This is a genomic window from Streptomyces sp. NPDC047081, assembly GCF_040643775.1.
Classification (GTDB): Bacteria; Actinomycetota; Actinomycetes; order Streptomycetales; family Streptomycetaceae; genus Streptomyces.
This window is the reverse complement of record NZ_JBEYUY010000002.1, coordinates 1-456,094: the sequence shown is the minus strand read 5'-3', so window position 1 is coordinate 456,094 and position 456,094 is coordinate 1. Positions and strand designations below refer to the sequence as shown.

The 456,094-nt window shown below is 71.4% G+C and carries 404 protein-coding genes, 5 pseudogenes and 1 riboswitch (1 of these 410 cut by a window edge); of the genes and pseudogenes, 188 read left to right on the top strand and 221 right to left on the bottom strand.

The window, feature by feature from the left end:
* Nucleotides 1–631, top strand: partial view of a glycosyltransferase gene (locus ABZ848_RS05150; RefSeq protein WP_360825828.1) — the 3' portion only. The gene continues 563 nt to the left of window position 1, outside the view; only the last 631 of its 1,194 coding nucleotides appear in the window; the start codon falls outside the window, past its left edge; it ends in the stop codon at nt 629–631.
* Nucleotides 632–635: 4 nt separating this feature from the next.
* On the opposite strand, the gene ABZ848_RS05145 is transcribed toward ABZ848_RS05150, so the two are convergent.
* Entirely contained in the window at nt 636–1,934 is a 1,299-nt protein-coding gene (locus ABZ848_RS05145; RefSeq protein WP_360825825.1) for a TerD family protein, read from the bottom strand.
* 299 nt (nt 1,935–2,233) lie between these two features.
* Here ABZ848_RS05145 and ABZ848_RS05140 point away from each other — a divergent pair, with 299 nt between their 5' ends.
* The 4 genes from ABZ848_RS05140 (at nt 2,234) to ABZ848_RS05125 (ending at nt 6,906) form a co-directional block, all read left to right on the top strand.
* A complete protein-coding gene (locus tag ABZ848_RS05140) occupies nt 2,234–2,671 on the top strand; it encodes a DUF6643 family protein (protein ID WP_360825493.1) in 438 nt (145 codons plus the stop codon).
* A 43-nt stretch (nt 2,672–2,714) separates the two neighbouring features.
* Nucleotides 2,715–3,542, top strand: coding sequence for an MOSC N-terminal beta barrel domain-containing protein (locus ABZ848_RS05135; RefSeq protein WP_360825490.1), 828 nt, complete (start codon nt 2,715–2,717; stop codon nt 3,540–3,542).
* Between the two features lie 211 nt (nt 3,543–3,753).
* Nucleotides 3,754–4,359, top strand: a complete 606-nt coding sequence (locus tag ABZ848_RS05130; protein ID WP_360825487.1) for a hypothetical protein — start codon at nt 3,754–3,756, stop codon at nt 4,357–4,359.
* A gap of 108 nt (nt 4,360–4,467) precedes the next feature.
* Complete coding sequence (locus ABZ848_RS05125; protein WP_360825484.1) at nt 4,468–6,906, top strand: right-handed parallel beta-helix repeat-containing protein; 2,439 nt, start codon at nt 4,468–4,470, stop codon at nt 6,904–6,906.
* Between the two features lie 13 nt (nt 6,907–6,919).
* Here ABZ848_RS05125 and ABZ848_RS05120 read toward each other — a convergent pair whose 3' ends face one another.
* Nucleotides 6,920–9,262, bottom strand: coding sequence for a hypothetical protein (locus ABZ848_RS05120; RefSeq protein WP_360825481.1), 2,343 nt, complete (start codon nt 9,260–9,262; stop codon nt 6,920–6,922).
* A gap of 290 nt (nt 9,263–9,552) precedes the next feature.
* Between ABZ848_RS05120 and ABZ848_RS05115 the strand changes: the two genes are divergently transcribed.
* Both ABZ848_RS05115 and ABZ848_RS05110 read left to right on the top strand, forming a co-directional pair.
* Nucleotides 9,553–10,371, top strand: a complete 819-nt coding sequence (locus ABZ848_RS05115) for a DeoR/GlpR family DNA-binding transcription regulator (RefSeq protein WP_360825478.1) — start codon at nt 9,553–9,555, stop codon at nt 10,369–10,371.
* A gap of 93 nt (nt 10,372–10,464) precedes the next feature.
* On the top strand, nt 10,465–10,947 hold the full coding sequence (locus ABZ848_RS05110) for an SRPBCC family protein (RefSeq protein ID WP_360825475.1): 483 nt from the start codon (nt 10,465–10,467) through the stop codon (nt 10,945–10,947).
* Nucleotides 10,948–10,980: 33 nt separating this feature from the next.
* Here ABZ848_RS05110 and ABZ848_RS05105 read toward each other — a convergent pair whose 3' ends face one another.
* Nucleotides 10,981–12,105 (bottom strand): PLP-dependent cysteine synthase family protein, encoded by a 1,125-nt coding sequence (locus tag ABZ848_RS05105; protein WP_360825472.1) that lies wholly within the window; start codon nt 12,103–12,105, stop codon nt 10,981–10,983.
* 329 nt (nt 12,106–12,434) lie between these two features.
* On the opposite strand from ABZ848_RS05105, the gene ABZ848_RS05100 reads away from it, so the two are divergent.
* Together ABZ848_RS05100 and ABZ848_RS05095 are read left to right on the top strand one after the other, a co-directional pair.
* Nucleotides 12,435–12,758 (top strand): hypothetical protein, encoded by a 324-nt coding sequence (locus tag ABZ848_RS05100; RefSeq protein ID WP_360825469.1) that lies wholly within the window; start codon nt 12,435–12,437, stop codon nt 12,756–12,758.
* Between the two features lie 227 nt (nt 12,759–12,985).
* Nucleotides 12,986–13,516, top strand: a complete 531-nt coding sequence (locus ABZ848_RS05095) for an ATP-binding protein (protein ID WP_360825466.1) — start codon at nt 12,986–12,988, stop codon at nt 13,514–13,516.
* Nucleotides 13,517–13,548: 32 nt separating this feature from the next.
* Here the strand turns inward: ABZ848_RS05095 and ABZ848_RS05090 are convergent, their stop codons facing one another.
* The 3 genes from ABZ848_RS05090 to ABZ848_RS05080 are packed head-to-tail and all read right to left on the bottom strand — an operon-like array spanning nt 13,549 to nt 17,146.
* Nucleotides 13,549–16,110: an FtsX-like permease family protein gene (locus ABZ848_RS05090; RefSeq protein ID WP_360825463.1), complete on the bottom strand. Its 2,562-nt coding sequence runs from the start codon at nt 16,108–16,110 to the stop codon at nt 13,549–13,551.
* Entirely contained in the window at nt 16,107–16,856 is a 750-nt protein-coding gene (locus tag ABZ848_RS05085) for an ABC transporter ATP-binding protein (RefSeq protein ID WP_360825460.1), read from the bottom strand. The genes ABZ848_RS05090 and ABZ848_RS05085 overlap by 4 nt, the downstream gene beginning before the upstream one ends.
* Nucleotides 16,853–17,146 (bottom strand): SHOCT domain-containing protein, encoded by a 294-nt coding sequence (locus ABZ848_RS05080; protein ID WP_360825457.1) that lies wholly within the window; start codon nt 17,144–17,146, stop codon nt 16,853–16,855. Before ABZ848_RS05080 ends, ABZ848_RS05085 begins: the two co-directional genes overlap by 4 nt.
* Before the next feature lie 174 nt (nt 17,147–17,320).
* On the opposite strand from ABZ848_RS05080, the gene ABZ848_RS05075 reads away from it, so the two are divergent.
* Genes ABZ848_RS05075 through ABZ848_RS05060 form a run of 4 tightly spaced genes read left to right on the top strand, consistent with a single transcriptional unit; the run spans nt 17,321 to nt 19,801 of the window.
* Entirely contained in the window at nt 17,321–17,893 is a 573-nt protein-coding gene (locus tag ABZ848_RS05075) for a TetR/AcrR family transcriptional regulator (protein WP_360825455.1), read from the top strand.
* A gap of 11 nt (nt 17,894–17,904) precedes the next feature.
* The gene (locus ABZ848_RS05070; protein ID WP_360825452.1) at nt 17,905–18,300 is read left to right on the top strand and encodes a cupin domain-containing protein; all 396 of its coding nucleotides are present in this window, start codon (nt 17,905–17,907) and stop codon (nt 18,298–18,300) included.
* 11 nt (nt 18,301–18,311) lie between these two features.
* The gene (locus ABZ848_RS05065; RefSeq protein ID WP_360825449.1) at nt 18,312–18,896 is read left to right on the top strand and encodes a DUF4865 family protein; all 585 of its coding nucleotides are present in this window, start codon (nt 18,312–18,314) and stop codon (nt 18,894–18,896) included.
* Complete coding sequence (locus ABZ848_RS05060) at nt 18,893–19,801, top strand: phosphotriesterase (protein WP_360825446.1); 909 nt, start codon at nt 18,893–18,895, stop codon at nt 19,799–19,801. Before ABZ848_RS05065 ends, ABZ848_RS05060 begins: the two co-directional genes overlap by 4 nt.
* A 12-nt stretch (nt 19,802–19,813) precedes the next feature.
* On the opposite strand, the gene ABZ848_RS05055 is transcribed toward ABZ848_RS05060, so the two are convergent.
* Both ABZ848_RS05055 and ABZ848_RS05050 read right to left on the bottom strand, forming a co-directional pair.
* On the bottom strand, nt 19,814–20,341 hold the full coding sequence (locus tag ABZ848_RS05055; RefSeq protein WP_360825443.1) for an SMI1/KNR4 family protein: 528 nt from the start codon (nt 20,339–20,341) through the stop codon (nt 19,814–19,816).
* A gap of 51 nt (nt 20,342–20,392) precedes the next feature.
* A complete protein-coding gene (locus ABZ848_RS05050) occupies nt 20,393–21,862 on the bottom strand; it encodes a ketol-acid reductoisomerase (protein ID WP_360825440.1) in 1,470 nt (489 codons plus the stop codon).
* Nucleotides 21,863–21,950: 88 nt separating this feature from the next.
* Here ABZ848_RS05050 and ilvY point away from each other — a divergent pair, with 88 nt between their 5' ends.
* Nucleotides 21,951–22,799 carry an HTH-type transcriptional activator IlvY gene (gene ilvY / locus ABZ848_RS05045; RefSeq protein WP_360825437.1) on the top strand — a complete coding sequence of 283 codons (849 nt, stop codon included), beginning with the start codon at nt 21,951–21,953 and terminating at the stop codon, nt 22,797–22,799.
* Nucleotides 22,800–22,815: 16 nt separating this feature from the next.
* On the opposite strand, the gene ABZ848_RS05040 is transcribed toward ilvY, so the two are convergent.
* Nucleotides 22,816–23,271 carry an RpiB/LacA/LacB family sugar-phosphate isomerase gene (locus ABZ848_RS05040; RefSeq protein WP_360825434.1) on the bottom strand — a complete coding sequence of 152 codons (456 nt, stop codon included), beginning with the start codon at nt 23,269–23,271 and terminating at the stop codon, nt 22,816–22,818.
* Nucleotides 23,272–23,281: 10 nt separating this feature from the next.
* Complete coding sequence (locus ABZ848_RS05035) at nt 23,282–23,503, bottom strand: hypothetical protein (RefSeq protein WP_360825431.1); 222 nt, start codon at nt 23,501–23,503, stop codon at nt 23,282–23,284.
* 98 nt (nt 23,504–23,601) lie between these two features.
* Here ABZ848_RS05035 and ABZ848_RS05030 point away from each other — a divergent pair, with 98 nt between their 5' ends.
* The gene (locus tag ABZ848_RS05030; RefSeq protein ID WP_360825428.1) at nt 23,602–25,044 is read left to right on the top strand and encodes a PLP-dependent aminotransferase family protein; all 1,443 of its coding nucleotides are present in this window, start codon (nt 23,602–23,604) and stop codon (nt 25,042–25,044) included.
* A 229-nt stretch (nt 25,045–25,273) separates the two neighbouring features.
* Here the strand turns inward: ABZ848_RS05030 and ABZ848_RS05025 are convergent, their stop codons facing one another.
* Complete coding sequence (locus ABZ848_RS05025; protein ID WP_360825425.1) at nt 25,274–26,512, bottom strand: ROK family protein; 1,239 nt, start codon at nt 26,510–26,512, stop codon at nt 25,274–25,276.
* A 184-nt stretch (nt 26,513–26,696) separates the two neighbouring features.
* On the opposite strand from ABZ848_RS05025, the gene ABZ848_RS05020 reads away from it, so the two are divergent.
* Complete coding sequence (locus ABZ848_RS05020; RefSeq protein ID WP_360825822.1) at nt 26,697–27,830, top strand: methyltransferase; 1,134 nt, start codon at nt 26,697–26,699, stop codon at nt 27,828–27,830.
* Here ABZ848_RS05020 and ABZ848_RS05015 read toward each other — a convergent pair whose 3' ends face one another.
* On the bottom strand, nt 27,831–28,709 hold the full coding sequence (locus tag ABZ848_RS05015; protein ID WP_360825422.1) for a class II fructose-bisphosphate aldolase: 879 nt from the start codon (nt 28,707–28,709) through the stop codon (nt 27,831–27,833). It abuts the gene before it with no gap.
* A gap of 46 nt (nt 28,710–28,755) precedes the next feature.
* Entirely contained in the window at nt 28,756–29,637 is an 882-nt protein-coding gene (locus ABZ848_RS05010) for an SIS domain-containing protein (protein WP_360825419.1), read from the bottom strand.
* A gap of 135 nt (nt 29,638–29,772) precedes the next feature.
* Between ABZ848_RS05010 and ABZ848_RS05005 the strand changes: the two genes are divergently transcribed.
* The 5 genes from ABZ848_RS05005 (at nt 29,773) to ABZ848_RS04985 (ending at nt 36,874) form a co-directional block, all read left to right on the top strand.
* On the top strand, nt 29,773–30,552 hold the full coding sequence (locus ABZ848_RS05005; RefSeq protein ID WP_360825416.1) for a DeoR/GlpR family DNA-binding transcription regulator: 780 nt from the start codon (nt 29,773–29,775) through the stop codon (nt 30,550–30,552).
* A gap of 140 nt (nt 30,553–30,692) precedes the next feature.
* The gene (locus ABZ848_RS05000) at nt 30,693–32,531 is read left to right on the top strand and encodes a glycoside hydrolase family 15 protein (RefSeq protein ID WP_360825413.1); all 1,839 of its coding nucleotides are present in this window, start codon (nt 30,693–30,695) and stop codon (nt 32,529–32,531) included.
* Between the two features lie 129 nt (nt 32,532–32,660).
* Nucleotides 32,661–33,314 carry a hypothetical protein gene (locus ABZ848_RS04995; RefSeq protein WP_360825410.1) on the top strand — a complete coding sequence of 218 codons (654 nt, stop codon included), beginning with the start codon at nt 32,661–32,663 and terminating at the stop codon, nt 33,312–33,314.
* Between the two features lie 82 nt (nt 33,315–33,396).
* The gene (locus ABZ848_RS04990) at nt 33,397–34,860 is read left to right on the top strand and encodes an amidohydrolase (protein ID WP_360825407.1); all 1,464 of its coding nucleotides are present in this window, start codon (nt 33,397–33,399) and stop codon (nt 34,858–34,860) included.
* A gap of 163 nt (nt 34,861–35,023) precedes the next feature.
* The gene (locus ABZ848_RS04985; RefSeq protein WP_360825404.1) at nt 35,024–36,874 is read left to right on the top strand and encodes an isochorismatase family protein; all 1,851 of its coding nucleotides are present in this window, start codon (nt 35,024–35,026) and stop codon (nt 36,872–36,874) included.
* Nucleotides 36,875–36,936: 62 nt separating this feature from the next.
* Here the strand turns inward: ABZ848_RS04985 and ABZ848_RS04980 are convergent, their stop codons facing one another.
* On the bottom strand, nt 36,937–38,262 hold the full coding sequence (locus ABZ848_RS04980; protein WP_360825401.1) for a SidA/IucD/PvdA family monooxygenase: 1,326 nt from the start codon (nt 38,260–38,262) through the stop codon (nt 36,937–36,939).
* Between the two features lie 83 nt (nt 38,263–38,345).
* Here ABZ848_RS04980 and ABZ848_RS04975 point away from each other — a divergent pair, with 83 nt between their 5' ends.
* On the top strand, nt 38,346–39,299 hold the full coding sequence (locus ABZ848_RS04975; protein WP_360825399.1) for a methionyl-tRNA formyltransferase: 954 nt from the start codon (nt 38,346–38,348) through the stop codon (nt 39,297–39,299).
* A 184-nt stretch (nt 39,300–39,483) separates the two neighbouring features.
* A complete protein-coding gene (locus tag ABZ848_RS04970) occupies nt 39,484–40,497 on the top strand; it encodes an iron-siderophore ABC transporter substrate-binding protein (RefSeq protein ID WP_360825396.1) in 1,014 nt (337 codons plus the stop codon).
* A 10-nt stretch (nt 40,498–40,507) separates the two neighbouring features.
* Here the strand turns inward: ABZ848_RS04970 and rox are convergent, their stop codons facing one another.
* From rox to ABZ848_RS04920, 10 genes are all read right to left on the bottom strand, one after another.
* Nucleotides 40,508–41,938, bottom strand: a complete 1,431-nt coding sequence (gene rox / locus ABZ848_RS04965; protein WP_360825393.1) for a rifampin monooxygenase — start codon at nt 41,936–41,938, stop codon at nt 40,508–40,510.
* A 135-nt stretch (nt 41,939–42,073) separates the two neighbouring features.
* The gene (locus tag ABZ848_RS04960; RefSeq protein WP_360825391.1) at nt 42,074–45,532 is read right to left on the bottom strand and encodes an amino acid adenylation domain-containing protein; all 3,459 of its coding nucleotides are present in this window, start codon (nt 45,530–45,532) and stop codon (nt 42,074–42,076) included.
* A 51-nt stretch (nt 45,533–45,583) separates the two neighbouring features.
* Nucleotides 45,584–53,461, bottom strand: a complete 7,878-nt coding sequence (locus ABZ848_RS04955) for an amino acid adenylation domain-containing protein (RefSeq protein WP_360825388.1) — start codon at nt 53,459–53,461, stop codon at nt 45,584–45,586.
* The gene (locus ABZ848_RS04950; protein WP_360825385.1) at nt 53,458–57,987 is read right to left on the bottom strand and encodes an amino acid adenylation domain-containing protein; all 4,530 of its coding nucleotides are present in this window, start codon (nt 57,985–57,987) and stop codon (nt 53,458–53,460) included. The genes ABZ848_RS04955 and ABZ848_RS04950 overlap by 4 nt, the downstream gene beginning before the upstream one ends.
* The gene (locus tag ABZ848_RS04945) at nt 57,984–61,151 is read right to left on the bottom strand and encodes an amino acid adenylation domain-containing protein (protein ID WP_360825382.1); all 3,168 of its coding nucleotides are present in this window, start codon (nt 61,149–61,151) and stop codon (nt 57,984–57,986) included. The genes ABZ848_RS04950 and ABZ848_RS04945 overlap by 4 nt, the downstream gene beginning before the upstream one ends.
* A complete protein-coding gene (locus ABZ848_RS04940) occupies nt 61,151–61,369 on the bottom strand; it encodes an MbtH family protein (protein ID WP_360825379.1) in 219 nt (72 codons plus the stop codon). Before ABZ848_RS04940 ends, ABZ848_RS04945 begins: the two co-directional genes overlap by 1 nt.
* Nucleotides 61,370–61,372: 3 nt before the next feature.
* A complete protein-coding gene (panD, locus tag ABZ848_RS04935) occupies nt 61,373–61,807 on the bottom strand; it encodes an aspartate 1-decarboxylase (RefSeq protein ID WP_360825376.1) in 435 nt (144 codons plus the stop codon).
* Between the two features lie 31 nt (nt 61,808–61,838).
* The gene (locus tag ABZ848_RS04930) at nt 61,839–62,678 is read right to left on the bottom strand and encodes an alpha/beta hydrolase (RefSeq protein WP_360825373.1); all 840 of its coding nucleotides are present in this window, start codon (nt 62,676–62,678) and stop codon (nt 61,839–61,841) included.
* 2 nt (nt 62,679–62,680) lie between these two features.
* Entirely contained in the window at nt 62,681–63,970 is a 1,290-nt protein-coding gene (entS, locus tag ABZ848_RS04925; protein ID WP_360825370.1) for an enterobactin transporter EntS, read from the bottom strand.
* 8 nt (nt 63,971–63,978) lie between these two features.
* The gene (locus ABZ848_RS04920) at nt 63,979–65,322 is read right to left on the bottom strand and encodes a salicylate synthase (RefSeq protein ID WP_360825367.1); all 1,344 of its coding nucleotides are present in this window, start codon (nt 65,320–65,322) and stop codon (nt 63,979–63,981) included.
* A gap of 189 nt (nt 65,323–65,511) precedes the next feature.
* On the opposite strand from ABZ848_RS04920, the gene ABZ848_RS04915 reads away from it, so the two are divergent.
* The 4 genes from ABZ848_RS04915 to ABZ848_RS04900 all read left to right on the top strand — a co-directional run bounded on the left by ABZ848_RS04915 (nt 65,512) and on the right by ABZ848_RS04900 (nt 69,892).
* On the top strand, nt 65,512–67,143 hold the full coding sequence (locus ABZ848_RS04915; RefSeq protein WP_360825819.1) for an AMP-binding protein: 1,632 nt from the start codon (nt 65,512–65,514) through the stop codon (nt 67,141–67,143).
* Entirely contained in the window at nt 67,133–68,179 is a 1,047-nt protein-coding gene (locus tag ABZ848_RS04910; RefSeq protein WP_360825364.1) for an iron chelate uptake ABC transporter family permease subunit, read from the top strand. Before ABZ848_RS04915 ends, ABZ848_RS04910 begins: the two co-directional genes overlap by 11 nt.
* Nucleotides 68,176–69,231 (top strand): iron chelate uptake ABC transporter family permease subunit, encoded by a 1,056-nt coding sequence (locus tag ABZ848_RS04905; RefSeq protein WP_360825361.1) that lies wholly within the window; start codon nt 68,176–68,178, stop codon nt 69,229–69,231. Before ABZ848_RS04910 ends, ABZ848_RS04905 begins: the two co-directional genes overlap by 4 nt.
* 115 nt (nt 69,232–69,346) lie before the next feature.
* Nucleotides 69,347–69,892, top strand: coding sequence for a hypothetical protein (locus ABZ848_RS04900; RefSeq protein ID WP_360825358.1), 546 nt, complete (start codon nt 69,347–69,349; stop codon nt 69,890–69,892).
* Between the two features lie 19 nt (nt 69,893–69,911).
* Here ABZ848_RS04900 and ABZ848_RS04895 read toward each other — a convergent pair whose 3' ends face one another.
* From ABZ848_RS04895 to ABZ848_RS04880, 4 genes are all read right to left on the bottom strand, one after another.
* Nucleotides 69,912–70,895 carry a trypsin-like peptidase domain-containing protein gene (locus tag ABZ848_RS04895; RefSeq protein ID WP_360825355.1) on the bottom strand — a complete coding sequence of 328 codons (984 nt, stop codon included), beginning with the start codon at nt 70,893–70,895 and terminating at the stop codon, nt 69,912–69,914.
* Nucleotides 70,896–71,007: 112 nt separating this feature from the next.
* Nucleotides 71,008–71,520, bottom strand: coding sequence for a hypothetical protein (locus ABZ848_RS04890; RefSeq protein WP_360825352.1), 513 nt, complete (start codon nt 71,518–71,520; stop codon nt 71,008–71,010).
* Nucleotides 71,521–71,522: 2 nt separating this feature from the next.
* Nucleotides 71,523–72,434, bottom strand: a complete 912-nt coding sequence (locus tag ABZ848_RS04885; protein ID WP_360825349.1) for a hypothetical protein — start codon at nt 72,432–72,434, stop codon at nt 71,523–71,525.
* Between the two features lie 166 nt (nt 72,435–72,600).
* On the bottom strand, nt 72,601–73,716 hold the full coding sequence (locus ABZ848_RS04880; protein WP_360825346.1) for a GNAT family N-acetyltransferase: 1,116 nt from the start codon (nt 73,714–73,716) through the stop codon (nt 72,601–72,603).
* A 442-nt stretch (nt 73,717–74,158) separates the two neighbouring features.
* Between ABZ848_RS04880 and ABZ848_RS04875 the strand changes: the two genes are divergently transcribed.
* Nucleotides 74,159–75,226, top strand: coding sequence for a glycerophosphodiester phosphodiesterase family protein (locus ABZ848_RS04875; RefSeq protein ID WP_360825344.1), 1,068 nt, complete (start codon nt 74,159–74,161; stop codon nt 75,224–75,226).
* Between the two features lie 91 nt (nt 75,227–75,317).
* Complete coding sequence (locus tag ABZ848_RS04870; protein WP_360825341.1) at nt 75,318–76,961, top strand: serine/threonine-protein kinase; 1,644 nt, start codon at nt 75,318–75,320, stop codon at nt 76,959–76,961.
* Between the two features lie 22 nt (nt 76,962–76,983).
* Here ABZ848_RS04870 and ABZ848_RS04865 read toward each other — a convergent pair whose 3' ends face one another.
* Complete coding sequence (locus ABZ848_RS04865; protein WP_360825339.1) at nt 76,984–78,603, bottom strand: MFS transporter; 1,620 nt, start codon at nt 78,601–78,603, stop codon at nt 76,984–76,986.
* A gap of 301 nt (nt 78,604–78,904) precedes the next feature.
* Here ABZ848_RS04865 and ABZ848_RS04860 point away from each other — a divergent pair, with 301 nt between their 5' ends.
* The 3 genes from ABZ848_RS04860 (at nt 78,905) to ABZ848_RS04850 (ending at nt 83,710) form a co-directional block, all read left to right on the top strand.
* A complete protein-coding gene (locus ABZ848_RS04860) occupies nt 78,905–80,275 on the top strand; it encodes a hypothetical protein (RefSeq protein WP_360825337.1) in 1,371 nt (456 codons plus the stop codon).
* Nucleotides 80,276–80,404: 129 nt separating this feature from the next.
* A complete protein-coding gene (locus ABZ848_RS04855; RefSeq protein WP_360825334.1) occupies nt 80,405–81,925 on the top strand; it encodes an ABC transporter substrate-binding protein in 1,521 nt (506 codons plus the stop codon).
* A gap of 75 nt (nt 81,926–82,000) precedes the next feature.
* Entirely contained in the window at nt 82,001–83,710 is a 1,710-nt protein-coding gene (locus tag ABZ848_RS04850) for an ABC transporter permease subunit (protein WP_360825816.1), read from the top strand.
* On the opposite strand, the gene ABZ848_RS04845 is transcribed toward ABZ848_RS04850, so the two are convergent.
* From ABZ848_RS04845 to ABZ848_RS04820, 6 genes are all read right to left on the bottom strand, one after another.
* Entirely contained in the window at nt 83,661–84,341 is a 681-nt protein-coding gene (locus ABZ848_RS04845) for a response regulator transcription factor (protein WP_360825331.1), read from the bottom strand. The genes ABZ848_RS04850 and ABZ848_RS04845 overlap by 50 nt on opposite strands.
* Nucleotides 84,338–85,543, bottom strand: coding sequence for a sensor histidine kinase (locus ABZ848_RS04840; protein ID WP_360825328.1), 1,206 nt, complete (start codon nt 85,541–85,543; stop codon nt 84,338–84,340). Before ABZ848_RS04840 ends, ABZ848_RS04845 begins: the two co-directional genes overlap by 4 nt.
* Nucleotides 85,544–85,654: 111 nt before the next feature.
* Nucleotides 85,655–87,934 (bottom strand): MMPL family transporter, encoded by a 2,280-nt coding sequence (locus ABZ848_RS04835; RefSeq protein ID WP_360825325.1) that lies wholly within the window; start codon nt 87,932–87,934, stop codon nt 85,655–85,657.
* A gap of 110 nt (nt 87,935–88,044) precedes the next feature.
* Entirely contained in the window at nt 88,045–88,206 is a 162-nt protein-coding gene (locus ABZ848_RS04830; protein WP_360825322.1) for a hypothetical protein, read from the bottom strand.
* Between the two features lie 56 nt (nt 88,207–88,262).
* A complete protein-coding gene (locus tag ABZ848_RS04825; RefSeq protein WP_360825319.1) occupies nt 88,263–88,904 on the bottom strand; it encodes a DUF6629 family protein in 642 nt (213 codons plus the stop codon).
* Nucleotides 88,905–89,242: 338 nt separating this feature from the next.
* The gene (locus ABZ848_RS04820; protein ID WP_360825316.1) at nt 89,243–89,959 is read right to left on the bottom strand and encodes a type 1 glutamine amidotransferase; all 717 of its coding nucleotides are present in this window, start codon (nt 89,957–89,959) and stop codon (nt 89,243–89,245) included.
* 164 nt (nt 89,960–90,123) lie between these two features.
* On the opposite strand from ABZ848_RS04820, the gene ABZ848_RS04815 reads away from it, so the two are divergent.
* Nucleotides 90,124–91,296, top strand: coding sequence for a flavin-dependent monooxygenase (locus ABZ848_RS04815; RefSeq protein ID WP_360825313.1), 1,173 nt, complete (start codon nt 90,124–90,126; stop codon nt 91,294–91,296).
* Nucleotides 91,297–91,306: 10 nt separating this feature from the next.
* Here the strand turns inward: ABZ848_RS04815 and ABZ848_RS04810 are convergent, their stop codons facing one another.
* Both ABZ848_RS04810 and ABZ848_RS04805 read right to left on the bottom strand, forming a co-directional pair.
* Complete coding sequence (locus ABZ848_RS04810) at nt 91,307–92,155, bottom strand: SMP-30/gluconolactonase/LRE family protein (protein WP_360825310.1); 849 nt, start codon at nt 92,153–92,155, stop codon at nt 91,307–91,309.
* Between the two features lie 74 nt (nt 92,156–92,229).
* Nucleotides 92,230–92,991 carry an FCD domain-containing protein gene (locus ABZ848_RS04805; RefSeq protein WP_360825307.1) on the bottom strand — a complete coding sequence of 254 codons (762 nt, stop codon included), beginning with the start codon at nt 92,989–92,991 and terminating at the stop codon, nt 92,230–92,232.
* A gap of 239 nt (nt 92,992–93,230) precedes the next feature.
* On the opposite strand from ABZ848_RS04805, the gene ABZ848_RS04800 reads away from it, so the two are divergent.
* From ABZ848_RS04800 to ABZ848_RS04775, 6 genes are read left to right on the top strand one after another with little or no spacing between them, the layout of a single operon-like run.
* Nucleotides 93,231–94,127, top strand: a complete 897-nt coding sequence (locus tag ABZ848_RS04800; protein ID WP_360825304.1) for a proline iminopeptidase-family hydrolase — start codon at nt 93,231–93,233, stop codon at nt 94,125–94,127.
* Nucleotides 94,128–94,150: 23 nt separating this feature from the next.
* Nucleotides 94,151–95,872: an ABC transporter substrate-binding protein gene (locus tag ABZ848_RS04795; RefSeq protein WP_360825301.1), complete on the top strand. Its 1,722-nt coding sequence runs from the start codon at nt 94,151–94,153 to the stop codon at nt 95,870–95,872.
* Nucleotides 95,869–96,894 carry an ABC transporter permease gene (locus ABZ848_RS04790; RefSeq protein ID WP_360825298.1) on the top strand — a complete coding sequence of 342 codons (1,026 nt, stop codon included), beginning with the start codon at nt 95,869–95,871 and terminating at the stop codon, nt 96,892–96,894. The genes ABZ848_RS04795 and ABZ848_RS04790 overlap by 4 nt, the downstream gene beginning before the upstream one ends.
* Nucleotides 96,895–96,900: 6 nt before the next feature.
* Nucleotides 96,901–97,866, top strand: coding sequence for an ABC transporter permease (locus ABZ848_RS04785; protein WP_360825295.1), 966 nt, complete (start codon nt 96,901–96,903; stop codon nt 97,864–97,866).
* Nucleotides 97,859–98,905, top strand: coding sequence for an ABC transporter ATP-binding protein (locus tag ABZ848_RS04780; RefSeq protein ID WP_360825292.1), 1,047 nt, complete (start codon nt 97,859–97,861; stop codon nt 98,903–98,905). Before ABZ848_RS04785 ends, ABZ848_RS04780 begins: the two co-directional genes overlap by 8 nt.
* A complete protein-coding gene (locus ABZ848_RS04775; protein WP_360825289.1) occupies nt 98,902–99,915 on the top strand; it encodes a dipeptide ABC transporter ATP-binding protein in 1,014 nt (337 codons plus the stop codon). The genes ABZ848_RS04780 and ABZ848_RS04775 overlap by 4 nt, the downstream gene beginning before the upstream one ends.
* Nucleotides 99,916–99,919: 4 nt before the next feature.
* Here the strand turns inward: ABZ848_RS04775 and ABZ848_RS04770 are convergent, their stop codons facing one another.
* A complete protein-coding gene (locus tag ABZ848_RS04770) occupies nt 99,920–100,414 on the bottom strand; it encodes a hypothetical protein (RefSeq protein WP_360825286.1) in 495 nt (164 codons plus the stop codon).
* A gap of 170 nt (nt 100,415–100,584) precedes the next feature.
* Here ABZ848_RS04770 and ABZ848_RS04765 point away from each other — a divergent pair, with 170 nt between their 5' ends.
* Nucleotides 100,585–101,256: a response regulator transcription factor gene (locus ABZ848_RS04765; RefSeq protein WP_360825283.1), complete on the top strand. Its 672-nt coding sequence runs from the start codon at nt 100,585–100,587 to the stop codon at nt 101,254–101,256.
* A 58-nt stretch (nt 101,257–101,314) separates the two neighbouring features.
* On the opposite strand, the gene ABZ848_RS04760 is transcribed toward ABZ848_RS04765, so the two are convergent.
* Nucleotides 101,315–102,370: a cellulase family glycosylhydrolase gene (locus tag ABZ848_RS04760; protein WP_360825280.1), complete on the bottom strand. Its 1,056-nt coding sequence runs from the start codon at nt 102,368–102,370 to the stop codon at nt 101,315–101,317.
* Nucleotides 102,371–102,568: 198 nt separating this feature from the next.
* Here ABZ848_RS04760 and ABZ848_RS04755 point away from each other — a divergent pair, with 198 nt between their 5' ends.
* Nucleotides 102,569–103,618: a LacI family DNA-binding transcriptional regulator gene (locus ABZ848_RS04755; RefSeq protein ID WP_360825277.1), complete on the top strand. Its 1,050-nt coding sequence runs from the start codon at nt 102,569–102,571 to the stop codon at nt 103,616–103,618.
* Here the strand turns inward: ABZ848_RS04755 and ABZ848_RS04750 are convergent.
* Complete coding sequence (locus tag ABZ848_RS04750; RefSeq protein ID WP_360825274.1) at nt 103,610–104,422, bottom strand: SAM-dependent methyltransferase; 813 nt, start codon at nt 104,420–104,422, stop codon at nt 103,610–103,612. The genes ABZ848_RS04755 and ABZ848_RS04750 overlap by 9 nt on opposite strands.
* Before the next feature lie 48 nt (nt 104,423–104,470).
* Here ABZ848_RS04750 and ABZ848_RS04745 point away from each other — a divergent pair, with 48 nt between their 5' ends.
* A complete protein-coding gene (locus ABZ848_RS04745) occupies nt 104,471–105,898 on the top strand; it encodes a SpoIIE family protein phosphatase (protein WP_360825272.1) in 1,428 nt (475 codons plus the stop codon).
* Between the two features lie 33 nt (nt 105,899–105,931).
* On the opposite strand, the gene ABZ848_RS04740 is transcribed toward ABZ848_RS04745, so the two are convergent.
* Nucleotides 105,932–106,372 carry an ATP-binding protein gene (locus tag ABZ848_RS04740; protein ID WP_360825269.1) on the bottom strand — a complete coding sequence of 147 codons (441 nt, stop codon included), beginning with the start codon at nt 106,370–106,372 and terminating at the stop codon, nt 105,932–105,934.
* Nucleotides 106,373–106,612: 240 nt separating this feature from the next.
* On the opposite strand from ABZ848_RS04740, the gene ABZ848_RS04735 reads away from it, so the two are divergent.
* The 3 genes from ABZ848_RS04735 to ABZ848_RS04725 are packed head-to-tail and all read left to right on the top strand — an operon-like array spanning nt 106,613 to nt 108,595.
* Nucleotides 106,613–107,491: a helix-turn-helix transcriptional regulator gene (locus ABZ848_RS04735; protein ID WP_360825267.1), complete on the top strand. Its 879-nt coding sequence runs from the start codon at nt 106,613–106,615 to the stop codon at nt 107,489–107,491.
* Nucleotides 107,488–107,745 (top strand): DUF397 domain-containing protein, encoded by a 258-nt coding sequence (locus ABZ848_RS04730; RefSeq protein ID WP_360825264.1) that lies wholly within the window; start codon nt 107,488–107,490, stop codon nt 107,743–107,745. The genes ABZ848_RS04735 and ABZ848_RS04730 overlap by 4 nt, the downstream gene beginning before the upstream one ends.
* A 43-nt stretch (nt 107,746–107,788) precedes the next feature.
* A complete protein-coding gene (locus ABZ848_RS04725) occupies nt 107,789–108,595 on the top strand; it encodes an SAM-dependent methyltransferase (RefSeq protein WP_360825261.1) in 807 nt (268 codons plus the stop codon).
* On the opposite strand, the gene ABZ848_RS04720 is transcribed toward ABZ848_RS04725, so the two are convergent.
* The 9 genes from ABZ848_RS04720 to ABZ848_RS04680 form a co-directional block, all read right to left on the bottom strand.
* Nucleotides 108,585–109,205 carry a hypothetical protein gene (locus ABZ848_RS04720; RefSeq protein WP_360825259.1) on the bottom strand — a complete coding sequence of 207 codons (621 nt, stop codon included), beginning with the start codon at nt 109,203–109,205 and terminating at the stop codon, nt 108,585–108,587. The two genes, ABZ848_RS04725 and ABZ848_RS04720, sit on opposite strands and share 11 nt — an antisense overlap.
* Complete coding sequence (locus tag ABZ848_RS04715; protein WP_360825256.1) at nt 109,202–110,068, bottom strand: carbohydrate ABC transporter permease; 867 nt, start codon at nt 110,066–110,068, stop codon at nt 109,202–109,204. The genes ABZ848_RS04720 and ABZ848_RS04715 overlap by 4 nt, the downstream gene beginning before the upstream one ends.
* Nucleotides 110,065–111,003, bottom strand: coding sequence for a sugar ABC transporter permease (locus ABZ848_RS04710; protein WP_360825253.1), 939 nt, complete (start codon nt 111,001–111,003; stop codon nt 110,065–110,067). Before ABZ848_RS04710 ends, ABZ848_RS04715 begins: the two co-directional genes overlap by 4 nt.
* Nucleotides 111,000–112,283, bottom strand: a complete 1,284-nt coding sequence (locus tag ABZ848_RS04705; RefSeq protein WP_360825250.1) for an ABC transporter substrate-binding protein — start codon at nt 112,281–112,283, stop codon at nt 111,000–111,002. Before ABZ848_RS04705 ends, ABZ848_RS04710 begins: the two co-directional genes overlap by 4 nt.
* 71 nt (nt 112,284–112,354) lie before the next feature.
* Nucleotides 112,355–113,281, bottom strand: coding sequence for a PmoA family protein (locus tag ABZ848_RS04700; protein ID WP_360825247.1), 927 nt, complete (start codon nt 113,279–113,281; stop codon nt 112,355–112,357).
* 142 nt (nt 113,282–113,423) lie between these two features.
* Entirely contained in the window at nt 113,424–114,704 is a 1,281-nt protein-coding gene (locus ABZ848_RS04695) for an FAD-dependent oxidoreductase (protein ID WP_360825244.1), read from the bottom strand.
* Nucleotides 114,701–115,495 carry an amino acid ABC transporter ATP-binding protein gene (locus ABZ848_RS04690; RefSeq protein WP_360825242.1) on the bottom strand — a complete coding sequence of 265 codons (795 nt, stop codon included), beginning with the start codon at nt 115,493–115,495 and terminating at the stop codon, nt 114,701–114,703. Before ABZ848_RS04690 ends, ABZ848_RS04695 begins: the two co-directional genes overlap by 4 nt.
* Nucleotides 115,492–116,247, bottom strand: coding sequence for an amino acid ABC transporter permease (locus ABZ848_RS04685; RefSeq protein ID WP_360825239.1), 756 nt, complete (start codon nt 116,245–116,247; stop codon nt 115,492–115,494). The genes ABZ848_RS04690 and ABZ848_RS04685 overlap by 4 nt, the downstream gene beginning before the upstream one ends.
* Nucleotides 116,248–116,256: 9 nt before the next feature.
* Nucleotides 116,257–117,189, bottom strand: a complete 933-nt coding sequence (locus tag ABZ848_RS04680) for a transporter substrate-binding domain-containing protein (protein WP_360825236.1) — start codon at nt 117,187–117,189, stop codon at nt 116,257–116,259.
* Between the two features lie 197 nt (nt 117,190–117,386).
* Here ABZ848_RS04680 and ABZ848_RS04675 point away from each other — a divergent pair, with 197 nt between their 5' ends.
* Nucleotides 117,387–118,577: a sugar diacid recognition domain-containing protein gene (locus ABZ848_RS04675; RefSeq protein ID WP_360825233.1), complete on the top strand. Its 1,191-nt coding sequence runs from the start codon at nt 117,387–117,389 to the stop codon at nt 118,575–118,577.
* 37 nt (nt 118,578–118,614) lie between these two features.
* On the opposite strand, the gene ABZ848_RS04670 is transcribed toward ABZ848_RS04675, so the two are convergent.
* From ABZ848_RS04670 to ABZ848_RS04635, 8 genes are all read right to left on the bottom strand, one after another.
* Entirely contained in the window at nt 118,615–120,291 is a 1,677-nt protein-coding gene (locus ABZ848_RS04670; protein ID WP_360825230.1) for a cellulase family glycosylhydrolase, read from the bottom strand.
* Between the two features lie 111 nt (nt 120,292–120,402).
* Complete coding sequence (locus ABZ848_RS04665) at nt 120,403–121,611, bottom strand: hypothetical protein (protein WP_360825227.1); 1,209 nt, start codon at nt 121,609–121,611, stop codon at nt 120,403–120,405.
* A 105-nt stretch (nt 121,612–121,716) separates the two neighbouring features.
* A complete protein-coding gene (locus ABZ848_RS04660; protein ID WP_360825224.1) occupies nt 121,717–122,316 on the bottom strand; it encodes a TetR/AcrR family transcriptional regulator in 600 nt (199 codons plus the stop codon).
* A gap of 22 nt (nt 122,317–122,338) precedes the next feature.
* Nucleotides 122,339–124,399: a discoidin domain-containing protein gene (locus ABZ848_RS04655; RefSeq protein WP_360825221.1), complete on the bottom strand. Its 2,061-nt coding sequence runs from the start codon at nt 124,397–124,399 to the stop codon at nt 122,339–122,341.
* Between the two features lie 147 nt (nt 124,400–124,546).
* Entirely contained in the window at nt 124,547–125,383 is an 837-nt protein-coding gene (locus ABZ848_RS04650) for a carbohydrate ABC transporter permease (protein ID WP_360825218.1), read from the bottom strand.
* Nucleotides 125,380–126,351: a sugar ABC transporter permease gene (locus tag ABZ848_RS04645; RefSeq protein WP_360825215.1), complete on the bottom strand. Its 972-nt coding sequence runs from the start codon at nt 126,349–126,351 to the stop codon at nt 125,380–125,382. Before ABZ848_RS04645 ends, ABZ848_RS04650 begins: the two co-directional genes overlap by 4 nt.
* A 2-nt stretch (nt 126,352–126,353) precedes the next feature.
* Nucleotides 126,354–127,655, bottom strand: a complete 1,302-nt coding sequence (locus ABZ848_RS04640) for a sugar ABC transporter substrate-binding protein (protein WP_360825212.1) — start codon at nt 127,653–127,655, stop codon at nt 126,354–126,356.
* Entirely contained in the window at nt 127,652–128,893 is a 1,242-nt protein-coding gene (locus ABZ848_RS04635; RefSeq protein ID WP_360825209.1) for an aminotransferase class V-fold PLP-dependent enzyme, read from the bottom strand. The genes ABZ848_RS04640 and ABZ848_RS04635 overlap by 4 nt, the downstream gene beginning before the upstream one ends.
* Before the next feature lie 234 nt (nt 128,894–129,127).
* On the opposite strand from ABZ848_RS04635, the gene ABZ848_RS04630 reads away from it, so the two are divergent.
* Both ABZ848_RS04630 and ABZ848_RS04625 read left to right on the top strand, forming a co-directional pair.
* Nucleotides 129,128–129,856 (top strand): FadR/GntR family transcriptional regulator, encoded by a 729-nt coding sequence (locus ABZ848_RS04630; protein ID WP_360825207.1) that lies wholly within the window; start codon nt 129,128–129,130, stop codon nt 129,854–129,856.
* Nucleotides 129,857–129,890: 34 nt separating this feature from the next.
* Complete coding sequence (locus ABZ848_RS04625) at nt 129,891–130,778, top strand: aminoglycoside phosphotransferase family protein (protein ID WP_360825205.1); 888 nt, start codon at nt 129,891–129,893, stop codon at nt 130,776–130,778.
* Between the two features lie 7 nt (nt 130,779–130,785).
* Here the strand turns inward: ABZ848_RS04625 and ABZ848_RS04620 are convergent, their stop codons facing one another.
* The gene (locus ABZ848_RS04620; RefSeq protein WP_360825202.1) at nt 130,786–132,042 is read right to left on the bottom strand and encodes an MFS transporter; all 1,257 of its coding nucleotides are present in this window, start codon (nt 132,040–132,042) and stop codon (nt 130,786–130,788) included.
* Between the two features lie 30 nt (nt 132,043–132,072).
* Nucleotides 132,073–132,753: a TetR/AcrR family transcriptional regulator C-terminal domain-containing protein gene (locus tag ABZ848_RS04615; RefSeq protein ID WP_360825199.1), complete on the bottom strand. Its 681-nt coding sequence runs from the start codon at nt 132,751–132,753 to the stop codon at nt 132,073–132,075.
* A 53-nt stretch (nt 132,754–132,806) separates the two neighbouring features.
* On the opposite strand from ABZ848_RS04615, the gene ABZ848_RS04610 reads away from it, so the two are divergent.
* Nucleotides 132,807–133,922 (top strand): NAD(P)/FAD-dependent oxidoreductase, encoded by a 1,116-nt coding sequence (locus ABZ848_RS04610; RefSeq protein WP_360825196.1) that lies wholly within the window; start codon nt 132,807–132,809, stop codon nt 133,920–133,922.
* Between the two features lie 5 nt (nt 133,923–133,927).
* On the opposite strand, the gene ABZ848_RS04605 is transcribed toward ABZ848_RS04610, so the two are convergent.
* Nucleotides 133,928–135,406, bottom strand: coding sequence for a glutamate--cysteine ligase (locus tag ABZ848_RS04605; protein WP_360825193.1), 1,479 nt, complete (start codon nt 135,404–135,406; stop codon nt 133,928–133,930).
* A 120-nt stretch (nt 135,407–135,526) separates the two neighbouring features.
* Here ABZ848_RS04605 and ABZ848_RS04600 point away from each other — a divergent pair, with 120 nt between their 5' ends.
* Entirely contained in the window at nt 135,527–135,865 is a 339-nt protein-coding gene (locus tag ABZ848_RS04600; RefSeq protein WP_360825190.1) for a cupin domain-containing protein, read from the top strand.
* 136 nt (nt 135,866–136,001) lie between these two features.
* Nucleotides 136,002–137,159 (top strand): S1 family peptidase, encoded by a 1,158-nt coding sequence (locus ABZ848_RS04595; protein WP_360825187.1) that lies wholly within the window; start codon nt 136,002–136,004, stop codon nt 137,157–137,159.
* Between the two features lie 58 nt (nt 137,160–137,217).
* Here the strand turns inward: ABZ848_RS04595 and ABZ848_RS04590 are convergent, their stop codons facing one another.
* Genes ABZ848_RS04590 through ABZ848_RS04550 form a run of 9 tightly spaced genes read right to left on the bottom strand, consistent with a single transcriptional unit; the run spans nt 137,218 to nt 148,337 of the window.
* Nucleotides 137,218–138,012 (bottom strand): enoyl-CoA hydratase-related protein, encoded by a 795-nt coding sequence (locus tag ABZ848_RS04590; protein ID WP_360825184.1) that lies wholly within the window; start codon nt 138,010–138,012, stop codon nt 137,218–137,220.
* Complete coding sequence (locus tag ABZ848_RS04585) at nt 138,005–140,134, bottom strand: acetate--CoA ligase family protein (RefSeq protein WP_360825181.1); 2,130 nt, start codon at nt 140,132–140,134, stop codon at nt 138,005–138,007. The genes ABZ848_RS04590 and ABZ848_RS04585 overlap by 8 nt, the downstream gene beginning before the upstream one ends.
* A 10-nt stretch (nt 140,135–140,144) precedes the next feature.
* Nucleotides 140,145–141,305: an acyl-CoA dehydrogenase family protein gene (locus tag ABZ848_RS04580; protein WP_360825178.1), complete on the bottom strand. Its 1,161-nt coding sequence runs from the start codon at nt 141,303–141,305 to the stop codon at nt 140,145–140,147.
* A 25-nt stretch (nt 141,306–141,330) separates the two neighbouring features.
* A complete protein-coding gene (locus ABZ848_RS04575; protein ID WP_360825175.1) occupies nt 141,331–141,882 on the bottom strand; it encodes a thioesterase family protein in 552 nt (183 codons plus the stop codon).
* Nucleotides 141,879–142,973, bottom strand: coding sequence for a serine hydrolase domain-containing protein (locus ABZ848_RS04570; protein WP_360825172.1), 1,095 nt, complete (start codon nt 142,971–142,973; stop codon nt 141,879–141,881). The genes ABZ848_RS04575 and ABZ848_RS04570 overlap by 4 nt, the downstream gene beginning before the upstream one ends.
* Entirely contained in the window at nt 142,970–144,817 is a 1,848-nt protein-coding gene (locus ABZ848_RS04565; protein WP_360825169.1) for an ABC transporter ATP-binding protein, read from the bottom strand. The genes ABZ848_RS04570 and ABZ848_RS04565 overlap by 4 nt, the downstream gene beginning before the upstream one ends.
* A gap of 46 nt (nt 144,818–144,863) precedes the next feature.
* On the bottom strand, nt 144,864–145,748 hold the full coding sequence (locus ABZ848_RS04560) for an ABC transporter permease (RefSeq protein WP_360825167.1): 885 nt from the start codon (nt 145,746–145,748) through the stop codon (nt 144,864–144,866).
* The gene (locus ABZ848_RS04555) at nt 145,748–146,782 is read right to left on the bottom strand and encodes an ABC transporter permease (RefSeq protein WP_360825164.1); all 1,035 of its coding nucleotides are present in this window, start codon (nt 146,780–146,782) and stop codon (nt 145,748–145,750) included. The genes ABZ848_RS04560 and ABZ848_RS04555 overlap by 1 nt, the downstream gene beginning before the upstream one ends.
* Nucleotides 146,763–148,337 carry an ABC transporter substrate-binding protein gene (locus tag ABZ848_RS04550; protein WP_360825161.1) on the bottom strand — a complete coding sequence of 525 codons (1,575 nt, stop codon included), beginning with the start codon at nt 148,335–148,337 and terminating at the stop codon, nt 146,763–146,765. Before ABZ848_RS04550 ends, ABZ848_RS04555 begins: the two co-directional genes overlap by 20 nt.
* Before the next feature lie 183 nt (nt 148,338–148,520).
* Between ABZ848_RS04550 and ABZ848_RS04545 the strand changes: the two genes are divergently transcribed.
* The 4 genes from ABZ848_RS04545 (at nt 148,521) to ABZ848_RS04530 (ending at nt 151,832) form a co-directional block, all read left to right on the top strand.
* On the top strand, nt 148,521–149,336 hold the full coding sequence (locus ABZ848_RS04545; protein WP_360825158.1) for an IclR family transcriptional regulator: 816 nt from the start codon (nt 148,521–148,523) through the stop codon (nt 149,334–149,336).
* Between the two features lie 134 nt (nt 149,337–149,470).
* Entirely contained in the window at nt 149,471–150,358 is an 888-nt protein-coding gene (locus ABZ848_RS04540; protein ID WP_360825155.1) for a 3-keto-5-aminohexanoate cleavage protein, read from the top strand.
* A 38-nt stretch (nt 150,359–150,396) separates the two neighbouring features.
* Nucleotides 150,397–151,359: a 3-hydroxyacyl-CoA dehydrogenase NAD-binding domain-containing protein gene (locus tag ABZ848_RS04535; RefSeq protein ID WP_360825152.1), complete on the top strand. Its 963-nt coding sequence runs from the start codon at nt 150,397–150,399 to the stop codon at nt 151,357–151,359.
* The gene (locus ABZ848_RS04530; RefSeq protein ID WP_360825149.1) at nt 151,356–151,832 is read left to right on the top strand and encodes a thioesterase family protein; all 477 of its coding nucleotides are present in this window, start codon (nt 151,356–151,358) and stop codon (nt 151,830–151,832) included. The genes ABZ848_RS04535 and ABZ848_RS04530 overlap by 4 nt, the downstream gene beginning before the upstream one ends.
* Before the next feature lie 24 nt (nt 151,833–151,856).
* Here the strand turns inward: ABZ848_RS04530 and ABZ848_RS04525 are convergent, their stop codons facing one another.
* The 14 genes from ABZ848_RS04525 to ABZ848_RS04460 all read right to left on the bottom strand — a co-directional run bounded on the left by ABZ848_RS04525 (nt 151,857) and on the right by ABZ848_RS04460 (nt 172,657).
* Nucleotides 151,857–152,828, bottom strand: coding sequence for an ABC transporter substrate-binding protein (locus tag ABZ848_RS04525; protein ID WP_360825145.1), 972 nt, complete (start codon nt 152,826–152,828; stop codon nt 151,857–151,859).
* Between the two features lie 26 nt (nt 152,829–152,854).
* A complete protein-coding gene (locus ABZ848_RS04520) occupies nt 152,855–153,652 on the bottom strand; it encodes a formylglycine-generating enzyme family protein (protein WP_360825142.1) in 798 nt (265 codons plus the stop codon).
* 83 nt (nt 153,653–153,735) lie between these two features.
* On the bottom strand, nt 153,736–156,105 hold the full coding sequence (locus ABZ848_RS04515; protein WP_360825139.1) for an arylsulfatase: 2,370 nt from the start codon (nt 156,103–156,105) through the stop codon (nt 153,736–153,738).
* Nucleotides 156,106–156,297: 192 nt separating this feature from the next.
* On the bottom strand, nt 156,298–157,164 hold the full coding sequence (locus ABZ848_RS04510) for a LysR family transcriptional regulator (RefSeq protein WP_360825136.1): 867 nt from the start codon (nt 157,162–157,164) through the stop codon (nt 156,298–156,300).
* 58 nt (nt 157,165–157,222) lie between these two features.
* A complete protein-coding gene (locus ABZ848_RS04505; RefSeq protein WP_360825133.1) occupies nt 157,223–157,825 on the bottom strand; it encodes a sarcosine oxidase subunit gamma family protein in 603 nt (200 codons plus the stop codon).
* Entirely contained in the window at nt 157,818–161,009 is a 3,192-nt protein-coding gene (locus ABZ848_RS04500) for a sarcosine oxidase subunit alpha family protein (RefSeq protein WP_360825130.1), read from the bottom strand. The genes ABZ848_RS04505 and ABZ848_RS04500 overlap by 8 nt, the downstream gene beginning before the upstream one ends.
* A gap of 23 nt (nt 161,010–161,032) precedes the next feature.
* Nucleotides 161,033–162,265, bottom strand: a complete 1,233-nt coding sequence (locus ABZ848_RS04495) for a sarcosine oxidase subunit beta family protein (RefSeq protein ID WP_360825127.1) — start codon at nt 162,263–162,265, stop codon at nt 161,033–161,035.
* Nucleotides 162,262–163,557 (bottom strand): serine hydroxymethyltransferase, encoded by a 1,296-nt coding sequence (gene glyA, locus ABZ848_RS04490; RefSeq protein ID WP_360825124.1) that lies wholly within the window; start codon nt 163,555–163,557, stop codon nt 162,262–162,264. Before glyA ends, ABZ848_RS04495 begins: the two co-directional genes overlap by 4 nt.
* Nucleotides 163,554–164,414: a bifunctional methylenetetrahydrofolate dehydrogenase/methenyltetrahydrofolate cyclohydrolase gene (locus ABZ848_RS04485; RefSeq protein WP_360825121.1), complete on the bottom strand. Its 861-nt coding sequence runs from the start codon at nt 164,412–164,414 to the stop codon at nt 163,554–163,556. Before ABZ848_RS04485 ends, glyA begins: the two co-directional genes overlap by 4 nt.
* Before the next feature lie 22 nt (nt 164,415–164,436).
* On the bottom strand, nt 164,437–166,875 hold the full coding sequence (locus tag ABZ848_RS04480; RefSeq protein WP_360825118.1) for an FAD-dependent oxidoreductase: 2,439 nt from the start codon (nt 166,873–166,875) through the stop codon (nt 164,437–164,439).
* A 217-nt stretch (nt 166,876–167,092) separates the two neighbouring features.
* Nucleotides 167,093–168,064, bottom strand: coding sequence for an ABC transporter substrate-binding protein (locus ABZ848_RS04475; protein ID WP_360825115.1), 972 nt, complete (start codon nt 168,062–168,064; stop codon nt 167,093–167,095).
* A gap of 14 nt (nt 168,065–168,078) precedes the next feature.
* Nucleotides 168,079–170,079: an ABC transporter permease subunit gene (locus tag ABZ848_RS04470; protein WP_360825112.1), complete on the bottom strand. Its 2,001-nt coding sequence runs from the start codon at nt 170,077–170,079 to the stop codon at nt 168,079–168,081.
* Nucleotides 170,079–171,167, bottom strand: a complete 1,089-nt coding sequence (locus ABZ848_RS04465; protein WP_360825109.1) for a glycine betaine/L-proline ABC transporter ATP-binding protein — start codon at nt 171,165–171,167, stop codon at nt 170,079–170,081. The genes ABZ848_RS04470 and ABZ848_RS04465 overlap by 1 nt, the downstream gene beginning before the upstream one ends.
* 20 nt (nt 171,168–171,187) lie before the next feature.
* Nucleotides 171,188–172,657 (bottom strand): aldehyde dehydrogenase family protein, encoded by a 1,470-nt coding sequence (locus ABZ848_RS04460; RefSeq protein ID WP_360825106.1) that lies wholly within the window; start codon nt 172,655–172,657, stop codon nt 171,188–171,190.
* Nucleotides 172,658–172,876: 219 nt separating this feature from the next.
* Between ABZ848_RS04460 and purU (ABZ848_RS04455) the strand changes: the two genes are divergently transcribed.
* On the top strand, nt 172,877–173,749 hold the full coding sequence (gene purU / locus ABZ848_RS04455; RefSeq protein ID WP_360825103.1) for a formyltetrahydrofolate deformylase: 873 nt from the start codon (nt 172,877–172,879) through the stop codon (nt 173,747–173,749).
* 93 nt (nt 173,750–173,842) lie between these two features.
* Here purU (ABZ848_RS04455) and ABZ848_RS04450 read toward each other — a convergent pair whose 3' ends face one another.
* The 12 genes from ABZ848_RS04450 to ABZ848_RS04395 all read right to left on the bottom strand — a co-directional run bounded on the left by ABZ848_RS04450 (nt 173,843) and on the right by ABZ848_RS04395 (nt 188,311).
* On the bottom strand, nt 173,843–174,682 hold the full coding sequence (locus ABZ848_RS04450) for a 5,10-methylenetetrahydrofolate reductase (protein ID WP_360825100.1): 840 nt from the start codon (nt 174,680–174,682) through the stop codon (nt 173,843–173,845).
* A 3-nt stretch (nt 174,683–174,685) separates the two neighbouring features.
* Nucleotides 174,686–176,362 (bottom strand): choline dehydrogenase, encoded by a 1,677-nt coding sequence (gene betA, locus ABZ848_RS04445; RefSeq protein ID WP_360825097.1) that lies wholly within the window; start codon nt 176,360–176,362, stop codon nt 174,686–174,688.
* A 138-nt stretch (nt 176,363–176,500) separates the two neighbouring features.
* Nucleotides 176,501–177,877: an aminomethyl transferase family protein gene (locus tag ABZ848_RS04440; protein WP_360825094.1), complete on the bottom strand. Its 1,377-nt coding sequence runs from the start codon at nt 177,875–177,877 to the stop codon at nt 176,501–176,503.
* An 83-nt stretch (nt 177,878–177,960) separates the two neighbouring features.
* Complete coding sequence (locus tag ABZ848_RS04435) at nt 177,961–178,884, bottom strand: LacI family DNA-binding transcriptional regulator (protein WP_360825091.1); 924 nt, start codon at nt 178,882–178,884, stop codon at nt 177,961–177,963.
* A gap of 42 nt (nt 178,885–178,926) precedes the next feature.
* The gene (locus ABZ848_RS04430; protein ID WP_360825088.1) at nt 178,927–179,961 is read right to left on the bottom strand and encodes a chorismate-binding protein; all 1,035 of its coding nucleotides are present in this window, start codon (nt 179,959–179,961) and stop codon (nt 178,927–178,929) included.
* Nucleotides 179,962–180,006: 45 nt separating this feature from the next.
* On the bottom strand, nt 180,007–180,870 hold the full coding sequence (locus ABZ848_RS04425) for a bifunctional 5,10-methylenetetrahydrofolate dehydrogenase/5,10-methenyltetrahydrofolate cyclohydrolase (RefSeq protein ID WP_360825085.1): 864 nt from the start codon (nt 180,868–180,870) through the stop codon (nt 180,007–180,009).
* A 31-nt stretch (nt 180,871–180,901) separates the two neighbouring features.
* Nucleotides 180,902–181,807 (bottom strand): formyltetrahydrofolate deformylase, encoded by a 906-nt coding sequence (purU, locus tag ABZ848_RS04420; RefSeq protein ID WP_360825082.1) that lies wholly within the window; start codon nt 181,805–181,807, stop codon nt 180,902–180,904.
* Entirely contained in the window at nt 181,804–182,676 is an 873-nt protein-coding gene (locus ABZ848_RS04415; RefSeq protein ID WP_360825080.1) for a methylenetetrahydrofolate reductase, read from the bottom strand. Before ABZ848_RS04415 ends, purU (ABZ848_RS04420) begins: the two co-directional genes overlap by 4 nt.
* A 128-nt stretch (nt 182,677–182,804) precedes the next feature.
* Complete coding sequence (locus ABZ848_RS04410; RefSeq protein ID WP_360825077.1) at nt 182,805–184,148, bottom strand: aminomethyl transferase family protein; 1,344 nt, start codon at nt 184,146–184,148, stop codon at nt 182,805–182,807.
* 164 nt (nt 184,149–184,312) lie between these two features.
* Nucleotides 184,313–185,206: a dihydropteroate synthase gene (gene folP, locus ABZ848_RS04405; protein WP_360825074.1), complete on the bottom strand. Its 894-nt coding sequence runs from the start codon at nt 185,204–185,206 to the stop codon at nt 184,313–184,315.
* An 88-nt stretch (nt 185,207–185,294) separates the two neighbouring features.
* Nucleotides 185,295–186,701 (bottom strand): NAD(P)-binding protein, encoded by a 1,407-nt coding sequence (locus ABZ848_RS04400; RefSeq protein ID WP_360825071.1) that lies wholly within the window; start codon nt 186,699–186,701, stop codon nt 185,295–185,297.
* Between the two features lie 263 nt (nt 186,702–186,964).
* Nucleotides 186,965–188,311, bottom strand: a complete 1,347-nt coding sequence (locus ABZ848_RS04395) for an aminomethyl transferase family protein (RefSeq protein ID WP_360825068.1) — start codon at nt 188,309–188,311, stop codon at nt 186,965–186,967.
* 328 nt (nt 188,312–188,639) lie between these two features.
* Between ABZ848_RS04395 and ABZ848_RS04390 the strand changes: the two genes are divergently transcribed.
* Together ABZ848_RS04390 and ABZ848_RS04385 are read left to right on the top strand one after the other, a co-directional pair.
* Nucleotides 188,640–189,272, top strand: a complete 633-nt coding sequence (locus tag ABZ848_RS04390) for a TetR/AcrR family transcriptional regulator (RefSeq protein ID WP_360825813.1) — start codon at nt 188,640–188,642, stop codon at nt 189,270–189,272.
* 196 nt (nt 189,273–189,468) lie between these two features.
* The gene (locus ABZ848_RS04385; protein WP_360825065.1) at nt 189,469–190,380 is read left to right on the top strand and encodes a LysR family transcriptional regulator; all 912 of its coding nucleotides are present in this window, start codon (nt 189,469–189,471) and stop codon (nt 190,378–190,380) included.
* 19 nt (nt 190,381–190,399) lie between these two features.
* On the opposite strand, the gene ABZ848_RS04380 is transcribed toward ABZ848_RS04385, so the two are convergent.
* Nucleotides 190,400–192,061 carry a carboxylesterase family protein gene (locus ABZ848_RS04380; RefSeq protein ID WP_360825062.1) on the bottom strand — a complete coding sequence of 554 codons (1,662 nt, stop codon included), beginning with the start codon at nt 192,059–192,061 and terminating at the stop codon, nt 190,400–190,402.
* Nucleotides 192,062–192,392: 331 nt separating this feature from the next.
* On the opposite strand from ABZ848_RS04380, the gene ABZ848_RS04375 reads away from it, so the two are divergent.
* From ABZ848_RS04375 to ABZ848_RS04305, 15 genes are all read left to right on the top strand, one after another.
* Nucleotides 192,393–193,193 carry an ABC transporter ATP-binding protein gene (locus ABZ848_RS04375; protein WP_360825059.1) on the top strand — a complete coding sequence of 267 codons (801 nt, stop codon included), beginning with the start codon at nt 192,393–192,395 and terminating at the stop codon, nt 193,191–193,193.
* A gap of 24 nt (nt 193,194–193,217) precedes the next feature.
* Entirely contained in the window at nt 193,218–193,811 is a 594-nt protein-coding gene (locus ABZ848_RS04370; RefSeq protein WP_360825056.1) for an SRPBCC domain-containing protein, read from the top strand.
* A complete protein-coding gene (locus ABZ848_RS04365; RefSeq protein WP_360825053.1) occupies nt 193,789–194,637 on the top strand; it encodes an aldolase/citrate lyase family protein in 849 nt (282 codons plus the stop codon). Before ABZ848_RS04370 ends, ABZ848_RS04365 begins: the two co-directional genes overlap by 23 nt.
* Nucleotides 194,638–194,669: 32 nt before the next feature.
* On the top strand, nt 194,670–195,725 hold the full coding sequence (locus ABZ848_RS04360; protein WP_360825050.1) for an amidohydrolase family protein: 1,056 nt from the start codon (nt 194,670–194,672) through the stop codon (nt 195,723–195,725).
* On the top strand, nt 195,722–197,383 hold the full coding sequence (locus ABZ848_RS04355; RefSeq protein WP_360825047.1) for a thiamine pyrophosphate-binding protein: 1,662 nt from the start codon (nt 195,722–195,724) through the stop codon (nt 197,381–197,383). Before ABZ848_RS04360 ends, ABZ848_RS04355 begins: the two co-directional genes overlap by 4 nt.
* Before the next feature lie 14 nt (nt 197,384–197,397).
* Nucleotides 197,398–198,297, top strand: a complete 900-nt coding sequence (locus ABZ848_RS04350) for a hypothetical protein (RefSeq protein WP_360825044.1) — start codon at nt 197,398–197,400, stop codon at nt 198,295–198,297.
* Between the two features lie 20 nt (nt 198,298–198,317).
* Nucleotides 198,318–199,493, top strand: coding sequence for a DUF3500 domain-containing protein (locus ABZ848_RS04345; RefSeq protein ID WP_360825040.1), 1,176 nt, complete (start codon nt 198,318–198,320; stop codon nt 199,491–199,493).
* Nucleotides 199,490–200,350, top strand: a complete 861-nt coding sequence (locus ABZ848_RS04340; protein WP_360825037.1) for a hypothetical protein — start codon at nt 199,490–199,492, stop codon at nt 200,348–200,350. The genes ABZ848_RS04345 and ABZ848_RS04340 overlap by 4 nt, the downstream gene beginning before the upstream one ends.
* Before the next feature lie 43 nt (nt 200,351–200,393).
* On the top strand, nt 200,394–201,386 hold the full coding sequence (locus ABZ848_RS04335) for an ABC transporter substrate-binding protein (protein ID WP_360825034.1): 993 nt from the start codon (nt 200,394–200,396) through the stop codon (nt 201,384–201,386).
* A 14-nt stretch (nt 201,387–201,400) separates the two neighbouring features.
* Nucleotides 201,401–202,261, top strand: a complete 861-nt coding sequence (locus tag ABZ848_RS04330; RefSeq protein WP_360825031.1) for an amidohydrolase family protein — start codon at nt 201,401–201,403, stop codon at nt 202,259–202,261.
* 62 nt (nt 202,262–202,323) lie between these two features.
* The gene (locus ABZ848_RS04325) at nt 202,324–203,019 is read left to right on the top strand and encodes a GntR family transcriptional regulator (protein ID WP_360825028.1); all 696 of its coding nucleotides are present in this window, start codon (nt 202,324–202,326) and stop codon (nt 203,017–203,019) included.
* A 33-nt stretch (nt 203,020–203,052) separates the two neighbouring features.
* On the top strand, nt 203,053–204,642 hold the full coding sequence (locus ABZ848_RS04320) for a carboxylesterase family protein (RefSeq protein WP_360825025.1): 1,590 nt from the start codon (nt 203,053–203,055) through the stop codon (nt 204,640–204,642).
* 14 nt (nt 204,643–204,656) lie between these two features.
* Nucleotides 204,657–205,685, top strand: a complete 1,029-nt coding sequence (locus ABZ848_RS04315; RefSeq protein WP_360825022.1) for an ABC transporter substrate-binding protein — start codon at nt 204,657–204,659, stop codon at nt 205,683–205,685.
* A 31-nt stretch (nt 205,686–205,716) separates the two neighbouring features.
* A complete protein-coding gene (locus ABZ848_RS04310) occupies nt 205,717–206,595 on the top strand; it encodes an ABC transporter permease (RefSeq protein ID WP_360825019.1) in 879 nt (292 codons plus the stop codon).
* A gap of 16 nt (nt 206,596–206,611) precedes the next feature.
* Entirely contained in the window at nt 206,612–207,781 is a 1,170-nt protein-coding gene (locus ABZ848_RS04305) for a lactonase family protein (RefSeq protein ID WP_360825016.1), read from the top strand.
* 61 nt (nt 207,782–207,842) lie between these two features.
* Here the strand turns inward: ABZ848_RS04305 and ABZ848_RS04300 are convergent, their stop codons facing one another.
* The 3 genes from ABZ848_RS04300 to ABZ848_RS04290 form a co-directional block, all read right to left on the bottom strand.
* On the bottom strand, nt 207,843–209,423 hold the full coding sequence (locus ABZ848_RS04300) for an MFS transporter (RefSeq protein WP_360825013.1): 1,581 nt from the start codon (nt 209,421–209,423) through the stop codon (nt 207,843–207,845).
* 194 nt (nt 209,424–209,617) lie between these two features.
* Nucleotides 209,618–210,685 (bottom strand): D-2-hydroxyacid dehydrogenase, encoded by a 1,068-nt coding sequence (locus ABZ848_RS04295; RefSeq protein WP_360825010.1) that lies wholly within the window; start codon nt 210,683–210,685, stop codon nt 209,618–209,620.
* Entirely contained in the window at nt 210,682–211,320 is a 639-nt protein-coding gene (locus ABZ848_RS04290; RefSeq protein WP_360825007.1) for an RraA family protein, read from the bottom strand. The genes ABZ848_RS04295 and ABZ848_RS04290 overlap by 4 nt, the downstream gene beginning before the upstream one ends.
* A gap of 427 nt (nt 211,321–211,747) precedes the next feature.
* Between ABZ848_RS04290 and ABZ848_RS04285 the strand changes: the two genes are divergently transcribed.
* From ABZ848_RS04285 to ABZ848_RS04255, 7 genes are read left to right on the top strand one after another with little or no spacing between them, the layout of a single operon-like run.
* Nucleotides 211,748–213,109 carry an MFS transporter gene (locus ABZ848_RS04285; RefSeq protein ID WP_360825005.1) on the top strand — a complete coding sequence of 454 codons (1,362 nt, stop codon included), beginning with the start codon at nt 211,748–211,750 and terminating at the stop codon, nt 213,107–213,109.
* Nucleotides 213,110–213,137: 28 nt separating this feature from the next.
* A complete protein-coding gene (locus ABZ848_RS04280; RefSeq protein ID WP_360825002.1) occupies nt 213,138–213,959 on the top strand; it encodes a 5-oxoprolinase subunit PxpA in 822 nt (273 codons plus the stop codon).
* 19 nt (nt 213,960–213,978) lie between these two features.
* Nucleotides 213,979–214,719, top strand: a complete 741-nt coding sequence (locus ABZ848_RS04275; protein WP_360824999.1) for a carboxyltransferase domain-containing protein — start codon at nt 213,979–213,981, stop codon at nt 214,717–214,719.
* The gene (locus ABZ848_RS04270; protein WP_360824996.1) at nt 214,716–215,723 is read left to right on the top strand and encodes an allophanate hydrolase; all 1,008 of its coding nucleotides are present in this window, start codon (nt 214,716–214,718) and stop codon (nt 215,721–215,723) included. Before ABZ848_RS04275 ends, ABZ848_RS04270 begins: the two co-directional genes overlap by 4 nt.
* Nucleotides 215,724–215,776: 53 nt before the next feature.
* Nucleotides 215,777–216,574 (top strand): SDR family oxidoreductase, encoded by a 798-nt coding sequence (locus ABZ848_RS04265; protein WP_360824993.1) that lies wholly within the window; start codon nt 215,777–215,779, stop codon nt 216,572–216,574.
* 26 nt (nt 216,575–216,600) lie between these two features.
* Nucleotides 216,601–217,773 (top strand): aminotransferase class I/II-fold pyridoxal phosphate-dependent enzyme, encoded by a 1,173-nt coding sequence (locus tag ABZ848_RS04260; protein WP_360824990.1) that lies wholly within the window; start codon nt 216,601–216,603, stop codon nt 217,771–217,773.
* A 32-nt stretch (nt 217,774–217,805) separates the two neighbouring features.
* Nucleotides 217,806–218,393, top strand: coding sequence for a helix-turn-helix domain-containing protein (locus ABZ848_RS04255; protein ID WP_360824987.1), 588 nt, complete (start codon nt 217,806–217,808; stop codon nt 218,391–218,393).
* A 141-nt stretch (nt 218,394–218,534) separates the two neighbouring features.
* On the opposite strand, the gene ABZ848_RS04250 is transcribed toward ABZ848_RS04255, so the two are convergent.
* From ABZ848_RS04250 to ABZ848_RS04230, 5 genes are read right to left on the bottom strand one after another with little or no spacing between them, the layout of a single operon-like run.
* A complete protein-coding gene (locus ABZ848_RS04250) occupies nt 218,535–219,374 on the bottom strand; it encodes an FkbM family methyltransferase (protein ID WP_360824984.1) in 840 nt (279 codons plus the stop codon).
* Between the two features lie 8 nt (nt 219,375–219,382).
* On the bottom strand, nt 219,383–220,783 hold the full coding sequence (locus ABZ848_RS04245) for an acyl-CoA reductase (RefSeq protein ID WP_360824981.1): 1,401 nt from the start codon (nt 220,781–220,783) through the stop codon (nt 219,383–219,385).
* Nucleotides 220,780–222,123 carry a hypothetical protein gene (locus ABZ848_RS04240; protein WP_360824978.1) on the bottom strand — a complete coding sequence of 448 codons (1,344 nt, stop codon included), beginning with the start codon at nt 222,121–222,123 and terminating at the stop codon, nt 220,780–220,782. Before ABZ848_RS04240 ends, ABZ848_RS04245 begins: the two co-directional genes overlap by 4 nt.
* A gap of 10 nt (nt 222,124–222,133) precedes the next feature.
* Nucleotides 222,134–222,844 carry an ABC transporter ATP-binding protein gene (locus ABZ848_RS04235; RefSeq protein WP_360824975.1) on the bottom strand — a complete coding sequence of 237 codons (711 nt, stop codon included), beginning with the start codon at nt 222,842–222,844 and terminating at the stop codon, nt 222,134–222,136.
* A 16-nt stretch (nt 222,845–222,860) separates the two neighbouring features.
* Nucleotides 222,861–224,102 carry an ABC transporter substrate-binding protein gene (locus ABZ848_RS04230; RefSeq protein WP_360824972.1) on the bottom strand — a complete coding sequence of 414 codons (1,242 nt, stop codon included), beginning with the start codon at nt 224,100–224,102 and terminating at the stop codon, nt 222,861–222,863.
* 127 nt (nt 224,103–224,229) lie between these two features.
* On the opposite strand from ABZ848_RS04230, the gene ABZ848_RS04225 reads away from it, so the two are divergent.
* Nucleotides 224,230–226,929 (top strand): branched-chain amino acid ABC transporter permease/ATP-binding protein, encoded by a 2,700-nt coding sequence (locus tag ABZ848_RS04225; protein ID WP_360824969.1) that lies wholly within the window; start codon nt 224,230–224,232, stop codon nt 226,927–226,929.
* Nucleotides 226,930–226,987: 58 nt separating this feature from the next.
* Here ABZ848_RS04225 and ABZ848_RS04220 read toward each other — a convergent pair whose 3' ends face one another.
* From ABZ848_RS04220 to fabG, 5 genes are read right to left on the bottom strand one after another with little or no spacing between them, the layout of a single operon-like run.
* Entirely contained in the window at nt 226,988–227,782 is a 795-nt protein-coding gene (locus tag ABZ848_RS04220) for a glucose 1-dehydrogenase (RefSeq protein ID WP_360824966.1), read from the bottom strand.
* A gap of 16 nt (nt 227,783–227,798) precedes the next feature.
* Nucleotides 227,799–229,007 carry an acetyl-CoA acetyltransferase gene (locus ABZ848_RS04215; RefSeq protein WP_360824963.1) on the bottom strand — a complete coding sequence of 403 codons (1,209 nt, stop codon included), beginning with the start codon at nt 229,005–229,007 and terminating at the stop codon, nt 227,799–227,801.
* Nucleotides 229,004–230,443, bottom strand: a complete 1,440-nt coding sequence (locus tag ABZ848_RS04210; RefSeq protein WP_360824960.1) for an OB-fold domain-containing protein — start codon at nt 230,441–230,443, stop codon at nt 229,004–229,006. The genes ABZ848_RS04215 and ABZ848_RS04210 overlap by 4 nt, the downstream gene beginning before the upstream one ends.
* Nucleotide 230,444: 1 nt before the next feature.
* Complete coding sequence (locus ABZ848_RS04205) at nt 230,445–231,668, bottom strand: acetyl-CoA C-acetyltransferase (RefSeq protein WP_360824958.1); 1,224 nt, start codon at nt 231,666–231,668, stop codon at nt 230,445–230,447.
* Nucleotides 231,669–231,701: 33 nt separating this feature from the next.
* Entirely contained in the window at nt 231,702–232,448 is a 747-nt protein-coding gene (fabG, locus tag ABZ848_RS04200; protein WP_360824955.1) for a 3-oxoacyl-ACP reductase FabG, read from the bottom strand.
* A gap of 114 nt (nt 232,449–232,562) precedes the next feature.
* Between fabG and ABZ848_RS04195 the strand changes: the two genes are divergently transcribed.
* Nucleotides 232,563–233,789, top strand: a complete 1,227-nt coding sequence (locus ABZ848_RS04195; RefSeq protein WP_360824952.1) for an acyl-CoA dehydrogenase family protein — start codon at nt 232,563–232,565, stop codon at nt 233,787–233,789.
* Here ABZ848_RS04195 and ABZ848_RS04190 read toward each other — a convergent pair.
* On the bottom strand, nt 233,776–234,348 hold the full coding sequence (locus tag ABZ848_RS04190; RefSeq protein ID WP_360824949.1) for a DUF2889 domain-containing protein: 573 nt from the start codon (nt 234,346–234,348) through the stop codon (nt 233,776–233,778). The two genes, ABZ848_RS04195 and ABZ848_RS04190, sit on opposite strands and share 14 nt — an antisense overlap.
* The gene (locus ABZ848_RS04185) at nt 234,345–235,181 is read right to left on the bottom strand and encodes an enoyl-CoA hydratase-related protein (protein WP_360824946.1); all 837 of its coding nucleotides are present in this window, start codon (nt 235,179–235,181) and stop codon (nt 234,345–234,347) included. Before ABZ848_RS04185 ends, ABZ848_RS04190 begins: the two co-directional genes overlap by 4 nt.
* A 169-nt stretch (nt 235,182–235,350) precedes the next feature.
* Here ABZ848_RS04185 and ABZ848_RS04180 point away from each other — a divergent pair, with 169 nt between their 5' ends.
* Together ABZ848_RS04180 and ABZ848_RS04175 are read left to right on the top strand one after the other, a co-directional pair.
* Nucleotides 235,351–236,154, top strand: a complete 804-nt coding sequence (locus ABZ848_RS04180) for an FCD domain-containing protein (RefSeq protein WP_360824943.1) — start codon at nt 235,351–235,353, stop codon at nt 236,152–236,154.
* 111 nt (nt 236,155–236,265) lie between these two features.
* Nucleotides 236,266–237,447 carry an amidohydrolase family protein gene (locus ABZ848_RS04175; protein WP_360824940.1) on the top strand — a complete coding sequence of 394 codons (1,182 nt, stop codon included), beginning with the start codon at nt 236,266–236,268 and terminating at the stop codon, nt 237,445–237,447.
* On the opposite strand, the gene ABZ848_RS04170 is transcribed toward ABZ848_RS04175, so the two are convergent.
* From ABZ848_RS04170 to ABZ848_RS04145, 6 genes are read right to left on the bottom strand one after another with little or no spacing between them, the layout of a single operon-like run.
* Nucleotides 237,437–238,579 carry a serine hydrolase domain-containing protein gene (locus ABZ848_RS04170; RefSeq protein WP_360824937.1) on the bottom strand — a complete coding sequence of 381 codons (1,143 nt, stop codon included), beginning with the start codon at nt 238,577–238,579 and terminating at the stop codon, nt 237,437–237,439. The two genes, ABZ848_RS04175 and ABZ848_RS04170, sit on opposite strands and share 11 nt — an antisense overlap.
* Nucleotides 238,572–240,170, bottom strand: a complete 1,599-nt coding sequence (locus ABZ848_RS04165) for a class I adenylate-forming enzyme family protein (RefSeq protein ID WP_360824934.1) — start codon at nt 240,168–240,170, stop codon at nt 238,572–238,574. The genes ABZ848_RS04170 and ABZ848_RS04165 overlap by 8 nt, the downstream gene beginning before the upstream one ends.
* 4 nt (nt 240,171–240,174) lie before the next feature.
* Nucleotides 240,175–240,597, bottom strand: coding sequence for a MaoC/PaaZ C-terminal domain-containing protein (locus ABZ848_RS04160; protein ID WP_360824931.1), 423 nt, complete (start codon nt 240,595–240,597; stop codon nt 240,175–240,177).
* On the bottom strand, nt 240,594–241,046 hold the full coding sequence (locus ABZ848_RS04155) for a MaoC family dehydratase N-terminal domain-containing protein (RefSeq protein ID WP_360824928.1): 453 nt from the start codon (nt 241,044–241,046) through the stop codon (nt 240,594–240,596). Before ABZ848_RS04155 ends, ABZ848_RS04160 begins: the two co-directional genes overlap by 4 nt.
* A gap of 45 nt (nt 241,047–241,091) precedes the next feature.
* On the bottom strand, nt 241,092–241,940 hold the full coding sequence (locus ABZ848_RS04150) for an enoyl-CoA hydratase-related protein (protein ID WP_360824925.1): 849 nt from the start codon (nt 241,938–241,940) through the stop codon (nt 241,092–241,094).
* 4 nt (nt 241,941–241,944) lie between these two features.
* A complete protein-coding gene (locus ABZ848_RS04145; protein ID WP_360824922.1) occupies nt 241,945–242,439 on the bottom strand; it encodes a PaaI family thioesterase in 495 nt (164 codons plus the stop codon).
* Between the two features lie 94 nt (nt 242,440–242,533).
* On the opposite strand from ABZ848_RS04145, the gene ABZ848_RS04140 reads away from it, so the two are divergent.
* Nucleotides 242,534–243,715 carry a CoA transferase gene (locus ABZ848_RS04140; protein WP_360824919.1) on the top strand — a complete coding sequence of 394 codons (1,182 nt, stop codon included), beginning with the start codon at nt 242,534–242,536 and terminating at the stop codon, nt 243,713–243,715.
* Nucleotides 243,716–243,726: 11 nt separating this feature from the next.
* On the opposite strand, the gene ABZ848_RS04135 is transcribed toward ABZ848_RS04140, so the two are convergent.
* Genes ABZ848_RS04135 through ABZ848_RS04120 form a run of 4 tightly spaced genes read right to left on the bottom strand, consistent with a single transcriptional unit; the run spans nt 243,727 to nt 247,317 of the window.
* Nucleotides 243,727–244,482 (bottom strand): SDR family oxidoreductase, encoded by a 756-nt coding sequence (locus ABZ848_RS04135; RefSeq protein ID WP_360824916.1) that lies wholly within the window; start codon nt 244,480–244,482, stop codon nt 243,727–243,729.
* Complete coding sequence (locus tag ABZ848_RS04130; RefSeq protein ID WP_360824914.1) at nt 244,482–244,994, bottom strand: nuclear transport factor 2 family protein; 513 nt, start codon at nt 244,992–244,994, stop codon at nt 244,482–244,484. Before ABZ848_RS04130 ends, ABZ848_RS04135 begins: the two co-directional genes overlap by 1 nt.
* Nucleotides 244,991–246,169: an acyl-CoA dehydrogenase family protein gene (locus ABZ848_RS04125; protein WP_360824911.1), complete on the bottom strand. Its 1,179-nt coding sequence runs from the start codon at nt 246,167–246,169 to the stop codon at nt 244,991–244,993. The genes ABZ848_RS04130 and ABZ848_RS04125 overlap by 4 nt, the downstream gene beginning before the upstream one ends.
* 29 nt (nt 246,170–246,198) lie before the next feature.
* On the bottom strand, nt 246,199–247,317 hold the full coding sequence (locus tag ABZ848_RS04120) for an acyl-CoA dehydrogenase family protein (RefSeq protein ID WP_360824908.1): 1,119 nt from the start codon (nt 247,315–247,317) through the stop codon (nt 246,199–246,201).
* 108 nt (nt 247,318–247,425) lie between these two features.
* Between ABZ848_RS04120 and ABZ848_RS04115 the strand changes: the two genes are divergently transcribed.
* Nucleotides 247,426–248,247 (top strand): enoyl-CoA hydratase/isomerase family protein, encoded by an 822-nt coding sequence (locus ABZ848_RS04115; protein ID WP_360824905.1) that lies wholly within the window; start codon nt 247,426–247,428, stop codon nt 248,245–248,247.
* Between the two features lie 23 nt (nt 248,248–248,270).
* Nucleotides 248,271–248,771 carry a MaoC/PaaZ C-terminal domain-containing protein gene (locus ABZ848_RS04110; RefSeq protein ID WP_360824902.1) on the top strand — a complete coding sequence of 167 codons (501 nt, stop codon included), beginning with the start codon at nt 248,271–248,273 and terminating at the stop codon, nt 248,769–248,771.
* On the opposite strand, the gene ABZ848_RS04105 is transcribed toward ABZ848_RS04110, so the two are convergent.
* On the bottom strand, nt 248,717–250,150 hold the full coding sequence (locus ABZ848_RS04105) for a family 1 glycosylhydrolase (RefSeq protein ID WP_360824899.1): 1,434 nt from the start codon (nt 250,148–250,150) through the stop codon (nt 248,717–248,719). The genes ABZ848_RS04110 and ABZ848_RS04105 overlap by 55 nt on opposite strands.
* A gap of 382 nt (nt 250,151–250,532) precedes the next feature.
* Complete coding sequence (locus ABZ848_RS04100; protein WP_360824896.1) at nt 250,533–251,423, bottom strand: crotonase/enoyl-CoA hydratase family protein; 891 nt, start codon at nt 251,421–251,423, stop codon at nt 250,533–250,535.
* A gap of 95 nt (nt 251,424–251,518) precedes the next feature.
* Between ABZ848_RS04100 and ABZ848_RS04095 the strand changes: the two genes are divergently transcribed.
* The 3 genes from ABZ848_RS04095 to ABZ848_RS04085 are packed head-to-tail and all read left to right on the top strand — an operon-like array spanning nt 251,519 to nt 254,480.
* Nucleotides 251,519–252,286: an enoyl-CoA hydratase/isomerase family protein gene (locus ABZ848_RS04095; RefSeq protein WP_360824893.1), complete on the top strand. Its 768-nt coding sequence runs from the start codon at nt 251,519–251,521 to the stop codon at nt 252,284–252,286.
* A 20-nt stretch (nt 252,287–252,306) separates the two neighbouring features.
* Nucleotides 252,307–253,461, top strand: coding sequence for an acyl-CoA dehydrogenase family protein (locus tag ABZ848_RS04090; RefSeq protein WP_360824890.1), 1,155 nt, complete (start codon nt 252,307–252,309; stop codon nt 253,459–253,461).
* Nucleotides 253,458–254,480 (top strand): LLM class F420-dependent oxidoreductase, encoded by a 1,023-nt coding sequence (locus ABZ848_RS04085; RefSeq protein ID WP_360824887.1) that lies wholly within the window; start codon nt 253,458–253,460, stop codon nt 254,478–254,480. Before ABZ848_RS04090 ends, ABZ848_RS04085 begins: the two co-directional genes overlap by 4 nt.
* Before the next feature lie 4 nt (nt 254,481–254,484).
* On the opposite strand, the gene ABZ848_RS04080 is transcribed toward ABZ848_RS04085, so the two are convergent.
* The 6 genes from ABZ848_RS04080 to ABZ848_RS04055 form a co-directional block, all read right to left on the bottom strand.
* Nucleotides 254,485–255,234 carry an FCD domain-containing protein gene (locus ABZ848_RS04080; protein WP_360824884.1) on the bottom strand — a complete coding sequence of 250 codons (750 nt, stop codon included), beginning with the start codon at nt 255,232–255,234 and terminating at the stop codon, nt 254,485–254,487.
* Nucleotides 255,235–255,251: 17 nt separating this feature from the next.
* On the bottom strand, nt 255,252–255,653 hold the full coding sequence (locus ABZ848_RS04075; protein WP_360824881.1) for an OB-fold domain-containing protein: 402 nt from the start codon (nt 255,651–255,653) through the stop codon (nt 255,252–255,254).
* On the bottom strand, nt 255,650–256,801 hold the full coding sequence (locus ABZ848_RS04070) for a thiolase family protein (RefSeq protein WP_360824878.1): 1,152 nt from the start codon (nt 256,799–256,801) through the stop codon (nt 255,650–255,652). Before ABZ848_RS04070 ends, ABZ848_RS04075 begins: the two co-directional genes overlap by 4 nt.
* Before the next feature lie 7 nt (nt 256,802–256,808).
* Nucleotides 256,809–258,374 (bottom strand): AMP-binding protein, encoded by a 1,566-nt coding sequence (locus tag ABZ848_RS04065; RefSeq protein ID WP_360824875.1) that lies wholly within the window; start codon nt 258,372–258,374, stop codon nt 256,809–256,811.
* 25 nt (nt 258,375–258,399) lie between these two features.
* Nucleotides 258,400–259,890, bottom strand: coding sequence for an aldehyde dehydrogenase family protein (locus tag ABZ848_RS04060; RefSeq protein WP_360824872.1), 1,491 nt, complete (start codon nt 259,888–259,890; stop codon nt 258,400–258,402).
* Between the two features lie 99 nt (nt 259,891–259,989).
* Entirely contained in the window at nt 259,990–261,132 is a 1,143-nt protein-coding gene (locus tag ABZ848_RS04055; RefSeq protein ID WP_360824869.1) for an acyl-CoA dehydrogenase family protein, read from the bottom strand.
* 92 nt (nt 261,133–261,224) lie between these two features.
* Between ABZ848_RS04055 and ABZ848_RS04050 the strand changes: the two genes are divergently transcribed.
* From ABZ848_RS04050 to ABZ848_RS04025, 6 genes are read left to right on the top strand one after another with little or no spacing between them, the layout of a single operon-like run.
* The gene (locus ABZ848_RS04050) at nt 261,225–261,980 is read left to right on the top strand and encodes a glucose 1-dehydrogenase (protein WP_360824866.1); all 756 of its coding nucleotides are present in this window, start codon (nt 261,225–261,227) and stop codon (nt 261,978–261,980) included.
* Nucleotides 261,981–261,990: 10 nt separating this feature from the next.
* Nucleotides 261,991–262,761 carry an enoyl-CoA hydratase/isomerase family protein gene (locus tag ABZ848_RS04045; protein WP_360824863.1) on the top strand — a complete coding sequence of 257 codons (771 nt, stop codon included), beginning with the start codon at nt 261,991–261,993 and terminating at the stop codon, nt 262,759–262,761.
* A gap of 27 nt (nt 262,762–262,788) precedes the next feature.
* Entirely contained in the window at nt 262,789–263,943 is a 1,155-nt protein-coding gene (locus ABZ848_RS04040; RefSeq protein WP_360824860.1) for a CoA transferase, read from the top strand.
* A gap of 31 nt (nt 263,944–263,974) precedes the next feature.
* Complete coding sequence (locus ABZ848_RS04035) at nt 263,975–264,886, top strand: SDR family NAD(P)-dependent oxidoreductase (protein ID WP_360824857.1); 912 nt, start codon at nt 263,975–263,977, stop codon at nt 264,884–264,886.
* Nucleotides 264,883–265,401, top strand: coding sequence for a DoxX family protein (locus ABZ848_RS04030; protein WP_360824854.1), 519 nt, complete (start codon nt 264,883–264,885; stop codon nt 265,399–265,401). The genes ABZ848_RS04035 and ABZ848_RS04030 overlap by 4 nt, the downstream gene beginning before the upstream one ends.
* 14 nt (nt 265,402–265,415) lie before the next feature.
* Complete coding sequence (locus tag ABZ848_RS04025) at nt 265,416–266,573, top strand: acyl-CoA dehydrogenase family protein (protein WP_360824851.1); 1,158 nt, start codon at nt 265,416–265,418, stop codon at nt 266,571–266,573.
* 65 nt (nt 266,574–266,638) lie between these two features.
* Here ABZ848_RS04025 and ABZ848_RS04020 read toward each other — a convergent pair whose 3' ends face one another.
* The 7 genes from ABZ848_RS04020 to ABZ848_RS03990 are packed head-to-tail and all read right to left on the bottom strand — an operon-like array spanning nt 266,639 to nt 273,554.
* Nucleotides 266,639–267,754, bottom strand: a complete 1,116-nt coding sequence (locus tag ABZ848_RS04020; protein WP_360824848.1) for an acyl-CoA dehydrogenase family protein — start codon at nt 267,752–267,754, stop codon at nt 266,639–266,641.
* Entirely contained in the window at nt 267,751–268,971 is a 1,221-nt protein-coding gene (locus ABZ848_RS04015; protein WP_360824845.1) for an acyl-CoA dehydrogenase family protein, read from the bottom strand. The genes ABZ848_RS04020 and ABZ848_RS04015 overlap by 4 nt, the downstream gene beginning before the upstream one ends.
* Nucleotides 268,972–268,990: 19 nt before the next feature.
* On the bottom strand, nt 268,991–270,139 hold the full coding sequence (locus ABZ848_RS04010; protein WP_360824842.1) for a thiolase family protein: 1,149 nt from the start codon (nt 270,137–270,139) through the stop codon (nt 268,991–268,993).
* Nucleotides 270,136–270,579, bottom strand: a complete 444-nt coding sequence (locus ABZ848_RS04005) for an OB-fold domain-containing protein (RefSeq protein WP_360824840.1) — start codon at nt 270,577–270,579, stop codon at nt 270,136–270,138. The genes ABZ848_RS04010 and ABZ848_RS04005 overlap by 4 nt, the downstream gene beginning before the upstream one ends.
* Before the next feature lies 1 nt (nt 270,580).
* Nucleotides 270,581–271,492: an SDR family oxidoreductase gene (locus ABZ848_RS04000; protein ID WP_360824837.1), complete on the bottom strand. Its 912-nt coding sequence runs from the start codon at nt 271,490–271,492 to the stop codon at nt 270,581–270,583.
* 2 nt (nt 271,493–271,494) lie between these two features.
* Complete coding sequence (locus ABZ848_RS03995; protein WP_360824834.1) at nt 271,495–272,232, bottom strand: hypothetical protein; 738 nt, start codon at nt 272,230–272,232, stop codon at nt 271,495–271,497.
* Nucleotides 272,232–273,554 carry a phenylacetate--CoA ligase family protein gene (locus tag ABZ848_RS03990; RefSeq protein WP_360824831.1) on the bottom strand — a complete coding sequence of 441 codons (1,323 nt, stop codon included), beginning with the start codon at nt 273,552–273,554 and terminating at the stop codon, nt 272,232–272,234. Before ABZ848_RS03990 ends, ABZ848_RS03995 begins: the two co-directional genes overlap by 1 nt.
* A 160-nt stretch (nt 273,555–273,714) precedes the next feature.
* Between ABZ848_RS03990 and ABZ848_RS03985 the strand changes: the two genes are divergently transcribed.
* Genes ABZ848_RS03985 through ABZ848_RS03970 form a run of 4 tightly spaced genes read left to right on the top strand, consistent with a single transcriptional unit; the run spans nt 273,715 to nt 278,743 of the window.
* Entirely contained in the window at nt 273,715–274,794 is a 1,080-nt protein-coding gene (locus tag ABZ848_RS03985; RefSeq protein ID WP_360824828.1) for an amidohydrolase family protein, read from the top strand.
* A gap of 16 nt (nt 274,795–274,810) precedes the next feature.
* Nucleotides 274,811–277,231, top strand: a complete 2,421-nt coding sequence (locus ABZ848_RS03980; RefSeq protein ID WP_360824825.1) for a GNAT family N-acetyltransferase — start codon at nt 274,811–274,813, stop codon at nt 277,229–277,231.
* Nucleotides 277,228–278,202 carry an LLM class flavin-dependent oxidoreductase gene (locus tag ABZ848_RS03975; RefSeq protein WP_360824822.1) on the top strand — a complete coding sequence of 325 codons (975 nt, stop codon included), beginning with the start codon at nt 277,228–277,230 and terminating at the stop codon, nt 278,200–278,202. The genes ABZ848_RS03980 and ABZ848_RS03975 overlap by 4 nt, the downstream gene beginning before the upstream one ends.
* Before the next feature lie 16 nt (nt 278,203–278,218).
* The gene (locus tag ABZ848_RS03970) at nt 278,219–278,743 is read left to right on the top strand and encodes a PaaI family thioesterase (protein WP_360824819.1); all 525 of its coding nucleotides are present in this window, start codon (nt 278,219–278,221) and stop codon (nt 278,741–278,743) included.
* On the opposite strand, the gene ABZ848_RS03965 is transcribed toward ABZ848_RS03970, so the two are convergent.
* Both ABZ848_RS03965 and ABZ848_RS03960 read right to left on the bottom strand, forming a co-directional pair.
* Nucleotides 278,737–279,888 carry an acyl-CoA dehydrogenase family protein gene (locus ABZ848_RS03965; protein WP_360824817.1) on the bottom strand — a complete coding sequence of 384 codons (1,152 nt, stop codon included), beginning with the start codon at nt 279,886–279,888 and terminating at the stop codon, nt 278,737–278,739. The two genes, ABZ848_RS03970 and ABZ848_RS03965, sit on opposite strands and share 7 nt — an antisense overlap.
* 220 nt (nt 279,889–280,108) lie before the next feature.
* The gene (locus ABZ848_RS03960) at nt 280,109–280,810 is read right to left on the bottom strand and encodes an NAD(P)-binding domain-containing protein (protein WP_360825810.1); all 702 of its coding nucleotides are present in this window, start codon (nt 280,808–280,810) and stop codon (nt 280,109–280,111) included.
* A 74-nt stretch (nt 280,811–280,884) separates the two neighbouring features.
* On the opposite strand from ABZ848_RS03960, the gene ABZ848_RS03955 reads away from it, so the two are divergent.
* Nucleotides 280,885–281,301, top strand: coding sequence for a helix-turn-helix domain-containing protein (locus ABZ848_RS03955; protein WP_360824814.1), 417 nt, complete (start codon nt 280,885–280,887; stop codon nt 281,299–281,301).
* Between the two features lie 377 nt (nt 281,302–281,678).
* Nucleotides 281,679–282,323, top strand: a complete 645-nt coding sequence (locus ABZ848_RS03950; RefSeq protein ID WP_360824811.1) for a helix-turn-helix domain-containing protein — start codon at nt 281,679–281,681, stop codon at nt 282,321–282,323.
* 212 nt (nt 282,324–282,535) lie between these two features.
* Here the strand turns inward: ABZ848_RS03950 and ABZ848_RS03945 are convergent.
* From ABZ848_RS03945 to ABZ848_RS03925, 5 genes and pseudogenes are all read right to left on the bottom strand, one after another.
* Nucleotides 282,536–282,922: pseudogene (locus ABZ848_RS03945) on the bottom strand (sensor histidine kinase); the annotation flags it as partial.
* A 512-nt stretch (nt 282,923–283,434) separates the two neighbouring features.
* A pseudogene (locus ABZ848_RS03940) lies at nt 283,435–283,989 on the bottom strand (glycosyltransferase); the annotation flags it as partial.
* Between the two features lie 212 nt (nt 283,990–284,201).
* Entirely contained in the window at nt 284,202–285,389 is a 1,188-nt protein-coding gene (locus ABZ848_RS03935) for an AI-2E family transporter (RefSeq protein ID WP_360824808.1), read from the bottom strand.
* A gap of 108 nt (nt 285,390–285,497) precedes the next feature.
* Nucleotides 285,498–286,331 carry an alpha/beta hydrolase gene (locus tag ABZ848_RS03930; RefSeq protein WP_360824806.1) on the bottom strand — a complete coding sequence of 278 codons (834 nt, stop codon included), beginning with the start codon at nt 286,329–286,331 and terminating at the stop codon, nt 285,498–285,500.
* An 86-nt stretch (nt 286,332–286,417) separates the two neighbouring features.
* Nucleotides 286,418–289,258 (bottom strand): LuxR family transcriptional regulator, encoded by a 2,841-nt coding sequence (locus ABZ848_RS03925; RefSeq protein WP_360824803.1) that lies wholly within the window; start codon nt 289,256–289,258, stop codon nt 286,418–286,420.
* Nucleotides 289,259–289,471: 213 nt separating this feature from the next.
* Between ABZ848_RS03925 and ABZ848_RS03920 the strand changes: the two genes are divergently transcribed.
* Nucleotides 289,472–289,900, top strand: a complete 429-nt coding sequence (locus ABZ848_RS03920; protein ID WP_360824800.1) for an ester cyclase — start codon at nt 289,472–289,474, stop codon at nt 289,898–289,900.
* A 32-nt stretch (nt 289,901–289,932) separates the two neighbouring features.
* On the opposite strand, the gene ABZ848_RS03915 is transcribed toward ABZ848_RS03920, so the two are convergent.
* Genes ABZ848_RS03915 through ABZ848_RS03905 form a run of 3 tightly spaced genes read right to left on the bottom strand, consistent with a single transcriptional unit; the run spans nt 289,933 to nt 294,395 of the window.
* Complete coding sequence (locus tag ABZ848_RS03915) at nt 289,933–290,595, bottom strand: BON domain-containing protein (protein ID WP_360824798.1); 663 nt, start codon at nt 290,593–290,595, stop codon at nt 289,933–289,935.
* 8 nt (nt 290,596–290,603) lie between these two features.
* Nucleotides 290,604–293,381, bottom strand: coding sequence for an AAA family ATPase (locus ABZ848_RS03910; protein WP_360824795.1), 2,778 nt, complete (start codon nt 293,379–293,381; stop codon nt 290,604–290,606).
* A gap of 21 nt (nt 293,382–293,402) precedes the next feature.
* Complete coding sequence (locus tag ABZ848_RS03905) at nt 293,403–294,395, bottom strand: helix-turn-helix domain-containing protein (protein ID WP_360824792.1); 993 nt, start codon at nt 294,393–294,395, stop codon at nt 293,403–293,405.
* A gap of 190 nt (nt 294,396–294,585) precedes the next feature.
* Here ABZ848_RS03905 and ABZ848_RS03900 point away from each other — a divergent pair, with 190 nt between their 5' ends.
* The 7 genes from ABZ848_RS03900 (at nt 294,586) to ABZ848_RS03870 (ending at nt 300,709) form a co-directional block, all read left to right on the top strand.
* Entirely contained in the window at nt 294,586–295,545 is a 960-nt protein-coding gene (locus tag ABZ848_RS03900; RefSeq protein ID WP_360824789.1) for a helix-turn-helix domain-containing protein, read from the top strand.
* Between the two features lie 218 nt (nt 295,546–295,763).
* A complete protein-coding gene (locus ABZ848_RS03895) occupies nt 295,764–296,726 on the top strand; it encodes a catalase (RefSeq protein WP_360824786.1) in 963 nt (320 codons plus the stop codon).
* A 49-nt stretch (nt 296,727–296,775) separates the two neighbouring features.
* Nucleotides 296,776–297,282 carry a hypothetical protein gene (locus ABZ848_RS03890; protein ID WP_360824783.1) on the top strand — a complete coding sequence of 169 codons (507 nt, stop codon included), beginning with the start codon at nt 296,776–296,778 and terminating at the stop codon, nt 297,280–297,282.
* A complete protein-coding gene (locus ABZ848_RS03885) occupies nt 297,269–298,600 on the top strand; it encodes a peroxidase (protein ID WP_360824780.1) in 1,332 nt (443 codons plus the stop codon). Before ABZ848_RS03890 ends, ABZ848_RS03885 begins: the two co-directional genes overlap by 14 nt.
* Before the next feature lie 43 nt (nt 298,601–298,643).
* Nucleotides 298,644–298,934, top strand: coding sequence for an SDR family NAD(P)-dependent oxidoreductase (locus tag ABZ848_RS03880; RefSeq protein WP_360824777.1), 291 nt, complete (start codon nt 298,644–298,646; stop codon nt 298,932–298,934).
* A gap of 286 nt (nt 298,935–299,220) precedes the next feature.
* Nucleotides 299,221–299,772, top strand: a complete 552-nt coding sequence (locus ABZ848_RS03875; protein WP_360824774.1) for a DUF308 domain-containing protein — start codon at nt 299,221–299,223, stop codon at nt 299,770–299,772.
* Between the two features lie 190 nt (nt 299,773–299,962).
* Nucleotides 299,963–300,709 carry an IclR family transcriptional regulator gene (locus ABZ848_RS03870; RefSeq protein WP_360824771.1) on the top strand — a complete coding sequence of 249 codons (747 nt, stop codon included), beginning with the start codon at nt 299,963–299,965 and terminating at the stop codon, nt 300,707–300,709.
* 1 nt (nt 300,710) lies between these two features.
* On the opposite strand, the gene ABZ848_RS03865 is transcribed toward ABZ848_RS03870, so the two are convergent.
* From ABZ848_RS03865 to ABZ848_RS03825, 9 genes are all read right to left on the bottom strand, one after another.
* Nucleotides 300,711–301,841: an aromatic ring-hydroxylating dioxygenase subunit alpha gene (locus tag ABZ848_RS03865; RefSeq protein WP_360824768.1), complete on the bottom strand. Its 1,131-nt coding sequence runs from the start codon at nt 301,839–301,841 to the stop codon at nt 300,711–300,713.
* A gap of 42 nt (nt 301,842–301,883) precedes the next feature.
* A complete protein-coding gene (locus tag ABZ848_RS03860; RefSeq protein WP_360824765.1) occupies nt 301,884–303,047 on the bottom strand; it encodes an FAD-dependent oxidoreductase in 1,164 nt (387 codons plus the stop codon).
* A complete protein-coding gene (locus tag ABZ848_RS03855; RefSeq protein ID WP_242769059.1) occupies nt 303,044–303,406 on the bottom strand; it encodes a bifunctional 3-phenylpropionate/cinnamic acid dioxygenase ferredoxin subunit in 363 nt (120 codons plus the stop codon). Before ABZ848_RS03855 ends, ABZ848_RS03860 begins: the two co-directional genes overlap by 4 nt.
* A 200-nt stretch (nt 303,407–303,606) precedes the next feature.
* Entirely contained in the window at nt 303,607–304,236 is a 630-nt protein-coding gene (locus tag ABZ848_RS03850) for an MBL fold metallo-hydrolase (RefSeq protein ID WP_360824761.1), read from the bottom strand.
* Nucleotides 304,236–305,321, bottom strand: a complete 1,086-nt coding sequence (locus ABZ848_RS03845; protein ID WP_360824758.1) for an S-(hydroxymethyl)mycothiol dehydrogenase — start codon at nt 305,319–305,321, stop codon at nt 304,236–304,238. The genes ABZ848_RS03850 and ABZ848_RS03845 overlap by 1 nt, the downstream gene beginning before the upstream one ends.
* A 118-nt stretch (nt 305,322–305,439) precedes the next feature.
* On the bottom strand, nt 305,440–306,351 hold the full coding sequence (locus tag ABZ848_RS03840) for a YceI family protein (RefSeq protein ID WP_360824755.1): 912 nt from the start codon (nt 306,349–306,351) through the stop codon (nt 305,440–305,442).
* A gap of 25 nt (nt 306,352–306,376) precedes the next feature.
* The gene (locus ABZ848_RS03835) at nt 306,377–307,447 is read right to left on the bottom strand and encodes a maleylacetate reductase (RefSeq protein WP_360824752.1); all 1,071 of its coding nucleotides are present in this window, start codon (nt 307,445–307,447) and stop codon (nt 306,377–306,379) included.
* Nucleotides 307,444–307,974 carry a dioxygenase gene (locus ABZ848_RS03830; RefSeq protein ID WP_360824749.1) on the bottom strand — a complete coding sequence of 177 codons (531 nt, stop codon included), beginning with the start codon at nt 307,972–307,974 and terminating at the stop codon, nt 307,444–307,446. The genes ABZ848_RS03835 and ABZ848_RS03830 overlap by 4 nt, the downstream gene beginning before the upstream one ends.
* A 19-nt stretch (nt 307,975–307,993) precedes the next feature.
* Nucleotides 307,994–309,751 (bottom strand): FAD-dependent monooxygenase, encoded by a 1,758-nt coding sequence (locus ABZ848_RS03825; protein WP_360824746.1) that lies wholly within the window; start codon nt 309,749–309,751, stop codon nt 307,994–307,996.
* A gap of 196 nt (nt 309,752–309,947) precedes the next feature.
* On the opposite strand from ABZ848_RS03825, the gene ABZ848_RS03820 reads away from it, so the two are divergent.
* Complete coding sequence (locus ABZ848_RS03820; protein WP_360824743.1) at nt 309,948–311,726, top strand: helix-turn-helix domain-containing protein; 1,779 nt, start codon at nt 309,948–309,950, stop codon at nt 311,724–311,726.
* 112 nt (nt 311,727–311,838) lie between these two features.
* Here ABZ848_RS03820 and ABZ848_RS03815 read toward each other — a convergent pair whose 3' ends face one another.
* Entirely contained in the window at nt 311,839–312,756 is a 918-nt protein-coding gene (locus ABZ848_RS03815; RefSeq protein ID WP_360824740.1) for an expansin EXLX1 family cellulose-binding protein, read from the bottom strand.
* A 244-nt stretch (nt 312,757–313,000) separates the two neighbouring features.
* Between ABZ848_RS03815 and ABZ848_RS03810 the strand changes: the two genes are divergently transcribed.
* Nucleotides 313,001–313,711: a ThuA domain-containing protein gene (locus ABZ848_RS03810; RefSeq protein WP_360824737.1), complete on the top strand. Its 711-nt coding sequence runs from the start codon at nt 313,001–313,003 to the stop codon at nt 313,709–313,711.
* Complete coding sequence (locus ABZ848_RS03805) at nt 313,681–314,775, top strand: Gfo/Idh/MocA family oxidoreductase (protein ID WP_360824734.1); 1,095 nt, start codon at nt 313,681–313,683, stop codon at nt 314,773–314,775. Before ABZ848_RS03810 ends, ABZ848_RS03805 begins: the two co-directional genes overlap by 31 nt.
* Nucleotides 314,776–314,782: 7 nt before the next feature.
* Here ABZ848_RS03805 and ABZ848_RS03800 read toward each other — a convergent pair whose 3' ends face one another.
* Entirely contained in the window at nt 314,783–315,952 is a 1,170-nt protein-coding gene (locus ABZ848_RS03800; protein ID WP_360824731.1) for a PP2C family protein-serine/threonine phosphatase, read from the bottom strand.
* Between the two features lie 114 nt (nt 315,953–316,066).
* On the bottom strand, nt 316,067–316,825 hold the full coding sequence (locus ABZ848_RS03795; RefSeq protein ID WP_360824728.1) for an IclR family transcriptional regulator C-terminal domain-containing protein: 759 nt from the start codon (nt 316,823–316,825) through the stop codon (nt 316,067–316,069).
* A gap of 139 nt (nt 316,826–316,964) precedes the next feature.
* On the opposite strand from ABZ848_RS03795, the gene ABZ848_RS03790 reads away from it, so the two are divergent.
* Nucleotides 316,965–317,984: a LacI family DNA-binding transcriptional regulator gene (locus ABZ848_RS03790; protein ID WP_360824725.1), complete on the top strand. Its 1,020-nt coding sequence runs from the start codon at nt 316,965–316,967 to the stop codon at nt 317,982–317,984.
* Here ABZ848_RS03790 and ABZ848_RS03785 read toward each other — a convergent pair.
* Nucleotides 317,967–321,884 (bottom strand): glycosyl hydrolase, encoded by a 3,918-nt coding sequence (locus ABZ848_RS03785; protein WP_360824722.1) that lies wholly within the window; start codon nt 321,882–321,884, stop codon nt 317,967–317,969. The genes ABZ848_RS03790 and ABZ848_RS03785 overlap by 18 nt on opposite strands.
* Before the next feature lie 214 nt (nt 321,885–322,098).
* Here ABZ848_RS03785 and ABZ848_RS03780 point away from each other — a divergent pair, with 214 nt between their 5' ends.
* Entirely contained in the window at nt 322,099–323,436 is a 1,338-nt protein-coding gene (locus ABZ848_RS03780; RefSeq protein WP_360824719.1) for an MFS transporter, read from the top strand.
* Entirely contained in the window at nt 323,433–324,881 is a 1,449-nt protein-coding gene (locus tag ABZ848_RS03775) for an L-fucose/L-arabinose isomerase family protein (protein WP_360824716.1), read from the top strand. Before ABZ848_RS03780 ends, ABZ848_RS03775 begins: the two co-directional genes overlap by 4 nt.
* Nucleotides 324,882–324,921: 40 nt before the next feature.
* Here ABZ848_RS03775 and ABZ848_RS03770 read toward each other — a convergent pair whose 3' ends face one another.
* A complete protein-coding gene (locus ABZ848_RS03770) occupies nt 324,922–325,335 on the bottom strand; it encodes a DUF6069 family protein (protein WP_360824713.1) in 414 nt (137 codons plus the stop codon).
* A gap of 169 nt (nt 325,336–325,504) precedes the next feature.
* Here ABZ848_RS03770 and ABZ848_RS03765 point away from each other — a divergent pair, with 169 nt between their 5' ends.
* From ABZ848_RS03765 to ABZ848_RS03755, 3 genes are all read left to right on the top strand, one after another.
* The gene (locus tag ABZ848_RS03765; RefSeq protein WP_360824710.1) at nt 325,505–325,912 is read left to right on the top strand and encodes a VOC family protein; all 408 of its coding nucleotides are present in this window, start codon (nt 325,505–325,507) and stop codon (nt 325,910–325,912) included.
* Between the two features lie 168 nt (nt 325,913–326,080).
* Nucleotides 326,081–326,881, top strand: coding sequence for an alpha/beta fold hydrolase (locus ABZ848_RS03760; protein ID WP_360825807.1), 801 nt, complete (start codon nt 326,081–326,083; stop codon nt 326,879–326,881).
* Between the two features lie 59 nt (nt 326,882–326,940).
* Nucleotides 326,941–327,810, top strand: a complete 870-nt coding sequence (locus ABZ848_RS03755) for a hypothetical protein (RefSeq protein WP_360824707.1) — start codon at nt 326,941–326,943, stop codon at nt 327,808–327,810.
* A gap of 13 nt (nt 327,811–327,823) precedes the next feature.
* Here the strand turns inward: ABZ848_RS03755 and ABZ848_RS03750 are convergent, their stop codons facing one another.
* Nucleotides 327,824–329,536 carry an IlvD/Edd family dehydratase gene (locus ABZ848_RS03750; protein ID WP_360824704.1) on the bottom strand — a complete coding sequence of 571 codons (1,713 nt, stop codon included), beginning with the start codon at nt 329,534–329,536 and terminating at the stop codon, nt 327,824–327,826.
* Between the two features lie 50 nt (nt 329,537–329,586).
* On the opposite strand from ABZ848_RS03750, the gene ABZ848_RS03745 reads away from it, so the two are divergent.
* The 10 genes from ABZ848_RS03745 (at nt 329,587) to ABZ848_RS03700 (ending at nt 338,526) form a co-directional block, all read left to right on the top strand.
* Nucleotides 329,587–330,411, top strand: a complete 825-nt coding sequence (locus ABZ848_RS03745) for an IclR family transcriptional regulator (RefSeq protein ID WP_360824701.1) — start codon at nt 329,587–329,589, stop codon at nt 330,409–330,411.
* A 26-nt stretch (nt 330,412–330,437) separates the two neighbouring features.
* Nucleotides 330,438–331,298: a fumarylacetoacetate hydrolase family protein gene (locus tag ABZ848_RS03740; RefSeq protein ID WP_360824698.1), complete on the top strand. Its 861-nt coding sequence runs from the start codon at nt 330,438–330,440 to the stop codon at nt 331,296–331,298.
* Between the two features lie 11 nt (nt 331,299–331,309).
* Nucleotides 331,310–332,344, top strand: coding sequence for an alcohol dehydrogenase catalytic domain-containing protein (locus ABZ848_RS03735; protein WP_360824695.1), 1,035 nt, complete (start codon nt 331,310–331,312; stop codon nt 332,342–332,344).
* Between the two features lie 140 nt (nt 332,345–332,484).
* Nucleotides 332,485–332,886, top strand: a complete 402-nt coding sequence (locus ABZ848_RS03730; RefSeq protein ID WP_360825804.1) for a GNAT family N-acetyltransferase — start codon at nt 332,485–332,487, stop codon at nt 332,884–332,886.
* A 72-nt stretch (nt 332,887–332,958) separates the two neighbouring features.
* Complete coding sequence (locus tag ABZ848_RS03725; RefSeq protein ID WP_360824692.1) at nt 332,959–333,897, top strand: helix-turn-helix domain-containing protein; 939 nt, start codon at nt 332,959–332,961, stop codon at nt 333,895–333,897.
* A 78-nt stretch (nt 333,898–333,975) separates the two neighbouring features.
* Nucleotides 333,976–334,479 carry a MarR family transcriptional regulator gene (locus ABZ848_RS03720; RefSeq protein ID WP_360824689.1) on the top strand — a complete coding sequence of 168 codons (504 nt, stop codon included), beginning with the start codon at nt 333,976–333,978 and terminating at the stop codon, nt 334,477–334,479.
* Nucleotides 334,480–334,493: 14 nt separating this feature from the next.
* Nucleotides 334,494–335,717, top strand: coding sequence for an MFS transporter (locus ABZ848_RS03715; RefSeq protein ID WP_360824686.1), 1,224 nt, complete (start codon nt 334,494–334,496; stop codon nt 335,715–335,717).
* Between the two features lie 75 nt (nt 335,718–335,792).
* Nucleotides 335,793–336,956 carry an MFS transporter gene (locus ABZ848_RS03710; RefSeq protein ID WP_360824683.1) on the top strand — a complete coding sequence of 388 codons (1,164 nt, stop codon included), beginning with the start codon at nt 335,793–335,795 and terminating at the stop codon, nt 336,954–336,956.
* 237 nt (nt 336,957–337,193) lie between these two features.
* Complete coding sequence (locus ABZ848_RS03705; protein WP_360824680.1) at nt 337,194–337,439, top strand: hypothetical protein; 246 nt, start codon at nt 337,194–337,196, stop codon at nt 337,437–337,439.
* Entirely contained in the window at nt 337,432–338,526 is a 1,095-nt protein-coding gene (locus ABZ848_RS03700; protein ID WP_360824677.1) for a response regulator, read from the top strand. Before ABZ848_RS03705 ends, ABZ848_RS03700 begins: the two co-directional genes overlap by 8 nt.
* On the opposite strand, the gene ABZ848_RS03695 is transcribed toward ABZ848_RS03700, so the two are convergent.
* From ABZ848_RS03695 to ABZ848_RS03680, 4 genes are all read right to left on the bottom strand, one after another.
* On the bottom strand, nt 338,523–339,707 hold the full coding sequence (locus ABZ848_RS03695; protein ID WP_360824674.1) for a hypothetical protein: 1,185 nt from the start codon (nt 339,705–339,707) through the stop codon (nt 338,523–338,525). The genes ABZ848_RS03700 and ABZ848_RS03695 overlap by 4 nt on opposite strands.
* The gene (locus ABZ848_RS03690; RefSeq protein WP_360824671.1) at nt 339,704–340,018 is read right to left on the bottom strand and encodes a helix-turn-helix transcriptional regulator; all 315 of its coding nucleotides are present in this window, start codon (nt 340,016–340,018) and stop codon (nt 339,704–339,706) included. The genes ABZ848_RS03695 and ABZ848_RS03690 overlap by 4 nt, the downstream gene beginning before the upstream one ends.
* An 84-nt stretch (nt 340,019–340,102) precedes the next feature.
* Nucleotides 340,103–340,756 carry a DUF6518 family protein gene (locus ABZ848_RS03685; protein WP_360824668.1) on the bottom strand — a complete coding sequence of 218 codons (654 nt, stop codon included), beginning with the start codon at nt 340,754–340,756 and terminating at the stop codon, nt 340,103–340,105.
* Between the two features lie 128 nt (nt 340,757–340,884).
* Entirely contained in the window at nt 340,885–342,408 is a 1,524-nt protein-coding gene (locus ABZ848_RS03680; protein WP_360824665.1) for an FAD-dependent monooxygenase, read from the bottom strand.
* 184 nt (nt 342,409–342,592) lie between these two features.
* Between ABZ848_RS03680 and ABZ848_RS03675 the strand changes: the two genes are divergently transcribed.
* On the top strand, nt 342,593–343,618 hold the full coding sequence (locus ABZ848_RS03675; protein WP_360824662.1) for a serine/threonine-protein kinase: 1,026 nt from the start codon (nt 342,593–342,595) through the stop codon (nt 343,616–343,618).
* Here the strand turns inward: ABZ848_RS03675 and ABZ848_RS03670 are convergent.
* The 4 genes from ABZ848_RS03670 to ABZ848_RS03655 all read right to left on the bottom strand — a co-directional run bounded on the left by ABZ848_RS03670 (nt 343,608) and on the right by ABZ848_RS03655 (nt 346,111).
* Complete coding sequence (locus ABZ848_RS03670) at nt 343,608–344,402, bottom strand: SAM-dependent methyltransferase (RefSeq protein ID WP_360824659.1); 795 nt, start codon at nt 344,400–344,402, stop codon at nt 343,608–343,610. The genes ABZ848_RS03675 and ABZ848_RS03670 overlap by 11 nt on opposite strands.
* Before the next feature lie 105 nt (nt 344,403–344,507).
* On the bottom strand, nt 344,508–344,786 hold the full coding sequence (locus ABZ848_RS03665) for a DUF6510 family protein (RefSeq protein ID WP_360824656.1): 279 nt from the start codon (nt 344,784–344,786) through the stop codon (nt 344,508–344,510).
* A 12-nt stretch (nt 344,787–344,798) separates the two neighbouring features.
* Complete coding sequence (locus ABZ848_RS03660; protein ID WP_360824653.1) at nt 344,799–345,542, bottom strand: ferredoxin reductase; 744 nt, start codon at nt 345,540–345,542, stop codon at nt 344,799–344,801.
* A complete protein-coding gene (locus ABZ848_RS03655) occupies nt 345,512–346,111 on the bottom strand; it encodes a molybdopterin-dependent oxidoreductase (protein WP_360824650.1) in 600 nt (199 codons plus the stop codon). Before ABZ848_RS03655 ends, ABZ848_RS03660 begins: the two co-directional genes overlap by 31 nt.
* Nucleotides 346,112–346,265: 154 nt before the next feature.
* Between ABZ848_RS03655 and ABZ848_RS03650 the strand changes: the two genes are divergently transcribed.
* The gene (locus ABZ848_RS03650) at nt 346,266–347,009 is read left to right on the top strand and encodes a maleylpyruvate isomerase family mycothiol-dependent enzyme (RefSeq protein WP_360824647.1); all 744 of its coding nucleotides are present in this window, start codon (nt 346,266–346,268) and stop codon (nt 347,007–347,009) included.
* Between the two features lie 3 nt (nt 347,010–347,012).
* Here ABZ848_RS03650 and ABZ848_RS03645 read toward each other — a convergent pair whose 3' ends face one another.
* Nucleotides 347,013–347,390, bottom strand: a complete 378-nt coding sequence (locus ABZ848_RS03645; RefSeq protein WP_360824644.1) for a MarR family transcriptional regulator — start codon at nt 347,388–347,390, stop codon at nt 347,013–347,015.
* Nucleotides 347,391–347,476: 86 nt separating this feature from the next.
* On the opposite strand from ABZ848_RS03645, the gene ABZ848_RS03640 reads away from it, so the two are divergent.
* Together ABZ848_RS03640 and ABZ848_RS03635 are read left to right on the top strand one after the other, a co-directional pair.
* A complete protein-coding gene (locus ABZ848_RS03640) occupies nt 347,477–348,961 on the top strand; it encodes an MFS transporter (protein WP_360824641.1) in 1,485 nt (494 codons plus the stop codon).
* Between the two features lie 73 nt (nt 348,962–349,034).
* Nucleotides 349,035–349,319 carry a DUF6332 family protein gene (locus ABZ848_RS03635; RefSeq protein WP_360824638.1) on the top strand — a complete coding sequence of 95 codons (285 nt, stop codon included), beginning with the start codon at nt 349,035–349,037 and terminating at the stop codon, nt 349,317–349,319.
* Here the strand turns inward: ABZ848_RS03635 and ABZ848_RS03630 are convergent.
* The 3 genes from ABZ848_RS03630 to ABZ848_RS03620 form a co-directional block, all read right to left on the bottom strand.
* Nucleotides 349,280–349,945 carry a response regulator transcription factor gene (locus ABZ848_RS03630; RefSeq protein WP_360824635.1) on the bottom strand — a complete coding sequence of 222 codons (666 nt, stop codon included), beginning with the start codon at nt 349,943–349,945 and terminating at the stop codon, nt 349,280–349,282. The genes ABZ848_RS03635 and ABZ848_RS03630 overlap by 40 nt on opposite strands.
* Nucleotides 349,942–351,171, bottom strand: a complete 1,230-nt coding sequence (locus ABZ848_RS03625; protein ID WP_360824632.1) for a sensor histidine kinase — start codon at nt 351,169–351,171, stop codon at nt 349,942–349,944. Before ABZ848_RS03625 ends, ABZ848_RS03630 begins: the two co-directional genes overlap by 4 nt.
* A 92-nt stretch (nt 351,172–351,263) precedes the next feature.
* Nucleotides 351,264–351,944: a TetR/AcrR family transcriptional regulator gene (locus ABZ848_RS03620; protein ID WP_360824629.1), complete on the bottom strand. Its 681-nt coding sequence runs from the start codon at nt 351,942–351,944 to the stop codon at nt 351,264–351,266.
* Nucleotides 351,945–352,177: 233 nt separating this feature from the next.
* On the opposite strand from ABZ848_RS03620, the gene ABZ848_RS03615 reads away from it, so the two are divergent.
* Complete coding sequence (locus tag ABZ848_RS03615; protein ID WP_360824626.1) at nt 352,178–352,627, top strand: nitroreductase family deazaflavin-dependent oxidoreductase; 450 nt, start codon at nt 352,178–352,180, stop codon at nt 352,625–352,627.
* Between the two features lie 222 nt (nt 352,628–352,849).
* On the opposite strand, the gene ABZ848_RS03610 is transcribed toward ABZ848_RS03615, so the two are convergent.
* On the bottom strand, nt 352,850–354,148 hold the full coding sequence (locus ABZ848_RS03610; RefSeq protein WP_360824623.1) for a geranylgeranyl reductase family protein: 1,299 nt from the start codon (nt 354,146–354,148) through the stop codon (nt 352,850–352,852).
* Between the two features lie 131 nt (nt 354,149–354,279).
* Here ABZ848_RS03610 and ABZ848_RS03605 point away from each other — a divergent pair, with 131 nt between their 5' ends.
* The 3 genes from ABZ848_RS03605 to ABZ848_RS03595 all read left to right on the top strand — a co-directional run bounded on the left by ABZ848_RS03605 (nt 354,280) and on the right by ABZ848_RS03595 (nt 357,478).
* Nucleotides 354,280–355,635, top strand: a complete 1,356-nt coding sequence (locus tag ABZ848_RS03605) for a dipeptidase (protein WP_360824620.1) — start codon at nt 354,280–354,282, stop codon at nt 355,633–355,635.
* 62 nt (nt 355,636–355,697) lie between these two features.
* Nucleotides 355,698–356,408 (top strand): MBL fold metallo-hydrolase, encoded by a 711-nt coding sequence (locus ABZ848_RS03600; RefSeq protein ID WP_360824617.1) that lies wholly within the window; start codon nt 355,698–355,700, stop codon nt 356,406–356,408.
* An 11-nt stretch (nt 356,409–356,419) separates the two neighbouring features.
* On the top strand, nt 356,420–357,478 hold the full coding sequence (locus ABZ848_RS03595; protein WP_360824614.1) for a protein kinase family protein: 1,059 nt from the start codon (nt 356,420–356,422) through the stop codon (nt 357,476–357,478).
* On the opposite strand, the gene ABZ848_RS03590 is transcribed toward ABZ848_RS03595, so the two are convergent.
* Nucleotides 357,448–358,488: an NUDIX domain-containing protein gene (locus ABZ848_RS03590; RefSeq protein WP_360824611.1), complete on the bottom strand. Its 1,041-nt coding sequence runs from the start codon at nt 358,486–358,488 to the stop codon at nt 357,448–357,450. The two genes, ABZ848_RS03595 and ABZ848_RS03590, sit on opposite strands and share 31 nt — an antisense overlap.
* 147 nt (nt 358,489–358,635) lie before the next feature.
* A complete protein-coding gene (locus ABZ848_RS03585) occupies nt 358,636–358,848 on the bottom strand; it encodes a hypothetical protein (RefSeq protein WP_360824608.1) in 213 nt (70 codons plus the stop codon).
* Between the two features lie 80 nt (nt 358,849–358,928).
* On the opposite strand from ABZ848_RS03585, the gene ABZ848_RS03580 reads away from it, so the two are divergent.
* The gene (locus tag ABZ848_RS03580; protein ID WP_360824606.1) at nt 358,929–359,267 is read left to right on the top strand and encodes a hypothetical protein; all 339 of its coding nucleotides are present in this window, start codon (nt 358,929–358,931) and stop codon (nt 359,265–359,267) included.
* A gap of 6 nt (nt 359,268–359,273) precedes the next feature.
* Here ABZ848_RS03580 and ABZ848_RS03575 read toward each other — a convergent pair whose 3' ends face one another.
* The 3 genes from ABZ848_RS03575 to ABZ848_RS03565 are packed head-to-tail and all read right to left on the bottom strand — an operon-like array spanning nt 359,274 to nt 362,432.
* A complete protein-coding gene (locus ABZ848_RS03575; protein WP_360824603.1) occupies nt 359,274–360,200 on the bottom strand; it encodes a carbohydrate ABC transporter permease in 927 nt (308 codons plus the stop codon).
* A complete protein-coding gene (locus ABZ848_RS03570; RefSeq protein WP_360824600.1) occupies nt 360,197–361,114 on the bottom strand; it encodes a sugar ABC transporter permease in 918 nt (305 codons plus the stop codon). The genes ABZ848_RS03575 and ABZ848_RS03570 overlap by 4 nt, the downstream gene beginning before the upstream one ends.
* Before the next feature lie 49 nt (nt 361,115–361,163).
* The gene (locus tag ABZ848_RS03565; protein WP_360824597.1) at nt 361,164–362,432 is read right to left on the bottom strand and encodes an ABC transporter substrate-binding protein; all 1,269 of its coding nucleotides are present in this window, start codon (nt 362,430–362,432) and stop codon (nt 361,164–361,166) included.
* Nucleotides 362,433–362,698: 266 nt separating this feature from the next.
* On the opposite strand from ABZ848_RS03565, the gene ABZ848_RS03560 reads away from it, so the two are divergent.
* Nucleotides 362,699–364,720: an NPCBM/NEW2 domain-containing protein gene (locus ABZ848_RS03560; RefSeq protein ID WP_360824594.1), complete on the top strand. Its 2,022-nt coding sequence runs from the start codon at nt 362,699–362,701 to the stop codon at nt 364,718–364,720.
* An 85-nt stretch (nt 364,721–364,805) separates the two neighbouring features.
* Here the strand turns inward: ABZ848_RS03560 and ABZ848_RS03555 are convergent, their stop codons facing one another.
* Nucleotides 364,806–365,753 (bottom strand): ROK family protein, encoded by a 948-nt coding sequence (locus ABZ848_RS03555; RefSeq protein ID WP_360824591.1) that lies wholly within the window; start codon nt 365,751–365,753, stop codon nt 364,806–364,808.
* A 296-nt stretch (nt 365,754–366,049) separates the two neighbouring features.
* Here ABZ848_RS03555 and ABZ848_RS03550 point away from each other — a divergent pair, with 296 nt between their 5' ends.
* Nucleotides 366,050–367,036 carry a LacI family DNA-binding transcriptional regulator gene (locus ABZ848_RS03550; protein WP_360824588.1) on the top strand — a complete coding sequence of 329 codons (987 nt, stop codon included), beginning with the start codon at nt 366,050–366,052 and terminating at the stop codon, nt 367,034–367,036.
* 196 nt (nt 367,037–367,232) lie between these two features.
* Nucleotides 367,233–368,112: pseudogene (locus ABZ848_RS03545) on the top strand (hypothetical protein).
* Here ABZ848_RS03545 and ABZ848_RS03540 read toward each other — a convergent pair.
* Both ABZ848_RS03540 and ABZ848_RS03535 read right to left on the bottom strand, forming a co-directional pair.
* Complete coding sequence (locus tag ABZ848_RS03540) at nt 368,058–369,944, bottom strand: protein kinase (protein WP_360824585.1); 1,887 nt, start codon at nt 369,942–369,944, stop codon at nt 368,058–368,060. The pseudogene ABZ848_RS03545 and the gene ABZ848_RS03540 sit on opposite strands and share 55 nt — an antisense overlap.
* Before the next feature lie 99 nt (nt 369,945–370,043).
* Nucleotides 370,044–371,348 (bottom strand): aldolase/citrate lyase family protein, encoded by a 1,305-nt coding sequence (locus ABZ848_RS03535; protein WP_360824582.1) that lies wholly within the window; start codon nt 371,346–371,348, stop codon nt 370,044–370,046.
* A 212-nt stretch (nt 371,349–371,560) separates the two neighbouring features.
* Between ABZ848_RS03535 and ABZ848_RS03530 the strand changes: the two genes are divergently transcribed.
* Nucleotides 371,561–372,511, top strand: coding sequence for an endonuclease/exonuclease/phosphatase family protein (locus ABZ848_RS03530; protein WP_360824579.1), 951 nt, complete (start codon nt 371,561–371,563; stop codon nt 372,509–372,511).
* A 58-nt stretch (nt 372,512–372,569) separates the two neighbouring features.
* On the opposite strand, the gene ABZ848_RS03525 is transcribed toward ABZ848_RS03530, so the two are convergent.
* From ABZ848_RS03525 to ABZ848_RS03510, 4 genes are all read right to left on the bottom strand, one after another.
* Entirely contained in the window at nt 372,570–373,532 is a 963-nt protein-coding gene (locus ABZ848_RS03525; RefSeq protein ID WP_360824576.1) for an electron transfer flavoprotein subunit alpha/FixB family protein, read from the bottom strand.
* 74 nt (nt 373,533–373,606) lie between these two features.
* Nucleotides 373,607–374,395, bottom strand: coding sequence for an electron transfer flavoprotein subunit beta/FixA family protein (locus tag ABZ848_RS03520; RefSeq protein ID WP_360824574.1), 789 nt, complete (start codon nt 374,393–374,395; stop codon nt 373,607–373,609).
* Nucleotides 374,396–374,615: 220 nt separating this feature from the next.
* Nucleotides 374,616–375,131, bottom strand: a complete 516-nt coding sequence (locus ABZ848_RS03515) for a flavin reductase family protein (RefSeq protein ID WP_360824571.1) — start codon at nt 375,129–375,131, stop codon at nt 374,616–374,618.
* Nucleotides 375,132–375,339: 208 nt separating this feature from the next.
* A complete protein-coding gene (locus tag ABZ848_RS03510; RefSeq protein WP_360824568.1) occupies nt 375,340–375,753 on the bottom strand; it encodes a thioredoxin family protein in 414 nt (137 codons plus the stop codon).
* A 75-nt stretch (nt 375,754–375,828) separates the two neighbouring features.
* On the opposite strand from ABZ848_RS03510, the gene ABZ848_RS03505 reads away from it, so the two are divergent.
* The 3 genes from ABZ848_RS03505 to ABZ848_RS03495 all read left to right on the top strand — a co-directional run bounded on the left by ABZ848_RS03505 (nt 375,829) and on the right by ABZ848_RS03495 (nt 378,117).
* On the top strand, nt 375,829–376,245 hold the full coding sequence (locus tag ABZ848_RS03505; protein WP_360824565.1) for a DUF4395 domain-containing protein: 417 nt from the start codon (nt 375,829–375,831) through the stop codon (nt 376,243–376,245).
* A 191-nt stretch (nt 376,246–376,436) separates the two neighbouring features.
* The gene (locus ABZ848_RS03500; RefSeq protein WP_242769002.1) at nt 376,437–377,165 is read left to right on the top strand and encodes a lysophospholipid acyltransferase family protein; all 729 of its coding nucleotides are present in this window, start codon (nt 376,437–376,439) and stop codon (nt 377,163–377,165) included.
* A gap of 214 nt (nt 377,166–377,379) precedes the next feature.
* Nucleotides 377,380–378,117 carry a class I SAM-dependent methyltransferase gene (locus ABZ848_RS03495; protein ID WP_360824562.1) on the top strand — a complete coding sequence of 246 codons (738 nt, stop codon included), beginning with the start codon at nt 377,380–377,382 and terminating at the stop codon, nt 378,115–378,117.
* A gap of 11 nt (nt 378,118–378,128) precedes the next feature.
* On the opposite strand, the pseudogene ABZ848_RS03490 reads toward ABZ848_RS03495, so the two are convergent.
* The 5 genes and pseudogenes from ABZ848_RS03490 to ABZ848_RS03470 all read right to left on the bottom strand — a co-directional run.
* Nucleotides 378,129–378,586, bottom strand: a pseudogene (locus ABZ848_RS03490) (phenylalanine--tRNA ligase beta subunit-related protein); the annotation flags it as partial.
* 19 nt (nt 378,587–378,605) lie between these two features.
* Nucleotides 378,606–379,178 (bottom strand): transglutaminase family protein, encoded by a 573-nt coding sequence (locus ABZ848_RS03485; protein WP_360824559.1) that lies wholly within the window; start codon nt 379,176–379,178, stop codon nt 378,606–378,608.
* Between the two features lie 75 nt (nt 379,179–379,253).
* Nucleotides 379,254–380,324 carry a low specificity L-threonine aldolase gene (locus tag ABZ848_RS03480; RefSeq protein ID WP_360824556.1) on the bottom strand — a complete coding sequence of 357 codons (1,071 nt, stop codon included), beginning with the start codon at nt 380,322–380,324 and terminating at the stop codon, nt 379,254–379,256.
* Nucleotides 380,321–381,070 carry an SDR family NAD(P)-dependent oxidoreductase gene (locus tag ABZ848_RS03475; protein WP_360824553.1) on the bottom strand — a complete coding sequence of 250 codons (750 nt, stop codon included), beginning with the start codon at nt 381,068–381,070 and terminating at the stop codon, nt 380,321–380,323. The genes ABZ848_RS03480 and ABZ848_RS03475 overlap by 4 nt, the downstream gene beginning before the upstream one ends.
* Nucleotides 381,071–381,132: 62 nt before the next feature.
* The gene (locus ABZ848_RS03470) at nt 381,133–382,530 is read right to left on the bottom strand and encodes a DUF6421 family protein (protein ID WP_360824550.1); all 1,398 of its coding nucleotides are present in this window, start codon (nt 382,528–382,530) and stop codon (nt 381,133–381,135) included.
* 382 nt (nt 382,531–382,912) lie between these two features.
* Here ABZ848_RS03470 and ABZ848_RS03465 point away from each other — a divergent pair, with 382 nt between their 5' ends.
* On the top strand, nt 382,913–383,596 hold the full coding sequence (locus ABZ848_RS03465) for a glycerophosphodiester phosphodiesterase family protein (protein ID WP_360824546.1): 684 nt from the start codon (nt 382,913–382,915) through the stop codon (nt 383,594–383,596).
* A gap of 3 nt (nt 383,597–383,599) precedes the next feature.
* Here ABZ848_RS03465 and ABZ848_RS03460 read toward each other — a convergent pair whose 3' ends face one another.
* A complete protein-coding gene (locus ABZ848_RS03460) occupies nt 383,600–384,142 on the bottom strand; it encodes a GNAT family N-acetyltransferase (protein WP_360824543.1) in 543 nt (180 codons plus the stop codon).
* A gap of 71 nt (nt 384,143–384,213) precedes the next feature.
* On the opposite strand from ABZ848_RS03460, the gene ABZ848_RS03455 reads away from it, so the two are divergent.
* Entirely contained in the window at nt 384,214–384,606 is a 393-nt protein-coding gene (locus tag ABZ848_RS03455; protein ID WP_360824540.1) for a VOC family protein, read from the top strand.
* 26 nt (nt 384,607–384,632) lie between these two features.
* Here ABZ848_RS03455 and ABZ848_RS03450 read toward each other — a convergent pair whose 3' ends face one another.
* Nucleotides 384,633–385,550, bottom strand: coding sequence for an N-acetyltransferase (locus tag ABZ848_RS03450; RefSeq protein ID WP_360824537.1), 918 nt, complete (start codon nt 385,548–385,550; stop codon nt 384,633–384,635).
* Nucleotides 385,551–385,727: 177 nt separating this feature from the next.
* Here ABZ848_RS03450 and ABZ848_RS03445 point away from each other — a divergent pair, with 177 nt between their 5' ends.
* On the top strand, nt 385,728–386,492 hold the full coding sequence (locus ABZ848_RS03445) for a VOC family protein (protein WP_360824534.1): 765 nt from the start codon (nt 385,728–385,730) through the stop codon (nt 386,490–386,492).
* 10 nt (nt 386,493–386,502) lie between these two features.
* Here the strand turns inward: ABZ848_RS03445 and ABZ848_RS03440 are convergent, their stop codons facing one another.
* Nucleotides 386,503–387,366 (bottom strand): helix-turn-helix transcriptional regulator, encoded by an 864-nt coding sequence (locus ABZ848_RS03440; protein WP_360824531.1) that lies wholly within the window; start codon nt 387,364–387,366, stop codon nt 386,503–386,505.
* A gap of 147 nt (nt 387,367–387,513) precedes the next feature.
* On the opposite strand from ABZ848_RS03440, the gene ABZ848_RS03435 reads away from it, so the two are divergent.
* Nucleotides 387,514–388,434 carry an SDR family NAD(P)-dependent oxidoreductase gene (locus ABZ848_RS03435; protein ID WP_360824528.1) on the top strand — a complete coding sequence of 307 codons (921 nt, stop codon included), beginning with the start codon at nt 387,514–387,516 and terminating at the stop codon, nt 388,432–388,434.
* Here ABZ848_RS03435 and ABZ848_RS03430 read toward each other — a convergent pair.
* The 3 genes from ABZ848_RS03430 to ABZ848_RS03420 form a co-directional block, all read right to left on the bottom strand.
* Nucleotides 388,431–390,992, bottom strand: coding sequence for a cellulosome protein (locus ABZ848_RS03430; RefSeq protein ID WP_360824525.1), 2,562 nt, complete (start codon nt 390,990–390,992; stop codon nt 388,431–388,433). The genes ABZ848_RS03435 and ABZ848_RS03430 overlap by 4 nt on opposite strands.
* 126 nt (nt 390,993–391,118) lie before the next feature.
* The gene (locus ABZ848_RS03425) at nt 391,119–391,658 is read right to left on the bottom strand and encodes a MarR family transcriptional regulator (protein ID WP_360824522.1); all 540 of its coding nucleotides are present in this window, start codon (nt 391,656–391,658) and stop codon (nt 391,119–391,121) included.
* Nucleotides 391,655–393,316, bottom strand: a complete 1,662-nt coding sequence (locus tag ABZ848_RS03420; RefSeq protein ID WP_360824519.1) for an FUSC family protein — start codon at nt 393,314–393,316, stop codon at nt 391,655–391,657. Before ABZ848_RS03420 ends, ABZ848_RS03425 begins: the two co-directional genes overlap by 4 nt.
* 187 nt (nt 393,317–393,503) lie before the next feature.
* Here ABZ848_RS03420 and ABZ848_RS03415 point away from each other — a divergent pair, with 187 nt between their 5' ends.
* The 4 genes from ABZ848_RS03415 (at nt 393,504) to ABZ848_RS03400 (ending at nt 396,534) form a co-directional block, all read left to right on the top strand.
* Entirely contained in the window at nt 393,504–394,046 is a 543-nt protein-coding gene (locus ABZ848_RS03415) for a DUF5134 domain-containing protein (RefSeq protein ID WP_360824517.1), read from the top strand.
* 90 nt (nt 394,047–394,136) lie between these two features.
* A complete protein-coding gene (locus ABZ848_RS03410; protein WP_360824514.1) occupies nt 394,137–395,072 on the top strand; it encodes a M56 family metallopeptidase in 936 nt (311 codons plus the stop codon).
* Nucleotides 395,073–395,163: 91 nt separating this feature from the next.
* Nucleotides 395,164–395,835, top strand: a complete 672-nt coding sequence (locus tag ABZ848_RS03405) for a phosphatase PAP2 family protein (RefSeq protein ID WP_360824511.1) — start codon at nt 395,164–395,166, stop codon at nt 395,833–395,835.
* A gap of 9 nt (nt 395,836–395,844) precedes the next feature.
* A complete protein-coding gene (locus ABZ848_RS03400) occupies nt 395,845–396,534 on the top strand; it encodes an HAD-IA family hydrolase (protein WP_360824508.1) in 690 nt (229 codons plus the stop codon).
* Between the two features lie 23 nt (nt 396,535–396,557).
* Here ABZ848_RS03400 and ABZ848_RS03395 read toward each other — a convergent pair whose 3' ends face one another.
* Nucleotides 396,558–396,806: a DUF2630 family protein gene (locus ABZ848_RS03395; protein WP_360824505.1), complete on the bottom strand. Its 249-nt coding sequence runs from the start codon at nt 396,804–396,806 to the stop codon at nt 396,558–396,560.
* 242 nt (nt 396,807–397,048) lie between these two features.
* Here ABZ848_RS03395 and ABZ848_RS03390 point away from each other — a divergent pair, with 242 nt between their 5' ends.
* Nucleotides 397,049–397,774, top strand: coding sequence for a helix-turn-helix domain-containing protein (locus tag ABZ848_RS03390; protein WP_360824503.1), 726 nt, complete (start codon nt 397,049–397,051; stop codon nt 397,772–397,774).
* Here ABZ848_RS03390 and ABZ848_RS03385 read toward each other — a convergent pair.
* Nucleotides 397,762–399,264: a hypothetical protein gene (locus ABZ848_RS03385; protein ID WP_360824500.1), complete on the bottom strand. Its 1,503-nt coding sequence runs from the start codon at nt 399,262–399,264 to the stop codon at nt 397,762–397,764. The genes ABZ848_RS03390 and ABZ848_RS03385 overlap by 13 nt on opposite strands.
* Before the next feature lie 97 nt (nt 399,265–399,361).
* Here ABZ848_RS03385 and ABZ848_RS03380 point away from each other — a divergent pair, with 97 nt between their 5' ends.
* A complete protein-coding gene (locus ABZ848_RS03380; protein WP_360825801.1) occupies nt 399,362–400,015 on the top strand; it encodes a DUF305 domain-containing protein in 654 nt (217 codons plus the stop codon).
* Nucleotides 400,016–400,040: 25 nt separating this feature from the next.
* Here the strand turns inward: ABZ848_RS03380 and ABZ848_RS03375 are convergent, their stop codons facing one another.
* A complete protein-coding gene (locus tag ABZ848_RS03375) occupies nt 400,041–400,514 on the bottom strand; it encodes a DUF6214 family protein (protein WP_360824498.1) in 474 nt (157 codons plus the stop codon).
* Between the two features lie 189 nt (nt 400,515–400,703).
* On the opposite strand from ABZ848_RS03375, the gene ABZ848_RS03370 reads away from it, so the two are divergent.
* Together ABZ848_RS03370 and ABZ848_RS03365 are read left to right on the top strand one after the other, a co-directional pair.
* On the top strand, nt 400,704–402,047 hold the full coding sequence (locus tag ABZ848_RS03370; RefSeq protein ID WP_360824495.1) for an FAD-dependent oxidoreductase: 1,344 nt from the start codon (nt 400,704–400,706) through the stop codon (nt 402,045–402,047).
* Between the two features lie 127 nt (nt 402,048–402,174).
* Complete coding sequence (locus ABZ848_RS03365; protein WP_360824492.1) at nt 402,175–403,563, top strand: nucleobase:cation symporter-2 family protein; 1,389 nt, start codon at nt 402,175–402,177, stop codon at nt 403,561–403,563.
* On the opposite strand, the gene ABZ848_RS03360 is transcribed toward ABZ848_RS03365, so the two are convergent.
* The gene (locus ABZ848_RS03360) at nt 403,483–403,839 is read right to left on the bottom strand and encodes a helix-turn-helix domain-containing protein (protein ID WP_360824489.1); all 357 of its coding nucleotides are present in this window, start codon (nt 403,837–403,839) and stop codon (nt 403,483–403,485) included. The genes ABZ848_RS03365 and ABZ848_RS03360 overlap by 81 nt on opposite strands.
* Nucleotides 403,840–403,939: 100 nt before the next feature.
* Between ABZ848_RS03360 and ABZ848_RS03355 the strand changes: the two genes are divergently transcribed.
* Nucleotides 403,940–405,019, top strand: a complete 1,080-nt coding sequence (locus ABZ848_RS03355; protein WP_360824486.1) for an NADH:flavin oxidoreductase/NADH oxidase — start codon at nt 403,940–403,942, stop codon at nt 405,017–405,019.
* Here ABZ848_RS03355 and ABZ848_RS03350 read toward each other — a convergent pair.
* From ABZ848_RS03350 to ABZ848_RS03335, 4 genes are all read right to left on the bottom strand, one after another.
* Nucleotides 405,016–405,156, bottom strand: coding sequence for a hypothetical protein (locus tag ABZ848_RS03350; RefSeq protein WP_360824483.1), 141 nt, complete (start codon nt 405,154–405,156; stop codon nt 405,016–405,018). The genes ABZ848_RS03355 and ABZ848_RS03350 overlap by 4 nt on opposite strands.
* A 26-nt stretch (nt 405,157–405,182) precedes the next feature.
* A complete protein-coding gene (locus tag ABZ848_RS03345; protein WP_360824480.1) occupies nt 405,183–405,509 on the bottom strand; it encodes a hypothetical protein in 327 nt (108 codons plus the stop codon).
* A gap of 106 nt (nt 405,510–405,615) precedes the next feature.
* The gene (locus ABZ848_RS03340; RefSeq protein WP_360824477.1) at nt 405,616–406,176 is read right to left on the bottom strand and encodes a hypothetical protein; all 561 of its coding nucleotides are present in this window, start codon (nt 406,174–406,176) and stop codon (nt 405,616–405,618) included.
* 131 nt (nt 406,177–406,307) lie between these two features.
* On the bottom strand, nt 406,308–407,624 hold the full coding sequence (locus ABZ848_RS03335) for a PHB depolymerase family esterase (RefSeq protein WP_360824474.1): 1,317 nt from the start codon (nt 407,622–407,624) through the stop codon (nt 406,308–406,310).
* Between the two features lie 374 nt (nt 407,625–407,998).
* Here ABZ848_RS03335 and ABZ848_RS03330 point away from each other — a divergent pair, with 374 nt between their 5' ends.
* Nucleotides 407,999–408,976 carry a pectate lyase gene (locus ABZ848_RS03330; RefSeq protein ID WP_360824471.1) on the top strand — a complete coding sequence of 326 codons (978 nt, stop codon included), beginning with the start codon at nt 407,999–408,001 and terminating at the stop codon, nt 408,974–408,976.
* Nucleotides 408,977–409,007: 31 nt separating this feature from the next.
* Complete coding sequence (locus ABZ848_RS03325) at nt 409,008–409,805, top strand: pectate lyase (protein WP_360824468.1); 798 nt, start codon at nt 409,008–409,010, stop codon at nt 409,803–409,805.
* Nucleotides 409,806–409,882: 77 nt separating this feature from the next.
* On the opposite strand, the gene ABZ848_RS03320 is transcribed toward ABZ848_RS03325, so the two are convergent.
* On the bottom strand, nt 409,883–410,626 hold the full coding sequence (locus ABZ848_RS03320) for a PaaX family transcriptional regulator C-terminal domain-containing protein (protein WP_360824465.1): 744 nt from the start codon (nt 410,624–410,626) through the stop codon (nt 409,883–409,885).
* A 72-nt stretch (nt 410,627–410,698) separates the two neighbouring features.
* Between ABZ848_RS03320 and ABZ848_RS03315 the strand changes: the two genes are divergently transcribed.
* Together ABZ848_RS03315 and ABZ848_RS03310 are read left to right on the top strand one after the other, a co-directional pair.
* Nucleotides 410,699–412,363, top strand: coding sequence for a DNA alkylation response protein (locus ABZ848_RS03315; protein ID WP_360824462.1), 1,665 nt, complete (start codon nt 410,699–410,701; stop codon nt 412,361–412,363).
* A 134-nt stretch (nt 412,364–412,497) separates the two neighbouring features.
* Nucleotides 412,498–414,498 (top strand): HEAT repeat domain-containing protein, encoded by a 2,001-nt coding sequence (locus ABZ848_RS03310; protein WP_360824459.1) that lies wholly within the window; start codon nt 412,498–412,500, stop codon nt 414,496–414,498.
* Nucleotides 414,499–414,602: 104 nt separating this feature from the next.
* On the opposite strand, the gene ABZ848_RS03305 is transcribed toward ABZ848_RS03310, so the two are convergent.
* Nucleotides 414,603–415,187, bottom strand: a complete 585-nt coding sequence (locus ABZ848_RS03305) for a hypothetical protein (RefSeq protein WP_360824456.1) — start codon at nt 415,185–415,187, stop codon at nt 414,603–414,605.
* A gap of 281 nt (nt 415,188–415,468) precedes the next feature.
* Here ABZ848_RS03305 and ABZ848_RS03300 point away from each other — a divergent pair, with 281 nt between their 5' ends.
* The 4 genes from ABZ848_RS03300 to ABZ848_RS03285 all read left to right on the top strand — a co-directional run bounded on the left by ABZ848_RS03300 (nt 415,469) and on the right by ABZ848_RS03285 (nt 419,348).
* Entirely contained in the window at nt 415,469–416,554 is a 1,086-nt protein-coding gene (locus tag ABZ848_RS03300) for an exo-alpha-sialidase (RefSeq protein ID WP_360824453.1), read from the top strand.
* A 72-nt stretch (nt 416,555–416,626) separates the two neighbouring features.
* The gene (locus ABZ848_RS03295; protein ID WP_360824451.1) at nt 416,627–417,304 is read left to right on the top strand and encodes a uracil-DNA glycosylase; all 678 of its coding nucleotides are present in this window, start codon (nt 416,627–416,629) and stop codon (nt 417,302–417,304) included.
* Complete coding sequence (locus ABZ848_RS03290; protein ID WP_360824448.1) at nt 417,301–418,305, top strand: BadF/BadG/BcrA/BcrD ATPase family protein; 1,005 nt, start codon at nt 417,301–417,303, stop codon at nt 418,303–418,305. Before ABZ848_RS03295 ends, ABZ848_RS03290 begins: the two co-directional genes overlap by 4 nt.
* Nucleotides 418,306–418,424: 119 nt before the next feature.
* Nucleotides 418,425–419,348 carry a hypothetical protein gene (locus tag ABZ848_RS03285; RefSeq protein WP_360824445.1) on the top strand — a complete coding sequence of 308 codons (924 nt, stop codon included), beginning with the start codon at nt 418,425–418,427 and terminating at the stop codon, nt 419,346–419,348.
* A gap of 83 nt (nt 419,349–419,431) precedes the next feature.
* On the opposite strand, the gene ABZ848_RS03280 is transcribed toward ABZ848_RS03285, so the two are convergent.
* Complete coding sequence (locus ABZ848_RS03280) at nt 419,432–420,466, bottom strand: lactonase family protein (protein ID WP_360824443.1); 1,035 nt, start codon at nt 420,464–420,466, stop codon at nt 419,432–419,434.
* 118 nt (nt 420,467–420,584) lie between these two features.
* Nucleotides 420,585–422,081 carry an FUSC family protein gene (locus tag ABZ848_RS03275; protein ID WP_360824440.1) on the bottom strand — a complete coding sequence of 499 codons (1,497 nt, stop codon included), beginning with the start codon at nt 422,079–422,081 and terminating at the stop codon, nt 420,585–420,587.
* A 200-nt stretch (nt 422,082–422,281) separates the two neighbouring features.
* Between ABZ848_RS03275 and ABZ848_RS03270 the strand changes: the two genes are divergently transcribed.
* A complete protein-coding gene (locus ABZ848_RS03270) occupies nt 422,282–422,758 on the top strand; it encodes an Lrp/AsnC family transcriptional regulator (RefSeq protein WP_360824437.1) in 477 nt (158 codons plus the stop codon).
* A 41-nt stretch (nt 422,759–422,799) separates the two neighbouring features.
* The gene (locus tag ABZ848_RS03265) at nt 422,800–423,495 is read left to right on the top strand and encodes an HAD family phosphatase (RefSeq protein ID WP_360824434.1); all 696 of its coding nucleotides are present in this window, start codon (nt 422,800–422,802) and stop codon (nt 423,493–423,495) included.
* Here ABZ848_RS03265 and ABZ848_RS03260 read toward each other — a convergent pair.
* The 3 genes from ABZ848_RS03260 to ABZ848_RS03250 all read right to left on the bottom strand — a co-directional run bounded on the left by ABZ848_RS03260 (nt 423,459) and on the right by ABZ848_RS03250 (nt 428,971).
* A complete protein-coding gene (locus ABZ848_RS03260) occupies nt 423,459–424,733 on the bottom strand; it encodes an NADH:flavin oxidoreductase/NADH oxidase family protein (protein WP_360824432.1) in 1,275 nt (424 codons plus the stop codon). The two genes, ABZ848_RS03265 and ABZ848_RS03260, sit on opposite strands and share 37 nt — an antisense overlap.
* Before the next feature lie 143 nt (nt 424,734–424,876).
* Nucleotides 424,877–426,265 (bottom strand): FAD-binding oxidoreductase, encoded by a 1,389-nt coding sequence (locus tag ABZ848_RS03255; protein ID WP_360824429.1) that lies wholly within the window; start codon nt 426,263–426,265, stop codon nt 424,877–424,879.
* Nucleotides 426,266–426,370: 105 nt separating this feature from the next.
* Nucleotides 426,371–428,971, bottom strand: coding sequence for an AAA family ATPase (locus ABZ848_RS03250; RefSeq protein WP_360824426.1), 2,601 nt, complete (start codon nt 428,969–428,971; stop codon nt 426,371–426,373).
* 155 nt (nt 428,972–429,126) lie between these two features.
* Between ABZ848_RS03250 and glnA the strand changes: the two genes are divergently transcribed.
* From glnA to ABZ848_RS03235, 3 genes are all read left to right on the top strand, one after another.
* Nucleotides 429,127–430,536 carry a type I glutamate--ammonia ligase gene (glnA, locus tag ABZ848_RS03245; protein ID WP_360824423.1) on the top strand — a complete coding sequence of 470 codons (1,410 nt, stop codon included), beginning with the start codon at nt 429,127–429,129 and terminating at the stop codon, nt 430,534–430,536.
* A gap of 195 nt (nt 430,537–430,731) precedes the next feature.
* On the top strand, nt 430,732–431,187 hold the full coding sequence (locus tag ABZ848_RS03240; protein ID WP_360824420.1) for an SRPBCC family protein: 456 nt from the start codon (nt 430,732–430,734) through the stop codon (nt 431,185–431,187).
* Nucleotides 431,188–431,193: 6 nt separating this feature from the next.
* Complete coding sequence (locus tag ABZ848_RS03235; RefSeq protein ID WP_360824417.1) at nt 431,194–431,523, top strand: TfoX/Sxy family protein; 330 nt, start codon at nt 431,194–431,196, stop codon at nt 431,521–431,523.
* Nucleotides 431,524–431,750: 227 nt separating this feature from the next.
* Here ABZ848_RS03235 and ABZ848_RS03230 read toward each other — a convergent pair whose 3' ends face one another.
* Nucleotides 431,751–432,530: a LysR family substrate-binding domain-containing protein gene (locus ABZ848_RS03230; RefSeq protein WP_360824414.1), complete on the bottom strand. Its 780-nt coding sequence runs from the start codon at nt 432,528–432,530 to the stop codon at nt 431,751–431,753.
* Nucleotides 432,531–432,588: 58 nt separating this feature from the next.
* Here ABZ848_RS03230 and ABZ848_RS03225 point away from each other — a divergent pair, with 58 nt between their 5' ends.
* From ABZ848_RS03225 to ABZ848_RS03175, 11 genes and pseudogenes are all read left to right on the top strand, one after another.
* Nucleotides 432,589–432,987 (top strand): DUF5997 family protein, encoded by a 399-nt coding sequence (locus tag ABZ848_RS03225; protein ID WP_360824411.1) that lies wholly within the window; start codon nt 432,589–432,591, stop codon nt 432,985–432,987.
* Between the two features lie 186 nt (nt 432,988–433,173).
* Nucleotides 433,174–433,346, top strand: a riboswitch (cyclic di-AMP (ydaO/yuaA leader).
* A 1,592-nt stretch (nt 433,347–434,938) separates the two neighbouring features.
* Nucleotides 434,939–435,307, top strand: a pseudogene (locus tag ABZ848_RS03220) (C40 family peptidase); the annotation flags it as partial.
* Between the two features lie 234 nt (nt 435,308–435,541).
* Nucleotides 435,542–436,876 (top strand): sugar ABC transporter substrate-binding protein, encoded by a 1,335-nt coding sequence (locus ABZ848_RS03215; RefSeq protein ID WP_360824408.1) that lies wholly within the window; start codon nt 435,542–435,544, stop codon nt 436,874–436,876.
* Entirely contained in the window at nt 436,873–437,778 is a 906-nt protein-coding gene (locus ABZ848_RS03210; protein WP_360824405.1) for a sugar ABC transporter permease, read from the top strand. Before ABZ848_RS03215 ends, ABZ848_RS03210 begins: the two co-directional genes overlap by 4 nt.
* Nucleotides 437,775–438,719, top strand: coding sequence for a carbohydrate ABC transporter permease (locus ABZ848_RS03205; RefSeq protein WP_360824402.1), 945 nt, complete (start codon nt 437,775–437,777; stop codon nt 438,717–438,719). Before ABZ848_RS03210 ends, ABZ848_RS03205 begins: the two co-directional genes overlap by 4 nt.
* 25 nt (nt 438,720–438,744) lie before the next feature.
* Nucleotides 438,745–439,653 (top strand): 5-dehydro-4-deoxyglucarate dehydratase, encoded by a 909-nt coding sequence (locus ABZ848_RS03200; RefSeq protein WP_360824400.1) that lies wholly within the window; start codon nt 438,745–438,747, stop codon nt 439,651–439,653.
* Nucleotides 439,650–440,906: a glucarate dehydratase family protein gene (locus ABZ848_RS03195; protein ID WP_360824397.1), complete on the top strand. Its 1,257-nt coding sequence runs from the start codon at nt 439,650–439,652 to the stop codon at nt 440,904–440,906. The genes ABZ848_RS03200 and ABZ848_RS03195 overlap by 4 nt, the downstream gene beginning before the upstream one ends.
* Complete coding sequence (locus tag ABZ848_RS03190; protein ID WP_360824394.1) at nt 440,900–441,646, top strand: SDR family oxidoreductase; 747 nt, start codon at nt 440,900–440,902, stop codon at nt 441,644–441,646. Before ABZ848_RS03195 ends, ABZ848_RS03190 begins: the two co-directional genes overlap by 7 nt.
* A 205-nt stretch (nt 441,647–441,851) precedes the next feature.
* Entirely contained in the window at nt 441,852–442,652 is an 801-nt protein-coding gene (locus ABZ848_RS03185) for a LuxR C-terminal-related transcriptional regulator (RefSeq protein WP_360825798.1), read from the top strand.
* Nucleotides 442,649–443,074 (top strand): VOC family protein, encoded by a 426-nt coding sequence (locus ABZ848_RS03180; protein ID WP_360824391.1) that lies wholly within the window; start codon nt 442,649–442,651, stop codon nt 443,072–443,074. The genes ABZ848_RS03185 and ABZ848_RS03180 overlap by 4 nt, the downstream gene beginning before the upstream one ends.
* A gap of 51 nt (nt 443,075–443,125) precedes the next feature.
* Nucleotides 443,126–443,725: a DinB family protein gene (locus tag ABZ848_RS03175; RefSeq protein ID WP_360824388.1), complete on the top strand. Its 600-nt coding sequence runs from the start codon at nt 443,126–443,128 to the stop codon at nt 443,723–443,725.
* A gap of 9 nt (nt 443,726–443,734) precedes the next feature.
* On the opposite strand, the gene ABZ848_RS03170 is transcribed toward ABZ848_RS03175, so the two are convergent.
* The 3 genes from ABZ848_RS03170 to ABZ848_RS03160 all read right to left on the bottom strand — a co-directional run bounded on the left by ABZ848_RS03170 (nt 443,735) and on the right by ABZ848_RS03160 (nt 447,013).
* Nucleotides 443,735–445,288: an MFS transporter gene (locus ABZ848_RS03170; RefSeq protein WP_360824385.1), complete on the bottom strand. Its 1,554-nt coding sequence runs from the start codon at nt 445,286–445,288 to the stop codon at nt 443,735–443,737.
* Nucleotides 445,289–445,379: 91 nt separating this feature from the next.
* On the bottom strand, nt 445,380–446,309 hold the full coding sequence (locus tag ABZ848_RS03165; protein ID WP_360824382.1) for a carbohydrate kinase family protein: 930 nt from the start codon (nt 446,307–446,309) through the stop codon (nt 445,380–445,382).
* Entirely contained in the window at nt 446,306–447,013 is a 708-nt protein-coding gene (locus tag ABZ848_RS03160; protein WP_360824379.1) for a class II aldolase/adducin family protein, read from the bottom strand. The genes ABZ848_RS03165 and ABZ848_RS03160 overlap by 4 nt, the downstream gene beginning before the upstream one ends.
* 57 nt (nt 447,014–447,070) lie before the next feature.
* Between ABZ848_RS03160 and ABZ848_RS03155 the strand changes: the two genes are divergently transcribed.
* Entirely contained in the window at nt 447,071–447,718 is a 648-nt protein-coding gene (locus tag ABZ848_RS03155) for a TetR family transcriptional regulator (RefSeq protein WP_360824377.1), read from the top strand.
* 109 nt (nt 447,719–447,827) lie between these two features.
* Here the strand turns inward: ABZ848_RS03155 and ABZ848_RS03150 are convergent, their stop codons facing one another.
* Nucleotides 447,828–448,865, bottom strand: coding sequence for an aldo/keto reductase (locus ABZ848_RS03150; RefSeq protein ID WP_360824376.1), 1,038 nt, complete (start codon nt 448,863–448,865; stop codon nt 447,828–447,830).
* A 116-nt stretch (nt 448,866–448,981) separates the two neighbouring features.
* Here ABZ848_RS03150 and ABZ848_RS03145 point away from each other — a divergent pair, with 116 nt between their 5' ends.
* The 3 genes from ABZ848_RS03145 (at nt 448,982) to ABZ848_RS03135 (ending at nt 451,391) form a co-directional block, all read left to right on the top strand.
* Nucleotides 448,982–449,566 (top strand): TetR/AcrR family transcriptional regulator, encoded by a 585-nt coding sequence (locus tag ABZ848_RS03145; RefSeq protein WP_360824373.1) that lies wholly within the window; start codon nt 448,982–448,984, stop codon nt 449,564–449,566.
* 205 nt (nt 449,567–449,771) lie between these two features.
* On the top strand, nt 449,772–450,734 hold the full coding sequence (locus ABZ848_RS03140) for an EamA family transporter (RefSeq protein WP_360824371.1): 963 nt from the start codon (nt 449,772–449,774) through the stop codon (nt 450,732–450,734).
* 132 nt (nt 450,735–450,866) lie between these two features.
* Nucleotides 450,867–451,391 carry a GtrA family protein gene (locus tag ABZ848_RS03135; protein ID WP_360824368.1) on the top strand — a complete coding sequence of 175 codons (525 nt, stop codon included), beginning with the start codon at nt 450,867–450,869 and terminating at the stop codon, nt 451,389–451,391.
* Nucleotides 451,392–451,394: 3 nt separating this feature from the next.
* Here ABZ848_RS03135 and ABZ848_RS03130 read toward each other — a convergent pair whose 3' ends face one another.
* Nucleotides 451,395–452,258, bottom strand: coding sequence for a LysR family transcriptional regulator (locus ABZ848_RS03130; RefSeq protein ID WP_360824365.1), 864 nt, complete (start codon nt 452,256–452,258; stop codon nt 451,395–451,397).
* Nucleotides 452,259–452,419: 161 nt separating this feature from the next.
* On the opposite strand from ABZ848_RS03130, the gene ABZ848_RS03125 reads away from it, so the two are divergent.
* Entirely contained in the window at nt 452,420–453,223 is an 804-nt protein-coding gene (locus ABZ848_RS03125; protein WP_360825795.1) for an EamA family transporter, read from the top strand.
* 10 nt (nt 453,224–453,233) lie between these two features.
* On the opposite strand, the gene ABZ848_RS03120 is transcribed toward ABZ848_RS03125, so the two are convergent.
* Nucleotides 453,234–454,085: a helix-turn-helix transcriptional regulator gene (locus ABZ848_RS03120; protein WP_360824362.1), complete on the bottom strand. Its 852-nt coding sequence runs from the start codon at nt 454,083–454,085 to the stop codon at nt 453,234–453,236.
* Between the two features lie 87 nt (nt 454,086–454,172).
* Here ABZ848_RS03120 and ABZ848_RS03115 point away from each other — a divergent pair, with 87 nt between their 5' ends.
* Nucleotides 454,173–454,958 carry a glucose 1-dehydrogenase gene (locus ABZ848_RS03115; protein ID WP_360824361.1) on the top strand — a complete coding sequence of 262 codons (786 nt, stop codon included), beginning with the start codon at nt 454,173–454,175 and terminating at the stop codon, nt 454,956–454,958.
* Here the strand turns inward: ABZ848_RS03115 and ABZ848_RS03110 are convergent, their stop codons facing one another.
* The gene (locus ABZ848_RS03110; RefSeq protein WP_360824358.1) at nt 454,959–455,426 is read right to left on the bottom strand and encodes a hypothetical protein; all 468 of its coding nucleotides are present in this window, start codon (nt 455,424–455,426) and stop codon (nt 454,959–454,961) included. It lies immediately after the preceding gene.
* Nucleotides 455,427–456,094 lie beyond the last annotated feature (668 nt).

The following is a 456,094-nucleotide window of genomic DNA, read 5'->3' as shown; positions in this document are numbered from 1 at the left end:
ACCGGCCTTTGTGTACTTCTTCGCCCAGCTCTACCCGTTCCGCCGGATCGGCAGGAAGGGGTCGCGGACGGCCGCCGCGGCGGGCGGCTGCGTCCTGCTGCGTGCGGAGACCGCCGAGCGGGTGCGGATCCCGGACGCGATCCGGCACGCCGTCATCGACGACGTTGCGCTGGCCCGTGCGGTCAAGGGCGGCGGCGGCCACGTCTGGCTCGGGCTCGCCGAGAAGGTGGACAGCGTGCGGCCGTATCCGCGGCTGCACGACCTGTGGCGCATGGTGTCGCGCAGCGCGTACGCCCAGTTGCGGCACAACCCGCTGCTGCTGCTCGGGACGGTGCTCGGGCTGCTGCTCGTGTATCTGGTGCCGCCTGTGTCCCTGGTGGCGGGGCTCGCGGCCGGCAGCCCGGCGGCCGCGGTGCTCGGCGGGCTCGCGTGGCTGGTGATGACGGGGACGTACGTCCCGATGCTCCGCTACTACCGGCAGCCGCTGTGGCTCGCTCCGCTGCTGCCGTTCACCGCGGTCCTCTATCTCCTCATGACGGTCGACTCGGCGGTGCAGCACTACCGGGGGCGCGGTGCGGCCTGGAAGGGCCGCACCTACGCGCGCCCGGACGCCATGCCCGACGAGGGGTGACCGCTCACTTGCGGCCGGGCGTCCAGTTCATGCCCCAGCCGTAGGCGTGGTCGATGGTCCGCTGCGGGCTCACCCCGCGTTCGGGGACGAGGTAGCGGACCTCGCGCTGTACGACGAGGTCGTTGCCGGTGTTGGTGATCAGGGCCAGGGCGCAGACGGTGGAGGGGACCGTGCACTCGTCGAGCGAGAAGTCGATGGCCGCGCCGAACTGCGGCTGCAGGGTGACCGTGGCGTGCAGGTCGGCGAAGGAGCGCGCGCCCTCGTAGATGGTCACGAAGACGAGGATCCGCCGGAAGTCCTGCTTGTGGTCAAGGTTGATGGTGAGGTTCTCGCCGCTCGCGACGGCGCCGGTGCGGTCGTCGCCGTCGAGGTGGATGTACGGGGGGCGCTGCAGCGAGCCGAAGGCGTTGCCGAGGGCCTGGATGACGCCCTTGCTGCCGTCACTGAGTTCGAACAGGGCGCACAGGTCCAGGTCGAGGTCGTTGTGCATGGCGACCGCGCGGCCGCGCTTGCTGCCCCAGCCCGAGAACTGCTTGCGCACCTCCCAGTTGAGGTTGACGCGCATGGCGCCCGAGGTGCCGCCCTGCTTGGTGAGGGAGACCGCGGGGGCCGCCTTGGTGAGCGTCACCTTGGTCAGCCGAACCGGTGCGGTGGGAGGCGGCATGGGGACGGGGGGCCCGGACGGCGGAGGCATCGTCACGGGCGGGGCGGCGGGCGGCGGCGTCATCACCGGAGGAGCCGCCTGCGGCTGCGGAGCCGTCGGCTGCGCCGGGGCGGTGTGCTGCGGTTCGTCCACCGTGATGCCGAAGTCCGTGGCCAGTCCTTCGAGGCCGCTGCTGTAGCCCTGGCCGACCGCGCGGAACTTCCAGGCGCCCTGCCGCCGGTAGAACTCGCCCAGCACGAAAGCGGTTTCCACGCTTGCGCCCGTGCTGTCGAAGCGGGCGGCCACGGTGTTCTGGGCGGCGTCACGGACCTCGATGTAGAGGTCGGGGACCTGTCCGAACGTCCCGCCGTCCGCGGAGGCGGCGAGGACTACGGTCTCGATCGCGGGTTCCACGCGCGCGAGGTCGACGACGAGCGTGTCCACGGTGCGGCCGCCGTCGTGCCGCTTGCCCTCGTGCCGGACCGCGCCGGAGGAGTGGACGGGCTGGTTGTAGAAGACGAAGTCGGCGTCGGAGCGGACCTTGCCGCCCACCAGTAGCAGGGCCGAGGCGTCCGCGTCGGGCACGCCCGGTCCGGAGCGCCAGCCCAATTCGACCCGCAGTGCCGTGGTCGGCACCGGAGTATTCGACCCTTTCGACATTGACATGTCCGCCCCCATCAGGAGTCTCCGTGCCAGTCCGCGTCCCTGCGGCCCTTCTGCATGCTTACTCGCACAACCTATTCCCCGGGACAGCGAACTCCCATGAAGGGCACAGCGGGACGGTGGGCCGACCCGTCGGTAACCCTCCCGGAACTCGGCGTTTACAGGATCCTGGGGTGGATCGCCGCCCTATTTTGCCGAGTTCGCTCGCATTGGGGATCCCGCGTCACTGCCGACACGGAAAACAACCCTCTTATCGGTCTCCCCAACCAGCACATCGTGGGCTTAACTTATGTGCCATGACCTCCCCCCGCTCCACTTATGGCGGTGGCTACTACTCCGCCTTCCCGGACACCCCGATCTACGACAGGCTCGTCGCCGAGCGGGGCACCCCGCAGATCGCCCCGATCCGGGTCCCCGCCGCCTACGACATGCCTGGCAGCAACCTGCCCGCGCTGCCGTCGGCTCTGCCCGCCCTCCCGGCGGGCCCCTCCCAGCCCTCCTACGGCGGCTACCCGCAGGCGCAGCAGCCCTCTCCGCTGCAGCAGGCGCCCGCCGCGTACATCCCGCAGCAGGCCACCGCGCCGCGCGGTTACCCGGGTCCGCAGCAGCCTCAGCCGCAACGGCCCATGGCCGCCGGCACGGGTTACGAGGCGATGCGCCCCGCGGCGCCGCGCCCCGGCCCGGCCGCCCCCTATCAGGATCCGTACAACCAGCAGCAGTACCGCGGCTACTGAGCGCTCCCGCCCGGTTGTCCGTGCGGCCTGGCACCATGGCCGTATGGGGAGCCAACTGCTGCAATCGATCCACATTCATCCGGTCAAGGCGTTCCGGGGCCTCTCGCTCCGGGAAGCCGTGGTGGAGCCCTGGGGGCTGGCCGGAGACCGGCGCTGGGTGCTGATCGACGACGGGGGAAAGGTCGTCACACAACGTCAGCAGCCGCGTCTCGCGCTGGCCGCCGCCGAGCTCCTGCCCGGTGGCGGCGTCCGGCTGTCCGCGCCCGGTATGGACTCGCTGAGCGTGACCGTTCCGCGGCCGCTGGGCACGGTGCCGGTGCAGATCTTCGGGGACAAGGTCGAGGGCGTCCTCGCGGAGGACGAGGCCGCGCACGTCTGGTGCAGCGAGTATCTCGGCGCCGGCACCCGCCTCGTACACATGGACGATCCGGCCACCCGCCGCCCCGTCGACCCGGAGTACGGGCGGCCGGGCGAGACGGTGTCCTTCGCCGACGGCTATCCGCTGCTGGTCACCAGCACGGGCTCCCTCGACGCCCTCAACTCCCTGATCGCGCAGGGCGACCAGGCGGCCGACGGTCCGCTGCCGATGAACCGGTTCCGGCCCAACGTGGTCGTGTCCGGCGCGGACGCCTGGGCCGAGGACGACTGGTCCCGCATCGCGATCGGTGATGTGACCTTCCGGGTCGCGAAGAGCTGCGGGCGGTGCGTGGTGACGACCACCGACCAGGGCACCGCCGTCCGGGGCAAGGAGCCCCTGTACTCGCTGGGGCGGCACCGCCGCATCGGCGGCAAGCTGGTCTTCGGCCAGAACCTGGTGCCCCTGAACCGCGGCACGATCCGGGTCGGGGACTCCGTGACGATCCTGGACTGAGCGGCTTCACCGCGGTCAGCCGGACGGATTCGGACAAGATCCCGGCAAGATCGGCTCGGTGGGAACCAGCGCCGGGGGCCCGCGCGTTGGGCTTACGTGAGAAGTTCATGAGAGGCCCCGGTCTGAGGTGATTTCGCTCTCTCTTTGACCGGGCCCGCACGTGAACGACTCCGGGTGGGGTTATCACGGAGCGGGAAGGGGGTGCGGGACGGTGCGAACAATCGGCGGACTCTGGCGCTGGCGGCACAATCCGCTGCGCCGCAGGAGCGATCTGGTCGAGGCCTGGGTGGCCCTGGTGGCCCTGGTGCTCATCCTCGTCGCCGCGCCCGTGATCGGCTCCCTCGTCGGCGGCGTCGCCGAAGACGCCCTGCAGCAGTCGGTACGGGACCAGCGCGCCGCCCGCCACCAGGTGACGGCCACCGTGGTGCGCAAGCTGAACCGCTCCCCGCTGGACACCGACCCCGAGACCTCCTCGTCGAGAGACCTGCGCAGCCGGGTCCTCGCCGACTGGACCGCACCGGACGGCACGCACCAGCACGGCGCGGCCCTCGCCGACCTCAGGTCCCCGCACAGCGGCGACCACTTCCGGATATGGACGGACGGGCACGGCCGAATAGTGGCCCGCCCGCTGGACTCCGCGACGGCGACGACACACGCGGTGCTCGCCGGCTTCGGCGCGGCGATGCTCACGGCGGGCTTCGTCGAGGGCACCCGGCGGATGATCGTCTGGCGCATGGTCCGCCGCAGGTACGCCCGTTGGGACCAGGCCTGGGACAAGGCGGGCCCGGACTGGGGGCGGACCGGCACCGGCAGCTGACGGCCTTCGGACTCTGGTCATCCCACCACCTGCGCGCACGCTACGGTGGACCGGCCGAGGCATTCGGCGACAAACCCGCGTACTACGAGGTGGGGGCACAGCAGCGCCATGGCACAGGGCACGGTCCAGGTGACGCACACCGGCACATCGAGGTGGCGCCGCCGCACGGGTGAGTACACGTCACTCGCCGCAGCCCTGGAGGCCGCGGCCGACGGCGACGTGCTCACCGTCGCTCCCGGCACCTACCGGGAGAACCTCGTGCTCCAGCGGTCGGTGACGCTGCGCGGCCCCGAGGGTTCCCCCGGTTCGGTGCGCATCGCGCCCCTGGACGGGGTGCCGCTGACGGTGCGGGCCTCCGCGGTGGTGCAGGACCTGCATGTGGAGGGCCAGGACGCGGCCGCACCCGCGCTGCTGGTCGAGGAGGGCACTCCGGAGCTGCTCGACGTGCGGATCGTGACGCGGTCGGCGGCCGGGATCGAGGTGCGCGGCGGTGCGCGGCCGACCGTGCGCCGGTGCACCGTCGACAATCCGGCGGGCGTCGGGATCGCCGTACTCGACGGCGGGGGCGGGGTGTTCGAGGAGTGCGAGGTCGTCGCCGCCGGACAGTCCGGTGTCGCGGTCCGCGGCGGGGCACATCCGCGTCTGGAGCGCTGCCGCATCCACCACGCCTCGGGTTCGGGACTGACGGCGACCGGGGAGAACTCGGCGCTGGAGGCGGTGGGTTGCGAGGTCTACGAGGTGCGGGGCAGTGGCGTCCAGGTGACCGGCCGGGCCACCGCGCACCTCACGGACTGCGATGTGCACCGCACCACGGCGGACGGTGTCACGCTCGACACGGACGCGGTGCTGACGCTCGCGGACTGCCGTATCCACGACATCCCGGAGAACGCGGTCGATCTGCGTTCCCGCTCGGTGCTCACGCTGACCCGCACGACGGTGCGTCAGTTCGGGCGCAACGGCCTGTCGGTGTGGGATCCGGGCACGCGCGTGGACGCGAACCAGTGCGAGATCTTCGACAGCACCGGCGACTATCCGGCGGTGTGGGTCAGCGACGGCGCGACCGTCGTACTGGACTCCTGCCGGGTGCACGACGTGCCGGACGCCCTGTTCGTGCTGGACCGCGGTTCGCGCGCGGACGTCGTCGACAGCGATCTGACCCAGGTGCGCAACACGGCGGTGTCGGTGAGCGACGGGGCCACGGCCCAGCTCGACGACTGCCGCATCCGGGACGCGGCGACGGGCGCCTGGTTCCGGGACCACGGCAGCGGCGGCACCCTCAACAACTGCACGGTGGACGGCACCCAGACCGGCGTGATCGTCACCAAGGGCGCCGACCCCACCATCGAGCGGTGCACGGTCGACTCCCCCGCCGAAGCCGGCTTCTACGTGTCGGCGGGCGGCCGGGGCACCTTCCAGAACTGCCGGGTGTCCGGGAGCGGCGGCTACGGCTTCCATGTGATCGACGGCTGCCGTACGACGCTCAGGAAGTGCCGTACGGAGCGGTGCGCGCGCGGGGGGTACGAGTTCGCGGAGGCCGGCCCGGACACCGCGCCCGGCACGGGTCCCGTCGTCGAGGACTGCACGAGCGACGAGAGCGGTGGCGTACGGCCGCCGGAGGCCCGGGAGACCGCCGTGCAGACGTCGAGCCAGCCCCCCGGCCTGCTGGGCGCGATCCCCGGCCAGCGCACCACGGAGCAGGAGCCCCTCGTCGCCCCGGCCGGGCCGGAGCAGCCGGCGCGCACCTCGAAGGCCGTGCTCGGCGAACTGGACGCGCTGGTCGGCCTGGAGAGCGTCAAGCGCGAGGTGCGGGCCCTCACCGACATGATCGAGGTGGGCCGGCGCCGCCAGCAGGCGGGCCTGAAGGCGGCCTCGGTCAAGCGGCACCTGGTCTTCACCGGCTCCCCCGGCACCGGCAAGACCACTGTGGCCCGTCTCTACGGCGAGATCCTCGCCTCCCTCGGGGTCCTGGAGAAGGGCCATCTCGTCGAGGTGTCCCGTGTCGACCTGGTCGGGGAGCACATCGGCTCGACGGCGATCCGCACCCAGGAGGCCTTCGACAGGGCGCGCGGCGGGGTGCTGTTCATCGACGAGGCGTACGCGCTGTCGCCGGAGGACTCGGGCCGGGACTTCGGCAAGGAGGCCATCGACACGCTGGTGAAGCTGATGGAGGACCACCGGGACGCGGTGGTGGTGATCGTCGCGGGCTACACGGCCGAGATGGAACGGTTCCTTTCGGTCAACCCCGGTGTGGCGTCCCGGTTCTCACGGACCATCACCTTCAGCGACTACAACCCGGACGAGCTTCTGCGGATCGTCGAGCAGCAGGCCGACGAGCACGAGTACCGGCTGGCCCAGGGCACGGCGGACGCGTTGCTGAAGTACTTCACCGCGATGCCGAAGGGCCCGGCGTTCGGCAATGGCCGTACCGCCCGCCAGACCTTCGAGGCGATGGTGGAGCGGCACGCGAGCCGGGTCGCCCAGGTCGACGAGCCCAGCACGGACGACCTGACCCTGCTGTACGCCGAAGATCTGCCTGACGTCCCCTGACATGTGCTCCACGTCAGGCCGGGGATCTCTCCGCCTCCCCGTCGAGGCGGGGCGTCGGGACCTCGGGGCGCAGTCGGGCCAGCAGTCGCTCGCGTTCCTCGGCGAAGGCCGGGTCGGCCTGGTAGTCGGAGTGGCCGAGGATCGGCGCGGGGAGCGGGTGCCGGGCGGTGCGGCCGTAGGCGAGCGGGTCCTTCAGCGGGCCCCGGTCCACTTCGGGGCCGCAGTCGCCGGGCAGGCGGATCGGGCCGCCGATGGGGTCGGTCGCGCGGTAGAGGTTGCGCCAGCAGTCGACCTCGTGGTGCAGCGAGCTGAGCGCGGCCGGGCCGAAGTGGGCCGGGAACCAGCGGCCGTAGAGCCGCTCCAGGGGTGAGCCGTAGGTGAGCAGGGCGACCCGCTTGCGGACGGACGGCTTCAGTTGCCAGGCCGCGGCGGCGGCCAGGACGCTGCCCTGGGAGTGTCCGGAGATGACCAGGCGGCCGCCGGTGGAGCGGGTCCAGGTGGCCATCCGCCAGCTGAGGTCGGGCACCGCGCGCTCGGCGTAGCAGGGCGGGGCGAAGGGGTGGGCGGCGCGCGGCCAGAAGGTGCCGACGTCCCACAGGATGCCGATGGTGCGCCGCGCGGAGGCGTCCTTGTAGGCGCGCCGGCCCCAGGTGACGAAGAGGATGAAGCCGAAGCCGATCAGCCAGGAGCCCAGGGCCTGCGCGGTCTGCGCGGCGCCGTGCACGAGGGCGTGCGCATGGTCGGCGGCCGAGGCCGGTGCCTCTTCGGTGAACCTCGCGCCGACCAGGGCGCCGGCTCCCAGCAGCAGGGTCGTGGCGGAGGTGACGGCGACGAGGAGCGGGGCGCGGTCGGTGAGTGTGGCCAGGGCACGGGTCGTGGCGATGGCGCGCGTGCGGGCGGTGTCCTCGGGTTCGCCGGGGTAGTCACGCTGCACCTCGCCCAGCTCGGTCCGCCGCAGCCGCCAGGCTCCGCGTCCGAGCAGGGCGCACAGCCCGAGCAGGGCGAGCAGCAGCACGGGAATCACCGAGGACTGCCAGGTCAGGACGACCGGCGGGCCGGCGATGGAGGTCCCGGTGCCGTCCAGCCAGTCGGAGACCCGCTGGGAGACCCCGCCGGACATCACTCCGCCCAGCGCGCAGGCCAGCATGGCGACCGCGGGTCCGGCCAGGCCGCGCATCGCCGCGCGCGGGTCGGGATGCGTGCGGTGCAGCAGGCGGGCGACCACGGCAAGGACGATCACGAGGAGGCCCTGGATCAGGGCGAGGCCGCCGAAGGTGGTGCCGCCACCGGCCAGCCGGCCGGAGGACTCCCACCCGGGGCGCTCCCAGCCGGCGTAGACGACGGCGAACAGCAGCAGGGCGAGGGCGGCGAGCGGCAGGCGTCGTACGAGATGCTCGTCGAGCTTCTGGTCGAGGTGGTTCTCGCTGCGTCCTCGGCGGCAGACCACCCACAGGGCCACGGCGGCGGTCGCGGCGAGGGCCGCGTACAGGAGCCGGCTCACCGTGTCGAGTGCGGCGGGGCCGCCGGGCCGGTGGTCGAAGCGGGCCGCGGAGGAGGCGACCGCTGCCGCGACCGTGAGGAAGCCGGCCGCGGTGTGGGCGGCGCGGAGCCGGGCGACCAAGCGGCGGCCGTACCAGAAGCCGGGGCGGCCGAGGGAGGTGCGGCCGGTGTCCTCGTCGGGCTCGGGCTCGTGGGAGAGGGGCCGCTGGGACTCGTAGGCGCTCCAGGTGCGGCGGGAGAGGTACCACAGCAGGGTCGTGAGGGCCGTCGGCACCACGGCCGCGACGGCGAGGCGGCGGCCGGGGTGGCTCCACCAGCCGTCCTGGGAGATCTCGGGCGAGAGGAAGCCCAGCCAGGAGTGGCGGTCGGCGCACGCGTGCGTGCCCTCGCACTGCCAGGCCGCCAGGTCGAGGGCGACCTCACACGCGGCCGCGACCAGCAGCACTGTCAGGGTCAGCCCGATCAGCCGTACCAGCAGCCCGTAGAAACGGACCGTGCGGCTGTGGCCACGCGCGGTGGGGCGCATCCAGTGGGCGAGGTTGACGACCATGAACGGCAGCAGCAGGAGCCACAGGGCGCGGGCGCTGTTGCCGGAGGTGAGGTTGCACCAGACGTACGCCTCCTGCACCGGCTTGTCCTGGTAGTCCTGCGGTCTGGACTCCGCGTCGACGTCCTCGCAGCGCCGGAAGACGGCGGCCGTCCCGTCGCCGGTGACGCGCACCGTGCGCGGATCGTTGAGCATCGCCTCGGGCGTGGTGCCGCCCACGCCGTGGACCAGGAGTTCCAGGGCGGTTCCGGATCCGTCGAGGCTCTCGGCGGGCCGGTCGGCCCGGGCCCGTTCCTGAGCACGTTCCACTGTTCGCACTTCCCCCGTGACGCCTGTTCTGCTTGTGTGCGTGCGGGCACAGGATCTCCGCCGGGGCGGTGGTGTACACCTCTCCTCACGGAATCTCCCCGAGACGTGTGACTTGCGAGGCACGCATGAGGTGTACGTGACATGAGCGCGGCGTGACCGTCGGTGGCGTAACCTGCTCCGACCCGTGCGAGTATGGGACGTCCGCGCACCGGGGCCGGGGGAGAATCTCCTTGTCGGAGAGGGTGCGACGGGTGTGTCGGACTGCTTGAGGCGAAAGGACCGGAGCGTACGTGAGTGAGAATCAGAACCTCCTCGCGGAGCAGCGGCGCGCCCTGATCCTGGACGAGGTGCGGCGCCGGGGCGGGGTCCGCGTCAACGAGCTGACGCGCAAGCTCGGCGTGTCGGACATGACCGTGCGCCGCGATCTGGACGCGCTGGCGCGCCAGGGTGTGCTGGAGAAGGTGCACGGCGGTGCGGTGCCGGTGGTCGAGGCGAGCACGCACGAGCCGGGCTTCGAGGCCAAGTCGGGCCTGGAGCTGACGGCCAAGGAGGACATCGCGCGCGCGGCGGCCCAGCTGGTCGCGCCGGGCACCGCGATCGCGCTCTCCGGCGGTACGACGACGTACGCGCTGGCGCACCAGCTGGTCGACGTGCCCGATCTGACTGTGGTGACCAACTCGGTGCGGGTGGCCGACGTGTTCCACGCGGCGCAGCGCACCTCCGGGCCCCGGCAGGGCGCGGCGACCGTGGTGCTGACGGGCGGGGTGCGCACGCCGTCGGACTCGCTGGTGGGGCCGGTGGCCGACCAGGCGATCGCGGCGCTCCACTTCGACGTGCTGTTCCTGGGTGTGCACGGGATATCGGTCGAGGCCGGCCTGTCCACGCCGAACCTCGCGGAGGCCGAGACCAACCGCCGTCTGGTGCAGTCGGCGCGGCGGGTCGTGGTGGTCGCCGACCACACCAAGTGGGGTGTGGTGGGCCTGAGTTCGTTCGCGGCGCTGGAGCAGGTCGACACGCTGGTGACCGATGCCGGGCTGCCGAAGGACGCGCGGGCGGAGATCTCGGAGCATCTGCGGCGGCTGATGGTGGCGGGCGAGCCGGAGGACTGAGCGCGCGCGGGCGGTGCTGACATCTGACGGTCCGCCAGTTATCGTGACGTTGCCCAGGTCAACCACCCTTCTCCGTCAAGGGGGTTCACGTCCATGGCCCATCGTCTGCGTCCCGTCGGCCTCGACTTCATCGACGTCGCACCCGTACGGCTGGTCTTCGCACGGGAGATCGCCGCGCCGCCTGACGCGGTCTTCCACGCCCTCAACGACGACGTGCCCGGCTGGGCGGAGTGGTTCGCGGCGGTGAGGCACGCCCGGGCCGTCGACGACGGTGCCGGGCGTGATGTCCGGCTCAAGGGCGGCGGGCACTTCGTGGAGACGGTGATCGCGGCGAAGGAGGCCGAGGTCTACGCCTACCGGGTCGACGAGACCAACGCGCCGGGCGCCCGCGCCCTCGCCGAGGAGTGGCGGCTCATCCCGGCCGGGACGGGCACGCGCGTGCAGTGGACGTTCGCCGCCGACGGGACGGCACCGTTCCGTCTCGCCGTGAAGGCGGCACGGGCGGGGCTCGGGCGGGCCTTCAGGGACGCGGTGACCGCGCTGGACCTGCGGCTGGCGCGGCAGAGGCAGCCGTAGCGGCGTCGCGGATCAGCGGTCCCCGGCCGCGGCTCAGCAGGGCCAGATGCCCGTCTCCAGAAGGGAGTCGATCGCCGCCGAGTACGGCTCGATGTCCAGGCCCTGCTCGGTGAGCCAGGTGTCCGAGTAGTACTTGTCCAGGTAGCGGTCGCCCGGGTCGCACAGCAGTGTCACCACGCTCCCCTGCCGGCCCTCGGCCACCATCTCGGCGACGATCTTCAGCGCGCTCCACAGCCCGGTGCCGGTCGAGCCGCCCGCCTTGCGGCCGATGGCCTGTTCCAGGGCCCGTACGGCCGCCACGCTCGCCGCGTCGGGGACCTTCATCATCCGGTCGATCGCGCCGGGCACGAAGCTCGGTTCCATGCGGGGGCGGCCGATGCCCTCGATGCGGGAGCCGCAGTCGCAGGTGACGTCCGGATCGCCGGTGGTCCAGCCCTCGAAGAAACAGGAGTTGTCCGGGTCGGCCACACAGATGCGGGTGTCGCGCTGGGTGTAGTGGACGTAGCGGGCGATGGTCGCCGAGGTGCCGCCGGTGCCGGCCGTGGCGACGATCCACGCGGGCTCCGGAAACCTTTCCAACTCCAGCTGGCGGAAGATGGATTCGGCGATGTTGTTGTTCCCGCGCCAGTCCGTGGCCCGTTCCGCGTAGGTGAACTGGTCCATGTAGTGGCCGCCGGTCTCCAGCGCGAGGCGGGCCGACTCCTCGTACATCTTCCGTGAGTCGTCCACGAAGTGGCACTGTCCGCCGTGGAACTCGATGAGACGGCACTTCTCGGCGCTCGTCGTGCGCGGCATGACGGCGATGAAGGGCACGCCGATCAGCTTCGCGAAGTACGCCTCGGAGACGGCCGTCGAGCCGCTGGACGCCTCGATCACCGGGCGGCCCGGCCGGATCCAGCCATTGCACAGGCCGTAGAGGAAGAGCGAGCGGGCCAGGCGGTGCTTGAGGCTGCCGGTCGGGTGGGTCGACTCGTCCTTGAGGTACAGGTCGATGCCCCACTTCTCGGGGAGCGGGAAGCGCAGCAGGTGGGTGTCGGCCGAGCGGTTGGCGTCGGCCTGGACCTTGCGCACGGCCTCTTTCAGCCAGTCGCGGTAGGTGGCGTCGGTGTGGTCGACGTCGAGGGTCACGCCGGTCGGGGTCTGCTGGGAAGTGCTCACGGCGGTGCTCCTCACGATGGGCCGCAGCTGTCGGAAGGCGCGGCCGTCGCACCGATCATAAACACCATCCACACGCTTCTCACCTGCATAAACACCACTTTGAGGGGCTCAAAGCGCGGCCTTGGGCCGGAGTGCCGAAGGGCGTGGGGGCGCATTCGCGGAGTGCTCCGGGCGCCCGCGCTCCGGGTGCCGTGCGTACTGGTGCTCGACGCCGGGTGCGGGCAGACTGCACCGACACGGGGGCGCACACTGGATCACGACACGCGCCGGCCGGCGACCACGCGGGAGTACGGGCCGGTGCACCGGACGCGTACGAGGGGGCGGGCGGCATGGCGGAGCCGGAGTTCACGGCCACGGGCGTGCGGATCGGGAAACGGCTGCGATCGCTCACCCGGGCCGGGCAGGTCCGGATCAGCGACGGCAGGCTTGCGTTGCTCACCAGTTACGGCACCGAGATCGACAGTGCGCCGGTGCAGGCGGTGCGGGCGTCGAAGCCCTGGTTCGCCCCGGAGGACCGGGCGCTGGCGGACCTCAACGGCAAGCGCTACACGCTGACCCTGGGCGATCACGATCCGGCGCCGGGTGAGCCGGGGCCGCCGGCCGCGCGCCGGTTCATCGAGGCCGTGCGCAGGGCCGCGGGGCGCGGGGGCTGAGGGCGCCGCCGACGGCGGGGCGGGGCGCGCGGGGGCGGACGGGATCGATCGCGAGTTGCGGTGCCGCACCCCCTGAGTCACGCTGGTCTCACGTCACTCTGGGTTTACCGGCGATAACGCTGCGAACCAGCCCGCCGGGCACGACAGCAGGCGGCCGTATTCCGACCGGCACGCTGCTGGATCCGAACTCCGTGTTCTTCCGGACCTCACGTCGGGGAGTCGCAGCCGTGACCAGTCACCCAAGCAGGCACTGCACGGTGGAGCTCCAAGCCCTGCCGTCGCGGATCGGCCAGGTCCGCAGAATCCTTTCAGCGCAGTTGCGCTACTGGCATATGGACCCCCTCATAGACCGGGCGGCGCTCGGTGTGACGGAGCTGTTGACCAACGTCCACCGGCACGCCCAACCGGACAAGATGTGCACCGTGGAGATCGAGCTGCTGCTGGACCGGCTCACGGTCTCTGTGCACGACCACGACCCCCGCCTGCCCGAGGTGCGGGACGTGGAGACCTCCGCGACCAGCGGCCGCGGGCTCGCCATGGTCGCCGCGGTCAGCGAGAGCTGGGGAGTACGGCCGGACGGGGAGTCGGGGAAGGTCGTGTGGTTCACGCTGCCGACGACTTCACCGGCCGCCGCCTCGCCGGCCCGGCCGCTGCGCCGTACGGCGGAGAAGCCCGCGCACCGCTTCGTGGACCTCGACCACGGGGCCGACGCCCACAGGACCGCCCATGCTCCCGCCCGATCGGCCGTCGCTGGCTGATCGGGCGGTGACGGTCCACTGCTCGTGAAGGGTCATTCGGTCGCGATCGCACGCAGTACGTCCAGACGGGCCGCGCGCCTTGCCGGGCGCAGGCCCGCCAGGGCGCCTGCCGTCAGGCCCACCAGTGCCACGATCAGGAGTTGCAGCGGCGGGACGGCGAAGGCGAAGGCACTGTCGCTTGCGCCGTCCGAGGCCTTGACCAGAACCCAGCCGAGGAAGGCGCCCAGGCCCAGGCCGCCCGCGGTACCGAAGGCCGCGACCAGGATCGACTCCCAGCGGACCATGGCCCGCAGCTGGGGCCGGGTCTGGCCCACCGCGCGCAACAGGCCCAGTTCCCGGGTGCGTTCGTGGATCGCCAGGGTCAGGGTGTTGGCGATGCCGAGGAGCGCGATGAGGACCGCGAGGGCGAGCAGCGCGTAGATCAGGGTGAGCATCATGTCGATGCCGCCGGCCGAGGACTGCGCGTACTCGTCGCGGGTCTGGACCTCGGGGTTGCCGTACTGCGCGGCGACCTTCTGCACCGCCGCCTTGCCCGTGGCCGTGTCCACGCCGTCCTTGAAGGAGACCGCGACCAGGGTGTCGGCGTCCTGGGTGCGGTGCGGGGCCCAGGCGGCGCGGGTGATGACGTAGTCGCCGGCGAGTTCGGACCGGCCGTAGACCGCGCGGACCGTGAAGGTCTCCTTCTTGCCGTCGGTGAAGGCGAGTCGGGCCTTCGAGCCGGTGGTGAGGTGCTGTTTCCGCGCTTCGGCGCGGGTGACGGCCAGGCCGTCCGCGCCGAGGTCGCGGAGTGAGCCGTCGACCTTGCCGAGGTCGAAGGTGCGGTCCAGGGCGATGGGATCGGTCACCGTCAACGCCCTTCCCTTGCCGTCGACTTCGGCCACCCCGCGGCCGAGGCCCACCGCTGTGTCGACCTCGGGGAGTCGCTGGACGGCACCTGCCAGGCGGGGGCTCAGGCCGCTTCCGCCCGCGCCGAAGGACGGGGTGCTCACGGCGACGTCGCCCGCGAAGGAACGGGAGACCGTCTGGTCCATGGTCGCCTTGAGGGACGCTCCGAAGACCGTGAAGAGCGACACGACCGCCACACCGATCATCAGGGCGCTCGCGGTCGCAGCGGTCCGCTTGGGGCTGCGCAGGGCGTTGCGGCGGGCCAGGCCACCGGTGACGCCCCGGAGTTTGTCCAGAGGGCCACCGAGGATGCGTACCGCGGTCGTGGAGGCGACCGGGCCGAGGACCACGAACGCCACCAGGGCCAGGACGGCGCCAAGTGCCGCCATCCACAGGGACGGTGAGACGAGGACGCCGCTGAGGGTCACCGCCACGGCGAGCGCCGCGATGCCCATGCCGGTGACGGCCCGGGTGCGGGAGGCCGCCGAGGTGTCCACGGCCGTCTCACGGAGGGCCGCGAGAGGGGCGGTGCGGCCTGCTCGTACGGCGGGAAGGAGAGCCGAGCCGAGGCAGACCGCGATGCCTACGGCGAGCGGGAGGGCCATGGACAGGGCGCTGATCACCAAGTTGCCGTCGGGGAACGGGAATCCGATCGCCGGGAACAGCGCCTGCAGTGCGGCCGCGATGCCGATGCCGCCCGCGAGGCCTGCCGCGGAGGCGGTGACGGCCACGCCGGTGGCCTCGACGAGGGTCGTCGCGGTGACCTGGCGGCGGGAGGCGCCCAGGGCGCGCAACAGGGCGTTCTCGCGGGTGCGTTGGGCGACGACGATCGCGAACGTGTTGTGGATGGAGAAGGTCGCGACCAGGAGGGCGATGCCGGAGAAGACCAGGAGGAGGGTGGTGAAGATGCTCAGGAACTGACTGGAGATCATGTCGGTGTTCTCCTGGGCCGACTCCTGGCCGGTGATGGCCTCGACTCCCTTGGGCAGGACGGGAGTCAGGCGGTCGACGAGAGCCTTCTCACCGACGCCGGGGCCCGCCCGTACCTTGATGCTCGCCGCCTCCCCTGGACGTGCCGTGAGGTACTTCTCGGCGTCGGCGCGGGTCATGCCCGTGAAGGTCACCTGGGCCATTCCGTCCTCGCCGCCGAAGGTCGCGAGGCCGACGATCGTTACCTTGACCGGGTCGGGGGTGCGCAGGGTCGTGGTGTCGCCGAGCTTGAGGCCGCCCTTCTTGGCGGCGCCCCGGTTGACGACGACCTCGCCGGACTTCTGCGGGGCCCGGCCTTCGGCGAGCCGGTACGGGTTGAGCTCGGGGTCGGTGATCCAGTTGCCGGCGAGGGTGGGCGGGCCCTGGCCGCCGATCGGCTTGCCGTTCCTGCCGACGAGCTGGCCCGCGCCCTCGATGTCGGGCTCGGCGGCCGCCACGCCCGGCACCTCGGCGAGGGTGTCGGCGAGGGTCGTCGGGACCGGCTGGCGTACGCCCTGGCTCTCGCCCGGCGTGGTGATGGTGTCCGCGCTGCGGACCACGGCGTCGGTGCCGCTGGTCGCGTTGCCGAACATGGTGTCGAAGCTGGCGCGCAGGGTGTCGCCCATGACGAGGGTGCCGGCGAGGAACGCCACGCCGAGGAAGACCGCGAGGAACGTACCGGCGAAGCGGCGCTTGTGGGCGCGCAGGGAGGACACGCTCAGGCGTACGGCGGCGTTCATGAGGGCACCTCGAAGGCTTTCATGCGGTCCAGGACCTTGTCGGCGGTCGGGGATTCCATCCGGTCGACCAGGCGTCCGTCGGCGAGGAACACGACCTCGTCGGCGTGGGCGGCGGCCACCGGGTCGTGGGTGACCATGACGACCGTGCGGGAGGTCTGGCGCACGGTGCGGCCGAGCAGTCCGAGGACCTCCTCGCCGGAGCGGGAGTCGAGGTTGCCGGTGGGCTCGTCGGCGAAGACGACGTCCGGCCGCCCGGCGAACGCCCTTGCCACGGCGACGCGTTGCTGCTGACCGCCGGAGAGCTCGGAGGGCCGGTGGTGGAGCCGGTCGCGCAGGCCGACGACGTCGATGAGGGCGTCGAGCCACTCCGGGTCGCCCTTGCCGCCCGCGAGGTCCAGGGGCAGCGTGATGTTCTCGGCGACGGTGAGGGTCGGCACCAGGTTGAAGGCCTGGAAGACGAAGCCGACCCGGTCGCGGCGCAGGAGGGTGAGGCGGCGGTCGTCCAGTGCGCCCAGTTCGGTGTCGCCGATGTGGGCGGCGCCCGCGGTGAGGGTGTCGAGACCGGCCGCGCAGTGCATGAGGGTGGACTTGCCGGAGCCCGAGGGCCCCATGATCGCGGTGAAGCGGCCGGCCGCGAAGTCGACGCTCACCCCGTCCAGGGCCCTCACCTCGGTGTCGCCGCGCCCGTACACCTTGACGGCGTCGACGACACGCGCGGCCGTGCGCACGGTGGTCGTGGCGGTCATGCCGCACCGCCCTTGCCCACGTTCCGGCCGAACTGCTCGTCCAGGACGGACAGTCGGCGCCAGTACTCGTCCTCGTCGATCTCGCCGGAGGCGAAGCGGCGGCCGAGCACGGCGAGGGGCGAGTCCCCGGACGGGCGCGGGTCGTCCATCGCACGCCAGGGTCCGCGCCGGCCGCGCCAGACGGTGCGGCGCAGCACGGTGGCGACGCCGATCGCGACGGCCGCCCAGATCAGCGGGAAGAAGAGGATCAACGGGCCGGGGCCGCCGTTCCAGTCTGCGAGGGTCTGCATGTCGAGTCATCTCCTGAGTGGGTCCGGTGGTGATGCCTCGAGACTCGCGCCGGGGAGGGGTCCGGGTCGTCGTACGGCCAGCGGCAGTGCGCGTACCTCCCGGGGAGTAGGCGGGGGCGTTCGGGCTGCTCCTCAAGGGCTCGGCTTAAGGGCTCGACTTCTGTAACTACTAGTATGTACAGTGGCGTCATGAGCACTTCGGACCGACTCATCGAGTCCACCCGTGAGCTGCTGTGGGAGCGCGGGTACGTGGGCACCAGCCCCAAGGCGATCCTGGAGCGCGCGGGCGCCGGGCAGGGCAGCATGTACCACCACTTCAAGGGCAAGCCCGATCTCGCGCTGGCCGCGATCCGGCGTACGGCCGAGGAGTTGCGGACCGGCGCCGAGGGAGTACTGGGCGGGCCGGGGACGCCGTACGAGCGGATCGAGGCGTATCTGCTGCGCGAGCGCGATGTGCTGCGCGGCTGCCCGGTGGGGCGGCTGACGATGGATCCGGACGTCGTCGCGAGCGACGAGCTGCGCGCGCCGGTCGACGAGACGCTCGACGCGATCCGTGAGCTGATCGCAGGGATCGTCGAAGAGGGCAAGGAGCAGGGCCAGTTCGCGCCCTCGCTGGACGGCGAGGAGATCGCCGCAGCCGTCCTGGCGACCGTGCAGGGCGGCTATGTCCTCGCGCGTGCCTCCGGCTCCCCCGCCGCCTTCGAGACCGCTGTCCGAGGACTGCTCTCCCTGCTCGCACCGCGATAGGAGACCCGTACATGCACATCACGAGGAACCGCCCCGACACCCGCCAGGGCTCGGCGGAGAACTTCACCGGCCAGGTGTGGCTGGACGAGGTGGCCGCGCCCCCGGCCCCGTCCAGGCTGCGCATGTTCAACGTCCACTTCGCGCCCGGCGCGCACACCGCCTGGCACCGGCATCCGCACGGTCAGGTGCTGTACGTCACGGAGGGCGAGGGGCTGGTGCAGCGCAGGGGCGGTCCCGCGGAGGTGATCCGGGCGGGCGACACGGTGTGGATCGAGCCGGGCGAGTGGCACTGGCACGGCGCCGGGCCGCGCACCTTCATGACCCATCTCGCGGTCGTCGAGGCCGCGGAGGACGGCAGCACCGCGGAGTGGGACGCGCACGTCGGCCCCGAGGACTACCCCGCCTGAGGAGGCATCGGATGCACGCCATGCAGTACGAGCTGACCCTGCCCGCCGACTACGACACCGGCATCATCCGAGAGCGCGTCGCCCGCATCGGCCACCTCCTGGACGACTGGGCCGGCCTCGGCATCAAGTCGTATCTGCTGCGCGAGCGCGGGCGGTTCGGCTCGCCGGTGAACCAGTACGCGCCGTTCTACCTCTGGAACACCATGGACGGCATGAACACGTTCCTGTGGGGAGGCGCCTTCCAGGGGCTCAGCAATGACTTCGGGCGGCCGGTGGTACGGCAGTGGACGGGTCTGGCGTACGAGGGGGGCGGCGCCGTCGGCGGACCGGCGCGGTTCGCGGTGCGGCGGCGCGAACCCGTGCCGGACGGCGAGGAGTTGGCCGATGTGATGGCGCGGGCGGTGGGCGAGACCGAGCGGCTGGCCGATGCGGACGGGGCGGTGCTCGCGGCGGCCGCCGTGGACACGAGCCGCTGGGAGCTGGTGCACTTCTCGCTCTGGGAGCACGACGCGCCCAAGGCCGACGGGGACGTGTTCGAGGTGCTGCACCTGTCCGCGCCGGGGCTGGACCGGCTGCCGCGGGGGCGGCAGTGGTGAGTGCGGTCCGTACCGTGCTGGGGGATGTGCGGCCGGAGCAGCTGGGCGTGTGCGACGCGCACGACCATCTGTTCCTCCGCAGCCCGCGGTTGCCCGGGCAGGAGCTGAACGACGCGGCGGCCGCGCGGGCGGAGCTGGCCGCGTTCCGTGCGGTGGGCGGCGGGAGTGTCGTGCAGTGGACGCCGTACGGCATGGGGCGGCGGGCCGCGGATCTGCCCGCGCTGTCGCGGACGGCCGGAGTGCACCTGGTCTGCGCGACCGGGCTGCACCAAGCGGCCCACTACACCACGGAGTTGCTGGAAGAGGTGCGCGGCAAGCTCGCCGAGGTGTTCGTCTCGGAGCTCACCGAGGGCATCGGGACGTCGGGGGTGCGGGCCGGGCTCATCAAGGTCGCGGGCGGTTTCCACGCCCTGGACGCGCACGCCCGCTGGACGATGACGGCGGCGGCCGAGGCCCATCGTGCGACGGGCGCGACCATCGCCGTCCACCTGGAGCTCGGCACGGGCGCGCTCGACGTACTCGACCTGCTGTGCGGCAGGTTGGGGGTGGAGCCGGGGCGGGTGGTGCTCGGGCACCTCAACCGCTCCCCCGACCTGGTGGTCCAGCGGCAGGCCGCCGAGGCGGGCGCCTATCTGGCGTTCGACGGTCCGTCGCGGGCCAACCACGCCACCGACTGGCGGATGCCGGACGCCGTGCGGGCGCTGGCCGAGGCGGGTTACGGGCACCGGCTGCTGCTCGGCTGCGACACCGTGGTCGCCGGGGCCCGTTCGGTCGACGGCGGCCCGGGGATGCCGTATCTGCTGCGGCGAGTCCGCCCGCGGCTCGCGGTGGAGCTGGGTGAGGAGTTGGTGGACCGCGTCCTCACCGAGAACCCCGGCCGGGCATTCGTCGCCGACTGGCGGTGAGGCGAGCGGGGTTCAGCGGCAGAGTGCGTCGATGTCCTCGGAGAAGGTCGGGAAGTCGGCCTGTGCCGCGGTGACTATCTCGCGGGCGGTGCGGCGTGGGGTGGTCGCGTGGCGTTCGGCGAGTTGGGCCAGTGCCGGGTTCGGGCGGCCCTCGTACTGCTCGAACTCCACGATCTCCAGCGGGCCCACGCCGTCCGCCAGCACCCACAGGAAGTCGGAGAGGCTCCCGGCCACGACACCGCGCTCGCCCTCCGAGCCCAGGAACACCACGGGCTGCTCGGCGAGCGGCCGGCCCGGCCGGGCGAACCAGAGCGCGGCGAGACCGCCGGTGCCGTCCTGCCCGAAGACCCGGTAGGCGGCGCCGTCGAGCTCGTGGTTGCCGGTCCAGTTGCGCAGCCAGTCGGTGGTCTCCTCGGCGGAGTCGAAGGCGTCGTAGGGCTCGAAGTCGACGCCCTCGTCCTCCTCGTACTCGAACTCCACTCGGGCCACCTCGGCCAGGGCGGGCGGAAAGGCGCGGTCGTCGCCGGTCGTCTCGATCATGCCGGCAGGCTAGCGTCCACCACTGACAACAGCCGGTCCTGGCCGCCGGTCTCAGGCGACGGAGATGTCCACGGACGGGCGCAGTTTCGCCGCCGCGGCCAGCGCCTCGTGCACGGGATGGCCGTCGAAGGCCGTCAACAGGGCTTCGTCGGCGGGGCGTTCGGCGGCCGGGTAGGCGATCTGCTCGTACGCCGCCTGGAAGCGCGGACCCCAGCGGCGGGTGCCGAGGCGGGCCGTGCGGGAGCAGTTGTCGACCATGTAGGCGACGTTGCGGGCGTGCATGTACGGCAGGAGCGAGTCGACGGCCTCGATGACCGACTCGTTGACGATCTCCGACCAGGGGTGGCCGCGCTCCGCGAACTCGTCGATCTGCGCGGTCATGGTGGCGACGAACACACCGGCCGTGAACGGCTCGACAGGGACGGCGTGTTCGGCTCGGCGGGCGTGCGCGCGATCGCTGACCGACCACATGGGCGAGCCGCCGATCTCGCTCATCGGGCGGCTGCCCAGGCGCCGTTCGGCGAGGATCACGCTGCGCAGCTCGGTGCCGTCGGCGACCTCGTCGTAGATCTCGGCGACGATCTCGCGCGCGGGCCCGTAGGTGGCCGTGTACGCCCGGTCGAAGACGTCCCGGCCGTCCGGGTCCAGGCCCTCGCGCACCGCGCGCAGGCCGGCGTGCGAGATGGTGCGGGCGATCGGGCCGGTGATGTTCTCGCAGGACCGTTCGTACGCCGTGATCTCGTCGTCGCCGGCGACGCGGAAGCGGGTGTACAGGCTCTCGACGATGCCGTGCACGGCGCCGAGCAGGATGGCGCGTTCGCCGACGATGTCCGAGAGGTACTCGCTGTCGAGGGTGGTGCGGAAGGTGTACGGCGATCCGAGCGCGACCGACCAGCCGAGCGCGAGGTCGGTGGCCCGGCCGTCAGGGTCGGCATGGACGGCGTAACTGCTGTTGATCCCGGCGCCGTTGACCTCCTCGCCCTGCCGGTAGAGGCGCCGCACGGAGTCGCCCATGCCCTTGGGGCAGACGGCGATCACCCCATGTCCGGCGGGGAACTCCCCGCCCGTTTCCCGGAGATGGCCGAGCAGGAAGCCGTGCGAGAGGCCGATGACCGCGCCCGGCTCAAGGACCGCGAAGATCTCCGGGTGGTGGGCGGCGAGTGCGGCGTCCGCGATGAGCAGGATCAGCAGGTCGCTGTCGGCGGCGACGGCGAGCCAGTCGTCGAGTGTGCCGTCCTCCTCGGTGAAGCCGTTCGCGCGGGCGTCGGCGGCGGACGCGGAGCCCGGGCGCAGTCCGACGGTCACCCGGATGTCCGTACCGGCGAGGGAATCGCGCAGGTTGAGGGCCTGGGCACGGCCTTGCGGGCCCCAGCCGATCACACCGATGCGGCGCACCCCGGCGAAGGCCCGTGGGAGCAGCGGGAAGAGGTGCCGGCCGCCGCGCAGGATGGTCTCGGTGCCGCCGGGCACGTCCATCGTTTCGAGGGAGAAGACGCGGGAGGTGTACGTGGTGGAGGTCATGGTCGAGTTGTAGGCTCCGGGCGAGCGTTGCAGCAAGCGCAACTTGCGCAGCGCACTGTTGCGAGAAATGAAATGGGCAGGTGAGCCGGTGCGTGACGACCAGAGGGAGCTGCGGCTCTTCCTGCATCTGGCGCAGACGCTGAACTTCGGGCGGACGAGTCTCGACTGCCATGTCAGTCCGGCGACGCTGACGCGTACGGTGCAGCGGCTGGAGGCGGACCTCGGGCACCGGCTGTTCGAGCGGGGGCCGCGCGGGGTGTCGCTGACGGCGGAGGGGCACCGCTTTCGTGAATACGCCGTTCAGGCACTGGAGTTGTGGCGTGCCTACCGTGAGGAGCACCCTGACCCGGCCCAACTCACTGGCCGTCTGGCCCTGTTCGCCACCGTGACGGCCTGCCAGGCGCTGCTGCCCGACCTGTTGGCCCCGTTCCGCACCGCGCATCCGCAGGTGCGGCTGGACCTGCGCACCGGTGACGCGGCGGCCGCGCTGGCCCGGCTGGACGAGGGCGAGGTGGACGCGGCCGTGGCGGGGATCCCGGCGCGACTGCCGGAACCGCTGGTCAGCCGGACGGTGGCGGTGACCGAGCTGGACCTCGTCACGGCCCGGGACCGCCCGGATCCCGGCCTCGACGGACCGTTCGTCCTCCCCCACCGCGGACTGGTCCGCGACGCCGCCGACCGCTGGTTCCGGGCCCGCGGCACGACTCCCGAGGTGGCCTGTGAACCGGACGGTCACGAGGGGCTGTTGACGCTGGTCGCCCTGGGCTGCGGGACGGGCGTGGTGCCCCGCCTCGTACTCGAACACAGCGCTGTGCGCGAGCGGTTGGCGGTGGTGCCCGCGGATCCGGCGCCAGAGCCGTTCCCGATCGGGCTGTGCGTACGGCGGGCGGATCTGCGGAGGCCGCTGGTGGCCGCGCTGTGGAGCCTGTGCCAGTAGCGCGGGAACCCAGTGGTCAGCGGGTGGTTTTCCCGAGGTCCAGCCGCTCGATGCGCGCCACGTTCCCCCGGTCCTCCGCGTCCTCGCTCGCCTCGCCCGCGAACCAGGCGTCGAGGATCTCCTTGAGCAGCGGCTCGGAGGTGAGCCGCAGGCTGAGGGCGAGCACGTTGGCGTCGTTCCAGCGGCGGGCGCCGTCAGCGGTGTAGGCGTCGGTGCACAGGGCGGCCCGTACGCCCGGCACCTTGTTCGCGGCGATGGACGCGCCGGTGCCGGTCCAGCAGCAGACGACTGCCTGGTCGGCGGCGCCGGTGACGACGTCACGGGCCGCGGCCTCCGAGCACACGGCCCACTGCGGGTCGTCGCCGGGGCTCAGCGCGCCGTGGGTCACGACCTCGTGGCCACGCCCGGTCAGTTCCGCGACGAGGGCGCGCGCCACGGGTTCGTCCATGTCGGAGGAGACGGAGATCCGCATGTCCCGGAGCTTACTCAGCACATGCGCCGGGCGTCCCCAGGAGCTCTGCGGTGCGGACGCGCCGTGCCGGTCGGCCGCGGCGGATCACCAACCGGCGTCGCCGTGGCTCGTCCGGGACGACCGGCGCGTCCGGCAGCGCCGACAGGGCGCCGGCCCTGGCGTACCAGTCGTCGAACACGGCACGGAACACCGGGTGGGCCTGAGCGGGCAGTGAGCGCCCGACGAGAGTCATGACGGTCTCCTCCATGTGCTGGTCGATGCCGGCCGGCGGATCGCCGTACGACGCATTCGAAGCTACGGAGAAATGGCTCGCTGTTACTGTCCAATGGCATGCGGGAATCACAGACCAATCTGGCGGGCGACCTGCTGCTGCACCTGGGACCATCCGGCGAGGGGCTGCTGCACGAGCGGGTGAAGCGGGCGCTGCGTGCGGCGATCAGGGAGGGGCGGGTCGAGGTCGGCACCGCGCTGCCGCCCAGTCGGCAGCTGGCGGCCGACCTCGGCTGTTCGCGCTGGGCGGTGACCGAGGCGTACGGCCAGCTGGTCGCCGAGGGCTATCTGGAGGCGCAGACCGGTTCCGGCACGCGGGTGCGCTGGTCGAACGCATCCGAGGCGGAGGGGCGGCAGCAGGCGGCCCGCCAAGAGGCCGCGGCTCGTTTCGACCTCGCACCCGGTCTGCCGGATCTGCGCGCGTTCCCGCGCCGTCGGTGGGCCGATGCCGTGCGGGCGCAGGTGACGACGGCGGCGTACACGGAGTTCGGCTATCCCCCGTCCGGCGGTCACCCCCAGCTCAGGCGACTGCTCGCGGAGTACCTGGGCCGTTCCCGCGGTGTCTCGACGGCGCCGCAGGACGTGACGGTGTGCACGAGCGTGACGGACGGAGTGCGGCGGGTCTGTCAGGCCCTGCGCGCCGAGGGCATCACCGCGGTGGGCTGTGAGGAGCCGGGCTGGACGCGGCTGCGTGAGGTGATCCGGGCCGCGGGCCTGGATCCTGTGCCGATCGGCGTGGATAGCGGTGGCCTGCGTACCGACGAGTTGGCCGGGCATCGGGGGCTCAGGGCGGTACTGGCGACTCCCGCACACCAGTTCCCCCTTGGCAGCGTGCTCGCTCCCGAGCGGCGGGCCGCCCTGCTGCACTGGGCTCGGCAGGTGGACGGCGTGGTGCTGGAGGACGACTACGACGCGGAGTTCCGATACGACCGTCGCCCGGTCGCGGCGCTGCAGGGCATGGACCCTTCCCGCGTGATCCTCTTCAAGTCCCTCAGCAAGATCCTGTCCCCGGCGCTCGGTATCGGGTGGATCGTGGCGCCGCCGCGCTGGACCGCTCACCTGCACCGGGCCGACCAGGCGGCGACCCAGCCCTCGACGGTCGATCAGCTAGCGTTCGCCGCGCTGCTGGAGTCGGGCGGTTACGACCGTCATCTCCGGGCCTGCCGACAGCGCTACCGCAAACGTCGGGACGCCCTCGTCCAGGCCCTCGCCGACCAGCTGCCCGGCGCTCCGGTCTCCGGCATCGCGGCCGGCCTCCATCTCATCCTCCGGCTGCCGAACGCGGTGGACACCGCGGCCGTGGTCACCGCCGCGGCCCGCCGGTCACTGCGGGTGGCCGACCTCGCCGGATATCACGCCACCGAGGAACACGCCGAGCACGGTCTGGTTCTGGGATACGGCAATCTCGCCGACAATGCCGTGGACGAAGCGGTACGCCATCTCCGCGCGGCGGTTGAGGAGAGCCGGCGGCCACCGGGGCCGGCTTCGGCTGCCAGTGGCTGACGGGCGCCGGCGGAGATTGCCGGTCTACGGCACGCCCGTGGAAGTCACCGATGTCAGCCAGGCTCCCACGGAGCTGGCCGGTGTCCGGCAGGCGTCGGCGGAGACGCCGGTGTCCGACAGGCACCAGCGGAGCTCGCCGTTGTTTGACGGGCTCCGGCACCGACTGCCAGTCCATGGCTCACGCTCCGCCCCGGACGCCGGCCCCGGACACCGCGAGGAAGCCTGAGGCTCAGGCGAGTGCCCCCAGTGGATCGTCGAGGACCGGCTGCCAGGCCAACTCCGCCGCGCCGACCAGGCTGTTGTGGTCGAGGGTGCAGGCCAGGATGGGGACGCCGCCGCTCTGGCCCCACAGGCTGCGGTCGGCGACGACGGCGCGCAGGCGCTCGGGGTCGGCTTCGAGGAGGGTGCGGTGGAGGCCGCCGAGGATGATCCGGTCGGGGTTCAGGATGTTGACCAGGCCCGCCAGGCCGAGCCCGAGGCGGTCGATGAGGGCCTCGGTGGCGGCGCGGATCGCGGGGTCGTCGTAGTGGTTGCGGACGAGGTCGTCGGCCTGCTTGAGCAGGGACATCTCCGGACCCGGGTCACGGCCGGCCGCCGTGAGGAGGGCCAGCGGGTCGGCCTCGACGTCCAGGCAGCCCCGGCTGCCGCAGTGGCAGGGGCGGCCCTCGGGGTTGACGGTGAGGTGGCCGACCTCCAGGGCCAGGCCCGAACTGCCCGTGTGCAGACGGCCGTCGAGGACCAGCGCACCGCCCACGCCCCGGTGTCCGGTCGCGACGCAGAGCAGGTCCCGGGCGCCGCGGCCGGCGCCGTGCCGGTGCTCGGCGAGGGCGGCGAGGTTGACGTCGTTGCCCGCGAAGGCGGGTCCGGTGATCCCGGCCGCGCGCACGCACTCGGCGAAGATCCGGCGGACCGGCGCACCCACGGGCCAGGCCAGGTGCAGGGGGTTGAGGGCGAGGCCGTCGGGTTCGGCGACCGCGGACGGTACGGCGAGTCCGGCGCCGACGCAGCGGCGGCCCGTCGAGTGCAGCAGTTCGGCGCCCGCCTCGACGACCGAGCCGACGACCTTCGCCGGGTCTGCGTCGACGGTCTCGCAGCCCGGCGCGGTCGCGACGATCCGGCCGCCGAGGCCGACCAGCGCCGCGCGGAACCCGTCGGCGTGCACCTGCGCGGCGAGCACGACCGGCCCGTCGTCGGCGACGGCCAGCCGGTGGGAGGGCCTGCCCTGGGAGCCCGCGGCGGCACCCGGCCGGGCGTCGACCCGGATCAGCCCCAGTGCCTCCAGCTCGGCGGCCACCGCGCCCGCGGTCGCCCGGGTCACGCCCAGTTCGGCGGTGAGCACGGCGCGGGTGGGCGCCCGTCCGGTGTGCACGAGCTCCAACGCGGGCCCGAGCGCTCCGCGCCCCCGGTCCAGCCGCGTCCTCGAGGTGGTCCCTTCCCCCGTCGGCCGGGGGTCCGCCTTGCCGCTCATGAGGGCGAGTCTCCCATGATCCGCGATTACGTCGGGCTACGGGCCGCTGACCCGGAGCGCGTTGTCCGTACGTCCGGACAGTCCCCGTTCGGCCGGCGAAACCGCTCTGCGTTCCTGCTGCCCATCCTGCCCGACCGGGCCTGAACTGCGGCTCCGCTAGCCTTGACGCACGATGAACGACCGTATGACGACGCCGTGGGGCGAGCTCGCCCTGGCCCGCTTCCCCGAGGACCCGCGCGACCGGCTGCGCGCCTGGGACGCCTCCGACGAGTACCTGCTCAGGCATCTCGCCGAGGAGAAGGTGCCACTGGACGGCACGGTGGTGGTCGTCGGCGATCGCTGGGGTGCCCTGGTCACGGCGCTGGCCGGGCGGCGGCCGGTGCAGATCACGGACTCGTTCCTGGCGCAGGAGGCGACGAAGGCCAACCTCGCCCGCAACGGCGTGGAGCCGGGCACGGTGGGGCTGCTGACCACGCAGGACCCGCCGCCCGAGCGGGTGGACGTGCTGCTGGTGCGGGTGCCGAAGAGCCTGGCGCTGCTGGAGGACCAGCTGTCGCGGCTGGCGCCCACGGTGCACGCCGGGACGATGGTCGTCGGCACCGGCATGGTCAAGGAGATCCACACCTCCACGCTCAACCTCTTCGAGCGGATCCTCGGTCCGACCCGCACCTCGCTGGCCGAGAAGAAGGCCCGGCTGATCTTCTGCACCCCGGACCCCGCGCTGGAACGGCCCGCCAACCCGTGGCCGTACACCTACACGCTGCCCGACGGGATCGGCGCGGTCTCGGGGCGGACGGTCGTCAACCACGCGGGGGTGTTCTGCGCCGACCGGCTCGACATCGGCACCCGGTTCTTCCTGCGGCATCTGCCGACTGGCGGTGGCGGCCGGCGGGTGGTGGATCTGGGGTGCGGCAACGGGGTCGTGGGTACGGCGGTCGCGGTCGGCGATCCCGGGGCCGAGGTGCTGTTCGTGGACGAGTCGTTCCAGGCCGTGGCCTCGGCGGAGGCGACGTACAAGGCGAACGGGGTGCCGGGGCACGCCGAGTTCCGGGTCGGGGACGGGCTTGCGGGCGTACCGGCCGGGAGTGTCGACCTCGTGCTCAACAATCCGCCGTTCCACTCGCACCAGGCGACGACGGACGCGACGGCGTGGCGGATGTTCGCCGGGGCGCAGCGGGTGCTGCGCCCCGGCGGCGAGCTGTGGGTGATCGGCAACCGGCACCTCGGCTACCACGTGAAGCTGCGCAAGCTCTTCGGCAACAGTCGACTGGTCGCCAGTGACCCGAAGTTCGTGGTGCTGAAGGCCGTCAAGAAGTGATCAGGGGCGCTTGGAGCCGTTGAGCAGTGGCCGGCCCAGAACCCCGATGATGTCCGTCACCGCCCGGGCCATCGCCTCCCGGCCCACGCTCAGGTACTTGCGGGAGTCGACCGCCTCGGGGTGGGCGGCGAGGAACTCGCGGATCGCGCCGGTCATCGCGATGTTGAGGGCCGTGCCGACGTTCACCTTGGCTATGCCGCCCGCGACCGCCGCGGCCAGTTCGTCGTCGGGCACGCCGGAGGAGCCGTGCAGGACCAGTGGCACGTCGAGGGTCGTCGCGAGGCGCTTGAGGAGGTCGTGGTCGAGGGTGGCGGTGCGGGTGGTCATGGCGTGCGTGCTGCCGATGGCCACGGCCAGGGCGTCCACTCCGGAGTCGGCGACGAAGGCGCGGGCCTCGGTGGGGTCGGTGCGGGCGCCGGGCGCGTGGGCGTCCAGCGCGGGCTGGCCGGTCTTGCCGCCGACCTGGCCCAACTCGGCCTCGATCCACAGGCCTTGGGCGTGCGCCCAGTCGACGGCGGAGCGGGTCGCCGCGAGGTTCTGCGCGTAGGGCAGCCGGGCCGCGTCGTACATGACGGAGCTGAAACCGGCGTCGGCCGTCTGGCGCAGCAGGTCGTCGCTCTGGACGTGGTCCAGGTGCAAGCCGACGGGTACGGCGGCGCGTTCGGCGGCGGTGACGGCGGCGCGGGCGAGCGGGAGCAGCCGTCCGTAGCGGAACTTGACCGCGTTCTCACTGACTTGGAGGACGACGGGCGCGTCGGCCGCCTCGGCGCCGGCGATGACGGCTTCGACGTGTTCCAGGGTGATGATGTTGAAGGAGGCGACGGCGGAGTGCGCGGCGGCGGCCCGGGTGACGAGTTCGCCGGTGGTGACGAGGGGCACGGCTTCTCCCTTGTGAGGATGCGGCTTTGAGCGGCGTCAGGAATCGTCAGGGCGCCAGGATCACCGAGCGGGTGAGGTGGCGGGGGCGGTCCGGGTCGAGGTCGCGGGCCGCGGCCACGGCGACCGCGAGGCGCTGGGCGCGGACCAGCTCGGCGAGCGGGTCGAGGGTGCCGGGCACCCACAACCCGCCGGTCTCGCGGACCTGTTGGGCCAGCCCTTCGGGTGCCTCACCGAGCATCCAGGTCGCCGTTCCCCGGGTGGTGATGCTGATGGGGCCGTGCCGGTACTCCATCGCCGGGTAGGCCTCGGTCCAGGCGAGTGAGGCCTCGCGCATCTTCAGTCCGGCCTCGTTGGCCAGACCCACCGTCCAGCCCCGGCCGAGGAAGGTGAACTGCGTGCAGCCGACGAGCCCTTCGGGCAGCGGGGTCGTCAGGGCGCTGCGGGCGTCGGCCACGACAGCGTCGGTGTGCAGGCCGAGGTGGGCGCGGAGCAGGGTGAGCGCGGTGGTGGCGAACCGGGTCTGCACGACGGACCGTTCGTCGGCGAAGTCGAGCACGACGACGTCGTCCGCGGCGCTCATGACCGGTGTGTCCGGGTCGGCGGTGACCGCGGTCGTGCGTATGCGCCCCCTCAACTCACCGAGGAGTTCCAGCACTTCGGTCGTGGTGCCGGAGCGGGTGAGGGCCACGACGCGGTCGTACGCGCGGCCGTGCGGGAACTCGGAGGCGGCGAAGGCGTCCGTCTCGCCCTGGCCCGCGCCCTCGCGCAGCGCGGCGGCCGACTGGGCCATGAAGTACGAGGTGCCGCATCCGACGATCGCGACGCGCTCCCCCGGTGCCGGGAGCGCCCCGCCGTGGCGTGCCGCTTCGGCGGCGGCCCGGGTCCAGCACTCGGGCTGGGTCATCAGCTCGTCCTCGACATGGGTCATGCCGGATCCCTCCCCTGGTCTGCTCTTTCTTGCAAGATATAGCGAGTTTTCGAGCACAATCAAGCATTCGAGCTCATCCGGGGTGCGCTAAGGTCGCCGGGAGTTCGAGGCACGGGCGAGGATCGGAGAGTGCGGATGTCGCGGGACGCCCGCTGGAAGGCGCTGCTGGAGCTGCTCGTGGAGCGCGGCCGGCTGGACGTCGAGGAGGCGGCCGCCGAGCTGGAGGTCTCGGCCGCGACGATCCGGCGCGACTTCGACCAGCTGGCGGAGCAGCAGATGCTGGTGCGGACCCGGGGCGGCGCGGTCGTGCACGGGGTGTCGTACGAGCTGCCGCTGCGGTACAAGACCGCCCGGCACGCGTCCGAGAAGCAGCGGATCGCGAAGGCGGTCGCGGAGCTGATCGCGCCGGGTGAGGCGGTCGGGCTGACCGGCGGCACGACCACGACCGAGGTGGCGCGGGCGCTCGCCGTGCGCAGCGATCTGACGTCCGGTTCGCCCGCGCTCACCGTTGTCACGAACGCGCTCAACATCGCCAACGAGCTCGCCGTGCGGCCCCAGTTCAAGATCGTGGTGACCGGCGGGGTCGCGCGTCCGCAGTCGTACGAGCTCATCGGGCCGCTCGCGGACGGGGTGCTCGGGCAGATCACGATCGACGTGGCGGTGCTCGGCGTGGTCGCCTTCGACGCCGAGCACGGTGCCGCCGCGCACGACGAGGCGGAGGCCGCGATCAACCGGCTGCTGTGCGAGCGCGCCGAGCGGGTGGTCGTGGCGGCCGACTCCAGCAAGCTGGGACAGCGGGCGTTCGCGCGGATCTGCGGTGCGGAAGCGGTGGACACGCTGGTGACGGACACGGCGGCGAGCGCGGAGGCGGTGCGCCGGTTCGAGGAGGCGGGGATCCAGGTCCTCGCGGTCTGACACGGTCTCGACCCGAACGGCCGGATCCCGAGTCCTCGTCGGTCTGACACAGTGCGGGTCGGCTGTCGTGATCCCCGCGCCCGTGAAGGTGATCCCGCCTAGTCTGGGAGCGGGATGCGGGTCGGGGCAGGGAGGCTGTGATGGGCACTGAAGCGAGCGACGAGGGCGTCCCGGGAGCCGCTCCCCGTTATCTGCCGATCGCCGAGCACGGGCTCATCGGCGATCTCCGCAGCGTCGCCCTGGTCGGCACGGACGGCACCATCGACTGGTACTGCTGCCCGGCCTTCGACGCGCCCAGCGTCTTCGCCTCGATCCTGGACGCCGAGCGCGGCGGATCCTTCGAGCTGGCGGCGGCCGTACCGGCGAAGACCAAGCAGTTCTACTTCCCCGACACCAACGTCCTGATCACCCGCTTCTTCACCGAGGACGGCGTCGGCGAGGTGCAGGACTTCATGCCCGTCAACGGCGGCGCCGTGGAGGCCGAGCGGCACCGGCTGATCCGGCGCGTGGTGTGTGTACGCGGCTCCATCCCGTTCCGTACCCGGGTGGCCCCTCGCTTCGACTACGGCACCCGGCCGCACACCGTCCGCATGGCCGGCGAGGTGGCGGTCTTCCGGACCGACGAACTCGCCCTCGCGCTCACGGCGACCGTGCCGCTGGAGGCCGAAGGGCCGGACGTGCGGGCCGACTTCAAGCTCTCCGAGGGCGAGACGGCGGTGTTCGCGCTCGACCAGGTCGGCGGGGACGTGGAGCCGCGCCGGTGCGCGAAGATCGAGGCCGAGGAGCAGCTCGCCACCACGGTCGCGTACTGGCGCCGCTGGCTGTCCGCCTCCAAGTACCGTGGCCGCTGGCGGGAGATGGTGCACCGCTCGGCCCTCACTTTGAAGCTGCTCACCTACGCGCCCACGGGTGCGATCGTCGCCGCCCCCACCACCAGCCTGCCCGAGCAGCTCGGCGGCGAGCGCAACTGGGACTACCGGTACGTGTGGGTGCGCGACGCGGCCTTCTGCGTCTACGCGCTGCTGCGGCTCGGCTTCACCGAAGAGGCCGAGGCATTCATGAAGTTCGTGACCCGGCACATCAGTCCGGGCGACGGCAAGCCCTCCGGACCCCTGCAGATCATGTACGGCATCGACGGCCGCACCGACCTCGCGGAGCTCGAACTCGACCATTTCGAGGGGCACATGGGCTCGGCGCCGGTGCGGATCGGCAACGCGGCCGCCGAGCAGCTCCAACTCGACATCTACGGCGCGCTCATCGACTCGATCTACCTCTACGACAAGTGGGCCAAGCCCATCTCCAGCGACCAGTGGGACGACGTGTGCGCGCTGGTGGAGTGGGTGTGCGAGAACTGGGACCAGCCCGACGAGGGGATCTGGGAGACCCGCGGCGGCCGCAAGAAGTTCCTCTACTCACGGCTGATGTGCTGGGTGGCGATCGAGCGCGCCATCCGCATGGCCAACCGGCGCGGCCTGCCCGCCGATCTGCTCCGCTGGCGCGACTGCCGGGACACCATCTACCGGCGGATCATGAAGCAGGGCTGGTCCGAGTCCCGGCAGGCCTTCGTCCAGCACGAGGACGACGACGTACTGGACGCGGCGGTCCTGATGATGCCGCTGACGAAGTTCATCGCGCCGACCGACCCGAAGTGGCTGTCCACGCTCGACGCGCTCACCCACGACCTGGTGTCCGACTCCCTGGTCTACCGCTACGACCCGATGGCCAGCCCCGACGGACTGCGCGGTGACGAAGGCACCTTCTCCATCTGCTCGTTCTGGTACGTCGAGGCCATGGTGCACGCCGGCCGCATCGACGAGGCACGGCTCGCCTTCGAGAAGATGCTCACGTACGCCAACCATCTTGGCCTGTACGCCGAGGAGATCAGCCACACCGGCGAGCAACAGGGCAATTTCCCGCAGGCGTTCACGCATCTGGCGCTCATCAGCGCGGCCTTCAACCTGGACAAGGCCCTGGGCTGAGGGTGGTGCTGGGAACACCGTGGATCCGGTCCTCAGGCCCAGCGACGGCGGGCCCCGTGACCGGAAGGATTCATGACGTCGGCAAGCGCGCCGACGCGGAATCCATCTCACGGACTCGGGGGAACACCCATGAACGAGACCTTCGCCAGGCGGCTGACGGGCGCCGCCGGTATCGCCACCGCTGCCGCGCTCATCGTCGAAGTGCCCCTGTACTTCGTCTACTCGGGCTCACCGCCGGACGCGAACGTGCTCGCCCGGCTGCTGTTCGGGATCGTCGCGCTCGCCTGCCTGGTGGTGTTCGTGACGGCCTTCCGTGAACTGGTGCGGCGCGCCCGTCCCGACTACGAGTGGGCTGGTTCGCTGGCCTTCGCCACGGGGCTGGTCTACGCGACGGTCACCCTGGTCTCCATGGGACTGGAGGCCGGCGCGGTCATCGCCACCGACCATCCGATCGATCCGACCATCACGGTCAACGGCACGTACATCCTCTACGGTTCGATCTCCCGCCTGATGCTGGGGTTGTTCCTGGCCACGCTCGGCCTCGTCGTCTCACGCACCGGTCTGCTGCCGCGCTGGATCGGCCGCTCGGCCTACGTCCTCGCCGCGATCAACCTGGCCTTCGTGCCGTCCCTGTTCTTCGGCAACACGCCCGCGCACTTCTACGCGGCGAACGGCTGGGGCACCACGGCCCTCATGGGGGCGATCCTGAGCTACTGGCTGCTGGCCGTGGGCATCTCCACCTACCGAAGCTCCACGCGCCTTCGCACCTCGATCGCCGCGTAGTCTCGGAAACGGATCACCAAGCGGGCGGGGCGGCGATCGGCTGTCCCGCCCGGCCGCACGCGACTTCACGACTGGAGCCCTGATGACGAGCACGCTGACGCTCACCCGTGTACGACTGGGCGCGGGCGGGCCGTTGGGCAGTGTGCGGGTCGCCGACGGCAAGGTCGTCGCCGTGACGGAGGAGGAGCTCGGCGGGCCCGCGCTCGACCTGGACGGGCGTACCGTGCTGCCGGGTCTGTGGGACGCCCATGTGCATGCCGCGCAGTGGGCCGGCAACCGTCACCGGGTGGATCTGGCCGGCCTGGACTCGGCCCGGGCGGTCGCCGAGGCCGTACGGAAGCACGCGGCCGGTCTGCCCGCGGGCGAGGTGCTGCTGGGCCAGGGCTTCCGGGACGGCCTGTGGCCCGACATACCCGACAAGGCGCTGCTGGACGCGGTGTGCCCGGACCGGCCGGTCGCGCTGATCAGCGCCGATCTGCATGCCGCGTGGCTCAACTCGGCGGGTCTGGCGCTGATAGGCCGCCGTGGACACGAGACCGGGCTGCTGCGGGAGCACGAGTGCTTCGAGGCCATGCAGGCGCTGCCTGAGGTGTCCGTCGAGGTCCTCGACCGCTGGGTCGCGGAGGCCTGCCGGGACGCGGCCGCACGGGGAGTGACGGGTGTCATCGACTTCCATTTCTCGGACAACATCGCCGACTGGAGTCGGCGCGCGGCGAGTTCACCGCTGCCCGTGCGGGTCCAAGCGGCCGTGTATCCACGGCACTTGGAGGGGGCGATCGGCCTCGGGCACCGGACCGGCGACGTCCTGCCCGGCACCGGCGGGCTGCTGCAGGTCGGCCCGCTCAAGCTCTTCACGGACGGCTCCCTCAACACCCGCACCGCCCTGTGCTGCGACCCCTACCCCGGGCTCGAGGGCAGCCAGGAGGCCTACGGCATCGAGGAGACGCCGTACGAGGAACTGGTCCGGCTGATGCGGCGTGCCGTCGAGAACGGCATCGAACCCGCCGTGCACGCGATCGGCGACCGGGCCAACACCCTCGCTCTCGACGCGTTCGCCGCGCTCCGCTGCCGGGGCCGGATCGAGCACGCGCAGCTGCTGACGGCCGCCGATGTGCCGCGGTTCGCGGAGCTGGGGGTGACGGCGGGGGTGCAGCCCGCGCATGCCACCGACGACCGGGACGTGGCGGACCGGCACTGGGCCGGGCGGACGGGACGGGCCTTCGCGTACGCCGATCTGCTGGCGGCGGGTGCCCGGCTGGAGTTCGGCTCGGACGCCCCCGTCTCGCCGCTCGACCCCTGGCTCGGCATCGCCGCAGCCGTGCACCGCACGAGCGACGGGCGGCCGGCCTGGCATCCGGAGCAGCGGCTCACGGTCGCGTCCGCACTCGCGGCATCGGCCCGCGGACGCACGGCGATCCGGGTCGGCGAGCCGGCCGATCTGGTGATCGTGGACGTGGACCCGCTGGAGGCGGACGCCCACACGCTGCGGGAGATGCCGGTGCACGCCACGCTGCTCGGCGGGCGCTGGACCCACGGTCCGTACTGACGCGGTTCATGGTCAACCGAGGCGACAACAACGGTTAGGTGAGGCTAACCTAAGCAGTGCGCCCGATCGGGAGGCCGTGCCGTGGGCGAGTCGTGCCACTCGCCGCCCCAGCACCGACAGTCCCCGTATGTCCCGGGCTCCGTGACTGCGAGGGGACCGACCTGTGGGAAGCGACGCATCCCGGCACACCACGCTCGACGACATGCTGCGCGAGCGCGCGGAGCGGCATCCCGGGCGGGTGGCCCTCGTCGACTTCACGGGCGGCCGGAAGGCGTGGACGTACGGCGAACTGGACGAGCGCGTGGACCGGTGCGCGGCGCGGCTGCACGCGCAGGGGATCCGGTACGGCGATCGGGTGGTCGTCCGGCTGCCGGGCTGCCCGGACCTCTTCCGGCAGCTCTTCGGCCTGATCAGGGTCGGTGCCGTGCCCGTCCTGGTGCAGCCCGGCGTGCGCGACTCGGCGGTGCGGGCCGTCGACGTCTTCGTCGAGGAGGAGGCGGGGTCCGAGGACCTCGCCCTGCTCCAACTGGCCGGTGACGGGGTCGGGTTGCCCCGGCTGGTGCCGCTCGATCACGCCGGTCTGCTGCGTTCGGTGCGGGAACGGGCGGTGGTCCAGGGAGCCGACGAGGACACCGTCCATCTGGCGGCCCAGCCCGAACTGCCCGTCGGTGTACCGGGGTTGCTCGACTGGCTGGCCGTCCTACAGGCCGGCGGGCAAGTGGTGCTCAGCCCCGACGGCGGAACCGACAAGGCTTTCGGCATCATCGCGAGCGAGCGCGTCACGCATACCGCGCTGTCGCCGCGGCTCGCCGTGCGGTGGACCGAGGCGGCGGCCGTCACCGCGTACGAACTCGGCAGTCTGCGCACGCTGGTGGTGGGCGGCGGCGCCTTCGACGAGCGGGTGGCCCGGCGGGTGCGGCCCGCGCTGGGCTGCTCGCTGGTACAGGTCTTCGGCACGGTCCAGGGGCTGGTCTCCTGGACCCGCCCGGACGACGGTCCGGAGGCGGCCGTGACCACGCAGGGGCGTGCGATGTCGGCCGAGGACGAGCTGCGGGTCGTCGACGACGAGGGCCGTGCGCTGCCCGCCGGCGCGAGCGGGCATCTGCTGGTACGCGGTCCGTCCACCGTCTCCGGGTACTGGCGCTCCCCCGAGCACGACGCCGGCTTCTTCACCGCCGACGGATTCCACCGCACCGGCGCGATCGCCCGGGTGACCGAGGCCGGTCACCTCGTCGTCGAGCGCGATCCGCAGCCGGCCGTCGGCACGGCCGGGGCGACGGCACGGCTCGCCCGCCGTGTCCCCGCCCCGCGCAGTCGGCCGCCCCGTCCGCATCCACACGAAGGGCACACCGAGATGACGCCTCCGATGTTCCCGTACGTCATGCCGACCCCCGCGATGCTGCCCGCCGACCAGACGGGCTGGACCCTGGACCCGGCCCGGGCGGCCCTGCTGGTCCTCAACCTCCAGAACCGTTTCGTACGGGCGCTGGAGCAGGAGTCCGCCCCGGTCACCGAACTCCTCGCGAACGCACGGCGGTTGGTCGCCGCGGCCCGGGAGGCCGGGGTGCCCGTCATCCACTCGGTGCCGGCCGGCGAACGGCTGGCCGCCGGGCGTGGACCGGTGCCGTACGCCCGGCTGTCCGGTGCGTCGGCCGGCGCGGAGGGCGAGGCGTTCGTGGCGCAGGCCCAGCCGCGGGCCGGGGACACGGTGCTGACCGCCCGGAAGTACAGCGCCTTCGCCCGCACCCGACTCGACGGCCGGCTGCGGGAGTTGGAGCGCGACCAGGTGGTGATCCTCGGGCTGTACGCCAGAGCCGCGGTGCTGATGACCGCGGGCGACGCCTGGGCCCAGGACCTGGAGGCCTTCGTGGTCGCCGACGCCGTGGCCGATCTGTCGGCCGGAGGCCACGAGTTCGCGCTGGAGTGGGTCGCGGACACCTGCGGCGCGGTGACGGCGACTGACCGGGTGGTGACGGTGTTCGGAGCGGACCACTCGACGGCCGAGGCGGTCTGAAACGACCGCCGAGCACGAAGCGAGGGACGGCTGCCACGGCGGCAGCCGTCCCCCGCTCGGGCTCAGACGGACGTCACCCGGCGGGCGACCAGGGAGCGGTGGATCTCCCCCGCGCGGATCGCCGTGGTCGACAGAAGTGTCGAGGTCAGGCCATGGGTGTGTTCGGTGCCGCCCTGCAGATAGATGCCGGCGCTGACGTCGGGGGCGGTCTCCACCCGGTGGTCGCGGCTGACCCGCAGCGCGTCCTCGTCGTCGCGCAGACAGATCTTGGCCGCCTCACCGAGCAGCGCGGTGAGGTCCCGGGGCCGGTACCCGGTCGCGTGCACCAGGACGTCGGCCCGCAGCACCTGTTGCTCCCCCGTCGGCAGATACTCCACCGCGATGTCGAGCGAGCCGTCGTCATGGGTGAGGACGTCCCGGATGCGGGAGACGTTGAGGAAGCGCAGCCGCTCCCGGCCGGCCACCTTCTCCTGGTACGAGGTCGCGTACAGGGCCTCGATCAACTCCATGTCGACCACGGAGTAGTTGGTGGAGCGGTGGTAGTCGAAGAGGGACTGTTTCACCTCGGAGGGCGCGACGAAGTAGGTGTCGACGGCCTCGGGGTCGAAGATGCGGTTGGCGAACGGGCTGTCGTCCGCGGGCGTGTAGCCGTACTTGGCGAAGACCGCGCAGACCTCGGCCTCCGGGAAGGAGCGGTGCAGATAGTCGACCGTCTCGGCCGCGCTCTGCCCCGCGCCCAGGACGACGGCACGTTTCACCGGCGTTCCCTCGGCGGCGAGTTCGGTGACCCGAGGCAGTAACTGGCTGTTGTGCCAGATGCGTTCGGAGAGCTCGACACCGGGCGGCACATGCGGTTCCAGGCCGACCGCCACGCTGATGTTCCGGGCCCGGTAGGTCACCGTGCGGCCGGGGCGCTCCGGGTCCCGGCAGACCACGTCGAAGTGGGCGACGGCGCCCGACTCGTCGCGCACCGGCTCGACGGCGACGACGACATGGTCGTACGCCACCAGGTGCCGTACCCGCTCGGCCGCCCACTCGAAGTACTCGTGGAACTCCAGGCGCAGCGGGAAGAGCGTCTTCTGGTTCAGGAAGTCGATCAGGCGGCCGCGCTCGCGCAGGAAGCACAGGAAGCTGAAGTCGCTGGACGGATCACGCAGGGTGACGAGGTCCTTGAGAAAGGACACCTGCATGGTCGCGTCGTCGATCAGCATGCCCCGGTGCCAGCCGAAGCCCGACTGGCGTTCCAGGAACAGGGCGTTGAGCCGTTCTCCTGGCGGAAGCCCCGCGTTGTGTTCGTCAATCGCTATGGCCAGCGCGAGATTTGACGGTCCGAAACCGATTCCGAGGACGTCGTAGGTGGTGTCAGATCCGTTGAGCGGTGACTTCACCGTGGCATCGCCTCCCTCAGGCAGCCACATGTTAGATAAGGTTAGCCTAACCTTGCAATGGAGTCGTTGGACGGGAGAACCGCATGCGCGTCGCCATGTTCGGCTACCAGACCTGGGGCCACCGCACCCTGCAGGCCCTGCTGGACTCCGATCACGAGGTCGTCCTCGTGGTCACCCATCCGAAGAGCGACCATGCCTACGAGAAGATCTGGGACGACAGCGTCGCCGAACTCGCCGAGAAGCACGACGTGCCCGTCCTGCTGCGCAACCGCCCCGACGACCCCGAGCTGCTCGGCGAACTCCGCGCCGCCCGCCCGGACATCATCGTCGCCAACAACTGGCGCACCTGGCTGCCGCCGGAAATCTTCGGCCTGCCCCCGCACGGCACGCTCAACGTCCACGACTCACTGCTGCCGTCCTACGCGGGGTTCTCCCCCATCATCTGGGCGCTCATCAACGGCGAGGCGCGCGTCGGCGTCACCGCGCACCGCATGAACGGCGAGCTCGACGCCGGCGACATCCTGATGCAGCGCTCGGTCGCGGTCGGCCCCGCCGACACCGCGACCGACCTGTTCCACCGGACCGTCGACCTCATCACCCCCATCGTGCGCGAGTCGCTCGACCTGATCGCCGCCGGCAAGGACACCGGCCAGTGGCAGCCGCAGGACCGCAGCCGGGCAAGCTTCTTCCACAAGCGCTCACTTGAAGACAGCCGCATCGACTGGACCTGGCCGGCCGAACGGCTGGAGCGGCTGGTCCGCGCGCAGTCGGACCCGTATCCGAACGCCTACGCCTTCCATCGCGGGGAACGCATCAGGATCGTGTCGGCGGCCGTGTCGCAGGGGCGTTACGGCGGCACGCCCGGCCGGATCTTCATCCCCGAGGGCGACGGCGTGGTCGTCGTGGCGGGCCCCGAGGCGCACACCGGCCACCACCCCGGGCTGCTGGTCAGGCGCGTACGCACCGAGGACGGCATCGAGCTGGCCGCCACGGACTACTTCCGGACAATGGGGGGTTACCTCACCTCCCGACCCTGAGCGGTGACCGCGGCGAGGGGCGCTCCGGGACCGGGGCGCCCCAACAGCCGTATGCCCGCGAGGATCTGAGGACACGTCACCGCTGCACGAAATGACCGGAACGCATTGCTAAGGCAAGCCTAACCTTGCTTTACTGGCGGCCGTACGAGTCCTTCCCGCGCCTGGCGAAAAGGGATGCACAGCCATGTCGAGATCGTTCCGCACCACCCTTCTCTCCGTCACCCTGGTCGCCGGGCTCGCCGCCTGCGGCTCGGTCAAGGACGACGACTCCGCCTCCTCGACGGACGCGGCGAAGGCCGGCGACTCCGCCGCGTTCCCGGTGACCATCACCCACAAGTTCGGCAGCACGAAGATCTCCTCGGCGCCGAAGCGGGTCGTGGTGATCGGCAACGGCGGCACCGACGACGTCGACGCGCTCTACGCGCTCGGCATCACGCCGGTCGCCATCTCCAAGGACTCCTTCGCCGCCGACGGCGTCTACCCCTGGCTCAAGGACAAGATCGACACCAAGAAGACCAAGCTCCTCGACACCGTCAACGGCGTCGACTTCGAGCAGGTGGCCGCGCTCCAGCCCGATCTGATCCTGGCCACCTCCGACTTCACGCTCGACAAGGACTACAAGAAGCTCGCCGCGGTCGCGCCCACCATCGGCTTCAAGACGGCCTGGGGCGGCCAGACCTGGCAGGAGCACGTCGAGGTGGTGGGCAAGGCCGTCGGCAAGGAGGAGAAGGCCGAGCAGCTCGTCAAGGACACCGAGGCCGACATCGCCGAGGTGAAGGCGGACCACCCGAAGATGGCCGGCAAGACCTACAGCCTGTCCATCGGCAACACCCCGGCCAAGATCTACACCATCGCCTCCGAGAGCGACTTCGCCGCCAAGCTGATGAGCGAGCTGGGCCTCGGCCTGACCCCGTCGGTGAAGAACATCAAGACGGTCAACGGCAGCCCGACCGGCGAACTCTCCTTCGAGCAGCTCGACAAGCTCGACGCGGACCTGGTCGTCATCGCGTTCACCACGAAGGACCTGCAGAAGGCCTTCGAGTCCAGCGCGCTGGTGAAGAACATGTCGGCGGTGAAAGACGGCAACTACCTGGTGACGGACGTGGAGACGATCAGCCAGCTGCGCAGCCCCTCGGTGCTCGGCATCCCGTGGGCGCTGAAGAACCTGGAGCCCGGGTTCGCCAAGCTCGACAAGTGACGCGAGCTCCTCACACCGCCCGGCCGGCGCCGAACCACTTCGGCAGCCGGCCGAGCAGTTCCCGCTGATCGTCACCGACCCACGCGACGTGCCCGTCCGGCCTCAACAGCACTGCGGGCACGTCCAGTTCCTCACTGACGTCGACGACGTGGTCGACACGGTCCGCCCAGCCGTCCACCGAGAGCCGGCCGGTCTGGTCGAGCAGCAGCCCGCGGCCCGAGTGCATGCGCTCGTACAGACGCCCGCCCTTCAGGCCCACGTCACGCAGGCGGCGACCGAGCAGGGCGTGTCCCTCGCCGAAGTCGTAGCGGATCCCGATCCCGGTCATCTTCTCGATCATGAACCGCTTCACCTCGTCGAAGTCCATGAGCTCCCCCAGCAGCCGACGCACTGCCTGCGGCCCGGGATCGGTGGACATCAACTCCATTTGCGCGCGGGTGCTGTTGAGGACGTCGGCAGCCACCGGGTGCCGTTCGGTCTCGTACGTGTCCAGCAGGCCCTCCGGCGCCCAGCCGGCGATCTCCGCGGCCAGTTTCCAGCCCAGGTTGAACGCGTCCTGGACGCCCAGGTTGAGGCCCTGTCCGCCGATCGGCGGGTGGACGTGCGCCGAGTCGCCGGCCAGCAGCACGCGGCCCTCGCGGTAGCGCTCGGCCTGGCGGGTGGCGTCGCCGAAGCGGGAGAGCCAGCGCGGGGAGTGCACGCCGAAGTCGGTGCCGGAGTACGCCCGCAGCTGCCGCTTGAACTCGTCGAGCGTCGGCGGGACCGAGCGGTCCTCGCTCACCCCCTCGGCGGGCACGACGACCCGCCACGCCCCGTTCCCGCTGGGGCCCAGGCCGAACAGCTTCTGCGTCTTGCGGATCTCCTCCACCACCGAGGTCACCGCCTCCGCCTCCGCCCCGACCTGCATCTCGCCCAGCAGCACCTCGACGCCCGCGGGCTCACCGGGGAAGCCGATGCCGAGCAGCTTGCGTACGGTGCTGCGGCCGCCGTCGCAGCCCGCGAGGTAGCGCGAGCGCAGGCGCGTGCCGTCGGCGAGCTCGGCGGTCACCCCGTCCTCGTCCTGGCTCAGCCCGACCAGCTCGCAGCCGCGCCGGATCTCCACGCCGAGTTCCACGGCGTGCTCGGCCAGCAGCCGGTCGGTGACGGGCTGCGGGATGCCGAGGACGTAGGCGTGGAAGGTGTCCAACGGGTCGGGCGCCGCCTTGTGGATGCCGGCGAAGAAGCTGCCGAGGGGGTACTTCCTGCCCTCGGCGAGGAACCGCTCCAGCAGACCGCGCTGGTCCATCACCTCGATGGAGCGCACGTGCAGGCCGAGCGCGCGGACCACTTCCGTCGGTTCCGCGTCCCGCTCCAGCACGAGCGTGCGCACGCCGTGCAGCCGTAGTTCACAGGCCAGCATCAGGCCGGTGGGCCCACCGCCGGCAATGATCACGTCGTACATTCACTCGCCCCGTTTCCGCAGGTCCTGGCTTCGGGCAGTGATTGTGCGACAGCTGGGGGGCCTTGCCGCAAGGCCCCCCATGGGTTATACGTTGAATAGGGAGAGGAGTGGTGGTCACACCCTCCTGTAGAGCGGTCACACGCTCCTGAGCGCCGAGTCGACCTCCTCCTCGGACATCTCCTCGATCTCCAGCCGGATGGCGGCGACCTGTTCGAGCCGCCCGGGTGTCTCCTCCTCCGCCGACAGCCGCTTGGCCATCCCGCCGGCCGTGAGCGTGGCGAACAGGGCGCGGACGGTGACCTCGGAGGTGTCCAGGGCCTCGCGCAGCCGGCTGACGATCACGGTGGCTAGCACCGAGTCGCCGCCAAGGGCGAAGAAGCCGTCGTCGAGGCCGACGCGCTCCACGCCGAGCACCTCGCCCCAGGTCCGGGCGACCACCGTCTCCAGGGCGGTACCGGGGGTGCGGTGCTCCTCCAACTCCCCTTCTACGGCCCACAGTTGCTGGACGGCACGGCGGTCCAGTTTGCCGTTGGAGGTGAGCGGCAGTTCGCGCGTCACGGTGATCCGGTACGGGACCATGTGCGGGGGCAGGACCGTCCGGGCCCATTCCCGCAGCTCTTCCTCGGCCACGCCCTCCGCGGCCACCGCCGCCGCCAGCTGGACGCCGTGCCCCTGGATCAGCCCGGCCACGGCCCGCCGCACCGCCGGATGCCCGGCGAGGGCCGCCTCGACCTCCCCCAGCTCGATACGGAAGCCGCGCAGTTTCACCTGGTGGTCGCGGCGCCCGAGGAACTCCAGCGTCCCGTCGGGCCAGTACCGGGCCAGGTCACCGGTACGGTACCAGCGCACGCCCTCCAGCTCGACGAACTTCTCCGCCGTGCGCTCCGGGTCCTTGCGGTAGCCGAGCGCCACCCCGTCCCCGCCGATCCACAGCTCCCCCGGCACCCAGTCCGGGCAGTCCCGGCCGCGCACGTCGACGACCCGGCAGTACACATTGTGCAGCGGGGTGCCGTAGGGCACCGCCCGCCAGTGCGCCGGTACCCGAGCGTCCGTCACCTCGCAGACGGTGGAGTGGATGGCCGTCTCCGTCGTACCGCCGAGGCCGGTGAACCGGCATCCGGGGGCGCGTTCGGCGAGCCGTCCGGGCAGGTCGGTGCCGACCCAGTCGCCGCCGAGCAACACCGTGCGAAGGCCCGTGAGTTCGCCGGGGCCGGTGGCGAGCAGCAGCATGTCGAGGAGTGGGGGTGCGCAGTTGAGGAGGGTGACCTTGTGCCTGCGTACGAGGTCGGCCCACTGGCTCGCCTCCCGTCGGTCGGCCTCGTCCACGAGGACCACCGCGCCACCGGCACCGAGCAGCCCGAAGACGTCGTACACGGAGAGGTCGAAGTCCAGGGCGGACACGGCCAGGCAGCGGTCCGAAGTGCCCACGCCGTAACGGTCGTTGAGATCGTCGATCGTGTTCACGGCCGCCCGATGCGGCACTTCGACGCCCTTGGGCTCGCCGGTGGAGCCGGAGGTGAACAGGACGTAGGCCGGCTGTTCCTCGTCCACGGCCGCCAGCCCGGCGAGCGGGGTCGCGCGGATCGCCTCGTCGACGGACAGGGTGTCGAGGCCGTCGACCGGGCGGCCGTCGGTGAGGGCGAGGCGGAAGCCGGCCGTGGCCTGGATGCGTTCGCGGCGGGCTGCGGGCTGCTCGACCCCGATGGGGACGTAGGCGGCGCCGGCCGCCAGGACGCCCAGGGCGGCGGTGAGTTGGTCGGGTCCCTTCGGGAGGCTGACGGCGACCGTGTCGCCGGGGCGGGTGCCGCGCTCCTGCAGGGCGGCGGCCGTACGCAGGACGCGGTCGGCCAACTCGCCGTAGGACAGGGCGCCTTGGTCGCCCCACAGCAGGGCGGGGGCGTCGGGCTGTTCGGCCGCGCGCTCGAAGAAGGCCTGGTGCAGCAGGCGGTGGCTGCGGGGGGCAGCGGTGGCGTTCACCGCGGCGCGTACCGCCGACTGTTCGGGCGGGAGCAGGGCCGGGACAGGCTGCTCCCAGATGTCGTCGTCGGTGCCGAGCCGGGTGACGAGGCCGTGGAAGGCGGCGAACATCGCGTCGATGAGCCCGGCCGGGAAGGCGTCCTCGCGGACGTCCCAGTTGACGAGCAGTCCGCCGTCGACCTCGGTCACCTGGGCGTCGAGCAGCACCTGAGGGCCCTGGGAGATGATCCACACGGGCTTGCCGAAGGAGCCGGTGACGCCCGCGTCGAAGAGCTCGCCGAGGTTGAGGGCGCTGGTGAACACGACCGGGGCGAGTACCTGTTCGCCGTTGTACCGGGTCAGGTCGCGCAGCACCTCCACGCCCGAGTAGTCGGCGTGGGCGGCATCAGTGTGCATACGGTCCTGCAGGCGCCGGGCGTGCTCGGTGAACGACACCTCCCCGGCCAGGTCGACGTCGAGCAGCACGGAACTGGTGAAGTCGCCGACCAGGAGGTCGACGTCTGGGTGCGAACCCCTGCGGTCGAACATCGGCACGTTCAGCAGGAACCGCGGCTGCCCGCTCCAGGCGGCCAGCACCTCGGAGAACGCGGTCGCCACGGCCATCGCGGGGGTCAGTCCGTGCTGGTGGGCGCGGTTGGTCAGCCGCTGCTTCTCCGTGGGCGGCAGCCAGTGGTGGCGCCGGGTCACCCGGGTCGGATCGGCGCGCTCGGCCTCGGGGACGAGCGGCAGCTCGGGAGCGCTGGGCAGCTCGGGCACCCGCCGGGCCCACCACTCCCGCGACTGCTCCTTGCTCAGCCGGCGCACCTCGGCCCGCTCGGCGAGGTACTCCGGGTAGCTGGTGCGGATCGCGGGCAGGGCCGCCCCGGGCTCCCGGTAGAGGGCGGCGAGGTCGGAGAGCAGGACGCGGTAGCTGAGCGCGTCCGCCGCCAGCATGTCGACGTCGACGTGGAGGCGGGTGGCGCCGCCGGGGAGCAGGGAGAGCTGGACGGAGAAGACCTCACCGGCGGCGACGTCGAGCCGGGCGTGGGAGGCGGACTGCCGGATGTCCTCCAGTTTCGCGGCCGCCGTCCCCTCGTCCAGCTCGCGCAGGTCGTTGACCGTCGTCGCGGGGCGGGTGAGTTCGGGGAGGATCTGCTGGCGGCCGTCGTCGGTGAAACGGGCGCGCAGCATGGCGTGCCGGGCCGCGAGGGCTCGTACGGCCGTGTCGAGCCGGTCGGGTTCCACGCCGGTGCCGTCGAACTCGACGTAGAGGTGGGCGGCGACGGAACCGAGGTTCGTGTCGTCGCCGCGGCCGATCCAGTAGGCGTGCTGCATGACGGCGAGGGGGAAGGGCTCGTCCGGTGCGACGGAGACGGGCGCGGGGGCGGGTGCCGGCGGGGTCGGGACGTGATCGTCCAGCAGTGCGCGCCAGGCCCGGAGCGTGGGCTCCTTGGCCAGCTCGGCGAAGCTGACCTTGACGCCCCGCTTGCGCCAGCCGCCGGCGATCTTCATCAGGGTGATGGAGTCCAGGCCCCAGGCGATGAGACTGTCGTCCTCGCTCGGTGGGGTGTCCTGCGGATGCAGTGCGTCGGTGACCGCGCGGAGCAGCTCGTCCGGGGTCGGGGGGTGTTGCGTCACCGGTTCCTCCGCTGTGGATCGGATGGCGTCGTGGCCGGAAGCGGCCCTGCCTCAGAAGTCGTCGTTCTCGAAGTCGTCGATGTCGTCCTGGGTCAGCTCGACCAGGGGCAGATCGGACGGGGTGAGTCCGCCCACCGGGGAGTGCCGGGCGAGCCCGCGCAGCGCCCGCTCCCACAGAGCGAGCAGTCCGTCCGCGTCGGCGGCCGTCAGCCATGCCTCGGGCCACGCCACGGACACGTGCAGCCGGACACCGTCCGCGACCTCCACGGCCACCGCGTTGACCTCCAGCCCGAAGGCCACCGGCCGGTCGCCGTCCGGCGGAACGCTCAGCATCGGCGCCTCGGGGGCGAGCCCCCAGGCCTCCTCGGCGGAGGTGGCCGCCGCGAAACGTCCCAGGTAGTTGAAGAGGATCTGCGGTTGAGGCAGCTTCTCCAGCTCGGGCGCGGTGTCCGGGTTGAGGTGGCGGAGCAGGCCGTAGCCGAGCCCGTGATCGGGTACGGCACGCAGCTGCTCCTTGACGCGCTTCAGCGCGGTCCCGGCGGCGGACCCCCCGTCCAGCGCGTCGTCGAGGTCGACCGGCCCGGGGTCGATGCCGACCGGGTGGAACGTGGTGAACCACCCCACCGTGGCCGACAGTTCCACCCCGTCCGCGATGCCCTCCTCTCGCCCGTGCCCCTCCACGCCCACGAGGAGCGAGCGGCCGAGGAGGTCGCCGCGTTCCTCGCGCCAGGCGGCGACCGCGAGCGCGAAGGCGGTGAGCAGGACGTCCGGAGCGGCGGCGCGGTACGCGGCGGGGAGTGTGGTCAGCAACTCGGCGCTGACGTCGTCGGGCAGCACGAGCGTGTGCTCCCGGAGCGTCCGCGCGGTGTCGCGGTCCGAGTCGAGGGCACGGTCCTGCAGGGGGCCTACACCCGTCAACTCCTCGCTCCACCAGGCCAGTTCACTGACCCGGTCCGGCTTGTACGCCTCCTCGGCCAGCAGCCTGCTCCAGGTGCGGAACGACGTCCCGCGCGGTGACAGCGGCCTGCCCGACCAGGCCTCGGCCAGCTCCGAGGTGATGATGCGCCACGACACTCCGTCGACGACGAGGTGGTGGGCGACGAGGAGGAGCCGGCCAGGTGCTTCGTCGTCCGGTTCGAACCAGACGGCGTCCAGCATGCGGCCGGCCCGCGGATCGAGGCGGGCGGCCGCGGAAGCCACGTGGTGGTCGAGGTCGGCGCCGGGCAGACCGGGGATTCGGGTGAGCTGTGCGTCCGCCCCCGGAGATACCAACAGCCGCCCTTCATCCGTCAGTTGGGCCCGCAGCATGTCGTGGCGGTCCAGTACCGCCTGTAGTACGGCGGTGAGCGCGTCCTGGGTGAGGCCGGGTGGGGTCACCAGCAGGACCGCCTGGGCGAGGCCGCCGTAGGAGCCGTCGGGGCCGGCGGTCCAGCGCATGATCGGGGTGGGATCCAGCTCGCCCAGCGGATCGTCGGCGACGGCCGGAGCAGCCTGGTCCGCGGTGGCGGCCGCGGCGGCCAGGCCTGCCGGGGTGGGTGTCTGGAAGATCTGCCGGGGGCTGATCGCGATGCCCGCCTTGCGGGCGAGGGTGACCAGGCGGATGGAGACGATGCTGTCGCCGCCGAGTTCGAAGAAGTTGTCGTCGACGGTGACGGCGGCCAACCCCAGTACGTCCGCGAAGAGTTCGGTCAGCTGCCGTTCGCGTTCGTTGGCCGGTGTCCGGGTCTCGGTGGTGGCCGTGGTCCGCGGGGCGGGCAGGGCGGTGCGGTCGACCTTGCCGGAGGGCAGCAGCGGGAAGGCGTCCAGGACGGTCAGGGTGCGGGGCACCATGTGTTCCGGCAGGCGTTCCTGGAGCCAGCCGCGCACTTCGGCGGGGTCGGCGGTGGTCAGGCAGTATCCGGCGAGCTGCTTGACGCCGGGGGCGTCCTCGCGGATCACGACGACGGCACGGCGTACGCCCGGATGCTGTTCGAGGACGGCCTCGATCTCCTCCAGCTCGACCCGCATGCCGCGGATCTTGACCTGGTTGTCGGCGCGGCCCAGGAACTCCAGGGTGCCGTCCTGCCTCCACCGCACCAGGTCGCCGGTGCGGTAGAGGCGTTCGCCGGGCGGCCCGAAGGGGTCGGCCACCCAGTGGTCGGCGGTGCGGCGCGGGTCGTTCACATAGCCGCGGCCGAGGTAGACACCGCCCGCGTACAGCTCGCCGGGAACGCCGACCGGGGTGGGCCGCAGCCGTTCGTCGAGGACGTACAGCCGTGTGTTGGTGTTGGGGCGGCCGATGGAGACGGCGCTGCGGATCGCGCCGGTGCGGTAGACGACGTGGCTGACGCCGATGGTGGCCTCGGCCGGTCCGTAGCCGTGGTACATCACCGCCCCGCTCCCCTGCCGGAAGCGGGCGAACAGCTCCGGTGTGAGCACCTCGCCGCCGCACCACACATGCCTGAGCGAGGCGGCCCGCCGGGCGAACCCGTCCTGTTCCAGCAGGAGGTCGAGCATCGAGGAGACCAGATAGGTGAAGGTCACCCGGTGCCGTTCGACGGTGTCGAGCAGGTAGTCGACATCCCGTTCGCCGCCGGGCTCGGCGATCACCACCCGGCCGCCGTGCACCAGCGGCAGGAAGATCTCGTTGATGGAGATGTCGAACCCGAGCGGCGCCTTGAACAGCGCGGCGTCGTCCGTGCCGAAGCCGAGCAGGCCGCGCTGCCACAACAGCCGGTGGGCGATGGCCCGGTGACGGATCATCGCGCCCTTGGGCAGGCCGGTGGAGCCGGAGGTGTAGATGACGTAGGCCAAGCCCTCGGGGTCGACCGGGACATCGGGGTTGTCGGCGTGCGGCACGGGTCCGTCGAGGTCGACCTCGACGACCGGCGGACCGTCGATCGCGTCCGCCGAGCGGCCCACCACCGCCGTCAGCGCGGCACTGCGGCACACCTCGGCGATCCGCCGGGCGGGCCAGGACGGTTCCAGCGGCACGAAGGCGCCGCCCGCCTTCAGCACGGCGAGCAGGGCGACCACCATCTCCACCGAGCGTTCGAGGTGGATGCCGACGGTGCGCTCCGGACCGACGCCGAGTGAAATCAGCTGCCGGGCAAGGGCGTTGGCGCGTGTGTTGAGTTCGCCGTACGTCAGCGACAGTCCGCCCTCGACGCCGTACTCCACGGCGGTGAGCGCGGGCGTCATCGCGGCCTGCTCCTCGACCAGTGCGGTGAGCGTGGTGGCGGGCATGGGGCGGGCGGTGTTGTTCCACTCGCCCAGCAGCAGCGACCGCTCGCGCGGGGTGAGTACGTCGGCTGCGGCGACCGGCCGGTCCGGGTGGCGGGCCAGCTCGCCGACCAGCCCGACGAACCGGTCCACCAAGTCCTGCGCGGTGTCCGAGTCGTAGAGGTCGTGGCTGTAGACGAGCGCGCCGCTGATACCGCCCGCCTCGGCCCGCTCGAACAGGTGGAAGGCGAGATCGGTCTTCGCGGTGTAGAAGTCGACGCGCAGTTCAGTCAGGCCGAGACCGGCGAACTCCCTTGACTCGTCCGGGGCTTGCTGATGGGCGAGCATCACCTGGAACAGGGGGTGGCGGCCCATGGAGCGGGCCGGGCTCAGCGCGTCCACCAACTGTTCGAACGGCAGGTCCTGGTGGGCGTACGCGTCTACGTCCGCCTCACGGACCCGGGCGAGCAGGGCCCGGAAGCTGGGGTCGCCGGAGACGTCCGTACGCAGGACCAGCGTGTTGACGAAGAGGCCCACGAGGTCGTCGAGGGCCGCGTCGCCCCGTCCGGCGACCGGGCTGCCCAGGGGGATGTCGTCGCCCGCGCCCAGCCGGCCGAGCAGGACGGCGAGGGCAGCCTGCAAGGCCATGAACACGGTTCCGCCGGCTTCCGCCGCCAACTCCCGCAGGGCCGCATGGACTTCGGCATCAAGGGTGAAGTCGACGGCACCGGCGGAGTAGCCGGGGACGGCGGGGCGGGGGCGGTCGACGGGCAGCTGGAGTTCCTCGGGCAGCCCGTCCAACGCCCGCCGCCAGTGATCGAGTTGGTCGGCCGGGTCGGCGAGCTGCTGCCAGAGCGTGTAGTCGGCGTACTGGACCGGCAGGGGCGACCAGTCGGGTTCGGTGTCGGCCAGGCGGGCGGTGTAGGCGGTCTCCAGGTCCTTCAGCAGCGGCTCGGCCGACCAGCCGTCGGTGGCGATGTGGTGGACGAGCAGCAGGAGGACGTGCTCCTCGGGCGCGAGGGCGTAGAGCGAGGCGCGCAGGGGGATTTCGGTGTCCAGCGCGAAGCAGTACGCGGCGGCCTGGCGCAGAAGCGCGTCGAGTTCCTCCGACCGCGCGGGCACGACGTCGAAGGGGACGGTCGCGGCCTCCGGCGGCAGCACGGACTGCCGGGGAGTGCCGTCTTCGTCCGGGAAGACCGTGCGGAGCGACTCGTGCCGGGTCACGACGTCGTTCAGCGCCGTGTGCAGGGCCGTGTGGTCGAGTCGCCCGGTGAGCCGTACGGCGGTGGTGATGTTGTACGTGGGGCTCGGGCCCTCCAGCCGGTACAGGAACCAGAGCCTGGCCTGGGCGGAGGAGAGCGGCACGATGTCGGGGCGGTGAGCGGGCAGCAGGGCGGGCCGTCCCCCGGCGGAGGAGGGGCTGTCGAGGTGCGGGGCGAGCGCGGCCGGGGTCGGGCTGTCGAAGACGGCGCGCAGCGGGACGGCGACGCCGAGCTCGGCTCGGATGCGGGCGACCAGGCGGGTGGCCAGGACGGAGTGGCCGCCGAGGGCGAAGAAGTCGTCGTGGATGCCGACGGCGGGCAGCCCGAGCAGGTCGGCGAAGAGCGCGCAGAGCCTCGCCTCGGCCTCGGTGCGCGGCTCGGTGGCCGTGGTGAGGCCGGAGAGGTCGGGGGCGGGCAGCGCCGCGCGGTCGAGTTTTCCGTTGGGGGTCAGGGGCAGTTCGTCGAGGACGACGACGGCGGCGGGCACCTGGTGATCGGGCAGGGTGGTCGCCAACTCCTCCCTGATCCGCAGCGGTTCGAGACGCGCGCCGGGCCGTGGGACGACGTACGCCACCAGCCGTGCCTCGGCCGCCTGAACCGTCACGGCGGCTTGGGACACCCCGGGCAGTGCCGCCACGGCCGCTTCCGTCTCGCCCGGTTCGACCCGGAAGCCGCGGATCTTGACCTGGTCGTCGGTCCGGCCGAGGAACTCCAGGGCGCCCTGCGCGGTCCAGCGCACCAGGTCGCCGGTGCGGTAGAGGCGGGAGCCGGGCGGGCCGTACGGGTCGGCGACGAAGCGGGCGCCGGTCAGGGCCGGCCGGTCGAGGTAGCCGCGGGCCAGCTGGGTTCCTCCCAGGTACAGCTCGCCGGGTACGCCGGGCGGGACCGGGCGCAAGGTGGCGTCGAGGACGAGCGTGCGGGTGTTCCAGACGGGCCAGCCGATGGGGACGGAACCCGCGGCGGACCTCGTGCCCTCGGCGCACGGCCAGGCGGTGACGTCCACGGCGGCCTCGGTGGGGCCGTAGAGGTTGTGCAGGGCGGTGCCGTCGAGGAGCTCGGCGAAGCGGTCGGCGAGTTCCGTGGGCAGGGCCTCGCCACTGCACACCACCCTGCGCAGCACGCCCTTGGCGTGTCCGGCGGCCGGGTCGTCGAGGAAGACCCGCAGCATGGAGGGGACGAAGTGCGCGGTGGTGACCCGCTGTTGACGGATCAGCTCGGCGAGATAGCCGGGGTCGCGGTGGCCGCCGGGGCGGGCCAGCACGAGTGCCGCACCCGTGATGAGCGGCCAGAAGAACTCCCACACCGAGACGTCGAAACTGGCCGGCGTCTTCTGCAGCACCCGGTCGCCTGCCTCCAGGCCGTACTCGTCCTGCATCCACAACAGCCGGTTGACGATCCCGGCGTGCGGGACGACGGCTCCCTTGGGGCGGCCGGTGGAGCCGGAGGTGTAGATGACGTAGGCGGGGTGGTCGGATCGCAGCGGGTGGAGCCGCTCCGCGTCGGTGACTTCGGCGCCGTCCTGGGCGGCGATCCGCTCCCGTACGGCGGGGTCGTCGAGCAGCAGCTCGGGCGCCCGGTGCGGGGGCAGCGCGTCGCTGGTGGTCACGACCAGGGCCGGCATCGCGTCCTCGATCATGAAGGACAGGCGTTCGGCCGGGTATCCGGTGTCCAGGGGCACATAGGCGCCGCCCGCCTTGAGCACGGCGAGCAGGGCGACGACCAGGTCGGGGCCGCGGTCGAGGGCGACACCCACGAGGCGTTCGGGGCCCACGCCCTGGGCGATCAGGAGTCGGGCGAGGCGGTTGGCGCGGGCGTGGAGGTCGGCGTGGTCGAGTTCGGTGGGGGTGGCGAAATCCGCGGTGTGGTCGAGTGCGGCGGCGTCGGCGATCAGGGCCGGTGCGTGCGGGCTGCGGGCCGCCTGGCGGTCGAGCAGGTCGGTGAGCGTGGCGTTGGGAACGGGGTGCGCGGTGGCGTTCCACTCCCCCACGACCTGCCGCTCCTCCGCCACCGTCATCAACGGCAGCCGGGATACGGCGAGTTCGGGCTCGGCGAGTGCGGCGGCGAGGAGCGTCTCCAGTTGCCGTAGCAGCCGGTCGACGGTGTCCGGCGTGAACAGGCCGCTGCGGTAGGTGGCCTCGATGCGGAGCCGCCCGCCCGTGAGGAAGGCCTCCAGGGACAGGTCGAACTGGGTGGTGTCGTTGTGGACGGTCTCCCATTCGGCCGTCACACCGGGCAGTTGCGGTCCTTCGAGCCCCTGGGTGAGGAACAGCAGCATGACGTCGAAGTAGACCGAGCGCCCCGGGTGCCGTTCCGGGCGCAACTGCTCCACCAGCCGGTCGAAGGGCATGTCCTGGTGGGCGTATCCGTCAGTGGCCAACTGCCGCACGCGCTCGACGAGTTCGCCGAATCCGGGATCGCCGTCGAGGTTGGCACGCAAAGCGAGGGTGTTGCCGAAGTTGCCGATCAGTTTTTCGAGGCCGGGCAGGTCCCGGCTCATGACGGCCGAGCCGACGGGGATGTCGGTGGCGCCGGTGAGGCGGTGGAGCAGGGCGGACAGGCCGGCCAGCAGGACCATGAAGGGGGTGGCGCCGGCGTTGCGGGCGAAGGCGGTGAGCCGGTCGGTCACGTCGGGTGCGAAGGTGTGGAAGCGGCGGTCGCCCTGCGCGGTGGGATGGGCGGTGCGCGCCGCGTCGGTGGGCAGGGCGAGCGGCCGGGGCGCGGGGTCCAGAGCCGTACGCCAGTGGTCGAGGTGCTCGGCGAGCCGCTCGTCGGTCCAGGTGGTGCGCTGCCAGTGCGCGAAGTCGGCGTACTGGACGGGCAGCGGTTCGAGGCCGGACGGCTCACCGGTCGCCGCCGCGCGGTAGAGGGCGCTCAGATCGCGGGAGAGCGCGTTGAACGTCCCGCCGTCCCAAGCAATGTGATGGACAGTCAGGACAAGCGTGTGGTCGAGGTCGGACCTGCGGATCAGTAGCGCTTGCAAGGGGTGGTCGGTGACGAGGTCGAACCCGGTGGCGGAGGCGGCCCGCGCCAACTCCTCGGCCCTGCGGTCCTGTTCCTCGTCGGACAGCCCATCGAGGTCGATCTTGGTGAAGCGCACCTCGGCCTCGGCGTCGACGACCTGCTCCGGCGCGCCCTCGTCGGTGGCCGGATAGCGGGTGCGCAGCACCTCGTGCCGGTCGATCAGACCCTGTAAGGCGGCCTGCAGTGCGGCCGGGTCGAGTGGGCCGCGCAGTCGGATGGCCAGGCAGACGTTGTAGGCGGGGCTGCCCGGGTCGAGCTGCTGCAGCAGCCACATACGGGACTGGGCGTACGACAGCGGGAGGCGCCCGGCGTCCGCCGGCCGGCGCGGGATGCGGTCGGAGCGGGCGGGGGCGTCGGCCAGACCGGCGTTCTCCAGCCTGCGGCGCAGCAGTTCACGTTTGCGCGCCGCGAGCTCGGCGGGGGTTGCCGTGTGGGTCTCCGTCACTGGTCTCCGCCTTTCAGCAGCTGGTCGAGGGAGGTGGCCCAGAGGTCGGCGAGTTGCTGGATCTCCGGCTCGGTGAAGAGGCGTTCGGGCCACTGCCAGCAGACGCTGAGCTCGTCGCCGGTGAGTACGGCGTCTACGACCAGCGGGTAGGGGGCCGGCATCGTCGGGTCGGCGCCGCTGCCCATGGCTCCGGTCTCGGGGGCGCTGGTGAACACATCGCTGTCGCGGCGTTCGCCTGTCGTCATCCGACCCAGGTAGTTGAACTCGATCTGGGGCTCGGGAAGTTCGGCGAGTTGCGCTGCCGTGTCGGGGTTGAGGTGGCGCAGGAGGCCGTATCCGATGCCCTTGTCGGGCAGCGCGGCGAGTTGCTCGCGGACGGCGCGTGTCCCTTCCGTACCGGCGTCGAGGCGGACCGGGAAGACGGTCGTGAACCAGCCGAGGGTGGCGGAGAGGTCGGCGCCCGGGAGGAGTTGCTCCTCGCGGCCGTGGCCCTCAAGGGCGATCAGGGTGGACGGCGCCGGCAGGCCGAGGGCGTGCCGCCACTCGGGGGCGGCGAGCGCCAACGCGGCGAGGAGGGCTGCCTGGACGTCCCTCGCGCCGAGCGGGGCGGTGACCTCGGGCCCGAGGGTGGTCCAGAGCCTGCGTACAGTCGACCGGGTGTCGAGGGCGGGGTTCAGGGGTGCCGTGCCGAGGGGCGGCTCCGGGCGGTCCAACACACGCTTCCAGAAGGCGAGTTCAGCCGTCCGGCGTACGGCTTCCTCTTGCAGCGCGGCGGCCCACTCCCTGAAGGAGGTGCCCGGCGGAGAGAGCGGTCCGCCCTTCCAGGCCGCCGCGAGGTCCGCCACCAGCACGCCCCACGAGGCGGCGTCGGTCACCAGGTGGTGCAGGACGACCAGCAGCCGCCCTTCACGGCCGGGGCCTCCGTCGAACCAGAGGAACCTCGCGACCGCCCCGGTCGCCGGGTCCAGCTCGGCGACGAGTTCGTCGAAGGCCTCGGGGACCAGGGTGCCGACGGCCGTGTGGTCCAGGCTCTCGGCGTCGACCCGTCGTACGCACTCGGTGGCTCGGGCCGTGCCCACGGGAGCGGCGTGGAACCGCCAGGTGCCGTCGTCGGCCTGGGCGAAGGTGGAGCGGAGCAGGTCGTGCCGGTCCAGGAGGGCCTGGACCGTGCGGTGCAGGCCGTCGAGGTCCATGCCGGCGGGGGTCCTGAGGAACCGTGCCTGGCTGAGCCCGCGGAAGGGGCCGGACTGTTCGGTGAGCCAGGTCAGCATCGGCGTGAGCGGGATGTCGCCCGTCCCGGCGTCCGGATCGGCGGTCCTGCGTGGCGCGGCGGTGCGGTCGAGGGCGGCGAGGTCGGCGACGGTGGGGTTCTCGAACACGTCTCGCGGGGAGATCGCCAGGCCGGCGGCGCGGGCCTGGCTGACCAGGCGCATGGACACGATGCTGTCGCCGCCGAGGGCGAAGAAGCTGTCGTGGACGCCGACCGTGTCCAGCCCGAGGACCTCGGCGAACAGCGTGGCGAGACGCTCCTCGGCCGGATTGCGCGGCGGCTGTGTTGCGGGGCCGGCCGAGCGGGACGGGGCCGGCAGGGCGGCGGTGTCCAGCTTGCCGTTGAGGGTGAGCGGGAAGCCGTCGACCGGAACGAACGCGGACGGGACCATGTAGTCGGGCAGTACGGCGGCCACGGACCGGCGGAGCAGCTCGGCGGTGTCCTCGGGGGCCGATGGGGTGACGACGACGTAGGCGACGAGGCGGCGGACTCCGGGGGTGTCCTCCCGTACGACGACCGCGGCGCGCTCGACCAGCTCCTGGTCCAGCAGTACGGCCTCGATCTCGCCGGGCTCGATCCGGTATCCCCTGATCTTCACCTGGTCGTCGATCCGGCCGAGGCATTCCACCAGGCCGTCCTCGGTCCAGCGGGCGATGTCGCCGGTGCGGTACATACGGGCGCCGGGGCTCGTGTCGAAGGGGTCGGCGACGAAACGGGCGGCGGTGGCGGCGGGTTGGCCGAGGTAGCCGCGGGCGAGGCCCTTGCCGGCGATGTAGAGCTCGCCGTCCACGCCGGTGGGGACGGGGTTGAGGTGGCCGTCCAGGATGTAGAGGGTGCCGCCTGCCACGGGGCGCCCGATCGCGGGGCGCTCGCTGAGGGCGAGGTCGCAGTCGGCCGAGTCGACGGTGCACTCGGTGGGGCCGTAGAGGTTGTGGGCCGCGAGTCCCTCGGTGTCGCGGAGGGTGCGCCACAGGTCGGGGGGTACGGCCTCGCCGCCTACGCCGATGACCTTGAGGTCGGCGCGCCAGTCGTCTGATTGCGCGACAAGCTCTCCGAGCAGGGACGGGGAGAGTTCGATGAACTCGATGGCGTGTTCGGTGAGGAAGCCGCGGAGGGCGTCGGGGTCTCGGCGGACGTCCTCGGGGACCAGGTGGAGTTCGTGGCCGGCGAACATCCAGAGCATGGGTTGCCAGGAGGCGTCGAAGGCGGTGGGCCAGGCGTGGCCTATGCGGAGGGGGTGGGCCGCTGCGGCCGGCTTGTGCAGGGCGTTGTTGTGGGCGGTGAAGAGGTTGGTGATGGCTCGGTGGGGGATGACGACGGCCTTGGGGCGGCCGGTGGAGCCGGAGGTGTAGATGACGTAGGCGGGGTGTTCGGGGAGTAGGGGGGAACGGCGGTCAGTGTCGGTGAGGTTGTGGGTGGGGTGGTTCAGTGTGTCGGGGGCGTCGATGAAGACATAGAGCTCGGGCGGAAATGTCGGATGGTGTGTGCGGGTTGTGGGGGGCTGGTCGCGCCCACGCGGCGGAGCCGCAAATGTCACAGCCCCGCGCCCCTGAGGGGGCGCTGTAGGTGATGTCGTTATCAAGGCCACCGGGTTTGCGTCCGACAGCATTTCTGCTATTCGGTCGGCCGGCCATGACGGGTCCAAGGGGAGGTAGGCCGCGCCCGTTTTCTGGATTGCCAGAATTGCCGTCAGGGTGTCCGGGGTCGGTGGTAGCGCGAAAGCTACGATTCGCTCCGGGCCCGCACCCAACTCGACCAGGTGGCGGGCCAGTTGGTTCGCTGCTGAATTGAGTTCTGCGAACGTCAGGCTCTGGCCCTCTCCCACCACCGCCACCGCGTCCGGCGTCGCGGCCGCTTGTGCCTCGAATATCTCGGGCATCGTGCGGTGCGAGGTCGGCAGGCGGTCTCCGGATCCGCCAGAGAGCAGCGCCGCACGTTCCTCGGGGGCGAGGACGTCGAGCGTGGCCAACGGGGCGTTCGGCGTTGATACGACCGCTCGTATCAAGCGGTCGAAACGCGCTGCCAGTTGTTCCACCGTCTTGCGGTCGTAGCAGTCGGGGCGGAATTCGAAGATCACCGACAGCTGTTGCTCGGCCAGGACCGCCAGGGTCAGGGGGTAGTGGGTGGCGCCGGAGCCCTTGACGTCCAGGATGCGTAGGCCCGACTGGGTTTCGGCTTCCGCTACCGCCGCCCTGTCGATCGGGTAGTTCTCGAACACGAGCAGGGTGTCGAAGAGGTCGCCCGTGCCGGCCACGCGCTGGATCTCGGTGAGGCCCAGGTGTTGATGGTCCATCAGGCGGGACTGTTCGTCCTGGAGTCGGCGCAGGAAGGCCGCGGCCGTCTCCGCCGGGGGTACGGCGACCCGCACCGGCACGGTGTTGATGAACAGGCCGATCATGGACTCGGCGCCGGGCAGTTCGGCCGGGCGGCCGGCCACGGTGGCGCCGAAGACGACGTCGGTGCGGCCGGTGAGGCGGGACAGGAGCAGCGACCAGAGGCCCTGCACCACCGTGTTGACCGTGACGCCCCTGCTTCGGGCCAACTCCTGGACGGCGAGGGTCAGTTGTTCCGGCAGGCGGAGGGTATGGAGTTCGGGTGGGACCGGGATCAGGCCGGCCGGGGTGGGTGACAGGAGGGTGGGGGTTGCTCCGGCGAGGGCCTCTCGCCATGCCTGTGCGGAGGCGTTCCGGTCGCGGGACGCCAGCCAGGCCAGGAAGTCGCGGTACGGGCGTACTGCGGGCAGGGGTGCGCTCTCGCCGGGGGCGAGCTGGGCGGCGTACAACTGGAGGAGTTCCTGGACAAGGAGGGGGATCGACCAACCGTCAAGGAGGAGGTGGTGGTTGGTGAGGATCAGGAGCCAGCGGTCCGGGGCGCGGGCGACCAGGGTGAGGCGGAGCAGGGGTGGGTCGGTGAGGTCGAAGCGGGTTGTGGCGTCGGCGGCGATCCGGCGGGCCGTTTCGGTCTCGTCCGCCGATTCGATGAGCTTCCAGTCCACGGGCACCTGCTTGAGGACCACCTGCACGGGTTCATCGAGGTCCTCGTGCAGGAAGGCGCTGCGCAGGTTGGCGTGGCGGGCGAAGAGTTCCTCGGCTGCCGTGCGCAGGAGGTCGGGGCGGAGCGCGCCCTCGATCTCCACCAGGGACTGCATGGTGTAGACGTCCTGGGCGCCCTCGTCGAACAGGGCGTGGAAGAGCAGGCCCTGCTGGAGGGGGGACAGCGGCAGGACGTCCTCTACCAGGGAGCCGTCGTCGCTCATCGTGTCCTCCACCTCGCCTTGACGTTGTCGAGCTGCGCGGCGCTGAGCGACACGAGCGGAGTGCGGGGGGCCGTGAACTCCTCGGCCGGGGGCGCGGATTCGTCCGGTACGGCGGTCGCGAGACCGGCCGGGGTGCGGTGGGTGAACACGTCCCGGGGCGAGAGGCCGAGGCCTGCTCTACGGGCCCGGTCGGCCAGGCGGACCGAGACGATGCTGTCGCCGCCGAGTTCGAAGAAGTCGTCGTGGACGCCCACGCGTTCCAGGCCCAGCACCTCGGCGAACAGGCCACACAGCACCTTCTCGGGCTCGGTGCGCGGCGGTTCATGGGTGCTCGCCTCCGTGAAGTCGGGGGCCGGCAGGGCGCGGCGGTCGAGCTTGCCGCTGGGGGTGCGGGGCAGGGCGCCGAGGAGGACGACGGCGGACGGTACCAGGTGGGCGGGGAGACATTCGGCCAGGGTCCGGCGCAGGGACAGGGGGTCCGGGGTTTCGCCGGGGCGCGGTACGACGTATGCCACCAGGTGCGTCGGGCCGGGGCCGTCCTGTCGTGCGACGACCGCCGCACGGGCGACGCCCGGCAGCTTGCGGGCCGCCGCCTCGATCTCTCCGGGTTCCACCCGGAAGCCCCTGATCTTGACCTGTTCGTCGGCCCGGCCGAGGAACTCCACCGTGCCGTCGGCGCGCAGTCGGGCCAGGTCGCCGGTGCGGTAGAGGCGGCTGCCGGGCGGGCCGAAGGGGTCGGCGACGAAGCGTTCGGCGGTGCGGGCCGGCTGGCCGAGGTAGCCGCGGGCCAGGCCGGTGCCGGAGAGGTAGAGCTCTCCCGTCGCGCCTGTGGGGACCGGGTGGAGGAAGGGGTCCAGGACGTGGGCGCGGGTGTTGGCGATCGGCCGGCCCAGGGGGACGGCGCCTTGGCCGCCGTCGTACATGTGCGCCAGGCTGTCGCCGGCGGCTTCGGAGCAGCCGTAGAGGTTGATCAGACGGGACTGCGGCCAGCGGTCGGTGATCGCCCGGGCGAGGTCGGCGGGGAGCGGTTCGCCGCTGGAGATCCAGGTGCGTACGGAGGTGAAGGCGTCCGGCCGGGCGGATTCGAGCAGGGTGGTGTAGAGGCTCGGGACCGCGGTGAGGGTGGTGACCCGGTGGCGGTCCGCCAGGGCGGCGAGGGCCGTCGGGTCGCCGGTCGACTCGTCGTCGGCGAGTGCCACCGCGTCTCCGGCGACCAGGGCGCCGAGCAGCTCGGTCAGTCCGTCGATGAAGCTCAGCGGGCTCTTGGCCAGGCGCACTCCGAGGGTGCCGTCATGGAGCTCACGGCCCCAGAACAGGCGGTTGGCCAGGGCCTGTTGGGTACCGACGACGGCCTTGGGGCGGCCCGTGGAGCCGGAGGTGAAGATGAGGTACGCCGGGTGGTCCGGCGAGAGGGGCGGGCGCTCCCCGGGTACGGCGGTCGCACTCGGCTCGCACACCGACTCCGGGTCGATGTCCAGCTGTTGTGCCGTCGGCGGCTCGCAGACGACGAGACGCGGGGTGGCGTCGCCGAGCATCAGGGCGATGCGCTCGCGGGGGTAGGCCGGGTCGATCGGCATGCAGGCGGCGCCCGACTTGAGGACGGCGAGCAGGGCGGTCACCAGGTCGGGGCTGCGGGGCAGGGCCACGGCCACCACCGACTCGGGTCCGGCTCCGCGTGCGGTCAGCGCCGCGGCCAACCGGTCGGCCCGGGCGTCGAGTTCGGCGAAGGTCAGGGTGGCGTCGCCGTGCAGGACGGCGGACGCCTGCGGGGTGCGGTGGGCCTGCTCTTCGAAGAGGGCGCGCGCGGTGGGGTGCGGGAGGGGGCGGGCCGCAGGAGGGGCCTCGGTCTCCGGTACGGGGGCGAGCCGGGCGACCGGTCGCTCGGGGTGGTGCGTGAACTCCCTTATCAGCTGCTGGAGTTGTTCCGCGATTCCGGTCACTGTCGCGCGGTCGAGCGCCGTCGGCCGGTGGCTGAAGGTCAGGGTCAGCCGCGGGCCCGGCAGGGCGGTGAGGGTGAGCGGGTAGTGGGTGGCGTCGAGGACGGAGACGTCCGTCATGCGCAGTCCGTCGAGGGCGTCCGCGATGCCGGTGTCGTCGATCGGGTAGCTCTCGAAGACCAGCAGGGTGTCGAAGAGCGCGCTGTGGCCGGCCGCGCGCTGGATCTCGGCGAGGCCGAGATACTGGTGGTCCAGCAGGGCGGACTGTTCCGACTGGAGCCTGGTCAGCAGGTGCGCGAGGGGTTCCGCGGGGCGCAGCCGCACGCGTACCGGCAGGGTGTTGATGAAGAGGCCGACCATGGAGTCGATGCCGGGGACGTCGGCGTCGCGGCCGGATACGGTGGCGCCGAGGACGACGTCCGTGCGGCCGGTGAGGCGGCCCAGCGTGATCGCCCACAGGCCCTGCAGGACGGAGCTGGCGGTCAGGCCGTGGGCGCGGGCGGTGGCGGTGAGGGCTGCGGTGTCCTGCTCGGGGAGTTCGACGACGTACCGCTCCGGCTGTCCGACTGGGTGGTTCCGCGCCTGCGGTGCGATGAGTGACGGTTCGTCAAGTCCCCGCAGTGCGGCCTTCCATGCCCGGCGGGCGGCATCGCGGTCCTGGCCCTGGAGCCAGGCCAGGTAGTCGCGGTAGGGGCGGACGCGGGGCAGGGCCTTGGTGTCGCCGCGCGAGGTGTAGAGCTGGAAGAGCTCGCGGACCAGGACGGGGGCGGACCAGCCGTCCCACAGGAGGTGGTGCGAGGAGATCACCAGGCGGTGGTCGTGCTCGGCGACGGCCACCAGGTGGAAGCGGAGCAGTGGGGGGCGGGTGAGGTCGAAGCGCTGGTCGCGGTCCTCGGCGAGGAGCAGATCGAGGGCCTTCCCCCGTTCCTGCGCGGGCAGTTCGGTGAGGTCGGTGAACTGCCAGGGCAGACCGACCTCGCTGCGGATCACCTGGACCGGGCGGCCGGAGCGGCTGGTGCGGAAGGCGGCGCGCAGGTTGGCGTGCCGGGTGAGCAGGGCCTCGGCTGCGGTGCGCATCCGGTCGCGGTCCAGGGGGCCTTCGAGGCGTGCGGTGAGCTGGCCGGTGTAGACGTCCCGGGCCGTGTCGTCGTAGAGCGCGTGGAAGACCATGCCCTCCTGCATCGGCGACAGGGGCAGGACGTCCTGCACGCCGGGGCGGGCCGGCATCAGGCACCGGCCCGGCGCATGGCCTCGGCCAGGCTGCGCGGGCGCATGTCCGTCCAGTGCTGCTCGATGTGGTCCAGGCAGGCGGCCCGGGTGCCGGGGCCGTGGACGCTGGTCCAGCCGGCGGGGACGGGAGTGAAGTCCGGCCACAGGGAGTACTGGCCCTCGTCGTTGACCAGGACGCGGAAGACGCCGTTCTCGTCGTCGAAGGGGTTGGCCATGGCTCAGTTCCTCTCCTGGCGCGGCTGGGGGACGGATCCGGTGAACTGGTCCGGCGCTCCGGGCACCGGCTCGGCGGGGTCGGCGCCGAGGGCGACGATCCGGTTGGCCTTGTCGACGTGGACGACCCGGGGCTGGTGGGCATCGCGTTCGGAGTCGTCGAGCGCGGCGAAGGACATGATGATCACGAGGTGACCGGGGTGGACGAGGTGGGCGGCGGCGCCGTTGATCCCGATGACCCCGCTGCCGCGTTCGCCGGTGATGGCATACGTGTTGAGGCGGGCGCCGTTGTCGATGTCGACCACCTGGACCTGCTCGCCCTCGACGATGTCGGCGGCCTCCATGAGGTCCTGATCGATCGTCAGGGAACCCACGTAGTGCAGATCGGCCTGGGTGACGGTGGCTCGGTGGATCTTTCCATTGAGCAGGGTGCGCTGCACCGATACCCCCTGGGTAGATACTTAGGTGAGGCTAACCTAATTTAATTTCGCCGGGTGCGGAAGCACTCCGGCTACGGAAGTACTCCAGGAGCACACGGTTCACTTCGTCCGGGCGCTCCAGGTAGCCGTAGTGGCCGCAGTCCTTGATCTCCCGGTAGGAGGCGGACGGGATGGCCTCGGCGACCTCGCGGCCGAGGTGCGGGGGCAGGACGACGTCGTCGGCGAAGCCGATCACCAGGCAGGGCGTCCGGATCGCCGCGTAGGCCTGGAGCCTTCCGCCGGGCACGAGCAGGTCCAGCTGGGCGCGCACGCCCGGTCCGGCGGGTTCCGGGGAGAACTCGAAGAGCTCCAGCCAGTCCTGGACCTGCTGTTCGTCGTCCAGCGTGGCCGGGGACAGGTTCTGCACGGCCCGGATCCAGGCCGCGTACGTCGGCGGCAGCCGCAACCCGCTGTCGTGCAGGGCGCGTTCGGCGGCGGCCATGGCGGCACGCAGGGCGTCCGTGCGGCCGCGGGTGGCCATCAGGACGCCCTGGACGACGAGTTCGGGGCGGGCCAGCATCAACTCCTGGACGACGTACGCCCCCATGGAGACGCCGACGTAGCGGCACGGTCCGAGGCCGAGGTGCTCGGCGAGTGCCGCGGTGTCGGCGACGAGGTCGTCGACGGTGAACCCGTCCGGGCACTCGTCGCTGGGCGGGATGCCGCGGTTGTCGAAGGTGACGACGCGGTGGCCGGCCGCCACCAGCGCGGATACCTGGTGGAGGTGCCAGGCGCGTCCGCTCGCGCCCTGCCCCATCACCAGCACCACGGGCTCGCCGTGGCCCTGGTCGTCGTAATGGATCGTGATTCCGTTGACGCGCGCGCTGGGCATGGTCAGTCCGCCGCCGGAGTCGTCTTCGCGGGTTCGGGTTGATCCTCGGTGGCGGGCGGGTCGTTCAGGGTGGCGCGGCGCAGGCCCGGTACGGCGAGGGCGACCGTGGCCACGCCCGCCAGGCAGACCAGTCCGCCGACGGCCGCCGCACCGGCCGAGGAGCCGAGCGCCCGGGCGACCAGGCCGGCTTCGAGGTTGCCGACGGAGGGGCCCGCGGTGGCCTGGGCGAGCCACAGGCTGCCTACCCGGCCCTGGAGGCGGTCCGGCGTGTAGTGCTGGAGCAGGGCGCGGCGCAGGATCTCGGAGGCGGTGTCGCCGAGGCCGGCCAGGGCCAGGAAGGCCAGCCCGGTCCAGAGGTTGGGGCTCAGGCCGAAGCAGGTGATGGCGGCGCCCCACACCGCGACCGCGCCGATCAGCGCCCGTCCGGTGTGGTGGATCCGGCCGGTCCAGCCGCTGGCCAGCGCCCCGCAGAAGGAGCCGACCGCGGGGGCGGTGTAGAGCAGGCCGACGGTGGACGGACCGCCGCCGAAGTGCTCGGTGCCCAGTTCGGGGAAGAGGGCGTACGGCATCGCGAAGACCACGGCGCAGACGTCGATGAGCAGCAGCCCGGCGACGACCTGGTTGCCGCGCAGGAAGCGCAGCCCCTCCGCCATCGCCTTCAGCGGGTGCTGCTGCTCCGCCGCTCCTTCGGGCGGCAGCTCGGGCAGCGGGGCGAGCAGGGCGAGGCCGACGACGTATATGGCCGCGTCGATGCCGAAACACCAGGCGAGGCCGGGCCCGGCGGCGATCACGCCCGCGAGCGACGGGCCTGCCATGCCGCCGAGTTGGGCGGTGAGGGTGGTGAGCGCTCCGGCGGCGGCCAGCTGGCCGGGCTCCACCAGGTTCGGCGTGGCGGCCATCATCGCCGGGCCGCCGAGCCCGCTGGTGAAGCCCGCCAGTACGGCCGCCACGAAGACGAACCACACGTGCGGGTCGGGCAGCGCCGCGTTCACCGCGAGCCCGGTGATCACCACGGCCGTGACGGCCCGGGTGACGAGCACGACCCGCCGCCGGTCGGCCCGGTCGGCGAGCAGGCCGCCCGCCAGCAGGCCGACAAGCAGCGACAGGCCCAACACCGCGCTCATCAGGCCGACTTGGACGGACGATCCGGTCAGCTCGTAGATCTGCAGGCTCGCCGCGACCGAGGTGAGCTGGGTGCCCAGCATGGAGATCGCCTGGGTGGCGAACACCAGCCGGAAGTCCCTGCTCGACCTCAGCGGCGCGACGTCGACGACCACTTCTCCGAGGCGCACCGAGGCCCCTAACCGTGGAGGGAGGGCGCCGCGAGCGGCGCTGGTTGCGCGGGGACGACGTACGGGGCGACGCTGCGGAGTTTCTCGCAGGTCTCCTCCAGCTCCCGCTCCGGTGTGGACCCGGGGAGGATGCCGGCGCCGGCCCGCAGCCAGGTGCGGCCGTCCTCCTCGTAGAGGCTGCGCAGCACGAGGGCCGCGTCCAGTGCGCCCTCGCTGTCGGCCGTCAGGACCGCGCCGCTGTAGATGCCGCGCGGCCCGTCCTCCAGTCGGCTGATGCAGTCGTAGGCCTGTTTCTTGGGGATGCCGGAGGCCGTGACCGCCGGGAAGACGGCGCGCAGGACGTCCCAGGCGGAGGCGTCCGCGGCGAGCAGGCCGTGCACGCTGGAGCCGAGGTGCTGGACGCTGCCGCGGCGGCGGACGCTCAGCAGGTCGCGCACGGACACGGTGCCCGGGCGGCACACGGTGGCCATCTCCTCCTCCGCCAGCTTCACGGAGAGGACGTGCTCGGAGATCTCCTTGGGGTCGGCGAGGAGTTCGGCGCGCAGCCGCTCGTCCTCCTCGACTCCCAGTCCCCGGGCGCGAGTTCCGGCAAGGGGTTGGGTGACGACCTCGCCGTCCGCGCTGACCTCGGCGACGGTCTCGGGGCTGAATCCGGCGACCCGGCGGCCGGCCAGGTTGAGCAGGAAGGATCGGGCGGGTGTGTTCCGGGAGCGGCCGTGTACATAGGTGGCGACGAAGTCGACCGGGAAGGGCACCGGTACCGTACGGGAGATGATCACCTTCTGCAGTTCGGAGGTGCGGATCTCCTCGATGGCCCGGGCCACCAGGTCGGGATAGCTGCCGACGGCGTCCGTGATGTCGATCGACGCGGGCTCGACGGCGCGGCGCGCCACGGGCTCGGACAGCAGGGCGAGTACCGCGTCGAGGGTCTCCTGGTCCGCACTCCGTAAGGCGACGGCTCCCTGACGGAACCTCACTTCGGTGTGCGGTACGACGAGATGGAGCAGGTCGGCCTCCCCCGCACGGTCCGGGCGGCCGGCGTGCAGATGGGAGAACTCGAAGGCCATCCAGCCGTAGGCGGTCCAGCCCTCGACCGCCATCTGCCCCAGTTTCTCGCCGACTTGGCGCAGCGGGTACGGCCCGAGTGGATCGGTCGTCTCCTCGGTGAGCCATCTGCGGCGGATACCCGAACGCCCGACCACGACCTCGCCCAGCACACCCCCGGCGAAGCAGAAGTCACCCTCCCGCTCGTAGACCACGTACTGGTCGAACAGTCCCGACTCGGCGAGTTGCGCGGTCAACAGGAGGGGGTCTCCCCGCAGTTCCGTCTCCGCGCTCCGATAACGCAGCAACGAGCTACCTCCCTGGACTTAGGTTACCCTAACCTAATCTCGACAAGACCCTAGCTTCCGAGTCGATCGCCCGTCCAGAGGCACCCTCAGGCTTGACCGTGATCTCCTATTAGGCAAGCCTTTCCTAAGCAGCCGGTCGTGATGCTTGCGACGGATGCGTGGTTCCTCACCAGCAGGCGGGAGTTGAGCATGCTCGACGGTTGGGTGCCCTGGCCGGACGCGGCGGCGGAGCGGTATCGGGCCGAGGGGTACTGGGCGGGGCGGCCACTGGACCGGCTGCTGCGGGACCGGGCCGGCAGCGACCCGGCACGGATCGCCCTGGTCGACGCCGACGGCGACCGGTGGACCTACGCCGAGCTCGACCGGCGCGCCGACCGCATGGCCGCGGGGCTGCGCCTGATCGGCATCGGCGCCGGGGACCGGGTGGTCGTCCAACTCCCCAACACCGACGCCTTCGTGGTGCTGTTCTTCGCACTGCTGAGGGCCGGCGCGGTGCCCGTGCTGACGCTCCCCGCGCACCGGGAGAGCGAGCTCGTGCACGTCGCCGAGACGGCCGGGGCCACGGCGCTGGCCGTCCCCGGCGTCCTCGACGGCTTCGACCACCGGAGTCTGGCCCGGGCCGTGCGCAAGGCGGTGCCGTCCGTCGAGCACGTCCTGGTGGCCGGTGACCCGGCCGAGTTCACCGCCCTCGCCGATGTCGACGCCGATCCGGTCGCGCTGCCCGCGCCCGATCCGGGCGACGTGGCGGTGCTGCTGCTCTCCGGCGGCACCACGGGCAAGCCGAAGCTGATCCCACGCACCCACGACGACTACACCTACAACGTCCGTGCCAGCGCGGCGACTTGCGGCTTCGACGAGTCGACCGTGTACCTGGTGGTCCTGCCGACGGCGCACAACTTCGCGCTGGCCTGCCCCGGACTGCTCGGCACGCTGATGGCCGGCGGCACGGTGGTCCTCTCCCCCACGCCGAGCCCCGAGGACGCCTTCGCGCTGATCGAGCGCGAGAAGGTCACGGTCACCGCGGTGGTCCCGCCGATCGCCCTGCTGTGGCTGGACGCGGTGGAGTGGGAGGACGCCGACCTCTCCTCGCTGGCCCTGCTCCAGGTCGGCGGCTCCAAGCTCGGCGCCGAGCCCGCCGCCCGCGTCGAACCGGCTCTCGGCTGCACCCTCCAGCAGGTCTTCGGCATGGCCGAGGGACTGCTCAACTACACGCGCCTGGACGACCCCTGGGAGCTGATCACCGGCACCCAGGGCCGCCCCCTCTCCCCCGCCGACGAGATCCGCGTGGTGGACGAGGACGGCCACGACGTACTCCCGGGCGAGACAGGCGAGTTGCTCACCCGCGGCCCCTACACCCTGCGCGGCTACTACCGGGCGCCCGAGCACAACGCCCGCACCTTCACCGACGACGGCTACTACCGCACCGGCGACCTGGTCCGGGTGCTGCCCTCCGGGCACCTGGTGGTCGAGGGGCGGGCCAAGGACCAGATCAACCGGGGCGGCGACAAGATCTCCGCCGAGGAGCTGGAGAACCACCTCCTGGCCCACCCGGCCGTGCACGACGCCGCCGTGGTCGGCATGCCCGACGAGACGATGGGCGAGCGCACCTGCGCCTATCTGGTGCCGCGCGCACAACCCGCCCCGACCCAGCGGGAGTTGGCCGCCTTCCTCACCGACCGGGGGGTGGCCACGTACAAACTGCCGGACCGTGTGGAGGTGGTGGACACCTTTCCGCGCACGTCCGTCGGGAAGATCGACAAGAAGGCCCTCGGCCGCAGGATCGCCGAACAACTCCGCACGGAGGCCGGCGGTGGCAACTAAGGCGCCCACGGCGGCACTTGAGAGACCTCCAGCGCGGCGGCACACCTCGACACGTACCCTCGCCGTGCTCGGCGCGCTGCTCCTGCTGCTCACGGCGATCGCGCTCAGCCTGGCGATCGGCTCACGCTCCCTGTCGCTGTCCACGGTCGTCCACGCGCTGTTCAACGACGACGGCTCGACGGCGAGTTCGGTGATCTGGGACGTACGCGTCCCCCGCACCCTCGCCGGGATCGCCGCCGGTGCCGCGCTGGGCGTGGCGGGCGCCCTGATCCAGGCGCTGACCCGCAATCCGCTGGCCGACCCGGGGCTGCTCGGGATCAACGCGGGGGCGGCCACCGGGGTGGTGTTGTCCATCACCGTGCTGGGCCTGACCAGCATGTGGGCCTCGGTGTGGTTCGCCATGGCCGGGGCGGTCGTCGCGGGGCTCCTGGTGTACTCGCTGGCCTCGGGCGGGCGCGGCGGGGCCACGCCCGAGCGCCTCGCACTGGGCGGCGCGGTGATCGCCGCCGTGTTCACCGGCATCGGCCAGACCCTGATGCTGCTCGACGCACAGGCCCTGGACCAGCTGCGGTTCTGGAGCGTGGGCTCCCTCGCACGGGCCGACAGCCAGACCCTGACGACGATCACCCCGTTCGTCGCCATCGGCCTGCTGCTGGCCCTCTCCCTCGTACGACCCCTCAACGCGCTCGCACTGGGCGACGACGCCGCCCGTGCCCTCGGCGCCCACCTGGACCGGACGCGGTTCCTGGGCCTGCTGGCCGTGACGCTGCTGTGCGGCGCGGCGACCTCCGCCGTGGGGCCGCTGGTCTTCGTGGGCCTCGCCGTGCCGCACATGGCCCGCATGATCGCCGGCGCCGACCAGCGCTGGACGCTGCCGCTGTCGATGCTGCTGGCCCCGGCGCTGCTGCTGTACGCGGACGTCCTCGGCCGGGTCGTCGTACGCCCCGACGAACTGGACGCGGGCGTGGTCACCGCCGTGATCGGCGCCCCGGTGTTCATCGCGCTCGTCCGCCACCGCAGGGTGGTGGCCGGATGACCACGGCACTGGGCGGCCGTACGCATGTCGTACGCAGCCGCTCGCACCGCCTCTCACTGCTCGTGGACGTCCGCACGGTCACCGTGTGCCTGCTGGTGCTGGCCGCGACCGCCGGAGTGGGCGTACTGGCCCTGGGGACGGGCGAGTTCGCGATCTCCCCGGCCGACGTGGTGCGCACGCTGCTCGGCAACGGCAGCCGCCAGACGAACTTCGTCGTCAACGAACTCCGGCTCCCCCGGCTGCTCACCGGCATCCTGGTCGGCGCGGCGCTCGGGCTGAGCGGAGCCCTGTTCCAGAGCCTGTCCCGCAACCCGCTGGGCAGCCCGGACATCGTGGGCTTCACCTACGGGTCGGCCACCGGCGGACTGCTGGTGGTCCTGGTCGTGGGCGGCACGGGCGGGCAGATCGCCTTCGGGGCGGTGGGCGGAGGCCTCGCGACCGCGCTGCTGGTGTACGTGCTCGCCTGGCGGCACGGCATCCACGGCTACCGGCTCGTCCTGGTCGGCATCGGGGTGAGCGCCCTGCTCCAGGGCGTGAACGCCTACCTCCTGGCCAAGGCGAGATTCACCCAGGCCGCGCAGGCGATGGTGTGGCTCAACGGCAGCCTCAACGGCCGGGGTTGGCAGGACGTACGCCCGGCCGCCCTCGGCCTGCTCGTCGTACTGCCGCTGGTCGCGCTCGTCGCGGGACGGCTGCGGATCCTGGAGATGGGCGACGACGTGGCGGGCGGCCTCGGCGTGCCCGTGCAGCGCACCCGGCTCGTGATTCTCGTCCTGGCGACGGCGGCCTGTGCGGTGGCGACCGCGGCGGCCGGCCCGATCCCGTTCGTCGCCCTCATCGCCCCCCAGCTGGCCCGCCGCCTCACTCGCGCCCCCGGCCCCAACCTCCCCGCGGCCACGTGCACCGGCGCCCTCCTGGTGGTCACCGCCGACTTCGCCTCCCAGCGCATCCACGAATCGGCCCAGCTGCCGGTCGGCGTGGTGACGGCGGTGGTCGGCGGCCTGTACCTGGGGCTGCTGCTGCGCCGGCAGCGGCGGGCGGGCCGCATCTGAGCCGCTCACCCGAAAACGCAACTTTTCGGCCATCTGACCTGTCTCATCTAATATCAGAACCATCCATGCTTCGGGGGACGAGATGAGACGAAGCAGACCTGCATGGGCAGCGCTCATGCTCGCGACCACCGCACTCCTGGCGACCGCGCTCCCGGCCGACGCCGCGCCGACCGCCACCGCCTGCCCCACCGGCTGGGGCAGCCAGGCCAAGACACACACGGCGAGTACGACGACACCGGTGACGAACGTCAGGACCGGCCGTCACGCCTGCTACGACCGGATGGTCGTCGACATACCGGCCGCGGCCAAGGACAAGCTCGGCTACTCGGTCCGATACGTCGACCACCTCTACCAGGACGGCTCCGGCCGGCTGATCCCGGTCGGCGGCAAGGCCGTGCTCGAGGTCAGGGTCACGGCGCCCAGCTATGACCCCGAGACCGGCAAACCCACGTATCCGGCCCGCGCCGGCCGTCCGCTGCCGGGCGTCGACCTCAAGGGCTACCGCACGTTCCGGGACACCCGGTTCGCCGGCAGCTTCGAGGGCGACACCCAGCTCGGCCTCGGCGTCCGGTCCCGGCTGCCGTTCCGGGTCCTGCGGGTGTCCGGCCATGTGATCGTGGACGTGGCCCACAACTGGAGCGGCGCACGCGTCACCCCTTGAGGGGCGTCGAGAGGCGCTCTCAGTCGTCCGGGACCAGTTCCACGGGTACGGCGATGACGTCCACGAGCGCGTCGCCGCGCAGGGCGGTCAGGGCGAGGGGGCGGCCTATGGCGTCCTCCAGCATCAGGCGCTGGAGGGCCTGGGCGCTGTTGACCGGGTCGCCGTCGGCGGTGAGCAGCAGGTCGCCGCCACGGAGGCCCGCGCGGGCGGCGGGGGAACCCGGCACGACCTCGACGACACGCAGGCCGATACGGCGGCCGGTGTGCGCCTGCACGGCGGGCGGCAGCGGCGCGGGGATGCCGGCGACGCCCAGATAGGCGCGGCGGACCCGGCCCGTGGAGAGCAGGGTCGCGATGATCTTCCGGCTGGTGCCGTTCACGGGAATGGCGAGGCCCAGGCCGACGTCGGCGATGGCGGTGTTGATGCCGACGACCCGGCCGTCGGCGGTGGCGAGCGCGCCGCCCGAGCTGCCCGGGTGCAGCGTCGCGTCCGTCTGGACCACGTCATCGATGACGCGGGTCGCCGTGCCCGCGCTGGCCGGCAGCGAGCGGCCCAGGGCGCTGACCACACCGGCGGTGACACTGCCGGCGAGGCCCAGCGGATTGCCGACCGCGACGACGAGCTGGCCGACCCGCAGCTCGTCGGCCTCGCCCAGCCGGGCGGGCGGCGGGGTCGGCCCGTCGGCGCGGACAACGGCCAGGTCGGAGAGCGGGTCGGCGCCGATGACGTGGAACGGAGTGGTCGTGCCGTCGGCGAAGGAGGCGGTGCCGGCGTCGGAGTGCCCGACGACATGGGCGTTGGTGAGCAGGAACCCGTCCTCGGTGAACACCACCGCGGAACCGGTGCCCCGCACGAAACGGCCCCGCCCGCGGCGGTGCGCGACGTTCAGTGCCGCCACCTTCGGGGTGAGTTCCGCGGCGACGGAGGTGACGATCCGGGAGTAGGAGTCGAGCGCGGCCTGCTCTTCGCGGGAGCGGTCGGGCTCGGAAAGTGTCTCGGCCACGAGTGGACCTTTCCGCCGGCCCAGAGGCTTGTGCCCAGGCGTTGATTACATGCTTACACCCGGGTCCGCGGGAACGGCGAGGACTTCGCTGCGAGCTGACGCGCCGCCCCGGTCAGCCCGCCTCGTCCGCCAGCGTCCGGCACAGCGGCTCCGCCTCGCAGTCGGGGTAGAAGCCGCTCCACTGGGCGGGGATCTCGCCGGCGCCGCGCGCGAAGACGGCGAGGCGGTCGGTGGAGGCGTAGGTGATGCCGCCCTGGGACAGGTGGGGTGCCGTCTCCAGCAGCCGGGCGAGCGCGGCCGGACCGGCGCCGTACTCCTGCCGCCACAGGGCGACCATCTCACCGGCGCGGCAGCCTTCGCATGCGTTGGTCGCGAAGCCGCCGACCGAGCCCTGTCCGCCTTCGATGAGCCGGGCCAGCGCGCCCTCGTCGGCGGTGCAGGCCGCCTCGTACACCGGCTCGACCGTCGTGCGCCAGGACGCGGCGCCGCCGGTCAGATTGGGGCCTGGGCAGTCGGCGGCGGCCGATGTGTGCGTCGGAGACGGAGTGTGCCGCGCGGAGCCGCATCCCGCGAGGAGGGCGGCGAACAGCACGGCAGCGCGGGCCTGTTGGAGCCGCGAGGGCATGTTCAGCGCCTTTCGCACGGGTGAGCGGTGTCGGTGACGGCGGGTGTGGTCTGGCAGAGCGAGAAGTCGGGCTGCAGTCCGAAGACGCGCCGGTAGCCCGACCGGCCGTCGGAGCTCGCGGGGGCGGTGACCCGGAAGGGCTGTCCGTGGTCGTCGACGACGGTCTGTTTCCTGCGGTCGCCGACCATGTAGGTCAACCGCAGCCGGAACACGGCGTAGTTGTGCTGCGTGGTGGCCCGGAGGATCACGACGCTCTGTTCCTTCTTCTTCAGGGTGATCGTGCGCCGGGCGAAGAACGGCGGTCCGGGCCGGAGTCCGTACGTGTCGCCGTCGGAGACGGCCTCGTGCGCCACGGGGTTGGGCCGGTCCAGGTCCAGCATCATGGTGAAGGCCTCCGAGCCGCCCTGGGACGGGACGTCGAAGAGGGTGCCGGAGAGCGGGGCGGTGCGGCGTACGAACTCGGGCTGGATGTCGAGGATGTTGACCTGGTCGTCGCGGCGGCCGGTCAGCGTCAGGCGCAGCGACCGGGTCCCGAGGTTGACGGCGCCCGCCGAGCGCAGGAGGGCGGTGAAGCGGGGTGAGGCCGCGATGTCCTGCCGGGCGAGGAGGGCGGCCTGTGCGGCGTCGGGGCGGAAGTCCTCCGGGGTGACGGCGCTGAGCCCCTCGTCGTCGAGGCGGATCAGGTCGACCGAGACCGAGAAGTCCGGGCCGGTCGCGGGTGCGTCCTGGGACGAGAGCCAGCCGCCGACGCGGTCGGGTACGGCGGCGATCTGGTCCTGGATCAGGGTGGCCACGCCCACCAGCACGATGGGTATCAGCCAGGCGTGCACCCGGCGGGCGCGCGCGGCGGTCCGGACCCACACAGTGGCGCCCGGTGTGCGGCCCGACGACCCGGCGCGTGTGCGCTGCCCCACCGGAGGCCGTGGTCGTGGCCTGAGCCGTGGTCGCCTGACAGGAGGCACGGCGCTCCCCTTCGTGCTCGTCGGATCCGCGGCACGTCAGCATGCCACCCGACCGACGGGCCCCGTGGGCGAACCGACGGGACTGATCACTTCGCGTGATGGGGAGATTCCGTGACGCTCAGTGTGCGCGGGGTCCCGGGGAGCCGGAGTCCGCCCGGCGCGAGGTGCGCAGGGTACCGACTGTCTTGAGCAGGCGGTCGGCGGGGGCGCGCAGCTCGGGGTGGGCGTTGACCGTGTTCCTCAGGCCCCGCACCGGTCTGCGCCACAGCCGGTGGGCGGTCGCCACCGGGTGCGGGCGGCTGGCGAACCCTTCCGCCACGCGCAGCTCGCGGGTCTTGAGCCAGTCCTTGTACTCCTTGTCGCCGCGCCCGAGGTCCATGAGGGTCACGCCGTTGCGGGCCGCCGCCTCCGCGGTGCGCAGGTGCATCATCAACCCGGGCGAGTAGTAGTGGAGTTCGGGGTCGTACGCGGTGAACCAGGCCGCGAGAACGGTACGGGACCTGGGCCCGAAGTGCGCGGCCACCGGCCGGTCACCGGCGTAGAGCACGGACAGCACACCGGTGAAGTGCTCCTCGCGGACCTGGAACAGGTGGTTCACCAGGTCGACGATCCACGGCCGCGCGAACCGGTCCATCCGGCCCGTCCTGCGGTACTGGGCGGACTTCCACTCCATCAGCCGGTGCAGCATCCGCGGATCGCGCTCGTCGAACTCGAAGCGCACCTCGCCGATGTCGCGTCCCAGGCGGCGTTCCTTCTTGAGGGTCGTCTTGGCGTGGCCCGGGTACGCGCCGCGCAGCCACGCCGCGTAGCCGCTGTCGTCGGGTTTGAGGTCGACGACCGGCGAGGCGAACTTGCCCGTGACGAACCGGCCGAACGGTTTCTGCTCCTCCACGAGATGATCGAACTCGAAGATGGACATCCCGCAGGCCTTCAGCAGGTCCTGGGCGTCCCAGGTGACCCCGGGCCGGTGCACGAGCGCCTGGCAGTCGGACAGGCCCAGGCCGATCGCGCGGCCGACGCCGAAGGCGTTGCGCTCGTACGGGAAGAAGCCGACGGGCGCGCCGCCCTCACGCAGGACCGCGACGCGCGCGCCGCTGCGGTACCTGCCGACCCCGATCGCGAACTCCGGCGCCAGGAAAGGGTTGGAGTACTCCGGCGACTCGTCCATCGCCCGGTGCCACGCCTCGCGCAGTGCGGCGCTCAGCTCGTCGGCTCTGTGGATCGTGACGTCCACTTCAGATCAACCGCCCTTCCGCGGGCTCCGCGAGGAACGTGCCGGCCGTACCGCGGGCCGGAAGGGCGCGTGAACTCCTGCTCATGGATCGCACCGGCGACCTCTCCCCCCGTGACGCGCTGTCCGCGTCCTACCACTTCTCTGAGTATCAGCCGATTCCACGCCGTGTACACGTTCGTTCCGTGATTGACCCCTCCGGTTCCGAACTGTACGGCGAGGATCAAACGTCGCGAAACAGTACGCATGTTGTCAAGAGTGCCTACGGCAACGAAAGCCTGTGAAACGTGAAGATTGCTTCGCTCAAGTAACTCGACGCGACGACCCGCGCGAGGGTGGCGCCCGTTTCCGGACATTCACGGGCCCATCATGTGCGCGACGTTGAGCCCGCCGGGTGCCCGGCTAGCGTCTGGGGGTGCCCGAACCCGACACGAGTGAGGTTGCGATGTCCACGAGACATGTCCTCGCCGGCCTGGCGCTGGCTCCGCTGCTCGCCCTCCCGACGGCCGCGCACGCGACGGCGTACGACGGCTCCGGGGTGCCGCCGCACAAGGCCCGCTTCGATCTGCAGGCCCACCGCGGCGGCATCGGCATGACGACCGAGGAGTCCCTGGAGGGCTTCGGCAAGGCGATGCGGCTCGGGGTGTCCACGCTGGAGCTGGACACCCAGATCACCAAGGACGAGAAGGTCGTCGTCAACCACGACCGGCAGATCAGCTCGGTCAAGTGCCGGGACACCGCGCCGGTCACACCGGGCGACTCGATGTACCCGTATGTCGGCAAGTACATCAAGGATCTGACGCTGGCTCAGATCAGGACGATGGACTGCGGCTACCAGCAACTGCCCGGATTCCCCGAGCAGGAGGTGGTCAAGGGCTTCCGGATGGTCGAGCTGAAGGACGTCCTGAACCTGGTCAAGAGCTACCGCGCCAAGCAGGTGAAGCTGAACATCGAGACCAAGGTCGAGGCGGGCGCGCCCGAACAGACCGCGCCGCGCGCGCTGTTCGTGCGCCGGGTGTACGAGGAGATCCACCGCTCCGGCATCGAGGACCAGGTCACCATCCAGTCCTTCGACTGGGGCGCGCTGAAGGCGATGCACAAGCTGGCCCCGCGCTGGCCGCTGGTCGCCCTCACCAACTACGACTTCCTCCAAGTGGGCCAACCGGGCGCCTCCCCCTGGCTGGGCGGCATCGACGCCGACGACTACGGCGGCGACTTCGTGAAGGCGGCCGCCACCGTCCCCGGTGTCCGGGCCCTGTCCCCCAACTACGGCTTCCCGCAGAGCGGCAAGGTCGGCGACCCCGGCTTCCGCTTCTACTCCGACCGCGCGATGGTCGAGGAGGCGCACGCCCGTGGCCTCAAGGTCGTCCCGTGGACCTGCGACGACCCGGCCACCGTCGAGGCGCTGATGGACATGGGCGTCGACGGCGTCATCACCAACTACCCCAACCACGTACGGCAGATCATGGCGGATCGCGGGATGCGGCTGCCCAGGGCGTATCAACCTCGCTGACGCCCGTGTCCCGCCCCGGGGACGCCGATACGCTGGAGTTCGGCCGTGAACCGGGGGCGGGGCTGGGGGGCGGGGGCGCATGGATCCACGGATGCAGTCGTCGGTGGGCGGATACGTCTGCGAGCGCGAGCTGGGCCGGGGCGGGCAGGGTGTGGTGTGGCTCGCCCGGGACGGAGCCGGACGGCAGGTGGTGGTGAAGTTCCTGCTGCCGGGCAAGGAGTACGACGAGACCGCGCTCGCCCGGGTACGCCGGGAGTTCGGCGCGGCGAGCCGGGTCGGTGACCTGGCCACCGCGCGGGTCCTCGACGCGGACCTGACCGGGCGGCACCCGTACATCGTCAGCGAGTTCGTCCCGGGCCCCACGCTGCACCAGCACGTGGCGGCCAACGGTCCGCTGCCCTCCGGGCGGCTGCAGTCCGTGGCGCTGACCGTGGCGCACGCGCTGGCGCAGGTGCACCGGGTGCGGGTGGTGCACCGGGACATCAAACCGTCCAACATCCTGCTCTCCCCGGACGGGCCCCGGATCATCGACTTCGGCATCGCCCGCGACGACCGGCTGCTGGAGTCGGCGCTCACCACCCCGGGCAGCGTGCTCGGCTCGCCCGCGTACATGTCCCCCGAGCAGGTCAAGTCGGCCCGGGTCACCAGCGCCTCCGACGTGTTCTCCCTCGGCGGCACGCTGTACTACGCCGCCACGGGCCGGCACCCCTTCGAGGGGGAGAGCGACTACGAGGTGCTTGTCGCGGTGTGCGAGCGCGACGCGGATCTCGCGGCGGTGCCGGAGCCGGTCCGTTCGGTGATCGCCGACTGTCTGCGCAAGGACCCGGCGGAGCGCCCCACCGCGGCCCAGCTCGTGGGCCGGCTCGCGGGATCGGCGGAGAGTGCGCGGGCCGAGGCGGACACGGAGTCGCGCATACCGCGGCCTTCGCCGTCACCCCCCGGGCGCGTGAGCGGCACCGGCGCCAAGCAGTTGCGCCTGTGGGGGTTCGCGGCCGGCAGCGCGGCGGTGGCGGTGCTGCTCGCCATCGTCCTCATCACCACCTCGGGCGGCTCGGCGTCGGAAGGCCAGGGCTCGCCCACCACCTCCACTTCTGCGGCCTCCGGAAGCGTCAAGAGGTCCGCGGGCTCCCAACCCCTCACGTACACCGACGACTTGACCGACTCGGGCGACTGGAAGTACAAGGACCCGACCCTGGGGAAGGTCACGCACAAGGGCGGGACCATGCTGGTGGACCCCAACACCGAGCTGGAGGTGTGGCCGCAGGCGCCCTTCCGGCCGTCCGGCTTCGCGGTGCAACTGAGCACCCAGACGGAGTGGTACGGCGGCGACGGCGGGGTCGGCCTGTGGTGCAACGGCTCCGGGGACTACTGGAAGGGCTCCCGCTGGGCGGCGTACCTGACGACGGGTCAGGAGGCGGTGATCGTGCGGGAGTTCCGCTTCCAGGGGAAGTTCCAGCACGACCGGGTCGTCGAAGCCGATCTCACGGACCTCGGCCTGAGGGTGGAGCCCCGGCAGCTGGTCGACATGTCGATGACCTGCGCCTCGGCCGGCGCCGGCCGGATCACGGTGGAGCTCGCCGTCGACGGCACCCGGGTCGCCTCGTACACGGGTGCCGCCTTCGACGAGCGCGGCTGCGGCGTGGCCGCCTTCCACTACAGCGCGACCGACCCGCAGGGCACGCGCTTCCACGCGGGTTTCGAGCGCTTCACCGCGTCGGAGCTGTCGACGCGGTGACGGCGCCCCGATTCCCGTGCGGTCAGCTCAGGTCACCGGCCGGATGCGTCACCGGCACGGCCTCGGCCTCGGTCGGTTGCGCCGACCTGGCGCGCACGCCGATCATCACCAGGGCGATGACGGCCGCCACCAGCATCCCGATGCCGCCGATGAGCGCACAGGTGTGCAGGGCATCGGTGAAGCTCGCGCCGTATGCCGACAGGGCCTGGCCGGTGGACTGCGGGGTCTTGAGGTGGAGGAACGCGCCCGCCTGGATGCCGACGTTGGACACCAGGCCGTTCACCTGCCCCTGGTCGGCGGCGCTCAGGCCGGAGCCGGCGAGGTGGCCGGGCAGCGTGTCCAGGGTGCGGTTGGTGAGGATGACGCCGAAGACGGCGGGGCCGAGCGCGCTGCCGATCTGGCGCAGCGCGCTGTTGGCGGCGCCCGCCGTGCCCGCGAGGCGGTGCGGGAGGCTGTTCATGGCGATCGTGGTGATCGGGGCCATGGCCAGGGCGATGCCGATGCCGAGGATCCCGATGACCAGGGCCGCTTCGCCGGTGCCGGTGGAGGCCTGGAAGAGGTTGACGCAGAGGGCGCCGATGCCGCCGATCACGAGGCCGGTGACCAGGAGCAGTCCGGGCGAGGTGCGGTTCATCAGCCGTCCGACCAGGGGGCCCAGGACGACGGTGAAGCCGTTGATGGCGACCAGGCGCACGCCGATGTCGAGGGTCGAGGCGTGGTGGACCAGGCCGAAGTACTCGCTCAGCGCGAAGACCAGGCCGACCTGGGCGAAGAGGGTCAGCGCCATCACGAGCGCGGCGCCGGAGAACGCCGAGGACTTGAACAGGCGCATGTCCAGCATCGGGCAGGGCGAGCGCAGTTCGACGCGGACGAAGGCGAGCAGGCCGACGGCGGCAGCCAGGAAGGCGATCACCACCTGGGCCGAGCCCCATCCGGCGCTGCCGCCCTCGATGACGCCGTAGACCAGCCCGGTGATGGCGACGATGGCGAGGAGCTGTCCGGGGATGTCCAGGTGGCGTTCGCGGTCGGCGCGGGAGTCGGTGAGGACGAGGGCGCCCGTCACGGCCGTGAGGACGCCGATGACCAGGGCGGGGAGGAAGATCCACCGCCAGCTCGCGTGCTCCACGATGACGCCGTTGAACAGCGGGCCGAGGGTCAGGCCCAGACCGAGGGAGGCCGTCCACAGGGCTATCGCCCTGGTGCGCCGGTGCCGGTCGGGGCAGACATGGCTGATCAGGCCGAGGGTCGACGGAAGCAGCGCGGCGGTGCCGATGCCGGTGAGGGCCTGGCCGACGCAGACCTGTACGACGCTGCCCGCGGTCAGACAGACCAGACAGCCGAGGCAGAACACGACGAGGCCGGCGACGTACGCCTTCTTCCGGCCGTAGAGGTCGCCGATCATGCCGCAGGTCAGCAGCAGTGCCGCGGTCGGCAGGATGAAGGCGTCCGTGATCCATTGGAGCCCGGCGGTGGAGGCGTCGAGCGCCTGCTGCATCACCGGCAGTGCGACCGAGACGCCGACCACCGGCAGATAGGAGACGAAAACGCCGAGGCAGGCCAGCAGGATCGTCGCCGTGACGTGCCGGGGCTCGGGGTGTGACTGCGGGGGTTGGGGCGATGCGTGTGAAGCGATGGCCGACATGGCACCTCATCGTGACGTGTGCGGGCGGAACCTGGCTCGAAATCGCTTCGGACCGTATACCTGCGCCCGTTCCGGGAGATGTCGTCGGGACCGCAACCTAAGCTGAACCGATCCGCCACGGAATTCGCCGACGGGCCGAATGGAACTTCTTTTTCACAGGGCACGCAGAGAATTCCCGGTCATGGCATCCCTGCAGGATGCGCAACCTCAGTTCACGTGTGGCGCACTTTGCGGCCTCGGGCGCGCTCAGCAAGATCGGTGCCCTTCCGGCGTCCCCACACGAAGGAGTTCTGTGCATTCCATGGGAAATCAGGAGGAGAAAGAAGGCGGTTCGATTCAGCGGCGGTCGTTCCTGAGCGGCTCCGTCGCCGCCGCCGTCACGGCCGCGTCCCTGGCGGCCGGCACGACGACCGCGGCGGCCAAGGGCACGGCAGCGGCACTCAAGGTCGGTGCGGGCCGGGCGGCGATCGGCTTCCCGGCCTCGCTCCTCCCGCTCGACGGCTTCACCACCGTCCACGACGACCTGTACGTACGCGTCCTGCTGCTGGAGAGCGGCTCGGACCGCGTCGCGCTGGCCGTGCTGGACCTGACGTCCATCAGCGCGGAGGCCATCGCGGCCATGCGCGCGATCATCGCCGAGGCGACCGGCGTGGCTAGTGCCGACATCGTCGTGACCGTCACGCACACGTTCTCCGCGCCGCACGTTCAGGCCGCGAGCAGTTCGGCGGGGGCTGCGCAGTACGTGGAGCAGATCAAGCAGGCCACGTCGACGGCGGTCGCCGCGGCGGTCGAGGGACTGCGGCCCGCCCGCGTGGGCTTCGGCACCGGCCGGTGCGACGTCAACGTCAACCGGGACGTGCTCACGGCCGACGGCTGGTGGCTGGGCACCGGCGAGGCGGGCCCCTCCGACAAGAGCGTGGGCGTCACCCGCTTCGACGACGCGAACGGCGACCCGATCGCCGTCCTCGTCAACTACGCCGTGCAGTCCTCGGTGATGATGGAATCCGTCATGGCGAGCGGCGACCTGCCGATCACGGCCGACCTCGCGGGCGCCACGGTGCGCCATGTCGAGGAGCAGTACGGCGACGACGTGGTCGGGTTCTTCCTCGTCGGTTCCTGCGGCGACCAGGCCCCGGCCTTCCGGTCGAAGCGGTACGTCATCGACAAGGACCGGAAGTGGTCCCAGACCGACGCCAAGGACGCGGGCTGGATCCTGCTGACCGTGCAGGGCGAGCGGCTGGGCACCGAGGTCGTACGGGTCGCGCAGACCATCAGGACCTCGCCCGGGAGCACGGCGTCCGAGGTGCGCCTGGTGACCGACTCGGTCACGGTCGACACGACGGCCGCGGGTCATCCGACGGCACCGACGAAGACGTACGACTTCACGCCGACCGGCACGGCCGAAGTGCCGATCTGGGTGCTCAGGGTGGGCGAGGGCGTTTTCGTCGGAGTGTCGCCGGAGCTCTCGACCGACACCGCGCTGGACATCAGGAAGCACTCGCCGTTCGCGCACACCGCCGTCATGTCGATGCTGGAGGGCGGCGCCAAGAACATGGCGGAGGCGCGGAGTTACGCTCGGATCACCTACGAGGCGATGGACTCCTCGTACGCGAAGGGCGCCGCCGAGACGGTCGCGGCGAAGATCGCCGACGTGCTGCACGAGCTCAGGTAGCACCTCGGCCGGATCAAAGGCGGGACCCAGATCAACATTAGGTAAGGCTTGCCTAATATACTGGCGCGGCTCTCCTCGTCGCAGACCGGCCAGGGGGGTGTCCCACCCGTGCCACTCGACAGGAACACCATGCGCACCACCCCCCGGGCCGTCCTCGCCACGCTCGCTCTGACTCCCTTGCTCGCCGGCTGCTTCGCTTCGGGCGAGGAAGGGGCGAGCACCGGATCCGGCGGCACGGACGCGCGGCTCAAGGTCGCGCTCGCCGTGCCGCCGGTGCAGGCGCTGTCGCCGTACAGCAACGACGCCACCGTGCTGAGCAAGCTCTCCGTGGCCGAGGGCCTGACCGCGCTCGACCAGGACGGGGCCGCCGCACCCGCCCTGGCGAAGTCCTGGAGACAGGTGGACGCCACCACCTGGACCTTCGAGCTGCGCAAGGCCACCTTCCAGGACGGCACCGAGGTGACCGCCGCATCCGTCGTGAACGCCCTCGACCACGCGTCCGCCGCCAAGGTGAAGCCGCGTGTCCTCAGCGACGTCACCCTGACCGCGAAGGCCGACGACACCGACACGGTCACCCTCACCACCAAAACCGCGGACCCCGTGCTCCCCCTGCGCCTGGCCAGCCCCGCCCTCGGCATCCTCTCGGCCAAGGCGTACGGCGACGACGGCACCGTCAGCCCGGTCGGCACCGGAACCGGCCCCTTCGAGATCAGCAGGCTGAACGGCAAGACCAAGGCGACGCTCGACCGTTACGACGGCTACTGGGGCGGCAAGGCCAAGGCGTCCGGCATCGACGTCACCTGGATCGCCGACGGCACCGCCCGCGCCAACGCGCTGCGCGCCGGTGATGTCGACATCGCCGAGTGGATACCCACCGCGCAGGCGAAGCTGCTCGACGCGGACACCCGGAAGGAGGTGCCCTCGGTGCGGACCGACAGCCTGATCCTCAACACCGGCAGCGGCGTCTTCACCGACGCCTCGCTGCGCGCCGCCGCCCGTACGGCCGTTGACGGATCCACCCTCGTCGACTCGGTCTTCGGCGGGTACGCCGACCCCGCCCAGGGACTCTTCGGACCCGCCGTCTCCTGGGCGGCCGACGACCGCGTCGCGGTGACCGGCCGCGCGAAGGCCGCGACCACCGCCCAGGTGAAGACGGAGACCAAGGGAAAGACCCTGCGGCTGGCGACCTACACCAACCGCGCCGAACTCCCCGAGGCCGCCACCGTCCTCCAACAGCAGCTGGAGAAGGCCGGGTTCACGGTGAAGCAGGACGTACGCGAGTACACGCAGATGGAGGCCGACCTCCTCGCGGGCAGGTACGACGCCCTCGTGTTCTCCCGGGTGACGCTCCTCGACACCGGCGACGCGGTCGCCTACCTGGCCAGCGACTACACCAGTGACGGCGTCTACAACATCGCCGGGCTGAAGGACGCCGAGGTCGACGCGGCCATCAAGTCGGCCGCCGCGGAAGGCGACACAAAGGCCCGGCAGCAGAAGATCATGGCGGCCGAGGCGGAGATCCTGCGCACGGACGCCGTGGTGCCGCTGGTCCACGAGAAGGTCGTCCAGGGCGTCGCCACCGACGTCGAGGGCGTCCTGCTCGACCCGCGCGAGCGCTCCCTCGTCGACGTCGACACCCACCTCAAGTAAGCGCACGTGACTGCCACTTACGGCCGTCCGCCCCGGTGGCGGGCGGCCGCCGCGGGCCGCGTCGCCGCCGGGACGATGCTGCTCGCGGCCGTCGCCCTGCTGCCCTGGCTGTCCGGCACCGACCCCGCGCTGACCGTGCTGCGGGCCCGCTCCGCCGACGCGGATCCGACACCGGCGCAGCTGGCCGCCGTACGCGATGAACTCGGGCTGGATCAGGGCCCGTTGGCCCATCTGCTGCACTGGCTGGGCGGGCTGCCGCGCGGGGACGCGGGCACGTCCTGGGTGTCCGGCGAGGCGGTTCTGCCGCAGGTGTCCGCCGCCTTCGCGGTCTCCTTCACGCTGATGCTCGGCGCGCTGGTGGTGACGGTCGCGGTGGCCGCGCTGGTCAGTGCCCGCACCCTGTACCTCGGCTCCCGGCGGCGGTTGGGGCAGCGGCGGGCCGGCACCGCGGCCGCCGTACTCGCCGCGCTGCCCAAGTTCCTGCTGGCCTCGCTGCTGGCCACCGTGTGCGGGGTGTGGCTGGGGTGGTTCCCGTCGAGCGGATGGGAGGGGCCGGCGTCGATGGTGCTGCCCTCGCTCGCGCTCGGGATTCCCTCCGGGGCGATGATCGGCGGGCTCGTGGAGCAGTCGCTGCCCGCCGCGTTCCAGGAACCGTGGGCGCGGGCGTGGCACGCCTTCGGCTTTCCGCGCGGCCTCGTCGCCCGGACCGCGCTGCGGCGGGTCGTGGCCGGGGTGCTGCCGCAACTGCTGCCCACCGTCGTGGCACTGGTCGGCGGTGCGGTGGCGGTGGAGAAGATCTTCAACGTTCCCGGGCTCGGCCGGCTCGCCCTCGACTCCGCCGTCGCCCAGGACCTCCCGCCGCTCCAGACCGCGACGCTCGTCCTGGTCCTGCTCGGCGTGGCCGCCGGTCTGCTCCTCCAGCTGCTGCGCCGCGTCCTCCTCGGCCCGGCCCTGCGGTCCGGCGGTCTGTCCGCCCTGCCGCCCGCTCCCCTCCCCCGCAGCCGCTCCACGCGCGGGCTCGCCGCAGCATGCGCCACCGCTCTCCTCGCCCTCGTCGTGGCGGGGCTGCTGCGCGACCCCCTCCGCGTGGACACGGCCGCGCGTCTGCTGTCCCCGTCGCTCACGCATCCGTTGGGCACCGACTCCCTGGGCCGCGACCTGCTGGCCCGGCTCGGGCACGGGGCCCTGCGCACCGCCGGGGTCGCTTTCGCGGTCACGGCGGTCAGCGCGGTCCTCGGGCTGCTGCTCGGCATGACGGGACGGGTGAGCGCGGGCCTGACCGAGGTGGTGTCGACACTGCCCGCCGTTCTCGCCGGGCTGTTGACGACCGCGGTGACCGGACCGTCGGTGTGGGGTGCCGCGTGCGCCGTGTGCCTGGTGGGCTGGACCCCGTACGCCGCCCAGACGGCCGCGCTGCTCGAAGAGGAACGGGCCGGCGGCCACACGCTCGCGTCGATCTCCCTGGGCGCCGGCCGAGCCCACCTCCTGCGCCGCCATCACCTGCCCGCCGTCCTGCCCGCATTGGTCCGCAACGCCCTGCTCCGCCTGCCCACCACGGTCCTGGTCCTGGCCTCGCTCGGCTTCCTCGGCCTGGGCGAACAGCCGCCGACCCCGGAGTGGGGCCGGCTGCTCTCCGAGAACCAGCCGTACGTGGAACTGGCACCCTGGACCGTCCTGGCACCGGCGGGCGCGCTCGTACTGCTGTCGGTCCTCGCCGTGTCGGTCAGTGGGGTGCTCAGCCCCCGGGAGGCGTGGGACGCACCAGGCCCGTCTGGTAGGCGATGACGACCAGTTGGGCGCGGTCGCGGGCGCCGAGTTTCGTCAGGGCGCGCTGGATGTGGGTGCGGACCGTGAGAACGCTCAGGAACAGCTGCTCGGCGATCTCGTCGTTGGACCTGCCCTCGGCGGCGAGGGCGGTGACCTCCCGTTCGCGCGGGGTCAGTTCGTCCAGGCGGTCCGGGGTGGCCAGCAGCGGTCCGGGGGCGGGGGCGGTGAGGAAGCGGGTGATCAGGGCGCGGGTGGCGCCGGGCGAGAGGAGGGCCTCGCCGGAGGCGATCGTGCGGATGCCCGCGAGCAGGGTGTCGGTGGTGACGTACTTGCCCAGGAAGCCGCTGGCACCGACCCGCAGCGCCTTGGCCACGTACTCCTCGGTCTCGAACATGGTCAGCACCAGCACCCTGGTCCCGGCGAGCTTGGGGTCGTCGCAGATCTCGGCGGTGGCGGCGAGGCCGTCCGTGCCGGGCATGCGGATGTCCATCAGGACGATGTCGGGCCGGTGGACACGGGCGAGTTCGACCGCCTCCTGCCCGTTGGCGGCCTCGCCGACCACCTCCATGTCCTCGCAGGAGTCGATGAGCAGCCGGAAGGTGCCCCGCAGCAGGGCCTGGTCGTCGGCGAGCAGGACGCGGATGCTCACAGCGTCTCCTCCTGTCCTTCCGAGGCCGCGTGCTGGAGCGGCAGCGCGGCGCTGACCTCGAAGCCGCCGTCCGGGAGCGGGCCGGCCCGCAGGTCGCCGCCCACGGAATGGGCCCGTTCGCGCATGCCCATCAGACCGAACCCGCCGCCCGGCACCGGCGGTTCGGCGACCCTGCCGCCGTTGGTGACCGTGATCTTCAGACGCGAGACGGTGTAGGCGAGCCGCACATGGGCCGTGTGGTCGGTCGCGTGCTTGGTGGCGTTGGTCAGCGCTTCCTGGATGATCCGGTACGCCGTCAGGTCCACGCCCGGTGACAGGGGCAGGGGCTCGCCCTCGGTGGTGACGGTGACGTCGAGCCCGGCGGTCGCGCAGGTCGCGACCAGGTCGGGGAGGCGCTCCAGGCCTGGTGATGGTTCCAGGGATTCCCCGCCGGGGTCGCCCGCCTGTCGCAACACCCCTACGGTGGCCCGGAGTTCGAGCAGCGCGGAGGAGGTCGTGGCCGTCAGCTCGTCGAGCAGCTTCTGCGCCTGCTCGGGGTGGGTGGACGCGAGGTGCCGGGCGGTGCCCGCCTGGGCGTTGGCGACGGCCATGTGGTGGGCGACGACGTCGTGCAACTCGCGGGCGATGCGCATCCGTTCCTCGGCCACACGCAGGCGGGCCTCCTCCTCCCGGGTGCGCTCGGCGTACGCGGCGCGGGCCTGCGCGGACTCCAGGTAGGCGTGCCGCAGCCGGGCGCCGCTGCCGCCGACCAGGGGCAGCAGCAGCCACAGGATCGGGCCGACCGTCCTCAGCAGCAGCATCTCGGTGGACGGGTTGTCCAGGACGACGGTGACCACCGTCAGGGCCATGGCCGTCAGGCCGAACGCGCGCCGGGTGCGCCGGCCGGTGCCGCGGGCAACCCAGAAGAGGGCGATCATGAGCGGGGCCAGCAGCAGCGGAGTCAGCAGATAGCCCCGGGCCGCGATGGCCACCGTACAGACCGTGGCCACCGTGGCGGCCGTACGCGGATGGTTGCGCCCGCGCCACAGGGCGAGGCAGGCGACCGTGGCGAGGAGGAAGCCGGGGGTGTCGTCGTGCGGCTGGTCGACGCCGGGGACGGTGAGCGAGGCGCCGAGGGCGACGCAGCCCAGCAGCGCCGCGACCATGACCGCGTCGACGACGTGCGCGTAGCGCCTCGTGGTCCGGTCGAGGCTGAGGGCCATCGGTTCTCCTGGTGAAGTGCCTGCGTCCATGGTGGCCGACGCGCGCGCGGGGTGCGGCGAGGGCCGCCCGCGCTCGGGGTCGCGGGCGGCCCGGGGGGGGGCTGGGGTCGCTCAGACGCGGGCCCCGGCCGGCTCGTCCGGTGCGGAGTCCTGATCCGGCACCGCGGTGAGGTGCCGGGTGAGGGCCTCGCCCTCGACGTCGACCCGCGGCAGGATCCGGTCCAGCCACTTCGGCAGCCACCAGGCCCGGTCGCCGAGCAGGGCGAGAACGGCGGGCACCAGCGCCATCCGTACGACGAAGGCGTCGAAGAGGACGGCGGACGCCATGCCGAACCCGATCATCTTGATCATGGAGTCGTCCTCGCCGACGAACCCCGCGAAGACCGCGATCATGATGAGGGCGGCGGCGACCACGACGCGGGCGCTGTGCCGGAATCCCGAGACCACCGCCTGCCGGGCGGTCTCCCCGTGGACGTACGACTCCCGCATCCGCGAGACGAGGAACACCTCGTAGTCCATGGCGAGGCCGAAGATGATGCCCACCAGGAAGATCGGCATCAGGCTCATGATGGGCCCGGTCTGCTCCACGCCCAGCAGCGAGGCCGCGTGCCCCTGCTGGAAGACCACGACGACCACGCCGAGCGCCGCAAGCACGGACAGGAGGAAGCCGAGCGCCGCCTTGAGCGGCACGAAGACGGACCGGAAGACGATCAGCAGCAGGACGACGGCCAGGCCGACGATGACGACGAGATACGGGATGAGCGCCGCCTGCACCTTCTCGGATATGTCGATGTTCAGGGCGGTGGTGCCGGTGACCTCGAAGGACGCACCGTCCGTCGCCGCCTCCGTGGCCGGCCGCTCGTCCCGGATGGTCGTGACGAGGGTCTTGGTCTTCTCGTCCGTGGGGCTGGTGGACGGGGTGGCGGTGAACACCGCGGTGTCGCCGGCGTCGTTGAAGCGGGCCTTGGAGACCGAGACGACGCCCTTCGTACCGGCGATCTTCTCGGCGATCGTGTTCACGGCCGCCTTCGCGTCGCCCGCTCCCTTGGCGTCGACGACGATGGTCAACGGCCCGTTGAAGCCCGGCCCGAACCCCTCCGCGAGGTCGTCGTAGGCGCGGCGCTCGGTGGTGGAGGTCGACTTGGCCTCGTCGCCCGGCATGCCGAGCTGCAGCTGGGTCGCCGGCAGGGCGAGCGCGCCGAGGCCGACCACGCCCAGCAGCAGCACGGGGACCGGGCGGCGCAGGACGAAGCGGGCCCAGCGGGTGCCGTGGTTGTCCCGCGGGGCGGCGGCGGTCGGAGCATCAGCCGCCTCGGACACCCCGCGTGTCTTCCCCGGCCGACGCGCCCATCCGCGACGTCGGCCCTGCCTGCGTACGGCGCCCGACAGCACGGCGTCCGGCCAGAAGCCGAGCAGCGCCGGTACGACGGTCAGGGCGACGAGGACGGCGACGACCACCGCGCCGGCCGCGGCCAGGCCCATCTTGGTCAGCATCGGGATACCGACCACCGAGAGCCCGGCCAGCGCGATGACCACGGTGAGCCCGGCGAAGACCACCGCCGACCCGGCCGTGCCGACCGCGAGGCCGGCCGCCTCCTGCGGTGCGTGCCCCTTGGCGCGTTCCTCCCGGTAGCGGGAGACGACGAACAGGGCGTAGTCGATGCCGACCGCCAGGCCCAGCATCATCGCCAGGGTGCCGGTCGAGGTCGACAGGCCGAGCGCGTCGGACAGGGTCAGGATCGTGAACATGCTCAGGCCGACGCCGAGGACGGCGGTGAGCAGCGGCAGGCCGGCGGCGGCCAGGGAGCCGAAGGTGATCAGCAGGACGACCGCGGCGATGGAGATGCCGATGATCTCGGCGACCCCGCCGGGTCCGCCGCCGCTGTCCATCGCACTGCCGCCCGTCTCGACCGTGAGCCCCGCGTCCCGGGCCTGGTCGGTCGCCTGCTCCAGCGCGGTGCGGCTGGCGTCGGTGATGTCGGCGGAGGCGACCTTGTAGGTGACGGTCGCGTACGCGGTCGAGCCGTCCTTGCTGACGGCGGCCGACTTGAAGGGGTCGGCGACGGTGGAGACCTGCGAGCCGTCGCCGAGTTCCGTCACCGTGCGTTCGATGGCCTGCTTGTTGCCGGTGGCGGTCACCTTCTGGCCGTCCGGGGCGACGAAGACGACACGGGCGGTGGCGCCGTCGGCGGCCGTGCCCGGGAACCGCTGCTCCATCAGGTCGAACGCCTTCTGGGACTCGATGCCGGGCATCGAGAACTCCTCGTCGGAGGCGCCCGGGGCGCGCAGGGCGGTCAGCCCGACGCAGGCCAGGACGCCCACCCACAGCAGGGCGACGTACCAGCGCCGCCGGAAGGCCAACCGGCCCAGTCGATAGAGAAAAGTTGCCACGTCGAGGGACTCCGCATCTGTTCGCGCTTGTCCCTCAGCCTGTCCTGGCGGGCATGTCCTCGTCGTCGTGCCGCTACTGGCACTGCCGCTTACCGGAATCGAAGCAGCGGCTACTGAATCCGCAGTACGGCTGCGGGCGGCGTCTCCTGCTCGGGTACGACAGGCGGGTGGCGGGGCGTCGAGGTCTTGGGGCGTGGTACGTACGTGTCCCCGCGCAGGCGGCGCAGTGGGGTCACGCGGATGCGGGTCTGGGACGGCTTGCCGGTGTTCATGAACGACACCCTGCGCCGCGCGAGTCGGCACAGCCAGGTCCCTCCTGAACGGAGGATCAGCGGTCCTGGTAACGACTCCACCATGATCGGCGGGAATAACTCGTCGTCCAGCCCAGCACCACCACCGAGCACACCGCCGCGAACGCACACCACGTCGACACGAACTCCAGCCGCCAGAGCGCCCAGCAAACCAGCGCGCCCACCCCGGCCAGCACACCGAGCCCGCGCAACCACCGGTCGCCGGCCAGCAACAGCGAACCCACCGTGGCCAGAAGATACCCCGCCACCAGTAGTCCCCCGTGCGACAGCCCGAGCACATAGCCCACGGTGTGCCCGCGGATCTCGGCCCGTACGGTACGCGTGGCGAGGGCGTAGGCCAGCGCGGCGGCGGTGGCGACACCGATGGCCAGCGGTACGACCAGCCGCCGCCTGGCGTGCCGCGGGGCCGCGCACAGCACACCCGCCGGCACCCACACCGCCAGCAGGGGGAACGCGATCACCGTCCAGGCCACGGTGGCCGGGCCCGTACCGCCCCCGGCATGCCAGACCCACGCCTCGACCAGCTGATGCGCCCCGAGCAGCAACGGCAGCGCGGCCAGCGGAAGGTCGGCGGGCCGGCGCGCCCGCGCCACGCAGGCCACCCCGACACCGACGATCGCGGTCCCCGCGACGAGGTCGGCCGTCGCACTCCAGCACATCCCACCACCATGACCGCGACCGCGCCCCGATTCCAACGGCAACACGAGCCGTCCGCTCGCGCGGGGGCGCCGGATCCGGCCACATCCGGGCGGTGTCAGCAGACTGATTGCCAACTGTCAGGTTCCTGGGTCCCCCAGCATCCGATGCCCCGGGCGGCCGGATGCCCTTTCGCCCCGCCTCTGGAGGTGCTGCGGCCCCAGGCCGAACGGCCCGTCTCCCAGGTGCGGTTGTGGGACGGCAGGATCGGCGTCCGCCGCGACGCCTCGCCGGCACATGGTTCGGCTTCGGCATCGAGCCGTCGACCTGGAGAAGGTCCCGTTCCTGGTAGCACCGGCCTTTACGGGCACACCACTTGGCCGAGGAACCCGTCCACCAGCGCATGCGCCCGCTCCCGGGAGGAGTCCCCGCGGGCGACGGTCTCGGCGAGCAGCCGGTCGGGGTCGACGCCGTGCCTCTCGGCCTCCCGGCGGCCGCCCAGGTCGAGCCACATGCGCAGGGTCTCCTCCGTGAGCTCGGGGTGGAACTGCACGCCGAGCGACCGCCCGGCCCGGAAGGCCTGCGGCCCGACGGCACTGCGGGCCAGCTCGGCGGCTCCGGGTGGAGTCGTGAAGCGGTCGAAGTGCCACTGGAACCAGGGGCCTTCGGGGACCAGGTCGGGCGCGTCGGTGTCGATCTCCGTCCAGCCGATCTCGGGCCGCGGCGCCCGTTCCACCCGGCCGCCGAGCGCGGTCGCCAGGGCCTGCGCGCCGAAGCAGATGCCGAGGACCGGGACGTCGGAGGCGTGCGCGGTGCGCAGCATGCGCAGTTCGCCGTCGATCCAGGGGCCGACGGAGGCTCGGTCGTAGACGGACCAGGGGGCGCCGAGGAGGACGACCAGGTCGTACGCGGTGGGGTCGGGGAAGACGAACCGGACGGCCGGGGTGGCGTACCGCTCCTCGGGTACGACCGTCAACTCGTCGAGTACATAGCCGAGTTGGGCCAGCCGTCCGCCCACCGGGCCGGACAGGGAGGCGTGGTCGTGGCGGACGACCAGGGCTCGCGGGGCCGTTGTCACGTCGGAGCCTCCAGGAACCGTACGACGGCGTCTTGAGTCATTTGAGGTCAAACATTAAGCGGGAGGCCGCTCACCTCGCAAGGTGTGCACGGCGTTCCCAGGCGGCGTTGACTCTTCGTGCGATCCGGGTCACGGTGAGGATCCGTCGCCCCCGGAGGTCCGCCATGGCTCCGTCGTCAGCGCCCCACTCCGATTCCGGTCTCGTCGAACGCTTACGGGACCTGCGGCCCCTCATCCGCGGCCACGCCCTGCGCACCGAGCAGGAGCGCAGGGTCCCGGACGAGGTCGTCGCGGCACTCACCGACGCCGGGATCTACCGGATGAACGTCCCCAAGCGGTACGGCGGTTACCAGACGCCCGTGCACACCCAGGTCGACGCGCTGGCCGAGGTCGCGGCGGCCTGCGGTTCGACCGCGTTCGCGGCTCTGATCCAGGCCGGGTGTTCGTTCATCGCGGCGCTCTTCCCCGACGAGGCGCAGGACGAGATCTTCACCGGCCCCGACGTACGGGTCGGCGGCACGCTGATCCCGGACGCCACCGCGGTCGCCACGGACGGCGGCTATGTCGTCAACGGCACCTCGGGCTTCGCCACCGGCTGCCGGCACGCCGACTGGCATCTGCTCACGGCGCGGGTGGAGTCCGCCGAGGGACCGCCCGAGGTGTTGTGGACCGCCGTACCCATGGCGGAGCTGGAGATCCTCGACGACTGGTACGTCTCCGGGCTGGCCGGCAGCGGGAGCAACAGTGTCGTCGCCCGGGACGTTTTCGTGCCCGCCCACCGGATCCTGCCGGTCGGGCCGCTGCTCGCCGGCGAGTTCCCGTCCAAGGCCAACGCCGACGACCCGTTCTACCGGATGCCCGTGCTGCTGATGTTCTGCGCCTGGACGGCACCGAACGCCCTCGGGCTGGCCCGGGCCGCGCTGGAGGAGTTCACCGGGCGCATCCACCGGCGGGGCATCACGTACACCTTCCACCAACGGCAGAACGAGGCGACGGTCACCCATCTCCAGGCCGCCGAGGCGGCGATGAAGATCTCCTCCGCCGAGCTGCTGACGCGTGACTTCGTCGCGCGCATCGAGGCCGGGGAGCCGTACACGGACGAGGAGCGGGCCAGGATCCGGGCGCAGACCGGCTACACGGCGCGGCTGTGCAAGGAGGCCGTCGATCTGCTCGCCTCCGCCTCCGGGGCGTCGTCGCTGCACCGGGAGGTGCCGATCCAGCGGGCGGTGCGGGACGTGCACGCGCTGAACCTGCACTCCTTCGTCAATCCCGCGACCAACCTGGAGCTGTACGGGCGGGTGCTGTCGGGGCTGGACGCGGGGACGCCGTTCCTGTGAGGCACCGTCCTCACGGCAGGCCCGCGCCCGACACCTCGACCGGGACGGCGAGCACCTGACCGCTGCCGGGCACGACCATCTCGGCCTCCGTCATGCCCTGCCAGCGCGCCGCGGTGATGAACAGGGTCCTGCGGTCCGGGCCGCCGAGTACGCAGGCGAAGGCTCCGCGGTCCAGGGTCACGGTCCGCAGGACGGTGCCGCCCTCGGCGACGCGGACGCAGCGCCGGCCGGGCACGTCGGCGTACCAGACGGCGTTGTCCGCGTCCGTGCAGATGCCGTCGGGCGTGCCTTCGCCGAGGTCGGCCCAGAGGCGCCTTCCGGACAGGCCGCCGTCGGCGTCGATGTCGAAGGCGACCAGCCGGTGGCGGTAGGAGTCGGCGAGGATCAGCGTGGAGCCGTCCTCGGTCACCGCCATGCCGTTGGGGAAGGCGATGTCGTCGGCCACCTCGCGGACCGCCCCGTCGGGGGTGACGAGGTGGACGGTGCCGGGTTCGGCGTCCTCCCCCGCCATGGGGTCGAAGTGCACGCGGTTGACGTAGGTGTTGCCGCGGCCGTCCACGACGATGTCGTTCCAGCCGGGTGCGCCGAGGTCGGCGTAGAGGACGAGACCGCCGTCGGACGCCCGCCGCAGCAGCCGGCCCTCCGCCGACGACACGATCAGCAGGTCGCCGTCCGGAAGCCAGGCCGTGCACAGCGGCAGGGACGCCACCCGGGCGACGACCTCGCTGCGGCCCGCCGCGTCGACGGCCACGACCTCGCCGGCGGACCAGTCGGAGAAGTACAGCCGGTCGCCGTGCCGGCGCGGGGACTCGACCAGACCCCGTCCGGTGAGCACCGTCGTCACCTCGTTCATCGTCATCACAGCCCCTCGGTCGTGTCGGCCCCTTCACTGTCCATACGAAGGGCGGCCGGTCGAATCGACACGTGTGGGCGTCAGGATCCGTCCACGGCCCGGACCCGGGCCAGCACGTCCCGGATCATCTCGGCGCTGATCATGAAGTGGTGGCGGGCGATCTCCTCCGCGCGCTCGGGCTCGCCCGCCGCGATGGCCTCGCAGAGGGACGTGTGGTCCGAGCCGGCCCGGTGGAAGTGGGTCCGCTCCCCCTTGCCCCAGGGCTCGACCGGGAAGCCGAGGCTGATCCTGGTCAGCAGGTCACGGCTGAGCAGGGCGATCTGCGGATTGCGGGTGGCCGCGCAGATGCTCTGGTGGAACGCGCTGTCGGCGGCCTGCTCCTCGCGGGGCGTGGTCGCGGACAGGTGCGCGGACAGGGCCGCACGCATCGGTTCGAGGTCCTCGGGCCGCCTGCGCCGGGCGGCCGTCGCGGCCACCATGCCCTCCACCAGCCCGCGCAGGTCGAAGAGCTGCTCGAACTCCTCCCAGCGGGGCAGCAGCGTACGGCGGACCGCGGCTGCGGAGGACGTGGTCCAGCTGTCGCGCACGAAGGCCCCGCCGCTGCGGCCCCGCCGGATCTCGATGACGCCGAGCGCCTGCAGTCGGGCCACCGCCTCGCGCACGGTGGGGCGGCTCACCTGAAGCAGACCGGTGAGCTCCCGTTCCGGCGGCAGGCGTTCGCCCGGCAGGAAGTCGCCGACGGCGATCGCGGTGAGCAGCCGGTCGGAGACCTCGTCGACCGCGGAGGTGACGCGCACCGGTCGCAGGGGGGACGGTGTGCCGCCGAGGACGCGGTCCAGCACCCGCGCGTACTCGTCCTCCGGCTCCGATGCCTCAGGTACGGATGTCAGCTGACTCCCCCCAAATCGTCGCTTCTGTTAACGCACACGGGCCATGTGAACGCGCCGTTACTTCTTGGCCCGGCCCCGCTAAAAGGTCTTGTGCGCTGACCTTTTACCCAATCACTATCTCATCCATCCGTCACTCCCACCCCGTTTCAGCCAGCGGCCGGCTCGTTCCGGCCGGTCTGGGAGGCTCCCTCGTGGCGATCCCCGAACCGAACCACACCGGAACCGTCGACTTCAACGGCAATTCGACCTGGTACCGGATCACGGGCGAACCGGGCAGGACACCCCTGGTGGTCCTGCACGGCGGACCCGGCGCCGGTCACGACTACACCCTCAGCATCGCGAACATCGCCGCCCAGGGCCGTCAGGTCGTGCACTACGACCAGCTCGGCACCGGCCGCTCCACCCATCTGCCCGACAAGGGCGCCGACTTCTGGACCGTCCAGCTCTTCCTCGACGAACTCGACGCCCTGCTCAAGGAGTTGGGGATCGCCGACGGCTACCACCTGCTCGGCCAGTCCTGGGGCGGCATGCTCGCCGCTGAGCACGCGGTGCGCCGGCCGTCCGGCCTGCGCGGCCTGGTCATCGCCAACTCCCCCGCCTCCATGGAGCTGTGGCTGGCCGCGGCGGCCGAACTGCGGGCGGCGCTCCCGCCCGAGGTGCAGCACACCCTGCTCGCGCACGAGGAGGCGGGCACCACCGACCACCCCGAGTACCGCGCCGCCGAGCAGGTCTTCAACGAGCGCCACGTGTGCCGTCTGACGCCCAACCCGCCCGAGGTACAGGCGACCTGGGCCAACATCGAGGCCGATCCGACCGTCTACCACACGATGAACGGGCCGAACGAGTTCCATGTCGTCGGCACGCTCAAGGACTGGTCCGTCATCGACCGGCTGCACCTGATCGAGGCGCCGACCCTGCTCGTCTCGGGGCGTTACGACGAGGCGACTCCCGACACCCTGCGCCCCTTCGCCGACCGAATCCCCGATGTGCGCTGGCACATGTTCGAGCACTCCAGCCATATGCCGCACGTCGAGGAGGAGGAGCTCTACCTCCGGGTCGTGGGCTCGTTCCTCGACTCCACCGACTGATCCCCCGACGGGAGTTGTCTGCCATGTCCCGCAGCACCAGACGGGGCGCGCTCGCCGCCGCCACCGTCGCCCTCGCCCTCACCGCGGCCGCCTGTTCCTCCTCCGACGACGGCTCCGCCGGCAGCCCCACCTCGTCGTCGGGCTCCGGCACCGGCGCCTTCCAGTCGCAGCACAAGGGCGGCACCCTGAAGCTGGTCGCCCACGCGGCCGCGGGCTCCTTCGACCCGCAGGTCAACTACACGCTCCAGTACTGGCAGTTGTACCAGTCGATGTACGACGGCCTGCTGGCCTTCAAGAAGGTGAACGGGCAGGCGTCCTTCACCGTCGTCCCGGACCTGGCGACGGCACTGCCGAAGATCACCAACGGCGGAAAGACCTACACCTTCACCCTGCGCAAGGGCATCACCTTCTCCAACGGCAAGGCCCTGACCACCGACGACGTGGTGGCGTCCTTCCAGCGCATCTTCAAGGTCTCCAGCCCGACCGCCGGCACTTTCTACAACGGCATCGTCGGCGCCGACGCCTGTCTGAAGAAGCCGGCCTCCTGCACGCTCAAGGGCGGTGTGACCGGCGACGCGAAGGCGAACACGGTCACGATCAACCTCACGGCGGCGGACCCGGAGTTCCAGTACAAGCTGGCGGTCCCGCACGCCGTCGTCGTACCCAAGGACTCGCCGACGAAGGACGCCGGCACCAAGCCGCTGCCCACCACCGGCCCGTACATGGCGGCCTCGTACGACCCGAACCGCGCGCTGAAGCTCGTCCGCAACCCGCACTTCAAGGAGTGGTCGCGGGAGGCCGAGCCGGCGGGCTATCCGGACGCCATCGACTACACCTTCGGGCAGACCGTGGAGTCGGAGGTGACCGCCGTCGAGAACGGCCAGGCGGACTGGATGTTCGACGCGCCACCTGCCGACCGGCTGAACGAGATGGGCACCAAGTACGCCTCCCAGGTGCATGTGAACCCGCTGACCGCGTTCTGGTACGCGACGCTGAACGTCAACATGGCTCCGTTCAACAACAAGTTGGCGCGCCAGGCGATCAACTGGGCCGTGGACCGGGCGGCCGTGGTGCGCCTGTACGGCGGCACCAACCTCGCCTCGCCCGCGTGCACGATCCTGCCGGCCGGGTTCCCGGGGCACGTCGACTCCTGCGACTACACCAAGGGCGGGGGCACGACCTGGAAGGCGGCGGACCTGGCGAAGGCCAAGGCGCTGGTGAAGCAGTCCGGTACGGCGGGGCAGGAGGTCGGCATCGTCGTCCAGGACGACGACGTCAACAAGTCGATCGGACAGTACCTGCAGAGCCTGCTCACCCAGCTCGGCTACAAGGCGAAGCTCAAGCCGCTGTCGGGGAACATCCAGTTCACCTATATCCAGAACACCAAGAACAAGGTGCAGCTGGCGCTGACCTCCTGGTACCAGGACTATCCGGCGGCCTCGGACTTCCTCAACGTGCTGCTGTCCTGCGCCTCGTTCCACCCCGGCAGCGACTCCAGCATCAACATCTCCGGGTACTGCGACAAGGGCGTCGACGCCAAGATGCACGCCGCGCTGAAGACCGCGGAGACCGACGAGAAGAGCGCCAACCAGCAGTGGGGCGCGATCGACCAGCAGATCATGGCCCAGTCGCCGGTCGTGCCGCTGATCAACCCGAAGCTGATCGACTTCACCTCGACCCGGGTCGGCAACTACCAGTTCAGCAAGCAGTTCTACATGCTCGTAAGCCAGCTGTGGGTCAAGTGACGACCACCGAGCCCCTGTTGACCGCTGAGGCCCGGCGCTCGCCGGGCCCCTGGCGGACGGCCGCCGCCGACCTCGTACGCAACAGGCCGGCGATGGCGGCGGCGGCCGTCCTGCTGGTCGTGGTGCTGGCGACCCTGTGCGCACCGCTGTACGCGGATCACGTGGCCCACACCGATCCGTTCCAGTCCCATGTGTCCGGTACGACGGTCGTCGACGGCAGGACAGTGCCGGTGCTCACCCCGAGCAGCACCGGGCTCGGCCTCGGCGTCACGCCCATCGGTCCGACCTGGGACCCGGGCCACTACTTCCTCGGCGCCGACAACCAGGGCCGCGACGTCATGGCCCGGCTGCTGTACGGCGGCCGTACGAGCCTGTTCATCGGGTTGACCGCGGCGCTGCTGACGTGCGCGCTCGGCACGGCCGTCGGCATCGTCGCCGGGTACGCGGGCGGCGTCGTGGACTCCGTCATCTCCCGGATCCTGGACGTCATCTGGGCCTTTCCGGTGTATCTGCTGGCCATCTGCCTGTCGGTCGTGCTGCTCACGAACGGGCTGCATCTGGGCCCGCTGACGGTGGACGCGGGAAGCCTCTGGCTGCCGGTCGCGATCATCGCGGCGATCTATGTGCCGTACATCGCCCGGCCGTTGCGCGGTCAGGTGCTGGTGCTGCGGAACAAGGAGTTCATCCACGCGGCCGTCGGCTCGGGGGCACCGACCCTGCGCATCCTGCGCCGGGAGGTGCTGCCGAACGTCGTGCCGACGGCGATCGTCTTCGTCCCGCTGATGACCGCGCTGGCCATGCTCACCGAGTCGGCGCTGTCCTTCCTGTCCGTCGGCGTCCAGCCGCCCGACGCCAGCTGGGGCACGATCATCGAGGACGGCCTGGGACTCCTCTACACCCGCCCGGCCGTGACGATCGCGCCCGGCCTGCTGATCGCCCTGACCACGGCCGCCCTCAACGTGCTCGGCGACGGGGTCCGCGACGCGCTGGACCCGGGCGCCCGGCTGCGCGGAGGGGTGTGACAGGTCATGCTCCACTTCGCCCTCAAGCGCTTCGCCTCGGCCCTGCTGGTGATGTTCGCGATCAGCGTCCTGGTGTTCCTGATCTTCTTCGCCACCCCGGGAGTCGACCCGGCCGCCCGCATCGCCGGCCGCAACGCCGACCCGGCCACCCTCGCGCAGGTCCGCCACTCCTTCGGCCTGGACCGCCCGATGCCCGTCCGCTATCTGCTGATGATGCGTCACCTCCTCGTCGACCGCGATCTGGAGTCCTTCGTCAACCGCGGCTCCCGGGTGATCCCGCAGATCGTGCAGGCCACCCCGGTGACGCTGTCGCTGGTGGTCGGTGCGGCGGTGATCTGGATGGTGGCCGGCATCCTCATGGGCACGGCGGCGGCGACTCTGCGCGGACGGGCGGCGGACCCGCTGATCATGCTGGTGGGCGTGGTCGGCGTCTCGCTGCCGGCCTACTGGCTCGGCGAGGTCGTCAACCTCGTCACGCAGAAGCAGCTGCACGGTTCGCTGTTCTCCTGGGTGCCGCCGCCCGGTTACGTCGGTCTCGCCCACCCCGGCCAGTGGGCGCTGCACATGCTCTTCCCCTGGCTGACCCTGGCCCTGCTGTACGCCGGCATCTACGCCCGTCTCCTGCGCGGCGAGGTCGTCACCGCCCTGGGCGAGGACTACGTCCGCACGGCCCGTGCCAAGGGCCTGTCCGAACGGCGCGTCCTCGTCCGGCACGCCCTGCGCTGCTCGCTCATCCCGATCGTGTCGCTGTTCGGCCTGGACTTCGGCGCGCTCGTGGGCGGCGCCGCGCTGCTGACCGAGGTGGTCTTCGGCCTGCCCGGCATCGGCAAGCTCACCTATGACGCCCTGCAGAACCTCGATCTGCCCGTGATCATGGGCACGGTCCTGTACGCGGCGTTCTTCGTGGTCCTCGCCAACGCGCTGGTGGACATCCTGTACGCACGACTCGACCCGAGGGCCCGCCATGCCTGAACCCCTGCTGGACGTACGAGATCTGCGGGTGTCGTTCCGCACCCGCACCGGCACCGTCACGGCCGTCGACGGGCTCTCCTTCTCGGTCGCACCCGGCGAGATCCTGGGCGTGGTGGGCGAGTCGGGCTCCGGCAAGAGCGTGTCGATGCTGGCCGTGCTGCGGCTGATCACCAGCCCGAACGTGACCGTCTCGGGCGAAGTCCTCTTCCGCGGACGGGACTTGCTCGCGCTGCCCGCGGACGAGATGCGGGCGGTACGGGGCCGGGAGATCGCGATGGTGTTCCAGGACCCGATGACCGCGCTGACCCCCGTGTACACGGTGGGCTGGCAGATCGCCGAGCAGATACGCGCCCATGAGCGGGTCTCCCGCAAGGCGGCGCACGCGCGTGCGGTCGAACTGCTCTCCGACGTGGGCATCCCCGACGCGGCCTCACGGGTGAACGCGTACCCGCACGAGTTCTCCGGCGGCATGCGCCAGCGCGCGGTCATCGCGATGGCGCTCTCCTGCGACCCGGTCCTGCTGATCGCGGACGAACCGACGACGGCGCTGGACGTCACCGTGCAGGCCCAGATCCTGGATCTGATGCGGGAATTGAACGCCCGAGGCTCGGCCGTGGTCCTCATCACCCACGACATGGGCGTGGTCTCGCAGACCGCCGACCGGGTCCTGGTCATGTACGGCGGCCGGGCGGCCGAGGAGGGTCCGCGCCGGGCGGTGTTCCACGACCCGCGGCACCCCTACACCTGGGGACTGCTGGACTCGGTGCCCCGCGTCGGCGGGCCCCGGCTGCGGCGGCTGCCCACCATCGCGGGCATGCCCGTCTCCCCGGGCAGCCTGCCGGAGGGCTGCGCGTTCGCACCGCGCTGCCGGCTGCGGCACGAACGCTGCGACGAGCGGCCGGAGTTGTCGGCGGGTTCCGGCGGAGGGGCACACCGGGACGCCTGCTGGCTGCCGGCCGACCACCGCGCGGCCCTGCGGCTCACGACGCGCACGGCGACGGCCGGGGCGAAGGACCTGGACGCGGAGGCGGCGTCATGACGACCCAGGACACGACCACGCCGACCCGCGGCGACGTGCTGCTGCGGGCCACGGACGTCACCAAGCACTACTCCCTGCGCGCCGAGGGATTCTCCCGGCGCCGCCGCACCCTGCGGGCCGTGGACGGCGTGTCCCTGGAGGTGCGTGCCGGGGAGACCCTCGGCGTCGTCGGCGAGTCGGGCTGCGGCAAGTCCACCCTCGGGCGCTGTCTGGTCCGGCTCACCGAACTCACCGGCGGGCGCGTGGAGTTCGACGGCCAGGACATCAGCGGCCTGTCGATGCGCCGGATGCGCCCGGTCCGGCCGGGCATGCAGCTCGTCTTCCAGGACCCGCAGGCCTCGCTGAACCCCCGCCGCCGCGCCGGGGACATCGTGGCCGAGCCACTGCTCGTGCACCGGTACGGCGACGCGGCCGCGGTCCGCCGCCGGGTCGCCGAGCTCTTCGACGTCGTAGGACTCTCGACGGCGCATCTGGACCGGTATCCGCACGAGTTCAGCGGCGGCCAGCGCCAACGGATCGGCATCGCACGGGCATTGGCCACCAGCCCGAAGCTGATCGTCGCCGACGAACCGGTGTCCGCCCTCGACGTGTCGATCCAGGCGCAGGTGCTCAACCTCTTCGCCGATCTCCAGGACGAGTTCGCCCTCACCTACGTCTTCATCGCCCACGACCTCGGCGTGGTCCGGCACGTCTCGGACCGTATCGCCGTCATGTACCTCGGCGAGATCGTGGAACTCGCCGGGACGGAGGAGTTGTACGAGGCTCCCGCGCACCCCTACACGCAGGCCCTGCTCTCGGCCGTGCCGGAGATCGACGACGGGACGGACGCGTCGCCCCGGGAACGCATCGTCCTCACCGGCGAGGTGCCCAACCCGGTGGACCGGCCGACGGGCTGCTCCTTCCGCACCCGCTGCCCGTACGCCCGCGAGCAGTGTGCCCTGGAACGGCCCCGCCTGACGCCGACGGCCTCGGGCCGTTCCGTCGCCTGTCACTTCCCGCTGGCCGGCTGATCCCCTAGGAGGCGCTCGGGGCCGCCGTCGGGCCGAAGCCGCGCATCTGCTGGATGTCTCCGCCGAGCTTGTCGCGGAAGTCCTCCAGCAGCTCGGGCTTCGCGCTGACCACCCAGCGGGTGCCGACCAGGTGCCGGCCGCCGTAACCACTCGCGGCGTCCAGCCACGCCAGCTTGTACTTCTCCTCGGGGAAGGTCGTGATGACGCGGTCGGCCTCCTTGGTGTGGCACACGCCCTGCCGCAGCTCTTCCGCGTCCACCCGGATCCTCGGCTTCGCGCAGCCGATCAGCCCGGCGATCACCTCCACCTTCGCCGGTGCGACCACCCCGGCCCGCGGCGCCGCCGTCACCGAGGCCTTGCGCGACTCGTCCTCCTCGCCGCCGCCGCACGCCGTGGCCAGTGGGAGCAGGGCGAGCCCGCCGATCAGCGCGGCCCCGCGCGCCAGACGGACCGTGGGCGGAATGCGGTCGGTACGTCCTGGCGTTGCCTGGAATGACAAGTGGGCCTCCGTGTCCTGGAACCGGCTCGGTCCAGGAGTACGGATCAACACAGCAGACCGTTCAGATCGGGTGATCGAGACCACAACAGAGACGGTGCCGTTTCGATAGCGGCAGGGCTATGCTGCTCTCTAGGTGAACGAAACCGTTTCGTTCAGAGGAGATGCACGCCATGACCTCCGTACTCGTCGTCCATGACCAGTCCCTGCAGCGCCTCGGCCTCCGAATGCTCCTCGCGGCCGAGCCCGATCTGACCGTCGTCGGCGAGACGGCGAACGCGTTCGAGGCGGCCCGTATGACCGCCGAGCTCCGGCCCGACGTGGTCGTGATGGGCAGCCGGGCCTCCGACGCGGACGGCGTCGAGGCGATCCGCCGCATCACCCGGCCCGCCGGGGCCGGCGACCACCGCCCGCGGCTGCTGGCGCTGACCCCGACCAACGACGAGTCGTACGCCTACGCCGCCCTGCGCGCCGGCGCCGGCGGCTTCCTCCTCCAGGACGCCACGCCCGAGGAACTCTCCGCCGCCGTCCGGGTGGTGGCCGCCGGGGACGCCGTCATCACCCCGGGCCTCACCCGCGCGCTCATCGACACCGTCCGCGAGCAGAAGCCGCTGCGGCGGATCACCCAGGAGGTCGAACTGGGGACGCTCACCCAGCGCGAGCGCGACATCCTGACCGCGGTGGCCTCCGGCTGGTCCAACGCCGAGATCGGCCAGCGCCTGTCCATCGCGCCGACGACCGTGAAGTCCCACGTCAGCCATATCCTCGCGAAGATCGGCGCCCGGGCCCGGGTGCAGGCGGTGGTCTTCGCGTACGAGTCGGGGCTGGTGCAGCCGGCAGCCTGACGGCCGGCCACGGGGCTCATACCCGTGGCCGGCCGTCGGCCTTCTGCCGGGATCGGGGTCAGGGCTGGACGGGCTTGCCGCGGCCCCAGCCCCAGGCCAGCCGGTCCGCGCCGGACCGGTTCGTCGTCTCCAGCCACGGCCGGGACGCGTCGCCGATCAGCTTCTGGATCGAGTACGTGTCGTCGGTGCGCAGACCCGGCCAGTACACCGAGCCCATCCCGAGCTTGCGGAAGGTGTCGGTGTCGGCCTGGATGAAGTTGATCGAGTTGTCGTCCGGGGTGGGCACGTCGTAGTTCAGGCCCGTCGTCATCGGGGCGCCGAACTCGTCCGCGACCGTACGGCCCGCGCAGTCGCCGAGCCGCTCCTTGAGGTCGGAGACCCACTGGTCGTAGGTGGCGTAGCTCTTCCAGAAGCCGTAGTGGTGCAGGGAGAGGTAGGTGCCCTTCAGGCGGGGGTCGGCGCAGACCGTGGTGACGTGGTCGTTGTAGCCGGCGCCGCTGACGAAGACGCGGTTGCGCGACACGGACGGGTAGGTCGCCAGCCACTTCGCGGCGATGTCGGCCCACTGCGCGTCGGTGTAGCCGTGCGGCTCGTTCATCGGCTCGAAGTAGACCTTGGGGTCGTGCTGGTAGGCCTTGACCACGGTGTCCCACATGGGCCAGAAGGTGGTCTCGTCGTCGATGTAGCCGTCCCGCTTGTCGCCGGTGCCCTCCCAGTAGGACACGATCACCTTGAAGCCCTTGTCGGAGGCCGCGTCGATGACCCCGCGGTACGACTTCCAGTAGGCGCCGTTGACGGTGTACGGGTTGATGGGCAGCCGCACGGTGTTGGCGCCGAGGTTGGCGCGGAACGCGGAGATGATGCGGCTCGCCTTGGCGTACGTCTGCGCGTAGCTGTCGGAGGTCGACAGGCCGGACAGCTGGAGGTAGTCGTCGGCGAAGTTGTCGCGCGGATCGGCCCAGTTGACGCCCCGGAACTGGCTCGTGCCGGCCGGCGCGGCGGCGGAGGCGGGAGTGCCGGTCAGGGTCGCACCGCCGACCGCGGCGATCGCGAGCGCCACACAGGCGGCGCGCAGCCGTAGGGCGGAGCGGTGGGGGGCGGGGGTCTTGCGCATCGACGTGCCCTTTCAAGAGGTGGCGGCTCTGCGCCGCGTATGTTTACGTAAACATCGAGGGCCCGCGGGTCCGATGTTTACGTAAACTCGGCGGCGCCGGAATCCTGGCACCAGCCCCAGCGGCCGTCAAGGCTTCGCACGCGTACCATCCGGTGCACCGCGCAACAGGTCACCCGACCCGGCCCGAAGGAGGCACCAGTGGTGGAACGGGGCGGCTCCGGCGTCCCTGGCGGGCGCCGCAAGCAGCGTGTCTCCATGGCCGACGTCGCCAAACTCGCGGGCGTCTCCTCGCAGACGGTCTCGCGGGTCTCCAACGGCCATGCCGGGGTGATCAGTTCGACCCGGGAGCAGGTGCTCGCGGCGATGCGGGAGCTGGGCTACCGGCCCAACAGCGCGGCGCGCGCCCTGCGTTACGGCCGGTTCAACACCATCGGCGTGATCCTGTTCTCGCTGGCCTCGACGGGCAACAGCCGTACCGTGGAGGCGATCGCCACGCACGCGGCGGCCGAGGGGTACGCGATCACGCTGATCCCGATCGACGTGCCGACCCAGGACAACGTGCTGGGCGCCTTCACGCGCATGGGCGAGCTGGCGGTCGACGCGGTGATCGTCATCATGGAGATCCACCTGGTCGACACCGGTACGGTCCAACTCCCGCCCGGCGTGCACGTCGTGGTCGTCGACTCGGACGCCGGGGACCGCTACAGCGTGGTCGACACCGACCAGGCCGAGGGCGCGCGCAAGGCCGTACGGCATCTGCTGGACCTGGGCCACCGGACCGTGTGGCATGTGACCGGGCCGGAGTCGTCCTTCGCGGGGCAGCGGCGAACTCAGGCCTGGCGACAGGTGCTTGAGGAGGCCGGGTGCCCTGTGCCGCCGCCGCTGCACGGTGACTGGTCGGCCGAGTCCGGGTACGCGGCCGGGCTCGCGCTCGCCGAACAGGCAGACTGCACCGCGGTGTTCGCCTCCAACGACCAGATGGCGCTGGGGCTGCTGCGCGCCTTCCACGAGCGCGGGCTCCGCGTCCCCGAGGACATCAGCGTGGTCGGCTTCGACGACATCCCGGACGCCGCGTACTTCGTCCCGCCGCTCACCACGGTCCACCAGGACTTCGCGGAGGTGGGCCGGCGCTGTGTGCGGGGCGTGCTCCAGCAGATCCGCACCCGGGACGGCTCCCCGCCGGGGACCGACCTCGTGCCGACGAGCCTCGTGGTCAGGCGGAGCACGGCCGCGCCACGGTCAGGGTGACTTCCGGCCGACTCCCGCGTACACCCAGTACTCGGCCGGGTTGTCCGGGACCACCTCGTCCGGGTCGGGGCGCCACAGCGGCACGTGGACCAGGCCGGGCTCGGCGAGCTCGAAGCCGTCGAAGAGGCCGAGGACCTCGTCGTACGAGCGGGCGGTGACCGGCGAGGTGGCCCGGGAGCGGTACAACTGCCCCACCGCGGCCGCCGTGTCGGGGCGGTCCTGGTTCGTCGCGTGGGACATCGCCAGCCAGCCGCCGGCCGGGATCGCGTCCCGGAAGGCGGTCACGATGCCGGCCGGGTCCTCGTCGGGCGAGACGAAGTGCAGGATCGCGTTCATCAGTACGGCGACGGGCCGCTCGAAGTCGATCAGCTTGCGCACCTGCGGCGAGCCGAGGATGTCGGCCGGGCGGCGGATGTCGGCGTCGACGATCGCCGCGTCCGGGTTGTCGGCGAGCAGGGAGGCGCTGTGGGCCACGGCCACGGGGTCGTTGTCCACGTAGACCACCCGGGCGCCGGGGCTCGCCGTCTGCGCCACCTCGTGGACGTTGCCCTGGGTGGGGATGCCCGAGCCGAGGTCGATGAACTGGCGTACCCCTTCGGCGGCGAGGAAGCGCACCGCGCGGCCGAGGAAGGCGCGGTTGGCGCGGGCCAGCGTGCGCACCTGGGGGTCGATCGCGGAGAATGCGGCCACGGCCTCCCGGTCGATCGCGAAGTTGTGCTGCCCGCCCAGCATGGCGTCGTACATCCGGGCCACGCTCGCCTTGTCGGGATCACTTCCCTGCCCCGGACCTGCGATGTCGGGCATTCAACATCCCTTCCTGCGCCGGACATTGACGCATCATCATATAGTTGCGTGCGACGCGCGGCGCGGCGCGCCAGTTGCCCGTCGCGCGGCCGGCCCCCCACCCGGAAAGGCACGACCCTGCGGAACGAACCGCGCAGCCGCACCGACATCCCGACCAGCGCCCGGCCCTCGCCGAGCCGGCCGGCCTTCTCCCCCGCCGCCGACATACTCGGCTCGGAGCTCGATCTGCGCCTGACCGGCGACCGGATCGCGGCCGCTCTCACGCCCGCGTTCTGCGACGCGGCCTCGGTCTATCTGCTGGAGCGCTGGCGGCGGGAGGAGAACGCGTATCTCACCGCGGACCCGCCCCGGATCGAGGCGCACCGGCTGGCGCTGCGGCTGGGCGCGGACGCGAAGGAGGACTGGGAGAAGGTCCTCCCGGTCGGCGAGGTGATCGTCTTCCCGCGCGGCACCCCGCACGCCCGTGCCCTCGCCTCCGGGCAGGCGCAGCTGCTCGACGCCGTCGACACGATCACGGTCGAGCGGCTCCTGGCCTCCGGCGACGTGGGCGCGCGCCTGCACGATCTGCTGCTGGTGTCCTCGTTCCTCGTCGTGCCGCTGCGGCTCGGGGAGGCCACCATCGGGTTCGTCGTCTGCACCCGCGGCCCGGACCGCAAGGCGTTCCTGCCCGAAGAGGTGGCGGCCGTCGAGGAGTTGGCCGCGCGGGCCTCCGTCGCGCTGGACAACGCCCGCCGGTACGAGCGCGAGCGGCGCACCGCCCTCGCCATCCGCGACAGCCTGCCGTCCGGCACGCACCAGGAGCTCGCGGGCTGCCGGGTCGCCCACGGTTCGCTGCCCGCCGGGCCGGACACCGTCATCGGCGGCGACTGGTTCGACGTCCTCGAACGGCCCGGCGACCGGGTCAGCCTGATCGTCGGGGACGCCATGGGACACGGCCCGGAGTCCGCCGTGGCCATGCTCCAACTGCGCACCGCGGTAAGGGCGTTGGCGAGCCTCGACATCCCCGCAGCCGATCTCGTACGACGCCTCGACGCACTCGCCTGCGACACCCCGGGCGCCTCCTTCGCGACCTGCATCTACGCCGAGTGGGACGCGGCCCTGCACACCTGCACCCTGGTCGGGGCCGGCCATCCGCCCCCGCTGCTGCGCGGTCCGGACGGGCACAGCGCGCCGGTGCCGCTGGTCGGGGCGGGGTTGCCCCTGGGGCTCGGCACCGGCCACTACGAGGCGACCGTGCTGACCGTGCCGGAGCCTTCCCTGCTGGTCCTCTACAGCGACGGCCTGGTCGAATCCCGCGACGCCGACATAGACCAGGAGATCGCCCGGCTCGCCCGCGCGCTGGATGAGGCCGCCGACGGAGACGGGCAGGACACGCTGCCCGACCTGTGCCACCACCTCCTGCACGCTCCTTCCGACTCGGCCGGCGGGGACGACCGGACGCTGCTGCTCGCCGAGCTGACGCCGGCGCGGGGCTGAACCTCGGCTTTTGTTCCTTGCCGTCGGCGACCGTCAGGCCGTCAGGGTGGCCCACACGGCGTTGCCGCCGGTGAGCCGGGAGCGGTCGACGCCCCAGGTGTCGGCGAGCTGCTCGACGAGGAGCAGTCCGCGCCCGCCCTCGTCGTCGGGGCCCGGCTCGCAGCGGGGCAGGCGGCCGCCGGTGTAGTCGTGGTCGTGCACTTCGAGCCGGACGCGGCCGTCGCCGACGAGCCCGATGCCGCACAGGATGCGTGCGCTGAGGGTGTGCCGGACGGCGTTGGTGGCCAGTTCGGACACCAGCAGCACGGCGTCGGCGCACAGGTCGCGCGGCAGCCGCCAGCCGGTGAGGCGGGCGTCCATGGAGCGGCGGGCGGTTCTGACGCTGGACTGGTGCGCGGGGAGTTCGAGCCAGTGGGTGAGGTCCGGGCTCGATACGTCTAAGAGCTGCGGGGAGGAAGTCGTGTGGGGGGACACGGCGGTGCCTTCCGTGGGGGGTCGAGCGGGCGCAGTCGGAAGCGGGGCGTGAGCAACGGGGCAGCAGGGAAGGGGTGTTGCAGGTGATCGCCAAAACGATTCACACAAGTAACTATGCTCTCACCCAAGTTCAAGCTGCAACCAGCTGCCTGATAATTTCATCCGGCCGGTATCTCTCTGGCGACTTCACCAAGTCGCCTTCAGACTCTTACCGGTGACAGTCCCTCAGGAGGTTTGGGCGTGAGCGAGAGTCGTCCGGTCACGGGCAGCGGCAGCAGCGCACCCACGGTTCTGCGCATGATCCTCGGCCGTCGGCTGCAGGAGCGGCGGCAGGGCGCGGGGGTGTCGCTGGAGGACGCCGCCAGGGCCCTGCGCGTCACGCCCCTGACCATCCGCCGGCTGGAGAAGGCGGAGGTCGGTCTCAAGCCGCTCTACGTCGAGAAGCTGCTGGAGACCTACGGGGCCGACCGGCAGGAGACGGCCGAGTTCGTGGAGTTCGCCGAGCGGGCCAACGAGCCGGGCTGGTGGCACACGTACCGGGACGTGCTGCCCACCTGGTTCAGCGCCTATGTGAGCCTGGAGACCGGGGCGAAGACGCTGCGCACGTACGAGCCCCACTATGTGACGGGACTGCTGCAGACCCCGCGCTACGCGAGCGGAGTGCTGAGCGGCGGCTTCCCGAACGACACCGACGAGGACCTGAGACGCCGCGTGGACCTGCGGTTACGCCGTCAGGGTCTGCTGGACAGACCCGACGCGCCCACGCTGTGGGTGGTGATGGAGGAGGCCGTACTGCACCGTGTGGTCGGCGGCCCCGAGGTGATGCGGGAGCAGATCGAGCGGCTCCTGGAGGTCTCGGAGCTGGAGCACGTCAGCGTCGACGTGGTGCCGTTCACGGCGGGCGCCCATGTCGGCGCCTGTGCCCCCTTCACGTACTTCCGATTCGAGGAGCCGGAGCTGCCGGACGTCGTCTACACCGAGGTCCTCTCCGGCGCGATGTATCTGGACCAGCGTTCCGACGTCGTAGCCCATCTCGAGGCGCACAACCGGATGTCCCTGCTGACCTCCGACGCGCAGAGCCGGGCACTCCTGGACCGCATGCGCAAGGAGTACTCATGACCACGATCGACGGCAGTTTCTACGTCTACAACGGCATGCCCGCCGCCGACCTCGGCGAGCACGGCTGGGAGTCTCCGTGGAGCGGCCCCAACGGGGGCCAGTGCGTACAGACGAAGCAGCTCGCCGACGGCCGGGTGGCGCTGCGCCAGTCGACGGACCCGGCCGGTCCCGCTCTCATCTACACCCCCGAGGAGATCGCCGCGTTCGTCGCGGGGGTCAAGCGGGGCCTGGCCGACCACCTCACCACCGGCTGACTTTCTCTCCCCTCCCCCCACGAACACCTCCGAAAGGGACAGCATGACCAACTCGCACGCCGCGCGGGACATCGACACCAGCAGGCCCCATTCCGCCCGGATGTACGACTACTACCTCGGCGGCAAGGACCATTTCGACGTCGACCAGCAGGCCGCCGGGAAGGTCGCGGAGGTGTTCCCGGCGATCTTCGTCTGCGCCCGGGAGAACCGCGCCTTCATGCACCGGGCCACCCGTGTCCTCGCCAAGGAGCACGGCATCCGCCAGTGGCTGGACATCGGCACCGGCATCCCCACCGAGCCGAACCTCCACCAGGTCGCCCAGGCCGTGGTCCCCGACGCCAAGGTGGTGTACGCCGACAACGACCCGCTGGTGCTGAAGTACGCGGAGCGCCTGATGCGCAGCACGCGCGAGGGCCGTACGACGTACATCCACGCCGACTTCACCGAGCCCGAGGCCATCCTGGGCGCCCCCGAGCTGTCGGAGGCGCTGGACCTCACCAAGCCGGTGGCGCTCTCCCTGAACGCGCTGCTGCACTTCATCCCGGACGCGTGGGGCCCGTACGACATCGTTGCCCGGCTCCTCGACGCCCTGCCCTCGGGCAGCGCGCTGGCGCTGAGCCACTGCACCCCGGACTTCGACCCGGAGACCTGGCGGAAGCTCGTCGACATCTACATCAGTGCCGGGACCCAGGTCCAGGTCCGCTCCAAGGAGGAGGTCGGCCGCTTCTTCGAGGGGCTCGAGCTGCTCGATCCCGGTGTCGCCGTCGGCCACCGCTGGCGCCCGGACGAGGAGCCGACGGCGACCGACGCCGAGGTCAGCCTGTGGACCGCGGTGGGCATCAAGCCGTAACTCCCGCACGGTCACGCTCCCTTGAGCCCTGGCGCACATCGACCGCGGTGAGCGCCAGGGCGAGCGGGCCGGGTGCCAGGAAGGCCAGCGGTACGAGCATCCAGGCGCACAGGGCCGCGGTCGCCACGGCGAGCAGCACCAGGGCGCTGCCGCCCGCGTCCCGCACGGCGTCGCGGGCGGCCTCGCGCAGGGCGGCCGGCCAGTCGGTGAGCGACTCGGGGCGGGCGCAGGCCCGCAGGGCGACGACGGTGGTGCTCGCGCCGATCGCGGCGGCCAGCGTCGCGAAGGCCGGCGCGCCCGGCAGTCCCACCCGGGCCAGCGCCAGGTCGGCGGCCAACAGCAGCGCGCCGGTGAGGGCGACGAGGCCCGCCGCCAGGTCGCCGGCGCGGATCCGGCGCCGTAGCAGCGCGAAGTACTGCCCCGCGGTGGCCGGACGGTCCTCCCCCGCGCCGCGGAGCACCGCGCAGGCCGTCGACAGGGCGGCCGGGGCGGTCACCAGGGGCAGACAGGCCACGGCGGTGACGAGGCCGACGCTGAGCGTGTCGGCGAAGAGGGTCATCCGCGGGCCGAAGACCTCGCCCGGCTCCCGTGCGTCACGCATGGCGCTCATCCCTTCAGTCCCGAACTGGCCATGCCCTCCACCAGGAAGCGCTGGAAGGCGAGGAAGAACAGCACGATCGGCAGCAGGGCGATGACCGACATGGCGAACATCGGGCCGAAGGCCGACTGGCTGGAGGCGTCCACGAAGGAGCGCAGGGCGAGGGTGAGGGTGAACTTGTCCGGGTCGAAGAGGTAGATGAGCTGGGTGAAGAAGTCGTTCCAGGTCCAGATGAAGGTGAAGATCGCGGTGGTGATCAGGGCGGGCCGGGTGAGCGGCAGGATCACCTTGTAGAAGCTGCGGAAGGGACCGCAGCCGTCGATGCGGGCCGCCTCCTCCAGCTCGCGCGGCAGGCCGCGCATGAACTGCACGATGAGGAAGACAAAGAACGCCTCGGTGGCCAGGAACTTGGGCAGGATCAGCGGCCAGTAGGTGTTCACCAGGCCGAGCTTGTTGAAGATGATGTACTGCGGGATCAGCACCGCGTGGTGCGGCAGCATGATCGTGGCGATCATGAAGGCGAACAGCGGGCCGCGCATCCGGAAGCGCAGGCGCGCGAAGGCGTAGGCGGCGAGGGAGCAGCTGATGACGTTGCCGAGGACCGCGCCGCCCGCGATCAGCAGGGAGTTGCCGAGCAGCCGCCAGATGGAGACGTCGTTGACGCCCTCGAAGGCGGTCTTGTAGTTGGACCACTCCAGGTGGCTGGGCAGGAGGTCGAGGCTCGCTATCACCTCGCCGGCAGGCTTGAGCGAGGTCGCGAGCAGCCAGGCCAGCGGGTAGAGCATGACCAGCAGGGCGGCCAGGCAGCCGAGGTGCACAGCGATGCGGCCCCAGCGAACGGGCTTATGGGGTACGGCGGTTGATGTGGCGGTCATCGGTCCCCCTCGGAGGCGTAGAAGACCCAGGAGCGCGAGGTGCGGAACAGCACCGCCGTGACGGCGCCGATCACGAGCAGCAGCACCCAGGCCATGGCGGAGGCGTAGCCCATGTGGGAGGCGACGAAGCCGCGGTCGTAGAGGTAGAGGGTGTAGACGAGGGTCGAGTCGGCGGGGCCGCCCTTGCCGGCGCTGACCGCGAAGGCGGGGGTGAAGACCTGGAAGGCCTGGATGGTCTGCAGGACCAGGTTGAAGAAGAGCACCGGGGAGAGCATCGGCACGGTGACGGACGCGAACTGCCGCCACTTTCCGGCCCCGTCGACGGCGGCGGCCTCGTACAGCTCGGCCGGGATCTGCTGGAGTCCGGCGAGGAAGATGACCATGGGGGCGCCGAACTGCCACACCGTGAGCAGGGCCACGGCGAGCAGTGCCCAGCCGGGCTTGTTGATCCAGCCGCCGCTGCCGGTCAGGTTGTCGACCGTGCCGCCGTCGTTGAACAGCGCCCGCCAGACGAGGGCGATGGACATGGAGGCGCCGAGCAGTGAGGGCGCGTAGAAGGCGGAGCGGTAGAAGGCCTTGCCGCGCCGCATGTTCTTCAGGGCGAGCGCGACGACCAGCGCCAGGGCGAGTTGCAGGGGTACGGCGATGACGACGTACGTCAGGGTCGTGGTGACCGAGCGCCAGTAGCGCGGGTCCTGGGTGAACATCTGCGTGTAGTTGCGCAGGCCCACCCAGCGCGGCGCGTCGAACAGGTCGTAGTCGGTGAAGGAGAGGTACAGCGACACGGCCATGGGCAGCAGGGTGAGGACGGTCGCGCCCAGTACCCAGGGCGAGAGGAACACCCAGGCGGCGCCCTCCCGTTGGCGTTTCGGACGCTTCCCGGCCGGGGCCGTCGTCGCGGGTACCGGGACCGTCGGTGTCTGTGTCGTCGTCATGACCTCAGCTCCGCCTTCGCCTCGGTGACGTAGTTCTCGGCCGCCTCGCGCGGCGACATCCGCTCGTACGACACCTGGTCGTAGTCGCGCTGGAAGGTGGTCTGCAGGGCGTTGTCGCCGGAGGGCGGGGCCTGCGGCGGGTCCTTGAGGCCGCCTTCGAGGGAGGACTGGTAGTCGGAGACGGTCTTGTCGAAGTCCTTCAGCTCAGTGGCCGTTTGTTTCCTGATCGTCTCGTTGACGGGGATGCCGCGGGTCGCGCCGAGGATCTTCGCGGCCTGGTCGTCGTTGAGGAGGAAGTCGACGAGCGCGGCGGCCTGTTCGGGGTGACTCGTGTGAGCGCCGATGCCGAGGAACATCGACGGCTTGAAGTACTGGCCGGGCGTGCCGTCCTCGCCCGACGGCATCGGTGCGAGGGTGACGCCGGTGGGGACGAGGGCGAGGTAACCGCTGGACGGGGCGTCCCAGTTGAAGTCGGCGGTGGCCCTGCCGCGGCCGAGCGGGGTGTTCTCGACGGAGCCGTCGAGCTGGGTGGTCTGCTCGGCGGGCGAGACGGCGCCCTCGCGCCTCAGCTTGTCGGTGAACGTCCACCACTTGGTCAAGTCGTCGTCGGTGAAACCGAGTTGGTTGTCCATGGTGTAGAGGGATTTGCCCTGGCCGCGGAGCCACACCTCGAAGGCGTCCTCGCTCTGGCCGGGGTCGACGGAACCGGGCTTGCCGGTCCTCTCACTCAACTCCCGCATTCGGTCGGCCCATTGGTCCCAGGTCCAGCTCTTTCCCGGGAGCGGGACCCCGGCGTCCTTCCAGGCCTTGGTGTCGTAGACGACGGTTTCGGTGCCGCGGCCCTGCGGGATGGCGTACTGCCTGTCGTTCACCCGGCCGGTGGCGAGCAGGCCCGTGTCGATGTCGTCGGTGCGCAGGGCGTCCTCGACCTTGCCGAGGTCGAGCAGGACGTGTCCGGAGGCGTACTGGTCGATCTGGCGGTAGTCGAGCTGCATCACGTCGGGGGCGTCGCCGCCCGTGGCCTGGATGGCGAGCTTCTGCTTGTAGGCGTCGTAGCCGGAGAACGATGTCTGCACCCGTACGTTCGGGTGCTGTTTCTCGAACAGCGCGACGGCCTGCTCGGTGCGTGCCGCTCGGTCGGGGTTGCCCCACCACGTGTAGCGCAGCACGACCTTGCCGCCGCCGGTCGACTCCCCGGATCCCCCGCAGCCGGCCAGCACCGCGCACAGCGCGAGTGCGGCGGCCGACGCGCAGAACCCCTTTGTCCTGTGTCCGGGCATGCCGAGGTCACCTCTCCTCTCCTCGGATCGTTCTGTTGGAAGGCCCCGCTATCGGCGGGGCCGGGACTCGTTCACCACGGCAGGCCGTCGAGATGGGCCGCGACCCGGTCGCGGTCCCAGGCGCCGTCGGCGACGAGGATCCGGTAGCGGTAGGCGAAGGAGGCGCCCGGCGGCAGCGTGAACTCCTCGAAGAACGCCCAGGAGAAGGCGACCGTCGGGATCGGCTCCGCGCGCACGAACCAGTGGGACTCGTGGATCGCCGTACCGGCGTCGAGGTTGTCGGGGGCGTGGGCGAAGACGAGCGTGGAGTGGCCGTCGACGTCGTCGTGTTCGGCGGTGTACGCGATCCAGGGGCCCTGACTGCCCATCAACTTGTCGGCGTCCGCGTCGGATTCGGGGGCGTGGACCGTGCCGCCGGTGAAGTCGCGCGGGCCGCGCCACTGCAGGCCGGTGTATCCGGCGAGTTCGCGGCCCTCGGTGGTCGGGGAGCCGAAGACGAGGGGTTCGTCGCGGACGTTGGTGAGGCGGATCGACCAGTCCAGGGCCCAGGCACCGGCCTCCTCGTCGACGGAGTGCACGGTGATGCCGCGGCTTTCCCGGGCCCACTCCTCGCCGCCCGCGGCGATCCAGGTGAGCTCCTCGGAGAAGGCGAGCCGGTCGTCCTCGACGGTGAAGTCGGCGAAGCGGTCGTGCCGCATCGAGCCGACGCGGTCCGGCAACGGCACGTAACCCTGGCCGTGGACATAGGAGTTGCCGCCCCAGAAGTTCTGGCCGGAGAGATGGCTCGCGGTCATCTGCAGGCCCTTGTGCCAGCGGTGGTCGCTGGGCCGGTAGCCGGTCACGGTGCGCCCGGCGAGGGTGCGCACCGGGTGCGCGTACGGTTTGCGCGCCTCGAACGGATCGGGGTCGGGGCGGTAGACGTACCGGAAGATCTCGGTACCGTCCGCCGCCGCGACCCCGACGTGGTCACCGTAGGCGTGAGTGACTCGGATGCCCATGCGCGCTCCTCGGGGGCCAGTGGGGTGGTCTCCGTGCATGCCGACGCAGGCCAGAAAGCGCTTGCGCCTGGAAGGCGACCCTAGGCTTCCGGGGAATGTCAGGACAACCCCTGTGCAGCTGTAGGAGGAACGCGACCGGGTGTCAGCCCCGGAGCCGGTCGAAGCGGAACGGCTCCAGGGCCTGCGGGCGGCGCCCGGTGCGGATGTACTCGGTGAGTTCGTGGCCCGTGACCGGGCCCAGTGTCACGCCGAGCATGCCGTGGCCGGTGGCGGCGAAGGCGTTGCCGTAACCGGGGACCTGGTCGATGAGCGGGAGGCCGTCGGGCAGGAAGGGCCGGCCGCCGACCCAGGGGTCGCGGATCTGGCCGACGAGGTCGTCGGGGTCCTCGAACCACCGGCCCAGGTAGTGCCGGCTGGCGAGCGCGACGGCGACGATGCGCCGCCAGTCGAGGCGGTTGTTGTTGCCGCTCAGCTCCATCGTGCCGCCGATGCGGGTGGTGGCGCCGATGGGTGAGGCGACCGCCCTCCGCTCGCCGAAGTACAGGGTGTGCCGGGGGGCCGGGTCCAGGTCCACGGAGAAGCTGTAGCCCTTGCCGGCCTGGAGCGGGAGGGGCTGCCCGAGCCCCCGCAGCAGGTCCCCCGAGCGCATGCCGGCCGCGATGACGGCGGTCGTGCAGGGGATCTCGCCCTGGGCGGTGCGCAGGGCGGTCACCCGGCCCCCGGAGGTACGGAACCCGAGGGCCTCCGTGTTCTCGTGGACCTTCACCCCCGCGGCGGCCAGCGCCTCGCCCAGCCCGCGCGCGAAGGCCTCCGGGTCGACCACGCCCTCGCCCTCCACCAGGTAGGCCGCCTGCACCTGGGGGGACAGCGCTTCGTCCAGCAGCCGGGCCTCCGCCCCGATGGCGATGTCCTCGGGCATCGGGTAGCGGCCGTCGGCCATCTCCCGTTGCAGGGCGAGGTGGTGGCGGGCCTGGGCCGGGGACAGGAAGGCGTGCACCATGCCGGGCCGGGTCAGGGTGGTCTCCACGCCGGCCTCGCGCAGGCCGTCGAAGAGATCGAAGGTGTCCCGGTTCAGCTCGGCCATCGCCGCGTAGCCGCGCCGGAACGCGGCCGGGGTGCTGCTGCGCCAGAACCGCCACAGCCAGCGGACGAACGCCGGGTCGGGCAGCGGCCGCAGATACAGGGGTGAGTCAGGGCGGCCCAGGGAGCGCAGGGCGTATCGCACAACTCCCGGTGCCGGAACGGGTGTTGAGTGACTCAGGCACACCCAGCCCGCGTTCCCCCGCGACACCCCGGAGCCGAGGCCGCGCCGCTCGACGACCTCGACCGCGAGGCCGGCCCTGGCCAGGTAGTACGCGGTGCACAGTCCCACCACGCCACCGCCCACGACCACCACGGGCCCGTCGCCGCTCGCAGCGCTCATGACGCGGTCCCGTACGCGGCGAGGAACTCCCGGGTGCGGGCCTGCTCCGGACGGTCGAGGACGTCCTGCGGCCGGCCCTCCTCGACGATCCGCCCGCCGTCGACGAAGACGACGTGGTCGGACACCTCGCGGGCGAAGGGCAGTTCATGGGTGACCAGCAGCATGGTCATGCCGTCGGCGGCCAGTTCGCGCATGACGCTCAGCACCTCGCGGGTGGCCTCCGGGTCGAGCGAGGACGTCGGTTCGTCGAAGAGCAGCACCTCGGGCCGCAGTGCCAACGCCCGTGCGATGGCGACCCGTTGCTGCTCCCCGCCGGACAGCTGCTCGGGCTGGGCGAGCCCGCGGTGGGCGACGCCGACCCGGCGCAGCAGGGCCACGGCCCGCTCCAGCGCCTCCTGTTCGCCGACGCCCGCCTTGCGCTGGGCGAGGACGATGTTCTCCACGGCTGTCAGATGCGGGAACAGATGGAACTTCTGGAAGACCATGCCGACGGTGCGGCGCAGCCGTGGCAGGTCGCGGCAGACGGTCTTCCCGCCGCTGTGCACCACTTCCCCGGCCACTTCCACCGTGCCCCGGTCGGGCCGTTCCAGCAGGTTGACGCACCGCATCAGCGTGGTCTTGCCGCCGCCGCTCTGTCCGATGACGCTGACGATGCTTCCGCGGCCGACCTCCAGGCCGACGTCGTCGAGCACGAGGCGCCCGTCGAAGGACTTGCTCAGCCCCTCGATCCGAACGACCGCTTCGGTGTTGCTGGTTGGGGCGGTCTTCGCCGTGGTGACGGGCTCGGTCATACGGCCGCCTCCTTCCGGTCGATTCCTGTAGCGAGGTCGGCTGCGAGCAGCGCGCGGGCGGTGTGCACGCGGCGTCGTCGCCACGGCGACAGCGGGACGCCCGCCCGCACCTTGCGCTCTAGCAGCAGCAGAAGCTGGGAGAGCGGATAACACAGGGCGAAGTAGATGGCGGAGATGACCAGGTACACCTCCAGCGCCCGGAAGGTCGCCGAGGTGATGAGCCGCCCCTCCGACATCAGCTCGGCCGCCGAGACGGTGACCAGCAGCGAGGTCGACTTCAGCAGGTCGACCAGCATGGTGTTGGTGCCGGGCAGCGCCTGCCGTACCGCCTGCGGCAGGATCACATGGACGAAGATGCCCACCCGGCCCAGGCCCAGCGCCTCGCCCGCCTCCGTCTGCCCGGCGTGCACACCGCTGATCGCGGAGCGGAAGATCTCGGACAGGTAGGCGGCGTAGAAGACGATCAGGCTCAGGCATCCGGCGGTGAACACGTCGAGCCGGATGCCGGCGGAGGCCAGGCCGAAGTAGGTGAGGAAGATGATGGCCAGCAACGGGACGTTCTTGAACACCTCGGTGTAGACCGCGGCGACGGCCCGCGCGGGCCATGCCCTGCTCAGCCGGAGCAGGGCCACCGCCAGACCGAGCGCGACCGCGCCGACGAAGCTGACCACGGTGTAGGAGACCGTGCGGCCGAGCGCGTCGAGCAGGTCGGAGCGGTAGTCGGACCAGGGGACCTGGAAGAGACCGGACATGTCATCCCCTCACTTGGCGATGGACGGGGGCGTCCAGTCCGAGGGCCGGTCCACACCGCGCCGGGCGGTGGCGACATCGGCGGCCGGCTTGAGGAACTGCTCGGGGTCGCCGCCGTACTTCTCGACGAGTTTCGCCATCTCGCCGTTGGTGTACATGGCGTCGATCTGCGCGGAGATCGCCTTCTCCAGCTTGGTGGCCTGCTTGGGCAGGTAGAAGCCGGTCTGGTACGGCTGGAAGTAGGCGTAGGCGGGCTTCGCCTTGACCTCGGCGGCGGTCGGCGGCGTCAGGTACTCCGTCTCGATCTTCAGGTCGGGGCGCTGCTTCTGCGCCGCGATGATGATGAGCGGGTCGAGGAAGCCGACGTCCACGCGGCCGGCGCCGAGGTCGTCGAAGACGCCGTTGGCGTCCGGGTAGGCGTGCAGCTTGGCGCCGGGGACGGACTGGATGGACTTGACCCAGACATAGCCCTCGACGGTGCCGAGGTCCAGGCCCTTGAGGTCGTCGACCGTCTTGTACGTCTTGCCGCTGCGCACGGCCATCGCGGGCGGCGAGTAGTAGGGCGGGTCGGTGAACAGGCCCTGCTTCTGCCGGTCGGCGGACCAGGCGACGCCGCCGATGGTGATGTCCACGCGCCGGGACTGGACGCCGGCCAGCATGCCGGCGAAGTCCGTGACCTGCGGCTTGACCTGGAGGCCGAGCTTCTTGGCGATGTAGTTGAGGATGTCGCCGTCCAGGCCGACGATCTTGCCGCCCTTGATGCTGGTGTACGGGGCGTACGGCTCGACGGCGACCTTGATGACGCCGGGCGTGAGAGTGCCCAGGGCCGCCGTCTTCGCCGACACGTTCTTCGGGGCGTCGTCGTCGCCGGAGCCGCAGGCGGCCACCGTCGAGAGCAACAGCAGGGTGAGCAGAGGGGAGATGAGCGAACGCGCACGGATCATCGGCTCGGGCCTTCCGTCTTGGCGCTGAAGAGACCCGCCGTTCACCGCGCTGTGCGGCGGGGTTGTGGTTGGGGCCATACGCTAGAGATCGCCGGGGCACCCGTCATCGGTCACTTGGTACGAAGTTGTGGCCGAAAAAGCCCCCTCCGCTGTACGGTGCGCCCAGACCGGCCCACCCCCCGGCGGGAGGAAAGCCCGTGCTGAGCCCCTCACTCGCGCAGGAGATCGCCGCGGACACCTCCGCGGTGATCGGCTTCAACGTGTTGATCACCGACGCGGAGGGCATGGTCATCGGCAGCGGTGACACCAGCCGGGTCGGCTCCTTCCACGAGGCGTCCGTGGAGGTCGTGCGCACCCAGGAACCCGCCACCCACACCGCCGCCCAGGCCCAGCAGCTGCAGGGCGTACGGCCGGGCTGCACGCTCCCCCTCGTCACCGGCGGGCGCGCGGTGGGCACGGTCGGCATCACCGGGACACCCGCGCAGGTGCGCCGCTTCGGGCTGCTGGTCAAGCGCCAGACGGAGATCCTGCTGCGCGAGTCCGTGATGCTGCGCTCCCGGCTGCTCGCCGAGCGGGCGGCGGAGACCCTCCTCACCGATATCGCCTCGTACGATCCCCAGGTCGTCGAGGGCGAGTTCCTGCGGTTCCGGGCCGCCGAGCTCGGCTTCGACCTGCGGCTGCCCCGGGTCGCGGTGGCCATCGAGGTGACCGTGCCCCCGCGTGGCGACCGCCGGCACCGCGCTCCCACGCAGGACATGGCGCTGGTCCGCTCGGAGCTGCTGCGCACGGTCCGAGAGGTCTTCGCCGACCCGCAGGACATCGTCGCCACCACGGCCCCCGGCTGGATCGGCGTCCTGCACCGCCTGCCCGCCGAGCATCCGGCGACCCCGCTGGCCGACCGCTGCCGCCGGGTCACCGACGTCATCGCCGCCCAGGACGGCCTGACCGCCCGCGCGGGCATCGGCGAGCCCGCCTCCTCAGTCGGCGGTCTGCACGACTCCTACCAGGACGCCCGCGACGCGCTCCGGCTTGGCGCCCGCCTGTCGGGCGGCTCCGGCGTCCACGTCATCACCGATCTGCGGGTCCACCAGCTCCTGGCGGCGGTCGGTCAACCGGCCCGCACCAGGCTGCTGGAGCTGACCGCGGCGAAACTGCGCGCCCAGCCGGACTGGCCGGCGCTCCGCGACACGATCACCGCCTGGTGCGAGAGCGGCTTCAACCTGGTGCGCGCCTCCACGGCCCTGCACATCCACCGCAACACGGTCGTCTACCGCATGAACAAGATCGAGCAGATCACCGGCCGCCCGCTGCGGGATCACCGGACGACCATGGCCCTGTATCTGGCCTGCCTCGCGGACCAGCTGGCCGGGGGCGGCGAGGAGGGATGACCGGCGGAGGTGGACGCTCCCCCGCCGGCCGGTCGGGTCAACTCGCCTTGCACGCACTCCCGTTGAGGGTGAACGCGGTCGGAGCCGTATTGCTCGCCCCCTTGCTCGCGATGAACCCGACGGTCACCGCACCGGCAGCCGGGATGGTCGTCGTGTAGGAGGCGGGGGTGACCTTCACGGTCCCACCGTCCTGCGCCGCCGTACCGCCCCACATGTTGGTGATGCTCTGCCCGTCGGTGAAGGAGAAGCCCAGCGTCCACCCGTTGATCGCGGCGGTGCCGCCGTTCCCGATCGTCAACTCGCCCTGGAAACCGCCCGGCCACTCCCCCACCACGCGGTAGCCCACCGAGCAGGACAGGGCCGGGGCCTTGCTCGTCGTGACGTTCACGGTGACCGAGCGGGCCGAGCGGTTGCCCGCCGCGTCACGGGCGTAGACGGCGAAGGTGTACGTCGTCTCGGCGGTGAGTCCCGTCACCGTCGCGGAGTTGCCGGTGGCCGTGGCGACCCGGGTCTCGGCGCCGTCCGCGATGCGCACCACGTCGTAACCGGTGACGCCGACGTTGTCGGTCGCGGCGGTCCAGGTGAGGGTGGCGGAGGTGGCCGTCACGGACGAGGCGCTGGGGGCGCCGGGCGCCGACGGGGCTTGGGTGTCGCCGGAGCCCGAACCGGCGTACACCGTGGCCTCCTTGGCGGTCTGCGCGATGCCGTTCGCGCCGTTGAAGGCCCGTTGGCCCCATGAACTGAGTTGCGTGGGATCGAAGTTGATCGCGAGGTCGAGGATCGGGTCGGTGTTGCCGCTCCAGGACCAGGCCAGGTAGCCGAGCTTCAGCTGCTGGGCCGTGGCCATCATGGTGCCCTCGTCCGGGTCGCCGTACTGGTCGGCTGGGCCGCCGAACTCGCCGATGAGGATGGGCAGTTTGGCGTCGACGAACGCGTTGAGATAGTCGGTGATCTCGGCCGCGGTGTCGAAGACGCTGTACATGTGGATCGAGAAGATCAGGTTGCCGGTGGGGTCGGCCGCGTAGACCGACTTGGCGTTGGCGCGCATCACGCCCTGCCAGTCCTGGCCCCAGTTGGGCGCGTCCACCATGAGCAGGTGCTCCAGGCCGGCGTCGCGCAGCTTCTTCACGGCGGCGATGGTGGGGTCGGTCCAGCCGGCCGGATTCGTGTTGCCCCAGGGCTCGTTGCCGATGTTGATGGCGATGTAGTTCTCCTGGCCGGCGAGGACGTCCTTGAGGCCGATCCAGTAGTCGGCGGCCTCGTCGAGCGTGCCGGCCGCGCTGTCCTCGCCGTAGCCGGTGGTGTCGTGGACCTCCAGTACGCAGATGAGCCGGTTGGCCTTGCACTGGGCGATCACGTCGGCCACGTCCGCCGCGCTGTTCGCGCTCCAGCGGTGGCCGTCGGCGAGGACGACCCGGACCGTGTTGGCGCCGAGTGCCTTGATGTCGGCCAGCGACTGCTTGGTGCGGCCGGGGTACCAGGTGTGGGCGGCGTTGACGCCCCGCATCACGAAGTCGTTGCCGTTGCCCTCCAGCAGCCGGCCGCCGCTGATGTGCAGTCCGGTGGCGAGGACGCCGGACGGCCGGGCCTGGGCGGAGACGGGGAAGGCCGCGCCGGTGAGGACGAGCCCGAGCAGGGTCGCGAGGACGGTCAGCAGCCCGGGTAACGAGCGCTTTCGTGTCGTACTACGTGTCGTGCTTCTTGTTGTTCTCACTGCGGCTCCAAGGAGTGAGTGCCAAGAAGTTCAGGGGATGGGAGCGCTCCCATGAAGCCACCTCGTCGAGTACACGTCAAGGCTCTGGGCTTGGGGCGCTCGGGGCAGGAGTCAGGAGAGGCCGAGCAGCGAGGCCAGTGCTCCGGTGAAGGCGGTCGCCGAATGGTCGGCGTGCTCACGGATCCGGGCGGCGACGGCGTCCGCTCCCCCGCCCTCCACGAGCCGCACGAGCCGGTCGAGGCGGCGCTCGTGGCCTTCCGGGGTGTCGGGGGCGGTGGTCAGGTAGAAGTCGGCCGCGTCGTAGGCGAGATGGAAGACGTGCTTCTTCACCTGGCTCAGCGTGAGGTAGTCGTCGTGGGTGGTCGGGACCGGCTCGGGGGCGCCGACGCACAGGACCGGGGTGCCGGTGCCCCAGGCGTTGACGGCCAGGTGGTAGGTGTCCGTGATGACGAGGCGGTAGCGCGGGAGGACGCCGAGCAGGTCGCCGACAGTGGGCGTGCCGGGGCGGGCCTCGATGGCGCCGGCCTGCGCGGGGATGTCCCGGTCGAACCAGGGCAGCCACTCCAGCGGGGCCCCGAAGCGGTCGGAGACCTTGCGGCAGAGGCCGGGCAGCCAGTCGGGGATGGTGCCGCGGGCGCCGAGGAACACGCCGATCGCGCCGCCGTCCGGGAGCTGCCGGGACCATTGCGTGGTCGGCAGGTGGTCGAGGTCGCCGGGGCGGGACAGCAGCGCCGCGTCCGAGCCGAAGTACTCCGTCGTGCGGTCCCCGCGCAGGTGCGCGATCTTGGCGGCGGAGAGCGGCTCCCGCATCCAGACCCGGTGGCTGCGGGTCATCAGGCGCGTGAACAGCGGGCCGTACTCCTTGTCCTCCAGGTCGGACTGCGTGTTGTGGAGGATCGTGCCGCCGTAGCTGAGGGTCCGGGAGAGGAGTTCGTCGGGCTGGTCGGAGAGCAGCAGGGTGCGGTGCAGCTGGTCCCGGGCGATGTCGCGGTTCTCGGCGAAGCCGAAGTCGAGCAGGCGGTTCGTCGCGTCCTGCTCCATGTAGTGCCGTGCGTGCAGGAAGTCGCCCCAGAAGACGACGGCGTCGTGTTCGCGCAGCTCGTCGAGGTGGTCGGACAGGGAGCGGAAGCGGAACGGGAAGTCGGTGCCCTTCGCGCCCTCCCGCAGCTCGGCCGTCTCCGGCAGGTGCAGGGTGTACCAGCTCGCGTCGATCCCGCCGCCCATGCGCCTGCGCAGGGACTCGAACGCCAGGTCCACCGTCAGCATCCCGGTGTTGCGGTATCCGATGTTCGGCGCGGTGATGACGGCGACGCGTGCCATGTGGCCCTTTCTCCCAGCCGGTGCGGGCACCGTCCGAGTGCCGCGCGGATCACCGCCAACCTACAGGTGGGCGCGGTCCGGCCCGCGGCCCGCCCCCGCACTGGGCTACGCCCCGTCGTGCACCAGGCCCGCGATGTGGGCGGTCACCGTGTCGAGGATGTCGGTCCAGGCCGACTCGTCGCCCAGGACGAGGTAGTTGAGGGTCAGACCGTCGGTCATGGCGGCCAGGTAGCGGGCCAGCACCGTGACCGGGACCTGGAGTTGGAGCTGCATGCCGGTGCGCAACTCCTCGATGAGTTCGGCGTAGGCGTCGATGTACAGCTCGTACTGCCGGCGGGCCAGATGCTCGAAGCCCGGCTCGCGCAGGGCGTACTGGGTCAGTTCGTAGGTGAGCATGTGCTCGTCGGGGTGGGCGCGGACGTGGTCCCAGTACGCCTGGAACCCGGCCCGCACGGTGTCCACCAGCGTGTCCCTGGGCTTCAGGGCCTCCTTCACCACCGTCACCGAGTGGTCGGTGAGGGTGGTGATCACGGACTCGACGAGGGCCTGCTTGGAGTCGAAGCAGTAGTGGAAGACGCTCAGGGACACGCCGGCCTCGGCGGCGATGGACCGGGTCGTCGTCTTCGCGACGCCGTCCCGGGCCATCGCCCTGATCGCCGCCTCCGTCAGCTGTCTGCGCCGCTCGGCCGACGGCATGCGTGCCATGTGTGTCCTCGGGTCGGGTGCGTCAGGCGCTGTGGACGCCCACTTCGTAGAGCGAGTATCCCCAGTCCGTGCCGCGGTCGAGGCCGTGTACGCGAACGTAACGGGCCGGTGTGCCGGTGAACTTGGCCGTGTCCAGGCCGCCGTCGCCGGAGGTGGTGGACCAGACGGTCTGCCAGGTGGAGCCGTCGGTGGACAGCTCGATCTGATACGACTTCCCGTACGCCCGCTCCCAGTCCAGCGTCACCCGCGAGACCCGGTTGGTGGAGCCGAGGTCGACCTGCCACCACTGGTCGTCGCTCCAGTCGCTGGCCCAGCGGGTGGAGCCGTCACCGTCGACGGCACGGCCCGGCTGGTAGCTGGTGAAGGGGTTCGACTCCGACGAACTGGCCGTCGCCGCCCGCCCGCCCGCGAGATTCACCGAGGCCTGGTGCTGCTCCGTCGCACCCCACGTGTCGAGATAGGACTCGGCCCCCCGGAAGAGGTCGTCGACCACGTCCTGGCCGCCGACCTTGCGGATGTCCTCGATCCAGTCCGGGATCATGCCGACCATCGCGGCGCCGTCGGTGTTGAAGTCGAAGGTGCGCTCACCACTGGTCTGCTTGTCGATGACGGAGCCGCCGTCGACGCTCTTGAAGGGGTACGTCACCTTGTTCGCCGCGTCCGCGCCGCGCGGGGCGGGGTGGTCGCCGATGCCGTTGAAGTCGGTGCCGAAGCCGTAGCCGACGCCGTACTTGTCGCGCAGTGCCTTGGTGCGGGCGGCCTCCGCGACGAAGCCCTCGGAGCCGTGCATGTACTGGGCGACGAAGCCGCCGAGGGAGTAGACCCGCTCGGTCCAGTTCAGGTCCATCCAGCTGTGCGAGGAGAGCACGCCGGGGTAGGAGTCGGCCTCGAAGATGTCCAGCGCCTGGCCGACGGCCTTGACGCTCATGTGGTCGATCTCCAGCATCATCTTGCGCTTCTCCATGGCGTGCACGGCGTACTCGCCGAGTTCGGTGAGCCCGCGCTTGTTGCACTGCGCGTCCGAGTCGTACGAGGGGACGTCCACGCCCGCCGGCAGGTCGTCCTCCGCCTCGGAGGTGGCGTTGCCGATGGGGTTGTCGTGCTGCGGGCCCGTGCACTTCTCGGTCTGCCAGAAGGTGCCGGTGGACAGGAACTGCCCGACGTTGATGGCCGTTCCGAGGCCGCCCGAGTCGAAGCGGACGCCGCACAGCGCGTTGTCGAACTTGTGGCACAGGAACATCGAGCGCACGCCGAGCGAGTAGAGCTCGTCCAGCCCCTTGTCGATGTCGGCCTTGCTGCACTGCGGGATGTCGAGGATCTGCTTGCAGCCGAAGGGCTCGGAGGTCTCGACACCGAGGATGACCGCGAGCTTGCCCTGCTTGACGACCTCACGGGCCTGCGCGCTGTCGGTGACGATCCGGAACCAGCCCTTGCCGGTGCCGCCGTACATCTTGTCGATGTAGTCCTGGAGTGCGTACGTCATCCTGGCCTGCAGCCGGATCGAGGTCATCTCGTCGCAGCTGCGGTCCTTGAAGGGGTAGACCGAGCAGATCACGCCGTTGGTGACGAGGTCGTTGACCAGCACGCGCTGGCCGCCGCGCCAGGCGCGCTCGACCCAGGCGTAGTAGTTGGCCTGATGGGTCATCGAGTCGTACGCCGGCCAGTCCTTGAAGGTGGGCCAGCCCACCGGGTCGTGCTTGCCGTCGCCGCCGTGGGTGATGTAGTCGAAGATCGCGAGCGTGCCGTCGGGGTAGTGCTCGGGACAGTCCTTGAGCGCGTCGGCGACGCCGGCCTCGGAGAACACCTTGCCGCAGATCAGCCGCCCGCCGAAGGCCTCGTTGGAGAACAGGTGGTTGTGCGCGTCGACGAACCCGCGTACTTCACCTGCGGAGTTGGTGCCCGTGAAGGGCTCACCCGTGACGTTGACCTGGACGTCCGGGGTGGGTCGGGCAGTCGGGTTCCACCAGTCGGTGCCGGCCGCCGAACTCGGCGTGGGGCCGAGGACCACGGCCAGCACCAGGAGGAGCAGCGACACCACGGTGACGTTCTTTCGTCTGCGGTACGAGCGTCGGGTCTGCGTCACTGCCCACGTCCCTCGGTCGGGGGGATCGCGCGGTTGACCAACCCATGAGGTTGTCATGACCTGCGCAAGATATGCGACGAGGATCGGGGCAGGTGCCTTCCGAGTCAAGGGTCCGGGACGCTTGACCTGATAACGCCGCCGGAATCGTCAGCCCTTCACCGCCCCGGAGGTGAGGCCCTGGACGATGTGGCGGCTGGCGAAGGCGAACAGCAGCATCGTCGGGAGGATGGTCAGGACCGCCGCCGCGGACATCGAACCCCAGTCGATGTTGAAGCTGGAGATGAAGCCGTTCAGCGCCGTGGGGACGGTCTTGTTGCTGTCGCTGTTCATCAGCGTCACCGAGAGGAACAGCTCGTTCCAGCAGTTGACGAAGTTGAAGATGAACGCGGCCACGATGCCCGGCCGCATCACCGGGAGCAGCACCCGGAACAGCGCCCCGAACCGGGACAGGCCGTCGATCATCGCGGCCTCCTCCAGCGCGTCGGGGATGTTCTCGAAGAAGCCGCGCAGCATCACCGTGCAGAACGGGATGCAGACGGCGATGTAGACGAGGATCAGGCCGAGGCGGTTGTCGACCAGCCTGAGGTCGGTCATGAGCAGGTACAGCGGGCCCAGCGCGATGAAGGACGGGATCATCTGCGTGACCAGGGCGGCCATCAGCAGGGCGGACTTGGTGCGGAACTCGAAGCGGGCCAGGACGTAGGCCGAGAGCATCGAGATCGCGGTGGCCACCGCGCCGGCGACGGTCGCGACGAGGAGGCTGTTGGTGAGATAGGTCCCGAAGTCGGCCGTACCGAACAGGCCGCTGTAGTTCTCCAGGGAGAAGTGTTCGGGCCAGTAGGCGATCGGGAAGCGGAAGATGTCGCCGGGGGCCTTGAGCGAGGTGATGGTGATCCAGTAGAGCGGGAAGACGGTGAACACCAGCCACAGGCCCAGGAACGTGAACCTGGCGGTCCGGCCCGCCGCGGTCTCCTTGCCGATCATGCGGCGGTTCCCTTCTTCTCACGGGTCGCCATGAGGAAGAACACGGCGAACACCAGCAGCGCGGCCACCACGAGGAGGCCGAGCGCGGAGGCCCTGCCGTAGTCGCCCTGCTGGGTGATCCGGATCATCCACGTGGTCACGATGTGCGTCTCGTTGTCGGGCCCGCCGCCGGTCATGCCGAAGATCAGGTCCGGGAAGTTGAAGATCCAGATCACGCGCAGGAGCACGGTGAGGGCCAGCGTGGTGCGGATGTAGGGGATGGTGATCTGGAAGAGCGTGCGCGTCTTTCCGGCGCCGTCCAGGGCCGCCGCCTCGTACAGCTCGTCGGGGATCGACTGGAGGGCGGCCAGGATCATGATCGCGAAGAAGGTCACGCCGTACCAGATGTTGGCGACCAGCACCGCGGCCATCGCCTTGTGGGGGTCGGCGAGCCAGGCGACCGGCTCGTCGATCAGCCCGGCCTTCTGCAGCAGGTCGTTGACGACGCCGAACTCGCTGTTGAACAGCCAGCGGAAGAGGATGCCGATCAGGAATCCGGAGATCGCCCAGGGGAAGAAGACCAGCGCCTGGTAGAGACCGCGGAACGGGAAGCGGCGGCGCAGCCACAGCGCGAGCGCGAAGCCGATCACCAGCTGGGGCACGATCGAACCGACCACCCAGACCGCGGTGTTGGCCAGCACGGTGCCCCAGGCGGGGTCGGCGAAGACATCGCGGAAGTTCTTCAGGCCGACCCACGAGGTGTCGGTCAGATCGGTCAGCTTCCAGTTGCGGAAGGCCATCTGACCGCCCGCGACCATCGGGTAGTAGGTGAAGACGGCCACGAAGACCACGGCCGGGGCCAGGTAGGCGGCCACGGTCAGGCCCCGGCGGGTGGTGAACTCCCGCTTGCGGACGCCCCCTTGGGCCTTGCGGGGCCCACCGGGTGCCCGTGTCCTCGTCGCCTTCGTCGGTGTGGAGGTGACGGACATGTCTACTGCTCCTGCCGCCACTTCCGGGTCCAGTACGCGTCCCAGCCCGCCAGCAGCTTCTTGGGCGTCGTCTTGCCGAGGATGAGCTTCTGCACGTCGGCGTCGGACTGCTGCTGCCACTCGGTCCACCAGGTGACATCGCGTGGCTGGGTGACGACGAGGTACTTGTCCGGGTGCTCGGTCATGGTGACGTAGCTCGACCAGGGACCGGTCCGGTAGAAGGAGTCGCTGGTCGCCGACTTGAGGATCGGGACCAGGCTGTTCTTCTTGGTGAACGTCGTCGACGCCTCCCCCTCGGACAGGAACTCCACCAGCTTGACCGCCGCGGCCTTCTGCTTGCTGCCCTTGGCGACGCCCCAGCCCGCGGTCGCCAGCGGCTGGACGGTCTTGCCACTGGGGCCCGCCACCAGCGGGGCGGTGTCCCACTGGCTCTTCGTGATCGACTTCGACTGCGAGACCGTGGCGATCACCTCGGGGTCCTGCAGCAGGAACGCGGTGGAACCGTTGGAGAAGGCCTCCACCATCTCCGGATAGCCCCAGGAGACCGACGACTTGGGCGACCCCTGCTTGAACAGCTTGAGGTAGTTCTCCATGGCGTCCAGCGCCTCGGGCGCGGAGAAGATCGTACGGCCGTCCTTGAGCTTGAAGCCGTTGGCCGGGTCGACCTGGTCGGCGAGGTAGGCCTCGATCGTGGCGGTGGCGTTGCTGTCGGCGTTGGCGCCGCCGCGGAAGGCGTAGCCGTAGCGGCGCTTGGCCGGGTCGTTGATGGCGGAGGCCTGCTGCAGGAGCTCCTCCCAGGTGGCCGGCGGCTTGCTGAAGCCGGCCTTCTTGATCAGGTCGGTGCGGTAGAAGAGGCTCAGGCCGTAGAAGCCGTACGGGACGAAGTAGGTGTGTCCCCTGGCGTCCTTGGCGGCCTTGACGGCGTTCTCCGTCATGGCCTGCCAGCCCTGCCAGGCGGCCAGGTCCTGCTTCATGTCGTGGAGCCAGCCGTTGTTCGACCAGGGTCCGACGGTGATGTCCCGCACCTCCAGGACGTCGACGCCGCTGCCGGACTGGAGCATCTGCTGGATCTTCTGGTCGGCCTGTTCGGTGGGCGGGGAGATCAGGTTGACCTTGATCTTGGGGTTGCGCTGCTCGAAGTCGGCTATCAGGTCCTTGAGCAGGGCGGTTCGGGTGGGGTTGGTCAGGCTCTCGACCATGTTGAGGGTGACCGTGCCACTCGCGCCGGGGCTCATGGTGGAGCAACCGGTCAGAACCGTCGCGGCGGCGCTGCCCAGCGCGAGAACTGCCGTCCTTCTTCTCATCGTGCTGACCTCTTCCCTGAGTTCTCTCGGGCCCAGTCGCCGAGGACGGGGACGCACTCCTCGGCGAAGTACTCGTAGTCGGCTGCGGTGTTGTAGACGTGGGCGGACAGGCGCAGATAGCCCAGGCCGGCGAAGCTGGTGAAGGCCGCCTCGACGGCCAGCTCGTGGGCCACGCGGTCGCGCAGTGCGTCGGCCTCGACGCGGGAGGCGGCGAGGCCGTCGGGGAGACGGACCAGACGCATGCCGGGGACGGGCATGCCGACGTCGACCGGTCTGCCGTCGCCGGTCAGGCGGGCGAAGGCGGCGCCGATCACGTGCGCGCCGTAGTCCGCCAGGTCGTCCATGTAGCGCCGGGCGGCGGGCCAGCCCCAGGTGCGCTCGACGAGGTCGAGGGCCGTGGGGGCGGCCAGGTAGGCGGTGGCGTCGACGGTGCCCTGCTGGTCGAAGCGGTCCGGGTAGGGATCGGCCGCGCCCCACGAGTCGATGAGGGGGTACAGGCGGTCGCGCAGCGGGCCGCGGGCGACGAGCGACGCCGTGCCGCGCGGGGCGCAGCCCCACTTGTGCAGGTTGCCGGTCCAGAAGTCGTACGTCGCGTCGGCGAGCGGCGTGGCGAGGAGGCCGGGCGCGTGCGCGCCGTCGACGAGCAGCGGGACCTCGCGGCGCCTCAGCTCCGCGCCGATCCGCTCGACCGGCAACCGGCGGGCGGTCGCCGAGGTGATCTGGTCGACGACCACCAGGTCGGTGGCCTCGCCGACCTCGGCGAGCACCGCCTCGTAGGCCTGCTCCTCGTCCGCGTCCAGCGGCACCCGCGCGGTGCGCACCCGGCCGCCCCAGCGGCGGGCCAGCCGCTCGGCCCCCATGGTCACCGCGCCGTAGCCGTGATCGGTGACGACGATCTCTCCGCCACGGCGCCGGTCGAGCGCGGCGTACACCACGCTCGCGCCGGCGCTGGCGTTGGGCACCAGCGCGAGGTCGCCCGCGTCGACGTCGAGGAAGGCGGCGAGCTCGATCCGGGCGGCGGCGATGCGCTGCGGCAGGGCCGGGAACCACACCACGGGCGAGCGTTCCATCTCCGCGCGCAGCGCCGCCTGCCGCTCCTGCGCCACCAACGGCACCGCTCCGAAGGAGCCGTGGTTCAGATGTCTGAGGGCCGGGTCCAGCGACCACGCCCCGGCAGCGGGCCGGCCGTCCGTCAGCAGCAGGGGGCTGGGCGCGACGGCCACCTCGGTCTCGCTCACTTGACTCCACATCTGCTGAGCCGGAATGCCCCCGAGACATCGGACTGCCTCCGTGACACATATGATGAGTCGGCATACTGACACGCGTTTTTCGCGGCCGACAAGGGCTATATGGTGAAAGTCATCAGATGACTTCGGGTGGATACATTGAAGACATCTGATGACTCGGCTCGATACAGTGCGCGAGGGCGGCGACAGCGCCGGTCCGTCAGGTGAGTGAGGACGAGGGGTCGGATGTCCGCAGTCTCAGCAGTCGACAAGGCGTTCCACGGCCTACGGCACATGATCGCGTCGGGCCGTCTGGGGCCCGGCGAGCGCATTCCGCCCGAGGGCGAGCTCTGCGAGGAGCTGGGGGTCTCCCGGGGATCGCTGCGCGAGGCCGTGCGGATGCTGGCCGCGCTCGGCGTCATCGAACCGCGCCACGGCTCCGGCACGTACGTCTCCCAGCTCAGGCCGGAGGACGTCATCGGCAGCCTCTCCCTCACGCTCGAACTCCTGCCGCTGTCCGGGCTGCTGGAGGTCTACGAGATCCGCCGCGTCCTGGAGGCCCATGTCGCCGCGCAGGCCGCGGCCCGCAGCACCCCGGAGTCGGTGCGCACGCTCTTCTCGCTGATCGAGGAGATGGAGGCCACCACCGACCCCGCCAAGGCCTCCGAACTGGACCACCGCTTCCACGCGGAGATCGCCCGCGTGGGCGGCAACCCGACGCTCGCGACCCTGCTCGCCGTCTTCCGCGCCCGCTCCCGCAAGTACCAGGTCTTCACGCTGCCCGAGGGCCCGCGGATGCGCGCCAAGAGCGACGAGGACCACCGCGTCCTGGCCACCGCCATAGCCGACCGTGACCCGGTCGCGGCGAGCGGCGCGGCCCAGGCGCATGTCGCCCAGACGGAGCGCTGGCTGCGCGCGCTCATGCCGCCCGTGGAGGAGGAGCAGGGCGCGGACGCCCGGACGAAAAACGATTGACGCGCGCCGGTGCCCGACGGTCGGATGACACCCCATGAGCTCACGGCACCTGCACACCGTCGACGACGACCTCGTACGGCGGCTCGTCGCCGGCCGGTTCCCGCGGTGGGCGGAGCTGCCGGTGCGGCGCTTCCCGTCCGGCGGCACGGTCAACGCGATGTTCCGGCTCGGCGACGACATGGTCGTGCGGCTGCCGCTGGTTGCGGGCGGCGCGTCGGACGTGGCCCTGGAGCGGGAGTGGCTGCCGCGGCTCGCGCCCCTGCTGCCCACGGCTGTCCCCGAGGTGCTCGCGGCCGGGGAGCCCGCGGAGGGGTTCCCGTGGCCGTGGTCGGTGTACCGGTGGCTGGCGGGGCGTAATCCCGAGGCGGGGGCGTTGAGCGAGCCCGTGCAACTGGCCCTGGATCTGGCGGAGTTCGTGAAGGTGATGCAAGGCGTGGGGCTGCCGGGCGCGCCGCGGGCCCACCGGGGCGGGCCGCTCGCCGAGCTGGACGCGGAGACCCGTGGCGCCGTCGAGGAGTTGCGCGGGATCCCGGAGGAGGGCGTCGACTGCGATGCGGTGATCGCCGTGTGGGACGACGCGTTGCGGGCGCCGGGCTGGGACGGGGATCCGGTGTGGTTGCACGCGGATCTGATGCCGGGGAATCTGCTGGTGGAGGCGGGACGGCTCACCGCGGTGATCGACTTCGGGTGCATGGGAGTGGGCGATCCGGCCTGTGACCTGTTCCCGGCGTGGAACCTGCTGAGCGCCGACGCTCGGGCGGTCTTCCGCGAGGCGCTCGGCGTGGACGAGGCGATGTGGCGGCGCGGGCGGGGGCGGACGTTGTCGCAGGCGGTGATCGCGCTGCCGTACTACCGGAAGACGAACCGGTCGATGGCCGACAACGCGAAGTTCGTGGTCCGGCAGGTGCTGGACGGGAGCTGAGGGGTCATCAGCGCTCGGCCAGGACAACCGCCTTGCGGATACCGGGACTTGCGGTGGCGACGACCGCCACGAGCAGGCTGAGGCCCGACAGGGCGAGGACGGCGGCCCGGGGACCCACGGCGTCCAGCAGCGCCCCGGCGATCAGCGATCCGAACGGAATGGCGCCCCAACTCACCAGCAGGACAACGCTCTTGACGCGGCCGAGCAGGTGGTCCGGGATGACCTTGTACTGGTAGCCGACGGCGACCACGTTCCACACGGGGTTGACGAACGCCATGACCGCCACCAGCGGGCCGAGGGCCTGCGGGGTCGGTACGGCGGCGATCGGGACCAGCAGTGCGAGCCACAGCCAGGTCGCACCGATCACCACGGCCCTGGGCGGGAGCCGGCGCTGTATCCAGGGCGCGGCGAACGCCCCGGCGAGTCCCCCGCAGCCGAAGAAGCCGAGCACCGCGCCGGTGACGGCGGCCGACGCGCCGAGATGGCGGGCCAGCACGATCACCACCAGGGTCAACGCCTGGAACATCACGTTGGTGAGGGCGGAGCAGCCGACGGTTACCCGGATGAACGGCTGCCCGACCAGCCACCGCACCCCGGCTCCCACCTCCCGCCACCAGGGTCCGGCCGGCTCCGGACGCCGGACCCGCAGGTCCACGCGAATGAAGGCGAGGGTGGCGAAGGAGGCCACGTACGACAGCGCGTCGGCCAGGAAGGGCAGGGCGTGCGAGACGCCGTACAACAGACCGCCCAGGGGTGGACCGGCGAGACCCGCGCCGCGGGACTTGGCCTCCTGCTGGGCGAGCGCCGGGGTCAGCTGCTCGGGGCTGACGAGCGAGGGCAGCACCGACTTCTCCGCCACGCTGAAGAAGACGAAACAGGTGCCGCCGACGAACCCCGCGACCAGCAGTTGGGTGTAGGTCAGCCGGTCCAGCCACAGCGCCACCGGGATGCTGCCCAGCGCCAGGACGCGGACCGCCTCGCACCACAACATGACGTGCCCGCGGTCCAGACGGTCGAGGACCGCACCGGCGGGGAGGTAGAAGAGGAGATACGGCAGGGTCGCGACAAACCCGGCGACACCGGCCCGGCCCGGTGAGCCGGTCATGGCCAGGACGATCAGGGGGACGGCGACGGCGGACGTGCGGGTGCCCAGAGTCGAGAGGACCTGTCCGGACCACAGGAGGACGAAGTCCCGGTTGCGCCACAGGGATGGGGGCGCGGCCTGCGCGTCCCGCGCGACGGGCCCGGCATTCGTCTCCGCCACGGGCCCTCAACTCTCGTATGCCCCCGGGGACTACGTCAGTCTGGCGGCCACGGCGTCCAGGATCCAGTCCAGGCCGGTCGCGAAGGACGTCTCGGCGTCCACGTCCGTGCTGTCGTGCACGAACCTGGTCAGCGCGGGGAATCGGCCCGTGGCCAGCATTCTCGTCACATGCGGGCCGGAGGCGCGCCGCCAGTCGTCCTTGGACAGGCCGGTGGCGCGCTCGGCCCGCAGGCTCGCGATCTCGCGCCTGATCGCACCGGTGACGTAGGCGCTGACGGTCTCCACGGCGCGCATGACGGTGTCGATGTCGGCGAGGCCGTCGAGGGCGGCCAGCTTGGCCTCGGTCACAGCGAGGCCGTTCGGGCCCAGGGTCGGCCGGCCGCCGAGCAGGTCCCCAAGCCATTCGTGCCGGAGAACGGTCCGCCTGGTGCGGTGGGCGAGGACGCGCTGCGCCTCGCGCCAGTCACCGGGCCGCTCCTCGGGAAGGATCTCGGCCTGGACCTCGTCCACCATGAGGTCCAACAGCTCCTCCTTGGTGGCGATGTATCCGTACAGCCGCATCGGGCCGGCGTTCAGACGGGCGGCTACCTTGCGCAACGACACCGCCTCGAGGCCGCCCTCGTCGGCCAGAGCGATGGCGGCGGCGACGATCCGCTCCCGGTCGAGCGGCACGGGGCGAGCCGACGGCTCCGGCCGGTCCCACACAGTCATGGACACATCGTACTGTTGTGATACGTCGTATCGCTGAAATACAGTGTATCGACATGAGACATCGTATCGCCGTGGTCGGAGGCGGCCCGGCCGGCCTCACCTTCGCCCGTGTCATGCACCGCCACGGTCACCCCGTCACCGTCCTCGAACGCGATGCCGGGCCCGACGCCCGTCCCCCCGGCGGCACACTGGATCTGCACGAAGGGCTGGGCCAGGTCGCGCTGGACAAGGCGGGGCTGCTGACGGAGTTCGAGGCGCTGTCGCGCCCCGAGGGACAGGCGATGCGCATCCTGGACACGGACGGAACCGTCCTGCGCGACTGGCGGCCCGGTCCGGACGAGCGGACCAATCCCGAGATCGACCGCGGGCAACTCCGCGACCTGCTGCTCGGCCCTCTCGACGTGCAGTGGGGGCGGGGCGTGACGCGTGTGGTGCTGGGGACCGGGGACGGCGCACGGGTCGATTTCGCGGACGGGCGGCAGGAGACGTACGACCTCGTGGTCGGCGCGGACGGCGCCTGGTCCCGGGTCCGCCCGGCTCTCTCGCCGGTGACGCCGCACTACACCGGCGTCACCTCGGTCGAGACCTCCCTGGACGACGTCGACACCCGCCACCCCGACCTCGCACAGTTGATCGGCGACGGCTCCTTGGCCGTGTACGGCGTGAACCGCTCCCTCACCGCCCAGCGCAACAGCGGCGGCCATGTGAAGGTGTACGCCAAGTTCCGCGCGCCGCTGGACCGGCACTCGGACCTGGATCCGGCCGACGCCGAGGCCGTACGGTCAAGGCTGCTCGCCCTGTTCGACGGCTGGGCGGCTCCCGTCCTCGACCTCCTGCGCCGCGGCTCTTCCTTCGTCCACCGCCCCCTGCACGTGCTGCCCGTGTCCCACACCTGGCCCCATGTCCGCGGGGTGACGCTGCTGGGCGACGCCGCCCATCTGATGCCCCCGCTGGGCGTGGGCGCGAACCTCGCGATGCTGGAGGGCGCCGAACTCGCCGAGGCCGTCGCCACCGGACCCGGAGATCTGGACGAGACAGTCCGCGCCTTCGAGGAACGGATGTGGCCGAGGGCCGGGAAGTGGGCGCAGATCACGACGGCCGGTCTGGAACGCCTGGTGAGCCCCGACCCCACCGAGGCCATCGCCCTCTTCGACCAGGTCCAGGCGTAGTCCGGTCAGTCCACGGGCCAGGTATGTGCGGGTGCGTTCAGGTGCATGAAGTCCTTGTACGTCGTGGTCATCCGCCGCAGTGCCTCGCGGCGGTCCGAGGTCGCTGTCTTCTCCAGGTGGTGGACCGTCTCGGCCTGCCACAGGGCGCCGTTGCGGGCGGTGACGCAGCGCTGTTCGATGATGCCGAGCATGGGTTCGCGCCAGGTCGCGTCGAGGCCGGCCAGCTCCAGGCCGCGGTGGGCCAGGGGCAGCAGGCGCCGCAACACCAGTTCCGTGACCGGGACTTCGCCGACGCCGGGCCAGTAGAGGCGGGCCTCGATGCCGTCGCGGGCCGCGGTGTGCAGGTTCTCCTCGGCGACCGAGAAGGACATACGGGTCCACACCGGGCGGTCCTCGTCGACCAGGGCGCGGGTCAGGCCGTAGTAGAAAGCGCCGTTGGCGATGATGTCGGCCACGGTGGGGCCGGCGGGCAGGACACGGTTCTCGATGCGCAGGTGCGGTCCGCTGTCGGTGACGGCGTAGACGGGGCGGTTCCAGCGGTAGATCGTGCCGTTGTGCAGGGTCAGTTCGCCCAGCTGCGGGACGCCTCCGGCGTCGAGGGCCTCCTGCGGGTCCTCGTCGTCGCACAGCGGGAGAAGGGCCGGGAAGTAGCGGACGTTCTCCTCGAACAGGTCGAAGACGCTGGTGATCCAGCGCTCTCCGAACCACACCCGGGGCCGTACTCCTTGAGCCTTGATCTCCTGCGGGCGGGTGTCGGTGGCCTGTTCGAAGAGGGGGATACGGGTCTCGCGCCACAGCTCCTTGCCGAAGAGGAAGGGCGAGTTGGCGGCGAGGGCGATCTGCACGCCCGCGATCGCCTGGGCCGCGTTCCAGTAGTCCGCGAATTCCTTGGGGGCGACCTGGAGATGGAACTGCGTGCTGGTGCACGCGGCCTCGGGCGTGATGGCGTCGGCGTACATCGACAGCCGATCCACGCCGTCCACCCTGATCCGCAGGTCCTCGCCGCGGGCCGCGAAGATCTGCTCGTTGAGGAGCTTGTAGCGGGGGTCGCCGGACAGGGCGGCCTCGCCGACGTCCGTCTCCCACAGGGTGGGCAGGATGCCGATCATGATCAGGTGGGCGCCCACGGCGGCGGCCCGCTCCTCGGCGTGGTTGAGCGCGTCGCGGATCGCCTGCTCCCAGGCGCCGGGTCCGCCGGTCGTCAGTTCGCGGGGCGGGACGTTGATCTCCAGGTTGAAGCGGCCCAGCTCGCTCGACCAGGCCGGGTCGGCGATCGCCTGGAGCACCTCGGTGTTGCGCATGGCCGGGCGGCCCTCGCCGTCCACCAGGTTGAGCTCGATCTCCAGCCCGACCTGCGGGCGCTCGCTCTCGAACCCGGACTCGCGCAGCATCTGCGCGAGCACGTCCAGGCAGGTGTGCATCTTGTCCCGGTAGCGGCGGCGGTCCTCCCGCGTGAACACCAGGGCAGGCACATCACGTCCCATCGGGCCCTCCCGAGTCCCCTCGGCGGTCACCTCTCGTCCCAGAGTCCCACCACCCGCACACCCCGGACAAGGCGTACCGCCTGTGCTGAACTGGGTCGACACCACGAAGGGGCACAGCCGATGAGCAGACCGCAGTCCGAGTTCCACCGTCCCGCGGCGCCCTGGCAGCGGCCGCCCGGGGCTCCCGAGGGCGTCTGGGAGCAGTTGCTGGCCGAGGATCCGCAGACCGGGGACGCGACCGTGCTCCAGCGGTACGAGCCGGGGACGGACACCAGCGCGCAGGGGTCCGTGCGGCACGACTTCCACGAGGAGGTCTACCTACTCGACGGCTCCCTCACCGACCTGCGCCTCGGCGAGACGTTCACGGCGGGCATGTACGCCTACCGGCTTCCGGGCATGGAGCACGGGCCGTGGACGAGTGCGGAGGGCGTGCTGATGCTCGTCCGGCGGGCCCGGTAAGGCATAGACCAATCCTGCGATTGGCATGGACCTGTTCATGATCAGTGGTTATGCTCGGCCGCGCACGCGATGAGAGCGCTCTCAGAGTTCTGCCTGTTCCACCCCCACCTCGCTGGAACAACGAAGGGGCACTCCCTTGAGACGCACAACAGCCATGCGCACCGCCCTGTCCGCGCTCCTCCTCCTCGGCACCTGGGCGACTGCGAGCGCGTTGCCCGCCTCCGCCACCGACTCCCCCGCCCACACCGCGAAGACCGCGGAGCCCGCGTCCGGCGCGCTCGTCTCCGCGATGCAGCGCGACCTCGGCCTCACCAAGCACCAGGCACTGGCACGGCTCGCCGCCGAGAAGACGGCAACTGCCGTGGAAGCGAAGGCGAAGCGGGCCGCCGGGTCCGCGTACGGCGGCTCCTGGTTCGACGCCGGGAGCGGAAAGCTGACGGTCGCCGTCACCCGCGGCGCGAACACCGCGGCCGTCCGCGCGACCGGCGCCGCCGTACGCCTCGTCGAGCACAGCGCACGGGAGCTCGACGCGGCGAAGGCCCGTATCGACAAGCTGTCCGCACCCAAGGGCGTCGGCAGCTGGTACGTCGACCCGAAGGCCGGCTCGGTCGTCGTGAACGTCGTCGCCGCATACCGCTCTGACAACGATGTCCAGGCCTTCCTGGCCCGCGCCCGCAAGGCGGGCCCGGTCGAGGTGCGCCAGACCGACCACGCGCCCGGCACCCTGGCCGCCGGAACCGTCGGTGGCGACCCGTACTACACGGGCAACGTCCGCTGTTCCATCGGCTTCTCGGTGTACGGCGGTTTCATCACCGCCGGGCACTGCGACCAGCACACCGGCGCGGTGTACGGCTGGGACGGCTCGTACGTCGGCAACTTCCAGGGCTCCTCGTTCCCGGACAACGACTACGCCTGGGTGAACGTCGGCAGCGGCTGGTGGACCGTGCCCGTGGTGCTCGGCTGGGGCACCGTCTCCGACCAGTTGGTCCGCGGCTCGGCGGAGGCTCCCGTGGGCGCCTCCATCTGCCGCTCCGGCTCGACCTCGCACTGGCACTGCGGCACGGTCCTGGCCAAGAACGAGACCGTCAACTACAGCCAGGGCGCGGTGTACCAGATGACCAAGACGAACGTGTGCGCCGAGCCGGGTGACTCCGGCGGCTCGTTCATCAGCGGCGACCAGGCGCAGGGGGTCACCTCCGGCGGCTGGGGCAACTGCACCTCCGGCGGCGAGACCTGGTTCCAGCCGGTCAACGAGATCCTCAACCGGTATGGGCTGACCCTGCACACGGCCTGACCTCCGACAGAGCCCCGGCTCCTGCCGCGCGACCCCGCGGGAGGAGCCGGGGTACTCGTCACTGCCCGGTCCACACGGGCCGGCGCTTCTCGGCGAAGGCGCGCGGCCCCTCCTCCGCGTCCCGGGAGGTGAGAACGGCGCGGTAGTTCGGCATTCCGGGCCCGCGCAGGGCGGCGAAGGCGTCCTCCATCCGCAGGCCCTCAGCGCTGCGCGTGATCTCCTTGATCGCCGCCGCCGCCAAAGGCGCGCTCCGGCAGACCTGCCGAGCCAGGGCAAGGGCGGCCTCAAGGACCTGGTCGCCGGGGACGACCCGGTTGACGAGACCCCAGCGGGCCGCTTCGGGAGCGGTCATACGGCGCCCGGTGAGCAGTAGTTCGGTGGCGATCGCCCGGGGCAGACGGCGTGGCAGACGCAGGGCGCCGCCGGAGTCGGGCACCAGTCCGAGCGTGGCCTCGGTCAGGGCGAACTCGGCGTGTTCCGCGGCCACGATCAGGTCGGCGGCGAGCGCGAGCTCGAACCCGCCGCCCAGCGCGAGGCCGTTGACGGCGGCGATCACCGGCTTGTCCAGGGCGAAGAACTCGGTCAGGCCCGCGAAACCGCCCGGCCCGTGATCGGCGTCCACCGCCTCTCCCGCCGCCGCGGCCTTGAGGTCCCAGCCGGCGCTGAAGAACCGCTCTCCCGCGCCGGTGACGATGCCGACCCGAAGCCCGGGATCGGTGTTCAGCCGCTCGAACGCCGCGTACAGCGCGCGGCTGGTGGCGACGTCCACGGCGTTGGCCTTCGGCCGGTCGAGGGTGACGACGAGGATGCCGTCGTCGGCGGTCAGCCGTACCGGGCGGTCGTGCTCAGGCATGGGGCGGCTCCTCCTGCGCGGGACGGACGAGTCGGATCAGTACGTCGGCGGCGACGGCGCCGTGGCCCTCGGGGAGGACCAGGAGCGGGTTGACGTCCAGTTCGACGAGGTCGGCCGCGTGGTCGCGCGCGTAGGCGGCGATGGCGGTCACGGCGTCGACGGCCGCGTCGACGTCGGCCCTGGGGCGCCCCCGGTATCCGTCCAGCAGTGGCCGGGTCTTGAGGGAGGCGAGCGCCGTGCGGATCTCCTCGGGCGTGGCCGGGAGCAGCAGGGTCGCGGTGTCCCGGAGGAGTTCCACGAGCGTTCCGCCCGCGCCGAGGGTCAGCGCCGGGCCGAACTGGGGGTCGTGGTGCACTCCGACGATCAGCTCGGCGACGGCGCCCCGCACCATCCGCTCGACGAGGAAGCGGTCGGGAAGGCCGCGCCGGACCATGTCCTCCGCCGCCTCGCGCACCTGTCCGGGGCCGGTGAGCCCCAGCCGGACGGCTCCGGCTTCGGTCTTGTGCGTGAGCGCGGCGGAGACGGCCTTGAGGACGACGGGAAAACCGAGTTCATCGGCGCGCAGGACCGCTTCGTCGACGCCGGTCGCCGACGCCGACTCGGGGATGCGCAGGCCCCGGGCGGCCAGGGCGCGTTTGCCCTGCCACTCGTCGAGTGTCCGGGTCGTGCCGGGGTGCAGCGGTGTGTGGGCGGCGAGCGGCCGGATCCGGTCCGCGTGCTCCCGCGCCGCGCCGACGGCCGCCGCGGCGGCCACGGCGTCCAGGCACTCGGTGAGGCCCTGCATGGGGGCGATGCCTTCGGCCAGCAGGCGCCTGCCGGTCGCCTCGGGCAGCCCTTCGGGGAGCGAGCCGACCAGACAGGTGGCGCGACGCGTGCTGCGATGCGCCGCGATCAGGGCGTCCACGGCCGTGTCCCAGGCCGAGGTGTCGCCGAGGTCCGGTTTCGGCAGGTCCAGGATCAGCAGCTGCGCGTCGAACCCGGCGTCCAGGACCGCCTCGTAACACTCCGTCAGTTTTGGTCCGTCGCCCCAGATGTAGGTGTGGTAGTCGAGGGGGTTGGCGACGGTGACGCGGTCTCCGAGCACCGAGCGGAGTCGCTGTGCCGTGCGCGGCGGGAACTCCGGGAGGGTCAGTCCGCGCGGCTGGGCGAGGTCGGCCACCAGGGAGGCCTCGCCGCCGGAGCAGCTCATCGAGGCGATCCGCGTGCCGCGCGGACTCCCGTGCACGGCGAGGAACTTCAGCGTCTCCAGCAGCCCCGGGAGGTCGTGCACCCTGGCCACTCCCACGCGCCGGAACAGGGCGTCGTACAGGGTGTCGGAGCCCGAGAGGGAGCTGGTGTGGCTGAGGGCGGTGCGTGCGCCGAGCGGGGAGCTGCCGGCCTTCAACGCGACCAGGGGGACGCCCTGTTGGAGCGCCTTCAGCGCGACCCGGGAGAAGCCCGGCACGTCGTCGAGGCCCTCGATGTGGAGGCCGATGGCCGTCACCCGTGGGTCGGCGAGGAGTCCCTCGACGAGTTCGTGCAGCCGGAGGACCGCCCCGTTGCCGACGGTGATCAGGTACGACAGCGGCAACGAGCGGCGGTGCATGGTGAGGTTGAGGCCGATGTTGCCGCTCTGGGTGATGACGGCGGGGCCGCGCGGGGTGCGGGTACCGCCGTGCCGGTCCGGCCAGAGGGCCGCGCCGTCCAGGTAGTTGAGGAAGCCGTGGCAGTTGGGGCCGACGACCGGCATGGCGCCCGCCGCCGTCACCAGGAGCCGCTGCAGCTCGGCGCCCTTGCCGCCGGACTCGGCGAAGCCGGACGCGTGGCAGACGGCCCCGCCCGCACCGCGCCGGGCCAGGGCCGCGACCACGTCGACGGTGGCCTCGCGCGGTACGGCGACGAAGGCCGCGTCGGGTGCCTCGGGCAGGGAGTCCACGTCCGGGTGGCAGGGCAGCCCCTCCAGGGTGCGGCGCGTCGGGTGCACGGGCCACAGGGCACCGTCGTAGCCGATGCTCCGGCACTGGCGGATCACCTCGGCGGCGTGCCGGCCGCCGAACACGGCGATGTGCCGGGGGGAGAGGAGTCGTCGCAGCTCGCGGGGGCGGGTGGGCGGTGAGGCGTGGTCGGCGGCGAGCGATGTCATGTCCGTCCCCTCAGGCGCCGTACGGGCGCAGCAGGGCCCGCGAGATGATGTGCCGCTGGATCTCGCTGGTGCCGTCCCAGACGCGTTCGACGCGGGCGTCGCGCCAGTGGCGTTCGACGGACGTCTCCTGCATCAGGCCCATGCCGCCGAAGATCTGCACGGCGTGGTCGGTGACCCGGCCGAGCGCCTCCGAGGCGTGCAGCTTGGCCATCGCGGCGTCCTGGTCGGTCATCCGGCCGAGGCTCAGTTTCCAGGCCGCCGAGAGGGTCAGCAGTTCCGCCGCCGCCAAGTCGGTGGCCATGTCGGCGAGTTTGAAGCCGGTTCCCTGGAAGCGGCCGATGGGCTGTCCGAACTGCTCGCGTTCGGCCGCCCAGCGCACGGCCGACTCGAGCACGCGCTGCCCGCGGCCGACGCTGGTCGCGGCCACGGTCAGCCGGCTCGCGCCGAGCCACTCCCCCATCAGCTCGAACCCCCTGCCCTCCTCCCCCAGCAGCTGTCGCGCCGGTATCCGGCAGTCGGTGAAGGTCAGTTCGCACTGGTGGTAGCCGCGGTGGGAGACGCAGGCGGAGCCGCGGCGCACCTCGAAGCCTGGGGTGCCCTTGTCGATCAGGAAGGCGCTGATCAGGTTGCGCTCGCCGCGTGCGGTCCGCTCGGTGCCGGTGGCGGCGAAGAGGATGACGTAGTCGGCCGTGTCGGCGTGGCTGATGAAGTGCTTGGTCCCGTTCACGACCCAGTCCCCATTCACGCGCAGCGCCCTGGTGCGCATCGAGCGGACGTCGGAACCGGCGCCGGGTTCGGTCATGGCGAGGCAGTCGTGGCGTTCGCCGCGCACGGTGGGCAGCAGGTACGTGTCCATCTGGTCGCCGGTGCAGCCCTGGAGGATGTTGCTGGGGCGGGCGACCAGCATCTGCAACGCGTAGGAGGCGCGGCCGAGTTCGCGCTCGGCCAGGGTCAGGGAGACCGGATCGAGGCCGCCGCCGCCGAGTTCCTCGGGCATGTTGGGGGCGTAGAGGCCGGCGTCGAGGGCCTTCTTCCTGATCTGCGCGGCGAGTTCGGCGGGCACGTCGTCGAGGCGCTCGACCTCGTCCTCGTACGGATACAGCTCGGCCTGGACGAAGGCGCGGACGGTGTCGACGACGAGGTGCTGCTCGGGGGTGAGCCCGAAGTCCATGGAACCTCCTGCTTGTTCCTTCGAGTCACGGTCCGGAGGGCTTGTGCGGGATGCCCATCACATGGCCGACGGCCCCGGGCACGGGCAGGCCGGCGTGTGCCGCGCGGGTGGCGGTCAGCCGCTCGGCGAGGAAGCCGGGGAACGGCGTGACCCGTCCGGCCTCCGTGTCGACGTGCAGCAGCATCTGTTCGGCGGTGGCGAGCAGGCCGCCGGACGTCTCGTGGTACATGGCGTGGAAGAGGTGGAGCCGCTTGTCGTCGACGTCGAGGATGTGCAGTGTGAGCCGCAGCGGGTCGCCCTCGGCCGCCTCGCCGAGGTGGTGGAGGTGGGTCTCCGCGGTGTAGAGGGAGTGACCGGCGGCCCGGTAGGCCTCGTCGACGCCGACCCAGCGGAAGAAGGCGTCGGAGCTGTCGCCGAAGACGAGCAGGAAGCAGGACTCGCTGAGGTGACCGTTGTAGTCCACCCAGGCCGGGGAGACGGTCGTGCGGTGCGGGGTGAGCGGGGCGGGGATCGCCGCCTCCGGGTTCCAGCCGCCGTGTTCCCGGCCCTCGTACGGGGTGACGATGCCGTGGCTCATCGGGCGGCCTCCTCGGCGATCGCGGGCAGGGCGAGGTAGCACAGGTCGCGGTACTGGCGGTCCGCCCAGGCGTCTCCGTGCGGCCAGGCCGACGTCTTCACGACCACTACGCGCCGGACCCGGTCGACGTACACGAACTGTCCGCGCATGCCGTCGGCCGTCACCCGTCGCCCGGCGGAGTCCAGGGGCCACCAGTGGTGGCCGAATCCGGCGTGTGTGGTGATCGTGCTGGGCAGTCGGCCCGGGGCGAGGAACGGCTGCCCCGGCCGGCTGGAGGCTTCGATCCAGTCGGCCGGCACGAGCGGTCGGCCCGGCGTGCCGCCTTCGATCTGCAGCCACCCGAGGCGGGCCCAGTCGCGGGCCGTCGCCGCGAGCGCTCCTCCCGCCATGGCGGTGCCGTCCGCGTCCAGGCCGACGAGGGCTGGGTGTTCGGCGCCGAGGGCCTGCCACAGCCGGGTGAGGTGGGTGGCGAAGTCGAGGCCCGTGGCGCGTTCGCGCACCCAGTCGAGGACGAGCGAGTCGGCGGTGCAGTAGGTGAAGGAGGTCCCGGGCGGCCGGCAGGGCGGGATGCGCGGCAAGTGCTCGCGCAGGAGGCCCGTCCCTTCGCGCACGCAGGCGACGAGCCGGGAGGCAGGTGACTCGGGATCGCGGTGGTCCTCCTCCCACTCCACCCCGCTGGTCATGGACAGGAGTTGACGGACCGTCACCCGCGCGTATCCGCTGCCGGCGAGTTCGGGGACGAACTCGGTCGCCGGCGTGTCCAGGTCCAGGTCGGGCACCTGGCCGGTCAGCAGCGCGAGCGCCGACTTGGTCGCCGAGTTGCCGAGCAGCCGGTGCCCGGGGGTGACGCCGTGGAAGTAGCGCTCGTGGACGAGGGTGCCGTCCACGATCACGACCAGCGCGGTGGTGTGCGTGAGCGCCAGGAACTCGTCGAGGTCCATGGTGCGTCCGGCGCCCGTGATCCGGGCGGACAGCGGGCGTACGGCGGTGGGCCAGGGGGCGGGGGTCGCGGACGCCGGGACCTCCGTGCTGTGCGGGTGCTGCGGCTCGCGCAGGGTGTCGACGTCCGGCGCGACGGCGGGCCCGGTCATGGGGTGCCCTCCCCGACGGGTTGTGCCGAGACGTCGCCGCGCCCCGGTGTGTCGGCGAGCAACTGCCGTGTGTACGCGGCCGAGGGCCGGTCCAGTACGTCGGCCGTCGGGCCCTCCTCGACGATCCGGCCGTCGCACAGCACGGCCACCCGGGTCGCGAGGGAGCGGACGAGGGCGAGGTTGTGGGTGACGAACAGCATCGACAGGCCACGGTCGGCCCGCAGTTGCTCCAGCAGGCTCACGATCGAGGCCTGGACGGAGACGTCGAGGGCGGAGGTCACCTCGTCACAGATGAGGAGTTCCGGTTCGCAGGCCAACGCCCGTGCGATGGCGACGCGTTGACGTTCGCCGCCGGAGAGGCGGTCGGGTCGGAGGTCGTGCACCGAAGGCGAGAGCATCACCTGGCCGAGGAGCTCGTGGACGCGCCGGGTGGCGTCCGCTCCATGGGCGAGGCCGAACAGCTCCAGGGGCCTGCGGATGATCCTGCCGACCGTCATCCGGGGGTTGAGGGCGAGGTACGGGTTCTGGAAGACGTACTGGACGGCTTTGCGCAGTTCGCGGCTGCGCTGCCGGGCACCGGGCGGCAGCGGCTGTCCGTCGAAGGTCACGGCGCCGCCCCACTCCTCGTGGAGTCCTCCGACGGAGCGCGAGAGGGTCGACTTTCCGCTGCCGGACTGGCCCACGACGGCCACGCACTCGTTCCGGCCGATGTCCAGGTCGATGCCGTGCAGGATGGGGCGGGATCCGTAGCGGGCGGTCAGGCCGCGGACGGAGAGCACCGGGTCGGGGCGGGTGCCGGTGCCGGCCGGGGCGGCGACCGTGAACTCCAGCGGCCGGGACCGGACATGGTCGGCTCGGCGGCACCGGGCCGACACCGCTGCGCCGTCGACGGCGTCCGGGCTTCCGATCGCGAGCAACTCCGGCTCGTGTGCGGCGCATTCGGGCTCCGCGAACGCGCACCGGTCGTGGAAGCGGCAGCCTGCGGGGCGGCGGCCGGGTGACGGTGTGCCGCCGGGGATGCCCGCCAGGACGCGGGGCTCGGTGACGCTGGGGACGGCAGCCAGCAGGGCCCGGGTGTAGGGGTGGGCCGGCGTGGTGAAGACGCGCTCGCGCGGGCCGAGCTCGACGATCCGGCCCGCGTACATCACCGCGACCCGGTGGGCGAACTCGGCGACCACGGCGAGGTCGTGGGTGACGTACACCGCCGCCACCGCGTGCCGGGCGCACAACTCCCGCACGGTGGCGAGGACATGGGCCTGGGTGGTGACGTCGAGGCCGGTCGTCGGCTCGTCCAGGACCAGCACCCGGGGTCGCAGCGTGAACGCCATCGCGATGGCCACGCGCTGGAGTTGGCCTCCGGAGAGCTGGTGCGGATAGCGGCGCAGGAACTCGTCGTCGTCGGGCAGCGCGACCTCGGCGAGCACTTCGCGCACCCGTGCCTCGCGCTCGGCCGGGGTGCCGGCGTGGTGGACGTCGAGCACCTCCCGGATCTGCCGGCCGATGCGCATGACGGGGTTGAGGGAGGCCGCCGGGTCCTGGGGTACGTACGCGACTTCGGAGCCGCGGCGGCCGCGTGTCTCAGCGGGCTTGGCACCGAGCAGTTCGCGTCCGTCGAGGAGGACGGATCCGGAGTCGATGCGGGCGCCGCGGCGGGTGTGGGCGAGCAGGGCGGTGGCGATCGTGGTCTTGCCGCTGCCGGACTCGCCGACGAGGGCCAGGATCTCGCCCTCGGTGACGTCGAAGGCGATGTCGTCCACGACGTCGGGGCCGGTGCGGCCGAGCACGATCCGCAGCCCGGAGACGGAACAGGAGGGGCCGGCCGGGGCGGTGGTCGGGGTGGTCATGAGCTCGCTCCCTTGTCGAGGCGGGCCGCGGCGCTGCTGCGCGCGCTCATCGGCTCGCGTCCTTGCCTTCTGCGGCGCCCGCTCCGGCCGCCGCCCGTGCGATGCCGTCGGCGATGAGGTTGGTGCCGAGGGCGAGGACCGCGATGGCCAGGACGGGGGCGAGGATCGCCCAGGGCTGGACGGCGAGGGCGAGGCGGTTCTCGTTGATCATGAGCCCCCAGTCGGCGGCGCTGGGGTCGGAGGCGAAGCCGAGGAAGCCGATGGAGGCGACCAGGCCCACCGAGTACGTCAGGCGCAGCCCCAGTTCGGCCAGGAGCGGGGCGGTCATGTTGGGCAGGAGTTCGGCGAACAGGATCCGGGACCGCTTCTCGCCGAGCGCCTCGGCGGACTGCACGAACTCGCGGGTGGCGAGGCCGGTCGTCATGCCCCGGGTCAGCCGGGCGACGCGCGGGGCGTGCGAGACGCCCACCACGACGACGACCAGCCAGCGCTCGGGGCCGGCCACCGACAGGAGCACCAGGACGAGCACGATCTGCGGGAAGGCGAGCACCACGTCGCAGACCCGCATGACGACCTCGTCCACCCACCCGCGGGCGTATCCGGCGACCAGTCCGGCCGCGACGCCCAGGACCATGCCGAGCAGGGTGGCGAGGACGGCGGTCACGACGACCCAGTTGCCGCCCGCGAGCAGACGGCTCCAGACGTCCTGGCCGAGGTAGTCGGTGCCGAGCAGGGCGCCGGGCGCGGAGTCCGAGTACGGCGCTCCGACGATGTCGTTCTCGCCGTGCGGGGCGAACAGCGGGCCCAGGAAGGCGACCGCGGTGACCAGTGCGGTGAGCAGGATGCCGACCCAGGTGCGGCCGGCGGTGAGGGCCCCGCGCAGGCGCGGCCGGCGGGCGGGAAGCGGTACGTCGAGTACGGCGGCGGTCATCACCGCACCCCCGTTCGGAGTCTGGGCGTCACGAGGATGGTCAGGACGTCGGCGATCAGGTTCACCACGACGTAGACGGTGGCGACGAGCAGGGCCAGCGCCTGGATGACCGGCACGTCGCGGTTGCGGACGGCGTCCACCAGGGCGGTGCCGATCCCGGGGTAGAGGAAGAGGCTCTCGACGACGACAACTCCCCCGGCGAGCCAGGCGAGTTGGAGCGCCATGACCTGGATCGCGGGAACGACCGCGTTGCCGAGGGCGTGCCGGCCGACGGCCCGCCGCTCGGGCACGCCCTTGAGGCGGGCCATCTCCACGTAGTCGCTCTCCAGGACCTCGATGAGACTGGCCCGCAGGATGCGCGCCACGTACGGGACTACGGCCAGGGTGAGCGTGGCGACCGGCAGGATCATGACGACCGGGTCCGTCCAGGGGCTGCCGGTCCAGGACACGGCGACCGAGGGCAGCCAGGTGAGGACCACGGTCGAGAAGAGGGTGACCAGGAGAATGCCGATCACGAACTCCGGGAGCGCGGCCGTGCCGAGGAGCACGACCTGGATGACGTGGTCGACGGCCGTGTCGCGCCGGCGGGCGGAGTAGAGGGCGATCAGCGCGGACAGCGGGGCGATGATCACGGCGGAGACCGCGACCAGGACGGCGCTGTTGACGATCTTGCCGCCGATGAGGGTGGACACCGCTCCCTTCGTGGCGAGCGAGGTGCCGAAGTCACCGGTGAGGACTCCGCCGAGCCAGGAGAAGTACTGGTGGACCGCGGAGTGGTCGAGGCCGAGTTGGCGGCGCAGCGCGGCGAGGCGCTCGGGGGTGGCGGAGCGGCCGAGGATCGCCTGGGCGGGGTCGCCGAGCAGATGGGTGGCGGTGAAGACGAGCAGGGAGATCAGCCAGAGGGTGAGCAGCGCCAGTCCGACTCGGCGCAGCAGCCACAGGGTCCAGGTGCGGGTCGCGGAGGAGGCGTCGTCGCGGCGGTCGGACCGGACCGTCGCGGGCAGCGCCGCGGCCTCAGCCGCCGACCGAGACATTGCGGAACTCGTAGTCGGACAGCGGGAGGTTGCGGTTGGGCGTGAAGCCGGTGACGTTGGCCCCGTAGGCGTCGACCTGGTTCTTGAACCCCCAGATGATGTGGCCGCCGCGCTCGTACTCGATCCGCTGTGCGTCTTTCAGGAGTTCATTGCGTCTGCTCGCGTCGAATTCGCGGCGGGCCCGGTCCATGAGGGTGTTGAACTCCGCATCGTTCCAGTGGGTCTCGTTGTACGGGGAGGTCTTGAGGGACCCGGCGTCCACCTGCGGCAGGTAGTTGCGGGTGAACCAGTAGTCCTGGGCGAAGGGCCAGCTGAGGTAGCGGTCGCCGTAGAAGGTCGCGGAGTCGGTGATGCGGACCTTGACCTTCACCCCGGCGCCCTTGGCCTGCTGGGCGAAGAGCTGGGCCGCCTCGATGGAGCCGGAGCCGATGCCGGTGGAGGTGACGAGCTCGACGGTGAGGTGCTCGTGTCCGGCGGCCTTGAGGAGGGACTTCGCCCGGCCCAGGTCCTGGACGCGCTGCGGGAGTTGCTTGTCGTAGGCGACGTCGAAGGGGGCGTAGAGGTCGTTGCCGATCCGGCCCTGGCCGCCGAGGACCTGGCTGACCATCTGGGGCCGGTCGACGATGAGCCGGAAGGCCTGGCGTACCCGCACGTCGTCGAAGGGCGGGGTGTCGACGCGCATCGTGATGGGGTTCCAGGAGCCGGTCTGGGAGATCAGCACCTGGCCGCCCTGCTTCTCGATCATCTTGATGTAGGCGGGCGGGAGGTTGTCGATCGCGTCGATCTGCGTGCTCAGCAGGGCGTTGATCTTCGCGGTGTCGTCGGGGAAGTCGAGGATGTGCAGCTCGTCGAGATATGCCGGGCGCCGCCAGTAGTTGCCGAACCGGCGGAACGTGGACCGGTCGCCGGGCGCGAAGGACCCGTACACGAACGGCCCGGTGCCCACCGGCCGCTTGACGTCGAAGTCCGCCGGGACGATCCCGAGGCTGTACTGCGCGAGCAGGTCCTCCAGCAGGGCGTACGGGTACTTGAGCGGTATCCGTACGGTGGTGGCGTCGACGCGGCGCAGGGCCCCCGCGTCGATCACCGAGAGGCTGGTGGCGCCGGCGGTGGGTGCCTTGGGGTCGACGATGCGGCGCATGGTCGCGATGACGTCGTCGGCGTCGAGGGTCTTGCCGTTGTGGAACTCGACGCCGGGGCGCAGCTTCAGCAGCCAGGTCCTGCCGTCCTTGGACGGTTCGATGGACTCGGCGAGCAGGGGTTCCAGGCGGTAGTCGGCGTCGTGCCGGAACAGCGGTTCGTACAGGTTCACGACGCGTGCCTGGTCGGGGTAGGACAGCGGGCTGTGCGGATCGAGGGAGTCCTTGGCGCTGCCTCCGCTGACGCCGACCCGCAGGGCACCGCCGCGTACCGGCCTGCCGTTCGTGGTGGTGACGCCGTTCGTGGCGCAGGCGGTGAGCAGGCCGGCGGCGGGCAGGGAGGCGGCGAGGAGGGCGCCGCCACGGAGGAGGTCCCTGCGCGTCATCGCGTGGGGAGGGGAATGGGTGTCGGGCATGGCTGGCCTCGCCTTCGGAGCAAGACGTTCAGATCGCAAGACGTTCGAGACGTTCATATGACGCGATGGCCGCACGGATGGTGAGAAGATAGGGATGACGGTGAGGTAGGTCAAGGGGTACCGTCCGCCGCCCGCTACCGTCGATCACACGGACAACCGCCGGAAGCCGAGGAAGAGATGCGTATGTCGAAGGCCGAGAGCACCGCCGACACCAACGACTCCCCGACGGCCGCGGAGGGCGGCGGCACCTCGGGCAAGGTCCAGTCGCTGGAGCGGGCGATCATCCTGCTGCAGGCGACGGCCGACAGCGCCCCGGACGGTGACACGGCCTCCAACCTGGCCGCCCGGTGCGACCTCAACCGCGCCACCGCCTGGCGGCTGCTGTCCACGCTGGAGCAGTTCGGGCTGGTGGAGCGCAGCCCGGTCACCAACCGCTACACGATCGGTTTCGCGGTGGCCCGGATGGCCTCGGCGGCCGGTTTCGACGGACTGATCCGCCGGGCGCACGGCACGCTGAGCCGGGTCAGCGAGCAGACGGGCGAGACCGCGAACCTGGCCGTGGTGCAGCAGCTCGGGCTGACGTACATCGACGAGGTCACTCCGCCGGTCGTGCTGAGCGCCAAGTGGCTGGGCCGGCAGGTGCCGCTGCACGCCACGTCGACCGGCAAGGCGCTGCTGGCCTGGCTGCCCGAGGAGGAGGCGGAGGCCCTGCTCGCCGGGCCGCTGGACGCCTTCACGGACACCACGGTCACGGACCGGGCGCGGTTGCGGGCCGAGCTGGTTCAGACGCGGGAGCGCGGATATGGCGTCTGCGTGGGCGAGTTGGAGCGGAACCTGTACGGCGTCTCCGCTCCGGTGCTCGGCAGCCGCGGCCGGCCGTTCGCGGTGGTCAGCATCTGGGGACCGCAGGACCGGGTGCCCGAGTCCCGCTTCACGACGCTGGGACCGCTGGCGCGCGCGGCGGCGGACGAGATCGCCCGGGCGGCACAGGCGCTCTGACGCCCGTCCCGGTTTCATAATGTGCGACGTGCGCACGCATCATGAAACCAGGGTCTTGCTGCTGGGGCCTGTGCGCGGTTACGGTCGTGGAGTCTTCGTCGCCCGCCTCCGTCCCGAGAGGAACCGCCGCGACCATGAATCAGGACGTCATCATCACCTGCGCCCTCACCGGCGCCGGTGACACCGTGCGCAAGAGCCCGCACGTGCCCGTCACCCCCGAGCAGATCGCCGCCTCCGCGGTGCAGGCCGCCGAGGCCGGTGCCGCCGCGGTCCACATCCACGTACGCGACCCCGGGACCGGGGCGCCCTCGCGCGATCCACGGCTGTACCGCGAGGTCGTCGAGCGCATCAAGGAGACCGGGACCGACGTCGTCATCAACCTCACCGCGGGCATGGGCGGCGACCTGGTCATCGACCCGGACGAACCGCTGAAGCAGCTGCCCGGCACCGATCTGGTCGGCGGCCTGGAGCGGCTGCCGCACGTCGAGGACCTGCTGCCCGACATCTGCACCCTGGACTGCGGATCGCTCAACTTCGGCGACGGCTCCAACCTCTACGTCTCCACGCCCGACATGCTGCGCACCGGCGCCAGACGCATCCAGGAGCTGGGCGTGCGACCGGAGTTGGAGATCTTCGACACCGGTCACCTGTGGTTCGCCAAGCAGCTGCTCGCGGAGGGACTGCTGGACGAACCGACCGTGTTCCAGCTGTGCATGGGCATTCCGTGGGGCGCGCCGGCCGATCCCGGGGTGCTGCAGTCGATGGTGAACATGCTGCCGGAGGGCGCCCAGTGGGCGAGCTTCGCGCTGGGCCGGATGCAGATGCCGTGGGTGGCGCAGTCGATCCTGCTCGGCGGGCATGTGCGCGTCGGCCTGGAGGACAACCTGTACCTCGGCAAGGGCGTCAAGGCGACCAATGCCCAGCTGGTGGAGCGTGCCGTGACGATCGTCGAGGCCTTGGGGGCACGGGTCGCGACTCCCGACGAAGCCCGTCTCAAGCTCGGTCTGAAACCGCGCGGTTGAGACGCCGCTCCCCCTCCCCCACCTTCAAGGAGCCGTAGATGACGGAGACTTCCGCCCCTGAGGACGTACGCCGTGTCGCCTGCGTCGGCGCCGGAGTGATCGGCGGCGGCTGGGTCGCCCACTTCCTGGCCCGTGGCTACGACGTCACGGCCTGGGACCCGGCCCCCGACGCCGAGGCCCGGCTGCGACGCCTCGTCGAGGCCGCATGGCCCGCACTCGAACAGCTCGGGCTCGCGCCAGGCGCCTCGACCGACCGCCTCACGGTCACCGCGACCCTCGAAGAGGCCGTCGCCGAGGCTCAGTTCGTCCAGGAGAGCGCCCCGGAGAAACTCGACCTCAAGCGTGAACTGCTGGCGAAACTGGACGCCGCGACGCCCGCCGGAGTCGTCATCGCCTCCTCCACGTCCGGCTACCCGATGACCGACATGCAGACCGAGGCGGTCACACCGGGCCGGCTGGTGGTCGGTCACCCGTTCAACCCGCCGTATCTCATCCCGCTCGTCGAGGTCGTCGGCGGCGAGCGGACCGACCCGGAGGCGGTGCGGTGGGCGTCCCGGTTCTACGAAGTGGCGGGCAAGTCGGTCATCACCATGGACCGCGAGGTGCCCGGCTTCATCGCCAACCGCCTCCAGGAGGCGCTGTGGCGGGAGGCCCTGCACATGGTCGCCAGCGGTGAGGCGACGGTCCGCGACATCGACCTGTCCATCACGGAAGGGCCGGGTCTGCGCTGGGCGGTCATGGGCCCGATGCTCACCTTCGCCCTCGCGGGCGGCGAGGGCGGGATGGCCCACATGCTCGACCACTTCGGTCCGTCCCTGAAGTCCCCGTGGACGCGTCTGGAGGCCCCCGAGCTGGACAAGGCGCTCTACGACGCGGTCGTGGCCGGCTGCGACGACGCCGCCGACGGCCGTACGATCGCGGATCTGGTCGCCGAGCGCGACCGGGGTGTGATCGCCGTCCTGCGCGCCACCGGCCGACTGCCCGGGGAGGGCACCGAGTGAATCCCGACCCGCCGCGGCTTCCGCTGTACCGCGACACCGTGCGCCCGGAGTGGATCGACTACAACGGCCATATGAGCGAGGCGTTCTACGTCCTCGTCTTCGGCTTCGCGACGGACACGGTGATGGAGCTCATCGGCGTGGACGCCGACTACCGCAAGAGCACCGGCTGTTCGATGTACACGGTGGAGTCCCATGTCCGCTATCTGCGGGACGTCCCGGAGGGTGCCCGACTCGCCGTACGGACAAGGGTGTTGGGCGCGGTCGGGAAGAAGGCGTGGTTCACGCACGAGATGTACGTGGGCACGGAGCCGGCACCCGATGCCGACCCGGTGGCCACCATCGAGCTGCTGCTGCTCCACGTCGACCAGAACGCCGGCCGGGCGACGCCGTTCCCCGAGCCGATCCTCGACACCCTCGACTCCCTGACCGAACAGCCCCCTTCGTGGACAGGACGCTCGGTCGGAGCGCCCTGAACCCGTCCAGCCATCACCGAATTCCTACCCGAGCCAGGCCTTGACCTTGTCCGGATTGGCGTCGACCCACTTCTTGGCCGCCGCCTCCGGCGACATCTTGTCCAGCGCGATGTACCTGGCCACGGTGTTCTGGTCGGTGTTGGTCCACTTGAAGTTCTTCACCAGGTCGTAGGCGGGGCTGCCGGACTTGGCGAACCTGGTGCTGACGATCTTGTCGAGGTCGAAGACGGGGTAGTCGCAGGCGACCTTCGCCGGGTCGGCGTCGCAGCCGGCCGTGTGCGCGGGAAGGTCGATGTGGACCAGCGGTACCTCCGAGAAGAACCACTGGGGTTCGTAGAAGTAGCCGATCACCCATTTCCTGTTCTTCTCGGCGTCCCGGAAGGCCTGGATGAGCGCGGTCTCGCTGCCCGCGTACACCACCTTGAAGTCCAGCTTGAGGTTCTTCACCAGGGCCGCGTCGTTGGTCTGGTAGGACGGGTCGCCGTCGAGGAGCTGGCCCTTGCTGCCGGATTCGGAGGTCTTGAAGTTGGCGGCGTACTTGTCGAGGTTCTTCCAGTCGGTGATGTCCGGGTACTTCTTCGCGATCCACGGCGGGATGTACCAGCCGATGATGCCCTTGTTGCCGGTCTCACCGAGGTCGACGGCGGTCTTCTGCTCGGTGATGTACTTCTTCTTCAGGTCGGCGTGGCCCCAGTTCTCGAGGATGGCGTCGATCTCGCCGGTCTCGAAGCCCTGCCAGCCGATCTCCGCCTTCAGGTTCTTCTTGACGACCTTGCAGCCCAGCTTCTGCTCCGCCACATAGCCGACGACGGCCGCGTCCGCCTCGTAGCCGACCCACGGGTTGACGGCCAGGCTGAAGGTGCCGCACTTGCCCGAACTCCCGTCCGCCGCGGCCTCGTTGTCGCCGACCTTCGCGCCGCCGCAGGCGGTGAGGGCGAGGCCGAGCACGACCATTCCCGCCGCGCCGGCCCGCCACTGCCCTGTTCGTTCCGCCATGGTCCTGCTCCTTGGTCGAAAGAGGGTCACGTCATGTCCGCGGCGCACCGGAACCCCACGTTGCCGGTGGCCGAATCGGGGAACAGGCCCTGCCTCGCGGCCACCCGGTAGCGGCGGCAGTAGGAGGCGTGGCACAGATAGGAGCCGCCCTTGGCGACCCGCTGCCGTCCGTCACGGGAGAAGGTTCCGGCGCACCACTCCCACACGTTTCCGGTGGCGTTGTACAGGCCGAAACCGTTGGGTTCGTAGGCGTCGACCGGGCAGGTGCCGTACCAGCCGTCGGCCGTGGGGTGGCGGTGCGGGAAGTCGCCCTGCCAGACGTTCATCCGGGCTCGCCCGCCCGGTTCGAACTCGTCGCCCCAGGGGAACGCCTTGCCGTGGAGTCCGCCCCGGGCGGCGCGCTCCCACTCCACCTCCGTGGGCAGGCGTTTGCCGGCCCAGGCGCAGTAGGCACGGGCGTCGTCCCAGTCGACGTGCACGACCGGGTGGTCCCGCCGGTCCTGCCAGGTGGAGTGCGGTCCGTCGGGGCGACGCCAGTCGGCGCCCTCGACCTGACGCCACCAGGGTGCGCCCACCACGCCCCGAGTGGGCGGGAAGTCGTCGGGGAGCAGTCCGGCGAAGACGAACGACCAGCCGGTCCGCTCGGCGAAGGTACGGTGGCCGGTCTCGTCGGCGAAGCGGGCGAACTGCTCGTTGGACACGGTGCAGGCGTCGATCCAGAAGGCGTCGACGCGTGCCGTGCGTACCGGGCCCTCGCCGTCGGCGGGGTAGGCGAGCGCGTCGTCGCTGCCCATGAGGAACTCGCCGGCGGGGACCGCCACCATGCCCTCGGTGCTCGCGAGGCGGTCCCCGGCCCTGAGAGCCGACGGCTGCCCCGCGCCCCGACCGCCGGACGGCGCACAGCAGTTCACTGGGCCCCCATCACGCGTCGGTGCAACCCGCCGTCGAACTCGGCCTGTTCGCCGGCCGCGGCATCGAGGTCGATGCGCACGGTGTGCACGGTCCCGGTGAACTCGTTGTCGAGGACGGGGTAGTCGTCGGTCACCGGTGTGCTGAGGTCCACGCCGACGTCGAGCGTCTCGTCGAAGGAGAAGTAGTACGGGATGGTCTGCTCGACCCGGCCAACGGCCTGCCGTTCGCCGTCCACCAGGAGCGTGGCGGTGCCGCCCTTGCCGAGCCCTCCACCGTCGTAGGCGAACTCCAGCCGCACCTCGTGACGTCCCGGTGTCAGGGGCCGGTCGGCGCGCACGGTGTACAGGCTCATCCCGAAGCAGTTGTAGACGTAGGCCGGTCTTCCCTCGGTGACGTACAGGGACCAGCCGCCGAAACGGCCGCCCTGTGCGATGAGCACGCCCTCGGCCGGGCTTTCGGATGTCCCGGGTGTCTCGATGTCCGCGGTGATGCTGTGCGAGCGGTTCTTGATGTTGGGAGTGGTCTCCTCAGTGAACCGGCGCATGCCGCCGCGGTAGGTCACGGAGGTGCGTTCCCCGAGCAGGTCGACGCGTCCGGCCACGGCGGGGTTCTCCCGCTCGGTGACACGGTCGTCCAGCGGGAAGACCTGGTACTTGGCTGCCTCGATGAGGAACAGGTCCTGCAACCGGCGCAGTTTCTCCGGGTGTTGGGCGGCGAGGTCGTGGGCCTGGCTCCAGTCCTCGGTGAGGTCGTACAGCTCCCAGACGTCGTCGGCGAACCGCTTGTTCCCCTCGGGGACCATCTCCCAGGGGATGCCGTGCCGGGTGACCGCCATCCAGCCCTCGTGGTAGATGCCCCGGTTGCCGCACATCTCGAAGTACTGCGTCCGGCGGTGCTCGGGTGCTTCGGGATCGGCGAGCGTGCGCCACATGCTCGTGCCCTCGACGGGCTGCTGTGTCACCCCGTCGACACTGAACGGCGCCGGGACGCCCACGCAGTCCAGGATCGTCGGGAGTACGTCGATGACGTGGGAGAACTGGTGGCGCAGGCCGCCGGGTTCGGCGACGCCCCGCGGCCAGTGCAGGATCATGCCGTCGCGGGTGCCACCGAAGTGCGAGGCGACCTGTTTGGTCCACTGGTAGGGGGTGTTGAGCGCCAGCGCCCAGCCCGCCGGTGCGATCGGGTAGCTGCGCGGGCCGCCGATCTCGTCGAGGTGCTCGATCATCTCTTCCGGGTCGTCGACGATGCCGTGCCCGAGGCGGTGTTCGACGATCGTCCCCTCGATGCCGCCCTCACCCGAGGCGCCGTTGTCGCCCAGGATGTAGAGGATCAGCGTGTCGTCCAGCTCGCCGAGTTCGTCGAGGGCGTCGAGGAAGCGGCCGACCTGGACGTCGGCGTGTTCGGTGAACCCGGCGAAGGTCTCCATGAAGCGGGCGGCCAACCGACGCTGGTTCCCGGTGAGTTCGTCCCAGTGCGGTACGCCCTCCGCCCAGTTCGCGAGTTCCGCGTCCTCGGGCACGACCCCGAGTTCCTTCTGCCGCTCCAGGGTGAGTTCGCGTTGCCGGTCCCAGCCGTGGTCGAAGCGCCCGCGGTACTTCTCCTGCCACTCCGGGGCGACGTGCAGCGGTGCGTGTGCGGCGCCGAGGGCGAGGTAGGTGAAGAACGGGCGGCCCGGGGTCAGGGTGCGCTGGGTGCGTACCCAGTCGATGGCGTGGTCGACGAGGTCCGCGGAGAGGTGGTAGCCGTCCTCGGGGCGGCGGTCCGGCTCGACGGGGGTGGTGCCCTGGTAGAGCAGGGGGTACCAGTGGTTCATCTCGGCGCCCATGAACCCGTAGAAGGTGTCGAAGCCCTCGCCGGTGGGCCAGCGGTCGAACGGGCCGACCGCGCTGATCTCCCGGGGCGGGGTCTGGTGCCATTTGCCGAAGGCGGCCGTGCTGTAGCCGTTGCCCTGCAGGATCTGCGCGAGGGTGGCGGCGCTGCGCGGGCGGAAGCCGTTGTAGCCGGGGGCCGCCGTGGTCATCTCGGTGGTGCCGCCCATGCCCACCGAGTGGTGGTTGCGTCCGGTCAGCAGGGCCTGGCGGGTCGGCGAGCACAGGGCCGTCACATGGAAGCGGGTGTAGCGCAGCCCGCCCTCGGCGAGGCGTTCCGCGGCGGGCATCTCGCACGGTCCGCCGAAGGCGCTGGAGGTGCCGAAGCCGAGGTCGTCGACGAGCACGATCACCACGTTCGGGGCGCCCTGCGGTGGCGGGACCGGGCCGATGGGCGTGAAGGCCGTCGCCTGCTCGTGGACGTCCATCGCGGTCGTCAGGGGCGGACGGGAGTCGGGGCGGGGAAGAATGTGCCGTCCGGCGTCGAACTCAGTCATGCATTTCTCCGTTCCGGGCCGCCGGGAAGATTTCACAAACTTTTCGCAATGCCGCATCAAAGGCGCAACACAAGGGGACTTCCGGCCGTTTCCGCCGATGGCTCAGCAAAAATGTCATTCGGCGTCGACGCAGGTCAACAAGGTGCGGAGAATTGCCCTGGACCGGTTTTGAATGAAGGCGGTAGAAAACTTCTATACGGCCAGATCGACGAAGGCCTGAGCGGCCGGCGACAGCGGGCCCGACCGCCAGACCAGGCGCCCGTGGCGCAGCAGCCGGGGGCGGTTGGAGAGCATGCGGGCGCCGCGGAGTCCGGCGTCGCGGGCCATGGAGGCGGGCAGCAGGGAGGCGCCGACGCCCGCGAGGATCAGCGGCACGATCATCGCCCGATGCGCGGTCTCCACCACGATGCGCGGTGCGACGCCGAGCGCGGTGCACACGTCGTCCACGGCCACCCGGGTCTCGGTGCCGGGCGGTGTCACGATGAGGTCCAGCGCGGCCAGTTCGCGCGAGGTGATGGTGTCACCGGGCGGATGCGGGTGGTCCGGGGGCAGGACGACGTGCATCTCCTGCGCCGGCAGGTCGATGCCGCTCAGGTCCCCGGTGGGCACGGAGGCGTCGACCAGACCGAGTTCGCAGCGCCCGGCCGCGACCATGACCGCCACGGCCGCTCCCCGCTCCGGGTCGACCACGCGCACGGAGACCTTCGGGTGGGCGCGGTGGAAGCGCCCGAGCATCCCGGCGAGCGGATCGACCGAGAGCGTCGTCTGCGAGACGACATCGAGCCGGCCGCCCTCCAGGCCGAGGACCTCGCGCACCAGGGAGCCCGCCGTGGCGAGGTCGCGCAGGACCTGCTGGGCCGGGCGGACCAGCGCCTCACCGGCCGCGGTGAGCGCGACGCCGTGCGGCAGCCGGTGGAAAAGACTTCCGCCGCATTCGCGCTCCAGGGTCCTGATGGCATGGGAAAGCGACGGCTGTGCCACATGGAGCGCGATGGCCGCGGCCGTGAACCCGCCGTGTTCGACAACGGCGATGAAGTATTCCAGCTGACGTCGTTCCATCGGGTCTCCGTGAATTCCGGGACACGTTATCACCGGTCCGACGGAGACCCGATGCCCGTCATACGTATTCCGTTGCCGCGTCCAGTATCCAGTCGGTGAGATAGCCGGCGAAGGAGGATCGCACGAGCACCCAGAATCCTGCCCTGGGTTCGTCCCGGGCGACCAGGACGACCTGGGTGCGGCCCAGGGTGGTCTGGGCGCAGCGGCCGGGGGCGAAGGCGCGCGGGTGCAGGTCCAGTGAGCAGCCGTGCGCGAGGAGGTCGCGGGCGTGCTCGCCTGCGACCAGGAGGGTCGTGCGCTGGGCGGAGACGTCGGTGACGGACACCGGCTCGTCCCCGGCGGCCTCCCTGATCCGGCTCTCCAGGTCCCGCTCGGATCCGGGCGGCGCGACCAGCAGCCACTCGTCCGGGCCGAGCCACAGCACGGTCAACTCTCCGGCGCGTACGACGGTGTTGGGCTCCAGGGGCAGTTGCAGGCCCAGTGCCAGGCCGACCGCGTCGGCAGCCGCGCCCTTGGCGTCGAGACGGACGTCGAGCTGGGTCAGGAAGGGGAGTTCGGCCAGCCGTACCGCTCCCTGGGAGCTGCGGGTCGCGGCGGCCAGCCGTCCGGCGGCGTGCGCCAGGGGGCTGCGGGGCCGGGCGGTGAGTGCGGTGTCAGCCATCGCGGCGGGCTCCCTCGGGGTCGTAGAGGACGGGGCTTGCGACGGTCACCGGGACCAGCCGGTCGCCGACGGGGGCGTACAGGCGCTCGCCGATGCGCTCGCGGCCGCCCTTGATCAGGGCGAGCGCGAAGGTGCGGCCGAGGGCGGCGCTGCGGTAGCTGGAGGTGACGTGGCCGAGCATCGGGACGGGCGGGGCCGGAAGCACGCTGTCGGCGACCAGGTGAGTGCCCTCGGGCAGGAAGGTGCCGGGGTCGTCCGGGAGCAGGCCGACCAGGTGCTTGCGGTCGGGGCGGACGGTGTCGGCGCGGGCGAAGGAGCGCTTGCCGACGAAGTCGGGCTTCTTCTTGGAGACCGCCCAGCTCATGCCGAGGTCCTGCGGGGTGACCGTGCCGTCGGTGTCCTGGCCGATGATCGGGTAGCCCTTCTCGGCGCGCAGGACGTGCATGGTCTCGGTGCCGTACGGGGTGATGCCGTACGGGGCACCGGCCTCGTACAGCGCCTCCCAGAGGGTGAGGGCCTCCCACGGCGAGACGTTGATCTCGTAGGCGAGTTCGCCGGAGAAGCTGATCCGGCAGACGCGCGCCTCGATGCCGGCGACGGTCGTCTCGCGCCAGGCCATGAACGGGAAGTCGTCGTTGTCGACGGCCAGTTGGGGTGCCAGTGCGCCGAGGACGGCCCGGGACTTCGGGCCCACCAGAGCGACGGTCGCCCACTGTTCGGTGACGGACGTGCAGTGGACCTTCAGCTCCGGCCACTCCGTCTGCAGCCACTCCTCCATCCAGTCCAGTACGGCGGCCGCGTTGCCGGTCGTCGTGGTGACCAGGAAGCGGTCCTGGGCGAGACGGATGACCGTGCCGTCGTCGAAGACCATGCCGTCCAGGCGGCACATCACGCCGTAGCGGATCATGCCGACCTTCAGGGTGGACATCATGTTGGTGTAGAGCCGGTCGAGGAAGACGGCCGCGTCCGGGCCCTGGACGTCGATCTTGCCGAGGGTGGAGGCGTCCATGAAGGCGACGCTCTCACGGGCGGCGGCGCACTCGCGCAGTACGGCCGTCTCCATGTCCTCGCCGTCCTGGGGGTAGTACCAGGGGCGCTTCCACTGGCCGACGTTCTCGAAGAGGGCGCCGTGGCCGACGTGCCACTCGTGGAGGGCGGTGGTGCGCACCGGGTCGCTCAGCGCGCCCCGGTCGCGGCCGGCGAGGGCCGCGAAGGAGACGGGGGTGTAGGGCGGGCGGAAGGTGGTCGTGCCGAGCGCGGAGATGTCCACGCCGAGCAGTTCGGCGACGATGCCGCTGGCCAGCACGCCGGAGGTCTTGCCCTGGTCGTTGGCGGTACCGGCCGTGGTGTAGCGCTTGGTGTGCTCCACCGAGCGCATGCCGGCGCCGGTGGCGCGGGCCAAGTCGTCGACGGTGACGTCGCGTTGGAGGTCGACGAAGCGCGGGGCGCCTTCGCGGCCGGGGACGCCGAAGACGTGCATCGGCGGGGTGGGCCGCGGCTGGGCGGGGACCTGCGGGAGGCGGACGGCCTGCGGGGTGTAGCCCTCGGCCTCCATGGCACGGGCGCCGGCCGCCGCGCCCTGGGCGAGCACCCCGGGCAGGTCGAACACGCCGGCCGCGCTGCCCGCGACCTCGACGGCCTGGCGGCATGAGTCGGGCACGAAGGTGCCGAGTTCCTCGTCGTGCCGGAGCTTGCCGCCCGCCTGGCTGAACAGGTGCGCCACGGGGTTCCAGCCGCCGGAGACGAGCAGCAGGTCGGCGGCGAACTCGCGCCGGCCCGTGGTCTCCCCGTACGGCGCGACGGCCACGGCGGTGAGCCGCTGCTCGCCCTCGGTACCGATGACGGCGTGCCCCGGCAGCACCTCGATGCCGGCCGCGCGGGCCCGGTCCGCCCACTCGCCCGGGTCGGGGCGGGTGTCGACGATCGCGGCGATCTCCACGCCGGCCGTGTGCAGGTCCAACGCGGCCGCGTACGCGCTGTCGTTGGTGGTGAACACGACCGCGTGGCGGCCGGGGAGGACGCCGTGGCGGTTCACGTACGTGCGGGCCGACGCGGCCAGCATCACGCCGGGGCGGTCGTTGTCCGCGAAGGCGAGGGAGCGTTCGTGGGCGCCGGTGGCGAGGATCACCCGGCGGGCGCGGATGCGGTGGACGCGTTCGCGGGAGACGTGTTGCGGGGCCGCTGCGCCAAGGTGGTTCGTGCGGCGTTCCACGGCGAGGAGGTGATTGTCGTCGTAGTAGCCGAAGACGGTGGTACGGCGGAGGATGCGGACGTCGGGAGAGGCCTCCAGCTGGGCGGTCGTCTCGCCTGCCCAGTCCGGGAGTTCGCCGGTGCCGGAGAGACTGCCGCCGAGCTCGGCGTGGTCGTCGGCGAGGACGACCCGGGCGCCGGTCTTCGCCGCCGCTGCCGCCGCGGCGAGGCCGGCCGGGCCCGCGCCGACGATCAGCAGGTCACAGTGCGTGTGTACGGCGTCGTACCGGGCCGGGTCCGGTTCGGTGGCGAGGCGGCCCTGGCCGGGGAGGCTCGATGCGACCAGGCCGTCGTAGAGCTCGACGGTGGTGGCGGGGAGCATCGGCTCCGGGAAGGGGGCCTCGATCTGGACGACCGCGTTGGGTTCCTCCGGGCCGGCGGAGAAGATGCCGCGGGGGCGGCCGAGCTTGATGCTGGTCGCTGCGGCGATGACGCCGTTGGCCAGGAGGGCGGAGGCTAGGGTGTCTCCTTCTACGCCCTGGTATTCGGTGCCGTCGAAGGTGAAGGTGAGTCGGCGGGTGCGGCGCCGTGCCGGGGGCTCCGCCCCCGCGCCCCCGATCGGCCCTGAAGGGGCCTCGTCCTCAAACGCCGGACGGGCTGAGGGTGCTGGACGCGGCTGAGAAGTGACCGGAACGGCTGAAGAATCCTCCCGGCGCTCAACAGTCCCCGGACGCTCCTCCCCCGCCCGGTACACCGCCATGATCTCGTTCGTCGACGTGTCGCGTACCGCGTTGAACCAGCGTCGGCAGCCCGCCGAGTGGCTCCAGCGTTCCGCGAACGGGCCCTTCGGGTTGGCCCGGAAGAAGAGGTACTTGGCCCACTCCTCGTCGGTCAGGGTCGACGGGTTCTCCGGGTACGGCACGTGGGCCTGGCCGCCGTAGTGGAACTCGGCCTCGTCGCGCGGGCCGCACCACGGGCAGGGGATCAGCAGCATGTCGTTCGGCTCCTTGGGGATCCCTAGTGGGCCACCGCGGCCGCGCCGTGCTCGTCGACGAGCGCGCCGGTGGTGAAACGGTCGAGCGAGAAGGGGGCGTTGAGGGGGTGCGGGGTGTCGTGCGCGATGGTGTGGGCGTAGACCCAGCCGAGACCGGGGGTGGCCTTGAAACCGCCCGTTCCCCAGCCGCAGTTGAGGTAGAGGTTGTCCACGGGGGTCAGGCCCACGATCGGTGACGCGTCGGGGCTGACGTCGACGATGCCGCCCCAGGTGCGCAGGACGTGGGCGCGGGCGAAGACCGGGAAGAGCTCCAGGGCCGCCGACATCTGCTCCTCGATGATGTGGAACGCGCCCCGCTGCGTGTACGAGTTGTACGCGTCGATGCCCGCGCCCATCACCAGCTCGCCCTTGTGCGCCTGGCTGACGTACACATGGACGGCGTTGGACATGACGACCGTGGGGTGCACCGGTTCGAGGAGTTCCGAGACCAGGGCCTGCAACGGGTGGCTCTGGAGCGGGAGTTCGATGCCGGCCATGGCGGCGAGGACGGAGGTGTGGCCGGCTGAGCAGAGTGCCACCTTGCCCGCCGCGATGGGGCCCAGGCTGGTCTGGACTCCGATCACTCGGCCGCCTACCACGTCCAGGCCGGTGACCTCGCAGTTCTGGATGATGTCGATGCCCGCGGCGTCGGCCGAGCGGGCCAGGCCCCAGGCCACGTGGTCGTGCTTGGCGATGCCTGCGCGGGGCTGGTAGGTGCCGCCGAGGACCGGGTAGCGGACGTCCGGGGAGGTGTTGACGATCGGACAGACCTCCTTGACGCCGTCCGCGTCCAGCCACTCGGCGTCCACGCCGTTGAGGCGGTTCGCCTCGACGCGGCGGACGCTGTCGCGGACGTCCTGGAGACTGTGCGCCAGGTTCAGCACGCCCCGCTGGGAGAAGAGGATCGGGTAGTCGAGCTCGTCCGCCAGGCCCTCCCAGAGCTTGAGCGCGTGCTCGTAGATGCCGGCGCTCTCGTCCCAGAGGTAGTTGGAGCGGATGATCGTGGTGTTGCGGGCCATGTTGCCGCCCGCGAGCCACCCCTTCTCCAGTACGGCGACGTTGGTGATGCCGTGGTTCCTGGCGAGGTAGTGGGCGGTGGCCAGGCCGTGTCCGCCGCCGCCGACGATGACGACGTCGTACGAGCGCTTCGGCTCGGGTGTGCGCCACAGCCAGTCGGGGTGTTCGGGGAGCTCGGCGCCGGGGGTGCGGGGGCTCATCGGGCGTCTCCGGCTTCTTCTGCTGCCTGTGACAGGTGCGGGTAGAGCGGGTGCTTGGCGGCCAGCGCCTCGGTGCGGGCGCGCAGGGCCGCGGTGTCCGGTTCGGGTTGGAGGGCGAGCGCGATCACGTCGGCGACCTCGGTGAAGTCCTCTTCCGTGAAGCCTCGCGTGGCCAGCGCCGGGGTGCCGATGCGCAGGCCCGAGGTGACCATGGGCGGGCGCGGGTCGAAGGGCACCGCGTTGCGGTTGACGGTGATGCCGATCTCGTGGAGGAGGTCCTCGGCCTGGCGGCCGTCCAGCGGGGACTCCCGCAGGTCGACGAGGACCAGGTGGACGTCCGTGCCGCCGGTCAGCACCTTCACTCCGGCCACCGCGGCGTCGGGCCGGGTCAGCCGCTCGGCCAGGATGCGGGCTCCGGCCAGCGTGCGGGCCTGGCGCTCGGCGAACTCCGGGGAGGCGGCGACCTTGAAGGAGACCGCCTTCGCGGCGATGACGTGCTCCAGCGGGCCGCCCTGCATGCCCGGGAACACCGCCGAGTTGATCTTCTTGGCGAGGTCGGCCTCGTTGGTGAGGATCACGCCGCCACGCGGGCCGCCGAGGGTCTTGTGGGTGGTCGTGGTGGTGACGTGGGCGTGCGGGACGGGGCTCGGGTGCAGCCCGGCCGCGACCAGGCCCGCGAAGTGCGCCATGTCGACCATCAGCAGGGCGCCGACCTCGTCGGCGATCCGGCGGAAGGCGGCGAAGTCCAGCTGCCTGGGGTACGCCGACCAGCCCGCGATGATCATCTTGGGCCGGTGTTCCTTGGCGAGGCGCTCGACCTCGTCCATGTCGACCAGGTTGTCGGTCTCGGACACGTGGTACGGCACGACGTTGAGCATCTTGCCGCTGTAGTTGATGCGCATGCCGTGGGTGAGGTGGCCGCCGTGCGCGAGGTCGAGGCCGAGGACGGTGTCGCCGGGCTGGAGCAGCGCGAAGAAGACGGCGGTGTTGGCCTGGGCGCCCGAGTGCGGCTGGACGTTGGCGAAACCGGCCCCGAAGAGGGACTTGATCCGCTCGATCGCCAGCCGCTCGGTGACGTCGACGTGTTCGCAGCCGCCGTAGTAGCGGCGGCCGGGGTAGCCCTCGGCGTACTTGTTGGTCGCGACCGAGCCCTGCGCCTCCATCACGGCGGTGGGCGCGAAGTTCTCGGAGGCGATCATCTCCAACGTGGACTGCTGGCGGTGGAGTTCGGCGCGCAGCGCCTCGTGGACCTCGGGGTCCAGCTCCGCCAGGGGGGTGTTCAGCGCGTTCATACGGCGTTCGCGTTCCTCTCGGCGGCCTCGACGACGTTGGCGAGCAGCATCGCCCGGGTCATGGGGCCCACGCCTCCGGGCATCGGGGCGATCCAGCCGGCGACCTGGGCGGCCTCCGGGTGGATGTCGCCGACGAGGCCGTTCTCGGTGCGGGTGATGCCGACGTCCAGGACGGCCGCGCCGGGGCGCAGCATGTCCTTGGTGATCAGTCCGGGTGAGCCCGCGGCGGCGATGACGATGTCGGCCTCGCGGACGTGCCAGGCCAGGCCCTTGGTGCCGGTGTGGCAGAGGGTGACGGTGGCGTTCTCGGAGCGGCGGGTGAGGAGGAGGCCGATGGGCCGGCCGACGGTGATGCCGCGTCCGACCACGCAGACGCGGGCCCCGGCGATCGGCACCTCGTACCGGCGCAGGAGTTCGACGATGCCGCGCGGGGTGCACGGCAGCGGCGCCTCTGTGCCGAGGACGAGCCGGCCGAGGTTGACGGGGTGCAGTCCGTCGGCGTCCTTGGCCGGGTCCATGCGGGCGAGTACGGCGTTCGCGTCCAGGTGCGCGGGCAGCGGGAGCTGGACGATGTAGCCGGTGCAGGCGGGGTCGGCGTTGAGCTCGTCGACGACGTCCTCGACCTGCCGCTGGGTCGCGTCGGCGGGCAGATCCCGCCGGATGGAGGCGATCCCGACCTGCGCGCAGTCGCGGTGCTTGCCGGAGACGTAGGCGTGACTGCCGGGGTCGTCACCGACGAGGACGGTGCCGAGGCCGGGCGGGCGCCCACCACCGACGGTCAACTTGGCGACGCGCTCGGCGAGTTCACGCCGGATGGCGGCTGCGGTGGCCTTGCCGTCGAGGAGTTGTGCGGTCACCGGCGTTGCTCCTTCTTCGAGGTCAGCCACGGAGGCGGGACATCGTCGGGTCGAACAGGGGCTCTTCGGCAACGACCGCCTCCACGCGCTCGTCGAAGTACCCGATGTGCAGTACGGTCCCCGGCGCGGCCACCTCCGTCGGCAGCCAGGCGTACGCGATGCCCTTGCCGATCGTGTAGCCGTACGCGGCGCTGGTGACGTAGCCGACGGCGCGGTCGCCGTCGTACACCGGCTCCTTGCCCATGACGACGGACCGTGGGTCGTCGATCGTCAGGCAGGTGAGGCGGCGCCGGACGTCGGTCTTGCGGCGTTCCAGCGCCGCCTTGCCGATGAAGTCCTCCTTGTCGAGCTTGACCGCGAAGCCGACGCCGGCCTCGTACGGGTCGTGCTCGTACGTCATGTCGGTGCCGAAGGAGCGGTAACCCTTCTCCAGGCGCAGGCTGTTGAAGGCGCCGCGCCCCGCGATGATGCCGCCCAGCGGTTCGGCCGCCGCCCACAGCGTGTCCCAGAGCTTCTGGCCCAGGTCGGCGGTGGTGTACAGCTCCCAGCCGAGCTCACCGACGTACGAAAGGCGCATGGCCGTCACCGGGACGGACCCGATGTTGGCGCGCTTGGCGCGGAAGTACTTCAGGCCGTCGTTGGAGAAGTCCTCGTCGGCCAGGGGCTGGAGGACCTTGCGGGCGAGCGGGCCCCACAGGCCGATGCAGCAGGTGCCCGGTGTGATGTCGCGGACCTGGACCGTGCCGTCGGCCGGCAGATGGCGGCCGAACCAGTCGAGGTCGAGGTTGCCGTTCGCGCCGACCTGGAAGAGGTCGCGGGCGAGCCGGGCCACGGTGACGTCGCTGCGGATGCCGCCGTCGTGGTCGAGGAGCAGGGTGTACGTCACCGAGCCGACCGACTTGGCGACCTTGCCGGTGACCAGGCGCTCCAGGAAGTCCGCGGCGCCGGGGCCGGAGACTTCGAGGCGCTTGAGGGCCGTCATGTCGTACAGGGCGACGGTCTCGCGGGTGGCCTGGGCCTCCGCGCCGACGATCGGCGACCAGAACTGCGCCGCCCAGTCGTTCGGGGTGGGGATCGAACGGCCTGTCACCAAGGGCGCGTTGGCCTCGTACCACTGCGGGCGCTCCCAGCCGTTCGCCTCCAGGAAGAACGCGCCGTGCTCCTGCTGGCGGGCGTGGAAGGGGCTCTTGCGGATGGGGCGCGGGTCGCCGGAGGGCTGGAGGGGGTGGAGGATGTCGTAGACCTCGACGAAGTTCCGGCAGTCGCGGGCCAGGACGTACTCCGGGGTGAGCTGGTGCGGCTCGAAGCGGTTGACGTCGCACTCGTGCAGGTCGAAGGAGGAGCAGTAGCCGTCGACCAGCCACTCGGCCATGGCGCGGCCGACGCCCGCGGAGTGGGTGACCCAGACGGCCTCGGCGACCCAGAAGCCCTTGACGTCCGGGGACTCGCCGAGGAGCGGGAAGTTGTCGGTGGTGAAGGAGAACAGGCCGTTGATGCCCTCCTCGACCTTCGCCTCCTGGGTCGCGGGGAGCAGGGACTGGGTCTCGGTCCAGGCGGGCGCGAAGTCGTCCTCGGTGAACTCCAGGACGGAGGGCATCTGCTCGGCCTCGTCGAACGAGAGGATCTCGTCGGCGGTGATCGGCATGGGGCGGTGGCCGTAGTAGCCGATGCCGATGCCGTCGAAGCGGTCGCGGTAGTAGAGGTCGGCGTCCTGGTGGCGCAGGATCGGGCGGACGGCCTCCTCGGTCTGCCCGGCGAGCGCGGGGATCGGTCCGGTCCACGCGAGCTGGTGGGCGAGCGGGGTCAGCGGGAGGTTCATGCCGGCCATGCGGGCGATCTTCGGGCCCCAGATGCCGGCGCAGCACACGACGATGTCGGCTTCGAGGTCGCCCTTGTCGGTGCGGACGCCGGTGACCTCGCCGTCGGCCTGGAGGATGTCCAGGACCTCGTGGCGGGGCAGGAAGGTCACCCCGCGCCCGGTGGCGCGGCGGATCTGCGCCTCGACGGCGAGGACCGCCTTGGCGAGGCCGTCGGTGGGAACCAGGAGTCCGCCGAGGACCTTGTCGCGGTTGACGAGCGGGTGCTGCTCCAGGCACTCGTCGGTGGTCAGCAGACGGGCCTCGATGCCCCAGGCGGTGATCCAGCCGTGGCGGCGGTGCAGTTCCGCGAGACGCTCGGGGGTGGTCGCCACTTCGAGGCCGCCGACCTGGAGGAAGCAGGGCTTGCCGTCGACGTCGAGGGAGCAGAACTTCTCGACCGTGTAGCGGGCCAGCTCGGTCATCGTCTTGGAGGAGTTCGTCTGGAAGACCAGGCCCGGGGCGTGTGAGCTGGAGCCTCCGGTGGCCGGCAGCGGGCCCTGGTCGACCACGGTCACTTCGGTCCAGCCTCGCGCGGAGATCTCGTCCGCGAGGGCCGCTCCCACGACGCCCGCTCCGATGATCACCACTCGGGGTCCCGCCATCGCCGCACCTCCGAAATCAAAACCGGCCAGTTGCTTCGTACGCAACGCGATTCAGGTTGCGCAACTCAGCGTGCCTGTCCCGGGGAGGGGGTGTCAAGGGGTCCGTGACGTCGGAAAACGCCCGGAAACATGGGCCCGGACACGGCAATGCCCGGCGGGCGGCACGCGAGGACGCGCACCGCCCGCCGGGCATGTTCGACCGGTCTGCCCGACTCGGCTACTTGAGCCAGGCGTCCACCTTGTCCTTGTTGGCGTCGACCCACTTCTTGGCCGCCGCCTCGTCCGACAGCTTGTCCTGGGCGATGTACTTGGCGACCTCGTTCTGGTCGTCGTTCGTCCAGTTGAAGTTCTTCACCAGGTTGTAGGCGGGGCTGCCCGACTTGGCGAACTTCGTGCTGACGATCTTGTTGAGGTTGTAGACGGGGTAGTCGCAGGCGACCTTGGCCGCGTCGGCGTCACAGCCGTCCTTGTAGGCGGGCAGGCTGACCTTCTTCAGCGGGACCTCGGAGAGGAACCACTGCGGCTCGTAGAAGTAGCCGATGGCCCACTTCTTGTTCTTCTCGGCGTCCCGGAAGGACTGGATGAGCGCGGTCTCGCTGCCCGCGTACACCACCTTGAAGTCCAGCTTCAGGTTCTTCACCAGGGCCGCGTCGTTGGTGACGTACGACGGGTCGCCGTCCAGGAGCTGGCCCTTGCCGCCGGACTCGGAGGTCTTGAAGTTGGCGGCGTACTTGTTGAGGTTCTTGTAGTCGAGGATGTCGGGGTGCGCCTTGGCCAGCCACGGCGGCACGTACCAGCCGATGATTCCCTTGTTGCCGGTCTGGCCCGCGTCCACGGCGGTCTTCTGCTCGGTGATGTACTTCTTCACCAGGTCGGCGTGGCCCCAGTTCTCCAGGATCGCGTCGACCTCGCCGGTGCCGAAGCCCTGCCAGGCGATCTCTTCCTTCAGGTTCTTCTTGTTCACCTTGCAGCCGAGGCTGTGTTCCGCGACGTACGCGACGACCGCCGCGTCGGCCTCGTAGCCCACCCAGGGGTTGACCGCGAGGTTGAAGGTGCCGCACTTGCCGGAGCTGCCGCCCGAGCTGCCCGAACCCGAGGAGGTGTCGCCGACCTTCGCGCCACCGCACGCGGTGAGGGTGAGGCCGAGGACGGCCAGGCCGGCCGCGCCGGCTCGCCAGTGTCTTGCCATGGTGTCGTGCTCCTTTAAGCGCTCGCGCGTCGCGCCGCTGCCTGAGTGATCCGGTCGAACATGACTCCGAGCAGTACGATGGCGAGTCCTGCCGCCAGCCCCTTGCCGTACAGCTCGCCCTGCGAGAATCCGGCCACGACGTCGTAGCCGAGAGCGCCTGCTCCTACCAGGCCGCCCACAACAACCATCGACAGCACGTAGATCAGGCCCTGGTTGGTCGCGAGAGTCAGGGCACTGCGTGACATCGGCAGTTGGACCTTGGTGATGATCTGCCAGGTGTTGCACCCGGCGGAGGTGGCCGCTTCCACGGTGGTCTCGGGCACGGCCCGGATCCCGTCGGCGATGATCTTCATGGCGACGGGCGCCCCGTAGACGATCGCGGCGACGATGGCCGTGAAGCGGGTGGCGCCGAACAGCGCGAGGAACGGCACGAGATAGACGAACGGCGGCATGACCTGGGCCGCGTCCAGGGTGGGCCGGATCGCCCGGTCCACCAGCATGCTGCGGCCCATCCACACGCCGAAGACGACGCCGAGGATCATCACCAGCACGGTGGCGACGATCGTGGAGGCCAGCGTGGTCATCGCGTCCGACCACACACCGGTGGCGACCAGCAGGCCCACGCACACCGCGGTGGTGACCCCGGACTTCCAGCCGCCCAGCACCACCGCGAGCGCGACCAGCACCGCGCCGACCAGCCACCACGGGGAGTCGGTGAGCAGGGTCTGGAACGGGTTGAGCAGGCCGTTGGTGATGACGTCGCGGACGGTGTTGGTCAGGCCCGACAGATGGTCCTGCGCCCAGTTGGTCGCGGTGTCCGCGGCGCTCGCGATGTGGCTGCCGACGGTGCCGTCGCCGGGGAAGTCGGCCGCCCACAGATAGGTGTGCGAGAGGTAGACCAGGACCGCGGTGACCGCGGCGCCGGCGCCCAGCAGGGGGCGGCGCCACTTCGTGAAGTCGTGCGTGGACCTGCGGGCGTTCTCCTCGCGCGCGGCGGCCGCGGTGGTGACCCGGTCGAGGACGATCGCCATGACGACGATGGCGAGGCCCGCGTTGAAGGCCGTGCCGACGTCGAGGGACTGCAGCGCCTGGATGACGTTGGCGCCGAGGCCGGGTGCGTTGATCAGGGCGGCGATGGTGACCATGGCGAGGGCCGCCATGATGGTCTGGTTGACGCCCATCACCACGGTCCGCTTGGACATCGGCAGCAGGACCTTCAGCAGCGACTGGCGGCGGGTGGCGCCGAGGGAGTCGGCCGCCTCGACCGTCGTCCCGGAGACGTTGCGGATGGCGTGCGCCGTGATGCGGATCGTCGGCGGGGCCGCGTAGATCACGGTGGCGATGGTCGCGGAGGCGCCGCCGATGAGGAAGAACAGGGTGAGCGGCGCCAGGTAGACGAAGGTCGGCATCGTCTGCATGAAGTCCAGGAAGGGCGTCATGATCCGGTTGAACCGGTCCGACAGACCGGCCCACACACCGAGCGGGATCGCGAACAGCAGCGCCACGAACACCGCGGAGAGGGTCAGGGCGAGGGTGTCCATGGACTCCTGCCACAGCCCCTGGAGCCCGAAGAAGGTGAAGCCGGCGACGGCCAGCAGCGCGACCCGCCAGTTGCCCACGGCCCAGGAGACGTAGCCGGCCAGGCCCACGACGCCGAGCCAGCCGATCTCCGGGACCGGGCGGGTCCCGGACGGCTGGGAGATCAGGTGCTGGATGAAGGTCACCAGGTTGTCGATGACCAGCCGGATCTCGTTGAAGAAGTACAGGAAGAGCGGGTTGGAGTTGCGGTTGGCGCCGATGGAGTCGTTGAAGTCGTTGATCCAGCGGTGCAGATCGGTGAGGTCGGCGGCCGCCAGGGACAGCGTCTGCTTGCCCCTCAGTACGGCGAACAGCACCAGCCAGACGACGAGGATCGCGCCGATCACCATCCAGCGGCTGACCTTGCGCTCGCTCTTGACGGGTGGCGCCGGTTGCGCGGCCTCCGTCTGCTCGGGTTTCTCTATGGCGACGGTCATCAGAGGGCGCCTTCCTGCCCCGCGACCACGGCGAGGATCTCCTCGTCGCCGACGATGCCGAGCAGCTTGCCGTTCTCGACGACCTTGACCGGCTTGTCCGCCGCCAGGACGACCCGGGTGGCCTCCTTCACCACCACGTCCGGGCCCAGTTCGGGACCTTCCAGGTCGTCGCCGTCCTCCGGCGCGCGCATGATCCAGCGCAGGGTGAGGACGTCACCGCGCGGCACGTCCTTCACGAACTCGCGTACGTAGTCGTCGGCGGGGGCGCCGACCAGTTCGTCGCCGGTGCCGCACTGGACCATCTTGCCGTCGCGCATGATGAGGATGCGGTCGCCCAGCTTGAGCGCCTCGGAGAGGTCGTGGGTGATGAACACCATGGTCTTGCCGACCTCGTGGTGCAGCCGGATGACCTCGTTCTGCATGTCGCGCCGGATCAGCGGGTCGAGCGCGGAGAACGGCTCGTCGAAGAAGAGGACGTCCGGGTCGCCCGCCAACGCCCTTGCCAGGCCCACGCGTTGCTGCATGCCGCCGGAGAGCTGGTCGGGGTAGGAGTTCTCGTAGCCGGACAGGCCCACCAACTCCACGACTTCCAGGGCCCGTTTGGTGCGCTCCGCCTTGCCCATGCCGCGGATCTCCAGGCCGAAGCCCACGTTGTCGACGACCCGGCGGTGCGGCAGCAGCCCGAAGTGCTGGAAGACCATGGAGAACTTGCTGCGGCGCAGCTCGCGCAGATGCTTGTCGTCGCACTGGCGGATGTCCTGGCCCTCGAAGACGACCTCGCCGGAGGTCGGTTCGATCAGCCGGGTCAGACATCGCACGAGGGTGGACTTGCCGGAGCCGGACAGGCCCATGACGACGAAGACCTCACCGGGCGCGACCTCGAAGTTGACGTCGCGTACGGCGGCGGTGCATCCAGTGCGGTCCATGAGCTCGCGGCGACTGAGCCCGCACAGCTCCTCCGATTCCGGCACCCGGTCGGCCTTCGGCCCGAACACCTTCCACAGATTGCGCACGGATATGACCGGAGTGCCGTCCGAGTCCTGGGGCGTGCCGCGCCGCTGCGGCACCTCGGTCTGTGTGGGGGTCACGATCGACCTCTTTTCGGCGTTCAGCCGCGGAACCAGAGCTGCGGCCGGGGTTGGATGTTCTGCCAGACGTGTTTGGGCTCTCGGTATTCGTTCAGGCCGGTCGGTCCCAGCTCCCGGCCCGTGCCCGAGTGCCCGAAGCCACCCCATTCGGCTTGCGGTACATAGGGGTGGTAGTCGTTGATCCACACCGTGCCGTGGCGCAGCCGCCGGGCGACCCGCTGGGCCTTCCCGGCGTCCTGGGTCCAGACGGCCCCGGCGAGTCCGTACTCGGTGTCGTTGGCGATGCGCACGGCGTCGTCCTCGTCGGTGAAGCGCTCGACGGTCAGCACGGGCCCGAAGGACTCCTCGTGCACCACGCGCATGTCCTGCGTGCACTCGTCGAGGACGGTCGGCGGGTAGTAGTGGCCGCTCGCGAGCGCCGGGTCGTCGGGGCGGGCGCCGCCGCAGCGCAGTACGGCGCCTTCCGTGAGGCCGGCGGCGACGTACGCCTCGACCTTGGCGAGGTGCTGGGCGGAGATCAGCGCGCCGGTCTCGGCCTCGGGGTCGAAGGGCCCGCCGAGGCGGATCTGCCGGGCACGCCGGACGACCTCGTCGACGAACCGGTCGTGCAGGGAGTCCTCGACGATCAGCCGGGCGCCGGCCGAGCAGACCTGCCCGGAGTGCAGGAAGACGGCGGTGAGGGCGAAGTCGACGGCGGTCTCGAAGTCGGCGTCGGCGAAGACGACGTTCGGGTTCTTGCCGCCGAGTTCCAGCGCGACCTTCTTCACGGTCGCCGCCGCGGTGGCCATGATGCGCTTGCCGGTCTCCAGGCCGCCGGTGAAGGAGACCATGTCGACGTCCGGGTGCTCGGAGAGCGGGGCGCCCACCTCGGGCCCGGTGCCCAGGACGAGGTTGGCGGCGCCGGCCGGCAGTCCGGCCTCCTCCAGGGCCCGCATCAGCAGGACGGAGGTGGAGGGGGTGAGCTCGCTGGGCTTGAGGACGATGGTGTTGCCCGCGGCGAGCGCGGGGGCGACCTTCCAACTGGCCTGAAGCAGCGGGTAGTTCCACGGGGTGATGAGCCCGCACACGCCGACCGGCTCGTACACGACCCGGCTCACCGCGTCGTCGCGGCCGGTGTCGATCACCCGGCCCGCGTCGGTGCCGGCGAGGCCGCCGTAGTAGCGGAAGCAGGAGACGACGTCGGCGATGTCGTACTCGCTCTCCACCAGCCGCTTGCCGGTGTCCAGCGACTCGGCGCGGGCGAACTCCTTCGCGTCGCGCTCGATCAGGTCGGCGGTGCGCAGCAGCAGGGCGCCGCGCTCGCGCTCGGGGGTGTGCGGCCAGGGACCCTCGTCGAAGGCGCGGCGGGCGGCGGCGATGGCCGCCTCGGTGTCGGGACGCGTCCCTTCCGCCACGGTCGCGCTGAGCGAGCCGTCGGCGGGACATCGGATCTCCCGGCGGCCTCCGGCCACCGGTTCCCGCCATTCACCGTCAACGTACAGGTCTGCCACTGGCCAAGCCCTTCAGCCGAAATACGTTGCGCATCGTGCATCCAATTGCTTGTGGTGGAACACCCTGGCGAATGACCGGACAATCGTCAAGGGGTTGGCGGATGACGATTTCACCATGCGAGCAGTTACCCGCCCGCCCTTGACCCAAGGCGCGCCCCGAGCCGACCATGTTGCGTATCGCTCACCCAGTTGTGCAATACGCACCGACGGAGGCCGCATATGTCCCCTCGACCTCAGCCCGGCCGTGAGTTCGTCCTCACTCTCTCGTGTCCCGACAGCGCGGGTCTGGTCCACGCCGTGAGCGGCTTCCTGGTCCGCAACTCCGGCAACATCCTGGAGAGCCAGCAATTCGATGATCGTCTCCAGGGACGTTTCTTCATGAGGGTCCACTTCGACGTTTCCGATCCAAACGCGAATCTGGAAAATCTGCGTTACCGGTTCGGTCCCGTCGCCGAGGCCCACCACATCACCTGGACCCTCCGGGACGCCTCGACACCGACCCGGACGCTGATCATGGTGTCCAGGTTCGGCCACTGCCTGAACGACCTGCTGTTCCGGCAGCGCACGGGCTCCCTGAACATCGAGATCCCCGCGATCGTCTCCAACCACCGGGACTTCGAGGGGCTGGCCGAGACCTACGGCATCCCCTTCCACCACGTCCCGGTCACCAAGGACACCAAGCCCGAGGCGGAGGCGCGCCTGCTGGAGCTGGTGCGCGAGCTGGACGTCGACCTCGTGGTCCTCGCCCGCTACATGCAGATCCTCTCCGACGACCTGTGCAAGCAGCTGGAGGGTCACGCGATCAACATCCACCACTCCTTCCTCCCCAGCTTCAAGGGCGCGAAGCCCTACGACCAGGCCTACGACCGGGGTGTGAAGCTCGTGGGCGCGACGGCGCACTACGTCACCTCCGATCTGGACGAGGGCCAGATCATCGAGCAGGACGTGGTCCGTGTGGACCACTCCCTCGACCCCGGCGAGCTGGTCACGGTCGGCCGGGACGTCGAGGCGCAGGTGCTGGCGCACGCGGTGAAGTGGCACAGCGAGAGCCGGGTGATGGTGGACGGCAACCGCACGGTGGTCTTCCGCTGACCGACCCACCAAGGAGGGGCGGACCGGGATTCCCCGGCCCGCCCCTCCTTGTATACGGGGATACGGGGACAAGGCGATACAGCGATACGGCGGTCAGCCGCCGAGCCGGTCGAGCAGCGCCCGGCGCCACCGCTCCGTCTCGGCGATCTGGTTGAAGGTGAACAGGTGCAGCCCGGCCACGCCCGCCGAAGGCGCCGTGAGAGCCGGCTCCGCGCGCTCCAGCAGCCGCTGCGGCGAGTAGCCGCCCGGCGCCGCGAACCGCAGGAACCAGGACGCGTGCTTCGTCAGGAACCGCGTCGACTCCCCCACCCCGATCTTCGTCGCCATCGCCAGCAGCTTGGTCCGCTGCACGGGCCCGGCGACGCCCACGTACACGGGCAGGGTGACGTCCCGGCGCCGTATGCGCGCGATCCACTCCCCCAGTACCCGCGGGTCGAAGCAGAGGTTGCTCACGATGTACGTGGCGTGCGCGCGCTTGTCCCACATGGCCTGGACGGTGACGTCGTCGTCGATGAGCGGATGGCTCTCCGGATAGCCGGTGATGCCGACGTGCGCGAAGGGGCCGCCCAGCTCGGTCAGCGTGCGCAGCACCGGCAGGGCGCCGTCGTAGGCCCCGGCCGGCGGGTCCGCGTCGCCCGCCGGGACGAACACGTCGTCGACGCCCGCCTCCCGGAGCCGGGCGGTGACCTCCTTGACGTGCACCTCGTCCCGCAGCAGCCGCGCGGGCACGTGCGGGACGACGCGGTAGCCGTGCGCGGCCAGCCGCTCGGTGAGGCCGAGCGTGGGCTCCAGGCCCTTGACCGGCGACGCGGTGACCGTGACGACGACATCGCGAGGGACATGCGCGAGGACCTTGTCCTCGGTGGCCTTCGCGGGCAGCACCTCGTAGCGGACGCTCTCCAGCAGCGCCCGTAGCCCTGTCGCGGCGGCCAAGGTCTACCCCGCCTGCTTCTGGGCGTCGCGGTGGCGGTAGTACGCCGCCTTGGACGGCGCGAGGGGCTCCTTGCCGAGGATCAGGTCGGCGGCCTTCTCGGCGATCATCATCACCGGCGCGTAGATGTTCCCGTTGGTGACGTACGGCATGACCGAGGCGTCCACCACGCGCAGGCCCTCCACGCCGTGCACGCGCATGCTGGTGGGGTCGACGACGGCCGTCTCATCAGTGGCGGGGCCCATCTTGCAGGTGCAGGACGGGTGCAGGGCGGTCTCGCCGTCCTTGGCCACCCAGTCGAGGATCTCCTGGTCCGTCTCGACGGACGGGCCGGGCGAGACCTCGCCGTCGTTGTAGGGGGCGAGCGCGGGCTGGTTGAGGAGCTTGCGCGCGACCCGGATGGCCTCGACCCACTCACGGCGGTCCTGCTCGGTGGAGAGGTAGTTGAAGCGCAGCGCCGGGTGCTCGCGCGGGTCCTTGCTCTTGATCTTCACCGAGCCGATGGCGTCCGAGTACATGGGCCCGACATGCACCTGGTAGCCGTGGCCGCCGGCCGGCACGGAGCCGTCGTAGCGGACCGCGATGGGCAGGAAGTGGAACATCAGGTTCGGGTAGTCCACGTCGTCGTTGCTGCGGCAGAAGCCGCCGGCCTCGAAGTGGTTCGTGGCGGCCGGGCCCTTCCGGAACAGCCACTGCAGCCCGATGAAGGGCGCCCGCCACTTCGCCAGGTACGGCTGCATGGAGACGGGCTGCTTGCAGGCGTACTGGATGTACACCTCCAGGTGGTCCTGCATGTTCTCGCCGACGCCCGGCAGGTCGTGTACGACGTCGATGCCGAGGGCGCGCAGCTCCTCCGCGTTGCCGACACCCGAGAGCTGGAGCAGCTGGGGGGAGTTGATGGCGCCGCCGCACAGGATGACCTCCTTGGCGCGGACCTGCTGGAGGGCGCCCTTGCCGCGCTGGTACTCGACGCCGACGGCCTTCTTGCCCTCGAAGAGGACGCGGGTGACCAGGGCGCGGGTCTTCACGGTCAGGTTGCGCCGCTTCCTCGCGGGCTTCAGATACGCCTTCGAGGCCGAGAGCCGGCGGCCGCGGTGGACGTTGCGGTCGAACTTGGCGAAGCCCTCCTGCCGGTAGCCGTTGACGTCGTCCGTCGGGGCGTACCCGGCCTCCTCGGTGGCCTTGAGGAAGGCACCGAAGAGCGGGTTCGTCGCGGGACCGCGCTCCAGGACGAGGGGGCCGTCGTGACCGCGGAACTCGTCGTCCGGATCGGCGGCGAGACAGTTCTCCATCCGGCGGAAGTAGGGGAGACAGTGCGCGTAGTCCCAGGTCTCCATCCCGGGGTCGGCCGCCCAGCGCTCGTAGTCCATCGGGTTGCCCCGCTGGAAGATCATGCCGTTGATGCTGCTGGAGCCGCCCAGCACCTTGCCGCGGGCGTGGTAGACGCGCCGGCCGCCCATGTGGGGCTCGGGCTCGGACTCGTACTTCCAGTCGTAGAAGCGGCTGCCGATGGGGTACGTCAGCGCCGCGGGCATCTGGATGAAGACGTCCCAGGGGTAGTCGGACCGGCCGGCCTCCAGGACCAGCACGCTGTTCGCCGGATCCGCGGAGAGCCTGTTCGCCAGTGCGCTGCCGGCCGAACCGCCGCCGACGATGACGAAGTCGTATTGCAGGGGAGCCATGGTGCCTCGTCTCGCTCGCGCCGTCGATACGCGACGCATGCTAATACCAGTAGCGCTATACGCACTAGGTTGCGAGCAACGCAACTTACAAGGCCATCGTTTCGCCCCGGTTACCTGCGGCGGTGCGGCTCGCCGGGCTCAGACCTGCGAGAACGGCAGCGCGGATACGTCGGTGCGCCGCCGGTCCGGCTTGAAGGGCAGCGCCGTCACCGTCGCCCTGACCTCCCGCTGAGCGGTGCCCGGCCGCCCCCACAGCACCACCACGTCCGTACCGGGCGCCGCCTGGGCGGGGTCGATCACGCACAGGGAGATGGTCGACCGCAGGTTCACGCTGACGGTGCGGCCGGTGGACACGCCCACCCGTCGTCCGCCGGCGAGCACCTGGTCGAACACCGGGCCCCGGCCGCGCGGGAGCTCCATCGGGTCGGGCAGGTCGCCCCCGCCGAACGGCGCGGCGAGGATGCCGGCGACGTCCTCGGCGTTCCAGCGCAGGCCCACGAGGGTGCGCTGCGGCTCACCCTTGGCCGCGTCGGCGGCCAGCGCGTCCCGGCCCTGGAAGTCGCGGTCGGGGACGCCCTTGCGGAAGCCCCAGCCGAGCTCTCCCGGCTTGCGGAAGTAGTCGGTGACGCCGCCCTCCGGCACGAAGCTGCCGCCGGGGGTGCCCCTGCGGAACTGCCTCGGTGCGCCGGGCGTGAGGATGGAGGCGGGGAGGTAGTCGAGGCCGTTCGTGGCGATGCCGGCCTCGATGTGCTGGACCGGCTGGGACCTGAGCCCCAGCTGCCGGATCCCGAAGCGTTCACCGCCGGCGACGGTGGCCGACCAGATCTCGTTGCCGTGTTCGGTGGGGCCGTGCAGTTCGTAGCCGAGCTCGCCCGAGATGCCCGTGCGCAGGACCCGGACCGGCACTCCCCCGATCTTCGACATGCGGCTGCGGCTGAAGGTGATGTCGCGCAGGCTCTCCCCCGTCAGTGCCTCCAGCGTGTCGAGGGCCGCCGGACCCTGGACGCCGAAGATGAAGCGGTCGGGGCTGACGTCCTGGACCTCCGCGTCCCAACTCCCCTGGCTCAGCTGCCAGATGAGCCAGTCCCCGCTGCCGGCCGTGTAGAGGAACTCCTCCTCGTCCAGGCGGCACACGATTCCCTCGGAGGCGACCCAGCCGTTCGGGTCGAGCTGGACGTGGTGCTTGATCTGGCCGAGCTCGAAGCGGGACAGGTCCCGCATGCCGAGCCAGCCGAGGAAGGCCTGCGCCTCCCGGCCCCGGACGACGACCTTGTGCAGGGACGACCAGTCCCCGATGTAGCAGGAGGTGACGTGTGCACCGCACTCCTCGACCCAGTTGGTGTATTCGAGCGGCAGCAGCGTCTGGGCGAAGTAGCCGTAGGCGCCAGGGGCGTTGCTCCTGTCCTGGGCGGCGGCGGCCGGGCTGAAGTACGGCGGCCGTTCGGCGACGAAGGGGGCGTCCTGCAGCCGCAGGACCGCTTCGTAGGTGTTGCGCTGTGCCTGGGCGATGTCCATGGCGGTCTCCATCCGGTGACGAAGAGGAAGGTGAATCGATTAAGCGAGAGGGGTGATGGGGTGCGGCTCGCCGCAGGCTGCGGTCAGACGGACGCGCGGGCCACGATGTGGCCGGGCACGGGCGCCAGTCCCCCGCTGTCGATGCCGAGCGCGTTGCGCGCGGCGATCCGGCCGAGGATCTCGGCGTCGATGTGCACGGTGGTGAGCGCGGGCGTGGACAGGGAGCCGTACTCGGTCTCGTCGAAGCCGATCACGGCCACGTCCTCGGGCACCCGGCGTCCCAGGTCCCGGCACGCGGTCAGGGTGCGCAGGGCGATGTCGTCGTCGAAGGCGGCAACGGCGGTCACGTCCGGGTGCGCCGACACGAACGCCTCGACGGCGGCCGCGCTGGCCTCCCGGGGCCGGGGCACGACGAAGCGCTCCAGGGGCGGCAGTCCCAGCCGCCGGGCCGCCTCCCGGGCGAAGCGGAGGCGGGCCTCGGTGAGCGGGAACTCGTGGTCGGGCAGGGCCATGGCGATGCGGGTGTGTCCGTGTTCGGCGAGGTGGCCGATCTGCAGTGCCGCGTTGGCGGCGAACCCGTTCTCCCAGTCCTCGGGGGGCTCGACTCCCTGCATGTAGACCTCGCCGAGCCGCAGCACGGCCCGCGGCGCGATGGCGTCGAGGATCTTCTGCGTGGACTGCGGCGCACCCTGCCCGTGGCGGACCAGGAGGACGTGGTCGTGTTCGGCCAGCTCCTCGTCCAGGCCCTGGACGTAGCTGCGGGAGAAGTTGCCCTCCATGCCGTGGTCGACATGGAGTACGACGATGCGCGAAGAGCCCTCGCGCAGTGCGCGGGCGATGCCGTGGACGACGTAGCCCAGGTCGTGGGCGGCGTCCAGGACCCGCTGCCGGGTCGCCGCGGAGATCGTCTGCCGTGGGTCGTCGTTCAGGACGAAGCTCACCGTCGCCCGGGACACGCCGGACGCCTTGGCCACGTCGTTCAACGTCACCCGGCCTGAACGGCCCATCCCGGCACACTCCTCTAAAACGATCAAGCCTGGAGGACCAGCCTACGGGACCGGATCCGGATGTCCCACCGACGCGATGGCCAGCAGCCGGCGTGCTTTCAGCTCCGTCTCCTCCCATTCCCGCTCCGGCTCCGAGTCCCAGGTGATGCCGGCTCCCGTGCCGAACCTCAGGAGCCCTTCGGCGCGGTCGATCCAGAAGGTGCGGATGCCGACGGCCAGTTCGCCCCGCCGGCGGTCGGCGTCGACCCAGCCGATTCCGCCGCAGTAGGGGCCGCGGGGTGCCGTTTCCAGCGCTCGGATGATGCACAGGGAACTCTCCTTCGGTGCGCCGGTGACGGAGCCGGGCGGGAACGTCGCCGCCAGCAGCTCCGGCCAGCCCACGCCGTCGCGCAGTCGACCGCCGACCGTGGAGACGAGGTGGACGAGGCCGGGGTGCTTCTCCACGACGCACAGGTCGGGCACCGTCACGGAACCGGTGGCGCAGACGCGGCCGAGGTCGTTGCGGACCAGGTCGACGATCATCACGTTCTCGGCGTGGTCCTTCTCCAGCAGGTCCGCCTCGGTGCGGCCGGTCCCCTTGATGGGGCCCGACTCCACGTACCCGCCGTCGCGGCGGAGGAAGAACTCCGGCGAGGCGGTGGCCACCTCCACACCGTGGTCCGGCAGCCGGATGACACCGGCGTACGGCGCCGGGTTGTGCCGGGCCAGGAGCCCGGCGAGGGCGGTCAGGTCGGCACCGGGGTCGACGGGAGCGGACAGGACCCGGCACAGGTTCGCCTGGTAGACCTCACCGGCCGCGATGTGCTCGCGGATGCGCTGCACTCCCGCGGTGTACGCGGCGCGGTCGAGCGAGGTGGACCAGGAGCCGGGCGGCGGTCCGTGCCACGGCGCCGCCGGGATGTCGTGGTCCGTCGCCGGCCGTACGTCGCGGAAGCGGGCGCAGGTCAGCCGGCCCTCGAAGTCGGCCACCACGGCCCAGAAGCCGTCGGAGTCCAGGGCCGAGGGGTCGCTGGTGACGTCCACGAGACCGGTGGCGAGCCGTCCGCCGAACAGGGCCATGGGCGGTGGTCGCTCCATCGCGTGCCTCCCGTCGATGTCCGAAGTGGGCCTACGCCGCAGCGGTCACGCCGCCACGGCCTCGCGTTCGGCGCCCCACCGGGCGGCGTACAGCGTGTTGACCAGCAGCATGGCGATGGTCATGGGACCGACGCCGCCGGGGACCGGGGTGATGCGGTCGGCGATGCCGTCGAGTTCGGCGGAACGGACGTCGCCGGTCAGTCCGGAAGGTGTGCGGTGGATGCCGACGTCGATGACGACCGCGCCGGGGCGGACGTGTTCGGGGCCCACGAGCCCGCGGACACCGGTGGCGACCACGACGATGTCGGCGGGGCGGGTGACGCTCGCGAGGTCGGTGGTGTGCTCGTGGGCCACCGACACGGTCGCCCCGCGCCTGAGCAGAAGCTGGGTCAGGGGCTTGCCGACGAGCTCGCCCCAGCCGACCACCGCGACCTTCGCTCCCCTGAGCGGGATGTTCTCGGCGTCGAGGAGTTCGAGGACGCCGCTCGGGGTGCAGGGCCGCAGGCCGCGTTCGCCGCGGGCGAGGCGCCCGGCGCTGGCGGTGGTCAGGCCGTCGACGTCCTTGGTGACGGGGATGCGGTTGATGAGCGCGATCCCGTCGAGGTGCGCGGGCAGCGGGAGTTGGAGCAGGATGCCGGAGACCTGCGGGTCGGCGGCGAGCGCGTCGATCACCGCGGCCACGTCGTCGTGGGTGGCGTGGCCGGGCAGATGGCGGTGGAAGTCGCGCATGCCGGCTTCCTTGATGGCCCGGCGTTTGGCGGCGACGTACACGGCGCTGGCCGGGTCGTCGCCGACGAGGATGGTGGCCAGGCCGGGGACCGTCCCCGAGAGCGCGGCGGCGGCGACCTCGGCGGCGACCTGCTGACGGATACGCCGGGCGATCCGGGTGCCGTCGATGGTGGTTGTCATGGTGGCGAACCGTTTCTCGGGGCTGGCCCGGTCAGGCGAAGACGATGGTGTGGTTGCCGTCGCGGATGACCCGGTCCTCGGCGTGCCACAGCACCGCCCGGGAGAGCACCGCGCGTTCCACGTCGGCGCCGCGGCGGGTGAGGTCGGCGGCGGTGTGGGCGTGCGTGACGCGGACGACGTCCTGCTCGATGATCGGGCCCTCGTCGAGGTCCTGGGTGACGTAGTGCGCGGTCGCGCCGACCAGCTTCACGCCCCGCTCCTTGGCCTTGGCGTAGGGACCGGCGCCGATGAAGGCGGGCAGGAAGGAGTGGTGGATGTTGATGATCGGGACGCCGACGTCCTCGATGAACGCGCCGGAGAGGATCTGCATGTAGCGGGCGAGGACGACGAAGTCGACGTTGCCCTTCAGCAGCCGCAGGTGTTCCGCCTCGGCCGCGGACTTGTCGGCGCCCTGGCACGGTACGTGGAAGAAGGGGATGCCGAACGACCGCACCTCCTCGGCCACATCGGGGTGGTTGGAGATCACCATCGAGACGGTGACCGGGAGTTGGCCCTGCCGGTGGCGCCAGAGCAGGTCGAGCAGACAGTGGTCGGACTTGGACGCGAAGATCGCCACCCGCTTGGGCACCGACAGGTCGCGCAGGGTGTAGCTCAGCCCGAACCCGTCGACCAGCTCCTTGTCCAGGTCCTCCCGCAGCGCGGGCAGTTGGGCCTGGAGGCTGTCGAGGCCGAAGACGGTGCGCTGGAAGAAGGCGCCGCCCTGCGGATTGTCGGAGTACTGGTCGAGGGAGACGATGTTGGCTCCATGACCGCTGAGCACCGAGGTCACGGCCGCGACGATGCCCGTCGCGTCGGCGCCCTGCACGATGAGCGAGGCCTGCTGCGCGGTCGCCCTGCCCGTCGACGTACGGGCCGGGGCGGTCTGCGTGAGGGTCATGCCGCACTGTCCTTCCGGAAGCGGGCGGCCCACTCGGAGGTGGCCCTGAGCCCGCCGAACGTATAAAAGTGGATCTTCAAGTCGCCGTGCAGGACCGGGTCGTGGGCCGCGGCGAGGTCGCGCAGGAAGCGGTCGGGACCCGCGGTGCCCATGAGGTTGGTCAGCGAGAACCCGTACTTCCTGACGACCGAGGCGCTGGTGCCGACGCCGAACCGGGCGGCGTACGACATGAGCCGGCGCACTCCGGCCGGGCCCGGCACGCCGATCCTGATGGGGACCGGGATGCCGCGGCGCCGGACCTCCTCCACCCAGGCGAGCACCGGGTCGACGTCGAAGCCGAACTGCGTGATGACGCCGCCCTCCAGGGGCTGCGCGGCGAGCGCCTCGTGTTTGCCCTGCAGCGCGGACCACAGCGTCTGGCCGTCGATGGCGGGGTGGCCTTCCGGGTATCCGGTGATGCCGACGTGCCGTACGCCGTACTCCTGCAGCAGTCCCGTGTCGATCAGGGACAGCGAGTCGGCGTAGGGGCCCTCGGGGTGCGCGGGGTCGCCGCCGACGAGGAAGACGTTCTCGGAGGTGCCGTCGGCCTGCAGGCCCGCGAGGAACCGCTCGAAGTCGTCGCGCGAGCCGAGGCGGCGGGCGGATATGTGCGGTACGGGCACGAAGCCGAGCCGCTTGACCGCTCTGGCCGCCGCCAGCCGCATCTCCAGGTCCTCGTTGCCGAGGAAGGTGACGTTGATGCGGGTGCCCTGGGGGATGGAGTCGCGGGCCTCCTCCAGTTTGGGGACGTCCTTCCCGGTCATCTCCAGGGAGAAGTCCTCGAGGAGTGCGGTGCCGACCGCTGTTCGTACCGTGTCGGTGGGGTTCATCTCTTGCGTCTCGCTTTCTCGCCTGCCGGGCCGGGTCCACGGGCCCGGCCCGGGGCACCGCACGCGGACCCGTCGACGTGGCGGTGACGTCGGAGGGCGGGTCCGGGCGGTGCGGTGGGCGGTGGATGTCAGCGGTCGTGGCGGTAGAGGGTCCGCGCGTGCTCGTTGAAGGGCGACGGCTGCACGGTGGCGCGGATGCGCGGGAAGCCGAGGTCCGCGTCGGCGTCGGTGCCGGAGCCGGGGTGCTCGCCCCAGACGACGGAGACCTCGGTGCCCGGCGCGGCGTGCTCGGCGTCGATCAGGGTCTGCGCGAGGACCGTGCCGACCGGGTCGATCGAGGCGCTCTGCATCGTCGTACCGACGAGACCGGTGGCGGACTCGACGCGGTGCCGGGCGTAGGAGAGGACGAAGCCGGGGTCCTGGCCCTCGCCGAGGACCGTGCGCACGTCCTCGGGGTCGAGGACGAGGGTGACCTTGCTGCGGCGCGGCTCGTCCTTGGCCTTCAGCAGGGCGTCCCGGCCCACGAAGTCGTGGGCGAAGTGGATCAGCTTGCCGTAGCCGAGCTCGTACGGGGAGACGTAGTAGTCCTCGATGTCCTCCGAGAAGTAACTGCCGTTCAGCGGGCGCTTGCCCTCGATGCCGAACAGGGGCAGGTACGCGCGGTATTCCGCGAGCTCGGGGTCGGTGTAGATGCCGGGTACCGGCGAGGGGATCCAGCCGCTCTCCACGCTCGGCGTGGCGTACGCGAGCGCGCCGACCTGGATCAGGCCGAGCGGCTCGCCCGCCTTGAGGAACGCCTCGTGGACGTAACCGGCGTGCTCCCACGGGCCGATGAACTCGAAGCCCGCCTGGCCGGCCATGCCGTGGCGCAGCGCGCGAAACGCGCGCCCGTCGAGGGTGACCGGGGTGGAGTGGAAGAACTTCGTCTCCGGCAGCGGCCCGCCGAAGACGTTCTCCACCAGCTCGGCCGCCAGCGGGCCCTGGATCTGGTAGCGGAACAGCTTCGGGTCGCCGCCGCCGGGGCGGAAGGCGGAGGAGGCGTCGGTCTCGAAGGCGACGTCGTAGCCGCCCTTCTCCGCGTGGTACTGCACCCAGTGCTGGGCGGCGGGGATGCCGCTGAGCAGGTACTTGTTCTCGCCCTCGCGGGCGAGGATCCCGTCGGTGACGATGTGGCCGTGGCGGGTGACCGGCACGTACTGCTTGGCCTGGCCGATCGCGAACTTCTCGAAGTTGTTGACGCCGTGGTCGGCCAGCACCCGGGTGGCGTCCGGGCCTTCGATCCACATGTCGTACATGTGGTGCGAGAGGTTGAGCAGGGCCACGCCCTCGTGCCAGGCGGCTTGCTCCTGACGCCAGCCCGTGTACTCGCGCTCGACGACCTCCGGCGTCCACGGCTCGGCGTTCGGCTGCCACAGCAGCCTGATCGGCGATCCGGCCTTGTCGATGCCGTCCTGAAGGGAGGGGATTGCCATTGCGGCTCCTTGTTCTGCGCTGAACATCGGATGAGCTAGATCGATTTAGTTGACTACAGGAGTGGGCCGACGGGCGGCTGGAGCGACTCAAGGGGGAACTAAAACGATCTAGCGAACGCTACCAAACACCGCCCGGCCCGGCTAAGGCCCCGGGCGTGCAACCTTTATGTGCAGTCCCGGTACTCGACATAGGCGGCCGCCATGCGCACCGCGTCGAGGCTCGCGCGCACGTCGTGCACACGGACGCAGAACGCGCCCCCGGCAGCGGCGAGCGCGGAGACGGCGGCCGTCGCCACGTCACGCTCCGCGGGCGGCACCTCGCCGGCGCCCGCCTCGGCGAGGGCAGCGCCGATGAACCGCTTCCGCGACGCGCCGACCAGGACCGGAAAGCCCAGCTCGCGCAGTCTGCCGAGGCCGGCCAGCAGGGCCCAGTCGTGCTCGGCCCGCTTGGCGAAGCCGAGTCCGGGATCGAGGGCGATCCGGGACGGGTCGACCCCGCCCTCCGTCAACTGCCAGACACGCGCGCCGAGTTCGGCCATGACCTCGGCCACCACGTCGTCGTACCGCGCGTACCGGTCCATCTCGCGGCTGGGCGCGCGCCAGTGCATGGCGATGTACGGAACGTCCGCCGCGGCGACGGTCCGCGCCATCGCGTGATCGCCCAGGCCGCCGCTGACGTCGTTGACCAGACGCGCGCCCGCCTCGACCGCGGCGCGGGCCACGGGTGCGTGCATGGTGTCGATGCTCACCCACACCCCGGCCCGGGCGAGTTCGCGGACCACCGGAAGGGTTCTGGCCAGTTCCTCGTCGAGGCAGACGGGCCGTGCTCCGGGCCTGGTGGACTCGCCGCCCACGTCGACTATGTCCGCGCCCTGGTCGGCGAGTTCCAGTCCGCGGTCGATCGCGTGGCGGATGTCCGCGTACAGGCCGCCGTCGGAGAAGGAGTCGGGCGTCACGTTCAGGATGCCCATCACCAGGCAGCGGCCGGGCCGGGGCAGTCCGTCCGGGGGTGCGAGGGTTCCGGGCCGCTCGGGAGCGGCGCTTTCCATGGTTGGCATCAGCGGCAACCTCCTTGATCCCGTGTCCCTCGGGAAAGGAATGCTAAATCGATTGAGTGGCGAGGGTACTAGAGATTGCTTAATCGTTCTAGTTCCGGATTGTGACTGCTCGTCCGACCTGCCACGGGACCGGGCCCGTGGGTCCGGCGGGCGGGTGCGCGCAGCGGGCGCGGTCCCTCGGGGCGCCGGTGCTGAAGGTGTCGTCGGGGCTCTGGAGGTGGATGTGTCCCTGGTGGGCGACCACGCCGGCCACCGGTTCCCCGCGGAGCCGGGCGACGACGTAGGCGGCCGCCATGCCGGTGACGTCCCTGATCGTGCCCATGGGCAGCAGGGAGCGGGTCTCGGCGATGGCCTCGTGCTCGCCCGCCCTGATCAGCACCCGGGTGTGGGCGGCGACGCCGTGCGCGGCGATGGCGACGGCGATGTTGTCGAGGTCGTCGGAACCGACCGCGGCGAGTGCGCGTGCGTGCCCGAGCCGCAGCCGCTCCAGTACCTGGCGGTCGACGCCGTTGCCGGTCATGACGGGCACGCCGAGGCTGCGGGCGAGGCGCGCGGCGGAGGCCTGCGGGTCCCGTTCGACGCCGACGACCGGCACGCCCAGGGCGCGCAGTTCGACGCACAGCCGCATGCCCACCTGCCCCATGCCGACCACGATGACGTGCCCGGAGCGCGGCAGGGTCCGCGGTCCGACGAGGCCGATCAGTCGCGGACCGAGCATCCGCTCCACGGCTCCGGCGGTGAACAGCGCGGTGAACGCGACGGTGCCCAGCATGGCGAGTGCCGCCAGCACCTGGTATCCGTGGGCCTCTTCCGGGGCGACCGCGGGGCCGACGCCCGCGACGACGCGTGCCGCGTCGAAGAACGCCTCCGCCGGGGGCCGGCCGTGCCCGACCAGCCAGGTCCAGTCGGCGGCGAGCACCGCGAGCACGGCGAGCATGCCGACGACCAGCAGACGGGTGCCCGCGTCGTGGGGCCGCAGCTGCCGCAAGGCCCAGCCGGCCCGGTCCCGCCACCGTGCGCGCGGCCTGGGCTGCCAGTCCTCGGTGCGGAGGGTGTCCTGGTCTTCGCGGACGGCCCGTATCCGGTCCCCGTGCCGCTGCACCGCGACGACGGCCGGGTCCAGACAGGGGCCGGCGAGGGCCGGTGCCACGAGGTCGGCGGGCGAGGTGACCGCGCACTGCGGCAGCAGGCGGCCGAGTTCGTCGGCCACCGTGCGGTCGAAGACGGTGGCGACCAGCGGGGTCGTGGGCGAGAGATGGGCGACGGCCAGGGCGTAGCGCAGGGCGGCCACGTCGTCGTGCAGGAGGACGGCGACGCCGCTCGGGTGCCTGGCCAGCGCGGCGCGGAGGTCCTCGTCACGGGGCCGTGCGAGGTGTTCGGCCGTGTGCGGCCCGTCGTGCAGGGTGGCGCAGACACGGCTCGCGAGGTGCGTCTCGCCGATGACGACGTAGTGGTGGGGGGTTTCGGATCGTGCCGGGTACGTGGTCACGGTCATGGATGTCCTGCCGTAAGAGGGCTGGGAAGGAGTCCTCGCCACGTCCGGGCAGGCCGAACACCGGGTCGGTGTGCGGGTCTTCGGTGTGCGCCCGTCGTCGATGGCGCCGGGCGGTCGCTGAGGGCGAGGGCGTTCGATCACTCTTGCGGTAGGGCGATGGTAGGGGTGCCGGGCGCACGCCGCGCGGGATTTAATCTTGCGTGCGCTCGGCCGACGGGTCCCCGGGAGCGAGCCCGGGGACCCGTGCCGTGACGAGGGTGCCGTCAGTGCTTGTCGCTCGCGAACGGCCTGCGGGAGATGGTCGCGCGGATGGTGGTCTGCGCGTGCCGCTCCACGGTGGGGTTGGCGGAGCCGCCGTCGGGTTCGCCCCAGACCAGGTCGACCTCGCGGCCGTAGCCCACCTCGTCCGCGTCGATCATGCAGACGGAGATCCAGCCGCGGACGTTGGCCGAGTAACTGCACAGCGTGGACAGCCCGATGAGCCTGCCGTCGGCCTCGACGCGGTCGAACTGGGAGGCCGAGTAGAACGCGGCGGGCGTCTCGATGTACTTGAAGCGCCGGTCGCCCTGCTCGTACATGCTCGCGTAGACGCGGGCGACGTCGTCACGGTGCCAGGACAGCCACACCTTCTTGCGGTGCTTGCGTCCGCGCATCGCCTCCAGGGCCTCGCGGCCGATGAAGTCGTGGTCGAACTTGAGGATGTGGCCGTAGCCGAGGTCGTACGGGGTGACGTAGTAGTCCTCGACCTTCTCCGGGACGAAGCTGCCGCCGGTCGACAGGTTCGCCTCGAAGGTGCGCGCGCCCAGCCACTCGCGGTACGGCCTCATGCTCTCGCCCGAGTAGACGGCGGGCACGGTGGAGGCGATCCAGCCGGATTCCGTGGCGACGGAGGCGTAGGCGCGGGCGCCCACCTGCCGTATCCCGTAGGGCTCGCCGGCCTCCAGGAGCGTGTCGCGGATGCCGTCGATGTCGGCGTAGGGGCCGAAGAACTCCAGGCCGGGGAAGCCGGACATTCGGTGGTTGAGGGCGGTGACCTCGTACTTGCCGATGTTGAAGCGGCCCATGGAGAAGAAGGGGATGTCCGGCATGGGGCCGCCGTTGACGTCCTCGAAGATGCGGGCCGCGTGCGGGCCCTGCAGCTGGAGGCGGTAGAACTCGCGGCCGTTCCGGTTCTGCGCGGTGCGCTCGTCGCGGCGGAGGGTGACGTCGTAGCCGCCGGTCTCGGCGTGGAACTGGACCCAGTTGAGGGCCGGCGGCCGGCCCACGAGCCGGACCAGGTTGTCGGCGAGGCAGAACAGGATGCAGTCGCCGATCTGGTAGCCGTCGTGGTTGACCGCGATGAACTGCTTGGCCTGCATGGGGCCGAAGCCCTCGAAGCTGTTCGCGCCGAGCTCGGAGAGCAGCCGGTAGCAGTCCGGGCCCTCCACGGTCAGGTCGGTCATGTGGTGGGAGAGGTCCATCAGCGCGGCGGTCGTACGCCAGCTCTCCTGCTCGTCACGCCAGTTGGTGAACTCGGCGCGGATCGGGAAGGGGTACGCCCCCGACCGCCCGCCGCGCAGCAGCCCCAGCGGGCCACCGGCCGCGCGGATCTCGTCCTCAAGGTGTGCCATGTGCTTCCTCCATGTCATGCCGGCGCAACCGCGCGCGCTTCAACAGCGGGTGGGAAGTGGTGCGGCGGGCATCCGGACCGCCGCCCGGGCAGCGGGTGCTCCCGTGGGCCGGCGCGTCCGGGTGGACGTCCGCTCGGTGAAGGTCTTTCGGCTCGATGTACGCATGCGGTACGGCAGGGCAGCGCCCTGTCCCGCAGCGGTACCGTACAGTACAGTACCGATCGCAGGAGGGCAGGACAAGAGGCGGTGCGCGAGCGGTCGGAACGGACCGGTACCGGCGCACCCACCAGGACGGGAAGCGGCTTATACGATGTCGACCGTGCAGAGGATGAGGGCGGCGGACCGGCGGAAGCTGATCCTGGAGGCGGCCGGCGAGCTGTTCATCGCCAAGGGCTACTCGGGTGTCTCGATGGAGGACGTCCTGGCCAGGGTCGGCGGCTCGAAGGCCACGCTGTACCGCCACTTCACCGACAAGGCCGCGCTGTTCCAGTCCGCGGTGGAGACCCTGTGCGACGAGTGGTCCGAGCCGGTCCACTCCTTCAGGCCACCCGACGCCGACCTCGCCACCACCCTCATCGCCCTCGGCGGACACTTCGCCGACCTGGTCCTCACCCCGCAGGCCATCGCCCTGCACCGGCTGGTCACCGCGGAGTCGGAGCGGATGCCGGAGGTCGGCCGGGCCTTCTTCGAGCACGGCCCGGCCACCGGCCAGGGCATCCTCGCCGGCTATCTGCGCCGGGCCCACGAGGCCGGCGAGATCAGCGTCACCGACCCACTGAGGGCCGCGGCGCAGCTCTACCAGGCGATGCTGGGCGACGCACAGATGCGGCTGCTGACGAACTCCCCGCACAAGCCCGACGACGCGGAGGTCCGGGAGAGCATCGCGGCCGCGGTCCGGGTGTTCCTGCACGGCGCGGCCACGCGGCCCGCCGCGCCGGCCTCGAACGGCGTCAGGAAGTAGTACGGCCCCGGCCGGCCGCCGGGGCGATTCCTCACCCTCGCGCCCTCAGCCTCGCGTCCTCGCCCTCGTGCTCGCCGGAGTCTCTCTGCTAGCGTCGAACTTAATCGTTCTAGCCAAGCGAGAGCTCCAGTACCTCGCGACTCATGTGCCGCACGGCCGGAGGGACGCCCGAGCCGTGGCCGGCTGGAGGACTTCCATGGACCGCATGCTTCTGATGCGCAGTTTCGTCACCGTCGCGCAGCTCGGCAGTTTCAGCGGGGCCGCCCGGGCACTGGGCTCGTCCGGCTCCCTCGTCTCCCGCCATGTGGCGGAGCTGGAGCGGCAGATCGGCGTACGCCTCGTCAACCGCACCTCCCGCTCCGTGAGCCTGACCGAACCGGGCCTGCGCTACTCCGAGTTCGCCGCCCGCATCCTCGCCGAGGTCGACGCCGAGGAGGCCCTCATCGGGCAGCAGCACGACCGCGCGGAGGGCACCCTGAACGTCATCTGCCCCAAGTGGATCGGCAGCCTCGACGTCGGGGACGCCATCGCCGCCTTCGCCGCCGCGCACCCGAAGATCGCCGTACGGTTCGAGCTGGGCGGGCTGTCGGAGCGCACGTACGACTTCCTGGACAGCGGCTTCGACGTCGCCCTGCACACCCGTGACCTGCGGGATTCCCGGGTGCACCTCAGGAAGATCGCCTCGCTTCCCTTCACCCTGTGCGCGTCCGAGCGGTACGTGAAACGGCACGGCACGCTGGACGACCCCGGCGACCTGGCCGCACACGACTGCCTCGTGCACGTGAACGAGCCCGTGTGGCGGCTCGGGCACGGGTCGACGTCCAGCCTGCACAAGATCCGGAACGTGGCGTTCTCCTCGAACTCCTACATCGCCCTCCAGAAGGCCGCCGTCCAGGGCCGCGGCATCGCCCTGCTCCCCCAGCGGTCGGCGTACGAGGACCTGGTCTCCGGCGCCCTCCAGGTCCAGCTCCCCCGGATCCCCGTCCCGGACCGCCCGCTGTACGCGATCTACGGTCCGGGCCGGAGCGTGCCGCGGAAGATCGTCATCCTGCTGGAATTCCTCACCCAGTGGTTCAGGGAGAACCCGATCCCCGCGCTCGTGGCGTGAGCCGGTCGGGGGTTGCCCGTCAGTTCGGCAGGCTTGCCCAGAAGGCGAGGTCGTGTTCGGCGGCGAAGTCGGCGGTGACCTTGGAGCAGGCCGCCGGGGGCCGGTTGCTCGACGGGGCCGTGTCGCAGGCCTTCAGGGACATCAACCTCCCTGTCGTCGCGCTGTACTTGGGCCAGGCCGGCGTACGTGCCCCGTTGGGGTCGCCGTCGGAGGCGAACCGTCCCCAGTACGTGATCATCTGGTGGGACAGCTCCAGCTGGTCGTCGTCGTAGGGCATGGTCTGGCCGAGGTAGTCCCAGATGTAGCCCAGGTCGTCGACGTGGATGGCGCCTCCGAAGGGGAAGTCGCGTGCCGTCTCGCTCTGCTGCTGGATGCGGTAGATGGAGGTGAAGTGCGGGGTGTCGCTCTCGGCGAACTCGTAGGCGTAGGTGGGCGTCCACCTCGACAGCGCACCGAACAGCTGCTGGCGCGTGTAGGAGGTGGAGCCGTTCTGGACGGCGGTCCAGGCCTCGCCCGGAGTGTCGTACGCGCTCAGCGGGTACTCCGCCAGGACCTTGTCGGCGTTCGCACCGTAGGTGGCGCGCACCTGCTGCTCGTACTGGGCGGCGGTCATGGGGGTGCCGAGGTAGTCGTAGTTCTGGAAGGTGAACAGGCCGCGTTCGCTGTTGGTCTGACCGAGCATCACCGGGACACGGTTGAAGTTCCCGGTCTGTACGGCGGTCGCGGGGTTCACCGGGAAGGCCGTGCCGCCGACGGACGGTGAGACGCCCGCCTTCTTCTGCGCGGCGAGGAGCTCGGCCGCCGGTTCGGCGCGCAGGCAGGCGAGGACGTCGGAGGCGGTGTCGCAGCCCACCGCCTTCACGAAGGCCGCGCTCTGCGCCTGCCCCGCGGCCGCCGTCTGCAGGCTGCAGCCGCCGCTGACGATGACGGCGTGCGTGAACAGGCCCTTGGCGGTGGGCGAGGCGAGCTCGTCACAGACCGCGCTGCCGCCGGCGGACTGTCCGGCGATGGTCACGTTCTTCGGATCGCCGCCGAACCGGGAGATGTTGGAGTGCACCCAGCGCAGGGCGGCCTGCTGGTCGAGGAGCCCGTAGTTGCCCGGGCCGTTCCCGCTCTCGGCCTGCAGTTCGGGGAGGTTGAGGAAGCCGAGGGCGCCGAGGCGGTAGTTGACGGTCACGACGATCGCGCCGGTCTGCCCGACGAACCTGCGCGGGTCGGTGTCCTGGCCCGCGCCTCCGGTGTTGCCGCCGCCGTGGATCCACACCACGACAGGAGCGTCGGCCTTGGCACCGTCGGGGACGTACACGTTGAGGGCGAGGCAGTCCTCGCTGGTGATGATCTTCTCGTAGCCGGGGTCCCAACCCGAGTTCTGGGCGCACCGGTCGGCGAAGGCGCCGCCGTCGCGCACGCCCGGCCACTTGGCCACGGGCTGCGGGGACTTCCAGCGGTTACGGCCGACGGGATCGGCGGCGTACGGGATGCCGAGCCACTGGTCGTAGCCGGTCCGGCCGACGCCGCGGACCTTGCCCGAGTCCGTCTGCACCACCAGTGAAGTCGGGCGCGCGGAGGCGGCGTTGGCCTTGAGGGCGTCGGCGGCGACCGGGGACAGCAGACCCAGGCCGAGCACGCCGACCGCGGCCAGGGCGACGGCGAGTCTGCCGGACGGTTTCGTTCTGATCATGGTTCCCAGCTCCTGACTCTGCGATCGGGAACGGTGAACTGCGGTGGGGGCGCGAAGACTTGTGGGTGCGAACGTAACCGCCCGGCAATCTTGTGAGCAATATGTGTTACGAGATTTCCCACAACCGGGCCCATGATTGTCCAACAATCCAGTGCGGCGCCGCTGTTGGCTTCCTGAGAATCAGATCTGCTTCCTGCACACACCTTGCAGTCGTGCGTCGACGGCGTTACGTTCCCTGGAGTTCTTGTCGGACAATCTCGTGACCGACCCCGCGAGTCGGCCCCTCTGGAGGGCCGGCCCACGCATCCAACCGCGGTCGAGGAGACCATGGATGTCGAACACTCAGCGCGCCTCCCAGACCGAAGCCCTCCGCTTCGAGAACGTCACCCTGGAGTTCCCGGGCAGCCACCGACCGGCGATCGAGGACGTGTCGCTGCGGATCGACCGCGGCAAGTTCCTCGCCGTCATCGGTCCCAGCGGCTGCGGAAAGAGCACCCTGCTCAACCTCGCCGCCGGCCTGCTCACTCCGTCCGCCGGGCAGGTGTACTTCGGTGGCGAGCCGGTCACCGCCGTCAACTCCGAGGCGGCGTACGTGACTCAGCAGACCAACCTGCTTCCCTGGCTCAGCGTGAAGGCCAACATCGGCCTGGCACTGAAGTTCCGGAAGGTCCCGAAACAGGAGCGCGAGGAACGCATCGCCCACTGGATCGGACTCGTCGGACTCACCGGGTTCGAGGACCACTACCCACGCGAGCTGTCCGGCGGTATGCGCAAACGCTGCGCGATCGCGCGGGCGCTGATCTACGACCCCTCCATCGTGCTGATGGACGAGCCCTTCGGGCCGCTGGACGCCCTCACCCGGCTCAACCTCCAGCAGGAACTGCTCCATCTGTGGGAGGAGCAGCGCGGCACTCTCGTCTTCGTCACCCACGATCTCAACGAGGCCATCTACCTGGCCGACGAGGTCATCGTGATGTCCGAGGGGCCCGGCACCGTCCGGCGCGTCCTTCCCGTCCCCTTCGAACGCCCGCGCACCATCGGCTCTCTCGTCGAGTCGCGCGAGTTCGCCGAGATCTACAACGACTTGTGGGGCCTGTTCACGTCCGACATCCGGTCGTCGGACGCCGCATAGCCATCGCGAAACGAGGGTGACGCCTTGATACCGATCGCGGAAGAGATCACCGTACCGAGCCCGCCGAAACGCGTGTGGGAGATCGTCTCCGACCCCGCCGCCGTCGTCTCCTGCATCCGCGGCGCCGAACTCGGCCGGGCGCACGACGACGGCAGCTTCGACGGGTCCCTGGTCGTCGGGTTCGGGGGGATCCGGGTCAGGTTCTCCGCCCGGGTCGCCCTGGAGCTGGACGAGTCCGAGCGCTCCGGCCGTCTCACGGCGCGCGGCCGGGACGGCCAGGGTGCCACCCGTTTCACGAGCACCGCCGTGTTCCAGGTCGTCGAGGACCCGGCGACGGGCGGCTCGCGCGTGACGACGCACGGCGAGGTGAGGCTCTCCGGAAAACTCGCGCCGCTCATCGAATCCGGCGCCGGGGCCGTGGTCACGCGCATGGCCAGGGACTTCTCGGCCGAGCTGATCGAGCGCTGCGCCGAGCCCGAGAAAACATCAACTGGCTTTGCTCAAGCAAGAGTTGACGTGAGGTCAGCAAGACGGCCACTGCTTCTCCGGATCAAGACCTGGTGGTCGCGTCTGCTATCCGGCAAGGGGGCCGCCCGTGACAGTACAACGGCTCAATAGGGTCATCGCCGGCCTGGCGGCCGGACAGCACGTGTTCGCGTGCTTCGCCCCGGCCGAACCGGCCGCCGCGATCGAGTTCTCCACCACCGACTACGACGCCCTGGTCTTCGAGATGGAGCACAAGCCCTGGGACGTCGTCGCGCTCCGCGACAGCCTCCAGTACCTCCTGAACCGGCGTCGGATCGCCGACGCCGAAGGCCTCACCCCGCTCGTCCGCATCCCCGCCAACGGCGCCGAGAAGGCCCAGTGGCACGCCAAACAGGTTCTCGATCTCGGCGCGTACGGCGTCGTGTGGCCGCACATCGCCACCGTCGAGGAGGCGCGCAACGCGGTCGCCGCCTGCCGCTACCCCTCGCTGCCCGACCACCCGCGCCACGAACCCGCCGGGCTGCGCGGCGACAGCCCGGCCGCCGCGGCCCGCTACTGGGGCCTGACCAACCAGCAGTACTACGCGAAGAGCGATGTGTGGCCGCTCGATCCGGACGGGGAGATCCTCGTCGCGCTCATGATCGAGGACCAGCTCGGCGTCGCCAACCTGCCGCGCATCCTCGACGAGGTGCCGGGCGTCGGGCTCGTGATCGTGGGCGAGGGCGACATGAGCCAGGAGCTCGGCATCCCCCGCCAGTACGACCACCCCCGCATGGCCGAGAGCAAGCACCGCGTGCTGGACACCTGCCACGCGCGGGGCGTCGCCGTGGGCCACCCGCACGTCACCGCCGACAACGTCAAGCAGGTGCTCGACGACGGCTACCGCTTCCTGATGTCGGCCCCGGTGCGCAGCTATCCGGGGCTGGAGCTGGGCCGTTCCCTCACGGGCCGCGGCTGACCCCGGACCACCCGACGTTCCTAAGGACACCCATGCTCATCGACTGCCACGGCCACTTCACGACGGCCCCGCCCGCGCTCGGCAGCTGGCGGGAACGGCAGATCAAGGCCTACGAGGAATCCTGCGCCCGCCTCTCCCCCGACGAACTGCGCATCACCGACGACGAGATCCGGGCCGCCATCGAGCAGGGCCAGCTCAGGCTCCAGGACGAACGCGGTGTCGACGTGGCGCTGTTCTCGCCCGGTGCCGGGAAGATGGCCCACCATTACGGCGACGAGGAGACCAGCCTGGTCTGGTCCCGGGTCAGCAACGACCTGATCGCCCGCGTCTGCGGTCTCTTCCCCGGCCGCTTCGTCGGCGTGGGCCAGCTGCCCCAGTCGCCCGGCCACGCCCTCGCCTCGTCGGTCCGCGCCTGCGCCGCCGAACTGGAGCGCTGCGTCGGCGAGTTGGGCTTCGTCGGCTGTCTGCTCAACCCCGACCCGTCCGACGGCTACTGGCAGGCTCCGCCGCTCACCGACAAGGTCTACTACCCGCTCTACGAGAAGATGGCGGAGCTCGACGTCCCGGCGATGCTGCACGTCGCGATGTCCCGGAACCCGGCGCTGCAAGGCACCTGCGCCCACTACCTGGCCGGCGACACCGCCGTGTTCATGCAGCTGTGTCTCTCGGATCTCTTCCGGGACTTCCCCACGCTGAGGTTCGTCATCCCGCATGGAGGCGGCGCCGTGCCCTACCACTGGGGCCGCTACCGCGGCGCCATGCAGGACCAGGGCCGCCCTCCGCTGGAGGAACTCGTCCTGGACAACGTCTTCTTCGACACCTGCGTGTACCACCGGCGCGGCATGCAGCTGCTGGTGGACGTCCTCCCCGCCCGGAACATCCTCTTCGCCTCGGAGATGATCGGCGCCGTCCGCGGCATCGACCCGGAGACCGGTCACCGCTTCGACGACACGAAGTACCTCCTCGACCGCGTCGACACGCTCACCGACGAGGACCGCCGGCTCATCGAGGGCGGCAACGCCCTGCGGGTGTTCCCGCGCCTGAAGAACGTCCTGGAGAGCAACCCTTCGGAAGGGAGCCCGAGTTGAAGGCCTACGAAGCGCTCGCCGAGGCGTTCGTCCAGGAGGGCACCAGCGATGTCTTCGGCATGATGGGCGACGCCAACATGCACTGGATGAACGCCCTGGCCCGGCGCGGGGTGCGGCTGTACGAGGTGCGCCACGAGGGCTCCGGGCTCGGCATGGCCGACGGCTGGGCGCGCGCCGCCGGCCGGCCCGGTGTCCTCACCACGACCAGCGGGCCCGGCGTCACCCAGCTCGCCACCTCCATGGTCGTCGCCGCGCGGGCACGCACCCCGCTCGTCGCCTTCTGCGGCGAGACCGCCTGGGGCGACCGCACCGCCGCCCAGTACCTCGACCAGAGCCGCTTCGCCGCCGCGATCGAGTGCGGGTTCGTCCATCTCTCCCGGGCGGAGCAGGCGGAGGAGGCCGTCCAGCAGGCCTTCTACCTCGCGCGCACCGAGTCCCGCCCGGTGATGCTCAGCGCCCCCATCGACGTACAGCAGCACGAGTACGGCGACGGCCTGGACGCCCTCCCCTACACACCGTCCACTCAACTGATCGACCAGCAGCGGCCGTTGCCCGATCCGGCCCGTGTCGCCCGCGCCGCCGACATCGTGCAGGCGAGCAAGCGCGTCGTGATCATCGCGGGGCGCGGGGCCCGCCGGGCCGGTGCCGGGGAGCAGATCCTGCGTCTCCAGGAACGCACCGGCGCCCTGCTGGCCACCACCCTCCAGGCGAAGAACTGGCTGTACGACCGCACCGAGCACCATGTCGGCATCTCCGGCCTGTACGGCGACCGGACCGCGATGGACCTGCTCCAGGAGGCCGACTGCGTGATCGCCGTCGGAGCCAGCCTCAACCACTACACCACCGAGCACGGCTACCTCTTCCCCGAGGCCCGGTACGTTCAGATCGACACCGCGGAGCACCTGGTCATGGGCAACGGCGCCACCGCCGACTGCTACCTCCGCGCGGACGCGGTCACCGCGCTGACCGAGCTGGAGCGGGAGCTCGGCCGGCGCTCGGTCCGCGCCGAGGGCTTCCACACCGCGGAGGTACGCCGCCGCCTTGCCGCCCCCGGGCAGGAACCCGGCGGATACGTGAGCGAGCCGGGCCGTATCGACCCGCGCGAGGCGATCCGGGTCGTCGACGCCGAACTCCCCGGCGAGATCGGCCTCGTCCTGGGCAGCGGTCACCAGACCGACTTCGGCACCATGCTCTTCCAGCGCTCGCGCGAAGTCGTCTCCAACTACGGCATGTTCGGGGCCATCGGCCAGGCTCCGCTGCTCACCATCGGGAAGATCGTCGCGGACGGCGGACGGCCCTCCTTCGTGGTGGAGGGGGACGCCAGTTTCCTGATGCACCTGCCCGAGTTCGAGACGGCCTGCCGCTACGGCATCCCGGTGCTCGTCGTCGTGATGAACGACGAGGGCCTGGGCGCCGAGTACCACAAGTCGGCCGCCAAGGGCCTCGATCCGGAGCTGGCCGTGATCCCGACACCGGAACTGGGGCCGGTCGCGACCGCCCTGGGCGGCTCGGGTGCCACCGTCCGTACCACCGACGAACTGCGCACCGCCCTCGCCGAGTACGTGCGCGATCCCCGTCCGACCGTCGTCGACGTCCGCATCACCCGCAGCGTGCGCAGCGTCCCTTACCGCCGTCTGCTGTTCGGCGAGGACGTGTGAGGAGGGAGGCGAACGTGACGCACAGGACGCTGTCGGTGCTGCTCGGCGACTATCCGCACACCCGCCTCCTCAAGGACGGCACCCTTCCGGTCGAGGGCGCCGACTGCCGCTTCCCGACGGTCGCCCCGCTGTACCCGGCGTTCGCCCGGATGGTGCGCCGACTGGAGTTCGACGTCTGCGAGATGGCCCTCGCCACCTATCTCCAGGCGCGCGAGGCCGGCGTACCGGTGACCCTCCTGCCGGTCGTCATGATCGGCTCCACCCACCACCGCTCGCTCACCCGCCTGCCGGACGGACCCGCACTCGATCCACGGCGGCTGGCCGGACAGCGCATCGGCGTGCGCTCCTACAGCCAGACCACCGGCTTGTGGGTGCGGGGCGTCCTGCGGGAGGACTATGGCGTCGACGCCTCGGACATCACCTGGGTCACCACGGAGGAACCCCACGTCGCCCAGTACCGCGAGCCGGCGTTCGTCGAACGGTCCTCGGCCGGGAGCGTGCCGCAGCTGCTGCGCTCGGGCGACGTGTCCGCGGCCGTGCTCGGTCCCAGGGCCGTCGGCGTCCAGGGCACCCCTCTGGTCCCCGTGATCGAGGACGCCGAGGCCGCGGGTGAGGCGTGGGTCGAACGGCACGGCACAGTGCCGGCGAACCACCTGCTCGTGGTGCGCGACGACGTCCTCAAGTCCGCGCCGGACGCGGTGACTTCGCTGTACCGGGCGCTCGCGCGGGCCATCACCGTCACCTCGGGAGAGCACGACGGGGCACCGGCCGGGCGTGCGGTCGCCGCGGGCTGGAGCGACTCCCTGGCCCGGTGCCTGGAGATCGCGGCCCGGTACGCCCTCGAACAGCGGGTCGTCCGTACGCCCGTCGACCTCGCCCGCATCGAGAAGGACGCGGCGTTCCTGGCCGCCTGACCACGGAGAGGAGGAACGAGATGGGACTGCGCGAACGCGGTGCCGCGCCCACCCGCGAACCGTCCGCATGGACGCCTGAGCTGCTGGCCAAGGTCGAGTGGCGCCGTCGGGCGGCCGCCGAGCCGTTCCGCGGGGTGACCGCACCCGGCGGCGTGCGGCCGGGCCTGTTCCCGCTCACCGCCACCGGCGCCGACACCACCGGCATCCGCCGTGCGACCGAGGACTACCTGGCCGCGCTGTCGCCCAAGGAACTCACCGAGGGCCTGATGCCCATGGACGACGTGTCCTGGCGGCACTGGGCCAACGGGGCCCGCTACTTCCTGCGCCACGGCCTGTGCCTGGAGGACCTCGACGACACCGGGCGTCGACGCGCCCTCGACATCGTCCGGGCTAGCCTCAGCGAGGCCGGGTTCACACAGATCGTCGACCTGATGCACCTCAACCTCACGATCGGCGAACTGCGCGGCGAGACGGACCTGCTCAACGAGTGGCTGTACTGGTTCACCGTCTACGGCGAGCCCGGGCACGGCGGCCCCTTCGGCTGGCAGCTCGACGGCCACCACGTGAACGTCAACTGCGTGCTCGTCGGGGACCACATGGTCCTCACCCCCACGTTCCTCGGCGCCGAGCCGGTGGTCGCCGAATCCGGGAAGTACGCGGGGACGACCGTCTTCCGACGCGAAGAGGCCCTGGGACACGAGCTGTTCGCGAGCCTTGCCCCACGTGAGCGCGAACAGGCCGTGATCGGCGAGGAGTTGCCGCCCGACCTGTTCGTCGGGGCGTTCCGGGACAACTACGAGCTCTCCTACGAGGGCGTGCCCCTGGGCACGCTGAGTGGCGATCAGCGGGCCATCGCACGGGAGTTGATCGCCCTCTACACGGACCGGGCGAACCCGGGCCACGCCCGCGTCCGCATGGACGAGGTCCTCGCCCACGAAGCCGACACCCACTTCGCCTGGATCGGCGACCCGGCCCCGGACGGCGTCTTCTACTACCGCATCCACAGCCCGGTGCTGCTCGTCGAGTTCGAGCACCAGGCCGGGGTGATGTTCGACAACGACGTGCCGTCGCGCCGCCACATCCACACCGTCGTCCGCACCCCCAACGGCAACGACTACGGCGTCGACCTCCTGCGACAGCACCACGAGCGCTTCCACGCCACCAAGTCCCAGAATTCCACGAGGAGTCAGTCATGAAGCTGGTCCTGGGCCGCGACGAGCTCGCCGCCGCGGCCAAGACGGCCGTGCGGGAGACCGGCACCCCGGTCGAACGGCTCGATGTGCGGCCGGTCCACAAGGCCTCCCGCGGCTTCGTCAACGACGCGGACGTCGACGTGTGCGAACTCGCCGTCGTGACCCTCCTCCAGGCCGTCGCCCACGACCGGCCGCTGGTCCTGCTGCCGGTCACCACGCTCGCCCGCCCCCAGCACCAGACCCTCGTCACCCTGGGCGACCTGACGGCGAGCGACGTCGAGGGGCGCACGGTCGGCGTCCGTTCCTGGAGCCAGACCACCGGCGTGTGGGTGCGGGGTTTCCTCGTCGAGCAGTACGGCGTCGACCTGCGCAAGGTCGACTGGCGGACGTACGAGGACGCGCACGTGGACGGCGCCGACGACCCCGACTGGGTCACCCGCGCTCCTCAAGGCGCCCGCCTCCAGGCGGACTTCCTCGACGGGCGCATCGACTTCGGGATCATGGGCAACGAACTGCCGGACGACGACCGTATCCGCACCGCGATCGCGGACGCGCGCGAGGTGGCCGCCGAGTGGTCCGCGCGCAGGGGCTTCACCCCCGTCAACCACGTCGTCGGTGTCACCGAAGCGGCCGCCCGCGAGCACCGCGACGCGGTCCTCGCCGCCTACGACGCCCTGAGCGCCGTCACCGGGGCCGACGGCTCCCACCCCGTCGGGTTCGCGGCGCTGCGCGGCCCGGTCGCCCAGGCCGCCGCCTACGCCCTGGACCAGGAAGTCCTCCCCCGCCCCGTCGACTTCGACGACCTGGTCGAGCGGTCCTGCACGGCCCTCGGCGTCGCCCCGGCCCGCCTCGGCGGCTGAGCGCGCCCGACCGACGTATCCGCAATCGCGTGAAAGGCAGGAGATGGAGAAGCTCTCGGTGGTCGTCGGCGACTACCCCCACGCACGGGCCCTGCTCGACGGCACCGCCTCCCTGGACGGCTATCTCGTCGAGGAGGTGCGGGTCCGGCCGGTCATCGGCGCCTATCGCAGGATGATCCGCGACCTGGAGTTCGACGTGTGCGAACTCGCGCCGGTCTCCTACCTGATGGCCCGGCAGGCCGGCGTCCCGCTCACCGCGATCCCCGTCTTCCTCAACCGCCGCTTCCACCACGGCGACATCCAGTGCGGCGCCGGCTCCGGCATCCGGACCCCGGCCGATCTGGAGGGGCGCCGGGTGGGTGTGCGCGCCTACTCGGTGAGCACCGGGGTGTGGGCGCGTGGTGTCCTCCACGAGGAGTACGGCGTCGACGTCGACAAGATCACCTGGGTGGTGGACGACGACGACCACGTGGCGGGCCGCGTCCCGCCGAACGTCGAGCGCACCACCGACGGCCGTTCCCTCGGCGAGCTCCTGCGCGCCGGTGAGATCGACGCCGCGTTCACCGGGAACGCGGGTACCGGCAGGGCGGGAGCGCCGCGCGCCGGCTGGACGACGGGCGGCACGACGGCCGGTCCGGCAGCGGCCGGGGGCGAGGGACCGTACCCCCTGTTCCCGCACGACGACGTGGTCGCCGCCGACTGGTACCTGCGTACCGGCGTCTACCCGCTGCACTCGCTGATCGCGTTCCGTGCCGACCTCGTGGAGCGCGACCCCGGCCTGCCGACCGCGCTGTACGCGGCGTTCGCGGAGGCCAAGCGACGGCAGCTGGCCGCCGACCCGCGGTGGACGGCCCTGCCCCGCTTCGCCCGCCAGGCCGGACAGGTCGGCGGGGACCCCGTCCCCTACGGCCTCGCCGCCAACGAACGCAGCCTGGCCGCGCTCGTCCGCCACTCCCGCGACCAGGGCCTGCTCGACGCCGGCTTCCCGGGCGAGCCGCGGGCGCTGTTCGCCGACGGCGAGTACCCGGACGCCTGACAGGAGCCGAAGCCATGGACATCGTCGACACCCACTGCCACGTCATCTCCGAGGACCGCGCCAGGTACCCGTGGTCCCCCCTCGGCGGCAAGGCGTCCGCCTGGGCCGCCTCCCGCCCGGTCACCGCCGACGGCATGGCCGCCCGCATGGACGAAGCCGGCATCGCCCAGTCCGTCCTCGTACAGGCCACCACCGCCTACGGTTACGACAACTCGTACGTGACCGACAGCCGCGCCCGCCGCCCCGACCGTTTCCTCGCCGTCGGCACCTTCGACCCGCTCGCGCCGGACGCGACCGCACGGCTCGGCGCCGCCGTCGGTGACGGCCGACTGGCCGGGGTGCGGCTGTTCACCAGCGGCAGCACCGTCCCCGAGCAGGGCGAGTGGTTCGCCGCGCCGCAGACGTACGAGTTCTGGCACGCGGCCGGCGTACTGGGCGTCCCGGTCTGCCTCCAGATGCGGCTGGGCCCGGCGACACGCCGGCTCGTCGAGGTCCTGGAGCGCTTCCCCGACGTACGCGTGCTCCTCGACCACCTCGGCTACCCCGACATCGCCGCCTCCCCCGGGCGGGCCGGCAAGGAGGTGGCCGAGCTCGCCGCCCATCCCGGCCTGTATCTGAAGCTCACCCACCGCAATCTCGAACCCCTCCGGGACGCCGGCGAGGAGGCCGTGGAGTTCCTCGCCCCCGTCGTGGAGTCGTTCGGCGCCGGCCGCGTCGCCTGGGGCTCGAACTGTCCGGCCGCCGAGCAGTCGCTCCCGGAACTCGTCGGCCTGGCGCGCGGCGTCCTGGCGCCGTTGCCCGCGTCGGCACGGGCGGAGATCTTCGCGGGAACGGCCCGACGGCTGTATCCGGCGCTCGCCGGATCGGGGCGCTGACGTGCGGTCGGCTAGGGTTCCCGCCGCGGATCTCATCCTCACGGGACACAGGGACGGTCAAGGTGCAGCAGGGCGACACCAGCGAGGTCGCGGGCGGGGCGAAGGCGTCGACCACCCGCTACAGCCAGGCGTACGACGGGCTTCGGTCGCTGCTGCTGTCAGGGAGCGTCGCCCCGGGCACGCGGCTGACGGAAGCGGATCTGACCAGGATGTTCAGCGTGTCGCGCAGCACCATGCGCTCGGTGCTGGTGCGCCTGGCCCAGGAGGGCTACGTCACCAGCGAGGTCAACCGGGGTGTGCGGACGAGGAGTTTCTCCGTCGAGGAGGCGGCGGACATCCTGGAGGCCCGCGAGACGCTGGAGTCCGCCCTGGCCGGGAAGGCGGCGGAGCGGGCCACCGACGAGGAGATCGCCGCCCTGCGGCAGACCCTGGCGGAGATGGAGGAGGCGCAGTCGCGCGGCGACCAGGACGCCTACTCGCGGGGCAACCGGCGCTTCCACCAGCAGATCAAGCAGGCCGCGCACCAGCACACGCTGGCCCGCGCCTACGACACGCTGCTCTATCCGCTGGTGATGCGCCAGTACCGCAACCTCTCCGCCCCCCATCCGCGGTCGGGGTCGCTGGAGGAGCACCAGGCCATCTTCCTCGCCGTCGTCACCCGCAACCCCGACGCGGCCGTCGCCGCGATGCGCCACCACGTCGGCTCGGCCCGCCGGGCACTGCTGCTGGACAAGCCCCCGGGACCGCCGGCCGGCTGACGGACGGCCCCTCGGGGGCGGGAAGGAGCCCCCGTGCGTGACGCCGCGCACACCGAGTCCGGCCCGGTCGAGGGCATCCGGGGCCGGGACCGCTCGGTCACCGTCTTCCGCGGCATCCCCTACGCCGCCCCGCCGGTCGGGGAGCTGCGCTGGCGCCCGCCGCGCCCGCCGCTGCGCTGGGAAGGGGTACGGCGGGCCGGCCTCTTCGGCCCCATGTGCCCGCAGGCACCCACCGACGCTGCCGCGACCGGCGTCGACGTGCCCATGAGCGAGGACTGTCTGAACCTCAACATCTGGACGGGCGCGGACTCGGCCGAGGAGCGGCGTCCGGTGCTCGTGTGGATCTACGGCGGCGGGTTCCGCGAGGGCACCGGCGCGCACCCCCGCTACGACGGGGAGAACCTCGCCCGCAAAGGGCTCGTCGTGGTCACCTTCAACTACCGGCTCGGCGCCTTCGGTTTCCTCGCCACTCCCGAGCTGAGCGACGAGTCCGGGCACGAGGCCTCCGGCAACTACGGGCTGCTCGACTGTGTCGCCGCCCTGCGCTGGGTGCGCGACAACATCGCGAACTTCGGCGGCGACCCCGGCCGGGTCACCGTCGCGGGACAGTCCGCGGGCGCCGGCGCGGTCAACTTCCTCGCGATGTCCCCGCTCGCCCAGGGGCTGTTCCACCGGGCGATCGCCCAGAGCCACGCCCGTCACGCGCGGGACCCGGAACTCCGTTACCTGGCCACCTCCTACCGGCTTCCGCGGGACGCCGAGGCCGCCGGCGTCCGGTACGCGCGGGAGCACGGCGCCCGCACCGCGCGGGAGTTGCGGGCCCTGCCCTGGCGGAAGCTGGTCGACGGCCATCATCCAGTCGACGAGGCGGTGCACACCGGTGGTACGGCCGGACCTCCGCTGTTCCGCCCCGTCGTGGACGGCTGGGTGATCCCGGCCGGCTACGAGGAGACATACGCCAAGGGCCTGCAGAACGACGTCCACTATCTCGCCGGGAACAACCTCGACGAGAGCGGCGCGGTCCCCGAGGCCGCCGTCGCCGCGCTGCGCACCGGCCGGCGGGCGACCCGTCCCGGGGCTCCGCCCGTACACCTGACGCTGCAAGCCCACCGGGCCGCCGCGCAGGTGAAGTTCGGCGCGCTGGCCGACGAGTTCCTACAGCTGTACCCGGCGACCACGGACGACGAGGCGGCGGCCGCCTCCAGCGCGGCGGCGCGGGACAACTCCCGTGTCTCCACGCACCTTTGGGGCACCGAGTGGGCCCGGCACGCCACCCGTCCCGTGCGCACCTACTTCTGGACCCACCGCGCCCCGGTCCCGGGGTCCGCGGTACGCCGTGCCGGACACGGCTCCGAGATCGACTACGTCTTCGGCAACCCGGTCCCGGGCACCCCGCCCTGGACCGACGAGGACCGCGCGATCGCGGAGACCGTCTCCTCGTACTGGACGAACTTCGCCGCCACCGGCGACCCCAACGGCCCGGGCCTGCCCCACTGGCCGGCCTACGCGCCCGACGCGGGCACCGTCATGGAGATCGGCGCGCACTTCCGCCCGATCCCCGTGGCCGATCCGGCCCGCACCGACTTCTGGATCCGCTTCTTCGGCACCCAACAGGCTTGGTGAACAAGGGAGTTCCCATGAGAAACCACACCGGGGCGCGGGCCCTCGCGCTGACGTCCGCCGCCGTGCTCGGCGCGGCCCTGCTCACCGGCTGCGGCGGCGGCTCCTCCTCGGTCGGCTCGGACGGGAAGACCACCGTCTCGGTCGGCGTCGGCGGCAACATCTTCGACCTGTCCATCCGCGTGGCGGAGCGGAACGGCTACTTCGACCGGCAGAACCTCAAGGTCAAGTACGTCACCCTCACCGCCGCGACCGGTACCTCGGCCCTGGAGTCGGGCTCGGTGCAGTTCCTCAACGACAGCCCGACGAACTTCCTCGCCGCCCTCTCCAAGGGTCTGCCGCAGCTCGCGGTCGGCACCAACGGCGGCGGCAACCCGCTCGGGCTGGTCGTCGGCAAGGACTTCGCCGAGAAGCACGACCTGACCGCCGACACCCCGGCCGACGACGTCGCGAAGGCCCTGGCCGACTCCACGGCCGGCGCCAGCTCGGCCAACACCAAAGCCGAGGCAGGGCTCTTCCTCAAGGCGCACGACGTCGACCCGGCCAAGCTGAAGTGGGTCTCGCTGCCGAGCCCGGCCGCGGACAAGGCCGCCCTCACCAAGGGCGAGATCGACTGGTTCGTCACCTCCGAGCCGATCCCGCTCCAGGTCCAGCACGACGGCGACGGCATCGTCGTCGCCGACCCGCTCAAGGTGCCCCAGTGGGCCTACGAGGACGCGGGATACGGCCAGTTGGTGGTGGTGAAGAAGAGCTACGCGAACTCCGACGCGGCCACGGTGAAGGGATTCGCCACGGCCGTGCAGCAGGCGACCGCGTACATCGCCGCTCACGAGAAGGACGAGAAGGTGCTCGGCGCGGCCCGCGAGACGATGCCGGGCGCACCCGACGACGTGCTGCAGAGCAGCATCGCCCAGGTCGAGTGGCCGCGGACCGACGAGCTGACCGACGCCGGCCTGGCGAAGACCGTGGCGTTCGTCAAGAACATCGGAGCGGTCCCGGACGCGAAGGTCTCCTCGGACGACTGGACCAACAAGTACCTGCCATGACCCGGCCCGACACAACCGTGAGGAGCAAACCATGGCGACCGCTACGGACAACGCCGTGACGACGTCCGCATCCGACACCGCCCCGGCCGGGCCGCCGCGCCGCGGGAACGACCGCTGGCGGGGCACGGCCACCGTGGTGCTGCTGCGCTTCGCGGTGATCGTGGTCGCCGTGGTCCTGTGGCAGGTGATGAGCGGCCCCGTCGTACCGGAGTACGCCGTCAGCAGGCCCACCGACGTGGCGCACGCCCTGTCCGGCCTGCTCGGCTCGCAGGCCGGGTGGACCGACATCAGGGTCACGGCCGTGGAGGTACTGGCCGGCTTCGGCCTGGGCGTCGCCGCCGGCACCGTGACGGGCCTGCTCCTCGGCTCCTTCCCGCTCGCGGGACGGGTCCTCGAACCGCTCGTCGCGGCCCTCAACGGCATCCCGAAGATCGCTCTCGCCCCGCTGTTCCTGCTCTTCTTCGGCATCGGCGCCTGGTCGAAGATCACGATCGCGATGACGGGCGTGGCCTTCGTGGTCTTCTACAACGTCTACCTCGGGCTGCGGCTGCGGGAGCGTGAACTCGTCGAGGTGGTCCAGGTGATGGGCGGGCGCAGGCACCATGTGCTCGGCTACGTGACCATCCCGACGCTTGCCGCACCGTTCTTCGCCGCGCTCAAGACGGGCGGGCCCCTCGCTATTCTCGGCGTCATCGGTGGCGAGTTCATCGCCTCCTCCGAAGGCGTGGGCCACCAGCTGTTCACCGCGGCCCAGAACCTCGACGCGGCGAGCGAGTTCGCGGGCCTGATCATCCTCGTGGCGATGACGCTCATCCTGAACGGCGCACTGACCGCGCTCGACACCTACGCCCTCAAGCGCCTCGGTCTCGCGGCGCGCCGCCGGACACCGCGCCCGGCCCCGCCCCGCTGACAGAAACGGATGCCCGATGAGCGATACCAGGCAAGTCCCCACCCGCAGAGCCGTGTTGGGCGCCGCACTGGCGGTCCCGCTGCTCACCGCCGCGCCGTCCGCCTCGGCGGCCCCGAGCCGAACCGAGGACCTCCTCTACGTCGGCACCTGGGGTGTGGGCCAGGTGCACGCGCTCCGCTTCGACCCGGTCCAGGGCACCCTGTCACCCCTCGGGCCGGTGGCCGAGGTCACCTCGAACTGGGTGGCCGCGCATCCGACCCACCCCGTCCTGTACGTCGCCGGCAGCGAACAGGGCGGATTCATCCGCTGGTTCGGCATCGACAGGGCCACGGGGGCACTGAGCCGACTCGGCGAGATCGCGACGGAAAGCGTGCCGACCGGCAGCGGCGGCCTCTCCTACATGGGCGTCGACCAGCGCTCACAGACCCTCCTGGTCGCGGACTTCGCGGCCGGTACGGCGGTGTCGGTCCCCATCGGCCGCGACGGTGAACTCGCGCCCCCGGCCTCCGTGGTCCAGGACACCGGCTCCGGACCGAACCCACGGCAGCAGGGACCGCACCCCCACCACGTGGTCGTCGACCCGAGCGGCCGGTTCGCACTGGTCGCGGACTTCGGCGCCGACCGGGTCTTCACGTACCGCTTCGACCGGACCACACGCACACTGTCGACGGGCACACCGGACGGTCCCGCCGCCTACGCCACCGCACCGGGTTCGGGCCCGCGCCGTCTGGTCTTCCACCCCGACGGCACCACGGTCTACCTCCTGAACGAGCTGACGGCGGACATCGAGACCCTGAACTGGCATGCGCGGCAAGGGTTATTGACGCTCCGTCAGACTCTCCCGACGAACGCGCCCGGCCACACCGGGACCACGAGCGCCGCGGAGCTGGCCATCAGCCGTGACGGCCGCTTCGTCTACATCTCCAACCGCGGCGACAACGCCCTGGTCGTCTTCTCGACGGACCGCAGGAGCCGGCTCCTCACGGAGGTCCAGCGCATCCCCTGCGGGGGCACCACACCGTGGAGCTTCTCGGTGCACAGCAGCGGACGCTGGCTGTTCGTCGCCAACGAAGCGAGCAGCACGGTCGACCTCTTCGGCATCGACCCGCGCTCCGGCCTGCTGACGGCCACCGGCACGTCCGTGCCTGTACCGAAGCCCGACTGCATCACCTTCTGCCACCACTGACGCCCAGCGTCTCACCGAAGGAGTAGTTCGACGAGCTCGGACCCGCGTTCCTCCTCCGGCCTCAGTCGGCGGTCCCGGCGACCGGACGGGGAGCCGGGACCGCCGCTTTCTCCGGCAGGTCGAGGCTGCTGCGCAGTCGTACCGGCTTGAGCAGGACGGCGGCGACGACGGCGAGTACGGCAGCGGCGGCGGCGAGCAGGAAGACCTGGGCCGTCGCGTCGCCGTAGGCGACCTGGACGATCTCGCGCATCGCGGGCGACTGCGTGGTGGCGTCGGTGCTGCCGCCGGTCGGGGTCACGCCCGCGGCGGCCGCGCCCTTCGCGATCTGGTCCTGGACGTGGCGGGCGAGGACGGCGCCGAGGACGGAGACGCCGATCGTGCCGCCGAGGGAGCGGAAGAAGGAGACCGTGGAGCTGGCGGCGCCGACGTCTTTCAGCTGGACGGTGTTCTGCACCATGAGGACGAAGTTCTGCAGTGTCATGCCGACTCCCATGCCGACGCACAGCATCGCCGCGCTCAGGAAGATCATGGGGGTCCGGTGGTCGATGACGCCGAGTCCGGCGCAGCCGGCCGTGAGGAGTACGGCGCCGGTGACGACGAAGGGCTTGATGTGCCCGGTGCGGCTGATGAGCCGGCCGGCGATGGTGGAGGCGATCAGGATGCCGGCCATCATCGGGATCGTCAGCAGGCCGGCCTCGGTGGGCGTGCGGCCGCGGCTGAGCTGGAAGTACTGGCTGAGGAAGACCGAGGCGCCGAACATGGCCGTGCCGACGGAGAGGCTGCCGAGGATCGCCAGCGCGGTCGTGCGCTGCCGCACGATGGCGAGCGGCACCAGCGGCTCGGGAGCGCGCGACTCGACCCACACGGCCGCGGCTATCAGGGCCAGCCCGCCGGCGACCATGACCGCGGTCTGCCAGGAGGCCCAGGCGAAGGAGTTGTCGACGAAGGACACCCAGATCAGCAGCACGCTGACGCCGGTGGCGATCAGGGCGGCCCCCAGGTAGTCGATCTTCACGTTCTCCCGGCGGAGCACGGGGAGGTTCAGCGTCCGCTGGAGCAGCAGGAGGGCGAGGACGGCGAGCGGCAGGCCCAGGAAGAAGCACCAGCGCCAGCCGAGCCACGAGGTGTCGACGACGACGCCGCCCAGCAGCGGGCCACCGATGGTGGACGTGGCCGTGACGCTGCTGAGGTATCCGCTGTAACGACCGCGTTCGCGGGGCGGGATCATGGCCGCGAGCACGATCTGCACGAGGGCCTGGGCGCCTCCCACACCGACGCCCTGCAGGGCGCGGGCGGCTATCAGCTGACCGGCGGTCTGGCTTATCCCGGAGGCCAGGGCGCCCAGCATGAAGAAGGCCATGGCGGCCTGGACCAGGGTCTTCTTGCTGAAGAGGTCGGCTAGCTTCCCCCAGATCGGCGTCGTCGCCGTCGTGGTGAGGAGCGTCGCGGTGACGACCCACGTGTACTGGGTCTGGGACCCGTGCACCGCCCCGATGATCTTGGGCAGGGCGCTGGAGACGACCGTACTGCTGAGGGTCGAGACGAACAGGGCGAGAAACAGGCCGCTGAGCGCTTTCAGCACCTGGCGGCGGGACGCGGGCGACAGGCCCGTGGGACTCGACTCGTTCACTGCGGTGCTCATCAACCGGCTCCAGGCGAAACAGCTCCTCGCTATACACGATGTATAGCGACATCGGTTCACCATACACCGCGTATAGCGGCGGGTTTCAGAGAAGGGCCCTCGGACCTGCACGGACGGTCCGGGCAACAAAACGCAGGCGGACTCTGCCGGGCAGCGCGACGCGACGGCGGCCGCGCTACGGGGAAGGTGGCAGGTCAGTAGAACTCGACGGTGTTGACACGGTTGAGCAGCTCGTGGCCGTCGAGGAGCCGGGTCGCGTTGGCGGCGAAGAGTTCGGCGATACGGCGGTCCTCCGCCGCATCGAGCGCTGCGGTGTGCGGGCTCACCAGCACGCGGTCATGCGTCCAGAGGGGGCTGTCGGCGGGCAGCGGCTCGGTCTCGAAGACGTCCAGCGCGGCGAAGCCGACCCGGCCGGAGTCGAGGGCGTGGACCAGGGCTCCCTCGTCGACGACCGTGCCGCGACCGACGTTGACGAGGGTCGCTCCGGGGCGCAGGGCGTCGAAGAACCGCTTGCCGAGGAGGTGTTCGGTCGCGTCCGTTCCGGGAAGCGTGTTGACCACGGCGTCCACGGTGGGCGCGACCTCCGTGATGCGGTCGGGGTGGATCACGGTGGAGACACCGGGGACCTCGACGTTCCTGCGGCTCGTGCCGACGACCGTCGCGCCCAGCGCGTGCAGCGAGGCGGCGACGGCCGCGCCGATACCGCCGAGTCCGAGGACGAGTACCGTCTGGCGGCTCACCTGCCCCATCGTCCAGCGGCCGCTCCATTGGCGGTCGCGCTGCTGGCGGTGAAGGCGGGGCAGGTTCTTGGCACCGGCGAGCACGCCGAAGGCGGCGAACTCGGCGAGTGGACGTCCGTGCACTCCTGCCGAGGTGGTGAAGGCGACCCTGCGGAGTTCCTCGTCGGTCAGCCCGGCGGCTCTGACCTGGCCGCCGCCGCCCGCGGCCATCGTGTGCACCCAGCGCAGGCGCGGGTTGGCGCGGACGGCGCGGGCCAGGGCGGCCGGGTCGATGTCGGGGATGCCGTACAGGGCGTCCGCCGAGTCGATGGCGGCGTCATAGGCACGCTGTTGTTCGGGGGTGCGTCGCCAGTGCGGGTCGCCGGCGAAGTCGGCGGGCCAGCGCATCGGAGGGAGGAGGGAGTGGTCGATCACCAGGTCGACACGCGGCTCCAGCGTCCGGACGAATGCGCGGAGTTCCGCGGACAGCGGCGCGGCGACAGCCACGCGCAGGCGGCCCGGAACCGCGTCCTCGCCGGTCATCGGCCGGCCGCGTTGCGCAGCGCCTCGACCTCGGCGTCGAGCGCCGCCTCGCGGGCGACGATCTCCTCTACGGCGGCGAGCGCCTCCTCGGCGCGATGCGGCGGGATGACGATGACTCCGTCGCCGTCCGCGGCGACGATGTCGCCCGGGTTGACCACGACGCCGCCGATCGCGACGGCCTCGCCGATCGTTCCCGGACCGTTCTTGAAGGGGCCGGCGGGGGTCAGGCCCCGGGCGAAGACCGGGACACCGAGCCGTTCGATGATCGCGGCGTCCCGTACGTACCCGTCGACCACCGCCCCGGCGGCGCCGTGCACGGCGAACCGTTGGGCGAGGTTGTCGCCGATGATCGCGCGGCCGTCGTAGCCGAAGGCGTTGATGACGAGGATGTCTCCGGGCCGGATGTGTTCGAGTGCGGCGATCACGGCCTTGTTGTCGCCGGCGACCGTGAGGACCGGGAGTGCCGTGCCGACGGCCCTGGCGCCGCTCCAGATGGGGACGATCCCTCCGTCGACGATGTTCAGCCGGTCGAGGGCGTCGCCGAGGTTGGCCACGGAATGGCCGCGGAACTGCTTGAGCAGGTGTTCGTCGACGCGTTCCCACGAGGGGTTCACGCGCACGTTGTCCTGGGTCATCGCCACTTCCCTCCGGTGGAAATGCGAAAGCTTTCGCGTTTCGCGGGGCCAGTTTGCATCCATCCGGATGACCATGCAAGGAGCGATGCGGAGGAACGACCGCCTCCGCATGGCCGAAACTCGCCGCGACGAACCTCCACCGGCCGTGGATTCCGCCCCCAAGTCGCCATAAAGACCTCGGAGTCCAAGGCGGAAGCACGATGGAAGCGGAAGGTTAACGTGAGGGCAACACGCATCCTTGACCACCGCCAGAATGCGAATCTATTCTCATTCGAGATTCACGTCGCAACTCGGCTCTGACGCCGTTCCGCTGTTCTCCCCCGCAGCCACGCAACTCCCCTGAGGCGCCCTCACCGGCCTCCCCTCATGACCCACGCGATCCTCAGGACACCGTCCCCGGAGTCCGCGACATCGAAAGCGAACGCGTATGGCAACGTCAGATCGGCTTGGCATTCCATCGGACCGTCACGAGGCGGCACCCCGGCCCGGGGCCGCCGTCCCGGCCGATGACAGGGTCGTCCGGAAGGCCACCGTCGCAGGCACGGTGGGCTCGTTCGTCGAGTGGTACGACTACGGCATCTACGGCCTTCTCGTCACCTACCTCGCCGTCAACATCATGGGCAACGCCGACAGCGGTGGGCTCTTCCTCACCAACCTCGGTTTCCTGATCAGCTTCCTGGCCCGCCCCTTCGGCAGCGTGATCTGCGGTTATCTCGGGGACAGGCTGGGGCGCAAGCGGCTGTTGGCCACCCTTCTCGTCCTCATCTCCGGCGCCACCGCCGCGCTCGGCCTCATCCCCTCCCGCGCCACCATCGGGATCGCCGCGCCCGCCCTGCTGGTCCTGCTCCGGATACTCCAGGGCTTCTCGGCCGGCGGCGAGGTGGCGGGCGCCATGTCGTTCGTCGGCGAGTACGCGCCGGACCGGCGCCGCAACTTCATGATGAGCTTCATCGCGGTCGGCTCGTTCGTGGCCCTACTGTTCGGCAGCACCCTCTCCGCCGTCCTCATCACCGCGCTCGGCGACGACGCGATGACCTCCTGGGCCTGGCGGGTGCCGTTCCTGGTCGCCGTACCGCTCGGTTACGTCGGTTTCTACATCCGCAGCCGTCTTGAGGAGACCCCGCACTTCACGGCCCTGCGCGAGCAGAAGAGCGTCGCCCGCAACCCGCTCAGGGAGGCACTGACCTCCAAGCGGCACCTGAAGGCGATCGCGCTCACCATCTTCCTGCCCGCCCTCAACGGCCCCGGCTACTACCTGTTGTTCGTCTACATGCCGACGTATCTGAAGACCTCGCTCGGCGACCACAACTTCTCGATGGTGCGGGCGCTCCTGGTCACCGCGTGCAGCCTGGTCGCCATCGTGATCTGCATCCCGCTCATGGCGCGGCTGTCGGACCGCGTCGGCCGCAAGCCCGTGCTCGCGATCTCGGCCGTCGCGATGGCCGTGGTCTCCTACCCGATGTTCCTGCTCATCACCACCGGCCGGTTCGGGCTCGCGTGCCTGGGCACCGTCGCGCTCGCGATCTCGTTCTCCGGCCACGCCGCGGTGGTGCACACCATGCTCGCCGAGATGTTCCCGACCAGCGTGCGCTACTCCGCGTACAGCATCGGGTTCAGCATCTCGACGGTCATCTTCGGCGGCAGCGCCCCGCTCGTGATGACCGACCTCATCGAATCGACGGGGTCCAACCTGATCCCCGCCTTCGCCTCCATGCTCACCGCCGTGATCACCTTGGTCACCGTGGCCTTCCTGCGGGAGACCAAGGGCCGGCCGCTCGAAGCCCACTGAACCGAACCGCACTTCGGGAGAACACACCATGTCATCCGGACACAACTCGGTAGCCGTCGTCGCCGACCTCGGGGAGAGCTTCGGCAACTACACGATCGGCGACGACGGAGCCCTGCTCGGTCTCGTCACCTCGTCGAACATCGCCTGCGGCTTCCACGCCGGCGACCCCCGCATCATGGACCAGACCGTCAAGGACTGTGTGGAGCGCGGCATCGAACTGGGCGCCCACCCGGGCTACCCCGACCTGGTCGGCTTCGGCCGCCGGCTCATCGAGGCGACCGAGGAGGAGATCCGTACCGACGTCCTCTACCAGCTCGGCGCCCTCGACGCCTTCGCCCGGGTGCACGGTGGCACCATCAGCCATGTCGCCCCGCACGGCCGGATGGGCTCGATCGCCCAGACCGACGCCAAGCACGCGCGGGCCATCACGGACGCCGTCGCCGCGTACAACAAGGACTACATCGTCATCTGCCAACGCGGCCTGCTCGCGGAGGAATCCCGCAAGCGCGGCCTGGAGGTCGGCTACGTCTTCCTCGCCGACCGCGGCTACGGCGACGACGGCTGGCCCGTTCCGCGCTCCCACGAGGGCGGACTGATCCACGACCCCGAGCTGATCGGCGAGCGGTCCGCGCAGGTCGTGAAGGAGGGCACCGTGCGCTCGGTCGACGGCAACGTGGTCCCGCTCGGCCATGACGCCGACGTCCTGTTGCTGCACGGCGACCACCCGAACGTCCTCGCCAACGGCACCGCGCTGCGCGCCGCGCTCGACGCCGCGGGCGTCCGGGTGACCGGCCTGCGCGAGGTTCTGGAGGACAAGGCGAAGAACGCGGAGGCGGCGCTGGCCGGCTGAGGGCCGAGCGCACCAGGCGATGACCACTGCACAGTACGGCGCCGTCACCGTCGAGCCCTTCGGGGACTCGGCGGCGATGGTGACCATCCCCCACACCGGTCAGGCCGCCCGCAGGGCGGGGATCGTCGCGTTCCGCGATCGCTTCCTGGCACACCGCCCGCCCGGTGTGCACGACGTCGTCTCCGGCCTCGAATCGCTGCTCATCGAGTTCGATCCGCTGCGGACCTCGTTCGAGCACGTGGAGTACGCGGCCCGGCTGGTGGCTCGGTGGGCCCCCTCGCCCTCGGACGGTCCGGCCGCCGCTCGACAGGTGCGGACGTTCGCCGTCCCCGTCGTCTTCGACGACGACCACGGCCCCGATCTGGCGTCCGTCGCCGAGGAGTTGGGCCTGGCCGCCACGGAAGTCGTCGAGGCGATCGCCGAGTCCACCTTCACGATCTGCCTCCTCGGCGCGGCGATGGCCCCGATGATGGACGGCCTCAAGGTCCCCCGACCGGTGCGCAGGCGGGCCGAACCCCGCACGGACGTCGCACCCGGCGCCGTCATGATCGCCGGAACCAACGCGATCATCCAGCCGTTCCCCGGCCCGACCGGCTGGCGGGTGGTGGGGCGCACCCCCCACACCATCGTCGACATCTCCCGGCCGGACCCGGTCTCCTTCGGCCCCGGCGACGTCATGCGCTTCGTCCCGGTCACCCGCGACGAAGCCGCGGCGCTCGACGCCGGGTTCCTGCTGCCGACGGCGGAGGGGGCCGCATGAGGACCGTGGCACTCGACATCACCGGCACCGGCTGGATCACCACGTTCCAGGACCTCGGCAGGTACGGCACCGAACAGCGCGGCGTGCCCACCGGCGGCGCCGCCGACCAGCACTCGGCGGCCGTGGCCAACCTCCTCGTGGGCAACCCTCGCGGCGCGACCCTCGTCGAGAACCTCGGCGGCGAGCTGGCCCTCGTACCCGACACCGACGTCCTGCTCGCGGTGACCGGCGGGCCCGCCCAGGTCAGCGTCGCGGGCTCGCCGGCCGACAGTTGGACGCCGCTGGTCGTGCCGGCGGGGCAAGAGGTGCGGATCCGCGGGGACATGAGCCGCGGCATGCGCACCTACCTGGCGGTGAACGGCACGCTGAACACCGAACGGCTGCTGGGCAGCGCGGCCCCGGACCCCCGTATGGGCTTCGGGCAGCGCATCGCCCCGGGCTCACGCGTCCTGCTGGAAACGGCGTTCCGGGGATTCCGGCACAGGCCGTTCGAGGCACCGCTGTTCCGGCTCCCCGTCCCCGTCCCGCGTTTCGACGACGGCCCCTGGACCGTCGACGTCGTCGCCACCCACGGCATCCGGTCGATCCCCGGCATCCGAGAACTGATCCAGGAGTCGGCGTACGTGGTCACCCCCCGCTCCGACCACGTCGGACTGCGGCTCGACGGACCTGTGCGCCACCCGGACACCGACACCGAGATCGTGTCGCACGGCGTGCCCATCGGAGCGTTGCAGATCCCGCACGCGGACGAGCTGATCGTCCTCGGCCGCTACCGCAGCCTGACCGCGGGCTATCCCATCGTCGGGGTCGCTGCCAGGGCGTCCCTGTCCCTGCTCGGGCAGGCCGGACCGGGACGGGAACTCCGGTTCCGCTGGGTCGACCGCGAGACCTCACTGCGTCGCCTCGCCCGTCGCGAGAGCGAGGTACGCGCGCTGGCGCACGCGGTGGCCGGGGCCTTCGGCGCCCTCGGATTCGATGCGGCGGCCTTGCCTATGGCGAACTGAGAATATATTCTCAATTGCAGGTGAAGTATCAGATCCTTGATGGAGGAGGCACGGTGACCACGTCGCCCGGCAGGACCGCGCTCATCACGGGAGCCGGCAGCGGGATGGGACGCGAGATCGCTCGGCTGCTCGCCCGCGACGGCGCCGCCGTCGCCCTGTTCGGCCGCAGACAGGACGCCCTCGACGAGGTCGCCGCCGCGATCCGGGCCGAGGGCGGGACCGCGCTCCCCCTCGCCGTCGACATCACCCGCGCCGACGACGTGACGCGCGCCCTGGACCGGGTGCGCGCCGAACTCGGCCCCGTGGACGTGCTCGTCAACAACGCGGGCGGCTCCTCGTCGGTACTCAACCCGCAGTGGCTGCCGCACGACGAGTGGCGCCAGGTCCTGGAGGTCAACCTCACCGCGGTCTTCCAGCTCACCCAGGCCGTCCTGCCCGACATGCTCGACCGCGGCACCGGAACCGTCGTCACCGTCTCCTCGCTCGCCGCCGTCAACCCCAACCTGCTCGGCGGCGCCGCCTACGGCGCGGCCAAGGCCGGCGTCCGCAACTTCATGACCTTCCTGCACAACACCTTCCGCAACCAGGGCCTGCGCGCGATCACCGTGCTGCCCGGCGAGGCGGACACCCCCATCCTCGACAACCGCGCCCGGCCCCCGGCGCCCGAGGAACGTGCCGCCATGCTCCAGCCCCAGGACGTGGCCGAGGCCGTCCGCCTGGCCGTCGCCCTGCCCCAGCGCGTCGTCCTCCAGGAGATCGTCGTCGCCCCCACCCGGCAGCGCGATGTGTCCGCCGACCTTGAGACCAGCCGCTGGGCAGGAGCGCCCGCGGGCGCCGCACCGCAGGCCTGACCACCCCACTGGAAGAAGAGGAGCGCATGCCGCCCACCATCACCACCCAGCCGCCGCTGTACGACACCGCCGACGCCGTCGCCCGGATCGCGGCCGCCTCCCGCCGCACCCAGCAGCCGCAGTCCCGCTCCGACCTCGTCTCGCTCGCGATGGGCGAACCCGGCTTCGACACACCCGAGCGGATCACCGAGGCGGCCCACGCCTCACTGCGCTCCGGACGCACCCACTACTCGCCGCTGCTCGGCGAACCCGCCCTGCGCGAGGCCCTCGCCGCGAAGCTGGCCGGCATCGCCCAGGCACCCGTGTCCGCCGCCGACGTCCTGATCACCCAGGGCGGCACCGCCGGACTCGCCGCGTCGATCCTCGGCATCGTCGACCCCGGCGACAAGGTGGTCGTACCCGACCCCACCTACTCGCTCTACGCCGACCTGGTCGCCATGGCGGGCGGCACCGTGGTCCCCGTACCACTCGCACCGGACCTGCACTGGGACCTCGACCGGCTGGCGGACGCCCTCACGGACGCCAAGCTCTTCGTCTTCTGCAACCCCGTCAACCCGACGGGTATCGTGCACGGCCGTGAGGAACTCGAAGCCCTCGCCGACCTGTTGGACGGTACGGCCACCATCGTCATCTCCGACGAGGCGTACGCCGACCTCGACTACACCGGCCGCCCGTTCACCTCGGCGATCGCCGTCGACGGCCTGCGCGAGCGCACCCTCTACTGCCAGACCTTCTCCAAGAGTTACGCCATGACCGGCTGGCGGGTCGGCTACCTCTGGGGGCCGCCGGAGCTCATCCAGGCGTCCGCGCGCGTCCACAACACCTTCAACGGGTCGGTCAACACGGTCGTCCAGGACGCCGCACTCGTCGCGGTCGAGAGCTGCGCGGAGGACGTCGCGCGCATGCGCGCCGCGTACGAGCAACGCCGAGAGATCATGCGTGCCGAACTGGCCACCATCCCCGGTCTCACCCTCAGCGCACCGGAGGGCGCCTTCTACCAGTTCCCGCGGTACGACCTCGGCCTGCCGTCGGTGGACGTCGTGGCGGCGCTGCGGACGAAGCACGGTGTCGCCGTGCGGCCCGGCAGCGAATTCGGGGCCCAGGGCGAGCATCACCTGCGGCTGTCGTACGCTGCCGCCCCGGAGGCCATCGTCGAGGGCGTCCGCCGGCTGGCCGACGGTCTCGCGGCCCTGCGATGAAGACAGACCCTCGTACCCCAAGGAGCCGCCCCATGCGCAGTGACACCGAGCGCAACCGCAGGCATCTCATCAAGGCGGCGGCACGGCTGTTCGAGAACTCGCCGACCCCGGTCAGCATCGCCGAGATCGCCAAGCACGCCGAGGTGTCCACCGCGACGGCCTACCGCCACTTCTCCTCCGTCGAGGAGATCCTGCACGCCTTCCGCGCCCAAGTGGGCTCCGAACTCAGGGACTTCAGCGCCGAGCAGACCACCCGCGGCCTGGTGAAGCTCGAAGCCGTCTCACGCAAGTGGGTCTCTCTCGTCCTGGAACACGGCGGCGCCATGGCGCAGATGCGCTCGCACCGCGGCTATCTCGAACGACTGCGGGAATCCACCGGCTACCTCGTCCCCCAGGCCGAGGCACTCGCCGAGCCCCTCCGCCAGACCACCGAGGAACTCGGCCTGGGCGACCTCGGCGACGAGGCGCTCTACCTGTGGAACGCGCTGTTCGACCCGCGCGACATCCTCGACCTCATCAAGAGCGGACGCACCGAGGAAGAGGCCGCCACGCGCCTGGTGGCCGCCCTGCGCGGCGCCTTGGTCGGCTGGGCGGCAGCAGACCGGCCGACCTCCGACTGACTCCGACCCACCCGACGGACACCCGACTGCTGCGGGCGCCGCCCCTGTTGTATCGCGGCCGGCCAGGACTCCCAGCGCCTCGTCGGCTCCCCTTGGAAGCACATGTGCGGCGGGCCGTGCCTGCGGGCCCGCTGCTCCTCCTCACCTGGGAGGTGCCGCTTTCGCGCGCATCATCACGCAGTCGAATTCCACCACCCGGCCTGTGGCGGGGTCGCGCGACACCGAGTAGATGCCGGTGATCTCGAACTCGGCGGCCTCGTACCGGGCCACGGCCTCGCTCATGCGTGGGCTGCCCTCGTACAGCCGTAGCAGGGCGACCTCCGACACCAGGCCCACGAAGTCCCAGATCCTGTCCCCGGCGCCGGTGAACACCTCCAGGTCGTAGCCCTGGGTGTCCATCTTGAGGAACGGGCGCGGATCTTCGATGCCCGCGAGGGCCTCGTCCATCACTGCGTCCAGGCGGCGGACGGGGACCTCCTCCGTGCGGGTGTCGGTGAACCGCTCGTAGCGGACGCGGCCGTAATCGCTGGGCGGGCGCAGCGAGTTCATGGTGTCCCAGCCCGTGTGGATGGAGGCGAGCGTGTTCTCGCGGCCCAGGGCGAGCCGGTGCACATGCCACTCGCGGTCGTCGGCGGCCGCCTCGGACAGTTGCCCGAAGGCGGCCGAGGTCGGTTCGAAGGACACGATCCGGCCCGTGTAGCCCAGTCGGCGCAGTTCCCGCCCGAACTGGCCGGTGTTGGCACCGACGTCGAACACGCAGTTCACGCCGTACAGGTCGAGCATCTCGCCGACGTGGTGGTGGCACAGGTACTCGGAGGCCAGCGACTGCAGTCCGCGTCCGCTGTGCTCGGCGTCCTCGTCGTAGACGAGCCGCGCGCCGTTCTCCCCCAGCTGCACGCTCCGCCATCCGCGCTGCCGGGCGACCGGACCGGTGATCAGGTCGAGCAGTTTTCGGCCGGCCGTACGCATTCGATCACCCATCCGTTCGATCACTCGTCGTTCACCCAGCGCATGAGCCGCTGCAGCGGATAGAAGCCGTCGTGCGAGAGGCCCGGGGGCATGCCGCCCGCCAGGCCCAGGGACACCACGCGCTGTACGCCGGCGCAGGCGATGGCGTCGCGCAGGTGCGCCTTGCGGGTGTCGGGGTAGACGCCGACCGTCTGGGTGACGACCCCGGCGTGGGTCACGGCCTCGGAGAGGTCGCCGACCGGGACGACGTTGACGATCTTTCCGTCGGGGTGGAAGTCCACCGGTTCCGGGGAGCGGATGACCAGCCCCCGGCCGTCGTACCCGCCCCACACCCGGTACTCGGGGGCCAGGGAGCGCAGTACGTCGATCTCCTCGCGCAGCGCCGTCGGCACCCTGGGGCCGGCCGCCGAGCTGAACTCCCGGGCGACGCCCAGGCGTTCGCACAGCAGGGCGGCATACCGGTCGACCTCGTCCAACGAGCCCTCGACGAACTGGAAGCGGCTGGCCACGCAGGCCTGCTGGTTGAAGAACGTGGCGTCGGCGGCGCCCGCGTCAGCGGCCTCGGCCAGCGTCCGCGGGGACTCGAAGGCCTCGCGGCCGATGAGCGAGATGGAGGTCTTCGGGTCGAAGGAGACCAGCTCGAATCCGGGGCCGACGTAGCGGAGCGCTCCGCGGATCGTCGCCTCGCCGCCCCAGGCGACCAGCTTGTCGAAGAACTGCGGGCGGAACAGCACGCTCTCCACCGCCGCGTCGCCGCCGCGCCAGTACACGGCGGAGAACGAGCGCACCACGGGGTGGCCGGGCGCCACCGCGGCCATGGTGCGCAGGATCGCGGTCGCGGTGAACAGGTCGTTCGAGGGCAGCTTGAGGAGGTTGACACCCTTGGTGAGGGCGCCGCGTACGACGGACATCGCGGCGACGCCGGGTGCGTTGCCCGCGATGATGTGGACCAGGCGGGGCGGGAACGCGCGCGTGGCCGCGATCCGGTTCCCGGGCAGCCGCACCTCGCGCCAGCCGTCGAGCACCTCCGCTCCGCCGAGCTCGTGGTCGATCTGTGCGTACAGGCCGGGGCGTTGGAAGCTGCGCCACAGTGCGGCGTAGGCGCGTTCGAGCACTTCGGCGGGGAGCGGGCTGACGCGGACCATGCGGTCCAGGGCTTCGGCGAGGAGGCCGTCGCGGTCGGCCTTCAGTGCCTCGCCCGTCTCGACCAGCAGGTCCACGATCTCCGCCGTGGGTACGTGGAAGGCGGGTCCGGGTTCGGTGCGGGGCCACACGAGGCGGTCCAGGTCGAGGGCTGGTGCGGTGAAGGCGGCAGCCGTGCGGCCGTGGTCGATGTGGGCGCCCTCGTCGACCTCGCCGCGGATGATGTGGACGACGGCCACCGGGCCTGCCGCGGTGCTGTCGAGGGTCGTACCGCTCATTCGTGGATCAGCCCCCGCACATAGGAGTCGAGTGTGGCAGCGCAGGTGATCTTGTCGTCGCCGCCGAGGTCGCCGTAGCGCTGGATGTCCGGCAGCACCGCCGGCCCCGGCCTGCCGCAGTCGCACTGCGAGAAGTCGACGAAGACCCGGTCGCCGCTGATCAGCCCGCCCCAGCGGCCTTCCAGTGAGACGTCCAGGAAGGCGAACCTGCCCTCCACGACGCCTTGTTCGGGGTTGAGCAGCGATTCGCCCTCCTGGTCGAGGACCAGGGGGATCACCCAGGGCGGTACGTGGTAGTTGCCCTGTTCGCAGGCGAGGCAGGAGCCCTGGAGCTCCGTCATGCCGTAGCTGCGCACCCTGCGGACTCCGGCGTAGAAGGCGGCGAACTGCTGCTGGTAGTCGTCGGGCAGGGCGCGGCCCTTGTTGCCGCCCCCGCTGAGCACGAGGGTGTCCGGGTGGAGGCTGCCGTCCGGGACGCCGCGGGCGCGCAGTGCCTGGATCAGGGCGAACTGCTGGTTGTTCATCCCTGCGATCAGCAGTGGCTCGGCACGGTGCGCGGCGATGTCGTCGACGATCCGGGTGACGGCCGCGTCCAGCTCCTGCTCGCGGGCCTCGGACGTGGTCTCGAAGGAGCTGATCTCGTGTGGGGTGGCGGTGCCCTCCGCCATCCGGCGGCGCAGCAGGGCGCTGCTCATCAGCTCGGACACCCTCAGCGGGTCCTCGGTCAGCAGGTGTGTCTCTCCGGGGCGCGCGAAGACGTCCGCGTGCCATCGGAAGCCGTCGATGGAGCGCATCGGGCCGCTCGCCGGTGCGAGGAGGTAGCCGCGGCGGGTGGGTTTCGGCGGCAGGGGGTCGGGCCAGCAGGTGAGGTGCTCCAGGATGTCGTGCAGGAAACTCAGGTCGCTCGCCGAGCAGTTGAGGAAGGAGACCTTCCCGGAGGTGCCGCTGGTGATGTACGGGCGGTGGCCGGCGGCCGTGATGCGTTCGGTCCACTCGTCGATGTCGCGTACGCCGTCGACGTCGACGTCTCCCGGTTCGAGGGCCGACACGGTGGTGTACCAGCGCAGCAGCCGGTCCCATCGGCCGGCGGTGATGAGGGAGACGGGGTACGACTTGTAGCTCGTGTGCGAGAAGAGGAGGGGGACGAGGTCGTCGAGGCCCTTGACCTCGCGGACGCCGGTCTCCTCCGCGCGAGTGCGCAGCAGCGGGATGCGCTCGCGGTGGGCGGCGAAGGCCTCGCGTGCGGCTTCGAGCTGCAACTCCCGCATTTCCAGGGCGGGTTGGTCGAAAGTGTCGCCGGACAGGACCAGGGATCGGATCTGCTCGCGTGCGCTTGCCACAACACCCTCCTCAATCAGTTGCATAAGTCGACTTCCGAGCGAGATACGACGACTCGACCGCGTCCAGGTTTCCGCGCAGGTCCTTCGGGGTGCCGGCCATGGCGACGCCGCCGCGGTGCAGCACGTACACGCGGTCGGCGATGTCCAGGACCTTGCGCACGTGCTGTTCCACCAGCAGCGCGCCGAGGCCGCGGTCGGCCGACTCGCGCACCGCGCGCAGCAGGCGGTCGACGACGAGCGGGGCGAGCCCGAGCGACAGTTCGTCCGCGAGGAGCAGCCTGGGGTCGCGGCTCAACGCACGTGCCAGCGACAGCATCTGCTGCTCTCCGCCCGACAGCATGCCCGCGCCGGTCCGCAGCCGTTTCTCCAGCTCGGGGAAGAGTTCGAGGGCCTGCTCGGTCGCCACTCGGCCGACCCGTAGGTTGTCCGCGGTGTCGAGGCGGGTGAAGACCGCCCGCTCGCCGACGTACGCCAGGCCCTGGCGGGCGCGGCGGTGCAGTGGTGTGCTGGTGGCGTCACCCAGCCAGCGCACCTCACCGGCCATCGGGGCCAGCTCGCCCGACAGCGCCCGGAGCGTGGTGGTCTTGCCGGCTCCGTTGGGCCCGAGGAGGGCGACGACCTCGCCGGGGCGGACCTCCAGGTCCAGGTCCCGTACGACGGGTTGGTTGCCGTATCCGGCGGACAGCGCGCGGGCTTCGACCAGGGGCTCGGTGTCGTGCACGGACGTCCTCCTTCGGTCAGCCGGCCGGTGTGGCCGTCAGTACCTTGCGGACGTCGACGAAGGTCGCTCCGGACTTCGCCCACTCGATCTTTCCGTCCCGGATGGTCAGTTCGGTGGCGGTGGTGTTGTGGATGCGGTCCAGGCCCTTGATCGGCAGGGCGGTCGACGCCTTCCAGGTGAGCGGCGGAGTGAGGCCGCCCGTGCTGATGCCTGCCGTGGTGTTCAGCTCCTGCACCAGGGCCTTCGCCGAGATCGACGGCAGCTTCCCGACGGCCTCGGTGAAGACCTTGAACGCCACCCAGGTCGTCTCGTTGGCGCCGTTGGAGGTGTCGATGTCCTTGTTGCCGGAGGCGGCCTCGGTGAAGTCCTTCCAGGCCTTGTCGGAGACCGGCGGGTAGTAGCCGGTGATCACGGCGCCCTCCAGCGGGCTGCCGCTTCCGCCGGTGCTCGCCGCCAGTTCCGGGGTGAGGTTGCCGACGACGCTGCCGAGCTTCGTCTTCGCGCCCGACTGCACGTACGACTTCACGAACAGGTCCGAGTGCGTGCCCAGGATGACGCTCACGCAGTCGCTGCCCTTGGTGGCGGCGGCGACCTGCGGGGCGAGGTCGGTGGCGGTGACCGGTACCTTGAGGTCCTTGGGTGCCGCCCCTCCCGCCGAGGTCACACCGAGCGTGAGGAACTGCGAGACGATAGCGGCGGCCGCGAGGTCGTACCGTACTCCGGAGATCTTCTTGCAGCCCGATTCCACCAGTTGCCTGCCGTGCTCCGCGAACACCGCCGGCGTACCACCGTTGACCGGGAACGACAGCGGGTTGGAGAACTCCGCCGCCGAGACGCCGGTCCCGCCGATGTACGGGATGCCGGCCTTCTGCAGGACGGGCATGTAGCGATCACCCGCGAGGCTGTACGAGCCCACCACCGCGACGACCTTCTCGGCCACCGCCTGCTGGGCGCACTTCTCGGCCTCGTCGGGGTCGTTCTTCTCGTTGCAGGTGAGCACCTTCAGCGGGCCGCCCTTGATCCCGCCGTTGGCGTTGATCCACTTCTCGTAGGCCTGGGCGGTGAGTCTGACCCCGGGCTGGGCGCTGCCCTGGGTGTCCTCCGGCGCCCAGACCATCACCTTGACCGGCGCGCCCTTCAGGGAGGAGGTCTCGCTCGTACTGCCCGAGTCCGATCCCCCGCAGCCGGCGACGAGCAGGGTTCCGGTCACCGCGAGACAGCTCGCTGCGGCACTTCTGCGTCGGCGTGAGTCGTTCATGGTCCCTCCGCGGGGCTCGTCGTCGAGTTGGCGAACAGCATGGGGTGCAATTTGGGGTTAGTGAAGTACTCTCGGCACAATTATTTAAATAATTACGCTGCCTGGCTTGCCCATGGGAGGCCCCCCGATGGACGACATCCTGCGTTTCGCCCTGCTCGGCCTGGGGCTCGGCGCGCTCTACGCGCTCACCGCGCACGGCATCGTGCTGGTCTACCGGGGCTCCGGCGTCCTGAACCTGGCGCACGGCGCGATCGGGATGGCCGGCGCGTACGTGCAGTGGGAGCTCGCCGCCGACCAGGGCGTGCCGTACTGGCCGGCCGTCGCGTGCGGGGTGCTCACCTCCGCGGTGCTGGGCCTACTCACCCATCTGCTGGTGATCCGGCCCCTGCGCAGGGCATCGTCACTGGCCCGGCTTGTCGGCACGCTGGCGGTGTTCATCGTGCTCACCGCGGTGGCCGTCAAACGCTACGGCGACAGCCTGCAGTTGGTGCCGGGCAGGCTGCCCACCACGCTGCTGACGATCGCCGGGGCCACGGTCTCCGAGGACCGCGTCTGGCTGCTCGGCATCGCGGTCGCCGTCACCGCGCTCCTGCATCTCCTCTACAAGCACACCCTGTTCGGCCTGGGCACCACCGCGGTCGCGGAGAACGAGCACGCCGCCGCCTCGCTCGGCTGGTCCCCGGACCTGATCGCGGCCGGCAACTGGGCGCTGGGCTCGGCGCTCGCGGGCCTGACGGGGATCCTGATCGTGCCGGTCATCGGCCTGTCGGTGACCGGTCTGACCACCCTGCTGCTGAGCGCGCTGGCCGCCGCCCTGGTCGGCAGGTTCTCGTCGTTCCCCGTGACTCTGGCGGGCGGCCTGGTCATCGGCGTGGTGCAGTCCGAACTGACCCGCTTCGGCACCGGCGTCACGGGGCTCGCCTCGTCGGTGCCCTTCCTCTTCATCGCGCTCGTGCTGGTCGCGCGCGGCCGGGCGCTGCCGCTGCGCGGTACCTTCCTGGACCGATTGCCGCAGCTCGGCACGGGACGGGTACGCCCCGTGCCACTGGCTCTCGCCGTCGCCGTCGGGCTGCTGCTGGTGAGCCTGTCCACGCCGCTGTGGGCCGACGCGATCACCAGCACCCTGGTGCTCTGCCTGATCATCCTGTCGATCATCGTGGTCACCGGCTATGCGGGTCAGGTCTCGCTCGCGGCCTACGCGCTCGCCGGCACCGGGGCGTTCATCGCCGGGCACGCGGCGGCCGACTGGGGCTGGCCGTTCGAACTCGCCCTGCTGGCAGGCGTGTTGGGCACAGTTCCGATCGGCCTGCTGTTCGCCCTCCCGGCGGTTCGTACCCGCGGAGTCAACCTCGCGATCATCACGCTCGGCCTCGGCACCACGCTGGAGGCGATGGTCTTCCAGAACACCGATCTCTCCACGACCCCGGGTAGCGACGGCATCGCCGTGGGCAGGCAGACCCTCTTCGGGATCAGCATCTCCGGAGTCGACCATCCGCAGCGGTACGCCGCCGTGGTGCTCGTGCTGTTCGTCGCCGCGACGCTCGTGGTCGCCAACGTGCGGCGCAGCCGAACCGGCCGTCGTCTGATCGCCGTACGGGCGAACGAACGGGCCGCCGCCGCCCTCGGCATCGACGTCCGCGCGGCCAAGCTCTATGCCTTCGGCCTGTCCGCGGCCGTCGCCGCGCTCGCCGGAGTCCTCACCGGCTTCCGCTCGACCTCGGTGGTCTTCTCGGACTTCGCCAGTTTCGACTCGATCACCGCGCTCGGTCTCGCCGTCATCGGCGGCGTCGGCTTCCTCGTGGGCCCGCTGTTCGGCGCCACGTTCGCCGCCGGCACGGTCGGCGCGCGTTTCGGGGACTGGGTGCTGCCCGGGCTGAGCGAATGGATGCCGCTGATCGGCGGGATCATCCTGGTGCTGACGCTGGTGGGCAACCAGGACGGCATCGGCAAGGAGGCCGGACGGCAGGCGGCGGGTGTCGGGCGCAGGCTGTTCCCGAAGCGCAGCGTCGTCGCGCCGCGAGAGGGGGAGCAAGCCGTCATGCCGGACGTCCCCCGCGCCACACCACTCCCCCTCCATGTCCGGGACCTGACCGTGCGCTACGGCGGTGTCGTCGCCGTCGACGGGCTGTCGCTGATCGTCGAGCCGGGCCGGGTCGTGGGTCTCATCGGCCCCAACGGTGCCGGCAAGACCTCCGCCATCGACGCCGTCACCGGCTTCACCCGGGCCGCGTCCGGGAGTGTGCGCCTCGGCGAGCGGGACGTCACCCGCGTGCCGGTGCACCGGCGGGCCGCGGCCGGGCTGAGCCGGTCCTTCCAGTCGCTGGAGCTGTTCGAGGACATGACGGTGCTGGACAACCTGTACGCGGCCTGCGACCGGCCCGGACGGTGGGCGTACCTCACCGATCTAGTCCGTCCCGGCAGCCGCCCGCTGCCCGCCCAAGTGCTGGTCGCAGTAAGGGAGTTCGGCCTGCAGGACAGCCTGGACCGACCGGTGGGAGACCTGTCGTACGGGGAGCGGCGGCTGCTGGCCATCGCCCGGGCGGTGGCGGCCTCGCCGTCCGTGCTGCTGCTGGACGAACCGGCCGCGGGGCTGTCCGACGAGGAGACACGTGAACTGGCCCGTCTGGTACGGCGTCTGGCCGAGGAGTGGGGCATGGGCGTGCTGCTCGTCGAGCACGACGTCGACATGGTCATGAGCGTCTGCGACCAGGTCGTGGTGCTGGACTTCGGACGCCGGATCTGCGCGGGTACGCCGGAACAGGTGCGGCGCGATCCCGCGGTGCGGGCGGCCTATCTGGGCGACCTGGAGCCGGAGGCACTGACCTGACACGACCGTGGGCCGGAGGCGCTCGGCAGCGCCTCCGGCCCACGCCGGGTGGTCCCTTTCAGGCGTCCCGCAGATCCGCCACGTACGGCTGATGGGACAGCAGTCCGCCGTCCACGCGCAGGGTGTGCCCGGTGATGAACTCCGACTCGTCGGAGGCGAGGAACACGACCGCCGAGGCGACGTCCTCCGGGCTTCCGAGACGGGGGGTGAGGTGATGGCGCAGCATCGCCTCGCGGATGGCGCCGTGCGCCGAACCGGCGCTCGCCGGCGTGACGATGAAGCCCGGCACGATGGCGTTGCAGCGCACGCCCTGCTTGCCGTACTGGGTGGCGACGTACTGCGTGAGGTTGATCAGGGCGGCCTTCGACGCGCCGTACGCGGGATTGCGCAGGTCGCCCGCGAGGCCGGAGCCGGACGAGGTGTTGATGACGGAGCCACCGCCCCGGGCGATCATGCGCGGGACGGCGGCCTGGATGGCGACCATGGTGCCGCGCAGGTTCACGCGCATGGTGACGTCCCAGATCGCCGGGTCGGCCTCGACGACGGCGAGGTCCTGGCGGGCCGCCAGGTGAGTGGCCGCCGCGTTGTTGTGAAGGACGTCGAGGCCGCCGTACGTCTCGACCGCCGTGGCCACCATGGCCCGTACGCTCTCCACGTCACCGAGGTCGACCGGGACCGCCGTCGCGGAGCCTCCGGCGGCGCGGATCTCCTCCGTCACGGCCTTGGCGCCGTCGAGGTTCAGATCGGCGACCACCGTGTTCGCGCCCTCGGCCGCCACCCGACGTGCCGTGGCGGCGCCGATTCCCGACGCCGCCCCGGTCACGACAGCGATCTTGCCGTCGAGTCGTCCCATGCCCCGACCGCCTTTCCTACTGGGTGAGTTCGCTGCCGACGACGGACACGAAGGACACGCATTCACCGGGTCCGCCCCCGAGGTTGTGGGTGAGGGCCAGCGAGCGCCCCTCGGCCACCGACTTCACCGTCCGCTCGGGCGGTGCCTCGCCCCGCAGCTGCAGCCAGGCCTCGAACATCATGCGCAGGCCCGAGGCGCCGATGGGGTGGCCGAAGGCCTTCAGGCCACCGTCCGGGTTGACCGGCAGCGAACCGTCCAGGTCGAACGACCCGCTGGTGACGTCCTTCCAGGCCTGTCCGCGCTCGGCGAAGCCGAGGTCCTCCATCAGCACCAACTCCGTTGGCGTGAAGCAGTCGTGGACCTCGGCGAGGGCGAGCTCGGTGCGCGGGTCGGTGACGCCTGCCTGCCGGTAGGCCTCCTGGGCGGAGGCGACGACCTCGGGGAAGGTGGTGAAGTCGTAGTCCGGGTCGAGGAGACCGTCCGCCGGGCCGGCGACGAAGGACAGCGCCTTCACGAAGATCGGCTTGTCCGTGTACCGGTAGGCGTCCTCGGCGCGTACGACGATCGCCGCCGCCGAACCGTCCGAGACCCCCGAGCAGTCGAACACGCCGAGCATGCCCGCGACGATCGGGGCCGACCGGATGCGTTCCAGCGGCACCTCCTTGCGGAACTGGGCGCGGGGGTTGCGGGCCCCGTTGACATGGTTCTTCCAGGCGATACGGGTGATGACGTCCTTCAACTCCTCTTCCGCGAGGCCGTACTTGGCGGCGTAGGCGGGGGCGAGGAGGGAGAAGTTGGCGGGGGCGGTGATCTCGCCGCGGCTGTCGTCACCCGCGCCCGGAATCGCGGTGCCGGACAGCCCTGACATGCCGGAGTCCTTGAGCTTCTCCACGCCGACCGCCATGGCCACGTCGTAGGCGCCGGAGGCGACGGCGTAGCAGGCGTTGCGCAGGGCCTCGGAGCCGGTCGCGCACATGTTCTCGACGCGGGTGACGGGCTTGTTGGGCAGGCGGAGGGCCCGGCTCAGGGTGAGGCCGGAGACGCCGGAGGCCTGGGTGCCGAACCAGAACGCGTCGATGTCGTCGAGGGTGATGCCGGCCGAGGTCACCGCCTCCCCCACCGCGTCGACCAGCAGATCGTCCGCCGAGCGCTTCCAGTGCTCACCGAAGGGTGTGCAGCCCATGCCGACGATCGCGACCCGGTCCCGGATTCCGTGCGAGCTCATCCCTGTGTCTCCTCGGTCTCGCCCGTGCGCACCGGCCGGGCCTTCCAGAAGTAGTTGTGGATGCCGGACGCCGTGACCGTGCGCCGGAAGGTCATCTCCACCCGGGCGCCGATGACGGCGTCGGCCTCGGTCGCGTCGGTGAGCTGGCAGCGGAACCGGCCGCCGCCGTCGTAGTCGACGACCACGACGAGCATCGGCGGACTCGGCGTGTGCGCCAGCCGGTCGACGGTGAACGTGGCGACCGTGCCGCGTACTTGCTCCATCGGCTCGTCGGCCATGGCATCGACGCTGTGGCAGCTCGTGCACACCCGGTCGGGCGGCAGATGCCGGGTGCCGCACTTCTCGCAACGGGCCGCGACGAAGCCGTACTTCCAGGCGGTGCGGCGGTGCGCGGGTGGCGCGTAGGGAGGTTCGGGGTCCGGACGGCGGGGCGGCTCGCGGTCGAGGAGGCCGCGCCAGGAGAGGTAGGTGGCGTACGGCATCGGGTCGCTGCCCGCGGCGATCTGCGCGGCGACCGGGCGGGGGCTGCGGTGGGCCGGGAGCGCGTCGGTGGTGCGGAACAGGAGGACTCCGGCACCGTCGCCGATGACCACGAGGGCGATGATCTCGCCGGGGGCGGCGCGGTCGAGGACGTCGGCCAGGAGGAGGCCGGGCTGGGCGGTGCCGGCGTTGCCGATCGCGCCGGTCAGGTCCGGGGTGACCACCTCGGGACGGACACCGGCCGTGCGCCGTACCGTCGCGCACGCGCGCGCGTGCAAGCCGGAGACGATGAAGTGGTCGATGGCGCCGCGCTCCAGGCCGGCCTGGTCTAGAGCGGCGGTCAGGGCCACGTCCGCGAGGGACACGTAGATCTCCTCGGCGAAGCGCTCCTCCCAGGTACGGGAGGCGGGCGCGCCCGGCAGCCGCCAGCGTTCGAGGATCTCGTCGCTGACCGTGTCGTGGGCGAGCAGCTCCGCCAGGACGGGTGCTCCGTCGCGGTGGCCGCCGAAGACGAACGCCGCGGCGCCGTCACCGCCCGCGACTTCGTCGCCGCCGCCGGGCAGTCCGGTGCGCAGGTCCGACAGGACGGCAAGGGTCGGCACCGGGGAGCGTGCCGCGGTGACCAGCGCGCCCAGGCCGGAGCGTGCGGAACCGGCCATGTCGACGGCGAGGAGGTGCTCGTCCAGGCCGAGTGCCGCGTGGACGGCGGTCGCGTTCGTCTTGTCGAGGTAGGCGGGCGCGGCGGTGGCGAGGAAGAGCTGGCCGATGCGGGGGCGCAGGCAGTCACGGGTCAGGGCGACGCGGGCCGCCTCGACGGCCATCGAGGTGGTGTCCTCGTCGTAGCCCGCGACCGCGCGCGTGCCGCGTCCCGCCGGCGTCCCCAGCGTGGCCGCCACATCGGCGCGGGCCAGGCGGTGGTACGGCACATGGGCGCCGTACGCGATCAGTCCGGCCATGTCAGTGCCCTCCCTTGGCAGTGATTTCGAAGATCGCGGCGAGGCCCTGGCCGCCGCCGAGGCACATGGTCTCCAGGCCGTAGCGGGCCTGGCGGCGGTCGAGTTCGCGCAGCAGGGTGGCGAGGATCCGGCCGCCGGTGGCGCCGACGGGGTGGCCCAGCGAGATGCCGGAGCCGTTGACGTTGAACCGCTCGAAGTCGGCCTCGGTGAAGGCCCATTCGCGGGTGCAGGCCAGGACCTGGGCGGCGAAGGCCTCGTTGAGTTCGATCAGGTCGATGTCGGCGAGCTTCAGGCCCGCGCGTTCCAGGGCCTTGGCCGTGGCGGGCACGGGGCCGATGCCCATCGTCCGCGGTGGCACTCCGACGACGGCCCAGGAGACCATGCGGGCCAGCGGACGCAGACCCAGTTCGGCGGCGCGTTCGGGGTGGGTGACGATGCAGAGTGCGGCGCCGTCGTTCTGTCCGCTGGCGTTGCCCGCCGTGACGGTGGCCTCCGGGTCCTGGCGGCCGAGCACCGGACGGAGCCTGGCGAGCTTCTCCAACGAGGAGTCGGAGCGCGGGTGTTCGTCGGTGTCGACGACCGTCTCGCCCTTCCGGGTCCGTACGGTGACCGGCACGATCTCGTCGGCGAACCGGCCCGCACGCTGGGCGGCCACGGCCTTCTCGTGCGAGCGCAGGGCGAGCCTGTCCTGCTCCTCGCGCGGGATGCCGTACTCGCGGCGCAGGTTCTCGGCGGTCTCCAGCATGCCCCCGGGAACAGGGTGGTTGACGCCGCCGGACGTGACCCGGCCGCGGGCGAGCCGGTCGTGCAGCGTCGTGCCCGCGCCGCGCACCCCCCAGCGGACGTCGGTCGTGTAGAACTCGGCCTGGCTCATGGACTCGACGCCCCCGGCGAGCACCAGGTCACCGGCGCCGGTCTGCACCTGCATCGCCGCGGTGATGATCGCCTGGAGCCCGGAGCCGCAGCGGCGGTCGATCTGGAGCCCGGGCACCTCGACGGGGAGTCCGGCGTCCAGGGCGGCGACGCGGCCGATGGCCGGGGCCTCGCCGTTGGGGTAGCACTGGCCCAGGAGTACGTCGTCGACGGCTGTGGGCGGGATTCCGGTGCGGTCCAGGAGGGCGTGGACGACGGTGGCGGCGAGTTCGGCCGCGGTGACGTCCCGGAAGGCTCCGCCGTAGCCGCCGACCGGAGTCCGTATCGGTTCGCAGATCACCGCGTCACGCATCGGTCATGCCTTTCGTCAGCGGATTCGGCGGGCTCACATGTACCGGCCGCCGGTCACTTCGACCACGGCTCCGGTGATGTAGCTCGCCATGTCGGAGGCGAGGAAGAGGACGACCTGGGCGACCTCGGCGGGCTCGCCCGCACGGCCCAGGGGGATCTCGGCGAGCTTCGCGTCCCAGGCGGCCGGGGGCATCGCCTCGGTCATGGCGGTACGGATCAGGCCCGGCTGGACGGCGTTGACCCGGATGCCCGCCTTCGCGAGCTCCTTCGCGGAGGCCTTGGTCAGACCGACGAGTCCGGCCTTGGCGGCGCTGTAGTTCGTCTGGCCGAAGTTGCCGACCTTGCCCGCGATGGAGGAGATGTTGACGATGCTTCCGCCCTGCCCGTGCGCACGCATGGCTTCGGCGGCGTACCGGGTGCCGTTCCAGGCGCCGGTGAGATGGACGTCGACGACGGCGCGGAAGTCGGTGAGGGCCATCTTGCGCAGGGTCGCGTCCCGGGTGATGCCGGCGTTGTTGACCATGACCCCGACGGGGCCGAAGGTGTCGGCGCAGTGGGCCACGAGGGCGGCCACCTCGTCCTCGTCGGTGACGTCGCAGCGCAGTGAGGTGGCCGACACTCCGTTCTCGGCAAGGCGACCGGCCGCCTCGGCCGCGGCGGCCCCGTCGATGTCGCCGAGGACGACGCGCGCGCCTTCACCGCCGAGGACGCCGGCGATCTCGTAGCCGATGCCCTGTGCGCCGCCGGTGACCACCGCGTTCCGGCCGTCCAGCAGTCCCATGTCAGCCCGCCTCCGGCTCGACGCTATTCCCTGTTAAATAGATAACCTATTATGCTGAAACAATCAATACAGCGATCAGCTGTGCGGGCAGGGCCGGACGAGGAGCGACCACAGGTGGACATCAGCTATCCCCCTCACACCGAGACGTTCCGCGCCGAGGTCAGGGCGTTCCTCGGCGAGACGCTGCCGCCGGACTGGAAGGGCATCGGAGCCCTGGACGAGGAGGAGGCCTGGGACTTCGCCCGGGACTGGCGCCGTCGGCTCGTCGAGCGCGGCTACCTCTCCCTCACCTGGCCGGTGCAGTACGGCGGTGGCGGCCTGTCCAAGCTGCACCAGGTCGTGCTGATGGAGGAACTCGCCCTGGCCGGCGTGCCGTTCGGGCTGCCGCAGGACACCTTCGGCGTGAAGATGCTGGCGAACACGCTGCTGCGCTGGGGCACGGAAGAGCAGAAGAGCCGCTTCCTCCCGCGCATCCTCAGCGGCGAGGACACCTGGTGCCAGGGGTACTCGGAGCCCGACGCGGGTTCCGACCTGGCGTCCCTCAAGACCCGCGCGGTGCTGGACGGCGACGAATGGGTGCTCGACGGTCAGAAGGTGTGGACCTCCGGCGCTCACCACAGCGACTGGATCTTCGTGCTCGCCCGCACGAACCCGGGCGCCTCCAAGCACCGCGGCATCTCCTTCCTCCTCGTGCCCCTCGACCAACCCGGCGTCGAGGTACGGCCGTTCCGCATGATGAGCGGGCAACTGCACTTCAACGAGGTCTTCTTCGACGGCGCCCGCACCCGCGCCGATCTGGTCGTCGGCGGCGTGGACAACGGCTGGGCGGTCGCCCAGAGCCTGCTGGGCGTGGAGCGCGGGGAGGAGGCGGCGACCAACCCGATCCTGTTCCGGGCCGAGGTGGAGCGCCTGGTGGAACTGGCGCGGCTGCACGGCAAGGACCAGGACCCGGTGATCCGGCAGCGGATCGCCTGGTGCTGGTCGAAGGTCGAGATCATGCGCTGCCTCGGCTACCGAATCCTCACGGGCTGGCTCAAGGGCGCCGAGCCCGGTCCCGAGTCGTCGATCGCCAAGCTGTACTGGAGCGAGTACCACACCGAGGTCACCGATCTGGCGATGGACATCATGGGCCTGCACGGCCAGGTGCCGGTCGGGCGGCCGCCGCTGCGCACCTACCGCACGGACGACCCCGGTGCCGCCAACACCTCGGGATCCTGGACGACGACGTACCTGATCGCCCGCTCCGGAACGATCTACGCCGGCACGTCCCAGGTGCAGCGCGACATCCTCGCGGAGAAGGTGCTGGGCCTGCCGCGCGAGCCCCGGCTCACGAGTCGGTAGGCCGCGTGAAGTGGCCGAGTTCCGGGACCGGGCGCGGGCCGGGTCCCGGGGTCCAGCCCGCGTCGATCTTGCGCAGGCCCACGCCGTTCGGTGCCCAGATGTGGCAGCTGTCGAGCACCCAGGCGGTGGCACGCGGGTCGTGGGAGCCAGGGCCGGCCGCGCGGTTGCGGGCCGAGATGGCCGACTGGACGACGGCCGGGCCGAGCGCCCGGGTCAGTTCGTACAGGTGGGTGCACCCGGACACACCGCGGAAGCGTTCCTGGATGGCCCGGTTGTAGCCGGCGGCGACGCTGAGGCCCACCAGGCCGTCGAAGGCCGGCGCGATCCGCGGGCACTCGGCGTGCGGGAAGTCCTTCATGCCCGCCTCGGCTGCCACGATCGTCATGTCCGCGAGGCGCACCCGCACCGCGAGCACCATCCTGTGGACGACACCGCCCGGTGGCTCCTCCCAGGAACGCTCGTCACGCAGTTCCGCCTCGACCGAGATCTCGCCGTCGCCCTCCTGGTAGGCGGTGACGGTGATCGTACGGCGGTGCAGCGGGAGCTCGGCTCGGGTCATGACGAGGCCTCCTCGAGCTCCGGCTCGCCCTCCCCCAGCGCCGGGAAGACCGGCACGCGGCGCTCGATGAAACTGAGCACGCCCTCGCGGTAGTCCGGGGCCTGCTTCGCCGTGGCCAGCAGGGCGGCGGCGCTCTCACGGCTCTCGGCGAAGGTCCTCGCCTGGTCGTCGGCGAGCTGCCGCTTGATGAGGGACATCGCGTACGGGCTTGCCGAGCGGGCCAGTTCGGTCGCGTAGGCGAGTGCCCGCGGGAGGAGTTCGTCCGGTTCGGCGAGGCGGTTGACGAGGCCCATCGACAGGGCCTCCGTGCCGGTGACGCGGCGCGAGGACAGCAGCAGGTCGGCCGCGTTGCCGTAGCCGACGAGCCGGGGCAGGATCCAGGACACACCGTCCTCGGCCACGAGCCCGCGTGCGCTGAAGGCTGCGGCGAACTTGGCGTGCGGTACGGCGAACCGGACGTCGCACATCAGCGCCTGGTTGAATCCGATGCCCGCGCAGGCGCCGTTGACGGCCGCCACGACGGGCTTGGGGAAGGTCATGGGGCGGGTACGAGGGGGCAGCCGGCCGGTGGGCCATGGGCGGGCGCCGGACGAGGCCCCGTCAAGCACGCTCATGTCCATCCCGGGGCAGAAGCTGCGCCCGGCGCCGGTGAGCACCACCGCCCTCACCCGGGGGTCCGCCTCCGCCCGGTCGAACAGCTCGTTGTAGAGCAGCTCCATCTCCAGCGTCCAGGCGTTGTGCCGCTCCGGTCGGTTCAGGGTGAGGAGCATGACCCCGTCGTCGGTGAGCTCGCTGAGGATCACCGGAGTCGCGTTCTCGGTCGTCGAGGTCATCGAGGTCACTCCCACGGGCCTTTTCGACTTTATAGGTAGATGAATCATCTATATACCAGACGATACCCGGGGCGCCAGACCGAGTCCGGTCAAGAGATGATCAACCATCCCTTGACCTGGTACCCTCGATGCACTAAGACGATTCATTTTGCTATATGAGGAGCCCATCGTGGCCGAGGCAGCCCGCGCAAGTGAAACGGTGGCCGTGCCCGCACCTTCCCGCAGCCGCGTCGGACGCCAGGTGCGGGTCCCGAAGACCGCCGAGCTGGTCGCCGCGCACCTGCGCCGCCAGATCGTGCGGGGCGAGCTGAAGCCGGGCGACGCGCTGCCGCCGGAGTCGGGGCTGATGGAGCAGTTCGGCATCTCGCGGCCGACCCTGCGCGAGGCCTTCCGCGTCCTGGAGTCGGAGTCGCTGATCACGGTGCGCCGCGGCGCGCACGGCGGTGCACGGGTCAGCGCACCCGACGCGGAAGTGGCGGCCCGCTTCGCCGGCCTGATCCTCGAGTACCGCGGCGCCACCCTGGGCGACCTCTACCGCGCGGCGGCCCTCATCGAGCCGCCCTGCGCCCGCCAGCTCGCCACCAAGCACACCCCGGCCGACATCAAGCGGCTGCGCGACGCGGTGGCCGCCGAGAAGGCCGTGCTGGAGGACCCGCTGGCCCTGGTCGAGGCGCAGGACACCTTCCACGCCCTGCTGGTCGAGCTCACCGGCAACCAGACCCTGATCCTGCTGTGCGGCATGGTGCGCAACATCATCGACCGCGCCAACGCCTCGTACACCGCTGCCGCCACCGACGCCGAGACCCAGAAGGCGCAGGCCCTCAAGGGGCACCGGGCACACGTCCGGCTGGTCGGCCTGATCGAGTCGGGCAAGGCGGACGAGGCCGAGAAGCTCTGGCAGCGGCACATCTCCAGCGCGGACGACGTCGTGAACGCCGCCGGGCCGAAGACCGTGCTGGAGCTCATCGACTGACCCGCGGGCCGCGTGAGCGAGCCTTCCCTCGTGAACCCCTTGCCTTCGAGAAACAGTTAGATAATTATAGAAGGCGTACTGAATAGCTCCTGGGGTCCGGAGGCGACGGCCATGGCCGAACAGCGCAAGCGCATCTTCGACTGCGACCAGCACATGTACGAGGAGCGGGACTCCTTCACCCGCTACCTCCCGAAGGAGTTCCTCGGCGCGGCGGTCGCACCGGTGACGCTCCCGGACGGGCGGGAGGTGATCCTCGCCGGCGACCGGATCGTCGTATGTCTGGAACCCGAGTTCGGGCAGGTCTACCGTCCCGGTTCGCTGAAGGAGATGCTCAAGGCGATGGCCTCGGGCAATCCGGAGGAGACGTACCAGTTCGAGCCGATGCACGAGTCGTACCAGAACCGCGAGGCCCGGCTGCGGGTCATGGACGAGCAGGGCCTGGACCAGAGCATCATGTATCCGGGCGGCTGGGCGCTGGTCGCCGAGGAGTACGTGAAGGGCGTCGAGCCGCTCTACGCCAACTACCACTCGTTCAACCGGTACATGAACGAAGTCTGGGGCTTCGACCACCAGGGCCGCATCTACGCACCCGCCCTGCTCTCCCTGCGCGATCTGCCCAGCGCGGTCAAGGAGTTGGAGTACGTCCTGGAACAGGGCGCCCGCTTCATCCTGCTGCCCACCGGACCGGTGTACGGCCGCTCGCCGGGCGACCCGTACTTCGACCCGTTCTGGAAGCTGGTCAACGAGGCCAAGGCAAGCGTCTGCTACCACATCAGCGAGTTCTACTACAACTCGCAGGTGGCGCCGTCCTGGGGCTTCGACCCCCACCCGATCCACTTCCGGATGTCGGCCTGGCAGTGGCAGAACACCTACGGCCAGCGCCCCATCGAGGAGACGCTCTCGGCGCTCATCTTCGACAACCTCTTCGGCCGCTTCCCCGACATCAACGTCCTGGTCTCCGAGTTCGGCTCGGAGTGGGTGCCGCACTTCGTGCGCCACATGGACAAGAGCCGGGGCATGGGCCGCAACGGCCCCTGGATCGGGGGGCAGTTGGACGAGCGTCCCAGCCAGGTGTTCCGCAGGCACATCCGCGTGGTGCCCTACCCCGAGGACGACATCGTGGACGTCGTCCGGCGGCTCGGCTACCACGAGTCCATCGTCATGGGCTCCGACTTCCCGCACGCGGAGGGCCTGGCCGAACCGGCCGACTTCCGCAAGCTCATCGCGGAGCTCGACGAGTCCGCCCAGGACGACATCATGTTCAACAACGCTCAGCAGCTGATCAGCCGCTGAGCGTCGTCCGACCCCGCCTGGCGGCGGGCCCGGTCACTCGGACCAGGCCCGCCGCCAGGTTCGCGATGTCGGTCAGCAGGGCGGTCCCGTGCGGGGAGTGGTCGTAGCCGGCGAGCGGGTAGCCGTTGCACAGGCAGGCGAAGGACAGGCCCGACTCCGGGTCCATGAAGCCCAGTTGGTACGCGGCTCCGGCGCTGCCGAAGAGGGCGGGTGAGCCGCTGGATGGCAGGTTGCTGCCCGCGTCGGGGCCGGCGACCGTCACGAACAACCCCATGCTGGTACGGCGTTGACCGCCGCCCCCATAGATCTGCTCGCCGTAGGGATGCTCGGTCAGCCGGATCCGGATCCCCTCGGCCACGGCCTCCGGCTTCCACAGCCCGGAATGGGTCAACGCCTGGAAGTACAGGGCGACATCGGCCGCGGTGGCGACCAGGGCGTGGCTCGGCTCCCCGGCCGCCAGGACCTTCGGGTCGGACAGGTACCACGGTCCCCAGGGGTCGGGTTCCTGGTCGTCGGCGGTGCGGTCGGTGGCGAGCATCGGGGCGACGCTGCCCGGCTGCCGGTCGACCGGCACCCCCAGCTCGATCGATGTCAGGCCCAGCGGCCGTACGATCCGCTCGTGCAGGTAGTCGGCGAAGGCGAGACCCGTCCGCCGCTCGACGATCTCGGCGATCAGCCAGGCCGCCGAGGTGAGATGGAACTGGAAGCGACTGCCCGGCGGATAGTCCAGCCGCCACCGCCCGAAGGCGGCGAGCCGCAGCTCGCGGTCCAGCATCTTCGGATGGCCCAGGGGGGCGAACGGGAAGCCGGCGGTGTGCGTGAGCACCTGCTCGACGGTCACCTCTTCCTTCCCGTGCGGGGCGAACTCCGGGATGATCGCGGCGACCTGCTCGCCGACATCCAGGAGTCCGTCGCCGATCAGCTTCCACACCACCCCCGCGACGATCGACCGTCCCACGGACTGCAGGACGTACCGGGTGTCGGCGGCGGCATCGCCGTAGGTCTCGAAGGCCACGAGCCGTCCGTCGTGCGCGACGGCGACCTGCGCGGACGGCAGCGGACCGTGCTCGACCTCCCGGCGGATCCGGCTCAGCAGGGTGTCGAGTCGCTGCGGGTCGACCTTGTCAGGCACTTGTCTCTCCTTCGTACGGCTCCCGCAGGCGACGCCGTACGACCTTGCCGTTGGCGTTGCGCGGCAGGTCGTCCACGAACCACCAGCGGACGGGGACCTTGAACCCGGACAACCGGGCGCGGGTGTGGCTCCTGAGCAGCGCGGGATCCGGTGGAGCCGCGGGATCGGACGGCACGACGAAGGCGACGACGGTCTGTCCGAGCCGCTCGTCGGGCACGCCGGTCACCGCCACGTCGGCCACGCCCGGGTGCGCGGCCAGGACCGTCTCGACCTCCAGCGGGTGCACGTTCTCGCCGCCCCGGATGATCATGTCGGTGCTCCGGCCGAAGAGGTGGAGGTAGCCGTCCTCCGTGGTCCGGCCCAGGTCGCCGCTGTGCAGCCAGCCTTCGGCGTCGGTCCGGAAGAAGTGGCCGGCGCGGGCGTGGATCTCGCCGATGCCGTCAGGCCCGGCGCCGGCGACCCTGATCTCGACCCCGGGGGCGGGCCGTCCCACCGACCTCAGCAGCTCGGTGCGTCCCGCGACCGCTTCCCGGTGGTCCTCGGGGGTGAGCACGCTGATCGGCGAACCCTCGGTCTGGCCGAACATGTTGAGCATACGGACGCCCGGCAGCGCCTCGTACGTCCGTCGCAGAGTGCCGGGGCGCACGGGCGCGCCCCCGTACTGGAGGGTCCGCAGGGTCTCGTGCCGTGCCTGGCCCGCGGCCAGCAGGGTCTCCAGCATCGCCGGGACCATGCTGGTGTGTGTCGTGCCGAGGTCGCGCAGCAGGGTCCAGCCCTCGACGGTGAACCGGGGCAGGCCGGTGATCAGGGCGCCGGCCGCGAGGGCGACGGCGATGTTGCCGAGGCCCGCGATGTGGTGGAAGGGTGCGCTGCCGCCGTAGAAGCTGTCCGGGCCGAGTTCGCACAGCAGCCCGTTGACGCGGGCCCGGGCCGCCAGCCGTCGCTGGGTCATGGGGACGGGTTTGGGCAGACCGGTGGTTCCGGAGGTGTGCAGGACGGCGGCGAGTTCGTCGGGCAGGGCGTGCAAGGGCCGTGTGCTGTGGGGCAGTTCGGGCACGGTTGCGACCCGTCGGCCGGAGAGATCGGCGACCTGTGCGGCGAGACCGGCGAACTCGGGCTGTGCCAGCAGGACTTGGGCCGGTATCCCGTCGACCACGGCGGCGATCTCGTGCGCGGTCGTCCGGACGCCGAGTGGCGCGAGCGGGTGGCCGGATCCGGCGCCGCCGATCACCAGCGCGAGGGCGTCGGCGGAGGTGGCGACCAGGGCCGGGACCGGGACGCCGGGCTCCAGGCCCAGCGTGTCCAGCCAGTCGGCCGCGCCGGCCGCGCGGTCGAGGAGCTCGCGTCCGCTCCAGGTCAGGTCGCCGAAGCGGACAGCGGGGCGGTCGTGGTCGTAGGCGCGGCCCACCATGGCTGTCCAGGTGGCGTCCACTGCGTCGGCCATCCGCTCCGGGCCGCCCTCTCGCGCCGCTTCGGCCACCCGCATCGGCCCGTCGTCCGACGACGAGCTGTCCGGTCGCTCCACCCCGACGCCCCGCACCGGCCCTGTCTCACGCGCCGTCCCGCCCCCGGCCTCCTGTGCGGCGGCCACCGGTTCACGGCTCCAGGCGGGCCGTCGCGGTGCCGGTGACCACCTCGGCGCCGTGCTGGTTGACGGTGCGCAGGGTGAAGTGCGCGACCGGGCCGGCGTCCGTGTCGTCGATCGACTCGACGACCGCCGTGGCGGTCAGGGTGTCGCCGGGCCAGACCTGGGCCCGGAAGCGCACGCCGTAGCGCAGCAGGGACTCGGGGCCCACCCACTCGGTCAGGACCCGGCCGGTCATGCCCATCGTCAGCATGCCGTGGGCGAAGACGCCGGGGTATCCCGCGGCCTCGACGGCGAACCGCTCGTCGGTGTGCAGCGGGTTGAAGTCGCCGGAGGCGCCCGCGTACTGCACGATCCGGGTGCGCTTGAGATCGCCGACGAGGACACGCTCACGGGTCTCGCCGACCTTGATGTCCGCGGTGCTCAGGCTCATCGGGCGTCCTTCGGGGTGGCGGGGCCCTCGGGTACGACGGCCACGGTCACGGCGCTGACGACAGGCTCGCCGTCGGCGTCCAGGTACTCGGTGATGCGCTCACTGAACAGCAGCCGGCCGCTGCGGCCCTCCTTCTCCCAGCTGCGTCCGGGAACGGTGTGGGCGTGGAGCGTCTCGCCGGCCCGCACCGGGCGGTGGTACTCGAAGTGCTGCTCGGCGTGCAGCCCGCCGCCGCCCTCGGCCATCACTCCGGGGCCGCCGCCGGACCCGAACCACTCCTCGTCCGGCTTGGGCCGCAGGTGGTAGTCGGGGTCGTAGTGCGCGCTCGCCATGGTGAAGGTGGGCGGGGCGACGGCCGACTCGCCCTGATAGGCGGGGTGTTCGTCGCCGATGGCGCGGGCGAACATCATGATGTGCCCGGCCTCGACGGGGAACGGCTGCCCTGTCATCGTCAAGAACCTCCTTGGTCGGTGAGGCGGTCGGTACGGCAGGAGTCAGTACGGCAGGAACGCGTCGCGGGTGGCCTCGTCCGGGTCGAAGTCCACAGGCAGGCCCTCGAACTTCGGCTCCCGCTTCTCGGTGAAGCTCGCCACGCCCTCGCGGAAGTCCGGCGAGCCCGCGAAGAACTCCATGGCGGAGTAGGAGCGGGCGAGGGCCTCGGTGAAGGTGCGGTCCAGGTCGCCGTACACCTGGTGGCGTACGACGGCCACGGCGCGCGGAGAGCAGTTGCGGGCGATGTCCCGGGCGTAGGCGCGCGCCGCGCCCAGCAGGTCCTCGGGTTCGACGACTCGGCTGACGAGGCCCAGCTCCTTTGCCTCATCGGCGTCGAAGACCCGGCCCGACAGGAGCAGGTCCAGTGCGTTCTCCAGGCCGATCACGCGCGGCAGGACGTACGGCAGGTTGTACTCGCCGGCCAGGCCGCGCCGGGTGAAGGCGGTGGTGAAGCGGGCCCCGCGGGCGGCGAAGCGGACGTCGCAGATCAGGGCCTGGATCAGGCCGATGCCCGCGCAGGCGCCGTTGACGGCGGCGATCATCGGCTTCGGCAGGTTCCGCCTGCTGTACATGGGGACGCGGGCATGGAGGTCGAGGGACTGGCCGGGCCTGGCGTTCTGTTCCAGGCGCTGGACGTCCATGCCCGGACAGAAGGCCCTGCCCGCGCCCGTGACGATCACGACACGGACGGCCGGGTCCTGCGCGGCCTCGTCGAGGAGCGCGAAGAAGCGGCGCTCCATGGGGATGCTCCAGGCGTTCTTGCGCTCAGGCCGGTTGAGGGTGACGGTGGCGACGCCGTCCTCGTCCACCTCGTACAACACCAGGTCGTCCTGGGCGGGCTCTTGGGGCATCGCGTCACTCCTCCGTCAGCGCTTCTATGGGGTCTCCGACGCCGAGCCGCTCTCCGGAGATGGTCACCACGACCTGGCCCCGGGCACAGACGCGTCCGTCGGGCATGCGGACGTCGACATCGGCGAAGTGCAGCCGATGGCCGCGCCGGACGCAGCGCGCGTACGCGACGGCCTCCCGCCCCCGGGCGGGCGCCAGGTACTGCACGGACATCGACACCGTGCTGAGCCGGCTGCCCTTGTCGAAGTCGTGCCCGGCGATCACGGCTCCCGCGCCGGCGGTGTCGATGAGCGCCGAGATGACCCCGCCGTGGAAGACGCCTTCGTGCGCGGAGAGCGCCTCGGCGTAGGGCAGGGCCATCTCGATGCCGTCGGGGTCCCAGCGCAGCACCCGCATGCCGCAGCCGCGGTTGAACTTCACCCCGCGCTCCCAGCGGGCCCTGAACCACTGACGCCGTTCGCGCTGTTCCTGGTCGGTGAGGCGCCTCGCCGCGACGGTCATCCGTACGACCTCCGGTTCACACGGTGCAGGCCTTGAGCCATGGACGTATTATTTATATAACTCATTCATCCATTTTCATAGAGGGAGACCTTCGATGCCGTCGACCGCCCTGACCGGGATCCGCGTCCTCGATCTGTCCCGCATCCTCGCCGCACCCCTGGCCACCCAGATGCTGGCCGACCTCGGCGCCGATGTGATCAAGGTCGAGCGGCCCGGCGCGGGGGACGACTCACGGACGTACGGGCCGCCGTTCGTCCCCGGCACGGACACCGCCGCCTTCTATCTCTCCTGCAACCGCAACAAGCGTTCGGTCACCGTCAACCACGCCACCGCCGAGGGACAGGAGCTGATCCGTGCGCTGGCCTCGCGATCGGACGTGCTGGTCGAGAACTTCCGCGTCGGCACGCTGGCGAAGTACGGCCTCGGCTACGAGAGCCTGCGCGAGATCAACCCCCGGCTGGTCCATCTGTCGGTCACCGGCTTCGGACAGACCGGCCCCTATGCGCGGCGGCCCGGCTACGACGGCATCTTCCAGGCCATGTCCGGGATGATGAGCGTCTCCGGGCACCCCGAGGAGCCGATGAAGGTCGGGATCAGCATGGTGGACATCCTGACGGGGCTGTATGCCGCCACGGCGGTGCTCGCGGCACTGCGCCACCGGGACGCGACCGGGGAGGGCCAGTTCATCGACCTCTCCCTGCTGGACTGCGGGCTCGCCTCGCTCTCCCACTTCGCGATGAACTACCTGGTCTCCGGCGAGGTGCCCGAGCGGCGCGGGAACGGCGGGTACGGCGGGATCCCGTCCCAGGCCTTCATGTGCAGCGACAGACCGCTCTTCCTCGTGGCCGGCAACGACAAGCAGTTCGCAGCGTTCTGCGCGGCGGCCGACCGCACCGACCTGCTCCAGGACCCCCGGTTCGCCACGACCTCGGCCCGTATCACCCATCGCGCGGAGATCCTTCCGGTCCTCCAGGGCATCCTGCGCACCCGTACCCGGGACGACTGGCTGGCCGTACTCGACGAACACGATGTCCCCGCGGGGCCGTTCAACGAGCTGCCCGAGGTCTTCGCCGACCCGCAGATACGGCACCGGGAGATGCTGGTCGAGGTCGACGGGCTGCCCCTGCTCGCCAACCCGGTCCGGTTCTCGGCGACCCCCGTCGGGGAGTACGCCCCGCCGCCCGCGCTCGGCGAGCACACGGCCGAAGTCCTGGGCGAGTTGGCGGAATTGACGGAGGATCAGGTCCGAGACCTGCAGGGCCGAGGCATCATCTGACGCACGGCCCCCTACCCGATGAGGGTCCGACCACCCTCCAACATCAGCGTCGCACCGGTCAGATAGGCCAGGTCATCACTGACCAGCGCGGCCACCGCACGCCCGATGTCCGTCTCCGGGTCGCCCATCCGCCCGAGCGGGATGGCGGACATCACGCGTTCGGCCTTCTCCGGATGCGCGGCGAAGAACTCCTCCGCCGCCGGGCTCAGCGCCGCGGGACAGACCACGTTCACGCGGATCCCGTACGGGCCCCACTCCCGCGCGGCCACCCGTGTCAGCCCCCGGATCGCCTCCTTGGCCATCGCGTACGCCGCGAAGGTCGCCTCGCCCTGCACCGCGGCCGAGGAGCCGAGGTTCACCACGCTGCCGCGACTCGCCCGCAGCTGCGGCAGGGCGGCCTGCATGGCGTGGAAGGCCGCCAACGGACCGCTGCGGTAAGCGAGTTCGACATCGTCGTACGACGTCTGCTCCAGCGGGCGCCGCACCGAGCTCTGCGCGTTGTTGACCAGGACGTCCAGTCGGCCGAACTCCCGTACCGTCTCGGCCACCATCCGGTCGACGTCGGACCGCTCGCCGACGTCCCCGACCACCGTGAGCGCCCTGCCGCCGCGCCCCGCGATCTCCGCGGCGGTGTCCTTCAGGGTGCGTTCGGTACGGCCGGTGATCGCCACCGCCGCGCCCTGTGCCGCCAGCGCGAGCGCGATGCCGCGGCCGACTCCCTGACCGCCGCCGGTGACCAGCGCCGTCTTCCCCGAAAGCCGTGCCATCACTTTTCCTTCCAGAAGTCCGTCCAGGTGGGAAACGCCTCGGGCAGCGCGGGCCGGCCGGCACCCTCCCAGCCCTCGAAGCCCACCTGCTGGGGGCGTTCGGTCACGTCCGCCGCGTACCAGTGCTGTTCGCGGCGCCGGGAGAAGTACCACTCGCCGTCCACGCGCGCGTACTCGTCGAGGTAGCGGATGGCCATCACGATCCACCGCTCCCCCACTTCGTGCTCTGCGCGGCAGTAGACGGAGCCGGTGGCCGTGTCGGGGCCGGTGAACTCGACGCGGTGCCCGCAGAGTTGGTGGATCGACCGGTGGAAGCCCCGGACCAGGGGCTCGATGTACGCCAGCAGCGCCTCCCGGCCGCGACCGCGTCGGCCCATGTCGACGTCGGGCCGGAAGCAGCCCACCCAGGCGTCGAGGTCGCGGGCGTCCACGGCGAGCGCGTAGCGGACGGGCAGTTGCCGGATGGCCAGGTGCGACTCGATGCGGTCGAGGCGTTGCTCCAGTGGTGTCATGGCCGGGGTTCCTTCGGCAGACCGAGGAGCTGCTCGCCGATGATGTTGCGCTGGATCTCGCTGGAGCCACCGTAGATCGTCTCCGCGAGGGACAGCAGGAAGGAGCGCTGCCGCGTGTCCAGGCCGTAGTCCTCGCCGACGACCTGCCCGGCGGGGCCCGCCAACTCCTGGGCGAGATGACCGAGTTGCTGGTGACGTGTGGAGGCGTACAGCTTGGCCGTGGTGGCCTGGGCGCCCGGGGTGCGGCCCGCGGTCAGTTCGGCGAGCGTGCGGAGGTTGGTGGTGCGCATGATGCGTACGGAGATCCAGGCGTCGATGATGCGGCGGCGCAGCATCGGATCGTCGAGTGCGCCCCGTTCCCGGGCGAGGTCGATCAGCGACTCGGCCTCCCGTTCGAAGGTGAGCTGCTGGGGCAGGAGTGTGGTGCCGCGTTCGATGCCGAGGGTGGCCATCGCGGTGCGCCAGCCCTGGCCGACCTCACCGACGACCATGTCCGCGCCGGTACGCACGTCGGAGAGGAACACCTCGGCGAACTCGTCCTGGCCGGCGAGGTTGCGGATGGGGCGGATCTCCACGCCCGGCTGGTCGGTGGGCAGGAGCAGCATGGTCAGGCCCTTGTGCCGGACCGAGTCCGGGTCGGTGCGGGCGAGGACGTAGAGCCAGTCGGCGTGCATACCGAAGGACGTCCACACCTTCTGGCCGCTCACCACCCACGCCTCGCCGTCCCGCTCGGCGCGGGTGCGCACCGAGGCCAGGTCGGAGCCGGCGCCGGGCTCGCTGAAGCCCTGGCCCCACAGTTCCTCGACGGCGAGGATCGGCGGCAGGAACCGCTGCTTCTGTTCCTCGCCGCCCACCTTGAGCAGCATGGGGCCGAGCAGGTCGAGGGCGTTGCCGGTGGCCCGGTAGGGGGCGTTCGCGCGGGCGTACTCGTACTCGAAGACGATCTCCTCGAGGAGGCCGAGCCCGCGTCCGCCGTACTCCCCCGGCCAGCCCACGCCCAGCCAGCGGCCCCGGGAAAGTTCACGGTCCCAGGCCAGGCGGACCTCCCAAGCCGCGCCGTCGGTGGGGCCGCCGACGCCCCGGTGCTCGGCGAACTCCCCCACCAGATGGTCCGCCAGCCAGTCCCGCAGCTCCTCGCGGAAGTCGCGCACGGCGGGTCCGAAGTCCAGCTCCATGTCTGTCTCTCCCTGATCCCTGGGATGCCTCAGATGCCGAGCCGGGTGGCCAGCAGTTCCCGGTGGTACGACGGTGAACCGAGCAGCACCTCGGAGCTCTTGGCCCGCTTGAAGTAAAGGTGCGCGGGGTGCTCCCAGGTGAAGCCGATCCCGCCGTGGACCTGGATGTTGTCGCCGGCGACCCTGGTGAACGCCTCCGAGCAGAAGGCCTGCGCCAGGGCGGCCGCCACAGCGATCTCCGCCTCCTCCCCGGCGTCCAGCGCCCACAGCCCGGCGTAAGAGGCCGAGCGGGCGGACTCGATCTCCACCAGCATGTCGGCGCACTTGTGCTTGACCCCCTGGAAGGAGCCGATGGGCCGCCCGTACTGGACGCGGATCCGGGCATAGTCCACGGCGGCGTCCAGAGCCGCGGCGGCTCCGCCCACCTGTTCGGCGGCCAGCAGGACGGATGCGGTGGCGAGGGTGCGTTCGAGGGCGGGCCACGCCGTGCCCTCCGCGCCCAGCAGGCGGGCGGGGGTGTCGTCGAACCGCAGTCGGGTCTGTTTGCGGGTCTGGTCGAGGGTCGGGAGCGGCGTGCGGGTGAGGCCGTGTGCGTCGGCGTCGACCGCGAAGAGGCTGATTTCTGTGGAGGTGCGGGCGGCGACCAGGAGCAGGTCGGCGAGGTGTCCGTCGGGGACCCAGTTCTTCGTGCCGGTCAGCCGCCATCCTGCGGGGGTGTCGCGTGCAGTGAGGCGGACGGCGGGCTCGTCCCAGCGGCCGCTGTCCTCGGTGAGCGCCAGGGTGGCGATCCTCTCGCCGGAGGCGATGCCGGGCAGAAGGTCGTGCCTGGCCTGTTCGTCGTCGCAGCGCAGGAGGGCTTCGGCGGCCAGGGCGACGGTGGCGAAGTAGGGCCCGCACAGCAGTGCGCGGCCCGCCTCCTCGAAGACGATGCCGAGGTCGACGTAGCCGAAGCCCGAGCCGCCGTACTCCTCCGGCACGGCGAGCCCCTGCAGGCCGAGTTCGCCGGCCATCCGCCGCCAGACGACGGGGTCGTGACCCCGTGGGTCGGCGGCCAGGCGGCGCACGGCCGCCTCGTCGGAGTGCTTGGCCAGGAAGGACCGTACGACCTTGCGCAGTTCGTCCTGTTCCTGGCTGAAGGTGAAGTCCATGCCGAGCTTCCCGTCCTCGGTGCGACGCGTCTGCCGATCGCTTGCCGCTCTCCGCTCGATACAGTTAGATAATTATAGTATCCACACTGAATACACCAGGAGCGTGACGTGACCGATCTCTACGCCCCGTTCACCAGCCTGACCTTCGAGCGGCCCGTGCCCGGCGTGCTGCGCGTCGTGCTCGACGCCCCCAACCTCAACGCGGTCGATCCGCGGATGCACGGCGAACTGGCCGACATCTGGCCGGTGATCGACCGGGACGAGCAGACCCGGGCGGTGCTGGTCCAGGGGGCGGGCCGGGCGTTCTCCGCGGGCGGGACCTTCGACTCCATCGAGGCCATGACCGAGGACTACGCGGTACGGGCCCGGGTGATGCGCGAGGCACGGGACATGGTGTACGGCGTGATCAACTGCTCGAAGCCCGTCGTCTCCGCGATCCACGGGCCGGCGGTCGGTGCGGGGCTGGTCATCGGCATGCTGGCGGACATCTCGATCGCCGCCCGCACGGCGAAGATCGTCGACGGGCACACCCGCCTCGGGGTCGCGGCGGGTGATCACGCGGCCATCTGCTGGCCGTTGCTGTGCGGTATGGCCAAGGCCAAGTACTACCTCCTGACCTGCGAGGCGCTCACCGGCGAGGAGGCCGAGCGGATCGGGCTGGTGTCGAAGTGCGTGGCCGACGAGGAGGTGCACGCGGAGGCGCTGCGCGTGGCGTCCGTGCTGGCCACCGGTCCCGCCAGCGCGATCAGCTGGACCAAGCGGTCCCTCAACCACTGGTACCGCGCCGCCCAGCCGATCTTCGAGGCCTCGCTCGGGCTGGAGTTCCTCGGGTTCGCGGGCCACGAGGTCGTCGAGGGGCTGGCCGCCCACCGAGACAAGCGCGCCCCGGACTTCGCGGGTGTCGCGGACAAGCACCCGCTCGACCTCTGACCACCGTACGAAGGGAACCGACCATGGTGCCGGAGCAGAGCACTACCGAAGCAGCCCCGCTGGTACGGGGGTTGACGTACGAGGAGATGCCCGTCGGGCAGGTCTTCCGGACCGCCCGCCGGACCGTCACCGAGACCGACCTGGTCAACTTCGTGACATGGGGCGGCTTCACCGAGCCGCTCTTCTGGGACGCCACACACGCGGCGGAGGGCGGGTACACGGGTCGGCTGGTCCCGGGCGGGCTGACGTACTGCCTCGCCGAGGGGCTCGTCCTGCAGACGAACGTCCTCCATGGCACCGGACTCGCCTTCCTGCACATGGAGTTGGACGTGCTGGGACCGGTGTACGTCGGCGACACCCTGTACGCGGTCGTCGAGACCACCGGCTGCCGCCCCTCCGGCAAGCCCGGCCGGGGCGTGGTGACCAGCCGGATCACCGTGCGCAACCAGCGGGACGAGGACGTCCTTGTCTACTGCCCGGTGCGGCTGATCCGCGGCCGGGAGTACGAGGCTCCGGCGCCCTGAGTCCGGGACACGAGGGTCAGCCCGGTCCCGGCGCCCGCGGCCGGAACGGCGGCGAACGCTCCCGTGTGCACCCAGTCCGACGGCATCGTGGGCCGCGGAGCGAGTTCGTGGTCCGGGATCGCCATCGCGTACAGGCGGGTGTAGCGGAACTTGGCCTCCAGGTTGTCGAGGACCGACCAGTACTCGTACCCGCACACCTCGATCCCGGCCGCGATGAGCCCTGCCAGCCAGGAGAGCCGGGCTCGCAGCAGGGCCCGGCGGCGGGTGTCGTCCCGGTGGCCCGTGTCGTCGACCAGGTCCAGGTCGCCCATGCCGTTGTCGACCACGGACAGCGGAGGCAGCAGGTCCCCGTACTGCTCGCACAGGCCGGCGACGGCGTCGGCGAGGCCTTCGGGGATGATCGGCCAACCGTAGGCGGTCGTCTCGACGTCGTCGAAGGGGACGATCGCGAAGCCGAGGCCCATGAGCAGGCGGTTGACCTCGTTGAGGGCGGTGCGGCACTTCGTGGTCGGCAGGACGCGGGGCAGGTTCTCCGGTGCCGTGACCCGGAACGGGGTGTGCCAGGACAGGCCGAGCAGGTCCTGGGGGGTGCTGATGATCTCCAGGTCTCCCGGGCGTACGCAGCCGGTGGCCGCCACGGGGGCGATCTCGTCCTCGGTCACCATGTGCTCGCCGAGCAGCAGGGGGTCGAGGAAGAGGCGGTTGGTCCAGCTCTCCAGGCGCTCCAGGGCGAGCCGGTCGTAGGGGTCGTCGGTGGCCGGGTAGCCACCGACGAGGGTGACCGTCGTCCCGATGCGGCCGGTGACACCGACGGACCTGAGTGCCTGGGTGGCGAGTCCGTTGGCGAGCAGGATGTGGTGGACCGCGGGCAGCCCGGCACGGCCCGCACCGCGGCCCGGTGAGTACATTCCGGCCACGTGGCCCGCGAGCGTGGGACCGGCCAGGTCGGTGGAGGTGATCCAGCGTTCCACCCGGTCGCCGAGGCGGCGGCCCAGTTCGGCGGCGTACGTGGCGAAGTGCTCGGCGGTGTCGCGGGCGAGCCAGCCGTCGGCGGAGTCCAGCCAGGGTGGCAGCGTACGGTCGAAGAGGGTGACAGCGGGCCGCGTCCCCAGTTCGAGCAGCGTGTCGAGCGCTTGCTCGCAGCGGTCCAGCGCCTTCCGGTCCCACCTGCCCGGGCCGTCGGGCTGGAGCTGCGGCCATCCGGTGACCATGCGGTGCGTGTCCGCGGTGACACCGAGCACCTGCCGGATGTCGTCGGTCCACTGCCGGAAGTGCCCGCCGCGCTCCGGTGGAGGCGGCGGCGGGGCCGCGATGGTGTCCGCGGTGGCGACCCCCCAGTCGACACCGCGCAGGGATTCATGCAGGAAACCATCGCTCATGGTTACCGTCCAGGCGGTCAATGGTTTAGCGCATTCAACTGAATGTCCGCCGACGGGACGCTAACACTTCGAGCAAACTACGACAATGTTTCGGCCAGATCTCGCCATGATCGGTCCGTTGAGGTTTCCGGACACCATGGCCGGCAGGGTCTCGGTCGTGATGCGGCCGGCGAGGGGCTCGGCCCCGAAGAGTTCGCGCATAAGTCGGAACCGTAGTAGTTCGGGGTGATCGTGAGAGGGGCCTCGGGGTCGGCGGAGGTGATGTGCAGGCTCCCCTCGGCCGTCGGGCGCAGGACGGACACCCCGGGATCCTCGGAGAGCCGGTTGGCCAGCACGCATCCGGCCGAACCGGCGCCCACGACGACGTAGTCGTACGTCGAGATCACGCCTCCCGGCTCTCGGGTGCCGGCTCCCCGAGGGGGCGGAACTCCTCGTCCTGCCACCAGGGATAGACGGGTGGCATGTCCTTGCTGACCAGGCCCGGGAACTCGGGGGGGCGCTTGGCGAGGAAGGACTCGACTCCCTCGACGGGGTCCGGGCCGCCGCCGATCTGGCTCATGATCCGTGAGTCGAGTCGGTGCGCGGTCATCGGGTGCGGCTCGCCGAGCATCCGCCACATCATCTGGCGGGCGAGGGCGACCGAGACCGCCGAGGTGTTCTCGGCGATCTCCCGGGCGAGTTCGTACGCAGCGGGCAGCAGCTCCTCCGGTGGGTGGACGGAGCGGACCAGACCGGCCGCCAGCGCCTCGTCCGGGCCGAAGACGCGGCCCGTCGCCACCCACTCCATGGCCCGCTGCATACCGACCGCCCGTGGCAGGAACCAGCTCGCCGCCGACTCCGGCACGATGCCGCGGCGCGCGAAGACGAACCCGAACTTCGCCTTCGTCGACGCCAGCCGGATGTCCATCGGCAGGGTCATGCTGGCCCCGACGCCCGCCGCCGGACCGTTGATCGCCGCGATCACCGGCTTGGTGCTGGAGAAGACACGCAGGGCGACCCGGCCGCCGGTGTCCCGGTGCCAGGCGCCCGCCTTGCGGTGGTCGAAGGACGAGCCGCCGGAGCTGACATCGGCGCCCGCGCAGAAGCCTCGTCCGGCGCCGGTCACCACGATCACCCGTATGCCGTCGTCGGCGTCGGCCGCGTCCAGGACGTGGAGCAGGTCCTGCATCATCCGCGGGTTGAAGGCGTTCAGCTTCTCGGGCCGGTCGAGAGTGACGGTGAGGATCCGGTCCGCCGCCTCGGCCCGCACGGTCTCGTACTGCTGCTGTGGCATACGCGTCCTCCGTCACTCCACGGACCGGTTCCCAGAAAGCTTAATTAGTTATAGCATTCAACTCTAACGACTGATCCTGAACGATGGCGGTGGAGATGACGGATCTGGTGGTGACGGCCGTCGGCCCGGTCCGGTTGGTCGAGTTGAACCGGCCGGAGCGGCTGAACGCGATGAGCGAGGAGCTGCACACCGGCCTCGCGTCGCTGTGGGACGAGCTCGCCGCCGATCCAGAGGCACGGGTGATCGTGCTCACCGGGCGCGGCCGGGCGTTCAGCGCCGGCGGCAACTTCGACATCATGACCCGGGTCCAGCGCGACAGCTCCTTCCGGGAGCAGCAGGTCGAGGAGGCCCGCAGCATCGTCACGGGCCTGGTCCGCTGCCCGCTGCCCGTGATCGCAGCTGTCAACGGCCCTGCCGTGGGCCTGGGTTGCAGCCTGGCCCTGCTGAGCGATCTCGTGCTGATCGCCGACGACGCCTACATCGCCGACCCGCACGTCCAGGTCGGACTGGTCGCGGGCGACGGCGGCGCGTACGTCCTGCCGCTGCTCGTGGGCCTGACCCGGGCGAAGGAGCTGCTGTTCCTGGGCGAGCGGGTCGGCGCCGGGGACGCCGTCCGGCTGGGCATCGCCAACCGTGCCGTGCCCAAGGACAAGCTGATGGACGAGGCGATGGACCTGGCCGGCCGGCTGGCGGCCCTGCCCGTGCAGGCGTTGCGCGAGACCAAGCGCGCGGTCAACCGGCACCTGGAGCAGGCCCTCGACACCGTGATGGAACCGGCTCTGCTCGCCGAGCGCGACACCATGCACGCACCGGATCACATCGCCGCCGTCGAGCGGATCATCGCCGCACGCGGCCGCCGCTGAGCCGGAGAGGAGACACTCGGATGGACTTCGCGTTCAGCGAGGAGCAGGAGGAACTGGGGCGCACGGTAAGGGCGTTCCTCGCGGACACCTCGCCCGAGACCGAGGTGCGGCGCCTGATGGAGACCCCGGAGGGCTTCGACCGGGCGCTGTGGCGTCGGATGGGCTCGGAACTGGGTCTTCAGGGGCTGGCGGTGCCGGAGGAGTACGGCGGCGCCGGGTGCGGGCCGGTCGAAGTGGGCGTGGTCATGGAGGAGATGGGCCGTGCGCTGCTGTGCGCGCCCTTCCTGTCCTCGGCCGTGCTGGCGACGACCACGCTGTTGCGCTGCGCCGACGAGGAGGCCCGCAAGCGGCTGCTTCCGGGGCTGGTGTCCGGCGAGCTCGTCGCGACGCTGGCCCTGACCGAGGACTCCGCCCGCTGGGACGCGTCGGGAGTACGGCTCACCGCCCGTGAATCCGCCGGGCGTTGGGCGCTCACCGGGCACAAGACGTTCGTTCTCGACGGCGCGACCGCCGATGTCGTCCTCACCGTGGCCCGTACCGACGACGGGATCGGCGTCTTCGTGGTCGACGGTGACGCACCCGGCCTGACGCGTGAGCCGCTGCCCACGATGGACCCGACCCGCCGGCAGGCGCGCCTCGACTACCACGACGTACCCGCGACCCGGCTTCGTACGCACCGCGACGGCTGGGGCCTGGTCGGGCAGGTCCTCGACCGGGCCGCCGTCGCACTGGCCGCCGAGCAGGTGGGTGTCGCCTCCCGCGCGCTCGACATGGCGGTGGAGTACGCCAAGGTGCGGCACCAGTTCGGGCGGCCCATCGGCTCCTTCCAGGCCGTCAAACACCTCCTGGCCGACGTCCTCCTGGAGGTGGAGTCGGCGCGTGCCGCCGCGCACTACGCGCTGCTCGCCGCCGAGAACGAGGCCCCGGACCTGCCCGCCGTGGCAAGCCTGGCCAAGGCCTTCTGCTCCGACGCCTGCCTCCGGGCGACGGCGGAGAACATCCAGGTCCACGGCGGGATCGGCTTCACCTGGGAGCACCCGGCCCACCTGTATCTGAAGCGGGCCAAGACATCACAGTTGCTGTTCGGCGACCCCGCGTACCATCGCGAACTGCTCGCACAGCGCATCGGGTTGAACACGGGCACGGACTCAGTCCCGGTCGAGGGAGCGGCATGAAGGTCGACGGCAAGCTCAACGTGTGGAGCACCACCGAGGTCGTGGAGGAGGCGAGGCACCACGAGAAGGCCGGCTACGACGGCCTGTGGGCCTCGGAGTCCAAGCACGACCCGTTCCTGCCGCTGCTGTTGGCCGCCGAGCACAGCGACCGGCTGGAGGTCGGCACCGCCATCGCGGTGGCCTTCGCCCGCTCCCCCATGCAACTCGCGTACACCGCACACGACTTGCAGACATACAGCGGCGGGCGGTTCTCGCTCGGCCTCGGCAGTCAGATCAAGCCGCACATCGAGCGGCGGTTCTCGATGCCGTGGAGCCGGCCGGCGGCCCGTATGCGCGAGTACGTGAGCGCGCTGCACGCCATCTGGGACGCCTGGAACGAGGGCGAACGCCTCGACTTCCGCGGTGACTTCTACTCGCACACGCTGATGTCCCCGTTCTTCTCTCCGCCGCCCGCGACCGGCGGGGCGCCCAAGGTCTTCGTGGCCGCCGTCGGGGAGACCATGACGCGGGTGGCGGGCGAGGTGGCGGACGGGCTGCTCGCGCACGGCTTCACCACCGAGCGGTATCTGCGCGAGGTCACGCTGCCGACCGTCGAGGCCGGGCTCGCGGCATCGGGCCGCGCCCGCACCGAGTTCTCCGTCTCCCACCTGCTGCTGACCGCGACCGGCCGCACCGAGGAGGAGATGGCCCGTGCCGTGGAGGGCACCCGGCAGCAGATCGCCTTCTACGGCAGTACGCCCGCCTACCGGGGCGTGCTGGAACTGCACGGCTGGGGTGAACTCGGCGACGAACTGCACGCGTTGTCGACCTCCCGGCGCGAGGACAAGTGGGAGGCGATGACCCGGCTCGTCGACGACGAGGTCCTGCACACCTTCGCGGTGGTGGCGGAACCGGAGCGGGTGGCGGGCGAGATCCGACGCCGGTACGGGGCGCTGGTCGACCGGGTGTCCTTCTACACGGCGTACGAGACCGACGCCGAGGTGTGGGAGCCGATCGTGCGGGAGCTGCGCGACAGCTGACGGGTCAGCCGAGCAGGTCCAGGACCGTGGTCATGGACCTGCTCTGCAGCAGATAGTCCTCGGCCTCCTGGAGATGGAGGCGCCACAGCTGCTCGGCGGCCTCGGCGCGGCGCGCGGCGACCAGCTCGACGAGCGCGCCGTGGGCACGGAAGCCGCGGCGGTTGGCCCGGATGTTCTCGGGGCTGCCGGCGTCGAGGTCGACGTGCGACCAGTTGGCCTGGTCGATGATGTGCCGGACCATGCCGTTGAGGACACCGAGCGTCTCGTTGCCCGCGAGTTCCACGACGAGGGCGTGGAACTCCATGTGGGCGCGGATGAAGGCCGACGGGTCGTCCATGAGCCGCTCGGCCTCGGCGACAGCGGCTCGCAGCCGCTGAAGGTCCTCGTCCGTGCGCCGCGCCGCCAGCAGACCGGCACACGGCGCCTCGATCACCGTACGGGCGTCGTACACGTCTTTGAGAGTCGTCCCCCGGTACTCCAGCACCACGCCCGCGTACCGCGCGGCCACGGTGCCCTCCGGGACCTGCACCCGCGCTCCGCCCCTGGCGCCCCGGCGCACGTCGATCAGCGACTCCGACTCCAGCACCCGGAACGCCTCGCGCAGGGTCGGCCGGGAGACCGCGAACTCCTCCATGAGCGCCGCCTCGGACGGCAGTGCGTCCCCCTCGGCCAGTTCGCCGCGCACGATCATCCGGCGCAGTCGTGCCGCCACCAGCTCGGCCATCTTGGGGACGCGTACGGGCGTGCTCGCCACGGCGTCCACCTCCGCCCTCAGTGAGTGTTCTCCGGTACGAAGTACGGCAGCGCGATCTCGTCGGTGAGGGCGCGGAAGTCCACGCGGACGCGCAGGCCGATGACGACGTGGTCGGGGTCGCCGGCGTCCACGTGCGAGAGCAGGGTGCCCCCGCCGTCGAGGTCGACGACGGCCAGCGCGAAGGGCGTGTCGAAGCCCGGGCCGGGCGCGCGGTGCACGACGGTCACCGAGTAGACGGTCCCCCGGCCCGCGCTGGGCACGTACCGCCAGTCCCGTGACATACAGCCGGGGCAGGCGGGCTCGGGGACGAAGAAACGCAGCCCGCAGGTCGGGCAGTGCGGGACGACGAGTTCACCGCGCCGAGCGGCCTCCCAGAACGGCCGGGTCAGGTCGGTCGGGACAGGCACCGGCCGGCTCATCGCATCCTCCCCAGCACGCTCATCTCGTAGTGCTGCGCTCCCGAGCCGGCGTTGCCGACGACCGCCAGCTCCGCGCCCTCGACCTGGTGCACGGCCATGCCGCGCAACTGCCGTACGGCTTCGACGACTTTGAGCGTCATCTGCTGGGTCCCGTTCCACGCGTACGACAGACAGCCGCCGTCCGGGTTGACGGGATGCTTGCCGCCGACGGCGATGGCGCCGCTCGCGGCCAGCGGTCCGCCCTCCCCCTCCCCGCACAGCCCGAGGATCTCCAACTGCCTTATTACTTCAAAGGAGTTGGGGTCGTACAGAGAGAAGACGTCCACGTCGTGCGGGCTCACCCCGGCCATCGCGTACGCGCGGGTCGCGGCATCCCGGCCGAGTCCACCGACCTCGCGGTGCAGGGCCGGATTGGCGTACGCGGCCTGGTGGTACTCCATGCCGCCGCCCAGTACGGCGACGGGTGGCTGCGGCAGGTCGCGGGCCCGCTCCGCGGTGGTCACCACCAGCGCGGCGCCACCCTCGCCGACGATGCAGCAGTCCAGCAGGTGGAACGGGGTGGCCACCAGGCGGGAGGCGAGCACGTCCTCGGCGGTGTACGGACCACGCCCGTACATCATCGCCTCCGGGTTGGTGGTGCCGTTGTTGCGGATGGTGGCGGCGACCTCGGCGAGCTGCCGGGAGGTCGTGCCGTACTCGTGCATGTGCCGGGCGGCCACCAGCGCGAACTGGGCGACGACATAGCTGCCCCACACATCGGCGAACTCCAGCGGGACACCTGCCCCGACCGGGCCCGTCCCGCGGGAGACCAGCTTGCAGCCGCCGACCACGACGGTGTCCGCGAACCCGGCCCGTATCGCGGCGGCCGCCTTCAGCAGGCCGCGCGAGCCGGCGTTGTCGAGCATGGAGTCGCTGGTCCAGCTCAGGTCCCGGCCGAGCATGCGCGCCCAGGAGCTGCCCTCGCCGGGCACGCCGCCGGGGCCGGGCCAGTCGACCTGGGCGCCGTCGACGTCCGCCGGGGTCAGCCCGGCGTCCTCGACGGCGCCGCGCACGGCTTCGAGGGCGAGATCCATGGCGTCGCGGTGCGGCAACGACAGCGCCTGCTCGGTGGCGTACACCCCCACCACGACGGGCTGTCGGCCGTCCATCACGGCCTCACCGCCCCGCGCCGAGCGTGTCGCCGCCGGGATAGCCACCCCCGCCGAAGCGCTCGTCGAGCGCCTCATAGTCCTTCGCGTGGTCCTTGGTGCGCGGCAGCGCGTCGACGAACTCCACCGTCTTCGGCTTCTTGTACGAGGCGATCCGCGACCGGCAGTGCTCGATGACGTCCGCCGCCGTGACCGGCTCGGCGTCCGGGTGCAGCACGACGACCGCCTTGACGTCCTGCGCCCAGCGCTCGTTGGGCACGCCGATCACCGCGGCCTCCTTCACCGCGGGGTGCGCTTCGATGCAGTTCTCGACCTCGGCCGGGAAGATGTTCTCGGCCGCCGACTTCAGCATGCGCGTGGTCGTGCCGAGGAAGCTGATCGTGCCGTCGCTCTCGCGCCGGCCGAGGTCGGTGGTGTGCCACCAGCCGATGCGGAAGCGCTCCTCGTTGATCTCCGGCCGGTTCCAGTAGCCGAGGTGGACGAGGTCGCCGCGGACGCAGATCTCGCCGATCTCGCACTCCTGACCCCGCTCGTCGAGGATGCGTACGGCCGTGAAGGGGCCGGGGCGTCCCGCGTTGCCGGTGCCCGTGCCCCCGTACGCGCCCGTCACGGCGAAGCCGGTCACCTCGGTCTGCCCGTAGCCGCGGCCCTCTCCGCCGCCGTTGCGGGTGAAGCGGCTGGTGTCGGTGGGCACGGTGCCCTGCCACAGGGGTGCGGCGACGCTCGCCCGCAGGTGGGAGAGGTCGTGCCCGGCCTCGCGGTTCAGCTCGACGAGTTGCGCGATGGTCGGCGGCATCAGATAGGCGTGGGTGCACCGCTCCGCCGCCAGGAGCGGGAGCAGTTCCTCGGCGACCACGCGGCGCACGATCACGTTCTTGCCGCCGTGGACGAAGGCCGGGACGCCCCAGAACTGGTAGTTGCCGATGTGGAACATCGGTCCGGCGCCGAGGAAGGCGGTCTCCGTGCCGATGTCTCCCATCCAGGCCGAACTCGCGCCCATGGCAAGGAGGTTGCGCTGCGAGAGCATCGAGCCGCACTGCCGTCCGGAGATCGCGGCGGTGTAGATGACCAGCAGCGCGGAGTCGGGGTCGACGTCGACGGCCGGGTCCTCGGGTGAGCCGGAGGCCAGGAAGGACTCGTAGGAGTCGGGGCCCTCGGTGTCGTGTCGCAGCCACAACGCCCCGTGGTCCGCGCCCAGTTCGGCCCGCGTCTTGCTGACGGTGTCGCCGATCTCCTCGTCCTGCCAGACGATGACCTTGGGGGTGAAGTCCTCGACCGCGAAGGCCATTTCGGGGGCTGCCCAGCGCCAGTAGCCGGGGCAGACCATGGCGCCGATCTTCGCTACGGCGCCCAGCAACTCCCAGATGCGGAAGGAGTTCTGGCCCAGCCACAGGATGCGGTCGCCCGGGCCGACTCCGGCGTCCGTGAGGGCGTTTGCGAGTCGGTTGGTGCGCTCGTCGAGCTGTGGCCAGGTCAGGCGGATGTCGCCGTCGACGAGGGCGACGCCGTCGGGGTAGGACCTGCGGTGTTCGCGGATGATGTCGCCGAACGTCAGGCGGCGGGCGGGATTCACGGTCGATGGCTCCTGTGGGATCGCGTCAGACGCGGGCAACGCCGACGCCCTTGACGTGGATGAACTCCTCCAGCCCGGCCCTGCCGCCTTCCCGTCCGAACCCGCTGATGCCGACGCCCCCGAAGGGCGTGGCAGGTGAAGTGATCGGGTTCGGGCCGGGGTTGACGTAGACCGTGCCGGCCTTCAGGCGCGGCACCAGGCGGTTGACGCGGGCGATGTCGCGGGACTGGATGTAGGCGGACAGGCCGTACTCGGTGTCGTTGGCGAGGGCGACGGCTTCGTCCTCCGTGTCGAACGGGGTGAGGGCGAGGACCGGGCCGAAGATCTCCCGCTGGGCGAGGTCGCTGCGGTTGTCGACGTCGGCGAAGACGCTCGGGGAGACGAACCAGCCGTCGGATTCGATGCGTTCACCGCCGGACACGAGGCGTCCCGCGCCGTCCTCGACCGCCTTGTCGACCATGTCCTGGACGCGGTCGCGGGCGGCCCGGTCGATCAGGGGCCCGATATAGGTCGTCGGGTCGAGCGGGTCGCCCACGGGCAGGTGGGCGACGACTCCGGTGGCGCGCGCGACGACCTCGTCGTAGATCGGGCGCTCGACCAGCAGGCGGGTCGGCAGCGCACAGCCCTGGCCGGTGTTGCTCATGGCGAAGGCCACGCAGTAGGGCACGACGGTGTCCAGGTCGGTGTCGGCGAAGAGCAGGTTGGCGGACTTGCCGCCCAGCTCGAACAGCACGGGCTTGAGGCTCCGGGCGGCGGTCGTCATGATGCGGCGCGCGGTGGCGGGACCGCCGGTGAACGAGATCTTGTCGACACCGGGGTGCGCCACCAGCGCCTCGCCCGCGTCGCCGAGTCCCGTGACGATGTTGATCACGCCGTCGGGGATGCCCGCCTCGCGGGCCAGGTCGGCGAAGAGCAGGGCCGAGTACGGGGTGGACTCGGCCGGTTTGACGACCACGGTGTTCCCGGCGGCGAGCGAGGGCGGGACCTTCATCGCCAGGGACAGGGCGGGCGAGTTCCAGGTGATGATGTGGCCGATCACGCCGTACGGCTCGGCGAGGGTGTATTCGACGTTCTCGTGCGGGCTGTAGGCGGCGCCCACCATGCCCTCGATCTTGTCGGCCCAGCCGGCGTAGTACTCGGTCCACTCGGCGACATGAGGTCCGACGTTCTCGGCCCAGCCGCCGATGCAGACGCCGTTCTCCAGCGGGCAGATCGCCGCGAAGTCCTCGATGTGGTCGCGGATGAGCTGCGCGAAGCGGGTGAGCAGGCGTCGCCGCTCGGCGGGCCGCATGGGTCCCCACACCTCGAAGGCCTGCCGGGCGGCGGCCACGGCCCGGTCCACTTCGGCGGGTCCCGCGAGCGGGATGCGGGCCTGGACGAGTCCGGTCGCGGGGTTGATGTGCTCGTACAGGCCACCGCTCGCCTCGTCTAGGTCCTTGCCGCCGATGACGAGCCGAGGGCGCGGCAGGTCCTGTTCGGCCCGTTCCTGGTGCAGCTTCACGTCGACCGTGACCACGGTGCCTCCCGGAGCCCGCTGCCTGACCTACCGTACAGCTTAAATAGATAACCTATTTAGCCGAACCAATCAATGCTCCGCACCGACCCGGCGGGGCTCTCACAGTCCGAGCGAGCGCCCGATGATCTCCTGCATGATCTCCGAGGTGCCGCCGAACACCCGCTGCACCCGGCTGTCCCGCCAGATGCGGGCGATCTCGTACTCGTTGACGTAGCCGTAGCCGCCGAAGAGCTGCATGCAGCGGTCGATGACCTCCCAACCGGTCTCCGTGGTCCAGTACTTGGCCGCGGCGGCCTCCTCGGCCGTCAACTCGCCCTCGAACAGGGCCATGATGCAGCCGTCCAGATGAACCCGGGCGACCTGCAGCCTGGCCTTGATGTCGGCCAGGGCGAACCTGTTCGCCTGGAACTGCCCGATGGGCCGGCCGAAGGCGGTGCGGTCCTTGGCGTACTCCAGCGCGCACCCGAAGGCACGCTCGGCCGAGGCGAGTGCGGCGACGGCGATGGCGAGCCGCTCGGTGGGGAGGTTGCCCATCATGTGGTAGAAGCCGCGCCCCTCCTGCCCGATGAGGTTCTCGGCGGGGACGCGGACCTCGTGGAAGAAGAGCTCGGCGGTGTCCTGGGCCTTCATCCCGACCTTGTCGAGCTTGCGTCCGCGCTCGAAGCCCTCGGCGCCGCGCTCGACGACGATCAGGCTGATGCCCTTGTGCCCGGCGTCCGGGTCGGTCTTGCAGGCGACGATGACGAGGTCGGCCAGGATGCCGTTGGTGATGAAGGTCTTGGAGCCGTCGATCACCCACTCGTCGCCGTCCCGGCGGGCGGTGGTGCGGATGCCCTTGAGGTCGGATCCGGCGGCCGGCTCGGACAGCGCGAGTGCGCAGATCGTCTCGCCCGCGATCACTCCCGGGAGCCAGCGGGCCTTCTGCTCGGGGGTGGTGAGGTGCATGAGGTAGGGCGGGACGACGTCGTTCTGCAGACCGAGCCCGATGCCGACCGCGCCCGTGGCCGCCATCTCCTCGGCCATGATCGCGTTGTAGCGGAAGTCCCAGATGCCCTGTCCGCCGTACTCCTCCGGGAATTGCCAACCGATGAGTCCGGCCTTGCCCGCGGCAACCCACGCGGCGCGGCTGACTTGCCCCTCCCGTTCCCACTCCTCGACATGCGGGGCGCATTCCCGCAGGTAGTAGGAGCGGGCGGTCTCCCGGAACAGGTCGTGTTCCTCGCTGAAGATCGTACGGCGCATGCTCGACTCCACTCCTGCACTCTACATCTCGCTTATTTAGCTGAAGTAGTTATACGATATCGCTGTTTTTACGGCTGGGTGAAGGAGGGCGCGTGAGCGTACGGGACAAGGTGGCGCTCGTCACCGGGGCGGGGCGCGGCATCGGCGAGGCGATCGCCGAAGCGCTGGCCGCCGCGGGGGCCTCGGTCGCCGTCTGCGATCTGGACGCCGAGGCCGCGGGCAAGGTCGCGGCACGACTCGCCGAGCGGTACGCGGTGCGCGCCACCGGAGTCGGCGCGGACATCTCCGACAGCGCGGCCGTGCGCACGGCCGTGGAGCGGGTCACGGCCGAACTCGGCCCGGTGGACGTGCTGGTGAACAACGCGGCCGTCGACGTCATCGGCCGCTTCGTCGACAGCGACGAGAAGACCTGGGACCGGATCATCGCGGTCAATCTGCGCGGGACGATCACCATGACCCGGGCGGTGCTCGACTCGATGATCGAGCGCGGCGGCGGCCGGATCGTCCACATCGCCTCGGACGCCGGGCGGGTCGGCTCCTCCGGCGAGGTCGTGTACTCCGCGACGAAGGGTGGCGTCATCGCCTTCGGCAAGGCCCTCGCCCGCGAGGTCGCCCGGCACGCCATCACCGTGAACACCGTCTGCCCCGGCCCGACCGACACCGCGCTGCTCGGGCAGGTCGCCGACTACAGCCAGAAGATGTACGACGCGACCGTACGGGCGATCCCGCTGCGCCGCGTCGCCCGGCCCACCGAGATCGCCGGCGTGGTGGCCTTCCTCGCGTCCGACGACGCCGCCTACATGACCGGGCAGACGCTCTCGGTCAGCGGCGGCCTGACAATGGTCTGAGGTGGGCTGCGTGCTGCGTGTCGAACTCCGGGACCGGATCGCCGTGTTGACCCTCGACCGGCCCGGGCGGCTCAATGCCGTCGGCTCGGAGACGGTGGACCGGCTCACCCGGGTACTGGACGACATCCGCGACAACGACGACGTACGCGCTGTGATCGTGGCCGGATCGGGCCGGGCCTTCTCGGCCGGTGCCGACCTGGGCGAGATCGAGTCGTTCACCACCCCCGGGCAGTTCCGGGCCTTCGTGGGGCGGTTGACGGACGCGTTCGCACTGCTGGAGGAGTTCCCCAAGCCGTCGGTCGCGGCGGTCCACGGGTTCGCCTTCGGCGGTGGTCTGGAGCTCGCGCTCGCCTGTGACCTGCTGGTGGCGGAGCGCGGCACCAGGCTCGGCCTCCCCGAGATGAAGCTGGGCGTCCTGCCCGGTGCGGGCGGGACGCAGCGGCTGCCGCGCCTGATCCCGCCGGCGATCGCCAAGCAGATGATCCTCACCGGCGAACCGATCGAGGCGGAGCGCGCATGGCAGCTCGGCCTGGTCAACGAACTGGCCGAACCCGGCGGAGCCCTCGCCGCCGCCGAGAGACTGGCCGCCGGAATGGCGGCCGGCGCACCGCTCGCACTCGCCGCCGGCAAGCGGCTGATCGACCACGGGCTCGGCATGGACCTGGAGACGGCGATCGCCTACGAACGCGAGACCGTCTCGGTGCTGTTCTCCACCGAGGACCGGGCCGAGGGGCTCAAGGCCTTCCGGGAGCGTCGTCCTGGCGAGTTCCACGGCGTGTAGGCGTCCCTACGTATCTGGAGGTGGGCCGTGCGGCCACTGGAAGGCTATTCCGTCGTCGAGTTGGGCATGTGGGTGGCCGCCCCGGCCGCGGCGACCATGCTCGCGGACTGGGGTGCGGACGTGGTGAAGGTGGAGGCGCCGACCGGCGACCCCAACCGGTACACGCTCCGGCACGTCGGCCAGGACATCGACAGCGCGCCCCCGTTCGAGACCGACAACCGCGGCAAGCGCGGGATCGTCCTCGACCTGCGTTCGCAGGAGGGCAAGGACGTGCTGGAACGGCTGCTGGAACGGGCCGACGTCTTCGTCACCAACCTCCGCCCGGGCGCGCTCGAGCGACTGGACCTGGCCCCGGACGCATTGCGGGACCGCCATCCCCAGTTGGTCGTCGGCACACTGACGGGCTACGGCTGGACGGGAGCCGAACGCGACCGCGCCGGATACGACGTCTCCGCCTTCTGGGCCCGTCCCGGCATCGCCGCCATGCTCAACCCGGCGGACGAACCGCCCCCCGGCATCCGGCCCGGACTCGGCGACCGCACGGCCGCCGCCAACCTCGTGGCAGGCGTGCTCGCCGCGCTGCTGCGCCGCGAACGCACCGGCGAGGGCGGCGTGGTGGACGTGTCGCTGCTGCGGTCCGGGACGTACGCCAACGGCAACGACCTCGCCCTTCAGAACTTCTTCGGCAAGCGCGGCCGTACCCGCCACCGCACCGAACACGAGTCCCCGCTCTACAACTGCTACCGGGCCGCCGACGACCGCTGGTTCTGGCTGGTCGGCCTGGAGGGCAGCCGGCACTGGCCCGGCGTCCTCAAGGCGCTCGGTCGCGAGGACCTGTCGGAAGACGAACGGTTCGCGACCGGCAAGGCCCGGCGCGGCCACGTACGCGAGCTGATCGCCGAGTTCGACGAGGAGTTCGCGAAGCGGCCGCTGGCGGAGTGGGCGGCCCGCTTCGACGCCGAGGGCGTGTGGTGGGCGCCCGTGCAGACCCTGGCGGAGGTGTCCGCCGATCCACAGGCGGAGGCCGTGGGGGCGTTCGTCGAGCAGCCCGGGATGGGCGACGCGCCGCCGCTGAGGACGGTGGCGACTCCCGTGAGTTTCTGGGGAGTCGACGAAAAGCCGCGGGCCGGCGCGCCGACCCTGGGCGAACACACCGACGACATTCTCGGCGAACTCAACTGACCTGCATCATCCGCTGCTTTGGAGGTAAGGCGTGGGCATCCTGGACGACAAGGTCGCCATTGTGACCGGCGGCGGCAGAGGCCTGGGCCGGGCGCACTGTCTGGCGCTCGCCGAGGCCGGCGCGACCGTGGTGGTCAACGACCTCGGCTCGGGCGTGCACGGCGAGCGGACCGGGGACTCCCCCGCCGACGACGTGGTCGCCGAGATCACCAAGCTGGGCGGCAGGGCGGTCGCCAACCACGCCTCGGTCACCGACTGGGCGGCCACGGAGGCGATGGTGGCGGAGACGGTCGCGGAGTTCGGCCGGCTGGACGTCGTCGTCAACAACGCGGGCATCGTGCGCGACCGCATGCTGTTCTCGATGACGGAGGCCGAGTTCGACGCCGTGATCGCGGTGCATCTGAAGGGCACCTTCGCCCTCACCCGGCACGCGTGCGCGTACTGGCGCGAGGCGTTCAAGCGGGGTGAGCGCGTCACCGGCCGGGTCATCAACACCACGTCCGGAACAGGCCTGTTCGGCAACCAGGGACAGTCCAACTACGGTGCCGCGAAGGCCGGGACAGCGGGGCTCACCGTCCTCACGGCCCTGGAGATGCGCAAGTACGGTGTCACCGCCAACGCCATCTCACCGATCGCCGCCACCCGGATGACGGACGGCCTCGACGTCGGCGCGTCCCTCGCGGCCACCGACGACTTCGACCCGCGCGATCCCGCCAACGCCTCCGGGGTCGTGGTCTATCTGGCCTCCGACAGCGCGGCCTGGCTGACCGGCCAGGTCCTGCGCATCGAGGGCAACCGGCTCAACCGACTGCAGGGCTGGACCGTCGCCGCGGTCCACCCCAGCCGGTCGGGACAGGCCCTCACGTACGACGAACTCGTGGACGCCGTACCGCAGTTGTACGGAGTCGCACCCGCGGGCCGGGCCACCGGGGCGGGCCAGTGAAGAGCCACGACGCCGCCGCGCTCGTACTCCGGACCACCCTCGGCCCCATGCTCTTCGCCCACGGCTGGAACAAGGTCGCGGGGCCGGGCGGGCTGGAGGGCACGACGGGCTGGTTCGAGGCGCTCGGCCTCCGGCCTGCCGCCGTGCACGCCCGGATGGCGGCCGGGACCGAGATGGCGGCGGGCGTGGGCATCGCCCTCGGCGCGGCGGGTCCCCTGCCCGCGGCGGCGGCCGTCGGACTGATGACCGTGGCGGCCCGGACCGACCACCGCGGCAAGGGCTTCTTCGTCTTCAAGGGCGGCTGGGAGTACGTCGGCGTGGTGGGCGGCGCGGCCGTCGCCCTGGCGGCACTCGGCCACGGCCGGTACTCCCTCGACGGGCTGCTGCGCCGCGAACGGGCGGGCGCCGGACCGGCGTTGCTCGCCGCCGGACTCGGCACGGCGAGCGCGGCGGCCCTGCTGGCGGCCTGCTACCGGCCGCGGCGCAGGCCGGACGAGACACAAACGGATCACTAGGTAAGGGAGTCGACATGGACGCGGCTGACTTCAGCGACGTGCTGTCCGAGGTCCGGCGTTTCGTCCGGGAGCGAGTCGTGCCGCTGGAGGCGGAGATCGACGCGAAGGACGAGATGCCCGCGGACATCCGCGAGGCGGCCAGGAAGATGGGGCTGTTCGGCTTCGCGCTGCCCGAGGAGTACGGCGGGCTCGGGCTCTCGATGTACGAAGAGGCCCGGTTGATGTTCGAACTCGGCTACACGACACCGTCGTTGCGCTCCATGTTCGGGACGAACAACGGGATCGCCGGGCACGTCCTGATGGTCGGCGGCACGGCGGAACAGAAGGCCGAGTGGTTGCCGAGGATCGCCTCCGGTGACGTACTGGCATCGTTCGCGCTCACCGAGCCCGAGGCGGGCTCGGACCCCTCGACGCTGACGACACGCGCCCACCGGGACGGTGACGACTGGGTGGTCAACGGCGCCAAGCGCTACATCACCAACGCCCCCCTCGCCGACGTCTTCATGGTCTTCGCCCGCACCGACCCCGACGCCCCCGGCACCCGCGGCATCTCCACCTTCCTGGTCCCCGCCGGTACTCCGGGTCTGACCGTGGCGCCCCGGGACCACAAGATGGGCCAGTTCGGCGCGTGGACGGCGGATGTGTACTTCGACGACGTACGCGTCCCATCCTCCGCCCTCGTCGGCGGTGCGGCCGGGCTCAACCGGGGCTTCGCCACCGCGATGGGCTGTATCGCGCACGGGCGGGTCCATATCTCCGCGCTGATGGTCGGCATGGCCGAGCGCTTGGTCGACGAGTCGGTCTCGTACGCCAGCACGCGCAAGCAGTCCGGAAAGCCCATCGGCTCCTTCCAACTCGTCCAGGGCCTCATCGCCGACTCGCAGACCGACTACTACGCCGGCCGGGCCACGGTCCTGGAGGCCGCCCGCGCCTTCGACGCGGGCACCGACACCAAGGTCGGCCCTTCGTGCGCGAAGTACTTCGCGAGTGAGATGGTCTGCCGGGTCGCGGACCGCGCGGTGCAGGTCCACGGCGGGGCGGGCTATATGCGCGGGGTCGCCGTCGAGCGCTTCTACCGTGACGCCCGGTTGTTCCGCATCTACGAGGGGACCAGCCAGATCCAGCAGGTCATCATCGCGAAGGCCCTGCTGGGCGAGGCGGCCCGGGGCTGAGCGGTACACGGACCGAGGCCCCGGGGATCCGCCGATGCCCCGGGGCCTTCTCGTCGGCTCGCCGCTCAGATGCCGAGCCGGTCCAGCAGCCGCTCGTGGTAGATCGCGGGGCCTCCGAAGAGCAGCTGCGACGACTTGGCGCGCCGGAAGTACAGATGGGCCGGGTGCTCCCAGGTGAAGCCGATGCCGCCGTGGACCTGGATGTTCTCCATGGCCGCGAACATGTACGCCTTGGAGCAGCCGGCGTGCGCGACCGCCGCGGCGACCGGGAACTGCGCGGAGCCCTCGGCGGCCAGCCGCGCGGCCTCCCGTGACGCGGCCTCGGCCAGTTCGACCTGGACCAGCATGTCGGCGCACTTGTGCTTGACCGCCTGGAAGGAGCCGATCGGGCGGCCGAACTGGTGCCGGGTACAGGCGTGTTCGGTGCTCATCTCCAGGCATCGGCGGGCTCCGCCCGTCTGCTCGGCGGCGAGCCCGACCGAGGCCAGGTCCAGTACGCGGGCCATGATGCGGCCGCCCGCCCCGTCCGCGCCGACGAGGGTCGCGGGCGCCGCGTCGAGGGTCAGCCGGGCCATCGCGCGAGTGGCGTCCAGCGTCTCCATGGGCTCGGCGGTCACGCCCGTCGCTTCCCTCTCCACGGCGAAGAGCGCCGGCCCGGCGACCGTGCGGGCGACGACGAGGACCAGATCCGCCGTCGTACCGTCGAGGACGAAGCACTTGCGGCCGCTCAGCCGCCACCCGCCGTCGCCGTCCGGCAGGGCGCGTGCGGTGATCAGTGCCGGGTCCCAGGAGCCGTTGTCCTCGGCGACGGCGAGGGTGGCCGTGGTGCGTCCGGAGGCGATGCCGGGGAGGTGGCGTGCGCAGGCCTCCTTGTCGCCGGAGGCCAGCAGGGCCTGGGCGGCCAGGAGGACGGTGGCGAAGAAGGGGGCGCAGAACAGGGCGCGGCCCATCTCCTCCAGGACCACGCCGAGTTCGACGAGCCCGAAGCCGTCGCCTCCGTACTCCTCGGGGATGGCAAGGCCCGGCAGCCGCAGCTGGTCGGCAGCCTGCGCCCACACTTCGACATCGAAGCGCGGTTCGCTCTCCATGAGCTTGCGTACGGCTTCCTCGGGCGACTTGTCCTCCAGGAACTCCCGTACGGATGCCCGGAGTTCCCTCAGCTCGCGCTCGTCCACGGTCATGCGCGTGCCTCCTTCGGCAGACCCAGGACCCGTTCCGCGAGAATGTTCTTCATGATCTCCTCGGTGCCGCCGAGGATCCGCAACGCCGGTGTGGCCAGCAGGAGTTCGGACCAGGAGTACATGCCCCACCTGCCGGTGTCGGCGATGATGCGGGGGCCGAGGCATTCGGACACGAAGTGGGCGGCCCGGGTGAGGTTCTGGCCGTACATGAGCTTGGCGACGGACCTCTCGGGGCCGGGGGCGATGCCGGCGCGCAGGGTTCGCCGGGCTCGGTCGTTGAGGTAGCCGGTGGCCATCGCGTCGACGAGGAGTTCGGCGAGGCGTCCGCGCAGGGCGCGGTCGTCCCAGGTCCAGGTGGCGCGCATGAGCGCCGACAGGTGCTGCGGGGACAGGGCCGCGGCCACCGGACCGGCACCCTCGCCACCGACCGTGTCGCGCTCGTTCATCAGGGTGGTCAGGGCGACCGTCCAGCCGCCGTCGACCTCGCCGAGGCGGTGGTCGTCGGGGATGCGGACGTCGGTGAGGAAGACCTCGTTGAAGTCGGCGCCGCCGGTCATCTGGCGCAGCGGCCGGACCTCGACGCCGGGCGCGTCCATCGGGACCAGGAAGGCCGTGATGCCGCGGTGCTTGGGCGCGTCGGGGTTGGTGCGGGTCAGTGCGAGGCCTATGTCGCTGTGCTGGGCGACCGAGGTCCACACCTTCTGCCCGTTGAGCACCCAGTCGTCGCCCTCGCGGACGGCGCGGGTGGCCACGCTCGCCAGGTCGGATCCGGCGCCGGGCTCGCTGAACAGCTGGCAGGCGATGGCGTCTCCGCGGTACATCGCGGGCAACCAGCGTTCCTTGACGGGCGGTTGGGCGTGGGCGAGGATCGTCGGTCCGATCATGCCGAGGCCGACCACGCCGAGGACGCCGGTGTCCGGGACGTCGTACTCGGACTCGACGGTGTCGTAGAGCAGCTCGTGGACGGGGCTCAGGCCCCGGCCGCCGTACTCGGGTGGGCCGGTGATCCAGCCGAAGCCGTTCTCGTGGCGGATCCGCTGCCACGCGCGCGCCCGCCGCACCTGCTCCGCCTCCTCCTCGGGCGGCAGGCTGCTGAAGTACGCCATCGAGTCGTCGCCCTCGCCCCAGGTGACGGCGGCACGGTCGGGCGCCTTCGCCACGTGGGCGTCGAGGAAGCGGCGCGCCTGGGCGGCGAAATCCTGCGTTTCCTGGTCCATTGCGGGGTCCCCTGTGCTTTCAGGTCGAGAGGATCGTCACCGCCGACGCGCCCGGCGCGCCGTACAGGTGGGTGTAGCCGACGCGGGGGGTGCCGGGGATCTGCCGGGTCCCGGCCGTGCCGCGCAGTTGGAGGACGATCTCGTGGATCTGGCGCAGTCCGGACGCGCCGATGGGTTCGCCGTTGCCGAGCAGGCCGCCGTCGGTGTTGACCGGGAGCCGGCCGTTGATCTCGGTGGCGCCCTCGGCGATGAGACGCTCCTGTTCGCCGTCCTTGCAGAGGCCGTTCTCGGCCATGTGGATGATCTCCGACCCGGCGTCGGTGTCCTGGAGCTGGGCGACGTCGACGTCCTCGGGGCCGATGCCCGCGAGCTCGTACGCCGCACGGGAGGCATCCACAGTCGGGCTCGCGACCGGCTCTCCGGCGGGGAAGGAGGGGCTCTGCACCTCGAAGGCGCCGAGCCTGCGGCTGCGGAGGGCGGTGGAGCGGACTCGTACCGGCTTTCCGGTGTACTTGTGCGCCTGGTCGGCGCGGCACAGGACGATCGCCGCCGCGCCTTCGTCCGGGCCGCAGTACATGTACTGGCGGAGTGGGTAGTTGAGGACCGGCGAGGCGAGGATCTCCTCCGGAGTCAGCGGAGTTCGGCGCCAGGCCTTGTCGTTGCCGGCCGCGTTGCGGAAGTTCTTGGCGGCCACCCGGGCGAGCGTCTCGTGGGAGATGCCGTGGTCGTGCATATAGCGGTTGATCTTCATGCCGAAGAAGTGGGTGGTCAGGAAGAGGCCGGTCTGTCCGTACCAGGAGGGGATGCCCGCCACGGACGGATCGGCCGCGAAGGCGCCGCGCGGGTGTTTGTCGAGGCCGATCGCGATGGTCAGGTCGTGCTCGCCGGTCTCGATGGCACGGGCGGCCGACGCGATGGCCGTACCGGCTGTGGCGCAGCCGTTGAACACTCCGCGCAGTGGGATACCGGTCAGGCCGAGCCGTCCGACGATGGCATCCGGGTTGGCGACCTCGTAGCTGCCGATGTAACCGCCTTGGATCTGCGGCCAGTTGACGCCCGCGTCGGCCAGCGCGAGGCGCACCGCGTCCGCGCCCATGTCCAGCGCCGGCTTCCCGGGGAAGCGTCCGAAGGGGTGGAGCCCCACGCCGATGATGACGGCCTCGGTCACGGTGTCTCCTCGTCGGCCGGGGTGAACGCGAAGGTGACGACCTCGGTGCCGTCGTCCCGCACGGTGTAGGGCACGAGTGTCAGCCGCATCAGCTGACCGATCCGCAGCTGGTGCGGGTCGGGTTCGGTCAGCCGGGCCTCGACCAGCAGCTCGCCGGGAAGCTCGACATAGCCGACCGCGTAGGGCTCGAAGTCCACCGGTCCGTCGTACGGCGGGGACGGTGGGCGGAAGTCCTGGGTGGTGTACGTCCACAGCGTTCCGCGGTCCGCCAGCAGGCGTTCCTTCGACTCGGTGCTCGCGCACCGCACACAGTCGGGGGCGGCCGGGAAACTCACCAGGCCGCAGTCGGCACACTCGGAGCCGATGAGCCGGAGCGGGTTGTCGGCGCCGGGCGGCCAGGTGAACAGGCCTTCGGCAACAGGGCGTTGCGTCGTCGTCATCTCACGCCCCGTTCCGATTGCCGAGGGCGTCGGCGTTCGGTGCCGCCTTGGCCACCAGGTTCGGCACCACCGAGGACAGCTCGTCGAGCGTCCAGCGGGTTCCGGCGCTCGCACCGGGGCCGTTGACCCAGCCCTCCAGTACGGTGATCTTGTTGCCGACGACGCCGAACACCCGGCCGGTGACCTCACGCGACGCCGCCGAGCCCAGCCAGACCACGAGCGGCGCGATGGCCTCCGGGGTGAGGTCCTGGCTCTGCGCCGCCCGCCGCATCATCTCGATGTCGTCGGTGAGGCGGGTGAGCGCCGTGGGGGCGATGGCGTTGACCGTCACGCCATAGCGGGCGAGTTCGGCGGCCGCGATGATCGTGAGGCTTGCGATGCCGGCCTTGGCCGACCCGTAGTTGGACTGTCCGGGGTTGCCGAAGATGCCGGACGGGGAGGTCGTGTTGATCACCCGGGCGTCGTTGCCGTGACCGGCCTTGGCGCGCTCGCGCCAGTGAGCGGCCGCGTGGTGCAGGGTGGCGAAGCTGCCCTTGAGGTGGACGGCGAGCACGCTGTCCCAGTCCTGTTCGGTCATCGACACGATCATCCGGTCGCGCAGGATGCCGGCGTTGTTCACCAGCACGTCCAGGCCGCCGTAGGTGTCCACGGCCTGCCGGACGAGGCGGCCGGCGCCGTCCCAGGTGGAGATGGAGTCGGTGTTGGCGACGGCCTCGCCGCCGGCCGCGACGATCTCGTCCACGACGGCCTGCGCGGGTCCGGCCGAGGCGCCCCCGCCGTCACGCGCGCCACCGAGGTCGTTGACGACGACCTTCGCGCCGTGCGCGGCGAACGCCAGGGCATGTGCCCGGCCGATGCCGTTGCCGGCTCCGGTGACGACCACGACACGGCCGTCGACCACTCCTTCGGACATCCTCAACTCCTCGGTGACAGTGGTTGGTCGGCTCGGACCTCGGTGAACAGCACGCGCGGGTCCGCGCTGCCGCAGGCGCACCGGCTGGCGACGACCCGGCCCGGGACACCGAGCGGGGTCTCGGGCAGGGGCGACGTGCGCTGGTCCCCGGCCGCCACGAACAACTCCCCGTCGCGGTCGCCGACCCGCCATTCGGCGGCGTTGACGTGCGCGCCGCTCCGCTCGGGACACTCCAGGGCGAGGGCCGGTCCGACGGCCGAGAACAGACCGGCCGGCACGCCCACGGCGCGCAGCATCGGGACGGCGGCGGGCCGGGCCAGGACGACGGACGTCGGCCGGAACATCTCGCCGATGTCGACGGCCCCGGCGAGTCCCTCGAGAGTCTCGGCGGACAGGCCGATCACCGCGTCCGGCCGCAGTTCCCGGTGGAAGACCGAGGTGCGGCGGTGGTCCCAGCCCATCGCCTCGGCGATGCCGTACGTCACCCGCAGCGACTTCAGTGCGCGGATCACCGCGTGTCCCCAGAAGCCCTCGAAGCCGGAGGCCGTCAGCAGCGCCCGCTGTCCGGCGGCGAGGCCGTGCTCCCGCAGCCGTGCGGTGACCCAGTCGGCGTCCCTGGCGAGTTCGGCCCAGGTCAGTTCCGTCTCCCGGGTGCCGTCGGCGGTGCGGAAGGGCACCAGGTAGGCGAGTTCGGGGCGGTCGAGTTCCCCGGCCCGGGCCAGGGTGTCGGCGCGGGCCATCAACTCTTCACCACCCGGGGGAACTTGGCGACGCTGGTCATGGTCTTCAACAGGTCCTCCTCGGTGCGCATGTCGAGCACCGGCTTGACTCCGGTCCGCGTCCGCACGGCCTCGCCCAGCCGGCCGGCCAGGGCGTCGACATCTCCGGTGAGCGCGGGGTCGTAGCCGACGCGCAGCCGCAGTTCGTCGACCTCGCGGCGGTCCCGGACGATCTGGAACACCCCGGCCACCGTCTCCGGCTGGTCCTCGACGGCCTGCCAGATGTCCCGCAGGACCACGGATCGCCCCTGCACCAGCGTCTCGTCGCCGCGCCGCCCGGCCACCCACATCCGGGCATGGGTACGGCCGCAGCCGCAGGTGTCGCCGGAGAGGCGGACGAGGTCCTCGCTGCGGTAACGGATCAGCGGCGCGGCCCGGTTGTCCAGGTCGGTGGCGACCAGTTCGCCCAGGTCGCCCTCGGGGACCTCACGCCAGCCGTCCTCCCCGACCTCCACGCACTCCGCGAAGACGGTGTCCTCCCACAGGTGGAATCCGTCGTGCTCGCGGCACTCCCAGGCGGTACCGGTGTCGGCGGCACTGGTGTACTCGTAGACGTCGATGCCCCAGTCGTCGCGGATGCGCTCGCGCATCTTGCGGCTGAGGGGCTGCCCGGCGCACGAGGCGCCCTTGAGGGAGGAGAACGCCTCCTTCAGGTCCGTCTTCTCGGCCAGGTGCTCCAGCTCCACCATCTGCGGATACATCATCTGCAGATAGGCCGGCCGGTAGGTGCGCAGCGCCTCGACGACCTGGTCCATCTTCCCGATCCAGGTGTCGATCTCGATCACCACGGCGCCCAGCGCCTGGTAGCCGGGGTCCATCAGGTTGCGGAAGGTACCGGGCGGACTGAGCACGCGGTCGCCGGGCCTGAGGCCGAGTTCCCACAGGTCACGGACCTGCGCGGTGACCAGGGGCGGGGCGTCCTGCCAGATCTCGGCGAAGAACTCCGGGTCACCGGTGGTGCCCGAGCTCGACGACACGGAGGTCAGCTCTTCGGTCGGCACACAGAGCAGGCCGCCGAAGGGATCGCCGGTGCGGGCGCGACAGGCGCGCACCATGTCCTTGGTGATGAACGGTATGCGCTCGCGGAAGTCGTCCAGCGAGCGGATGTCCCGCGGGTGGACCCGGTGCTGGTCCCACAGCTCACGGTAGAAGGCCGAGTTGGCGTAGGCGTACTCGACGAGCTCCAGGACGCGTGCCTCCTGCCGCGCCCGCAGTTCCGCGCGCGGCATGGTCTCCACCTGGGGCTCGAAGTACCTGTCAGCGGTGTCCCTGTCACCGACCATGGCGCCTCCTCGCGGCTCGGTGCCCAGATCTTCCAGCTATCAGCGCAATCAGTCAACCAATTAGACGAATTAAACTGCACCCTCTCCCCTCGCCTTCCCTTCCGGCCCCCACCCATCTAAAATCGCTAACTGATTACATCCATTGACCCGAAGGAGCGGTATGTCGAAGATCTGGGTCAACTCGGGGGACTCCCACGTGATGGAACCCGCCGACGTGTGGACGGAGCGGCTGCCGGCGCGGCTCGGCGCCCGGGCCCCGCGCAGCGAGCGCGGCGAGAAGTACGAGATGCTCTACATCGACGGCGAGCGCATCGACCGCCAGCTCGGCGACTTCATGGACGCCATGCGCCCGCCGGGTGCCTGGGACCTGAAGGTCCGGCTCAAGGACCTCGACCAGGAAGGCGTGTGGTCCCAACTGGCCTTCCCCTCCATGGGGTTCTGGCTGGTCTCGATCACCGACCGGGAGCTCGCCCGGGAGACCGTACGGGCCTGGAACGACTGGGCGCACGAGGAGATCCTCAGCAAGAACAAGCGCGTGATCACCACGGCCTGCGTCTCGACGGCCGACATCGACGACGCGGTAGCCGAGCTGGAGCGGGCCGCTGAGATCGGGTTCAAGGCGATCTTCCTGCCGTGCTCGACCCGGGAGGGCGAGGAGTACGCCCTCGACCGCTGGGAACCGCTGTGGACCGCGGCCGAGCGAGCGGGCATGGTGCTCGGCTTCCACATCGGCACCGGCGCACAGAACGTCGTCTTCCGCGGGCCCGGCGGCGCGGTCGTCAACTACATGGAGACCACCTACCCGGGCATGCGGGTCGTGTCCCACATGGTCGCGGGCGGCGCCCTCGACCGCCATCCGGACCTGAAGATCCTGATCGCGGAGGGCGGCGCGGGCTGGGTGCCGGCCATCGGCGACCGGATGGACGAGGCGTACCGCCAGCACGGGATGTTCGTCCGGCCGAAGCTGAGCCGACTGCCCAGCGAGATCATCCGGCAGCAGGTGTACGCGTCCTTCCAGCACGACAAGAGCTCGGTGGAGATCGTCGAGTCGACCGGCTACCGCAACGTGATGTGGGGCGACGACTATCCCCACCTGGAGGGCACCTACGGCCACACCCAGGCCACGCTGCACGATCTGTTCGACGGCGTGCCGGTCGACGTCCGCGACCGTGTCACGCGCGGCACCTTCAACGAGCTGTTCGACCTGCCCGAGCAGACTCCGCAGGAGGCGGCCGTCTGAGCGGCGGCGGGACACCGTGACCACTCCCCCGTACCCCGAGGACCTGGAGCGGCCCGGACTGGTCAGGACCGGCCGGTCGACCTTCGTCCGGCCGGTCCGGCCCGAGGACGCCGACCGCCTGGTCGCCTTCGTCGGCAGCCTGTCCCGGGCCACCCTGGCCTACCGCTCCCTCGGCCCGGTGGTCCGCGCCCGCGACGACGTCATCCGGCGCGGCGCGCACGTGGACTACCTCAACGAGCTGGCGCTCGTCGCCCTGGCCGGCGACGAGATCGCCGGTCTGGTCCGCTACGTCCGCTCCCCTCAGGATTCGGAGCACGCAGAGGTCACGTTCACCATCCGGGACGACCACCAGAGCGAGGGGTTCGGCAGGCTGCTCCTGGAGCACATCGCGGCTGCCGCACGCGCCCGGGGCATTCGGGTCCTGGAGGCCGACGTCCTCGCCGACAACACCCGGATGATCAACGTGTTCCTCGGCTCCGGCTACCGGGTCGAGGCCGGGCCGCCGGGTCAGATCATCCACTTCGAGATCGCCGTCGACCCGCAGGCCCAGGCCGTGGCCCGGGCCGAGCGCCGCGAGCACACAGCGGTACGGCGGTCCCTGGAGCCCTTGCTCGAACCACGCTCGGTCGCCGTGATCGGCGCCAACCGCAGCCCCCTGACCATCGGCCACGAAATCGTGGCCAACCTGCTGCGGGGCGGCTTCGGCGGCAGCCTCTTCCCGGTCAACCCGCAGGCCGAGCAGATCGCCGGGCTACCCGCCCATCCCAGCGTCCGGGACCTTCCCGAGGCACCGGACCTCGCGCTGGTGGCCGTGCGGGCCGAGGCGGTGCCCGACGTCGTACGCGAGTGCGCCGAGGCCGGGGTCAGAGCCGTGGTCGTCGTATCGACGGGCTTCGGGGAGACCGGAGTCGAGGGGCGGTCGACGGAGCTGGAGCTGGCCCGTTTCGCCCGTACGTCGGGGATGCGGCTGGTCGGCCCGAACTGCATGGGCGTGGTCAACACGACCCCCGCGGCGCGGCTGGCCGCGACCTTCTCGCCGGCCCTGCCGACGCCGGGCCGGGTGGCGATGTCCAGCCAGTCCGGGCCGCTGGGGCTCGCGGTCCTCGACTTCGCCAAGCGGCTGCGGCTCGGCTTCTCCAGCTTCGTGTCGGTGGGCCACGCCGTGGACGTGTCCACCAACGACCTGCTGCGGTGGTGGGAGGAGGATCCTGCGACCTCGGTGATCCTGCTGCACGTCGAGACCTTCGGCAATCCGCGGCGCTTCGCCCGCATCGCCCGCCGGGTCACCCCGCGCAAGCCGATCGTCGCGGTCCACCCGGGCCCCGCGGACTCGGCGGTGAGTTCGCTGTTCGCCCAGTCCGGGGTGATCCGCACCAGCAGCCTCCAGGAGCTGTTCGACGTCGCCCTGCTGCTGGCCCACCAGCCTCCCCCGCCCGGCAACCGGGTCGCCGTGATCACCAACGCGGGCGGACCGGCGGCGTTGACGGCCGGAGCATGCGCGGCGAACGGCCTGCTCGTTCCCGCACTCGGTGAAGGCACCCGGCTGAGGCTCCGCTCGGCGCTCCCACCCCACGCGGACGTCTCCAACCCGGTCGACCTGTCCCCCATGGCCACGGCCGAGCACTACCGGCAGGCCCTGGACGCGGTGCTGGCCGACGACGGCATCGACGCGGCCGTCGTCCTGTTCATGCCGCCGCTCGCGGACAAGCCCGACGAGGTGGCGGAGGCGATTCTCGACGCGGCAGCGGGGCGGCCCGACAAACCGGTGGTGACGAGTTTCCTGGGCGGCGCGGGCGTCGCCGACCTGCTCCACCGGGACGAACTCGTCGTACCGACCTACACGTTCCCCGAAGCGGCGGCCACCTCCCTCGGTCACGCGGCGGCCTACCAGGTGTGGCGCAGCACCCCCGCCGGCGTCGTACCCGATCTCGCGGGAGTGGACGCCGAGCGCGCCCGGTCGCTGGCCGACGCGTGCGCCTCCGGTCCGGTTCCGGCGGCGGTGGCCGCCGAGTTGCTCAACGCGTACGGAATCGCCGTACGGCACACCGAACCGGGCCCCGGCCCGGACGCGTTCCTCTCCGTCGGCGCGGATCCGGTCTTCGGCCCGGTGGTCTCCTTCGGCCTCACCGGGGACTACGCCGACCTCATGGCGGACGTCGCACACCGCGTCACTCCGCTCAGCGACCGCGACGCCCGGGAGATGGTCCGCTCACTGCGGGCGGCCCCGCTGCTGGACGGCCGGGCGGGCGGCCCGGGGATCGATCTGGCGGCCCTTGAGGAGACCGTCCTGCGGATCTCGGCGATGGTCGACGACCTCCCGCAGATCGAGGCGCTGGAGCTGCGCCCGGTGCGGCTGCTGCCGCCCGGGCACGGGGTCGCCGTCGCGCAGGCCACGATCCGACTGGCCGACGGCAGGACAGGAGACGTACCGGCATGAAGGTGGGCATCTACTTCGATCTGCGTAACCCGCCGCCGTGGCGGCAGAGTTGGCCGCGGCTGTACGGGTTCGCCCTGGAGATGTGCGAGGAGGCGGACCGGCTCGGCCTCGACTCGGTCTGGTTCTCCGAGCACCACGGCTTCGAGGACGGATATCTCCCCCAGCCGCTCACCATGGCGGCGGCGGCCGCGGCCCGCACCCGCCGAGTCCGCCTGGGCACGGCGGTCGTCCCCGCACCGCTGCACGCGGCCCCCGAACTGGCCGAACAGGCGGCGATCGTCGACATCATCAGCGACGGGCGCCTGGACCTCGGGCTCGGCACCGGCTACCGGGTCCCCGAGTACCGCCTGTTCGGCGCCGACCTCACGAAGCGCTACTCCACGACTGACCAGCGGGTGCGGGAGATCCGCGGCCTGTGGGCGGAGGCCCTGGTCACCCCCGGCCCCGTCCAGGACCCCCTGCCGATCTGGCTCGGCTACCAGGGCCCGCAGGGCGCCCGACGGGCCGGCCGGCTCGGCACGGGACTGCTGTCCCTCAACCCGGCGCTGCTGACGCCGTACCGGGAAGGGCTCGCGGAGAGCGGATACGACGCCTCGATCGCCCGGATGCAGGGCTCGTTCACCACCTTCGTCACCGAGGACCCGGACGGCGACTGGCCCGTGGTGCGCAGGCACCTGGCCTACCAGTGGGACAGCTATCGCCGGTACCTGGTGGAGGGCACGGACCAGCCCGTCCCCCGCCCGATCGACCCCGAGAAGTGGCGGGCGACCGGACTGAGCGCGACCGGCGTCGGCCAGTTCCTCTACGGCACCCCGCAGGAGACCGCCGAGGCGATCAGGGCGTACGTGGCAGGGTTGCCGGTGGAAGGGGTGTTCCTGTGGGCTTCGCTGGCCGGGATGCCCGAGGAGATGGTGGCCCGCCAGGTCCAGCTCATCGCCGGGAAGCTGCGCCCGCTGCTTGCCGACGTCTGACACGAGGAGTTCCAGCATGTCGAGTACGGTCCCCGGCACCGGGCAGTGGGCGGGCGCGGACTTCCAGGAGCCGCCCCGGACGCCGGGCGGGGTGGCGCTGTGCGGTGCGTGCCGCGGGGCGGGTTCCTGCCGGCTGGGGGTGGAGCGCGAGCGGCTCGACGCGGAGGGTGTGGCCTGGTTCGAGCTCGCCTGCCCCCGGAACCAGGAGGGCGGGCCCGATGTGGCGCACGGCGGCTGGACGGCCGCGGTGCTGGACGACTGCCTCGGTCATCTCCCGCTGCTGCACCGGGTGTTGAGCGTGACGGCGGAACTGAGCGTGAGCTTCGTCAAGCCGGTGCCGGTCGAACGCCCGCTGCAGGTCCGCGCCTGGGTCGAGCGGCGGGAGGGCTCACGCTGGTACATCGCGGGCGAGATGGTGCTGCTGTCGTCCCGGGCCGTGCTGGCCCGGGCCTCCGGGATCTGGGTGACCCGGGACCCGGGCCACTTCGCGCGGCACGAGGAGTGGCTGGCCGAGCAGGAGGGCGACAGCCGGGATCAGTAGGACCGCAGTCCCATGCTGCGGGCGATTCCGTTGCGCTGGATCTGGCTGGTTCCCCCGGAGATGGTGGCCACGATCGACTCCCGGTAGCGGAAACTCATGACGCTCTCCGTCGAGAAGCCGTGCCCCGCGCAGACCTGCATCCCGAGCCGGGCGGCCGCCACGTAGGTCTCCGAACCCTTCAGCTTGGCCATCGAGCCCTCACGGGTGCACGGCCTGCCCTGGGCGAGCAGCCAGGCGGCACGGTACGCGAGCAGCCGTGCGGAGTCGATCTCGGTCTGCAGGTCGGCCATGGCGTGGGCGAGCGACTGGAAGTTGCCGACCGGGCGCCCGAAGGCATGGCGGGTGCGCGCGTACTCCAGCATCTCGTCGAGCGTGGACTGGGCGGCCCCGAGATAGCCCCCGCTGATGATGACCTTCTCCAACTCGATGTTGGAGAGCATGACCTTCCAGCCTTCGTCGCGCGGACCGACGAGATTGTCCTTGGGGACCAGGGCGTCATTGAAGAAGACTTCGTTGGTGCCCAGGATGTGCCGGGCGAGCGTCGGGGTCCGGCGCACCTCGACCCCCTGCGTCCCCGGGTCGACGAGCAGCAGGCTGATGCCGCCGTGCTTGGGCTCGCGGGGCCCGGTCCGGACATAGGTCGCGATGGTGGTGTCGGGGAGCCCGGCGCCGGTGCACCACGCCTTCTGGCCGCGTACGACGAAGTGTTCACCGTGGTCCTCGGCGGTCGTGCGGAGCGCCGCCGCGTCGGATCCGCTGTCCGGTTCGCTGAGGCCGACGGCGAGCCGGTGGCGTCCCGTCATGATCTGCTCGCGGATGAAGTCGCGCTGCGCCTCGCTGCCCCAGCGGAACACCGTGATCCCGGGGATGAGGACGCCGATGTAGCACATGGCGACGTCGAAACTGGCCCGCCCCAGCTCCTCGGCGATCAGGATCAGCTCCAGCGGCCCACCGCCGTCGCCGCCCTCCTCCTCGCCGAACGGGAGGGAGAACCACCCCAGGTCGGCCATACCGCGGAACAACTCGGGCGGTACGACGCCCTCCTCGTCCCACTGCTTGGCCTTCTCCGCCGGACACACGTCGGCGACGAACTGCCGTGCCGTCGCGCGCAACAGGTCCTGCTCGTCGGTCAGCCCGAAGTCCACGGCCACTCCTCGCCACCAGTCGGCTATTTATCTATCTAATTATTCTATGTTAGCGGATAGAGCGGTCGAGCGGCCCCGGATGGCGGCTGCGGCGATCAAACGCCGACAAGTTGCGGCACGCATCGAGGACAACCTCGGGGTCCCCCACCCGCCCCTCGAACAGAGCCGCGGAAAGAAGTACCGGTACTCCAAGGCAGCCAACGTGACCGGCATGAGCTGGTCACCTGGGCCCCTGACGGAAAGCCCTCGTACCGCCTTCCGTTTCCTCTTCCTCGTGGCTCGGTCCGGCCGCATATGCCAGGGGAGGTGCGATTGCTTGCGCATCCGCTCCCTCACCGACCCACAGGGCGATGAACAGCGCGGCGGTCGCCTCCAGGAGTCCCGCACGTTCGAGACCGCCGCCGGCCACAGGTTCACAGCCCACGTCCTGCACCAACTCGCGTACACGCCCGAGGGCCGTCTCGTCGTCCCCGCAGACCGGAACGGCCAGTGGCCGCCCATCGAAGACGGGCGGCCGCATGCGCCACACGTCTTCGTGGCAGAGGTTGAAAGCCTTGACCACGTGGGCTCCCGGTGCCGCCGTGGCAAGTTGCTGCGCGGCTGACGCGCCTCCTTCCGTCAGCAGCCGGAAGCCCGGCCCGACAGGGTTGGAGCAGTCGAGCAGCACCTTGCCCTCCAGGGCCACGTGCAGGTCCCGTACTACGTCTACTCCCACCCCAAAGGGAAGCGCGGCCAATACCACCTGGCCGGAGTCGGCCGCCGCGCGCAGACTGCCGGGCTTCGCGCCCCCTCCGATACGCGTCGCCAGCCGCTCCGCCTTGTGTGCGTCCCGCCCCCCGACGATCACGTCGTGCCCGGCTCGCACCCAGTGGGTGGCAAGCGCGTCGGCCATGTTGCCCGTGCCCAGGATGCCGATTCTCATCACGCGTTCCCTCTCCGTGCCCGCTTCGACCATTCACACCGACGCTAGACAGCCGTTCGGGCACCATTTGGTGCGTGACGACCGACGCCTTCCTCGCCGACTGCCGCGCACGCCTCGCCTTCGACCTGCTCTCCAACACCTGGAACGCCGTGGTGCTCTGGGCACTGCGCGACGGTCCCAGGCGCCCGGTCGAATTGCGGGAGCGGATCGGGGGCATCAGTTCCAAGGTCCTCACCGAGACTCTGCGCCGGCTTCAGTTCAACGGGCTGGTCGACCGGCAGGCAGACCCTGACGCACCATCACGGGTCGAGTACCAGCTCACCGCTCTGGGCCGGACCTTGCTGGCGCCCATCGACGCCGTTGGCGCATGGGCCTTCGAGCACGGCGATGAGGTTATGGCCGCCCAGGAAGCAGCATGCGCTCCTGGACCGCAGTCGCCGCCGGCAGACCAAGAACCTCGTAGTGGCTACTGGCCCACTACTTCGACATGACCACTTCTGACCAGAGCGACCAACTGTCTGGAGCGAGCCGCGCCGATACGCAGTTCCTTCCACAACGAGGCGCTGACCGTATCCGCTCCGCCCTGGCGAGCGAACTCCCGCTGGTGTACGTACGAGGCGTACGCGGCCACGCCCGCTACGACCAGAGCGCACAGTGGGCGGATCCAGGTGTCGGGGTCGAAGCGGCCGCCGGTGGCGGCACTCTCTTGCAGTGCACAAGGCATGCACACTTCGCCGGGAGCTCCCGGGAACTTGCAGGTAGAGGCGGCAAGCTCCCAGACGCATGATTCATCCCGTACCAAGGTAAAGGCCCTGGTCAGAGCCGCGAGGGTAAACGGCTCGCACCATACACGGCGTATGGTGAACCCATGAGCCGCTCCACCCCGCCGCAGACCGCCCCGCCCCGCAGAAACCTGCGTGAGGAGCAGAAGAGGCTCACCCACCGCCGGTTGCTGGACGCGGCCGTCTCGGTCTTCGACGAACTCTCCTTCCTGGACGCGCGGATGGAGGACATCGCCCAGGCCGCCGGGGTCACCCGGGCCACCGTCTACGCCCACTTCACCGGCAAGGCCGAGATCGTCGACGCCCTGGTGGAGCGCGTGTACGAGTTGCGGGAGGAGGCGTACGCGGAGCTCGCCGCCTTGCCGCAGTGGACCCGGGCCGGCATCCGGTCCTGGCTCGACGGCGCGGAGAGCCGGTGGCGGGAGATGGCGCCGATCCGCCGCGTCGCCAACGCGGCCGCACCGACGGCCCTGCGCAGCATCAACGACGGCCGCGCACAGTACGTCGAGGCGCACGAGCGCTATGTCGGCCTGCTCATCTCGGACCCGGAGCGCTGGCGAGGCGTCGACCCGGCGGAGGCCCGCCAGCGCGCGCTGATGGCGGTGCTCCAGACCGAGTCGTTCTTCTCCGCGTGGATCGCCGTCGGCCTGCCGGTGGACACGGCCGATCCACTGCACCTCCTGGCCGACTCCCTGGGCCACCTTCTCGGCCCCGCGCTGACGGACGCCTGAATCGACCGACACCTACTACTGGAGCCGGTTCAACCGGACGGAGCTGGGGTGAGGGGCAGCCCGGTGAGGCGCCGTCGCGATGGACGGGCTCGGACGGCGGGAGCGGATCCGTCGGACGTCGACTCCCTCCTGATGGCCCTTCGACTTCACGGGTCCCGCGCCGTTGCTGCCGACGACCGAACCGAGCCCCGGGTTCCCGACCACGTTCTGGATCAGCGAGGTCTCTGGCCGGAGTGGGCCAGGGACAGGACCAGGCGGAACGTGCAGCCCTGGCCTGAGGTGGTGTCGAGTTCGAGGCGGCCGCCGTGGCCTTCGGCGATGGTCGCGGCGATGGCGAGGCCGCTGCCGCCGTGGTTGCGGGAGCGGGCGGGGTCGGCGCGGTAGAAGCGCTCGAAGACGAGCTCGGCGTCGACCGGCGCAAGGCCTGGTCCCTCGTCGGCCACCTCGATGACCGCGATCGGGCGGCGCTCCGGCAACGGCGGTGAAGCCGCGGTGCGCCCGGGGCGGTCGGTGCCGCCGGTCGCCGGACCGGCCTCGGCCGTACCGACGCGGACGGGGATGCGGGTGCCCTCCGGGGTGTGGACACGTGCGTTGGAGAGCCCCCGGCGCCGAGGTGGGCGCGGGCGGGCCGGGTCGCCGCGTGCCGGAAGGTGAGGCGGCGGTTCGCCTCGGTGTTGGGCACGGTGAGGACGAGCAGCGAGATCAGGTTGGCGACGGCCGGTGACCACCAGCCGCGCATCAGCCAGTACAGCAGGGCCTGCCCGGCCGTGGAGACGGCACCGATCGCGAGGAAGCAGCCGACCTCCCACGACAGGACGCCGCGTCGGGCGGGGGGCGCGAGGACGGCGTCAGGGTGCTCGGCTGCCGGTGCGGGACGCGGTCGTACGTCGACACGGGCGCCGCCGGCCGCCTTGAGCCGTGCCATGCGCCACAGGCCCCGCAGGTCGTCGGTGGCGGTGCTCACCACGTCGACCCGGGTGTCGACCTCCTCCACCCAGTCGACCGGCACCTCGTGGACGCGCAGTCCGTTGTGCTCGGCGAGCAGGAGGAGCTCGGTGTCGAAGAACCACGCGTCGTCGCGGGTCACCGTCAGCAGCGGCCGGAGCACCTCGGTACGGGCCGCCTTGAACCCGCACTGGGCGTCGGTGAATCGGACACCGTGGGTCAGCCGGATGATGCCGTTGTAGCAGCGGGAGATGAACTCGCGACGCGGACCGCGCACGGTGCGGGCGCCGGGCGCCAGCCGGGAACCGATCGCGAGGTCCGAGTGGCCGCTGGCCAGCGGCGCGACCAGGGGGAGGAGTCCGTCGAGCCCGGTGGACAGGTCCACGTCCATGTAGGCGAAGATGTCCGCGTCACTGGCGCCCCAGACGGTGCGCAGCGCCAGACCGCGGCCCTTGCGGTCCAGGTGGACGACCCCGACGCCGGGGAGTTCACCGGCGAGACGCCGGGCGGTGGTGAGGGTCGCGTCGGTGCTGGCGTTGTCGGCGACGGTGATCCGCCAGGGGAAGGGGAATCCCTCGGACAGGCGGGCGTGGAGGGTGCGCAGACAGCCGGGCAGGGCCCTTTCCTCGTTGTAGACGGGCACGACGATGTCCACCGTGGCGATGCCGGCGTCCGGAAGAAGGGAACGATCAGCGGGCTGGAACGGAGCCGGCCGCTCCATACGGGCGGTCGGGTCGGTGAGGTGGGGGGTAGGAGTCATGGCTTCCTCAGGCATGAGGGGACGGCAGACTGCGGCTCACAGGCCCTGGTCCAGGGCCGCGGCCTCACTGTTGCCGTCCCGCCTGTGGGGGCAGGGGGAGAATTGCGAGAACTGACGGGGAGTCAGATCTATGGCCGAAAGCGCTCCCACGATTCACTGCGGACCCGAGCGCATCACCCGCCGGCACCACGAACTCGTGGGTCCCCGCTTGGGTCTTGCCGGTCGGCGCGTGCATTCGCCGACTCGGAGGCCGGGGAGATCTCGTAGCGAGGCAGATACGTCGCCACGAAGGCCTGGACGGTGGCCGCGGCGGGAATGGCGATGACGGCACCGACCGCTCCGAGCAGAGCGGCACCGCCGAGTACCGACGCGAAGGCGACGGCGGGGTGCACCTCGACCGTGCGGGCCGTGACGCGTGGTTGCAACAGGTAGTTCTCCACCTGCTGATAGGCGGTCGCGAAGACCACCACCCACAGGCCGTCGAGTGGTTCGACCGTCAGCCCCACGAGGGTCGGAAGTGCCGCGGCCAAGTAGGTTCCGACCGTGGGCACGAACTGCGATACGACACCTACCCACACGCCCAGAGCCACCGCGTACGGGATGCCGATGACGGTGAAGGCCACGGAGTGGGCGACGGTGGAGAACAGTGCGAGAAGGGCGCGGGAGTAGACGTAGCTGCCGGTCTTGGCGAGGGCGATCTGCCACGCCCGACGGGCCGCGGCCTGCCTCTGCGCGGGGAGCAGCGAGAGAGCACTGCGCCGAAGGCGCGGACCGTCGACGGTGAAGTAGTACGCGAACAGCGCGACGGTGAGCAGCTCGAAGACTCCGCCGATCACCGTCGTGGACAGACCCCAGACGTGGTCCGCGGCCTGCCGTGCGTACGACTCGATACGCGCGGCGTCGAACACCGGCCCCTTCGTGGTGATCTCGGTGTGAAACGTGCGGTTGGCCCAATCCACCAGGGAGCCGGCCAGTTCCGGCAGTTGACCGGACACCTCCGTGGCCTGGTCGATCAGCAGCGTCACCATCGCGGCGACGAAGGCGCCGATGGCCACGATCGTCATCCCGAACACGAGCAGTGTCGCCGTTGGCCGGCCCATACCGCGGGCCTGGAGCCGGCTCACCGCCGGTTCCATCACCATCGACAGGAAGAAGGAGATGAGCAGCACCGTGCCGAGGCCGAGGAGTTGGCGCGCGGCCCAGACGGTGACCTCGAACGCGGCGGTCAGGACAAGGGCGATGACGATCGCCTTGGGAAGCCACGGCGGCATGGTGGCCCGGACCTCCGGCGCGTCCTCGCGGCTGGTGTCCGTCCTCTCCTGCCTCTTTCGGCCCGGTCTTGTGTCACGTTCAGTGTTCACGGTGTCGTGGGATCCTTGTCGGCACGGCCAAGGTGTGAAGAGCCGGGGCAGGTGACGAGACCGGCGCCAGGCGTCGAAGCGCCGGGCGCCGGGCATCGGTTGGCGTTCTCAGACGAAACGGCGCAGGAACGTGAGGGCGGTCTCCGCGACTTCCTGCCAGCCGCTGTCGATGGTCAGCGCGTGCCCGCGGTTCGGGATCTCGGTGATTTCGGTGACTCCGGGGTTGTGCTGCTGCCTCTTGAAGGAGGCGTTGGCGATGGCCCAGGGCACGGTGTGGTCCTTCTCGCCGGAGATGATCAGCAGTGGGCCGCGGTCGGGGTTCTCGGTGTCGACCTTCGCCTCGGTCCACGGGTTGAAGTTCGCCGTCGCGGCCTGGAAGATCGGGGCGCCCGGTGCCGGTACGGCAAACGTCTCGAACAGGTCCTTGGCCTCCTCCTCGCTGACGGCGTTGGCGAAGGCGTAGCGGAACTGCTCGAAGGTGAGCGGCACGGCCCGGTGCCGGTTGGCCGGGTTGCTCAGCACGGGAGCGGACGCGCGGAGTGCGGAGACCGGCAGGGGCAGGACCCCGCGGAAGGGGGCCGGGTCGATCGCCACCGACGCGGCGGCGAGGCCGCGGCCGGCGAGGATCTGGGTGAGCAGCCCTCCGAAGGAGTGGCCGATGACGACGGGCTTCTGATCCAAGTTGCTGATCAGGCCTGCCAGATGGTCGGCGACCTGTCCGACGGTCTTGCCGGCGAACACCTCGGGATGGGTGTTGGCCTCCTCCACGGTCTCCGGGTCGTCCGGCCAGGACAGCGACACGGCGGCGTAGCCCGCCTCTTCGAAGTAGGCGGCCCACCGGTCCCAGCTGCTGGGCAGGAGCCACAAACCGTGGACGAACACGACGGGCGTCTTGCCGGACGCGTTGGCGGCTGCGATCTGCTGTTCATCATGTGCGGACATGGCTCTCACGCTAGGGAGGTGTCTCTCTCCTCGTGAGCGTCATATGACGGATCCCGTGACGTATTGCCGCCGGTTGCCATGCGGGCTCACGGTCGGGAGATTCCGTGCAGTGCGTCGCGCAGGGCCGCGCGGGAGCGGATTCCCAGCTTGGGGAAGACGTTGTAGAGGTGGGTGCTGACCGTACGGGGCGAGATGAACAGGTGGGCTCCGATCTCCTTGTTGCTCAGGCCGGTGGCGGCCAGTTGGGCGATCTGCAGTTCCTGCGAAGTCAGTGGGCCCGTGTCCGTGAGCGGGCGCGGGGCGGGGGTGCCGGCCAGGGCGTCGAGTTCCGCGCGGGCGGCTGCGGCCCACAGGCGGGCATCCAGCTCTTCCAACGTCCGTAGCGCGGCCGACAGTTGCTCACCTGCCATGGAGGCCGCGCCGTCCACTGTGTGGGTGCGCAGCCATCGGCCGTAGGAGAGTTGTACGCGGGCGCGGTCGAACGGGGCATGCACGTCCCGTCGTGCCAACGCCCGGCGGAACGAGCTGTCGGCCTGTTCCGCGGGGCCCGCCAGAGCGGCGGCCGCCTCGGTCAGCATGCCGAGCCGGGGCGAGAGTTCGGCGAGACCTGCACGCTGCGCCATCGCGACATGGGCACGCGCGTCAGCCCTTCTGCCGGTGTGGACGGCGGCCTCCACCAGGTCGTAGACGGACCAGATCGCGCGCGGGTTCAGCGGCGGGAGCGTGCCGGGCGGACTGACGAGGGAGCAGTTGTGGTACGCGGTCTCGTAGTCCCGCTGCCCGAGGGCAAGTAGTGCGCGGGCCTGCCAGGCGGAGACCTGGAGCAGCCCCAGGCGTCGAGGTGTGCTCCAGTCCAGGATGTCGCGGGTGATCGAGGCGACCGTGTCGGCGTCGCCCCGGACGGCAGCGGTCAGGGCCAGCTGCGAGGCCAGTCGGAATCCCGAGAGTCGGTAGCCGAGTTCCTCCGCGAGGGCCATACCGTCGCGGGCCAGGGACTCGGCCTCGGCGATGCGGCCGGCGAAGAAGGCCTCGTGGCCCAGCAGGATGGTGCCGTAGGACCAGTGGATGAACGTTCCCCCCTCCTGGGACCGCCGTGCGATCTTCAGCCATCGGTCGCGGTATTCGGAGGCCTCGTCGTAGTAGACGCTGACGATGGACAGCTGGGTGACAGGGCGCGGGCCGACGTCGTGCGGGAGGGCCGCGAAGGCCTCCCGGATCCGATGGTGGACCTCCAACGCCCGCTCCTGGGGCGAGTCGAGGGCTGTGTAGCAGAGGCGCACGTGGTCGGGAGCCTCCCCGGCGCGTCCGAGTACGTCGCGCCACAGGTCGGTGCGCTGGGCGTAGAACGCCACCAGGGCGAGCAGGAACTGGAGTTCGGCCATGACGTCGCGCGCAGAGGTGCGGGCCTCTTCGTCGTCTGTGTCCTGCTCGGCCTTGCGTAGTCCGTCGATCATCCTGATCAGCAGCCGGTGGGCGGCCGCCGCGTCGCCGTCGCGCTCCAGCAGGGAATACACCTTGGCGACGGCCGCCCGGGCCGTGTCGTGCGGCGAGGCCTGGTCCCAGTAGTCGTCGCTGACCAGCACGGCGGTGATGTCGAGGGCACCGGACTGGGCCGCGGCGAACGCGGCATGCGCCAGTCGCCGGTCACGCAGTGCCGGCTCGGGGCTGAGTTCGGCCGCCCGGCGCAGCGCGGTCACGGCCACTGCCCCGCTGCCGCGGCGCAGCGCTTCCTGGCCCGCCCGTTCAAGGTCCTCGGCCAATGCGGCGTCCGGCCCCAGAGCAGCGGCGATCAGGTGCCCGATCTGCCGTTCCGGCTCGCGGCTCAGGGCCCTCGCCAGGGCACGATGTGCCCGGCGTCGCTGACGGGGCCGGGACGTCCGTACGATCGCGGAGCGCACCAGAGGGTGCCGGAAGACCATGAGGCCGCTTCGCGGATCCACGCGTACCAGACCCGTCTCCTCAGCGGGACCGAGCGCGCTGTCGGCCGCCTCCATGCCGCCCGGGTACGCCGCCCAGATCGTGCGCAGCCCGCCCGTTCCCTCCAGGGCGGCGACCAGGAGCAGTTCCAGGGTCTCCGCCGGAAGGTCGCGGACCCTGGGGGCGAACAGCGCCTCCAGACGTTCGTCGACCGGCAGGGACAACGGCAGCGGGGCCTGCCCGGTGAACTGGTCCCGGGTCAGCAGCGTCGGCAGCTCCAGCAGCGCCAACGGGTTGCCGCCCGCTTCCAGGAGCAGTCGGTCCAACGCCCCCGGCGCCAGACCGGGGTGGGCCGAACGCAGCAGTGCGGCGGACGACTCCTCGTCAAGGGTCTCGATCCGGCGGCGTACGAGCCCTTGGCGGTCGAGGGCGTGGGCGGTGCCGGCCCGGACCGCGGCCAGCACGTCGACCGGAAGGCCGCGCAGCCGTCGGGCCAGGAACTCGAGGACGTCCGAGCTGGCCGGGTCGATCCACTGCACGTCGTCGATCACGACGAGGACCGGGCCCTCGTCGGCCGTGCGCCGCAAGGCTTCCAGGACCGCCACCGAGACCGCGAAGCGCTCGGGCGGGGTGCCGGCACGGGCCACGCTCAGGATCCGCTCAAGTACATCGCGTTGCCCCTGCGGCAGTCGGTCGAAGCCGTCCCGCAGGCCGAAGAGCAGCTGGTGGAGACCGGAGTAGGCCAGGGCCACCTCGGACTCGACCCCGGCGAGGTGCAGGACACGGATCCCGCAGGCACGCGCGCTGTCGGCGGCGGCGTCCAGCAGCGCGGACTTGCCCACGCCGGCGGGGCCTTCCAGCAGTACGGCGATGCCGGTTCCCTCGGTCGTCAACCGCTCGCGCATGTCGGCGAAGTACGACAGGTCTGCCGTACGGCCGAGAAGGTGTGCCGGGCTCGGCGCGACGGAGCTCGTCACAGGTGGGTACGGATGCGGGGGCTCGGTCGGCATGGTGGATCTCCTCCTCGTACCAAGTGAGCTGGGGGCCGGAGGGACGGCCGGACGTGGGGTTCACGGACGGGGGCGGCAGACCGCCAGGACGCGCAGGCCGATGAACCGTCAGGTGACGTATGGCTCGCGGGAATCGGCTGCCGTTGGATGGGCGCTGCCCAGCGGCGGCCCTCGGCCCCCTGGAGACGAGACGGACCACGGAAGGACGCCGGGATGATCTCCAACCTCACCCGCATGCGGGCCATCGACGACGCCTGGAACGAGCGGGACTGGTCGGCCTACGAGGCCCTTCTCGCACCGGACCTGGTGGCCTACGCGTCCGGCCAGGACGGCCCGCACGGACGGGAGGAACACGTGGCGCGTGCCCGCGAGTTCTGCGCGCGGTTTCCCGACAACCAGGTGGTCACCCAGCCCTACGTGGTCGCCTTCGGGCAAGGGCACCAGACCTGCACCGTCGCCCGGCTGCGCGGGCGCATGACGCGACCGCTGCGGCTCGCGGACGGTACCGACGTCGCACCGACGCTGCGGAGCTTCGACGTCGCGTTCGTCACCGTGTGCCGCTGGCATGAAGGGCTGATCGCGGAGCAGTACGGGTTCATGGACGAGGCGTCTTTCCTGCGGGCCCTGGGCGTCGCGTCCTGAGGCGGGCGGCCCGGGGCCATCGGCCGTGGGGATCATGCCGGTACGACGGAGAGCCGGTCGTTCACCGCGACCGTGCCCGGTGTCGACCAGGCCAGGGCCAGGGCACGGTCGTGGTCGCTCAGGGTGTGGACCGCTCCGTTCACCGTCACCGTTCCGTCCGTCGCCTCCAGCGACACGCATGACGGAAGGCCGGCGCGCCGGGCGGCCCGCAGGAAAGCCACCGGATCGGCCGTCCCCGTGGGCTGGAGGCGGATGAGGTCGACAACCTCGCGAACCCCGAGGACGTTGGCCACCGCCGCCTCCGATGCCAACCGCTGACAGTGCCAGTCGACGAATCCCATCAGGGTCACGACACCGTGCTGCGCGTAGGCGTTCACCGTGGTGGGGACCGCCGTGTCCAGGGTCAGGGCTTGGAGAACGTCGCTGCTCAACTCGGTGTCGTCGCGCCGGTGCGCGGGTGGAAGCCTCACCTCCAGCTCGTCGCGCAGACGCAGCACGCCTCGGACGCGCCGGGCCACCTTCACGGCATCCCGCCGGTGCCGCAGGCTGCTGACGGTGCCGCGCAGGGTCACGGTGCCCTCCTCGGCATCGACACCGACGGCGGTCGCGTCGATGCGCGGGTCCCAGGCGAGTTCCTCGATGACGTCGAGCTCAAGAGCGGGATCCTGCATGGCGACCTCTCTCGATGGGGACACGGTCGGGGTCACCGTAGGGCGGGTTCGCCGCCGCCCGAATCCTTGAGATCCCCAGTCGCCTCCAGGGCGTCCCGCAGCTGCCCGCGCGAGGTCACGCCGAGCTTGCGGAACGTCTTGCGCAGGTGGTACTCGACGGTGCTGGGGCTGATGAACAACTGCGCGGCGATCTCCCGGTTCGGCACCCCGGAGGAGGCCAGCCGGGCTATGCGCGCCTCCTGCGGGGTGAGCTGCTCGACCGTGTCGACAGGCCGGCGCCGCATGCGCTCGCCCGTGGCGGCCAGTTCGACCCGCGCCCGCCGGGCGTAGAACTCGGCGCCCATGGCCTCGAACATGGCATGCGCGGTGCGCAGGCTCTCACGAGCCTCGCGCCGGCGGCGCCGACGGCGCAGCCACTCCCCGTGGACGAGATGGGCGCGAGCCGCCTGCGGCCGGGCCGGCGAAGCCTCGAGCAGGCCGATCGCCTCCACGTAGAGGGCCTCGGCCTCGTCGTCGGCGGCGAGCAGCGCGCGGGAGCGTGCCAGCAGGCCGAGAGCGGTGGGGGTGCCGCTGGCGGTCGCCGCCGTCCGCAGTCGCCCGAGCGCGGTCTGCGCGGTCGTCGTGTCCCCCGAGCGCTGCGCGGCCTCGATCAGTTCCGGCAGGACGTTGGCGCAGGTGGGCCCTGGGGCGTCGGCGGCGAAGACACGCAGACCGTGGGTCAGCGCGGCCGGGTAGTTTCCCAGGGCCACCTCCAGCTGGCACAGCGCGAGCTCGGGAACGAGGGTGCCGTAGTGCTCCCTGCCCAAGGCCGTCGCCTCCCGGATGTGCGCCTGCGCCGCGTCCCGCACAGCCTCCTCGGGCCCCGTCATGGCATACAGCAGCTCGATTCCGCTCCCGGTCCTGCCCTGTTGCCGGGTGGTCAGGTCGGACAGGTCCGTCGCGGCCTGGCCGAACTCGCGTACGGCCGGGTAATTGCCGCGCCACAGCTCGGACAGGGCTCGCAGCAGCAGGGCCAGCGAGAGGGCGCTGTAGGCGCCGCGTGCCTGTGCGAGTTCGACCCATCGCGAGGTCAGGGCCAGTTGCTGGTCAAGGTCCCACATCTCGCTCGCGGCGATCACACCGAGGTTGAATCCGCGAAGGTCATCGTTGTCCAGGAGTCGCTGTGTGCTCAGGCGGTAGAGCGGATAGGCGCTGTCGTAACCGTCGAGGAGACGTGCCGTCAGCGCTTCCGCCAGCAGGTCGGTCGGCGAGGCGGTGTCCGGGGCGACGCTGCCCAGCGCACGCAGGGTCCGCGCCACCCGCAGCATGGCGTCCTTGCCGCTCCAGGTCGCCACCTCCAGGGCCTCGAAGAGGGTGTCGCGGGCCTGCCGCTCGTCGTGCGGCAGCAGCATGTGCGACGCCTCCAGCAGCAGCGGGAGCGTCTGGCGTACCTGTCCCTGGGCGAAGCGGATCGTGGCGAGCATCCGGAGCCGGCCGGCCCGTTGGGGGCCCGCCGGCAGCAAGGGCGTCACCTGCTCCAGCATCGCCTCGGCTCCGCTCAGGTTGCCGGTCTCCAGCGTGGCCCGGGCCGCGGCCAGCAGCCGTGCGCCGCGCCGGGACTCGTCCGCGGTCAGTTCCACGGCGCGGCCAAGCAGCCGGGCCGTGGCCGCGTAACCGCCGCGGGCTCCAGCCCTGCCGGCCGAGCGTTCGAGCTCGGCGGCGATCTCCTCGTCGGGGCGCACTGCGGCCAGCGCCCGGTGCCACACGCGCCGTTCGGGTACGTCGTCCACGGCGGCGAGGGCTTCATGGACGCGGCGCCGTTCCGCCGCTCGTGCACCGTGATAGACCGCCGATCGCATCAAGGGGTGCCGGAACTCGACTCCCTGGCCCAGCACGAGAAATCCTCTGTCCTCCGCCGGGACGGCCGCTGCCCGTGGCGAGCCGAGCCGCTCCGCCGCCCGCCACACCAGGTCCGCGTCGCCCGACGTCTCCGCCGCGGCCACGAGGAGCAGGGTCTGGGTGGCCGGCGGAACCGCCCTGACCCTTTCCCGGTAGACGTCCTCCAGCCGTCGCCCCACCGGCAGCGGGTCCGGCAGGGCGGCGGCGCCCGAGAGCTGATCCGCGCTGAGTTCCCTGGTGAGTTCCAGCAGTGCCAGGGGATTGCCGCCGGTGCCGCTCACCAGCCGGTCGGCGACAGCGGCGTCGATGCGTCGGTCACCGAGCAGGTCCCGGGCGATCGACGCCGGCAGCCCGCGCAGCTGCAGCGTGGGTATACCGGTGAACAGGGACTCCGAGCGGTCCGACGCGCGGATGCCGATCAGCAGGGCGATGCGGTCGGAGGCGATGCGGCGTGCGACGAAGGCGAGGGCGTCGGCGGACTCGCGGTCGAGCCATTGTGCGTCGTCGACGACGCAGACGACGGTCTGCCGGGCAGCGGCCTGGGCCAGCAGGCTCAGCGTGGCCAGGCCGATCAGGAAGCGCTGCGGTCGCGGGCCGTTCTCCAGGCCGAACGCGGTGCTCAGGGCGCGACGCTGCGGCTCGGGCAGCTCTGGCAGATCGTCCAGGAACGGGGTGAGCAGCATCTGAAGGCCCGCGAACTGCAGGTCCGACTCGGACTCGATCGCCGAGATCCGGGCCGCCGGGCCGCTCGTCACCGACGTCACCGCCTGACACAGCAGGGAGGTCTTTCCGACGCCCGCCTCACCGTGCACCGCCAGGACACCGCCCTCTCCCGACTCCGCCCGCGCGATGACGCTCCGCACAGCGTCCAGTTCCGCGTCGCGCCCGAGAAACACTGCTCCGGACATCATTCCGACCATGCTTTCGCCCACGCCTCCGACCGTGATGAGTACTCAGCTCCGAGGATTGACGGCACGGTCCGGCGGACCGCTCAACCTCAGTCGGCGCCATTCCTGAGGGGACATCCCATAGGCAGCCTTGAAGACGCGGCCGAAGTGACCGGCATCGCCGAAGCCGCGGCCGGCGGCGATGGAGACGATCGGCACCGACTCGTTGCGGGGATTGGCCAGATCGCCCCGGCAGGCTTCCAAGCGGCGGGTCCGGATCCAGTCGCCCAGTTCGATGCCCGAACGGGCCAGGATCGCGTAGAGGTGCCGTACCGAGATGCCGAACTCCCGCGCGATCCGTGGCGCACCGAGGTCGCGGTCGTGAAGATGACGGCGCGCGTATTCCATGATCCGGACTGTCAGCGTGTGCGCCAGCGGCGCCCGTGCCAGGTCGTCGGCGCCCAGGTGAGTGGTGATGACGGCTCGGACCAGTTCGACGACCGGCCGCTCGACCATGTCCGCGCCGGGGTTCTCGAGCTGTGCGGGTGCGGCCGCCAGCCGTGTCAGACAGGCCGCTGCCAGATCGGCCACGGGGTTGTCGGGCCCGAAGCGGATCGCCGTCGCCAGTCCGATCACACGCTCGGGCAGGGCGAGATGAGCACGGGGCACGGAGAAGAAGTGATGGTGGGTTCCCTCCGCGTTGACGGCGGTGAAGGGACGCGAGGTGTCCACCGCCAGTAACTCGCCCGGTCGCAGGATCGCCTGCCGTTCGCCCTGGACGACGGTGGCGGAGCCCGACCGCTGCAGTGCGACGACCAGCATCGGCTCGGAGTCGTCCCGTGCCTGTCGAGGCGTGCGTCGGATCGTGAGGGGGGTGGTGCGGGCCGAGAACAAGGTGAGGCGGCCGGTCCGGCGGATCGTGCCTCTGGCGGCGATCGCGTCCGGATCCTCGTGGTGGTCGACCTCGACCCACAGGACCGAGGGGCCCACCGTGTCACGGATCGCCTCGGCCCGGTCGGCGGGGGCCAGCTCCTGGACGTCGAAATCGACAACCGTCATCGTCGGTTCCCCTGCGCCGGTCGTACAGTCATGGCCGACGATAAGCGCCGGCGGCGCTGTCGCAATCGGCCTTCCGTGCAGGGTTGTGGGCGTCCTGTGCACAGTGACCGCCTCCCTGGCGGCCGGGAGAGGCCCGGCCGTGATTCACCAAGGCCTCCCGACGTGATGACCGGATAAACTCGCACACCGTATGAAGACCTTGTGGAGCACCGAGGCATACGCCGTCGGCGAGCGGGCCGAGGCGATCCGAGAGACGATCCAGGGCCAGGTCGTGCCCGTGCGGATCGCCCTGCCGGAGCGCCCGGAGGATGTCTTCTGCGACGTGTCCCTCATGGACGTGGGCCGCATCCAGCTCAGCACGGTGCGGGCCAATCCGGCGACGGTCGAGCGCACCCCACGACTGGCCTCGGCGGACTGGGAGCCCTGTCTGTTCATCAGCGTGCAGCGGGCCGGGACGAGTGGTGTGGTCCAGGACGGCCGGGCCGTCACCGTCCAGCCGGGAACACTGGCGCTGTACGACACCAGGCGCCCGTACACCCTGCTCTTCGACAGCGGGGTGGACACGCACTTCTTCCGGGTGCCCATCGCGGAGCTGGGGCTGCCGGACGCCGTGGTCGGCGATGTCACCGCCCGCCCGCTCGGCGCCGACGACCCGGTGGCCTCGGTTGCCTGGTCCTACTTCTCCAGCCTCGCGGCCAGCAGCACGCTCCATGTCGGCCCGGTGCCGGACCAGTTGGCCGCGACCACCCTGGAAATGGTCCGTGCGGTGATAGCCAGTGCCTGCGATGTCCACGTGGCGGAGCGTGCGGCGCGCGAGGCGACCCTGGGCACGCGCATCGTGGAGTACCTGCGACGCCATCTCGCCGAGCCCGACCTGACCCCGAGCTCCGTCGCCAAGGCGCATCACATCTCCGTACGCCAGCTCTACACCGTACTGGCGCGAGAGGGCGTCAGCCCGGGCGAGTGGATCCGCCGGCACCGCCTCGAAGGGGCACGCGGCGATCTCGCCCGGCAGTCGGCGGGCGGCGACACGATTGCCGCCGTAGCCCGCCGGTGGGGCTTCCTGGACGCCTCCCGCTTCGGCCGGCTGTTCAAGGAGACGTACGGCATGACTCCACGCGAGTTCCGAGCGCGGTCGCACACGCGCTGACGACGCGCTGATCCACTCCCTGGGCGACGCCGGGAGACTGCTTCCATCCTCCCGGAGACGGTCGGCCCGGGCCTCTGTCATTCGACGGCTGTCCACCCGGCCCGGTCCTGAGCGACGGACAGCGACGTACACCGCCAGACATCGTCATTTGACGGATCCCAGCCGTGCCTGCGGACCCCCACGATGTGGGCAGTCCCCGCCGACACCGGAAGGTATCCATGGCCCAGATCAGCCAGTACGAACATGCGGAGGCCCTGGTCCAGGGCGCCCACGAGGTCTTCGGCTTCCACCCCGGCTACCGGGCCCTGCACGCCGACGGCCGGATCTACCGGGGAAGTTTCCGCGCCCTGCCGATCGCCCGGACGTACACCCGCGCCGCCCATCTGCAGGGCGCCCCCGCCCCTGCCACGGTGCGCTTCTCCAAGGGCGGCGGCAGGCCGGACGCCCCGTTCGGCGCGACCGTCGGCATGGCCACCCGCTTCTACCTGCCCAACGGCCGTACGACCAACCTGGTGATGCTCAGCCAGCTCCTGTTCCCGGCACGCAGCCCCGAGGACCTGCTCGCCGCCATCGCCCTGGCCGGACCCGAGGAACCCGGCGGCACCCTGAACAAGGCGGCCCTGCTGCCCTTCCTCAAGGAGCACCCCGAGGTCGCGAACGTGCTGCAGATGCGCGCCGCCTCTCTGGCCCCCACCAGCTTCGCGCACAGCGAGTTCCACGCCGTGCACGTCTTCCGCTACGTCAACGCCGGCGACGTGGCCACAAACGTGCGGTGCCACTGGATCCCCCGGGCGGGCGTCGAGGGCCGCCCGGTCGAGGAACTGGCCGCGATGGACCGCGAGGTACTCCTGGACGAGTTCGACGAGCGGCTGAACAGCGGCCCGGTCGGCTTCGACCTCGTCCTCGAAATCGGCCAGGACGGCGACCCGTTGGACGACCCGACGGCGCTGTGGCCGGCCGACAGGGAGCGCGTCACCATCGGCACGCTGGAGATCACCGCTCCCGTCACCCTCGAAGAACTCGGTGACCCGGAGATGAACCACGACCCGACCAAGGTCACGGACGGCATCGAACTCCACGACGACCCGATCCTGCACGCCCGCCGTGGCGTGTACGAGGTCTCCGCGGCCTACCGGACCGGCGGCTGGCACTCCTGCCCGTTCGCCAAGCACTACGAATAACCACGAGTCCCAACAAGTACCTATGAATACGAGTGAAAGGGAACCCGCTGTGACGGTCACCGAAGCCGAACTCACCGCCCACGCCCAGGACATCACGGACCAGCCCGACGGCCCCGGCAAGCGAATAGGCAAGAAGGGCGAGCTCACGATCATCACGCCGCTGACGCCGGAGGGCGGCAAGATCTTCAGGGAGCGACAGGCGGACATCCAGGCCAAGGCCGGATACTGGGAGCCGATCGTCGGCACCGTCGACAACTTCCGCATCCTGCTGTTCGACAACGACACCCGGATGCTGATCACGCTCGTCTACGACGGGGACTTCCTGCCCTACCTCGCCGACATCGGCCGGGCCCACCCCTGGCTCGACGAGATCTTCGGGGACATCGTCGAGGGCTACAACGGCTACAACGACCCCGGCACCCCGGAGCTGGTGATCTCCCGCTCCTACTCGGCGGACCTCTACTTCCACGCCACCCCGGACAAGACCGTCCACGACGTGAAGAGGATGTCCCGGCTGAGCGACGCTCTCTCCGAGGTCCTCGATGCTGCCAACTGATGGCACCGGTGCCCTGGATCTCGACCAGATCCAGGGCACCATCCTCCGTGAGCGGCCCATGCCCTACGTCGGCGCCTACCTGCTCTACGAAGTCGGCGACGCCGCCCAGGGCCGCACCATGCTGAGCCGGCTCCTGCCGTACGTGACCACGGCGGCCGGCTGGGAACACCCCACCGAGGACGCCTGGCTCAATGTCGTCCTCACCCATGAGGGCCTGGCCGGCATCGGGGTGCCGCAGGACATCCTGGACGGGTTCCCACGAGAGTTCCGCGAACCGATGCGCACCCGCAACGAGTTCCTGGGCGACATCGGCGAGAGCGACCCGGCCCACTGGGACCTGCCCGAACGCGGCGCGTTCCACATCGGCCTGGTGCTGATGGCTCCCGACGACGCCTCCTTCGCCGCCAAGTTCGCCATCGGGCAGTCCGCGCACGCCGACCTGCCCGGCATCCGGCGGGTCGCCCGGCTCGACATCCGCCCCCCGGAGAACCTGCGCGAGCACTTCGGCTTCGCCGACGGCATCAGCCGCCCCTACATCGAGGGCCAGGGCGGCGAACCGGCACCCGGCCAAGTCCGCGCCAAGGCTGGTGAGTTCGTCCTCGGCTACGTCGACGAACTGGGCAAGGTCGCGACCGGTCCGGGCCCGGAAACGTTGTGGCGCAACGGCACGTACCTCTCGATCCGCAAACTGCACCAGAAGGTCGCCGAGTTCCGGCGCTTCCTGCACACCCACGCGGACGACGAGTACGGCCAGGAGCTGCTCGCCGCGAAGATGGTCGGCCGCTGGCGCAGTGGCTGCCCGCTGGCCCTCTCACCCGACAAGGACGTTTCCTTCGAGCACGAGCGGCTCAACGACTTCGCCTACTACGACGACGATCCCCGCGGTCTGAAGACGCCCGCCTCGTCCCACATCCGCCGAGTCAACCCGCGTGACGCCCTCCAGGACACCATCGTCGATGTCCGGCTGCACCGGCTGCTGCGGCGCGGCGCGGTCTACGGGCCGATGCTCCCCGAGGGCGTCATGGAGGACGACGGTGTCGACCGCGGGCTGGTGCTGGCCTTCGCCAACGCCAACCCCGGCCGCCAGTTCGAGTTCGTCCAGTCGCAGTGGGTCAACGACGGGGACTTCATCTCCGCGGGGACGAACCAGGACCCGATCGCCGGAAACCACATCGCCGACGGCGACTACACGTACCCGGCCAAGCCGGTGCGCCGCCACCTGCGCGGGCTGCCTGCGTTCGTCGTCACCAAGGGCGGTGAACACGTCTTCCTGCCCAGCGTCAGCGGCCTGGAGTATCTGGCCGCCGGCCGCTGGTGACGAGAACGGCGCGAGAACGAAAACGAAAGAGGACCCAGTGGACATGCAGGACAGGACGGTCGTCGTGACCGGCGGTGCCGGTGGCATCGGACTCGGCCTGGCGGCCCGCTTCATCGCCGAGGGCGCCCGCGTGGTCGTCTCCGACCTCTCCCCGGCAGGAGAGGCCAAGGCCGACGCCGTAGGAGCCCGGTTCGTGCCGGCCGACGTGAGCAGGGAAGCCGACATCGAGCAGCTCGTGGGCGATGTCCTCGCCCACGAGGGCCGTATCGACCTCTTCTGCTCCAACGCCGGAATCGGCCCGAAGATGGACCCCAAGGCGAGGGCCATCTCCTGAACACGGCCTCGGCATCGGGGCCGGGGGATCCGCGTCTCGGTGATCTGCCCGGAGGCCGTCCGCGAGGAGCGGTTCATGATCTACACGCATCCGGCCACCGCGACACGGTTCCAGCGGAAGGCCGCGGACTACGAGGCGTACATCTCGCAGATGCGGACGCGCCGAGAAGAGGCCGAGCGCGTCCTTCACTGAGGCGGTCCCGCCCTGGGGACTGGTCGCGGGCATCACCACACATCTTCGCTTCCTGCGCGGCACGAAGCGACACCCTCACCTGTGGAAGGTCAACATGCTCAGTTCGCCCAACACACTGCTCTGGCGCGGTCTGCTGGCCGTCGTTGTCGGAGTGGTCAGCGTCGCTTGGCCGGGCATCACCATCGGCGCCTTCGCCATCCTCTTCGCCTTCTACGCGTTCATCGCCGCGGCCATGGACGGCTCACGGGCCTTCAGCAGCGACCGGGTCGGCCCGGTCCTGGGATGGCTGCTGCTCGCCCTGCTGTCGATCGCGGCGGCCATCGGCGCACTGGCCTGGCCCGGCATCACGGCCCTCGCACTCACCCTCTGGATCGGCGCGTGGGCGCTGGTGACCGGTGTCATGGAGATCGCCCTGGCCTTCCAGCGCGGGGAGAAGGCGGGGGAACGGGCCCGGTTCGTGCTGAACGGACTGGTGTCCGTTGCGCTGGCCTTCGTACTGTTCGTCCGCCCGGATGTCGGCGCGGTCTCGCTGGCCACCGTCTTCGGCCTGTTCAGCCTTGTCCACGGCACCTCGTGCATCTTCGCGTCCTTCGAGGCGCGTCGCGCCCACGAGGACGTCGGCCACACCGAACCCGCGGGTGTCTGACCCGAGAAGCCACACCCGGGAGGTCCCAGGTAGACGCTGTGCGCATTCCGGGCCCGCAACCAACACGTATCCACAGAAAAGCCCTGGTCAGAGTCGCGAGGGTAAACAGCTTGTACCGTACTACGCGTATAGTTTCGTTGTGAGCAACCACAGCCAAGACACCGAAACGTCAAATTCGCAGGCCGGCGGGGTGCAGTCGGTCGACCGAGCCATCAGCGTCCTCGAGATCCTGGCCCACCGTGGCGAGGCCGGCGTCAGTGAGGTGGCCGCCGAGATCGATGTTCACAAGTCGACCGCGTTCCGGCTGCTCGGCGCCCTGGAGGCGCGCGGGCTGGTGGAGCAGGCGGGCGAGCGCGGCAAGTACCGGCTCGGCTTCGGCATCGTGCGCCTGGCCGGCGCCGTCACCGGACGCCTGGACATCACACAGCAGGGCCGGCCGGTCTGCGAGCGTCTCGCCGAGGAGATCGGCGAGACGATCAACATCGCTGTGATGCAGGAGCACTTCGCGATCAACCTGTACCAGGTGCGCGGCCCGGCGGCAGTGGCCGCGCACAACTGGGTCGGTGAGCTGACCCCGTTGCACGCGACGTCCAGCGGCAAGATCCTGCTGGCGCATCTGCCCGCCAAGGACCGCACCGCGCTGCTGTCGGAGGCCGGCCTGAAGAAGGTCACCCCGCACACCATCACGGCGAAGACGAAGCTGGAGAAGAACCTCGCCGAGGCGCTGGAGAAGGGTTACGCCTTCACCCTGGAGGAGCTGGAGATCGGCCTGCACGCGATGGCCGCCCCGGTCCGCAACCAGGACGGCGAGGTCGTCGCCGCGCTGAGTGCCTCCGGACCCTCGTACCGCTTCACCGAGGAGCGGCTGCACGAGCTCGCCCCGGTGCTACTGAAGGGCGCCGAGGAGATCAGCCACCGCATGGGCTACCTGGGCTGAGTCATCCCTGGGCGATGCCCAGGCGCTCGTTCACCCAGTCGTGGAAGGCACCGATGTGGTGCTCGCTGGGCACCAGCACGCCGCCCTTGGCGTACATACGGGAGCTCATGCCGGGCTGGGTGCGCTCGCATGCCTCGAAGTCCTGCCGGTTGACCCGGTCGAAGAGCTCCACGGACCGGCTCACGTCCTTGCCGCTCTCGACGACGTGCGGGAGGTACAGCCAGTCGCACTCGACGATCGTGCGGTCGACGGCCACCGGGTACATGCGGTGGAAGATGACGTGGTCGGGCACGAGGTTGATGAACACCTGCGGTTTGACGGTGATCGCGTAGTAGCGGCGGTCCTGGTCCTCCGCGACGCCCGGGATGCGGTCGAGGCCCTCGCTGCCGTCGACGGTGAAGCCCTGGACCTCCTCGCCGAACTCGGCGCCGTGGCCGACGTAGTACTGGGCCGCGTAGCCGTCGGCGAACTCCGGGAGCACCTCGGTCAGTTCGGGGTGGATGGTGGCGCAGTGGTAGCACTCCATGAAGTTCTCGATGATGAGCTTCCAGTTGGCCTGCACGTCGTAGACGATCCGCTTGCCGACGGAGAGGTTGTCGATGTCGTAGTGGTCGATCGACTCGACGTCGCCGAGGCGTTCGACGACCGCGCCGATCACGTCCTCCTCGAAGGAGGGCGGGTTCTCCGCCAGGCACACCCACACATAGCCGAGCCATTCGCGCACGGCGACGCTCGCGAGGCCGTACTCGGTGCGGCCGACGTCGGGCATCTTGGTCAGGTTCGGCGCGGCGACCAGCTTGCCGTCCAGGCCGTAGGTCCAGGCGTGGTACGGGCATTGGAAGGCGCGCTTGACCTCGCCGCTCTCCTCGGTGCACAGCTTGGCGCCACGGTGCCGGCAGACGTTGAAGTAGGCGCGGATGCCGTTGTCCCTCGCCCGGGTGATGAGGATGGACTCGCGGCCCACGTCGACCGTGCGGAAGGCGCCGGGTTTGGCCAGCTCGGAGGAGCGCACGGCGCAGAACCACATGGTCTCGAATATGCGCTCCTGCTCCTGGGCGAAGATGCCGGGATCCGTGTAGGAGGAGCCGGGGAGGGTGGCGATCAGGCTGTCCGGCAGGCTGGTCGAGGTCACGGTGCACTCCTCGGGAACGTCGGGGAGGGATCAGGAACAGGGTCAGGACGTCACGGCGGCGAGCTGCTTGCGCCAGCGCATGAACAAGCGGGGCTGGTTCATCCCGAGCACGGCGACCGGCCGGCCGGCGCGCCGGTACACGGCGAGGACGTCGCGGTCGTCCGCGGTGCCCTCCTCGACGGTCACGCTGTCGGCGCCGGCCGCGTGACCGGCGAACTGGATCTTCACGCCGTACTGGTCGGACCAGAAGTACGGCGGCCGGGGCACACCCGGTTCCACCGCGCCGCCGGCCAGCAGGGTGGCGATCGCGGCGTCGGGCCGCTCACGGGCGCCGGTCCAGTGCTCCACGCGCCGGTGCAGGCCGGCCCGGGGGTCGTACCAGTTGGCGCAGTCGCCGACCGCGACCACACCGGCCAGGCTGGTACGGCCGTCGGCGCCGCACTTCACGCCGTTGTCGAGCTCGACGCCGGAGCCCTCCAGCCACTCGACGCACGGCCGCGCGCCCACGCCGACCACCACGATGTCGGCGGGGATCGTCCGGCCGTCCTCCAGCAGGACGGAGTCCACGCGGGTCTCCCCGCCGAGCCCCTTGACGCCGACACCGCACAGCAGCCGTACGCCGTGGTCGGCGTGGAGGCCGGAGACGACGGCGCCCATGGTCTCGCCCAGGGGGCCGGCGAGCGGGGTCGGGGCCGCCTCGACGACCGTCGCGTCGAGCCCGAGGGCGTACGCGGTGGAGGCGACCTCGGCGCCGATGAAGCCGCCGCCGATCACCACCAGCCGTCCGCCGCGGGCCAGTTCGTCGCGCAGGGCGCGGGCGTCGTCCAGGGTGCGCAGGGTGTGCACTCCGGCCAGGCCCGCGGAGCCGGGCAGGGTGCGCGCCGCGGCGCCGGTCGCGATGACGACGCCGTCGGCACGCACCTCCCGCCCGTCGGCGAGGCGGACGCTGCGGTCGGCGCGGTCGAGGCCGGTGGCGCGGGCGCCGAGCAGCCACTCCGCGCCGAGGTCCTCGCCGTCCGACTCCAGCACCAGGTCCGCCTCGCCGAGCGTGCCGGCCAGGAACTCCTTGGACAGCGGCGGCCGGTCGTACGGGCGGTGCGGTTCGTCGCCGATGACGACGAGCCGGCCGTCGTAACCCTGCTTGCGCAGTGACCGCGCCGCCGACAGTCCCGCCAGCGACGCGCCCACCACGGCCACGGTCCTCACGCGGGACCTCCGGCCAGCCGGGAGGCGACGCAGGGGGGCAGGTTGGGCGCGTCCGTGGACACCTGCACGTAGATCGTCCCGTCCTCGATCACGACCTCGTGGGTCCGCACCGGCAGCTTGGCCGGCGGGGCGTCCACGGCGCCGGTGCGCAGGTCGAACTTCGAGGCGTGCAGCGGGCATTCCACCTCACAGCCCTCCAGCCAGCCGTCGGCGAGCGACGCGTCCTGGTGGGTGCAGGTGTCGTCGATGGCGAAGACCTCGCCGTCGTCGGTGTGGAACACCGAGACCGGCGGATCGATGTCGAGCCGGATGGCCTCGCCTCGCGGGAGATCTGCGAGACGGCACGCGGGAATCATCATGACACCTCGGTGCGTATAGCGAAACGGATTGCGGTAAGCGCAACATCAGTCTGAGGTCGGCCCAGAACCCTTGTCAAGGAGTTCCGAGGCTCGGATGACCCCTGCCGATCGTTGCTCTTCACGCAACGAACATCGCTATAAGCAACACAACGAAGGCAGGGGTCGGCACCGGAATCGGTGCCTTTGTGCAGGTCGGGCGGTCAGTGACCGCGTGCGATCCAGTCCGGGAGCCCTGGCGCCTCGGCGCCGATGGTCGTCGTGTCCCCGTGACCGGTGTGCACGACGGTGGCGCCGGGCAGGGTCAGCAGCCGTTCCCGGATGGACTCGATGATGGTCGGGAAGTGGCTGTACGACCTTCCCGTGGCCCCCGGTCCGCCCGAGAAGAGCGTGTCGCCGCTGAAGAGCGCGGAGAGGGCGGGCGCGTACAGGCAGACCGCGCCCGGGGCGTGGCCGGGCGTGTGCAGTACGGACAGTTCGACTCCCGCCACGACCAGGATCTGCCCGTCGGCCAGTTCGGCGTCGGGTGCCCGGTCGGGGTGGGTCTGCTTCCACAGCTGCTGGTCGTCGGGGTGGAGCAGCACCGGGGCGCCGACCCGCTCGGCGAGTTCGGGCGCGGCGTCGATGTGGTCGTTGTGCGCGTGGGTGCACACGATGGCCCTCACGCGCCGCCCGCCCACCGCCTCGGCGATGGCCTCGGCGTCATGGGCCGCGTCGATCACGATCACCTCGTGGTCGTCGCCGACGATCCACACGTTGTTGTCGACGTCCCAGGTCCCGCCGTCCAGCGAGAAGGTCCCCGAGGTCACCAGGCGTTCGATACGGGCGCCCATCAGAAGACCACCACCGAGCGCAGCACGTCGCCGCCGTGCATCCGCTCGAAGGCCTTCTCGACCTCGTCGAGGGCGATGGTCTCGGTCACGAAGGCGTCCAGGTCGAGGCGGCCCTGGAGATAGAGGTCGATGAGCATCGGGAAGTCGCGGGAGGGCAGGCAGTCGCCGTACCAGGACGACTTCAGCGAGCCGCCCCGCCCGAAGACGTCCAGCAGCGGCAGCTCCAGCTTCATCTCCGGCGTCGGCACACCGACGAGGACGACCGTGCCGGCGAGGTCGCGGGCGTAGAAGGCCTGCTGGTACGTCTCCGGGCGGCCGACCGCCTCGATGACGACGTCGGCGCCGAACCCGCCGGTCAGCTCGCGGATCGCCTCCACCGGGTCGCCCTCGCGCGAGTTCACGGTGTGGGTGGCGCCCAGCTTCTGGGCGGTGGCGAGCTTGCGGTCGTCGATGTCGACGGCGATGATCTTCGCCGCGCCCGCGAGGCTCGACCCGACGATCGCCGCGTCGCCGACGCCACCGCAGCCGATGACGGCGACCGAGTCGCCGCGGCCGACGTTGCCGGTGTTGATCGCGGCGCCGATGCCCGCCATCACACCGCAGCCCAGCAGACCGGCCGCGGCCGGCGAGGCGGCCCGGTCCACCTTGGTGCACTGCCCGGCCGCCACCAGCGTCTTCTCGGCGAAGGCTCCGATGCCCAGCGCCGGCGAGAGCTCGGTGCCGTCCAGCAGGGTCATCTTCTGCTTGGCGTTGTGCGTGTCGAAGCAGTACCAGGGCCGCCCGCGCAGACAGGCCCGGCACTGGCCGCACACCGCACGCCAGTTGAGGATCACGAAGTCACCGGGCGCGACGTCCGTGACCCCCTCTCCCACCGCCTCCACGACGCCCGCGGCCTCGTGCCCCAGCAGGAAGGGGAAGTCGTCGTTGATGCCGCCCTCGCGGTAGTGCAGGTCGGTGTGGCAGACCCCGCAGGCCTCGACCTTGACCAGGGCCTCACCCGGGCCGGGGTCGGGCACGATGATCGTTTCCAGGCTGACGGGGGCGCCCTTCGCGCGTGCGACGACAGCGCGGACCTGATGAGACATGGCCACTCCTCGACCGGTACGAGACCTGAGTCCGATGTTGCTCATTACGGCACGCAGAGCACGTGCCGCAACACAGCATCGTGGAGGGCAGACCGGGGGTCAAGGATGGGGAACGCCCCTACTCCGGGGGCGTGGGGGTGTCGTGGGTGCGGTACATCGCCTGGACGTCCAGCTCCAGCTGGACCGTCGGACCGACCACCGCGATACCGCGCGCCAGCATGGACCTCCAGTTCAAGGTGTAGTCCTCGCGGTGCAGCTCGGCCTTCGCTAGGGCGGCGCAGCGCAGCTCCTCCCCGTAGCCGCCGTTCACCATGCCCAGGTAGGTGGTGTCCAGGGACACCGACCGGCTCACTCCGTGCATGGTCAGGGTGCCGTTGAGGGACCACTTGCTGCCGCCGCGGTAGGCGAAGCGGGTGCTCCTGAAGTCGATGTACGGGAAGTGCTCGACGTCGAGGAAGTCGGCGGACCGCAGGTGGGCGTCACGGGTGTTGTTGCCCGTGGTGATGCTGGACGCGTCGATGCGCACATGGACCCGGGAGTCGGCGACCTCCCGCATGACCTGGATACCGCCCTCGAAGCGTTCGAAGCGGCCGTGGACGTTGGCCATGCCGACGTGCTTGGCGATGAAGCGGATCGCGGTGTGCGGCGGGTCGAAGAGCCAGGTGCCGGGGACCGGGAGGTCGGCCTGCCGGCCCGGCTGGAGCCATACGCGCTGCGGGGCGGCACCGGCGCCGGCGACGACCTCGATGGTCTCGCGGTGCGGCTCCAGCCCCTCGGCCACGACCATCAGGCTGTAGCCGCCGGGCGGCAGTACGGCCATGAAGAGGCCGTAGGGGTCCGTGGTGCCGCGTGCCGAGACCTGGTGGCTGCGCAGTTCCGTCACCGTGACGTCGGCGCCGCCCAGGGGCTGGTTCACCGGGTCCAGGACCTCGCGGACGACGACGCCCGCGCCGGCCGGGACGGGGAGCGTGAGGCCCGCGGCGCTTCCGGGGGCATTCCTGAGGCGCCGCCGGAGCAGTCCGAGGGGCATGGTGTTCACCTTTCCGTTTCGTCGGTCAGTACTTCGTGTGCGGCCGGTGGCCCAGGTGGGCGGCCTTCAGTACGTCGAGTACGCCCTCCGTGGCGACCGGCCGCGGGTTGGGGTACGTCTGCTTGGTCGCCTCGCGGGCCGCCGCCGCCAAGTCGGCTTCGTTCAGGCCGAGTTCGGCCAGGGAGCCGGGCGCACCCAGGTTGCGGGCGAGATCCCACAGGGCACCCGGGACGTCGTCGGTGTCGAGGGCCCGGCCGAGCGCCGCCATGGCCTCGGGTGCGGCGGGCGCGTTGTGGGCGAGGGCGTACGGCAGGACGACGGTGTGGGTGTCGGCGTGCGGGAGCCCGAAGGTCCCGCCGAGGACATGGCAGAGCTTGTGGTGCAGGCCCATGGTGGTCGCGCCGCGCGCCGCACCGCACAGCCAGGCTCCATAAAGGGCACGGCCCCGGGCCTCCAACCCCCGCGGGTCGGCGGCCAGTTCGGGCAGGGCACACGTCATGGCCCGTACGCCTTCCTCCGCGGTCAGCGCGATCAGCGGTGAGACGTCCGGCGCGTACAGGGCCTCGGCCGCGTGTGCCACGGCGTTGATGCCACTGGTGACGGAGAGGCCGACCGGGAGGGAGAAGGTGAGCTCGGGGTCGTAGACGACACTGCGCGGCAGCACGGACGGGTCGCGGCCGGTGCGCTTGGCGCCGTTCTCGGTGAGGCCCCACACGGGCGTCATCTCGGAGCCGGAGTAGGTGGAGGGCACGGCGATCAACGGCAGCTCCGCCCGCAGGGCGAGCATCTTGCCGAGCCCGATCGCGGAACCGCCGCCCACGGCCACGCATCCGTCGGCGCCCAGGGAGCGCGCGACCTCGACGGCCCGCTCGGCGACCTCCACGGGTACGTGCATACGGGCCTCGGCATGCACCCCGACGCACGCACCGCCCAGCGCGTCCGCGACGGACCGGGCGGTGTCCGCACCCCGGGGCCCGCCGACCACCAACACCCGGCGCAGGCCGAGGCGTTGGACCTCCTCGGGCGTGGCGGTCGTGGCGGCGCCGGGCCGCAGAACGACCCGCATGGGCCGGGTCTCGTGCACGAACTCCCTCATGACCGGACCGGGTTGAGCACGAGGTCCAAGCGCGCGTGCCGGAACGGGTTCGGCACGCCGAACTCCCGTGCCAGGGACGGGTCGTCGGTCTCGGCGAAGTCCTGCACCAGGCTCTCCTTCACCGCGAACACGGCGTCCGAGTCGAGGTGTTCGCTGCCCGCGACGAAGATGTGCGTGGTGACCGGTGCGTGCCCTTCGGCCGAGGCGATGAAGTGGATGTGGGCCGGGCGGTAGGCGTGCCGGCCCGGCAGCGGGGTGCCGTCCAGGGAGAGGACCCGCCCGCTGACCACGCAGGGTTCACCGCCGAGGACGTCCGAGAGGAGTACGAACTCCTGCCGGGTGTCGGTGCAGGTCTGCCCGGTCGCCGTCAGGAAGTCGATCGCCCGCTCCCACTCGGCCATCGTCGGCTCGGTCTCGCGGACGAAGGCGTGCGGACGGCGGGTGAGGGAGGCGAGCAGTTCGCGCAGGCGCGGGTCGGTCGTGCCCTTGAGGCTGTCGACGACGGCCTCGGTGAGGTCGGTGGTCATGTCCGGGCGGTCCTTCCGGTCAGGCGTGCCCGAGGATCCGCCGCACCGCGTCGGCCAGGATCGGTTCGGCGTCCTCGGCGGCCGTCGGGTACCGGAAGGCGACGTAACCGTCCGGGCGTACGAGCAGGGCTCCCCCGTCGGCCACCTCGCTCAGCCGCGCCCAGTCGCCGTACGGGTCGTCGTACTCCTGGCCGGGGCCGATGACCACCGTGGCGATGTCGAGGTCCTGGGCCTCGGCCGCCCGCAGCCAACTCGCCCCGCCGATACCGGTGATGAGGGTGAAGCGGCCCTGGCCCACGGTGTCGAGGGTGGAGAGGGTGCGGGTGCCCGCGGTGATCCAGGCGTGCGGGAGTTTGGCGCCGGGGCGGGAGGAGGGCTGGTGGTACAGCTCGGGGTCGCGGTCGAAGCCTGGGTCGGGGGTGCCGTCGGGGACGATCGCGGTGGAACTCTCGGCGGAATAGCGCTGGTTGAGGTCGACGCCGTGCGCGTTGAACTCGTACTCCTTGAAGGCGATCGCCTCGCGCAGCTTCGCGCGCTGCTTCTGGGCGGCCTCGCTGTCGTCCTTGCGGGCGGCGATGTTGGCCCACAGCTGCTCGGGGGTCTGCGGGGAGAGGCCGTCGAGGGCCTCGAAGATGGGGGCGGTCTCGCCGATGGACTTGTTGGCGCGGGTGACGATCTGCCGCCCGATCGGGGCTCGTTCGGCGGTGTAGGTGTCCAGCAGCTTCGGGGAGGCGGTGCCGTCGAGGACGAGCTTGAGCTTCCAGGCCAGGTTGTAGGAGTCCTGGATGGAGGTGTTGGAGCCGAGGCCGTTGGACGGCGGGTGGCGGTGCGTGGCGTCGCCCGCGCAGAAGACGCGGCCGTTGGAGTAGGTCTCGGCGTACATCTCGTTGACGGTCCAGGCCGAGGACGACTTGACGGTCACGGGGATGTCGTCGTCGCCGATCAGCTGGCGGACGATCGACTCGGCGTACTCGGTGGTCAGGTCGGGGGCGCCGGCGGTGACGTCGTAACCCCACACGATCAGCCACTCGTTCCAGGGCCGCACGCAGCGCACCAGGCCCGCGCCGATGCCGCCGACGGTGGCGCCGGGGGCGAGCACCCAGTACAGGGTGGACGGGCGGTGGGCGGTGTACTTGCCGAGGTCCGCGTCGAAGACGATGTTGATGCTGCCGGCCACGCCCATCTGGCCGCCCATCGGCAGCCCGGCATCCTCGGCGACCTGGCTGCGGCCGCCGTCGGCACCGATCAGGTACTTGGCGCGGATGGTGTACTCGTCGCCGCGCAGGCGGTCCTCGACGGTGACGGTCACACCGGAGTCGTCCTGGACGAAGGACTTGTAGACCGTGCTGAAGCGCAGCTGCGTGCCGCGCGCGACGGCGGCGTCGACGAGTACGGGCTCCATGAGGTGCTGGGGCATGTCGCACATGCGGGTGGGGCTGGCGAGGTCGTGCGCGGCCTGGACGACCGGGTCGTTGCCCCAGGAGCGGACCCGGCCGAGCTCCTCGCCGGCCAGGCTGGTGCAGAAGGTCGTGTTGCCCATGAGGTGCTGCGGGGTCGCCTTGGCGATCACCTCGTCCTCGACGCCGAGGTCGCGCAGGACCTCCATCGTCCGCTGGTTGGTGATGTGCGCGCGGGGCGTGTCGGCGAGGCGCGCATAGCGGGTGACGACGATGTTCGGCACGCCGTAGGTGCTCAGCGCGAGTGCGGCGGAGGCGCCGGCGGGGCCACTGCCGACGATGAGCACGTCGGTCACGACATCGGGCTCGACGGTGTGCACGGGAAACGCTCCAGGGAATGAGAACAGGCACCGGCTGTTCAAGATCATGTAGCCGGGGACGGGAAGCCGGGTGTCTCAATACGAGACAGTGCGGCCGGTCGGCGCGAGCAAGTGCGCCCGATCGGCGCGAGCCGGTTCGCCCCATCGGCGCCGGGTTGTTGTCCCTTCAACCGCTCCCGGTAGGCTGAGCGGTGTCGTGACCACCGCCGAGCTCCCCTCAGTCCGCCCCACGCTCGCCTCCCTGCGCAGGGCCCGCGAGCTCTTCCTGCTGGGGCGCCAAGTCCCGGACGGCGTACCGGAGGAGATCGTCGCCGCCTGGAAGCGTGCCCGGTTCTTCGGCGTACGACACGACGTGGCGGGCGAGTCGCAGCTCACCCGGGGAGCACCCGAGTCGGCCCTGCTGACAGCGGCCCGGCCCGTCCTCGACCGCGTCGCCCCCACCCTCGGCACCGGCCGGACGTCCCTCGTCCTCACCGATCACCGGCTCCGGGTGCTGTGGGCGGGCGGGCTGGGGCCGGGTGACCCCTGCCCCGACCTCTCCGAGCAGGTGGTCGGCCACAACAGCGCCGCTCTCGCCCTGCACACCCACCGTCGCGCCGAGGTGCACGGCCCCGAGCACTTCCTCGACCTGTGGCAGGACGTCTCCGCGGTGAGCGTGCCGGTACGGGCGCCGGAGACCGGACAGCTGCTCGGCACGCTGACTGTGGCCTGCGCGCTGTGCACCGAGTACGGCCCGCATCCGGGGGCGCCGCTGGCGGAGGCCACGGCGAGTGCGGTCGAGGCGGAGCTGCTCGCGCGGTCGCGGGCGGCCGAACGGGTGCTGCTGGACGCGTACTTGAGGGCCGTGGGCGAACAGGGCCGCGCGGTCGTGGCACTCGACGGCCGCAGCCGCCTGGTCAGCGAGACCGCCGGGGAGGTGCTCTCGCCGGAGGGGCTGGAGGCGCTGGAACGGGCCGCGGTGGGTCTGATCAGGGACTTGGGCGACGCGACCCCGGGCTCGGGCACGGCGGCGGGTCGTGACGCCGACGGCCCGCGAGCCGCGACACTCCCGGCGGCCGCGTCCTCGTACCGCATCCGCCTCCCGGACGGCTCCACGGCCGCGACGCTCACGCCGGTGCTTCATCAGGGCTCGGTCGTGGGTGCGGTCGGGGTGCTGGATCCGGTGGGGCATACGGCCGTCACGTCCGCCGTGCCGAACGTGGCGGGCCTGGCCGGGCGTTCGGTGCCATGGAGGCATGCGGTGGCGCGGGCGGCGGAGCTGGCGAGGTCGTCCGAGCCGCTGCTGCTGGTCGGCGAGCGCGGCACCGGGAAGACGTCGCTGGCCCGGGAACTGGTCGCGGACGCTCTGGTCGTGGACGCGGCGGAGTCCGAACTCGCCGCAGAGGTCGACGAGTTGGTGAACGGGCGCCCGCTGCTGATCCGTCACGTCGAACGTCTCGCACAGGCGGACACGGCCACCCTGAACACCTTGCTGGACGAGCATCCCGGGGTGCCTCTCCTGGTCACCTACACCCCGGGAACAGCACCGGGCCCCTGCCTCCAACGGCTCCTGGACACCCTGGCGGCCCGCTCGGTCACGCTTCCCTCGCTGCGTGAACGACCGGACGACATACGGGAGTTGCTCACCGCCCTCGCCCCCAGGCCCGAGCCTGGACGCCCGCCGCTCACCTGGACGCTGGACGCGGTGCGCGCCCTTGAGCAGCACCCCTGGCCCGGCAATGTCACCGAACTCGCCCACCTGGTACGGGCGTTGGCCGAGCACCGCCGTACGACCGGCCCGGTCGGGCGGGCCGAACTGCCGGACCCGGTGCGCGAGGGGCCCGCGCCCCGTCCGCTGAGCCCGATGGAACACGCCGAGCGCGCCGCCATCCTGGACGCCCTGCGCCTGAACGGCGGCAACAAGGCCCGCGCCGCCGCGTCCCTGGGCATCGCCCGCGCGACGCTGTACCGCAAGCTCCGGGGCTATCGGGGCTGAGTCCCCTTCAGGGCGGCCACGCACCAGGGCTCGTACCGCGAGCGTAGTGAAGAAGAGCGCCGGTACGTCGTCATGTACAGGCCCAGGTCGGACTTGAACGCGTCGGAAGCGCTCAGTGCGCCGCGAACTGGACCTTGGTCGGCTGTACGACGTTCGGGCGTACGGCGATGCCGTTCACGGTGAGCTGCTGGCCGTAGATGTCGGTGATCCTGATCGCGCCACCGCAGCCGGCGCCGTCCTCGGAGAGGAAGTAGTTGTAGTCCTCCCGCTTCAGCGAACGCCAGCCGCCACCGCTGCTCACCTCAAGGCGGGCCAGCGGATTGCGGTGGCCGATGACCTGGATGCCGCACCAGTACTGCGACGACCCGGTCTTGTAGCGGATCGACAGCGGGCCGAGGCCGCTGGGGCTCGCCAGCTTCCAGGTGATCGGGATCCGGCCGGCCGAGGGCGCCGCGAGTTTCGCGAACGCCTGTGCGCTCAGGTCGATCTGGCCCGGGGCGCAGTCCCCCGGGCATTCGTTGGTGATGCGGACCGTGATGGAGGCCCCGTTTGCCGCGCTGACGACCACGTACGCCCCGCAGGCCTTGGAGCCCTCGTAGTCGGCGGTGTTCATCGCGCCGGTCATGACATCGCCGCTGGGGTCGTAGAGACAGGCGCCGCCGCCGTCCGCGTCGTAGAAGGTGGCGACTCCCCGGTAGGTGACGCCGGGGCGGATGCGTCCCGCCAACGGCGCGCTGCCGGAGGCCGGTTGGGCGGGGGTGGTGGCCGTCGGCTTCGCCGATGCGCTGGTCGCGGAGGGGGACGGCTTGCGCTTGGTGGGCCTGGCCGAGGGCTTAGGCGATACGGCGGTGGCGTCGGCGGACGCGGACGGGGCGGAGGTCGTCGCGGCCGGGGCGGAGGCGTGCCTGCTCGCGGCCGGGGTGACCGTGGTGTCCCTCGCCTCGGACTTGCGGCCGGTGAGAAGGACCGCGGTGAGGGAGATGATGGTCAGCACCGCGGCCGCCGATATGAACAGCCACCGTCTGTGCACCGGACCTCCTCGACGACCGCGCCTGGGGCGCGTGTGACAAGAGCAGCGATCGTGCCAGAACCGGGAACACGGCGGCAAGCCCGTTCTCGAAGTCCGGTCGGCCCCATCGGTCCCGAAAGTTTCGGGGAAGTCGGGCGCTCTTTCGCGGGCGGGAGCGGCTGACGCATCCTGTGAGCCGGTCCGCGCTGCTCACCGGCCCGAGGCCGCCGAACCGACCGGGGCGTGCGCCCCATGAAGGAACGACATGACGCGCAAGCAGGCCCTGGTGGTCCGAGGCGGCTGGGAGGGGCACGAACCGGTCCGGGCGACGGAGTTGTTCCTGCCCTTCCTCCGCGACAACGGGTACGCCGTCCGCGTCGAGGAGTCGCCCGAGGCGTACGCCGACCCGGCCGCGATGGCCGCAACGGACCTCGTCGTGCAGTGCGTGACGATGTCGGAGATCACCGGCGAGCAGGTGGCGGGGCTGAGCGCGGCGGTCGAGGCGGGCACCGGCCTCACCGGCTGGCACGGCGGTATCTGCGACTCGTACCGCGCGTCCTCCGACTATCTCCATCTGGTGGGCGGGCAGTTCGCGACCCACCCCGGCAAGGAACCCTGCGAGCGCGCGGGAGGCCAGGAGGACAACTACCTTCCGTACGCCGTCGAGTTCACCGAGGCCGGCCGCCAACACCCGGTCACCGCGGGCGTCGAGGACTTCGAGCTGTGCACCGAGCAGTACTGGGTGCTGCACGACGACCTCATCGACGTACTCGCCACCACCACGCATCCCGCCCGGCCGTGGCAGCCCTGGCACCGGCCGGTGCGCTCCCCGGCGGTCTGGACCCGGCGCTGGGGCGCCGGGCGGATCGTGGTGACGACACCGGGGCACAGCCTCGACGTCCTGGAGCACCGGAACGTCCGTTCCGTCATCGAGAGGGGCATGCTGTGGGCGACGCGCACCGCGTCGGCGTCGTAGGTCTCGGGGTCATCTCCCGCGCCTACCTGGACACGCTCGTCGGCCGTCCCGCCGTACGGATCACCGCCGTCGCCGATCTCGACGCCTCCCGGTCGGCCGCGGTCGCCGCCGCACTGCCCGGCGTCGAGGCGCTGTCCGTCGGGGAGTTGCTGAGCAGCCCGGACGTGGACACCGTGCTCAACCTCACCGTCCCGGCGGCGCACGCCGAGATCGCCCTGGGCGCGATCGAACACGGCAAGCACGTCTACGGCGAGAAACCCCTCGCGGCGACCCTGCCCGAGGCGCGCGCCGTCATGGCGGCCGCCGCGGCGGCGGGAGTCGGCGTCGGCTGCGCGCCGGACACGGTCCTCGGCACCGGGATCCAGACGGCGCGGGCGGCCGTGGAGGCGGGCAGGATCGGGCGTCCGCTGTCCGCCTCGGCCGTGATGGTCACGCCGGGCCACGAACGCTGGCACCCCAACCCGGACTTCTACTACACGACCGGCGGCGGCCCGCTGCTGGACATGGGGCCGTACTACCTCGCCTCGCTGGTCCATCTCCTGGGCCCGGTACGGGCCGTGATCGGGGCGGCCGGCCGGCTGCGCACCGAGCGCGTCATCGGGTCGGGCCCGCGCGCGGGCGAGCGGATCCCCGTCGAGGTGGACAGCCATGTCTCCGGCGTGCTGGAGCACGTCGGCGGAGCCCTGACGACGATCACCACGAGCTTCGACGGCGTCGCCACCACGGCCACGCCGATCGAGGTCCACGGCGAGACCGGGAGCCTGGCGGTGCCCGACCCGAACCACTTCGCCGGTGACGTACGGCTCTTCGCACTCGACGACACCGAGTGGCGCACGCTGACGCCGTCGGCCGGTTACGTCGACGGCGGCCGGGGCGTCGGGCTGCTGGACCTCATCGCGGCGGACGCGCGCCGGACACCTCGCGCGAGCGGTGAACTCGCCCTGCACGTACTGGAGATGATGACCGGGCTGCTCCGCTCGGCGGAGGAGGGGCGCCGGATCGAGCTGACGACGTCGGTACGGCCGCCCGACCCCGTTCCGCTCACCGCGCCCGGAGAATGGTGAGCCGCGGTCACACGGCCTCGGCGGTCTGGTCCCCGCTGTCGCGCTCCGCCTCGCCCACCGGGTGGGGGACGATAGGCCTGGGCACGTCCGCCTCGGCGGCGACCGGTTTACGGATCAGGAGCAGCGCCGCGTCGTCGTGGAGCCGGCCGCCCACGTGGGCGAGGAGTTCGTCGTGGAGGGCGGCGAGGGTGCGGGCCGGGTCGTCGCAGGCGTGCCGGGCGAGCCCCTCGTGCAGGGGGTAGAAAGCACGGCCGCGGTCGCGTGCCTCGGTCACCCCGTCCGTGTACAGCAGCAGCTGGTCCCCGTCGGCGAACGGCAGGACCTGGAGGCCGGGTGTGTGCCCGGTGAGTGCGCGCAGGCCGAGGGGCGGGGTCGGATCGACGGGTTCCACCGCCGTGACGGCCCCGGACGCGCGGACGAGCAGCGGGGGCGCGTGTCCGCAGTTCACCACCTCCAGCTGGCCGGGCCTCGGGTGTCCGGCGACCACGGCGGTGACGAAGTCGTCGCTGCCGAGGTTGCGGGCCAGGCTGCGCTCTATCCGGTCGACCACGGTGAGCAGATCGGGCTCGTCGTAGGCGGCCTCGCGGAAGACACCGAGGACCAGCGCGGCGGTACTCACGGCGGGCAGGCCCTTGCCGCGCACGTCACCGACGATCAGGCGGACGCCGTACGGCGTCGGGATGAGGGCGTAGAGGTCCCCGCCGATCCTGGCCTCGGCCGCCGCGGCGCTGTAGCGGACGGCGACCTGGAAGGGGCCGACCGTCTCGGGCACGGGCACGAGGAGGGCGTGCTGGGCGGTCTCGGCGACCGAGCGGACGGCCGCGAGGACACGCTCCCGGCGGGCGCGCAGAGTGCAGGCCAGCCCGCTGGCCAGCGTGACGATGGTCAGTGCGGTGAGTACGGCGGCCAGCTCGGCGGTCGGAACCAGGTCCCGGATGCCGAGCAGCGCGCCCAGCACCACGGCGAGGAGACCGACGCAGGCGACACCGCGCGCGCCGTTGGTGCTGGCGGCCAGGGCGGGTCCGGCGGCCAGCAGGGGGAGCCAGATCATGCCCGCGCCGCCGATCAGGTCGGCCAGCGCGACGGCGCCGACGATCAGCACGGGCAGCAGGGGCGTCCCGGCGGCCAGCCGCGCGGCGGCACACCTGCCACCGCTGTCTCGTCGAGCCCGACTCATAGTGCGTGCGCAGTCCTCACCTGTGTCCGGGCCGGTCCGCACGGGACGCGTTCCCGAATTGCCTGTTTCCTCCAGGAAACGGGGTCCGACCCAGGCCTCACAAGAAGCTTATTTTCAGATAGTGAGCGAGAGAGTCCTGGTCACGCGGCTCGCGGTGGGCAGCAGGCGGGAGCGGACCTCCGGCAGCGAGGCGAGCCGGTCCGCGGGCAGGGAGACACCGAGCGAGCCGAGGGTGTCCCCGCAGTAGACGGGTACGGCGACGCAGACCGTGCCGAGCGTGTACTCCTCCAGGTCCGTGACGGCCGGGGCCAGGGGCGGGTCGTCGAGCCGGCGGAGCAGCTCCGGCAGGCTGGTCACGGTCCTGGGGGTGAGATCGGCGAGCCGGTGCCGGGAGAGGTAGTCCTTGCGGGAGTCGTCGTCCAGCTCACGCAGGACGGACTTGCCCAGCGCGGTGGCGTGGCCGGCGTCCTCGAAGCCCACCCAGAGGTCGACGCGGGGCGCCCGGGGGCCGTCGACGATCTCGGCGACGCGGATCTCGCCGTCCTCGTAGAAGGTGAGGTAGGTGGCGGCCCCGAGCCCGTCGCGCAGGGCGGCGAGGGTGGGCCGGACGCGGCTGAGCAGCGCCTGCCCGCGGCCGTCGGACCGCAGCGTCTGCAGTTTGTCGCCGAGCACGAACCGGCCGTCGTCCAGTTTCCGCAGGTAGCCGTCGTGGACCAGGGTGCGCAGCAGATGGTAGGCGGTGGCCAGGGGCAGCCCCGTCTCGCGCGCGACCTGCTTGGCGGGCGCACCGCCCTCGTGCGCGCTCACCGCCTCCAGCAGCCGGAAGGCCCGCTGGACGGACGTGATCAGCGTGGGACCGTCACGCGCACCCATGACTCAAGCGTGCGCCCGGCACCGGGCGGGGGCAACGCGAGCGGGCGCGACGGAAAACGATGCAACCCGGGGCGGGGTACACTGACCTCGCCTACGAGGACCACGTCGTGCCTGGTCGCGCGGCTGTCACAGCGAGGGGGTGGACGCCATCCCGGTTCGCCCCGCCCGTATTCAGGACGTCGCGGCCGCCGCCGGCGTCTCGGTGTCGACGGTGTCGAACGTGCTCAACCGCCCGGAGCGGGTCAACGCCCGCACCGCCGAGCGGGTCCGCGACGCGGTCGCCGCCCTGGACTACGTCCCCCATCCCGGAGCCTCCGGACTGCGCACAGGCCACTCGTCCTCGATCGGCCTGGTCCTGCCGGACGTGACCAACTCCTTCTACGCCCGCATCGCCCGGGGCGCCGCGGACGCGGCCTACGACCACGGCTACTCCCTCGTGCTCTGCCACAGCGGCGACGCCCCGGAGCGCGAGCAGGGCTACTTCACCATGCTCGTCCGGCAGCGCGCCGTCGGCGCCGTGGTGGTCCCGCTCAGCGCCGACCCCACCCGGCTCACCCGGCTGCGCGAGCGCGGTATCCCGCTGGTCCTCGCGGACCGCGCGATGCCCACCCAGGACGGCTGCTCCGTCTCCGTCGACGACATCGCCGGCGGCCGGATCGCCGTGCAGCACCTGCTGGACCGCGGGGCCCGCGACATCCTCGTCGTCAACGGCGAGCGTTCGATACGGCAGTGCGCCGACCGCCACCAGGGCGCCCGGCAGGCCGTGCGCACCCACCGCGAGGCGCGCCTCGGCCAGGTCGTCGCCGAGGAGATGACGGTGGCGTACGGCATGGAGATCGCCGGCCGGCTCGACGACCTGCCCGACGGGGTCTTCTGCACCAACGACTTCCTGGCCGCGGGCCTGTGCCGCGGCCTGGCCGAGCGGGGCGTGAAGGTCCCCGAGGACGTGCTGGTGGTCGGCTACGGCGACCTCGACATCGCGAGTTTCGTCGGTACGACCCTCACGACGGTCCGCCAGCCCGTCGAGGACCTCGGCCGGGCCGCCGTCGAGATGCTCCTGGACGAGGTGGAGGCCCGCGCCGAACACGCCCACGAGACAAGGGTGTTCGCGCCCACCCTGGTCCTGCGGGACTCCACCGGCTCACTCCCCGGCATCTGAGGCCGGGATCAGCAGCGTCACCGGCCCCAGCAGCCCCGACGCGAGCTGGGAGTCGAACGCCCAGGCGGTCGGGGTGGCTTCGGCCAGATACGGGGCCAGCGTGTTGTGGACGGTCACCTCGACACGGACCCTGCGCCCGGCCGCACCGCGCAACTCGAAGCGGTACGGAGCACAGAACGCCTCACCGACGGGCTCACCATCGAGCCGCACCTCACAACTCCCGCGCACCCGCCCCAGATCCAGCACCGGATCCGGCCCGGCGGGAACCTCCAGATCACGCTCGTACGCCACACCACCGCTCCAACCGCCCAGCCCCGACAGCCGCCAGTCCCCCAACGGCAGCGGCGCGGGCACGGTCCGGACGCGCACGGGACCGCGCCAGGCGGAGCCGCCTCGCAACACGGCAGTGGGTTCGGTGACCACCTCGACTTCTGTCGGTTCCAGGAGCGCATGAGGGAGCGTCACCTTGCCGTCGTCCAGGGAGAGTTCGCCACCAGCCACCTTCACCAGCGCCTCAAGCGCCAGCGGCAGGTCGAGCGACACGGTGCCCGGCGGCACGGTGAACCGGAAGCGCTGGGCACGCTCGTGGACGTCGTCCGTGCACCGCAGCGGCAGTACGGGTTCGCCCAGCGCGGGCTCGCCGGTGAGCCACTCGGTGTGCGGCAGCGGGTGGGGTCGTACCACGGCGTGGCAGTGCTGCAACTCGCCCCACCTGCCCTCGTGTTCGACGGTACGGCCGCGCCACTCCCCCGTCTCCGCCGCCCAGCCGGCCCCGCTGACCAGCGCGACGGGCTCCGCCGCCGTCACGAGGTCGACGAAGACGGCGTCCCGCGCGGTGACACTGTCGGCCACGAGGTCGAGCGCGTGATCGCCTGCCCCGAGGGCGAGTTCATGGCGGAAGAACATCGGGACCGCGCCCCAGTCGGACTCGTAGTACTCGACCTTCTCCTGCCGTGCCACGACCTCGCCGTCGAGCAGCACGGTGACGCCGACAGCGGCGCCCACGACGAGCACGGCCGCCGTGTCCGCCGTGGTGCATACCCTGCCGTGGTAGGTGACGGCGCCTTCCGGTCGTACATCTTCGGGCAGGCACATGAACTGCGGGCGGGGCGCGAACGCGTCCGGGCGGGACAGGCAGAAGTAGCTTCCCAGCGGGGTGCCTGCGGCGCCCGAGATGGTCCGGAGCCGGTTCTCGGCGTCGGACAGCTCGTACTCGAGGACGTTGCGGGCTCGTTCGACGTCCACGCGGGCGGTCGCCAGAAAGCCGCCGGTCGTGTCCAGTCGACTGCCGTTCCACCAGAGGTGTTTGACGGCCGCCGCGCCCACGTGGAGGTCGGCGGGCCCGCGGTGGTCGGTCTCCACGATCGTCCGGATCCGGGCGACGGTCCCCTTCCCCGGCACCGGGACCTGGACGAACTCCTCGGACACCAGCCCCTTGTTGCCGAGCAGACCGTACGGCTCCGGGTGCCCGCGGCTCGACGAGTACAGCGCGACGTCCCAGTCCGCGGGCGCCAACTCCGCCTCACCGGCCAGCATCCGCTCGACGTCGGCGCTGTCCAGGGGGGCTTGCGCCTCGGCCTGCGGCGGCAGGACGCGAACCCGGTTGCCGTACGTCACTCGCGTCTGTTCCCAGGGGTGTTCGCCCTCGCTCCACGCCATGGTCCAGATCTGCGGTTCGGCGACGGACGTTCCGGCGGGCAGTGCCAGGTCGCCCCAGGTGTTGTCCAGGGTGGGGACGAGGCGGCCCTGCCAGCCGGTGGAGAGGTCGATGATCGCCGAGGGGTGGAGTGGATCGGCGGGCGTGCGGTCCGTCGGAGGGCCTTCGCGCCAGACGACGAGGGCGGCCGGGGCGCCGTTCAGGGGCACCTCGATGGTCGAGACGCCGTCGGCGACGGTGACGTGTGCGGGGTGGCGGCCGCCGGTCGCGGGGTTCCAGGTCTCGGCCTCGGCGACGGGGGCGTGGACGGTGACGGTGGAGGTGCGGGCGTAGCGCGCGGGGTCGATCTCGTGGTGGCCCTTCGGCGGATGCGTGCGGGCATCGGGGAAGGCCCCGGTGACGAGGGCGACGGCCGTGTCGCCCTGCCTCCTGACCAGCAGGGGTACGTCTCCCGTCGCGTACCCGGCGGCGTCGGCGACCGCGGTCGCGGCGGTCTCGGCGTCGGGCGCACGCTCGATGCGCGGATGGGCCGTCAGCGCCGTTACGACGGAGTCGTCGCCGGACACGCCGGACGCGTGGGCCGGCGGTCGGCCGACGATCACCACGCGTCCACCGGCGTCGAGGAGTTCGGTCAGCCGGCGGGCGGTCTCCTCCTCCAGGACGCTCGCCGACGGCAGGACGACCGCCGTATAGGCCAGGTCCCGCATCCGCAGGGCGCCGTCGTCGGTCTTGGCGCCCTGGATCGAGGCGTCGTCGATGACGTCGAAGGCGATGCGGTGGCGGTCGAGCGCGCCGATCCTCGGCCTGAGCCAGTTGTCGGTGCCGCACAGGTCCAGGTAGTGGCGCTGGGTCTCGTCGACGTCGGCGTGCCCGTCGCCGAGGCGGCCGTCGCCGAAGTGCTTGACGGGGGCGTCCAGCGGGATGAGTGCCTGCATGGTGGCGGTCGGGTGCAGGACGGCCACGTCGGCGCTGTAGGTGCCCCAGGACATCAGCGAGCAGATGCGGGCGACGGCCCGCGAGAACGCCGGGTACTGCCGCCAGTAGGGCTGGCGCCAGTCGGTGGAGGGCGGTGCCCACTCGAACCAGCCGCCCGCGGTGCCGAAGTAACTGGCGTGCGGGTTGTAGAGGTTGGCGCCGCTGCGCAGGAACGGCAGCAGCCAGTCGTAGGTGTCCTCCAGGGTGCCGCCCCAGCCGGAGGAGTGGAACGCCTCGATCCAGACGCGCTCGTGGCCGTAGAGGTGGGCCATGGAGGAGTGGACCTTGGAGTCGCCGTGGTGGTCGCTGCCGGCGGCGCCGTACCAGCGATGGGTGCGGAAGTAGTCGGTGTAGATCTGGGTGGACTGGGCCGGGTGGCCGGAGCGGGCCGGGTGGCTCTGGTCGCAGCCGATGAGCATGCCGCGCTCGTCGTGCCAGGCGGCGAGGGGCTTGAACAGGGCTTCTTCGGTGAGTTCGGCGCGTACGGCGTAGTAGTCGGCGCGGATCTTAGCCGCCCGGGAGGTGCGGCCGGTGTCGTGGAAGAGGGCCGGCAGGTGGTCGAGCAGGTCGTAGCCGCGGCGGGCCAGGAACTCCTCGGGGAAGCGGTGGGTCCAGGAGTTGGTGCCGGGAAGCTCGTCCTGGAAGCTTCCGGCGATGACGTTGCCGAGGAACTCGGGGACCCGGCGGTCGAACTCGTGGTGGACCGCGTCCATCAGGCGGTGGACCGACCGCGGGTCGAGGTAGTCGAATGCGGTGGGTACGGCGGTGACCAGCTGTACCTCACCGTCCTCGGGGGCCGCCGTACCGACGGGCAGGCGTCGGCCGTCCGTGGCGTACGCGCCCAGGAGGGTCTCCGAACTCCCCGACGGGACGGCCCCGTTGGCCGCCTTGCGGGAGCGCAGGGCGAGCCCGGCGGCCTCGGGATGCCGGCGGGTGACGGCACCCTGGACGTTGGCGCCGGAGAACCCGATCTGGTCGTAGAACCACAGGCGCATGCCCAGGTCCCGGGCGAGTTCGCAGGCGTCGGTGAAGCGGGCCCACCACTCCTCGCCGAACCAGGCGGGCTCGTCGGTGCGGGCGCCGAAGCTCGGGCCGGCCGGCGCCAGATTGATCACGACGAGGTTGTGGACGCCGCCCTGAGCGAACCGCCGCATCTGCCAGGCCAGCCGCTCCCGGGTGACCCTCGCACCCGACCACCACCACAGCGGAGTCGGGCCGAAGTCCCGGGGCGGGTCGTCGAACAGCTGCTGCAGCGCGGACGAGATCACGGGTGCGGTCCTTCCGATCCTTCCGACCTTCGATCAAAAAACGTTTTACGCCATCCGGTCGTCAACCTTCTCGAATGGTCGCACCGGAGCCTGGAGACGGGAAGGAGTGCCGCGTCCCCTTGCTGCAAATGGGCGCAGGAGGGGTTGTTGCAACGTTTTTCGAGGCCTATATTCACGGCCACTGTTCACCGTGAACCGGCCGACGGAGTCCTTCATGGTCCGAACCCCGACTGCTCGCGAACGCTCGGAACAACCCATCCCCTGGCGGCTGTGGAAGGTCGCGGCCCTGTCGGGCATGGCGTCCTACCTCGACGCCGCGCTCATCGTCAGCATCGCCGTCAACCTGGCCATCTACCGCGACAGTTACGACATGGGCGTGTGGATGGCGGGCGCGATCAGCGCGATCGTCACCGGCTGCATCGCCGTCGGCTCCCTCGTCGGCGGACGGCTGGCCGACCTGTTCGGGCGCCGTCGCGTCTACAACTGGGACATCTTCTGCTACGCGGTCGGCGCGGTCGTCATCACCCTGGCGCCGAACGACATCGTGCTGTTCGTCGGCGTGCTCGTGGCGGGCCTGGCGGCCGGTGCCGATCTGCCGACGTCCCTGGCCGTCGTCTCGGACGCGGCCCCCGCCGAGGGCCGGGCGCGTCTTGTGTCCTTCACGCAGGTCATGTGGGTGGCGGGCATCGTCGTCGTCATCTTCCTCGGCTATCTCCTCTCCGACGCGGGCATGACCGGGGCGCGCGTCATCACCGGTCATCTGGCGGTCGCCGCGCTGGTCACCTGGCAGCTGCGCTCCCGCCTCGAACTGGCCGACGAGCCGTCGGACGCGGAGGTCGCGCGGGAGGCGGCCGCGCTGGCCGCGCCGCGCGGCATCGGGCTGAAGACCATCCTGAACCGTGCCGCGCTGCTGCCGATGGCCGCGACCTTCGCCTACTACGTCACCTGGGGCATCGGCGCGAACACCTTCGGACAGTTCGGCACCTATCTGCTGGTCACGGTGAGCGGTGCCTCGCAGTCCCTGGCCACCGGGATCAACCTGGCCTTCCTCCCGATCGCGCTGGTGCTGACCTTCGTCTTCGTCCGCATCGCCGACACGCCCTGGCGCGACCGGTTGTTCTACGTCTTCACCGTCGTGCAGATCCTCGCCTTCTGTATCGCCTCCCTCACGGCCGGCGCCCTGGCCGGCATGCTGGTCTTCTTCGTGCTGTACCAGATCTCCAACCCCTTTGCCGGGGAGGCCAGTTACAAGGTGTGGTCGCAGCTCACGCTGCCCCCGGACACCCGCGGCACCACGCAGGGCCTCACCTACGCCCTGTCGCGCGGGGTCTTCGCGGGCGTCGCGTTCGTCACGCCCGCCCTGATGGACTACAGCGCCTCCGCCCTGCTCTGGTCGATCACCGCGTGCATGGCCGCCTCGGCGGTCGCGGGCGTGTACGTCATCAGGGTCCTCGTCCGGCGTGCCTCCAGCACCGCGGCCGCGCCGGCGGATCCTGGTGTGGCCAGGGCGGGCCTCAGAAGCGGACCTTCGAAGGAGCACCCAGCGTCATGACCACCGCCGAACCCTCCCTGTCCCTGGCGGAGTTGCTCCCCCCGGTGACCCGCCGCCGTACGCGCGTGGGTCTGGTGGCCGGCGGACTCGGCACGTACTGGCCGCAATTCCCGGAGCTGCTGCCGCAGTTGAAGGAATCGGCCGCGTACGTCACCGAACGCCTGCAGGCGATGGACGCCGAGGTGACCGATGCCGGCTTCGTGTCCGACGCACAGGAGGGCGCGATCGCCGCAGAGCGACTCCGGCGGGCGGACTGCGACTTGATCGTGCTGTTCCTGACGACGTATCTGACCTCGTCGATGGTCCTGCCGATCGCGCAGCGCTCGCACACCCCGGTGCTGGTCATCGATCTCCAGCCGTCGGAGCGGATGGACCACGCCAATTTCGACACGGGCGCCTGGCTGGCGTACTGCGCGCAGTGCTCGGTGCCGGAGGTGGGCAACGTGTTCCGCCGGGCCGGTATCCCCTTCCGGTCGGTCTCGGGCTGGCTGCGGCAGGAGTCCGCGTGGCGGCGCGTCGAGCAGTGGATCCGCGCGGCGCACATCCGCGCGGCGCTCCGGCACGCCCGGCACGGGCTGATGGGCCACCTGTATCCCGGCATGCTGGACGTGTCCACCGATCTGACGCTGCTGCCGGCCACCTTCGGTTCGCATGTCGAGGTGCTGGAGTTCGACGATCTGCGGCACCGGGTGGAGCGGGTGACCGAGGCGGAGACCCGCGAGCGCATGGCGCTGGCCCGGCAGGTCTTCACCCTCGACGAGAGTGTGGTGGACGAGGACTTCGCGTGGGGAGCTACGGTGTCGGTCGCGCTGGACCGGCTGGTCGAGGACTTCGGCCTCGACACCCTCGCCTACTACCACCGCGGCCTGGACGGAGAGCTCCACGAGCGGCTCGGCGCGGGCATGATCCTGGGCGCCTCCCTGCTCACCGCCCGGGGCGTGCCCGCCGCCGGCGAGTACGAACTGCGCACCAGTGTCGCCCAGTTGGCCTCCCAGAGCGTCGGCGCCGGGGGCTCGTTCACCGAGATCCAGGCCCTCAACTTCGAGGACGGCGTGGTGGAGATGGGCCACGACGGGCCCGCCCACCTCGCGGTCAGCGCCCGCGACCCGCTGCTGCGCGGCCTGGGCGTCTACCACGGCAAGCGCGGCTGGGGCGTGAGCGTGGAGTTCGACGTCCAGCAGGGGCCGGTCACCCTGCTCGGCCTCGGCCAGGACGCGGACGGCAGCCTGTCGTTCGTCACGTCCGAGGGCACGGTCGTCCCCGGCCCGCTGCTGGAGATCGGCAACACCACCAGCCGCGTGGACTTCGGCCGGGACCCGGGCGAGTGGGTCGACGCGTGGAGCGCGACCGGCGTCGGCCACCACTGGTCCCTCGCCGTCGGCCACCGCACGGCCGGCTTCCGGGCCGCGGCGAGCCTGCTCGGCATCGACCACCGGGAGGTGTGACCGGGCCCGGGCCTCGCGCCGGAACCGAAGACGGCGGGAACTACGACAGCGGCATGACCTTGCGGTAGGCGAACACCGCGACGGCGGCCACCGAGACGTGCATCAGCAGCAGCGCCATGACACCGATCGCGCCGCCGTCGCCGAAGAGCAGGAAGTCCGGCACGAAGGACACCACGACGACGGCCGGCACCAGCCACCGCACCAGCGCCTCGGGATCCTTCGACACCTTGCGCACGATCACCCACCCGACGGCACCCGCCACCACGCCGACCGCCGTGAGGAAGATGTACGACGACGCCTTCAGCGGCCGGAAGTCGTCGGGCGCGCCCGCGGCCAGGGCGAGGAGCGCGAGCACCGCGTCCGCCACGGAGGCCGCGACGATCGCGGCGAGCACACCTCCCGCCACCACGAGCGGACCACGGCGGACGGCGACGGCGTCAGAGGCAACAGACATGGCAACTCCAAGAGGGCGACCGCGGAGGGCTCCGCCGATCTGTTTGAAGAATCAAGCGAAAGCATGACGGAGTCAGCTTGAAGTTTCAAGCACAGCCCGGCAGGCCGTTGTCAGTGCCCCGCGCTACTGTGCACGAATCGGACCATTCACACGCCTACCGGAGGTTCGCATGGCCTCGCGACTGAACCCGTACATCAGCTTCGGCGGCGATGCCCGCCAGGCCCTGGAGTTCTACAAGGAGGTCTTCGGCGGCACGCTGACGATCAACACCTTCGGCGAGTTCGGCCAGAAGGACGCCCCGTTCGCCGACAAGATCATGCACGGCATGCTGGAGACCCCGAGCGGCTTCACCCTGATGGGCGCGGACAACCCGCCGGGCATGGACCGCACGGTCGGCAACAACATCACGGTGAGCCTCAGCGGTGACGACGACACCGAACTGCGCGGCTACTGGGAGAAGTTGTCGGCCGACGGCACGGTGGCCGTCCCCCTCGACAAGCAGATGTGGGGCGACGTGTTCGGCATGTGTACCGACCGCTTCGGCATCCCCTGGATGGTCAACATCAGCCAGTCCTAGTGCCGGCCGCGACCGCGAGGCCGAAGCCGATCAGCACCAGACCCGTCGTGCGCCCGACCGCGCGACGGGTCGGCGGCTTTTCCGGGGGCGGGCCGGAGGACCGCCCCCGACCCTCCCCCTGTGCCCACGCACGACCCCGACACCGAGTACCGCCCCGGAGACGAACCGATGACCGACACCGCCCGCCGGCGACACGCCCTCGCGCACGCCCAGGACGGCACCGCACTCGCGTACCAGGTGGAAGGGGACGGGTATCCCCTGGTACTGCTCGCCGGGCAGGCGAACAACCACCGCTGGTGGGACGGTATCCGCGAGGACTTCCACGCCACGCACCGCACCATCACCATGGACCACCGCGGCACCGGCGACAGCGGAAAGCCCCAGCAGGGCTACTCCACAAGGCAGTTCGCCCACGACGTGATCGCGGTCCTCGACGACCTCGGGATCGAGCGGGCCGACGTGTACGGCACCTCGATGGGCGGGCGGGTCGCCCAGTGGGTGGCGGCCGACCGTCCCGGTCGGGTCCGCCGGCTGGTCCTGGGCTGCACCTCCCCCGGCGGCCCGCACGCCGTCGAACGGGACGCCTCCGTGCGGCGCACCCTCGCCCAGCCGGATCCGCGGGCGGTCCGCGAGGCGCTGATCGACCTGATGTACACACCGGAGTGGACGGCCGCGCACCCGGGCCCGTACACCACGCTCGGCGATCCGGACATGCCCGCGCCCGCTGTCCGGGGCCACCTGGTGGCGAGCAACCGGCACGACGCCTGGGAGGTGCTGCCGGGCATCGCCGCCCCGACGCTGATTCTCCACGGCGACGAGGACCGGCTCACCCCGGCCGACAACGTCCCCCTGCTCGCCGCCCGCATCCCTGACGCCCGTACGCATGTCTTCCCCGGCGCCCGCCACGCCTACTTCGAGGAATGCCGGCCGGAAGCCGCCATGCTGGTGACGGAGTTCCTGCACGGCTGACGCCCCCTCCACGTGCGACCCACCAGCCCTGCCCCGACCGACCAGCCCAGGAGGACACGATGCCCATGCCCGCCTCTCTCGCCTCCCACGTGGAGTCCTGGCAGCCCGAACCGGTCACCGACCAGGACGCCCTGCCGCCCGGCCCGGCGGCGGCCCTGTCCGCGGTCCTCGATCTGCCCGAGGCCGCCGCCGGGCACGGTGACCCGCTGCCGCCGCTGTGGCAGTGGCTGTACTTCCTGCACTGGGCCCCGCAGCAGGCCCTCGGCCCGGACGGGCATCTGAGCGACGGCCGCTTCCTGCCACCGATCCCCGAGCGCCGGCGCATGTTCGCCGGTGGCCGGTCCGAGATCTTCGAGCCGCTGCGCCTGGGCGAACCGGCCCGGCGCGTCAGCAGTCTGGCCGCCGTCACCCCCAAACAGGGCCGCAGCGGCGAGCTGCTGTTCGTCACCGAACGCCAGGAGTTCCGGCAGCACGGGCGCACGTGCCTGGTCGAGGAGCAGGACATCGTCTACCGGTCCGGCGAGGGCTCCGCGCCGAGCCATCCGGAAGCGGTCGACGACACCTCCGTACCGGAGCCGGAAGGCCCGTGGCGGCTGCGCCTTCAGCCCGACGAGCGGCTGCTGTTCCGGTTCAGCGCGCTCACCGCCAACGCCCATCGGATCCACTACGACACCCCGTACTGCCGTGCCGTCGAGGGCTATCCCGGCCTGGTCGTGCACGGGCCACTGCTGGCGCTGCTGATGCTGGACCTGGTCCGCCGCAACGCTCCGGAGCGTCAAGTGCGGTCGCTGTCCTACCGGTTGCACCGCCCGGCGTTCGTCGGCGAGCACCTCCTGGCCGACGGCGCCCTCACCGGCGGAGGGGCCGGCCTGCGCATCGCCACCCACCGTGAGCCGAGGCATGCCACCGCCGAGGTGACCTTCGGCTGAGCCCCCGCCTTGGTCAGTGCGACTCCCGGCTCACCTCCGACCCGCTGGAGCCGACCAGGAAGTCGAGGTCGGCGCCGGTGTCGGCCTGGAGGACGTGGTCGACGTAGAGGCGTTCCCAGCCGCGCCGGGGGTCGGCGAAGGCGGTGACGGTGGCCTTGTCCGGGGTTCTGCGGGCGAGTTCGGCGGCGGGTACGTCCACGTCGATACGGCGGGAGTCGACGTCGAGGACGACGAAGTCCCCGGTGCGGACCAGCGCGAGGGGGCCGCCGGCCGCTGCTTCCGGGGCCACGTGCAGGACGACCGTGCCGTACGCGGTGCCGCTCATCCGGCCGTCGCAGACGCGGACCATGTCGCGGACGCCCTGTTCGAGCAGCTTCCTCGGCAGCGGCATGTTCGACACCTCGGGCATGCCCGGGTAGCCCTTGGGGCCGCAGCCGCGCAGGACCAGCACCGAGTCGACGTCGACGTCCAGGTCCGGGTCGTCGACGCGGGCGTGGAAGTCCTCAATGGAGTCGAACACCACGGCCCGGCCCCGGTGTCGGAGGAGGCGTGGGGAGGCGGCGGCCGGTTTGATGAGTGCCCCGTCCGGGGCGAGGTTGCCGCGCAGGACGGCGATGCCGCCCTCGGCGACCAGCGGCTCGGCACGGGTGCGGATGACTTCGGTGTCCCAAATGGGGGCGTCCTCAAGGTAGTTGACCAGGGGCTCGCCGGTGACGGTCAGGGCGTCGGGGTCCAGCAGGTCGCGCACCTCGCGCAGGACGGCGAGCAGGCCGCCGGCGCGGTGGAAGTCCTCCATGAGGAAGCGGCCGGCCGGCTGGAGGTCGACGAGCACCGGTACCCGGGAGCCGATGCGGTCGAAGTCGTCGAGCGACAGGTCGATCCCCAACCGGCCCGCGATCGCCAGGAGATGGACCACCGCGTTGGTCGAGCCGCCGACGGCGGCCAGCGCCACGATCGCGTTGTGGAAGGACGCCCGGGTGAGGAAGGTGCCCGGCCGCCGGTCGGCACCGACCATGTCCACCGCGAGCCGGCCGGCGCCGTGCGCCGCTTGCAGAAGTCGGCTGTCGGGAGCGGGAGTTCCGGCCGTGCCGGGGACGACCGTGCCCAGCGCCTCGGCGACCAGGGCCATCGTCGAGGCGGTTCCCATGGTGTTGCAGTGGCCGCGGCTGCGGATCATCGCCGACTCGGACCGCGTGAACTGCTCCTGCGAGAGGGTGCCGGCCCGCACCTCCTCCGACAGCCGCCACACGTCCGTACCGCAGCCAAGGGGCGTGCCGCGGAAGGTCCCGGTCAGCATCGGACCGCCGGGCACCACCACCGCTGGCAGATCGACCGAGGCGGCGGCCATCAGCAGCGACGGGATCGTCTTGTCGCAGCCGCCCAGCAGGACCACGCCGTCGACGGGGTTGGCCCGCAGCATCTCCTCCGTGGCCATGGCGGCCATGTTGCGCCAGAGCATGGCGGTGGGCCGTACGTTCGTCTCGCCGAGCGACACCACGGGCAGGTCCAGCGGGATCCCGCCCGCCTCGTAGACACCGTTGCGGACCGAGCCGGCGACCTCGTCGAGGTGCGCGTTGCACGGGGTCAGATCGGACGCGGTGTTGGCGATGGCGATCTGCGGCCGTCCGGTGAAGGCGTCGCCGGGCACGCCCCGCCGCATCCACGCCCGGTGGATGTAGGCGTTGCGGTCCTGGCCTCCGTACCACTGAGCGCTGCGGAGCGTCACCCTTGAGCCCCTTCCGACAATCGGTACGACGGTCTAAATTCTGGAACGTCATGGAGCATACGCAGGCGTACGACGGGCCGACAGACCCCGGCGAGGACGGCCCGACGGGCGCCGGGAGCAGCCGACTTGTGGGGTCGGACCGGGTGCTCGCGGTCCTCAAGGAGCTCGCGCGCCATCCCGACGGGGTGGGCCTGGAGGAGCTCACCCGGGTGATCGGCAGCCCGAAGCCGACCGTGCACCGCGCGCTGGGTGCGCTGCGCCGGGCGGGTCTGGCCGACCAGGACGGCCGCGGCCGCTATCTGCTCGGCGACGAGTTCCTGCGCATGGCCTTCGCCCATCACGAGGCCCGGCCCGATCACGTGCGGATCCGGCCGGTGCTCGACGCGCTGGCCGACCGGTTCGGCGAGACCGCGCACTACGCGGTGCTGGAGGGCCGTGAGGTCGTCTACCGCGCCAAGGTCGACCCGCCCACCGGCGCCGCGCGGCTCACGTCGACGATCGGCGGGCGCAACCCCGCCCACGCCACGGCCGTCGGAAAGCTGCTGCTGGCACGGCAGTTGGGGTCGGTGGCGGAGGTCGAGGCGTGGATCGCCGACGCCCCCTTGCAGCGCCGAACGCCACGGACCCGGTGCACAGCGGCCGAGCTGTACGGGGAGCTGGAGGCCACCCGTGTGCGGGGCTACGGCGTCGACGACCAGGAGAACGAGCCCGGGGTCACCTGCCTCGCCCTGCCCGTGTTCCTCACCTCGCCCACGGCCCCGTCCGGCGCGGTCAGCGTCAGCGCGCTCGCCTACCGGACACCCCTGGCCGACCTCGTCGACGCGCTCGACGAGATCCGCGCCCTCCTCGGCCCCCTCGCCGGACCCCGCACCTGAGACCCCCCGACCCTGGAGACAGACCCGTGCACCTCATGCGCATCGGCGCCCCCGGCGCCGAGAAGCCCGTCGTCCGTATCGACGACGAGACCTACGTCGAACTCTCCGACGTCGTACCGGACTTCGACGAGGCGTTCTTCGCCTCGGACGGCATCGACCGCGTACGCCCCGTCGTGGCCGAGCGGTTGGCCGCGGGCCGGGTGTCCCGCTTCGCCGGGGAGCGCGTGGGCGCACCCATCGCACGCCCGCACCAGATCCTGTGCATCGGCCTCAACTACCGTGACCACGCGGCCGAGAGCGGCATGCCCGTCCCCGACGAGCCGATCCTGTTCACCAAGTCGCCCAACACACTGGTCGGCCCGGACGACGACGTGCGCATCCCGCGCGGCTCGACGAAGACCGACTGGGAGGTCGAGCTCGGCATCGTCATCGGCCGGCGCACGAGCTACCTCGACTCGGTCGACGAGGCCCGTGCGGCCGTCGCCGGGTATCTCGTCGTCAACGACGTCAGCGAGCGCTCCTTCCAGCTGGAGCACGGCGGGCAGTGGGCCAAGGGCAAGTCCGCCGAGACCTTCAACCCGGCCGGACCCTGGCTCGCCACACCGGACGAGATCGACGACGTACTCGCCCTGGACATGTGGCTCGACGTCAACGGGGTGCGCCGGCAGAGCGGCAGCACCAAGACCATGATCTTCGACCCGTACTTCATCGTGCACTACCTGAGCCAGTTCCTGGTCCTGGAGCCCGGCGACCTGATCAACACAGGCACCCCGCCCGGCGTCGGCATGGGCCTCACCCCGCCCGTCTATCTCCAGCCGGGCGACGTCATGGAACTGGGCATCAGCCACCTCGGCACCCAACGCCAGCGCGTGCTCGCGCCCCGGTGAGCGCCCGCCTCATGCGCGCCTTCGTGCTGACCTCCCCCGGCGCCTGGGAGGTCCAAGACCTCCCGGCGCCGGTGGCCGGGCCCGGCGAGGTCGTGGTCGACGTCGAACGCGTCGGCGTGTGCGGCACCGACGTCGAGTTCTTCACCGGCGCCATGGCCTACCTCCACCAGGGCCACTCCGCCTACCCGATGCAGCCGGGCCACGAGTGGGCCGGGCGGGTGGCGGCCGTCGGCGACGGGGTCGACGCGGGCTGGCTCGGCCGTCGCGTCATGGGCGACACGATGCTCGGCTGCGGCAACTGCCGCCGCTGTCTGCGGGACCGGCAGCACCTGTGCGAGAAGCGGCGCGAAGTCGGCATCCGGGGCGGGCAGTCGGGCGCGCTGGCCGAGCAACTCGCCGTACCCGCCGCCTCGTTGCACGCCCTGCCCGACTCCGTCGACGCCGTCCTCGGCGCGCTGGTGGAACCGGGCGGCAACGCCCTGCGCGCCGCACGGGCCGCCGCACCGCGCCCCGGCGACCGCGTCCTGGTCCTCGGCCCGGGCACGATCGGCCTGTTGGCCGCGATGTTCCTGCGCGCGGCCGACGCGGAGGTGCACCTGATGGGTGCGACCGAGGACTCGCTCGCCTTCGCCCGCGGCCTGGGCTTCGAGCACGTGTGGGCGGAGGACTCCGTCCCGGACCTGCCCTTCGACGCCGTGGTCGACGCCTCGAACGCCGCCCATCTGCCGGGCAGCGCACTGGAGTTGGTGGAGCCGGGCGGCCGCCTGGTCTACATCGGCCTGGCCGGCGAGCCCAGCCGGATCGACACCCGCACCCTCGCCCTCAAGGACGTGACGGCGGTGGGCATCCTCTCCGGCTCCCCCGGCCTGGACGCCACCATCCAGGCCTACGCGACCGGCACGGTCGACCCGCGCCCCCTGGTCGCCACCACCGTGGGCCTGACGGAGGTCGGCCCCGTCCTGGCGGGCGAGCGCCCGCCCGGCGCCGGCCGGGGACCCAAGATCCACGTCGATCCGCGGCCCGCCATGGCGAAGGGTGCGTGGTGAGCGACTGCGATACTTCGATCATGGAAACCATGGATACGGCCGCGCAGGCCGACGACGGCATACGACCCGCCCCAGCAGCAGCACGGGCGGGCTCGGACGGCCCCCTCGCCTGGACCCTGCGCCCCGCGCGGCCGGAGGACATGGAGCCGATCGTCGAGCTGCGGGCGATCGTGATGCGCCCGGACCTGGAGCGGCTGGGCCGCTTCGACGAGCACCGGGTCCGCCAGCGGTTCCGCGACTCCTTCATCCCCGAGCACGCGTCCGTCGTCCTGGTCGACGGCGCCTTCGCGGGCTGTGTCGCCCTGCGCCCGGCTGAGGACGAGCACTGGCTGGAGCACTTCTTCATCGCGCCCGAGGTCCAGGGCCGGGGCCTCGGATCGGCGGTCCTGCGCACCCTGCTGAAGCAGACCGACACCGACGACGTGACCGTCCGCCTGAACGTCCTCCAGGGCAGCGCCGCCCGCCGCCTGTACGAGCGCCACGGATTCACCCTGGAACGGCAGGACCCTGTCGACGTGTTCATGGTGCGCCGCCCGAGCTGAGCTCCCACGGGCTGCGAACAGAAAGCCATCGAGCCGATTACGTCGGTTCGCTCCTCCGGTAGCTTCTGAGGGGTGACCCTCGTCTCCCGTGTGTCCACGCGGTCCGTCGGCCCCGAGGACCGGATCGGCTTCTGGGAGGAGTACAACCGGCGGGCGCTGGTGGGCCTGACCTGCTCCTCGTACTCACCGCACGGACTGCTGGCCACCCAGGCCAACTTCCGGCTGGGCGCCCTGCGGCTCGCCGGGATCACCGGCAACGAGCACGTCATCGAGCGCACCGGCCGCGCCTGCCGGGAGCTGCCGAAGGACTCGGTCTTCGTCAGCCTGCTCACCGCAGGACAGGCCGTCTTCTTCCACGCGGGCGGCTGCCTCACCGTGCGGGCCGGCGACGCGGTCCTCTACGACACCCGCAGCCCGTACCTGTTCGGCTTCCCCACGGCCATGCGCAAGCTGCTGGTCGACATCCCCCGCGGGACCTTCGCCGAGCACTGCACCACCGCCGACCTGCCCGCGCCCCTGCTGTTCGGCAGGGGTACGGCGGTGTCCGCGCTGGAGTCGGTGCTGGCGGAGTGGGCCGCGGGCGGCAACGGGAGCGGCGATCCGGCGTCGACGGAGGCGACGGTGCTGGACCTCGTCCGTACGCTCGCCGCCCCGCACCTGGCCGAGGACTCCACGCCCACCGGGTCCGCCCGGCTGGCCCTGGCCCGGGACTACATCGAGCGCCATCTGACGGACCCGCGGCTCAGCCCCGAGTCGGTCGCCGAGACGCTCGGCGTCTCCACCCGCCACCTCAGCCGCGTCTTCCGGCCGAGCGGTGTCACTCCGGCCCGCCACATCCTCGACCGCCGCCTCACCGAGGCGCACGAGCACCTGGCCGACCCGGCCTCCCGCCATCTCACCGTCGCGGAGATCGCCCACCACTGGGGCTTCGCGAGCCAGGCGCACTTCACCCGGGTCTTCCGGGAACGTTTCGGCCGTACACCCGGCGAGATCCGTTCTCCCGCCGATTGACACCCCTCCGCCCTCAGGCGCGGAACCGCCGCACAGCGCGACGGGGTAGGTTCCGTCGGAGGAACGTACGGAGGTGCCGTGGGCGAGCAGGACGGGCAGAGGACCATCACGACCGCGAAGGAGGCGGCCGACGACGAACTGGTCCTGGCGTTCGGACGGTTGCAGGGAGCCGCGAACCGGCTGGAGTACATCCTGGGGCGCCGGATCGAGCAGGAGTGCGGGATCAGCCACCTCATATACGAGGTGCTGCTGATCCTGGGCCGGGCGGGCGAGCCGGGGCTGTCGATGCGGACCATCGGGCAGGAGCAGGTGCTCACCACGGGCGGGGTGACGCGGCTGGTGGACCGGATGGAGGCGGCCGGACTCGTGCGGCGTGTGACGGACCCGGACGACCGGCGGGGACGGCTGGTGCGGCTGACGGCGCAGGGCGAGGAGACCGCCGTACGAGCTTCCCGGATCCACGTCGAGAACATCAGGCGGTACTTCCTGGAGCCGCTGCCCGCCACCGACCGGAAGCGTTTCGCGGAGGACCTGCGCATCCTCAGCCACTCGGCCCGCGACGCCCTCCCCCAGCTGCCCTGACGGGCCCGGCGCGGGTGGGCGATCCGGTTGCACGACCGTTGTGGCGCAACCGGGACTTCATGCTGCTGTGGAGCGGCCAGGTCGTCTCGACCGTCGGCATGCGGGTCACGACGCTCGCCTACCCCCTGCTGGTCCTCGCGCTGACGGACTCGCCGTTCCGGGCGGGGCTCGTGGGCTTCGCCCAGACCTTGCCGTTCCTGCTGCTGTACCTGCCGGCGGGGGCGCTGGTCGACCGCTGGGACCGCAGGCACGTGATGCTCGCGGCCGACGGTGTGCGGGCGGTACTGCTCGGCCTCGTCGTACTGGCGTTGGCGGTCGACGAGCCGGGCCTGCCCTTCCTGTTGGCGGTCGTCTTCCTGGACGGCGCGTGCTTCGTGTTCTTCCAGCTCGCGGAGTCCGCCGCGCTGCCGCACATCGTCCCGCGGCACCAAGTCCCCACCGCGGTGGCCCAGAACCAGGCCCGCGAACTCGGCGCAGACCTGGCGGGACGGCCGTTGGGCGGTGCCCTGTTCGCCGCGGGTCACCTGCTGCCGTTCGTGGCGGACCTGGTGTCGTACACGATCGGCTTCCTGACCCTGTTGTTCGTACGGCCGGGCCTGCGGGAGCGCGCCGAGCGGGAACACTCTCGGCCGGGACTGCGCGCCGACATCTCCGAGGGCCTCGTCCGGCTGTGGCGCCAGAATCTGCTGCGGGCCCTGGTCGCACTGACCGGCGCCGTCAATCTCGTCCTGGCCGCCCTCACCCTCGTCATGATCGTACGAGCCCGGGAGCTGGGTGCGTCGCCCTGGCTGATCGGGGTGATGCTGGCGCTGCCGGGCGGCGCGGCGATCGCCGGCGCCTTCGCCGCACCGTGGCTGCACCGGCGACTGCACCCGCGGACGCTGGTGCTCGGGTCGCTGTGGCTCTGGGCCTGCTGCACGGCGGTGCTGGCCTGGCTCCACTCACCCGTGGCACTCGGCGCGGTCGTCGCGGTCATGTCACTCGCGGAGCCGGCCTTCAACGTGGTCGTCACGTCGTACCGCTACGCCGTCACCCCCGACCACCTCCAGGCCCGCACGGCCGGCGCCGCCCGACTGATCACCTGGGGAACCGTCCCCCTCGCCGCCCTGGCCGCCGGGAGCCTGCTCGCGGCCCTGGGCCCACGGGGCACGCTGATGACGTACGCCGTCTTCATGACCGCCCTGGCGGCCGTGGCCAGTCGTGCGAGGCCCGGCGGGCCGTCCTCACCGACGCGATAACCCCTTGTCCACCTCCCCGCCCTCACCTAGCCTGAATTTGTGCCGCTAATAAACAAAACCCGAACGCACAGTGTCGTGCCGGGCAGCGCCCTCACCCGGCTCCGAGTCGCGATCACCGTCTTCTTCGCTCTGGACGGCTTCATCTTCGCCGGATGGGTCGTCCGCATCCCCGCCATCAAGGAGCAGACCGGCGCCTCCGCCAGCACCCTCGGGCTCGCGCTGCTCGGCGTCTCCGCCGGCGCGGTGATCACGATGATGCTCACCGGACGACTCTGCCGGCGCTACGGGAACCACCGGGTCACCGTCGTCTGCGGCATCCTCCTCTCCCTCAGCGTCGCCCTGCCCCCGCTCACCCACTCCGCCCTGGCCCTCGGCGCCGTGCTGCTGCTGTTCGGCAGTGCCTACGGCAGCATCAACGTCGCCTTCAACAGCGCGGCCGTCGACCTGGTGAGGGCCCTGCAACGCCCCGTCATGCCCAGCTTCCACGCCGCCTTCAGCCTCGGCGGCATGGCCGGCGCCGGGCTCGGCGGACTCGTCGCCGGCCATCTGTCGCCCACCCGGCATCTGCTCGGCCTCACCGTCATCGGCCTGGTCGTCACGGCGGTCGCGGGCCGGACCCTGCTGCGGATCGAGCCCCCCGCGCCACCGGAGAGCCTGTCGCGCGAGGAATCCGCACCTCGCCGCCTCGACTCGCACACCCGTGGGCTCGTCGTCACCTTCGGCCTGATCGCCCTGTGCACGGCCTACGGCGAGGGAGCCCTGGCCGACTGGAGCGCCCTGCACCTCGAACAGGACCTGCACGCCTCGCCGGGCGCCGCGGCCGTCGGCTACTCCTGCTTCGCGCTCGCCATGACGATCGGCCGTCTCACCGGCACGAGGCTCCTCGAACGCCTGGGCCGGACCCGCACGCTGACCATCGGCGGTACGACCGCCGCCGTCGGCATGCTGCTCGGCGCGCTCGCCCCGTCCCTGTGGGCGGCCCTGCTCGGCTTCGTCGTCACCGGCCTCGGTCTCGCCAACCTCTTCCCCGTCGCCGTGGAACGCGCCGGCACCCTGGCCGGCCCCGACGGAGTCGCGATCGCCTCGACCCTCGGTTACGGCGGCATGCTCCTCGGCCCGCCCGCGATCGGCTTCATGGCCGACTGGTTCTCCCTCCCGGCCGCCCTCACCAGCGTCGCGGTCCTCGCCGCCACGGCAGCCGTCATCGGCCTGGCCACTCGACACGCGGCCGAGCACTGAACCCCGTTAGCAGCCACCCGTGTTGCCGCAACACCGCACCGATCGACAGCCGTTGACCTCGGGCCATCCCTGTTGCGCGAACAAGTGCCGCCCGCGGCAACAGTGTTGATCGTTGCCGCTTCGTCAACCGTGTGGCGCAACGCCTTCGTCCCCCTTCATCCTGGTCTTCACTTTTCGGCACCCCACCCGGGGCGCGCAGTTCCGGCCGGTCACCGGCCGGGCACCGAAAGAGGAACAATGGATCGTTTACGACTGCCCAAGCGGATGGTGTTGGTCGTCGCGCTCTCGCTCGTGGCGGGAGCAGGGGCCGGGTTGCTGTCCACGCTCGCGGGTGACGGGGCGGCCCGCAGCGTGCTGTACGGCTTCGCCGCCGTGGGAGGGGCCGTCCAGGTCCTGCACCTGGTGCTGATGCAGGGGCGCGGCTCCGACCGGCGAGGAGGCCGGCGGCCCCTGTGTGCGAAGGCCGAGGACCGGCATGGGTGAGCTTCGGCCGCTGGCCCAGGACCTGACACCGGAGTCCCGGGCGCTGGCGACGGCACTCCGCGAGCTCTTCGAGGGCCTCGAGGTGTCGGTACGCCGGTACGCGGCCCGGCGCATCCGGGACGCCGGCACCTTCTCCCGCTACCTGAACGGCACCCGGGTCCCGCCCTGGGACGTGGTGATGGACCTCTTCACCGACGTGGCCGAACAGCGCGGAGTGGCCGCCACTCCGGAGGCCATCGAGCTCGTACGGCGGCTGCACGGAGCCGTCGTCGAGAGCAGTTCCTCCCCCAGACACGCGGTCGAGGAACTGGAGGAGCAGCTCGCCGAGGCGGACCGGGCGTCCCGCCGCTCCACCGCCCGCGGCGACGCGCTGGGCGACGCGCTGCTGGACCGCAAGCACCGTATCGCCAACCTCGAAGTGCGGCTGAGCCACCTGGAGGCGGCCTGGACCGCCGAACGCGAACGGGCCGACCGACTGGCGGCCGCCAACCCGGACGTCACGGAGCTGCTGCGCGAGCGGGAGAGACTGGAGGGCGAGGTCGCACGGCTCTCCAGCGAACTCGAGGCCGCGAAGAAGCAGCACGCGGGGGCGGAGGAGCGCTGCAACCTCCTCGAACGTCAACTGGAGGCCGTGGAACAGGTCCAGCAGGCCACGGTCACCCTCCCGGCGACCTCCTCCCAGGCCATGCCCAAGGTGCTGATCGTCGACGACCAGGCCGACAACCTCCTCGCGATGACCGCCGTACTCGCCACGCTGGACCAGGAACTCGTCGCCGTGTCCTCCGGTCAGGAGGCGCTGAAGGCGCTTCTCGACCACGACGACTTCGCCGTGATCATCATGGACGTGCAGATGCCCCACATGGACGGCTACGAGACCGCCGCCCACATCAAGCGCCGGCCGCGCAACCGCGACGTCCCGATCATCTTCCTCACCGCCATAGGCGCCGACCCGGAACACTCGGCCCGGGGCTACGCAGCCGGCGCGGTCGACTACATCAGCAAGCCGTTCGACCCCTGGGCCCTGCGCGCCAAGGTGGCCGTCTTCACCGGCATCTACCTCGAACGACGGCTCGCCGGCGAGCGTTAGCCACGGCCGCGCGCCGCCCGCGCCCCGAGGCCGGCACCGAGCACCGCGAGCGTGAGACCCACGACGGGAAAGACGCCGAGGCAGAAGATCAGCGCATCGGTGAGGTTCCGGCCGACCGGAGCCCGGTCGCCGACGAGCAGCCTGCCGTCGATCGCGTGCCGGCGCAGCGCCTCGGGCAGCCACAGGGCGTACGTCATCGGGACGGTGGCGGCCACGGTCCAGACGGCGGCCCGCAGCCCCGACCGGAACGACCGGCCCGCTCGCGCCGCCGTGAACGCCGGGACGACGAAGGCGGCGACGGGCGCGAGCGGAAGCACCAGGGCGAGCAGGAGCACGAGCGGAAGCGGGGGCCGCGTGCCGTCGCTGCGGATCGCCAGCAGGAACCACGCGGTGAACACGACGGCCGCGGCGACGCCGAGACGGGACGCGAGCCGTGCGGTGCCCGGCCGGCGGGGTGCGGCCACGGCCACTCCCAGGCAGCCGGCGAGGACGGTGGCGAGGAGCACGGCCGCGCCCGGAGGGAGGTGTCCGGCGGCGTCCGGCTCCCGGCGCAGGAAGATCACGGTCGTCGCGATCGCCGCGGCCACGGCACCGGTCACCAGGAACGACGGTACGGGAAGCGGCAGTCGAGGTCGGCGCGAGCGGGCGACGGCCAGGATCACCATGGCGCCGACGAGACCGGTGAAGGTCGCCGCGAACACCCGCAGTCCGGGTACCGCCGCGCCAACCGCCGGTCCGGTGACGGCAGTTACCGCCACGACCGCCGCGATGACGAGTCCGGTCAGCGGCCGGCCACCCGCGGGAGGCGGCCACAAGGCCGCACGGGCGCTGCTGAGGGCGAAGCGCCGGCGCTCCGACTCCCCCTCCACCTCGGCGAGTTCGGCGGTCATGGCCCGTCCCCACTCGCGGCGGCGTTCGGGCAACACGGCCACGGCGAGGGCCAGTACCCGCCCGGGCGGGTCCAACTCGGCCAGCCGGGAGCCGGTCGCGGACCACCAGTGCCGTACCACCATCCGCGCGGCGGCCGCCCACAGCAGTGACGGAACCACCAGGAAGCCGACGGCCGAGTCCGCCGCCGGGAGCGGGTCGGCGGTCACGACGGCGCCGGTCCACACCGCCGCCCACACGGCCACGACCGACCAGCACGTGACGGTCTCGAACCTCCGCAGGCTCCACCTCATGCCCCCTGCCACCCCACCCTCGCGCCCGTCGGCCGAGGCGTCGGCGCGGCGGCGAGTCCGGCGGCCAGGGCCCGGCCGGCGCCGGTGAGCCGGTAGAGGTGGCGCGGGGGCCGGCCGGCGGGGACGTCGGTCTCCCAGCCGGCCTCCAGCAGGCCCCGATCGGTCAGCCGGATCAAAATCGGGTACATCGAGCCGGGCTTGATGTCCAGCTGCTGGCACAGCTCATAGCCGTACCGCCAGGTCGCGGGCTTCTCCGCCAGCGCCAGCACCACCGCGGTGGTCTGCGCGGACGGGCGTCGGACACGGGTCATGGCACTAACTCTATATAGGTAGAGTTTCGTGAGCGTCGGTCCGTCGGGAAGTTTTTCCGGCCCGTCGCCGGGCAGCGCCGCGCGTCAGCCGGAGATCGCCTGGAGGGGCAGTTCGACGAGCGCGTAGGCGAGGAGGGCGCAGGGCACGGCCGCCGCCAGGGTGAGGGTGCGCTCGCGATGCGTGCGGGCCATGAGCAGGGGTACGAGGACGAACACCGCGACGCAGGCCCAGGCCTGGGACGCGTAGTGGAGGTCCCACGCGGCCGTCACGCCCTCCATGCCGAAGAGCCCGGCGAAGGCGGCGAGGCCGATGATCCGGCGCCGTACGTCCGGGCTGCGCCGCCACCAGTGCGCCGCGACGCCGAACAGCGGCCCCGCCACGCAGGCCATGCCGAGCCAGACGAGCGGGAAGAGCAGGTCACCCATGCCGTCGCGGCCGAACTCGGCGTAGCCGTAATAGCCGAGGACCAGTCCGGCCTCGGCGGCGAGACCACCGACCGCGGCCCGGGACGCGCTGCCGTCGCGGGCGAGCAGCGCACCGGCGACGAACGCCACGGCGGACCAGACGGCACCCGAGTTGGCGAGCTGGTTCCAGCCGCCCGGGAGCCACCCCTGCCCGAGGTTGGTCAGCACGCCGAGCAGCAGCCCGGCGACCGCGGCCGCCGGCACGGCGGTCGACCAGGTGCGGCGGGTACCGTCCGGCACCGCAAGTCCGTCGGGTGTCGTGGTCGTAGCCATACCGGCCTCCGCGCTCGCGCTCGTTCCTGTGCCACGTGTCGTGCGCTCCCGCGAACTATACGCACAACGTATACGCGCCGTGTATAGAAACCTGGTCGGACAGCGGCAGCGTCAGGGGGCCGGCCCCCTCACCACGCGGACGTGGCTGCACTCCGGGCCGGGCGGCGGGCGCACCAGTACTCCAGGGCGGCCGCGAGCTCAGGGCCGCGGTGGGCCGGGTCCGGCTCGTCGGTGGCCCAGGCGATGTAGCCGTCGGGCCGTACCAGGACGAGCGGGGGTACGCCGGTGACGCGCGGCCCCGCCACCGGGTGCACGTCCACGTCGTACCCCTCCACCTCACGGGCGTACGACTGCCCCTCGTCCGACACCAGCAGGGCGAACCGGCCCGTGCGCAGCGCCGCGTGGAGCCTGCTCGGCCCGTCCTCGTGGGACAACGGCAGGTCGGGGGCGCGTGCTCCGGTCGCCGGATGGGCGCCGAGCGGGGACGGGTAGCGGATCGCGATGCCGGACAGCGCGCCCACGGCCTTGTCCGCGACGGCGGGCACGCGCAGCACGCTGCCGCCGACCAGGCCGCGCAGCGCACGCAGGGGACGGGTGCGCAGTACGACCAGCCGGAGGAGCATTCCGGTCATGCGCACCACTTCGCGGCCGACGGGGTGGCGTTCGGCGTCGTAGCTGTCCAGGAGCGCCTTGTCGGCGTCGCCGCGCACGGTTGCGGCGAGCTTCCAGCCGAGGTTGAAGGCGTCCTGCAGCCCGGTGTTCATGCCCTGCGCCCCGGCGGGCGAGTGCGTGTGCGCGGCGTCTCCGGCCAGCAGGACCCTGCCCTGCCGGTAACAGGGAACCTGCCGTTCGTCGTTGTGGAACCGGGACAGCCAGCGGGCGTCGTGCATGCCGAAGTCGGTGCCCAGCACGCGCCGCGTGTCCTCGCGCACCTCGTCGAGGTCCACGGGTGCGTCGTCGGGCAGTTGGCGCCGCCGGTTCCAGGTGATGACCCGGTACCAGCCGTCCCCGAAGGGCGCGACGAAGGCGAACCCGTCGCCGCTGCTGTTGACGGTGAGCACCTCGGACGGGGGTTCGGCGAGCCGCACGTCGGCGAGCACGACCGAGCGCATCACCGACGACCGCCCCACGTACGGCATCCGCAACTGGCGGCGCACGGTGCTGTGCACACCGTCGGTTCCGACCAGGTACGCGGCGCGCTCGGTGCGCAGACTCCCGTCCGGTGTGCGCAGTTCGGCGTCCACACCGTCGGAATCCTGCCGCAGCGACACGAGTTCGGTGCCCGGGCGCAGGTCCACACCCAGCGCCTGAGCCCGTTGCCGGAGCACGCGCTCGGTCTCGTACTGCGGGGTGACCAGGACGTACGGGAACCTCGTGGGCAGCCTGCCCAGGTCGACGGCGGCGCGGCCGAACAGACGGACGCTGTCGATCGTGACGCCACCGGCGATCAACTCGTCGGCGAGGCCGCGGCAGTCGAGCAGTTCCAGGGTGCGGGCGTGGACCGCGAAGGCGCGGGTCAGGTTCGATTCCTCGGCCCGGCGCTCCACGAGCGTGGCCGTCACACCGGCCTGGGCGAGTTCGGCCGCGAGCAGCAGCCCGGTGGGACCGGCGCCCACCACGAGAACATCGGTGTCCGGGATCTTGTCGGTCATCTCGGGTCCTCCGCCCGGTCCGACGTGCATGCGGGGATACGACGGCCATACCGACCTTCGTGCCCGCGTGCCCTTGCGACAGCCCCGTAAACACGTCGCCGCGGCCCCTTCCGCACCCGGCGGATCCGCCCTGCCCCTCACCCGCCGCGCTGTGTTGTCATGGAAGAAGGGGAGGTGGACACCCATGCGTATCGGCGGCCGGTACGAACTGGCGGAGAGCGTCGGACAGGGTGGCATGGGGCGGGTCTGGCGGGCGCGGGACGAGATGCTGGAACGCCCGGTGGCGGTCAAGGAGTTGCGGCTCGACGGACTCGACACGGACGAGGACCCGGTGACGCGGCGGGAACGCGCGCTGCGCGAGGCGCGGGCCAGTGCGCGCATCGACCACCCCGGCGTCGTGAGGGTCTACGACGTGGCCGAGGAGTACGACCGGCTGTGGATCGTGATCGAGCTGGTGGAGGCGCCGTCGCTGGAGCGGATCCTGGCCGCTGGTGGGCCGTTGGGCGTGCGGGAGACGGCGCGCGTCGGGCTCGCACTCGCGGAGGCGCTGTGCCGGGTGCACGCGGCCGGGGTGCTGCACCGTGACGTCAAGCCGAGCAATGTGCTGCTCGGCCCCGGCCGCCGGGTCGTCCTCACCGACTTCGGGATCGCCGCCGTACAGGACGCCCGGTCGCTGACCCAGGCCGGTCGGCTGATCGGTTCCCCGGAGTACATCTCCCCGGAGCGGGCCACCGGCGGCACTCCCGGGCCGCCGTCCGACTGGTGGGCCCTCGGTGCGACGCTCTGCGCGGCCCTGACCGGCCGCTCCCCGTTCACCCGCGCATCGACGCCGGCGACCCTCCTGGCGGTGGTCTACGAGGAACCCGAACTCCCGGACGACGACTGCCCGTTGACGCCCCTGCTGCGCGGGCTGCTCGCCAAGGACCCGGCCCGGCGTCCGGGTGCGGACGAGGTGGTGGCATACCTGAGCCCGCTCGCCACGGCGCCCGAAGCGGCGGATGCCCCGACCGGCAGCCAGGCCTCCCGGCTCCTCACCGCCCTGGTCCTGCTCGCCGTGGCCGCCGTGGCGATCGTCATGGTGATCACAGCGGTCTCGCCGGGCGGAGAGACACACCTCCCGGACACGACCCCGCCACCGACGGTCGCGGGCACGTCACGCCCACCGTCCTCGCCATCGCCGGGGACGACGGCCCTCTCCCCTACGCCTTGAGCGCCACCCCGCCGAAACTGTCCACCTCCGCGGGCTGCTGCGCGCCCGTGTCCTCGGGGCGCCAGCGGGAGACCGACACCAGGCCGGGCTCCAGGAGCTCCACACCGTCGAAGAAGCGGGCCAGTTGCTCGGGGCTGCGGTTGACACGCGGGTTGTCGCTCGCGGAGTTCCACTGCTCGACCATCGCGCGCTGCTGCTCGGGGTGGATCGCGTCGGTGCTGTCGCAGAACACCAGGTAGCTGCCGGACGGCAGGGCGTCGACGAGGCGCTCCACGATGCCGTAGGCGGTGTCGTCGGTGACGTGCGCGACGATGCCGAGCAGGATCAGCGCCACGGGCTGGGTGAAGTCCAGCGTCTTGGCGGCCTGTTCGAGAATGCCGTCGGGGTCGCGCAGGTCGGCGTCGATGTAGTCCGTCCGGCCCTCGGGCGTGCTCGTGAGCAGCGCCTCGGCGTGGGCCAGCACGATCGGGTCGTGGTCGACGTAGACGATCCGCGACTCGGCCGCCGCCCGCTGGGCGACCTCGTGCGTGTTGTTGGCGGTGGGCAGTCCGGTGCCGACGTCCAGGAACTGGCGGATGCCGATGTCGCGCACGAGGTGTTCGACGGCGCGGACCAGGAAGCCGCGCTGGGCCCGGGCGATGTCGATGATGTGCGGGTTGGCCGCGACGATCTGGTCGCCGACCAGCCGGTCGATCTCGTAGCAGTCCTTGCCGCCCAGCCAGTAGTTCCAGATACGGGCCGAGTGCGGCACGTTGCTGTTGATGAGCGAGCCTTCAAGCGGCATGCGGACTCCCCGAGTTGGCCTGGTGTCCCCCACAACTTACGTCCTCGTGGCGTGAAACGCGCGTGAAGGTTGGATCTTCGTCGCACGAGCCTGGAGGCAGGCGTTTCAGGAGGTCACGGCGCGGAAACGGAACGCACCGGTTCCGCTGCCCAGAGTGAGCCAGACGTGCTCCCCGTCCCGCACCAGCCGGAGGGCGACGTACGCGCACCCGGGGCAGCGCGCGGTCAGTCCCGGCTCCGGTCCGAAGACGTGCAGTTCGGCCAGCGGCCCGGACCGCGCGCACTCGGGACAGCGCCACCAGGCCGTGGTCGCCTCCACGGCGAGGATCTCCGAGAGCGGCCCGGCGAGACAGTTCCCGTCGAGGTGGGCGGTGTCGTCAGCCATGAGGGCCTCCGGTCAGCCGAAGCGTTCGGTGCGGATGGTGGCGGGGTCGCGCCCGAGGTCGAGGAGCAGATCGCCGACGGTCTCCACGAAGCCGGTGGGCCCGCAGACGTAGACGGTGCCGGTGGAGTCGAGGCGTGCGGCCGGCTTCTCCAGGTCGGAGAGGGTGAGGCGGCCGGGGGCGCGGGCGGTGCCGGGCGGGGCCTGCCGGGTGTAGAGGAGGCGGACGTCGAGTCGGGGGTCGTGGTCGGTGAGCTCGTCGCCGTACCAGACGTCGGCGGGTGTCCGGACCGAGTACAGCAGCTGGAGGAGGCTCGGTGCGTCCGCGCGGCGGTGGGCGCGGATCATCGCCGCGAGCGGTACGACTCCGGAGCCGCCCGCGATCAGCAGGGCCGGCTCGCTCTGCTCGGGGCGCCGTACGAACCAGTTGCCGAGCGGCCCGCGCACCTCCACCTCGGCGCCCGGCGGCAGCTCCTCGGCGAGGTAGGGCGAGACCTCGCCGCCGGGCACGGACTGCACGCCCAGCTCGATCCGGTCGCCGTCGGCGGGCGCGGCCAGCGAGTAGCTGCGTACGGCCTGATAGCCGTCGTCGGCCGTCAGCCGCACGTCGACGTGCTGTCCGGGCAGATGGCCGGGCCAGCCGGGCACGGTGAAGAAGAGGGAGCGGGCGGTGGCGGTCTGCGGGCGGCGCTCGTCGAGCCGGGCCGCGCGCCAGGCGAGGGCCACGGTCAGTCCCCCCAGTTGCGCTGCTCGCGCCACGGATCGCCGTACTCGTGGTATCCGACGGACTCCCAGAAGCCGGGCTCGTCCTCGTCGCTCAGCCGCAGTCCGCGCACCCATTTCGCCGACTTCCACAGGTACAGGTGCGGCACGAGCAGCCGGGCCGGGCCGCCGTGCTCCGGGGAGAGCGGGTAGCCGTCGTAGGTGTGGACGAGCCAGGCCCTGCCGTCGAGGAGGTCCTCCAGCGGGAGGTTGGTGGTGTAGCCGCCGTAACTGTGCGCGAGGACGAAGTCCGCGGCCGTCTCGACGTCCTCGAAGAAGGCGTCCAGCGAGACCCCGCGCCAGGGGGTGTCGAACTTCGACCAGCGGGTCACGCAGTGGATGTCCGTCACCGTCTCCTGCTGCGGCAGCGCCATCATCTCGGCCCAGGACCAGGAGTGGGTGTCGCCGGTCTCGGTGGTGATGGTGAAGGTCCAGGTGTCGGTGGAGACGCGCGGTGTGGGCCCGGCGGACAGCACGGGGAACTGCTCGGTGGGGTACTGGCCGGGCGGCAGCCGGTCCGCGAGGGCACGGGCTCTCCCCCGGAATCCGGGTGAGAAGGAGCTCATACGGCATCGGTCCCCTCGACTCGCCGAGCACGACAGCCGGACGCCTCCCATCATCGGCCGCCACCGCCGCGCCCGCATGCCGTTCCCCGTGACAACCACCGAAATCCCGCGGCGATCTTCCCCTCGACCGCACTCCATCCGGCACACTCCCCCCATGGAGACAGCGGAGTTCGTGCAGATCCTGGACCGCGAGGGCGGTCTGCTCGCCGCGGCCGCCGAGGAGGCCGGGACCGAGGCCAAGGTGCCGCCCTGTCCCGAGTGGCAGGTGCGGGACCTGCTGCGGCACACCGGGATGGTCCACCGGTGGGCGACCGCCTACGTCGCCGAGGGGCACACCTCGTACCATCCGGACGGCGGGCTGCCCGAGCTCGACGGCGCGCAGCTGCTGACCTGGTTCCGCGAGGGGCACCGCCGACTGGTCGACACGCTCGCCTCGGCCCCGCCGGACGTACAGTGCTGGCACTTCCTGCCCGCACCGTCCCCGCTAGCCTTCTGGGCCCGGCGGCAGGCCCACGAGACCACCGTGCACCGCGTCGACGCCGAGTCCGCGAGGGGCGGCACACCGACCGCGATCGGCCCCGCCTTCGCGGCGGACGGCATCGACGAGCTGCTGCGCGGCTTCCACGCCCGCAGCCGCAGCAGGGTCCGCAGCGACGGGCCCCGGGTACTGCGGGTGCGGGCGACGGACACCAACGACGCGGTATGGACCGTACGACTGTCCCAGGAGCCCCCGACGACCGAGCGGGGCGGGACGGGCGAGGAGGCCGACTGCGAAGTGGCGGGCCCCGCCGCCCAGTTGTACCTGGCGCTGTGGAACCGGGTGCCGTTCCCGCAGGTGACCGGCGACGCGGCCGTCGCCACGCTGTGGCGCGAGAAGTCGGCCGTCACCTGGAGCTGAACGTCACTCGCTGAGCATCCGCACCAGCACCGCGCGCTGCACCGGCAGCACCTCGCCGTGCAGCGCGCGTCCCTTCGGCGTGAGCGCCACCCGGACGCCCCGGCGGTCCTCCGTGCACATGGCGCGCTCGACCAGGTCGTCCTTCTCCAGCCGGGCGATCAGCCGCGACAGCGCGCTCTGGCTGAGGTGGACCCGCTCGGAGATCTCCTGGACACGGTAGGCGCAGGAGTCGCCGGACAGCACGTCCAGCACCTCGAAGTCGCTGGCGCACAGGCCGTGTTGGTGCAGTGCGCGGTCCAGTTCGCACTGGGTGCGCGCATGCAGCGCGAGGATGTCCCGCCACTCGTCCACGAGCGCCTGCTCGGCCTTCTTCGCCGCCATGCGCGCACCGTAGCAGAGAAAGGACTTTATTGCACGTGAATTAAATGCGTTTGCATCTCATGCACATGCATGTAGTCTCTGTCGTCATGACCTCTCCGCTCACCACTCCCGCGGCCACGCCCTCGGCGGTCCGCTGGACTCCCCGGCTGTGGGGCACCCTGCTGGTGCTCTGCGCCGCGATGTTCCTCGACGCGCTCGACGTGTCGATGGTCGGCGTCGCCCTGCCGTCCATCGGCTCCGACCTCGACCTGTCCACCTCGACGCTGCAATGGATCGTCAGCGGCTACATCCTGGGTTACGGCGGTCTCCTGCTCCTGGGCGGTCGCACCGCCGACCTGCTCGGCCGGCGCCAGGTCTTCCTGGTCGCCCTGGGTGTCTTCGCCGTCGCCTCACTGCTCGGCGGTCTCGTCGACTCGGGGCCGCTGCTGATCGCCAGCCGCTTCGTCAAGGGCCTGAGCGCGGCCTTCACCGCGCCGGCGGGCCTCTCCATCATCACGACGACCTTCGCCGAGGGCCCGCTGCGCAACCGCGCCCTCTCCATCTACACCACCTGCGCGGCCACCGGCTTCTCGATGGGCCTGGTCCTCTCCGGCCTGCTCACCGAGGCCAGTTGGCGCCTGACCATGCTGCTGCCCGCGCCGGTCGCCCTGATCGCCCTGCTGGCGGGCCTGAAGCTGCTGCCGCGCAGCGAACGCGAGAAGGACCACAACGGTTACGACATCCCCGGCGCCGTCATCGGCACCGCGTCGATGCTGCTGCTGGTGTTCACCGTCGTACAGGCGCCGGAGGTCGGATGGGGATCGGCGCGCACGCTGCTGTCCTTCCTCGCCGTCGCCGTCCTGCTGACCGTGTTCGTGCTGGTGGAGCGGCGCTCGCCCGGCCCGCTGGTCCGGCTCGGCGTGCTGCGCTCCGGCAACCAGGTCCGCGCCCAGCTCGGCGCACTGGCCTTCTTCGGCTCGTACGTCGGTTTCCAGTTCCTCACGACCCTCTATATGCAGTCGCTGCTCGGCTGGTCGGCACTGCACACCGCGCTCGCCTTCCTGCCCGCTGGCGCGCTGGTCGCGGTCTCCTCGACCAAGGTGGGCTCGATCGTCGACCGGTTCGGCACCCAGCGGCTGATCGCGGCGGGCTTCGCGCTGATGGTCGTCGGGTACGCGCTGTTCCTGCGCATCAACCTCGACCCGGTGTACGCGGCCGTCATCCTGCCGTCGATGCTGCTGATCGGCGCGGCCTGCGCGCTGGTCTTCCCCTCGCTCAACATCCAGGCCACCAACGGTGTCGACGACCACGAGCAGGGCATGGTCTCCGGTCTGCTCAACACCTCGGTGCAGGTGGGCGGCGCGATCTTCCTGGCCGTGGTGACGGCGGTCGTCACCGCCGGCGCCCCCGAACACGCCACTCCGCAGGCCGTGTTGGACAGCTACCGACCCGGGCTGGTGGTGGTCACGGGCATCGCACTCGCCGGACTGCTGATCACGCTCACGGGGGTGCGCACCCGCCGTACCACCAAGTCCGTCGTGGTCGCCAAGTCCACTGCCCTGGAGGCCGATCGCGTGCCCGTACGCGACTAGGGGGACGGCCTCCTCAGGTGTGCCCGGCGGGGCTTGCTTGCCCCGCCGGGCACACGGCCGTGAGACTGGTGGCATGGACGGGTACGGGGGACGGCGGCACAAGGCCGAGCAGGACGCGCTGGTCGTCGAGGTCGGTTACGCACTGGTCAGCGCGGTGTTCGCGGCGGCGGTCGTGTTCGGGGCGGTGGCCGGGCCGGCGCTGCTCTTCGATCTGCCGGACACCGTGGAAGGTGTGTTGCTGCGTACGGGGCTGGCGCTCGCGCCCGTCCTGTTCGTCGTCCGGGTCGTCAGCGTCCTGGTGCGCTTCCGGCGGGGGCCTCAGCCCAGCCAGCCCGGCCGCACCAACCCCGACTCGTAGGCGAGGACGACCAGTTGGGCCCGGTCCCGGGCGCCCAGCTTGACCATCGTGCGGCTGACGTGGGTCTTCGCGGTGAGCGGGCTGACGACCAGGCGGCGGGCGATCTCCTCGTTGGACAGGCCGATGCCGACCAGGGCCATCACCTCCCGTTCCCGCTCGGTGAGTTCGGCGAGAGCGCCCTCGGCCGCGGGCTCCTTGGAACGGGCGGCGAACTCGGCGATCAGGCGCCGCGTCACACCGGGCGAGAGCAGAGCGTCCCCTTCGACCACCGCCCTTACGGCGCGCAGGAGTTCGTCCGGCTCGGTGTCCTTGACCAGGAAGCCGGAGGCGCCCGCGCGGATCGCCTCGAAGACGTACTCGTCGAGTTCGAAGGTGGTGAGCATGACCACCTTGACTCCCTGCAGTGCCTCGTCGTCGGTGATCCGGCGGGTCGCGGCGAGCCCGTCCAGCGCGGGCATGCGGATGTCCATCAGGACCACGTCGGGGCGCAGTTCGCGCACCTTGCCCAGCGCCTCCTCGCCGTCGGCTGCCTCCCCGGCCACCTCGATGTCCGGCTGCGCGTCGAGCAGTGCCTTGAAGCCGGCCCGCACCAGTGACTGGTCGTCGGCGAGCAGTACGCGGATCACCGGTCGTCCTCCTTGCCCTTGAGCGGCAGTACGGCGAGCACCTGGAAGCCCCCGGCGGGACGCGGGCCAGCCTCGATCGTGCCACCCAGGGCGGCGGCCCGCTCCCGCATTCCGGCCAGGCCGTTGCCGCTGCCGCCCGCGTCCGCGCCGGTCGCGGGCCCGTCGTCGTCGATCCGCAGCCGCAGGGCGCGTGAGTCGTGCTCGACGTGCACGCGCGCGTGGCGCGACCCGGAGTGCCGTACGACGTTGGTGAGCGCCTCCTGGACGATCCGGAACGCGGCGAGGTCCGTGCCGGGCGCGAGCCGGGGCGGCTCCCCCTCGACCGCCACCGTCAGTCCGGCGCTCGCCGCCTGCTGCACCAGCTCCGGCAAACGGTCGAGGCCGGGTGCCGGCGCGCGCGGGGCGTCCCCGGGCGTGCGCAGGGTGTCCAGGACCTGCCGGACCTCGCCGAGGGCCTCCTTGCTGGCGGCCTTGATGGTGGTGAGCGCGGTGCGGGCCTGTTCGGGGTCGGAGTCGAGGAGGGCGAGGCCCACGCCCGCCTGGACGTTGATCACCGAGATGCTGTGGGCTAGGACGTCGTGCAGTTCGCGGGCGATCCGCAGCCGCTCCTCGTCCGCCCGCCGCCGGGCCGCCTGCGCCCGCTCGGCCCGCTCCCGGGCCCACTGCTCACGGCGGGTCCGGGTCAGTTCGGCCACCGCGGTGATCGCCACCACCCAGGCGGCGACCACGACCTCCTGCCCCCAGGGCATCTCCGCGTCCCCGGTCGGCGGCAGCCACCGGTACAGCCAGTGCGCCACCAGCACATGCCCGGCCCAGAGCATGCCCATCGCGGCCCAGGCGGCCCGCCGGTGCCCCGCGACGATGGCGCCGAAGCAGGCCACGGCGACGGGGAAGAAGACCGGCCCGTACGGATAACCGGCACCGAGATAGACCATCGCGGCGGCCGCCGTACCGAACGCGACGAACACCGGATACCGCTTCCGCCACAGCAGCAGCCCCGAACCGACGACCAGCAGCACACGCGCGAACACGTCGAGGTCGGCGCGCACACCTTGCTGCTGGTGGGCGGCGTAGTTGGAGCCACCGAGCACGAAGAAGGTGAGCAGGACGGTGGACGGCCACGGCCACCGCCTTGCCCGCCCCTCCTCGCCCCGGCCCCGCAACCAGGGCGGCCCGTGCCACCACCACTCCGGCGGCCCACCCCCGCGCCCACGCTGCTCGTCCATGCCCGCCACGCTAGACGGCATCCGCGCTGGTGGACGTCAGCCGGGCGGGGTGATCAGGCGTACTCCCGGGGAAGTACGCCGGCCGACCGCGCCTACCTCAGCCCGACTCCCCGGGCCAGTTGCCCCACCGCATGCCGGAAGAACGGTTCCCGGTCCTCGACCACGCGGTTGAACTGGCCGAACAGTTCGAAGCCGACCAGGCCGAACAGCTGGGCCCAGGCCGCGACCAGGGCCGCCGCCACCTGCGGGGGCAGGTCGGGGGCGATGTCTGCGGCCAGGCGTTCTGCCTCGGGGCGCAGTTCGGCGGAGAGCGGAGGGAAGGTCACGCCTCGGCCCTTGACGGCGTCGCGGACGATGCCGATCAGGACCAAGCCGACGCGGCTGGCGGCGGGGACCGTGGTCTGGGGAGCCTTGTAGCCGGGGACCGGGGAGCCGTAGATAAGCGCGTACTCGTGCGGATGCGCGAGCGCCCACGCGCGTACGGCCTCGCACACGGTGACCCAGCGGCTTACCGGGTCGGTGGCGGTGTGCTGCACCGCCTCGGCGGCCTCGCCCAGGGAGTTGTACGCGTCGATGATGAGGGCGGTCAGCAGGTCGTCGCGGCTGGGGAAGTAGCGGTAGATGGCGGAGGAGGCCATGCCGAGTTCGCGTGCCACGGCCCGCAGCGAGAGCTTTGCGGCACCCTCGGCCGCGAGCTGTCTGCTCGCCTCTTCCTTGATGGCCGCGGTGACTTCGATCCTGGCCCGGGCGCGGGCGCCGTGTGCGCTGCTCATGCGGTTCAGTGTCCCACGAAACGAGAGCAGTGCACACAATCTAGAGCACCGCACAAAAAAGAGAGCAGTGCTCTTGCTTTGGATCACCGATCTGGTGCAGACTCTTCAACAAGCGAAGCGAGAGCAGTGCTCACAATAGCGAGCGGCGCTCTCTCAAGCGAAGATCTCAACCGATGTCCCAACCGATGTCCCAACCGATGTCCCAACCGATGTCCCAACCGATGGGGGTCCCCATGTCCACGCACGTCCAGAAGCCCGGCTGGTTCACCATCAACGTCTTCAACCGCGCCGTCGCCTGGATGACCCGCCGCGGCATCAGCATCTGGGGCTCCCGGGTCCTCGCGGTCCGCGGCCGCAAGAGCGGCGAGTGGCGGACCACGCCCGTGAACCTGCTGACGGTGGACGGGGAGCAGTACCTGCTGGCCCCGCGCGGTCACGTCCAGTGGACGCACAACATGCGCGCGGCCGGCGGCGGTGAGCTGCGGCTGGGCAAGAGCGTCGAGGTGTTCACCGCGACCGAGGTCGCCGACGACGACAAGGTCCCGCTGCTGCGGGCGTACCTCAAGCGCTGGAAGGCCGAGGTGGGCGTCTTCTTCAAGGGCGTCGGCCCGGACTCCCCCGACGCCGAGCTGCGCCGCATCGCCCCCGACCACCCGGTGTTCCGCATCACGGTCAGCGGCTGACGGCGTCGCGGTCACCCACCGTCGGCGTCACCGGTAGCGGCTCGCCACGCCCCGTCGGCACAGAGGGGTATCACCGACGTCGGCCCGCCGCGCCCGCCACCACCGACAAGCATCATCGGCGTCGCCCGACCGCGCCCCGCCACCGCTGAAGGGCATCGCCGTCACCGACGACGGCGTCGCCACGCTCCCACGGCCCCGTTCACATCTCGACACCCGCCCCCGTCAGGAGCCGGCCCCCTCCGTCGCGGGAGCCGCCTCCGCCGTCGCGGCCGGCTCGGCGTCCGTCTGACGCCGGTCGAGGGCCGTCAGCGCGCGCTGCGCCATCGGGTGGGTGCGGACCAGCTCGCCGAGGGACGTGGCGCCCTGGGTGATCCCCTTGAACGCGTTCCACGCCGGCCGGAATCCGGTCAGGGCCGCGTGGAACAGGCCGGGGCGGCGCTCGAAGACCGTCAGGAGCCGTCGGCCGACGCTCATCTCGACGCCGAGGCCCGCCTTGATCGCGAACGCGTAGTTCAGGGCCTGGCGGCGGGCGTCCACCGCGTCGTGCGCCTCGGCGATCCGGACCGCCCACTCCCCCGCGAGCCGCCCCGAGCGCAGCGCGAACGAGATGCCCTCCCGGGTCCACGGCTCCAGCAGTCCCGCCGCGTCCCCGCACACCAGCACCCGCCCGCGAGAGAGCGGCGAGTCATCGGCGCGGCAGCGGGTCAAGTGCCCGGAGGAGATGCTCGGTTCGAAGCCGGCGAGCCCGAGCCGCCCGATGAACTCCTCCAAGTACCGCTTGGTGGCCGCGCCTTCACCGCGCGCCGAGATCACACCGACCGTGAGCGTGTCGCCCTTCGGGAACACCCAGCCGTAACTGCCGGGAATCGGGCCCCAGTCGATGAGCACCCGCCCCTGCCAGTCGTCGGCGACCGTCTCCGGCACCGGGATCTCCGCCTCCAGGCCGAGGTCGACCTGGTCGAGCTTCACCCCGACGTGTGCTCCTATCCGGCTCGCGCTGCCGTCCGCGCCGACCACGGCCCGGGCGAGCAGCGTCTCGCCGCCCTGGAGGACCACGGCCACCGAACGACGGTCCGGCACCGCCGAGCCGTGCTGCTCGACGCGCTGCACGGTGACGCCCGTACGCAGCTCGGCGCCCGCCTTCTGCGCGTGCTCGACCAGCTGCTGGTCGAACTCGGGCCGGTTGATCAGCCCGAACAGCATCTGCTTGGAGCGGCGGGTACGGGTGAAGCGGCCGTTGTTGGAGAACGTGACCGCGTGCACCCGGTCCCGGAAGGGCAGCTCGAAGCCGGGCGGCAGGGAGTCGCGCGAGGGACCGATGATGCCGCCGCCGCAGGTCTTGTAGCGCGGCAGCTCGGCCTTCTCCAGCAGCAGTACGCGCCGTCCCGCGACCGCCGCCGCATAGGCGGCCGAGGCCCCCGCGGGTCCCGCGCCGACCACGACGACGTCCCACACCCGCTGCTCGTCGTCCCGCCCGCCGTCCGCCGAAGGCTCGTCCGCCGAAGAGTTCTCGCTGCTCACGATGGTCTGCTGCTCCCGATCAAACCGCTGCCGCACTGTCCCCCGCATCCTACGACCGACGTCGCCGCAGGCCACTGTGGGAGGATCCCGATATCCACTCGTACAACGTCGCACCCACGAGGAGCGTGCCCATGTCGTCGAATCCGGTCGCCGAGACCGTCGCCTCGCTGATGCCGCGAGCACGGGACGAGCTCGCCGAGCTCGTCGCCTTCAAGTCGGTGGCGGACTTCGACCAGTTCCCGAGGAGCGAGAGCGAGGGCGCCGCGAACTGGGTCGCCGACGCGCTCACCGCCGAGGGCTTCCAGGACGTGGCGCTGCTCGACACCCCCGACGGCACCCAGTCCGTCTACGGCTGCCTGCCCGGCCCCGAGGGCGCGAAGACCGTCCTGCTCTACGCCCACTACGACGTGCAGCCGCCGCTGGACGAGGCCGCGTGGACCACGCCGCCGTTCGAGCTGACCGAGCGTGACGGGCGCTGGTACGCGCGCGGTGCCGCCGACTGCAAGGGCGGCGTGATCATGCACCTGCTCGCGCTGCGGGCCCTCAAGGCGAACGGTGGCGTGCCGGTGCACGTCAAGTTCATCGCCGAGGGTTCGGAGGAGATGGGCACGGGCGGCCTGGAGCGGTACGCCGAGGAGCACCCCGACCTGCTCACCGCCGACACGATCGTCATCGGCGACGCGGGCAACTTCCGCGTGGGCCTGCCGACGGTCACCACGACCCTGCGCGGCATGACGATGCTGCGTATCCGCATCGACACGCTCGAAGGCAACCTGCACTCCGGCCAGTTCGGCGGCGCGGCGCCCGACGCGCTGGCCGCGCTGATCCGCGTACTCGACTCGCTGCGCGCGGAGGACGGCTCGACGACGGTCGACGGGCTGACCTCCGGATCGCGGTGGGAGGGTCTGCAGTACGACGAGCAGCAGTTCCGGCGGGACGCCAAGGTGCTGGACGGTGTCGAGCTGATCGGCTCGGGCACGGTCGCCGACCGCATCTGGGCCCGCCCGGCCGTCACCGTCCTCGGCATCGACTGCCCGCCGGTCGTCGGCGCGACCCCGTCCGTGCAGGCCGGCGCCCGCGCCACGGTCAGCCTGCGGGTGCCGCCGGGCGTCGACGCCACCGAGGCGACCAAGCTCCTGCAGGCCCACCTCGAGGCGCACACGCCGTGGGGTGCCCGGGTGAGCATCGAACAGGTCGGCCAGGGCCAGGCGTTCAGCGCGGACACGACCAGCCCGGCGTACGCGGCGATGGCCGAGGCCATGTCGGTCGCCTACCCCGGCCAGGAGATGCAGTACGCCGGCCAGGGCGGCTCGATCCCCCTCTGCAACACCCTCGCCTCCCTCTACCCGCAGGCCGAGATCCTCCTGATCGGCCTGAGCGAGCCGGAGGCCCAGATCCACGCGATCGACGAGAGCGTCTCCCCCGAGGAACTGGAACGCCTGTCGGTGACGGAGGCGCTCTTCCTGCGCAACTACGCGGCGAGCTGACCGCTTCTGCCGTGAGCAGAGGGCCCTCGTCTGCGGGCGGGGGCCCTTCTACGGTCGCCTGCATGGACGTCGTAGAACTGCTCCCCCATCGCCTCCACCTCCTCCGCTTCCCGGTCGGTCAGGCCTATCTCTGGCGCGACGGGAAGGCGCTGACGCTGATCGACGCGGGTCCGCCGGGCTCGGGCGCGGCCAGCGCCGCCGTGGCGGGGTCCTTCGGGACGGTACGACGCATCGTGCTGACCCATTTCCACGAGGACCACGCGGGTGGAGCGGCCGAACTCGCGGAGCTGACCGGCGAACCGGAGGTGCTCGCCCACCACGCGGACGCCCCCGTCGTCCGGAGCGAACTCCCACCGCCACCACCGGTGTTCGAGGACTGGGAACGCCCCTTGTACGCCAAGGCCTCCCAACTCCTGCCGCAGGGCAACTGGTTACACCCGCCAGCGGTCACCGACCTCTCCGACGGCGACACCCTCGACTTCGGCGGCGGAGCCCAAGTGATCCACGTCCCTGGCCACACGGACGGCAGCATCGCCCTCCATCTCCCGGCCCACGGCGTCCTGTTCACCGGTGACACCGTCGCGGCCTCACCGGTGGACGGCAAGGTGCTGCTCGGCGTCTTCAACCTCGACCGCCCCCAGGCCATCGCCTCCTTCCACCGGCTGGCCGAACTCGACACGGACGTGGCCTGCTTCGGCCACGGCGACCCGGTGATCGGAAAGGCCTCGGCTGCGATCCGGAGTTCGGCGGACACATATCGAGCCTCGGATTGAAGATGGAGATCGTGCCCCGAGACCCCCGCCTCACCCGCCACACCACCGCCGCCACCACCCTCGCCCGGCTCAGCGACCAAGAGCTCGGCGCTCTGGTGACGGCCGGTGTGCCGGCCGGGCATGGGGTCGGTGGGCGGGCGACGTTGATCGACGTCGACGGTGTCCGGGTCTTCGTGAAACGGGTGCCGCTCACCGACATCGAGCGGCACCCGGAGAACCACCGCTCCACCGCGAACCTCTTCGGCACACCCCCGTACTGCCACTACGGCATCGGCACCGTCCCCAGCCCGGGCTTCGGCGCCTGGCGGGAGCTGGCCGCGCACGAGATGACCACCAACTGGGTACTGGCGGACGCGTTTTCGGGCTTCCCGCTGCTGCATCACTGGCGAGTCCTGGCCGAGCCCGAGAACCTCCTCCCGCCCCAACTGGCGGACGTGGAAAGGGCCGTCGACTACTGGGGCGGCGATCCAGGGTTACGTCGGCACCTCGAGGCCCTGCGGACGGCCACCGCGAGCCTCGCGCTGTTCCTGGAGTACATCCCGCACACCCTCCACGACTGGCTCCGCGCCCAACTCGCCGCGGGCGACGCGCACAACGCCTGCCGCCTCGTGGAAGAGGGGCTGGAGGCCGCCACCTCCTTCCTCCGCACCCGCGAACTCCTCCACATGGACGCCCACTTCGGGAACATCCTCACCGACGGCCGCCGCCTCTACCTCACCGACTACGGCCTCTCCCTCTCCGCACGCTTCCAACTTGCCCCACCCGAGCGCGAGTTCTTCGACCGCCATCGCCCCTACGACCGCGCGTACACGTCCCTCTACCTCGTTCTCTGGCTGGTCACGGAGTTGTACGGCCACCGCGGCGAGGAACGCTCCGCCTTCATCCGCGCCTGCGCCTACGGCGCCCGGCCGGAGGGCATCCCGGTGGCCGCCGCCGACGTCATCTCACGGCATGCGCGGACGGCCGCCGCGATGGACGAGTTCAGCGGACGGTTCCAGGTGGAGAGCAGGCTGGCTGTGCCGCCGTACGAGATCTGGGACTACGGCGCCGGGATGCCCGCCTCCAGGTAGAGCGCCGCGCCGCGTTCCCGGGCCCGTAGTGCCCAGCGGAGCCGTTCGTAGCGCACCGGTGGGAGCAGGTCCGCGGCCTCCTCCTCGGTCGCGAAGCGCCAGTCGCGCAGTTCGGGGCCGGGCAGCATCAGGCGGTCGGCCTCGGCGGAGTCGAGGCGGCCGCCGTCGAAGAGGAGGCGCAGGCCGCCGTATCCCGGCGGGCGCGGTGCCTCCCAGTCGACGACCAGGAGGCGCGGTACGTCGACGAGGTGGATGCCGGTCTCCTCCACGACCTCGCGCATCCCGGCACGCGCGGGCGCCTCGCCGGGCTCGACGACGCCCCCGGGGAACTCCCACCCGGCCTTGTACGTGGGGTCCACCAGCAGGACCCGGTCCTGTTCGTCGAAGAGCAGGACGCCGGCCGCGATGGTCTCGGCGGTCGGCTCGGGCGTCTGCACGATGTCGCACGCGGGCACCTCGCCGGTGGCGACGGCCTCGGCGATGCGGACGGCGGTCTCGTACGGGGTGAGGGCGCTGTTGTCGACGGGATGCGCGTCCGCGGTGAGCCAGGAGGCGAGGGCCGCGCGGTACGGCTCGATGTGGTCGTACGACCACTGCCGTACCCGCATCTCACCGTCGGGGAGGTCGGGCGGGACCTCCCGGCCGGCTATTCGCTCCCGCAGGATCGTTTCGGCCGGGGCGAGGAGGAGGTGCCGGACGCTGATCCGGCGGGCGGCGAGGCCGCCGAAGATCTCGTCGCGGTACTCCTGGCGCAGCAGGGTCATGGGGACCACCAGGGTTCCGCCGAGCTCGGCGAGCATGGCGGCCGCGGTGTCGATCACGAGCCGCCGCCAGATCGGCAGGTCCTGGTAGTCGCCGACCTCGGCGAGGTGCTTGGCCGGCAGCAGGTGTGCCAGCGTCCCGCCGACGACCTCGGGGTCGAAGAGCGTGCTGTTCGGGATCAGCTCGATCAGTTCCCGTGCGGTGGTGGTCTTGCCCGCACCGAACGCGCCGTTGATCCAGACGATCACGGACTCCCCCTCTTATGTTGGCCCCCTGAGGCTTGCCCGCTCCACCCTGCCACGGAAACCAGCCCCAGTTGAGGGCGCACATGGGGCGGCGCCGGTGCCCCTTGGAGCAGGGTGCACCGGCGCCGCTTTCCCGGCCCTCGGCCGGGGTCAGTCGTTCTGCCCGAGGACCTTCCCGGCGTCCGAGAGACTGCCTTCGCCGACGGTGTCGGCAACCGTGCCGACGGTGTCGTCGACGCTGAGATCGCCGAGGGTCTGGTGGTCACCGAGCGTCTGGTGGTCGCCCCCGTGCGAGGGGGTGATGGCCGCGACGACGAACCCGGTGGCGAGGGAGGCGATGGCAAGCATGCTGCGCTTCTTCATGCCCGGTTCAACTGCCGCACCCCGCCCGGGGTCACGCATGCCTATCCTGCTCGGCGGGAAGGCCGACGCGGGGAGGGCGGATGGACGGCACCGACGGGCACATCCACGTCGATGCGAGGATGCTGCTCGACAACGCCGCCGTGCGCGGCATGCTGGCCCGCACTTTCGACCTGGTGGGCGACTCGCCGACGGTCGTCACCTCGGGGTGCGGCCTGGAGGTGCCGTACGCGATGACCTCCCGCCGTCCGGAGAGCGTGACCTGCCTTCCCTGCCGCGAACACGCCGCCCGGGAGCACCTGCGCCAGGCGGAGCAGCTCGACCGCCTGGGCGGCGCACCCGGCGTGCACGTTCCCGAGGACCAGGTACGGCAGGCCGCGGCCCGGCTTCGGAGTCTCGCTCGGCGGTTCATGGCCGGCTGATGGTGGTCACCCCTTCGTCGACCCCAGGGTCAGTCCCGCGATGAAGTGCCGTTGCAGGAGCAGGAAGACGAGGATCGTCGGGAGTGCCACCAGGACGGACCCGGCTGCCAGCAGGTTGTAGTCCGTGAAGAACTGGCCCCGGAGGTTGTTCAGGGATGACGTGATCGGCAGCTTGTCGGGGTTGGAGATGAAGATCAGGGCCCAGAGGAAGTCGTTGTAGATCCAGGTGAATTCGAGGGTGGCCAGGGCCGCCAGGGCGGGGCGGCACAGGGGCAGGGTGATGCGCCAGAACTGGGTCCACACGCCCGCGCCGTCGACGATCGCCGCCTCCAGGATCTCCTGGGGCAGGGTGCGCATGAAGTTGGCGAGGACGAAGACGCAGAAGCCCATCTGGAAGCCGATGTTGACGAGGATCACGGCCCAGTAGGAGTCGTACATCGTCAGCGAGTCGGACATCCACCAGGGCAGCGGGATCTTGTTGAACAGGACGTACAGGGGCGTCACGAGCACCTGTTGGGGCAGCAGGTTGCCCGCCGTGAAGAACATCAGCAGGACCAGGCCGCCGCGCAGTTTCAGGCGGGAGACGGCGAAGGCGACGAACGCGGCCAGGAAGAGCGTGACGATCACCGCCGGGACGGCGATCAGCAGGGTGTTGGTGAAGTACTTGCCCATGCCGGACTCGGTGTAGGCCCGGCGGTAGTAGTCGAGGGAGAGGTGCCTCGGCCAGGAGAGGTAGCCGTGCTGCGCCGTGTCGTCGTAGGGGCGCAGGCTGGCGTAGACGGCCAGCAGGAGGGGCGCGAGGAAGAGCAGCGAGACGGCCGTGAGGAAGACGTGCACTCCCCAACGACCGTGCCGGGGGCGGGACTTCGATGGCCGGGCGGGTGGGGCGGCCGCGCGGTGCACGGGTGCCGTGGTGCGGATGTCTGCCGTCATCGGTCGCGGGCACCTCGCAGCTCTTGGACCAGGAACGTCACGATGAATCCGAGCGATACGACGAGCAGGACGACCGCGATCGCGGAGCCGAAGCCGATGCGGCTGGCCTCGCCGATGATGTTGTCGGTGATGAGGACGGAGAGGAGTTCCAGGCCGTTGCGGCCCTTGTTGACGGCGTAGACGATGTCGAAGGCGCGCAGGGCCTCGATCACCGTGATGACGCCGACGATGACGTTGACCGGGCGCATGGTCGGGAAGACGACGCGGAAGAAGGTCTGGCGCTCGTTGGCGCCGTCGATCGCCGCGGCCTCCTTCAACTCCGGGTCGACGGACTTCAGTCCGGCGAGGTAGAGGATCATCACGTAGCCGACGTGCCGCCAGCCCGCCGCGATCATGATCATCCAGAGGTTGAGGTGGGAGTCGCCCAGCCAGTCGATCGGGTCGTCGTGGTTGTTCAGGACCGTGTTGACCACGCCCTGGTCGGTGCCGAGGATCAGCTGGGCGATGAAGCCGACGATGGCGAGCGAGAGCACGACCGGCATGTAGAGGACGGACTGGTAGAAGCGGCTGAAGCGGACGCCCCGGTCGATCAGGACGGCCAGGAACAGGCCGAAGGGCGTGGCGACCAGGCCGAGGAAGAGCAGCCACATGATGTTGTGGCGGACCGCCGGCCAGAACGGCGGGTAGTTGTCGGCGAGGTTCTTGTAGTTGGCCAGGCCGACCCAGTGGATGTCGCCGATGCCGTCCCAGGCGGTGAAGGACAGCCCGATCGAGGCGAGCGTCGGGCCCCAGACGATGACGATGTCGACCAGGATCGGGACGCCGAGCAGCAGGCCGAGGACGACGGCGTCGCGGCGGGTGAACCGCCTCAGCCGCCGCCGTCCTCCGGCGCGCCGCGGGAAGGTGAGCGCCACGGAACGATTCCCCCCAGTGATCAGCCGACGGACAGTGACCGGCCAGTGATCAGCCGACGGGCTGCGAGAAGATGGTCTTCTTCTGCCGCTCGATGCTGTTGCACAGCCCGTCGACGTCCTTCGGGTTGCCGATGAAGTCCTGGATGGACTGGATCATCACCGTCGAGGCGAAGTCGGGCCGGGTGTCGCGGTCGAGGAACTGCGAGATCTGCTTGGCGCCCGACACGAGCTGCGCGGACTTCTTCTGCAGGGCGCTGTACGAGGACGTGTCGGCGCCGTCGTTGACGGCCACGTTGTTCGGGTCGTACTTGAGGTAGGTGTTCTCGGCCTCGGGCTTGCCGAGCCACTTCAGCAGCTCTTTGGCGCCGCTGACGTTCTTGGACTTCTTCGCGACGAGGAACCCGTCGATGGGCGCCTCGACCGCGTCCTGGCCCCACTGCGGGTCGATCTCGGGGAAGGCGAAGAAGTCGATGTCGTCGCGTTCGTCGGCCGGGAACTGGGTGCCGGGGTGCGGCATGCCGAAGACCGCCATGCCGGTCTGGCGCTTCTGGAGGCTCTGGCCGGCCTCCTCCCAGGTCCGGCCGAGGGCGCCCTTCTGGTAGTACGGCATGAGTTCGCGCCAGGTGTCGAAGACGTTCTTCACCTTGGTGTCGGTCCACGACTCCTCGCCCGCCATGAGGGACTTGTGGAAGTCGTATCCGTTCAGCCGCAGATTGATGTAGTCGAAGGTGCCCATCGCCGGCCAGCCGTCCTTGTCGCAGAAGGCGACCGGATTTCCGTCCTTCTGCATCTGCTTGGCGAGGGCGATGAAATCGTCCCATTTCTCGGGCTGTTGATAGCCCTTCTGCTGGAACAGGCTCTTACGGTGGAAGACGGCCCACGGATAGTAGTAGTACGGCACGAAGTACTGCTTGCCGTCGTGCGTGGACTGCGCCTTGAGGGCGTCCGAGAATCCCGAGAAGCCGCTCCAGACATCGCCGATCTCGGTCAGCAGGCCCTTCTCCGCGAAGTACTGCATGCGATATCCCGCGAACCACATGAAGACGTCGTCGGGTGTGCCCTGCAGATAGCGGTTGATGTTCTCCTGGAAGTCGTTGTGGTCCTTGGTGTTGACCTTCACCTTCTTCCCGGACTTCTTCTCGTACGCCTGGAAGGCCGCCGCGTACGCCTTCTTCGGTACGGCGTCCGAGGCGTTGGAGCCTACGGACACCTCCTTCTTGTCGCCGCCGGGGCCCTCACCGCACGCCGAGAGCAGGGCGGGCAGCGTGACCGCGCCGACACCAAGGGCCGCACCACGCAAGAGATTCCGCCGGGACATCCGATGACCTGCCCATACTTGGGCTGGACCAATCCGCTGGACCGATGACTGTGCCATGTGCCCCTCCAGGAGTGCCACCCAACACAACCGAACGCGTGGCTTGGATCTCACCTCCATGTGGCCTCGGCGTCAAGGGTTCTGACGGGATATCGAACAACCGTTACCCCATCTCTTCCAACACAGTCAGACACGTCCTACCGTAAACGCGCAGCGATGACGGGGACATGACGTCATCCAACCTTTCGCGTGTTCGGAGGAACGTAACGATGCGTCACCTTCACACCCGCACAACCCGACGAAGAGTGGTCGGAGGGATCGCCGCGGGACTCCTCGCCGCGGCCGGACTGACCGTCCCGGCCGTCGCGGCACCCGCCGCCGAGCCCGCCTCGCCCACCCTGGCCGACGGCCTCGCCCTCACCCCTCCGATGGGCTTCAACAACTGGAACTCCACGCACTGCCGTGCCGAGTTCAACGAGTCCATGGTCAAGGGAATCGCCGAACTCTTCGTCGAGAAAGGCCTCAAGGACGCCGGCTACCAGTACGTCAACCTCGACGACTGCTGGGCCCTGCCGAGCCGCGACGCCGACGGGAAACTCGTACCGGATCCGGTCCGCTTCCCGAACGGGATCAAGGCGGTCGCCGACTACGTGCACTCCAAGGGACTCAAGCTCGGCATCTACACCAGCGCGGGCACCAAGACGTGCAACAGCGCCGGTTTCCCGGGCGCCCTGGGCCATGAGTACAGCGACGCCCAGCAGTTCGCGGACTGGGGTGTCGACTACCTCAAGTACGACAACTGCAATAACCAAGGTGTAGACGCCAAGTTGCGCTACACGACCATGCGCGACGCCCTCAAGGCGACCGGACGGCCCATCGTGTACAGCATTTGCGAATGGGGTCAGAACAATCCCTGGGAATGGGCCGCGGACGTAGGCCACTTGTGGCGCACGACCGGTGACATCAGCGACAACTGGGGCTCCATGCTGGGCATCCTGAAGAAGAACCTCCCGCTCGCCCCGTACGCCGGACCCGGCCACTGGAACGACCCCGACATGCTGGAGGTCGGCAACGGCGGCATGACCGACACCGAGTACCGCTCGCACTTCTCCATGTGGTCGGTCATGGCCGCCCCGCTGCTCATCGGCTCCGACCTGCGCAAGGCCTCCCAGGCGACCTTCGACATCCTGGACAACAAGGAGGTCATCGCCGTCGACCAGGACCCGCTGGGCAAGCAGGGCACGGTCGTCTCGTCCGAGGGCGGACGCTGGGTCGTGGCCAAGGAGATGAAGGACGGCAGCCGCGCGGTGGCCCTCTTCAACGAGACCGGCACCGCCCAGCACATCTCCACCACCGCCACCGCCGTCGGCCTGCCCGAGGCCCGCGCCTACACCCTGCGCGACCTGTGGCAGCACCGCAGCTACAACACCGCCGGCACCATCGCGGCGACCGTCCCGGCCCACGGCACGGTCCTCGTACGGGTCTCCGCCGACCGCAAGTGGGCCACGCACCCGCCGGCCGTCGAACTCGGCCTGGACGGCAGCCCGTTGGTCGAGGCCGGCAAGGCCGCCACGCTGACATCCACCGTCACCGACCTCGGCCGCACGCCGGCCGAGCACGTGTCCGTCGGCCTCACCGGACCCGACGGCTGGACGGTGAAGGCCACTTCGCGCCCCACCACCAAGGCCCTCCCGACCGGCCGCTCCCTGCGCACCAGTTGGTCGGTCACCGCTCCGGAGGGGACGCCGACAGGGTCGTACGACCTGACGCTCCGGGCGAGTTACCGCTCACCGACAGGAACCCGCGTCGACAGCGCGCTGCCCCTGACGGCGTCCGTGGTCGCACCGCCGCCCTCCGGCACGTCCGGGCTCGGCGACCTTCCCTGGCTGTCGGCGACCAACGGCTACGGCCCGGTCGAGCGCAACACCAGCAACGGCGAGAGCGCAGCGGGCGACGGGCATCCGATCACCATCGGCGGCGTCGTGTACACGAAGGGGCTCGGCGTCCATGCGGAGAGCGCCGTCGAGTACTACACCGGCAAGGCGTGCGAGAAGGTCACCGCGGACGTCGGGGTCGACGACGAGAAGGGCGCGAAGGGCACCGTCGCCTTCGAGATCTGGGCCGACGGCATCAAGGTCGCCTCGACCGGCGTGCTCACCAACGCGATGCCGGCCCAGCCGCTGACCGCGGACGTGACCGGCGCCCAGGTGGTCCGGCTCGTCGTCACCGACGGCGGCGACGGCATCGACTCGGACCACGCGGACTGGGCGGACGCGCAGCTGAGCTGCTGAGCCCGCGCCCCGGGGGCTCAGCAGCCTGCCTGAACGTTCCTGCTGCTGGGCCTCCGCAAGGCCCCAACAGCGCGCCGAGCGCCCCTCAGACCGCCGCCGCGTCCGCCCGCTTGGCGAGCGCGGCCGCGGCGGCACCCACCAGGCCCGCGTCCGTGCCCATCTGGGCCGGCGCGATCACCAGGCGCTGCACGAACGAGAGGGTCGCGTAGTCGCCGAGGGCCTTGCGCAGCGGCGTGAACAGGACCTCCCCCGCGTTGCCCACTCCCCCGCCGATCACCGCGATGTCGATCTCGACCAGGGTCGCGGTGGCGGCGATGCCGGCGGCCAGCGCCTGGGCGGCCCGCTCGAAGGAGGCCACGGCGACCGGGTCGCCGGCGCGGGCGGCGGCGGCGACCGCGGCGGCGGACGTATCGCCGTCGGGGCCGGGCTGCCAGCCGTTCTCGACGGCGCGGCGGGCGATGTTGGGCCCGCTCGCGATGCGTTCCACGCAGCCGCGCGAGCCGCACGGGCACAGGTCGCCGTCGAGGTCGACGCTGATGTGGCCGATGTGGCCGGAGTTGCCGGTGGGGCCGGGGTGGAGCTGGCCGTTCAGGACCAGGCCGCCGCCGACGCCCGTGGAGACCACCATGCACAGCGCGTTGTCGTGACCGCGGGCCGCGCCCTGCCAGTGCTCGGCCGCGGTGATGGCCACGCCGTCGCCGATCAGCTCGACCGGCAGGCCACCGGCCGCCTCGCGGACCCGTCGCACGAGCGGGTAGTCGCGCCAGCCCGGCACGTTCACCGGGCTCACCGTGCCGGCGGACGCGTCCACCGGGCCGGCGCTGCCGATGCCGAGGGCCGTGGCCCGTCCCCACAGGGGCGAGGCGGTCAGTTCGCCGAGGACCCCCTCCACGGCGCCCATCACGGTGTCGCCGTCCTCCTGCGCGGGCGTCGCGCGCTGCGCGCGCACCAGGATCTGGCCGTGCCCGTCCACCAGGGCGCCGGCGATCTTGGTGCCGCCGATGTCGAGCGCGGCCACGAGGTCGGTGTGCATCAGTGTCGGATCTCCCGAAACCATCGGTTCTCCGTCGACCAGGGGGAAGTTCCCCCTTCAACTACGGAGAAGTGCGGGCCGGTCTCGCGGTGGGGGCGCAGGCCGGAGATTGCGGTGGACAGTCTCTCTCGCATATGACAACGTTGTCCAGGCTCTATGCTCGACGCCACATCCTCATACAAACTCATGGTCCGACGCATCCCCGTGGACGAGACGAGACAGGACAGCGCATCGTGCCCGAGACCGCCCGCCGTACAGACTGCCCTTCCGGAGCCAGATACGGCAATCGTCCGACCATGAAGGACGTGGCCGCGCGCGCCGGAGTCGGTCTGAAGACCGTCTCCCGCGTGGTCAACGGCGAGCCGGGCGTCACCCCGGAGACCGAGCGCCGCGTCCAGGAGGCGATCGACGCGCTGGGCTTCCGGCGCAACGACAGCGCGCGCGTGCTGCGCAAGGGCCGCACCGCGAGCATCGGCCTGGTCCTGGAGGACCTCGCCGACCCGTTCTACGGCCCCCTCAGCCGCGCGGTCGAGGAGGTGGCCCGGGCCCACGGGGCGCTGCTGATCAACGGCTCCAGCGCCGAGGACCCGGACCGCGAGCAGGAGTTGGCGCTCGCGCTGTGCGCGCGACGGGTGGACGGGCTCGTGGTGATTCCGGCCGGCGACGACCACCGCTATCTGGAGCCGGAGATCAAGGCGGGCGTCGCCACGGTCTTCGTGGACCGTCCGGCCGGGCAGATCGACGCCGACGTGGTGTTGTCGGACAACTTCGGCGGTGCCCGCGACGGGGTCGCCCACCTCATCGCCCACGGTCACCGCAGGATCGGCTTCATCGGCGACATGCCCCGCATCCACACGGCCGCCGAGCGACTGCGCGGCTACCGGGCCGCGATGGAGGACGCCGACATTCCGGTCGAGGACTCCTGGATGTCCCTCGGCGTCACGGATCCGCAGCGGGTGCGCCGGGCGGCCGAGGAGATGCTCACCGGGACGGACCCGGTGACGGCGATCTTCGCGGGCAACAACCGTGTGACGGTCACCGTGGTGCGGGTGCTGGCCGAGCAGAGCCGCCGTATCGCCTTCGTCGGCTTCGACGACATCGAGCTCGCGGACCTGCTGCAGCCCGGCGTGACGGTGGTGGCGCAGGACGCGGCGGCGCTCGGCCGTACCGCCGCCGAGCGGCTCTTCCGCCAGCTCGACGGCGACCTGATCACCCCGGAGCGCATCGAACTCCCGACCCGCCTGATCACCCGCGGCTCGGGCGAACTCCCGCCGACGGACTGAGCCGCGTATGAAGCCGCCGGAGAACCGCACACCACAGACCACGCCGACCGGGCCGCCGAGAGAGCGCGGGCTGGAGGTCCCGCTGGGGCCGGTGGAGGACGGCGCTCTGCAGCCGCCGATGGAGCCGCCGGCGGACTGGACAGGGCAGGCTGCTGCGACGGGGCCGCTGGACGACCACACGCGGCAGGCCGCCCCAATGGGACCGCTGGACGACCTGGACGACTCCACGCCGCAGGCCGCTCCGACAGGGCCGCCGGACGACCGCACGCTGGAAGCGCTGGGGCTGGCCGAGGCTCCGCGTGATCGTCCGCTGCTCTATCCGGGCGTGTGGCCGGCCGAGTCGGGGCTGCTCGACGGGGACCGGCTGTTGCCCCTCGACCGGCTGGTCCACGAGAACCGCACCCCCGTCCTCGCCGTCGGCTCCAACGCCTGCCCGGGCCAACTGCGGCACAAGATGGCCGAGTTCGGGATCCTCTCGCCGATCCCGATGGTGCGCACCCGCGTGACCGGCATCGACATCGGCGTCTCCGCGCATGTCAGCCGCCTCGGGTACGTGTCGGCGTCACCGTTCGAATCGCCGGGCACGGTACGGGAGTTGTTCGTGACGTGGCTCGACGACGAGCAGCTCGCGGTGATCGACGCGAGCGAGGGCGTGCCGTTGGCCGAGGGCAACTACCGGCGTGCCTGGCTGCCTTCGGCCGACGTACGGATCGAGTCGGCGGACGGGGCGGTGCTGCCGGGCGTGTTCGTGTACGTCAACCGGCGCGGGGTCCTGCACGACGGCACCGGCGCTCCCCGCTCGCACCCGGGCCAGCGGGAGCTGCTCACCGAACTCCTCCTCGGATCACCCCGGTTGAGGGAGCTGTTCGGGGTCACTCCGGAGGAGTTCTGCGCACGGGCACGGGCCGACCGGCGGCTGTGCGAGCGCGGCACGCGGCTGTTCGCGGAGGAGAAGCTGGTGACGGAGTCCGGCCTGGAGCGGTTCGTAGCGGGACTTTCGTAGCAGGTCTTTCGTAAGGGGTCAGCAGACCGGGAGTCCCGGGATCGGTTCGTCGTTGTCCCCGCCCTTGATGTAGACGTCGCTGACGTAGACGTTCGTGTTGCCGCTGTCGTCGTCGGTCTTGGCCCACCAGACGTTGGTCCACTGGCCGTAGGTCTCGCGGCGGCCCAGGTTCTGCTGGCAGAAGAAGTAGTTGGTGCCCGCGCCGAGGACTCCGACCTCGGTACCGGAAGCGGTGTAGGACTTGGCCTCCCGCCAGACCGTGCAGTTGTACTTGCCGCCGCCTATCGAGGTACAGGCGGGGGCCGGGCTGGTGGAGCCGCCTCCGCCCGTCGTACCGCCGCTTCCAGAGCCGCCGCTGTCACTTCCGCCTGTGGTGCCGCCCGAGGTACCGCCGCCTGTCGTCCCACCGTCCGAGGAGTGCGCCGGGGAGGACTCGGAGGCGCCACTGCTGGGCTCGGTCCCGCCCTTCCCGCCGGGCGTCGCGCTCGCGGAGGGGGTCTTCTTGCCGTCCTTCTCGGGGGACTTGGAGCCGCTGGGGTGACCTGCATCGGCGCGCTCGGACGCCGAGGAGGTGGCCGTGGCGCTCGTGCCGGAGGCGGAGGGCTGGGCTCCGGCCTCGGCGTCGCCGGTGTCGTTCAGCAGGGCGACGGCGGTTCCGGCCCCCGCGAGGACGAGGACGACGGCGACGGCTGCCAGCAGGACGCGGCCCTTGTTGCGCCGGGGGGAGTCGGAGGTCGTGGCCATGGGACCGGTGAGGGCCTGGTCCGGGGGTATGGGGGCGCCGTAGCCCTGTGGGGCAGGGCGGCCGAAGGGGCCGGCACCCTGTACAGGAGGGCCGAATCCCGGCGTGCCCGCGGGACTTGGCGGCTGGGCGGCTCCGTAACCCGCAGCTGCGGCCGGGCCGGTCGCGTCCTGGCCGCCGGGACCCTGGGCCGCAGCGGGCCCCGCCGGTCCCGGCACCAGCGGAATGCTGCGTTCCGTCTCCTGCCGAGCTGGCGTGGCACTCCGCAGCGTGGTGGTCGCCGTGTCCGTCCCCGTCGATTCCGCGACCGACTGGAGCAGCGCCACCGCCTCTTCGGCCTCCGGGCGGGCTTCCGGCCGCTTGTCCATGAGCTGTTGGAGGACCGGGCCGAGGGCGCCGGCGCGCTGAGGCTCCGGGAGGGGCTCGCCGATGATCGCCGTGAGCGTGGAGTACGTCGACGTACGGCGGAAGGGCGAGGAGCCTTCCACCGCCGCGTACAGCGTGGCGCCCAGGGCCCAGATGTCCGAGGCAGGGCCCGGGTCGCCGCCCTGGGCCCGCTCGGGCGCCAGGTAGTCCAGGGAGCCGACGAGCGCGCCGGTGCGCGTCAGATGCGTCTCCGAACCGTCGTCCGGATCCTCCATCGTGGCGATGCCGAAGTCGGTGAGGACCACCCGGCCGGAGCGTTCGAGCAGGATGTTGCCGGGCTTCACGTCGCGGTGCAGCACACCGGCCCGGTGGGCGGCGGCCAGCGCGTCCATGACCTTGGCACCGATGCCGGCCACCTCACGCGGGTCGAGTGGTCCGCGCTCGCGCAACACGTCGTCCAGGGACGGCCCGTCGACCAGCTCCATGACGATCAGTGGGCGGCCGTCGACCTCCCCGATGTCGTGCACGGCGACGACTCCGGGGTGGCGCACCCGGGCCGCCGCCCGGGCCTCGCGCTGCATCCGTACGCGCAGATCGGCCAGTTCGGGCCCGTCGGCGTCGCTGTAGGTGCGCAGTTCCTTGACGGCGACCTCGCGGCCGAGGACCTCGTCGACGGCTCTCCAGACGACGCCCATGCCGCCGCGGCCGAGCTGGGACAGGACGCGATAGCGCCCTGCCAGCAGCCGGCCGGTGCCGTCCGCCTGGCCGTTTCCGCCTGAGGATTCCCCCGAAGCCACCGCTGCCTGCCCCGTTCCTGTGACACACCAATGCGTGCCGTACAGACTACGTGGCGGGTGTGACAGCGCCAGCCGCTGGTGAGTGCTGTGACAGGTCCGCTACTTGGCGGACGCCGTCAGGTCACCCCGCCGCGGCGAGGCGAAGCCCTCCAGGTCGGCCCTGGTCAGCCCGGTCACCCGCGCGACCTCGGCGATGTCGAGGGCGCCGCAGTCCAGGCCGCGCAGCAGATAGCCGCTCAGGGCCTTGGCGGTGGCAGGCTCGTCCATGACGTCGCCGCCTGCCCGGTTGGCGTACCGGGCGAGTCGGTCCGCGGCCTGCTCGAAACCCTCGCGGTAGAAGGCGAACACGGCCGCGTACCGGGTGGGGATGTGGCCGGGGTGCATGTCCCAGCCCTGGTAGTAGGCGCGGGCGAGCGCTCGGCGGGTGAGGCCGTAGTGCAGGCGCCACGCGTCGTGGACCTTCTCCGTCGGCCCGACCGGCAGCACGTTGGTCGAGCCGTCCGAGACCCGTACGCCCGTGCCCGCCGCCGCGACCTGCATGATCGCCTTGGCGTGGTCGGCGGCCGGGTGGTCGCTGGCCTGGTAGGCGGCGGAGACGCCGAGGCAGGCGCTGTAGTCGAAGGTGCCGTAGTGCAGTCCGGTGGCGCGGCCCTCGGCGGCCTGGATCATCCGGGCGACGGTCGCGGTGCCGTCGGTGGCGAGGATCGACTGGCTGGTCTCGATCTGGATCTCGAACCCGATGCGGCCGGCCTCCAGCCCGCGCGCCTTCTCGAACTCCTCCAGGAGCCGCGCCATAGCGGTGACCTGCTCGGGATACGTCACCTTGGGCAGCGTCAGCACCAGCCCCTCGGGCAGCCCGCCGGCCTCCATCAGACCGGTGAGGAAGATGTCGAGGGTGCGGATGCCCCGGTCGCGGACCGGCGCCTCCATGCACTTCATACGGATGCCCATGTACGGCGCCGCGGTCCCGTTCTCGTACGCCTCCGCGATCAGCCGCGCCGCACGGGCCGCCGCCGCGTCCTCCTCGGCGTCCGGGCGGGGGCCGTAGCCGTCCTCGAAGTCGACGCGCAGGTCCTCGATCGGCTCGCGCTCCAACTTGGCCCGCACGCGCGCGTGGACGGGCTCGGCGAGTTCGTCGGAGAGGCCGAGGACCGCGGCGAAGGAGGCGGCGTCCGGGGCGTGTTCGTCGAGGGCGGCGAGGGCCTGGTCGCCCCAGGAACGGATGGTGTCGGCGGCGAAGACGTCACCGGGGACGTACACCGTGTGGACGGGCTGGCGGGTGCCGGGGTCCCCGGGGTAGCGGCGCTCCAGCTCCGCGTCGACCGGTGCGAGGGAGGCGCTGATCTCCTCGCTGACGGCGCCCGCGAGGCTCGTCGCGACGCTCTCCTGCTGGCCCTGGCCCATCCCGCACCCTCCTGTTTTCCGCTCTACGGAATCAACAATCCGTAGAATGAAGGTATCCACGCATCGTCCCGATGGTCAACACCATGTCCACGCCCGACCACCCCGCCACCTGGGCATGTTCACGCCCCACGCACAACCGGGTATCAGACCGCTCGACGCACAACTCGCCCCAGCACGCGGCCCGTCGGGCCCGTGCGACCCGAGGAGGCCCCGTGCCGAAGCAGCGCCGAGTCGCCCGCCGACTGGGTCTGAAGGCGTTACTGGCCGCAACGGTCACCCTGCCACTCTCCAGCGCCGCCGCCACCTCCGCCTCGTCGCAGCCGTCCGCCTCGGCACCGACGCCCCAGATCCGCCGCGCCCCGGTCACCGGACACCGGGCCCCTCCCCTGCAGGTGATGACGTTCAACCTCCGGTACGCCAGCACCCAGGAACCCAACAGCTGGGCCGACCGGCGCCCCGTGATGAGCCGACTGCTGCGCCGGGCGGCCCCGCACGTCTTCGGTACGCAGGAGGGTCTCTACCAGCAGTTGCGCGACATCGAGTCCGATCTCGCCCCGCACTTCGCGTGGATCGGCACCGGCCGCGAGCAGATCAGCGGCGACGAGTCCACCGCTCTCTTCTACGACACCCGACGCCTGTCCCCCGTCGAGCACGACACGTTCGCGCTCTCGGACACCCCGCAGCTGCTCGGCTCGGAGACTTGGGGCGGGGCCACCCCGCGCACGGCCACCTGGGTCCGGTTCCGCGATCTGAGCGACCTGGGGCGGGAGTTCTACGTACTCAACACCCATCTCGACAACGAGAGCCAGTACGCCCGCGAGCGTGCCGCCGCCCTCATCGTCCGGCGGATCGCCGGGTTCGACAGCTCGTCGCCCGTCGTCGTGACGGGCGACTTCAACGCCTACGCCCATCGCGACCCCGCCTACGACACCATGGTCGGCACCGGCCTCATCGACGCCTGGGACGCGGCGGCCCGGCGCGGCCCGCTCTACGGGACCTTCCACTCCAGATACCGCCCACCGCAGCCGAACGGCGACCGCATCGACTGGATCTTCGTCTCGCCCGGCGTCACGGTCGATCGGGCGTCGATCGACACGTACTCCCTGAACGGCCAGTACCCCAGCGACCACTTCCCCGTGCAGGTCTCGTTGCGCCTGGGATGAGCCGAGGCCCCCGTGACCGTTCGCGCGGTCACGGGGGCCTCGTACAGCCCTGGAGCGATCAGCCCTTGCGGGTGTTGATCTCCTCGGTGAGCTGGGGGACGACGTCGAAGAGGTCGCCGACGACGCCGTAGTCGACGAGGTCGAAGATCGGGGCCTCGGCGTCCTTGTTGACCGCGACGATGGTCTTGGAGGTCTGCATGCCGGCGCGGTGCTGGATGGCGCCGGAGATGCCGTTGGCGATGTACAGCTGCGGCGACACGGACTTGCCGGTCTGGCCGACCTGGTTGGTGTGCGGGTACCAGCCCGCGTCCACCGCGGCCCGGGAGGCGCCGACGGCCGCGCCGAGGGAGTCGGCGAGGGCCTCGATGATGGCGAAGTTCTCGGAGCCGTTGACGCCGCGGCCGCCGGAGACCACGATCGCGGCCTCGGTCAGCTCGGGACGCCCGGTCGACTCGCGCGGGGTACGGGCGGTGACCTTCGTGCCGGTCGCCTGCTGCGAGAAGGAGACGGTCAGGGCCTCGACGGTGCCGGCGGCCGGGGCGGCCTCGACGGCGGCGCTGTTGGGCTTGACGGTGATGACCGGGGTGCCCCGGGAGACCCGGGTCTTGGTGGTGAAGGAGGCGGCGAACACCGACTGGGTCGCGACCGGGCCCTCGTCGCCGGCTTCCAGGTCGACGGCGTCGGTGATGATGCCGGAGCCGATGCGCAGCGCGAGGCGGGCGGCGATCTCCTTGCCCTCCGCGGAGGACGGCACGAGGACGGCGGCCGGGGACACCTGCTCGACGGCGGCCTGCAGGGCGTCGACCTTCGGGACGACCAGGTAGTCGGCGTACTCGGCGGCCTCGTGCGTGAGGACCCGGGCCGCGCCGTGCTCGGCCAGCGCGGCGGCGGTGTCACCGGCGCCGTTGCCCAGCGCGACGGCGACCGGCTCGCCGATGCGGCGGGCCAGGGTCAGCAGCTCCAGGGTGGGCTTGCGGACGGCACCGTCCACGTGATCGACGTAGACGAGAACTTCAGCCATGGGATTGCTCTCCTGCGAATTGCGAAGTCTGAGGGGCGGTAAGGGGGTTGAGCCGCAAAGGGACCTGGGGGCCCTTAGATGAACTTCTGGCTCGCGAGGAACTCGGCGAGCTGCTTGCCGCCCTCGCCCTCGTCCTTGACGATCGTCCCGGCGGTACGCGCCGGACGCTCGGCCGCGGACTCGACCTTCGTCCAGGCACCCTCCAGACCGACCTCCTCCGCGTCGATCTCCAGGTCCGACAGGTCCCAGGACTGAACCGGCTTCTTCTTCGCCGCCATGATGCCCTTGAAGGACGGGTAGCGCGCCTCACCCGACTGGTCGGTCACCGACACCACCGCCGGCAGGGAGGCCTCCAGCTGCTCGGACGCGGCATCCCCGTCCCGGCGGCCCTTCACGGTGCCGTCCTCCACGCTCACCTCGGACAGCAGGGTCACCTGCGGCACCCCCAGCCGCTCCGCCAGCAGCGCCGGCACGATACCCGCCGTACCGTCCGTGGAGGCCATGCCGGAGACCACCAGGTCGAAGCCGGCCTTCTCGATCGCCTTCGCCAAAACCAGCGAGGTGCCGATCGCATCCGTGCCGTGCAGGTCGTCGTCCTCCACGTGGATCGCCTTGTCGGCGCCCATCGACAGCGCCTTGCGCAGCGCGTCCTTGGCGTCCTCCGGGCCGACGGTCAGCACCGTGACCTCGACGTCGTCGTCGGAGTTCTCGGAGATCTGCAGCGCCTGCTCGACCGCGTACTCGTCGAGTTCGGAGAGCAGACCGTCCACGTCGTCCCGGTCGACGGTCAGGTCATCGGCGAAGTGCCGGTCGCCAGTGGCGTCGGGCACGTACTTCACAGTGACAACGATCCTCAAGCTCACGCCGGCTCTCCTACTGCAATCGTCATTTCGGTGCTGCCTACTTTCAGGCAGCATAGGCGCCTCAAGCGGCCGATCCCGATCGGGGCGACCCGCGCTCCGAGCGAAATATTACTCGCCAGTACACCCAGTTCGTTCCCGCTAAGCAAGCGCTTTGAACTGTGACCTTTGCAACGCAGCGTAATCGGAACTCGACCGCTTCGCAGCGGGAGCCGGCGGTGGGTCAGTCGCGCAGACCGTTGAACCGGCCCTGGTGATACAGCAGTGGACGGCCGGGCCCCGCGGGGTCCCCGAGCACGACCTCGGCCAGCACGATGCGATGGTCGCCGGCGGGCACACGGGCGACGACACGGCAGACCAGCCAGGCGAGGACGTCGTCGAGGACCGGCACGCCCTCCGGCCCCTCGCTCCAGGCCGTGGGGGCGCCGAAGCGGTCGGCGCCGCTCCTGGCGAAGGTGGCGGCCAGGTCCTGCTGGTGGTCCCCGAGTATGTGGACGCCGACGTGCTCCGTGCCCGATATCGCGGGCCAGCTGGAGGCTCCGGTGCTGATGCCGAAGGAGAGCAGCGGGGGTTCGGCGGAGACGGAGGTGAGGGAGGTGGCGGTGAAGCCGACCGGGCCCGCGTCACCGCGCGCGGTGATCACGGCGACTCCCGCGGCGTGCCGCCGGAACACGGAACGCAGCAGGTCGGGAGTGGCGAGCTGGGGAGTGCGGGTGCCGAGGTCCGGCGTGGCCGTCATGGAGTTGTCCTTCTGCGAGGAGGGGCGAGCGGGGTCGTGGCTGCTCAACAGCCGGGACAGCGCGCGCTCGCGGTGCGGGCCAGGTCGACGTGGACCCGCCCGAAGAGAAGGAGTTCCTTGGGCATACGGTCAGGCTGACGATAGGTGGTGCGCCCAGTCAAGTACGTTCCGGCATATGGGAGATGCCTCACCGTCCCGGTCACAGCCGTCAGACCGCCTCCCCCAGCGCCGCGATGACGTCGGCCTTGCGGGGCTGGCCGGTGGCCCGCCGCACGACCCGGCCGTCGGCGTCCAGGACCAGCACGGTCGGCGTCTTGAGGATGTCGAGTTCGCGTACGAGTTCCAGCCGGTCCTCGGCGTCGATCTCGACGTGGGTCACGCCGGGGACCATGCCGGCGACCTCGCCGAGGATGCGCCGGGTGGCGCGGCAGGGCGCGCAGAAGGCGCTGGAGAACTGCACGAGCGTCGCCCGCGGCCCCAACTCCTCGCCCAACTCGGCCGCCCCGAGCCGCTTTTCGCCGTCGCGCCCGCGCACCCGCACTCTCCCGCTCCGCTGCCGATGAAGCACTCCATAGGCGCTCGCCACCGCGAGCACCACCACGCACACCACAAGTCCGGTCATCCCCTGCTCCAGCGTTCATGAGACTGCAAAGATTCCCGATGTCCTGAATCGTTTCCCGTGCGGAATGCTTGATTCATGGACATCGATGTGAGGGGCCCCCGCTTCGGCGCGGCCGTGACCACTCTGGTGCTGGCCATTGTGCTGATCACCGGGAGCTTCTGGCTGCTGGCCTGGCAGACGCTTGCGTTCGCGCTGGGCGCGGCCGGCGGTGTGGGCCGTTCGCCGTACGGCCGGCTGTTCCGCAAGGTGGTACGGCCCCGGATCGGGCCGCCGACCGAGTTCGAGTCGCCGGAGCCGCCGAGGTTCGCGCAGGCCGTGGGGCTCGTCTTCGCGGGCGTGGGTCTGGTCGGATTCGGCCTGGGTCCCGAGTGGCTCGGGCTGGCCGCGACGGGACTGGCGCTCGCGGCGGCTTTCCTCAATGCTGCTTTCGGGTACTGCCTGGGCTGCGAGATGTACCTGCTGGTGCGCCGGGTGACCGTGCGCACGCAGTAAAGGCGGGTTAAAAGTACGAGGTGGATCAACGGGCGACGTGACGAGGATCTCCGCCGTTCCCCGGAACTTGGACTGGCTCCCCGGCCGTTCTTCGGGCACGATCTGCGACATGCCGTAAACCTACGGCTGCGTAACTTTCCCGCCGGGAGCATCCTTTTCCCAGGCTGAGAAGGAAGGGTCCACCCCGTCCCATGGCAGAGCTTGTCTACCGCCCCGTCGTCGGTCTCGCCCTCACGTTGTTCAAGGCGTGGGACCTGAAGATCGACTGCAAGGGGTCGGAGAACATCCCGCGCTCGGGCGGTGCCGTGCTGGTGAGCAACCACATCAGCTATCTGGACTTCATCTTCGACGGTCTGGCGGCGCTTCCGCAGAAACGTCTCGTTCGCTTCATGGCGAAGGAGTCCGTCTTCCGGCACAAGATCTCCGGTCCGCTGATGCGGGGCATGAAGCACATCCCGGTGGACCGCAAGAACGGCGAGGCGGCGTATCAGCACGCGCTGGAGTCGCTGCGCGCCGGCGAGATCGTGGGCGTCTTCCCCGAGGCGACCATCTCCCAGTCCTTCACTCTCAAGAGCTTCAAGTCAGGTGCCGCGCGCATGGCCCAGGAGGCCGGGGTCCCGCTGATCCCCATGGCCCTGTGGGGCACCCAGCGGCTGTGGACCAAGGGCCACCCGCGCAACTTCAAGCGCAGCCACACCCCGATCACGATCCGGGTCGGCGAAGCGATCGAGGCGTCCAAGGACAAGTACGCCGGCGCGATCACCCGCCAGCTGCGCGAGCGCTGCCAGGAGCTCCTGGAAGCGGCCCAGCGCGCCTACCCGGTCCGCCCGAAGGACGCGAACGACACGTGGTGGATGCCGGCCCACCTGGGCGGCACGGCCCCGACCCCGGAAGAGGTCCGGGCGGCCGAGGCGCGCTGAAGCCGGTCGAAAAAGACACCCGCGCTCAGACGAGAACGGCCCCGCGAACGGGCTCGGCAGGGCAACGGGCCGCATCCGCAAGCCACTTGGACACCAGTCCCCCGCCCTCTGCCGACAGCCCGTCACGCGGCCGTACGGAACTTCCGCAACAGGCCTCTGACCTGGGACTTTTCGCTCACCGAGCCTAGGATCTCCCCGACCGAGAGGGGATCCCATGGACCGGAACACGCGCACGGTGGAGGACGTACTGCGCCTCCTGGACGGGCTGTTCGTCGCCGGAGGTGACCGATGGACGGCGGATGCCGGGGCGTCCTGGTGGGACGGGTTCTATGCGGATCCCGGTCGGCCGGTTCCGTTCCTCGTCGCCAAGCCCGACGAGAACCTGGTCTCCCACGTCGACCGCGGTCTGCTCGCCGCCCCGGGCCGCGCCCTCGATCTGGGGTGCGGTCCCGGTCGTAACGCGGTGTATCTCGCGTCTCTCGGGTTCGAGGTCGACGCCGTCGACCTGTCGCCCGTGGCGATCGACCGGGCGCGCGAGCGAGCCCGCGAGGCGGGAGTCGAGGCCCGCTTCCTCACCGGTGACGCCTTCGCGCTGCTCGGCACCGAACTCCGCGGGCCCTACGACCTCGTCTACGACTCCGGCTGCTTCCATCACCTGCCGCCGCACCGCCGTATCAGCTACCTGGCGCTCCTGGACCAACTCCTCGCGCCCGGCGGCCTGTTCGGCATCACGTGTTTCGCCGCCGGTGCGATGGGGTCCGAGCTTCCGGACGCGGAGTTCTACCGCCGCGGCCGCCTGGAGGGCGGGCTTGCCTACACGCCCGAGGCCCTGCGCCGACTGTTCCGCGAACTCACGGAGTTGGAGCTGCGGCGGATGCGCGACGAGCCGCCCGAGTCCCCGTGGTTCGGCGAACCCTTCCTCTGGACCGCGCTGTTCCGCCGGGACGCCTGACGGCCGCGCCCTCAGCTCGCGGACTCCGGCGCGCGCGGCTCGATGCGCGCACCGGGGCTGAACTTCTTCAGCAGCTCGGCGAGTTCGGCGCCCGCCGCCGCGACCTCGGCGACCGGCATGGGCGCCAGGCTCTCCAGCGGGAAGATGCCCGAGACGGTCTCCTGGGTGAGCCGCGTGCGCGGGCCCTGGCGCCAGTTCCAGCGGCGGCAGGTCACGCCCGCGTCGTCGCGCCACACCACCTCACCCGCGTCGGGGTGTTCGACGCCCTCCTCGCCGCCGACGGGATCAGGTGGGCGACGCTGATGGCGTTGTAGAGGTCGACGAGGAGGTTGATCCGGGGCAGACCGCCCTCCGCCAGAGCCCTCTTGGCCAGTGCCTCCGCGGAGTTGCGGGTACGCGAGGGCTTGGAGCCGAACGCCGTGCAGGCCTCACGCCAGGCAGCCATGTGGGGGTCCTCGTGGTGAGCCCGAGAGGGTCATCGCCTTGCCTCAGAGTGCGGTGGGGAGGGTCTTCCAGAGGTACGGCCGGTCGGGGGCGGCTTGGAGCACTCTCAGTACGGTCGGATGCGGTTCGGCATATAGATCTGGATAGTCCATCTCATTGAACTCCGGGTCCGGCGCGAAGGCCAGCCGCTCACCTTCGAGGGAGAACTGGGCGTCCACGCCCGGTTTGTTGCCCCGCGGATCCTGCCGGTGCCAGGCGCCGTTGAAACGCACGGCGACCAGGCCGTGCACCACGTCGAACTTCTGGTAGCAGAGCGCGGTCGGGATGTCCTCGGCCCGCAGCAGGGCCGCCAGCGCGTGCGCCTTGGCGTAGCAGATGCCCGTGCCCTGTTCCAGGACGTCGGAGGCGCGCCAGGTGACCCGCAGGTCTCCGGAGTCCTGCGAATGCGGGATCGTGTCGCGCACGAACTCGAAGGCCAGTCGCGCATAGGCATACGAGTCCGCCGCCTTCTCGGCGAGTCGCGCCGCCCTCTCCCGCACCAGCGGGTGGTCATGGTCGATGACCTCGTCGGCGGCCAAGTATGCGGACAGATCGGGGGTGTTCTGGATCAGCTCCATGCTCGCAGAGCATAGAAATGCGACCACCCGATCGTCAATAACTTTTCGAGTGACCGCATATCTATTCAGAGCCGGCTACCGCGCCATCTCCTCCTTGAGCGCCGCCACGAACGCGTCCACGTCCTCCTCGGTCGTGTCGAACGCGCACATCCAGCGCACCACCCCGGCCGCCTCGTCCCAGAAGTAGAACCGGAACCGCTTCTGCAGCCGCTCGCTCACGTCGTGCGGGAGCTTGGCGAACACGCCGTTGGCCTGCACGGGGTAGAGAATCTCCACGCCGTGCACAGCGCGCACCCCCTCGGCCAGGCGCTGGGCCATCTCGTTGGAGTGGCGGGCGTTGCGCAGCCACAGGTCCTTGGCGAGCAGGGCCTCCAACTGCACCGAGACGAAGCGCATCTTGGAGGCGAGCTGCATGGACAGCTTGCGCAGGTGCTTCATGTGGCTGACGGCGTCCTGGTTCAGGACCACGACGGCCTCGCCGAACAGCGCCCCGTTCTTCGTCCCGCCCAGGGAGAGGATGTCGACGCCGACCGCGTTGGTGAACGTCCGCATGGGGACGTCCAGGGAGGCGGCCGCGTTGGCTATGCGGGAGCCGTCCAGGTGGACCTTCATGCCGTGCGCGTGGGCGTGCTCGCAGATCGCGCGGATCTCGTCGGGCGTGTAGAGCGTGCCGAGTTCCGTGCTCTGGGTGATCGAGACGACCTGCGGCATCGCCCGGTGCTCGTCGTCCCAGCCGTACGCCTGCCGGTCGATCAGTTCGGGCGTGAGCTTGCCGTCGGGCGTGGGGACGGTGAGCAGCTTCAGGCCGCCCATGCGCTCGGGGGCGCCGCCCTCGTCGACGTTGATGTGGGCGCTCTCGGCGCAGATCACCGCGCCCCAGCGGTCGGTGACCGCCTGGAGCGCGACGACGTTGGCGCCGGTGCCGTTGAAGACCGGGAAGGCCTCCGCCGTGGCGCCGAAGTGGCTGCGGACGACCGACTGGAGGTTCTCGGTGTAGTCGTCCTCGCCGTACGCGACCTGGTGCCCGCCGTTGGCCAGGGCCAGGGCGGCGAGCACCTCCGGGTGGGCCCCGGCGTAGTTGTCGCTGGCGAAGCCGCGGACGGACGGGTCGTGATGGCGACGGGCGTCGGTCTTCGGGGGGTTCACGGCTTCTCGGTCAGCCACAGACGCTTTCCGTTCACTTCGGCGGCGGGCCTGCTCCACACGTCGACGATGGCCTCGGCGAGGTCCTTGACGTCCGTGAAGCCCGCGAACTTCGCGTTGGGGCGCTCGGCGCGCATCGCGTCGTGCACCAACGCCTTCACCACCAGGATCGCAGCCGCCGAGGTCGGCCCCTCGGGGCCCCCGGCCTTGCGGAAGTAGTCGCCCATGGCCAGCGTCCACGCCTCGGCGGCGGCCTTGGCGGCGGCGTACGCGGCGTTCCCGGCGGTCGGCTTGGACGCGCCGGCCGCGCTGATCAGGACGTAACGGCCGCGGTCGCTGCGCTGGAGCGCCTCGGAGAAGGCGAGGGAGGTGTGCTGCACGGTGCGGATGAGCAGCAGCTCCAGGAAGTCCCAGTCGTCGAGGCTGGTCTTGATGAAGGTCTCGCTGCCGCGCCAGCCGCCGACGAGGTGGACCACGCCGTCGACCCGGCCGAAGTCCTTCTCGATGCCGACGGCCCAGTCCCGGGTGGACTCCAGGTCCAGCAGGTCGACGGGCTCCCCGGTGACGGTGGCGCCGCCTGCCGCGTCCCGGGCCGCGCCCACGGCCTCCGCGAGCCGCTCGGGGTCGTTGTCCGCGGCGACGACGGTCGCGCCTGCCTCGGCCAGCCGGACCAGTGCCGCCCGCCCGGCGGGACCACCGGCCCCGGCCACCGCGATCACCGCACCGCTGAGAGCTCCGTTCCCCGCCATCTTCTTCGCCTCCTGAGCAGCCGCCTGGGCGGCCTGAGCAGTGTTCCCGGTGCCGCGCTGGCTCACGCGGCGGCCCGCTCGGCGCTGTCGGCCGTGATGCCCTTGGTCGAGGCGATCACGTTCTTCAGCTTCTTGGAGAGGGCTTCATAGAACATGCTCAGCGGAAACTCGTCCGGAAGCACGTCATCGACGAGTTTCCGCGGCGGCTGGCTCAAGTCCAGGGCGTCGGGGCCCTTGGCCCACTTGGAGCCCGGGTGCGGGGCGAGGTAGCGCGAGACCAGGTCGTACGCGGCGAACCAGTGGACCAGCTTCGGGCGGTCGATGCCGGCCCGGTAGAGGTCCTCGATCTCGGCGCACAGCTGGTTCGTCACCTGCGGGGCGCGCTGCCAGTCGATGAACAGCTTGTTGTCGGTCCAGCGGACGACGTCGTGCTTGTGCAGGTAGGCGAAGAGGAGCTGGCCGCCGAGGCCGTCGTAGTTGCGTACGCGCTCGCCGGTGACCGGGAAGCGGAACATACGGTCGAAGAGGACCGCGTACTGCACGTCACGGGCCTGCGGGACGCCGTCGGCCTCCAGCTTCACGGCCTCCTTGAAGGCGGTGAGGTCGCAGCGAAGCTCTTCGAGACCGTACATCCAGAACGGCTGGCGCTGCTTGATCATGAACGGGTCGAAGGGCAGGTCGCCGTGGCTGTGGGTGCGGTCGTGGACCATGTCCCACAGCACGAAGGCCTCCTCGCAGCGGGTCTGGTCGTGGACCATCGCGGCGATGTCCTCGGGCAGCTCAAGGCCCAGGATCCCGACGGCCGCGTCGGTGACCCGGCGGAAGCGCGCGGCCTCCCGGTCGCAGAAGATGCCACCCCAGGAGAATCGTTCCGGCGCCTCGCGTACGGCGATGGTCTCCGGGAAGAGGACGGCGGAGTTGGTGTCGTAACCCGCCGTGAAGTCCTCGAACTTGATGCCGCAGAACAGCGGGTTGTCGTAGCGGGTGCGCTCCAGCTCGGCCAGCCAGTCCGGCCAGACCATGCGCAGTACGACCGCCTCCAGGTTGCGGTCCGGGTTGCCGTTCTGCGTGTACATCGCGAAGACGACCAGGTGCTGCAGACCGTCCGCGCGGCCGGCGGCCGGCTGGAAGGCCAGCAGCGAGTCGAGGAAGTCGGGCACCTGGAAGCCGTCGACGGCCCAGCGCTCCAGGTCCTTGACCAGGGCCTCGTGGTAGGCGTGGTCGTGCGGGAGCAGCGGGGAGAGCTCCTCGACCGCCGCCACGACACGCCGTACGGCCGCCTCGGCGTCGGCCCGTGCGGGGGCGTCCTCGGCCTCGAAGTCGATCGATCCGTCCTTGGACTGCCATGGCCGGATCCGCTCCACGGCATCCTTGAGCACCGGCCACGCCGGGTGCTCGACCACCCTGGTCGCGGGAGGAACCTGCTCCCCCGTCGCCGCCTGCACAAGAATTTCCGTCATGTCCCATCCTCCACGGGAGAACCTCGCGTAAGGAGACCGTATACATACGAGCTTTCTCCCAGCAAGGGGAGCCTCCGGAAATTATCCTGCGCACCCACATCGTCACCGAACTTTTTCCTGCCGGACGCGGTTGAGGCGGCTCCTCCGGGTATACGTACGGTCCGCGCGGGTACCAGCCACTGGTCAATGCCCGCGGGACTCGCCCACGGCAGGGTGACCGCCCCCGCCGGTACGGGCCAGGTCCGCCCCGTGCGTCACGCCGATCCCCCGTGTACGAGCGGGTTCATCGCCGGGCCGGGCCATTAGGCTGCGGCTCTGCCCGCGCGACCGTCCGCTCCGGTCCGTGTGGCCCGAGCCGCCGTCGACGGAAGCGAGTTGAACCTTGAACTTCCTTACCATCGGTCATCGCGGAGTCATGGGTGTCGAGCCCGAGAACACTCTCCGTTCCTTCGTCGCCGCCCAGCAGGCCGGCCTCGACGTCATCGAACTCGATCTGCATCTGAGCAAGGACGGCGCCCTCGTCGTCATGCACGACACCGACGTGGACCGCACGACCGACGGCACCGGCCCGATCGCCGACAAGACCCTCGCCGAACTGCGCGCCCTGGACGCGGGCCGCGGGGAGCGGGTGCCGGTCTTCGAGGAGGTCCTGGACGCGGTACGGGCGCCGCTGCAGGCCGAGATCAAGGACGTACAGGCGGCTCGCGCGCTGGCCGAGGTCATGCTGAAGCGGGACCTGGTCTCGCGGGTGGAGGTGTCCTCGTTCCACGACGAGGCGGTCGCCGAGATCGGCCGGCTGGTGCCCGGCGTACGGACCGCGCTGATCGGCAGCCGCTACGGCACCGACATCGTGGACCGAGCCGTCGACGCCGGTGCCTCGACCGTCTGCCTCAACATCCGCCGCCTCACGCTGGAGGTCGTGGAGCTGGCCCGCAAGGCGGACCTGCGGATCATCGGCTGGGTGGTGAACACGCAGGACCACCTGCGTCTCGTACGGGCGTTGCAGCTGGACGGCGCGACCACCGACTACCCGGAGATCAAACGCACCGGCCGCTTCACCGCATGAACGTCACGCCAGTTCCTTGACCAGCAGCTCGAACCGCAGGTCGTCGCGCTGCGGAACGCCGAAGCGCTCGTCGCCGTACGGGAAGGGGGTCATCTTTCCCGTACGGCGGTAGCCGCGGCGCTCGTACCAGGCGATGAGGTCCTCGCGTACGGAGATCACCGTCATGTGCATCTCGGTCGCGCCCCAGGTCTCGCGGACCGTGCGCTCCGCCTCCGCGATGATGACCTTGCCGAGGCCGCCGCCCTGGAGCTTCGGGCTGACGGCGAACATGCCGAAGTAGGCGTGGGTGCCACGGTGTTCGAGCTGGCAGCAGGCGACGATCGCGCCGTCCCGCTCGACCGTCAGCAGCCGGCTGTCCGGCGACTTGACGACCTGGAGCACGCCCTCGCGGTCGGTGCGCTGCCCCTCCAGGATGTCCGCCTCGGTGGTCCACCCGGCCCGGCTGGAGTCCCCGCGGTACGCCGACTCGACCAGCGCGACGAGGTCGTCCACGTCGGCGTCGGTGGCGTCACGGAAGGTCAGTCCCTCGGTGGCGGCGGTGTCCATGGTGCGGGTCTCCGATCTCGGGCGCGGCGCGGGCAGGGACGAGCGTAACGCCGCGACTAGGCTCCCTGTGCATGGTGCACGTTCTCAGCAGCCGGACCCTGCTCCACCCCACCGACCCCGAGCGCTCGCGCCGCTTCTACGGGGAGCAGCTGGGCCTCGCCGTCTACCGCGAGTTCGGCACGGGCCCGGAGCGCGGCACGGTCTACTTCCTCGGCGGCGGCTTCCTGGAACTCTCCGGCCGCGCCGAGACCCCGCCCTCCCCGGCCGTAAGGCTGTGGCTGCAGGTGGACGACGCGGCCGCGGCACACGAGGAGCTGCGGGCCAAGGGTGTCGAGATCGTGCGGCCACCGGTGAAGGAGCCGTGGGGGCTGATCGAGACGTGGATCGCCGATCCGGACGGAATGCCGATCGTGCTGGTGGAGGTGCCGACGGATCATCCGATCCGGTACCGGCCGGGGATCTGACCCCGGTTGGTTCCTTGCGGAGTCGGTCAGCCGGGGCGGTGTTCCCAGTTGCGGTCCGTGCGGGTCAGTTCGGTGAAGCCTGCGGTCAGGAGTAGCTCGATCGCGTCCTTTGCCTCGGCCGGCTCGTAGGCGAGGAGGCGGTCCGCGTCGGCCAGGCGTAGCCAGGCGGCCGCGTGGGCGAGGAGGTGGTGTTCCAGGCCCGTGCCGTGCGACGCCGGGTCGATGTGCAGGTTGCCGATGTCGGCGAGGCCCGCCGCACGCGTCTGGCGTTCGGGGCGGGCCAGGGCGGTGTCGACCTCGATGAAGCCGCGGGCGGCGCCGGTGTCGTCGTATGCCGTGAAGCGGGTGCCGCACTCTCCCAGGGTGCGCTCGAAGCGGAGTCCCGGCCGGGGTTCGGGGGTCGGGAGGTCTGCCACGCGCGCGATCAGGATGACCTCCGTGCCGCCCGTGTGTTGGAAGCCCGAGCGGTCGTAGAGGGCGCGGATGTGCGGCCAGTTGCGGGGCAGGCCGTAGACGACGGGGGCCGGGACCGCGCCGCCGGCATAGCGGACGCGGACGTTCCAGCGGGCGAGCAGGGCGAGGCAGGCGGCCATCAGCCGCTCGGCGGCGAGGTCGGAGTCCGGCCAGAAGGACGCGGGCGGCCGGAAGACGAACCAGTCGACCTCACCGGCGTCCCGGTAGGTCTCGCCGACCTCGGCGCCGGTGCCGTAGCGCAGGACGTGGGCTGCGGCCACGACCGAGCCGCGCTGCTCGGCGACGAGCGTCACGCGCTCGACGACCCAGGGGTCGGTGATGGGCTCGCCGGGCTGCCGTTCGAGGTCGCTGAGGACGGTGTTGACCGAGACGGAGACGCCGGGCACGACGGCGGCGACGTGCGCGTTGATCAGCTCGGTGAGCTGGTCGCGGTCGTCGCGGCGGAAGGGGCGCACCATGAGCGCGGACATGCGGGACCTCCGGACAGGGGTGGTGGGCTGGAGGCCGCCATGCGATGCGGTACGAGGGGGAGGCTACGTCGGTGGCGCCGCCGGGCGCGAGAGGGTTTGCGTCGGATGGCCGGGGGCCCGGCGTGGGACTAGCGTGCTGGAGGGGGTCGGCCTCGGATCTGCTCCGGAAGGAACGCCATGAAGCTCGACAAACCGGTGACCGGCGGCCCGTGCTGGACCGAGCTGGGGACCAGCGACCTGGACGGCGCCAAGCGGTTCTACGCCGAGCTCTTCGGCTGGCGCCCGGAGACGGACCCCCGGCAGGAGGCGGGCGGCTACACGGTCGCGCACGTCGGGGAGGCGGCGGTCGCCGCGCTGACGCCGCTGTACCAGGAGTCGCAGCCGGTCGCGTGGAACGTGTCGTTCGCGGTGCCGGACGCGGACGAGGCGACCCGGAAGGTGACGGCGGCCGGCGGGACGGTGCTGCTCGGCCCGATGGACGTGTTCGACATCGGCCGGTTCGCGGTGGCCGTCGATCCGACCGGTGCCGTGTTCCAGCTGTGGCAGGCACGGACCTTCCCGGGCGCCGGGCTCTTCAACGCGCCGGGTTCGCTGGGCTGGGTGGAACTGCTGACGCGCGCCCCGGAGCGCGCCGTCGACTTCTACACCACGGTGTTCGGCTGGACCGTCAACGCCTCGGAGCACTACACCCAGTGGGGCGTCGACGGCGCCGACTTCGGCGGGATGATGCGGATGGACGACAAGTTCCCGCACGAGGTCCCGGCGCACTGGCTCCCGTACTTCGCGGTGACCGACGTCGACACCGCCGCGGCCACGGCGACCGGGGCGGGCGGCAACGTTCTCATGGAGCCGACGTCCCTGGGCGACGTCCGGCGGATCGGAGTGCTGCGCGATCCGCAGGGCGCGATGTTCGGGGTGTACGCGGAGGGACCGCGGGGCTGAGCACCGCTCCTCAGGAGTGTGCGGGGGCGGTACGTCCGCCGGTGACGCGCAGCAGGTCGAGCCGGCCCGCGTCGGCGCTGTCGGCGGCCGCGGTGTAGGTGACCACGCGGAGATCGGCGCCGGGGACGACGAGCACGTCGCAGTCGAGCAGGATGTCGCCGACTTCCGGGTGGCGAATGGACTTCTGCTCGGACACGTGCGGGGAGAGGGCAGCCGTGGCCCAGAGGTACCTGAAGGCCTCCGACGCTGCGGTCAACTCCCCCACCAGCGCGTCCAGTTGAGCGTCTTCCGGATAGAGGGACGCCGCGTGCTTCAGGTCGGCGACGATCGAGGCCGCGAAGGCCTCCGGGCCGCGTTCCGAGCGCATCGGGCGCAGTGCCGCGTGGGCGGGGCCGTCGCCGAACAGGGCGCGGGCCAGGTTGCGTTCGGCAGGCGGGACTTCGAGCGGGTCTCCGTGCAGGGCGCTCCACATGGCGTTCCACCACACCAGGGTCCAGTCGGCGGCGAACACCCCGATGGGCACGTCACCGAGGCGTGCGGCCAGCCGCTGGACGCCGGGCGGCACATGCGTGTTGACCGTCCCGTCCTGCGGCGGCAGCAGCCCGGCACTCCGGTACAGCTGGTCGCGTTCGGCGTGCGAGAGCTGGAGGGCGCGGGCGAGAGCGCCCACGACCTGTGCGGAGGGGTGCTTCGCGCGTCCCTGTTCCAGGCGCAGTACGTAGTCGACGGACAGTCCGGCCAGTTGGGCGAGTTCCTCGCGGCGCAGTCCGGGCGCGCGGCGGCCGGGTACCGCGGCGAACCCCGCGTCGGCCGGGGAGAGCCTGTCGCGCCAGGCGTGCAGCAGTGCGCCGAAGCCGGAAGGGGAGGAGGCCATGAGGTCATTGTCGCCGTCGGCGGTCCGGTCAGCCTGGGTACTGCCGGTCCAGGGTATGGGCACGGCACTGGCCGGCGCGGGAGACGACGGTGAGCGTGGGGTGCGCCGGACGGGACTCCGTCCGGCGGTCCGCCGAAGGGGTCACGTATGAAGTCCACCGTCGTCATGACCGGCGCGAGCCGCGGCATCGGCCGGGTCGCCGCCGAGCGCATCCTGCGCGCGTCGCCCGACACACACCTCCTGGTCGTCACCCGCGACTCCACCGCGCCACGCCTGCCCGGCGCGGGCGATCACGCGGTCTCCCAGGTCTGTGCCGATCTCGCCTCTCAGGACAGCGTCCGGTCGGCCGCCGCCGAGATCCGGGATCGCATGAGCAGCGGTGAACTCCCGCCCCTGCGCGGCTTCGTGGGCAATGCCGGCATCCAGTACACGAACGCGCTCACCACCGGTCCCGAGGGCTTCGAGGCCACCTTCGCCGTCAACGTCCTCGCCAACCACCTGTTCGTCCGCCTGCTGGAGGAGCGGTTCACCGCTCCCGCCCGGATCGTGATCACCGCCAGCGACACGCACTTCGGCGACCTCAGGCACAACCTGGGCCTGGTTCCCGGCCCGGTCTGGCGCTCCCCCGACGTACTCGCGCGCCCGGGTGCCTTCCCGAGGCCCGGAACAACGTCCGCCGGTCGCACCGCCTACTCCACGAGCAAGCTGGCCGTCATCCACCTCGTCCACGAGTACGCCCGCCGCCTGCCCACCGGGATCGAAGTCCTGTCCTACAACCCCGGTTTCGTCCCCGGCACCGGTCTCGCCCGAGACGCGGGCCCCCTCTCCAGGTTCGCGATGCGGCGCATCCTGCCCGCGATGACCCTCACCCCTTTCGCCACCGGCCCGACCACCGCGGGCGGTCACCTCGCCGACCTCGTCCTCGGCAAGGTCCGGGCACCGACCGGGTCCTACGTCGACCGCGGTCGCGTCGCCCGGTCCTCGCAGGAGTCGTACGACCCCGGCCGCGAGGCCGAGTTGTGGGAGACCGTCGAGCGGCTGACCGGACTGCCGGGAAGCGGCGGCTAGTTCGGCACGGCGAGTGGTGTCACCGTGATCTGGTCGATCACCGGGGCGTAGGCGGAGCGCTGGCCGTGCTGGTTCCGGCTTCGGCCGTCGAAGTCGGGGAGTTCGTCGGCGGTGAAGGTGACGGTGTTGGCGCCCTGGTCGAGGGTGACGGGGACGGACAGCTGCCAGAAGTTGTTGAAGTGGAAGGTGGTGGGGAACAGGACGCGGTGCGGGGCCGCTCCGTTGACGGAGATGTCCGCGTGACGGCAGACCGGGTCCGGGTTGTAGTGCGTGGCCGGCGCCTGCTCGCCGTTGGAGTAGCGGATGGTGAGGGCGTGGCGGCCGGGGTGCTCGGCCGTCACCGTGAGGGTGAGGGAGTTCGCGGGACCGGCGCCGATGCCGTCGACCGCTTTTCCGCCGGTGGCGTACGGGTATCCGGTCACCTTCGCCGTGCCGGTCAGGATGCCTTCCTCGGCGGCGGTCACTCGCGTCGGCAGCAGCCCGCGGGACGGGCCGACACACAGCCGGTCGACCACCAGCCGCTCCGAAGTCCCGGTCACCGTCACCTTGTTGATGCCCCCGGCCAGGAAGAGAGGCACTTCACCGCGCTCGACGCTTCCTACTTCCTCGCCGTTGACCGTGAGCAGGCCGTCGCCGGCCCCCAGCAGGTCCACGGTGACCGTCGCCTCGCCGTCGTCGGCCGCCTGCACCCAGAAAGTGACGGTGCCGCCGCGCGGGAGGCTCACGGCACCGGGGCCGGAGGCGCCGGGCTCCGTGTAGTCGACGCGCGCTCCCCCACCGAGTGACCCGAACTCGGCGTCGTACAGCACCACTTGACGCTCGTCCCGCAAGGCGATGTCCAGCTTGTCGACGACGGCGTCGCCCTTGGTCGTACCGAGGTCGGGGTCCTGGGCGGCGAGGGTGATCCGGTGCGGTCCCGCGGTGAGTTCGACGGTCGTGTCGGTGTGGCCCCACACCGCCCACTTGTAGCCGAGCGGCAGCCGCAGCTCGCGTGCGTCCCGGCCGTCGACCCGCAGGAAGACATTGGTGGGGCCCTGCTCGCGTACCAGCTCGGCCTCGTTGTGGGAGTTGGCGAAGATCCGGAGGTCGTACGTCCCGTCCTGCGGGACCTCGACGTCGAAGGCGAGGACGAGGTCGGAGCCGGTGCGCAGGCCGCCGACGTGGTGGCCGCCCGAGGTCGCGAACTTGTCGACGTCGGACGGGGACCCCTCGGGACCGTTCTTCGTGTAGCCGCCGCCCGTGTGCTCCGCGTCCTCCGCCTCGTACGTCCGCCGCCAACCCACCGACGGCGGAAGCAGGTTGGCACCGTTCCCGCCGGGGGCGACGATCAGCTGGTAGGCCGACATCTCGTCCAGGCCGGTCAGCGGCAGCCTCACCCGGCCTTCCACCACCGGCAGTTCGATCTCCCGCAGCAGCAACGGCTGTTCACTGGAGCCGACTTGGCCGGTCCACGGGATCTCCTGAAGCCGCAGATGCACCCGTCCACCGAAGACCCCTTCGTCGATGCCCTCGACGACCACGTCCGCCGCACCGCTCGCGCCGCCGAACAGCACCCGCGCCTGCCGCTTCTCCCGGTCGAGCGCGGCGACGCCCTGCAGCGTGTACTGAACATTGGGATGCGGCGCCGTGACCTGGACGGTGTTCCCGGACAACTGGCCATACGCGTTGAACAGCCACCACTGCCCGTTGCCCTTGTTGGCCTCGACCGCGGAGTCGTTGAGGTTGCCGGCGATGTTCCAGTACGCCAGGTCGGCGTCGACCTTGCACTCCTCGATCGCGGTGATCCACTGGATCATCTGCCCGGGAACGGAGAGGTGGTAGTTGTGCGCGTACTCGTTGAGGTTGACGGGCAGCGGACCGATGTCCAACTCCCGCTCCAATTCACGGTACTTGGCGACGTTTGTGCGGACCTCGTCCGGCGAGGACAGCTCGTGCCAGGTGACCACGTCGGGCAGTACGTCGTGATCGCGGGCGAACTCCAGGAAGCCGCGCACCTCCGGGTAGAGGACGCAGGTGTTGGGCCCGGCGATGCGCGCCTCGGGGTCCAACTCCCGGATGAGGCGGTACGCCTGTGTCCAGGCCGCGAAGAAGGGGCCGGGCTCGGTGTGCCAGGAGACGCCGTCGTAGCTCCACTCCCCCGTGCCGAACATGTTGCCCTCGGGCTCGTTGAACGGCACGTACACCACATGGGACTTGAGCTCGCCGAGCGTCCGCGTCTGCTCCACCTGGCGGCGCAGGACGTCCAGGTGGTTCGCGAGCCGTTCCCTTCCCGTGGCGCCGGGCCATTCGTAGGGAAAGCCGCGGTGGAAGTCGGGGATGTAGACGTAGACGTCCTTGCCGCCCGCGGCGACGAAGGACGGGAGGATCTCCAGGGCGTCGGCGCCGGGGTGCTGGATGCCGTCCTGGGCCTTGGTGGTGACCGTGCGGACGTACATGCCCTCGACCACGGCCCGGCTGGGCACCCCGTCGCCGTACAGGCCGTAGAGCGTGCCGCTCGCGCCGCCGTGGAAGGGGCCGGTCCCGGTGGCCAGGTCGACCGTGAGCGTCTCGGCTGTCACGGCATCCCTCTTTCGTTCGGCATGTCGTACGCCAGTCGGTGTTCCGAACCGGCCTGGTCGAACGTAAGGAGTCGCGTCGATCACGTCAACGGTCCTCCGGCCTCCGAAACTTCCGAAAGCCGCCGCTCAGGCGCGCAGCGCGCCGAGGCGGCCTTCGAGCTGTCCGAGCAACTCGCCGAGCAGTCCGGCCAGTTCACCCTGACCCTGCGGGTCGAGGACGGACAGTACGGCGGTCTCGTAGGCGAGTTGCTCGGGCAGGATGCCGTCGACCAGGTCGCGGCCCGCTTCCGTGAGGCGGAGGTGGGCGACGCGGCGGTCGCGGGCGTCGACACGGCGCTCGACCAGGCCCCGCTCGGTGAGCTGCTTGAGGCGTTTGGTGACGGCGGCGCCGGAGGAGAAGGTCTCGCGGGCCAGTTCGCCGGGGGTCAGTTCGTGGCCGGTGCGGCGCAGGGCGCCGAGCAGGTCGAACTCGGGGCGGCTGAGGCCGGCCCGGCGCAGCGGGGCGTCCTCGGCCTGCTGGAGGAGGGCGGCGCAGCGGTTGATGCGGCCGATGACCTCCATCGGGCCGGTGTCGAGGTCGGGGTGGACGGCCTGCCACTGCCGGACGACCGCGGAGACCGTGTCGCCCCCGGTCGCGTCCGCCCGCCGTCCGTTCGCTGCCGTCATCGCCGTACGCCCTCCGTTTTCATGTCCGCGTGCAGCCCCTGGTGCCGGACCGTCGCCGCGAGCGTACGGTGTCCGGCCTGCTCGGCGCGCACGACCCGCTCCTGGGGCAGCGCGCGCTGCCACCACTCGCCGGACGCGGCGTCCGCGGTGGCGCGCAGGTCGGCGAGGGCCGCGGTGAGTGAGCGGCGGGCGGACTCCAGGGCGGCGGGTGCGGGGTCCGGCTCGCCCAGGAGGCGGGCGGTGCGTTCGCGGGCGCGCTCGACGGCGGTCAGGGCGTGTTCGACGCGGTCGCCGGTGCGGCGGTTGGTGACGGCGATGGCGGCGAGGAAGCCGACCAGGGCGCCGACGAGGGTGTCCAGGACCCGCTCGGTGATCAGCTGCCCGGGTTCCTGCGTCCGGGCGAACTCGGTGATGAGCAGCGCCATCGGGGTCACGCACACGCTTCCGAGCCAGTAGTTGCGGCCTATCAGCGCCTCGGCCCCGAAGTTGAAGGCGAGGCAGAGGAGGACGAGGAGCACCTGGCTGAGATGCGCGAGGGGGATGACGGCGGCGAAGAGGAGGACGCCGAGGAGGTTGCCGACGACGCGCTGGACGCCGCGGCTCCAGGTGAGGGCGAGGTTGGCCTGGTAGAGGGAGGCGGCGGTGACCAGAGCCCAGTAGGGGCGGCCGACACCGAGGGCGAGGGAGGCGTAGCCGGCGAGGGCGCAGCCCAGGGCGGTGCGTACGGCGATGGGGGCGAGCGGGCCGAGCCGCTGCCACAACGGGCGGGCGGGGGCGGCGAGTTCGGCCTCGACACCGAGCAGCTCGTCGGCGGCGGCCGGGTCGTGGACCTGCGGGAGCGGGCCGGTGCCGGTCAGCTCGCGGGCCCAGGCGCGCAGCCGCTCGGGGTCGGTGTCGGCGGGGGCGGCGAGGGCGACTTCGGCACGGACGAGGAGGCGTTCCAGGGCACGGCGAGTGTGGGGGTCGCGGGCTGCGAGGAGTGTCTGCCAGGCGGCTTGGATGGCGGCGGCTGCGCGGTGGCAGGGGTGGGGGTGGGGGTCGCCGGCTTGGGTTTCGGCGTAAGCCGCAGCCGCGTTCAGGGCCTGGGCGGTGGCACGGCGTTCCGGGCCGTGGGGGCGCAGGAGGCCGGGGGCCATGCCGACGAGCCAGGCCCAGGCGCCGGCCGCGAGGGCCAGGGCGAGGTGGCCGGGGATCGGGGTGAGGGTCTGCGGGGCGAAGAGGGAGGCGGAGCTGATGAAGGTGAGGACGACGTTGCCCGGGGGGCCGATGCGGGTGGCGTCGCACAGCGCCTTCTGGGCGGCGGCCAGCAGGGCACCGACGGTGACGAGGACGACCGCGCTGGTGGTGAGGGACGCGGTGAGCAGCGCGACAGCGAGCCCGGCGATCATGCCGAGGATCACCCCGGCCAGGGTGCGGGCCCGGGCGGCGTAGGGGCGGTTGTGGGCGTAGAGGGCGCACAGGGAGCCGGCCATCGTGTACATCGCCAGGTCGAGCCGGCCGAGGGCGAGGAGCGTGAGGTTGGGTGGGGCGACCGAGGCGACGACGCTCAGGGCGGGCTTGAACCAGATGTCGGACGGGCGGCCCAGGTGGAGGGGGGTGGTGAGGGGGAGGCGGCGGGGGCGTGGGGTGGTGGGGGCCGGGGTCCTGTCCAGTGTCATGTGACATAACATTAGCAGGTGTTTTACTCGTAAAGGACTTCCGGGGAATCCCCCACACCCGAGGCGCCCACGCCCCTCACCTCCCGTGCCCCCTCGAATGCTCCCCGTGTACACCCTTGCGCTCGCGTGCGCACCGCGTCGCCGGGGCATCGACGGACTGTCGACACCGTTGAGCGGGGAGGTGCGTGTGCACGGACCGGCTTCGCCCGGCTGGCTGCTGGTCGCGCTGTGTGCGGCGACCGGCGCCTACTGTCTGCTGCGGATGCGCAGCACGGTCGAGGAGCAGCGCCGTTCCGCGGGCGGCGAGGCGCTGATGGGCTTCGGGATGGCCGCCATGGCCGTACCGGCCGCGGTGTTCAGTCCGCCGTCGTGGGCCTGGCCCGGGTATGCAGCGCTGTTCGGCGCGGCCACCCTGCGCGCCCTGTGGTCGGCGCGGACCAGCCCCCACCACCTGCACCACCTGGTCGGCACCTCGGCCATGGTCTACATGGCGATCGTGATGGCCGCCTCCCCCGCACACCACGCGGGCCACGGCTCCCCCTCCGGAATCCCCTTCCTGACCGGAGCGTTGCTGCTCTACTTCACGGTCTACGTGCTGTCGTCCGGCGCCCGGCTGATACCGGTGGCCGCGGGTGGCGGGGCCGTGGCCTGGGGCGACCGGCCGGAGCTGGCGCGGGCGTGCCGGCTGTCGATGGGGATCGCGATGGTGGCGATGCTGATCACGCTCTGAACGGTCGTACGCCACGGGCAACCGTTGCTTGCGTCACTTTGCCGCGACGGCCCGTGCCCCGGCGGGCGCCGCGCTCATAGGGTGATCGCCATGATGGTCCCCGCGGCACTGTTGCTGCTCGGCGCGCTGACCGCCGTGGTCGCCCCTCGGCTGCTCGCCCGGGCCGACTGGCCGGACCATGAACCGGTGGTCGCGCTGTGGGTGTGGCAGTGCGTGGTGGCGGCCGTACTGCTGTGCTGTGCGCTGTCCATGACGCTGAGCGCGGCGGCGGCCTGGCAGGCGGTGCGCGGGCATGTCTTCGCCTCGGCACCGCACGCGGTCGTGGAGGCGTATGCCCTGCGGGGGACCGGCCCTTGGGCGGCGGCGACCGCGGTGACGCTGGCGTGCGCCGGGTTGTGGAGCGGGGCGATGCTGGTCCGGGAGGTCGTACGGGCGCGTGCGGGCCGTCGGCAGCGGCGGGCCGAACTCCTCGTCCGCGCACCGCTGTTGCCCGGCGAGGAGGCGGTGGGCGGGCGGCTGGTCGTGCTGGAGGGCGAGCGGGCGGACGCGTGGTGGCTGCCGGGGTCCGCGCCCCAACTTGTGGTGACGACGGAGGCGTTGCGGCGCTTGAAGGGGCGGCAGCTGGATGCCGTACTCGCGCACGAGCAGGGGCACGCGCGGGCTCGGCACGACTGGCTGCTGCACTGTTCGGGCGCGCTGGCGGGTGGGTTTCCGCAGGTGCCGGTGTTCGCGGCGTTCCGGGACGAGATGCACCGGCTGGTGGAACTGGCGGCGGACGACACGGCGTCCCGTCGGCACGGGCGCCTGACGACCGCGCTGGCGCTGGTCGAACTCAACGAGGACCGGGGCGTGTTCGGCCCCTCCCCCACCACCCGGACCCACGTGACCCAACGGGTCCACCGCCTCCTCACTCCGCCGGCCCGCCTCACGCCGGCCCGCCGCCTGGGCCTGACGGCGACGGCGACGCTGGTACCGGTGGTGCCGGTGCTGGTGGCGTTCGTGCCGGGGTTGCGGGCGCTGGGGTAGCCGCAGGGTGCGTCATGCCCAGGTCCGGCGGGAACCCCCTCCCCCACCCCGGCATTCGCCTCGCACCCCACCGGTCGGCGAGGATCACTGTATGCACACCCCGCCCGTCGACTCCCCGCCCCACCCGCCGGGCCACCGCATCACCGCCCGCGCCGCAGCCGCCCTGGCCGCCGCCTCGCTCCTTCTGCTCATCCTGGTCGCGGCCGAGTGGCACCCCCTGATCAGCCTCGACGGCGATGTCGCCCGCACCACCCACCGCTGGGCCGTCGACGAGCCGGGCCTCACGCACACGTTCCGCATCCTGACGGACTGGGTCTGGGACCCCTGGACCATGCGCCTGCTGACCTCGCTGGTCGTGGTGTGGCTGCTCTGGCGGCACGCGGCGTGGTGGACGGCCCTGTGGCTGGCGGCCACGGTCACGCTCGGCAACGTCCTCCAGCAATCCCTCAAGGCCGCCCTCGACCGTCCCCGCCCGACCTGGCCCGACCCCGTCGACACGGCCCACTACGCGGCCTACCCCTCCGGCCACGCCATGACGGCGACGATCGTCTGCGGCGCCGTCGTATGGCTCGTCCACCACTACGACGCGCCCCGCCCCCTGCGCCGCACGACCCTGTGGCTGGCCGCGATCTCGGCGACCGGCGTCGGCCTGACCCGCGTCTGGCTGGGCGTGCACTGGCCGTCCGACGTGGTGGGCGGCTGGCTGCTGGGGGCGATGGTGGTGACGCTGGCCGTGCTGGTCCACCGGCGATGGGGACCATAAGATCCACCCATGCGCGCCGTCCTCTTCGATTTCTCCGGCACCCTCTTTCGTATCGAGTCCACCGAGGCCTGGTTGCGGGCCGTGCTCGATGATGCCGGGATCGTGCTGCCGGAGCCGGAGTTGGTGCAGGCCGCGAAGGGGCTGGAGGTGGCCGGGGCGCAGCCGGGTGGGGTGTTTCCGGAGCGGTTGCCCCAAGGGCTCGTCGAGTTGTGGCGGGTGCGGGACGAGAGTGCCGAGGCGCATCGGGCCGCCTATACCGGGCTGTCGCGTCAAGTGCCGCTTCCCCGCGCCGACTTGCACGACGCGCTGTACGCGCGGCACATGACGCCGGCCGCCTGGGCGCCGTACCCGGATGCCGTCGAGGTGCTGCGCGGGCTCAGCGAGCGCGGTCTCGGCATCGGTGTGGTCAGCAACATCGGCTGGGATCCACGCCCCGTCTTCGAGGCGCACGGCCTGGACCGTTTCGTCGACGCGTACGTCCTGTCGTACGAACACGGCATCCAGAAGCCCGACCCACGGCTGTTCGCGACGGCCTGCGCGGCGCTGGACGTCGAGCCGCGCGACGCCCTGATGGTCGGTGACAGCGCGGAGGCGGACGGCGGCGCGGTGGCGCTCGGGTGCCGGTTCCATCTCGTACGGCATCTGCCCGTGCTGGAGCGGCCGGACGCGCTGCGGCCGGTGCTGGACCTGGTCGGCTGACCCGCCGCCCCCGGCCCCGGCGCCTACTCCAGATACCCTTCCACCTGCGAAGACGGCCGTACCCGCGCCTCGTCCGGGTTCTCCCCGAACTCCGTCTTCGCGCGCCGCTGCCGCAGCAGGTCCCAGCACTGGTCGAGCTCGCGTTCCAGTTCGCCGAGCCGCTGGTGTTCCGTCGTGCTGTCGATGTCACCGGCCGCCAGGGACTCCCGCAGCTTGCGCTCGTCCTCGACCATCGCCGTGATCCTGGCCAGGATCTGCTGGTCCTGCTCCATCTCCGCACGCTCCTCGGCTCGGCACCACAGCCACTCTAGGGACGCCCGGGCCGCGCTGCGAGGTGATGTGGAGATCCCGTGGTGGTCGCCTGAGGACACCTTCGGGTCGGGAAGACCGCCCGCCTGAGACGATCCCCCGCGTCGCCCCAGACGGACGGCAGCCCCCACCAGGCCCTTCGGGGCCTTGGCGCGGCCCCGCCGAGTATAGTTGGCTGGCAGCCAGTCAACGACGGAGTTACAGCATGTCCCCGCGCAGCGCCTCGGTCAATGAAGAGTTGCGGAGACGTTCCCGCGAGCGGCTCCTGCAGGCGGCCGTCGAGCTGGTGAGCGAGCGCGGGTACGAGGCGACGACGCTCGCCGACATCGCGGACCGGGCGGGCTCGGCGCGCGGCCTGGTGTCGTACTACTTCCCCGGAAAGCGGCAGCTCGTGCAGTCCGCCGTGCACCGGCTGATGCACCGCTCGCTGGAGGAGGCGCTGGAGAGCGAGCCGCCGACGCAGGACGGGCGGGAGCGGATGGCCCGGGCCATCGACGCGATCCTGGGGCTGGCCCGGGACCGGCCCGTGCTGATGCGCCAGCACATGGCGGGGCTGCTGCAGGCGGAGGGCTTCGTGCAGTGCCCGGAGCAGAAGCGGCTGGCCGAGCTGCTGCGGGACACCGTCGCCCGGCACGGTTCGCGGGATGTCGACAGCGACTACCCGATGCTGCGCTCGCTGCTGATGGGCGCCGTCTACGCGATGGTGCTGCCGAACGTGCCGATGCCGATCACGACCCTGCGCGCCGAGCTGTTCAAGCGGTACCGGCTGGACCCGGCGATGGGCGTCCCGCCGGACGCCGTACTGGCGGCCGACGGGACACACCGGATGGATCTGTCACGCTTCTTCGCGACCGGCGACGAATCGGAACCCGCCGCCCAGACCGCCCGGCCGGTCACCGAACCGGCCGTCGAGCCCGGTCAGTCGAAGTAGTCCGGCTGGGTCTGGACGTTGAGCTCGTCCAGCCGTACCCGCTTCGCCGGATCGGTGCGCCGGTCGGTGAGCTTCAGGACGTCGAAGCCCTTGGCGATGTCGTTCGAGTAGATGTAGCCGTTGTAGTAGTACGCCGACCAGGCACCGCCGACCTGCAGGGTGTCGGTGGACAGCGGGCCGCGCTCGAAGTAGGCGATCTCCTTCGGCTTGGCGGAGTCGGTGAACTCCCAGACGGAGACGCCCCCTTGGTACCAGGCCTGGACCATGATGTCCTTGCCCTTGACCGGGATCAGCGAGCCGTTGTGGGCGACGCAGTTCTCCGTGTCGGCCTGGTGGCGCGGGATCTTGTAGTAGCTGCGGAAGACGAGCTTGCGCTTGTCGCCCTTGCCAACGATGTCGTAGATGCCGTCGGCACCCCGGTTCGGACCGATCGCCGCGTTGCAGGTGGCCGCACCGCCGCCGCCCAGCTCGTCGGTGAACACGACCTTGTCGGCCTTCTGGTTGAAGGTCGCCGAGTGCCAGAACGCGAAGTTGACGTTGTCCTGGACCTGGTCGATGACCTTCGGGTGCTCGGGGTCCTTGATGGAGAGCAGGATGCCGTCGCCCATGCAGGCCCCTGCGGCCAGGTCCTTCGAGGGCAGCACGGTGATGTCGTGGCAGCCGGTGGTCTTGGAGACGCCCGGGTTGGTGGGCGAGCCCGGGTTGCCGCCGCCGTCGGGTCCTTCGCCCGGGAAGAGCACCGGGAAGTTCACCACGGCCGCCTGCTCCGGGTGACTGCGCGGCACCTTGATGACGGAGATGCCGTCGTGCGGCGGCTGGCAGTCCGGGTAGGTGGCGCTGGGCGAGTACGAGGAGACGTAGATGTAGACGTTACGGCGCTCCGGCACCAGCGAGTGGGTGTGCGAGCCGCAGGCGGTCTCGACGGCGGCGACGTACTTGGGGTTCTTCTTGTCGCTGATGTCGAAGACCTTCATGCCCTCCCAGGACGACTTCTCGGTAGCGGGCTGCGTGGTGCTGTTGCAACTGCTGTCGGTGCGCGAGGAGTCGGTGGACAGGAAGAGCAGGTCACCGGAGACGGAGATGTCGTTCTGCGAGCCGGGGCACAGGACTTGGGCGACCGTCTTCGGCGCGCCGGGGTTGCTGATGTCGAAGACACGGAAGCCGTCGTAGTTGCCGGCGAAGGCGTACCTGCCCTGGAAGGCGAGGTCCGAATTGGTGCCGGCGAGGGCGTCCTTGGGGATGTTGACCAGGGGTTCGATGTTGGCGGAGTGGACGATCTGGTCCTGGCCGGGTATCTCGCCGCTCGCGATGGCCTCGGCCGCCTCGGCCCGGGCGCTCTTCGACACCTCCTTGCCGGTGGCCGGGGCGTCCCCGGGGTCGGGGGTCGCGGCCGCCGGTCCGGCGGTCAGCAGTGCGGCCAGGAGCCCGGCCGCGGCGGCGGCAACTCCCAGGCGTCTGCGTCGCGTTCGGAGCTGGTTCAACAGGGTCACTGTTTCCTCCCTTGTTCCGTTCGTGGCGGAACGGTTCACGCATCACCGCAGTATCGTCTTCACCATGCACAGATCAACAGAGGGCAACGAACTCGCAATGAAGGTTTTCGGCCGGTCATGGAGAGCCCTGGCCGCGGCGGCACTGGCCACCGCGGCGTTGGTCGCACTGACGGGTTGCGACTCGAACGCCGAGGCCAACTCACCTGCGGTGAGCGGGCCTTCGGTGATCGCGCCGGGGAAGCCGGGCGAGGAGAACCGGACACTTTCCGCCGCCGACGCCACCGAGCAGCGCGCCGAGGACGACGCCCCCAATTCGGCGGACGTCTCCTACGCCCGCAAGATGATCGAGCACCACACCCAGGCCCTGGAGATGACCGAACTCGCCCCGGACCGCGCCGAGTCGGGGCAGGTGAAGCGGCTGGCCGAGCGCATCGCCGCCGCGCAGGGGCCCGAAATCAAGGCCATGCAGGGCTGGTTGAAGACCAACGGCAAGAGCGAGAAGGCCGATGGCCACGATCACGCGAGCATGCCCGGCATGGCGACGGACGCCCAGCTGAAGAAGTTGCGCGCGGCCGAGGGAAAGGCCTTCGACCAGCTCTTTCTCACCCTGATGATCACCCATCACGAGGGCGCGATCACCATGGCGACCGAGGTGAAGGCACAGGGCAACAACATCCTGATCGAGGAGATGGCCGACGACGTGGTCGCCCAGCAGACGAGCGAGATCGGCAGGATGCGCGACCTGCTGTGACCGTCGGCGGCCTCAACGCCCTTTGTCAGCGGCGTGCGTGACGTGGCGTCAGGAATCCCGCGTCCCGCGCCTGCGAGATGAGCCTGAGCGACTTGCGGCGGCTGTGTCCCGTCGCGCACATCACCGCGAGGACCGGATCGACGCCCTCTTCCTGTGCGGCCCGGTACTCCTGCGCGACGAGCCAACGGCCCTCGATGCCCCGCGGCCAGGCGGGACGGGCACGCCGCGAGCCCGTCTCCCCCTCGGCCTCCTCGGACGCCTCCTCGCCGAGGCCGCACGCCTCGAAGAGCGGGTCCTCGATCCAATCCGCGAGCAGGGCCAGGTCGTCCAGGGACAGCGCGGGCTGGGCCCGGACGTCCTCCAGGGAGACGCTCCCCTCGCCGACCACGGCGAGGGCGTCGACCCGGGCGCCGTCGGGGAACGCCAGCCGGACGGTGAACCAGGCCGTCGTGACCGCGCCCGCGCCCTCCTGTACTTCCCACGCGGGCCACACGGACACCGTGCCGTCCGTCGGACAACGATCAGAAAGATTAAGAAAGGATGCTTCTAGCACACACGCAACGTAACCGCATGATCACATTCCATACGAACGGACACGCACAGGTGCGGCGCGCCGACACACTGTCGGGCCAGCACCCGCGGTGCGATATTGGTGGCGTCAGCGATCTCCTGCCGTAAGGGGTTCCCCGTGCTGCGTGTCGCCGTCGTCGGCTCCGGGCCGAGCGGGGTCTACACCGCCCAGAACCTCGTCCAGCTCGACCCCGGGGTGCACGTCGACGTCCTGGACCGGCTGCCGTGCCCGTACGGCCTGGTGCGCTACGGGGTCGCGCCGGACCACGAGAAGATCAAGTCCCTGCAGAGCAACCTGCGGACGGTCCTGGAGCACGAGCGGGTGCGGTTCCTCGGCGGCGTCCAGGTGGGCCCCGGCGGGCTGCCGACCGAGCGGCTGCGGGAGCTGTACCACGCGGTCGTGTACTGCGTGGGCGCGGCCACCGACCGGCACCTCGGGATCCCCGGCGAGGACCTGCCGGGCAGCTGGTCGGCGACCCAGTTCGTGTCCTGGTACAGCGCCCATCCGGACGCCGTCGACGACGCCTTCGTCCGCGGCACCCGCTCGGCCGTGGTGATCGGCGCCGGGAACGTCGCGGTGGACGTCACCCGCATGCTGGCCCGCGGCGCGGCCGAGCTGAGCCCCACCGACATGCCGCAGGCCGCGCTCAGCGCGCTGTCCGCGAGCCCGGTGACCGACATCCACATGGTGGCCCGGCGCGGCCCGTCCCAGGCCCGCTTCACGACCAAGGAGCTGCGCGAGCTGGGCGGACTGCCGGAGACCGAACTCGTGGTGGATCCGGACGAGTTGGCCATCGACCCGGCCTACACCGACCCCTCCTCGCTGCCCGCGGTACAGCGGCGCAACGTGGAGGTGCTGCGCGGCTGGGGCGGGGCCGGCGCCCCGGGCGCGGCCCGCTCCATCTGGCTGCGCTTCTTCCTGCGACCGGTCGAACTGCTCGAGGACGGCGGACGGGTGGGCGCGGTGCTGTTCGAGCGCACGGAGCCCGACGGGCGCGGCGGGGTGCGCGGCACGGGGCGGTACGAGACCGTCGAGGCGCAGTTGGTGCTGCGTTCGGTGGGCTATCGCGGAGTCCCGCTGGAGGGGCTGCCGTTCGACGAGGAGACCGGCACCGTGCCGCACGTGCAGGGCCGGGTCCTGCACGGCTGCTTCACGATCCCGGGCGAGTACGTGGCCGGCTGGATCAAGCGCGGCCCGACGGGTGTGATCGGCACCAACCGGCCGGACGCCAAGGAGACGGTGACCTCGCTGCTGGAGGACGCCTCCGTACTCGCGCGAAGGGAACTGCCGGAGGATCCGGTCAAGGCGCTGCGGGCGGCGGGGATCGAGCCGGTTCAGTGGGCCGGATGGCAGGCGATCGAGCGGGCCGAGGCCATGCTCGGGGCGTCGCTCGGGCGGAGCGTGGTCAAGCTGGCGGACTGGGAGTCGCTGCTGGCGGCGGCGCGGGCGACGGCCTCCTAGCAGAGTCGATCGTCGTCGAGTGGGCAGTACACACAGCGGCAACAATCCGGAAATCAACAAAATGTTTAAGGCCCTTACGGTCTCGTTCTGTTCGGATGTCACCCCCCGCCGCCGCTCTGGAGTCCCCATGGCCACACCCGCTCCCGTCCATCCCGTCGACGAGGTCCCACCCGTACGGCAGTTGGCCGCCTTCGGTCTGCAGCACGTGCTCGCGATGTACGCGGGTGCGGTGGCCGTGCCGCTGATCGTGGGCGGTGCGATGAAGCTGTCGCCCGCGGACCTGGCGTATCTGATCACCGCCGATCTGCTGGTGTGCGGTATCGCCACGCTCATCCAGTGCGTTGGCTTCTGGCGGTTCGGCGTGCGGCTGCCGATCATGCAGGGCTGTACGTTCGCGGCGGTTTCGCCGATGGTGCTGATCGGGACGACGGGCGGCGGACTGCCCGCGATCTACGGCTCGGTGATCGTCGCGGGGCTCGCGATCGTGCTGCTGGCGCCGGTGTTCGGGAGGCTGCTGCGGTTCTTCCCGCCGCTGGTCACCGGCACTGTCATCCTGATCATCGGGATCTCACTGCTGCCGGTCGCGGGCAACTGGGCGGCGGGCGGCGCCGGTTCGAAGGACTTCGGGGAGCCGAAGAACCTCGCGCTGGCCGGGTTCGTCCTGCTGGTGGTGCTGGGTGTGCAGCGGTTCGCGCCGGCGCTCCTGAGCCGGATCGCGGTACTGATCGGCATCGGGGTGGGCCTGGCGGTGGCGGTGCCCTTCGGGTTCACGGACTTCGACGGGGTCGGCGACGCCGACTGGCTGGGCATCAGCACGCCGTTCCACTTCGGGGCGCCCAGCTTCCACGCCTCGGCGATCATCTCGATGCTGGTCGTGGCGCTGGTGACGATGACCGAGACGACCGGTGACCTGATCGCGGTCGGTGAGATGACCGGCCGCAAGGTCGAGCCGCGCTCGCTGGCCGACGGTCTGCGTGCCGACGGCCTGTCGACCGTGCTGGGTGGCGTCTTCAACACCTTCCCGTACACGGCGTACGCGCAGAACGTGGGCCTGGTCGGCATGACCCGGGTGCGCAGCCGCTGGGTGGTGGCCACGGCGGGCGGGATCCTGGTCCTGCTCGGCCTGCTGCCCAAGCTGGGTGCGGTGGTCGCGGCGATACCGGCGCCGGTGCTCGGCGGCGCGGGTCTGGTGATGTTCGGGACGGTGGCCGCGAGCGGTCTGCGCACCCTGGCCCAGGTGGACTTCAAGGACAACCACAACCTCACGGTGGTGGCGGTGTCGGTGGCGGTCGGCATGCTGCCGGTCGGGGTACCGACGGTCTACGAGAAGTTCCCGGACTGGTTCCAGACGGTGATGAACAGCGGCATCAGCGCCGGCTGCCTCACCGCGATCGTACTGAACCTGCTCTTCAACCACCTTCCCTCGAAGGCCGGTTCAGCCCTCCCCGAGGCGGACGGCCTGCCGGTCGGCGGCGGCGAGAAGGGCGCCGAGCAGTCCCGGGAAGAGGTCGTCTAGCTCGTCCCGCCGCAGGCCGTTCATCTTGGCCGTGCCCCGGTAGCACTGCCGGATCACCCCCGCCTCGCGCAGCACCCGGAAGTGGTGTGTGCTCGTGGACTTGGTCACCGGCAGGGCGAACTGCGAACACGTGAGCTCGTCGCGGCCGGCGGCGAGCTCACGCACGATCTGCAGCCGCATCGGGTCGGAGAGCGCGTGCAGCACGGCTTCCAGCCGGATGTCCGCGCTCGCGGGGTGCTGCAGGTCGCGGCTGCTGGGGGCGGGGGCGGTACTCACGGGGCCATTGTACGAGAGGCGTCGTAGTTTGACATTCGACGTACTACGATGCCTATCGTACGAGCCGTCCCACGGTCCCGCGAGAACGGAGCAGCTTCCGATGAGCGCCCTCTTCCAGCCCTTCACCCTGCGCGATGTGACCATCCCGAACCGGGTCTGGATGGCCCCGATGTGCCAGTACTCGGCCGAGGCCGAGGGGCCCGGGACCGGCACCGCGAACGACTGGCACTTCGCGCACCTCGCGGCCCGCGCGGCCGGCGGCACGGGCCTGATCCTGACCGAGGCCACGGCCGTGTCGCCCGAGGGCCGGATCTCGCCGTACGACCTCGGGATCTGGAACGACACCCAGGTCGAGGCGTTCCGCCGGATCACGCGGTTCCTCGTCTCGCAGGGGACGGTCCCCGGGATCCAGTTGGCCCACGCGGGCCGCAAAGCTTCGACCGACCAGCCCTGGAAGGGCGGGGCGCCGCTCGGTCCGGAGGCCGGCGGGTGGCAGGGGGTCGCGCCGAGCGCGCTCGCCTTCGACGCCGGGCACCAGGTGCCCGCCGAGCTGACGGTCGATCAGATCCGGGAGGTCGTCGGCCAGTTCGCCGATGCCGCCCGTCGTGCCCTCGCCGCGGGCTTCGAGGTCGCCGAGATCCACGGTGCCCACGGTTACCTGATCAACGAGTTCCTCTCACCGCACTCCAACCACCGCACCGACGCCTACGGCGGCTCGTACGAGAACCGCGTCCGCTTCGCCCTGGAGGTCGTGGACGCCGTGCGTGAGGTGTGGCCGGACGACAAGCCGCTGTTCTTCCGGATCTCCGCGACCGACTGGCTGGAGGACGGCGGCTGGACCGCCGACGACACCGTCCGCTTCGCCGCCGAGCTCCAGGCCCACGGCATCGACCTGCTCGACGTCTCCACCGGCGGCAACGCCCCGGGCGTACGCATCCCCACCGGGCCCGGCTACCAGGTGCCGTTCGCGGCCCGGGTGAAGGCCGAGACCTCGCTGCCGGTCGCGGCCGTGGGGCTGATCACCGACGTCGAACAGGCCGAGAAGATCCTCGCCAACGGCGACGCGGACGCGGTGCTGCTCGGCCGCGAGCTGCTGCGCAACCCCTCCTGGGCGCGGACCGCGGCCCGTGAGCTCGGCGGGGACGTGCACGTGCCGGACCAGTACCACCGGTCCGTCTAGCTCGCCGGAGGGCGCGCCTCCCGCTCGGCCCAGTGGTGGCCGTCGAGCGCCTGGCGCGCCTGGTGCTGCGCCTGCTCGGCGACCACGCGCGCCTCGGTCACCACGTCTCCGCGTTCGCGTACGAGACTGTCGTACACCGGAAGATTTTCGTTCTCGCTCGAATTCATGCCCGCCCGATCCGTGCAGCTGCTCCATGGCCGACCGCCAAATAAATCACGGCCGGCAGACCGTAATTGAGGAGGACGCGGAGGCTTTCTGTGTCCATGGTGAAAATATCCTGTGACCATCCGGCCAGCCAGCCGGCGACGGCGTGCACGAACTCGACGAAGACATTGCCCTCGTTCGCGCCGAGCAGGTCGAGAAGGATCCACAGGACCAGGAAACCGGCCGCGACGTCGGCGATGGTCTGCACGGTCAGGGCGGTCCGCCGGGCGGTGTCCCGGGGCGGGCGGTAGGCGTGGGGGGTGGGGATCGGGTCGGTATTGCTCACGGGAATCCAATCTGGCTGAGCATTTTCGGAGACAGTTCCGTATTACTCAGCGCAATGCGCCTGCCATCGCGTTACAGGCGCATCGCGATGTCCCAAATATCGGCAGCTATTCTGCAACTTGCCCAAATGTGGGAGCGCGGGATTCCTTTTCGTGACGGGCGGCGGCCAGGCGTTGGACCGTCTCCTCCAGCTGGGGCAACGGTGCCCCGCCGGCGGTCATCGGCGCCGAGCCGTGCGAAGTCGAGCCTCCGCCGCGGTCCTCCGCAGCCCCGCCAGGAGCACCCGGCTTCGAGCCGAGCGGCGTCGGCGGCACCGCGACGGTCGTCGTCGGCTCGGCTCCGACCGGCGTGCCCATCGCCCCGCCGCCTGCCGGGATCCCATCCTCCAACTGCTGCGGGTGCTCGCGCCGCGGCTGGGTCAGCCACGCCACCGCCGCGCCCGTGATGGCGACCGGCCACTCGACGATGCCGGCGACGCCCAGGACGCCCGCCCCCGCGTACACGGCGAGTCGCCGGCCCCGCGGAGACACCGCGCCGACCTTGGCCAGGGCGCCCTCGGCGGCCCTGCTCACCATTCCCGCGCCGGGCACCCTTTGCAACGCCGAGGCCGCGTTCCGCAGCGGCGCCGGAAAGGTGGTCGACGACGACCGTTCCTCCTGCCGAGCCATGACTGTCCTCGTTCCGTACGACATCGCCTGCCGGACTCGCCGGGTTCCCGTTCAGCGCTGCGTCATCCGGGGATGAGGTGGGCAATACGGGGGCGGCGCGACGGGGGAGGCCGCCGCGCCGCAGGTGGACGTCAACTCGTCGTGCAGGTCGTCCCGTTGAGCGTGAAGGCGCCCGGCGCCGCGCTGTTGCCGGTGTGGTTCGCCTGGTAGCCGATGCTGACGCTCGCGTTCGGGGCGATCGTGGCGTCGTACGAGGCGTTCGTGGCCGTCACCGCCCCGGAGGCCGGCGCGTAGGTCGCGCCCCAGCCGTTGGTGATGGCCTGCCCGACGGGCAGCGTGAAGCCGAGCTGCCATCCGTTGACCGTGGTCGTGCCGGTGTTGGTGATGGTCACGGAGGCGGTCAGGCCGGTGTTCCAGGCGTTGGTGGTGATGCTCACCTTGCAGCCGCCGGGCTGCGGCTGGGGTGCGGGGCCGGAGCTGTCGAGGCCGAAGAAGGTGAGCGCGCGGGAGGCCATGCCGTAGGTGTAGAGGTTGTGGCCGACGCCCTGGAGGCTGATGGCCTCGACGGGAGCCCGGTCACCGGTGGCGCCGTACCGCGTGCGGGTCCAGCCGGAGGCGGGCGAGTCCGTGGCGGCCGGGGTCTGGCCGACGCCGAGGACGTCGGTCCACTGCTTGATCTCCTCGCCGAAGTTCGGGTAGCGCAGTGTCGCGTCCTCCGTGCCGTGCCACAGCTGCATCCGGGGGCGCGGGCCGGTGTAGCCGGGGTAGGCGGCGCGCACCAGGTCGCCCCACTCCTTCGGTGTGTGGGTGATCGTCCCGTTCGCGCAGGCGCTGTTCCACTCGGAGCCGTCGCTGGTGGCGAAGCAGCCGAAGGGGACGCCGGAGAAGGCGGCGCCGGCCGCGAAGACGTCCGGGTAGTCGCCGAGCAGGACGTTGGTCATCATCGCGCCGGACGAGATCCCGGTGGCGTAGATCCTCGCGGTGTCCGCGCCGTACGTGCGGGTCACCCAGTCGATCATCGACTTGATGCCGACCGGGTCGCTGCCGCCGCCGCGCTTGAGGGCCTGCGGCGAGGAGACGTCGAAGCACTTGCTGGCCCGGGTGACCGAGGGGTAGATCACCACGAAGCCGTAGGTGTCGGCGAGTTGGGCCCATTCGGTGCCGTTGTACATGGCCGGTCCGGAGCCGGTGCAGTAGTGCACGGCCACGACGACCGCGGGGTGCGCGGTCACGCTGTCCGGCACGTAGAGGTACATCTGGAGGTTGCTGGGGTTGGTTCCGAAGTCGGTGACCTCGGTGAGGGTCGCGGTGGGGACGGCGGCTCGCGCGGCGGCGGCCGGGGGTGCGGTGAGGGTGACCGCGGCGAGCAGCGGCACCAGTGCGCCGACCAGTGCCAGGAGCACCGTGCGCAGCGGTCTCCTCGGGGTCGTACGGGTGCGGGTGGACACGTCCTTGCCCCTTTCTCGGCGGGGTTGTCGGCTTGCTCGGGAGGCTCGGCCCTTTTCGGAAGCCGTCCGGAATTTCTCGGGAATCTCCCGGAAAGGGGAAGCGCCCAGCCCGCATGGTGGCATGGACACGACCGCCATGGAAGCGCTCCCACAGCACCGCCTCGCATGGATTCGGACAGCCCTTGCCGCTCACCTGGACCGACGAAAAGCGTTCTGCGCGAAGCGTTGACCAGAAAGCGCTTACCCTCTACGTTCCGTTCAGCACCGTGACCGACAGGGGACAGATCGGGCCCTGTGCTCACGCGTGGAGTTCAACATGGCGCACATCGTTCACGTATACGACCAAGTAAGACCTCCCGAAGGGACGCACCCGCATGCGTACTCGCCCCCCACGTACACAGGCGCAACGAAGCACGACGGTGGCGGCCGTCGCGGCGGCACTGGCGACGGTCGCCGTCCTCGCCCTCCCCCAGTCCGCCGGCGCGGCCGAGTCCTCGCCGGTCGGGTTCGGCGCCGGAACGACCGGCGGCGGCAGCGCCACGGCGACCACCGTGTCGACACTGGCCGCCTTCAAGACGGCGGTGACCGGCAGCACCGCCAAGGTCGTGAAGGTGAGCGGTCTGATCTCGCTGAGCGGCCAGGTGGACATCGGCTCCAACACGACGGTGCTGGGCGTCGGTTCGTCGTCCGGGTTCACCGGCGGCGGGCTGCGGCTGAAGAACGCGACCAACGTGATCGTCCGCAACCTGAACATCAGCAAGGCGGTCGGCACGGACGCGATCACGGTGCAGAAGTCGACGAAGGTCTGGCTCGACCACAACACCCTGTCGTCCGACCGTGACCACGACAAGGACTACTACGACGGCCTGGTCGACATCACCCACGCCTCCGACTACGTCACCGTGTCCTGGAACGTCTTCAAGGACCACTTCAAGGGCTCCCTCGTCGGTCACAGCGACAACAACGCGAGCGAGGACACCGGGCATCTGCGGGTGACGTACCACCACAACTGGTTCGACAACGTCAACTCCCGCATCCCCAGCCTGCGGTTCGGCACCGGGCACTTCTACGACAACTACGTCGTGGGCGCCGAGACGGCCGTGCACTCGCGGATGGGCGCGCAGATGTTCGTCCAGAACAACGTCTTCCGCAGCACCGAGGTCGCCGTCACCACCAACCGCGACAGCGACGTGGACGGCTACGCCAACCTGTCCGGAAACGACCTCGGCGGAGCCGCCACCGAGATCTCGCAGGTCGGCACCTTCACCAGCCCGCCCTACAGCTACACCGCCGAGCCCGCCTCGTCCGTGGTCGCCTCGGTGACCGCCGGCGCGGGCACCGGCAAGCTCTGACCCACCCCCCACCGGAAGAAGGCATCGGGACATGACTTCACCAGCACGCACGCGTGCGCGCGCACTGGCCGGAGGCCTGGCCGCACTCGGACTCACTTCTGTCATGATCATGACAGAGGGAGTGTCCCCGGCGAGCGCCGCCACCTGGCCCACCGCGAACGGCAGCCAGGCCGTCACCGCGACCATCTCGGTCTCCGGCACCAAGGACTACGGGATGAAGCGCCTCTACGGCAGCGGCGACCTCGGCAGCGGCGGCCAGAACGAGGACCAGGACCCGATCCTGGACCTGGCCCCGGGCGCGGTCCTGAAGAACGTCATCATCGGGGCGCCCGCCGCCGACGGCATCCACTGCGAGGGCAGCTGCACGCTGCAGAACGTGTGGTGGGAGGACGTCGGCGAGGACGCGGCGACCTTCCGGGGCTCCTCGTCGTCCAACGTCTACACCGTCTCCGGCGGTGGCGCGAAGGAAGCCAGCGACAAGGTGTTCCAGTTCAACGGCGCCGGCACGCTGAACATCTCCAACTTCGCGGTGCAGAACTTCGGCAAGCTGGTCCGCTCGTGCGGCAACTGCAGCACGCAGTACAAGCGCACGATCAACCTCAACACCATCGAGGCGACCTACAAGGGCAGCGCGCTCGTCGGCATCAACACCAACTACGGCGACAGCGCGACCCTGAAGAAGATCACCATCGTCGGGGACAGCAGCAAGAAGATCGTGCCCTGCCAGAAGTACATCGGGAACAACACGGGCGCGGAGCCCCCGACGAACGGCTCGGGCCCCGACGGGACGTACTGCAAGTACGCCGCCTCGGACATCACCTACAAGTAGGCCCCCACGGTGAACCCGGCCGTACGAAGCGCACCCGCACGGCGCTTCGTACGGCCGCCGTCGTGCCGCGCCCGGCCTCACGCCCCGATGGAGCCGGCGATCTCCCGCTGGTACTCGGCGTATTCGGCCCGCAGCGCCGTTCCCGGCCAGTCGGCGGGGAGGAGTTGCGGGGGCAGGACGGGATCGGCCAGCAGGTGGCGTACGACGGCCGCGAAGGCGGTGAGGCGGTCGGCGGGGAGCTCGGTCTCGGCGATGTGCGCCATCAGGGAGCGGGCGCCTGCCGCCCAGGTGTCCAACGGCCACAGGGAGGCGGCGAGTTCGGGCGCGGGGTGGCCGGGGCGGGCGGTGTAGGACTGGGCCACCGGGGTCAGGTCGTCCGGGAGGGGGCGCAGGAGGTTGGCGGGGCGCAGCCAGACGCCCTCGCGGAGTTCGGCGAGGCGCAGGCCGGTCAGCCGGGCGCGCAGGACCGCTCGTTCGGCGGGGCCGCGACCGGTCGCCGTGATGACGACCATCTCCCAGTCGCCGTGCCACGCGCGCGTGCGGGCGTCCACGGCGTCGTCCTGGCGGCGCTGACGGGCCAGCAGCCGGTCGCTGAGCCGATAGACGGCGTCCGTGCGCCGCAGGTCACCGGCGGCGACCATACGGCTGAGCGCGGCACGCAGCGTGGAGCCGCCGACACCGAACGGCTCCACCGCGCGCACCAGGTCCTTGACCGGGAGCTCCGGCGGGTGCACGCCCAGCAGCAGGCTCAGCACGACCGACCGCGCGGACAGCGGCCGCAGGTCGACCTCGCCGGGCTGCACTGACACGTTCATCGGCATGGTCACGTACCTTACGTGCGCTCTTCTTGTTGCATCATTGCTACGGCCGAAGAAAAGATGCAACATGGCGGTATGGCCACGACACCCTCGCCCGCGCAGCCGCAGCAGTACGCCACCCACTCCGTCACCAACCAGCCGCCTCCGCTGACGCCCTACGACGCCTCCGAGGACACCGCCCTGATGGAGGGGCTGCGCCGGGAGGGCGCCGAGTGGGCCGAGGAGGACATCCGGCGGCTCGGGCTGCGGGCCGGCAGCGTCGAGGCGCAGGAGTGGGCCGAACTGGCCAACGTCCACGAGCCCGTGCTGCACACGCACGACCGGTACGGCAATCGCGTCGACGAGGTGGACTTCCACCCCAGCTGGCACCACCTCATGCGGGCCTCGGTGGCGGCGGGGCTGGCGGCGACGCCCTGGGCGGAGGACCGGCCGGGCGCCCATGTGGCGCGTACCGCGGGCGGGTTGGTGTGGGGGCACACCGAGGCGGGGCACGGCTGTCCCACGTCGATGACGTACGCGGCGGTCCCCGCGCTGCGTGCGCAGCCCGAGCTCTCGAAGGTGTACGAACCCCTGCTGACCAGCCGGGAGTACGACCCGGGCCTGCGGGTGCCGACCGAGAAGCGGGGCCTGCTCGCCGGGATGGGGATGACCGAGAAGCAGGGCGGCTCGGACGTCCGTACGAACACCACCACGGCGTGGCCGACCTCCGAGCCCGGCGTCTACCAGCTGCGCGGGCACAAGTGGTTCACCTCGGCGCCGATGTGCGACGTGTTCCTGGTGCTGGCGCAGGCTCCGGAGGGGCTGTCGTGCTTCCTGGTGCCGCGGGTCCTGCCGGACGGGACCCGCAACACCTTCCGCATCCAGCGGCTCAAGGACAAGCTGGGCAACCGGTCCAACGCCTCATCGGAGCCGGAGTTCGACGGGACCGTGGCCTGGCTGGTCGGGCCCGAGGGGCGGGGCGTCAAGACGATCATCGAGATGGTCAACTGCACGCGGCTGGACTGCGTGATGATGTCGGCGACCCTGATGCGCAAGACGCTCGTCGAGGCCGGCCACCATGTGCGCCATCGCAGCGCGTTCGGGGCGCGGCTGGTCGACCAGCCGTTGATGCGCAACGTCCTCGCCGACCTCGCGCTGGAGTCCGAGGCCGCCACCACGCTCACACTGCGGCTGGCGGGCGCCGCGGACCGTGCGGTGCGCGGGGACGCCGGTGAGGCCGCGTTCCGGCGGATCGCGACCGCCGTCGGCAAGTACTGGGTGACCAAGCGGGGGCCTGCCTTCACCGCGGAGGCCCTGGAGTGCCTCGGCGGCAATGGGTACGTCGAGGAGTCGGGCATGCCCCGGCACTACCGCGAGGCCCCGCTGCTGTCGATCTGGGAGGGCTCGGGGAACGTCAACGCCCTCGACGTGCTGCGGGCGCTCCGGCGCGAGCCCGGTACCGCGCAGGCCCTGTTCGACGAACTCGCCCTGGCGCGGGGCGCGGACACCCGGCTGGACGCCGCGATCGTGCGGCTGGAAGGCCTGTTGACGTCCGGTTCCGAGGCGGGTGCCCGACGGCTGGTGGAGCAGATGGCGCTGACCCTGCAGGCCTCGCTCCTGGTCCGGCACGCCCCGCCCGCCGTCGCCGACGCGTTCTGCGCGACCCGGCTCGGCGGGGACTGGGGGCACGCCTTCGGCACGCTGCCGGACTCCGCCGACGCCGACACGATCCTGACCCGGGCGCTGCCCGCCGGAGACTGAGCACCGGAGACTGCTGAGCGCCGGAGACCCAGGCGTCTTCGACGATTGGCGCAGAGTCACCTCCCGATTCCGCTTCGTTGTCAGTGGCGTGGTGCAGACTCACGATCAGTTGGCACTTCGCCTCGGGAGGACACGTGTTGACGGGGATCGACGAGGTCGACTGGGCCTCGCTGCGGCATGCGTACGGCAGCGCGGAGGACGTGCCCGGACTGCTGCGGGGGCTCGCCTCCGCGGATCCGGCCGAGCGGGAGGTCGCGCTCGACGGGATGTACGGCGCGGTGCACCACCAGGGAGACGTGTACGACTCGACGCTGGCCTGCATCCCGTTCCTGTTCGTGCTCGTGGAGTGCGCCGAGGTGGCGGACCGGGGCGGGATGGTCGAACTGCTGGTCAGCATCGGGCAGGAGGGCGAGGGCCGGGAGGACGAGACCAGTACGCGGGCGGGCACCGCGGTGCGGGCCGGTGCCGAGGCGTTCGTGCGGCTGGCCGGGGATCCGGACGCCGGAGTGCGTCGGGCGGCCGCGGGCGCGGTCGTGCGGTTCGTCGACCGGCCGGAGCGGGTGCTGGGCCTGTTACGGCAGCGGATCACCGTGGAGCGGGACGACCGGGTCCTGCTCGCCCTGGCCGAGAGCCTCGGGATCTTCGTCCGCCGCCACCCCGCGCAGGCCGCCGCGGCGGTGGACCTGCTGACGGCGCAGAGCGCGCCGCCGTTCGGCCCCGGGCTGCGACTGGCCGCGCTGGGCCAGCTCGCGAGCTGTGCGCCCGACCGGCTGCCGGCCGACCTGGTGCCCACCGTCGTACGGCTGTTGCGCGACCGGTCCGAGACCCGGCCGTGCCTGCCGGGGCGATCCGCGCGCCCCGACACCGACACGCTCGTGGGCCGGCTGCGGCGGCTGCGGCCCTCGGACGAGGAGGGCTCCCAGCTGCTGCGGACCCTGCACAGCGCGCTCGGCGACCGGGTGGCCGACCGGATCGCCCTGCTGACAGGGCAGTTGACCAGCCCGTACGCGACCGACCGGTGCAACGCCGTGTGGATGTCGGCGGGGCTGCTGCGCGAGTGGCGGGCCGACTACCGCGAGCCCGTGGCCCTGATCGGCGCCCAACTGTCTCCGGAGGAGGACCGGTTGCGCGATGCAGCGCTCTCCGTCCTGGGCGATCTCTTCGGTCTGGCCGCCCCGGCCGCGGACGCCCTCCACGCGCTCGTGCTCTCCCGCCCCGACCTGTGGGTACGGCAGTGGGAGCGCGGGGCGCCGACCCTGGGCGGCCCGCTCAAGGCCCTGGCCAGGACCGGCGATCCGCGGGCGGTGCCGGAGCTGGCGGCGGTGCTCGCCGGGCCGGTCGTCCCGGACGACCTGGGCCAGGTGATCGTCCACCTGGGTCCGGCCGCGGCCCCGCTCGCGCCGGCGCTGCGCGAAAGGCTCGGCGACGTCCCCCTCGACTCCCCCGAGCTCTTCGAACGGGCCACACCCCTGCTGACGGCGCTCACCGCGCTCAAGGACGCGGAGTCGGCTCCAGAGGTGCTGCGGCTGGCGCAGGGCATACCGGACGGGGTCCGGCTGCGGGAGTCGGTCGTGGAGTCAGCTGTGCGCGCTCTGGGGACCTTCGGGGAGCATGCGGCGATACCGATGCTGCGAGGACTTCTGGACACCGGACTCGCCGTACCCGCCGCCGGGGCGTTGTGGTCGCTGGAGGAGGACCCGGACGTCGTACTGCCCGCGCTGATACGGGAGTTGACGAGCGAGCGTCGGCACCGCCGGCGGGCGGCCGCCGACACGCTGGCGCGCGTGGGGGCGGCGGCCCGGCCGGCGCTGCCCGAACTGCGCCGGATGGCAGGCTCCGACGACCTGTGGGAGCGGACCTCGGCCGCGGGTGCCGTGTGGCGGATCGACGGGGACGCCGACCTGGCCGCCCCGATCCTGCGGGCCGCCTGGACGGCCAACCCGCACACCCGCCGCCCGATCACCGCGAGCCTCGCGGCCCTCGGCGCCTCGGGCGCACCCCTGCACGACCTCCTGCGCACCGAACTCGCCGCTCCGCGCCGCCATCAGGCCTCGACCGGCGGATACGGCAGCCACGACGTCCTGCACGACGAGGAGTTGTTGCGCGCGTGCCGGGAGGTGGTGGGCAACGGTTAGTGCCGGACGGGGTGGGCTGCGGTCAGTGCTGGAGGGCCCGGACATCGATGCCGGAAGCCCTCCGGGCCGTCTCCCGCCGTAGGCCTTCAGGCCGTCCCCCGCCGTCAGCCCGTCTTGCGTCCCCACAGCGGGTCGAAGCGGGCCCACTCCGTGTCCCACCGGTCGAGGCGGCGGCGCTCCATGCGTCCGCACAGCACACGGCCGCCGACGAAAGGCACGGCCGCCGCGCTCACGCCGACCAGGCAGCCGATCAGCGAGGCCCTCAGGTGGGCCTGGGACACGGAGGCCGGCCTGGTCACCAGGCGGCCCTGCGGATCCGTCCAGACGGCGACGGCGGTGCCTGCCGCGCTGCCCGGACGCACGCGGACCTGGCCGGTGTGGCTGGTGCCGTTCGGCGCGGTCCAGCGGACCGTCCCCCATACCTGGTCACCGCTGGAGGTGGTGGACTGCTTGGAGGCCGTTCCCGGGGCCTTCTCGGTGAGCCGTGCCTCGACGCGGCGCCACTCGACGCGCTCGCGGGCCAGCCCGTGCTCGACGGACTGGGTGGCGGCCAGACCGGCCAGCACCCCCGCGAGGACGGTGACCACCCAGGCACCCAGCACCACCCAGGCCTCCACCGCGTCGGCGCGACGTTTGAGCGGGTTGCGCCGCCAGCGCCACAGCCACACCTTCGGACCACGGAACGCCATCTACGGCATCCTCCTCATGAGCACAGGACCATCCCCGACCTCCATCCCATACGGGCGAAGGTCCCCGGATGCTCAGGCCAGTCCCCGGACTCGACGGTCGCACGAGTACCCCAGTCCGCGCAGGCGACTTTGCAAACCTGCCGGGCGCAGCGCCCCGTCATGCCGACGCCCCGGCTCTGACCTGCGAAGACGTCCACTCCGGAGGTGACTGTCAGTGGCGGGGTGCAGACTGGCCGGTGGCTGGGACAGAGCCACAGAAAAACACCGCGGAGGTGATCGGCATGACCGAGGTACTGCTCGCCGTGGGCACGCGCAAAGGCCTGTTCATCGGGCGTCGGCGCGGGGGCAGCTGGGAGTTCGACGAGAGTCCGTACTTCAACGCGCAGGCCATGTACTCGGTGGCCATCGACACCCGCGGCGACCGGCCGCGGCTGCTGGCCGGGGGTGACAGTTCCCACTGGGGTCCGTCCGTGTTCCACTCCGACGACCTGGGCCGGACCTGGACCGAACCGCAGCAGCCGGCCGTCAAGTTCCCCAAGGACACGGGCGCTTCGCTGGAGCGGGTGTGGCAGCTGCATCCGGCGGCCGCCGAGCCGGACGTGGTGTACGCGGGCACGGAGCCGGCCGCGCTGTACCGCTCGGAGGACCGCGGGGAGACCTTCGAGCTGGTCCGCCCGCTGTGGGAGCACCCCACGCGCTCCAAGTGGGTGCCGGGCGGCGGCGGTGAGGGGCTGCACACCGTGGTCACCGACAAGCGCGACCCGCGGGCCGTGACGGTCGCGGTCTCGACGGCCGGCGTCTTCAGGACCACGGACGGCGGCGCGAGCTGGGCGCCCTCCAACTCCGGTGTCTCCGCGGTGTTCCTGCCGGATCCGAACCCGGAGTTCGGGCAGTGCGTGCACAAGGTCGCCCAGGACGCCGCGACCCCCGACCGGCTGTATCTGCAGAACCACTGGGGCGTGTACAGAAGCGACGACGCGGGCACGCACTGGACCGACATCGGCGAAGGCCTGCCGTCCACGTTCGGCTTCGCGGCGGCCACGCACCCCCACCGCGGCGAGACGGCCTACCTGTTCCCGATCAACGCCGACGCGGACCGGGTGCCCGCCGACCACCGCTGCCGGGTCTTCCGCACGGCGGACGCGGGCAAGAGCTGGGAGCCCCTGTCAGCGGGCCTGCCCTCCGAGGACCACTACGGCACGGTGCTGCGGGACGCGATGTGCACGGACGACGCCGACCCGGCGGGCGTGTACTTCGGCAACCGCAACGGCGAGGTGTTCGCCTCGGCCGACGACGGCGACAGCTGGCAGCAGTTGGCGTCGCATCTGCCGGACGTGCTGTGTGTGCGGGCCGCGGTGGTGGGATGAGCGCGACGGGGGGAGCGGACGGCCTTGGCCACCGGTTGATGTCCGCTGCCTGTACGGCAGTAGGGTGACGCCGTGGCACCACGACCGTTGCATGAAATCGTCGAAGCGGGCTGGGCTCAGGCCCTGGAACCGGTAGCCGGACGGATCGCCGAGATGGGCGACTTCCTGCGCGCGGAGATCGCCGCGGGACGCACCTATCTCCCGGCCGGACCGAATGTCCTGAGAGCCTTCCAGCAGCCCTTCGACGACGTACGGGTCCTGATCGTCGGCCAGGACCCGTATCCGACACCGGGGCACGCGGTGGGGCTGTCGTTCTCGGTGGCGCCGGACGTGCGACCGCTGCCCGGCAGCCTCGTCAACATCTACCGGGAGCTGAACTCCGACCTGGGCCTGCCCCAGCCGTCCAACGGCGACCTGACACCCTGGACGCGGCAGGGCGTGCTGTTGCTCAACAGGGCGCTCACGACGGCTCCGCGCAAACCGGGCGCCCACCGGGACAAGGGCTGGGAGGCGGTCACCGAACAGGCGATACGCGCGCTCGCCACACGCGGCAAGCCCCTGGTGTCCATCCTGTGGGGCCGCGACGCCCGCAACGCGCGCCCGCTCCTCGGCAACCTCCCGTCGGTGGAGTCGGCCCACCCCTCCCCCATGTCGGCCGACCGCGGCTTCTTCGGCTCCCGCCCCTTCAGCCGGGCCAACGACCTGCTGATCGGCCAGGGCGGCCAGCCGGTGGACTGGCGCCTGCCGTGACCGAAGGGACCACCAGCGGCCGGGGTCCCGGCGCTCCCGGTGTTCTCGCCGTCGACTCCGGTGGTTCCGGGCTGCGTGTCGTCGTCGCCACCGCTGGGCGGTCCGCGTTGGCCCAGCGTGAGTCGTCGCAGCCGGTGCGCACCGGGACGCGCGGGATCGACCCCGGCCATCTCATGGAGCAACTGGTGCCCATGGTGCGGGTGTTGCTGGCCGAGAGCGGGGTGACGGAGTTGCGGGCGGCGGCCGTCGGGGCCGCCGGGCTGGCCACGCTGGGGGACGGACTGCGTGCCGAGCTTCCGGGCGCGCTGGGACGGGAGTTCGGGGTCCGGGCGGTCGCTCTCGCCGCCGACGCCGTCACCGCGTACTCCGGGGCGCTCGGCGCGCATCCCGGCGCCGTGGTCGCCGGTGGCACCGGGCTCATCGCCATCGGCACCGATCTCACCAGGTGGCGTCGCGCGGACGGTTGGGGTCATCTGCTCGGCGACTGCGGAGGTGGCGCCTGGATCGGGCGGGCCGGGCTGGAGGCCGCGGTGCGTGCCTTCGACGGTCGGCCCGGTGGATCGGAGGCGCTGCTGGCCCGCGCCGAGAAAGAGTTCGGCCCCATGACCGGGCTGCCCGGTCAGTTGTATCCGCGCCCGGACCGGCCCGCCGTCCTCGCCACTTTCGCGCCCGAAGTCGCCGTCTGCGCCGAGGACGATCCCGTCGCCGCGGGCATCCTGCGCGAGGCCGCCCGGCACATGGCCGAGTCCGCCGCCGCGGTCTGCCCCGCGGAGGGCGAGCCCCTGGTCGCCTTCACCGGCGGCCTGTTCAAGATGGGCGAGCCGCTCCTCGTACCGCTGGAGGCGGAGTTGGCGAGAGTTCTGCCACATGCCCGGCGGGTGCCGGCCGCGGGCGATCCCCTTGCAGGTGCACTGCGCATCGCGGCCGACCTCGCCACGGGCACGCTCACCCTGCCGGGTGACGCGGCGATGCTGTCCGTGGTGACCCCAAAGGGGGACTGATGCCCTCCCCGCGATCACTTCCGATCTGTACGTAACTCATCAGACAAAAGCGGACGGATACCGCTCACCTGCACCCTCCCCGAACAGGGGAGCCCAGGAAGCCAGTAACATGCGTCGCCATGAGCTCCCCCACTGGGCCCGCGTCCGGCCTGCCAGTACGAATGCCGCGACCTCGCCAGCCCGGGCGGCACCGCCGACCCGAGCCCCTGGCGGCTCCCGAGGGCGCGCCCGCGCTCGTCCTCGCGGTGCCGGGCACTCCCGGCACCGCCACGCGCAGCCTCGCCGAGGAGGTCGTGAGCATCGCCCGCTCCGAGCTCCCCGGCCTCGACGCGCGCATCGGGTACCTGGACGGGGACGACGCGGAGTTCCCCACGCTCCAGACCGTGCTCGCCCACGCCGCCGAGGAGCGCACGGCCCGCTTCGAGCAGGCCAAGGCCGCCGGCCTCGACGTCAAGGAGCCGGACGGCCCCGTCGCGGTCGTGGTGCCGCTGCTCGCCGGTCCGGACAGCGCGCTGCTGCGCCGTATCCGCCAGGCGGTCATGGAGAGCCGCGTCGCGGCCGACCTGACCGATGTGCTGGGTCCGCACCCGCTGCTCGCCGAGGCCCTGCACGTGCGGCTGTCGGAGGCCGGTCTGGCCCGCGCCGACCGTGCCCGGCTGTTCACCGTGGCGACCGCGGCGGACGGGATCATCCTGGCCTCCGTGGGCGGCGACGAGGCGGTGCAGGCGGCCGGGATCACCGGCATGCTGCTCGCCGCGCGCCTGGCCGTGCCGGTGATGGCGGCGGCCCTGGACCAGGACGGAGCGATCGCGTCCGTGGCCGAACAGCTGCGCGCCTCGGGCTCGCAGCAGCTGGCCCTGGCGCCGTACCTGATAGGGCCGGAGATCGACCCGGGCCTGATCGAGGAGGCGGCCAAGGAGGCGGGCTGCTCCGCCGCCGAGGCGCTCGGCCCCTACCCGGCGATCGGCAAGCTCGCCCTCGCCAAGTACACGACGGCGCTGGGCATCGCCCCGCAGCAGCCGCAGGGCGCGCCGGTCCGCTGACGCGCACGGCACGGCCGTAGGAATGCCGAAGGGCCCGCTCCGACGAACTCCGGAGCCGGGCCCTTCGGCGTACGCGCCGCGGGTCAGTCGAAGACGATGCAGGACGCGGCCGGGACCTCGATCACGCCCTCGTAGCGCGGCAGGCCCGTGGCCGGGTCCAGGGCGAACCAGGTGACCTCGCCGGAGCGCTCGTTCGCGACGTACAGGAAACCGTCCGTCTCGGCGATCGCCCGGGGCCAGCGGCCGCCGCAGGGGACGGTGCCGACCAGGTGGAGGTCCTCGCCCTCGACGGCGAACGTGGACAGGACGTCCTCGCCACGCGTGGCGGTCCACACGAAGCGGCCGTCGGGCGAGGCGACGATGCCCGACGGGTAGGCGTCGCCGGCCGGGGCGCCGGGCAGCACCTGGGTCTCGGTGAGCGGCTTCAGGGTGCCGCTGTCGGCGTCCCAGCGGCAGACGGTGACGGTCGGGGTGAGCTCGTTGACGACGTACGCGCGCGTGCCGTCCGGGTGGAAGGCCAGGTGGCGGGGTCCGGAGCCGGGACGCAGGGCGGTCTCCCGGTGCACGGCGAGGCCGCCGTCGGTCAGGGTGCACACGCGCACCGAGTCCGTCCCGAGGTCGACGCTGACCGCCCACCGCCCGCTCGGGTCCGGCTGCACCTGATGGGCGTGCGGGCCCTGCTGGCGGCGCGTGTGCGGGCCCGAGCCGGTGTGCCGGAGCACCGCGGAGGCGGCGTCGGCGAGGCCGCCGTCGGGGCGGACGGGGACGGCGCTGACGCTGCCGGAGCCGTAGTTGGCGGTCAGGACGTGACCGGCGAAGAGGCTGAGGTGAGTGGGCTCCTGACCGCCGACGGGCACGGACGCCCCGGCGCGCTCCAGCCGGTCCCCCGTCGCCCGGTACGCGGCCACCGCACCCTCGGCCGTCTCGCTCACCGCGTAGAGGGTGCCGCCGTCCGGCGCGAGCACCAGGTACGACGGATCGGGTACGCCGTCCACGCTGCTCAGGACGGTCAGCGCACCGCTGCCCCCGGCCACCGCCGCCGTCACGATCCCGGGCCCTCCGGCCGCCGTGAACGACCCGATGAAGGCCCGCCGTCGCAGTCCGCCGCCGTCCGTCACTGCTGTCCCCTCTCGATCTCTCCGCCGTCGGGGGTGACGGTAGCAGTCGATCAAGCGAGGTCTAGACCAGAAGCGGCGAATTCACCGAACGGTCGCCGTCGACACCGCCCGGCCGGCTTCAGGCCCCCACCAGCGGCGAGCCCGACGGCGTCCGCAGGGGCGCCGCCAGCTCCGCCAGGGCCCGCTCCAGGCCGTGCAGATGGGCCAGGGCCGGGGCCGTCGTGGGGAGTTCAGGGGTTACGGCGGTGAGCTCGTCGCGGCCGTCGCCGGTCAGGGCCTCCACCGCCGCCTCCACGCGCCAGCAGGCCGCGGCGAGGCGGGCGTCGTGCGAGGCCTCCTCGTCGGCGGCGACGGCGACCAGGCCGCGGATCTCGCGGGCGCAGTCATCGAGCAGGGCCAGCACCCGGCGGGCCCGGCGCTTGCGGCCGAGCATGGGGTTGAGCGGGTGCACGAGGGGCGCGACGGAGAGGCGTACACGGCCCAGGAGTTGCTCCAGCTCGGCCACGCGCCCCGCCGGGTCGGCGTCCGCGGCACCGGCGAGCCTGGCCGCCGCCTCCGCCGTGCACGCGCGCACACAGCGCAGGGCGCGCTGGATCCACGCGTCGGTGGTGGTGTGCGTGGTGACCGGCAGGACGAACAGCACGGCGAGGGCAGCACCGAGCGCGCCGACGCCGGTCTCCGCGAGGCGCAGGGCGAGCAGGCCGGGGGTGAGCACGCCCAGCAGCCCGTAGAGGAGCTCGGCGAGCAGCGTCACGCACAGCATCATCCAGGTGTACGAGACGGCGGCCGAGTAGAAGATCCCGAAGACGCAGACGGCGAGGAGGACGACCGTGGGCAGGCCCGCTCCGTTCACCGGGACGGCGACGAGCAGGCCGAGGCCGATGCCGATCACCGTGCCGAGGACCCGGCGGAAGCCGCGGACGAGGGTCTCGCCGCGCGAGGCGGTGTTGACGAAGATCCACCAGGTGGCGCCGACGGCCCAGTACCAGCGGTGGCCGGAGACCAACTGACCCACGACCAGGGCGAATCCCGCGCCGGCGGTCGCCTGGACGGCCTGGCGGGTGGTCACGCGGGCCAGGCCGTGACCGGTCGGCGGGGCCGGTACGGGAGCGGGCGGGAGCTGGGCCTCGTAGCACCAGAGGCCGAAGCGGACGGCCGCCGTGGTGAGCAGGGAGAGGATCACGGCGGCGTACAGCTCGGGCAGCCGCTCGGCCGTCGCGTGCAGGAACTGGGCGACGAAGAAGGTCATGAACGCGAAGACGCCGAGGCTGTGGCCGCGCGGCCCCCAGCGGCGCGCGTACACGCCCGCGCCGATGATCGCGAGGAAGGTCAGGTCGCGGGCGACCGGGTGGTCGTGCAGGCCGGCCGCGGCGGCCAGCACCGGGAGGCCGACGGCGGGCAGCAGGGCGGTGGTGACGGCCTGCCCGCGCACCGTGGCGTCCGTGACGGTGAACAGCGCGAGCAGCGCGGCCAGCCCGCCGGTGACCGCGCCGACGAGGGACAGCCCGGCCAGCGCGCAGACGGCGACCGCGAGCCCGATGCCGAGGACCGCCCGCGCGGCGAAGCGCAGCCGCAGCCGCCCCGGATCCGGCGCCACGAACACCCTCTTGAGCACTGCAGCTCGCCCCCTCTTGGACAACGGCATGAAAAAGGCGCCGCGGGGTCCGCAGCGCCATCGACTCGCACATTGCAGCATCAGGAGGGAAGCCGGCTCAAGCGGCACCCGATAGGCTGGACCATTGGCACAGACATTTCGGTCTCTGGTCGTCCAGGAGCGAGCCAACGGACCACGAACGCACGAGGAGGCCGCGCACCATGGCCGTGGACGAGCTCGACACCCGCATCCTGCGGCTGCTCCTTGAGCAGCCCCGCACCAGCGTGCGCGAGTACGCCCGCGTCCTCGGCGTCGCCCGCGGCACCCTGCAGGCCCGGCTCGACCGCCTGGAGCGTGACGGCGTGATCACCGGAACCGGCCCGACGCTGTCCCCCGCCGCGCTCGGCCACCCGGTGCTCGCGTTCGTGCACATCGAGGTCACCCAGGGCCACCTGGACGACGTGGGGGACGCGCTGGCCGCCGTACCGGAGATCGTCGAGGCGTTCTCGATCACGGGCGGCGGGGATCTGCTGACCCGGGTCGTGGCGCGCGACAACGCCCATCTGGAGGACGTGATCCAGAAGCTGATCAGCCTGCCCGGGGTCGTCCGCACCCGCACCGAGGTGGCCCTGCGCGAGCGGGTGCCGCAGCGGCTGCTGCCGCTGGTCGAGTCGATCGGCCGCGCGGCCCGCAAGTGACCTCCGCCAGGCCCGTGCGTGTTCTTTGCCATGCTGGGGACATGAACAGGCTCGGTGGAATCTCGGTCGTCTTCGATCTCGACGGAACGCTCGTGGACAGCGAGCCGAACTACTACGAGGCGGGCCGGCTGACCCTCGCCGAGCACGGTGTCCCGGACTTCACCTGGGCCGAGCACGAGCGGTACGTCGGCGTGAGCACGCGGGAGACGGCCGCCCTGTGGAAGCGGGAGTACGGCCTGGCCGCCTCCGTCTCCGAGCTTCTGGCCGCCACCGACCGCCGCTATCTGGAACTGGCCCGCACGGCCACGCGCGCGTACCCGGAGATGCGGAAGTTCGTGGAGCTGCTCGCGACCGAGGGCGTACCTATGGCCGTGGCCTCGGGCAGCTCCCCCGAAGCCATCGAGGCGATCCTGGCGGGTACGGGACTGAGCGCGTACCTGCGCACGGTCGTGTCCGCCGACGAGGTCCCCCGGGGCAAGCCCGCTCCGGACGTCTTCCTGGAAGCGGCCCGGCGGCTCGGCGCCGATCCCGCCGACTGCGTGGTCCTGGAGGACGCGGCCCCCGGCGCCGCCGCCGCGCACGCCGCCGGGATGCGCTGCATCGCGATCCCGTACGTCCCCGCACAGGCCGACGCACCGGAGTTCGCGACGGCTGACCTGCTGCTGCCGGGCGGCCAGGGGGAGTTCACGGCGCGGGGAGCCTACGAGTGGCTGGTGCGGTCGGCCGCGGGGGCCTGAGCCCGGCGCGGCTGGTTCAGCCAGGTGCGGTACCGGCGCAGGGCGCGGAAGTAGGCCAGTTGGTCCGATACGAGCGCGTACGCGGGATGGGTGCCCAGGGACGGTTCGGCTCCGCGGGCCAGGCGGTGGAGCTGGCGGCGGACCAGGGCCAGGCCGGCGGCCGAGGCGAGGAGCTTGTCGGACCAGGTCGCCATCTTCAACCTGCCGTCCGCTTCCCGGCCTTGGCGCCAGCGGTGGGGCAGGTCGGGCGTGGCCGCGAGGGCCGTGCCGAGGCCGATCAGGGCGACGCCGCCGGCGAGGACCCGCTCGGCCGTCTCCCGCCGGGTGATGCCGCCGGTCAGCATCAGCGGGAGGGGGCTGGTCTCCACGAGTTCCGTGGCCAGGTCGAGGAAGTAGGCCTCGCGTGCCTCGGTGCGCTCGTCGGCCCAGCGCTCGGCCATCACGGGGCTTTCGAAGCTGCCTCCGGACAGCTCCACGAGGTCGACGCCGAGCGGTTCGAGCAGGGCGATCACGCGCCGTGCCTCGTCGGCGTCGAAGCCGCCGCGCTGGAAGTCGGCGGAGTTGAGCTTCACAGCCACGGCGAACGTCGGCGACACCACGGCACGTATCGCCCGCACGGTGTCGAGCAGCAGCCGGGCGCGGTTCTCCAGCGGCCCGCCCCAGCGGTCGGTGCGCCGGTTGGCCAGCGGTGAGAGGAACTGGGAAAGCAGGTATCCGTGCGCGGCGTGGACTTCCACGCCGTCGAAGCCGGCCTCCTCGGCGCGCGCCGCCGTCACCGCGAACCGCTCGACCGTGGCGGCGATCTGCTCCTCCGTCATCGCGACCGGCCGCCCGAACCGCTTGCTGTGCCGGCCCGCCTCGACGCCCACCGCCGAGGGTCCCCATACGACTCCGGGCATCTCGGCCTGCATCTGCCGGCCGGGATGGTTGATCTGCATCCACAGCGCCGCACCCCCGGCCTTGCCGGCCTCGGCCCAGCGCACGAAGGGCTCCAGGGGTGAGGTCTCGTCGAGGACGACGCCGCCGGGCCCGGTCAGCGCCTCGGCGTGCACCATGACGTTGCCGGTGATCAGCAGGCCTGCGCCGCCTCGGCCCCAGCGCCGGTACAGCGACGGCAGCCGCTCGTCGGGCAGTTGAGCACGGCCGGCCATGCCCTCCTCCATGGCCGCCTTGGCGATCCGGTTGGACAGGACCGGCCCGGAGCGCAACTCCAGTGGGGAGAAAAGGTCATCGGGCACGGCGCCCTCCTGCCGAACGGTCGAATGTGAGCGCCGATCACCTTAGGCAGGCGAGGTGAGCGGCCTCAACATCCGCGTGTGGGCAGGGGGTTGGCGGTGCCCCGTCCCCCGCCCGGGGCACCGCCTCTTCGAAGGACCGTCGGTCAGCTCGGCCGGATGTTCTGGTTGAGCCGGAACACGTTCTCCGGGTCGAGTTCCGCCTTGATGCGGGCCAGCCGCTCGTAGTTGCCGCGGTAGCTGGCGCGGACGCGCTCCTGGCCCTCGTCCATCATCATGTTCACGTAGGCGCCGCCCGCCGAGTACGGGTGCAGGGCGTCGGAGTAGTCGACCGCCCAGCGCTTGATCAGCTCGGCGTTGGCCGGGTCGGGGTCGACGCCGGCGTAGACGGTCGACCAGGTGGCGCCCCGGTAGCCCCAGGGGGTCTCGTCGGGGCCCACGTCGTGGGCGGCGCCGTCGATCGGGTAGAGGTGCATGGTCGACTGGACGGTCGGCACCTCGGCGCCGAACTTGGCGTGCAGCTGGACGGCCTCGTCGGAGATCTCGTCGACGAAGTCGGCACGCCAGTACCACTGGTGGCCCGGCGGGTAGAGCCCGTCGAACATGGACTGCAGGTCCGGGTGCGGCATCGGCCCGGCGGCGTGCAGCATCGGCTCCGGCAGTGCGTCGAGCAGCGGGGCCATCTCGCGGGCGGCGGCCGCGCTGTCGTCGCCGGTGTAGCACCACACCACGCCGGCCGTCTTGCGCAGTTGGATCTCCTCGGGGAACGGCGGGGCCGGCGGGACCGTGCCGTACAGGAAGAAGGCGTTGAGTTCGCGGGGTGCGTTCGGGAGGAAGTCCCGGTAGGCGGTGAGGACGTCGGCGCTGATCTCGACGGGCCAGAAGGTCGGCCCGGCGACGACCGTGTCGATCTTGTGCAGCCGGAACAGGAACGACGTGACGACGCCGAAGTTGCCGCCGCCTCCGCGGAGCGCCCAGAACAGGTCGGCGTTCTCCTCGGCGCTCGCGCGCACCTGGCGTCCGTCGGCGAGGACGACGTCGGCTTCCAGGATGTTGTCGATGGTCAGTCCGCACTTGCGGGTGAGGTGGCCGAGCCCGCCGCCGGTGGCGATGCCGCCGACGCCGGTGGTGGAGACGATGCCGCTGGGCGTGGCCAGGCCGTAGGTGTTGGTGGCGCGGTCCACCTCGCCCCAGACGCAGCCACCGCCGACGCGGACGGTGCGGGCCTCCGGGTCGACGCGGACCTCCTTCAGGGGTGAGAGGTCGGCGACCACTCCCCCGTCGACGGTGCCCATGCCGGCCCCGTGGTGGCCGCCGCCTCGGATGGCGAGGGGCAGGTCGTGTGCGCGGGCGAAGCCGATCACGCGGGCGACGGCGTCCGCGTCGGCGCAGCGCGCGACGAGGGCGGGACGCCGGTCGATCATCGCGTTGTAGACGGCGCGGGCCTCCTCGTAGCCGGAGTCCTCCGGGGAGATCAACTCCCCGGTGAAGTCCGTCAGTTCCCGTCGTGCCGCCTGGGCGATAGTGCTGGACATGCGGTATCCCCCGTTTGTTCGGAGTTCGGGCCGATCCGCACGTTCTACTCGTGTTGCGCGAGTGCGGGCATCCGTGCGCATCACCTAGCTCGGCCCCCTGGGTACCTACGTTTCACGTCCGGGCAGCAGTCCCAGCTGCTCGGCACGGACGGCGGCGTGGCGCCGGGAGGGCGCGTCGAGTTTGTCGAGGACCGCTCGTACGTGGTTGTCGACGGTACGGACGGACACGACGAGCCGGGCGGCGATCTCGGCGTTGGTCAGGCCTTCGGCGAGCAGCCGCATGACCTGGAGCTGGCGTTCGGTGAGACCGGCCGGGTTGCCGCGGGTCGCCGCGAGCGGGCCGCGCGGGATGCGCCGTACACCGAGCCGGCGCAGTTCGGTGCGGACGAGGCGGGCCAGCGGTTCGGCGTCGAGGGCGTCGAGTTCGGCGAGGGCGGCGAGCTTGTCGGCCGGGTGCGGGCTCTCGGCGACGGCGGCGGCGTGCTCGTAGGGGCAGCCGGCGTCCTGCCAGAGCGCGGCGGCCTCCCGCCAGCAGCCGCGGGCCTGGAGGGCGTACGGATGACCGGAGTCCTCGATCGGGACGGGCTGACCGGCCTTCGCGAGCCAGTACCCGAGCTCGGCACGGTAGGGCACGCCCGTCAGGTGCCGCGCCTCGGCGTACACCGGGGCGACGGCCTCGATCACGGCCGCGTGGTCGCCGCGCAGCCAGGCCGCCTCCGCGAGTGCGGCGGCGACGGGCCCGGTGCGCTGGAGTTCCCTCGTCCGTACGGCGATCTCCTGGGCCTCGGCCAGGAGTTCACCGGCGCCGGGGCGGCCGCAGCGGGTGCGGACGCGGGCGAGGACGGTCAGGGCGGGGCAGCGGGCGGGCAGGAAGTCGTGGATGCCGAACTCGGCGTGCCGCTCGGCGTCCTCCCAGTCGGCGGCGGCGAGCCGGCGTATCGCCAGTTCGACGTGGAGGTAGGTGAGGAAGCCGAGGTGTTCGGCGCGGTCGGCCAGGTCCATGGCCGGGGGCAGATAGCGGTCGGCCTCGGCGTACTGGAGGTTGTCGAGCAGGGTCCAGATGAGGTTGGCGTAGGCGCGGCAGGCGTGTTCGACCTCGCCGGCGCCGAGGGCGACGTCGAGGCTCTCCTCCAGCTGCTTGCGCCCGCTGGGGTCGCCGCCCCGCCAGCGGGCGTTGCCCTGGTTGTTGAGGGCGTGCGAGAGGATCGCCGCGTCCTCGGTCTTCCGGGCCAGCGCGATGGCGCGCTCGGCGTGTTCGACGGCCTCGGGGTAGCGGTCGGACAGCATGCGCAGCTGTGCGATGTTGCTGACGGCGAGGGCCAGCAGCCGGTCGTCGCCCGCGTGCTCCAGGACGGTGACGGCCTCGCGGGCGGCATCCTGGGCCTCGTCGGCGTCGCCGGCCCACCAATGGATGCGGGACAGCCAGCGCAGGTCGGCGCCGAGCGCGAGGGTGTCGCCGAGCGAGCGGCGCAGCGCGACCGCCTCGCGCTGGGCGGCGACGGCGGCGGCCGAGTCGGCGATGGTGTAGCTCTCCACGGCGTAGCGTTCGAGCAGGTCGGCGAGGTCGGGCGGCCCGTAGCGGCCGCGTTGCCGCAGTACGAGCCGGAGCTGGGCGGCGGCCTCGCGGTGGGCGCCGGCGGATGCGGCGTCGCGGGCTGCGTCGGGGCCGTAGCGGGCGATGGCGTCCTGGTCGCCGGCCTGGGCGGCGTGGTGGACGATGCGGGCGGCGTCGGAGCCGGGGCGGGCGACGAGCGCGGCGAGGACGTTGCGGTCGAGGTCGATGCGCCGGGCGGCGGGCACGGAGTCGGCGACGGCCCGGCGGATCAGCTCGTGCCGGAACGCCACCCGCTCCGGGGTCACCGTCAGCAGCCCCCGCTGCTCGGCCTCGACTAGCGGGGCGACACAGCCCTGGAGCAGTACGTCGACCAGCGGGCGCTCGACCGCCGAGGGGACGACGGCCAGCTGCTCCAGCGCGTCGACGGTGACGGGTTCGAGCCCGCGCAGCCGTGCGAGTACGGCGTCCACGACCGTCGGGGGCACGCCCCCGGTGCCGCCCGCGGCCAGCACCTCGGCGACGAAGAAGGGGTTGCCGGACGTCACCTCGTACACCTGCGCCGGGTCGAGCCGGCCGGCTCCGCTCAGTGTGCGTACGGCGTCCAGGGAGAGCCGGGCCAGGGGCATCCGGTGCACGCGGGGCGCGCGGGACACCTGGCCGAGGAGGTGGCGCAGGGGGTGGCCGCTGCTCAGCTCGTCGTCGCGGTAGGTGAGGACGAGCAGCGCGGGCAGCCGCTCCATGCGGCGGACCAGGAAGCGCAGGGCGTCCAGGGAGGCCTCGTCGGCCCAGTGGACGTCCTCGACGACGAGTACTGCGGGATGCGGAGTCACCGCCAGCTCACCGTGCAGCGCCTCGTAGACGCGGTGACGGTCGCCACCCTCGGTCACGGCGCGGGCCAGCTCGGCGCCGACGCTGCCGACCAGGTCGCGGAACGGGCCGAGGGGCCGCCGGGTGGCGAGGTCGTCGCACTGGCCGACGAGCACCCGGGCCTGCTCGGGCAGCCGCTCCGGCATGGCTCTCACCAGGCTCGACTTGCCGATTCCCGCCTCGCCGAAGACGAGCACCACCGAACCGGCACCGGCCGCCGCCTCGCGTGCGGCCGTGGCCAGTCGCGCCAGTTCGGGCTCACGTTCGAGGATCCCCCGGTCCACGCGGCCGATTGTGCCACCCGAAGCGGCGCGGACCACCCGAAAGCGACCACCCCCTCGCGAGCTGCCGTCCCGGGCCGCCGGCCGCCTTCCCGGGTCCGGGCCCGGTGCCTACAGTGCACAGCAGGGCACGCCCCGCCACACGGACGGTGAGTCGGATGTTCCAGAACACCGAGGAAGCCAGGAAGTTCATCGCGGACGAGGACGTGAAGTTCGTGGACGTCCGCTTCTGCGACGTACCGGGCATCATGCAGCACTTCACGGTGCCGGTGGGGATCTTCGACCCGGACGGTGAACTCGCCTTCGACGGCTCGTCGATCCGCGGTTTCCAGGCCATCCACGAGTCCGACATGGCCCTGCGCGTTGACCTCCAGACAGCCCGCCTGGATCCGTTCCGCAAGGACACGACCCTGATCGTCAACTTCTTCATACACGACCCGGTGACCGGCGAGCAGTACAGCCGCGACCCGCGCAACGTGGCGAAGAAGGCGGAGACGTACCTGGTCTCGACGGGGATCGCGGACGCGGCCTACTTCGGCCCGGAGGCGGAGTTCTACGTCTTCGACTCGGCCCGCTTCGAGACGAAGACCAACGAGGCCTTCTACCACGTCGACTCGGAGGCGGGTGCCTGGAACACCGGGGCGCTGGAGGACAACCGCGGCTACAAGGTCCGTTACAAGGGCGGCTACTTCCCGGCCCCGCCGGTCGACCACTTCGCAGACCTGCGCGCGGAGATGACCCTCGAACTGATCAAGGCCGGCATCCTGGTGGAGAAGCAGCACCACGAGGTCGGTACGGCGGGCCAGGCCGAGATCAACTACCGGTTCAACACCCTGCTGCACGCGGCCGACGACCTGCAGCTGTACAAGTACGTCATCAAGAACGTCGCGTGGCGCAACGGCAAGACCGCCACCTTCATGCCCAAGCCGATCTTCGGCGACAACGGCTCCGGCATGCACACCCACCAGTCCCTCTGGCAGGGCGGCGCCCCGCTCTTCTACGACGAGGAGGGCTATGCCGGTCTGTCGGAGTCCGCCCGCCACTACATCGGCGGCCTCCTCAGGCACGCGCCGTCGCTGCTCGCCTTCACCAACCCGACGGTGAACTCGTACCACCGCCTGGTCCCCGGCTTCGAGGCCCCGGTCAACCTGGTCTACTCCCAGCGCAACCGCTCGGCCTGCATCCGCATCCCGATCACCGGCGCCGACCCGCGGGCGAAGCGGCTGGAGTTCCGCGCCCCGGACCCGTCCTGCAACCCGTACCTGGCGTTCTCGGCGATGCTCCTGGCGGGCCTGGACGGCATCAAGAACAAGACGGAACCGCCGGAGCCGGTGGACAAGGACCTCTACGAACTCGCCCCGGAGGAGCACGCTAGCGTCCCGCAGGTGCCGACCGATCTGCCGTCCGTGCTGGACGCACTGGAGGCGGACCACGAGTACCTCCTCCAAGGCGATGTCTTCACGTCCGACCTGATCGGGACCTGGATCGGCCTGAAGCGGACGAACGAGATCGCGCCTCTCCAACTCCGTCCGCATCCACACGAGTTCGAGCTCTACTTCGACGTGTAGCCGGGCAGCGCGTTACGACGTGAACCGGCTGCTCCAGGTCTTCCGTGCCAACGCCGGGCTGCCCACCGGTGACTACGGCGTGGGAGGCGACCTTCGTGTCCTGAGCAGGCCGCCGTCGTCCCGGCGGCGCGCGTTCGCGGGCGGAACGCGGGATCCTGGCCGTATCGGCACCCACACGGCGAAGGCGGACTCACGATGAGCATCGACGTGACCGCGGAACGCGTGCTTCCGGTGTCGCCCGAGCGGGTGGCCGAGTATGCGATGGACTGGCGTCACGACGCCGAGTGGACGCAGGGCATCCGTACGGCGGAGCTGACCCGGGAGGCGGACGGAGGCGGCTTCGGCGTCGGCGCCGAGGTCACCCGCACGGCGTACTTCCTGGGCCGGCGCATCGACTACGTGCTGCGGGTGGACGCGTACGACTTCCCGCGCCTGCTCGACATGGTGTCGGTGGCCGGGCCGATGCCCATGCACGTCACCTACGCCTTCGAGCCGCACCCCGGCGGCGGCACCCTCGCCCGCATCCGGGTCCAGGGAGGCTCGGGCGGCTTCTACCGGGTGGCGGGGCCGCTGCTCGCCCGCCAGGTCCGCTCCTCGATCCGCAAGGACCTGCGCGACCTGGAACACAGACTCACCCAACGCACGGATTGAGGGCTCATGGCGTACGACGAAGGACTCGCGGAGCGGATCCGGCAGCGGCTGGGCGGGGATCCGGACGTCGCGGAGAAGCGGATGTTCGGCGGGATCGCCTTCCTGCTGCGCGGCAACATGGCCGTCGGAGTGACCGGCGACGACCTGATGGTCCGGGTCGGCCCGGACGCGACGGACGCGGCGCTGGCGCGACCCGGGGCACGGCTGTTCGACATGACCGGGCGCCCGATGCGGGGCTGGGTGGTCGTCACGGGCTCCGCCGTGTCCGAGGACGAGACGCTGGGTGAGTGGATCGAGGAGGGGTACGGCTTCGCGGCTGGGCTGCCGCCGAAGTGAGATCCTGCGCCGCCGTGGGCGAGGACGCCGGGCGAGGCCAGGGACACGGGTGGGGGCGAGCGATCGGCCGGGGCCGGGACACCGGTGGGGCGAGAGCGATCGGCGGGGGCCGGGGCCGGAGACACGGGTGCGGGCGACAGCGGTCGGTCGGGGCCGGGAAGAATCCGTCGCCGGGCCGGCACTATCGACGGCGTCCGGGGGACGATCGATCCGCGTGCGGAGTATCGCTAGGAGCGGCGGCGTGGTTTGCCCCGTTTGGCGCTCTTCGGTGCGCCCCCGCCGCCCCGAGCGCCGCCCCGCCCCGCCGCCTTCGCCGGCGTCGCCTTCCCGGGCGTCTGCTTGCGGCGGGTTCCCGCCTTGTCCGTCGACTTCTCCTTCGGCTGGGCCTCCTCCGCCTTGCGGCCCCGGGAGCTGTTGACGGTGCGGCCGCGGACGATGCCGATGAAGTCCTCGACCATGTCCGTGGTCGCCTCTTCGGGCCAGGACAGGGCGACACCGGACTGGGGGGCGTCCACGACCGGGCGGTAGGTGAGGTCCCTGCGGTGGTGGAGGCGGGCCAGGGACTGGGGGACGACGAGGAGGCCCACGCCGGCCGCCACCAACTCGATCGCGTCCTCCGTGGTGGCCGGGCGCTCGAAGGCGGGCTCGCCGGGCGGGGCGTCCCAGTCGAAGACGTCGTCCAGCGGGTGGAAGAGCACCTCGTCGGCCAGGTCGGCGACCGTGACCTCCTCCGCCGCGGTGATCACGTGATCCTTGGGGACCACGACCACCGTCGTCTCGGTGTAGAGCGGGATCGCGCTGAAGAACGTACGGTCGACGGGAAGCCGTACCAGACCCGCGTCCGCCTCACCACCGCGCAGCACCTCGGGCGCCTGCGCCGCCGTCACGGCGACGAGGGTCAGCGGGATGTCGGGCAGGCGCTCGTTCCAGATCCGCACCCACTTGGCGGGAGTCGTCCCCGGAACGTACGCAAGCCGGAACGTCGGGGATGCTTCCGAGCCTGTCACCCCGCCAGGTTACCGTCCGTGGTCGGCGGTCCCCCACACGATCGATACCCTTGACCCCATGAAGTCGCACCAGACCGCCCAGACGATGAAGCCCGCGACCGCGGCCAAGAAGCTGGGTGTGTACCTCGAGGCCACCCCCGAAGAGTTCCGTGCGGGTGCCGTCTCGCGCGCCCGGCTCGACGAGCTGCAGGCGAACCCGCCCGAGTGGCTCCGCGAGCTGCGCGCCAAGGGCCCGCACCCGCGTCCGGTCGTCGCGGCGAAGCTGGGTGTCTCCATCGCCGGTCTCGCCCGCGGCGGCGTCACCGAGCCGCTCACCACCGAGCAGATCGAGGCCCTCAAGCAGGAGGAGCCCGAGTGGCTGCAGAAGGAGCGCGCCACCCAGGCGGAGGTCCGCAAGGAGGGCGCGCGGATCAAGAAGCGGAACGCGGAGCGGGCGGCGAAGGACGAGCGCCGCTGAGGCGCGACCACTGTCGGTCGCCGTGCGACGCCGTTGTGTGCGCGGCACACGGTTCTGACACCGCGTCACGACGAATGTCACAAAAGCGTATCGGACATTTCACACCTCAACCTTCACACGGGGCGCACAAGTTGGCTAAGTTGACGCCCAGGCCGTTCGACTTCCTCCGACGAACCCCGTCGGGGCGCGCGGCCTCCGCCGAGTCCGGTGCGCCGTACGGCAGCCGGAGCCGGGGACCCAACCGAACGATGGGGTGAATCGGCCCAACTGCCCTCCGGGGCAAGGGCCGTAGGGCTAGCCTTCCGGATCGACCGCCCGAACCCGACAGCTAACTCGGTAGGCGGAGTACGGAAGGAGTACGGCTCCCATGGCGCCGGATCGAAGTCCGCGCGCGGGAGGCTTCGGCCTCCCCGGCATGCGCAATTCCGCCCTCGCGACGGCGGCACTCACCTCGGTGGCCGTGCTTTCGCAGACCGCCGACGCAGCGCCCCCGGCGGAAGTCGAGCGGCCGAGCCGCGAGGACGTCAGCCAGCGGGTGAGCAGCCTCTACGACCGGGCCGAGAGCGACACCGGCCAGTTCAACCTCACGCGCACGCAGTCGACGGGAACGCGGGGGCGTGGCGCCCCGGCGGGTGGACGTGGAGGCGGCGGGGGACGGTCCTCGGATCCCGACCTGGACAACATCGCCCGGCAGTGGTTCGGCGCGGCGCGTGCCTCGCTGGGGCCGACGGTCCCGGCGATCCTGCCGGCCGACCGCATGCCCGACGCCGGGGCCCGACCCGCGCGTCCGGCGCAGCGACCGGCCGAGCGCACCGGTGAACGGGCGCGTGGCGGGCGCGAGTTGGAGGCGGCGGGCCGTGCGCCCGCGCTGGAGCTTCCGGCCGGGGGCACCCGGCGCCCGGTGGCCGAGCTCACCGCGGGCCCTGCCGCCCAGCTCACCGCGGGTCCCGTGGCCGAGCTCACCGCAGGCTCCCCGCCCGAGCCGACCGCGAGCCCCACGGCCGCGCTTCCCGCAATACCACAGCAGCGTCGGGGGTCCGTACCGGCCCTGACCATCCCGGCCGCCGAGCCGAAGCAGTCCACGCTGCGGCAGTCCAAGCAGCGGAGTCAGCGGAAGATCGCGGCGGCCAGCGACCTGCTGTACCGGTACACGGCCCGTCAGACCGCGGCACCGCGGGCGGCCATCGCGTCGCCGCAGCCGACGCAGACCGTCCCGCAGCCGGCGGCGGCGCTGGAGGCCCAGCCGACGCAGGTCGACTGGATGCCCGCGGTCGCGGCCCAGCCCGCCCAGGACGCGTGGCAGACGCCCGCCGCCGGGGTTCAGTCGGGCCAGACCTCCTGGCAGACCCCTGTCGCCGGAGCTCAGCCGAGCCAGGCCGCGTGGCAGGCCTCCGGTAACGGAGTGCAGTCGGCCCAGGCTTCCTGGCAGACTTCCGGCGCCGAAGCCCAGTCGCCTCAGACCGGCTGGCGGACCCCTGCCGTCGGACCCCAGTCGGCCCAGACCGGCTGGGAGACTGCCGGAGCCCTGGCGGCCCAGCCGTCCCAGGCCCCCTGGCAGACGCCCGTCATGGAGAGCCAGACGGCCCAGCCTCAGGCCGCCTGGCAAGCCGCGGTCCCCCAAGCGCAGGCCGGTTGGCAGACCGGTGCCGTGGAAGCCCAGCCCACGCAGCTCGGTTGGCAGACCGGCACCATGGAGGCCCAGCCGTCCCAGGCCGGTTGGCAGACCGGCGCCGTGGAAGCCCAGCCCTCCCAGACCGGTTGGCAGGCCGGCGCCCTCGCCGCGCAGCCGGTCCAGCTCGGCTGGCAGGGGTCCGCCGAGGACGCTCGTCGGGCCGCCGAGGAGGCGTGGCGGCTTCAGCAGCCCAGCGTGCTCGACACCGGCGTACCCGCGGTCGAGGAGTGGCGGCCGCGGCAGCCGAGCGTGCTCGACACCGGCGTACCGGCCGTCGAGACGTCCACCGGCACCAAGGCCGACCGGGCCATCGCGTTCGCGCGGGCGCAGATCGGGCGGCCGTGTCTGTGGGGTGCGGTCGGACCGGAGTCGTACGACAACGCCGGACTCACGCAGGCCGCCTGGAAGGCCGCCGGGGTGAGCCTGCCGCGCTCGACGCGGGAGCAGGCGAGCGCCGGCACGGTGGTCCCGCTCGCGGAGAGCCGCCCCGGGGACCTGATCTTCTTCCACGACAACTTCAGCCACGTGGGCATCTACACCGGCAACGGCCTGATGATCCACGCGCCGGGCCCGGGCTCGGTCATCCGCGAGGAGTCGATCCACAACGCCGGGGAGGCGGCGATCCGCATCACGGTTCGCCCTGTGTGATCCGCACTTCCACTTCATCACCTCATCACAGAGAACCGGCGTGGCCTCGGCCACGCCGGTTCTCTGTGTGCTCACAGCGGCCCCCTCGACCCGTCCTGGTTCGACCAGCCGGACACCATGCAGAGGTCCGGTGAAATCAACCAGTCATGTCTTGACATGCGAATGAAACGATTCGTAACTTGAGCCGTCATTTAGATTCGTGAAGCAAGTTCACGGATATGAACGGAGGTGCCCATGGGCGATCGCCGACGACGTCGCCGCCTGGCCGCCGCCCTCGCCACCGCGGGGCTCGCGTTCGCAGCGGCCGCCTGTGGCTCGGGGTCCAGCAGCGCCGGCAGCAGCGACCCGAACACGCTCGAGGTGTGGACCCGGAGCAACCCGGACTCGGCCGCCACCTACGACCGCGTCTTCGCCGCCTTCACCAAGAAGACCGGCATCAAGGTCGACTACCAGCCGGTCATCAACTTCGACCAGCAGCTGCAGGCCCGGGCGTCCACCAAGGACCTGCCCGATGTCATGATCAACGACACGGCTCTGATGGGCAGTTACCAGAGCCAGGGCCTGCTCAAGCCGATCGACCCCGCCTCGATCGCGGGCCACGACCAGATCACCGCGAAGTCATGGGCATCGACGGTGGGCCTGGACGGCAAGCACTACGGCATCCCGTACTCCCGCCAGGCCCAGACCCTGATGATCCGTACGGACTGGCTGAAGAAGCTCGGTCTCAAGGCGCCGACGACCTGGCAGGAAATGCTCGAGGTGGCCAAGGCCTTCGCGACCCGGGACCCGGACGGCGACGGCAAGGCCGACACGTACGGCATCGTCGCGCCGGGCAGCGCCCAGAACGGCTACGCCGCCTGGTGGGGCGCCAGTTTCCTGTGGCAGGGCGGCGCACAGATCATCGAGCCCGACGGGGACGGCGGCTACCGGCCCGCGATGGACTCCGCGGCGGCGATACGAACCGTCACCTGGATGAAGGACAACCTCTTCTGCGGCGCCAAGGGCGTCCTCCAGCCCGGGGCGGTCAGCGCCGTCACCGGCACCGCCACCAACTTCCAGGACGGCAACGCCGGTATGTACATGACCGGCCCGTACAACATCGCCACCTTCGACACGACGCCCGGCAAGGACAAGTACGAGGTCGTCCCGGCCCCCGCCGGCCCGGCCGGCTCCGACGTACTGGCCGACGGCGAGAACGTCTACTTCGGCGCCAGGACCGGAAAGACCGCGCAGGAACAGGCACTTGCCGCCTTCCTCATCTCCCCCGAGGGCCAGCGGATCGCCATGACCAGCGTCGACGGCCACCAGCCCGTCGTCCGCATCCCCACCAACTCCACCCTGGACGCGGCGAAGGTCCGCGACGACCCGCGCTGGAGCGTCGTACAGAAGGCGTACGAGACCGCGTCCGAGCAGTTCCCGAACGCCCCCGACTTCGCGCCGATCAAGCAGGACACCGCGGACAGCCTCAACGCGATCTTCACCTACTGCGGCAGCGATGTCCGCTCCAGCCTCAAGGAGCTCGACGACACCCTCTCCGGTGACCTCAAGGACCAGGACCTGTTGACATGACCGCTACCGTGAACGCGCCGGTGAGGCGCGGAGGGCTGAGCAAGAAGGCCGTCCTGCCGTGGCTGTTCCTCGCTCCGGGACTGCTGCTCGCCCTCGTCTTCAAGTTCGTGCCGATGGGCAAGGGCGTCTGGCTCAGCTTCTTCAAGGTGCGGCCCTTCCTCGGCGACAAGTGGGTCGGGCTCGACAACTACACGCGCGTGCTGAGCGATCACCGCTTCCAGGACGCGGTCGGCCACACCCTGGTCCTGGGCATCGGGCAGTCGCTGGGCGCGATCGTGGTCGGCTTCGCGCTCGCGCTGCTCCTCGAAGGTCAGGCCCGTTCGCTGAAGCTCGTGCGTACAGCGGTGTTCCTGCCGGTCGTCACCGCGACCGCGGTGGTCGGCGAGCTGTGGCGGCTGATGTACTACCCGACCTCCGACGGCCTGATCAACAGCGCCCTCGGCCTCCTCGGCATCGGCCCGGTCCCGTTCCTCGACAACCCCGACACCGCGCTGTGGGCGACGATGGCCATGGGCATCTGGCTGGCCGCCCCCTACAACATGGTGATCATCCTCGCCGGACTCGCGGGCGTGGACCGCTCGTTGTACGAGGCCGCCGCGATGGACGGCGTATCGCTGTGGCAGCGGCTGCGGCACATCACGCTCCCCGCGATCCGTCCCGCCCTCGGCATCGTGCTCACGCTCGCCGCGATCCGCGGACTGCGGGTGTTCACCGAGGTGTACGTCCTCACCGGCGGCGGTCCCGCCGGGTCGACGGAGGTATGGATGACCCGCGCCTACACCCTCGGCTTCACCCGCAACGACATCGGCGGCGCCTCCGCGGCCTCGGTCGTGCTGCTCTGCGTGACGCTGCTGCTCACCGTCACGGTCAACTACTTCCGCAAGAGGGGAGACGTGCGATGAGCGCCCCGGTCATCGACCCTGTCCGCCCGACGGCACCGGCACTCCCGGCCGGACGTGCCACCAAGGCGCGGCACACCACTCCCGCCCGCTTCGACACCGCGCTCGGCTGGAGCGACAAACCCGGTCTCGGCCTCGCGCTGCGGATCCTGCTGTGCGCGGTCGCCCTGGCGGTCTTCGCGGCGCCGTTCCTGACGATCGTCTCCGGCGCGCTCAGCAAGAACCCGAGCGGCTCGTCGCTGTCCTTCCTCCCGCACCACCCGACCCTGCTGAACATCAAGGTGGCGGGTGAGCGCGGCATCTGGGACTACTTCACCAACTCGCTGGTCATCGCGGGCGGCGGCCTGCTGCTCCAGCTGGCGGTCTCGGTGCTCGCCGCCTACGCGCTGGCCCGGCACCGCTTCCGCGGGCAGGCGCTGATCCTCACCCTGTTCATGCTGACGATGATGCTCCCCGAGGAGGTCATCGCGATCCCGCTGTCCCTGGTCCTCGGCCATGTCCCGGTCGTGGGGCTGGACTTGAAGGGCACGGTGTGGGCGGTGATCCTGCCGCTCGGCGCGTGGGGATTCTCGGTGATGATGCTGACCGAGTTCATGAAGGACATCCCGACCGAGATCGAGGAAGCGGCCCGCATCGACGGCGTCGGCGAGCTGCGGCTGCTGTGGCAGATCATCCTGCCGCTGTGCAGGCCCGCGCTCGGCGTGGCCGGTGTGCTCGGCTTCATCATGATCTGGGACCAGTACCTGCTGCCCCTGATCGCCGCCAAGGACCCCACCGACTACACGGTCACCGTCGCCCTCTCCATCCTGCGCACCGACCCCGAGGTCGGGGCCGGGGTGGTGCTGGCCGGTGCGGTCATCGCCCTGCTCCCCAGCCTGATCGTCTATCTGCTCCTCCAGCGCTCGCTGGTCACCGGCATCGCGGCCGGTGCCACGAAGGGCTGACCAACCCCCCACATTCGAGGGAGACATGAAGTTCCAAGGAGTGCTGTTCTTCCCGGTCACGCCGTTCGCGGCGGACGGTTCGCTGGACGAGGAACGGCTCGCGCGGCACATCGCCTCCGGGGTCGGCGCGGGCGCGGGTGGCGTGTTCGTCGCCTGCGGCACCGGTGAGTTCCACGCCCTGACCGCCGAGGAGATCGAACGGGCCACGCGGGTCGCGGTCGAGACGGTCGGCGGCCGGGTGCCGGTGCTGGCCGCCGCGGGCGGCCCTCCCCCGGTCGCCCGCGACCAGGCCGCCCGCATCGAACGAGCCGGCGCCGACGGCATCCTGCTGCTGCCGCCGTACCTGGTCAGCGCGCCCCAGCGGGGCCTGGTGCGATACGTCGAAGAGGTCACCGGCGCAAGCGAGTTGCCGGTGGTCTTCTACCAGCGCGGGACCGCCCGCCTCACCGAGGCCACGGCCGCCGAGATCGCCGCCCTGCCCAAGGTCGTCGGCTTCAAGGACGGCATCGGCGACATCGAGCGCATGCACCGCATCGTCCGGGCCGTGCGCGCGGTGCCGGGCGCGGAGGACTTCGAGTTCTTCAACGGCCTGCCCACCGCCGAGATGACCGCGCCCGCCTACCGCGGGATCGGCGTCGAGCTGTACTCCTCCGCGGTGTTCGCCTTCGCCCCGGAGATCGCCCTCGCCTTCCACCGCGCGCTCGCGGAGGGCGACGAGGCCCTCGTCTCCACCCTGCTCAACGAGTTCTACGGCCCGCTCGTCGCCCTCCGCGACGAGGTCCCCGGGTACGCGGTGGCGCTGGTGAAGGCCGGGGTGACGCTGCGCGGCCTGGACGTGGGCGGCGTACGAGCACCGCTTCTCGATCCGACGCCGGAGCACACGGCCCGCCTGGCGAAGCTGATCGACCACGGTCTGGAGGTGGTGGGCGCATGAGCATCAAGGACACCAGCATCCGCGAACTGATCGTCACCCCGATCGCCTTCCGCGACCCGCCGCTGCTCAACTCCAACGGCGTCCACGAGCCCCTCGCCCTGCGGATCGTCCTCCAACTCGTCCTGGATGACGGCACGGTGGGCCTGGGCGAGTCACCGGGAGGCGTGGAACGGCTGGAGCGACTTGAGGCCGCCGCGAAGGTCGTCGTCGGCATGGACGTCTTCGACACGACGGCCATCGGGGCCGCGATCGACGCCGTACTGGCGCCGACAGTGCCGAGTTCGCACGAGCGCGGCTGGACCACGTCCGCGGTGGAGGTGGCCTGCCTCGACGCGCAGGGCAAGCTGCTCGACCGGCCGGTCAGCGACCTGCTCGGCGGCAAGGTCCGGGACTCGGTGCCGTTCGCCGCCTACCTCTTCTACAAGTGGGCCGAACACCCCGCCCTCGACGGGCGGGCGGCGGTCGGCGACGACTGGGGCGAGGCGCTGGATCCGTCGGGGATCGTCGAGCAGGCACGGCTGATGCAACAGCGGTACGGATTCCGGTCGTTCAAGCTGAAGGGCGGTGTCTTCCCGCCGGACGAGGAGATCGGCGCGATCCGCGCGCTGGCGGAGGCCTTCCCGGGGCAGCCGCTGCGGCTGGACCCCAACACGGCCTGGACGGTGGAGACTTCGCGGTACGTGGCGCGCGAACTGGACGGCGTGCTCGAGTACTTGGAGGACCCGACCGCGACCATCCCCGGCATGGCACAGGTCGCCGCGGACTCCCCGCTCCCCCTCGCCACCAACATGTGCGTGATCGCCTGGGAACACCTGAAGCCCGCGATCGAGCAGAACGCGATCCAGGTGCTGCTAACCGACCACCACTACTGGGGCGGACTGCGCCGCACACGTGAACTCGCCGCCGTCTGCGAGGCGTTCGGGATCGCGCTGTCCATGCACTCCAACTCGCACCTGGGCATCAGCCTCGCCGCGATGACCCACGTGGCGGCGGCCGTCCCGAACCTCACCCACTCCTGCGACACGCACTACCCGTGGAACTGGGCCGACGACGTGATCGTCCCCGGCGTCCTGGAGTTCCGGGACGGCGAGGTCGCGGTGCCGAGGGGGCCGGGTCTGGGCGTGGAGCTGGACCGGGACGCCCTCGACCGGTTGCACCGGCTGTACGTGGAGTCGGGGGTGCGCAGCCGTGACGACACCGGGTACATGCGGCGCGTGGAGCCCGGCTACGAGCTCAGGCTGCCGCGATGGTGACGGGGGACGGACGCAGGCTGGCCGGGAAGGTCGTGGTCGTCACGGGGGCTGCGGGTGGCCAGGGGGCCGCCGAGGCGGAGGCACTGGCGCGGGCCGGCGCCACGGTGGTCGCCACCGATGTGCGGGCCGAGGGTGGCGTCCGCCGGCTGGATGTCGCCGACGAGAGCGACTGGGCGGCGCTGGCGGCCGAGTTGCGGGATTCGTACGGGGAGATCCACGGCCTGGTCAACAACGCCGGTGTCATCCGGCGGGAGCGGCTCGGGGAGGTGCGGCCGGAGGACTTCGCGCGGGTGCAGGCCGTCAACACCACCGGACCGCTGCTCGGCATCCAGTACCTCTCGCCGCTGATGCCACCGGGCTCGTCGATCGTCAACGTCGGCTCGTCGGCCGCGCTCACCGGCTACTACCCGGTGGCGTACACGGCGAGCAAGTGGGCCCTGCGCGGGGTGTCGAAGATCGCGGCGACGGAGCTCGGGCCGCGCGGCATCCGCGTCAACCTGGTCCATCCCGGTTACATCGAGACGGAGATGACGGCCGCTGCGACGCCCGCGTTCCGTGAGACGACCATCCGGGAGACGCCGCTCGGCCGCAGCGGCACGGTCGAGGACATCGCGCCGCTCGTGGTGTTCCTGATCTCCGACGAGTCGTCGTTCATCACCGGGGCGGAGATCCCGGTGGACGGCGGCCTGACCGCGCACGGCGGCGTCAAGTCGATCTCGGACGCGATGCGGTCGACGTGATGGCGTCTGCGTCGTGCGCGCCGCCGGTCCCCCGTTCCGGCGGCGCGCACGGTGCGTGAGGATGTCCTGAGTACATCCGAGAACGTAGTCGCTGCCCGGATGAAGTCTCGGGCAGTGCGGGACGCGCCGGTATGGGTACAACTGCGTACTCGGCGGACGAGTGGAGAAGGACGTGGCACAGGTGCGGGGCGGGGCCTACGAGCGCATGCTGTCGGTGGCCGTCGCGGCGCTCCACGAACGCGAGCCGGAGCGGCTGTGGCCGCTGCTGGCCGACGCCCTGCCGGGCCTGTGCGGCGGCGAGACGCTGATCTACAAGCTGGACGACTGGAACGAGAGCGGCGGCACCGTCGGCATGCCGCCCGCCGTGGCCGACGGGTTCGCCCGGCTCGGGGACGAGGAGGTCGGCCTGCTGCGCGAGGGCTATCCGTTCGCCCCGCTCTACGCGGGCGGCCCCGACCGGACGCCGGTCACCGCGCGGCGGACGGCCGGCCGTGCCTGGACGGGGAGCCCGACCGCGCGGCTGATCGACCGCCTGGTGGCGGCGGACCATGTGCTGGCCGTGCCGCTGCCCGGAACGGCGTACCCGATCACCGGCTGCCTGGTCTACCGCTCCGGTACGGACTTCACCGACGACCACGTCGAGACGGCGCTGCGGCTGCAGCCCCTGCTGGCGGCCGTGGACCAGCAACGGCAGCTGCTGGAGCGCTGGCAGCGGCTGTCCGCTCCCTCCCTGGGCCATGACGCGGCCGAGGAGTGCGCCCTCACGCCCCGGGAGACGACCGTGCTGCTCCTGCTCACGGACGCACTGACCGCGGCCGCGATAGGCCGGCGGCTCGGCATCTCGGACCGTACGGTGCACAAGCACGTCGAGAACATCTACCGCAAACTGGGAACGCGCGACCGCATCAGTACGGTGCTGCGCGCCCAGCAACTCGGCCTGGTCCCGGCGCCGTCCGCGCCGCCGGAGCGGACCGGGACACCGCCAGTCGTCGGGAGCCGGCCATGAAACCGAACCGCTCCATCCCCGCAGCCACGGTCATCCCCGTCCTGATCTACCCCGACGTACGGGCCGCGGTCGCCTGGCTCGGCGCGGCCTTCGGGTTCACCGAGCGGGTACGGATCGGCGAGGCCCACCGCGCCCAACTCGCCTTCGGCGACGGAGCGGTGATCATCGGGGACACCCGCAAGGACCGCCGACCGCCACGCCCCGGCGAGGTCACCCACTCGGTGACGGTCCGCGTCGACGACGCCCGCGCCCACTGCGAACGCGCCCGGCAACAGGGCGCCCGCATCCTCATGGAACCGACCGACTTCGAGTACGGCGAACGCCAGTACACCGCCGAGGACCCGGCCGGCCACCAGTGGACCTTCTCGGAGACCCTCGCGGACGTGGCTCCGGAGGAGTGGGGCGGGACGTCGGTGTCCTGACCGGCGCCGCCGCACGGGGCGTTGTCAGTGCCGGCTGCAAGACTGCGAGCCATGACTGAACCGGACCCGAAGGCGGACCTCCACCGCTACCTGCAAGAAGGCCGCGAGGCCCTGCTCTGGAAGCTCGACGGACTGTCGGAGTACGACGTGCGCCGCCCGCTGACGCCCACGGGCACCAACCTGCTGGGGCTGGTCAAGCACGTCGCCGGCGTGGAGCTGGGGTATTTCGGCGACACGTTCGGCCGGCCGTTCTTCGACGAGGCACCGCCGCCGTGGTGGTACACGCGGGACGCGGAGCCGAACGCGGACATGTGGGCCACCGCGGACGAGTCACGGGAGGACATCGTCGGACTGTACCGGCAGGCGTGGGCGCACTCCGACGGCACGATCGCGAAGCTGCCGCTCGATGCGACCGGTCGTGTCCCGTGGTGGCCCGCAGAGCGGCGGGAGGTGACGCTGCATCACATCCTCGTCCGCGTGATCACCGACACCCAGCGGCATGCCGGTCACGCCGACATCGTCCGGGAGCTCATCGACGGAAGCGCCGGGTATCTGAACGGCAAGGACAACCTGGCTCCGGGAGACCGGGTCTGGTGGGAGGGGTATCGGCAGCGGCTTGAGCGGGTGGCGCGGGAGGCCTCCGGGGGTTGAGGGGACGGGTCACGGCTGGCCCGGGCCCATGCCGCCCTTGAGGCGTTCCAGGTCGGACGGGCGGACCTGGATGGCCACCACCGCTATCAGGGCGGCGATCACCGTGAAGATGGCCGCCATGACGAACGCGGCCGAGATGCCTGCCGTCAGGACCTCGTCGGACCAGGGCTTGGGGAGCTGGCCGGTGTGACGGAAGCGGAGGCGTTCGGCGGGGGTGGCCTGGGCGAGGAACTGGGGGATCTGTTTGTGGGCCTCGTTGGTGCTGGCCGTGCCGAACATGGTGACCAGGATCGACAGGCCCAGTGAACCGCCCACCTGCTGTGTGGCGTTGAGGAGGCCGGAGGCCGCGCCCGTCTCCTGCGGGGTGACGTTGGAGAGCGCCATGAGGGTGAGCGAGACGAACTCCATGCCCATGCCCAGGCTGAAGACGAGCATCGGGCCGAGGATGCTGCCCGCGTACGTGGAGTGCACGTCGGTGAGGGTCAGCCAGGCCAGGCCCGCTGCTGCCAGGACCGCGCCGACCACCATGAACGGCTTGGGCCCGAAGCGCGGCAGGAACTGCGAGGCCAGCCCCGCGCCGATCGCGATGACCGCGCTCACCGGCAGGAAGGCCAGCCCTGCCTCCAGCGGGCTGAAGCCCAGGACGTCCTGCACGAACAGCGTGAGGAAGAAGAACATGCCGAAGATCGCGGCGGCGAGGCTCAGCATGATCCCGTAGGTGCCCGCGCGGTTGCGGTCGGCGAACATGTGGAGCGGCGTGATCGGCTGCCGGGAGCGGCGCTCGATCAGGACGAACGCGGCGAGTACGACGACCGCCGCGCCGAAGGAGGCCAGCGTCAGCGCGTCCCGCCACCCCTCCTGCGCGGCTCTGATGAAGCCGTACACCAGCAGCACCATGCCGACGGTGGACGTGAAGGCGCCGGCCAGGTCGAAGTGGCCCGGATGCCGCTCGGACTCCTTGATCCAGCGGGGTGTGGCGAGGGCGATGAGCACGCCGATAGGGACGTTGACGAAAAACACCCAACGCCAGTTCAGCCACTCGACGATCATTCCGCCCGCGAGCAGCCCGATCGCGCCGCCGCCCGAGGAGACCGCGGCAAAGACCCCGAAGGCCCGGTTGCGTTCGGGTCCTTCGCGGAACGTCGTGCTGATCAGCGCGAGCGAGGTCGGCGAGGCGATCGCGCCGCCCACGCCCTGGAGGGCACGGGCGGCGAGGAGTTGGCCGGAGTTCTGCGCGAGCCCGCCGAGCAGGGAGGCGAGCGCGAACAGCAGCACTCCGGTGACGAACACCCGCCGCCGGCCGAGGATGTCACCGGTCCGCCCGCCGAGCAGCAGCAGCCCGCCGAAGGTGAGCGTGTAGGCGTTGACCACCCACGACAGGCTGGTGGTCGAGAAGTCCAGGGCACGCTGGATGTGCGGCAGCGCGATGTTCACGATGGTGATGTCCAGGACCACCATCAGCTGACAGGACGCGATCACCAGCAGCGCCATGCCGCTGCCGCCGCTGCCCGGTTCCCGGGCGGTGGCCTGCGCTGCGGAGGTCGGCTGCGGGTTCGTGCTCATGGCGGTGGCGCACTTTCAGTGAACGGTGTCGTCCACTGTCCGACCGTACGCCCCCGCCCGGACCCTCACCACTCGATCGGCCGTACGGCTCTCAGGCCCGCGTCTTGTGGGTCATCGCGAACTCGTCGGCCTCGGGCAGGTCGAAGTCGCCGTGGTCGCTGCCGAGACCCTGCGCGACCAGTGCGGCCGCCGCGCTGCCCAGCACGGCGGCCTCGCGCGGGGTGCGGCCGAGGCTCACGCCGCGCAGGAAGCCCGCCGAGAAGGCGTCGCCGCAGCCGGTGGTGTCGACGACCTCGACCTCGAAGGCGGGGACGGTCTCCGTGCCCTCCGCCGTCACCAGCAGCGCGCCCTCGCCGCCTCGGGTGACGGCGACGAGCCCGGCCCCGGCGGCGAGGAACTTCTTCGCGCCGGTCACGAGGTCCGTCTCCTCGCTGAAGCCGAGGACCTGGTCGTCGTTGGGGAGGAGGAAGTCGACGTACGGGAGCAGCGGTTCGATCTGGTCGAAGGTGCCGAGCTCGCCGGGGGCCAGGAGGTCCACGGAGGTGACGACGTCGTGCTCCTTGGCGTGCGCCAGGATGCGGGCGGCGACCTCGGCGCCGATCAACTCCGGCCCGCCGAGGTGCAGATGAGTGGCCTCGGCGAGGGCGTCCCAGTTCACGTCGTCGAGGCCGTAGGTGATGTTGGCGCCGAGGAGGTGGAGGGAGGGACGGTCGCCGTTGGGGCGGATGGGCAGGACGGTGGCCGAGGTGGAGGTGTCGACACGGCGGACCACCAACCCGGTGTCGATCCCTGCGGTGTTGAGCAGCTGGAGCAGCAGGTCACCGGTCGGGTCGGTGCCGATCGCGCCGGCGGTGCGAACTTCGGCGCCCAGCTTGGCCAAGGTGAGCGCGGTGCCCGCGGCCGTCCCGGCGGCGGTCATCCGGATGTCCTCGACGAGGGTCGCGCCCTGACCCTCGGGTATCTCCTCGACCGGCCGTACCAGTACGTCCAGTACGTGCACGCCCAACGTGACGACCTTCATCGGTTTCCCTCCTGCGCGGGTGGTATGGGGTGCGTGGTGCCGTAGTTGCGGGCGATCGCGGCCTCGATGACGGCGAGTTGCTGCTGTTCGTCGAGGGCGCGGGGGCGGCCGAGCGCGGCGGCGTGCTGGTAGACGCCGCATGCCCACTCCAGGAGCAGGGCGTGCTCGACCGCCTTGTCGAGGGTCGGCGCGTGCGTGACGGCGCCGTGGTTGGCCATGATGGCCGCGCTGCGGCCCTCGAGCGCTTCGAGCACCGACTCGGCGAGGTCCGGGGTGCCGAAGGTGGCGTACGGCGCGACCCGCACGGTGCCGCCGAGGGCGAGCAACTGGTAGTGGATGCAGGGCAGTTCGTCGAGGACGAGGGAGAGCGCGGTGGCCATCGGGGCGTGCGTGTGGACGATCGCGCCGGAGCCGTAACGCCGGTAGACGCCGAGGTGCAGGTCGAGTTCGGAGGTCGGCTGGAGGTTGCCGCCCACGACCTTGCCGTCCAGGTCGACCAACGTCACCTGGTCCGCGGTGAGTTCGGCGAGCACCGCACCGGTCGCCGTGATCGCGACGCGGTCCTCGACGCGTACGCTGACGTTCCCGGCCGTGCCGATGAGCAGCCCCTCGGCACCCAGCCGACGGCAGGCGTCCGCGACCGCGGCCCGCTCCGGCTCCAGTGCGGCGGACTCCCGCTCCGGTTCCGAACTTGAGTCGGTCATGGGCGCGACCGTAGTCTAAACATGAAACAAAGTCACGTTCAGGTTCGGAGGTTTTCGGTGGCAGACCCGACCGTGGATCCCGGCGGGGCCACTCCCCTGCGCCGCACCCCGCAGCAGGCGCGCAGCAGGGCCCGGCTGGCGCGGGTGCTGGAGACCGCCGAGCAGGTGCTGATCGCGTACGGCGTGGAGGCGCTGACCACGACCCGGGTCGCGGCGGAGGCGCGGGTGTCGGTCGGGTCGCTGTACCAGTATCTGCCGGACCGGGACGCGATCATCGATGCGCTGGCTGCCGGGTACTTCGCCAAGCTGGAAGCGGCGATGGACGGTTTCGTGGAGGCGGCGACGAGTGAGCGCTGGGAGGATCCGGTGGGGTTGCTCGTCGACGCGTATGCCGGGATCTACCGGTCCGAACACGGCTTTCGTGCACTGTGGTTCGGGAGTGGGCTGACGGAGCGGACGCGGGCCGCCGACCGTGAGCACAAGCGGCGTATGGCTGACGGGGTGCGGCGGATTCTTCTCGGGCTCGGTCTCGCGGAGGACGGGGAGGCGCTCGGCCGTGTGTGTCATGCCGCGGTGTTGGCCGCGGATGCCCTCGCCCAGGAGGCGTTTCGTCGGGATGCTCGGGGGGACGAGGCGCTCCTGGACGAGGCGAAGGTGATGTTGCGGGGGTATTTGACTGCGGTTGTCGAGCGCTATCGACGCTAGGTGTGCTGCTCCAGTCGTCTGCGGCGCCGTTGGGGCTGGTCGCGCCCACGCGGCGGTAGCCGCAAATTCAACACAGCCCCGCGCCCCTTAGCGGTGTTGGCCGCCACGCTTATCGACGGCGAGCCCGGGGTTCCAGTGCCGTCGTGGCGCTGTTCCACATGTTGTCCGTGACATTGACCGTGTGGCCCGGCGGCACTATCTCGTCGATGCGGTTCAGGACGTCGTCGGTCAGGTGGACGTCCGTGGCCGTCAGGTAGGAGTCGAGGTGGTCCATGGTGCGGGGGCCGACTATCGCCGAGGTGACCGCCGGGTGGCGGGTGGCGAAGGCGAGCGCCAGTTGGATCAGGGTCAGGCCTGACTCGTCGGCCAGGGCCGCGAGGGCGTCTGCCGCCTCCAACTTGGCCGCGTTGGCCGCGGAGTTGGCGTCGTACAGCGCGGCGAAGCGGCTTCGGCGGACCTCCGAACCCGGGCCCGCGACCTCCCGGCCCTTGCGGTAGGCGCCGGTCAGCCAGCCGCCGGCCAGGGGGCTGTACGTCAGGACGCCCATGCCGTGCCGCTCGCAGGTCGGCAGCACGTCGTACTCGATGGAACGGGTGAGCAGGTTGTACGGCGGCTGCTCGGTGCGGAAACGTTCGCGGCCGCGTCGGTCCGCGGTCCACTGGGCCTCCACGATTCCGGACGCGGGGACCGTGGAGGCGCCGAACATGCGGATCTTTCCGGCGTGGACCAGGTCGGACAGGACGCCCAGGGTCTCGTCGATGTCGACGGCCGGGTCGAGGCGGTGGACCTGGAAGAGGTCGATCCGGTCGGTGCCAAGCCGGCGCAGGGAGCCCTCGACGGCCTCCGTGAGCCAACGCCTGGACGTACCCCGCTGGTTGACGTCCTCGCCGAACGGCAGGCCGGCCTTCGTGGCGAGCACGACGTTGTCGCGCCGCCCGCCCGCGAGGGCCTTGCCGACGATCACCTCCGACTCCCCCGCGGAGTAGAAGTCGGCGGTGTCGACGAAGTTGATCCCGGCGTCGAGGGCACGGTGGATGATCTTGACCGAGTCCTCGTGGTCGGTGTTGCCGAAGGCTCCGAGCATCATCGCGCCGAGGCAGAGCTGACTCACGTTGACGCCGGTGCGTCCGAGCGGACGGTAGTCCATGAAGTCTCCTCAGGAGGCCGCGGAATGGTCGCGGCGCATGGGTAGAATCAGGCCGCAAGAAGAAACGGACAGCCTGTCCATTTAACGTACCGGATAACCTATCCACTTAGGAAGTCATGCCCTCTGACCAGCAGCCATCGCCGTCCAGACGCGCCGATGCGGAGCGCAATCGGGACCGGATCCTGGCGGCCGCGCGGGCCGCGTTCGCCGAGCCCGGCGGCGCCCAGGTTTCGATGGCGGAGATCTCGCGGCGCGCGGGGGTCGGCATGGCGACGCTGTACCGGAACTTCCCCGGCCGGCGGGAGCTCCTGGAGGCGCTCTACACCGACGAGGTCGACGCGCTGTGCGCCGCAGCGGAGACCGTCGGGGGCGAGACGCCGGGCGAGGTGTTCTTGGCGTGGCTGCACCGCTTCTTCGCCTACTTCACCGGCAAGCAGGACATCGCCTCCGAGCTGCTGGCGCAGACCGACAGTGACAACCCCGTCTTCAGCGACAACCGCGCCCGGGTGCTGGCCGCCGGCGGGGCGCTGTTGGCCGCGGCGCAGGAGGCGGACGAGGTGCGCGACGACCTCACCGTCGAGCAGATCTGCGACCTGGTCATCGCGGTCGCCACCATCCACGGCGGACCGGCCTACGTCGGGCCGATCCTGCGGGCCGCCCTCGACGGGCTGCGCCCCTTCCACCAGGCGGACCGGGCCTAACACCTGGCCCGCGGCCGGGTATTCTCGCGCCGTGAACACCTACTGGCACGTCGTTCTTCCGCCGCTCTGCGCCTGATCGGGCGCAGACACCGACGTATCCGATCTCCGGTCCCGACCGATCCGCAGGGCGGTCAGGGGCCCGTGTCGTGCGCCCGTTTCGGATCGAGTCCCTGACGCGCTCATTCGACGACGGAAGATCACGACTGTGCCGAACCGCACTTCTCCCCGCACTCCCGCACGCCTGTCTCCGGCCGCCCCGCGCCCCGTTCGCGGCGGCCTTCTCGGCGGCCCCGCACCCATCCTGACCTCGGCCGTGATGTGGGGCACCACCGGAACCGCGTCCTCCCTCGCACCGGCCGGCGCACCGGCGGCGACCATCGGCTGCACCGGGCTCGTCCTCGGCGGCATCCTGCTGTTCCTCACTTCGCGCGGCGCCCGCGCGATGATCGCCGCCATCGGGGGTCGTGAGCGGTGGCTGCTCGCCCTCGGTGCGGTCGCCGTGGCCGGATATCCGGTCACCTTCTATCCGGCGGTGGCCAGGACGGGGGTCGCCGTGGCCACGGTGATCGCGCTGGGCAGCGCGCCGGTCTTCGCCGGACTGCTCGCCTGGGCCACCGGGCGAGGCCGGCCGACCGCACGCTGGGCCCGCGCCACCACGGCCGCCGTCCTGGGCTGCACCCTGCTGGTGCTGGGCCCCGAACTCGCAGGTCGCACCACGCCGTTGGACCTGGCGGGCGTGGCGCTGGCCGCGGGCGGCGGGTTGTCGTACGCCGTCTACTCGCTGATCGGCGGCGGGCTCATCTCCGACGGGCACCCGTCCGACGCCGTCATGGGCACGCTCTTCGGCGCGGCCGGGCTGCTGATCCTGCCGTTCGCGCCGTTCGTCGACCTGCGCTGGCTCGGCGAGGTCCGCGGCGCGGGTGTGGCGATGTACCTGGCCGTGTTCACCGTCTTCCTGGCCTACCGGCTCTTCGGATACGGGCTGCGCCGCACCTCCGCTTCCACGGCCACGTCGCTGACGCTGGCCGAGCCCGCCGTCGCGGCGGTTCTGGGTGTGACGGTCCTCGGTGAGCGCCTTCCGGCCGCTTCCTGGTGCGGGCTGGCGATCCTCGGCCTGGGGCTGGTCCTGCTGACGGCGCCGGTGCGAATCGGGGCACGGAGGCGCTGACCACCATCACAAACGCCGGACCATTACCGCCGACCACCGTCACGGAAGCCGAGGCACTACTTGCGTAACTCAAGCAATGTCGATTATGCTTGCGTAAGTCAAGCAACCTAGTACGTCGGAAGGAACCACCCCATGAACGCGCCGCTCTCCTCCAAGCCGCAGGCGGCGCAGTTCATGGCGGCCGCCAACCCCGGTCCCGTCGCCTCCTTCGTCCGCTTCGTGGTCTTCGGCGGCGGGATCGGCGTGCTCTCCAGCCTCGCGGTGCCGTTGGTCGCCGTAACGATGCCGTGGGCCCTGGCGAACGCGGTGATCACCGTCGTCTCCACGCTCCTGTGCACCGAACTGCACGCACGCTTCACCTTCGGCACCGGGCGGCGGGCCGGCTGGCGGGAGCACTGGCAGTCGGCCGGGTCGGCCACGGCGGCCTACCTGGCGACCTGCGCCGCGATGTTCGTACTGCACGCCGTCCAGTCGTCGCCGTCGATGCTGACCGAGCAGATCGTCTACCTCGGCGCCTCCGCGCTCGCCGGCATCGGCCGTTTCGTCGTCCTGCGGCTGTACGTCTTCGCCGCCGGCCGCAAGCGGACCACGACCGTCACCTGGTCCCTCCGTCCCGGCACCATCGGCACCGGCGACGTCGTGGCCGCCGTCGCCTGACGGTCAGCTCTCCCGGTACAACTCGCTGAGCAGTTCTATCGCCGCGGCGGTGGCCGGATGCGGGTCGTCGCGCCACCAGGCGAGCCGTACGGCGATGGGCTCGGCGTCCCGGACGGGTCTGTAGACGACGCCGGGCCTCGGGTACTGGTGGGCGGTCGACTCCGCCGTCATCCCGATGCAGCGGCCCCCGGCGATCACGTTGAGCCAGTCGTCGACGTCGTGGGTCTCCTCGGTCTCCGGCCGGGCGTCGGGCGGCCAGAGGTCGGCGGTGGTGGTTCCGGTACGACGGTCGACGAGGAGGGTACGACCGCTGAGGTCGGCGAGCCGGACCGAGCGGCGCCTGGCCAGCGGGTCGTCGGAGGCCAGCGCGCACAGCCGGCGTTCCAGGCCCACGATGGCGCAGTCGAAGCGGCGGTCGTCCTGTAGGGGCCGGCGCACCACGGAGAGGTCGCAGGCGCCCTCCGCCAGGCCCGCAGTCGTGGAGTTGACCCGGATCAGGTGCAGGTCCGTGTCCGGGTGGGCCCGGGCCCAGCGGCGCTGGAAGGCGGGCGTGTGCCGGCCCAGGGCCGACCAGGCGTAGCCGATGCGCAGGGTGGTGTGGTCCGAGCGGGCGGCTTGGACGAGGTCGGCCACCTCGCCGAGGACCCGGCGGGCGTGCGCCACGACCCGGAGGCCGGTCGCGGTCGGGGTGACCGCTCGGGAAGTGCGCCTCAACAGCCGTACGCCCAGAGCCTGTTCGAGGGAAGCCAGGGTGCGGGAGACGGCGGCCTGGGAGATGCCGAGGGCGATGGCCGCGTCGGTGAAGGTGCCCTCGTCGACGATGGCGACGAGACAGCGCAACTGCCTGAGTTCCACATTGGCGTCCATGACTCAAGCGTATAGATCGAAGTGCGGACGCATTTTGCGTATGACTGGGGCGGTTCCACGATCGGGGTATGCGTCCCGCACCCGCACCCGCACCTGCCGAGGTCGACCGTCCGCAAGCCTCCGCCGCTCCGGAACGGCGGCGGTTCGCCGGTGTCGTCGCGATGGTCGGCAGCGGGCTGTCGAACCAGACCGGGGCCGCGCTCGGCTCCCTCGCCTTCCCCGTGCTCGGCCCGCTCGGGGTCGTCGCGGTACGTCAGTACGTCGCCGCACTCGTCCTGCTGGGGGTCGGCCGGCCGCGGCTGCGCCGGTTCACCTGGCGGCAGTGGCGGCCCGTGCTGCTGCTGGCCTTGGTCTTCGGGACGATGAACCTGTCCCTGTACAGCGCGATCGACCGCATCGGCCTGGGGCTCGCGGTGACGCTGGAGTTTCTCGGGCCGCTCACGATCGCGCTGGCCGCGGCGCGGCGGCGGGTGGACGCCTGCTGTGCGGTGATCGCCGCGGCCGGTGTCGTCACGCTGATGCGCCCGCAGCCCTCGACGGACTACGCCGGCATGGGCCTCGGTGTGCTCGCCGCCGTCTGCTGGGCCTCGTACATCCTGCTCAACCGGATGGTCGGGCAACGGCTCCCGGGTGCCGAGGGTTCCGCGGCGGCGGCCGCCGTCTCCGCGCTGATGTTCCTGCCGGTCGGGGTCGTGCTGGTGCTGCACCGGGCGCCGACCGTCTCGGCGGCGGGGTATGCCGTGGCGGCCGGGGTGCTGTCCTCGGCGGTGCCCTACCTCGCGGACCTGTTCACGCTGCGGCGGGTGCCGGCGCAGGCGTTCGGGCTGTTCATGAGCGTCAATCCGGTGCTCGCGGCGGTCGTCGGGCTGGTGGGTCTCGGGCAGCGGCTGGGCTGGGCGGAGTGGGCGGGGATCGGGGCGGTCGTCGCCGCCAACGGTCTGAGCATCGCCACGCGACGGCGCTGATCCGGAGCCGTCAGCCGGGCACGTCCATCCGCTGGGTGCCGACGACCGACAGCAGGCGCAGGGCTTCGGCGGACGGTGTGCCGGGGGCCGCGGTGTAGATGACGACGCGCTGGTCCTGGTCGGTGATGTCGAGGACGTCGCAGTTGACGGTGACCGGGCCGACGAGCGGATGGTCGAAGGTCTTGCAGAGGGTAGGTACGGCGGTGACGTCATGGGCGGCCCAGAGGCGGGTGAACTCCTCGCTGCCGGTGAGGAGTTCGTCGACCAGCGCGGTCAGTTCGGGGTCGTCGGGGTAGCGGGCGGCGGTGGCGCGCAGGTGCTGGGCCGAGGAGCGGGCGAACTCGTCGGCGTCCGAGACGCCGTACAGCCGTCGGCCGTGCGGGCGGGGGCCGAGGAAGGCGCGCCGGACGAGGTTGCGGTCGTGGCGGGGCAGCGCGGAGAAGTCCTCCATGAGGGCCGCGGCCAGTTCGTTCCAGGCGATGACCTCGTACGACGCGGAGAGCACGATGGCCGCGGCCTGCGGCAGGCGGTGCAGCAGGTCGACGATGCTCTGCCGGACCTCGCGGGAGGGGCCCGGGGGTGGTCCCTGCGGGGTGCCGGCGAGGTGGTGCAGGTGGTCGCGTTCGGCGTCCGACAGGCGCAGGGCGCGGGCGAGTTGGGCCAGTACCTCGCGGGAGGGGTGCGGGGCGCGGGCCTGCTCCAGGCGCGTGTAGTACTCGGTCGACATGAACGCCAGCTGCGCCACCTCCTCGCGCCGCAGCCCCGGGGTGCGGCGGCGGGACCCGCCCGGCAGGCCCACGTCGGCGGGGGTGATGCGCTCGCGTCGGCTGCGCAGGAAGGCGGCCAGCTCTTGTCGGTCCACGTCTCCAGTGTGCGCGGACACCGAGACGCACAGCCAGGTACCGCCGGTGCCTGGATGGGGATCCGGGCCCGGCACAGGCTCGAAGGCATGAACAACACACCCACCACATCCCCCCTCGGCCTTCTCTCCGGGAAGGTCGCCTTCGTCACCGGTGCCGGGCGCGGCATCGGCGCCGCCGCGGCCCGGCTGTTCGCCCGGGAGGGTGCGCGCGTGCTGCTCGCGGCCCGTACGGAGGCCCAGCTCAAGGCGGTGACGGAGGAGATCCGGGCGGACGGCGGCACCGCGGACTTCGTACGGTGCGACCTCGCCGACCCGGACAGTGTCCGTGCCGCCGTCGACCGGGCGGTGGAGCTGTACGGCCGTCTCGACGTCGCCTTCAACAACGGGGCGACGGGGCAGGACCCGGGGCCGCTGGACGAGCTGCCGGAGGCCGAGTTCGACCGCATCCTGGCCGTGAACCTCAAGGGTCCGTGGCTCGCCATGAGCGCCGAGATCGCCGCCATCCGCGCCACCGCCGGCCGCGGGGCCATCGTGAACAACTCCAGCATCGGCAGCCTGATGGCCAACCCCTGGCTGCCGGCGTACGGGGCGGCCAAGCGCGGGCTCAACAGCCTCACCGCGTCGGCCGCGGCGACGTACGGCCCCGAGGGCATTCGCGTCAACGCCGTCGCGCCCGGCACGACGCTCACGGAGATGATGGAGGACTGGGAGGCCCGCTCCCCCGGCATCATCGCCCAGTCCACCGCCCAGACTCCCCTGGGCCGCGCGGCCGCCCCGGAGGAGATCGCCGAGGCGGTGGCGTGGCTGCTGAGCGACCGCGCGTCGTTCGTCACCGGGACGGTGCTGCGGGTGGACGGCGGGATGCGGGCCTGATCAGTGGCGCCGGGCGAGCCAGAGGCCGCCCGCCACACCCGCCGACGCCAGGCCCAGGATGCCAACTGCCGTGGACAGGGCGCCCGTTGCCGACTCCAGGCCGATCAGCACCAGCGGGCAGACGAACTCGCCCCCGAAGAAGGCCGCCGTCCACAGGCCGGTGCCGCGGCCGCGGTCGGCGTAGTCGAGCGTCGACATCGCCACCGTCAGGAGGGACGGCAACAGGACGCCCGTACCGAGGCAGTCGAGGACCCCGCCGGCGACCAGGAGCACCGGGTTGCCGGCGAGGCCCATGGCCACGAAGCCCGCCGCGCACAGGGCGAACACGGCGGGCAGCCGGGGTTCGGGGCCGCCGGACAGCTTGGTGAAGGTGATCGAGCCGGCCACCGTCGCGGCGCTGGCCAGCGCGGTCGCCAGGCCGATGACGCTCGTGGCCTTCACACCCAAGTCGTCGAGCAGGTACGACATTTCGACGGGCACGGTGTAGAAGAGCGATGCGGGAGGACAACGGGGCCACCGAGAGGACCGGCGCGCCGCTGTGGGCCGGTTGGACTGTGTGAACCGCGGGCGTGGCGGTGTGCCGGGGACCGCTTACCATCACCGGTGATGGGGAGCCACATAGAGCACACGAACCGCGGCCCGTGGCGGGGCAGATGCCTCGCCGCGCTGGGTCGTGTATTGGTCGTGCTGCTCGCCTCGCTGGTGATGTGCGGAGGGCATTCGGCGCACGGCGGCTCCCCGGCTTCCGCCGCTGACAGTGTTGTCACGGGCTCCGCGGATCGGCATGTCGCCGTGTCCGTGCACCCGGCCGACCGCCCTTCCGGTGCTGTGTGCTGTGGTTCGGTCGGCGCGGTGGTACGGGCCTTGCCGACCGCGCCCGTTCCGCCCCTGCCGATGGTTGTGCCCGGTGCGGCGGAGCTGTCCCGGCCGTCGGCCGTCGCTCCGCGTCTCGCGGCTCTCGCCCGCGCCTCTCGCGCTCCCGATCTCCACGTCCTCCAGGTGCAGCGGACGTAGACGCACGCCATGGCGGTGGGGGGGGCGGGCGGGGGGCCCCCCCCCCCCCCCCCCGGGACCCACCCAAACACAAAAAAACATATGCGGGAGAGGGGGGCCGGGGGGGGGGGCACCCACCCCCC

Bases quoted from the DNA above. Each gene is read 5' to 3' on its own strand.
- ABZ848_RS05145 (WP_360825825.1), bottom strand. From the start codon at position 1,934: ATGTCGAAAGGGTCGAATACTCCGGTGCCGACCACGGCACTGCGGGTC.
- ABZ848_RS05140 (WP_360825493.1), top strand. From the start codon at position 2,234: ATGACCTCCCCCCGCTCCACTTATGGCGGTGGCTACTACTCCGCCTTC.
- ABZ848_RS05135 (WP_360825490.1), top strand. From the start codon at position 2,715: ATGGGGAGCCAACTGCTGCAATCGATCCACATTCATCCGGTCAAGGCG.
- ABZ848_RS05125 (WP_360825484.1), top strand. From the start codon at position 4,468: ATGGCACAGGGCACGGTCCAGGTGACGCACACCGGCACATCGAGGTGG.
- ABZ848_RS05110 (WP_360825475.1), top strand. From the start codon at position 10,465: ATGGCCCATCGTCTGCGTCCCGTCGGCCTCGACTTCATCGACGTCGCA.
- ABZ848_RS05100 (WP_360825469.1), top strand. From the start codon at position 12,435: ATGGCGGAGCCGGAGTTCACGGCCACGGGCGTGCGGATCGGGAAACGG.
- ABZ848_RS05090 (WP_360825463.1), bottom strand. From the start codon at position 16,110: ATGAACGCCGCCGTACGCCTGAGCGTGTCCTCCCTGCGCGCCCACAAG.
- ABZ848_RS05085 (WP_360825460.1), bottom strand. From the start codon at position 16,856: ATGACCGCCACGACCACCGTGCGCACGGCCGCGCGTGTCGTCGACGCC.
- ABZ848_RS05080 (WP_360825457.1), bottom strand. From the start codon at position 17,146: ATGCAGACCCTCGCAGACTGGAACGGCGGCCCCGGCCCGTTGATCCTC.
- ABZ848_RS05075 (WP_360825455.1), top strand. From the start codon at position 17,321: ATGTACAGTGGCGTCATGAGCACTTCGGACCGACTCATCGAGTCCACC.
- ABZ848_RS05070 (WP_360825452.1), top strand. From the start codon at position 17,905: ATGCACATCACGAGGAACCGCCCCGACACCCGCCAGGGCTCGGCGGAG.
- ABZ848_RS05065 (WP_360825449.1), top strand. From the start codon at position 18,312: ATGCACGCCATGCAGTACGAGCTGACCCTGCCCGCCGACTACGACACC.
- ABZ848_RS05055 (WP_360825443.1), bottom strand. From the start codon at position 20,341: ATGATCGAGACGACCGGCGACGACCGCGCCTTTCCGCCCGCCCTGGCC.
- ABZ848_RS05050 (WP_360825440.1), bottom strand. From the start codon at position 21,862: ATGACCTCCACCACGTACACCTCCCGCGTCTTCTCCCTCGAAACGATG.
- ABZ848_RS05040 (WP_360825434.1), bottom strand. From the start codon at position 23,271: ATGCGGATCTCCGTCTCCTCCGACATGGACGAACCCGTGGCGCGCGCC.
- ABZ848_RS05035 (WP_360825431.1), bottom strand. From the start codon at position 23,503: ATGACTCTCGTCGGGCGCTCACTGCCCGCTCAGGCCCACCCGGTGTTC.
- ABZ848_RS05030 (WP_360825428.1), top strand. From the start codon at position 23,602: ATGCGGGAATCACAGACCAATCTGGCGGGCGACCTGCTGCTGCACCTG.
- ABZ848_RS05025 (WP_360825425.1), bottom strand. From the start codon at position 26,512: ATGAGCGGCAAGGCGGACCCCCGGCCGACGGGGGAAGGGACCACCTCG.
- ABZ848_RS05020 (WP_360825822.1), top strand. From the start codon at position 26,697: ATGACGACGCCGTGGGGCGAGCTCGCCCTGGCCCGCTTCCCCGAGGAC.
- ABZ848_RS05010 (WP_360825419.1), bottom strand. From the start codon at position 29,637: ATGACCCATGTCGAGGACGAGCTGATGACCCAGCCCGAGTGCTGGACC.
- ABZ848_RS05005 (WP_360825416.1), top strand. From the start codon at position 29,773: ATGTCGCGGGACGCCCGCTGGAAGGCGCTGCTGGAGCTGCTCGTGGAG.
- ABZ848_RS05000 (WP_360825413.1), top strand. From the start codon at position 30,693: ATGGGCACTGAAGCGAGCGACGAGGGCGTCCCGGGAGCCGCTCCCCGT.
- ABZ848_RS04995 (WP_360825410.1), top strand. From the start codon at position 32,661: ATGAACGAGACCTTCGCCAGGCGGCTGACGGGCGCCGCCGGTATCGCC.
- ABZ848_RS04990 (WP_360825407.1), top strand. From the start codon at position 33,397: ATGACGAGCACGCTGACGCTCACCCGTGTACGACTGGGCGCGGGCGGG.
- ABZ848_RS04975 (WP_360825399.1), top strand. From the start codon at position 38,346: ATGCGCGTCGCCATGTTCGGCTACCAGACCTGGGGCCACCGCACCCTG.
- ABZ848_RS04970 (WP_360825396.1), top strand. From the start codon at position 39,484: ATGTCGAGATCGTTCCGCACCACCCTTCTCTCCGTCACCCTGGTCGCC.
- rox (WP_360825393.1), bottom strand. From the start codon at position 41,938: ATGTACGACGTGATCATTGCCGGCGGTGGGCCCACCGGCCTGATGCTG.
- ABZ848_RS04950 (WP_360825385.1), bottom strand. From the start codon at position 57,987: ATGAGCGACGACGGCTCCCTGGTAGAGGACGTCCTGCCGCTGTCCCCC.
- ABZ848_RS04945 (WP_360825382.1), bottom strand. From the start codon at position 61,151: ATGCCGGCCCGCCCCGGCGTGCAGGACGTCCTGCCCCTGTCGCCGATG.
- ABZ848_RS04940 (WP_360825379.1), bottom strand. From the start codon at position 61,369: ATGGCCAACCCCTTCGACGACGAGAACGGCGTCTTCCGCGTCCTGGTC.
- ABZ848_RS04930 (WP_360825373.1), bottom strand. From the start codon at position 62,678: ATGCCCAGCGCGCGCGTCAACGGAATCACGATCCATTACGACGACCAG.
- ABZ848_RS04915 (WP_360825819.1), top strand. From the start codon at position 65,512: ATGCTCGACGGTTGGGTGCCCTGGCCGGACGCGGCGGCGGAGCGGTAT.
- ABZ848_RS04905 (WP_360825361.1), top strand. From the start codon at position 68,176: ATGACCACGGCACTGGGCGGCCGTACGCATGTCGTACGCAGCCGCTCG.
- ABZ848_RS04900 (WP_360825358.1), top strand. From the start codon at position 69,347: ATGCTCGCGACCACCGCACTCCTGGCGACCGCGCTCCCGGCCGACGCC.
- ABZ848_RS04890 (WP_360825352.1), bottom strand. From the start codon at position 71,520: ATGCCCTCGCGGCTCCAACAGGCCCGCGCTGCCGTGCTGTTCGCCGCC.
- ABZ848_RS04875 (WP_360825344.1), top strand. From the start codon at position 74,159: ATGTCCACGAGACATGTCCTCGCCGGCCTGGCGCTGGCTCCGCTGCTC.
- ABZ848_RS04870 (WP_360825341.1), top strand. From the start codon at position 75,318: ATGCAGTCGTCGGTGGGCGGATACGTCTGCGAGCGCGAGCTGGGCCGG.
- ABZ848_RS04865 (WP_360825339.1), bottom strand. From the start codon at position 78,603: ATGTCGGCCATCGCTTCACACGCATCGCCCCAACCCCCGCAGTCACAC.
- ABZ848_RS04860 (WP_360825337.1), top strand. From the start codon at position 78,905: ATGGGAAATCAGGAGGAGAAAGAAGGCGGTTCGATTCAGCGGCGGTCG.
- ABZ848_RS04855 (WP_360825334.1), top strand. From the start codon at position 80,405: ATGCGCACCACCCCCCGGGCCGTCCTCGCCACGCTCGCTCTGACTCCC.
- ABZ848_RS04850 (WP_360825816.1), top strand. From the start codon at position 82,001: ATGCTGCTCGCGGCCGTCGCCCTGCTGCCCTGGCTGTCCGGCACCGAC.
- ABZ848_RS04840 (WP_360825328.1), bottom strand. From the start codon at position 85,543: ATGGCCCTCAGCCTCGACCGGACCACGAGGCGCTACGCGCACGTCGTC.
- ABZ848_RS04830 (WP_360825322.1), bottom strand. From the start codon at position 88,206: ATGAACACCGGCAAGCCGTCCCAGACCCGCATCCGCGTGACCCCACTG.
- ABZ848_RS04825 (WP_360825319.1), bottom strand. From the start codon at position 88,904: ATGTGCTGGAGTGCGACGGCCGACCTCGTCGCGGGGACCGCGATCGTC.
- ABZ848_RS04815 (WP_360825313.1), top strand. From the start codon at position 90,124: ATGGCTCCGTCGTCAGCGCCCCACTCCGATTCCGGTCTCGTCGAACGC.
- ABZ848_RS04810 (WP_360825310.1), bottom strand. From the start codon at position 92,155: ATGACGATGAACGAGGTGACGACGGTGCTCACCGGACGGGGTCTGGTC.
- ABZ848_RS04795 (WP_360825301.1), top strand. From the start codon at position 94,151: ATGTCCCGCAGCACCAGACGGGGCGCGCTCGCCGCCGCCACCGTCGCC.
- ABZ848_RS04785 (WP_360825295.1), top strand. From the start codon at position 96,901: ATGCTCCACTTCGCCCTCAAGCGCTTCGCCTCGGCCCTGCTGGTGATG.
- ABZ848_RS04780 (WP_360825292.1), top strand. From the start codon at position 97,859: ATGCCTGAACCCCTGCTGGACGTACGAGATCTGCGGGTGTCGTTCCGC.
- ABZ848_RS04775 (WP_360825289.1), top strand. From the start codon at position 98,902: ATGACGACCCAGGACACGACCACGCCGACCCGCGGCGACGTGCTGCTG.
- ABZ848_RS04765 (WP_360825283.1), top strand. From the start codon at position 100,585: ATGACCTCCGTACTCGTCGTCCATGACCAGTCCCTGCAGCGCCTCGGC.
- ABZ848_RS04760 (WP_360825280.1), bottom strand. From the start codon at position 102,370: ATGCGCAAGACCCCCGCCCCCCACCGCTCCGCCCTACGGCTGCGCGCC.
- ABZ848_RS04750 (WP_360825274.1), bottom strand. From the start codon at position 104,422: ATGCCCGACATCGCAGGTCCGGGGCAGGGAAGTGATCCCGACAAGGCG.
- ABZ848_RS04730 (WP_360825264.1), top strand. From the start codon at position 107,488: ATGACCACGATCGACGGCAGTTTCTACGTCTACAACGGCATGCCCGCC.
- ABZ848_RS04725 (WP_360825261.1), top strand. From the start codon at position 107,789: ATGACCAACTCGCACGCCGCGCGGGACATCGACACCAGCAGGCCCCAT.
- ABZ848_RS04720 (WP_360825259.1), bottom strand. From the start codon at position 109,205: ATGAGCGCCATGCGTGACGCACGGGAGCCGGGCGAGGTCTTCGGCCCG.
- ABZ848_RS04715 (WP_360825256.1), bottom strand. From the start codon at position 110,068: ATGACCGCCACATCAACCGCCGTACCCCATAAGCCCGTTCGCTGGGGC.
- ABZ848_RS04710 (WP_360825253.1), bottom strand. From the start codon at position 111,003: ATGACGACGACACAGACACCGACGGTCCCGGTACCCGCGACGACGGCC.
- ABZ848_RS04705 (WP_360825250.1), bottom strand. From the start codon at position 112,283: ATGCCCGGACACAGGACAAAGGGGTTCTGCGCGTCGGCCGCCGCACTC.
- ABZ848_RS04700 (WP_360825247.1), bottom strand. From the start codon at position 113,281: ATGGGCATCCGAGTCACTCACGCCTACGGTGACCACGTCGGGGTCGCG.
- ABZ848_RS04695 (WP_360825244.1), bottom strand. From the start codon at position 114,704: ATGAGCGCTGCGAGCGGCGACGGGCCCGTGGTGGTCGTGGGCGGTGGC.
- ABZ848_RS04690 (WP_360825242.1), bottom strand. From the start codon at position 115,495: ATGACCGAGCCCGTCACCACGGCGAAGACCGCCCCAACCAGCAACACC.
- ABZ848_RS04685 (WP_360825239.1), bottom strand. From the start codon at position 116,247: ATGTCCGGTCTCTTCCAGGTCCCCTGGTCCGACTACCGCTCCGACCTG.
- ABZ848_RS04680 (WP_360825236.1), bottom strand. From the start codon at position 117,189: ATGATCCGTGCGCGTTCGCTCATCTCCCCTCTGCTCACCCTGCTGTTG.
- ABZ848_RS04665 (WP_360825227.1), bottom strand. From the start codon at position 121,611: ATGGCACGCGTCGCCGTCATCACCGCGCCGAACATCGGATACCGCAAC.
- ABZ848_RS04660 (WP_360825224.1), bottom strand. From the start codon at position 122,316: ATGGCACGCATGCCGTCGGCCGAGCGGCGCAGACAGCTGACGGAGGCG.
- ABZ848_RS04650 (WP_360825218.1), bottom strand. From the start codon at position 125,383: ATGATCGGCAAGGAGACCGCGGCGGGCCGGACCGCCAGGTTCACGTTC.
- ABZ848_RS04645 (WP_360825215.1), bottom strand. From the start codon at position 126,351: ATGTCCGTCACCTCCACACCGACGAAGGCGACGAGGACACGGGCACCC.
- ABZ848_RS04640 (WP_360825212.1), bottom strand. From the start codon at position 127,655: ATGAGAAGAAGGACGGCAGTTCTCGCGCTGGGCAGCGCCGCCGCGACG.
- ABZ848_RS04630 (WP_360825207.1), top strand. From the start codon at position 129,128: ATGTCCGCAGTCTCAGCAGTCGACAAGGCGTTCCACGGCCTACGGCAC.
- ABZ848_RS04625 (WP_360825205.1), top strand. From the start codon at position 129,891: ATGAGCTCACGGCACCTGCACACCGTCGACGACGACCTCGTACGGCGG.
- ABZ848_RS04615 (WP_360825199.1), bottom strand. From the start codon at position 132,753: ATGACTGTGTGGGACCGGCCGGAGCCGTCGGCTCGCCCCGTGCCGCTC.
- ABZ848_RS04610 (WP_360825196.1), top strand. From the start codon at position 132,807: ATGAGACATCGTATCGCCGTGGTCGGAGGCGGCCCGGCCGGCCTCACC.
- ABZ848_RS04605 (WP_360825193.1), bottom strand. From the start codon at position 135,406: ATGGGACGTGATGTGCCTGCCCTGGTGTTCACGCGGGAGGACCGCCGC.
- ABZ848_RS04600 (WP_360825190.1), top strand. From the start codon at position 135,527: ATGAGCAGACCGCAGTCCGAGTTCCACCGTCCCGCGGCGCCCTGGCAG.
- ABZ848_RS04590 (WP_360825184.1), bottom strand. From the start codon at position 138,012: ATGCCTGAGCACGACCGCCCGGTACGGCTGACCGCCGACGACGGCATC.
- ABZ848_RS04585 (WP_360825181.1), bottom strand. From the start codon at position 140,134: ATGACATCGCTCGCCGCCGACCACGCCTCACCGCCCACCCGCCCCCGC.
- ABZ848_RS04580 (WP_360825178.1), bottom strand. From the start codon at position 141,305: ATGGACTTCGGGCTCACCCCCGAGCAGCACCTCGTCGTCGACACCGTC.
- ABZ848_RS04575 (WP_360825175.1), bottom strand. From the start codon at position 141,882: ATGAGCCACGGCATCGTCACCCCGTACGAGGGCCGGGAACACGGCGGC.
- ABZ848_RS04570 (WP_360825172.1), bottom strand. From the start codon at position 142,973: ATGACCGGGCCCGCCGTCGCGCCGGACGTCGACACCCTGCGCGAGCCG.
- ABZ848_RS04565 (WP_360825169.1), bottom strand. From the start codon at position 144,817: ATGACCACCCCGACCACCGCCCCGGCCGGCCCCTCCTGTTCCGTCTCC.
- ABZ848_RS04560 (WP_360825167.1), bottom strand. From the start codon at position 145,748: ATGACCGCCGCCGTACTCGACGTACCGCTTCCCGCCCGCCGGCCGCGC.
- ABZ848_RS04555 (WP_360825164.1), bottom strand. From the start codon at position 146,782: ATGTCTCGGTCGGCGGCTGAGGCCGCGGCGCTGCCCGCGACGGTCCGG.
- ABZ848_RS04550 (WP_360825161.1), bottom strand. From the start codon at position 148,337: ATGCCCGACACCCATTCCCCTCCCCACGCGATGACGCGCAGGGACCTC.
- ABZ848_RS04545 (WP_360825158.1), top strand. From the start codon at position 148,521: ATGTCGAAGGCCGAGAGCACCGCCGACACCAACGACTCCCCGACGGCC.
- ABZ848_RS04540 (WP_360825155.1), top strand. From the start codon at position 149,471: ATGAATCAGGACGTCATCATCACCTGCGCCCTCACCGGCGCCGGTGAC.
- ABZ848_RS04535 (WP_360825152.1), top strand. From the start codon at position 150,397: ATGACGGAGACTTCCGCCCCTGAGGACGTACGCCGTGTCGCCTGCGTC.
- ABZ848_RS04525 (WP_360825145.1), bottom strand. From the start codon at position 152,828: ATGGCGGAACGAACAGGGCAGTGGCGGGCCGGCGCGGCGGGAATGGTC.
- ABZ848_RS04520 (WP_360825142.1), bottom strand. From the start codon at position 153,652: ATGGTGGCGGTCCCCGCCGGCGAGTTCCTCATGGGCAGCGACGACGCG.
- ABZ848_RS04515 (WP_360825139.1), bottom strand. From the start codon at position 156,105: ATGACTGAGTTCGACGCCGGACGGCACATTCTTCCCCGCCCCGACTCC.
- ABZ848_RS04510 (WP_360825136.1), bottom strand. From the start codon at position 157,164: ATGGAACGACGTCAGCTGGAATACTTCATCGCCGTTGTCGAACACGGC.
- ABZ848_RS04505 (WP_360825133.1), bottom strand. From the start codon at position 157,825: ATGGCTGACACCGCACTCACCGCCCGGCCCCGCAGCCCCCTGGCGCAC.
- ABZ848_RS04500 (WP_360825130.1), bottom strand. From the start codon at position 161,009: ATGCTGCTGATCCCCTGCCCGTGGTGCGGCCCGCGCGACGAGGCCGAG.
- ABZ848_RS04495 (WP_360825127.1), bottom strand. From the start codon at position 162,265: ATGAGCCCCCGCACCCCCGGCGCCGAGCTCCCCGAACACCCCGACTGG.
- glyA (WP_360825124.1), bottom strand. From the start codon at position 163,557: ATGAACGCGCTGAACACCCCCCTGGCGGAGCTGGACCCCGAGGTCCAC.
- ABZ848_RS04480 (WP_360825118.1), bottom strand. From the start codon at position 166,875: ATGGCGGGACCCCGAGTGGTGATCATCGGAGCGGGCGTCGTGGGAGCG.
- ABZ848_RS04475 (WP_360825115.1), bottom strand. From the start codon at position 168,064: ATGGCAAGACACTGGCGAGCCGGCGCGGCCGGCCTGGCCGTCCTCGGC.
- ABZ848_RS04470 (WP_360825112.1), bottom strand. From the start codon at position 170,079: ATGACCGTCGCCATAGAGAAACCCGAGCAGACGGAGGCCGCGCAACCG.
- purU (WP_360825103.1), top strand. From the start codon at position 172,877: ATGTCCCCTCGACCTCAGCCCGGCCGTGAGTTCGTCCTCACTCTCTCG.
- betA (WP_360825097.1), bottom strand. From the start codon at position 176,362: ATGGCTCCCCTGCAATACGACTTCGTCATCGTCGGCGGCGGTTCGGCC.
- ABZ848_RS04440 (WP_360825094.1), bottom strand. From the start codon at position 177,877: ATGGACATCGCCCAGGCACAGCGCAACACCTACGAAGCGGTCCTGCGG.
- ABZ848_RS04435 (WP_360825091.1), bottom strand. From the start codon at position 178,884: ATGGGCCGTTCAGGCCGGGTGACGTTGAACGACGTGGCCAAGGCGTCC.
- ABZ848_RS04430 (WP_360825088.1), bottom strand. From the start codon at position 179,961: ATGGAGCGACCACCGCCCATGGCCCTGTTCGGCGGACGGCTCGCCACC.
- ABZ848_RS04425 (WP_360825085.1), bottom strand. From the start codon at position 180,870: ATGACAACCACCATCGACGGCACCCGGATCGCCCGGCGTATCCGTCAG.
- purU (WP_360825082.1), bottom strand. From the start codon at position 181,807: ATGACCCTCACGCAGACCGCCCCGGCCCGTACGTCGACGGGCAGGGCG.
- ABZ848_RS04415 (WP_360825080.1), bottom strand. From the start codon at position 182,676: ATGAACCCCACCGACACGGTACGAACAGCGGTCGGCACCGCACTCCTC.
- ABZ848_RS04410 (WP_360825077.1), bottom strand. From the start codon at position 184,148: ATGGCAATCCCCTCCCTTCAGGACGGCATCGACAAGGCCGGATCGCCG.
- folP (WP_360825074.1), bottom strand. From the start codon at position 185,206: ATGCCAACCATGGAAAGCGCCGCTCCCGAGCGGCCCGGAACCCTCGCA.
- ABZ848_RS04400 (WP_360825071.1), bottom strand. From the start codon at position 186,701: ATGACCGTGACCACGTACCCGGCACGATCCGAAACCCCCCACCACTAC.
- ABZ848_RS04395 (WP_360825068.1), bottom strand. From the start codon at position 188,311: ATGGCACACCTTGAGGACGAGATCCGCGCGGCCGGTGGCCCGCTGGGG.
- ABZ848_RS04390 (WP_360825813.1), top strand. From the start codon at position 188,640: ATGAGGGCGGCGGACCGGCGGAAGCTGATCCTGGAGGCGGCCGGCGAG.
- ABZ848_RS04385 (WP_360825065.1), top strand. From the start codon at position 189,469: ATGGACCGCATGCTTCTGATGCGCAGTTTCGTCACCGTCGCGCAGCTC.
- ABZ848_RS04380 (WP_360825062.1), bottom strand. From the start codon at position 192,061: ATGATCAGAACGAAACCGTCCGGCAGACTCGCCGTCGCCCTGGCCGCG.
- ABZ848_RS04375 (WP_360825059.1), top strand. From the start codon at position 192,393: ATGTCGAACACTCAGCGCGCCTCCCAGACCGAAGCCCTCCGCTTCGAG.
- ABZ848_RS04360 (WP_360825050.1), top strand. From the start codon at position 194,670: ATGCTCATCGACTGCCACGGCCACTTCACGACGGCCCCGCCCGCGCTC.
- ABZ848_RS04345 (WP_360825040.1), top strand. From the start codon at position 198,318: ATGGGACTGCGCGAACGCGGTGCCGCGCCCACCCGCGAACCGTCCGCA.
- ABZ848_RS04340 (WP_360825037.1), top strand. From the start codon at position 199,490: ATGAAGCTGGTCCTGGGCCGCGACGAGCTCGCCGCCGCGGCCAAGACG.
- ABZ848_RS04335 (WP_360825034.1), top strand. From the start codon at position 200,394: ATGGAGAAGCTCTCGGTGGTCGTCGGCGACTACCCCCACGCACGGGCC.
- ABZ848_RS04330 (WP_360825031.1), top strand. From the start codon at position 201,401: ATGGACATCGTCGACACCCACTGCCACGTCATCTCCGAGGACCGCGCC.
- ABZ848_RS04315 (WP_360825022.1), top strand. From the start codon at position 204,657: ATGAGAAACCACACCGGGGCGCGGGCCCTCGCGCTGACGTCCGCCGCC.
- ABZ848_RS04310 (WP_360825019.1), top strand. From the start codon at position 205,717: ATGGCGACCGCTACGGACAACGCCGTGACGACGTCCGCATCCGACACC.
- ABZ848_RS04305 (WP_360825016.1), top strand. From the start codon at position 206,612: ATGAGCGATACCAGGCAAGTCCCCACCCGCAGAGCCGTGTTGGGCGCC.
- ABZ848_RS04300 (WP_360825013.1), bottom strand. From the start codon at position 209,423: ATGAGCACCGCAGTGAACGAGTCGAGTCCCACGGGCCTGTCGCCCGCG.
- ABZ848_RS04295 (WP_360825010.1), bottom strand. From the start codon at position 210,685: ATGACCGGCGAGGACGCGGTTCCGGGCCGCCTGCGCGTGGCTGTCGCC.
- ABZ848_RS04290 (WP_360825007.1), bottom strand. From the start codon at position 211,320: ATGACCCAGGACAACGTGCGCGTGAACCCCTCGTGGGAACGCGTCGAC.
- ABZ848_RS04285 (WP_360825005.1), top strand. From the start codon at position 211,748: ATGGCAACGTCAGATCGGCTTGGCATTCCATCGGACCGTCACGAGGCG.
- ABZ848_RS04280 (WP_360825002.1), top strand. From the start codon at position 213,138: ATGTCATCCGGACACAACTCGGTAGCCGTCGTCGCCGACCTCGGGGAG.
- ABZ848_RS04275 (WP_360824999.1), top strand. From the start codon at position 213,979: ATGACCACTGCACAGTACGGCGCCGTCACCGTCGAGCCCTTCGGGGAC.
- ABZ848_RS04270 (WP_360824996.1), top strand. From the start codon at position 214,716: ATGAGGACCGTGGCACTCGACATCACCGGCACCGGCTGGATCACCACG.
- ABZ848_RS04260 (WP_360824990.1), top strand. From the start codon at position 216,601: ATGCCGCCCACCATCACCACCCAGCCGCCGCTGTACGACACCGCCGAC.
- ABZ848_RS04255 (WP_360824987.1), top strand. From the start codon at position 217,806: ATGCGCAGTGACACCGAGCGCAACCGCAGGCATCTCATCAAGGCGGCG.
- ABZ848_RS04250 (WP_360824984.1), bottom strand. From the start codon at position 219,374: ATGGGTGATCGAATGCGTACGGCCGGCCGAAAACTGCTCGACCTGATC.
- ABZ848_RS04245 (WP_360824981.1), bottom strand. From the start codon at position 220,783: ATGAGCGGTACGACCCTCGACAGCACCGCGGCAGGCCCGGTGGCCGTC.
- ABZ848_RS04230 (WP_360824972.1), bottom strand. From the start codon at position 224,102: ATGAACGACTCACGCCGACGCAGAAGTGCCGCAGCGAGCTGTCTCGCG.
- ABZ848_RS04225 (WP_360824969.1), top strand. From the start codon at position 224,230: ATGGACGACATCCTGCGTTTCGCCCTGCTCGGCCTGGGGCTCGGCGCG.
- ABZ848_RS04220 (WP_360824966.1), bottom strand. From the start codon at position 227,782: ATGGGACGACTCGACGGCAAGATCGCTGTCGTGACCGGGGCGGCGTCG.
- ABZ848_RS04215 (WP_360824963.1), bottom strand. From the start codon at position 229,007: ATGAGCTCGCACGGAATCCGGGACCGGGTCGCGATCGTCGGCATGGGC.
- ABZ848_RS04210 (WP_360824960.1), bottom strand. From the start codon at position 230,443: ATGGCCGGACTGATCGCGTACGGCGCCCATGTGCCGTACCACCGCCTG.
- ABZ848_RS04205 (WP_360824958.1), bottom strand. From the start codon at position 231,668: ATGCGTGACGCGGTGATCTGCGAACCGATACGGACTCCGGTCGGCGGC.
- fabG (WP_360824955.1), bottom strand. From the start codon at position 232,448: ATGGGACTGCTGGACGGCCGGAACGCGGTGGTCACCGGCGGCGCACAG.
- ABZ848_RS04190 (WP_360824949.1), bottom strand. From the start codon at position 234,348: ATGACCCGAGCCGAGCTCCCGCTGCACCGCCGTACGATCACCGTCACC.
- ABZ848_RS04185 (WP_360824946.1), bottom strand. From the start codon at position 235,181: ATGACCTCGACGACCGAGAACGCGACTCCGGTGATCCTCAGCGAGCTC.
- ABZ848_RS04175 (WP_360824940.1), top strand. From the start codon at position 236,266: ATGGCCGAACAGCGCAAGCGCATCTTCGACTGCGACCAGCACATGTAC.
- ABZ848_RS04160 (WP_360824931.1), bottom strand. From the start codon at position 240,597: ATGAGCCTGAGCACCGCGGACATCAAGGTCGGCGAGACCCGTGAGCGT.
- ABZ848_RS04155 (WP_360824928.1), bottom strand. From the start codon at position 241,046: ATGACAGGGCAGCCGTTCCCCGTCGAGGCCGGGCACATCATGATGTTC.
- ABZ848_RS04150 (WP_360824925.1), bottom strand. From the start codon at position 241,940: ATGCCCCAAGAGCCCGCCCAGGACGACCTGGTGTTGTACGAGGTGGAC.
- ABZ848_RS04145 (WP_360824922.1), bottom strand. From the start codon at position 242,439: ATGACCGTCGCGGCGAGGCGCCTCACCGACCAGGAACAGCGCGAACGG.
- ABZ848_RS04140 (WP_360824919.1), top strand. From the start codon at position 242,534: ATGCCGTCGACCGCCCTGACCGGGATCCGCGTCCTCGATCTGTCCCGC.
- ABZ848_RS04135 (WP_360824916.1), bottom strand. From the start codon at position 244,482: ATGGCACGGCTTTCGGGGAAGACGGCGCTGGTCACCGGCGGCGGTCAG.
- ABZ848_RS04130 (WP_360824914.1), bottom strand. From the start codon at position 244,994: ATGACACCACTGGAGCAACGCCTCGACCGCATCGAGTCGCACCTGGCC.
- ABZ848_RS04125 (WP_360824911.1), bottom strand. From the start codon at position 246,169: ATGGAGCTGGACTTCGGACCCGCCGTGCGCGACTTCCGCGAGGAGCTG.
- ABZ848_RS04120 (WP_360824908.1), bottom strand. From the start codon at position 247,317: ATGGACTTCACCTTCAGCCAGGAACAGGACGAACTGCGCAAGGTCGTA.
- ABZ848_RS04110 (WP_360824902.1), top strand. From the start codon at position 248,271: ATGGTGCCGGAGCAGAGCACTACCGAAGCAGCCCCGCTGGTACGGGGG.
- ABZ848_RS04105 (WP_360824899.1), bottom strand. From the start codon at position 250,150: ATGAGCGATGGTTTCCTGCATGAATCCCTGCGCGGTGTCGACTGGGGG.
- ABZ848_RS04100 (WP_360824896.1), bottom strand. From the start codon at position 251,423: ATGCCACAGCAGCAGTACGAGACCGTGCGGGCCGAGGCGGCGGACCGG.
- ABZ848_RS04095 (WP_360824893.1), top strand. From the start codon at position 251,519: ATGACGGATCTGGTGGTGACGGCCGTCGGCCCGGTCCGGTTGGTCGAG.
- ABZ848_RS04090 (WP_360824890.1), top strand. From the start codon at position 252,307: ATGGACTTCGCGTTCAGCGAGGAGCAGGAGGAACTGGGGCGCACGGTA.
- ABZ848_RS04085 (WP_360824887.1), top strand. From the start codon at position 253,458: ATGAAGGTCGACGGCAAGCTCAACGTGTGGAGCACCACCGAGGTCGTG.
- ABZ848_RS04075 (WP_360824881.1), bottom strand. From the start codon at position 255,653: ATGAGCCGGCCGGTGCCTGTCCCGACCGACCTGACCCGGCCGTTCTGG.
- ABZ848_RS04070 (WP_360824878.1), bottom strand. From the start codon at position 256,801: ATGGACGGCCGACAGCCCGTCGTGGTGGGGGTGTACGCCACCGAGCAG.
- ABZ848_RS04055 (WP_360824869.1), bottom strand. From the start codon at position 261,132: ATGCGCCGTACGATCTTCAGCGAGGAACACGACCTGTTCCGGGAGACC.
- ABZ848_RS04025 (WP_360824851.1), top strand. From the start codon at position 265,416: ATGGACGCGGCTGACTTCAGCGACGTGCTGTCCGAGGTCCGGCGTTTC.
- ABZ848_RS04020 (WP_360824848.1), bottom strand. From the start codon at position 267,754: ATGACCGTGGACGAGCGCGAGCTGAGGGAACTCCGGGCATCCGTACGG.
- ABZ848_RS04015 (WP_360824845.1), bottom strand. From the start codon at position 268,971: ATGGACCAGGAAACGCAGGATTTCGCCGCCCAGGCGCGCCGCTTCCTC.
- ABZ848_RS04005 (WP_360824840.1), bottom strand. From the start codon at position 270,579: ATGACGACGACGCAACGCCCTGTTGCCGAAGGCCTGTTCACCTGGCCG.
- ABZ848_RS04000 (WP_360824837.1), bottom strand. From the start codon at position 271,492: ATGTCCGAAGGAGTGGTCGACGGCCGTGTCGTGGTCGTCACCGGAGCC.
- ABZ848_RS03995 (WP_360824834.1), bottom strand. From the start codon at position 272,232: ATGGCCCGCGCCGACACCCTGGCCCGGGCCGGGGAACTCGACCGCCCC.
- ABZ848_RS03990 (WP_360824831.1), bottom strand. From the start codon at position 273,554: ATGGTCGGTGACAGGGACACCGCTGACAGGTACTTCGAGCCCCAGGTG.
- ABZ848_RS03985 (WP_360824828.1), top strand. From the start codon at position 273,715: ATGTCGAAGATCTGGGTCAACTCGGGGGACTCCCACGTGATGGAACCC.
- ABZ848_RS03975 (WP_360824822.1), top strand. From the start codon at position 277,228: ATGAAGGTGGGCATCTACTTCGATCTGCGTAACCCGCCGCCGTGGCGG.
- ABZ848_RS03970 (WP_360824819.1), top strand. From the start codon at position 278,219: ATGTCGAGTACGGTCCCCGGCACCGGGCAGTGGGCGGGCGCGGACTTC.
- ABZ848_RS03960 (WP_360825810.1), bottom strand. From the start codon at position 280,810: ATGAGAATCGGCATCCTGGGCACGGGCAACATGGCCGACGCGCTTGCC.
- ABZ848_RS03950 (WP_360824811.1), top strand. From the start codon at position 281,679: ATGAGCCGCTCCACCCCGCCGCAGACCGCCCCGCCCCGCAGAAACCTG.
- ABZ848_RS03930 (WP_360824806.1), bottom strand. From the start codon at position 286,331: ATGTCCGCACATGATGAACAGCAGATCGCAGCCGCCAACGCGTCCGGC.
- ABZ848_RS03925 (WP_360824803.1), bottom strand. From the start codon at position 289,258: ATGCCGACCGAGCCCCCGCATCCGTACCCACCTGTGACGAGCTCCGTC.
- ABZ848_RS03920 (WP_360824800.1), top strand. From the start codon at position 289,472: ATGATCTCCAACCTCACCCGCATGCGGGCCATCGACGACGCCTGGAAC.
- ABZ848_RS03905 (WP_360824792.1), bottom strand. From the start codon at position 294,395: ATGACGGTTGTCGATTTCGACGTCCAGGAGCTGGCCCCCGCCGACCGG.
- ABZ848_RS03900 (WP_360824789.1), top strand. From the start codon at position 294,586: ATGAAGACCTTGTGGAGCACCGAGGCATACGCCGTCGGCGAGCGGGCC.
- ABZ848_RS03895 (WP_360824786.1), top strand. From the start codon at position 295,764: ATGGCCCAGATCAGCCAGTACGAACATGCGGAGGCCCTGGTCCAGGGC.
- ABZ848_RS03885 (WP_360824780.1), top strand. From the start codon at position 297,269: ATGCTGCCAACTGATGGCACCGGTGCCCTGGATCTCGACCAGATCCAG.
- ABZ848_RS03880 (WP_360824777.1), top strand. From the start codon at position 298,644: ATGCAGGACAGGACGGTCGTCGTGACCGGCGGTGCCGGTGGCATCGGA.
- ABZ848_RS03875 (WP_360824774.1), top strand. From the start codon at position 299,221: ATGCTCAGTTCGCCCAACACACTGCTCTGGCGCGGTCTGCTGGCCGTC.
- ABZ848_RS03855 (WP_242769059.1), bottom strand. From the start codon at position 303,406: ATGATGATTCCCGCGTGCCGTCTCGCAGATCTCCCGCGAGGCGAGGCC.
- ABZ848_RS03850 (WP_360824761.1), bottom strand. From the start codon at position 304,236: ATGGGCGCCCGTATCGAACGCCTGGTGACCTCGGGGACCTTCTCGCTG.
- ABZ848_RS03845 (WP_360824758.1), bottom strand. From the start codon at position 305,321: ATGTCTCATCAGGTCCGCGCTGTCGTCGCACGCGCGAAGGGCGCCCCC.
- ABZ848_RS03840 (WP_360824755.1), bottom strand. From the start codon at position 306,351: ATGCCCCTCGGACTGCTCCGGCGGCGCCTCAGGAATGCCCCCGGAAGC.
- ABZ848_RS03835 (WP_360824752.1), bottom strand. From the start codon at position 307,447: ATGAGGGAGTTCGTGCACGAGACCCGGCCCATGCGGGTCGTTCTGCGG.
- ABZ848_RS03830 (WP_360824749.1), bottom strand. From the start codon at position 307,974: ATGACCACCGACCTCACCGAGGCCGTCGTCGACAGCCTCAAGGGCACG.
- ABZ848_RS03810 (WP_360824737.1), top strand. From the start codon at position 313,001: ATGACGCGCAAGCAGGCCCTGGTGGTCCGAGGCGGCTGGGAGGGGCAC.
- ABZ848_RS03800 (WP_360824731.1), bottom strand. From the start codon at position 315,952: ATGAGTCGGGCTCGACGAGACAGCGGTGGCAGGTGTGCCGCCGCGCGG.
- ABZ848_RS03795 (WP_360824728.1), bottom strand. From the start codon at position 316,825: ATGGGTGCGCGTGACGGTCCCACGCTGATCACGTCCGTCCAGCGGGCC.
- ABZ848_RS03780 (WP_360824719.1), top strand. From the start codon at position 322,099: ATGGTCCGAACCCCGACTGCTCGCGAACGCTCGGAACAACCCATCCCC.
- ABZ848_RS03775 (WP_360824716.1), top strand. From the start codon at position 323,433: ATGACCACCGCCGAACCCTCCCTGTCCCTGGCGGAGTTGCTCCCCCCG.
- ABZ848_RS03770 (WP_360824713.1), bottom strand. From the start codon at position 325,335: ATGTCTGTTGCCTCTGACGCCGTCGCCGTCCGCCGTGGTCCGCTCGTG.
- ABZ848_RS03765 (WP_360824710.1), top strand. From the start codon at position 325,505: ATGGCCTCGCGACTGAACCCGTACATCAGCTTCGGCGGCGATGCCCGC.
- ABZ848_RS03760 (WP_360825807.1), top strand. From the start codon at position 326,081: ATGACCGACACCGCCCGCCGGCGACACGCCCTCGCGCACGCCCAGGAC.
- ABZ848_RS03755 (WP_360824707.1), top strand. From the start codon at position 326,941: ATGCCCATGCCCGCCTCTCTCGCCTCCCACGTGGAGTCCTGGCAGCCC.
- ABZ848_RS03745 (WP_360824701.1), top strand. From the start codon at position 329,587: ATGGAGCATACGCAGGCGTACGACGGGCCGACAGACCCCGGCGAGGAC.
- ABZ848_RS03735 (WP_360824695.1), top strand. From the start codon at position 331,310: ATGCGCGCCTTCGTGCTGACCTCCCCCGGCGCCTGGGAGGTCCAAGAC.
- ABZ848_RS03730 (WP_360825804.1), top strand. From the start codon at position 332,485: ATGGAGCCGATCGTCGAGCTGCGGGCGATCGTGATGCGCCCGGACCTG.
- ABZ848_RS03705 (WP_360824680.1), top strand. From the start codon at position 337,194: ATGGATCGTTTACGACTGCCCAAGCGGATGGTGTTGGTCGTCGCGCTC.
- ABZ848_RS03700 (WP_360824677.1), top strand. From the start codon at position 337,432: ATGGGTGAGCTTCGGCCGCTGGCCCAGGACCTGACACCGGAGTCCCGG.
- ABZ848_RS03695 (WP_360824674.1), bottom strand. From the start codon at position 339,707: ATGAGGTGGAGCCTGCGGAGGTTCGAGACCGTCACGTGCTGGTCGGTC.
- ABZ848_RS03690 (WP_360824671.1), bottom strand. From the start codon at position 340,018: ATGACCCGTGTCCGACGCCCGTCCGCGCAGACCACCGCGGTGGTGCTG.
- ABZ848_RS03685 (WP_360824668.1), bottom strand. From the start codon at position 340,756: ATGGCTACGACCACGACACCCGACGGACTTGCGGTGCCGGACGGTACC.
- ABZ848_RS03680 (WP_360824665.1), bottom strand. From the start codon at position 342,408: ATGACCGACAAGATCCCGGACACCGATGTTCTCGTGGTGGGCGCCGGT.
- ABZ848_RS03675 (WP_360824662.1), top strand. From the start codon at position 342,593: ATGCGTATCGGCGGCCGGTACGAACTGGCGGAGAGCGTCGGACAGGGT.
- ABZ848_RS03670 (WP_360824659.1), bottom strand. From the start codon at position 344,402: ATGCCGCTTGAAGGCTCGCTCATCAACAGCAACGTGCCGCACTCGGCC.
- ABZ848_RS03665 (WP_360824656.1), bottom strand. From the start codon at position 344,786: ATGGCTGACGACACCGCCCACCTCGACGGGAACTGTCTCGCCGGGCCG.
- ABZ848_RS03655 (WP_360824650.1), bottom strand. From the start codon at position 346,111: ATGAGCTCCTTCTCACCCGGATTCCGGGGGAGAGCCCGTGCCCTCGCG.
- ABZ848_RS03650 (WP_360824647.1), top strand. From the start codon at position 346,266: ATGGAGACAGCGGAGTTCGTGCAGATCCTGGACCGCGAGGGCGGTCTG.
- ABZ848_RS03645 (WP_360824644.1), bottom strand. From the start codon at position 347,390: ATGGCGGCGAAGAAGGCCGAGCAGGCGCTCGTGGACGAGTGGCGGGAC.
- ABZ848_RS03640 (WP_360824641.1), top strand. From the start codon at position 347,477: ATGACCTCTCCGCTCACCACTCCCGCGGCCACGCCCTCGGCGGTCCGC.
- ABZ848_RS03635 (WP_360824638.1), top strand. From the start codon at position 349,035: ATGGACGGGTACGGGGGACGGCGGCACAAGGCCGAGCAGGACGCGCTG.
- ABZ848_RS03625 (WP_360824632.1), bottom strand. From the start codon at position 351,171: ATGGACGAGCAGCGTGGGCGCGGGGGTGGGCCGCCGGAGTGGTGGTGG.
- ABZ848_RS03620 (WP_360824629.1), bottom strand. From the start codon at position 351,944: ATGAGCAGCGCACACGGCGCCCGCGCCCGGGCCAGGATCGAAGTCACC.
- ABZ848_RS03615 (WP_360824626.1), top strand. From the start codon at position 352,178: ATGTCCACGCACGTCCAGAAGCCCGGCTGGTTCACCATCAACGTCTTC.
- ABZ848_RS03605 (WP_360824620.1), top strand. From the start codon at position 354,280: ATGTCGTCGAATCCGGTCGCCGAGACCGTCGCCTCGCTGATGCCGCGA.
- ABZ848_RS03600 (WP_360824617.1), top strand. From the start codon at position 355,698: ATGGACGTCGTAGAACTGCTCCCCCATCGCCTCCACCTCCTCCGCTTC.
- ABZ848_RS03585 (WP_360824608.1), bottom strand. From the start codon at position 358,848: ATGAAGAAGCGCAGCATGCTTGCCATCGCCTCCCTCGCCACCGGGTTC.
- ABZ848_RS03580 (WP_360824606.1), top strand. From the start codon at position 358,929: ATGGACGGCACCGACGGGCACATCCACGTCGATGCGAGGATGCTGCTC.
- ABZ848_RS03575 (WP_360824603.1), bottom strand. From the start codon at position 360,200: ATGACGGCAGACATCCGCACCACGGCACCCGTGCACCGCGCGGCCGCC.
- ABZ848_RS03565 (WP_360824597.1), bottom strand. From the start codon at position 362,432: ATGTCCCGGCGGAATCTCTTGCGTGGTGCGGCCCTTGGTGTCGGCGCG.
- ABZ848_RS03560 (WP_360824594.1), top strand. From the start codon at position 362,699: ATGCGTCACCTTCACACCCGCACAACCCGACGAAGAGTGGTCGGAGGG.
- ABZ848_RS03555 (WP_360824591.1), bottom strand. From the start codon at position 365,753: ATGCACACCGACCTCGTGGCCGCGCTCGACATCGGCGGCACCAAGATC.
- ABZ848_RS03550 (WP_360824588.1), top strand. From the start codon at position 366,050: ATGAAGGACGTGGCCGCGCGCGCCGGAGTCGGTCTGAAGACCGTCTCC.
- ABZ848_RS03535 (WP_360824582.1), bottom strand. From the start codon at position 371,348: ATGGGCCAGGGCCAGCAGGAGAGCGTCGCGACGAGCCTCGCGGGCGCC.
- ABZ848_RS03525 (WP_360824576.1), bottom strand. From the start codon at position 373,532: ATGGCTGAAGTTCTCGTCTACGTCGATCACGTGGACGGTGCCGTCCGC.
- ABZ848_RS03515 (WP_360824571.1), bottom strand. From the start codon at position 375,131: ATGACGGCCACGCCGGACCTCGGCACCCGCACTCCCCAGCTCGCCACT.
- ABZ848_RS03510 (WP_360824568.1), bottom strand. From the start codon at position 375,753: ATGACCGGACTTGTGGTGTGCGTGGTGGTGCTCGCGGTGGCGAGCGCC.
- ABZ848_RS03505 (WP_360824565.1), top strand. From the start codon at position 375,829: ATGGACATCGATGTGAGGGGCCCCCGCTTCGGCGCGGCCGTGACCACT.
- ABZ848_RS03500 (WP_242769002.1), top strand. From the start codon at position 376,437: ATGGCAGAGCTTGTCTACCGCCCCGTCGTCGGTCTCGCCCTCACGTTG.
- ABZ848_RS03495 (WP_360824562.1), top strand. From the start codon at position 377,380: ATGGACCGGAACACGCGCACGGTGGAGGACGTACTGCGCCTCCTGGAC.
- ABZ848_RS03485 (WP_360824559.1), bottom strand. From the start codon at position 379,178: ATGGAGCTGATCCAGAACACCCCCGATCTGTCCGCATACTTGGCCGCC.
- ABZ848_RS03475 (WP_360824553.1), bottom strand. From the start codon at position 381,070: ATGGCGGGGAACGGAGCTCTCAGCGGTGCGGTGATCGCGGTGGCCGGG.
- ABZ848_RS03470 (WP_360824550.1), bottom strand. From the start codon at position 382,530: ATGACGGAAATTCTTGTGCAGGCGGCGACGGGGGAGCAGGTTCCTCCC.
- ABZ848_RS03460 (WP_360824543.1), bottom strand. From the start codon at position 384,142: ATGGACACCGCCGCCACCGAGGGACTGACCTTCCGTGACGCCACCGAC.
- ABZ848_RS03455 (WP_360824540.1), top strand. From the start codon at position 384,214: ATGGTGCACGTTCTCAGCAGCCGGACCCTGCTCCACCCCACCGACCCC.
- ABZ848_RS03450 (WP_360824537.1), bottom strand. From the start codon at position 385,550: ATGTCCGCGCTCATGGTGCGCCCCTTCCGCCGCGACGACCGCGACCAG.
- ABZ848_RS03445 (WP_360824534.1), top strand. From the start codon at position 385,728: ATGAAGCTCGACAAACCGGTGACCGGCGGCCCGTGCTGGACCGAGCTG.
- ABZ848_RS03440 (WP_360824531.1), bottom strand. From the start codon at position 387,366: ATGGCCTCCTCCCCTTCCGGCTTCGGCGCACTGCTGCACGCCTGGCGC.
- ABZ848_RS03435 (WP_360824528.1), top strand. From the start codon at position 387,514: ATGAAGTCCACCGTCGTCATGACCGGCGCGAGCCGCGGCATCGGCCGG.
- ABZ848_RS03425 (WP_360824522.1), bottom strand. From the start codon at position 391,658: ATGACGGCAGCGAACGGACGGCGGGCGGACGCGACCGGGGGCGACACG.
- ABZ848_RS03420 (WP_360824519.1), bottom strand. From the start codon at position 393,316: ATGACACTGGACAGGACCCCGGCCCCCACCACCCCACGCCCCCGCCGC.
- ABZ848_RS03410 (WP_360824514.1), top strand. From the start codon at position 394,137: ATGATGGTCCCCGCGGCACTGTTGCTGCTCGGCGCGCTGACCGCCGTG.
- ABZ848_RS03405 (WP_360824511.1), top strand. From the start codon at position 395,164: ATGCACACCCCGCCCGTCGACTCCCCGCCCCACCCGCCGGGCCACCGC.
- ABZ848_RS03400 (WP_360824508.1), top strand. From the start codon at position 395,845: ATGCGCGCCGTCCTCTTCGATTTCTCCGGCACCCTCTTTCGTATCGAG.
- ABZ848_RS03395 (WP_360824505.1), bottom strand. From the start codon at position 396,806: ATGGAGCAGGACCAGCAGATCCTGGCCAGGATCACGGCGATGGTCGAG.
- ABZ848_RS03390 (WP_360824503.1), top strand. From the start codon at position 397,049: ATGTCCCCGCGCAGCGCCTCGGTCAATGAAGAGTTGCGGAGACGTTCC.
- ABZ848_RS03380 (WP_360825801.1), top strand. From the start codon at position 399,362: ATGAAGGTTTTCGGCCGGTCATGGAGAGCCCTGGCCGCGGCGGCACTG.
- ABZ848_RS03365 (WP_360824492.1), top strand. From the start codon at position 402,175: ATGGCCACACCCGCTCCCGTCCATCCCGTCGACGAGGTCCCACCCGTA.
- ABZ848_RS03355 (WP_360824486.1), top strand. From the start codon at position 403,940: ATGAGCGCCCTCTTCCAGCCCTTCACCCTGCGCGATGTGACCATCCCG.
- ABZ848_RS03340 (WP_360824477.1), bottom strand. From the start codon at position 406,176: ATGGCTCGGCAGGAGGAACGGTCGTCGTCGACCACCTTTCCGGCGCCG.
- ABZ848_RS03330 (WP_360824471.1), top strand. From the start codon at position 407,999: ATGCGTACTCGCCCCCCACGTACACAGGCGCAACGAAGCACGACGGTG.
- ABZ848_RS03325 (WP_360824468.1), top strand. From the start codon at position 409,008: ATGACTTCACCAGCACGCACGCGTGCGCGCGCACTGGCCGGAGGCCTG.
- ABZ848_RS03320 (WP_360824465.1), bottom strand. From the start codon at position 410,626: ATGCCGATGAACGTGTCAGTGCAGCCCGGCGAGGTCGACCTGCGGCCG.
- ABZ848_RS03315 (WP_360824462.1), top strand. From the start codon at position 410,699: ATGGCCACGACACCCTCGCCCGCGCAGCCGCAGCAGTACGCCACCCAC.
- ABZ848_RS03305 (WP_360824456.1), bottom strand. From the start codon at position 415,187: ATGGCGTTCCGTGGTCCGAAGGTGTGGCTGTGGCGCTGGCGGCGCAAC.
- ABZ848_RS03300 (WP_360824453.1), top strand. From the start codon at position 415,469: ATGACCGAGGTACTGCTCGCCGTGGGCACGCGCAAAGGCCTGTTCATC.
- ABZ848_RS03285 (WP_360824445.1), top strand. From the start codon at position 418,425: ATGAGCTCCCCCACTGGGCCCGCGTCCGGCCTGCCAGTACGAATGCCG.
- ABZ848_RS03270 (WP_360824437.1), top strand. From the start codon at position 422,282: ATGGCCGTGGACGAGCTCGACACCCGCATCCTGCGGCTGCTCCTTGAG.
- ABZ848_RS03265 (WP_360824434.1), top strand. From the start codon at position 422,800: ATGAACAGGCTCGGTGGAATCTCGGTCGTCTTCGATCTCGACGGAACG.
- ABZ848_RS03255 (WP_360824429.1), bottom strand. From the start codon at position 426,265: ATGTCCAGCACTATCGCCCAGGCGGCACGACGGGAACTGACGGACTTC.
- glnA (WP_360824423.1), top strand. From the start codon at position 429,127: ATGTTCCAGAACACCGAGGAAGCCAGGAAGTTCATCGCGGACGAGGAC.
- ABZ848_RS03240 (WP_360824420.1), top strand. From the start codon at position 430,732: ATGAGCATCGACGTGACCGCGGAACGCGTGCTTCCGGTGTCGCCCGAG.
- ABZ848_RS03235 (WP_360824417.1), top strand. From the start codon at position 431,194: ATGGCGTACGACGAAGGACTCGCGGAGCGGATCCGGCAGCGGCTGGGC.
- ABZ848_RS03225 (WP_360824411.1), top strand. From the start codon at position 432,589: ATGAAGTCGCACCAGACCGCCCAGACGATGAAGCCCGCGACCGCGGCC.
- ABZ848_RS03215 (WP_360824408.1), top strand. From the start codon at position 435,542: ATGGGCGATCGCCGACGACGTCGCCGCCTGGCCGCCGCCCTCGCCACC.
- ABZ848_RS03210 (WP_360824405.1), top strand. From the start codon at position 436,873: ATGACCGCTACCGTGAACGCGCCGGTGAGGCGCGGAGGGCTGAGCAAG.
- ABZ848_RS03205 (WP_360824402.1), top strand. From the start codon at position 437,775: ATGAGCGCCCCGGTCATCGACCCTGTCCGCCCGACGGCACCGGCACTC.
- ABZ848_RS03200 (WP_360824400.1), top strand. From the start codon at position 438,745: ATGAAGTTCCAAGGAGTGCTGTTCTTCCCGGTCACGCCGTTCGCGGCG.
- ABZ848_RS03195 (WP_360824397.1), top strand. From the start codon at position 439,650: ATGAGCATCAAGGACACCAGCATCCGCGAACTGATCGTCACCCCGATC.
- ABZ848_RS03190 (WP_360824394.1), top strand. From the start codon at position 440,900: ATGGTGACGGGGGACGGACGCAGGCTGGCCGGGAAGGTCGTGGTCGTC.
- ABZ848_RS03185 (WP_360825798.1), top strand. From the start codon at position 441,852: ATGCTGTCGGTGGCCGTCGCGGCGCTCCACGAACGCGAGCCGGAGCGG.
- ABZ848_RS03180 (WP_360824391.1), top strand. From the start codon at position 442,649: ATGAAACCGAACCGCTCCATCCCCGCAGCCACGGTCATCCCCGTCCTG.
- ABZ848_RS03175 (WP_360824388.1), top strand. From the start codon at position 443,126: ATGACTGAACCGGACCCGAAGGCGGACCTCCACCGCTACCTGCAAGAA.
- ABZ848_RS03170 (WP_360824385.1), bottom strand. From the start codon at position 445,288: ATGAGCACGAACCCGCAGCCGACCTCCGCAGCGCAGGCCACCGCCCGG.
- ABZ848_RS03165 (WP_360824382.1), bottom strand. From the start codon at position 446,309: ATGAAGGTCGTCACGTTGGGCGTGCACGTACTGGACGTACTGGTACGG.
- ABZ848_RS03160 (WP_360824379.1), bottom strand. From the start codon at position 447,013: ATGACCGACTCAAGTTCGGAACCGGAGCGGGAGTCCGCCGCACTGGAG.
- ABZ848_RS03150 (WP_360824376.1), bottom strand. From the start codon at position 448,865: ATGGACTACCGTCCGCTCGGACGCACCGGCGTCAACGTGAGTCAGCTC.
- ABZ848_RS03145 (WP_360824373.1), top strand. From the start codon at position 448,982: ATGCCCTCTGACCAGCAGCCATCGCCGTCCAGACGCGCCGATGCGGAG.
- ABZ848_RS03135 (WP_360824368.1), top strand. From the start codon at position 450,867: ATGAACGCGCCGCTCTCCTCCAAGCCGCAGGCGGCGCAGTTCATGGCG.
- ABZ848_RS03130 (WP_360824365.1), bottom strand. From the start codon at position 452,258: ATGGACGCCAATGTGGAACTCAGGCAGTTGCGCTGTCTCGTCGCCATC.
- ABZ848_RS03125 (WP_360825795.1), top strand. From the start codon at position 452,420: ATGGTCGGCAGCGGGCTGTCGAACCAGACCGGGGCCGCGCTCGGCTCC.
- ABZ848_RS03115 (WP_360824361.1), top strand. From the start codon at position 454,173: ATGAACAACACACCCACCACATCCCCCCTCGGCCTTCTCTCCGGGAAG.
- ABZ848_RS03110 (WP_360824358.1), bottom strand. From the start codon at position 455,426: ATGTCGTACCTGCTCGACGACTTGGGTGTGAAGGCCACGAGCGTCATC.